Below are 460,233 nucleotides of genomic sequence, written 5' to 3' on the forward strand. Positions count from 1 at the left end.
CATGGTGCATGAGCTGTTTGGACATGTCCTTATCCATACATACGCTGCTGGACAAGACACCGCAACCCGTATATGGAATGCCAAGCGACTCCAGGGTACCTTGAACTGTACCGTCTTCGCCGTATTTGCCATGCAGTGCGAGTAAGGCTACATCAATACCCGCTGATTTGTCGATCAGATCCCGTTTGCTGCTTAGCTCAATGGGAATGACTTCATATTTATTTCTATCCAGATGGGCAATCATCTCCTGTCCGGTGAGCAGGGAAATATCCCGCTCGGAAGATGTTCCGCCCATAATCACGCCAACCTTCATGTGTAATCCTCCCATGTTGTTATTCAGCCGTTTCAGCTCATCTGAGCCGTGGTCTCACCAATGATACGGATACCTTTGCGAATATTGTCATCGCTGACCCTGGAGAAGCCCAGGCGCATCGTATTTAACCCCTGACCTGGTTCCAGATAAAAGGTATCGCCGGGCGTGAAGGTCACACCCTTCACCTTGCAGGCAGCCAGCAATTCCCGGGTCCGGTATCCCGGGGGGAATTGTACAAATAAATGCAAACCGCCCTCGCCGGAGATCTGGCACATGGGCAGATGCTTGCGCAAACAGCGCACGACCAGTTCGTATTTCCGCTTATATTCCGTGCGGGCCCGCTTCAGATATTTCTCAAAATTGCCGTTGCTCAAGTATTGATAGAGCAGGGATTGGTCCAGTGTTGAGGTGTGAATGCTGCGGGCCCGTTTCATGCTTTCCAAATAATCAATCAGTGCTGCATCTGCAATGACCCAGCCTACCCGCAGCCCGGGAAAGAGTACCTTGGAGAAGCTGCCCAGATAGACGAGTCCATTACCCTTGCCCGCACTAGCGATGAGAGGGGAGACGTGGGAACCGGAATAACGCAGTTCCTCATTGAACCCGTCCTCGATAATGGGCACTTCGTACTGATTCATTAACCGGATAATCTCTGCACGTTTGGCAGGAGAAGTCACCGTTCCGGTTGGATTGTGATAAGAAGGTACCAAATAGGCCAGATCATACGAACTTGTGAACAGTTCATTTTCCAACTGCTGCAGATTGAGTCCGTCCGGCTCCATGTCCACGCCTGTGAGGTTGAACTCATGAAGCTTCAGATTTTTGATGGCCGTATGATGGGTAGGGTTCTCGCATAGAGCTCTGCCGCTTTGTCTGCGCAAGGCACCAAGCACCAGATCGAAGCCTTCTGTGAATCCGTTGGTAATAAGAATATCCTTGCCGGTCAGGTCAACACCCTTGTTCTCCATGTACCGGAGCAGATAGTTCATCAGAGGACGGTAGCCTTGTGCATATCCGTAGTTCAGCAGCACTTCGCCTTCGAGAGACATGCGATCAAGGAAGGCCCGTTTCACATTATGCAGATCGAACAGCTTTTCATCCGGGGCAATACTGGTAAACGAGATCTCGCCACGTTCTGCACCGGAACCATGTTTCATCAGATCATATTGTTCCGCCTGAATCGCATAGTTGCTTACGCGGCTCTTCCAATCCAGCTGCCAGCCATTGGTTGGCTCAGGCGCTTCAATCATGGGGCTGACGTAGTTGCCTTTGCCTTTGACGGCATAGATCAGACCTTCTTCTTCTAGCTCGGCATAAGCGAGCAGGACGGTGCTGCGGCTAACCTTCATCAGTGTACTGAGTTCACGGGTGGAAGGCAGCTTTTGCTTCGCTTGCAGTCCGCCTTTGAGCATCAATCGCTTCATATAATCTTTGACTTGTATATATACAGGGCGGTCCTCCGTCAGTTGCAGATCGGAATACATCCCATCACTCCCTCTGTTGGCTATCTTGCCATATTATAAACTCCACCGAAAGAACCACGATACCTCTGTTTCCATCACGAGGTGGTTGGAACCGGGAACCGATGGCTGTCGATCCGTTCAGCCGCGATTTAGTCACGTTAATTTTTTTTCAATACCACTATTTTTCATGATTTTTCTATAGTAACCTATATTTGAACATGACCCAAAATGCTTTAATTCCAATATGACGACACCGGAGGAAATCCCGCATGGCAAGAACGCTTTTCCCGAGACTTCGCGGCAACAGCCGGGGCTGTCTCGCTTTTGAACCATTTTTCTTGATTCCGTACAGCATGATGGCAACTTACGCTACGCTGTACATGTATGAGCTGGGCGTTACCGAGACCAATATTGGCTGGATTACGACGCTCGGGCTGATCGTGCAGGTACTGTCATCATTCATGAGCGGGTATTTGACCGACCGAATGGGACGCAAACGCGCCATCCTCACCTTCGACGTGCTCAGTTGGAGCGTGGCGATGCTGATCTTTGCCTTTTCCCAAAATGTCTGGTTTTTCGTTATCGCGACATTCATCAACGGACTTCAGCGAGTTCCGCATATCGCCTTTTACTGTCTGATCGTCGAGGATACGCCAAAAAAGGACCGGACTTACGTTTTCACGCTGCTTCAGATCATCGGCGTCGTCGGTGGTTTGTTCGCTCCGCTTGGCGGTCTGTTGGTCGATCATTACGGACTGGTGGACGGCACTCGGATCATGTATGTGCTGTGTTCGGTGCTCATGACCTTCCAATTCATCGGGCGGCACCTGACCACGAAGGAAACGGAAATGGGTTATCGGAAAATGAAAGAGACGAAGGAACTCGGTCTCAAAAAGAGTTTGATCGATTATAGCGGCGCGATCCGAGATCTGTTTGCCAGCCGCAGTCTGATGCTGATCTTCGTCGTTTATATCCTGTTCAACTTTCAAATGACGCTAAAAACGACCTATCTATCGCTGTATCTGGCCGACTATCTGAAAGTGGACAGCGGACTAATCTCGCTCGTTCCTGCCGTTTCCTCTATTATTATGCTGCTCGCGCTGTGGTTCATCATGCCGAAGATTCCAGCTGAAGGAGAAACGCGCTCTATGATGGCTGGTTTTGTGCTGTCGTTGCTTTCGAACGTGATGCTGGTGCTGTGGCCGACGTCGAATCTGGTCTGGATTGGTTTGAGTACCGTGCTTGCCGCCGTCGGATTGATGATCAGCTCGCCGTACCTCGAAGCGGCCGTCCAGAACGCGATCGACGACGAAAAAAGAGCGAAGGTATTCTCGATGCTTTCCGTCGTCATCCTGCTGCTTACTTCCCCGGCCGGTATCGTGGGAGGCTGGGCATACGCGCTCGATCCGCGGATTCCGATCTGGATCATTACAGCGTCTTTTGCCGCGGCGTTTGTGTTTTTGATGATTTATTTGAGTCGAGGAAGAGGAAAGGCTTACCTGTAGGGAAGCTGAGGTTCCCTCCGCGATCACCGCTCGTAAATGGACCTTTCTGAAGTAGTTTAAGGGATGCCGCTTGGTCGGCGTCTCTTTTTTTCTTTTAAATATACTGCGAACTCAAGATTCAATGAAGGTAGATAGGAGTATACGGGGGGCAGTTATCAATGGTTTAAGGCAGGGGGAAATTGCTTATGAAAAATAACGATGATCGGTTGATTACGAGGGGTTGGGATATCAATGGGACAACGTAAAAAAGCCCTGGCTTCGTGCCGGGCTGTGGGTGTAGCTTGATCCAATTCTATATAGATCTGCTGTTATGAAGTTATGACTTACTAAGATTGCATGGCATGACCATTCTTCTCTTTGCTAGGATCGATAGCTATCGGTTCTTCTACGTGGATCTCGTTGGTCCTTGCTGACTGAATTGCAGGCTATCTAATTCAAATCCACTTCTAACTTCTACATCTACTTCTTTTTCTACGTTACAATCTACAATGAATCTCTTTCTACATTTGCTTGCTGCAAGGGTCGTATTGATGATGAATCCTAAAAGCTACAGACTTGCAATACGTGCTAACTGTCCTCTTGTTGTGGTGCGCACATTACAGAATTCAGTATGAAAAAGATCATGATTCATAGGGTACAATAGACGGAAGTAGATATAAAGACATATGTCTTAGTGCCCAATTTCTTCCTCATACCCCTATAGTACCACTTTGAATCAGGGAAGTTAACCTTTTTTTTGAAATTATTGTCGTAATAGTTGAAAATAGCGTGAATTGTGCATCTTATAGGATGAAATGGTTTCCTGTAATAATGTATGATAGGATGTAAGCCTATAGATAATGAGGAAGTGAGCCCAATGATTCAGATTACCGTACCAACGCCGGATGTAACCATCACCAAGCAGGAAAACCCGCAGCTTAGCCACATCTATGGTTTCACCGATTTTCACCTGATCACGCGTGAAAAGGGTGGAATCTTCATGTTTTACAATGCCGATGGAGAGCTGTTATTTGTCGGGAAAGCAAGAAAATTGAGACCGCGGATCAAGAAGCATTTTGAGGATACCGTTTCTCCAATGAAGAATCACCGGGAAGAAGTGGCGACCATTGAGGTTTGTCTGGTGGAAGATGCCGTAGACCGTGAAATTTATGAGACCTATATCATTAATACGATGCGTGCGAAATACAATGTAGACAAAGTGTTCTATAACTAAGTCTTCTGCTGAGGTAACTACAGCAACAACTAGCATTTAAAAAAGTCTGTATCAAGCTAAAAGAGATTTTACAGCCCGGGACATATGTCCTACAGGAGTGTAACGATGGATAAGGATGTGATCGACCGATTGCATCCAAGTCTGTACTTGAACACCGAAAGATATGAATAGCAGATCACTCGAAATGTAGTAGAACATGTAGAAAGCAAAGAACGTAAAGATTGGTTTCAAAGATTGACCCAATACATAGAAGAGGTGATTGTTTTGATCGGACGCAGTGGTAACCCCACACTCAAGGACAGTACATTTGAAAATGCCGGTGGATATGGAGATGACCGGTACCAGCGTTACATGACGATTAACGGCACAGTGAACAAGTCATTCATTACGCTGGTCATCCTGCTCGGCAGTGCATTTGCGACATGGATGATGTTCTTTAACGGTCAGGAAGTGCTTCCTCTCGCCATCGGAGGTGCCATCGTCGGATTTATTCTGGCATTGATTATCTCGTTCAAACCTGTGGCAGCACCCTATCTGGTTCCCATCTATGCCATCGCGGAAGGCATGTTCCTTGGCGCACTCTCCGCAACCTACGAGTCATTGTACAACGGAATCACTTTGCAGGCTGCTTTGCTGACTATGGCAGTGTTCATTGCCCTGCTGGTCGCTTACAAAACGAGACTGATCAAAGCTACGGAGAACTTCAAGCTGGGAGTGGTAGCGGCAACTGGCGGTATTATGATCATGTATCTGCTCAGTTTCGTGCTGGGATTGTTCGGAATTACCGTTCCCTATCTGCATGACAACAGTCTGATCGGAATTGGGATTTCTATCGTAATCGTTATCGTGGCGGCACTGAATCTGGTGCTTGATTTTGACTTTATTGAGAACGGCGCTGAACAAGGTGCTCCAAAATATATGGAGTGGTACGGCGCATTTGGGCTTATGGTTACCCTGGTATGGCTGTATATCGAGATTTTACGTCTGCTCAGCAAGCTGCGGAGCCGGGATTAGGAACGAATAAAAACAATTGAGATAACAGATCAAATTCAGAGCTAACGCGTGCATCGTCACGTCGTTGGCTTTTTTTATACATATGGATGGCGAGGATCATTTGAACTGAAACGGGTGCACATATTTCCATATATGGATTGACTGAGAGGAAAAGAATATGATACTTTAATTGATAATGATTATCATTGTCGGTAAATGATGAATCAGTCAACTGACCTCAACGTACGCTGTACGCTTCATATTAAGATGATCAAACAGATCGAGAGGAGTGGCCTCATGTTACTGGAGAATGAATTGCACCGTGCTGTGCTAGCCCCCGTTATGAGTCGCAGCCCCAAGACGGACCTTGCTGAAGTAAAAGCCTATATGGACGAGCATTACAATGAAGCATTGTCTATTGCCGATCTTGCTCAGAGAGCAAATATTAGTCCGAAGTACTTTGTGGATTTATTCAAAAAAACCTACGGTCTCAGCGCAATGGAGTATCTGACAGATCTCCGCATTAACCGGGCCAAGCGTTATCTGAAGGAATCCGGATATAAACTGCGTGATATTGCGCTCAGAGTCGGATACAGCGATGAATATTATTTCAGCCGCAAATTCAAAAAGGAAGTCGGCGTTTCTCCTTCCGATTATGCCAAGAATGCCAGAAAACGCATTGCAACCTGCTCCTCCAGCGTCATCGGACAACTGCTGGCCCTCAATGTCATGCCCATTGCAGCGCCCATCGATCCGAAATGGACAGCGTATTATTATAACGCGCACCGCACGGAAATCCAGTCCCATCTTCAACTAACCGATCCTTATACCAGCTGGAGATTCGAAGCGAACGTGGAGAGGCTTGTGCACATACGGCCGGACGCCATCATTGGTACCGATCAACTCAGTGAAGAGGACCAAGCTGGACTTGCCGAGATTGCGCCTTGCTGTTTTGTACCCAAGCATCAGACCGATTGGCGTGCACAGCTGCGTATGATTGCTGCGTTCCTGGAACGGGAGGAACAGGCAGAACAGTGGATTGAACTATATAACAAGCGGGTAGAGAAAGCACGGGAATCGGTGCAGAAGGAAGTGGGATGCGAGAAGGTTGCTGTAATCCGTGTATATGGACAGCGCCTCTATCTCTATAGTAATCCGGGGATTGAGGAGGTGCTCTATGGCGCATTGCAGCTGGAGACCTTTCCCGACGCCAGTACCAATACACCGCTGACGCTGGAACAATTAAATGTATTGAATCCGGACCGGATCCTGATCATGGTATGTCCCGAGGCCGTATCGCGGGCATACTGGCTCAGTCTGCAGCACTCGCCAGTATGGAGACAGCTGAACGCTGTGCGTCAGTATCAGACGCATTTGATCACTGGCGATCCCTGGTTCGATTACTCTGCAGTAGGCGTTATGCGCATGCTGGATGAGGCATTGCTCATTTTCACGGGATATTGTCCAAATATATATCTGGATAACGTCCATGGTGATTCACGAGCGACATGACATATAATCCATCTATCTAAATGAGAATGTTTATCAAGGGGGATATATCATGCATCAGCAGGAAAAAGAGAACGGGCAGCGTTTCGCTCCAAGTAGGTGGATTAATCATCGGCTGTCAGCCTTGATTGTGCTCGTATTAATGGTTGGATTACTGGCGGCCTGTGGCTCCACATCAGAACATGAAGGAGCAGCGCAGCAGGAGCAGAAGACAGCCGAGGCCTCCACAACAGCCTCATCAGAAACGGCCGTACAGGAAGAAGAGGCAGCAGAAACTGCGGCTGGCGAACGGACTGTAAAAGACGAAATGGGACATGATGTAGTGGTTCCTGCCAAAGTGGAGCGTGTATTTGCACCTTATCTCGAGGATTCCTTGCTTACACTCGGCGTCAAGCCAGTTGCTCAATGGGCCAGCGGCACCCAAGGGCATGTTTACTTACAGGATCAGCTAAGTGACGTACCTACACTCGATTTCTCAAGTGGGCTGCCTTCGCCTGAAGCGTTGATGGCTTACAATCCTGATTTTATTATCCTGCACACGGCGAATTATGCCGAGAACGGTGTATATGAGAGTTACTCGAAGATTGCACCAACCTATGTATTTAACAATGCATCCGGTGATGTAGAGAAGTCACTGGAGGTCATTGGCGATCTGCTTGGTAAAACGGCTGAGGCAGAACAGGCCATCGAGACGTACCATGCCAAGGTAGACGCCGCGAAGGCAGAGATCGCCAAGGTAGCGGACGGCAAGAAAGCAGCCATTATCCGCTTTGCTCCCCGCGGAATCAGCATGATGGGCGGAAACTACTTCAGCGGCTATGTTGTATATGAACAGTTGGGACTTGGCAAGCCTGCGCTCGTCGAGACGGAGAACAGCGCCATTGTCTCCACCGAAGTGCTGCCCGAGATTGATGCGGATTATATTTTCACCGTGGAACAGGGGCCAGGAAGCATGAAAGAGATGACGGATACCAAAGTGTGGCAGAGCATGCCTGCCGTTAAAGCGGGAAATGTATATGCAGTCGAGCCAGCACCATGGTTGGGCGGCGGATTGATTGCCTATGGTCATGTCATTGATGATACATTGAAGGCATTGACCCAATAATAGCAATGAATTAGCTCCTTCTCGGAGTACCCCGAACCGGATTTTATTTCGGTGTTCGAGGTATCACGAGGAGGAGCTGTTGTTTTTTTGCCAAGGTAAAAATAATCAAGAAAAATATGTAAATATGGAGATAATCAAAATGAATTCTGGATATCGTCCATGGGACAGCCGAAATCACTCTTTTATAATTGGTAATGAGAATCAATCTCATATAAAACGATATGATCTACCTACACATAGCAATGTAAGTTGAACAACGAGGAGGATCCACCCGTAATGACGTTTCAGCCCAATCAATCAGTCTCAGGTGCCCTTGAGCAGATGGCACGCTGTGCTGTTCCCATTCCCCGTTCAGAACAGTGGACAATGCAATCGAGAGCGGGGAATCATGCCTATCAGATCATGGTATATCAACCTGCAGAGGCCGCCCCGCCGTCTGGATATCCTGTGATCTACCTGCTCGATGCTAACTCTGTGTTCGGCACGATGGTGGAAGCGGCCCGCATACAAGGACGAAGACCAGAGAAGACCGGAGCACTCCCGGCCATCATCGTTGGAATCGGGTACCCGACTGCCGCAGCGTTCTCGCCTCATCGGTATTACGATTTTACTCCGCAGGCCACGACGGAATATACCCACAAGTCGGATGGGACAATTCTGCCTGAGCAGGGGGGAGCGGATGCTTTTCTGCAATTCATTGAAGAGGAACTGAAGCCGGGCATGGAGCAGCAGTTCAACATAGATCGGAACAGACAGGCCATTTTTGGCCATTCACTTGGCGGGCTGTTCGTTCTGCACACCCTTTTTACCAAGCCGGACGCTTTCCGTTACTACATTGCTGGAAGCCCTTCGCTTCATTGGAACCAGAAGGTGATGCTGGCCGAGGAACAGGCGTTCATCGCAGGTCTGGAGCAGCATCCGGTCAACGTTAAGGTCTGGATTGGCATGGGCGAACAGGAGAAGAACCATCCTGCCCGCAACAATGACAAGGCATCGGCTTTAACGGAACGTCTAACTGCGCTGAAACAGCCAGGGCTCGATATCCAATATACCGAGTTCGAGGAAGAGAATCATGTCTCGGTGCTGCCGTTTCTGATCAGTCGCACGATACGTTTGGCCTGCAGTCCTGAAGCCTAGGGGCGGAGGAATAGATATTTGTTTGATTAAAGTGTGGAATAGGCCACTTTCGGATTGGCTGAGATGACATGGATGATCCAATCGAGTTTAACAATGAATCAACGTTCTACAGGCAGTAAGTCAGGGGAGGTACACAGCGTGAGCTATACAGGAATTCATGGAAAAGTAGCTCTGGTCACCGGTGCAGCACAGGGAATCGGCGAAGCGGTTGCCAGAGCTCTGGCTGAACAGGGTGCAGTTGTAGCGGCAGTAGATATTCGGGAAGAGCAGCTGGAACAGCTGGCTGTGGATCTTAATCATCAAGGCCATCAGGCGGCTGCTTATCCTGCTGACATTGCGAATCGCCAATCGGTGGACGATACCGTACAGCGAATCGAGGCGACACTTGGACCGATTGGCATTTTGATCAATGCAGCTGGTGTGCTGCATACAGGTACAGTGGCATCCCTGAGTGACGAGGAATGGACAAGAACGTTCGATGTTAATACCCACGGTGTATTTTATATGTCACGTGCGGTTGTACGAAATATGGCGAAGCGCCAATCGGGAACGGTGGTTACTGTCGGTTCGAACGCTTCGGGCGTACCTCGAATGCACATGTCGGCTTATGCAGCCTCCAAGGCAGCGTCCACCATGTTTACCAAATGTCTTGCGCTTGAATATGCGGAGCAGCATATCCGCTGCAATATTGTATCTCCAGGGTCGACGGACACCCCCATGCAGCGGGCATTATGGCAGGATGATCATGGCGGGCAGGCCGTCATTGCAGGATCACAGCAGGCGTACCGTCTCGGCATTCCTCTGAACAGGCTGGCTTTGCCATCCGATATCGCGGATGCCGTACTCTTTTTGGCGTCAGACCAGGCGAGACATATTACCATGCATGATTTGTGTGTGGATGGAGGCGCCACACTCGGCGTCTGAATCAAGATAAGGAGATGATGAATATGTCAAAAGCGGGTGCAATCGCAGCCACCTCCGCCTTACACCTTCTGGAACAATATCGAGAGGGGACATCCTTTTTCTGGTCTTCACCGCAGCACACCTTGCTCGCTCAAGGCGAGCAAATGAGGTTTCCTGTCTCCGCTGTTCAGCGGCAGGTGAAATCTGGTTTAACAGAAAACATGGATCATGCCCATGATAACCACGTGGAAGGAGTACATCTTGTTATCGAACAGGTTCGCAATATGATTCGGGAAGCGCAGCAAACGGGCCTACGGAAACCAATTGTGGTTGGAGCGATACCTTTTGATCCGGGTCAGTCCTCTGCCGAGCTGTTCATACCGGAAACGGTGCAATGGGCAGAACCTCCAAGCCATGCTGCAAACGGATCATACGAGAGGCGCCCGGCGGCGGCTGGCTGTGAGATTGAGGAAGTGCCAGGGGCCGAGACGTATCAACGAAGTGTCCATCATGTGCTGATGCAGATGGAGCGGGGAGAGCTCGACAAAGTGGTGTTATCCCGCACACTGCGTGTGGTCTCAGATGATCTCGTGGATACACATCAGCTTCTGCGTAATTTGTTCAGGGATAATGCACACGGGTATACGTTTGCGGTTCCCATAAGGAAAGTTCCCGAAACAAAAAGTACGATAACAACGACGTATCGCGACAATATTGAACTCGATCACCAAGGAACACGTACGTTTATTGGCGCAAGTCCGGAGCTGTTGGTGACTCGAAAAGGTACCATCATACGGGCGAATCCGCTGGCTGGCTCCGCTGCTCGTAGTGATGACCCTGCTGAGGATCGCCGCCGCGCAGAGGCGCTGCTGGCTTCAGCCAAAGATCGGCATGAGCATGCTGTCGTCATTGATGCAGTTGCTGCTGCACTCCGACCTCTTTGCAAACAACTGATCGTTCCGGCAGAGCCCTCCTTGATCCGGACAAGCACGATGTGGCATCTGTCTACCGAGATTCATGGAGAATTGCTGGATAGAGATATTTCGTCACTGGAGGTGGCCTTTGCCCTCCATCCGACCCCGGCTATCTGTGGAACGCCTGTATTAACGGCCAGAGAGGCCATTGGGTCACAGGAAACGTTTGATCGCGGACTGTTCACCGGCATGGTTGGCTGGTGCGACAGCGAGGGCGACGGGGAATGGGCTGTGACCATCCGCTGTGCGGAAGTGAAGGGCAATGAACTTCGATTATTCGCTGGGGCAGGCATCGTAGCGGGCTCCACACCGGAAGCGGAGCTGGCAGAGACCTCTGCCAAATTCAGAACAATGCTGCTTGCCATGGGTCTGGATTCCACCGTACCCCATTTGAAGGAGGAATAAAAAAGATGCTGCCAGGATATCAGGCTTGGCCTGAAGAGTTTGCAGAGTTTTGTCGTCAGGAAGGTTGCTGGGAGGGCATTACATTTGGAGAAATGCTCCGGCAGCGTGCGGCTGTATATGGCAATCGTACTGCCATTATTAGCGGTGGAGAGCAATTCACCTATGCAGAGCTGGACACACGAGTCGACCGATTGGCGGCAGGGTTGTATGCCATGGGAATACGGCAATATGACCGCGTTATAGTGCAGCTGCCGAACATGCCAGCTTTTGTTGAAGTGATCTTTGCCCTGTTCCGTCTGGGAGCACTGCCGGTGTTTGCCCTTCCTTTGCATCGGAAAAGTGAAATCGAGTACTTCGCCCGCTTCTCTGAGGCTGTGGCTTATCTGATCCCGGATCAGGATGGAGGATTTGATTATCGCAAACTTGCAGCAGAAGTTCAGGCAGAGGTGTCCAGCCTTAGACATATCATCGTGGCAGGAGAAGCTGGTGCATTTACTAATCTGGAGGATCTATATATTGATCCCGTTCAGCTGCAGGATGAGCAACCTGTCTCTTCGGATGTAGCCTTCCTTCAGTTGTCTGGTGGAAGCACCGGACTGTCCAAGATGATTCCACGCACCCATGATGACTATATCTACAGTCTGCGGAGAAGCGTGGAGGTCTGCGGCCTCAGTCCGGAAAGTGTATACCTGGCTGTTCTGCCTGCAGCACATAATTACCCTCTAAGTTCACCAGGAATACTAGGCACGCTCTATGCAGGAGGTACGGTTGTGCTGTCACGGGGGTCAAGCCCGGACGAAGCTTTCCCGCTCATCAAGGAGCATCAGGTGACCATCACGGCACTGGTGCCTCCGCTCGCCCTGATCTGGCTGAACGCGGCCGCTGCGAGAGGAACCAAGCTGACATCCCTGCAGGTTCTCCAGGTTGGTGGAGCCAAATTCAGTGCGGAGGTGGCTGGACGCGTCAGACCTGTCCTGGGCTGCACACTACAGCAAGTTTTTGGCATGGCCGAGGGGCTGGTGAACTACACCCGTTTGGATGATCCCGAGCACATCCTGATTAACACACAGGGCAAGCCGATGTCCCCCTACGACGAGGTAAAAATTGTGGATGACGAGGATATTGAAGTGGAGTTGGGGCAATCCGGGCATCTCCTGACCCGTGGCCCCTATACCATTCGTGGTTATTACAAGGCCGAAGAGCACAACGCAAGATCCTTCACCACAGATGGGTTCTATCGTACTGGAGATATTGCGAGCTTAACACCCGAGGGTTACCTCATTGTGGAGGGCCGGGCGAAGGATCAGATCAACCGTGGCGGAGATAAGGTGGCTGCCGAGGAAGTCGAAAACCATCTGCTGGCTCATCCGGGGGTTCATGATGCAGCACTGGTGTCCATGCCGGATGAATATTTAGGCGAGCGCTCCTGTGCGTTTATCGTGCCCAGCGGCGAGACTCCGGCTGCCGCCGAAATCAAGTCCTATCTGCGCAGTCGCGGTCTGGCGAGCTACAAAATCCCGGACCGGGTTGAGTTTGTCCAATCTTTTCCCAAGACGGGTGTCGGCAAGGTTAGCAAAAAGGCACTGCGCGAGATGCTGACGTTGAAGCAGCCCATATAACGATCTTGATGCAGGGCTACGTTAAAACGGTTTGAAATAAATAACGCTGAAAAGAGGGATATGGATGGCACTTCCAGTGATTAAGTCATATGCAATGCCTGCAGAGTCGGAGCTTCCGGTCAATAAGGTAGCGTGGACGCCGGATGCGAAGCGTGCAGTACTACTCATTCACGATATGCAGCAATATTTCGTGGATGCTTTTACGGCTGGTGCATCACCTGTGGTGGAGCTGATTGATCATATTGGACAACTTCGTGCAAAGTGTCATGAACTGGGCATACCTGTGGTGTATTCCGCCCAGCCGGGTGGACAGACACCGGAGCAGCGGGGACTGCAGCTGGACTTCTGGGGAGCGGGCATTAATGGGGGACCTACGCAAAAGCAAATCATTGAACCACTGACACCTGCTCCTCAGGATACGTTTATGACCAAATGGCGATACAGCGCCTTCCAGAAGACGGAACTGCATGAATTGATGCAGGAGCAGGGGCGGGATCAGCTGATCGTATGCGGCATCTATGCTCATATTGGTTGTCTGATGACCTCCTGTGAGGCATTTATGAAGGATATTCAGGCCTTCCTGGTTGCCGACGCGGTAGCTGATTTTTCAGCCGAGAAGCACCGTATGGCACTTACCTATGCGTCGGAGCGCTGCGCAGTGACGCTAACCACCGAGCGATTGCTTGAATCGCTCGATGCCTCTGCTAAAGGAAGCGATTCGATCGGGGCAAGCTTCCCGGAGGCAAGATCACATACTGCTGCAGCGATGGAGTCTTCTGAGACGAGTACTGGTAGCGGTGCTCAGGTGAGACTGGACGCGCTGCGAGTACAGGTGGCTGAATTGCTGCAGGAGCAGCCATCCCTGATCGGGGAGCATGATGACCTCATTGAGATCTGGGGGCTCGATTCTATTCGTATTATGAGCCTGGCGGAGCGTTTTCGAGTGGAAGGAGCAGAGGTAACCTTTGTCGATCTGGCCGAGCAGCCAACGCTAGCCTCGTGGGTGGTGCTGTTGAGTGCACAGCCTCATCGGGTCATGCCGAACGGAGATTACTTTTGAGCGGGGCGGTGAACTTGTCGCAGCGTCGGAATGGAACGTGGCCCATGTCGGCTGCGCAGTCCGGGATCTGGTTTGCTCATCAGCTGAATCCGGACAACCCCATGTACAACACAGGTGAATACGTGGTTATTCATGGGCCTGTTGATGTACAACAGTTTGAACAGAGTGTTCGTCAAACCGTCTCGGAGGCCGAAACCTTAAACATGGTTTATGGTGAAAATGAACACGGCCCTTACCAAACCCTCAACCAGGAGGGCGATCATTGGACGTTTCATGTACTGGATGTTCGCGGCGAACAGGATCCCCATGCGGCGGCTATGGCCTGGATGCACCGGGATCTCGCCAGCCCCGTCAATCTTGCAGCTGGACCGGTATTTACAGAAGCCCTGTTCCAAGTGAGTGAAGGGCGATACTACTGGTACCAGCGCGTGCATCATATTGCAATTGACGGATACGGCGTATCGCTAATTACCCGTAGAGTAGCAAGTCTGTATACTGCCAGGGTTAATGGTGGATCAGCTGAGAGTATCTTGGAAACACAAGCATTTGGACCGCTGTCCTCTGTCATTCAGGAGGATGAGGCTTATCATGCATCTGCTGCAAGGGAGCAGGATCGAACGTTTTGGCTGGAGCGATATGCTGATGAACCGGACGTCGTAAGTTTGGGTGAAAAGGCATCCCGGACAGCGGATCATTTCCTGCGGGAGAGGTTTGAACTAACACAGTTCGATCGGGATCGCCTTCAGGATGCGGCCGCCCGGTACGGGGTAACCTGGCCTGATCTGTTTATTGCAGCAGCAGCCATTTATGTGCATCGGATCACCGGCACGCAAGATGTGATACTGGCTTTGCCTGTCATGTGCAGGCTGGGATCGACAGCCTTGCGTGTGCCAGGCATGGTTATGAACGTGCTCCCGCTGCGCTTGAAAGTTGAGTCTGATATGCGTATATCTGCCCTGGCCGAACAGATTGTGCGGGAGATCCGTGCCGTTCGCAAGCATCAACGTTACCGGCACCAGGATCTGCGGCGTGATCTGAAGCTGCTGGGGGAGAATCGCCGACTATTCGGGCCGATGATCAATGTCATGCCATTCCATCATGAGCTGAATTTCGCGGGTCAGCGCGGGATGATTCATAACTTGTCTACGGGTCCGGTCGATGACCTGTCCATCCATGTCGTGGACCAAGGGCACGGTCATGGACTTCGGATTGACTTTGATGCCAATCCTTCCGTCTACAGCGAATCGGATCTGCTGAGTCATCGGCTTCGTTATATGCAGCTGCTGAATGCAATGATGCAGGAAGGAATCGAAGAGCAGTACGTAGGTCAAATGGAAGTGCTGTTACCTGAAGAACGAGACCAGGTCCTGAACGTGTGGAATCAGACACAGCACAAGGCTCCTGAGCGGAACTCGGCAGCCATGTTCGAACAGCAGGTTCGGCGCACCCCATCTGCCATGGCTGCAACGTTTGAAGCTGAATCTCTGACCTATGCCGAGCTTAACGAGCGTTCAAACCGTCTGGCTCACGAGCTGATCCAGCATTATAAAGTGGGACCAGAGCAGATCGTAGCCATTGCTATGCCGCGATCTCTGGAGGTCGTGGTTGCCATTCTGGCTGTTCATAAGACGGGAGCAGCTTACCTTCCGCTGGACCCGGATTACCCTGAAGAGAGACTAACCTACATGCTAGAGGATGCCAGACCGGCATGTCTGATTACGGTGAAGCATAATCTGTCCCATTTGCAGCACATGTCCGATGTCCCCATGTTGGCCTTGGATGAACCGAAGGTTGCGGTGAGAATAGGCCGTCAGTCCGGGAGCAATCCCGAACCAGAGGATCTCACAAAAGCTGCCTCGCAGCTGAATCCCTCTTATATCATCTATACCTCCGGATCTACCGGTAAACCGAAGGGGGTTGCCGTTACCCATCTGGGCCTGTCCAATCTGCTGGAAGACATGAAGCTGCGACTGAAGGTCGGGCCGCAGGATCGCTGGTTATCGGTCACGACAATTGCTTTTGACATTTCTGTTCTTGAGGTATTTCTGCCGCTTACGACCGGAGCAAGGCTGGATATAGCTCGCAAAGAAACCATTCTTGATCCGGTGGCTCTGGCCGCACAGATGAGACGGCAGGGGACAACGATTATGCAAGCCACACCAACGTTGTGGCAGTCTCTGGTGACCAGCAAGCCTGGGACATTTGACGGTCTGACGGTCATTACCGGTGGTGAAGCCCTCTCTGAGGAACTGAAGCTTTCCTTGCAGGCGATGGGATGTCACGTTCATAACCAGTATGGACCGACGGAGACCACGATTTATTCAACGGCTGCTGCCATGGTGGCTGAATCAACGGGTAAGCCCTCTATTGGCGGACCGGTTCGAAACACGCAGCTTTACGTATTGGATGGGAGTCTGAATCCAGTCCCTCCGGGTGTTGTCGGAGAATTATATATTGCGGGAGATGGGCTGGCAAGAGGCTATCTGGGAAGACCTGACCTGACCGCCGAGCGGTTTGTTGCAAATCCCTTCGGACAAGCAGGCAGCCGCATGTATCGTACAGGAGACTTGGCGAAGTGGCTGCCTGACGGGTCGATTGACTATTTGGGCAGGGCAGACCACCAGATCAAAATCAGAGGATTCCGTATCGAATTGGGTGAGATTGAATCCGTCATTTCTAGATATCCGGGCGTAGCCCAGGTTACGGTTATGGCACGCGAGGACCAACCTGGGAATCCGCGTCTGGCTGCATATGTGGTTGCAACCACTGAATACTCTTCAGGTCTGGATCTGTCGCTGCTTCGGGCACATGTGGCGGATGAACTGCCGGATTACATGGTGCCAGCTGCCTTCATGAACCTTGACGAAATGCCGCTGACTCCCAATAAAAAAATCGATCGCAAGCAGCTGCCTGTCCCTTCAATATTGTCCCATGCCAGCGGACGTGAGGCCAGAACCCCTCAGGAGGAGATGCTGTGCAGTTTATTCGCTGAGATTCTGGGTGTTGCTCGTGTGGGGATCGATGATGATTTCTTCGAACTTGGTGGTCATTCCCTGCTTGCAGGCCGTATCACAGCCCGGATTCGGGATGTGTTTGGCGTAGAGCTGAACATTGGCAGTGTATTCGAGTCACCAACGGCAGCAGGCCTCGCCAAGAGATTGGATCAGGTGGGTTCAGTCAGACCAGTAATAGAGCCTGCTGCTCGTCAAGGTGAAATTCCTCTCTCCTTTGCTCAGCGGCGGCTCTGGTTCCTGTATTGTTTGGAAGGACCGAGTCCTACGTACAATATTCCGCTTGTGGTGCGGTTAACCGGCAAACTTGATATACCTGCGCTTCAAGCCGCCGTTCAAGACATTGTTGATCGCCATGAGACGTTGAGAACGTTATATCCGCCAGAGCTTGGTTCTGCAAGCCAGACCATTCTGGATGCTGAAGAGTTTCGTGTGAACTTACATGTAAGATACGCTGCAGTGGATGAACTGGCGGAACTTCTGACCGAAGCTTCCCGGCACAGCTTCAAGCTCTCAAGCGAGCCGGGTATCCGTACGGAGCTGTTTACATCCGGTCCGGATGAACATGTTCTCTTGTTACTGCTTCATCATATAGCTGGAGACGGTTGGTCCCTGTCGCCTTTGATGCGGGACTTGTCCCAAGCATACAGGGCACGTGTTCAGGGGGCGGCGCCTTCCTGGGAACCACTGCGCGTTCAATATGCCGATTACGCGGTGTGGCAGGATCGACTGCTTGGAGATGAAGGGCAGCCGGACAGCCTGATTGCAAGGGAGCTGGAGTTCTGGAGCCGTCAACTGGAAGGCTTGCCGGAACAAGTGTCGTTTCCAGCCGATTATCCGCGTCCGGTGGTCTCCAGCTACCAGGGCGGAACGGTCCCTTTTACCATTAGTCAGAAACTGCATGAACAGCTATTGGCTGTGGCGCGAGAAAACAAGGTCAGTCTCTTCATGGTTTTGCATGCCGTATTGTCGGTACTGCTTACACGCATGGGAGCGGGTACGGATATTGCGATTGGGACCCCGATTGCCGGCAGGATCGACGATGCACTGGACGAAGTGGTGGGCATGTTCATCAATACCCTTGTGCTGCGTACAGACACTTCCGGAGATCCGACATTCCGTGAACTGCTGGCACGTGTGCGAGAAGTGGATCTGGCTGCTTACGAACATCAGGATCTGCCTTTTGAGCGTTTGGTTGAAGTGCTGAATCCGTCCAGGTCCCGCTCCAAGCATCCACTCTTTCAGGTGATGCTGGTCCTGCAAAATACGCCAGACGTTCAGCTCGATCTGCCAGGTGTGGTATCCCAAACGAGTATGCAGAGCGTGGGTTCATCCAAATTCGACCTGACTGTGGAGCTCACGGAACAGCGTGAACACAATGGCTCACCAGCGGGAATCGAAGGTGTGCTGGAGTACAGTACGGATCTTTTCCGGGAATCAACGGCAGCAGAGCTTGTGGTCCGATTAATCCAGGTGCTGGAGGATGCGGTCCAGCAGACAGATGGGCACATTAGCTGCTTTAACGTGGTAACTCCCAAGGAACGTGCCCTCCTGGAACAGCAGTGTTTGGCCGCAGTGGATGAAGCTTCTTCACCTGGAATGACCATTGTTGAACGCTTTGAAATTCAGGCAGCGGCTACCCCGGAGGCACCAGCTGTGAGCTTGGGAGACATGGTCATTAACTATCAAGAGCTCAATGCAAGTGCCAACAGGCTCGCAAGATTGTTGATTGCAGAAGGTGTGGGCCCAGAACAGATGGTTGCTCTTGCACTGCCACGTTCCACTGAGATGGTGGTCGGCATTCTGGCTGTGTTAAAAGCAGGGGCTGCCTATCTTCCACTTGATCCGAATTATCCTTCGGATCGATTGACGCATATGCTGACAGACGCAGCTCCGGGCGTGATGATTACCAATGAGGAAGTAGCGTTCCAGCTGCCTCAGACCGAATCCGTACAACGGTTAAACCTGGACGATCCACAAACCATTCAGCGGCTGTCTGCTCAGGATGAACGAAATCCGGCAGATGGTGAACGCAATGGACGCGTGTCTCATCTCAGTCCGGCTTATATGATCTATACCTCGGGTTCCACAGGCAAACCCAAGGGAGTGGTTATTCCCCATGCCAATGTAATCCGGTTATTTGAGGCTACACAGCACTGGTACCAATTTAATGCGAGTGATGTATGGACGTTATTCCATTCTTATGCCTTTGACTTCTCGGTCTGGGAGATCTGGGGACCACTGCTGCACGGGGGTCGGCTGGTCGTTGTGCCGCATGAGATTAGTCGCTCTCCAGGTGCCTTCCTGCAGCTGCTTGCCGAGCAAGAGGTAACGGTGTTAAATCAGACGCCGTCAGCATTCTACCAGCTGATGCAGGCAGATCGGGAGCATCCAGAGTGGGGGCAGAAGCTTGGACTCCGCTACGTGATCTTTGGAGGAGAGGCACTTGAACTCGGTCGGTTGGAAGATTGGTATGAACGCCATCCAGATGATGCACCCAAACTGATTAATATGTATGGCATTACGGAGACCACCGTGCATGTCAGCTATCAGGAACTGCATGCTGGCAGTGCCGCAGAAGGAGCAAGCAGCTGGATCGGCTGTGCCATTCCGGATCTGCGGGTATACGTATTGGATGATCATCTCCAGCCTGTTCCTGCAGGTGTGACAGGTGAGATGTATGTGGCTGGAGCAGGCCTTGCCCGCGGGTATTGGGGCAGACCGGATCTTACGGCAGAGCGTTTCGTCGCAGATCCATACGGTCCAGCAGGAACACGCATGTACCGCACGGGAGATTTGGCGAAAAGACTTCATGATGGGTCGCTTGATTACTTGGGCCGGGCGGATCAGCAGGTGAAAATACGCGGTTTCCGCATCGAGCTTGGCGAGATCGAAGCGGTGCTGGCCAGACATCCCGAGGTTGCACAAGCTGCGGTCATCGTGCGCGAAGACCAGCCGGGAGACAAACGCCTCGTGGCGTATATTGTGCCAAACTCGAAGATGGGTTCTGGACCAGAATCGGCTATGCTTCGTCGTCATGCTTCAGCAAGTCTGCCTGATTACATGGTTCCGTCAGCGGTGGTCACCATGGAGGCTATACCACTCACGGCCAACGGCAAGCTGGACCGCAAAGCTTTGCCTGTACCGGAAATGCAGCTGACTTCCGGTGGCCGGGCACCTCGTAATCCGCAAGAGCAGATTTTGTGTGATCTGTTTGCCGAAGTGCTGGGATTGCGAAGTGTCAGTATCGATGATGGGTTCTTTGACCTTGGTGGACATTCCCTGCTCGCTGTTCGTTTGATAAGCCGAATCCGGGAGGCCATGGGCAAGGAACCGGGGATTGGCATTTTGTTTGAAACGGCAACGGTTGCCGGACTGGCCGAACGGCTTAAAATGGATTCGGATACAGGTACAGGTTCGCTGCAAGTGCTGCTGCCTCTCCGGACTCACGGAGCCCACCTCCCGCTGTTCTGTGTTCATCCTGCCGGAGGATTAAGCTGGTGTTATGCCGGGTTGATGAAGCATCTGGGTATGGAATACCCGATTTATGGATTACAGGCTCGCGGCATTGCCCAGTACGAGGATCTTCCGGCTAAGCTGGAGGATATGACAGCAGATTATATCCGTCATATTCGCTCGGTACAGCCTGAGGGACCTTACCGATTGCTGGGCTGGTCTCTTGGAGGCAATGTAGCTCAGGCCATGGCTGTACAGCTTCAGTCGGAAGGGGAAGAGGTAGAGTTTCTTGCCATGCTGGACGCTTATCCGAGTCACTATCTTCCGATTCGCGGGGAACCGGATGAGGAAGAGGCGCTGACCGCCTTGCTTGCCCTTGGTGGATATGATCCGGACAGTATTGGGGAAGGTCCGCTGGATATGGCTGCAGCCATGCGTATTCTGCGAAGTGAAGGAAGTGCGCTGGCCAGTCTGGATGAGGAGACGATCATGAAATTGCGGAAAACGTATGAAAATTCTGTCCGAATTCTGGGGGCGTACACGCCTTCCTGGTTCGAAGGGGATCTGATTTTCTTCCGTTCTACCGTCATTCCGGACTGGTTTGACCCCATTGAACCAGAGATGTGGAATGCCTATATTGGAGGCCAAATGGAAAGGCATGATATTGCCTGCCGCCACAAGGATCTCTGCCAGCCTGGACCACTGGCTGAAATATGCCGGACGCTGATGGCCAAGCTGGAGATGCTGAACCAGCGCCAAGTTCATCTTAAATAGGAGGATAAGCCGATGAGCAACCCTTTTGAACAGGAAGACAGCAATTATCTGGTATTAATGAATGAGGAAGGGCAGTATTCGCTCTGGCCTGCATCCATTCCAGTCCCTGCAGGCTGGACCCAGATGCTGGGCAAGGCAAAACGCCGGGTGTGTCTTGATTACATTGCGGAGAAGTGGACGGACCTGAAGCCACTAAGCCTCTGTGATGAAACGGGGATGCCCGGTGTGGTTCAAGAGGCTGGCGGATGAGACTCCGGATGCATCCCAAGGCCATGGTCAGTATAAATAAATATCAAAAATCCCTGGCTAATTTGCCAGGGATTTTGGTGTTTCTACATGTTACTATTTACTATCTACAAGCTGAATCTAGAAAAAAGGTATTGCTAAGCTTCTTTTAAAGGATAGATCAGGCTGCTGGGGCAACAATTTGAGTTCTCTCAAGAACGGCTTGAGATTCAGCATTTGCTGGGCGGTAGCCTTTTTCGAGCAATTCCTTGATATAAATTTTGTTGTAGACGAACGAGAATACGATTCCGCTAACCCAAGCTCAGATACCAAAAGTGAAGGCTCCGATCGCTGCAGCGATTAAAAACATAATAACAGCCCATTTCAAATCACCCCGGAACAGAGCAGGGAGAAATCCGAAAAAGAATGTTGTCCAGCTGAAACCAACTTTGACATTTTTGGTTACACCGGCACTGTTTTACAAAAAGATATGCATTTGTCCACTTCCTTCTAAAATAATGAATCGGAGAGAGAATCGGGGATCGACAAAAGTATGTAAGTTATAATCTAGTTATAAAAGCCTGATCTGTTTTTCCTATTTCTCATCCAAGTGGTTCTATAGTACCATTAATTGGACAAGATGTAATCATTTTTTTTGAAAATTTATGGGTTAAAAGGTGAAAATAAAAAAAGAAGGAAGGAATGAAAATTCCCTCCTTCACAATATGAATGAAGATAACTCCTCAATCGTAATCACATCAGGCTGGGTTGGCAGTTCCATTGCTGCGGAACCAGTGGCTGCCAGCATATGTCCCTCATCCAGACGCTGGCTGAGGAATTGATACGTCGGTGCTTCGGGACAATACCAGAGTCCGTCCATGCCACGCCGCATGGAAAAGGAGTCTAGCGGCATGGATAACCCCATACCGATGGCCTTGATATAACTTTCTTTCATCGTCCACAGCCGATAAAAGGTTTCCAGCTGCTGTTCTGCGGGCTCTGCTGCCAGCATCCGGCTCTCCAACGGAGAGAAGAAACGTTCGGCAATCTTCATGTCGATGGGGGATATTTTCTCTACATCCACACCGAGTGGAGCGTGACCTCCTGAAATGACGGCAACCCAATCACCGGAATGGGATACATTGAAAGGCAGTTCAGGATGGCTGATAAGTGAAGGCTTACCGTATGTATTGCGGATAAAGACAAGCTCGCCTGGTCTCGCACCAGTCCATTTGCCCAATGTCACACGAGCCAGCGCCTCCCCAAGCACTGAACGATAGGCATCGGCCTGATGGACAAAACGTGCCGCTTGCTGCCGCCGCTCAGCCGAGACGAGCGCGAGGAGCGAATGCCAAACTTCATTGGGGATTTCTGCAGGAATGCGCAGAACTTGAATGTTTATCATGATTTATCACCTGACGAGATATTCGGCATGTTCAGCAGAATTCCCTTTATATTCCTTCGTTCTCCAAGCGAGTTATCGCCTGCTTTTACACCTGCTTAGTTCTTTTCCACTCCTCATGTCCAGCTCGAATGCGTTCCCACATCTCCACGCGCTCCAGTTCACTGTAGCGTACTAACGGTTCATGAAAGACTTCGTCCAACAACTCTCTCCAATCGGTATAGCTCTGTATTTCGGTTTTATGAATGCCTTTAGCAGTATGGGTTCGCAGCATGCATCCACGCAGCTCGTTGCTGGCTACAGCATTCCGCTGGCGAAGCAGGAAAACATTATGCCAGGGCGATTCGGCCGATTGACTGTAGAAGTGATGTTTGGGGATAAACTCATCCAGGGTAAGAAGCACCTCTGGAGCATAGTCTACGCCCTCACTGGGTCCATGAGGTTCGTATTCAAGTCGCCATCCCTCAAAAGCAACGCTGGATGAGGTTAAGTTGTAGGTGAAAGGAGCCTCTCCATAAACCTCATAACGAAGTGGCAGAGGCTCGAAGGGCATGCCACCCAGGCCAACATCGACGATCCAGCGTTCGGTCTCAGGTCCAGCTTCAGGTAGGAGTACGGACAGCCCAAGATGGAACGAATTCACACGTGGCTGCTCTCCATGGGGCTGCACTCCCGCGCGATGCCACTGTACTTCATAGCCGAGAGAACGAAGCAGGATGCTAAATGCGCCATTGAGATGGAAGCAGTACCCGCTGCGTCCTTGCAGGACAAGTTGGACTGAATTGGCAAGATCGATTGCCTCCGGGCGTCCTGTAAAAATATCTATCGTTTGCCATGAAAGGTATTGTACATGTGCACGATGGAGTTCTGACAAAAATTCCAATGTTGCCGGTTTAATATCATCAATGTAGATCCGTTTCAGATAGGACTTCAGTTCTGAATCTGTCAATGTGTTCAAGCGGAATCACCTCAAATCGGTTAGTCGGCCATTCTTAAAGGAAGCAAAAGGCCATGATTTTATTGTAGGAGTGAACAGTTAAAATGGATACTCAGGTTTACTCGGATTGTACCGGTACAATTGAGACAGCATATATGTTTAGTCGAGGATGAAATTCTTTTTCGGGGGTATGTTAACCGTTTGGAGTGGATATAGGTTAGAATATAGATAGAAAGCAGGATTAGGAGATGGAAAAATGGCTAATGATGAAGTAATTTTGACACAGGAAGGCTTGGAAAAGCTGGAGGACGAACTGAGGGAATTGAAGACGGTGAAGCGTAAAGAGTTGGCCGAGCGTCTGAAGCTTGCGATCAGTTACGGTGACCTGAAGGAAAATAGTGAGTATCATTCAGCCAAAGATGATCAGGCATTTATGGAAACCCGCATTTTGATTCTGGAGAAGATGCTGACCAAGGCAAGAGTGATTAGTTCGGATAATATCGACTCCAACAAGGTGAGCATTGGCTCAATCGTGCTGCTGAATGATATTGAATTTGCAGAAAAGATTGAATATCAACTGGTTGGTCCAGCCGAAGCCGATGTGGCAAATAACAAAATTTCCTACGAAAGCCCACTCGGCAAGGAGATTATGGGCAAAGAAGTAGGCAGCGTCATTCATGTTAATGCACCGATGGGTGTTATCAAATATGAGTTGCTTGAGATCAGATCGAACTAACAACTGATCAAATAAGGATTACGTTGCTGCCATGTGAATGGCGGGCGCAATCCTTTTTTTGTGCCCAAAAACAGTCATTTAAAAGGTTATCGGAAGTCTTCATGATGTGTAATATAATGCAAGGGGTTGGAGTGTATGAATTTATCCCATACTGATAAGTAGGGAAATATGTAATAAAAATAAGCTCTCTCTCGAATGTAAATAAATAACATTTCGATAAATTTCGATTTTCGAATGACCTGACACGAGGAGTGTTATATAATTACGGGAAAACTTTAAAGTGATGGAGTAGATACGATGAATTTTAGTAAGTCAAACCTGGAGCAAGACAATACTGGCAAAGGTGAGCGCTTCTCACGCGCCGGGTTTATCCTAGCCGCGATCGGTAGTTCGGTTGGTCTGGGCAACATGTGGAAATTCCCTTATATTACGGGGGAAAATGGGGGAGCTGCGTTTTTCCTGCTCTTCATCGTCTGTCTATTGCTTATTGGTCTGCCCGTTCTGCTTGCAGAGCTTGCCATCGGACGCAGTGGCAGAGGCAGCGCCGCTACGGCATTTATCAAGGCTGGTGGACATAAGGGCTGGCTTGCGGCAGGTTTACTGCAAGTACTGACACCGTTTATCATCCTTTCCTTCTACGTTATTATTGCAGGGTGGACGCTGCACTATGCTGTGACCACGTTTAGCGGTAGGTTGTTCGACAATCCGGATTATGCCGGGCAGTTTGGTTCCTTTGTAGGCGGATATCTGCCGATCATGTGGCAACTGCTTGCAGTATTGATTACGGGCTGGATCGTAGCCAAAGGGGTTTCCAACGGGATCGAGAAATTCAACAAGGTGCTGATCCCAGCCATGCTGGTTCTGCTCATTATCCTGATGATTCGGGCAGTGACTCTACCTGGAGCTGGTGCGGGAGTTTCCTTTTTCCTGAATCCCGATTTCTCGCAGCTCACGACTGAATCAGCGCTGGTAGCGCTTGGACATGCCTTTTTCTCCCTGTCGCTCGGAATGGGTATCCTGGTGACTTATGGTTCCTATGTAGATAAAAATCAATCGCTGGGTGCGGCAACTGTCGCTGTAGGCGCGGGTGACCTGATCTATGCATTTATTGCTGGTCTGATCATCTTTCCAACAACATTTTCGTTTGGTATTGCACCGGACCAAGGGCCTTCGCTTATTTTCGTAGCTCTTCCAGCTGCGTTCTCGGCTATGCCGCTCGGGTTCCTGTTTGGTGGACTATTCTTCATCCTGCTGGCAATCGCAGCACTGACCTCAGCCGTATCCTTGCTTGAAGTTCCGGTGAAATACTTCATGGAACGGTTGTCCTGGAGCAGAAACCGTGCCGTATGGGTGATCTCACTGGCTGTTTTCATCGTTGGCTTGCCTTCCGTACTGTCGCTGGGCTTGCTGCCTGAATGGACCATTGGTTCGAAGAGTGTGTTCGACTGGATGGATTTTGTAGCGTCCAACATTCTGCTGCCAATCGGCGGATTGCTTGTGACGATCTTTGCGGGTTACTTCTGGAAAAAGGCTGCAGAGGCTTCAGGTCTGAATGCAGGCTGGTTCCGGATTTGGTTGTTCATGCTGCGTTATGTGGCACCCATTCTCGTCGTTCTTGTGCTGCTGCACACATCCGGTATCATTCACTTCTAATCGTGAAGACCGGGTAAGGGGAAACGATGTGCATTGTGCAGATTTGCCATAGCTAAAACCTCTTGGAAGAAATGCAAAAGCCCTTGTGTTCCCTCGATAATTTTGGGACAATACAGAGTAGAGGTTTTTTGGTAGGACCGATAAGCCATATGCTTTTTGCGAAAAGAGGACTATACAATGAACAAATCATCCATTTATGGATTAACATTAGAGCAGCTTCGTTCCTGGTTACCGGAGCATGGGCAGAAGAAATCCCGTGCTTCCCGGATCTGGGAATGGTTATATCAAGAGCGCGTACATGATTTTCCCGAGATGAACGATGTGCGTCAGGAATGTCTGGATGTTCTCTCCGAACACTTCACGATGAACTCGATGAGTGAACACGTGAAGCAGGAGTCGGCAGACGGTACGGTGAAGTTTCTGCTGCGGATGCAGGACGGCAACCTGATTGAGACGGTATTGATGCGTCAAAAATACGGTCTTACCGTCTGTGTAACGACCCAAGTGGGCTGTAATATTGGCTGCAGCTTCTGCGCGAGCGGATTGATTAAGAAAAGCCGTGACCTGTCCGCAGGAGAGATTGTGGAACAGATCATGCATGTACAGCGGCACCTGGATGCAGCGGGTCAAGGCGAGCGGGTAACCAACGTTGTCGTGATGGGGATTGGTGAACCGTTTGATAATTTCGAGAACATGAGTAATTTCATCGAAGTGATCAAGGATCGTAAGGGGCTGGCCCTTGCTGCCAAGCGTATCACCGTATCCACAAGTGGACTGCCTGACAAGATTAAGGAATTTGCAGACAGCAGTTTGCAGGTTAATCTGGCAATCTCCTTGCATGCGCCGAATAACGAACTGCGTACACACATCATGAAGATCAACCGGGCCTTCCCGATTGAACAGCTGATGGATGCAGTGGATTATTATTTGGCTACCACGAACAAACGCATCATGTTTGAATATATTTTGCTTCGGGATGTTAACGATCAACGGGAGCATGCAGCCGAGCTGGCTGAACTGTTGTCCAGCCGTAAGAGCATGGTTAGCGTCAATCTGATTCCATACAATCCGGTTGATGAGCATAGTCAGTATCAGCGGAGTACGGAAGAATCGATTCTGGGCTTCTATGACACACTTAAGAAAAATAACATCAACTCCACGGTACGTATGGAACACGGTACCGACATCGATGCTGCCTGCGGTCAACTGCGCAGTAAACAGATGAAAAATAATGCCGCTGAATCACAGCCAGACCGCCTGGCTATGGGGTAACTCCCCTTGAGATGATTGGTGCGGCATCGTAATAGTGCACGTAGGCAAAACGCCTCCGTATCTCACTGAAAAAGTGAGTACAGAGGCGTTTTTTAATATCTATTTGAGCTGTTTGGTCATTAACAGATGGGGAATGCCATCCTCCATAAACACATCGGAGGCTGCGGCATATCCAAGACGTTCATAGAACCCGGAAGCTTGAACCTGCGCATGCAGCTTGGCCTTCTTCAGCCCTTGATCCAGAGCCATTTGCTCGAGTTTATCGATCAGCACACGGCCGAGGCCATGTTTGCGGTAATCCATCATCACACAGATCCGTTCCAGCTTGGCGACATTCTCCACAATACGCAATCTGGAGGAAGCGGCAGGTACGCCATCCACGTAGAGGAGAATATGACGGGCTTCAGTGCCTAGCGCATCATAGGCGTCGAATTCATCTTCGGCAGGAACCCCTTGCTCTTCCACAAAGATCGCGGTTCGAATGGTGAAGCAGGCATCGAGCAGTTCCTGATTATCAACTTCTACAATAGTGGTATTCATGAATGTTTCTCCTTTGGCCGATAGTAATGTCATTCTGGCATGGTAAACTGGTACAAAAGCAAATAAGATCCTCAAAAGAAGCAAAATTTCATCGTTCACTTTTAAGATGAGTTAATTTTAGTTATATCACTAATTATGTTGCGAATGCAACAAAATGATAAGAGGGTGTGCGTACAATGATTGAGAAAAAAGAAGTGCTGCGCGAGATCGGCATGATCGCACGTTGTTTGGATTCCATCAGCAATGTTGAATTTCAACATTTGAACCTCTCTCGTGGACAGTATTTGTATCTGTATCGCATATGCGAAAACCCTGGCATCATTCCTAACCAGCTGGCTGAGATGATCAAAGTGGACCGTACCACGGCAGCCAGAGCGATCAGCAAGTTGGAAGCAGACGGGTTTATCGTCAAGAAGTCAGCATTGGGTAATAAAAAGAACAAGCAATTATATCCAACAGAGGCCGGACTGGATGCCTGGGCTTTTATTCAAAAAGAGGGAGTGCATTCTGACCAGGTAACCCTGGAAGGACTGACAGAGGAAGAGATTGAGCTGGCGGTCGGCCTTCTGCGGCGGATGCGCCATAATATCGAAGTCGATTGGAAGTTTGTCAAAAAAGGCGGCCGCCGGGCCTACATGAACGAGTCCGAATGAGCAGAGCCCCTATCCTTGATCCTTACATCCCAGACCATAGCCGAGTTTATTTCAAGGAAAAGAATCAACATTCCACAGGATTAATCGCACAGGAGGCAATCATGAAGAGCATCAAGCGTAGAAGACTGACGTGGCTGGTGGCACTATCCGTTATTGCAGTCAGTATTATTGCCTTGTCATTTCTGTACATGAAGGAGAGGTTTGTGATGAACGAGGTGTCCCCGACGGCGGCATTTGTCCAGAACCATATGACCAATCCGAATGGCACGCTTGCTTCCTATTTGCAGGATGCTGCTTCAGAGCAGGCAGACATTGTTGCCGGCAGGGAGGCATTGTCGGAATCACTGGGTTTGTGGATGCAATATGCGGTGGCCAAGAACGATCAGTCATTGTTTGAACAGAGCTACGAACTGCTGACGACTTATTTTCTAATGCCTCAAAAGTATATTGCCTGGAAACTGGACAAGGAAGGCAAGTCCCACGTAACGACGAATGCACTTGGTGATGATTTTCGAATTATAGACGCCTTATTGAAGGCTGCGAATCAATGGGAACAGGGCAGAGATGCGAAGTTGACCACGGCTGCCGAGATCTCCCGTACCTTGAGCCAATCCGTACAGAATGAAGGATACTTTGTCGATTTTCATGACTTTGCAGGAGGGTATTCCCCGGATACGTTGAGCTTGGTATATGTGGACTTGCCGGCACTCGAGCAAATGGAAAAGCACGAGATGCTGCAGCCTGGGACATACGCCAAGTATGAGCATTTGCTTCAAAACATGCCGGGTGACGGAGTGTTTTATCCCAAAACATTCAACGTTGTAACCAAGGAGTATACATATGATGACAAAGTAAACCTGATCGATCAGCTCATCGTAGCGAATCACCTTGCCCAGACCAGTCGGAAACCGGACAAGCTGATTTCTTTTTTGAAAAAGGAATTCAAAGACCGTCATCAGCTGCCCGGACAGTATGTTCGTAACAATCGTACACCTGCGGTAAACTATGAATCGCCTTCCGTATATGGACTCGCCATCTTGCTTGCCGTGCGCACCGGTGATCCAAAATGGGCCAAACAGCTGTATAACCATATGATTACGATGCGTGGTCAGGATGTGGCTTATCCGGGAGGATATGTGTTTGATGGAAACACCCATATGTTTGATAATCTGTTCCCTTTGCTAGGAGAAACTGAATTACAGAAGTTCCTTAAAAAGTAATAGATTTGTATTCTTATTTGGGTATAGATATGGTAGGATACCATTGTCTAATGATGTCATAAATTGGCGGATTACGAAAAGACATAATTTAAACCATCGGAGAGAAGGAAACTATGAGAAACAAAGCACCTATCCAACGTATCGCATGGGGATATGCCAGTCTGATTGGATTAGCTGTTATTCAGCAGCTCGTCATTTATCTCAAAATCTACATGAATCAGAGTTTTACCACGCTTGATGTCATATTCAGCATTGTGTCGCTTGGCGCGCTGGTCCTTGGTTTTGTGATACCTGTCGGAGTGTCTGTTGTTGCCGGGTTTGTATACCTGGTTTCTTATTTTGTATGGCTTGTGACCTACGCGAACGTGGATGTACTGACGTTCTCATGGTGGCTGCTGATTCCGGCCAATGTGGCAGTTGCTGCCTTTATTAAAGCCAGTCTGGTTCGAAGCGCACGTGTGATGGAGCGGCTGCAGGAACTGCAGGACCGCAATCCGGAGCTGGATCTGGACACCACCCTCGGCAATAAGGAGGCCCTTGCAGATACGGTTATCAAGCAGAGTAACCTGGCAAGAAGATACTCGGAGCAATATGGGTTCAGCATGGCTATGTTCAAGATTGAATTTCTGCCGCTGGTCCTTGAATCACTCGGATCCGTTCGGTATGCACAGTTCCTGCTTGAACTGTCGAACACCATTCAGAAGCAAATTCGGTTCGAAGATTATAAATTTTTTGTAGACCGGGGACGGTTCGTCATTCTCTGTCCGATGACCAATGTGGAATATTTGCCTGTGCTTACAGCACGGATCAAAAAGACCATGATGGATCTGCAATTTATCGATAAAAAGGGAAACGAGCTGCAGACGGTTATTCGCTCCGGGGCACTTGTTTTTCAAAAGGAACAGTTCAGTAAGTATGAGGATATCGATGCTGTAATTGCTGCGCTCGAACGGAATACAGAGACAGATCTCATTGGAGAATACATCTAGATGCAGGAGGAGGCATAGTCCGGTGAATTATTTAACTTGGTTTATCCCGATCTGCATTGCCGTTAGCTGCATATTTGCAGTGTTTACGATTCTCTTGACGATTGCGACCCTACGATTCCGATCCAGAGTCAATCGGAAGTATGATCGGAGGAAGCTAAGTGGCTGACTTTTTATTGCTACTATCCATATTTAGTATCTGGATTGCCGTTTTTGAGTCTATTGTTATCATGGCTGGTGCTGTTCGGTTTATTCATAGACAGGAACAGCAGGGAATTCAGATTCCTGAAAATATGGATCATTACCCGACGGTGACTGTCATGGTGCCTGCTCATAATGAAGGCTTGGTTATTGTAGCTACAGTGGAGCATATTTTACGCTTAAATTATCCTGAGGATAAGGTTCAAGTCATTGTCATTGCGGATAACTGTACAGATGATACGGCAGAGAAGCTTCATGCGTTTCTTGGAAAAACCAGTTACGCCCATCGTAATGTGACTGTAATGGAACGTAAAGGTACGGGCGGTAAGTCTGGGGCATTGAATGATGGTTTGGAAATGGCTACGGGGGAGTGGATCTGTATATTTGATGCAGATGCAGCTCCTGAACGAAACTCTCTTATGTTTTTGGCTCAGAAGTCTTTGGAGAATCCGGAGCAATATGGTGTTGTTTTCGGAAGAAATAAGGCACGGAACCGAGGACAAAATTTCCTGTCCAAATGTATCAATTTAGAGATTATCACTTCACAGCGTGTTTACCACACGGGCCTATGGGAACTGTTCAAGCTGGGTTCCATCCCTGGAACCAATTATATTATTAAAACGGCATTAATTCGTGATATTGGCGGTTGGGACGTTACAGCCATCACCGAGGATACAGCGTTATCGTTTGAAATTTTAAATCGGGGGCAATTCGTAGCTCTTGCCCCGCAAGCAGAAGCTTATCAGCAAGAACCTGAGAAGCTCAGTGTATATATGAAACAGCGTGAACGGTGGGCGAAAGGAAACTATCAGGTTGTGTTGGATAATATTCATAACCTGTTTAACCGCTCCAGTTGGCGTAACAAACTTCTCGTTGTTTATTATGCGGTCAGTTATTTCTGGTTCATGCTAGCAATCATTGTTTCGGATATTATCTTTCTCGTTAATTTGGTCTATCAGATCATCGCCATATTCAAACCTGAGGTGAGTTCGCCATTCCAGTTCGCTGGAGATGCATATGTGTATCTCGTGATTGGCTGGGCATTCATGTATTATATTTATGTTCTTCAGATCAATCTTGCCCTTGCGGCTGATATTGGGCAGAGTAATACACTTAATTTCATCTATGCTTGTGTCTCCTACTTCACCTATGCACAGCTCTTTATTCTCATATCGCTTAAGGCATTCTACTCGCTAATAATGGATAAGATTAAGAGGCGGGAGAGTAAATGGTATAAAACGCAGCGATTCGGCTGAGTCCATTCATACTATGATAAGGACTGTTTCTGATCTGTTCAGAGGCAGTCTTTTTGTTATGGAAGATTACTCGTACAATAGGTATAATCTTTCGGAGAATGGAAACGGAGGGCTGTGCAGTGAGCGAACATGGATCCGATTTTTATGACAATAACGCCAACTTTGCAAAATATATGGAACGTCGCCAGTGGCAGGAGAATGCCAATGATACGCTGGAAAAACCCGTTATGCTGGAGCTGTTGGGAGACGTTGCAGGCAAAAGCATCCTGGATCTGGGCTGTGGCGATGCGAGATTCGGGGCTGATTTACTTGGTCCTGAGCATCGCGCTTCGGATTACACGGGGATTGAGGGATCGGACAATATGTTCCGTACAGCCGTAGAGACCGTTAAGGGCCAAAATGCACAGATTGAACAGGCATTTATGGAAGACTGGACGTACCCGCCGAATCAGTATGATGTGGTCATATCCAGACTGGCTATTCATTATGTTGTAGAGGATGCGGACCTATTGTTTCACAACGTACATAACACATTGAAGGAGAACGGTCGATTCATATTTTCGGTGGAACACCCGGTGATTACATCCACACTGCAGCCATCCGGGATGCGAACCAACTGGATTGTCGATCAGTATTTTGTGGAGGGATATCGTGAGCAGCAATGGCTGGGAGGTTCAGTGAAAAAGATGCATCGCTCCATTGAATCGTACTATATGGCCTTGCAGAAGGCGGGCTTTCAGGTACAGCATCTGCGAGAGTCCAACCCTCAGCGCCGATATTTCGTGAATGAGGAAACCTATCTGCGCAGACAGCGAATTCCGCTGTTTTTGTTCCTCTCGGCTAGCAAATAACACACAGCATGCTGTGGATAGATGGAATAACCTAAAGCAGCCAAGAAACCTATCCACATGTGGATAAGTTTCTTGGCTTTTTAAGTACTCAGGCTGTGTGCAGAGGAGCTGTTTATTTATCGGCAGCCCTCACATAGACACGATCCCCATGATGTTCCACATCTACAGGCGCTTCAAAAAAATCGCTCAACACTTCGGTGTTCATCACCTCAGAGGTTAACCCACTGCTCACAACCTCACCTCGCCGAAGCAGGAGACTGTGACTGAATACGGGCAGAATCTCTTCGGTATGGTGGGTTACGTAAATTAGAGAAGGTGAGTCTGGTCTTTGTGATAATTCACTGATACTCTCCAGCAGCCGCTCACGGGAGAACAGGTCAAGCCCATTGCAGGGCTCGTCCAAAATAAGAATACGCGGATTCGCCATTAGGGCTCTGGCAATAAGAAGCTTCTGCTTCTCGCCCTGGGAGCAGGTTCGATATTCGCGATCCCACAAGTGCTGACAGCCAAGAGTGGTCATCAGTTCCCGGGCCTGATCCAGATCCTCATCGGATAACTTATCATATAAACCGATCGTGGCATGCTTGCCGCTAATGACGACATACTGAGTACGATCCGTCCCATGTAATTTCTCCTGGAGGGAAGAACTAACCCAACCGATGGTTTTACGCAGTTCACGCAGGTCGACCTCTCCATACGGATGTCCAAGCACCGAAATCGAGCCTTCGGTAGGCCAGAGGTAACCGGTGATCATGTTAAGCAGCGTGGTCTTGCCGGAGCCATTGAGGCCAAGCAGTGCCCAGTGTTCTCCATCATTAACCCGCCAGCTGACATCGTTCAGCAGGGTTATCGGTCCCCTTTTCCAAGTCACGTGTTGTACATCAATAATCATGTCGTATTCCTTCCTTCTGTTTTCCGCTTGTATATCCTATTAGTATTGTAGTCACAGATATTTTAATATTGTCAAGCCAAGTGGACTCTGCTAAGATGGGACAAATTTGTTGTAAACGCATTCAATGTGAAGTGTACGGACCTTAAAAAATAAGGAGGCCGATGGTCATGAAAGTGCCGATATCCAAGGATAAGAACAATCGCTTATATACGGTTTCACTCGATGGGAGCGGTGATTTCCCCACTATCCAGGCTGCAATCGACGCCATACCGGAACCTTGTACCGAGACATTCATTATTCGTATTAGACAAGGTGTCTATGTTGAGAAGCTGCATATCGAGAAGCCATGGGTTCATCTCATCGGTGAGGGAGCAGAACAGACCATTGTTAAATATGACGACTATGCACTCAAGACGTTCCCTAACGGGGAGCCCTATCATACATTCCATTCGTATTCAGCCTTCGTTGGCGCGGATGATTTCACTGCAGAGGGGCTTTCCTTTGTAAATTCGGCCGGTCCCGGCAAGGATGTTGGGCAGGCTCTTGCCGTGTATGTAGATGGGGACCGGGCCGCTTTTCGCAAATGTCGTTTCATCGGACATCAGGATACGATCTTCACCGGGCCGCTCCCGGAACAGCCGATCGACAGAAGTTCCTTCGGTGGTCCGCGTGACGGGGCAGAGAGGCGGAAGCTGCGCCAATATTATGAAGACTGTTATATTGAGGGGGATATCGATTTCATTTTCGGCTCGGCTACAGCCGTATTCAAGGGTTGTGAGATTTTTGCGAAGAAACGCTCATTTGATGACACTACTGCCTCTGCAGAGGAAGTTCATGGCTGGATCACTGCGGCTTCTACACCGGAAGATGTCCGGTACGGCTATGTGTTCATCGACTGTTCCCTGACCAGCGATGCACCTCCGCAATCGGTATACCTCGGCAGGCCGTGGAGAAATCACGCCAAAGTATGTTTCCTGCATTGCTGGATGGGTGCTCATGTGAAGCAGGAGGGCTGGCATAACTGGAACAAACCTGATGCAGAGGCCAGCGTGGTGTTCGCCGAATATAACAATAAGGGTCCGGGAGCAGGGAGCGGGGCGGGGCGAGTGCCGTGGGCAACCATTCTGAATGAACAGCAGGCAGAGGAATATTCATTATCTCGCGTGCTATTCGGAGAGGATGAATGGCAACCCTTTGGCTGAAGCTTAACAATCACTAGTGCCTCAGGGGGCAACGTTTTACTGCCTGTTTGCAGGAGCTTATGCAAGGCTGTCTTTCAAGTCCGTTAGGGGCTTGGCAGACAGTCTTTTTTTTGCAGCATATTCAATTTTCACCCTCCAAAAGAATAATTTATCCCTTATCTCATTTGCAGTTTACTGATTAAATACAGATGAGGATCTGTAAATTCCCTGTAAAATCTGGATGTCATTAATCTTAAACGTAAATGGAGGGCAGATCCGATGTCGAAGAGAGAGGGGGAAGCTGCAAACGCAAATCTGGATCACGAATTAAATTCCTATCGTCGCAGATCACATGCCAGTGCACGGAGAAGCTTTTGCAAGGTGAAAACAAGCTGAGTACAGGAGGGATTTTGCTTGAATCAAGCTGTTCGAGTCCGCCCGGTTATCATAGTCGCTTTGGCATTTCTTCTGATCATTTCGTGGTTTGCACCAAGAGCAGACGCCGCTGCCCAGTGGCAGGCCGGCACCGCATACAAGAAAGGAGACCTCGTAACATATCAAAACAAGAATTATGAATGCATTCAGTCCCATACGGCTTTGAATGGCTGGGAGCCTCCTCTAGTTCCTGCACTGTGGACTTATGTAGGGGATGGTCCCGGGGAAGGAGGAGAGACACCTGTTCCGGATACAACCCCACCCTCCATTCCTGCAGGCTTAGCCTCATCCTCGATCACGGGGACCTCAGTCCAGCTTACCTGGAACGCATCCACGGATAATGTGGGGGTGACCGGATACGACGTGTATCAAAATGGGGCTCTTGTGACGAGTACCTCAGCTGTAACAACGACAATAAGTGGGCTAACCAGCGGCACGGCTTATGTTTTTACAGTAAAAGCAAAAGATGCTGCAGGCAATGTGTCTGCTGCAAGCAATCCCCTGAGTGTAACAACTTCCACTGGAACTCCGAATCCGGGGCCAATCGGTAACAAATGGCTGATCGGTTACTGGCACAACTTCGACAATGGCTCTACCAATATCAGACTTCGCAACGTGTCCACAGCCTACGACATCATTAATGTCTCCTTTGCCGAACCGGTTTCGCACGGCAGCGGCACGCTCGCTTTTACTCCATATAACGCAACAACAGCCGAATTCAAATCGGATATTGCCTATCTTCAGAGTCAGGGAAAAAAAGTACTGCTGTCCATGGGAGGAGCCAATGGAACGATTGAGCTTACCGATGCAGGCAAGAGGCAGCAGTTCGAGGAGTCACTGAAATCCATTATTTCAACTTACGGTTTCAATGGTCTGGATATCGACCTAGAAGGAAGCTCCCTCTCCCTGAATGCAGGGGATACCGATTTCCGTAATCCGACGACACCCAAGATTGTTAATCTCATCCAGGGTGTCAAGGCGGTCAAGTCACACTTTGGCAGTGAGTTCATACTTACAGCAGCACCGGAGACGGCCTATGTCCAAGGTGGTTATCTGTCCTATGGCGGTCCCTGGGGAGCATATTTGCCGGTTATTCATGCCTTGCGTAATGACCTGACGCTGCTCCACGTGCAGCACTACAACAGTGGCTCCATGGTCGGGCTGGACGGGCGCTCCTATGCTCAGGGCACAGCAGATTTCCATGTAGCCATGGCCGAGATGCTGCTTCAGGGCTTTCAAGTAGGTGGAAGCTCGGGTTCATTCTTCAGTCCATTGCGTCCGGATCAGATTGCGATCGGTGTACCGGCATCCCAGCAGGCAGCCGGTGGGGGCTATACATCACCTGCCGAGCTGCAGAAGGCATTGAATTACTTGATCAAGGGTGTATCCTACGGCGGTTCTTATACCTTGCACCAACCCGCGGGGTATCCGGGCCTTAAGGGCATCATGACCTGGTCCATTAACTGGGATGCATATACGAACCATCAATTTTCAAACGCACATCGTTCGTATCTGAACGGGCTCAGCACGCAAACAACGAAGGAGGTTGTGTACTAATGTCATATAAAACCATACACATGGATTTCAAAAAAGTCGGTAAGGTTCTCCTCGGTCTGATCCTGTTCTTATCTGTCATCATCCCTTCATTTATACTTCAATCTCGAACGGCCGAAGCAGCAGATGCCTATAAAATTGTCGGTTACTATCCTGCCTGGGCGGCATACGGACGAAACTACAATGTAACGGATATTGATCCCACCAAGGTGACACATATCAACTATGCCTTTGCCGATATTTGCTGGAACGGCATTCATGGAAATCCAGATCCTTCTGGTCCCAATCCGGTGACTTGGAGCTGCCAGAATGAGAAGAGCCAGACAATCAACGTACCGAATGGAACGATTGTTCTTGGAGACCCCTGGATCGACACAGGCAAACAATTTGCAGGGGACACCTGGGATCAGCCCTATGCAGGGAATATCAATCAGCTCAACAAGCTGAAGCAGATCAATCCGAATCTGAAAACGATCATCTCCGTTGGAGGATGGACGTGGTCCAACCGTTTCTCTGATGTAGCCGCAACATCAGCTACCCGTGAGGTCTTTGCCAACTCTGCCGTCGATTTCCTGCGGAAATACAACTTTGACGGGGTGGATCTCGACTGGGAATACCCGGTATCTGGCGGGTTGGACGGTAACAGTAAACGTCCAGAAGATAAGCAAAATTATACCCTACTCCTGAGCAAAATCCGCGAGAAGCTGGATGCGGCGGAAGCCGCCTCCGGCAAAGAGTACCTGCTTACGATTGCAAGCGGAGCATCTCCAACCTATGCTGCCAATACGGAGCTTGCGAACATCGCTTCCATTGTTGACTGGATTAACATCATGACCTACGATTTTAACGGAGCCTGGCAGAAAATCAGTGCACACAATGCACCGCTGAATGCGGATCCAGCCGCTGCAAGTGCAGGAGTACCAGATAGCAATACATTTAATGTGGCTGCCGGAGCACAAGGGCATCTGAATGCAGGAGTACCGGCTGCCAAGCTCGTGCTGGGTGTTCCATTTTACGGTCGAGGCTGGGATGGATGCGCACAGGCGAATAACGGCCAGTATCAAACGTGTTCGGGTGGTTCTTCTATAGGAACTTGGGAGGCAGGTTCCTTTGACTTTTATGATCTGGAAGCGAACTATATTAATAAAAATGGATACACACGCTATTGGAACGATACAGCCAAAGTACCGTTTCTGTATAACGCCTCCAACAAGCGCTTCATCAGCTATGACGATGCGGAGTCCATCGGACACAAAACCGCATATATCAAGAGCAAAGGGCTTGGCGGAGCGATGTTCTGGGAGCTCAGTGGGGACCGCAACAAGACACTCCAAAACAAGTTGAAATCGGATCTGTCGACCGGGGGCACAACGCCTCCTGCGGATACGGCGGCACCGAGTGTGCCGGGCAATGCCCATTCGACAGGAGTAACGGCAAGCTCGGTAACCTTGGCCTGGAATGCTTCGACGGATAACGTTGGCGTTACCGGTTATAACATCTACAATGGCACTAGCCTTGTGACTTCCGTTACTGGAACAACCGCAACAATTAGCGGGCTTGCACCAGGTACTTCCTATACCTTCACAGTAAAAGCAAAGGATACCGCAGGCAATCTATCCGCAGCTAGTAATAGCGTTACAGTAAGCACTACTGTTCAGCCGGGGGGAGATACCCAAGCACCAACCGTGCCGACGAACCTCACATCAACTGCAAAAACCTCATCCACGATCACCCTTAGCTGGGCGGCCTCCACGGACAACGTTGGTGTAACCGGGTATGAGGTATACAACGGAACCACTTTGGTGACAACCGTTAGTGGAACATCGGCAACTGTTACGGGCCTAACGGCAGATACCTCTTATACGTTTACAGTAAAAGCGAAGGATGCGGCAGGCAACCTGTCTGCTGCGAGCGGTGCCTTGACGGTGAAAACAGAAGTGGGTACGACGAATCCTGGCCTTTCCGCTTGGCAGGCTAACACGGCTTATGTCGTAGGGCAGCTGGTTACGTATAATGGAAAAACGTATAAATGCCTGCAATCCCATACCTCCTTAACGGGGTGGGAGCCTTCCAATGTGGCTGCATTGTGGCAGCTGCAATCGTAATATACCTATAAAAGAGGACACTCCTGATAAATTCGGGAGCGTCTTCTATGTAATAAGCCTTCCATCATACCCGAAGGATTCCATACCGCAACACACAAAAGCCCCCATACCCCGCATATAGCGAGGGAATGGAGGCTTTTTGCTTCATTCAAATTAGAAATCAAAGTTGTCCGGGTCTGGTCCCACACGAACATCTTCGTTGAGGGCGCTAATCCGATCCATCTCATCGTTGGACAATTCAAAGTCGAAGATGGAAGAGTTCTCAATGATCCGATTTTCCTTAGTGGACTTCGGAATGGTGATAACACCGTTCTGCAGATCCCAGCGCAGGATGACTTGTGCCACGGATTTGCCTTTGGCAGAAGCAATCTCGGTAAGCACCGGGTTGTCCAGCAGTTGACCTTGCATGAGCGGGGACCAGGCTTCAAGCTGAATACCATGTTTCTCGCAGAAGGCTTTCAGTTCAACCTGAGTAAGGCGAGGATGATACTCAACTTGGTTAACCATCGGTTTCACTTTGGCATCCTGCATCAGGTCTTCGAGGTGATGGATCTGGAAGTTGCTTACACCAATCGCTTTGATTCGGCCTGCAGCATAGAGCTCTTCCATCGCTTTCCATGCACCTTTGTATTTGCCTGCTTTTGGCCAGTGAATCAGGTACAGATCCAGATATTCCAGACCGAGCTTGTTCAAAGTTGTATCGAAGGCTGCAAGAGTCTCTTCATATCCAAGGTCTGCAGTCCAGGCTTTGGATGTAACAAACAGTTCTTCGCGCTTCAGGTTGTTTTCTTTCAACGCTTCGGCAATCGCCTGTCCAACACCGGACTCGTTACCGTATATAGCGGCAGTATCAATGCTGCGGTAGCCATGCTGGATTGCTTTTTTGACCGCTTCGATCAATTCTGCGCCTTCTTCTACCTTAAATACCCCTAGTCCAAACCAAGGCATTTGAACGCCGTTATGCAAAGCTACTGTAGATTGTAAGTGTTGTGCTGTCATGTGATGTCCTCCTAAGTGTGTTCGTAATTCACAGAAAGTAACTCTCGAATCGTTCAATCCAATCCCCCAAAATTAAATGAGGGTAGATTAAATAGGGTCCAACGTACTATAATACTATACCATGCGAAACCGGTTCCTTTAAATAAGGGCTTCATGAGTCACTGAACGTGATTAGTCTGGGAACTCAATTTTTTCAGGTGCAGCCTGTTCTTATATCGAATGCTTATACAGCTGATGATCTGCGTTCAAGTACTCTGGCCCATCCTGTAAGAAGAACGGCGGCAAGAACCATAATTGCACCAACCCAAGTCGTATGCACGAGCCCAATGGAGTCCGTAATGACCCCGCCCAGGTAGGCGCCTATGGCAATACCCGCGTTAAAGGCAGCGATGTTGAAGGCAGAAGCCACATCCTTAGCCTGTGGCGCATAGCGTTCTGCAAGTGTGACGACATACATCTGAAGTCCGGGTACATTCATGAAGGCAAGCAGACCCATGCCGAGAATGGTGAGCAGTGCTGCCAGCTTGAATGGTACGGTAAAGTACAGTATGCCCAGAATGATGGTCTGAACGATAAACATATAAAATAATGCCTTCAACGGATTACGGTTGGCGGCTTTGCCCCCAATGATATTGCCGATCGCGATGGCGATTCCGTATAACAACAGAATGGCTGCCACGGTTTTCTCGGAATATCCGCTGATATCATGCAGAAGCGGAGACAGGTACGTGAAAACGACGAATGTGCCTCCATACCCGACCGCTGTGATTGCAAACGCCAGCAGCAGCCTTCCTCCTGTTACAAGCTTCAATTGGTCCCGGAATGCTGTGCGTGTTCCGCGCTGCAGGGTGGAAGGAACAAGTACCATATTACCAATAAAGGCAATGATGCCGACAATAACAATGAGAATAAAGGCAGCACGCCAGCCTAAATGTTGCCCGATCAGCGTACCCAGAGGCACGCCGGTCACTGTAGCGATGGTCAGGCCCGAGAACATAATGGCAATGGCACTGGCCCGACGGTTTGCTGGCACGAGGTCAGCTGCAATGGTGGAACCAATGGACATAAACACCCCATGTGACAGGGCTGAAATAATCCGGGCTATAAGCAGCATGGTGATGCCACTTGATAGCGCGGCCATCGTATTGCCTGCAATGAAAACAACCATGATGGCCATCAACAGCGTCTTGCGTGACACGGTTGAGGTTAATGAGGTCAGGATGGGCGCCCCGAAGGTTACACCGAGCGCATATAAAGTAACGGTCAGTCCCGCTGTAGTTACGGAAATGCCCAGGTCACCCGCAATGAGTGGCAGCAGTCCAACACTGATAAACTCAGTGGTGCCGATGGCAAACGCACTAATGGCCAGTGCGAGCAGGGCCCAGGTGCTGCGTTTTGAATCTTGTACCATGTTTCTTGTTCAACTCCCCGAATGTAGATTTACGTACCGGCAAATGCTATTATGAATTATTCGGTATAAAATGAATAGTACGTACTTTTTGGTACCATACGTACTTTTTGGTGCCTATATAGATAAGCTTGGCAAGTTCATCAGATGATTAGGGGAGGAAGCATATAATGAACAGAAAAAAATACAATATCTCGGTCGAGGCAACGCTGGAGGTGATCGGCGGTAAGTGGAAGTGTGTCATTCTCTGTCATCTCACACATGGCAAAAAACGCACCAGTGATCTTAAGCGTATTATGCCCGCCATTACCCAAAAGATGTTAACCCAGCAGCTTCGTGAGCTAGAGGATGACGGAATCGTGAACCGGATCGTCTATAATCAGGTCCCGCCCAAGGTAGAGTATGAGCTCAGTGAATATGGCTGGAGTCTGGAGCCGATTCTGAATGCACTATGCAATTGGGGAGAGCAGCACATCGTGAAGGAGTACGGAGACAAATCAGCAATGCTCGAGGATAATGGGCTGAACCATTTTGATTCGGATGAGAACAAGGAGCTGATCAAGCAATGAATTACGAGATTTTGCATGAAGGTGCTTTTGCCATGCTCAAGGTTCGTTTACAGCGCGGAGAGCGATTCAAGGCTGAGAGCGGTGCCATGGTATCCATGACGCCGACGGTTCAGCTAAAGGGATCTGCGGAGGGTGGCATGTTTGCCGGAATTGGAAGAATGATCAGCGGGGAGAAGTTCTTCTTTCAAGAGTTAACCGCTGCAGGAGGACCTGCAGAGATTTTGATGTCACCTTCCACCATGGGCGGTGTGGAGGCTGTTGAACTGGATGGTTCCTATTCGCTGTATGTGCAGAAGGATGGCTTTTTGGCCGGGACGGAAGGCATCCAGGTAAATAGTAAAATGCAAAACCTGAAGAAGGGCCTCTTCTCGGGGGAGGGTTTCTTCATTATTGAGATCAGCGGAAGAGGCACGGTATTCCTGTCTTCTTATGGTGCAATTCACGCCATTCATCTGGCAGCGGGAGAAGAAGTCATTGTGGATAACGCGCATCTGGTTGCCTGGCCTCAATATATGGAGTATCATATCGAAAAAGCATCGCAGGGCTGGTTATCCAGTGTGACCAGTGGTGAAGGACTGGTATGCCGATTCAGAGGTGAGGGCACAGTCCTGATCCAGAGCCGCAATCCGCAGGGATTTGGACAATGGGTGAAGCAATTCATCCCTTCCCGCTGACGATCAGTCAGCCATCCGAATATCTCTGCAATGCACGGCATACAACAAGTCCCAAGGCATCAGTGATGGAGGAATAAATGAGATGAGTTCACAGTATAAAAACGCACATGAAAGTCCAGGACACCTGCTGTGGCAGGTTACAACGATGTGGCAGAAGGAAGTGCGCAGGGTGCTTGATCCCTTGGGATTAACCCCGCCGCAATTTGTACTTCTGCATGGCTGCTTATGGCTGAATGAGAGAGATACGGAAGGGAAAGGCGTAACGCAGGTTCAGCTTGCGCATTTTGCCAACGTGGATGTGAATGTGACCTCTCAGGTTCTTCGAGCGCTTGAAAAACGGGGATTGATCCATCGCAGTCGCCATCAAACAGATACCCGTGCAAACATCATTACTACAACGCCGGAAGGCACGGAACTGGCCAATCGGGGAATCGAGCTAGTTGAAGAGGCTGACAGACAGTTCTTTGACCTGGTAAGCGATCATAAGGAAGAGTATATGGAAATTATGCGGGAGCTTATCAAACATAAATCGGAGTAGTCGCTCTATGGCATCCCACCATTTATTGAACTCATAGATGATATACCCATCGAAGCAAGGTAAGATGAGTTGGCACCTGCCCTTCTACATACAGACAATGAAAACCTCCCCGAGCGTGAATCGGGGAGGTTTTTTATAGTTACTATTCGAGCCGGTACGTGGCGAACGGCTCGCCATGACGGAACGAGTCACTAAGTTGATCCAGCTCCGTGATCATGTCTGGCGTAAGCTCCAGGCTTAAACTAGCCAGGTTATGCTCCAGCTGCTCAGTACGCGTCGCCCCAACGATAACCGTTGAAACAGCTGGCCGAGCCAGCAACCAGGCAAGTGACAGAACACTTGGAGAGCAGCCGTATTCTAATGCTTTCTCACTTATCTGCTCTCCTAATCTGACATTGTGTTCCAATAGGAACCGGTTGAAGGATGGATCCGTATCCGCTCGGGAGCCCGAAGGAATACCAGCCTGTCCATTATATTTGCCAGTCAGAATGCCACCCGCAAGTGGGAAATAGGGAATGATTCCGACGCCTTGATCAAGACACATTGGAACAAGTTCCAGCTCTGGGGTGCGGTCTGCCAGGGAGTAGCTGGTTTGAGTGGAAATATAGCGCACATGACCTTTCAGTTCGCTGATGCCGAGAGCTTTCATGAGTTCCCAGGCTGCATAGTTGGAGGCCCCGATATAACGAACTTTACCGGAGGACACCATATCGTCCAGCGTTCGCAAGGTTTCCTCCAGCGGAGTGTGCGGATCAAACGTGTGGATCTGATACAGATCCACGTAGTCCGTCTGCAGACGCCGGAGGCTCTGTTCCAGTTCTTGCTGCAAATGATAGCGGGAGGAACCCCGCCCATGCGGACCATCATGCCGGGGAAGTCCGGCCTTGGTTGCAAGCACAGCGTTTTCCCTTCGCCCCTGCAGGGCCTGTCCAATAATCCGTTCCGATTCGGTTCTGGCGTAGATGTTGGCGGTATCGATAAAGTTAATTCCCTGATCCAGTGCTGCATGAATAATGCGGGTTGAAGCCGCGTCATCTGCACGTTTACCAAAAGCATTCGTGCCGAGCCCAAGTGCAGATACACGCAAGCCACTGTTGCCCAAACGTCGATATTCCATTCATCATCGCTCCTTCTGTGTCAGTTCTTGTATAGCAGATTATAACGTAATCTATTGAAAACGTGTTATTAATATAGTTAAATGATTCTAAGAACCCGTTATTAAAGGAGATATGATGGAAAACAGTGCTGCACATTTAACCCGCCGGAAGCCGAAGAAACCGAAGAAGAGATGGAAGAAACCTCTACTCATTACCCTAAGCGTGCTGATCGTGCTGGGAGGACTCGGATATGTCTACCAAAAACAGCTTGTACTGCTGGCATTTAACCTATTTGCCTCCGGTACGGTGAAGGAAGCACTTGATGATTCCTACAAGCCGGTTGGAGATCAGAACGCAGAAGTCCCTGTGGTACAACACACGGACCCTTTCTCGCTACTGCTGCTGGGGATTGATCAACGGGATAATGAACCAAGCCGTTCGGATACAATCATCTATTCCGTCGTGCGTCCGGAAGACAATAAAGTGCTGCTGCTGTCCATTCCGCGAGACTCCTATACCGAGATTGTCGGGCGGGATGTGAAATCGAAGATTAATTCAGCCTATGCCCATGGCGAAGCCAAGATGGCTATGGATACGGTGGAGAATCTGCTGGGGAACAAGGTGGACTTCTATGCCGCGATTAATTTTAACGGACTCAAGGATATTGTCGATGCGGTTGGCGGCGTTGAGCTGCCGATCAAGAAAAATATTGAGAACAAACTCAAGAGTCATGAGAAGCTGTTTGTGGAAGCAAATAAACCCATCTATAGCGGCGAAGAAGCGCTTGGCTATGTCAGATACCGGGAAGACTCCGATTTTAACCGGACGATGCGCCACCGAATTTTCCTGAGTGCGTTCATGAATCGGGCATTGGAGGTCAAAAATCTGACGAAGATCCCGGACGTCATCAAGATTGCCGGATCGAACTTTACAACCAACATGAGCTCGGATTTCATCGTGAACTTTGCCGAGTCCTTATATATGAAAGACAGCGCGCCAACAATCAGCAACTATATGCTGAAAGGTGAAGGCGCAACCCGCAGTGGAACTTGGTATTATGATCTATCGGAGGATGATCTTCAGCATGTACGGACCATGCTCAGCAACTGGCTGGACCCGGATGCCACCGAAATAATCGAACCCGAATCCGCAGATGGGGAAGAGAAAGATGCCGCATAAAGCGTTTATCATGTAGAATTATTTTAAATGGTGTAACCCCGAGAAGCGAGCTTGCTTCCCGGGGTTTTTGCTGTGCATTTCGTATCTGTATCAGAAGGTATCGAGTCGGATGGAGGAAGCTCAGGCCAAAAAGCCCCCACAGGTGGAAGAATCCGATCGGGCTGAGTAATTACTTTTTTTAAATATGAACAATCGTCAGAACGCATTTTCAATTGTACAATTCTAAGCAAACAGGCCTCTTCCCGCTGTGATGTCAGCGTGTAAGGGGCTTCTTCATGTGGACTTATGCGATTATGCAGGCAGGAAGTTATGTTCTGCAGTGATTATGACATTGGTGAAACGTTTATTACATGGATCGCGTTATAATAGAGTAAGCTCACGGCTGTGTGTTCAGTTGCATCCATGATGTTTCAGAGGCTGGCGTGCCGTTCAATAATTCGCTGCGTTCGTCTGTCATGCGTGACAGGACAGTTAGTGTAATGGACAAGGCAAAAGCGAGCAGTACGTATATGAAAATCTTCTTTTTGTTCATGATGATAACCCTCTCTTGTTGATTAGGCTGGATGAAAGACCGTTATGAGAAAAAAAGCACAACGTCTGGTATAGTAGAGAAACGAATACATCATTGCCTGTATACACTATATAAATAGCCAGGGATGCAAACAATGGAACAAATCTGATGAAGTTATCATTATTCATGAAACGTATAGAGCTAGAGTGATAATCGAAGGTGGGAGATGAACATGCGGGAGGCGGCAAAAATCGTCATTCGTACACCTGGGCAGGAGAGCGACGGTTCATTTGCTTACGTAAGCCAGGGACGCTCCATCACGGTGGGACGTTATACGGGCGGCGGTGAATCGGACTTGTCCGTGTATAATCAGTTGATATCAAAGCGGCACTGCCGCATTCATTATGATGCACAGCGTCAGCTGTGGGTGGAGGATCTGGATAGCAAAAATGGTACCGAATTGAACGGGCAGCGGCTCGTTCCCTATGAGAAATACCCGTTTGCCGAAGGAGACATTTTGACCATGGTCAATGGCTTGATTCAGCTTCGGACGGAGGGTGATCTCGAAGAAACTCGCGAATATCGCATATCCGATCTGCTGGGTGAGGGAGTCCGGGTGCATGATCACCTGCAGACTGTACAGATTGGCGAGGTGGAAATTCCGCTGTCGAAGAAGGAGTTCCAGCTGTTCAAGCTGCTGTACAGTCAATTGGATCATTTTGTGACGAGAGAGCAGATCGTTGGCCAGGTATGGCCTGAACGAAGCATGCTGGAGAGCGATTCGGTAGGAATCGATGAGATCAACTCGCTGATCTATCGGACTAACCGCAAGTTGGGTGTCCATTTTACGATCAAATCGGTCTATAAAAAGGGTGTATACATGAAGTCACATGTGCCTGGCGTTATGGGCGGCATGATGTAACCAGACTGTATGAACAAAGGGATGAGGCCATGTTGATCATTCAATTCATTCCATGGCTGATTGCCGTGGTGACGCTAATCGCCGTCATATCCATTGTGCTGGTCAGCTGGAAAAATGGAATCTCGCCCATGCCCACATCCAGAATGGTCCGGCAGGTAGTCATTCAGGAGGTTAATCGCATTCCGGGTTATGGGGATATCATTGAGGCAGGTTCCGGCTGGGGGACGCTGGGCGTGGATATCGCCCGCCATTGTCTGGGCAAGCGTGTTACGGGTATTGAGAATTCGGTCATTCCTTTCTGGTTTTCACAAGTCATGTCCAGCATGATGATTGGATTCAGAAAAGCCAAGGGCGAGCGGAATTCACTGAAGGGTCGGCTGCGGTTCATACGCGGCGATATCTACAAGAGCTCCTATGAACACGCAGACGGTGTGGTCTGTTATCTGTTTCCTGGTGCCATGACCCGGCTCGAGGACAAGTTTAGCCGGGAGCTTCCACCGGGGGCACGGGTTATCAGTATATGTTTCGCACTTCCGGGGAAAGTGCCTCTGCGAACCATTACGTGCAAGGATGCCTTGCGTACGAAGGTTTATGTATACACATTTTGAAGAGAACGATGGTTATACCTTTCCCCAAGGGAAAGCAGTGTGATCCAGTCACTATATGGATAACGAAAGAAGGCGCCGAACCCACTTCTAAAGTGAATTTGGCGCCTTCTATTGTTATGCTGAACAGGCGTTTTATTAAATACCGCTCAGTGTATCCTTGTTTATTTTGCGGAGTCTGTTGTGCTTGTACTTGTTCCTTCTGTAGTTGTGCCATCTGTTGTTGTTCCGGACCCTGTTCTGTTTCGTCCGCCTCCGAATCCACCTTGGCCGCGTCCTCCACCTGGACCACCCATACCTGTATTGGCAGTCGTCACACCGGATTCATTCACCCAAGTGACGTTGCTAGTGGATTGGAAAGCAACCACTTTGGTGCCGCCACTGTACGTACCGTCTGTGTACAGGCCATCTGTGGCTGTACCAGTCGATGTTCCCCCAGAGTAGATCTCATAAGAGCCGTCTTCTTTCAGGTCTGGAGAACTGATGACAACGGATTGATAATCTTTTGCCGGAGCAAAGGTTAGGATGTCGTTGCCATCACTGTCTTGTACGTGAACCAGGGTTCCTGCTTTTTGCGTTTCAGGGAATGTCATGACGATTGTATTCTGAGTCGAACTCTCGGATGTCCCTTGAGCCATACCGGAACTGCCGGCTGCGATCAGGTAACCACCACTCAATTCAAATGTGCCATCATAGTCGAGCGGGCCATTGCCATCATTGGTTGGACCGTTCACAATCACGGTTCCACCGGTCATGTAGATGGAACCGTTGGAGTCGAGTCCGTCACCGTCTGCATTGACGGTAAGGGATCCACCGTTAATATGAAGCTCACTGTTTCCAGTAGATTCACCCGGCATACCGCCTGGAGCGCCACCTTGTGGACGAGTATTGCCACTTGCGTCTGTGCTTTGATCTGCTTGATCCGCATCTGTAGTTGTTGATGTTGTTCCAGTCGTCTCGGTTACAGAGATGTTGGAAGCAGTAGTTGCATCAGTTGTTTGAGTGCTATCTTCTTCTGTAGTGGTTGCAGCATCCGCAGTCGTTGCAGTGATGTCACCTGAAGCATTGACGCCATCATCTGAAGATGTTACGTCCACGTCTCCATCGTTCAAGGTGATTGTTGCGCCTTCAAGACCTTCGTAGCTCTTCGCAACGTTGATCGTTCCACCGTTAATGGTGAGTGCAAGTTCGGCATGAATGGCGTCATCGCCGGATTCAAGGGTAATCTTACCATCGTTGATCGTTACATTGCTGTTGCTGTGCAGGGAATCATCCATGGAATCAATGGTGTACGTACCGCCGTTAACGGTAAGATCTGCCCCGGCTTTAAGTGCTTTGGCACTTGTCGATTCTGTTTCGGTTGTAGTTGTTGCCGCAGCATCTGCATCCGAAGCAGTAGTCGATGCCTTATCAGCGGAAGTTGCCGGTGCTGTCCCTGCTGCATTCGTACCATCCGCTGCCGGCATATCAGCAGGCGGTTCACCATCTGGTGGAGTACCCATGTCGGTTGGAGGTGTTCCACCACCCCAGCCACCGCCACCGCCGCCGAATGGTCCCTCTTCTGCTTTGGCTGGTGCATTGGCGCTGCCGCCGCCAGTTACGATGTTAAATGTGCCGCCGTCGGTAACGAGTGCAGTCTCGGCCTGGATGCCGTCGTTTCCGCTTTGAATATCGAATGTACCGCCAGCAATGGCTACGAATCCTTTTTCCGCATCGGTATCGTTGGTCGATTTCATACCGTCACCTTCAGCATCAACCGTAATGGTCCCTTCTTGGACAGCAAGCATATCCTTACCTTTGATGCCGTCATCTGCTGCTTTGACGTTGATGGTGCCACTTACAATGATGAGATCATCTTTACTTGTGATCCCTTCGTTGTAGTTACCTGTTACGTTGAGTTTGCCTGTGCCGTTAAACGTCAGATCTGCTTTACTGAAGATGGCTGCATCGGGCTCATCCGTTGCATCATCAGCGTATACGTAAGTTGTACCATCCGAAACGGCATTTTCCGTTCCTTCCTGCAGGGTAATCACAGCTTTGCCAGCTTCCTTAATATAGATAGCCGCACTGTCGTTATCGTGAATGGTTGCCCCATTCAGCACGAGGTGAACGGTTCCTTTATCGGTTACATTAACTACAATCTGTCCGTCTGTCAGTTCCCCGCTAAGCACATACGTACCTGCCTCGGAGATGGTTACTGAGCCGTTCGCCGCTTTGGCTCCGGAGCCGGTAACGGTTGCTGTCTTTCCGCTCAGTTTAATGGTTGTAGAGTCGGTTTCACTCCAGCTTACATTGGTATCGTCCGCATCCAGGGAGACCAGATCCGCATATTTGACGGAAGTCTGCTCACTAACAGAAACCGTTTTGGTGGTGCCTGTTGTTGATGTTGCGGCGTTGGCGGTGGAGTTGGTTGCTGCTGGAGCACTGCATGCTGCAAGCATTGTGGTAATCATCGCTACGGACCATAACTTGCTGCCTGTAATCCATTTTTTATTCATCATGTATCGTTCCTTTCGATTTATAAAATGTCTCGAATTAATATTCCGGCGTTGGTGCCATGTTGAGGGAGATATCCAGGTTTCCGTTACGTGTACGAACGGCATCAAGGAATTCTTTCTGATTGACGTGTTGGCCAAGGTGAACCAGATAGACCAGTTCGTACAAGCTGCCAAGTTCGGTTGTTCTCACTTTGTTCAACTGATACTCGACATTGAATTTTTTGAATACTTCATCAAAGGCTTCTTCATAGCTCAGGTTTTCAGGAATGGTGACTTTAAGCAATTTTTGTTGACTCTTTTTGGCTCCGAATTTGAAATGGCTCAGAACAAACATCAGTACACACAAGATGATGGTGAACAATACCGCGTATCCAAATGCGCCGACGCCGCAGGCAAGACCGGAAGCCATAGTGAACAGGACGTAGGAGATATCCTTGGGATCACCAGGCGCGCTTCGGAAACGGATGATCGAGAAGGCACCGGCCAAGCTGAAGGCGCGGGCTACGTTGCTGCCGATCAGCAGGATGATGATCGCAACGATAACAGGCAGGACAACCATGGTTAATGTGAAGCTTTGTGAGTATGTGTTTGCATTGGTTTTCATGTAGGTGAGGCTGATAATTGCACCCATAAGGATGGCTAGGCCAATCGTGATCACAGCGCTGCTGAATGTCAGCGTTGTGTCGGTTAGAGCAGAACTGAAAATGGAATCAAGCATATACTACACTCTCTCTTTCTATGATCGTTTGGTTAGGTTTCATGGCAGGATCGAAGTCGGTCCCTGGAACAAGGATTCGTTCGCCCTGGTAGTTCAGGTTCGTCGTTCTGACAAGGCGTTTGAATTCGTTGCCGTATTTGGAGAAGCCTACACGGTACAAGCCGTGTTCAGATAATAGCTGGGACAGCCAGAACGGAACGGTTTTCTCCGCCTTGACCTCCATCAGCCAGCGACCGTCCTCCACCAGTGGTTCACCGTAGTCTCCCTGCTCCAGCTTCAGATCGTATCTGCGGCTGCGGATATTGGTGTCAAAGGTGATGCGGAGATCGCGGCTGTTCTTATCGAACAATGCTTTGCGTTCATAGGCCAGATACACTTTCGGTTCCAGGTTGTATAAGCGAAGGAAGTATTCGATCTCATCGACAACCTGCTTGTTCATGTAGTCTGCCAGCTCAGGCGCCTGTCCCGTACGAACGAATTCATAAGCCTCATCCAGCATCAGGGCTGTTCTTCTTTTGTTCACCAGGCCAAACACTTTCTTTTTGATCTCCAGATACACCTTGGCATTTTCTTCAGGTACCCCGTAAGCCCGCAGTCTCAGCTTCTCTTTGTATTTGGGCTTGGAGAGGCTTGCGCGGATCAGGGAATCCTGCGGGGTATCGAAGTACAGGTTGCTGATGGAGTAGAACTCGTGTTTCTTGTTGTACGCATCCAGTTCCATATACTTCAGCAGATCACGGTAGAAACGTTCATATTGCTCATCGGTCAGAAGATACTTGCTCTCATATCGGTTGAATACTTCAATCGCCATTTAAGTTTCATTCCTTTCATCCATGGGTTGTATGTTTTGTTTCATCGTGTATCGCTTCCATGTCTGTATCTTAGAGCGTCAACCTTGAATGAATCTTAAATGATTTTACATTCCGTTGATCTTTTTTTACCTTCCTATAATACTTCTCGTAAATTCAATGAATTAAGATTGATTCAAGGTTCCGCAGGTAGAATGATTGATATAATAAAAGAAAGTCGCGACGAACAATTCAAGGCAGAGGAATGAATAGATCATGAGAATATTAATTGCGGAAGATGAGGTTCATCTGGCAGAGGCCGTATCCCAGATATTGAAGAAAAACAATTACTCCGTGGACATGGTCCATGACGGCAGATCAGGACTCGATTATGCGTTAAGCGGTATATACGATCTGCTGCTGCTCGACATCATGATGCCGGAGATGGATGGGATCAGCGTGCTAAGGAAGCTGCGCAGTGAGGGAAACCACACGCCTGTGATCCTGCTGACTGCCAAGGGAGAGCTATCGGACAAAGTAACCGGACTCGATTATGGGGCGGATGACTATATTGCGAAGCCGTTTGCGACAGAGGAACTGCTGGCCCGGATTCGGGCAGCCCTTAGAAGAAAAGGCGAGGTTGTACCTGAGGATGGGTTGAAGTTTGGCGATATTGAACTGAACACAACGCAGCTGAAGCTGGCCGTGCAGGGCAAGGAGATGAAGCTTAATCTGAAAGAGAACGAGCTGCTGGAGCTGCTAATCACACGCAAACAGGCCATCACATCCAAGGAGCAGATCATCGAGAAGCTATGGGGGTTCGATTCTGAAGTGGAGTATAACAATGTGGAGGTATATATCTCATTTTTGCGCAAGAAGCTGACCTTCCTGAACTCCAAGGTCCGCATTAATACCATCCGGGGTGTAGGTTATGTACTTGAGGTGACGGCCTAATGTTTAAGAGACTTCGAAACCGGTTTTTGGTCGTCAATCTGGTATCGATCTCCATCATGATGCTGGTTGCCTTTGCGACGATCTATATCATTACGTACCAGAATGTGCAGCGGGAAACCAATATGGAGCTCTTCAAGGTATCCGATTTCTATCACAACCCATATAATTCGTCCAAGATGCCGCGTGGGGATGATGCAATCACAGGTAATCCGCCAACGGACATGCAGCAGAACGGACCCGGCGGAGATCCCAATTCGCCGCCAGGGCGTTCGGTCTCGTTCATGGTGAAGACGGATAATGAGTGGAATATTACGGATTCACAATCCAGATTCAGCATGGAGGAACCATTTTACGCAGAGGCACTGGAGAAGGTGGACAAGGCTGATCTTTCAGAGCGTAAGACCGGACAATTTGCGCTAAATGGAACGAACTGGGCATATGTCATTGATCCGAGCAGCGATGGACATATGATTGTGTTCATTGATGTAACTGCCCAGCAGGGCATTCTTACGAATCTCATCTATACCTTCACCATCGTAGGCCTGTTCATGTTAATCGTCATTTATTTCCTGAGCCGTTACTTTGCCAATCGTTCCATTGCTCCGGTCAAGGAAGCGTTCGATAAACAGAAACAGTTCATCGCGGACGCCTCCCATGAGCTGAAGACACCTCTGGCCATCATTAATACCAACACCGACGTGCTGCTTGCCAATCGGGAGGATACTATTGATAACCAGTCCAAATGGCTGCATTATATCAAGTCGGAGACGGAGCGCATGTCCCGGTTGACAAGTGATCTGTTATATCTGACCGAGATCGATGACTCACGCTCCACCATGATTCACTCCAAGTTTGATATGAGCGATGCGGTAGAGACCATTATTTTGACGATGGAAGCTGTTATTTTTGAGAAAAATATATCTCTCGACTACAGCATTGAGCCGGAGCTCATGGTCCATGGCAATAGTGAACAGATCAAGCAGGTCATTCTGATTCTGCTGGATAACGCCGTGAAATACTCCAAAGCCAAAGGCGCGGTCAATGTTTCACTGAAGAAGCACAATCATGAGGTGGTACTAGCCGTCTCCAATACAGGGGAAGGTATTGCGCCGGAGCATTTGGATCGTATCTTCGATCGGTTCTATCGTACGGATGCATCCAGAGCACGCAAGCATGGTGGACATGGTCTCGGTCTGGCGATTGCCAAATCCATCGTGGACCAGCACAATGGTCAGATCTATGCTCGTAGTGTAGTAGGAGAGGGAGCGACGTTCTATGTTCGTCTAACTTAGATCTGAATAAGGCATGTCTGTTATGGGTTAACCTATGCTACAATGGCAACAGTATGTATGAACCAAGGAGCTGAACTGAACGTGACGGAAGCGAATTCGATTAATGAGCAGGAAATGATGCAATATATCGCAGACAAAACCAAAGCGAGCCAGGCGAATATTTCGCTTGTGCTGAAGCATGAGCAAGCGTACATCAACAAAGCGCATGAAAATGCCAAAGGCGAAGTGGACATCGACGGCGATGATCTGGCCGACTATATCCTGAGCCGCAAAGATGTGAAGCTGGATGAATTGACGGTAGAAGGCATTCTGGATGCCGAAATGGACTATCTCATGGAAAAAGGCCACGCTGGATACGTGGATTAAGATCTGAATTATTGTAGGTACTATCCACATCGTAAACAAGGTACCCAAAAAAGACCCCAACCTCCACGTAACGGTGGAGGTTGGGGTCTTCTTTTATATTACTGTGAAGGGGTCTTTAATGGATAACCCGATCTTTATGGTAAAACATTCGTACAGCTTATTATTGACCCATCATGCCGCCATCTACAGTGTAGAGGGAAGCTGTTACATAGGAAGCTTCTTCAGACAAGAGGAAGTTCATTACAGCTGCCACTTCTTCTGGTTCGCCATAACGTCCCATTGGAATGCTGGCTACAGTAGCATCTTGATAGTTTTCCACGTCACCGGAGTTTGCTTCGATTTGACGCATCATGCGAGTGTTAATCGTTCCTGGCAATACCGCGTTTACTCTGATATTGTAAGGTGCAAGTTCATTTGCTGCAGTACGTGTGAGACCTACTACGGCATGTTTGGACATAATATATGGGGATACGGCTGGAGCACCCATCAGACCTGCAAGGGAAGATGTGTTTAGAATCGCACCGGATTTTTGTTTTTTCATTACTGGAATGACATTTTGCAGACCAAGGAATACACCACGAACGTTAACGTTATATACCGTATCCAGTGCTTCAACGCTGAGGTCTTCGATCAGACCGGTAGGACCTTCGATACCCGCGTTATTGGCGAAGTAGTCGATTCTGCCAAAAGCATCGAGTGCTTTTTGAACATAGTTTTTCACGTCTGCTTCTTGGGATACATTTGCTTTTACCGCAATCACATGCTCTTTGTCGAGGTTCAGTTCAGTGATTGTTTTTTGAATGGCTTCTTCGTTCAGATCCACCAGAACCAGATTGATTTTACGTTCAGCCAGTCTGCGTGCCAATTCTTTACCAATGCCTCCGGCAGCTCCTGTAATTACTGCTGTATGTGTATAAGTACTCATAATATATTCGCTCCTTATTTATTATTGGCAGGTTTTTCTTTAAAAAAAGTTTCAACCTGTCGTCTATCTTTCCTGTCTCAATGTTAAGATATACATAACGGTGTGACAATAATCATTGACAGCGTTTATGTCTGGTATCGGACACAGATGTAAGCGGTGTTCATTTAGGTTACAATAATGGACAAAGGAGGCGAAAATGTTGATTATCGAACACCCCCAGGACCGGAGAGCACGAAGAACGCAGGATGCGATTATCGCTGCGACGGTTTCATTAATATTGGAAAAGGGAGCCGACGCCGTCACTATTCGTGACATTACAGAGCGTGCAGATTACAATCGGGGCACTTTTTATTTGCATTTTCCTGGCAAGCCGGAACTGCTTGATTTCATTTTGGAGGATTTCATGCAGGGAGTGGGTCAAGCCTATGCCAAGCCGTATGCTGAATTAAAGGAAGTGGATATGACCGGATTGCTTCCTTCGACTATGCCGGTATTTGAATATATCGAAGCTCATCAGGATGTCTTCCGTGCCTTGATCACCATGCATGGTGATATGGCCCTAAGGCTCTGCAATATGTTCCGGACATACTTGACCGAGGATTTCGTGCTGGTAACTGAAGATAGTGAGTACACGATCAATTACGATATTATGCTGAGCTACCTGATATCTGCGACGGTGGGTGTCATCATGCACTGGGCAGAGATTGGATTCAAATATTCTGCGCATTATATGGGGGAGCAGTTGACGGCATTAATAAACATCAAACCGACCCGTCTGCTGATAGAACCAGGACAGAAGGGTCGGACCATTCACGAACGTATGCTGTTGGATTGAGAAAAGGGAAACGACAGCTATCCCGTCATAGAGGTGTCTGCTGCTTGCTGGAGCTGAATCAGTTGTTCGCGTACGAGAACGGCTTCGCCAATGATGATTAGCGCGGGATTATTAACCTTTTCCGAAAGGGAAATAGCGTGAAGCTGGCCGAGTGTGCCGGTAATGATCCGTTCGTTCGCGGTGGTTCCGCGTTCAATCAAGGCTGCTGGTGTACTGCTGCTTTTACCGGATTGAAGCAATTCACGTTGAATGAGGGGTAATTGGCTGATACCCATGTAGATTACCAGTGTGTCAACACTATGGGCGAGCAGATCCCAGCGAACGGAAGATACACGGCCATCACTGCCTGTACCTGTGACACAAGCGAAGGTTGAAGCCACTCCCCGATGGGTTAACGGAATCAGGGATGAGGCGGATGTGCCCACAGCGGAAGTGATGCCAGGAATGACCTCAAAAGGAATTCCGGCTTCAGCCAGCACGAGCGCTTCTTCACCGCCGCGCCCGAAGATGAACGGGTCACCGCCTTTGAGCCGAACCACCTGTTTGCCTTCCGCAGCGTGAGCAACCAGTAACCGACCAATCATCTCCTGACTCATGGAATGCAGCCCAGGGGCCTTCCCACAATAGATTCGGAGTGCTGCTTCAGGAGCTTCGGCAAGCAAGTCATCATTCACCAGTCGGTCATACAGCAGTACATCTGCCGTTTGAATGCGTCTCAGAGCTTTCACCGTAATGAGCTCTGGATCTCCAGGTCCAGCGCCTACGATACTTACCAGGCCCCGGCTCATGATCGTGTCCCCAGTTTGGACGCAGACTCGGCATTGGCCAATCCTGAACGACCGCCATGGATGGTTGCGAGTTTGGATGCCATCGGGATGGGGCTTCCCCAGCGGTGTGCAGCGTACAGCCCTAACCCGGTAAATAGGGCACCACCAATGAAATTACCAATCAGCACCGGAATCTGATTCCACAGCCACCAGTCGGCAAGACTGACATCAGCACCCAGCATCATGCCTGCCGGGATGACAAACATATTTACAACAGCGTGTTCGAATCCTTGAGCAAAAAATATCGTAATCGGCAGCCACATGGCCACGATTTTACCGAGTGTGGAGGTGGACGTCATCGCCATGACTGCACCTAGTGTTACCATCCAGTTACATAAAATAGCCTTAATGATGACCAAAACCATACCTGCGCCGCCCAGATGCTGATATCCGAGCGTCTTGGCTTCGCTGGTCTGAATCAGCGTTTGAACGAGGGGACTGCTCATATCGGTTCCCATCTTCGTCAGCGTGAGTTCATATAACAGAGCGTAGAACAGGCATCCCAGTATATGGCCGGCAATTACCCAGAAGTAATTACGCAGCATATCCATCAGTGTGACTCTGCGTTTCATCACCGCGAGTGGTATCATGGCGAAGCTGCCTGTCACCAGCTCAAGTCCGAGCAGAATAATGATCACGAACCCTGCAGGGAATATCAGTGCACCTGCCAAACCAACGGAAGTTTGAGATACAGCGGTATATGCCAGCGTTGTTGCAAAAGCGAGAATCGCCCCGGCCAGAAAACCACGGATTAACATCTGCACCCGGTTCATTCTGGCTTTAGTCTCACCTGCGTCCACCATCGATTGCAGTACTTCTGCCGGTTTAACAAAATCCATCGTGCACACCTCCCTGATTCATGATGTCAGACATATGAAATGGTTAAAGACTAACCTGCAATGGTAATGTAGATCTCACCGCTGTGATCATCGACCTCGGTTTTATATGTGTTCAGACATCCATCATCCGGCTCATGTACCTTGCCACTGCGAAGGTCGATTTTCCAGTCATGCAGCGGGCAGTGGACAGCCGTTCCGCATACCATGCCTTCTGACAGCCTGCCGCCCTTGTGAGGGCAGCGATTCTCTACGGCGTGCAGCGTTCCATCACTCAATTTGAAGACGGCAATCTCGGTATCCAAGACCGTAAACGTCCGAGCTCCCTTTTCGTCAATATCCGCCAGATGTCCAATTCGCAATCGATTCATCGCTGATCCTCCTCTTTTAGTGTGCTGCCGGCTGGGTGCCAGCGAGTGGGGTGAAGTTTTTACGCAATTTTTCGTCTTCAATAATTTCCTTCCATGGGTCAACGGTGCGGCCCAGTGTCAGTTCAAGCCGTTCGACCAGAGCCAGGCGCTCTTCACGGTCTTCGAGTGCCTTCTTCACATGGTCCAGACCAACACGTTCAATCCAGGCTGCCGTTCTCTCATTCCAGCGTGCGTTTTCTCTATAATATTGAAGGTAAGCATAAGTCCACTCTTCGACTTCGGCATCGGTTTTCACGGTGCACAGTAATTCTGCTGCGCGGACCTTGACCCCGCCGTTGCCGCCAACGTGCAGTTCCCATGCACCGTCAATCGCGACAACGCCCAGATCCTTAATGGTGGCTTCCGCACAGTTCCGCGGGCATCCAGAGACTGCAAGCTTCACTTTGGCTGGAGCAACCATTTTGTCGAGTTTCTTCTCCAGACGAATGCCCATCTCAATGGAATCCTGAGTTCCGAAGCGACAGAAGGTGTTGCCGACACATGTTTTCACCGTACGGAGCGCCTTCCCGTAGCCAAATCCGGAAGGCATATCGAGCTCTTCCCAGATCTTCGGCAAGTTTTCCTTTTGTACACCGAGCAGGTCAAGGCGCTGTCCACCTGTGAACTTCACCATCGGTACATCATATTTCTCGGCTATGGTTGCGATCTTGATCAGTTCTGCTGGGGAAGTGACGCCACCATAAATCCGGGGGATGACCGAATAGGTTCCGTCTTTTTGAATATTGGCGTGGTAGCGTTCGTTCGTGAACTTGGATACCCGCTCATCTTCGTACTCAGCTGGCCAGATCATGCCAAGGTAATAGTTAAGGGACGGACGACATTTGGAGCAGCCCTCCGGTTCATTCCAGCCAAGGACATTCATGACTTCCTTGACGGTTTTCAACCCCATCTCTTTGATCTGGGCAACAATCTCATCGCGGTCGTAGGAGGTACAGCCGCAGATGCCCTCTTTCACCTGTTCCAAGGCAGCATCCCCTGCATAATGGACGAGCAGCGATTCAACAATGGGCTTGCATCCCCCACATGAGGCGGAAGCTTTGGTACAGGACTTGATGGCACCAAGCGTATTGCATCCCTTATTGAGTACAGCGTCCCCAATGGCAGCTTTGGTGACACCGTTACAGCCGCAGACAATTTCATCATCTGGCATAGCTGCCATCCGCTCGGCTACCGACGGGCCGGACCCTGAACCGCCGGCAGATACCCCGAGCAAAATTTCCTTTTCACGTCCACTGATATTCTCACCACTTTTAATGAGGGAGAAGAGGGAGGCACCGTCTGAGGTATCTCCGAACAGTACAGCTCCGATAAGCTGTCCGTCCTTCATAACCATTTTTTTGTAAACCCCGTCTACGTCATCCTGTATACGAATGCTGCGAGTATCAGCCGCATCCTTGAATTGGCCTGCAGAGAATACATCCACACCGGATACCTTCAGCTTGGTGGACGTCACAGACCCTTCATATCCTTCGGTTGCTGCACCGGAAAGACGTTTAGCCAGAACCATGCCCTGTTCATACAGCGGGGCTACCAATCCATACGCGATGCCGCGGTGCTCTGCACATTCACCGACTGCCGAAATGCCAGGAATACTGGTGTTCATGTAATCATCTACGATGACGCCGCGGTTCACGTTTAGGCCTGCCTGACGGGCCAGTTCAACCTGAGGGCGAATGCCGACAGCCATAACAACCAGATCGGTCTCGAGCACTGTCTGATCCGTGAAGCGCAATGATTTCACGCGATGTTTGCCCGTAATTTCTTCCGTATGTTTGTTGAGAAGAAACTTCATGCCCTGCTCCTCAAGCTCCCGCTGAAGCATCAGGCCTGCAGGCAGGTCCAGATTCCGGTCCATCAGATGTCCATTAATATGAATAACGGTGACATCCATTCCCAGATTGAGCAGCCCGCGTGCAGCCTCCAGCCCAAGCAGTCCACCACCAATTACAGCCGCTTTGCGATACTTTTGCGAGGCTGCCATCATCGTCTCACAGTCCTTGATATCACGGAAACCGATGACACCTTCCTTGTCTGCTCCGGGTAAGGGCAGAATGAATGCCTGTGATCCGGTTGCCAGAATCAGCTCGTCATATGAAGCGCGGACACCAGCCTGGGACACCACTTCCTTGCGCTCGGCATCGATCCGAATTACGGGATCTCCTGGGTACACCCGAATGCCGTTATCCTCGTACCAGCTCCATTCATTGATTACGATATCTTCAATGCTCGTGCCGCCTGCAAGTACAGAGGAGAGCATGATGCGATTGTAGTTGGGGTGTGGCTCAGCACCAAAAACCGTAATTTCATAAGCATGCGGAGCGAGTTTAAGAATATGTTCAATTGTACGAATACCTGCCATACCATTGCCGACCAGCACCAGTTTTTTCGTTGTACTCATTGTGATTAGCCCCCTTGGTTCCATTCTGCGAACTGCCTCGCTTTTCGTTCCGGAAAAATAGAAAAAGCCTGTCATGCCTCGGAGGACTGCGCATATGCATACGCATGCCATGGATCCGAGATTGCAAAACAGGCTTCATTGCCGTTTCAACCAGCTACGCCGTTGTAACTGTGATCGTTTAAATATGGAGTTGTTATGGCCTAACTATAAAAGATCCTTCCTCTCATGTCAATATAGTTAACACAAAAAAGTATTTGAAATTTGAAGTTAATTATGTTTACATGTGTGTAATGGAAACAAGAACTGAACGAGGAACGAAGGGCCTGTATCGCAAGGTGCAAGCTAACAGCCGCAGCGGTTACAGGGAAGAAGAGGCATACAACCCTCGGCAATAACAAGAGACGGAGTTAGAATAGAACCCTTTTTATAATTACGGAAATTAGCCCAAAAGGTTACCGACCTGCCTAATCAGTTTCAAACATGTATATTTTCAACTTAAGATATTGTTAGGTTATATAACATATTATCTTGATGAACCATTTTAGGTGTTTAAGCTAACCATTCTGCCTATGCATTAGGGAGGGATTGATCCATCATGCGATCATTATTGGTCATCCGTGTAGAACCAACGATAGCGGCCTCATCCGATGCAATCCCTCTAACTCCTGAGAGATTGCTGGGGGCGAACGGGTACCATGTGCAGGTGACAGACAATGAGACGGAGGCTCTGAGGCTGGCAGCTGAAGCAGAGGCATCCATCCTGCATCTGTCGCTGGCCGATGTGGAATATTGGGTACGCTGCCTGGGAAAGGGGAAGGTGAACACCCCATTGATATGGTGGTGCGCACCGGATACAGCCTCTTCCTCGGTGGAATCCTGCGAGGTAGAGACTTCAATGGATGGAATACTGACCCCATCCATGATTGGGCCTGAGATACACTGGACGCTGCACTTTGCCGCCAAGCGTTATATGGAACGCAAGCAGTGGGAGCAGGAACGGAAACAGCTGCAGTCCCGGCTGGAGGATCGAAAGTGGATAGATATGGCGAAGGCTATCTTATGTGATCTGAAGCAAATTTCCGAGTCGGAAGCTTATGACTTGTTACGCAAGAGAGCCATGGATGAACGTAAACGGATGGTGGATGTCGCCACGGCAATCGTAAAGGCGCATCAACTGCTCCAGTCGTAATTGAAAGGAGGATGCATCATGGATATGTCTGAGATTCTCAGGGAGGTTGGACGTGGAAAACGTGGTTCGCGTGATCTGAATTATGCCGAAGCGCTGGCTGTTGCCGAGCATATTCTGAGACAGGAGGTATCACCTGCTCAGACGGCCGCTTTTCTTATGGCGGAGCGGATGAAAATGGAGAATGTCGAGGAGCTGGAGGCCTTTGTCCACGCGTGCCGGAACAGCGCAGATCGCCTGTCCGTATTCCAGGATGGACTGGACTGTGCAGGTCCGTATGATGGACGTACCAAATCGTTCATGGCTACCTTTCCGGTTGCCTTTGTACTGGCAGCAGCCGGGCTTCCGGTGACATTGCACGGAAGCGAACCTCTGCCGCCCAAGTGGGGGGTAACCCTGTCCATGCTGCTCAGGGAAGCAGGTATTGATACAAGGAAAATGAATCGGGAAGAAGCCAGAGTGGCGGCACAAAGAACGGATGTTATGTACGTATCTTCCGAAGACTGGTGCGCTCCGCTTCGGCAGCTAAGACCGCTTCGAGAAGAACTTGGCTTTCGTACCGTGTTTAACACAGCGGAGAAGCTGATTGATTTTAACCATTCACCGTATCTTGTTTTTGGCGTATTTCATAATACATTTCTGGACCGGATCGCGAAGCTGCTAACCCGCTTTGGATACCGCCGTGCTTACGTGGTGCAGGGAATGGAGGGTTCGGAAGATCTCTATATTGATCGGCCTACACGTGTGTATGCTGTGGAAAACGGAGATACACGACTGGAACTGGTGGACCCTGCCGCTTATGAGCTGGATATTCCTGTACCCGAGATGGCATGGACAGCTGCGAAACAGTTTGAAGTGGCACAATCGGTGCTCAGCGGAGAGGGACATATCGCTTTTGTGAATCAGGTGTTGTTGAATGGTGGCTTCCGTCTGTATGCGACAGGCCGTGTTGATTCGATTGAAGAGGGTATTTATACATGCCAAAGTCTACTGGATAGCGGAGCTGCTTACCGGAAGTATCAGCAATGGACGGTCTCCATGGGCGGGGAACTACCGGATAGCAGAGCAGTGTCCACGTATCCGGCTACCTCCAGCTGATGTTGTAACTACTCCCAAGGATAGGTGACGGTAAGGAAGTCAGCAAATTTCTTGCTCTCTTCCCGCCGCTGCTTCCGCATGGCCGCCCGATCCGGAGCGGTCTCATATAGTTTCTTCTCTTCTTCCGTTTCCGGAATAAGTCGGGGGACAATGAGTTTTCGATTATTTTCATCCAACGCCACAAAGGTCAGAAATGCTGTTGCCGCAATCTTTTTCTCTCCTGTCTTCAAGTCCTCACGGATTACCTTCACAAATATCTCCATAGAGCTGCGTCCCGTCCAGGTAGCAAAGGATTCCAGTGTAACGGAATCAGTTGGGTTAATGGGATACAGAAAGTCGACGGAGTCGGTTGAAGCCGTTACTGTATTGACCCGGCATAGTTTGGAAGCGGCAATGGATGCAATATCATCAATATAGGACATCAACTTGCCGCCGAATAAAGTGTTATGGTTGTTCACATCGGTCGGAAATACTCGTGCAGTCTTGAAACAGCGCGTCTCGCGCACATATTTTTTCTCCGCCTGTTCGAACTCCGTAGCTTTAGGTATCTCTCTCATGTTTCTTCCTCCTGACCCTCTGGCTGCTGCGTCTCTGAAGCATGTGCCAGGTCTATCGTCTATTCATGTTATTCCTAGTATAGGTGCCCACCAAATTCATATCCCAATGATTGCATGATTGTCAAAAAAACCGCCAGGCGCGGACCGGCGCGCGGGCGGTTTGGTGCTGCTGTATATTAAGCCTTGGCTTTGAAAATGCCGGACGGTTTGCCGATGGGCAAAAACGTATAGCCAAAGTGAGCGTTCAGTACAGAAGCTCCTGTGCCGTAGAGCGACACGATACCGATACCCATTTCAGCATATGCTGCGATGGTATGGAACACGTGAGGAGCTACGCCGAAAGCATCGAACGTCAGGCCAAGGAACAGGAAATCAATCAGAATGAAAATGATGAGCAGTACTTTATTGGCTTCCACAGCGCCTAGTGTCATGAACAGGGTGAATACGAGGTATCCGGCAAAAGCAAATCCGAGCTGCTTACCGTCAGCCTGTTCTGCCAGGGTGGAGCCAAACACGCCCATTTTGATCAGCCAGTTGGCACCCATCGCAAACCAGAAAAATGCGTATGCGCCAAAAGCAGTCGTGCCAAATGTATTATTGCGTTTGGAATCTTGGATACAGGCGAACAACTGTGCAAATGCACCCAGGAAGATCGCCCATGGGATCGCATAGCTGAGCCCGTCTGTAATGCCAAGTTTCTGGGAGGAAGCGACCAGGGTCACAATAGCCAGCCCAAATAATCCCATTGCGCTGGGATCGGCGTTTATGATTTTAACTTGAGTCCGTGAATCGGTTTGCATGGTGTTGATGAGCCTCCAATGATATCAAATCAGGATGTAAACAAGTATACAATCCTCTAGTAACTTTCGTATCCGCCGGGTCCGGACACACACATCGCCCTATTGTACCTGAATGGCCCGGTTATGGAAAGGAATTTGTTCACCGCACGAATCTGATATCCTGAACGCTCAAACACCCCTCTATAGCATGCAGGTTGGCCTCTTTTGCTCAGTTTGCCTGCCAAAGGGGTGTTTTTGTTGTTCATTTTCCAAAATACACAATAAAGACACATTCATACAAGAAGTAGGATAGGGGGAGAAAATATGGATGCAAAACATTCATCTCACTGTAAAAATGGCTTGGCAGCGCCACTTTTGCGGCATCCGGGCAAACATAGTCATTCATGACTTTCAAAAACTGGGGAAGGATACAAAACATCCATGCCGACTATGCCATATGTTAATCCAACTATAGATTGACAGTAAAAACTAAAATATAACACAGAAATAAGGAGGTCAAAGGCATGGTTATGAGTTTGGATTTAAAAAATCAAATCGAAAAAGCCAGACATAACCTTCATATGTTGGTAGAACATCACGAGGGTGGGCTTGGGCATCCGGATGTCATCAGACAATCCATGGCATTGGATGAATTGATTAATGAATATAATCGAATGAATCGAAACCAGACAAGAGCTTGAGGGATTCATATAATAGTAGGACAACCATAGATGAGTACATACGACGATGCGGGCATGAACATAACCGGAAGGACAGCTTTTTTCTCGAAGCTGCTTTGATTCCTGTTAATTCATGCCCGCATGTATTTTGGCAGCTGATCAGTGCAAAAGCCGCTTGGCTTCCATATACAGTACCTGAACAAATTTTTTGGTATTTATTCGAGTCTGGGACAAGGAAGGCTCCACATTGTTCTGCAGCTCCAGCATTTTCTTGCGAATTTCCGTGAAATCGAAGAATTTAGACGCATAGTTCTCGAATTTGGGATGTGTATAGTCGGTTAATCCCAGAGACACCACATGACTTAAGGTCTGAAATATCGCCCGGCGAACACGCTGCTCAGAGGCCTTGACCTCTTTGGTTATCTCGGTGACCGAGGCATCCGTTCCCAGTTTGCGTATGGCTATATTCTGAAAAATATCCTTGAGCGACGGGAATGTATAAGGCGAGATGGTATGATCTTCAGCTTCAATCTGTTCCAGATATTCGAGCATGTCCAGCAGATCCTTGCTGCCTGTCTCACCGATCATGCCCATCTCCGACAGAAGGAAATGTCCAGCGGTCGCAATCGTTTGGTTAGGGACAGGTGCGGTATGGCGTCCGGCAGATTGAATGCCGGTCAATCCCTGCAATGTCCGCTGAATATCCTGAATGGACTGCTGCATCCGCAGACGTTCCTCGACCAGACGGAGAACGGATAGAATCTCCAGCCGATTAATCGGCTTCGTAATGTAGTATTCAATGCCTAGCGAATAGGCTTCACCGATCATGTTTTTCGATTCAATCTGGGAGATCATCACGATCTTGCCCTCGAATCTTCCTTCCAGTGCACGTACGGTCTGGATTCCATCACGATGGGGCATGAGCAGATCAATCAGCAGTACGTCTACCTTCTGTAATTCCAGCAGCTCGGCATGAATGTGAGCCCCGTCCTCTGCCTCTCCGGCAATCTCACCTAATCCCTCATCTTCAATAATATCCATCAGCATGGAACGAACGCCAGGATCATCATCCACGATAAAATAGCGCATATTTTCGTTACCCTCCTTTCTCTTTAGCGGATGTAATTGGGCCAATGTATGCTGCAGACAGATGAACTGTCGCGAATTGGGTTCATTTTAATTCCTATCTTACTTCGTCATTTCCTTTCTGCATAGAACCAGCCATGCAGCAATAAGACAATATGTCAGATAACGTAACAAAGTTTCGCTGAAAACGGCCTTTTTATAAAAAAAATCCAATGTTCGTTGTAGGAAAGTGTCGTTTTTAGTAGATAGGACTGTAGTATAAGTAACATCTGAATGAGCTGGCTAAGATTTGTGTGGAATGGTACAAATGCCAATCGGAACGAAAGATCATCATTCAGAGTTATGCCATGGATTCTATATGCAATAGTATGGGAATTTTACGCTCAGACATGCAAACGGAATGCTGTTTACAATAGTTGAATAAAAGGAGTATCGCCAATGGAGCAAACAATACAAGATATTGTCGTTGTTTTCAACGATTTTTTATGGTCCAAGCTGTTGATTCTATTGCTGGTAGTATGCGGGATTTACTTCACGACCAAGACCCGTTTCATGCAGTTCCGCATGATCGGAGACATGGTCAAGGTGCTGGCTGAGCCCAAGAGCAAGGAAGCGGATAAAATCTCGCCTTTTCAGGCGTTCTGTATTAGCATGGCTGCCCGTGTAGGTACCGGTAATATTACGGGAATAGCGCTGGCTATTGCTCTTGGGGGACCGGGTGCTGTGTTCTGGATGTGGATCATTGCTATTATCGGCTCAGCCTCCAGTTTCGTAGAGAGTACACTCGCACAGATTTATAAAGTGAAGGATAATGGGGGCTTCCGCGGAGGACCGGCTTATTATATGGAACGTGGGCTAGGCAAACGGTGGATGGGGGTATTGTTTGCCATTCTCATTACGCTATCGTTCGGCCTTGTCTTTAACGCTGTGCAGTCCAATACGATCACTGTGGCATTCCAGAATTCGTTCGGCCTCGATCGATTGACGGTAGGTATTGTCATGGCGGTGATCTTTGCCGGAATCATTATGGGCGGTGTGAAGCGGATTGCCAAGGCTTCCGAATACATTGTGGTGGTCCTTGCTGTGCTGTATATCGGGGTTGCTGCATTTGTTGTGCTGGCGAATATCACCCAGCTTCCAGCCATGATCATGCTAATCGTAAAAAATGCCTTCGGGATTGAGCAGGTCGCCGGCGGTACATTGGGTGCTGCGCTGATGAACGGCGTCAAGCGTGGATTGTTCTCCAACGAGGCGGGAATGGGTAGTGCACCTAATGCCGCAGCTACGGCGGATACGACACATCCGGTCAAGCAGGGACTTATTCAGGCTTTTGGCGTCCTGACCGATACACTTGTCATCTGTACAAGTACGGCCATGATTATATTGCTGTCCGGAGTTTACGAAGGCTCCAATCTGGGGGGCATCGAATTGACCCAGGCGGCATTAAGTGTGCATATCGGATCTTGGGCATCAGGCTTTTTGGCTGTTATGGTATTCCTGTTTGCCTTCAGTACACTCATCGGGAACTATTATTACGGGGAGACCAATATTGAGTTTATCAAGTCCAATAAAATGTGGCTGTGGGTGTATCGGATTGGCGTTATCGCCATGGTGTTGTTTGGTGCAATAGCCAAAGTCCAGCTGGTCTGGGATCTGGCGGATCTCTTTATGGGGCTGATGGTCGTCGTCAATCTGATTGCCATCCTCATGTTGTCCAAGGTCACGTTTGAAGCGCTGAAGGATTACAAAAGACAGAAGGCTGAGGGGCGTGACCCTGTCTTTACCCGTGACCTTATTCGTATTCCGGGTGAGGTGGAGTGCTGGGAGTCTGAAGCGGGCGTAACAGGAATTCAAGAGATGAAGATTGAAAAATAGGATTAACGAAGCTCGGGTGATAAGAGCCGGGTAATATAAAAAAAACAGGACACCGACGATGCCAATAGGGCGCGCGGGGTCCTGTTTCATTATTCGATATATTTTCAGTACATATTGATCGCTCAGGATACCATTTTACTTTGTATGAACAGAGTAACTGATCAGTTGATCCGCCAGCATCTTCATGCGGTCGCCTGTTTCATTCAGTTTCTCAATGACATCGGTGAAGGAGGATACAAGGGTAGCTTGTTCCTGGGAAGAGGCAGCAATCTGTGAAACTTCCACTTCCATCTGTTTAATGACCTGTTGGACGTCTTTCAGACTTGCATCAATATCGGTTGTGGCCTGTTTGGCGTCCACTGAGAGCTTGCGCACTTCAGAAGCAACCACACCAAAGCCTGCACCAGCCTCACCTACACGTGCTGCTTCAATAGCAGCATTCAGGCCGAGCAGGTTGGTTTGTTCAGAGACTTCCCGGATGAATCCGGCAACCTTATTGATTTGGGCGGAGTTTTGGACTGCAAGGCGTGTGTTCTCCAGAATTTGTTCACTGGTCGCCTGCAATTCCTCGGCATGAGCTGCCACATGCTGAACCATCTCCACCAGGTTGCTATTAATGGATTGATTTTCTTGTATAATGGCTTCTAGCTGATTCTGATTGGATTGATCGTAAGATATGCAGAAAATGGCGACAACTTCATTATTGTCATCAAAGATAGGAATGTTCAAAATATCCAGCTCAATCCCGTAGACTTCTGCGGGCAGTTTGGTGAGCGAAGGTTCGCGCCCGTTGGTCAGAGCTGTAAAGTTTTTATAATCATCCAGCAGTGGCTCTCCTTTTTGAAAACCGAGATTGAATCTCTCATTGGCAACGGCGTACAATACTTTCTCATGATCATACACAGTCAAACCGGCTGGTTCTCGAAGAATCAGGCTAATATAAGGCATAACTTTCAGAAGTGCATCTACAACATTCATGGGGTCGAACCATCCTTTCATTATTCCTAATTTGCGATTAAATTCAAAAAACGTACCTAATGCTTTAATTATCATCGGATAAGATTGCGCTATCATTAACTCCATTTTGAAATAAAATGATGACGAATTACGGACGAAATCTGAGAATTTTCCCATGTAAAATGATTTATTGGATATAAGTGCTAGTTGTAACTATTTTTATATCAGGATATTGGAGCCGTCTGATGCCGAAATTGGGACATATGTCCATTTCTATACGTTAAATACTTGGGTGGGGGTTACCGGGAATGAGAGAAATCATGGATTTTGGACGAATGCGTCAGCTGGCACGGGAACATGGCTTGGATCAGGTGCTGGATGAGCCTGCACTTGCGGAATTAAGACTACTGGAAGCGTCCAAAGGTGAAATTATATGTGCGAAGGGAGAACGGCCGGAACGGTTCTATTTTCTTGTTGAAGGCAAACTGAAGATTTATACGACACTGCCAAACGGCAAGTCACTGCTGCTCCGTTTCAGCACGCCGCCAGCCCTCGTAGGCGATCTGGAGCTGGTCAATGGAAAGGAAGCGAAGAATACGGTTGAATCTGTCAACAAAAGTCTTCTGCTGGGCGTTAGCTACCGTTACCTTCAAAACACGTATGCGGATAATCCGAGATTCCTTCATTTCATGCTTAGTCATGTGACCCATAAACTGTATACGTTCTCCAATTTATCAAGCCTGAATCTGCTGTACCCGGTGGAAAGCAGGTTTGCCAGCTATCTGTTGTCAACGATGGAACAGGGCGAGCAGGTGACGGAAGAGATCCAAACGTCCAAGCTGACAGAGCTGGCAGATATGCTGGGGACGAGCTACCGACATCTGAACCGGGTAATTCATGACCTCTGTAATCGGCAGATTATCCGTAAGGAACAGCGCAAGATTGTCATCTGCCATCTGGAGGAACTGCGTGAGATTGCCGGAGGGAACATGTATGAATGAGATCGGTCCCATGGACGTGAAAGTCTCAAATGTAACGCAAAGAGCACCCTATGCCTAAGCAATGGGTGCTCTTTGCTATCTAAACCGTGTAATCGATGGACGGTGCCGATGATTAAATGTCGCCGCGTTCTTCAAATAATTGAGCGATCCCCACGATAACCTGAGTGGCTTTCACCATGTTATCAACCGAAACATATTCGAATTTGCCGTGGTAGTTTTCGCCGCCTGTGAAGATGTTTGGTGTAGGCATGCCCATATACGAGAGCTGGGAACCGTCAGTTCCTCCGCGGATGGGGCGAATAACGGGCTCAATGTCCAGACGAGTCATGGCTTCATGCGCAATATCAACAATTTGGCGCACAGGTTCGATCTTCTCACGCATATTGTAATATTGATCATTCAGCTGAACGGTGATGCTCTTCTCGCCATACTTGCCTTGGAGTTCTTCCGCAACCTTCAATACATAGGCTTTGCGCTCTTCGAACTTCGCCCGGTCAAAATCACGAATGATATAGCTGAGCTGCGTTTGCTCAACATCGCCTTCAATGGATATAAGATGGTAGAATCCTTCATACCCCTCCGTGAATTCGGGAGCTTCTTCCGCAGGCAGACGGCGGTTGAATTCCATGGCGATTTTGGCCGAATTGACCATTTTGTTTTTTGCGGTTCCAGGGTGAACATTCGTACCTTTGACTGTAATTTTGGCTGCAGCCGCATTGAAGCTCTCATATTCAAGCTCTCCCAGTGGTCCGCCATCTACCGTGTAGGCATACTTGGCTCCAAAAGCAGGCACGTCAAACTTATGCGGTCCGCGTCCAATCTCTTCGTCGGGAGTGAAGGCAACCCTGATCTTTCCGTGTTTGATCTCCGGGTGATCGATCAGATAGGCCATTGCCGTCATGATTTCGGCAATACCTGCCTTGTTGTCGGCACCCAGCAAGGTTGTCCCATCTGTTGTCATGAGGGTGTGACCCTTGTATTCACGCAGTTCGGGGAAGTCAGTGGTAGACAGTACCACATCCAGCTCCTGGTTCAATACGATATCCTGACCATCATACTGGTCAATGACCTGTGGCTTAACATTTTTGCCAGTGAAGTCTGTCGCTGTATCCAAGTGAGCCAGGAAGCCGATTACGGGAACCTCCTTATCCGTGTTGGATGGCAGAGTAGCCATGACATAGCCGTTCTCATCCATCGTTACGTCCTGTAAACCAATGGCTTTGCATTCGCCTACAAGGTATTCTCCCAAAGCGAGTTGGCCCGGTGTGGAGGGGCAGGTTTCACTGTTTTCATCCGATTGTGTATCCATTTGAGCATACGTTGTCAGTCGCTCGATTAAAATATCTTTCACCATCATCGCTCCTTCAGTTTGGGTTGATATATAAGTTATCACTATTCTTGGAACGAATCACTACGAGGTCAGAACAACCCTCTGATCGCTGTTATCCCCAGATTTTTTGATTAAATATAAAGGTGAAAATCCGGTTATAAAGGCGATGTGTATGCTTCCGACGCAGCTTTCTTTCAGAAAGCTTTTAGCTTCGCTTCTACAGGTTGTTTCTGCCCTCTCCGTTTTCGTCTAAGGGTTAGATACAACTTATATTATAGGTTGGGTATATGATCTCCTGTGTATGAAGGTATCATATCATGTTTTGGACCTACTTCGTGTAGGGGCTAGAAGTGCTGGCGGATTAGTTCTAGGTATAAAAAAGGGTACTATGGCACAAAAATGTACGTACTTGCATTCAGGGGAGGCTGCTTCATAATAGAGAATGGTAGTCGGATTGATGAGAAAGACTGACAAGATTGGGTAACTGTTTTTCATGTTGAAAAACAAGCGATTGCCTCAACATATATCAATATATTGAATAGGAGATGTAACCATATGTCAGAGAAATTATTTTCCCCCTATCAGTTCAAGGGGCTTCAACTGAATAACCGTGTAGTAATGGCGCCAATGTGCCAGTACTCGGTAACGGCCAAGGATGGCATCCCGAATGATTGGCATCAGGTTCACTATGTAAGTCGTGCGGTTGGGGGTACAGGTCTGATTGTTATCGAAATGACAGACGTTGAACCGGATGGCCGTATTACCGATAACGACCTGGGCATCTGGTCGGACGAGCATATTCCGGCTTTTGCCAAGCTGGTGGATGGCATGCATGCCCATGGCTCGAAAGTGGCGATTCAAATTGCACATGCTGGGCGAAAAGCGGAGGATGCAGAGCAGCCGGTAGCCCCATCCGTGGTCACTTTCCCGGGTGAAGACTACAGGGAGCCTCGTGCATTAACTACCGAAGAGGTAGAAGCCATGGTTCAGAAATTTGCAGACGGTGTTCGCCGCGCAGTGCAGGCTGGAGTGGATGCCATTGAGCTGCACGGAGCACATGGATATCTTATTCACCAGTTCCATTCCAAGCTGATGAATCATCGTGAGGATGTATATGGACAGGATCTGGCTCGATTCGGCGTTGAGATTATTCGTGCAGTGAAAAAGGAAATGCCGGAAGACATGCCGCTCATCATGCGCATATCTGCAGTTGAATACGCTGATGGCGGCTACGATATTGAGCACACCTTGGATCTGGCTCGTGCCTATCAGGCAGCAGGTGTGGACATATTCCACATCAGCTCTGGCGGAGAAGGACCTGCAGGACAACGGAAGCCGGGTAACTACCCAGGTTATCAAGTTCCATTTGCCCGTCGTTTCCGCGAAGAACTGAACGTTCCGGTGATTGCAGTAGGGCTGCTGGATGATGGAGCTCTCGCTCAAGCCGTTATTGGCAACGGCGATGCCGATCTGGTTGCAGTGGGCAGAGGCATGCTGCGCGATCCGTACTGGGCTAACCATGCGGCTCTGGAGCTTGGTGTCAGCAAGGATAAGGCAGCGATTGCGGAGCAATATTCCCGCGGTTATTAATTTTATCTGAAACAATATAGAAATTCGGAAGACAGGTCGTGGCAAAGGTGAACCTTATGCTGCGACCTGATTTTGCATTTTGATAGCCAATCGGTGACGGTTGGGATTCCATCGTTCAGTGCAGACTAAGACGGGAGTGATACATCTTTTATATATGCGTTCAAGATGAGGTTCGTTTAAGAGGAGATCCAATGCTAGATTCGGTTGTTAAATGAATTCATTTGACACCTATCTTCATATCCCGAACAATGAGTAATATCTATTCAAGGAGGCGATGGTTATGACATCATCGAGTGCACTGCCGGACATTCGGCAGCAATTGGTACTTCATGCACCGCTGGAAAAGGTATGGGAGACCGTCTCAACAGCAGAAGGCATGGAAGCCTGGTTTATGCCAAGTAATCTGGAGCCGGTGGAAGGACATGAATTCGTGCTGGAGGCCGGCCCCTTTGGCAAATCACCATGCCGGGTTATGGAAGTTCAGCCGCTTCATAAGCTATCCTTTCAATGGGGCAAGGATTGGGCACTGACCTTCGAACTACAGGAACAGCAAGAAGGTACGGCATTTACGTTGATTCACAGCGGTTGGGATGCGGATAAACTGACTGAATTCGGACAGGCCCATGCCATCGTGCGCGAGCGAATGGAGCAGGGCTGGTCAGGCATCGTGCAGAAGCTGGCGCAGGTTGTAAGCAGGTAAGAGAGGATTGTCAGTTGCGATCAGGGTCATTTCCTGATTAACAGCTGGCAGTCTTTTTTTATTTTGTAAGCTTTTGATGGAGAGTTCACACGAGATGGTAACCGCCTTAAAAATGTGATTCTTTTTAGTTTCCTTCTATTTCCGTGGGCAGCAGAAACGTGTAACATGGATCATGAAGATAAAACGACAAAAAGTGACGCCTATCGTCACGTGTCAGAAGGACTTCATCGATGAAAAAGCACTGGATTATGCTGACGATTAGTTTCATTTGTATTGTTGTCTTCCCTGTGGGGTGGATTGTGCAGAGTATTATAACTGAACGTGGGAATCCGGTAGTTAAACAAGGCATAATCGATTTGACCACATGGGATTTCACCAAAAAGGGTGCAGCCACATTGGACGGAGTCTGGGACTTCTACCCGAACCAATTACTGACCCCGGTTGATTTTGAGGCTGATGTGTCCGGACGCAAACCACTTGGGCCACCTGCAGCTCTTCAAGTCCCGGCCAGGTGGAATAAGACGATGGGTGAAGCTCATGGCTACGGAACATATCACCTTCGTGTCAAGCTCAGGCCCAGCTCCGAGAAGAATGACTATGGCATTCGTACAAAGAATATTCGTATGGCACACCGTATTTTTATAGATGGCAAAGAGATCGGAGGCAGGGGACTGCCTGGTGAAACAAGGGAAACGGATCTCCAGTACAACTTGCCGTTCACCGGGTTTACCTCAATTGAGGGAGACCGTGCAGATATCATCATTCAAGTTTCCAACTATACATACTCTTCGGGAGGAATTGTAGCTTCACTGTTATTTGGAGATGAACATAGCATTCTATACAGCCAGCAGTGGGACTGGCTCAAGGATCTGATGACCCTTTTCGGATTTATCCTCCCTGCGGCGTTTTTCCTGCTGCTATTCAGGCTGCGCCGAAGTGAGAAGGAGCTTCGTTACCTGGGCTTATTCAGTCTCTCCGGAGCCATGTATGCACTGACGCATGGGGAGAAACTGCTGGGCACCTTTGTGCCGTTTCTACCGAATACTGAAATTCTAAGGCTTCAATTAATAAGTTCAGCACTGGCCTATTACTATTTGCTTCGCTATATGGATGCGCTTGTTCCGGGTGCAATTCACAAATGGTACGTACGGCTGGGAATTACGCTGGTGATTTTGCAATGCGCTATCGGCCTGACCTTGTCTCCTGTACTATTCTCGCAACTGGAGCCTCTAATGCTGATGGTGTCGCTTAGCGTCATTGTATACACTCTTCGAGCGATGTTTTATTGGTTGAAAAAGAGGCCCAATGACAGCCATTACGTGCTGATCAGCATGATGAGCATCCTCATGGTCGTTATTTTGTATACCATCGGCGCATTCACGACGCAGGATACGGCCTTTCTCGCCCTGTATGAGCTATTGTTATTTGTTTTTGCTCAGATGATTCTTACGGCGATCCGGTTCGCGCAGTCCTTTCGTGAAGTTGAGGCATTATCCGAGCGCTTGCTTGTGATCGATAACCTGAAGGATGAATTCATGGCCAATACGTCGCATGAACTGAGGACCCCGCTGCATGGCATCATTAATATTGCGCAGTCCATGCTGGAAGGAGCGGCAGGGGCCGTGACGCCGAAGCAGGCCAGAAACCTGTCCATAATCACGTCTACCGGTAAAAGGCTCTCACTGCTGGTCAATGACATTCTGGATTTCTCCAAGCTCAAGAATAGTGAGATCGAGCTGAAGCGGGAGGCGGTGGATCTGGAGTCCGTTGCACGCACAGTGGTTGAAGTTTCAGGATTTACCTTCGGGGATAAGCCTATTGTGTTAATACAGGACTGGCCTCCATCCCTGCCATTGGTCGAAGCAGATGAGGATCGGTTACGGCAGATTCTCTATAATCTGATTGGCAATGCATACAAGTACACGCAGCAAGGCGAGATACGGTTATATGCAATTGTGCAGGGGGATCAAATCCGAATGTCTGTGGCGGATACAGGGGTTGGCATTGCTCCAGAGAAGCTGGAGGATATATTCCAGTCCTATGAGCAGGAGAATGGTACAAGTGGAAGAATTAACGGCGGGACAGGGCTTGGTCTCAGTATTACGCGTAAACTTGTAGAGCTGGGCGGAGGCATGATCTGGGCCCAGTCAGAACCGGGTCAGGGATCTATTTTTCACTTCACCCTGCCAATTGCCAAAACGCCGCTGCTTCATACGGTTTCCAGACCGACTGCAGCGAGCTACGTGCCAGCCGAGCGTGCTAATCCATCTGGAGGGCTTCCTACAGAACTGGGTGAATCAGAAGAGGGCCCTGCAGCAGAGCATACGATTCTAATTGTGGATGACGATCCGGTAAATCTCCAGGTATTGTACAATCTGTTGTCAACAGAGCGTTACCGGGTCATTTCTGCCGATAGTGGTGCTGCAGCATTGAAAATGCGAGAACAACACCCGGGAATCGACTTGGTGATTACCGACTGGATGATGCCGCAGATGTCCGGAATTGAATTATGCCGCAAACTGCGTGAGTGTAATTCCCTGTCCGAACTGCCGATCCTGATGCTGACGGCGCGTGGATTGCCTGAGGATATCAGGCTGGGTTTCCAGGCTGGTGCCAATGATTTCCTAAGCAAGCCGGTGGATGCGGGGGAGCTTCGTGCGAGGGTTCGCACCCTGATTGAAATGCGGGCCTCCGTTCAAGGCGCCATTCGTACAGAGATGGCTTTTTTGCAGGCACAGATCAAGCCCCACTTTTTATATAACGCACTTAATGTCATTATCGCTACTTGTGCCGTTAACCCGGACAAAGCAACAGATTTATTGATCGAACTGAGTCACTATCTGCGTGGGAGCTTCGACTTTCAGAACCGGGATCAGCTGGTGCCGCTGACCAAGGAACTTGAGCTGGTGGAGTCCTATGTACATCTGGAACAGGCCCGGTTTGAAGAACGACTGGTGGTCAACATTGAAGTGGAACCGGACGTTCGGATCTATGTGCCGCCTCTCAGCATTCAGCCACTCGTTGAAAATGCCATTCGTCATGGTGTGATGGAGCGGGCTGCGGGTGGAACTGTGACGCTGAAAATTGCCAGAGAGGATGATCGTATCATCGTCCAGGTTGAAGATAATGGGGTGGGCATCCCTCCGGAGCGTTTGGCCCAGGTTCATTCCGGAAGGACGGAAGGACCGGGAGGGGTGGGGTTGCAAAATATCAACCGGCGTTTAATGTCCTTATATGGCGAGGGATTGAATATTCAAAGCCATGTGGGCAAAGGGACGAAAATTCGTTTCCGTATTCCTCTACCCAGAGGGTAATTATCCCAGAATTGTGCCGAGACCGATCATAATGGTTAACAGACTAATAAGTTGATAAAGTCTATTCTGTAATTCCTTTGATATAGAATGAAGAAGATTAAGTAAGGGCAGGAGGCTGGAAGAACAGTGAGAGCCATTGTAATCGATGACGAGAAGCCGGCGCAGCTCCATCTGGAGCGCCTGTTATTGTCGGACGGACGGATTACACCCGTGCAGTGTTTTTCAACAGCTCGTGATGGACTGGATTTTCTGGCAAAAGAACGTGTCGATGTGGTATTTCTGGATATTGGCATGCCAGAAATGAACGGACTGGAAGCGGCTGAGTATATACAGCAGCTAGATAACAACATTCGAATTATATTTGTAACAGCGTACGCCGATCATGCAGTCGAAGCATTTGAACTGCATGCACTGGATTATGTTCTGAAGCCGGTAAGCTCGGCCAGATTGGGCAAAACCATTGACCGGATTGCTGCTTGGAAGTCTGCTATGCCGGAAATGGCAGCGGCTGCGGAAGTAAAGGAACCCATTTCCAATGCTGCCGAGGATGAGGCCCAGTTACCGGGACTGCTCACCTTCAAACATTTGGATATCTATAGAAGCCTGAAACCGGAGGCAACCAAGCATAGATGGAGGACGACCAAATCCCAAGAGTTATTCGCATTTCTGTTTCACCATCGTGGAGAATGGGTAAGCAAAGAGATTCTGCTTGATAAATTATGGGCCGATGTCACCTTGGAAAAAGGGTTAACCCATCTGCATACATCCGTATACCAGATTCGAAAACTGCTGAAGGAATGGAGTATGACAGGCAAATTGGAATACAACATGAATCGGTACCGTTTGCTGCCCGGCAATCTGGTGAGTGACGTGGAGCAGTTTGAACTAGGAGCGGGATATGCAGAAGTCACTTCTACCAATGTGGAAGAGCTGCGGGAGATCATGTTGTTATATCGCGGAGATTATCTTGAAGAGCATGACTACCCTTGGGCACAATCGAAGGCCCGTGAGCTAAGACGAAAATATATACGATTGGTCATGGACCTGGCTGAATGGAACATGAAGCATGGACGCGGCAAGGATGCCACCGAGCAGTTACTCGATTTACAGGAAAGGGAGCCTTATGCTGAAGAGATTTGCCGATTAATGATGAGGGTGTATGCATCCATGGGTGATGGATCAGCCATACTCCAATTATATTCATCATTTGCCAAGACACTCTTGGAGGATTTGGGGCATCAGCCGGAACCGGAAACGAGCCGCCTCTTTCAGGAACTAACGGCAAAATAGGCACAGGCCGGGCGGGAGGATTGTAGTGAAATTATTCATACATCGCAAGGATTTGCGTACGGAGGATCTGCACGCTTTTGATTATTTGCAGAACCAGGAAGATGAGAGTTTGCACCTTTTTATCTACGACCCCTTTTTGCTTCGTCAGGGACGCGATAAGGAACACGGCGGCATCAACTTTCTGAGGCATGCAGCCGGGCTTGCCAGACAGTACCGGGAGGCAGGCAAGCTGCTGCATGTGGCACATGGCAAGCCAGCAGAAGTTGTGGATTACATATTGGGCCACACGGAAGAAATCATCGATGAAGTGGTCGTTCACCGGGATATGACACCTTACGCGATCGAAAGGGATCGCAGTATACGCAAGGTTGTAGACAAATACCAGGCCAAGTTCACACAGCTGACGGATCATCTGCTGATCGATCTTCCGCGGTTCGCTGACTTTACAGGCAAATCGGAACCCTATAAAGTATTCGCTGCTTTCCACCGGCGCTGGGTGGAGTTTATGAATGAATTCCCGAACCCTCCTTCGGTACTAACGATAGCTGATCTTAAGATCAGTAAGCTGTCCATCAAGTTTCCTGATTCATTCAGGGTTCCAGCAGCGCTTATGGATGTCGACCCCGCAGAAGAGCCTTATGGGCTGCTCGATGCATTCCTGAAGGAGCGTATCGCCGAGTACGGGGAGCAACGGGATCAATATGAAGCATACGAGCCAAGCCATTTGAGTTCCTATGTGGCGGTAGGAGCCATCTCCATTCGCAGGATGTACGATGCCGCTTACCGGGCAGAACAGCCGGACGAATGGATTAGACAACTGTGCTTCCGTGACTTTTATCTGTACCGTGCAGTATATGAGAGTCACTATTTTACATACGAAAAGGTATACGATCTGTCACCGTTAAGTGACTATCACTTCGAACGCTGGTGCAAGGCAGAGACGGGAATACCAATTATTGATGCTGCGATGACCGAGCTGAATGAGACGGGGCGCATGCCCAATCGATTGCGTATTCTGACGGCGATGTTCCTGACCAAAAACCTGCAGTGTCCGTTTCCCCTGGGTGAGGCTTACTTCAGACGCAAGCTGCTGGATTATGACAACATTCAGAATCGCGGGAACTGGTTATGGTGTGCATCACTTGGTGAAAATGCTGCTCCGTATTTTCGGGTAAACAATCCGGTAACACAGTCGGAGAAGTATGATCCCCAGGGAGATTATATCCGGAAATGGCTGCCTGATCTGAAGGATCTGCACAGCAAGGATATCCATCAACCACGCGAAGGTGCGATTGTGGATCTGAAGGCTTCCAGGCAGGCGGCTATAGAGGTCTATAAACAAATTCTGGCGAGCCGTCACAAGGATTAGTACCGTGCAGCGGAATATGTATAGTGATGCTGGCGGGAGGATCGGATGGCCGGATCTCCAAGGCATAGCCTGAAATGTCAAGCTCAAGGCCCTGCTGTCTCAACTTGTCCATGAGCAGGAGAAACGTCTGATCAATCTCTGCGCGATCCGGAGCACCGAAATGGGAATATACGGCGTATTCACGGGCTGGGAGGACTATGCCGACCATGCCTTCCGGCACTTCATGGATGTGGGATACCTCTACTCCGGCAATATAGTGATAGAGGCGTGTACGACTCAAGGATACGCCCGTCTTCACCCCCGGCCGGGTTTGGCGGGGGATTTCATGTTGTCTGCGTTCTAATTCAATCCACAGCTTAGGAATCATCACTTGTGACATATATACAGCTGTAAAAGGCGCCTGGAATTCAAGGCCGATCACATATGTCTGCGGACGTACCCATCCGCTCAAAAGAATGAGCCTTGGTGATTCGTTGACCTGTCATATTCGTCACTCAACCCGATTGCAGCAAGGTATATCCTCCCCGCCGTCCAGGTTCTGCATATAGGGGCACACCCATTCCACTAAGCTCATGTAAATACCGAAGCATAGTACGGTAAGAAACCCCGAATTCGGCAGCCATTTCTTCAGCGGTAAACGTAGGTTTGTCATACACTCGCATCATAAGTTCAATCAAACGCTGCGTTTTGGTCATGTTCCATCCGCTCCTGAGAGAAATATAGATATACTGACAGATTTTGTCACTATATTAGTATAAAATAGAGTCAGGACTTACGGCAACAGGATCAACTTGAAGATATGGAGAACATGAATGAGAGGGTGAGAGGGTATGGAACAAGTCAATTCTTCAATGTTGGTACGCAAGGAGGCGGCGACCATTATCGGACTGAAATGGGAGGGAACCTTCGCTGAAGCAGGGGCAGGGGGCATTCGCGAGGTGCAAACGGAGTTCAAGCGTCGTCTGCAGGAGATCAGTGATGTGCTCCATCCACAGGAGCTTCTGGGATTGTCCTATCATACGACAGATACAGGATTTGTCCATTATGTCGCAGTCGAGGTTGGCGAAGATGGAGCATCAACCATTCCATCTGGAATGGTGAAGGTTGATGTCCCGGCACATGACTACGCCAAGTGCAGCCATGTCAAAGGACAGAGTGTGGAAGCTTCATACAATCGAATCTATACCTGGATTGAGGAACAGGGCCATGCCGCGTCGCAAGGTCCGCTTACACACTATGAAGTGTATCCGATGGATCAGGATCCATATGATCCGGAGCCCGAGTTTACCATTTTCATCCCAGTGAACCAGAAATAAATACTGCCAAGGCAGCATTGCTCGAAGACCGCATTATAGCGGTCTTTTTTACATTTATAGACATGAAAATAGTGTGAAATCCACTGAAAATTTAGGAATTGTTAAGAAAATGGACTACCCATCTTAAGCATTATGCCTTTTAATAGATAGTGAGCTTATCGTACTAAGTCATATCTGACATATTGACGAACACATTAAGGAGAAACGCTAAACATGAGTGAGACATTGAAAAGAGAGCGAATACCGGAGCTGAACCTGGTACGTGCCATGGCGATTATCGGCGTGCTGTGTGTGCATTCCACTTCTTATGCGACAGTGGACATGACGGGTTCGGGCTACTACTGGCTGTACAACTTTATTAATATCTTCATGAAATATGGTACGCCAACTTTTATTTTCATGAGCAGCTTCGTGTTGTTCTATAATTATTATTCCCGTCCCTTGGACAAGAAACTGGTCAGCAATTTTTATAAAAAGAGATTCGTTTACATTCTGCTGCCGTATTTCCTGTTTTCCCTGTTTTATTTTGTTATTCTGCATTTCACCCATTATCAAGGCCGTCCGTTTGGTGAATCTGCCATCAGCTTCATTACCAAACTGTTCACGGGTAAGGCGTATACGCATCTGTACTTTGTATTCATCAACATGCAATTCTATCTGTTATTCCCGCTTGTTCTGTGGCTGCTGAAGAAGTATCCTACGGTGGTAAAGTGGTCTGTACCGATTGGCCTGCTGATCCAGTGGGCATTTATCGTAAGTAACAAATACGGCTTCCAGGTGCCGAACAAGGGAAGCTGGGCCTTCTCATACTTCTCCTATTTCATGCTGGGAGCGTTCATCGGGGTCTATTTTCCAAAGATCAAGCAATGGTTTGTCATCAGCCGTGAAAATGCGACCAAAGGCCGCGTAGCATCATGGATTCTGCTGTGGGCAGTCTGGATTGCTGCCGGACTCGGACATGTATATATTTATTACCTGCTTCGTATGAAGATTGCCACGTATAACACACTGTGGTATGAGTTTTTCTGGAATTTGCATACCTTTGCTTGCGCGCTCGTACTGATTCAGATTGCATACCTGTTGTATCGCAAGGGGCCTGCATTGATTGCCAAGCCGCTTAATCGACTTGGTGCGCTGTCCTTCGGAATTTATCTGATCCATCCATTTTTCCTGCTGTTGTATCGGGAATTTCCGCCGCAAACCGGGGTCTCCTGGCTGGTTCACCTATGGTATGCCGGAGGCTTTGCCGTAGCGCTGTTGGCTTCATGGATTGTAGTGGGGCTGACTGCGAGGTTCGTTCCGTTTGCCTGGGTCATCTTCGGCAATCTGCCGAAACCAAAACCACGGGTGATCCCGCAATCCAATTCGGGCCAGCTCGATGTTCGTTAATATTTAGTTGCCATTATAGGAATAATAAGCCGTTTCTTGGTCGACCTTAGGGTTGAGCGGGGAACGGTTTTTTCATGCGATCAATGAGCATCATGTGGGAACGAATGTTTCTTTTGGAGCTGCCAGGGGTAATGAGAAGGCGGAACACAAATCAAAAATGCAGAGACTTACAGAACAGGATCAAGGTGAGATGAATGAAAACATGTGAACAATGCGGGAAACCGATGCAAGATATATTGGAATATGTAGAGCACATTCTTCATGAATGCAATGGACAGACAACAGAGTACGGCACAGATGGCTATCCGGCACAGACACAGGGGTATGAGTGTGTCCGCGAGCAGATGTGATACAATAGAAAGAAACCGGATTCATACGGAACCGAGGTGACAACATGGAGACGGGCTCAGCCCCTTTCCGGCAGAACATGACGGAACATGAAGCGCAACAGACCAAGGTATGCATGCATTGCGGGCAACAGCGTCCGTTGTCTGAATTTCGGCGCAGAACCGGAAAGAGGGCGGGGCCCGGTGCCAGACGAGGGGCCTGTCGTCGTTGTCGTCAGCGCAGTGGACAGGCTGACGTTAGCGACATCCCGGTGCAGCAGGGTCAGAGTTTGCACATGCGGATGCATAGACAAGAGAAGATTACAAATGAATCAAGTACTGAGGCCAATCAACGGGTGATTCAAGAGACAGCGGATGAGGGTTCTGTGAAACAGCACAGCAAAGCTGAGCCTCTATCTTCATCCTCCTCGGAGCCATCAGGTGATCGGAAGAAAAGGAGACGGAGACGAAAGTCCAAACCGCAGCAGGTACAGCCAGTCCTTGAGCAGTCTGAACGGATCACGGAATCAGGCGCCGCAGGCCAGGAAGATCGTGATCCGAAGGTTGGTGGACGCACCGTATCCAATGTGCGTGCTGAACAGGCCGCCGCGCAGGCAGCTGGGGCGGCCAGCGAGGCTTCGCTGCCGGAAGATCCGCAGGATCCGGCAGCGGGAACAGCAGCTGCGGGTCAGCAGACCGCAGCGGGGCGCAAGCGCAAGCGGCGCCGCAAACGCTCGGCGCCGCCCGGCGCTGGCACTGGACCGGACCGCATTGCGGTCAAGTCCGAGGTGCCAGCGAGCGACCGTGGCGCTGCGGCCACGGTCGACGGGCCTTTGGCGGCAGATGCACAGCCTGCCGCTTCAGGGCTGGACCCGGGCCAGGCAGCTTCTGCTGCGGCCGGGACAGCCGAATCTGCTCCCATGCGGCCACAGGGTCCGCAAGGGAGCAGGGCGCGGCCAATGCGCAAAGAACGTGCGCATAAGGCCGCCAGTGAAGACGGTGCCCGGGCAACGACTTCCGGACACCGTCCCCATTCCCATCATGCCCGCAGCCGAAGTGCGGGCGCAGATGGCCGGCCGCGCCGTCAGACTCCGGCGGTTCCGGCAGCCATTGATCCGGAAGATCCGTCATCGCTCCGTACGAACAGGCAGGGCATGGTCCGCATGCGTGGCAAGACGGATAAAGGCCGCCGCTGGCATCAGGAGATTGACATGGAGCTTGCGGTCACGCTGGTCAAGGAAAAAGCCGCAGTTGTTGTTAACCGGTACACCATTCGCCGATTATTCAGCAACAAGGATTTCAAACGGTACATCATGACCCGGGATCAATATACCTGCTACTTCTGTGGATCATATGGTGATACGATCGATCATCTTCTGCCTCGGGCCAAAGGTGGTCATACGACTCCGCTAAACTGTGTATGTGCCTGCAACCTGTGCAACCAGTCCAAAGCTGCAATGGATGCAGACGAGTTCATGCGGTCCGGCATACCTGAATGGAATGCCGCTCATCAGGAGGAACTGAATGAACTGCAGATGCAGGAAGCGCAGCTGGAATAGAATATGTTTATTTCTTCTCCTGTTAGGGGGAGGGATGCCAATATAGCGAAGCACACCAAGACTTGTTGTACAGGTCAGGGTGTGCTTTTTGTTATGTTGGTCTCATCTGTGAATATTTCTTCAAATTAACAACGGTTTGGTGTGGATTCGTACGTTATACTGTGAGAAGAAGATGAACTGTACCCAGATCATTCGAGCACAGGAATTGCGGTGTAAACGGATGGAGACTGAATAGATTGGAAGGATGCACATGACCCCGGTACCTCTGGACATCATGTCCTATATTACGGAAGAGAATATTCGTTATTGGCTGGAGCAGTTTCGTTCCCTGGGGCCGCTTCCGGGTATACTGCTTACCTTTATGAAGTCCTTTGTGCCACCGCTGCCGACCCTGCTGATCGTAGGGGTTAATGGGGCAGTGTACGGACTATGGGCGGGATTTTTGTACTCGTGGATTGGGATGGTGCTGGGTTGTACCCTGACCTTCTTGCTGGTCCGGGAGATTGGGAAATCTGCCTTCGTGGAACGATGGTCCAGCAAACCGCGTGTTCAGCGGAGCATGGTATGGATTCGGCGGAATGCCTTCAGTTATGTATTTTTGCTGAGCATCTTTCCGGTCGGACCGTTTGTCATCATTAATTTGGCGGCAGGTATTGCCCGAATGAGACTCATGTCTTTCCTGCTCGCCGTAGGGTTTGGTAAAGGCATCATGATATTCTGCGTGACCTACATTGGCTCCAATGTGGCCCAATTCCTGGAACATCCTGTAAGATGGATTGGTGTATTGCTGTTTATCGCTGTATCATTGTGGGCCAGTCGGAAGCTGGAGAGACACTTCACCCGTTCATCGTCCGAGGAGAAACGGAACGAATCCAATTCCTCTTCAGGGAATACCATTTCTTCCTGATCAGCCGCTTGCAACACGGTTCTACGGCATCCGGTTACGCGCATAAGCTAAACAGACTGTTATCGAGGAACTGATTTTTCTCGTTAACAGTCTGTTTTTCTGTTTGGTTCACTCATATCCAGGCACCCTCTTATTTGCCTTTATTCCATAATTCCAACAAGGGTCCCTCGTTCCCGTAGACTGGATCTGTATCAGGGATGGGCACACCCTGAATCTCCCGGAGCACTTCAGGACGTTCTCCCGGATCACCTGTACGGGTATTGTAGCTTGTGCCACCAGGGTAAGCACCTGCTATACGAAAATCAGAGCTGGCTTCCAGACGTTTATGTCCTGTTCCTGCAGGAAGCACAACAATATCTCCCGTTTGCAGATAAACTCGTTGGCCCTTTTCCCCGCCCACAATCAGCTGAACGAAACCGCTAACCACGGCTAGTGCTTCATGGGCATTGCTATGAAAATGATGATAGTCAAACACACCATTAATCCAGCTGTTTCCCCAATGATTTCTGTTCAACAGCGCCTCTGCTCGGGACGGGTCTTTTGCCCATACCCCCTTATACAACAGTACTGGCAAGTTTGGATTGTTGGGAATCACGCCATCGTCTTGGAAGTAAAATGTCTCTATATTCTCTCTGGATTCATTCATTATCATCACCTCACTGTTTATTACCCTCATTAGCTGTCTGCTCTGCGGAAAGAAAAATAAAAATGAATGGAAAATGATACAAAACGTATCAATTTAAGGTTATACTCAATACATACGCTCGCCTCAAGAGCCTGCCTGAGTAAAATCCAAGGAGGAATGGTTTGGTGAACATTGTCATAACAGGGGCTTCCGGATTTGTGGGATTCAATCTTTCTCATTATTTGGCGCAAAAGGGCCACCGCATTACCCTGATCGACCGGGATGACTATTGTCAGAGACTTGTTCACAGCTCCCCGCTGCATGAGATGACCTTCACTTGTTGTGACCTCGCTTCAGACCGCTTCAGCTTGCCACAGGGAACCGATTATATTATTCACCTAGCAGCCATGCCGCATGTGGATTATTCCTACCACCACCCAGGAGAAGTGTTTCGTAACAACACATTAAGCACACAGGCCATTTTGCAATATGCAGCCGATCATCGTATTCCAGTTGTACTGGCCTCCTCGGTAGAGGTCTATGGAGGCGAGTTTGGCAGAGTGTACTCCGAATCAGACGTATATGCTCCAGTATCACCCTATTCGGCATCCAAAGTAGCCTGCGAGACGCTGGCTCATTCCTATGCCCAATGTTATAACCTCCCCGTCAAAATCTTCCGCCTAACCAACCTATATGGGCCATGGCAGCTGCCTGATCGAATCATTCCCCGCAATTTTGGCCGGATGATGGATGGCTTGCGGCTGGATATTCAAGGATCAGCTGTACGTGATTTTCTGTATATCGATGATGCAATGAAAGCCATTGAACAGATTATGCTGCATGGACAAGATCGGCATACGTATAACATCTCGACAGGACAAGGCACAACGATGCAGGAGATTGGAAAGCTGCTGCAATCACTGCAGCGCTCCACAGGAGATGTCGAGATTCGGGATCAGGAACCGACCCAGTCCAGAGGCTCCAGTTTGGTCGTTTATTCGGGCAAGTTAAGAGAAGAACTGGGCTGGAAACCGCAGATTACATTGGAACAGGGGCTGGAAAAGACATACCGCTGGTATCAGGAGCATTCGGATTGGGTGCGACAATTCAGCAGACAGTATCAAACATCGAGAGGAAGTCATGAGTTTATCGTGGATATGGCAAGATATGTGGCCCCAGCGATTTGACAACGTATTACAATCAAAAAAAGCCAGGGAAGGGTGATTGGAATAGCACCTTCCTTGGCTTTTTTCTGCCCCGTAGGTACAGACATGTTTATGCTGCATGTCTACGGGCCGAGATCATGACGTATATAGTGCACGACTTGATCGTGCGAAGCATATGAGATCAAATCCTAGTGGCGATCTTTTACATCGGCAATTTTATCTTGAACCGCGCCTTTCGCCTTGTCCTTTTTACCCTCAGCCTGAAGGGATCTGTTGTTTGTTGCGTTACCGATCTGATCCTTCACTTCGCCTTTTGCTTTATTCACGCCTGCTTTGATTTTATCGCTAGTTGAATTACTCATATCGAACATCTCCTTCATTTCTGGTGTAGTCCTTATTAACCGGGTTCCTGTAATTTTAAACTTTGTTTGTCAGAAGAAGCTTTCGTAAGGGCCTGGATTAAGGTCAAGATTCTCATCGGGAAGAATTGAGCGAATAGGGAATAAGCCAGCATGACAAGCTGCATAATAACGATAGTGACCAAATTCGTTGCATGGAATTTATGATTTTGGAAAACACTTCCTAAAAATAAGAATGAAAAAATCCTCTATATGTACTTTTTCGCACATATGGACGTATGTGATCTTGTCTTAATACCACATGTGGTAGGAATGCAGATCTGGAACAGAACGATAAGCGGTTACATCCCGACCGCGAAGCTTGACAAAAAAATCGGATTTGTTACAATGTTCACAATATCTTCACAAGTGTAAAAAATTTCTTTTTCATGTTCATGTGTAAGAGGTGTAATATAAGGGTATAGAGTTCGGTTTCGGCCTGCTTGTCGTTTTGCGTCAACACATGTTGTCCGCAATAGACCCAATACAATACATGATCCGAGAGCGGCCCTTGGGCTTCGCTCTTTCTATTGTGTGAAATTTGGTACATTTCAATGTATCCCTTGTATTCGTGGTTCGGCTCTGCTTGACAGGCATCATGAAAGTCGCGGACTTCTATCCCAAAGTAAAGGAGGACTTTCTCTTATGTCACAATCGCCTACTCAACAAGAGGTGCCAGTTACAGAAGGTGCCAACGTTTCCGAGCGCCAGTCCTTGGACGTGCTCGATCAACTGATGAAGCCTGAGGTACAGGAGTCTCTGACCGTTCTGGTTGAAAACCTGCCTAAACTGGCTGAAATGGTTACTGCCATGACCAAAGCTTATGACTTTGCACAAAGCGTAGCTACAGACAAAGTTCTGATCAGCGACACAATGAGCGCAATGGGTGAATTCGCTAAACCAGTTGTAGACAAAGCTAAAGGTGTAGCTTCCGCTGCAATCGAAGCAAGTGATCGTGCGCAAGCAGAGCAAACTTCGGTTGGTCTGTTCGCTATGCTCAAAATGCTTAAAGATCCAAACGTACAACAAACGCTGCGTTTTGCTCAATCATTCCTGAGCATTCTGAACGAGCGTCAACAACAGCAACGTTAAGATTAGAAGAACGGAGGATGGATATGTCGAAGCAAATTTTGATCTTGGGCGGAGGTTACGGTGGTCTTTTGACTGCGCTGACTGCGCGTCAATACCTGACACCGGAAGAAGCGACAATTACAGTCGTTAACCGTTACCCTACGCACCAAATTATTACGGAACTGCACCGTCTTGCAGCAGGAAGCATTGCTGAAAAGGCAGTTGCTCTTCCGCTTGAAAAATTGCTGCGTGGTAAAAACGTGAACTTGAAAATCGATACGGTGGACACAATCAAGCCGGACGAGAAAAAAGTTCTGATGACCAGCGGCTCTACTTACTCCTATGATGCACTCGTCGTTGCCCTGGGTAGCGAAACGGCATTCTTCGGAATTCCGGGATTGCAGGAGTACAGCTTCACGCTGAAATCCGTTAGCGATGCTAACCGCATTCGTGCGCACGTTGAAGCACGTCTGGATGCTTACAAACAATCCGGCAACAAAGCAGACGCAACGTTTGTTATTGGTGGCGGCGGTTTGACTGGTATCGAGCTTGTCGGCGAATTCGCTGACCTGCTGCCAGGCGTATGCCAAGAAAAAGGTATCGATTTCAATGATATCTCCCTGTATACCGTTGAAGCAGGTCCATCCATTCTTGCAGGATTCCCGCCAGAACTGGTTGACCGTGCAAAATCGAGTCTCGAGAAACGTGGCGTTAACTTCATCGTTGGCGTAGCGATCACAGAGATGAAAGAAAACGAAGTATTGCTGAAAGACGGCAGCTCGATCCCTACGAACACACTCGTATGGACAGGTGGCGTACAAGGTAATGCGGTAGTTGCTAACAGTGGAATTGAAGTGGATCGCGGCCGTGCTAAAGTTACGGAAGTTCTGCAATCCACATCCCACAAAGATGTGTTCGTTGCTGGTGACAGCGCAGTGGTCTTCCCTAGCGAAGGCGCTCGTCCATATCCTCCAACTGCACAACTGGCTTGGCAAATGGGTGAAACCATTGGTCACAACCTGGGCGTAATGTTCAAAGGTGGTGCAATGGAATCCTTCACACCAGTATTCTCCGGTACACTGGGAAGTCTGGGTCGTAAGGATGCTGTCGGCATGATCGGTGGCAACCAGACTCGTCTGAAAGGTCTGCCAGCAACCATGATGAAAGAAGCAAGTAACATCCGTTACCTGTCTCACATCCACGGATTGTTCGCACTGGCTTACTAATTTAGTAGCCATCCATATAAGGGTGCCCCTAGGGGCACCCTTTTTGCGTTGCTTCAGCCAGGGTTAAACGCTAAGGAGCAGGTGAGGTTAAAAGGGCTGTAGAACTGGATGGATACGTTAGGTATAGACAGTACAGGGTGTATGGTATATTAAGATGTATATGGAAGCATGATTTATGCGCTGACAATGCGCTAAACGGATGGGATCACAGCAGCCGGCGCTTAGAAGCGCCGGCTTTCGTTTAAATTAAAGACAAGTCCAGAGAAGGATAAAGCTACACGGGGTTACCCGTTTAACCGAGAGGAGCATGACATATGAATGTATTGGTTATTGGTGCAAACGGACAAATCGGCAAGATGCTTGTGGAACAGCTCGCCCAGGAAGGCAAGCATCAGGTGACGGCAATGATTCGCAAACCGGAACAGGCAGATGCATTGAAACAGCTGGGTGCAAATGTAGTCATGGGTGATCTGGAGGGTAGCGTGAATGATCTGGCTGAAGCAATGAAGGATCATGATGCCGTCGTATTCACGGCAGGGTCCGGTGGTTCTACAGGTGCAGACAAGACACTCCTAATTGATCTCGACGGGGCTGTAAAAACCATGGAGGCCGCGCTGCAGCAGGGAATTTCCAGATACATTCTGGTCAGTGCTTTTGGCGCAGATCAGCGGGAGAAATGGTCAGATGCCATTAAACCATACTATGTGGCGAAGCATTATGCCGATCGCGCGCTGTTTGCAAGCGAGCTGAATTATACGATTATTCGCCCTGGTGGCTTGAAAAACGAACCAGGAACAGGCAAAATCGCCGTAGGAACAGACTTGAAACCAGGAAGTATATCACGTGAGGATGTGGCCCGGGTTATCGCGGCATCCCTGCAGGAAGAGAAGACATATCGAATGGCATTTGACCTAATTGCCGGGGACGACCTCGTGGAGGATGCATTGGGCAAACTGTAGAGTTCTATTGTAAGATATCGGGAGAATGGAACGAGGGGGACTCGGTATGAATGAAGCCGTGCTGGTGATTGAAGATGAGCCCAAAATTGCACGCCTGCTTGAACTTGAATTACAGTATGAGGGATATCAGGTGGGGAAGGCAGGGAGCGGTACGGAAGGGCTGGAAATGTATCATGGCGGTCAGTGGGATCTGATTCTGTTGGATATTATGCTTCCAGGCCTGAGCGGAATTGAGGTGCTGCGGCGAATCCGTGCCAAAGATGCCTTGGTGCCCATCCTGATGCTAACTGCGAAGGATTCAGTCGAGGACAAGGTGTCGGGACTTGATCTCGGTGCCAATGATTACATTACTAAACCCTTCCGAATCGAAGAACTGCTTGCCAGAGTACGGGCAGCACTCCGGCTGAGTGCCGCAGCCGCTTCTTCATCGGGGGTAATACGACATGCCAAACAAGACACAACAAGCCATATGACTGAAGAAGAAACAGGCTGGCTTACTGCCGCTGGGTTGAAGTTGAATGAGGGTACAAGGGAGGTATCCCGGGATGGAATACCTATCGAGCTTACTCCACGTGAGTTCGATCTTCTTGTGTATCTGCTGCAGAATCAGCGTCAGGTATTGAGTCGTGATCAGATTGTGCAGGCAGTCTGGGGTTACGATTATTATGGAGATACCAATGTGGTGGATGTGTATATCCGTTATGTGCGCAAAAAGGTAGATAACGGGTTCACTCCACCCTTAATACATACCGTTCGTGGTGTTGGATACGTTCTGAAGGAGCAATCATGAGTCTGCGGAGCAAAATTTATGGATACTCCTCGGTTTTGTTTGCGGTACTGCTCATCGCTGTAAACCTGTCAGTGTATATCGTTTTTGAACGAATTTCAATGTCTAATGAGATCAAGCGTGTCGAAGCTGAGGCCGGCTCGATCGTAACAGGAGTGCGCGATTCTGCCGAATCCATTCCACCGGACGATCTGCTGCGTGCCTATGCGCCGGTGGAAGGAATGCTCCGCATTGTCAATGAGGATGGTACCAGTTCCGATCCGGTAACGACAGCGACAGAGCCCCAATTGAACGAGATGCTGAGCAAGCTGCCGTATAAGTACGAGAGTCAAAAGAAATCAGAGTATACCCGGGTTGGACAGCTGGAGTATGTCTGGGTGTCTGTGCCGGTAATCTGGCCTGATGGTGAAGTGGTGAATATACAAGTCACTGAAAGTGTTGCAGATACCGAGAATGGCCTGTCCGTGCTGCGTACGGTTCTGGTCGTTGTAACGATTATCGCATTGATCCCTGCGATTATCTCCAGCCGAATTTTGGCGAACCGGATGACAAGGCCGATTCAGCAGATGACCCGTACTATGAGTGATATCCAGTCAAGCGGCCAGTTTAAGCGGCTTCCACTCGCTGCCCAATCGAAGGATGAACTGAGTACCATGGGGCAGACGTTTAACCGCATGATGGATTTGCTGGAATCCAACTTCGAGCGGCAGGAGCGTTTCGTATCGGATGCCTCCCATGAGCTTAAAACGCCGCTGACGATTATTGAGAGTTATGCCAGTCTGCTGCAGCGACGGGGCAAGGAGCGACCTGAGGTGTTCGATGAGGCTGTTGAAGCCATACTATCCGAATCTGTTCGCATGAGGGAGATGACCGAACAGATGCTTTTGCTGGCCAAGCAGCCAGAGCAATGGAACATACAGCTGGAAAGGCTTGATATCACACGTTTGGCTCAGGAATCTACTCGAGCCTTCCGGGAAGCCTATCACCGGGAAGTTTATTGTGATAATCCGGGCAGTATCTGGGTGATCAGTGATGAAAGTAAGCTGAAGCAGATGTTGTTTATTCTGCTGGACAATGCCCGCAAGTATAGCGAGGATGCCATTGAAGTCAGACTGGAATCCAGAGGACAGGAATGCCGGATATGCATCGTTGATACGGGGATTGGAATGCGGGAGGAAGAGCTAACCAAAGTATTTGACCGCTTCTACCGTGTGGACCCGGCAAGAACCCGCAGCGGCGGAGCAAGTGGATCAGGCTTGGGATTGTCTCTCGCGAAGGACATCGCAGGGGCTATAGGGGCACGTGTCGAACTGAAGAGTGCCGAAGGCGTAGGCACCGAGGCTTCGATTATTTTGCCAGTATCCGTTCAGACGACCCTGTTCTCATGAAATTCTCATTCTTCTCTTGTATACTGATGCCAAGAGTGCCACGGGAGCAGATGCACGTGTGAAAGGGGGAGGCAGATTGGAAAAGTCACAAGTACCACCGGAAATGAAACGGGAACAGCAGAAGACGAGCGGAAGGTCAAAGCGACCGATATGGTGGGGGGCAGGTATTGTGGCTGTGCTGCTTGTCGCAATCGTAGGCTGGTGGCAGCCATGGCAATCCAGCCGTGTGATGCTGAGTGCGGATGCAGCCGCTCAGGCCGTATTGGAACAATACCCTGGAGAAATTGTGAATTCCACGTTGAAGGACGGTACGTATATCATGCAGCTTCGATCCGAAACAGGGCTATATGATGTACAGCTGGATGCGGCAACCGCTACTGTCAATGCCATTAAGCGGCTGGAATCCAATCCTCAGGCTGAAGAAAAAACACTGCTCAGCCGGGAGCAGATCAAGACGGAGTTGCGGAAGCAAACCGATGAGCAGCTGGTATCCCTGGAACTGGTGGAACAGCAGGGAAGTCCGGTTTATCAGGCCGTATTGAAAATGAAGGATAATCGCCGGGAGCAGTGGACGGTTGATCCATATAACGGGGAGAAGCAATCTTCCCAGACGCTGGATGCTCCAGCTTCGGAACCGGGAAAAGAGAATGATACTCCGCAGTTTCTTAGTGAGAAGGAAGCTGAGAAAAAGGCACTTGCCAGAGTTCCCGGGGAAGTGGATGACACGGAGCTCCGTGGAACGAATAGTGGGAATCCCTATTACCTGGTTGAGATTGATCTGGAGGACGGCAGGGAAGCTATCGTGCAGGTGAACGCTATATCCGGAGCGATCCGGTCCGTGACCTGGGATGAAGACGAAGAAGATTAAGTAAAGCCTCAACAGTAGAGATGCAATAATGCTGTGAATGTTCGTCTCATTTTCTCATCAAATTCTAATCTGACTCTCGCTGATCTCTCATACGCACAGGTTATTCTATAACTGTAGACGAGAACGAGAATAACAACGAGGAGATGATTCATGATGATGAACAAACACAAACTATGGATTGGCAGTATTTCGGCAGCGGTACTTCTTGGAGGGTCGGCGGTAGCGGCGAGCAGCAGTGTAAACGGACAGTCGGTACAAACCTCGCCATCATCGACTTCGCAGTCGGTCACACAGGATCAGAGCAGCAATGGCAAATTGCTGACTGGACCGCAAGCCAAAGCAGCGGCATTAAAAGCGGCTGAGGGTAAAGTGGACGACATCGATCTGGAGCGCAGAAACGGCCAAACGTTCTACGAGGTCGAAATCGACCGCAAAGGAAGCAATGACGTTGTGGTACGTTTGGATGCCTACACAGGCAAGATTCTGGCGGTTGTGGATGATGAAGACTATGACGACAATGATGATTATAATTACAATGGTTCTGCCACAAGTACTTCTTCCAATCAGTCTGCTGCAAAACAGGTTAAACTGACCGAAGCCCAAGCCTCTGCGATTGCTCTGAAACAGGTGACAGGTGGAAAAGTAACCGAAATTGAGCTCGACCATGATGACGGACGTTATGTCTATGAGATCGAGATCAGAACTGCGGATGGTGAAGCGGATGTTGATGTGGATGCCAATACAGGTAAAGTGCTGTCCTTTGACCAGGATTTTGACGACGAGGATTAATGAAGGACCGTTAAGACACCGATTAAAATAAATACAAGTTAGCATGCTCATACACCTTAAGAGAACACCTCTAGAAAGCTGCATGCTCATGGTAAAGGACGCTTCATATGAAGCGTCCTTTTTGCTGCCTTTTCATCATAATCTTAGAGGTCTGTTGTTGATTATAATGTTCATTCCGGATCACAACATCCTAAACTGTGGTAAACTAGTAGAATTATAGAAATTGATAGAGACAGGAGCTGGATAACGAAGTGAACGAAGAACAAGTACTTTCCATTGAAGGCTTGCGGATGCGTTATAACGGACGTTATGTCCTGAACGGAATTGATCTTGAGGTGAAGCGGGGAGAGATGATTGGGTACATCGGTCCGAATGGAGCCGGCAAAAGCACCACGGTCAAAATCCTGCTGGGACTGGTTGAAGGATATGTGGGCAAGGTCTGCATCTTTGGCAAGGATATCGCAGATGGTGATACGGAATATAAACGCAGAATCGGTTATGTACCTGAAATTGCAGAGCTGTATGAACAACTGACGCCAGCGGAATACCTGACGTTCATTGGGGAACTGTATGGCTTGTCTTATGCGGATGCTGATTACAAGGCTAAGCAGCTGATGGAGTGCTTCGGACTCGAGAAATCCTATCATTCCCGCATTGCTTCGTTCTCGAAGGGGATGCGCCAGAAGGTGCTGCTCATCTCAGCATTGCTGCATGATCCGGATCTGTTGTTTTTGGATGAACCGCTCAGTGGACTCGACGCCAACAGCGTAATGGTGGTCAAGGAGATTTTGTCGCAGCTGTCGGCCAAAGGGACAACCATCTTCTATTCCTCGCACATCATGGACGTGGTCGAGAAGATCAGCAGCCGGATCATCCTGATTGCGGAAGGAAGAGTGATGGCAGACGGGACATTCAGGCAGCTGCAGCAGCAGTCCATGGAAGGCACGCTTGAAGAGGTGTTTAACCAATTGACGGGCTTTAATGAGCATAAGGCGATTGCTGAACGCTTTGTATCGATTGTGCAGGAGGTGTATTGATATGGCGGAATCCTCCGAATTCCGTACGCTGAAGATCCTGGATCATTTTCGCCATATCATTACCAAGACAGGGGCGGATTATGATGTGCTGCGGCTCATTTTGCGGGTGAAATTTCAAATGGATCAGCGCAGGGTACCGACTGTATTGTCGGCGCGCAGCGGTAATAAGGAGCAGAAGGAAGGGAACTTGTACCTTCGATCCCTCTGGTTGTACGGATTGATGGGTTTGCTTCTGGTGCCATTTGTCGTCTGGGATACGGGTCATTATATGCTCCAGATGGGTCTGGTCACCGCTGTGCTGATGTTTATCATCATGACATCCATGATCTCGGACTTTTCATCTGTGCTGCTGGATATCCGGGATCGGAATATTATTATGACCAAGCCGGTGAACGGCCGTACGGTTGGCATGGCCCGGGCCATTCATGCCGGAGTTTATTTGCTGCTGCTGACAGGTTCCCTGACGGCCGTACCGCTGGTTGCGGGCTTAATCACACATGGCATCGGATTCTTCCTGTTATTCATCGCGGAACTCATTCTAATCAATATGTTCATTCTGGTCACTACATCTCTAGTTTACTTGTTCATGATGAAGTTTCTGGATGGAGAGAAGCTGAAAGACATGATCAACATGGTACAGATTTTGTTATCCGTTGGCATCGCTGTTGGATATCAGCTGGTTGCACGGTCATTCAGTATCATTGATTTTGACATGGTCTTCACGCCTGCCTGGTGGCAGCTCTTACTTCCTCCCGTGTGGTATGCAGCTGTATATGAATGGCTGTTCGGTGGTGGCGGGGATGTATGGATGTATACCTTCAGCGCCCTGACTGTTGTTGTTCCATTGATCAGTTTGGTTATCTATGTGAAGCTGATGCCATCCTTTGAACTGTATTTGGAGAAAATGGCCCATTCCGGATCGACCTCGGGGCGAAGAAAAGGGTTGTGGGATCGTACACTTGCCAGGGTATTCTGCCGTTCCGGGGAGGAGCAGGCCTGCTTCCGGTTGTCAGCAAGCATGATGCGAAGTGAACGGGAATTCAAGCTGAAGGTATATCCATCCATTGGATTATCCTTTGTTTTGCCTTACGTCTTCTGGTTCACCCAGCTGCAGTCATCCACGTGGGCGGAACTTAGAGAGAGCTCGTTCTTTTATACCCTGTACATCATGCTGATTCTCGTGGTTTCGGTAATCATCATGCTGAAGTATTCGGGCCAATACAAGGCATTCTGGACCTTTCGGGCTGCACCGATTGCGAATGAAAATGTGCTCTATAAGGGTGCACTGAAGGCATTTATGTGCAATATGTTCTTGCCTGTTTTTCTGCTGAATGCCATTGTATTTGCCTGGACATTCGGGCTGCGGATTCTGCCTGATCTGGCTGTGATCCTGCTGGTGGGTACGGCGCTGATTCCGTTAACAAGCAAGCTGTTATTGCGCAAGCCGCCGTTCTCTCTATCCTTTAGTATTGCCCAGCAGAGTGATGGCTGGTTTGTATTCGCGGCTTTTCCGGTGATTGCCTTGCTATGGGGGATCCATGTTTTCTTTCGTACGCTGCCAGGAGGCATCTGGATCTTCGGTGGAGTTCTGATCGTGGCTAATGTGCTGCTCTGGAGCATGTTATACCGGGTCAAGCGGGTGAATGTTCAGGTTTCAAGTGAATGGGGAGCAGGCAAGGAACAGAACAATTCACGATAGTACACCATAAGAATGAAGGCCAACCCGTTCATCTGAACAGGTTGGCCTTTTGCCTTTGAAGATCATTCGCTAAAGGAAGAGGATGGGGAATTCATGGCTGAGCAAGTCGGGCCTCAGCCATCCGGTCTGCTGCATCAGCAGTGGAGATGCTCGATGCTGCAGCTAGTTGGTAGACCTGGGTGAGTGTATCCGCGATTTCCGCCACCCGCTGGCGGATCTGGTCCGGCCCTTCACCCTCCAGCTCGTAGGCGGTGCTGATGATGCCGCCTGCGTTAAGCACATAGTCAGGCGCGTACAGAATGCCCCGCGCCTGCATGCGGCGAACAACCGGCTCCCGCTCGCTGAGCTGGTTGTTCGCCGCCCCGGCAACAATGGAGCAGCGAAGCTCCTCCACCGTTGCCGGGGTCAACACGCCCCCCAGTGCACAGGGGGCGAACACCTTGCAGTCAGCGGCGTGAATATGGGCCGGATCGGCCGGGGTAGCGCCGCTGAACTGCACAAGGGCACGTTGTACACGTTCCGGTACAACGTCTGCCACCATGAGCCGTGCCCCTGCTGCATGCAGGTGGCGGCACAGGGCATGCCCAACCTTGCCCAGTCCCTGGACGGCAACGGGAATGCCCTGAAGAGAAGTGACCCCCTGATGCTGCAGCGAGGTCACAATGCCTGTATACACCCCGTAGGCAGTCATCTCGGCGGTGAAGTCATTTTGTGCCCCCAGTGATCCGGTCGTATCGGTCACATAGGTAGTCTCCAATCGGATCTGGTCCATGTCCGCTGCCGTAGTCCCCAGATCAAGGCCTGTAACATAGCGTCCATTCAGCCGTTCCAGGAAGCGGCCCAGCGAGCGGAAGATATGCGCACGTTGTGAGACACTCGGGTTCAAGCTGTTATTGTCTGATGGCTCCACTCCCGATACTTGCTCTGCCGCCGGCAGCTCCCAGACCACGGCTTTTCCGCCGCCATACGGCAGATTGGAAACGGCATTCTTGTAGGTCATGCCTTTGGCCAGCTTGATCGCATCGCGTATGGCCTCTTCCTCCGAAGCATACGCCCAGTAGCGGCATCCTCCCAGCGCCGGCCCGAGCACGGTGCTGTGGATGGCAATGACAGCCTTTAGCCCACTTTGCGGATCATGACAAAATGTGAGTTCTTCCAGGCCTTCACGCTCCATCTCCTGCCATAGCTGCATGGCCCTTCCCCCTTATGTCACCTTGTACCCATCTTGTCGTCTGAGCATTTGCTCTCCATTTATTGACCCTTCATTCTATTCACAAAAACCTGGTTTCGCCCCTGGGTCTTCGGCCGGGTTGATAATCGGGACAAACGGTTCTATAATGGCAATTCCAGTGTATCATTCGACAGGAAAGAACCGAGATTTGCATTTAACGGTTTAAAAAGCTCGCATAACGTCCAATGATGGAGATATGGAGAAACGTACAGGAAACAGACCGAAGCTCGTAGCGCGGGTCCAACCGGTGTGCGTGCCAGGAAAGAGGGATTGCCATTGCTTAAAATATTGTTGTTTATCTTCTTGATCCAAATCGTCTATGTGTCGGCCTATACACTGCGGATGATTCTGACGCTCAAAGGACAGAAATATATCGCTGCGCTCATCAGCATGGGCGAGATCGTCATTTATGTGCTGGGGCTGAATCTGGTCCTCAAGTATTTGACTCAACCATCCGCACTGATCGTTTATGCTGTCGGCTACGGCCTGGGTGTATTGCTGGGTGCCTGGATCGAAGAGAAAATTGCGCTCGGTTACGTTACGGTTAAAGTGATCTGTAATCAGATGGGCGGGAACGTAGCCAATGCTCTGAGGGATAAAGGTTATGGTGTTACCGCATGGGTGGGCAGTGGACGTGACGGAGATCGTTTGGTCATGGAAATTCTGGCGAAAAGGAAAAATCAGAAATTGCTCTACCAGACCATTCTGGAACTGGATCCGAAGGCATTTGTTATTACCGTAGAACCGAAGCAGTTCCATGGCGGATTTTGGACACGCTCGATCAAAAAATAGGATAAGACAGGCATGCCGTGCTGCAGGCCTGTTTTTTTTGTGAGCAGTTTTGGTTTCTTTGCTTTTTCCTTACCCCTAAAAATATTTTTTAGAAGTTAATTGCGTACGATTGGTGGTTGCCTAGAGTACACTTCATGCAGCATCCATGCAGCTCCGACAACGGTTATCACGAACCTAAAATAGGGATTATTGTTGTAATCGCTTCCAGGATGTACATTGTGGACATGTTCTTCATGACATGTGCTGGCAGCAGTGGAGGAACATATCATTATAATTCAGGGAGGAATGGTTTGATGAAAAGCAAGATTCGAACATGGTGCAGTGCCGCACTGGCTCTTACGTTGGGGCTGACCCTACTGTCTGGCCCAGCAAGTGTACAGGCAGCAGGAAACACAGATTACAATCTTACAGGTTTCTCCCAAGGGAACACGGGCGGGGGTTTCATCAGCGAATCGGATACGTCCAAGTATAAAAAGGTCTATAATGCAGCGGATCTGGCTGCGGCGCTAAAAAAGAACTCCGGTGTCAAAGTCGTCGAGATCATGAACGACCTGAATCTGGGGTGGAACGAAATTCCGAGCGCCGCCCAGACTTCCCCTTTTGCGAAGCATAATGATGCACTAACTCACCCGGTACTGAAACAGACGGGCGTCAGCAAGCTGACGATCGACAGCTTCAATGGCCTGACCATTTTCTCCGCTAACGGGGCGAAGATCAAACATGCAGCCATCAGCGTCAAACGCAGCTCCAATGTTATCATTCGTAACCTTGAATTTGACGAGTTATGGGAATGGGATGAAGCAACCAAGGGCGATTATGACAAAAACGACTGGGATTATATCACCCTTGAAGAGAACAGTAACGTGTGGATTGACCACTGCACATTCAATAAAGCCTACGACGGGCTTGTTGATTCGAAAAAGGGAACCAGTGGTGTGACTATTTCCTGGTCTCTCTTCAAAGGGGATGACGGCAGCGCGAACAGCTGGGTTACCCAGCAGATCAACGAATTGGAGGCGAACAAGGCTTCCTATCCAATGTACAACTACCTGCGGAGCAGTGCGGTTGGACTCAGCAAAGCCGATATCATTGCCATTTCGTCCCCTCAGAAAAAAGGGCATTTGGTCGGCTCAACGAGCTTCGAATCAGCGAATGCCAACCTGTCCATAACCCTGCACCATAACCTGTACAAGGACATTCAGGATCGCATGCCACGCCTGCGTGGAGGGAACGCACATGCCTACAATATCGTGATGGATGCGACAGGAGCGCGTGCGGCCAAATCCAAAATCACGTCGGCGATGGCTTCAGCGATCTCGTCCAAAGGCTATCATTTTGATATCATCAGCAACGGGGCCATATCCACAGAGAGCGGAGCGGTGCTGGTGGAGAAATCGGTGATCCAGGACGTACAGTTCCCGGTCCGCAATAACCAGACGGATCCGGCCGATGCCGCGTATACAGGCAAGATTCGGGTGACGGATACGATGTATTCGCTGGATGGAAGCTCGTTCCGCGGCAGTAGTGATACTTCAGGCAGTCCGCTCAGCCCGGTACCGGTTGCAGTGAAGAGCTTCTCCTGGAACGGATTTTCGTCCCTTCCTTACAGCTACACTACGGATGATCCGGCGACGCTGAATGCCCGACTAACGGGATCAAGTGGAGCGGGTGCAGGCAAATTAATCTGGTCCAAAGACAACTGGCTGAAGACGAGCTACTAGATAACCCAATGCAGCAGGTAATGTGATGTGTGACTGAGCGGTGGGGGGATGTCAACCGCTCCACCGCTTATAAACAAAGAGTGCTCCTGCAGCCACCATGGCCGGGAGCACTCTTTTTAAGTCACAGGATTCCTTAGTTAAACCAATCCATCATCCTGAGAGGCAGGTGCAGCACTCACGGAATCACGATAAATGATGTTGCCCTTCACGTGTACGCGGCCGAAGCTGCGACTTGGGTTATCAATCTTTTTGAGCATGGATTGAACTGCCGTGCGTGCCATCTGTTCCACGTCAACTTCAACCGTAGTTAATTGGGGATCGGAGAGGGTCGCATAGATATCATTATCGAACCCAACCACGGAGCATTGTGCGGGCACCTGTATCCCCAGGGAGGTCAGTTTCTGAACGAGTAAATGAGCGACCTGATCGCAGTTGCATACAAAAGCCGTTGGCAGCTGCTCTGGCAGATCGATCTCAATGAACGTACCTCGCTCATCACGGTCGTTAAGCACAAGCTCCTGATTCATCGGCAACCGATGCTCAAGCAAGGATTTATAATATCCAAGGAATCGATCCTGAATGCTGCTTGTAGAGTACAGATTCCCGACATATGCAATCCGGCGGTGTCCCTGCTGGATCAGAACGTTGGTCAGCTCGTACGCAGCGTAAAAGTTATCGGTAACGACCGAATCGATATCCGAGTGCTCATCGTAGAAATCGAGAAACATTTTGGGAACGTCCATCGATTGCACCAGTTCAATATACTCTTTGCTGATCTGCCCAAGCACAATGAAACCATCCACTTTGCTATCGCTGTATAGTTTGGGCAGTGTTAAATCTTCTTCGTCCTGACCATTCAGAATGTGCAGAATACCATAATATCCCTGGTCCTCCAAATGCTTGGTGATGCGCTGGAATACACGTACGTAGAACGATTGGGTAGGACCGGTAAAACGCTCCGGGATAATAACGCCTATATTATGAGTCAAGCCTTCCTTCATCGAGCGGGCTGCGGCATTATACCGGTAGCCCATCTGGACGGCAAGTACTTTGATTTTTTCCTTCAATTCGCCACTGACGCCATCTTTGTCATTTAATGCTTTCGAGACCGTCACACTGCTAACTCCGAGCTTGTCGGCGATATCCCGCATGGTGATATTGTTCTTCAGCTTTGGTCGCCTCCTTCAAGCCGGTTTAAGTACAATGTGCAGCCATTATGATTAGCGCTTACTTAACCATAATAACCATCCATATTAGTATACATCGTTACCCACATGGAATAAAGGCATTCTGGCCAGGCTAGCGCTAATTTTTCAGCATGCTGCACTTTGCGGTCGAAGGCTGCTCTTCACATTAAACCAGTTGTTTTTGCAGGAGCTCTTCATTCCGCTGGATCAGGTCACCACGCTGACTGGCACAATCCAGGGAACGATACGGATCGGCCGGTGTATTGAAGGTGTAATCGACCAGTTGATCAAGCGTTGTAGTGGCCACATGACAGCGGGTATCGCTGGATGCGTAATAGATGAAGACCTTGCCTTGTTCATTGACCACTGCACCGTTGCAGAAAATAACATTGGATACATCGCCTACGCGCTCGTCGTCATAAGGTGCAATGAAATGCCCGCTCGGCTTGGCGATGATTCGTGCCGGATCATTCAGATCCGTGGCGAATGTGTACAGTACATAACGCAGACCTGCCGCCGTGTTGCGTACCCCGTGCGCAATGTGAATCCAACCGCGATCTGTCTTAAGCGGGGCAGGTCCCTGGCCGTTTTTCACTTCGTATACCGTATGATATTTGCGCTCATCGATAATGGTTTCTTTGGCAATGACCGGATTCAGAATATCATCGCATAGACCGAAGGCGATCCCGCCACCGCTGCCGGTGGAGATGAATCCGTCCTGTGGGCGGGTGTAAAACGCATATTTGCCATCTACAAACTCCGGGTGCAGAACCACATTCCGCTGTTGTGGTGAGCTTGTCGTAATGTTGGGCAGGCGCTCCCAGCTAACCAGATCGCGTGTGCGCACAAGACCTGCCTGCGCCACTGCGCTGGACGTATCAAATGCCGGAGCTTCCGGGTCTTTGCGTTCGGAGCAGTAGATACCGTAAATCCAGCCATCTTCATGCTTAACAAGTCTCATATCATACTGGTTGGTCTCATCAGCATCGATGTCTTCCCACACTAATGGCTTGCCCGTGAAGCGGAACCCGTCGATGCCGTTGTCGCTCTCAGCCAAAGCAAAGATCGATTTGCGGTCCAATCCCTCGGTTCGAATGACCATCACGTATTTGCCATTGAAGTAGATGGCCCCCGGATTAAGCGTAGCGTTAATGCCCAGACGCTCCATGAAATGAGGGTTAGTCGTTTCGTCCAGATCGAATCTCCAGTGGAGTGGCACATGGTGGCGAGTAATCACCGGATAACGATACCGATCATATACACCGTTGTAGAATGTAGGATCGATCTCATTTTGGCGTGTAAGCAGCTGCTCCTGTTGCTCCAATAACTCCTTGTATTTGGGGTGTATCATCGTTATCCCATCCTCTCGATTAGTTCAATACAAAACCTGCTATTGTGATACGGGCATTTCCATGGTCCTGCAATTTCACTCTGATCCGGAACGCCGTCCCCGTCCACCGACCAGTACCACTCCCCGCCAGCACGGTGATCGATAATATGTTCCTTCGTATATGTCCACAAGCGGTTCACTCTCTCCAGAAACATAGGGTCGCCTGTACGCTGATAGGCGTTATAGAAGCCGACCATCGCCTCTGCCTGCACCCACCATATCCGTTTCTCATCCACATGAGTTCCCTCTTGTTCGTTCATAAGAGAGCCGTCGGCCTGTACGGCCACATTGGAGATGTTATAGGCAATATCCGTCACCATCGCGGAGTACTCCGGGTGTTGATCCAGCCCCAGCACTCTCAAAGTGTCGTCAATTAGCCAGCTGGCTTCAATGTCATGCCCGAAGGATTTCAGATCAATGATGGATTCCCATGCCTTGTTGAAAAATACCCCGAGAAACTTCGTGTTCTTGTCGTACACCCGTTCGTACAAGATGCCGAGCAGGCGTTCCAGTGCCGCTCTCACCTGCTGATCCGGCCAAACTCGGTAGAGGGTGGTGTAGGCCTCCAGCACATGGATATGTGTATTCATCGTGTAATCCGCAATCACGCCGTTCTCGCTCAGCATTTCATTCGGCTGTTCATTCCAGAAGCGGTCGAATTGTTCCTTATATGCAGGTAATTCTGCATTCAGGCCTTTATCCTCAATCAGAGCAAAAAGCGTTTTTGCAAGTTCCAAAGCAGATGCATCCCCAGTAGCACGGTAGTACTCGCTCAGTGAATACACCCCGAAGGATTGCGTATACACATGTTTACTTGTATCGAGTGGTGCCCCTTCGGCATCTACCATCCAATACATGCCACCATATTCCCTATCAAGGATATGGCCCGCAAGAAAACGATAGGCGTGTTCTGCGTGATTGCGCCAGACTTCATTTCCGGTCACCCGGTAAGCTGCTGCAAAAGACCACAGCTGTCGTGCTGTAGCGATGCCGCCTTTGGGAGCGAGAGGGTCAACCTGAAGATCATTGCCGACCCACCCGTAGAATCCGCCGTGGTTATGGTCTTTGAGGGCAGACCAGAAGGGCAAAATATGTCCTTCCCAGTGTTCTTTTATTTCAGTCCGGATGTCACTGCTGTTCGTCATAAGTAAGCGCCCCTTCGAATTACAGGATCAAGTTTAGTTAAGTTATCGGTAACTTTATTTAATAATATTAGATTCGGATATAGACGTTGTCAACGAATCATTTGAGAAAAACTTTTGTTAAGTAATAAATAATTTAATTGACAGGTAAGCGTTACCATAATAAAATCCATTTTGTAACCTTAACGATAACTTAAATTAACTTAGCAAAGGGGTCGAATCAATTGAAGAAAAACAAAGGCTGGATGCTTCTGCTTACGATGCTGCTCATTACTTCTCTACTCGCAGCTTGCTCTTCCGGAGGCGAATCTTCACAGGCAGGGGAGGATATCAGCACAGATCCTGCGGATATCCAGGGTGAAATTACCGTTTTGACACAGCGTACGGATATTGTTGATACCGTATTCAAGGATTACGCAGCAGCATTTAACAAGGAGTATCCGGATGTCAAAGTTAACTTTCAGGCACTGGCCGATTACGAGGGCCAAGTGAAAATCCGGATGAGTACCAAAGACTACGGTGACGTGCTGATGATTCCGACCAGCGTACCTATCGCAGATATCCCGGACTTTTTTGAACCGCTTGGCACGTATGACGAGTTGAAAGACAAGTACACAGGGATTGAAGAACGTATGGTCGATGGACAGGTATATGGTATCCCTACAGTTATCACGTTCTCTGGAATTATCTATAACAAACAGGTATTCAAGGATGCCGGCATTACGGAAGTGCCCAAGACGCCTGAGCAGTTCCAGGCAGCCCTCCAACTTGTGAAAGACAACACGGATGCAATTCCTCTGTACACCAACTATGCGTCTGGTTGGGCTTTGACGCAGTGGGAATCCGATCTGGCGACGGTTGCAGGCAGTGTGGACTACGTTAACATTGATCAGCCGAACACGGATGAGAACTTTGTGGCTGGTAAGCCGCATTATGAATTGTACAAAGTGCTCTATGATGCAGCCAAGAATGGCCTGATCGAGAAGGATCCAACCACAACCGATTGGGAAAGCTCCAAGGCTGACCTTGCAAATGGCAAAATTGCAACGATGGCGCTGGGATCATGGGCGATTACGCAAATCCAGGGCTTGACGGATACACCGGATAATATTGGATTCTTGCCATTCCCTACAAATGCAAGTGATGTAGTCGTTCCGCTCGCTGCAGACTATAACATCGGCATGAACGTGAATAGCGAGAACAAGCCTGCTGCGAAAGCGTGGATTGACTGGTTCCTCGCGAAATCAAACTATGCGGTTGAGCAAGGCGGAGGCATGAGTGCAGACAAAAGTGCGGAGCTGCCACCCATTTTGGATCAATACAAGGACGTTACATTCTCCACATTAACCCCTGCCAAAGAAGGACAGGAAGGCCTGGTAGATAAGATCGACAATGAAGGCGAGATCGGCCTCTGGCAGCCAGACTTCAAGAAACGCATTATCGAAGCAGCCATCGGTAACCGCAGCGAATCGTATGATGACATCATGAAGGACCTGAATGACAAATGGGTGAAAGCGCGGGCAGAACTCACGAAGTAAGCAGTTTGCAGCAGATGCAACGTTGTCACTGCAATACGTACGTCTGACCAACCGTTGACATACAGCGAGGCATTGCACACGGACTGAAGGAAGAAGGGTTTCCCTTTTTCATCAAGGCATTTTGCATCTGAATGCAGGATGTGAAATGCCATCTTCAGTAGTGGTTTTATCAGCGTAATTGGGCGGGAGTCTTTCGATATAAAAGCGGCAGAACCGCTTGGAGGTGTGGAGAGCATGAAATACTTAAAGATTTCGAATTGGGGTTATTCAGCGCAGCGCATATTTATCATCTGTGCCTTCTCAATTATTCCGTTGGCACTACTGTTCACGTTTGCCTATTTGCCTGTCATTAACATGTTCAAATACAGCTTCACCGACTGGAACGGATACAGCAAAAGATTCGACTATGTTGGGTTTGAGAACTACACGCGGATATTCAGTGACCCTGAATATTTCAAAGTGTTTATTGTCAGTCTCTACTATTTTGCTGCCACGTTCATACAAATGGGCCTGGCCCTTTACTTTGCAACAATCCTGAGTTTCAAAATTCGAGGCAAAAACTTTTTCAAAGGGATATTATTCTTTCCCTATCTGCTGAATGGCGTAGCGATCGGATTTATCTTCCTCTTTTTCTTCAAACCGGACGGTACCCTCGATACCCTCATGCAGGCTGTTGGACTTGGGCAGTATACCCAGCTCTGGCTGGGGAATCCGAACATTATTAACGTGTCACTCGCAGGCGCATCCGTATGGAGATACATGGGCTTCAACTTCATCATCTTCCTCGGTGCGATATCTTCCATACAAAAGGATGTCTATGAAGCTTCGGATATTGACGGGGCCAATCGCTGGCAGCAGTTTCGCCATATTATCCTGCCGAGCATTACGCGTATCCTGCAGCTAAACCTGATCTTGGCGATTAGCGGCGCAATCAGTGCGTTCGATATTCCATACATTATGACCGACGGCTCCAACGGAAGTGAGACCTTTGTCATCCAGACGGTCCACTTGGCGTTCAAGTACGGCAAACTGGGCTTGGCATCGGCCATGGCCGTTGTGCTGCTGTTCATCGTCATTCTCGTTACGCTCGTTCAGCGTGTCACCATGAAAGGGGAGGAATGAACGTGCATCAACTCAAATATACCCTTGCGAGTCTATTCAAATATGCCTCACTTATTCTTGCCGCGTTCATTGCGCTTGTACCCATCGTTGTGGTGCTGTTTGCATCGCTTAAGACCAACGCCGAATATGCAACGAGCAGTCCGCTTGCCCCGCCAGCCAACTGGCTGAACTTTGCGAACTATACCAAGGCTTTTGTGGACGGCAACATGCTGGTCGGTTTCAAAAATACGATTATTATCCTGATTATTTCCATCGTGGGTGCGACTTTAACGGGCTCCATGATCGCTTACGTGCTGGATCGTTTCAAGTTTAAAGGTAAAAAAATCATGGTTGCCGCGTTCCTGCTCGCTACCCTGATCCCCAGTGTTACGACACAGGTCGCCACATTCCAGATTATTAACGCCCTGGATCTGTTCAACACCCGCTGGGCAGCCATTGTGATGTACCTGGGGACAGATATCATTGCGGTGTATATTTTCCTCCAGTTCCTGGGTTCTATCTCCAATGCACTGGATGAATCCGCCATGCTGGACGGGGCCTCCTACTTCACGATCTACTGGAAAATCATCTTGCCCCTGCTGAAACCGGCGATTGTTACGGTCATTATCGTAAAAGGGGTCAACATCTACAACGATTTCTACACGCCGTTTCTGTATATGCCCAAGACAGATCTGCAGGTGATATCCACGGCCCTGTTCAAATTCAAGGGGCCATTCGGTTCCCAGTGGGAGGTCATCAGCGCCGGCATCATGATTGCCATTATTCCAACGATGATCATCTTCCTGCTGTTACAGAAGTACATCTACAACGGCTTCGCCCAAGGCTCTGTGAAATAAAAAGCGAAGGTTGTACGAAATGGTATGGACATGCATAGGAACGGAGAGGGCAGAAAAAGCCTGGAGAAACATAGTGTTCACCTTTATCACCGAAGGGAGAAATGAAACGATGACAGTAGTTGATGCAAAAAACGTACACATTGTTGGAGATGCCTTGCCCCATATGCCTTGGGAGGATAAACCGGAGGGAACAGAAGGGCCGGTCTGGAGACATTCAGCCAATCCAGTCGTGCCGCGTAACCCGGTCAAGGGGGTTGCCCGAATTTTCAACAGTGCCGTTGTTCCTTATGAAGGAAAGTTCATTGGGGTGTTCCGCGCCGAAACGATTAATGGCCGTCCGCACCTGCATATGGGTTCGAGTGAAGACGGTCTTACATGGACCATTGAAGAGGAGCGTATTTCTTTCATAGATGAGAATGGCGATCCCTTCATGCCGAACTATGCGTACGATCCGCGTCTGGTTAAGGTGGAAGACACGTATTACATCATCTGGTGTACCGATTTTTACGGGGCCGCACTTGGTCTGGCGAAGACGGATGATTTCAAAACGTTTGTCCGTCTCGAGAACCCGATGCTGCCGTTCAATCGCAATGGCGTGTTGTTTCCGCGCAAAATCAATGATAACTATGTCATGCTGTCCAGACCGAGTGACAGCGGCCACACGCCGTTCGGCGACATTTTTCTGAGTGAAAGTCCTGATCTTGTTTACTGGGGCAAGCATCGCCATGTCATGAGCAAGGGCGGACAGGGATGGTGGCAATCGGTCAAGATTGGCGGCGGTCCTGCTCCGATTGAAACATCTGAAGGCTGGCTGATGTTCTACCACGGCGTCACCGGAACATGCAACGGATTTGTATACAGCATGGGTGCAGTCATTCTGGATTTGGATGAGCCATCGAAAGTGAAATATCGTTCCTCCAATTTCGTACTGACACCGGAAAAATGGTACGAGGAGCAAGGCTTTGTGGACAATGTCATCTTCCCATGCGCCACACTGCATGATGCGGAGACGGGTCGAATCGCCATTTATTATGGAGCTGCAGATACGTATGTTGGCGTGGCTTACACCACCGTGGAAGAGATCGTAAATTACGTCATCGAGACGGACGAAGTCATCGCTGGAGACCGCGAGGAAGGCAAGCTGTAATTGGACATTTTTATAGATTGAAAGGGGTTCTACAAGGCAATGCATATGGAGTACATTAAGGGGTTTACATTTGGCTGGATGAGCGGCAGAGGGGAATTCTGTAAACCGGAAGCCAAAGAGTCCCTGCGCCTGATGGCTGAACGAACGGGCAGTTCGCATGTCATTTTTGCGCTGGCAGCACTTCAGGATCACCCACAGGCGGTAGAAGTCAGGTATCGGGGAGAGCATATGGTGGAGGATGACGAATTGCTGGATATGATTCGTTATGCTCGCACGCTTGGGCTGCGCGTGATTTTGAAACCAACCGTTAATTGCACCGATGGCACGTGGCGTGCACACATTAACTTTTTTGATATCGATGTGCCGTGTGAGCCGAAGTGGAAGGACTGGTTCCGCAGTTATACCGCTTATCAGAAGCACTATGCAGCCATTGCCGAGCAGGAGAAATGCGAGATGTTTATCGTTGGCTGCGAGATGGTACAGTCCGAGCGTCGTAGTAAGGAATGGCGCGAGGTGATTGCTGCTGTACGTGAGGTGTACTCCGGACTTGTGTCGTACAATACGGACAAGTATCAGGAAGGTCATGTGACATGGTGGGATGCGGTGGATGTGATTTCATCGAGCGGATACTATCCCCTCGGAGACTGGGAAGCGCAGCTGGACCGGATCGAACAGGAGATTGCCCCTTACGGAAAACCGTTTTTCTTCGCGGAAGCAGGCTGTCCCAGCCGCAGTGGATCAGCCCAGGTGCCGAACGATTGGGGCCTGGAAGGTGCGGTCAGTGCGGAGGAACAGGAGCGTTTCTACGAGGCCATGTTTAGGCATGCCAGCCAGCGGGAATGGGTACGGGGATTCGGTCTATGGGACTGGAGTGCGAACCTGTATCAGGAAAAGAATGCTCTGACCGATGATGGTTACGGTGTGTATGGTAAACCGGCAGAGCGTGTAATTCGTCGCTTCTATGAAAGGTTGTCGGTCGAAGTTTAGCCTCTCTAGCTATAGGGAAGTCACGAACTGCGACATTGATGATGAAGCAGAGCGAGCAATGACGAAGAAAAAGGCGTACATGTAGATAATCTTGGATTATCCTCATGTGCGTCTTTTTTTTGTTTTCCTTAGGGCGAGAGTACTTCGTTTCACGCTTGCGGGCATGTGCGCAGCAACGTATGATGGATAGAACATACAATGAGCAGGTACGGAAAGACGAATGGACGGTGTTGATCATGAACAAACATGCACATGGCTGGGTTACGGCTGATGGGACCCTGAATGAACAGGCTATAACCAGCCGGGAGCAGCTCTACAAGGGGATGAACGGTAGATATGTGGAGCGATTTACGGTTCACACCGGAGAGAGTTACATTTTCAAACCACTCACGAATCTGGGACAGCATGGGCGTGAACGGTGGATATCCATGAATGTATTGTCCTTACTGCCTTCCATTTATCCGAGGCTAATAGACTCCTCTGACGAAGCCATCGCTCCGGAACAGAGCTGGCTGATCTACGAGGACCTGGGGCCGCTTGTGCATGATTTGCAGGAAGGTGCGATGCTGTCCGCAGCTGTACATATGGCGGAATGGCACACGCTCTGGGTACCCCAATGGGACGAGCTGCCGCGTGTGGGCCAGAAGCCGTCCATTGGCAACATGCTGCAGGAACTCTGGGATGCCCAGGAATCAACGGATGAATTGCTGTCCAAGCTGGGAATGACGCTCTCTGCACCTGCTTGGGACGAGATCAGGGCGCTTATCCAAGCAGCTGACCAAGAACTTCCGATTGTCCTGTGTCACGGAGACCTGCATCCCGGCAATATGGCCGATGTGAATGGCAGACTTGTCATTATCGATTGGGAACATGCTCATCTGAATACGCCCCTCTGGGATGTATATCATCTGGTGGATCTGTCTCATCCGCTGTTTCCGAGACATGTTACACCACAGCTTCGGGAGCGGATCATTCAGACGTATCTGAACGAGCTGGAGCAGCGCGGGCAGCGGGTCGAAAGAATTTCTTTTCGAAGATGGTATGCCGCGTATGCCATTGTATTCTCGCTCTGGATGCTGCGCTTGATCGATTCGGATCTGCAGAAGGAAGACTGCGTGTGGCCAGAGGAGCAGCTACGCAATCAATGGAATGAGACGGCAACCACGCTGGAACAGTGCATGAACCAGCTATTTACCGAATAGACATGAGGGGGCAGAACATGCGTAAAGTAGGACTCGTTATGCGGAAAATTCAATTCACCGAGGCGCAGGGACCGCGCGTATTCGCTGATCGGCTGAAGCAGATCGGTCTGGAGCTTGGGGTAGATATTGTTTTTATATCGCCGGAGCGCCATGTGAGCGGGTATGACTGGCTGCCCGGTTATGAACACGAGAAGGGAGATCTGGTGAACTACGATATCGTGCTTGACCAGATATATAGCCAAAATATAGAGCATGTCATCTACACGGTATCCGGGTTTACGTTTTTGAAGATGTTTTTGCCCAAAAGTGTACTGTTTCCGCACAGCTTCCCTGACCCGGCACTGACGGGGTATGAGATGATGAAGCCATTCTATAGCATGGTGGATAAAGCCATTGTGCAGACGGAGTTTTTGAAAACAGAACTCGGACGCAACTTCGGCGTACATGATGTGAGCGTCATTCCGATCGGCTTCAATGAGGAACTGGCACACCACCATTATGACCCAAGTCAGGTCGTGCACAACCGCGTGCTCTGGATCGGCCGGGATGAAGCGAATCGTCGCCCGGATCTGGTGCTGGAATATGCCCGGCAGAATCCGGACAAGGAAGTGTACATGGTATTTGGGGGACGGCGTTATGAGGAGAGCATGAAGAAGTACGACATACCGGACAATGTGAAACTTCAGTTTGCATTGACCCAGGATGAGGTCTTTACCCTGATGAACTCTGCCAAGGTGTATTGGAGCTGCTCTGCGTTTGATACGTTTGCGATGCCCCTGACGGAAGCGATGGCTATGGGCAAAATGATCGTGAAGCCTGAGCATGCATGCTACGGCCATATTCGTTCTACACATGCCTTTGCAGGCAATGAGGATAACTGGTTTGAGCTGTTGAATATGGCAGCTGCTGCACCGCGCAATGTATCGGAGGACAACCGGGAGTATGCGTTTGGAGCCTTTTCGCGCACAATTATGAAGGAAGGGTACCGGAACTTTTTTGCAGACTGGTTGAAGTAGGGGACTGCGGTATTAATATCCGATCGTAAGGAGAGGATTTTGTGGATATCGTTATTCTGTGGACGGTTGGCATGTGGTTGGTGCAGCTGCTGATAGAATGGATCGTGTATCGGATGCAGGGGCGCAGAATGACATGGATTCAGTCGATCCTGCCGTGTCTGACGCTGCTTGGCGGGGCTATTGTCATCATGATCAGCATCGATATTGGTGGATGGAACGGTATCGGATATGCACTGCTTGGTGCAGCTCTGGGTACATCGGGCTTATTGACGTTGATTACGGTCGCCATTACGGCTCTGGTGCTGCAGCGTCGGAGAAGGAAATGATCAGGTCTTGGGGGAAGGAGCCACAGACTTGATGCAATAACTGAAAGGAAAACATAATGAACAGCCTAATGATGAAACACTGGTCTGCTGAACAACGTGAGTTACCCGGAATGAATTGCATTGCTTTTGCAAATGGAGACGTCATCATCTTAAATATCAGCAAATATTACAACCCTAACAATAATGAGCGCACAATCTCCTGTACTCCCCTGTGTGATACAACCATCGAGAGCATTGATAAATATAACGATGATTATTGGACCGCAGTTGATGCTTGGACAAGTATGGACTATCAGGGTGGAAAAATCTATGGCGGGGATGGCCAAATGGGGAATGAAGGCTTCATTGCCTGCACAGACGCAAACAATAGTTTGATCTGGGGTATTTTTTTGGATGAAACCAATCCTATAAAAAAATTAAGTGTTAGAGGTAAAACGTTGATTGCCATTAATGAACATGAAGACATGCGTATTGAAATAAATTTGGATTCCCTAGCAGATATTAAGATGACCTATCTTAGGTCATAACTGTAGCTGTCTGAGGGTGACGTCTGCAAAAGGGACGAGGATGCTAGGCGCATGACATGGTTGCAGAGATGCAATCGTCTGTGATATATTGGCATTAATTATGATAAGGGAGGTGAAGACAGGTGAATCACGAGATGCTTAACAACCGTATTAGCCAGCTGCCGATTGCTATGGCTGGCATTGTTCACACTTTTCGCTACAACGGGAGAAGTCTGTCCAATTTTGAATATACGGAAGTTAACCATTGCGAGAAGATGCCTGCCTTGACCTCATTCGGACGATAAGCGATTAAGCTTGAATTCTGAAGGGCCGCGGAGCTAACCTCTGCGGCTCTTTTTGTGTTGCGGTCAGGATCTTCCATACCATAGGAGGAACCTTATTATGATGATCATTAGCGCGCAACAACTGACTCAATATCACGGAGCACATCTGGTGCTGGACGGCATTACTTTTGAGATTATGGAGGGGGACAAAGTCGCCCTCATCGGCCGCAACGGAAGCGGCAAAACGACACTGATGCGCCTGATGGCCCGGCTGAATCAGCCGGACGAAGGGCAATTAATGATCAAAAAAGATACAAGGATCGGCTATGTAGCGCAGGTGCCGGAAGGACTGGATGATTATACGGTACTGGATGTGCTGGCTCTGGGATTCAAAGCGCTTATGGAGTGCCGCAGCCGCATGAAGGAAATGGAGCAGCAGATGTCTGATCCGGACTATGCAGCAGATCCAGACCAATTGGAACGCTTGTTGAAACGATATGCCGCACTGCAGGAGCGGTTTGAACGTGAGGGCGGGTATGAGATGGACGCACGGATTGATCAGGTGGCGGACGGGCTGGATATTGCCAAAGCACACTATGGCTGGAGGTTCGGTTCCCTCTCCGGAGGAGAGCAGACCCGCGTCGTACTTGCTTCGCAGCTAATCGTCCGTCCAGATCTGCTGCTGCTGGATGAGCCGACCAATCACCTTGATCTGGAGCGGGTGGAATGGCTGGAAGGCTATCTTCGGGAGTACACAGGCACGATCGTGCTGATCTCCCATGACCGTTATTTTCTGGACCAGGTGGTGACCCGAACACTTGAGCTGGAAGATGGCGAAGCGCAAACGTCAGCAGGCGGTTATACGGAATACATGAAGGTGAAGGAACAACGGCTTCTGCAGCAATTTGAGGAGTTCAAGGAGCAGCAGAAGGTCATGAAGAAAATGAAGGAAACGATCCGTCAGTTGGAGGAATGGGGACGCATTGGCGGGAACGAGAAGTTCTTCCGGCGGGCCGCTTCGATGCGGAAGGCACTGGAGCGGATGGAGCAGGTGAAGCGGCCTGTGCTGGAGCGGCGCAATGCGGATTTTGATGTGCGTCCTACAGACCGCACGGGCCGCCGCGTAGCGGTGATTGAACAGGTGGAGAAGGCTTACGGAGAACGTCCGATCCTGCGCGGCGTTTCAGCGCTGCTGGAGTTCGGAGACAAGGTGGCCTTGATTGGCCGTAATGGCTCAGGCAAGACCACATTGTTCAAGCTGCTGCTGGGAGAAGAGCTGGCTACTTCTGGTCAGCTTGAATGGGGAGCCCGCGTGGATGTCGGCTATCTGGCACAGCAGGAGGAGCCATCCAATCCGAAGCTGAGCGTGCTTGAACATTTCCGCCTGGAGGCAGGTGTGGAAGAAGGCGAAGCGCGTGGCATTCTGGCCAGATACCTGTTCTATGGGGCAGATGTATTCCGCTCGGTTGGGCAGTTATCTGGCGGGGAGTGGACCCGTCTACGGTTATCCCTGCTGGTGCATCGCAAGCCGAACGTGCTGCTGCTGGATGAACCAACCAACCACCTGGACATTGCTTCAAGGGAAGCGCTGGAAGAATCCTTGGTTGACTTTGAAGGCACGGTGCTTGCGATCTCTCATGATCGCTACTTCGTAAACCGTATGGCTTCACGTGTCTGGGAGCTGGAGAATGGTGAGATGACCACCTATCTTGGGGATTATGAAGCCTATCGGGAGAAAAAGCTTGAACTGCAAATGCGAGCAGGTGAAGCGGCCCAGCATGCCGTTCCGATTCCGGCTCTTCCTCGTGAGCGTGCAGGATCTAAGGGACAACGTAATTCTTGCCAAGGAGAGAACGGAGCGGGGAAACGACAGTCGGCCGAGCAGCTGGAACAGAGGCTGGCTCGTCTGGAGGCACAGATTCAGGAGCTCGACCACCAGCTTGAATTGCAGGCAAGCTCTGCTGAGCTGGAACAGCTGTGGAATGAGCGTGAGCAGCTGTCGGGTGAATACAACCAGTTATTGACCCAATGGGCTGAATTGTGATCGTTCGTCAAAGCAAGGACGAACATGAAAGGTCGGAGAAGGTCTCCGGCCTTTTTGTTTTCCGGATGATGAATACAGTCATCCTGCACTGTAATAGGCTTCAAAAGGTGCATTGCGAATGTCCTTATTTACATGTCACAGGGAATAGTGTAACTTTTTCCCTTCTCATGCGTTAAATACGTTTGTATGATTTTGAAGCGGCTCACCTTAGAGCTACACAAAAGGGAGGTTATCGTTATCTATTACGCATTGACTTATCGAAGCTGGTCGGACGATCGGCAGGCCGAAACCGGGCAGCTGGAGCACGTATCTGTTACCCGGGATGAGCTGTTTATGCGCAAACTGGTGGATGCAACCCTGATGAAAAACAAACTGTGGGCCCACCTGTCCAATGAGTGCGAGGATCTGCAGGAGCATGCCATCTATGTGACTGCATACGACAGCCAGATGCCTGCAGATTACGGTACAGCGATTGCGGACGCTGCACTGGCCATGTGCAAAATGTCCTCGATGTATAGCGCAGAGTACATGCTGTGGAATGGAAAGGCATTTGAGGAGTTGGAACTCGCAGACTCTTCCTCGTACACGATGGAACTCGCCGAGCGTCTGCTGGACCATTATATGGTTCGTAACGGAACGACGTATGAATTCGTGTATTCCGTGCTGGATGCGGATCGCCGGAAAGTGTTGTTTTTTATGAAGGAGGTAGACCTGTAATGACAGAAGAAGATCGGCACCATTCATCGAAACCCGGGTCAAAGGCGAAGCTGGTTGCCTTTTCCCTGATGCTGGCTGTACCTGCGGTATTGTCGGGCTGCGGGAGTAATGACGAGTGCGACCCGGATTATGACACCGGGTGTGAGTATGATTCCAGCAGTGGGCATTATTATTATGGTGGTTCATACGGTGGTAGCAGCAGTAGTAGCAAGAACAGCTCGTATAGTAAATCGAAATCCAAATCGAGCGGCTTTGGCAGCTTCTTCCGCAGTTCGGGAGGCTAAAGGATATGAGGCCAATACACTCACTGCCCTATCGTCACGAAGAGGTATTTGCGGGCGAAGCCGGACAGCATGTGCCGTATCACCGAATGTATGGCAAGCAATATTGCGTACCCTCACTAACCCTGTATACTCCAGAAGAAATGCAGGAATTGCAGCGTGCAGTTGAGCTTATCGACGGCATATACTGCAAAGTCATGCGGTTCATCCAGCAGTATATGCCGGATAGCTTTTTGGAACAGCAGCTGGGTATTCATCCAGGGCTCATTGCGACAGCCAGGATGGAGACAGTGACTGGGGGCATTACGCGTCAGGACTGGATTATCGGCGAGGCGGGGTTCAAGTGTATCGAAAATAATACCGACACCCCAACTGGTATACCCGAAGCAGCGATTCTGGAGCGCATTTTGGTAGGCATGGCTGAAGATGATGCATTCACTGCGCCGTCAGCAGACATGGATGCCTGCATCCGGGAATGCTTCCGCAGGTGGCTGGAGTCTTATGCCGAGCAAGGGCTGCGAGGGCCAGTGACATTTACCTCATTTGGTGGGCATGTGGAGGACCGGACCAATACGGAGTATCTGATGAGACGCTGCCAGGAGGCCGGATATGAGGTGCGTTATGCTCCTCTGGAGGAACTTGAGATTGTTCCCGGAGAGGCGCTGTATCATGATGGGCACGAGATTCAGCTGCTGTATCGTCTGTATCCGCTGGAGTATCTCGTTGATGATCGGGATGAGACAACAGGTGTGGACATCGGTGCGGCTTTGCTTGCACTGGTAGAGGAAAACCGGCTTGGGCTGATGAACCCCGTACAGCATGTCCTGATGCAGAGCAAAGGCTTCATGGCTGCGATCTGGTCACTCTATGAGCGCAATGAACAGACACCGGAGTACTGCGGCTTTCGGTTGTTTTCGGATGCGGAACTGGATTCGATTTCCCGGTATCTGCTGCCCACCTATTTCGAAGCAGCCCCTTTTGAACTGAAGTCCACTCCCTATGTGGAAAAAAGCTACTGGGGTCGTGAGGGCCGAGGCACACTGCTGCTGGGTGAAGGAACGGTGAGTGACGCGTCAGGAGCAGGACAGGACGAAGATGAAGATATCGCGGCTTATTATAATAACCAACCGAAGATTTATCAGCAGCTGGTTCCGATGGAACAGGCAAGCATCCTGACAGAAGACGGGGAATATAGCGGTTATCTGCTGACAGGCGTGTTTGTCATAGGTGGACGTTTTGCCGGTATACTGCCCCGGATTGGGGAGAAAGTGACCGGAGATATGGCCTATTATTGTGCGGCTGCAGTAAATGGAAGTAATGGATGATGAGGAGGAGTAAGAATGGATAATTTGGGTTTGAACCTGCTGAATGTAGCGGTAGGCGTCGGCATTCTGCTGGTTGTATTGGTATGTGGGTATTTTGCTTTTAGCAAATTAACCCGGTATAACGATAGTGAGGAAATCGCCAAAGGTAACGAAGCGGCGGGTATGTATATGGGCAGCAAGCTGCTAGGACTGTGCATCATTGTCGGTATGGTGTCCTTCTCCACGCATTCATGGCTGGATATGCTGCTCTGGTCTGCACTAGGAATCATAATTTTGTGTCTGGTCTATATTATATTTGATTTCCTGACGCCAAAAATGCGTGTATGCGATGAGATCGCAAGAGGCAATCTGGCGGTAGCCCAGCTGCTGCGTTCCATTATCATCGGCGTTTCCATCGTCATCGGTACGTTTTTGATGTAAAATGTACCCTAGCGATACATGATAATTTAGAGGGAATATAACAATTACACATGTACGAAGAGGACAGAAAGAATCTGGAGAAGCGAAGCGTTCGCCTTTATCATCGGATTTTCACCTTTTTAGAAGGTATAAAAAAATCTGAGGATAACAGCGATCGTAAGATCGTTCTGTACTTGGAGTGCAAGTGTGTATTTCTTATATGTGTTCTAAATGAATATCAAACTGAAGAAGGAGCGCAGCATCATGAGAAAAGTCATCATTGATACAGATACAGCAGGAGACGATACGATTGCGATCCTGACGGCACTGCACCACTTTCAAGTGGAAGGCATCACCATTACGGGCGGTAACGTCCAGTTTGACCAGGAGGTTGAAAATGCTCTGTACACCGTGCAGGTTGCTGGACATGGCGGCAAGGTGCCTGTATACAAAGGATGCGAACGACCGCTGATGGCCTACGGGCAGGCGCAGCACCGTACAGTAGAAGATGTGCATGGCGACGACGGCATGGGCGGCGCGCATTTCCCCAAGGCAGATCAGCGTCCCGAAAGCGGCCACGCGGTTGATTTTATCATTGAGAAAGTGCATGCCAATCCGGGAGAGATCTCTCTTCTGGCAATTGCACCCCTGACCAACATTGCGATGGCGATTCAAAAGGACCCAACGATTATTCCGGAGATTGCTCATCTCTACATTATGGGCGGTACGAATAATGCGCTGGGCAACATTACGCCAGCGGCAGAGTACAACTTCTACGTTGACCCGGAAGCAGCTAAAATTGTACTGCACGCCGGCATTCCAACCACGATGGTTGGCTGGGAGATGTGCACCCAATACTCCGTCATGGATGATGATGATCATGCAGAAATTGCAGCGCTTGGAACATCCGGAGCAGATTTCTTCACGGCAATCAACAAAGTCGTTATGCAGTTCAACAAGTCGGTACATAAGCTGAATGGAACCACACACCCGGATACACTGCTGATGGCGGTAGCGGCAGACGAATCGCTGATGACGAAGTCAGGCCAGTATTACGTGGATGTGGAAGCCGCAGGAGAACTGACGCGTGGGTACAGCGTGGTGGATATCAACGGACGTTTCGGCAAGGAACCTAACGTGCGCGTATGTGAAGCCATCGATCGGCCGAAGTTTAAATCCATGCTGTTGGATGTTTTGTCAGCTATTCAATGAACCAAGGAATGATCTAAACACGGCAAGCCCACCTGGGTCCGCAATGACCAGGTGGGCTATTCTTGTTACATTTCGTTAGCCTTGCTGCAGCAAAAATGAACGGATTCCAGTGGTGACCAGGTCGTGGTCTTCCTCATCGGGCAGACCCGATACCGTAATTGTTCCGATCTGTCCCTGACCCTCCACAATCAATGGAAAGGCACCACCAGCCAGTACAAAGTCAGTGGAAGGCAGGCTGAAATCCTGCTCAAGCGTTTTATTCTCGCTGCGCAGCCGCAGAGCGGTATGCCATGAACTGGAGGAGAAGTGGTTTACCACGTTGTTTTTACGCCGGATCCAATCCTCGTTGTCCGGATGAGTGCCTTCCATGGCATGCAGGAAAAGGCGATGTCCACGGAGGGTAATGTCGACGGTTACGGCTTGTGAACGACGTTTCGCCTCCTCGATCAGATGGAGTCCAAGCTGTAGGGCCAGTTCAGAGTCAAATGTACGGAATACCAAGTCCTTTTCTTCCTGCTGCATTTCTTTTAATCTCTCTGTCATCGTCAGGTTCAATTTACAGGCAGCCCCTTTTCATGTGTAGTTCATATCTACATTCGACATAGGGTAGGGTGGTGCCTCCCGGATGCAGGCTGGGTTATCGTTTGGCTCTAAATCTGCCTTTCACCGGAGCCCATTTGGAGACACGACTTCGGCTGTGGTAAAGTGAAGGGAACGTAACTTTGGACATTCCACAGGTTTACATAGCATAGGGCAAAACGAGTTGGGCAGGAGGAGAGACAATATGCTGTTTTATTTTATAGCACTGCTGGTAACGCTGGTGGATCAGGGTACCAAACTGGCCGTGAGAATGTATATGGAAGTCGGCGACATGATGAGACTCGGTGACTCGGGCATGCAGCTGCAGCATTATGAGAATAGCGGGATGGCGGGAAGCATGTTCCAGGGAAATGCGCGTCTGTTCGGCGTTGTCGCCATTCTGTTCATTGCCGGCATTCTGTATTATCGGAGAAAAGGTGAAATTCGCGGTTTCTGGATGCAGGCAGGAGCAGGCTTCATGGTCGGTGGAGCTTTGGGAAATGCAATCGACCGTTTTGTATTTGCAAAAGTAACGGATTTTCTAGTATTTCCATCTGGCCGGGGCATTCTCAACCTGGCTGATGTAGCGATTAACATTGGGGTGATACTCTTGGTGATCGGAATGTTAATCCGTGCATTGAAGAGCTACCGGGCCAAGCGATCGCGCAATGCCTTGCCCAAAATTGAACGTTAGTAATGCGATAATAATCAAGTGGTGCAATCACGCACAATGGAAAAAAGAAGGACATTGGGATATAGGCCGATGTCCTTCTTTTTGTTGTGCAGCAAGCAGTGCTGGAAAATAACGCCGTGATTCATTTTTATCGAAACCGTTTTAGAAATAATAAAGGGTTGAATAGCCCGCCCTTATGTAAGGCTCCGCGTGGGGGAATTAACCAAATGGTTATTCCACCAATTTAATGGGTATATCTTTACTTATATAATGCTGAGGGAGGTACAACATGAGAACATCGCTTACCAAGGCACTCGGGACAATGTTGCTATGTGGATTAATGGCTGTGCTCCTATCTTCTTGTACAAGCGGGGAGAGCGCAAGCGGCAAAGTGCAAATCGAATTCTTCCAGAACAAACCCGAAGCCAAAGGAACCTTTGACGAATTGATCAAGACATTCAATGCGGAGCACTCCGATATACAGGTCACTCAGGTGAATCCGCCAGATGCGGAGACGGTGTTGAAGACTCGCGTAGTCAAAAACGATGTGCCTGATATTATGGCCATGGGTGCAACCGATACATATTCGATACTGGCCCAAAGTGAAATTTTCGCTGATCTGACGGACAGCTCGCTGACCAAGACGATAGATCCGAATTACATACAAATGCTGAAGGATGTCACAGGCATGGAGGAAGTGACAGGTATTCCTTACGCAACAAATGCAAACGGCATCATGTACAACAAAACGCTGTTTAAGGAAATGGGACTCGACGTTCCCAAGACATGGGACGAGTTGATTGCTACTGCTCAAAAGATCAAGGACGCGGGTAAAATTCCGTTTTACTTCACGTACAAGGATGACTGGCAGACGAATCTGCCGTTCAATGCTCTTGGACCTAACTTGGTTGGTATCAATTTCTATCTGGATCGTCGCGAGAACAAGGTGACCTTCAAGGATAAATATCGCGAAGTGGCAGAGAAACAGCTTGAACTGATGAATTACGGTCATGGCGATAACTTCGGTAAGGCCTATTCCGACGGTAACCGGGCCTTTGCCAACGGCGAAGCATTTATGTATATCCAGGGAACCTGGGCGATCTCCGAGATTCGCAAAGCCAATCCGAATGTGGATATCGGCTTCTTCCCGTTCCCGACCGGAAATGATCCAAGTGTGATCAAGCTGGTGAACGGCATCGACTCCCTGTTTACGATCTCGGCAGATACGCCAAACCGGGAACAGGCTGAAGAGTTTATCGCATTCCTGCTGGAACCCGAAAGTATCGGGAAATACATTGAAGAGCAAACGTTATTTGCAGCAGTCGAAGGTGTGGAGCAAGACGACCCTGCGGTGCAGGAGCTGACGCCATATATCGAGCAGGGCAAAGTTATTGATTTTGCCGATCACTATATTCCGGCTGCGGTGCAGCTGAATTCCATCGTACAGTCCTTTTTGCAGAACAAAGACATCGACAACTATCTGGATACACTCGACAAAGAATGGGACAAGGTTGCGAACCGGCGTTAAGCCTTGTCCGAAGGAGGATGGAGTATGAACAAACGTATGGCACCCTATTACTGGATGACGGTTCCGGCGGTGGTATTGTTCTTCGTGTTTATGACGCTGCCGGCTCTTCAGGGGATTTATTATTCCTTTACGAACTATAACGGTTTTGGGAAAAGCTATGATTTCGTCGGTTTCAAAAACTATTTCAACCTGTTTCAGGATGATAATGTCGGCAATGCCTACTGGTTTACATTCAAGTTTGCGATTGTGGTGACCATTCTCACCAATATTCTGAGCCTGCTTATCGCTCTCGGGCTGAATGCCAAGATCAAGTTCCGTAACTTTTTCCGCAGCATCTACTTCCTGCCCAATATTTTGAGCGTATTGATTGTAGGTTACATATTTAACTACCTGTTCTCCAATGTATTCCCGATCTGGGGGCAAAATCTAGGCATCAACGCGCTATCCACGAACATACTTGGTAGCGAAAGTTTGGCATGGATCGGGATCGTTATCGTAGCCGTATGGCAATCGGTAGCACTCAATACGATTCTGTATCTGGCCGGACTGCAAACGATACCAACAACGCTGTACGAGGCATCCAACCTCGACGGTGCAGGCAAATGGCGTGAATTCTGGAGCATTACCTTCCCGCTGATTGCACCGTTCTTCACCATTAATATGGTACTGGCTATGAAAAACTCCCTGATGGTCTTCGATCAGATCGTTGCCTTGACCAATGGTGGACCCGGACGGGCGACGCAATCCATCTCTCACCTGATCTATACGGGTGGATTTGAAGGTGGAGAATATGCATATCAATCTGCGAACTCGGTTATTTACTTCATCGTTATTGCGGTGATTTCGATTCTGCAAATCCGGTTCCTGCAAAGAAGGGAGATGGATCTGTAATGAGAAGCCGTACACGCACCAACTGGCTCGTTATGCTGCTCGTTATTCTGGGTACATTGTTTATCCTGTTTCCGCTCTATATGACGGTTACGATTGCGTTAAAAAATCCGGAGCAAATGGCTCAGTCGGTATTTGCCTTCCCGACCGAATTGCACTGGGAGAACTTCGCAAGCGCCATCGACATGACGAACTTCTTTCAATCGTTCCGTAACAGTGCTGTCGTTACTGCATCTACCGTCATTTTGACACTGCTAAGTAACTCCATGGTTGCCTATGCGATCGCACGCAATATGGAGAAACGCAAGTTTTTCAAAGGGCTGTACTATTACTTCGTCAGTGCCATGTTCATTCCGTTTCCGATCATCATGCTGCCGATTGTCAAACTGACATCTTCACTGGAGATGACGAACCTGCTTGGCTTGACCTTATTACATACGGTGTATGGACTCGCCTTTAACGTCTTCGTGTATGTCGGATATATCCGGTCTATTCCGGTGGCACTGGAGGAGGCAGCTTTTGTGGATGGAGCAACAACCTGGGGCACATTCTGGAAAATCATTTTCCCGCTTATGGCACCAATCAGTGCTACGGTTGGTATTCTGACATGTCTGTCCACCTACAATGACTTCCTGCTGCCGCTCATCATTATCAGTGATCCGGCACAGTACACGCTGCCACTGGTGCAATACGTCTTCCAGGGTCAGTTCAATACCGACTTTAACCTGGCGTTTGCATCCTACCTGCTGGCCTTGCTGCCGATGATTATCATCTATCTGTTTGCTCAGAAGTGGATCATTAACGGGGTAACCCAAGGTTCTGTAAAATAAAGCTTTGTGAATATAGAGAGGTGGACCTAAGAGTCCTCCTCTCTTTTTTATTTCAAGGATGCACTACGAACGTTTCGAACGGATTGATTAACCCGGGAAACTGTGCTATTTTTTATTCGTTAGTTTAATCATTAAACAAAGAAAGCGAGCGTTGTCTTTTGCAAGCGCTTTAATTAAATAAGTGAATGAAACCAGCATCGGTGTACTCAATCTCAAGAGCAAGGGAGTAGGATGGTGGTTTTTTTACATGCAGAAAGGAGAATGGACAGAGTTGCAGGGGAAACCAGGGCGCTATAACTCGCTTCGCAATCAGATCTTTGTCGGTTTCGTCATGGTGATGCTCATTGTTCTGCTGCTCGCAGGTGTAACAGCCTATGACCGGGTGGCTGCGTTGCTGAAGAGCAATGCCGAGAAACATATCCATCAGACTGCAGTGCAGGCCAGTGGTCGATTGGATGCGCTCATTGCACAGGTGAACTCCTTGACGGCCCAAGTCGCGGATGATTCGTATGTGCAGCGTCTGCTCAGTGACGAGAAGCATGGTAAACCGGCCACCTTCAATCAACGTCAGGCACTGCTTCAGATTGCAGGCAGCTATCAATCTTTTATTAACGGGGCGCAAAGTATGGAGATCTATACAACCGGATACAGCCGTATATTCCCGATGGATGACCGATCCCTGGATCTCCGAGTGGAGCGCAGCTGGATCACCCAAGCGGATGAAGGCAAAGGCAGATTAGTGTGGGCAGGCTCTGACCCTGAAGACCCGGGTGTACTTCTCGCCATTCGTCGAATCAACTTGCTGGAGCATTCTTTTGAACATGGGGGCTATGTTGTGGTGCGGATGCAGCGCAGTTTTTTTCAACTGAATGATTCGAATGAGGCAGAGGGTTTGCAGGATTCCATCCTGCTGCTGGACGGCGATGGTGAAGTGGTGACTTCCAATCTGCAGATTAACCTTGATCCCAAGGCCATTTTGGACAGTGGGTCCGTCGTTCAGAATGGAGAGGAATCCTATATCGTTGTTCGCCATAAGTCCGAGCTGACGGGATGGACACTTGCTGTGCTGACGCCGCTAGGAGAAACAACCGAAGGCGTATCGATCCTGAGAACGGCGCTGCTCGTTTCGGGAATCATTGGTGTGGTGCTGTTTCTTGTAATGTCCTTTTTCCTGTCCACCATGATTACACGTCCGTTGATTCGGCTGATGCGGGCCATGCGCGGGGCACAGCCCGGAGCGATGAGACCGAATCTGATGGTCAGCTCCACCATGGAGATCAATGAGCTGAATGATGTGTATAACCAGATGGTTTACAGGCAGAACGAATTGACACGTGTGGTGCACGAGAAGGAAGTCATGCAATCCCGGGCCGAGCTGAAGGCGCTGCAATCCCAGATTAATCCGCATTTTCTGTTTAATACCCTGGAGGCATTCTATTGGTCCTTGGAGGAAAAAGGAGAAGAGGAGCTGGCAATTAGGGTTATTGCCATGTCCCGGTTATTTCGCTACATCATCCCGGGTCCTCATCAGGATGAATGGGTCACGATCGCAGACGAACTGGAGCATGCGGAGCGGTATTTAAACATTATGCAGATGCGGCTGGGCGAGAGAATGCAGTGGGAGATCAGGCTGAGCGAGGAACTGCGCAGCGTGCCTATCCCGAAGCTGCTGATTCAGCCATTGGTGGAAAACGCCATACTGCACGGGATTGAAAATACGTTAAAACCGGGAAAGGTGGAGATCTGTGTCGAACCTTCCTCGGTAGAAGGTCGTGTACGCGTCAAGGTCCAAGATAATGGGCCGGGCATGGATGAGGAACGTCTGCTTTCCATTGTTCAGGCTTTGGACGGCGGGCCTGCTGCGTCCAGCAAGGGAACGGGAGTGGGGCTGATCAATGTGCATCGCCGGCTGAAAGTCTACTTTGGTGGCCAACTGGGCGATGCAGCCAAACTTGTGGTGGAGAGCGAAGTAGGGAGAGGGACCATCATATGTTTTGAAATTCCGAGGGAAACGGGGGCTGCACATGATTCATGAGAAAACCATTCTGATTGTGGATGACGAGCCGCGTACAAGAGAAGGCATACGCAAAACACTTGAGGCCTGGTCTACTGGGCGAAACCGGATTCAGACGGCCGCAAGCGGTGTTGAAGCCAGGGACTGGCTCGCCAGCCAGCCTGCAGATCTGCTGATCACCGATGTTCGCATGCCGGAGTTCTCGGGCTTGTCGCTGGTGGAGGCCATTCAGCATTTTCCCAGCAAGCCGGCTGTCCTGATTATGTCGGGATATGCGGACTTTGATTATGTCCACCAGGCGATCAAGCTCGGTGTGGTCGATTATCTGCTCAAGCCGATTGACAAAGAGCAGCTGCTCCAAACGGTACAGAAGGCACTGCACGTCCACGAACAGCAGCGGCGCATCCAAACGATACAGGAGATGGTTGATCCGAAGCTGTTCGAGGTCAAGGAGCGAAGAGAACAGCAGGGCAATACCCCAATTGGCGAGGCTTTGGGATACATTGAGGCACATCTGGGTGAACCGATGACCATGCGTGAGCTTGCCGATTCGCTGCATCTGAACTCCAGTTATTTCAGCGTGCTGTTCAAGGAGCAGGTCGGGCTGAATTTTAGTGAGTATCTCATGCGTAAACGGGTACAGCGGGCCAAGGAATTACTGGTGCAGACAACGATGCCCATCTCGGAGATCGCGGAGAGCGTTGGCTACCAGACCGATAAATATTTTATCAAAGTCTTCAAAAGCCTGGAGGGGCTCAGTCCAAGCAAATACCGTCATGCCGTAAATGAAAAGAGTTAACAAGTTCACCTTAAAATAGTGGAGTTTTACCAAATCGTCCTGACCTTATAGCGTGATGATGCCCGTGCTACAATTTCGATAAAGCGGTTACATTAACCGAAAAACCACTATTGGGGGCTGGAATTATGAGCAAAAAAACGCTGGCAATGCTTCTGTCATGGACGCTGGTTCTCGCTGTCATATTGTCGGGGTGCAGCAGCACGGGTTCCGGTGGAGATAACGAATCCGGCAGTAATGGCGGCGGAGAGGGCGGTACCACAGACGGAAAGGTCACGCTGAAATTTATGCATCTCTGGCCGGCCGGCAGTTCTGCACAGCAGAACAAGCTGGTCAATGATATTATCCAGCAGTATCAGACGGATCATCCAAATGTGACGATCAAGCAGGAAGTACTGGAGAATGAACAATACAAGAACAAGCTGAAGATTCTGTCCGCATCCAATGAACTTCCCGATGTCGGGGTAACCTGGGCCGCAGGCTTCCTGGAGCCTTATGTAAAGGGCAATCTGTTTGCGCCTCTTGATGAACTGCTGAATGGATCCCTTGGTGAGAAGTTCATCGCCGGAACGACAGAGGCTTACGCGGTAGACGGCAAAACCTATGCGCTTCCGATTGAGCTGAATATATCACCTATATATTACAACAAAGCGATTTTTGCCAAATATAATTTGCAGCCGCCAGCCACATACGATGAATTCCTGAATGTGCTGAAGACGCTGACCGAGAACGGTGAAGTACCGATTGCACTCGGGAATAAAGACCGCTGGACCGGTTCACTCTGGTATATGTATCTGGCGAATCGTCTAGGCGGGGATGCGCTGGAGAAAGCGATTAGTGGATCAGGCAAGTTTGAAGATCCTGCCCTGACCCAGGCTGCGGCAGAAGTGCAGAAGCTTGTCGATATGAACGCATTCAACAAGGGCTTTAACGGGCTATCCAATGATGAAGGCAAATCCGAATTCATGAATGAGAAGGCTGCCATGTACCTGATGGGAACGTGGGAACTGCCGAACTTTACAACGAACCCGGATATTCCACAGGAATTCAAGGATAAGGTTGGATTTTTCAAATTCCCGACGATTGACGGCGGCAACGGAGACATCAACAGCTGGGTAGGCGGACCGGGCGTAGGCCTGTTTGTGGCCCAGAACTCCAAAGTGAAGGAAGAAGCGCAGAAGTTTGTGCAGTATTTTGTGGAAAAATGGGGTGAAAGCTCCGTGACCGAAGCAGGGGTCATTCCGGCAACCAAAGTCGATACGGCGGCAGTACAGCTGCCACAGCTCTATATCGATCTGCTGAACGAGTTGAATCAGGCGAGCAGCCTGACACTCTTTGCAGATGTGCAGATGAAACCTGCTGCTGCTCAGGCGCACCTGGACATGATTCAGGCACTGTTTGGCAAAGCGGTCACCCCTGAGGACTTTGTGAAGAATCATCAGGCTGCGATTGATAAAGGCAACTGATGTACACCTCACCTACACCATTTGAAGGTTTGAACGTTTGAAGGGAGGATCACGTCTTGGACAAAGTCATGTCGAACCGTCTGGTTGCTGCGCTGTATGTGCTGCCTGCGCTGCTTCTGCTGCTGGTTCTGGTCTATATCCCGATTGTGCTCACCGGATATTACGGTTTGATGCAATGGGATGGGATTGGGGCGATGACGTTTATTGGTTTGGATAACTACGCCAGATTGATTCAGGACAGTACGTTCTGGCAGAGCGCCAATCATACTTTTTTGCTCGCCTTGTTCTCTGCGCTGAGCCTGATTGGTTATCTGATGATTGCACTTGTGCTGTCAGGCAAGATCAAGGGCGCGAATCTATTTCGCAAAATATATCTGATCCCGATGCTGCTGTCTTCTGTTGCGATTGCCCAGTTATGGCTGAAAATTTATCATCCCAGCAACGGTGTATTAAACAGCTTTCTGGAAGCGGTCGGATTCAGCAATCCGCCGGCTTGGCTGGCGGAGCCATCGCTTGTGCTGTATGCACTGTTCGTGCCGATTCTGTGGCAGTATGCGGGCTTCTATATTCTGATCTATTATGCTGCGCTGAAGAACATCCCGGAATCTCTGGTCGAGGCTGCCCGAATTGATGGTGCAAATCCGTGGCAGATTGCTTTTCGGATCAAGCTGCCACTCATCACGGAAGTCATTAAGGTAACCGTGGTGCTGGCTGTGGTTGGCTCACTCAAGTATTTTGACCTCATCTATGTGATGACCGATGGGGGCCCTAATGGCTCCAGTGAAGTTATGGCCTCCTATATGTATCGTCAGGCTTTCCGAAGCTTCGACTTTGGTTACGGCAGTGCTGTAGGGTTTTTCCTGCTCTTGATCTGTTTGGTGGTCACATGGCTGCTCCGCAAGGCAACGGCGTCCAAAGATACGATCGAGTATTCCTGACGTGAACGTAAAATGAAAGGAGGTCTATCCTGGTGAAGACGGATACGGCTGTTCGGCTGCCCGTACATCCGGAGACAGGCCAAGGCTCAGCATGGTTAAGAAGGTTTGGATATGTGCTGCTGTATGTGCTCTTGTCTCTGGTGGCTGTGCTTCAGATATTGCCCTTGATCTGGCTGCTGTTATTCTCGCTCAAAAATAATCAGGAAGTATTTGACATGGCTCCTTTTGCCCTTCCGGCTACGCCGCGTTGGGAGAACTATGTCAAGGTATGGACGGAAGGTAATATCAGCTTATACTTTTTCAACAGTGTATGGATTACGGTGGTTTCTGTGGTGTTTACGGTTCAGTTTGCCAGTCTCGTCACCTTTGCCATCACACGGATGCGCTGGAAGGGACGTTCGCTGGTGCTGGGGTTGTTCATGGTAGGTCTGATGATTCCGGTGCACTCCACACTGATCCCATTGTTCAGCCTGTTCCTGAAACTGCATCTCACAGACCATCCGTTATCGGTCATTCTGTCTTACATTGCATTTAATATGCCGATCACGATTATGATCCTGCTTGGATTCTATTATTCACTTCCGAGAGAGGTCGAGGAGGCCGCGGTGATGGACGGTTGCTCCGTCAACCGGATCTTCTTCCGCATTGTACTGCCGATGACCGCTTCCGTAATTGCGACAACAGCCATCATTAACATGATCTATGACTGGAACGAATTTATTTTCGTCAATACCTTCATTAGCTCGGATGCGTACAAAACCCTGACGGTTGGTGTACAGAACTTTATTGGGCAGTATACCACCGATTGGGGTGCCATTGGGGCTACGCTGATGATCAGCATCCTGCCGATCCTGATTGCATTTCTGGTGCTGAGTGAACGGATTGTCGAAGGGATCGCGGCCGGTTCGGTCAAAGGATGATGGTCCGGTAATGCCCTTCTATTAGACGCATCGTCTGCGTTTAATAGAAGGGTTTTGCTATGTCTCGGCGATGTCTACAGAGCAATGTGGCGGTGACTGCAAGACAGGTTTTATGAAACAAATAAATCCCTTTTTCTGGTATTTCAAAAATCTTTCAATTATTTTCACAAAACTACTGCATTTTCAAATTACCTGTGCTAACATACCCTATGAAATCAAGCCCACGTTAGAAAGGTGAGAAAATGACAGCAATATCCTCGACCAAAGAGTCCCTCCGTTCAGATGCCAAGGATCTGAAGCTGATTCGGCTGACCTGGCCGATTTTCCTGGAACTCTTCTTGTTTATGTTGATGGGGAGCGTTGATACGCTCATGCTTAGTTCGGTATCGGATAATGCAGTCTCCGGGGTGGGCGCAGCCAACCAGATTATCTCGATTGCCATTCTTGTACTCGAAGTCATCGGACATGGTGCTGCGATTGTCGTAGCCCAATATATAGGTTCCAAAAAACTGAGTGAAGCAGCACAGGTTACAGGGAATGCGATTACGCTGAACCTTATGGTTGGGCTGATCCTGAGTGTTATTTTTCTAGTGTTTGGTGGACATTTACTGACACTTCTGAATATTCAAGGCGAAATCTACGATTACGCCCGTTCGTATATAAGCATTGTTGGGGGCGGGATTTTCCTGCAGGCGCTCATCAATGCGCTGGCTGCAACCATTCGTACACACGGGTATACCAAGGAAACGATGTACGTCTCCGTGTTTATGAACGTTATCCACGTGATTGGTAACTATGCGCTGATTTTTGGACATTTCGGCCTGCCCAAGCTGGGTGTGGAAGGGGCAGCGATCTCGACGGTGGGAAGCCGTTTCATCTGCCTGCTGATCTTCTTCTGGCTGTTGTACCGTGTAAGTGAGGTTCGGGTAGAGTTCGGTTATTACATTAAATTGTCCAAAAATTTTATCGGCAAAATTCTGCGAATCGGCATTCCGTCTGCGATGGAATCCATGGTGTATCATTCCTGCCAGCTCATATTTACGTTGTACGTGACCTATCTTGGTGCGGAAGCCATGGCAACCAAGCAATATGCCGGCAATATCTCCAGCTATATTTATCTGTTCAGCATGGCGATCGGCATGGGAACATCCATCATTGTTGGTCGTCTCGTGGGCGCACGCCGCAAAGATGAGGCCTACAAACGGGTATTCGACAGTGTAAAATGGGCCCTTCTGGCCACCGTTATTATTGACGTGATCATTATTATCTTCCGCGTACCATTAATGAGCATCTTTACGGAAAACCCGGAGATTATCAAGCTGGGCGCGCAAGTACTCCTGCTTAGTCTTTTGCTAGAAACCGGGCGTACCTGCAACATTGTCATTATCGGCTCCCTGCGTGCGGCAGGGGATGCCAAGTTCCCGGTGTATATGGGGCTGATCTCGATGGTATGCATGAGCCTGCCTCTCGGATATCTGCTGGTGTTCCAGCTTGATCTGGGGCTGGCGGGGGTGTGGCTTGCCATTGCGGCAGACGAATGGACACGTGCGGTCATTATGTACTTCCGCTGGAAGAGCCGGGCGTGGGAGAAACATGAACTGGTGGAGCATGATGAGGACGAGGTTGGTGCAGAGCCAGTTCCAGCAGTCTGATTGTTTGGCCACGATTGGATATACAGCAATCAAGTAAGAGTCGGTCGAGGACATCGTTGTCCCTGATCCGGCTCTTCTTTTTTTATATTTTCCGCAAAAATGATCAAAACGGCCGCTTGGCGAACACGTATAGTAAGGATATGGAAGGGGGCTAATTTCCATTTGAGCCGTTATCAGGAGATGATTCAGGACAGCTTGTTCTATATTGAGACACATCTGCATGAGGAGATTGGGCTGGAAGAGGTGGCGTCGGAGGCTTTGTTATCGCCGTATCACTATCACCGGGTATTCCGGCATGAGGTGGGCATGACCGTTATCGATTACATTCGTCATCGCCGGATGAGTTTGGCCTCTACCGCACTGCGCTCCACGGATGCAGGCATTTTGGATATTTCTCTCGCCTGCGGCTTCGAAAGTCAGGAAGCATTCACCCGGGCCTTTCGCAAAATGTATGGCATGCCGCCTGGTCGTTTTCGCAAGGTATTCGATCTGAAACTATTTACCGGAAAAACCAGAGGAGGAGAATTACAGATGAATTCTGCAACTGCAATCAAAGGCTGGATGTTAACCGGAAGCCACCCGCAAAATTATGAAATGGGCATTGACCCTGCCGAAGTCCATCATGGGAAGGCCTCGGGGTATTTAAAGGCTGTAATACCCATGGAGCCGAATGAGTTTGCCACGATGATGCAGCAATTCCGTGCAGACAAGTATGTAGGGAAACGGATGAAGCTGTCCGGCTTTGTCAAAACGGATCGTGTGGACGCATTCTGCGGATTATGGATGCGTGTGGATAATCATGTCCAGGACGTGCTGCAGTTTGATAATATGCATAACAGGCCGATCACGGGGACACAGCCCTGGAATCAATACAGCATTGTGCTGGATGTTCCCGCAGAGAGCGCAATCATCTCGTTTGGCGTGATCCTGAACGGTAAGGGCAAGGTCTGGGTGGACAGCTTCCGCTTCGAGGAAGTGGACCTGAATACACCCTTGACCCATATGGAGACGGAAGCTGAGATGTCGGACGAGCCGATGAACTTGTCGTTTGAAGAATAGTTTGATCGTTTGCATGCTTGTAAGCTTAAAAATGGTAGAAGACGAAGGCCGATCCATTTCCAGGTGAGGTCTTTTTGCCTTGTACGGGTATAAAAAAAGTGGGGCGAAGTCCAAGCTTAGAGAATACGGCTTATTGTATAAATCATATCGTCCTCCATGGATTATCCGGCCAGACCTTGTTAACATAGATCCAGGAATAATGAATTTATGACATCAATAAAGAGGATGAATCCGATGACTAAAAAAGTGCTTGTGGTCGATGACGAGTCAAGCATCGTTAGTGCCATTGCTTATGCGCTCCGGCGCGAAGGATATGAAGTAGAGACAGCAAATGATGGCGAGGAGGCACTGGTCAAGGTGGCGTCATTCCATCCGCAGGTCATGATTCTGGATGTCATGATGCCAAGGCTCGATGGATACGGCGTATGCCGCAGACTGGAGGACCGCGAGGATATCGGTATTATTTTGCTGACCGTGAAAAATGACATCGTGGACAAAATCGTCGGACTGGAAATGGGAGCCGATGATTACATGACCAAGCCGTTCGAAATTCGCGAGCTGCTCGCTCGGGTGAAAGCGCTCATGCGCCGGGTGGAGAAGAGCAGTCCACCGCCAGACGAGCAGAAGAATCAGGCCATCGTTAATGGGGACTTGCGCATTCATGTGGCTCACCGAACGGTGACGGTAAAGGAAGAGAAGCTGGATCTGACGCCCAAGGAGTTCGACCTGCTCACCATTCTGATGTCCAATCCGGAGCGGGTGTACACCCGTGATGATCTGCTGGATCGGGTATGGGGCATGGAATACGCAGGAGGTACACGCACAGTGGATATTCATATTCAGCGTTTGCGCAAAAAAATCGGGGATACAGATCAGCAAAAGCTGCAGACGGTGTACGGCATTGGCTATAAAGCGTCAGCTCCTGAACCTGGCGGTTCGGCATGAGGGTCAGCATCAAGCTGAAATTCAGCGTGTTTCTCGCGGCATTGCTCATCTTGACCGTTGTGGTGCTCAGTTCCCTCGTCCTGCGAGGGATTGAACGCAACCAGCAGTCACAGATCGAGGGCATTCTGTCACAGCAGACGCGTCTGGTCAATCTCAATGTGCGTCAGGCCTACTATACGGAAGCCATACGGCTGGAGACGGATGCCTTTCTGAAGCAAAATGGCCGCAGGCTGGCCCAGGAGCTGGCGAACTCCACAGGATTGCCCATTGCGCTCTATGACATGAATGGGACACAGGTAGGCTCGTCCATTACACCGGGTGAGAGTCTGGAGATCCAGGAGACGCTGAACTATGCTCTGCAAAATAAAATTGCCTACCGTGAACAGGGTGACACGCTGCTCTATGCAGCACCGCTGGATGGTCCGGATGGTCAGATGGGTGCAATATGGATGCAGTATTCGGTCCAGAGCTACCATGAATTCTACGCACGCATTTTACAGTTGTTCCTATGGGCGGGAATTGCCGTCGTTGTATTGAGCTTTATTCTCGGGTACCTGTTCTATAATCGCTTCGCCGTCGCGATAACCAAGCTGAAGAAATCAGCGGATTCCATTCGGGAAGGCGAGTATATCACCGAATCCCCTGTTAAACGCAAAGATGAACTGGGCGAACTGGGGCAAGGCATTTATTACATGAGCACTTCGATTCAGCAAAATATTACGGACATGCATGCAGAACAGGAGAAGCTGCAGCTGGCCATTAAGAAGCTGCAGGCGCTGGAACAGCAGCAGAAGCAATATATCGGCAATATCAGCCATGAATTCAAAACGCCGCTCACCTCGATCAAGGCCTATGTGGAACTGCTTGATATGTATCGGGATGACCCTCAGCTGCTGGAGGACGCCTCCAGCAACATTGGCAAGGAAACGGAACGGTTATACGAGATGGTCGAGAAGGTGCTGCATTTATCGGCATTGGAGAAATATGATTTTGAGAATCAAGCGGAGGATGTAGAGGTGGGTGCGCTGCTGGAGGACGCCTGCGGACGCATGCGAGGCAAAGCCGAGAAATTTGCGCTTCGCATGGAGCTGGACATTCAGCCTGCCGTTATCCGCAGTGATCGGGAGAGCCTCATGCATATCTTCATCAATCTGCTCGATAATGCGATCAAGTATAATGTGCCTGGCGGCGTCATTCGGGTACAGAGCGAGCAGCGGCCACAGACGCGTGAAGCGGTGATTCTCATCTTCAACTCGGGTCTGCCGATTCCGGAAGAGGCAAGAGAGAAGATCTTTGAACCTTTTTATACCGTCAATAAGGATCGGGCGAGAAAAACAGGTGGAACCGGACTCGGTCTGTCACTCGTGAAGCAATTTGTAGAGAAACAGGGCGGGACGATCACCCTGCTGCCGGGTGAAGTGAATAATGAGGAAGGAACCACGTTCCAGCTTGTTCTCCCGCTCGCCGATTCAAGTTTACAAGTTGGAAACAAGTCTGAATAACTTTGGAAGTATGGCATGTGTATGCTTGGTCTATAGCAGAGAAACCAGGGGGGACCATGATGAATTGGAAACAGGCGGCATTGGGTGCATTAGGAGCGTTCGCTCTCTTGTCGGCAGCGGCTTGCGGGGGAAGCACTGAACCGGAAGGGAATGCGGGAAGTGGGAAAACGGGCACAGATATCACGGTAAAAGACAATACCAATACATCGGTGTATCAGAGCTTCAAACTCGAGAAAATTGATAAATTACCCAATATGCGCGGCGTGGCCTGGCTAAGTGATGACTGGATCGTATCGGACAAAGAGAACACGTCGATGAAACCCGTCATGGTTGAAGGCCAGGAGAGATACCCGCATAACTTATATATGTACGATCTGGCAAAAGGAACCGATACACCGCTCAAGGAGAGCGAAGTCAGTCTGAGCTCGCCGATGGTCTCACCGGATGGGCAGTACCTGTTCTACCGTGAGCCGGAGGAATCGACAGGCAAAGGTTTCTTTTTGAATTTGCACAACGGGGAGACTGTGAATGCAGGCAAGGAAGATGGTTTCGTTCAGGAAGGCGCGTGGCTGGATAATGAGCATGTTGTCTTTCCGAATATGAAGGGAGACCTCGTCTCAGCCAGTATTGATGGAACAACCAAGGTGTTGGTGAAGACCGGCAATTTCAACGTGCGCAGTGTCAGGGTCTCGGGCAGTATGATCTACTATATTACCGGTGAAGACGGACAATTGAATGCCTATGATACAACTACAGGTGATGTAAAACAGGTTCTGAAGAGCGTGGAGTGGGTTATTCCGTCCAATGATGGAACCAGGCTGGCCATTGTGAAAAAAACAGCGGATACGAAACGGGCGCTGGTGCTTACCGATCTGGAAGGAAACGAGAAGGCGACGCTCGCCAGAGGCACCCAGATCTTCGGGACCAGTTGGTCCGGGGATGATTCCAAGATCGCGTACACAATTAACTCGGAGAGCGATGATGAGAAAGGGCTGTTCGTCTCCAATACGGAATCAGCAGAGCAATTCCAGATTTCGGCCGACATGGACGACATCTCCGACCCGCTTGCCTGGAGTCCGGAAGGCAACAAGATTCTGCTGTCCCAAGCGGTGCTGCAGAATGAATCATATCACTTTGTCACCTCTGTTATTACGATCTCGGAGTAACGGGTGACTATACAAGAATGAGCCTGTTCTCAAGAGGAACCAGGCTTTTTTCTTATGCACTTTTTGAAAAGATGGAAGCAGGCTGTTCCTTACGGAGAAGTCTCGGTATGTAGAATAACGGATAGATCATCAAGTAAAGGTTGGGAACCCACCAGCCCCAATCAAGCTCTCCACGGAATGACCAGAACGCAATCGCTTGGAGCCCGGAACAGAAGGTCAATACCAGGGAGATAAGGGCGACCATCCGCGAGCGTTGATCCGAACGGCGAAGAAGGAACAGACTATAGAATCCTGTAGCGGAAATGAGCAGATCAAGCGGAAGAAACGACAGGTTCCATGCGACCAGCAGAGGATTAGTATAGTCCTGATATAAGTATTCCTTAGGAATCCATGAACCCCACGTCACCGCCCAATACAGAATAAAGCCGATATCTGTGAGCAGGAATAAGGTTTTTAACGAACGACTCAACGTTACCCCTCCTTATCGGGTTGGAATTCAGCACCATGATGCTGGGAAACATCCTGTGCCAAAATAGAAGGTGAGTATTCTGCTGCCAGCTGAAGAGACCCGTTACTCGGTACTTTCGCTTCTGTGCTTCCCATACGTAATCCAGCCACACCAAGGATAATCAGCAGCAGGGATCCGGCTTTCAGCCAAGTCATCGGTTCCTGAAACGCGAACAGCCCAACCACAGCCAGAATGGTTATCCCAGCTCCAGACCATATGGCATAGGCGATACTGACTGGAATTTCTTTTAACGCATGACTCATGACCCCAAAACTAATCAGATAAAAAATACCCATAAGTGCTGCGAGCCCGGGTTTACTTAATCCTTCAGACATTTTCATGGAGATCGTCCCGGCAACTTCAAATAGAACGGCTACAGCGAGCCATAACCAAGCCATTATGCTCCCTCCTTTGGAAGAACGCCTTCCAGGAGCATATCGACCATCTCCTGCAGTGCTGCCGATAAGGTGCTGCCGTTCCAGGATCCCGATGCGGACTGTTCCATCAACCTGTATAAGCCGCCAATATAGACTTGTACAAAAACTTCGGTATCAAAAGAACGCAGTTCACCAGATGCCTGTCCTGTGTGTACCAATTGTCTGATCTCATCCCAGTGGTTCGTTATAAAGAGATCCAATTGGCTCCAGACAGCAGGATAATAACGTTGCAATTCAGACAAACGCCGGAGATCAAACATGCCGAGGTCGTCGGGCATCATGACAAGGGCTTGTCTTAACTTTGACGGAAGGGGTAGCGATGTATCATTCATGAGCTGCTGCTCTTTCTGAACAATTTCGGTCAGTGAGGCATCGAGCAAGTCTTTGAGCAAGTGTTCTTTGGAAGGAAAGAATTCATATACCGTCTTGGTACTCATACCCAGTTGTTTGGATAAGTCATTCATACTGAACCGGAAGCCACTCCGGATCACTTCATGGCGGGTGATATCAAGAATGCGTTCTCTACTCATGGTTATGCCTCCTTGAACTCTGTTTGTTTGATAGGAAAATAAATAAAATAATTTATTTTCTTTGTTTTTTTGTATTTTATATCTCGGTTTTCTTCTTGTCAAGAAGAGGCGCTTTTCCGTATTCCTTATAAAAGTAAAAGCCCGTGTTCTGAGGCAGCTCCTCTTCAACTGTTTATACAGTTCAGAGAGGGTACTGCCAGAACACAGGCTTTATTTATGGGAATTTAATTTGGCATACTCATGAGCAGCTTCACTGCTTCGGCACGCGTCGTGTTGTCTCTTGGAGCAAAGGTGTTCAATCCCTTACCATTCAACAGCCCGGACTGTTGCATTCCAGCAACCGCTGCTCTCGCCCATACAGGAATCTGTTCGTTATCTGCAAAGGTTGAGCTGGTTCCGGATTCTGCCTTCAATTGCAGGGCATTCGCTACCATCACGGCCATTTCTGCACGGGTTACGGCATCATTCGGACGGAAGGCACCGCCCGAGTCCCCTTGAATGAATCCTGCCTGCACGGCACGGGCTACGGCAGACTGTGCCCAGGCGGCTATGTTTGAGCGGTCGGTAAATGATAAAGGTGCTTCAGCATAATCGGTTTGCAGTGCATTCATCAGCATTACTGTGAACTCAGCACGTGTAACGGATGCGTTTGGTTTAAACGATCCATCTACATAGCCCTTCACGATGCCATCACGAACAGCCTGCTGAATGAGCTCTTCCGCCCAGTGACCTTTTATATCATGTAATGCGACTTCCACTGGGACGTTAGGCTGATCAACCGCAAATACAGCAAATTTGGTGAAATGATCTACGTCGACTTGGATCAGATCGCCATCCATAGAGGATTCTCCAGCAGAAAGCCATATCTTTTCTTGTTCATCAAAATAAAATAGTTCAGCCCGCTGATTGCTTCGCAAGCTTGATCCGTCGAAGGCCATCTTTAAGGTTACGGGTTTGTCGAAATTCTGAGCCACATTCTTGAGTAGTTCATATACCGGACTGAGCAGCTGGGCTTGATTGGTCAGCAGATCGGATGAATTCTCAACCTGGTCAACGGTGATCTTCAGTTCCTGATTCATTGCCCCGGCAGGGATAGTTAATGTCATGCCATTTCCTAAACTTACTTGACCGGCCTGCCCCGCTGCCAGCGTTAAACGGCCGTTTGTTAATGAGTTTGCCGAGTTGGGTGACGAGGAATTATTGCTCGATCCGTTACTGTTCTGGCTACCGGAACCACCGCCGTTATTGCCACTGCCGCCTGATGGTGGAGAAGGAGTCACGTTCCATTTCGCATATAAAGTAAGATCGGCGATAATCTCCGTTTGATCAAAGTCGAACGGTGTCTTCAACTCAGGATCGACGTACCATCCACTAAACGTGTAGCCTGAACGACTTGGTGAAGCCGGAGCTGTAAGCTTATTCCCGTGCTCAACCGACACATCATCTACGGCAGATCCACCAAGAGTATCGAAGGAGATGGTGTACTTGTCAGGAGTCCATTTCGCATACAGAGTAAGATCGCCAGTTACAGTTGTGTTGTCAAAGTCAAAAGCCTGACTCAAACCTGAATCAGTGAACCATCCGGCGAAAGTGTGTCCAGCCTTGGCTGGAGAAGCAGTAGTGGTCGCCAACTCACCATATTGAATAGACTGGTCATCAACCGCCGTACCGCCATTAGAGTTGAAGTTAACGGTGTAGGAGTTGATCGTCCATTTCGCATACAGGGTGATATCTTTGGTTACAGTTGTATTGTCAAAATCAAAAGCCTGACTCAAACCTGAATCGGTGAACCATCCAGCAAAAGTGTGTCCTGCTTTGGTTGGATTGGCAGGAGCCGCTGCCAACTCACTGTATGGAACGGACTGGTCATCGACGGCCGTACCGCCATTAGAGTTGAAGTTAACGGTGTAGGAGTTGATCGTCCATTTCGTAAACAGGGTAAGATCTCTAGTTACAGGTGTGTTGTCAAAGTCAAAAGCCTGACTCAAGCCTGAATCGGTGAACCATCCGGCGAAGGTGTGCCCAGCTTTGGTTGGGGCATCAGGAGCCGCTACCAACTCGTTATATGGAACAGACTGATCATCAACCACTGTACCGCCGTTAGAGTCAAAGTTGACGGTGTAATTGTTGATCGTCCATTTAGCATGCAGGGTGATATCGCCAGTTACTGTTGTGTTGTTAAAATCAAAAGCCTGACTCAAACCGGAATCCGAGAACCATCCAGCGAAGGTGTGTCCCGCCTTGGTTGGATCGGCAGGAGTGGTTGCCAACTCACCGTATTGAATCAATTGATCATCAACCACCGTACCGCCGTTAGAGTCAAAGTTGATGGTGTAGGAGTTGATCGTCCATTTAGCATGTAGGGTAAGATCGCCAGTTACGGCTGTATTGTCAAAGTCGAAACGCTGACTCAAGCCTGAATCGGTGAACCATCCGGCGAACGTGTGTCCAACTTTGGTTGGGGCATCGGGAGCCGTTGCCAACTCGCTATATGGAACGGACTGATCATCGACCGCCGTACCGCCGTTAGAGTCGAAGTTAACAGTGTATGAGTTAATCGTCCATTTAGCATATAGGGTAAGATCGGTAGTTACGGCTGTATTGTCAAAGTCAAAAACCTGACTTAAACCTGAATCGGTGAACCATCCAGCGAACGTGTGCCCAGCTTTGGTTGGATCGGCTGGTTTGGTAGATTGGTCACCATAATTCACGTATTGTTCAGGTACATCCGAACCGCCATTACTGACAAAATGGATCGTCCGTGGAGCATAAAAGCTAAATTGAATGGTTGTCGTGTTGCCTGCACGATCCGTAACAATCAGGACTTGCTCTCCTTCGGTTTGGACCGTGCCCCCATTATTGAATGGGAAACCATTGAGGGTCGCGGTTCCTTCATTAAAGGTGATTACGGGATTAACGTTATAGACGCCGTTCTGGGTCACGCCTGTGACAACAGGGGGATGGGCATCTACCGTAAAGTGAATCGTTGTTGTACCAATGCTATTGGTAACTGTCAGGGTATAATCTCCATCTGCCGTGACGGTAGTGCCACTTGTAAATGCAGCGCCATTCAGCAGCGCCATACCACTATTAAAGCTAGGTGTGACGGCTTGATTGTACACTGTGCCTTCAACTACACCGCTAATGATTGGAGCTGTAGTTTGCTCAATAGTTATGGAAACTGTCACCGAAACACTGGTGCCCCATTCATTGTTAGCACTATAAGTGAAACTGTCAGTTCCTACATAATCAGTCATCGGAGTATAAGTAAACGAGCCGTTGGCATTCATAACGAGTGTTCCGTACATCGGCCCACTTGTCAAAATAGCAGTAGAAGCATCCCTATCATTGGCTAGCACGCCTGGTGCAGGAACAACCAAAGCAGAGTTTTGGTTGCTGGTATAGGTGTCTTCGATTGCTTCCGGCAGCTGTCCGAAGTCCAGAATGGGGAATTCGCCCCCATTTACAATATAATAAACCAGAGTTGATTGGTTTCGGTTGAGATCAGGTACTTTAAAATTCACCTTGCCATCACCACCAAACTTGGTGCCGAGTAGACTAAATAAAACCTGATTCTGGTTGATAGTCAGTGTTGATCCATCGGCTGGTATCCAGCGGTTTGTCGGAAGGCTAACCAGCATGGGAATGATCTCGCCTGAATACTCGCTACCAGTCCCATTCTCGGCACCTTGAGTGGGATCCGTGGATATGACATAGTTAATATTGTTTTGTAATTTAGGTAAATTCGGAAGTTTAAATGAGGTATTCCCGTCACCGCCGTAGGTCGTGCCAATCATCTTATATAAGTCGTTGTATGCAGATGTGGAGAGCTCTTGGCCATTCGCAGCTAAAAATCCTCGTGGGGTAAACTGATACGGAAACAGACGAACTTCTCCAAGAACAGATGGTCCCGCGCCATAGATGCTCTCATCACGCGAAGGGAAGATTCCATTTATCGCTATGTAATAGCCTGTGCCGTCAGGTGCAGCACCGGATAGATTGGGCAATGAGAAGGTTGTTTTTCCATCACCTCCAAAATTATTTCCAAGCAGAGAGTAAAGAGCGGTATTCTGAGTGATAGACATGGTTTGTCCTCTGGCAGGCATCCATCCTTCGGGTGTTGCATTGTACGGAAATAATTTGATCTCACCAAGATAGGGTTCTACTGCTGCCGCGTTAGCCCGTTCTAGACTGAAATTATTCCACAGACCACTCAGTCCAATCAGGAATACCAACCAGATGATACTTACTTTCTTGAATAAAGGTAGACTCACAATTTCATCCCCATTTTCCTCATGTAATATATTCACGTTATGCTTATCCCCATCCACTGCACTTTCGTGTTTTACAGTGGTAAGCCATATAATGATGAGCATAGTGTACTGGATACGAAGGCAAAATTGAATATGATTTTAATTCAAATTTAAAATAAATTTTGATATCTTCCAGAGACACCTCAATTATGGTTGAAATGTTCCATAACTTTCATCCCTTTCTATACATTTATATTGACTAAGCCCTTCTGATTCCGATAAACTAGAGTGCAGGAATAAAAGTCGTATGTTGGGCAGCAGTTCGAGACGATGTTTCGGGCGGCTGTTTATTTTCTTTTTAATGAGCAAGGTTGCAACGTTGTAGGCTTGTCGGATGATCCGGCCAATATCAACATGGAATAGGAACAGGTGATACACATGTGTAACAGCGCGTACCGCGTGCTTTTATATTATAAGTTCGTGAAGATTGAAGACCCCGAGACATTTACGCAAGAACATCTGCAATACTGCAAGGACCTGGGTGTAAAAGGCCGTATTCTGATTGCATCGGAAGGTATTAACGGTACGGTATCCGGCACGCCGGAGCAGACGGAGCAATACATGAAGGACATGCATGCCAATCCGCTGTTCAGCGATATGGTGTTCAAGATTGATGACGTGGAAGAGCACGCGTTCAAAAAAATATTTGTTCGTCACAAAGCGGAGCTGGTAACCTTCCGCGTGGACGAAGAACTGGACCCGAACGTGACTAGCGGCAAACGCCTCTCGCCAAAAGAGTTCCACGAGCATTTGCAACGTGATGACGTTATCGTCATTGATGGCCGCAATGACTACGAATACGAAATTGGTCATTTCCGCGGAGCCATTCGTCCGGACGTTGAGTCGTTCCGCGAGTTTCCGGAGTGGATCCGGGAGAACCTGGGCGAAATGAAGGATAAAAAGATCATTACCTACTGCACTGGCGGCATTCGCTGCGAGAAGCTGACCGGTTTCATGATCAAAGAGGGATTCCAGGACGTGGCGCAGCTGGAAGGCGGCATTGTAACCTACGGGAAGGACCCAGAGGTACAAGGTCGTCTGTTCGATGGTAAGTGCTACGTGTTTGACGAACGTATCTCCGTGCCGATTAACCGGACAGATGAGGATATCGTTATTGCCAGCTGTTATCACTGTGGAACGACACATGACCGATATATTAATTGTCCAACCTGCAACCTGCAGCATGTGTGCTGTGAGGATTGCGAAGAGACGCATAACCGCTTTTGCTCGGATGCCTGCCGGGAGGCAGCGCCGGTACACGCATAAGCAGGAGAGCAGGTGCTGCACGTGAAGCGTGAAGACGAAATGACGACGCGTGAACGGATTTTGTTCATGCTGAAGCGGCAGGGCACGATGACCGCAAGAGAAATGACGGCCGAACTTGAACTGACCGGCATGGCGATTCGCCGTCACCTGACGGCACTGGAGCAGGATGGACTAATTGAAGTCCGGGAGGCTCGGGCCACAGCTGGACGTCCATCTTCGGTGTACCATCTGACCGCACGCGGAGATGGTTTTTTTCCAAAATCCTACCCGTCGCTTACGCTTGAATTGCTGGAAGAGCTGACGGAGTCTGCCGGTGAAGGCATTGTAGACACGCTCTTCGAGAGTCGGCGCGACAAGCTGCTTCGGAGCAAATTGCCCCAGATGGAGGGCCAGGATCTGGCCGGGCGTGTGGAGGAATTGGCACGCATACAGAATGCTAATGGCTACATGGCTGACGCATCGAGAGAAGAAGACGGTTCTTATGTGTTAACAGAGCTGAACTGCCCCATTGTACAGGTAGCGAGCGTATATCGTCAGGCTTGCCGCTGTGAATTGGATCTTTTCCGTTCCTTGCTGCAGGCAGATGTCGAGCGCACGGAATGTTACGCAGAGGGCGGCAAGAAGTGCACATACCAGATTCGCGAAGCCGCGGGAAATTGATGAACGTAAGGAGATTGTTTCGATTATTCGAAACAGTCTCTTTTTTTGTTATATAAGACGTAAAAACGTTAATATTACGGTTGAATTCACGTTGTGATTCACTTAACATCCAGTAAAGTTATACTAGTTCACGATATTTAGGAGAAGATCTTATCGTACATGTATACTTGACACATGAATCTTATAATAATAACATGAGTTATATAACGGGTGTTATTTTTGCTGGAGGGAGAATGTAATGCCACCAAGATCCGAGATCACGCAAGAAAAAGTGTTAGCTGCCGCATTTGAGCTTGTGCGGGAGCAGGGGCTGGAGGCGATCACTGCGAGAAACGTCGCTCAGACGCTCCAATGCTCTACCCAACCGATCTATAGCCTCTATAACAACATTGAAGAGCTGAAAGCAAGTGTGTATGACAAAGCTGCCGAATTTGCTCGTAATAGCATGCTGGATTATAAGGACAGCGATAATTCTCCTGCTCTGAACCTGACCATCGGTTTTCTGAATTTTGCGCAAAACGAGAAGCAGCTGTTCAGAGCCTTGTATCTATCAGGTTATCGGCAATACCATCCACATACTGATCAGTTTCTGGGGGAAGAGCTGACCACATCTTATATGCGATACAGCAAGCGATTGCAGGACATTTCCTACGAGCAACTCAAGCGCATTTTCTTAAAACTGACGATTTATTTAATCGGTATTGGAACGCTACTTAACTCTCACACCTTAGAGCTGGACATGGACGAAGCCACCGAGATGATCCGGGAAATGTATGAGATGTTACTGCATAAAGAAGGTCTCACTTATTAAATCCGAATAGGGAGTGTGCATAGTGGTCCATGGGCTCGGTAACAAAATTGGAGAAGGCGGATGTGCGGAAGTATTTGAATGGGAAGATGGAAGCAAGATCATCAAGTTGGCTAAGCCAAATACCATTCCGGCTGCTTTACAGGCTGAACTGCACCATTGTCGAACTGCTTGGTCATGCGGGCTGCCAGTTCCGCGACCCTACGATTTGGTGGACGTCGGGGGTCGATCAGGTGCTGTATTTGAACGAATCTATGGCGAACCCATTATGAAGAGATTCGTAGAAAGAGCAGTAGAGCAATCCAGACTGCAACAACCCATGGATATCATGGACGATTACATTGATGCGAAGATCACGGCACAACTTTTTCACCAGATTCATTCTCATTCAGTGGCCAATATGCCGAGTCAGCGGGAGAATATCAGAAACGATATTAGTAGAGCCCAATATTTAACAGAAGCGGAGAAGGCAGCCGTTATCGCCGAACTGGATGAGTTACCCATCAGGAAGCAGCTTTGTCACGGAGATCCAAATCCAGGCAATATACTGCTTAGAGATAACGACGCCGTCATTATTGACTGGAACAATGCTTCTATAGGAAATCCGGAAGCTGACTTGGCTGAATATGTAATTATGATTCGCTATGCGATCTTACCCCCACATTTGCCCAATGAGGCCAGTGTTCTTCTCGATGCTACAAGGGAAACCTGCATTACCTTGTTCATGGAGGAGTACGAAAGATTATCTGGCATCCGTTATGCAGATGTTGAACCTTGGATCCTCCCTATGGCAGCACGCAAACTGGTTGCGGATGGGATCTCCGAAGAGGAAAAGTGTTTGCTTATCAACGAGATTAGAAGAAGGCTCCACATTTGTTAGGCAAATTAAAGTATGATAAACGCGCCATCGGCAGAAATATTGTGGATGGCTTTTTTTATTTTGTGTAATGTTTTCTATCATGCTTAAGGAATAAACCAAATTGGAAGCGGTACAACCATTGACGGGAAAGAAGTCGCACCTTAATATTAGAGAAACACAAAATGACCAACACGAGTCATGGACTTCAGTCGCATGAGGAATGTCTATGTTTGTCTGCTTTTGTCGATAAAAGCAACAATGCGTTGAAGCGTTCGCTTTGTCCCGCCCTATCGTGCCACTAGGATGAGGAGATGGGCAACACATTTAGAAGATGGAGAGGGGTTCTCAAATGAAAAAGAAATTCTGGATGTCACTGATGATGGTTGCCTCAATGATTGTAGCCGCAGGTTGCGGAAATAACAGCAGCACGGGTACGGGTACGGAATCCGAAGGATCCGGTACTACAGCAAGCGAAGGGGCTGCAGAAAAATCCTACCGCATTGCCATCTCGCAAATTGTGGAACATCCATCCCTGGATGCAACACGTGAAGGATTCATTGCGGCACTGAAGGAAGCGGGAATCGAAGAAAACAAAAACCTGACCATTGACTACAACAATGCACAAGGTGATTCAACCAACAACCTGTCCATTGCCCAAAAAATCGCAGGCGACTCAAAGAATGATCTGGTGCTCGGGATTGCTACCCCATCTGCACTGGCACTGGCTCAACAGGTCAAAGAAAAGCCATTGCTCTTCGCAGCAGTAACGGACCCGCTGGGTGCCAAACTGGTTAGTGACTTGGACAAGCCAGGCGGCAATGTCACTGGTGCATCGGATACGAATCCGGAAGCAATTGTGCAGTTGGCTGATTTTATCACGAAATACATGACCGACGTAAAAACAGTAGGTTTGGTCATTAACGAGGGCGAGCCGAATGCCGTTGTCATGGCAGACAATGCCGAAAAAGCACTGGCAACACACGGAATCAAGCTGGTCAAAGCTCCAGTTACGAATACATCTGAAGTTAAACAGGCAACAGACTCTCTGGTAGGCAAAGTGGATGCCTTCTACATCACACTCGACAACTCGGTTGTCAGTGCAGTGGATACGATCATCCAGACAGCAAACAGCAACAAGATTCCGTTCTTCTCCAGTGACCGGGATACAGTTGAAAAAGGTGCTTTTGCTACCGTAGGTTTTAAATACTATGACCATGGATATCAAGTGGGCGAAATGGCCGCGGATATTTTGAAGAATGGTACGAAGCCTGGCGATATGAAAGTAACCGTTCCGGACAAGCTCGATCTGATCCTGAATCTTAAAGCAGCTGAAGCTCAAGGCATCACAGTTACCGACGAGATGAAGGCGGAAGTGCAGGACCAGGATAACAACATTATTCAATAATCTGACCGGATGACAACCGGCAGTACGGATGCGAGGCGGACGTGCAGTGGGTTCGCCTCATTCTTTTCGATAGACAGGGAGGAAGTAGCGTGAGTATAAGTTGGAATTCAATCGAAGGGGCAATCGAGCTCGGTCTGTTATATGCCCTCATGGCCCTTGGTGTATATATTACGTTCCGGATTCTCGATTTTCCCGATCTTACCGTAGACGGAAGTTTTACAACAGGAGGCGCAATCGCGGCGGTTATGATCTCCAATGACTTTTCTCCTTGGCTCGCCTGTTTGGCGGCAATGGCTGGAGGAATGATAGCTGGAGCCTGTACCGGTCTGCTGCATACCAAAGGCAAGATTAATGGATTGTTATCCGGAATTCTGATGATGATCGCCCTCTATTCCATTAATATGCGCATTCTTGGTGCGCCGAATAAATCCATTATGGGAATGGATAATCCATTCTCGGGCGAACATGTCATGGTGCTGATCATCATTGTTGTACTGGTATTTAAAATCATGCTGGACCTGTTCATGAAAACCGATATTGGACTGGCATTGCGCGCCACAGGCGACAACAAACGCATGATCCGCAGCTTCGGTGCAAATACCGATGTAACGACCATCGTCGGCGTCAGCTTGTCTAACGGACTGGTTGCGTTGTCCGGGGCATTTATTGCCCAGCAATCAGGCTTCGCAGACATTACGATGGGAATTGGTATGATCGTGATCGGATTGGCCTCCGTTATTATCGGGGAAGCCATTCTGGGTGCAAGAACGGTATTCTGGGCAACGCTCGCAGCTGTAGTCGGTTCGATTATTTACCGGATTGTCGTTGCGCTTGCTCTTCAGGTCGAATGGTTCGATACCTCTGATCTGAAGCTGATTACCGCGGTAATCGTCATTATTGCTCTTGTCTTCCCAACCATGCAGCGCTCCATGAAGCAGAAGAGCCTTGCTCGCAAACGAACGGAAGAGCTCATGCGTTCCACGGGTCAGCAAGCGAAGGGAGGCATGTGATCATGCTGGAGATTTCACATGTGACGAAGCTGTTCAATCCGGGAACGACAGACGAGAAGACAGCACTGGTTGGTGTGAATCTGACGATGAATCCGGGGGATTTTGTAACGGTCATCGGCAGTAATGGTGCGGGAAAATCGACGTTGATGAATATCATATCTGGTGTAATGAAGCCGGATATGGGTGATGTGCTGATCAATGACCGGTCCATCAAAAGCCTGCCTGAGCATAAGCGCAGCAGCTGGATCGGCCGGGTGTTCCAGGATCCGATGGCAGGAACGGCTCCGCATATGTCGATTGAAGAAAACATGGCGATGGCGTATAAACGCGGTAAAGGGCGTGGCCTTGGCTTCGGGGTTACCCGGGCAAGACGGGATATCTTCAACGCCCAGCTGCAGAAGCTGGGGATTGGACTTGATAAACGTCCCAATGCCAAAGTGGGTCTTCTCTCTGGCGGGGAGCGCCAGGCACTCAGCCTTCTGATGGCAACCTTTACCCAGCCCCAGATTCTGCTGCTTGATGAACATACGGCGGCACTTGACCCTTCACGTGCCGAATTAATTACCGAGCTGACCGAAACGCTGGTCCGTGAGATGAAACTAACGACCCTGATGGTAACTCACAATATGGAACAAGCGATTCGTCTGGGTAACCGTCTGATCATGATGGATAAGGGCAGAATCATTCTGGACGTCAGTGAAGAGCGCAAGCGCACATTGACCGTACCTGAGCTGCTGGGTGAATTCGAGCGCATCAGCGGCAAAAAGATGGCAGACGACCGCGTGGTACTTGGCTAGGCCAGGCCATACGCTGGGCGTATTATACAGTAAACCTTTTGCGTACCCGCAAAAGGTTTTTTGTGGTATGTTGTTTTCTACATGAACGAATACCAGGTTTAGTTTAATCACATTATGTATGAATCCAAACAAGGGATAAGCAAGCATATACAGGGGGACCAGGCATGTCATTGCAATTTGATGAAGGTACATATACCGTAACCCGGCGCACGGATTCCATCCAGCTGCTCGCGAAGGAATTCGCGCTTTTTCATTTTCTATATGAAAACAAGGAAAAGGCATTTACCCGCAGCCAGCTGCTGGACAGTGTATGGCCGCTGGAGTATCCGGTTGAACGCACCGTGGATGACCATGTGTATCGGCTGCGCAAGAAACTGAAACATTGGGAAGAAGTTTCGCTGGATACGGTTCGGGGCTACGGTTACAGACTAACCATACGGACGAATATGGCAGCGCTGCCCGCCAACCCCTCCGCACACGATCTGGAGATGCGGGAAGTGATCCATGGATTGTTCCGCAAATATCATTTGTTTGGACAGGGGAAATCGATGCTAACCTTGTTTGATCAGCAGGATGCTCTGGGTATCCAGATTGATTCGTTCTATCAGCTGTATATCCATTTTATCCAGGGGGACCTGGAATGGCTAATGACCACCGAGGAATTCCCGTTTGAGGAGCGGTTGTACTGGCTGCTGATTTTTGTACACGCGCTGATTGAACCAGCGGAGAGTTTGCATCTGTATGAGCAGGCACTGAGTTCACCTGCATTGTCTGCGGATCAGCTTCGGGAGCTCCGTATCTTGAATATTGTCGAGGTCTATGCAGAGGTTGGCCAATATCGGCGAGCCAAAGCACAGTTAGTAGAGACATATCGCGTCATTGAGACAGACCATCTGGTCAACTTCAAGCTGCCTGTATCCCTGTCGGAGTTGTACGTAGAGTTGTGGGGCGGCAGTGGTGAAAGAGTAGAAGAACAGATGAGCATGTTACGTTCGAGTCTGAAGGATGCGCCATATTTGCGTGAGATCGGGCGGTTCCAGGTCATGGAGGGGCTGTGGCTGCTGAGGCAGGGGAGAGCTCGAGAAGCAGAGCTGAGAATGGATGACGGGCTCGCTGTTCTCAAAATGACATTGAACGCACCACTATACATCAATTCGGCGAATCAGATCTTGTTGTTCATGGCACATCACCGAATTGAGGGACGTCTGGTTCAAAAATATCGTCAAGTCTATGCTGAAATTGCCAAAGAATACGGTGTTCCTATGTATGGGCAGCGTATTACGAATGAAGTCCGCGCGTATTTATCCTCATTCCCTCCAGCGTCTGATCTTCCTCTGATATAACTCTCGTATGATTACAGCCAAGGAACATGTAAGCCTGGCAACAAGGCTGTAATCAGAGGAGTAGGAGGAAACCCCACAATGAATACTGTTTCAAATGAATCTCATCAGCCATCACCTTCGTCCCCGATGCCGCCCACAAGTTTGTGGACCAACTTCCGCTTCATGCGTATGTTTATCGCGTATGCGCTCGCTACCTTCGGGGATTGGTTTGATGCCCTTGCCATTCAGGTATTGGTGGCCTATCGATGGGGTGCCGATCCACTGATCATCGCACTGATTCCCGTCTGTATGGCTGTCCCGGGTATCCTGCTGGGTTCGGTAGCGGGTACCCTTGCGGATCGTCTGCACAAAGTAAAGATCATGCTGCTCTGTGATGTAATCACCGTTGTGCTTACGGTTGCCATTTTGTTCGCGCCAAGCGCGGCATGGCTGCTTCCGCTTCTGGCCTTGCGAGCCATGATGGGCGTATTCCACATTCCGGCCCAGCAGGCGCTGACGCGTCAAGTGGTGGCCGAGGAGCATCTGTTTCAGGCATCGTCTCTGAACGGCTTTGTCGGACAATGCTCCAAGGTGGCCGGACCGCTTCTGGGTGCCGTCATCCTGGCGGTATTCTCACCTCAGATTTGTATTGTGATCAATGCCTACACCCGTCTTATATCCGGTTTGGTGCTATGGCCATTGCGACGGTTAACGGAGAAGCCGGAATATTCTATAGGCGAGGAGACGCAAGATCAGCAGGACCAAGCAGAGACTGAATCGGTGCTGAGGCAATGGACGAAAGGGTGGAGCTTTATACGAAACAGCCGGGCCATTCTATACACGCTGTTGTTTGGCTGTTTGGGCTTAATGGCGATTCTGATGATTGATTATCAGTTCGTAACGCTTTTCCGCAGCATCAAGCCGGGGAATGAAGCTTTGATCGGGTGGCTGGGCTCATCGGCAGGTGCAGGTGCGGTTATCATGATTCTGCTGCTGAACCGGCTGCCGCGAGTCAGTTATGGATGGGGGTTAGGTGGAGGTTTTGTCCTTATTGGCGCAGGTATTGCTGCTCTAGGCTGGGTAGTTCCCCATACCCCGGATGGTTGGATTATCGTTTGGGGGCTGTGCATTGGCCTCGGAAACGGCCTCTCTATGGTGACTCTAAATTATTTGCTGCAAAAGGAAACCCCTCCTGCTTATGTAGGACGTGTCTTCGGCATCCAAAATTCGATGTCCAGTGTCGTGCTTGTTGTTGCACCGCTGGCAGGTGGTGCGCTGATTCATATTATGGGGCCCGGCCTTACCTTTCAATTCATCGGCATTGCTACGCTGGCTATTGGAGTGGCAGGCATCGTATTGCAGCGTGTATTGTGGGGAATCCGGGAATCACATGGCACTGTCCTGAAGGAACACGTATAACATCTATATCTGGTGTGAAAAGAAATACGATAAAGCCGCTTCCAGTTCGCCGGAGGCGGCTTTGACCATTTGGAAAGGTAGAGGTGGTCATTAGACCTCCCACCAAGCAAAGTAAGCTGTGGATGCCAGCAAGCCTCCAACGGAAAGAGAACCACTGACCGTCAGATTAATGGCCTGACCTGGCGGGATGACATAGCTCCCAAATGCGCTGGATGAAAAGGGCCCCGCCTGCAAAGGCATCGTCATTAGCGTCGTTGCTCCGGTAGGCGCAGCGGTGGAAAATCGTACGATGGCAACACTGGTATTGGTGCTGGACAGATTGCTGTTCACGGATGGTAATGTACTCGGCGAGGTCAGCGTTCCATTGGCACTCAGGACCATGGAACCACTGAAGGAAGACAGGAGATTGAGTGCAACCGTAATTCCACCGGAAAGCTTGGATACGTACAGCGTTCTCCCACTTCCCACAGGATTGCTCAACTGGACCGTCGCGATAACGCTGCCGCCCAGTAACCCCAGGGTGGTGGAGTTGGTTGTACCGGAATTGAACAGTCTTCCCACGTTCCCTGCATCGCTTTCCGGTGGGGTAATAATGCCCGGAGACTGATAGGTATTGGTATTGGACGTATACACAGGCCGAGTCTGCGGGTTAAACACGTTATTGTTGGGCAAGGTATTCACCACCTTTTCCTTCATGGTTATCTGTCAGAATTCCCACCAGAACAAATTAATGGCTCCCGTCTGATTCCCAATACCCAAGCTAACGGATAACGTCTGTCCTGGTGGCACGATAATCGAACCGTTGAAGTTCATCCGAAACATGCCAGCGGTCAGTGGAAGACTTAGCAGGCTTGTAAACGCACCGCCCAGCGTTCCAGTATTTTGCCTCGTGGTGACTACACTGGTATTCGTGCTGCCAAGCAATGTATTGACTGGGACGGGCGTACTTCCTACCGTAACGGTGCCCCCGGAATATACGACAAGCGTAGCCGCTGCGGTTGCTCCTCCCGAAATGCTGGAAATCCGCAAAGTTCTGCCGCTGCCAGCGGCATTAATGATCTGAAGCAGAAGATTCTGGTTGTTAGGAAGCAGGGTGTTGTTTGTGGTTAACGCGAAGAAACTGCCTGCAGCAGCAGCGCCGCTCTCTGCCGAAGCCTCAATGCCGGGGGCGGAAAATGTATTGGTAAGCTGGGTAAACAGGGGACCGTTAGATTGGTTGAACACGTTATAGTTCGTTATGTTACCCACCTCCGCTTTGATAGAACTGAACTGACTTTGGTATGCAAATGGATACTCTCGTCCTTGTACTTTACAGTGTATGTACAACATGAAGGAAGCGTTTGGGGCAAGAACGGCAAAATTGAAAATCGCGGCAGATGCCGTGCCCGTATTTTAAGTCCGGGCATACGATGCGGAAGCACATTTTTTAAGGGGAATCGAGATGAGCCGAACAGCGAAGCGAAGCAAGAAGAGATTGAGACCAACTAAATATGTGAGCCGCCGCCGACCCCGCCGATCCTGCCGCGCTAAACTGCTGAAACCTCCTTGTTCCCGGATTACTCGTCCCCGGGTCAAGCAGGGTCGTCCCTCACGCACGATACTCCCTGGTGCTACTCACTGTTTTACAGAGCATACCTATGTCGGGGCCGAAACCAGCAGTTCCACCAGTGCTCTTCCTGCTCAGGATACATCATCGCTCAGCTTGTACACATATGGCATTGTGAACCGGGGCAAGAATCCGGCTCTGGTACAGATCCAGATTAGTCCCAATGCAGTGGATTATGCGGTGGACAGCCAGGAGGTGATTGAGGGGGGCCAAACCAAAGCTTTGGTTCCGCAGCGGTTCCTTCGATATACCCGGCTTGTGATTCAATCGGTGGAACCGGATCAACCCACCAGGCTGGATGTTTTCTTTCAGGCACAGCGCATGCCCTAAGGTGAAATAACATGACTGATTTCCAGGGAGGAGGACGGGGCTCATGCCTAACTTCACAACGTTTAACACGAATCCGGACAATCTGCGGACCCTGATCTTTGGTCAGGATGCTACCGGTACGGCCCAGCCCGTCAGAACGGATACGAGTGGTAATGTTGTCGGGATCATTTTGGACGGAACGATCAGTAACATCTCGGGTTTGACGACGGTCACCATTAATGCAGGCACAATCACCAACCTTTTGAATGGTACCCTTACAAGTGTACTCGGGGCCACCATTACAGCAGGTACGATCACCAGTGTGCTTGGAGCTACGGTGACAGCCGGGACCTTGACGAACTTGCTAAATGGTACGATCACAAGTGTGCTCGGAGCAACCATTACAGCCGGAACCATTACGAGTGTGCTTGGAGCCACCGTGACAGCGGGAACGTTGACGAACCTGCTGAATGGTACGCTCACGAGTGTACTCGGCGCGACCATCACGGCAGGCACGCTGACGAATTTGCTGAATGGTACGATTACAAGTGTTCTTGGAGCAACCATCACAGCCGGAACCATTACGAGCGTGCTTGGAGCTACGGTGACAGCGGGAACGTTGACGAACCTGCTGAATGGTACCCTCACGAGTGTGTTAGGCGCGACCATCACGGCAGGCACGCTGACGAATTTGTTAAATGGTACAATCTCGAATGTGCTTGGAGCTACCATTACAGCGGGAACCATCACCAGCGTACTCGGAGCTACGGTGACTGCTGGAACGCTGACAAACTTGCTGAATGGTACAATTTCGAATGTGCTTGGAGCCACCATTACAGCGGGAACCATCACCAGTGTACTGGGGGCCACGGTAACCGCAGGCACATTGACGAGCCTGCTGAACGGTACCATTACGAACGTACTTGGTGCCACAATCACAGCAGGAACCATCACCAGTGTACTTGGTGCGACGATTACTGCAGGTACAATCACAGGCATTCTGGGAGCGACGCTTACAGCGGGAACCTTGACGAATCTGCTGAATGGTACCCTCACGAGTGTGCTAGGCGCGACCATCACGGCAGGTACGCTGACAAACTTGCTAAACGGAACGATCACCAGCGTACTTGGTGCAACGGTCACGGCCGGAACATTAACCAACCTGCTAAACGGTACAATCACGAATGTGCTTGGTGCGACAATTACCGCGGGAACGTTGACGAATCTACTGAACGGAACGATCACCAGTGTACTCGGCGCGACCATCACAGCCGGAACACTTAGCAGCGTAACGTCGATTTCCCAAAAGAGCTTCCAGGAATCGCAGCTGATCAATACACCCACTGCCAATACGTTCACACCTCTACCAGCGGTGACAACCAGTGTATTCGGCACATATTCCTTCTTTGTATACAACAGAGGCCCAGGGGTCAATCGTGTGGATGCCCAGGTTGAGATCAGTGCCAACGGATCGAACTGGTATACGGACGTGACCACCGTAACGGGAATTTTGGCAGGCTCCGTGGATGTACTGGTTCCCCAACGTTTCCTCAAATATACACGCCTTTCCTATCGTTCCAGTCTCATCGGTGCACCAAGTACAATCGATGTGTTCTTCAATGGACAAGGCACATAACCAGGTTCTCAATCATATAGGTACATGGAGTCTCATTTAATGGACTTCATGTACTTTTTTTGCATTGGAGGTGACAGCATATGCAGAACAGGCTGCTTGGAATTCACATGATTGTTCAAAATGAGGAACAACAATTGCCCCGCTGTCTGAATAGTTTTAACCTGCCCGGCATTCAGTGGTTCATTACAGATACAGGCTCGGGTGACCGCACGCCAGAGATTGCAAGACAATTCGGGGCAACCGTACTTCATGCCGAGTGGGAAGATCACTTTGCACGGGCACGCAATATTAGCCTGCCGCTGGCAGGCACCGAGTGGATTCTGTGTGTAGACGCGGATGAGTATGCCATAGATGGTATGGAAGAGTTAATGAATTATCTGCCCACAGTCCATAAGAGTGTATCGAAGTTAAAAGTGACAATAGAGAATCGGATCGATGAGAAAACGGGAGATCAAGTTGTCTTTCAGCCGGTACGCCTGTTTCGATCAGGCCACGGATACCGCTATGAAGGTCGTATTCATGAGCAGCTGGTGTGTGATGATACGGAGAACATTTGGCGGGAGTCCGACCCCGTGGCTCCGCTGCGGCTCGCTCATGATGGATACCTTGCTTCCCAAATTGCTCAGGGGCGCAAACCTTTGCGGAATTTGAAGCTTTTGCAGCAGGACTTAAAGGAGCACCCGGATCAGCCTTTTCATCTCTACAATCTGGGAGTAACGTATTGCCAGCTGGGAGAGATGGAGAAGGCAGCGGATTCGTTTGCCAATTCACTGCGCCTGACGGAGCCTGGTGCACCGTATCGGTCTACACTCGTGTGCGATTATGCGAAAGTTCTTGGAGCCCTGGAACGTTATGATGAAGGCCGCGCACTTCTGGCAGTGGAAACGCAGCATTACCCGGACTACGCTGACCTTCACTTTCTATACGGTGAATTTCTTGAACAACAAGGTCTCGAGGAACGAGCATATCAATCCTATGCAAGAGCAGTGGATACATCCGAGGGAGTTCGCAGGCAAACCGATTATGTACATGAACAAGGCACGGACACATACAGACCCTACACTGCCATGGCGCGTCTGGCACAGAAGAGGGGGTTCCTGCAGGAGTCGGCCCATCTGTACGGTCTGGCCTTGGATCACATGCCTGCATATTCCCCCACACTCCAGGGGCTCGCAGATGTATTGCAGCAATCTGGAGAATCGGATGAGGTCATTGCTGAGGCATTATTGCTTCGCTGGAAGAAGCGATTGAATTTAGGGGAGCAGAACCATACAGGAGAAGGTGCAGATGCGATCAGGAATATTGTTCATGCGCTTGCATCCTGCGGAGCATACGGGCAGGCATTATCCCTGCTTCAGGATCTGGCTCAAAATGTTCAGATTGACCCGGCAGTTCAGCTGCACTGGATGTTATGTACGGGCCGATGCCCGGAAGCCGTACAACTCGCAGAACAACTGTGGGGTGAACGTGAGGCGAGTGTCGAACCTCTCCTGCCCGAGCAGCGACTGAATTGGGCAGTTGCTTGTTGGGCCAGTGGATCGGGCCTTTCTCCTGCTTTTCTGGAGTCATCTGAGCAGGAAGATCGCGAAGTCTGGGGGACGGTGGACCGGTGGTTCAGGGGACAACAGGTGCAGGCGTGGAACCCCATGAGACAGAGTGGGGAAAGGTTGCCTGAAGTACTGCAATCGACTGCGCTTAACCTGATTCAAGACATTATGCAGCGATCTGTACAAACAGGGCAACTGATACTGGCCCAGCAGTGGTTTGAGAAGTGGATGGATGGTTGCACGGAGAAGGACCAATGCATGGAATTTAGCCGATGGTTTGCAGGCATTCTTTATCGCGAAGGATATACCCGGGCGGCCGCTGATCTCCTAATTGGCTGTATGACCGAAGGGAAGCTGGATGCTGAGGGTTACTTTTACCTCGGGGAAGCGTTGTTTGCCAAAGGGCATTACGATCAGGCTGTGACTCTATTTCAGCAGGCGCTGGAGCGAGATGCAGGATCGCATCAGGCGCGAGCCGGAGCTGCCATAGGTTATTTGTATTTGGCTCTTGGCGTTATTCAAATGGAGCTGAGTCGTTCTCCCTCTAATCCAGGCCTTATAGCGGAGCAGGATGCCCTCCTTCAAAGGTTAAGGACAGCCCAAGGCATCCCTTGGCGTACAGATTGGCATGCCAACGAGAGGAGGAACCAGCTTGCCGAGCAACCGCATTTCGCTATGCATGATCGTTAAGGATGAGGAGGAGTGGCTCGCGCAATGTCTGGAGAGTATCCAGGGGGCTGTAGATGAAATTATCGTCGTGGACACCGGCTCTTCGGATCGGAGCAACGATATTGCGCGGCAGTACGGGGCAAGAATAGTGTCCTATGTGTGGTGTGATGATTTTGCTGCTGCACGTAATGCAGGTCTGGAGCAGGCGACAGGGGAATGGATACTGTTCCTGGATGCGGACGAGGCGCTGGATGCAGCAGCGCGGGAGCAGCTTCGAAGCTGGACGACAGCCAGCCCATGCGACGGATTGTTTTTGAACATTCATAACTATACAGGTACAGGTCAGCAGGGAGCTACAGTGAATCCGGTATTGCGGTTGTTCCGTAATGCTCCTGAGCATCGGTTTGAAGGGCGGATTCATGAACAGATTGCAGGGGCCATTTGCCGGAAGAATCCGGATGCTGCTTTTCATGTGACAGACATGATGATCCATCATTATGGTTATCAGACTGCGGTTGTGGAGCGCAAGGACAAGGTGAATCGGAATCTGAAATTATTGGAACAGGCTGTGAAGGAAGAGCCGGAGCAATCGTTCCATCATTATAATCTGGGCGTCGAGTACTTGCGTGTGGGGGAAGCGGAGCGCGCCCTTCAGACCTTTCGTGTGGCCAAGGCAGGCATCGATCCTCTGGTGACCAGTTATGCCCACTTGTTATTCAAGTATGAGGTACGATGCCTTCAACACTTGAGTCGCTGGCAGGAAGCATTGGACCACATTGAGGAAGCACTTGTGTTATTCCCGGATTATACGGATCTGCTGCATAACCGGGGAGTGTGTCAGGAAGCATTGGGTCGCACGGAGCAGGCGGAGCATTCATTGCGTGAAGCCATTCAGTTGGGACCGCCACCTCCTGTGTACCATACAGAAGAAGGAATGGGCACCTATCAGACTTGGTACGCCCTCGGGCGGCTGCTGGAAGGGCGGGCAGACCTTGAGGGTGCAGTCGATGCTTACGTGGAAGCGGTTCGTGCCAAATCCAGCTTACTGCCACCTCTCTACCGAATATTCCGGATCATGCGGGTTTCGGGGCAGCAATCGTTTATACCCGCACTGATTACCCATCGTTTCGCCCTGTCTTCCGAAGAGGCTACTCACAAGATCATTGGCATTCTGGAGCAGAGTCGTTGTTATGATGCAGCGCTGGAGATGCTGCCAGGCGCAGCTTCGACACCTTCGAAGGAGATGAGAGAACGGCTGTCATTTGCTGAGGCGCTACTTCATATCGGGCAGGGGAGATGGAACAAGGCGAGGCTCAAGCTGGATACCGTTCGGCGTAAAAAAGGTGATTACGCGCTCCAAGCAGCCAGCTGGCTGGAGCGTGTGAACTGGCTGGAAGGGCGGGAGACAGCAGCATCGGATCCGTTAACGACATGGCTGAATCTCTGTGTGCGATCGGGGCCAGAACAGTCTGCAGGACAAGAGAAGGCAGTCTTGCATACCAGTGCCAGCACGAATGCCAAAGTCAATGGAAGGCCTGGTGATGCTGAATCAAAGACTGAAGCAGCAGCTTACGAGGGATGGCATGCTTTGGGTCTTCTCATGGAGGGATGCATCCACTCCGGTAAATGGGCCGAGCTGCTTGGACTCGTTCAGATCTGCCAGCAGTTTTTGGGTGCGGATGTCCGCTCGTCGGAAGAGCTCCATCAAGGGCAGGCGCTGAACCGGAATTCGAAATATGCACAGGAACCTTTTGCCGGGGCTTTCGATACCGCTGCAGGATCGGTCTGGTTGGCGAAGAGTCTTGTAGATGCAGCAGATCATCATTTACAGGAGTTGGCCGGAGAACCAAATGGTGAACGTCACCGCTGCTGGCCAGTGATTCAACAGCTTCGGCTGGAATTGCCGGGACCGGATGGTTTTGAGATCTGAATCATTGACAGTATGGAGGGATGAGCTTGGAGCCTGGAATCAGCCTGTGCATGATTGTGAAGGACGAGGAGGATGGTCTTAGGCGCTGCTTGGAATCTGTCAGGGGAATCGTTGATGAGATAATCATTGTCGATACCGGTTCAGCAGATGATACGCTTCGAATTGCCGCCCTCTATGGTGCCAAGATCATTCGTGCAGAATGGGACGGCGATTTTGCTGCTGCTCGCAATCAGTCTCTTACCGCTGCAACCCAACCCTGGATTCTGGTATTGGATGCAGATGAAGTATGGGGGCAGACGGATCAAATGAAGACAGAGCTTACGCACTTATTATCCGGGAGCCCTGATCATGTCTGGGGATACTGGATCAAGGTGACAAGTCTCTTGGGGCGGTCTGGTGAAGAACGGGTGACGGATGCGGTGTGCCGCTTGTTCAGGAACGATCGCCGGATTACTTTCAAGGGTAGAATTCACGAAGAGGTCGCATCATCCATCCTGGCTTTTGCTCCTGAAGGCTTGGTGCATTCGGAGCTGGAAGTCCTGCATTATGGCTATCTGGAAGAGGTAATTGTTCGCAAAAATAAAACAGAGCGGAATATGCGTCTGATTCGTTCCGCACTGAATGATGGGGCAGATGAGCAGCCGGAGCTGCTGTATGCGCTGGCTGCAGAATGGTTTCAGCAAGGGAAGTACAATGAGGCATTGCGGCTGCTGGAACCGCTGCTTGCCCGGCTTGGGCCATCCTGCGGTTATCATTCAGATCTGGTACTCAAAACAGCATATGCCTTAAGGGAAAGTGGGCGACCGGAACGGGCGCTGGCTGTCGTACAGGCGTGGACTACCGTATATGCTGACTTCGCGGATGTGCTGGAGCTTGGCGCGGTACTGGAGTTGGACCTCGGCAGAGAGGAAGCAGCGCTGGATTGGTTGAAGAAGGCACGATCCGCAGCGAAAACAACGGGGCAGTACACTTCCGTTTCAGGTGCCGGAACGTATCGAAGTCTAACGCTGGAAGGCATCGCACTTGAACGTTTGGGCCGCTGGGAAGAGGCTGAGGCAGCCTATATTGCTGCACTGGCAGCGCAGCCCGGAAACATGGCTGCGTGGCAGCGCCTGCTGCTGCTGGCCGCAGCCACCGGGCGGCCGAACGCCATTGCGGATGCGGCATCGCGTGCACCGCTGCCGTCTGCTGCATGGCAGGCGCTTGTTCCGGCTGCGCTGGATGCGCACCGGCCGGAATGGCTGCTGCGCCATGCGGCACCACTGGCGGCTGTGCTGCGGCAGCAGCCGCTCGCCGCCGGGCTGGCGCTGGCCCAGCTGGGCGAAGATGCGGCAGCGCGGGCATCGCTGCAGCCCTGGGCAGCGCATGCCCAGCTCGGGCCCGAGGCGTCGCTCGCGCTGTGGGCGCTCGGCTGCAAGCGCAGCGCTGGGCGCGGACTTGCAAGCGCAGGCGCCCACCAGCCGCTGCAGGGCCGCACAGCATGCGCGCTGCCTGCAGCGGCACTTGCCGCCGATGCGCTGCTGAGCGGCTCCGCGCCTTGCAATGCAGCGCCAGACACAGCCCCGCACAGCGCAGTCCCTGCGCCACACGCTGCAGTAGTTGCGCCACGCGCCATAGCAGCTGCACCGCCGCCGGGCGTGCACGCCGCAGCGCACGCGCTCGCGCGCGTGGGCGCCTGGGCCGCATGGCTGCGCCTGCTGCGAGCCCTGCCGCAAGGTGCCGCCCCGGCGCTGCTCGCGGCGCTTCCGCCTGCGGCACGCTGCGGGCTGCTGCGCGCGCCCGCAAGCGTCCGTGAAGGGCTGCTGGAGCTATTCGGCTTGCCGCCGGCAATGCAGCAGCCCTTCACAGACGAAATGCCCGCCACGGCTCGTGCCACAGAGGCACTGCTGGCAGGCACGCTCGCGCTGCTCGCCGGGCGGCAGACCGCAGCGCAGGAATGGGCCGTGAGGGCCCGGCATATCGCGCTTCAGCCTGCCGCTTCTGGCCGCCCGGCGACGACTCTATGTTCGCCGGGGCTGCACACGCTGCTGCGCCTGACATCTCCCGGCGCAGCGGCAACCGAAGGCTTTGCATCCCGCTGTAAGATGCTATTCGTCCATCTCTGACATATCGGGCTTTCACCCACATAACAGCCAACCCCATTGCTGGCGTTTGACAGCTTCATCCTTGCCAACGAAACTGGCTACCCTTTCCGAATGATCGCCCGGAAGCAGCGAATTGGCGTCCCATACATGTCGGACCAGATGGCATCATCAGGCTCTTCCACCACGAGCTTTCCATCAATGGTGAGACCGGTAACGGCCATGATGGTCTCGAGTAAATCGGGCCGCATCTCCGGCACATCAAAGGTTGCAATTAATTGTCCATCCGGCTTCATGACCCGGGCGAATTCGCGAAAGGCACGCAGCATCGTGCCTGTATCCAGATGCTCCAGAACCGAAATGCAGAATATACGGTCAAACATGCCGGAGGCATAAGGGAGCTGCGCCAGGTTCGCCTGAGCGCGATGCAGCCTGGTCAAGTAGTCCTCCGGTAAATGACGCGCAGCCTCTTCGCCGAAGTCGGCAGCAATATCCTGCCGGATCGCTTCCTCCGACAAGATGCGTTCATCCCAATCACAGGCGTGAGCTTCCCGGCAGTGTTCGGCCAGCCAAAACTTGAACGGATGGGAAATGCCGCAGGCTGCATCCAGTACCACGTCGTTTTGTTGGGCGAACTGGCGGGCCCATTCGTATTCGTAAGGTCTGCTCCACCATGCCGGATGCAGTGGAAATACCAGCGTATCTGTTTTGGGATCGCTTTGCCGAACATATCTGGATACTAATGCCTCATTCTGATTAGGTGTGTCCATCATCCCCGTATCCCCTCTCTCAACCCTGCATCTGCCAAAAACGTCTCCAATACCGAACTCCACTTGCGCCGCCATCCGGATAGATCGTAGGCGACAGCTGTTTCCCTGGCGTAAATGCCGAGGCGCTCCCGCTCCGCCCTGTCCTCCAGCAGGCGAACCAGAGCGGCGGTTAGTGCTTCATCGCCAGGGGGCACAAGCAGCCCATTGAAACCGTCCTGTATGAGATCGTTTAACCCGCCCACGTTGGAGGCAACGACTGGAATACCGCAGCTCATGGCTTCCAGGCAGGCATAGGAGGTTCCCTCCGAGAACACCGTGGGAATCACGGCAATATCGGCCTGATGGTAGGCCTCGCGGATATCCCTGAAGTCGTACGTACGCTGCAAGATGCGATCCTGGTGCGGATGAGTGCGATGCCAATACCGAAACACCCTGCCCACCGTGCTGCCTTCCACCAGTTCTCCGGCAAATTCAATCTCCAGATCCGGATAGGCACCCAGCAGCCGATCTGCTGCAAGCATCATCGGGATGATGCCCCGTTCCATACTGATCCGGCGTGGATACAGAATTCTCAGAGGACGGGCAATCTTTGATGACAGAGCAGTACTGGGGATGCTGTAAGCAGAATCAGCGATCTCGTTTGCCTGATCGGAATTGTCAGCGTTATCAAGCAGAACAGCTTCTTTGGCACTTAATCCGGAGATGGCGACCCCGGCTTCTTCCTGGCTGGCGAGGTCCTCTTTCCATGCAGACAGCCATTCCGCTTCCTGTTCCTGTCCGAACCTCGGTCTGGGGGGAGCGGGAGTGAAATAGGAGGTATCCACAGCATTGGGAATAAGGACAACCTGTTGGGGATCATCAAATGTACATGCTGCCCGGCAAAAGGTCTGAAAATGGGAGTCCACCGATACGATGCGCACCAGTCCATCCAGTGCCAATTGGATGTGCTCAGCCACCTGCTGCTTGGTCTCCAGCGGCAATCCGGGACGATCCCAGTTAATGCCGTGGCAGATGCCCAGACTGCCGGGCTTGTAGCTGATGGGCTGCCAGAGACAGCTGGCATAGATGACAGGGCCGCGAGCTGCAGCTGCCATCCGGGCAAAGGCTTCAGGCACATCATCCATATCGTAGGCGTATCCGAATACATCAATCTGCTCCGTACGTGTCTGAAAGGCTTCATAATAAGACAACTGATGCACTTCGGGATTATGCCCCAGTTCGCGGATCACACTGCATAGATCCAGAATATAACGTTCAAGCCCCCCTCCGAATACCCGGCCGAACTCCCGGTTGTATCCATCCGTGAAGCTGTGTGTCAAAATGCTGACCACACCCATCTCACTGCTCCTCCTTCCAGGGAACCAGCCGAGGTTCCGGGTCCAGGATGGATTCGTAATGTTCCAGACTGCCCCACTCGCCGCTGGGATCAATACGTTTGTAACGCAGATACTTGCGAACCCGGTCTTCTAGGCTGCCCGCCCACCCCAGATGCTGTACTTTTAATTCCGTGCGAATGCCAGGCAATACCGAACTGGACAGGGGGAGACGGGGAACATGATGGTTCTGCTGTGGGTAAAAGTAAGGATACTCCGGCATATAACGGACAAGTGATGCCGTATGCCGTCTGTGCAGGCCCCAAAGTTCGTCATCCCGGTAGTGGGTCCGTCCGCCCCACATATCGTAGAATCGGAATGCCGCCCAGTCTGCATGGTCCTGGTTGATCAGATCGCGTATCGCTTCCTTGGCCTCCGTACTGTACAGTTCATCCGCATCGACGGAGAGCAGCCAGTCCGGTGAAGTACTTACGGCTGCTTGCCATAGCGCATTGCGGAGCCGCCATTCCTCTGCAAATAAAGGCTTCTCCAGGATCTCGAGCCGAACCACTTTTGGATAGGACCTGCATATGTCTGGTGTTCCATCGGTACTCGCGTCATCCACGATAACGATCTCATCCACGAATTCGCTCAGATCATGGAGGACTTCCTCAAGGTATCGTCCGCGTTCGTTACGTACCTGCAGCATGGCAGTCAGTTTGTTTCCCTGACTTTTGCGGACACGGCGGATGGAAGAAGATGTGGGGCGTGAACACTCGCTTTCCACCTCATTGCTCTTCGAGTCCATTTGATGGTCTGCCAATATTTCAGACGAGGAGGGGGGAACTTCAGTCCGAATGTCAGACTGCATGCCCAGCCCCCGATTATGCTGCGTGCGCTTCTTCGGGTCCAGCATCACGGCACCTCCCCAAGCAGCTGCTGTACAGCGTGATCCAGCAGTTCCATCTCCACAATCCGTGCGAGAGCTTCCTCATTCTCCATTGCAGCTTCGAGAAACTGTCGCACTGCCCCGTGACGATCTCCCCGCAAGGCCATGGCAGTCCCCGATAATTCCTGATAATCCCTGCGGCTGGAACGATCTTGAATATCTGCCGCATGGACCAGAGCCAGAGCATCCTCCACACATTCGGTCTCCTGATATATCCGGAACTTCCAATGCCGGGCGGTTTCTCCTCCAAGCGCGTCCAATATCCCAAGAGCAGCTCCGTAATCATCGTTTAACCGCAGCAGCTCTGCCTGCACAAGCTGATGCTCTCCCGCCTCCAGCCAGCGGCACAGCTGTTCATAGTGATGCCGTTCCTGTTCGCTGCCTGCACTGATTCCGTAGACTTGCAGCGCAGATTCAACCTCTCCTGCTTTGGCATGAATGGCCGATAGAAACCGATAGTGTGATTGTACACAATCACTTCGTCCGTTCATGATCGCATGTGTAAAGGCCTCCTTCAGGGACGCTGATGCACGGGAGTCGTCCAGCAAATATTCATAGGCTGCCAGCAAAAAGGAGATCGTCTCATGCGGCCCCGTTTTGGAACGGAGCTGGCGGTAATAGTCTGCACGCATGCTGCACTGAAGCGGAGTGATGGTGTCCGGTGCTTCGGTCACGGTTTGTCTGAGGGCATGAAGAAAAAGCAGCTCATAATCTCTTAGCGGAATTTCGAGATCATCCTTGTGTATGGAGCCAGCCGGAGCCTTGTCTTCACCGCCCAGCCAGACCGTGCGGACGCCCTGAAAGGCAAGCTTCATATACCGTGTTTCCGAAGACGTACCGATCAGATCGGCAGTACCAACCAGTCTGGATATGCAGCTCTCCCACAGCGGAGAGCTTGCTTCATCGCCTGCCGGCTCGGGAAGCAGCACAATGCTGAGCTTTGGATGCATCGATTGGACTGCTGTAAGCCAGTAGGGGTGTGCAATGACGGCTGCGGTGTGATTTTGCTGGAGCAGAATCTCAGCTTCTGGCAGGGTGATTACTGAAATGGCCGGGGGCATCTCTTCAGAACGTTTCTGACTGCTTACATATAGGACATCTCCCTCGGCTGAGAGCAGGGCAGCGATGTCCGGATAAGGAAAAGTGGACCATCCCCCTTTGCGGGGAAAAAGAATATACCGATTGGGAGGATATTTGCTGTCATCCTCATTTGACGCTTTTTTCCCGTTGATCTCTGGTACCCATTCGGGCTTATCCATAGGTCATCACCTCACTTTGAATGCATTCAAATGTTCAGCCCCCGCTTCCGGAGGTGTTCCATCTCTCCACATCATATGTACAGCCCTTAAGGCACTTCGCATGATATGTCTGACTCTAGCATATGGGCATGTTGTGCCAAACATGAGCAACTTCCCTGAATAGACGAAGCAGATAAGCCGCATATTAGGCTGGATTTTATCCAATGTGTGACCATCGTCACATTTTTTTCGCAATTCTGACGTAGATTGTGATAATTGTCACATGTACAAAATAGGCAATCTGGCACAATACGTTCATCACGTATTTGGCGGACAGACAGACAGCGAAGGTGCAGCTTCCATGCCAAATGCAAATCACTGCGATGTAAACAGAAAGAAGGGGTAACGGTATGGATCCGATTATGTTATCGCGTATCCAATATGCACTCACGACGATCTTCCATTTCTTTTTTGTACCGCTGTCCATCGGTCTTGTACTGCTGGTAGCCATTATGGAGACGTTGTACGTAGTCAAGGGCAAGGAGATTTATAAAACGATGGCCAAGTTCTGGGGCAAGCTGTTCCTGATTAACTTTGCCGTCGGGGTCGTGACAGGTATTCTGCAAGAGTTCCAGTTCGGCATGAACTGGTCCGAGTATTCACGCTTTGTCGGGGATGTGTTCGGGGCGCCACTGGCGGTTGAAGCCTTACTGGCGTTTTTTATGGAGTCTACATTTATCGGGCTCTGGATTTTCGGGTGGGACCGGTTATCCAAAAAGGTGCATCTGGCCTGTATCTGGCTCGTATTTGTCGGCACATTCCTGTCTGCACTGTGGATTCTGGCAGCCAATTCATTCATGCAGCATCCGGTCGGTTTCGAGATCAACAACGGCCGTGCCGAGATGAATGATTTCCTCGCGCTGCTTACCAATGGTCAGCTGCTGGTTGAATTCCCGCATACGATCTTTGGCGCATTAATGACGGGGGCCTTCGTGGTAACTGGCATCAGTGCGTACAAATTGATGAAAAAGCAGGATGTGGAGATTTTCCGCAAATCGTTCAATATTGCCATCATCATTGGTCTTGTTTCCTCATTCGGTGTGGCGTTCTCCGGGCACTTCCAGGCGCAATATCTGGTGGAGACACAGCCGATGAAAATGGCAGCCAGTGAAGGAACCTGGACAACAACGGAAGATCCTGCGCCGTGGACGGTCATCGCATCAATAGATCCTGACAAACAGGAGAACTCCGGTGAGATCAAGATTCCCGGATTGCTCAGTTATCTATCCTACAGCAAATTCTCCGGCAGTGTTCAAGGCATGAAGGAACTCAATGCCGAGTATCAGCAGACATATGGACCAGGGGACTACATCCCGCCAGTACGGACAACGTTCTGGAGCTTCCGCATCATGATTGCTGCGGGTGGTTTAATGATTGTACTCGCCCTGTACGGTACATTTCTGGCGCTGCGCAAGAAGCTGGAGGTAGCTGGAACGTGGTTTATGCGCCTGATGGTTTTTGCCATCTCCCTGCCCTTCATCGCCAATACGTCGGGCTGGATTATGACGGAGGTGGGGCGGCAGCCTTGGACGGTATTCGGATATATGACGACCGAAGCCAGTGTATCGCCCAACGTGAGCGCAGGCCAGATTCTGTTCTCTACCATTGCGTTTACAGCGGCTTATACGGTTCTGGGCATTGTTATGGTCTATCTGTTCGTTCGTGAGATCAAGGCTGGTCCACACGCAGTAGATAAGCCGGAGGAACACGATGAATCGGCCGATCCGTTCGGCATGGATGGGGGGTATTCCGTTGTCACTAAGTGAGCTTTGGTTTCTGTTGATCGCTGTATTGTTTGTCGGTTTTTTCTTTTTGGAAGGCTTCGATTTTGGTGTGGGAATGTCCACAGGCCTGATTGCCAAATCAGATCGTGAACGTCGTACCCTGATCAACTCCATCGGTCCGTTCTGGGATGGAAACGAGGTCTGGCTGATCACGGCAGGCGGCGCAATGTTCGCTGCTTTTCCGCATTGGTATGCCACCTTGTTCAGCGGTTTTTACCTGCCGCTTGTCGTTGTATTACTTGCATTGATCGGCCGTGGAGTCGCTTTTGAATTCCGGAGCAAGATGAAGCAGCAGCGCTGGCGCAAAACATGGGATATCATCATTGTCGTCTCAAGCAGCCTCCTGCCATTTCTGTTCGGAGTTGTCTTTGCAACGCTCATGAAGGGTCTGCCCATTGATGGGGAGATGCAGATGCGTGCGGGATTCCTGGACATCGTCAACCCGTATACCGTTGTTGGCGGTCTAAGTGTAACCTTGTTGTGTCTCGTTCATGGGCTGCTGTTCGCTTCCTTGCGGACCGTTGGCGATCTCAGGGAACGGGCGTTGAATATGGCAAATAAATTAATGCTGCCGCTGGCCGCCATTCTTGCGGTGTATGCGGTGATGACCTACTTCATGACAGATGTGTTTGCCGTTCGCGGCTGGGCGCTCTGGATCATGGTGGTCCTTGGTGCCGTTTCATTGGGTCTTGCTGCTTACTTCGTGCGGCATAAGCGTGAGGGCTGGGCTTTTGGCATGACCGGAGCTGTTATTGCCATCGCGTTTGCCTCTGTATTCATTGGCCTGTTTCCAAGAGTTATGGTCAGTTCCTTCGGCTCAGCGTTCGATCTGACGGTCTATAATGCGGCCTCTGGTGCATATTCACTGAAAGTGATGACGATTGTAGCCTGCACGCTGCTGCCTTTTGTCCTCGGATATCAGATCTGGAGTTATTACATTTTCCGCAAACGTCTGAACGAGCAGCATCACCTGGAGTACTGATATGGGACGGGGACTGCTGAAGCTGCCGGGGATCCGGCCTGTACTGGCGCTGGCTTCAGCGCTGGTAATGCTGCAGGCGATAACGATCATTATGCAGGCCAAATGGCTTGCCGAAGCCATAACGGCACTGTTCGAAGGGTCATCCCTCACAGAGCAGTACCCTGTGCTGCTGCTGTTCCTGGCTGCATTTGCTGCCCGGTATGCCATTTCCTTCTGGCTGCAGCTGGTGGCGATGCGATATGCAGAGCAAACGGGAACAGACCTGCGCAGGCAAATGGTAGAGCAGTGGTTCAGGCTTGGCCCGCGTTTTGTCAAAACGGAAGGAACAGGGCATCTGGTCACGTTGGCACGCGAAGGAACAGCCCAGTACAAGACGTATCTGGAGCTATTTATCCCCCGCATGCTGGGCATGGGATTTACCCCAATCATTATTCTCTTGTATGTGTTCAAGCTGGATATCATGTCCGGTGTTATTTTGACGGTGACCCTTCCCATACTAATTGTGTTTATGATTCTGGTCGGTCTGGCTGCACAGCGTAAGATTGATGGGCAATTCAAGTCATACAAGGCACTGGCCAATCACTTTGTGGATACGCTTCGCGGACTCGAAACGCTGAAAACGCTGGGCCAGAGCGGCAAGCATACAGACACGATTATTCGAGTCAGCCAGCGCTACCGAAAAGCAACGATGTCTACACTGCGCATGGCCTTTTTGTCTTCCTTCGCGCTGGACTTCTTCACCATGCTCTCGGTTGCCTCGGTCGCGGTTGGCCTTGGCTTGCGGCTAACGGAAGGACAGATGCTGCTCGGACCGGCACTGACGGTACTTATTCTGGCACCGGAGTATTTCCTGCCTGTGCGTATGGTGGGTGCAGATTATCATGCCACCTTGGACGGCAAGGAAGCTGGAGAAGCAATCGTACAGATGATTGAGCGGGGGAAGGCAGCCGAGCAGAGACAGCGAGAAGCGTATACCACTACTGTTCTTCAGACACAGGCAGGGACGGACGGAGTGAGATCTGTACACCAGTCTTCTTCAGACCGTAAACATGCCTCGACCATCCGTGTTGTGCTGGATGATGATCGCACTGCCAGACAAGTGACTTCAGCTTTATCGAAGCTGATCTGGAACAGGGGCAGCCGACTGGCGCTCACCGACATCCAAGTGCGTCATGAAGAGGACGGGGCCAACTCGCTGGAGGATGTCACCTTTCAGATTTCCGGTATGATCAAGGTTGGCATCATCGGTGCAAGCGGGGCAGGGAAATCCACATTGATTGACGTGCTGACCGGTTTTCAACTTCCCACATCAGGACGAGTGTTGGTGAACGGTCAGCCCGTGTCCCCGGAGATGATGGAATCCTGGAGAACACAAACGGCTGCCATTCCGCAGCATCCCTATATATTCAGTGGGACCCTTGCTGATAACGTCCGCTTTTATATGCCGGAAGCATCGGATGCGGAGGTCGGAGAGGCAGCTAATGCAGCAGGCTTGAACCAGCTGGTCTCTTCCTTGCCAAACGGACTGCATGAGCGAATTGGAGCCGGGGGTAGACAGCTCAGCGGTGGGCAGGAGCAGCGGGTAGCCTTGGCCAGAGCCTTGCTCAGTGCACGGCCAGTGCTGCTGCTGGACGAGCCAACCGCACATCTGGATGTAGAGACCGAGTATGAGCTGAAACAGACGATGCTGCCGTGTTTTGAAGACAAACTCGTATTTTTGGCTACACATCGTCTGCACTGGATGCCGCATATGGATCGCATCATCGTGATGGACAGCGGGACGGTTTCCGAGACAGGAACACATGAAGAGTTGCTTGCAAGACAGGGCGTCTATTACCAGATGATTCGGGCCCAGATGGAGGCGGTATAACATGGAAGCTGAACATGAGCAGATAGAAACGGCCCGAAACGGGAGTGTGAAGAGCGGCTGGATTTCTCCTTACGTGGTGCAGTACCGCTGGAGATTTGCCGGAGTTATTGCACTAGGGACATGTGCTGCATGTTGTGCCGTGCTGCTGCTCTTTACCTCAGGGTTCCTGATCTCCAAGTCTGCGCTCCGCCCTGAAAACATTCTGATGGTATATGTACCGATTGTGGGTGTTCGTGCATTCGGGATTTTCCGTGCGGTGTTTCGATATGCCGAGCGTCTGGCCGGTCATGATGCCGTACTGCGTGTGCTTGCTGATCAACGGGTGAAGCTGTATCGAATATTGGAGCCCCAAGCCCTGTTCCTGCGTTCACGGATGCAAACGGGGGATGTGCTTGGTGCACTTGCAGAGGATGTAGAGCGGCTGCAGGATATTTATCTGCGTACGGTGTTCCCGGCCATCACGGCACTGATCCTGTACGGTGCAGCAGTTATCTCTTTTGGAACCGTGGATCTGGGTTTTGCATTGTGGATGGGTCTTTACTTGTTATTTCTTATTGGGTTGCTGCCAGTCATCACGCTAAAGATTACATGGAAACAGAAAGTACGGTTGAAAAAGGAGAACAGCCACTTATATACGCGGCTTACCGACGGTGTACTTGGCCTAGGAGACTGGCTGGCCAGTGGTCGGGCGGCGGAGTTCGTTCGTCTTCAGGAGGAGGGGGAGGAACGGGCAGATTCCGTTCGGCGCAGCCTGCGAAGATGGGCGCGCTGGCGTGACCTGATTGCACAATGTGTCATTGGACTGATGGTGGTGTCCGCGACATTGTGGGCAGGAAGCGAGGTAGCAGCAGGACAACTGCCAGCCGTTATGATCGCGGCATTTGTATTGGTTCTGTTTCCACTTACGGAAGCCTTACTGCCTGTGTCCGATGCGGTGGAGCGTATCCCCGAGTATCGCCAATCTCTGGATCGATTGCAGCATCTGGAGGGTAAGGGACATGCTCCAGGAGCCACGTCAGGCAGAGATGAAACGGTGCAGGCGGCTGAAGCCCCTTCTGAATCAGCGGAGATGACGAATCGTTCACGGGATCAACGCATCCGTCTGCGTATCCCTCCGAAGCTGAGAGCGGATATTCGAATCGATCATGTAAGTTACCGCTATGCTTCCGAAGATGCCCATGCGGTACAAGGTGTTTCACTTCATCTGCCCCAGGGGAAACGGCTAGCCATCCTTGGGCGCAGTGGGGGAGGCAAATCCACACTGCTCAAACTGATTCAGGGTGCTCTGCTCCCTTCAGCCGGGGAAGTTCTGATCAATGATCAGCCTGTGCAGACGCTGGGAGAGAATGTACCCGATGTCATTGCGGTGCTGAATCAGAATCCACATCTATTCGATACAACGGTCGCGAACAATCTGAGAATTGGCTGTCCACACGCAACGGATGAGGAGATCAGACGTGTGGCCGACCAGGTCGGTTTGTCCGGCCTTATCGAATCTCTGCCGCAGGGGTATAATACCCCGATGCTGGAGACGGGTATGCGCTTTTCGGGCGGCGAACGGCAGCGGATTGCTCTGGCCCGGGTGCTGCTGCAGGAGACACCAGTCGTCATCTTCGATGAACCTACAGTGGGACTTGATCCTGTGACGGAACGCGCACTGATGCGCACCATTCTGAACAGCATGCAGGGCAAAACGATGATCTGGGTTACCCATCATCTCATAGGTGCTGAACAGATGGATGAGGTCATTTTTATGGAAAATGGACAGATTGCCATGCAGGGTTCTCACGAACAGCTGCTGGCTCGGGAAGAGCGTTATCGACGTCTTGTCGAGCTCGACCGACCAGGATGGGCAGACTGGCAGAAGCCTGGGGTACCTTTGCCGCCGGCAGCTTCCAGGTAGGTGTGGTTGGTTTCGAGGATTGAGGGCTGAGATCACGTGGATCGAAAGAAGAGAGAAGACTAATCCAAGTTATAAAGCTGATGGAAGGGTCATATCAGCCAAAAGACGAGCCCGTGGATACACGGGCTCGTCTTTTTTTATCTGTATGGAGCAATGTCGCCTGTCCCTACATTTCGACCAACATGAGAATGATGGAAGAGAGGCAGAGGCAGGTACTGATGAGATACAAGAAGCCAACCACCTGCTTATGGTTCAGCCCTGCACGCAGGAGGCGGTAATGAGCCTGGCTTGCATCGGCCTGATAGATGGCTTTGCCTTGAATGAAACGTTTGATAACGACAAAGATATTGTCGAAGATCGGTACACCAAGGGCCAGAATCGGGATAAATAGGGACAGTATGGTCGCTTGCTTGAATGCCCCATCAAGGGCAATGACAGCCAGAATGAAACCGAGGAATGTCGCACCGGCATCACCCATAAATACCTTGGCCGGAGGTTTGTTGTATTTCAGATACCCAAGTGTTACACCGACAAGCACGATGGACATGAGGGCCGAATCGGTTTGGCCTTTGGCCAGGGCAACGACAAACAGTGTGACTGCCGAGATCGCTGACAATCCGCCAGCAAGCCCGTCCATGCCATCCGAGAAGTTAATAACGGTGGTTACGCCGAAGATCCACAGGATCGTTAGAATGAACTGCAGCCAGAACGGAAGCATGACGTATTCCGAGGTCAGCGGGTTAACAAACCCGGTGAAGGCAATTCCGGAAGCAAATACGAGCACGGCTGCAGAGATCTGAATGATCATTTTGGGCAGGGCGGGAAAGTCTTTGCCTTTTGTTTTGTACCAGTCATCAATGGTGCCAATTGTTAATAGAAGCATACCGCCTGCAACCAGTGCGGCCGTCTCCATGGATAGCTGCTTCGTAAAAGCAATGTATGTCAGGAAGAATCCGGTAAATATCGCGTAGCTCGCCGTCAGCGGAATGGGCTGTCTGTGCAGCTTGCGCTCTACGTCTTCCCGTGGCTTGTCCACAAAATCAAGGCGGTGGGCCAGTCGGCTAAGCGGAGGAATGAGCAGAAGCACGACAACAAAAGACAGCAAAAAGGCCATTATGTATACCATAAAATTGCTTGATTCACTCCCATCTACCATTTTTCCCCTATTATACGAGCTGGAGCGGAAATCTGTCGATGTCATTATTGTAACCTGCATGATCGCACATGTTGGCAGAAAGCCAACGTTCAGAACATTTATTGCAAATAAGATCCAAAGAAGTGGTTTGCTGTTTCCGCATGATAGCCGTCATCTCCTTGCCAGGTAGCTGCAAAGACAAAGTCGCCGGAACCACCCTTGCCTCTTCTCGGCGTATCGCCAGGAATCAGCAGTCCAGCAGCCGCCCAGATCTCAAGCAGGGCATCCCGTTCCTGTTTGCTCGAAGGGAGCAGATCTTTCCACAGCTTTTCAAGCGAGCGGGCACTATCCTTGGGATCACCAGTTTGGCAGGCAGCAAGAAGCTGTTCCAGGATGGCCTTATCTTCCGAGGTTACCTCGTAGCTTGAATCGTTATCAAGAAGCAGCAGTTCCAGATCCATCAGACAGTAGAGCAGCCATCCATGACGGACCCCGCCCCATTTGATCCGCTCAAAATTCAGGACGTTCAGATCGACGTTCACATACTGCTTGTCCGATTGTAACCGCAGGTAATTGCAATCCCCGCATGCACTGGTGTTGGCATGAAGCGCGGACCGTTCCGCATAGGTATGCAGAGGCAAACGTGAGGTTAGTGCCCAGCTTGAGAGCGCACTGCGCAAATATACTTTTTTGGTGGACAGGCTATGCAGAAAAGCCGACACGACTCTGTCCTTTAAGCTGATGTCCTGATGCATTTCATGCAGACGCCGAACAATCTCGTCGTGGGTGGTGGTCTGCGGATCGAACATCACATGCTTGCTCTTGGCATATTCAAAATCATCCCCGGAGAACGGTGCACGTTCTGTCTTCCAGCCGCCACCTCCCCAGAATGTGCTCAGCAGTATTTTTGCCGCTTTTTTATCCAACAATGCAATTAACCTCCTGTCGTATTCAATATTAATTCTACAAGACCGGGAAAACGACTGTTTAGATCATCCTTCCGCAAAGAGTAAAAATGCTGTTTGCCTTCAATGCGTGGCTGGATCAAATTTGCTGAAAATAAGATTTAAATTCGTGGCAGATTGGTCTGTGCACACAGATTTTCGTCAGCTCCATCTTCAAACTATAAGGATAATGTTTTTTCATATCTATGACCGTAGCATATTGGAGCATCTCTTTCCAAGTCATTAGGTGACATTGTTTTAAATCTGAACCTCGAGTGCGAGGAGTAGGTTTTCATCATTCATAAGTATTGTTTGTACAAAAAACGGTACATGAAGAAGGGCCATCCCATATGTCATAAACATGACGAGACGGCCCTCTTGAACGTGCAGCAATACATATTCAATCTAATGAACTGGAGACACGCTATTCGATGGATTTTAGCAGAAGCGGTGCGCTAACGAATCCCAGGCCCATGATTTGCAAACATTATCGGCTCCAGTGCAAGCTTTTGTTGAAATAACGTGGCTATAATTCTTTCGCTTCAACATGCCAAAGACTAATCTAAACATAAGGTGCCTGCGATTCGTTAGCGGGGCAGCTTATTTCTGATGCATCGTTTTATTTTGAAAAGCAGCGATATCCGCATACTCTTCTTCAAACTTGCGGGAGATCCGAATGAAGATCGGCAGCAATTCCCGGTAGATGCGGACATGATCCGGGTCAGGCTGATGGCGATGTGTGGATCCAATCATGCCGGATACCGCACTCAGGGAATCAATTCGGCCAAGTGCATACAAGCCAAGCACGGCTGCACCAAGGCAGGAGCTTTCAATGCTTTCGGGAATAATCACATCCTGGTCGAAAATATCGGCCATCATCTGCCGCCATAATTCGGAGCGGGCGAAGCCGCCCGTTGCCTGAATTTTGGTAGGACGGCCGATCTTCTCTTCAATAGCCAGCATGACGGTATACAGATTGAACAATACACCTTCCAGGGCGGCACGGATCATGTGCTCCTTCTTATGGTGAAGCGTCAGACCGAAGAACGAGCCGCGGGCATTCGGATTCCAGAGCGGAGCCCGCTCACCTGTCATATACGGATGGAAGAGCAGACCTTCCGATCCTGGCGGTACATTTTCCGCGACACGAGTGAGCACCTCATAAGGATCGATACCCAGCCGCTTCGCTGTTTCTACCTCAGATGCTGCAAACTCGTCCCGAATCCAGCGGAAAATGACCCCGCCATTATTCACGGGTCCACCGATCACCCACGCATCCTCGGTGAGCGCGTAACAGAAGAAACGTCCTTTTGGATCGGTAACCGGTTTGTCCACGACCGTACGAATGGCTCCGCTGGTGCCGATGGTTACTGCCACCACGCCGGGATCAATCGCGTTTACGCCAAGATTGGAGAGCACACCGTCACTTGCCCCGATCACAAATGGCGTCTTGTCCGCAATGCCCATTTCCTTGGCATACTCCGGGTTCAGACCTTGCTTGAGCACATGAGTGGTCGGCACAAGCCGGGATAGATGGTCTGGTGTAACTCCAGCCACATGCAGGGCTTCCTCATCCCAGTCCAGCTTCTCCAGATTCATCATTCCGGTGGCAGACGCCATGGAGTGGTCAATCACGTACTCGTTGAACAATTTGAGGAACACGTATTCTTTCATGGAAATGAATTTGTGAGTTTGCTTGAACAGTTCTGGCTGTTCACGGGTGAGCCACATGATCTTGGTCAGCGGTGACATCGGATGAATGGGCGTTCCTGTTCTCAGATAAATTTCGTGACCGTTCATTTCGGTTTTGAGTGCTTCCGTCCATTCCGCACTGCGATTATCTGCCCACGTCATGGCACGCATCAGCGGTTTGCCCTGCTCGTCAACAGGCAGGATGCTGTGCATCGCCGAGCTGAACGATACAAACAGAATCTCCTCCGGTTTGACACCTGCCTTGGCTGTCGCCTGCTTAACGGATTCTACAACAGCTTGAAAAATATCGTCCGCATCCTGCTCTGCAATCGCAGGGGTAGGGGTATACAGCGGATAATCGGCACCACCCTGAGCCACGATGGAGCCGTTTTGTTCAAACAATACGGCCTTGGTGGATGTGGTGCCGATATCTACGCCGATCATATAGGGTGAAGAAGCCATTTTGTCATCCCTCTTTCTCTGGAGCATCTGGTATTAATCTATAGATAAGAATATCAGACTTGAGGGATGGATCAAAATGCAGGAATATTAATCCTTCACGGCTCCGGCGGCAATGTCCGAAATGAACTGACGGCTGATGAACAGGAACATGATAATGAGCGGAATAACAGCCAGCAGAGTACCGGCGATAACCATCGCGTAATCCGTATTGTACAGTCCATTTAACTGGGAGAGGGCAATCTGCAGGGTATATTTCCGTTCATCGGTCAGGACAATGAGCGGCCACAGGTAGTCGTTCCATACTCCGATAAAGGTAAATGCGCCGAGAAACGCAAACGCAGGTCGCAGGATGGGCAGCGCCACATTCCAATAGAGACGGAAGAAATTACAGCCGTCGATCCGGCCCGCATCGAGCAGGTCATTCGGGATGGACTCCGTGGCATACTGCCGAATCCAGAAGATGCCGAAGGCATTCACCATGCCCGGGATAATCAGGGCCTTGAAGGAACCGACCCAACCGAACGTCGCCATGAGGACGAAGGAAGGCACGAGCGACAGCTGGGAAGGCACCATCATGGTGGCCAGCAGCAGGACAAAGAGCCACTTTTTGCCCGGAAACTCAAACTTCGCAAACGCAAAACCCGCTAATGAGTCGAAGAACAGCACGAGCACGGTCACCATGCCGGATACAAACAGTGTATTGACAAATGCACCCCAGAAGTCGATTTGCTGCAGCACCCGGCTGATATTATTCCACAGTTCTCCCCCGAACCAGAGCTGGGGCGGAAATGCGTAGATGTCGGACGTTGTCCGGGTGGACATTACAATCAGCCAATAGAACGGGAACATGGAAATGAGCATGCCCCCGATAAGACCGGTATACAATACGAGCGATTTGAGGTATTTGGACGTCATGAGCGCTCCCCCCTTGTCACATCAGGATGACTTGCCTTGAACAAGCTTCCAGTTCACGATGGAGAACAGGGCGATAATGAGGAACATGCCCCAACCCACCGCTGCACCATATCCGAAGTAATTGTTGATGAACGATTCACGGTAAAGGTACAGAACAATGGTCATCCCTGCTGCGCCTGCACCGCCGTCGTTGCCTACGAGGATCTGTGGTTCGGTGAACAGCTGCATGCCGCCAATTGTTGATGTAATCACCGTGAACAGAATCACAGGGCGCAGCATCGGAATTGTAATTCGGAAGAAGGACTGTATACCGGATGCGCCGTCAATTTTGGCTGCTTCATACAAGGTCTGCGGTATACTCTGAAGTCCGGCCAGATAGATGACAGCGTTGTACCCCGTCCAGCGCCAGACGACCATGGAGGAGATCGCCACTTTAATACCCCAAGGCGCATTAAGCCATTCCACGACCGGAAGCCCGACCGACTGCAGGAGATAGTTGAGAAAGCCATAGTTGTTGGCAAACAGTGCACCAAAGATGATCGCCACGGCCACGATGGATGTGACGTTTGGCAGGAAGTAACCGACCCGAAACAGTGTACGGAACTTCACGAACGGCGCATGCAGCAGAAAGGCAACAATCAGGGCGAAGAACAACATGGGAATGGTCGAGTATATCCAGATCATGAATGTATTGCCTACAGCCTGCCAGAACTCGGCATCTGTCAGCATATATTTAAAATTGTTCAGCCCATTGTAGGTCATTACGCCAATGCCGTCCCACTTATGGAAGGCCAGGTACAATGAAAAGCCGATGGGAAACAGGCCAAACACGGCAAAGAGAATATAAAATGGTGAGATCGCAGCATATAGAGCACGATGTTCCCAAATTTGGGACAGGAGAGATTTCTTCCGATCCAGGTCCGGACGCACGGCTCCGGGTTCGGGAGTGAAATGGGGTTCGGTTACAGCCATATGAATTCCTCCTTATGCAGATATCGAACACACACGTTCTTCAGGTCAACGCTGGAGTTCCCGCTCAACGCGGTGTACGGTATCGGTCCAGACCTGCTGGGGATCGGCATTTTGCTTCGCGACATCATTCAGGCGCCGGGTAATAATGTTGTGTACCGATGGGTAACGTTCACCAAAAAAAGCGTCTGGAACATGCTGTGCCGATTCGGCAAATACAGGCCCCGTCGCCTGTCCGCCGAAGAAGGGCTCCTCTTCTTTCATTGCGGGAGAGTCGAACACACCCGGAGCAGAAGGGAAGAGGTTCAACGTCTGATATTGCTCCAGCTGATTTTCCGGACTCTGCAGCCAGCGCACCAGCTCGAAGGCTTCCTGAGGATGCTCACTGGACTTCAGAATGGACAGGAACGAACCGCCGTTATTGCCATCTCCGCCAGGAGCACGGGCCACCCGCCACTTACCCGATGTATCTGGCGCAGCTTCCTGCAGCACCTGCTTCATCCAGACCGCACCCACGAAGGATGCAATTTCCCCATTATTCATCGCTGCATTCCAGCCTGGAGTCCAGCCGTCTGCATTCGCCAGTAATCCCTTTTGCTTAAAATCAATGGCGGTATCCCAGCTTGTGCGTACCAGAGGAGAATCCATGCCGATAAACGAACCATCCGGGCGGAAGTAGCGCTCAGCTCCTTGGGACAACACTTGGTTGTAAACGCTTCCAATGTTATCGGTCAGAAATACCTTGCCCCCAAGTTTCTCCTTGATCTGTTCGCCTGCTGCGGCGTATGCTTCCCAGCTATTCAGCTGACGGCTTACCTCCTCGGGTTCAGATGGCAGCCCAGCCTCCTTGAAGAGGTCTGCCCGGTAAAAGAGAGCTGTCGGTCCCGTATCCATCGGGAAACCGATCATCTGTCCGCTGGGCGTGACGCCCTGCTTCCATTTCCATTCAAGATACTGGTCTTCGACGTCCCCAGCGCCGAGATCATACAGATTATAAAAACGGTCTTCACTGGGGAAGAGCTCCATAATCCAGTCGTTTAGGGCCACAATATCGGGCTCGCCTGATTTTGCGGCCAGCGTTGTCTTGAGCTTCGCCTTGAAGTCACCGCCGATCTTCTGGGCAGTCAGTTCAATATTGGGGAACTGTTCCCTGGCCTTGGCAATCAGCTTATCATCAATGGAACGGTTCCAGTACCATAGTGTAAGCGCTACCTTTTTGTTGTTCGCAGAATCGTCTTGTCCTGGCCAGATGGAGCATCCGCTTATAAGCAGGACGCAGACCATCATGATGGCTGTCCAGCAGGTTCTTTTCCGGCGGATCATGTGCACAACCCCCTCATCGTTAAGTTCGAGGCATGAAGTACTTTGGACTACAACATCATTCTATGAGCAGTTTATAAACTCATACCCAATATTCCGAAAATGAAACACAAATTTGTGTCGGTTTCGTATCCTGATTTTATTAGTTACTTTAAAAACAAAAGTTACTTGACACAATATAATTTTTATTTTAAACTTGCTTACATAAAGTAACTAATGATGATGACATTAATATAGATACGTACTATAAACGTCCAGTGATCTTTTTTCGGTCTGGATACGAATCAATCTGTATATCAAATGGCTTAACAGGAGGAACGAAACATGATGATCAATTCACATATTATTCAACTGCTTGCCCCCAAAATCCAGACTTTTCCGAGTGGAAAAGAATTTATATATCTGGTTGGACCGATTAAGCTACCGGTCAATTTGGATGGAGAGACGCGTACATTTCAGTGGTACAGCTGGCTGAAATCGGATAAGGTCATGGAGAGCGGCGAGCTGATTGAATCGCTGGCTACTGCCGAACTGGCAGAACGTCAGCAGTCGAGTGTGCTCGTGTACGGCGATTTTGCCGAAGCGCAGGAAGCACTGATCCGGATGCACAGCATCTGTCATACAGGTGATATTTTTGGCAGCAAGCGCTGTGATTGTGGCTTCCAGCTGGAGCAATCCATGAAAATGATCGCAGCCCATGGAGCGGGTGCCTTGTTCTACCTGGCGAACCATGAAGGTCGCGGGATTGGTCTGTTCAGCAAAGCAATGGCGTACATTCTGCAAGAGGAAGGTCTGGATACCGTAGATGCGAACCTGCAGCTTGGCTTTACGGACGATGCTCGTAACTATGACGATGCCATTGCTGTATTGCGTGCACTGCGTTCTGCACCTGTTACGTTGATCACCAACAATCCGCGGAAACTGGCTGCATTGCAGGAAGCGGGACTGAATGTGGGTGGACGTGTTCCGCTGTGGGGCGATCGTTCGGCGTTCAATGAGAAGTACCTGCAAACGAAAGTAAGTCGATCGGGGCACCTGGCTGAGAACGATGGTTGGGCCGGGGCCGATGTGCTGCTTCCGCATGCACAGGCTTAAATTTCACCTTATGTGTTAAATCAGCGTTGATTCCAGTGAAGGTATCTTGCTGTGCAATCGACAAAAAGTGGCTGTTGTTGTTCACTCCTTAGGGGTGCACGACAACGGCCTTTTGGTGTTTACGACAGAGTAATGAACACTATGGGGATGCTTCCTCGTGCCGGGCTCTGCTTGCCGATCTACCATACGGATTATACAATATAGGCAATCTGAATGATGCAGGAGGAACGATGGTGCCATTTGAGGGACAGAGCATGTTACCCGCTGCCAAGAGCATGAAGCAGTTCGAAGCGATTATTGATGGCCCTTACACCTATGGGGTTTTGCTGGATACCCACATTGCCCAGCTGGAGAGCTTGCTGGATGAGGCAAGGCGGCGAAGCAAAAAAATCCTGCTGCATGCTGATCTGGTCCAAGGGCTGAAGAACGATGAGTACGCGGCAGAATATTTGTGTCAGCATATTCGTCCTGCGGGTTTGATCTCTACACGGGCAACCGTGATTCAAAAGGCGAAACAAAAGGGGATCACCGCGATTCAGCGGGTGTTTTTGCTGGATACAAATGCGTTGGAGAAAAGTTATCAACTGCTGACGAAGACACAGCCGGATTATATTGAAGTGCTTCCTGGCGTTATTCCGCATATTATTACCGAGGTAGCGGAACGGACGGGGATTCCCATTATTGCGGGAGGACTGATCCGGTCTGCCCAAGAGGTTGAGCTCGCGCTGCAGGCCGGTGCAACAGCAGTGACCACGTCCAATTTTGACCTGATCCGACATTTTGGGGAATCGCTTACAGAACCGAAACAATAGCATTAATTTAATCATATTGCATCTGTCAATCAGGCACCTGTGATATCGAATGATGCAATATGCTTACAGGAGGTTGTCGATATGGAAAAGTATATTATGGCTCTTGATCAGGGGACCACGAGTTCACGGGCTATTCTGTTTAACCACAATGGGGAGATTGTACATATTGCTCAGCAGGAGTTTCCGCAGTATTTCCCCAAACCGGGCTGGGTCGAGCAGAATGCGAATGAAATCTGGAGCTCCATTCTTGCAGTTATGGCTTCATGCTTGGCAGAGAGTGGAATTAAGCCTGCCCAGATTGCCGGAATCGGGATTACGAACCAGCGCGAGACAGTTGTGGTGTGGGATAAGGAAACAGGTCGCCCCATCTATAATGCCGTAGTATGGCAGTCTAGACAAACTGCTGATATCTGTGATGAGCTGAAGAAGAAGGGACTGGCTAACCTTTTTCGTGAGAAAACGGGACTGCTTATTGATCCCTATTTTTCCGGTACGAAAGTCAAGTGGATTCTGGACCATGTGCCAGGAGCACGTGAACGCGCGGAGCAGGGAGAACTGCTATTTGGCACGATCGACAGCTGGCTGATCTGGAAGCTCAGCGGAGGTACCCATGTAACGGACGTATCCAATGCTTCCCGTACATTAATGTACAACATCTATGATCTGCAATGGGATGACGAACTGCTCCGTATTCTCGATATTCCAAAAGCGATGCTGCCGGAAGTGCGGGGCTCCTCTGAAGTGTATGCGCACACGATGGATTATCATTTCTTCGGCCACCGGGTTCCCATTGCTGGCGCAGCGGGGGATCAGCAGGCAGCCTTATTTGGTCAGGGATGTTATCACAAGGGCAGTATGAAAAACACATATGGTACCGGGTGCTTCATGCTCATGAATACCGGGAAAGATCCGGTAAAGTCGGACCATGGATTGATCACAACGATTGCCTGGGGTGTTAATGGCAAAGTAGAGTATGCACTTGAAGGCAGCATTTTTGTGGCGGGTTCTGCCGTTCAGTGGCTGCGTGACGGATTACGGATGCTGCGTTCCTCTAAGGATAGTGAGGATTATGCTGCACGGGTACCCTCCACAGATGGTGTGTATATGGTACCGGCCTTCGTCGGGCTAGGTAGTCCGTATTGGGACAGCGAGGTCAAGGGCGCCGTATTCGGTCTGACACGCGGTACCACGAAGGAACATTTTATTCGAGCGACGCTTGAAGCGCTAGCGTATCAAACCAAGGATGTCCTGGCGGCTATGGAATCCGATTCGGGGATTGCTGTCGATTCGTTACGTGTTGATGGCGGCGCAGCGGCCAATGACTTTCTGATGCAATTCCAGAGCGACATTCTGGGCATTCCGGTTGAGCGCCCAACGGTGAACGAGACAACCGCTCTGGGGGCGGCTTATTTGGCAGGTCTTGCTGTAGGATACTGGGAAAGTGCGGATGAACTGAAGAATCATGAGAACACGGAGCGCGTATTCAATCCGCTGATGGAAGAGGATACCAGAAGTGATCTATACGCCGGTTGGCAGCGAGCAGTGAAGGCTGCGATGGCCTTCAAATAAGAAAGGATATGAAGATATAGCTATTTGTACTTTTTCATTAAACAAATTCAATAGATGATAATTACTGGTTGAAAATGATGCATAACTTACAGGGGATATTTTCCTGGGGAACGAAATCCATATATCCATGATTAGGAAAATAAAGAGGTTAGTGGATCAGTTTGAAATTACGTCCTTGGGCAGAGCAATTTTTTGAAATTTTTTTGAATAATGTGTCATTTCAGGCCTTCACGCCGCTCAAAATGTGTGATAGGATTAAGGCACAAGTTAAAAAATGATGTCTGGAGATCGGGAGAGACCACGTACCGCTCAGCAATTGCTGCAGCGAATGACGTGGTCTTTTTTTGTTCTTTTTTGAAGATGGATTAGCAAAAATAATGGCAATGAGTGGGAGGCAGACCGATGACTTCACCTTTCTCTGCAGCAATGCGCGGCGAGTATCTTCAATCCATGGCGAATGCACATTTTGACATATTGGTTATAGGCGGAGGGATCACTGGGGCAGGTATTGCCCTTGATGCAGTGTCCCGCGGACTGAAGACCGCGCTGGTTGAAATGCAGGATTTTGCAGCGGGCACGTCCAGCCGTTCAACCAAACTGGTCCACGGAGGTTTACGATATCTGAAGCAGTTTGAAGTGAAAATGGTGGCTGAGGTAGGACGCGAACGGGCAATTGTCTATGAAAATGGACCTCATGTGACGACACCGGAGCCGATGCTCCTGCCCATCTATACGGGAGGTACGTTTGGCCGCTTCAGCACCTCCATTGGTTTGATGGTGTATGACCGGCTCGCGGGTGTGAAGCGCAGCGAACGCCGTACGATGCTGAACGCTGGAGCTGTCTCGGACAGCGAACCTTTGCTGCGCCGAGAGGGACTGCTGGGTGGCGGGTTATATGTGGAATACCGGACGGATGATGCACGGCTTACCATTGAAGTAATGAAAGAAGCGGTAAAGCGTGGAGCCCAAGCTGTGAATTATGTAAAAGCAGAAGGGTTTGTGAAGGAAAACGGAAAGATCATTGGCATCCAGGCCACAGACCAGATCACAGGCGAGCGTGTTCAATTAAGGGCAAGCAAGGTCATCAATGCTTCGGGTCCATGGGTGGATGAGCTCCGCAAGGTAGACGGTTCAAAGCAGGGCAAGACACTGCAAATGACCAAAGGCATTCATTTGGTGTTCGACGGATCAAGGTTTCCTCTTCGGCAAGCTGTATATTTTGATACGCCTGATGGGCGAATGGTTTTCGCGGTTCCGCGTGATGGCAAAACATACGTGGGTACCACTGATACTGTTTTCCGAGATGACCCGGCGCATCCTCTGATCTCTGAAGCAGATCGGGATTATGTAATCGATGCGGTAAATGGCATGTTTCCAGATGTCCAGATTCGTGCCGAAGATGTGGAATCGGGCTGGGCTGGCATTCGTCCATTAATCCATGAGGAAGGCAAGAGTCCCTCCGAAATCTCACGCAAGGATGAAGTGTGGGTCTCTCCCTCCGGACTGATCACCATTGCGGGGGGCAAGCTGACCGGGTATCGCAAAATGGCTGAAATGGTCGTTGATCTGGCAGCTCGGGAGCTGAAGCAGGAAACAGGGAAATGGATTGGGCCATGCATAACGAAGAAGATGCCGATTTCCGGTGGGGACGTTGGTGGCTCAGCAGGGTATTCCGTCTATATAGAGCGCAAGATTAAGGATGGGGTGGCGCTTGGACTTAATCGGCAAGCTGCAGAGCGGCTGGCTCGTACCTATGGATCCAATGTGGATGCCCTTTATGACCGATTGCCTGGACCGCGGGCCAAGGCCGAGCTGCATGGCATGCCACAGGAACTGCTGCTCATGCTGACTTATGCAATTGAGCAAGAGATGGCCGTTACCCCGGCAGACTTCCTGGTGCGACGAACAGGCGACTTATTTTTCCGAATTGACGAGGTGCGTCAGTATAGGTCGGCAGTTATCCAATACATGAATGATCGGCTGTGCTGGACGGATGAGCAGAGAACAGGGTATGAACAAGAGCTGGACCGGCTGATATTGGGGGCATCTGGCAAAATATAATGCAGGATTTCGTATTCGGGGGTCGAATGGAACATGTAAGCGCGTAACAAAGAGAGGGGATTACATCCATGACGTTACAGATCGGCATCATTGGAACAGGCTGGTTCAGCAAAGTACATGCAGATATTTTGGCACGAATGGAAGGCGTCCGTGTGGCAAGTGTGCTCGGGACTACCTTGGAGAAGGCTGAGGCCATGGCTTCCGTGTATGATGCAGCTGGCTACAGCGAGCTTGAACATATGCTGGATGGGGAGAAGCTGGATGCAGTTTACATCTGCGTTCCACCAATGTCACATGGCTCGATTGAATCGGAACTGATTCGTCGAGGCATCCCTTTCCTTGTGGAGAAACCACTAAGCACAGGGATGGATATTCCGCGCAACATTTTAGAGCAGGTGAAGGATACAGGTTTGCTTACTTCGGTAGGTTATCACTTTCGCTACCAGGAAGCAGCGCAGGTACTCCGGGGAGCGATGAAGGATCAGACGATCGGCATGGCACTTGGACGCTGGATGGGCGGTATGCCCGGCGTTGCCTGGTGGCGCCGTCAGGATGGATCCGGAGGACAGTTTGTCGAGCAGACAACACATATTGTGGATCTGCTCCGGTACTGTGCAGGAGAAGTTACTGAGGTGTATGCAGCAGCAGCCCAGCGTGTGATGCATGAGAAGCACGATCATGTTAACGTGGCAGATGTAGCGAATGTTACGCTTAAGCTGGAGAGCGGTGCCATTGCGAGCATTGCCAATACATGCCTGCTGCCGGACGGAGAAGGTGGTGCCGGACTTCAGTTCTACACGGAAGCCGGAGTATGGGACTGGACTCCGGACCGTCTGCTGCTGCCGAGTGCTGCTGCCCACGCGATGGCAGGCCAGGAGATTCCAGCAGGACATAACCCGTATGAACGGGAGAACGAGGCGTTCATTCATGCTCTTCGGACGGGTGACCGTACGCGGATCCTGTCTGATTACGCGGATGCCTGCCGTACACAGGAGATTACAACAGCAGCGCTGGCATCTGCCGATTCCGGTCTGCCGGTGCAGCTGAAGCCTATTAAGAATCTCTCGCATTAATTCATTGAATGATCCAATGGCGCTTTAAGAAAAAAGCCTGAATGGGAAGCTGATCTGGAGAAGATCAGCACCTATTCAGGCTTTTGGTGTTTTAGATTAAAGGGATCTGCATTGCTATCGTTTCAGCCAGTCGGAGGACCAGCCATAAATTTGGTTGATCACCGGCTCAATAGCCTTGCCTTTGGGAGTCAGCTCATATTCAACCCGTGGCGGAATTTCTGGATACATATGACGGGTTACGATGCCTTCCATCTCCATTTCCTTCAAACGCTCGGATAACAGACGGCCGCTAATGGCCATTTCTGCTTCCAGCTCTGTGAAGCGCTTAGGTCCGGAGAGCAGCTGATACATGATCAGCAGAACCCACTTCTTACCAATGATGTCCATAGCTTGTGTGATCAAACAGGGACTTGGTGATTTTGCTTTTCTCAGCTTCAACGTGTTCACCTCAATTCGCATAACAATGTTGGAATAGTCTAATTGTCTTGTATATAAAAAAAAGTGCCTGGCTTACCGCCACTCTGACGAAAAATAAGAAGCATTCATTCATAAAGGTTACGGCAAAAAACCATGCAACAACCCTTTTGTATGTATTATACACTATTTATCAAAAAATTACTTGAATAAATAATCTTATTATTATATACTCACTTCATAAAAGTAAGCCAGTATCCAATAATACCTAATAGATCGATATGGAGTACGTTATTCGTTCACATGTTGGCTTGAAAACCGAGTCGTCGCAAGACGGCTTTGACATAGATTTAGCATCTTGCAGATTTGAATTGAATGTGGCATGTGCAGCAGGCAAGATGCTCCAGCTTTTCTTTTCATCTAACCTTTAGATCAGTTACAGGAGGAACATACATAATGAGAGTTATTGGATATATTTTTCTGGTCGTGCTTGCAGGTGTATTTGTGATGACGGGGCTTAACAAGGTGATGGGTGCTGAGATGATGGTACAGACGTTCGAGAGCTTCTCGTATCCCAAGTGGACGATGTATCTGCTCGGCGCAGTAGAACTGCTTAGTGCAGTGGGGTTATTGATCCCGCGCACCCGCATGGTAGCAGCAGGTGTGCTGACATTTATTCTGATTGGTGCACTCGGAAGTCATCTGATCTACGGACAATACGGGGCTATTGCTCTTCCTGCGATCCTGCTCGTTGCCAATATTGTTGTTCTGGCGATCGGTATGCGCAAGCTGGAGAAAGAAGAGATCCTGGAAGTCATTCAGGCGTAACCTTATTAGAGCAATGTATAGATTGAATAACCAAAGAGGGCGGCTGCCAAAACAGTTGCCCTCTTTTACGATGCCTTTATTTAATTCATTTTTCTTTAGGATAAAAAAAGAAGAACCCACACATATACAGGGTTCTCTTGCAGTAGGACTTCCTCATTGGGAAGATCTCCTGATTATAAATAATAAAATGAAATCGTATTATAGCAATTTCTTTAATTGGGAGACGCGTCCTTGGCTAATACCAAGCTTTTCCGCAATCTGCTGCTGAGCCAAACCAGGATTCTGTTCAACAATTTCTTTCATCTGTTGCAGCATGCGTGCCGTCTTGGGCCGCAGGTCAGGGTATTCAGTGCTGGCAGGTACAGTTCCTTCATCCCACGTGGGGGAAGAGACTTTAGCGGAATCGGAAGCAGGACGCTCCACGGCTGCAGGAGCCTGTTTGTTCTGAGGAACGAACCATTCGGGAGAGTCATCCGGGTGTTTTAATTGAACAGCACACGTCCGGCAGATGAATTGCTCTTTGAAATACATTTCCGTATCCATATCACCGCAAAACACACACAACGTTGATTTGTACTTTCTCAAAATCAACTCTTTCCCTTCAATGAAAAACTCAAGCGGATCGCCGATATGGATTTCCATCGTATCCCGCATTTCTTTGGGAAGGACAATTCGTCCAAGGCGGTCCAGAGATCTCTTCATTCCGGTTCTTTTCATCGCATCTCCCCCGCAATATTCGCTTATAAAACATGTCCTTATTGTAAGGAAGAAAGGGCTTTAATACAACAATAATATTTCAAATAATAGGGACAATTCTATCTATTATGGGAAAATAAGTTTAGAAAGAATGGGAGCTACCGCCAGAGTGAACAATGCAGCGAGTACCATGGAGATACTGGAGATGGTTCCTGTCAGGGAACTGAGCTCAAAAGCTTTGGAAGTCCCTGTGCCGTGGGCACCCGTTCCGAGCAGGGTTCCGCGGGCAATTTCTCCATCAATGCGGAGCATTTTAACGATAGAAGGACCCATAATCGCACCAAGCAAACCGGTCATGATGACAAAAACAGCAGTAACAGCGGGGATACCCCCAATGGTAGCCGAGACATTCATGGCAATCGGAGTTGTAATGGAACGCGGAATCAGGCTGTGAATCAGCCCGGAGTCCAGCTGAAGCCAATTGGCGAGCAGGGCTGACGAGAGTACGGCGACTACCGATCCGGTCATGACACTGAAGACAATCTCGGATATATGCTTTTTGAGCACATGGAAAAAGGTATAGAGCGGTACAGCAAAAGCTACCGTAGCCGGTTGCAGCAGAAGACTAAGCCATTTGCCGCCGCTGCTGTAATCTGCATAATCCGTCCCTGTCGCAAGCAGCACGCCAACGACAAGCAGGGGCGTGATCAGTAGTGGAGACAGATAAACCTTGGGCAATTGGCGATACATGCGTTTGGCGACCCAATAAATACCGACAGTTAACAGCAAGCAGAGAAATCCAATCATCCGGTGTGACGCTCCTTTCGTTTGGCGATTCGTGTGGCAACCAGGCCGGTGCAGACCATAACCAGAAATGTACTCAGCAGGACAATGAACAGAATCTGCAGTCCGTCATGTTCAAGCATGGGCATGTAGTTCATGATGCCAACGGCTGAAGGAATGAAGAACAGCAGCAGTTCTCCGAGCAGCCATGCGGCTCCGACTTCAATCCAGCGCAGCTTCACAACCCGTGTCTGAAGCAAAATAAACAGCACAACCATGCCGAGTATCGAACCTGGCACAGGCAAATGGAGAGCACGGGCCAACTGGTCCATGAGCAGTGAAAAGACCATGAGGAGAGCAACCTGCAATATCCCAAGTCCCCATTTTTTCACTTCAATTCCTCCTTATATCAACGTGATTGATTTATTTTTTATGAAAATGAATGGAAGAACACTTTCTTGTTACAAATTTTACATCGCATTCTTTCATGAGTAAAATGCATATTAAGAATGTTTTCTATTCCATTTATCTATGAGAGGCTGGAATCAGACGATGGATATCCGCCATTTGCAATATTTTCTGGAAGTCGCGAGGCAGCAGAGCTTTACCAAGGCAGCCGAGGTGTTATATATCACCCAGCCAACCATCAGCAAAACCGTGAAAAGTCTTGAAGATGAGCTGGGGGTTACGCTGCTGGATCGGTACGGCAAGAGAGTCGAATTGACCGATGCAGGGCATGTTTTTTTCCGGCAGGCACTGGAAATTGAAAAATCGTTTCGCAGCTTGTCGTCCGAGCTCGACGATCTGATGAACCTGAAGAAAGGACATCTGCGTATCGGACTGCCGCCCATGGTGGGTTCGAGCTTTTTCCCCATGATCATTGGTGAATTTCATAAGGCTTATCCGCAAGTGAGCATTCAACTGTTTGAGGATGGTGCGAAAAAGGTAGAGGCCGATGTCATCAGTGGTGCACTGGATATTGGTGTGGCTGTACTGCCGACGGTGGATGAGCTGCTCGATCATTTTGTGTTCGTGGAAGAAAAGCTGAATCTGCTCGTTCATCCTTCGCATCCGCTGGCGGGCAAAGAATCGGTGGCCCTGCGTGAACTGGAGCATGATGCCTTTGTGCTGTTCAGGGAGGATTTTGCCCTGCATGATCGGATCATTGCGGCCTGTCAGCATGTAGGATTCCAGCCGAGGGTTGTCTATGAGAGCTCCCAGTGGGATTTGCTCAGTGCAATGGTTGCGGCCAATCTGGGGGTGGCATTACTTCCCGAAACCATCTGCCGTGAAGTGGATCATATGCGTGTACGCATTATGCCGGTTGTGGAACCCGTGATCCCTTGGCAGCTCGGCATGATCTGGCGCAAGGACCGATATCTTTCTTTTGCCACAAGGGAATGGATCGGTTTCACCAAGGCGATGTTGAGCGAAGAAAGGAAATAGAAATTACTTCATTTCGTTGATACAATGAGAGCAGAATAATGATGGAGGTGGAGAAACATGAAATTGCGGGTATCCGCTGTACAGTACCAATTGCAAACCATCAGCTCCTTTGAGCAGTTTGCTGCTCAAGCCGAGCATTACATACGGACAGCCGACGAATTCGGAACTGAATTTGTGCTGTTCCCTGAATTTTTTACAACTCAGCTCATGTCCATAGGTGACGGTAAAGGCAACGCGCTGACCATTGAGGATCTGCCGGATTTCACGGAGCAGTATGAACAGCTGTTCACATCCCTGGCGGCGAAGTACAACATGCATCTGATCGGGGGAACTCATGTCATCCGTCGTGAAGGGAAATTGTATAATACCGCCCACATGTTCTATCCGGATGGCCGTATTGCACGCCAGGCCAAGATCCATATTACACCGACCGAAGTACAGGAATGGAACATGGCACCGGGTGATGGCCTTGAAGTTTTCGACACGGATAAAGGCAGAATTGCGATGCTGACCTGTTACGATATTGAGTTCCCGGAAATTGTGCGTATGGCAAAAGCCAAAGGAGCTGACGTCATCTTCTGTCCTTCCTGCACGGATGATCGGCACGGCTTCTATCGGGTGCGCTATACGAGTCATGCCCGCGCGGTAGAGAACCAGGTTTATGTTGTACTGACCGGAACAGTGGGCAATCTGCCGACAGTGGACTTCATGCGTGCCAACTACGGACAGGCTGCCATCATTACGCCGAATGATGTCCCATTCCCGCCGCGCGGCATTCTGGTCGAAGGTGAGATTAACGATGATATGATCGTAACAGCAGATCTGGATCTGGATTTGCTCTATGAAGTACGTGAGCGCGGATCGGTAACGACCTGGCGTGACCGCCGCACCGATCTATATACAGACTGGGAGTAGTCTGAGGCTTGAACTACCCGTATTGTCTGTTGGAAGGAGGAGATGATCAGCATGTATCAAAAAGAAATGTTGATTACCGGTCCGGATCGATATGGTAAGCCCGTAAAAGCTATCGTTCGTACGTATCAGGAGGCTGACTTCGATGAACTGATTCGCATCCAGGCCGAGAGCTTTCCTCCGCCTTATCCGGAAGAGCTGCTATGGAACCATGAGCAGCTTGCTAGTCACGTAGCCAACTACCCGGATGGGGCCATCTGCATTGAGGTAGATGGTGAGTTGGCGGGATCGATGACCTCGCTGCGCATGCAATGGGACCCTTCACATCCGGCAAGCCACACGTGGGTTGATGTGACTGATGATGGGTATATTCGCAATCATCAGCCGGATGGCAACACGCTCTACATCGTTGATCTCTGCGTACGTCCGAAATTTCGCAAGTGGGGACTGGCACAGCTCATGATGCAGGCCATGTATCATCTGGTCATTGCACAGGGGCTCGACCGGCTGCTCGGTGCCGGGAGAATGCCCGGATACCATCTGGTGGCAGATGAAATGACGGCTGAATCGTATCTGGAGCAGGTGATATCTGGTCAGAAACGCGATCCCGTGATCTCGTTCCTGCTGCGCTGCGGACGTATGCCAGTGGGCGTGGCGACGGATTATCTGGATGATGAGGAGTCTTGCAACTATGCAGCCCTTATGGAATGGCGCAATCCGTTCAAGACATAATGCATATTTATTATTGGAGGTAGATGAATCCATGGAATTTAAACGAATTACTTCAATAAATGATCCTTTGTTTGCCCAAATGCACAAGCTTATGCAGGAGATTTTCCCGCCTGAGGAAGTGCTGGACTTCCCGCTGTGGCAGGAACCGCTGGAAGACCCCGGCATACGCGTATTTGTGGCTGTGCATGAAGGGAACGTTGTGGGAGCGACAGAATACCGCTATTACGAAGACTGGAATGTGGCCATGACGGATTTTACGATTATCGGCCGTGAAGGGTTGGGCATCGGCAGTTTCCTTGCCAACCATCGGAAACGAGACCTGCAGCAGCTTGCCGCAGCAAACGGGAAGGAACTGTTCGGCATGTTCGCCGAGATCTATAACCCGTATCTTAGCCAGGATCATGAATTTGGCGGCATCAAGCCCATGGATCCGTATGTACGGCGCGAAGTGCTGTCCCATCTCGGATATCAACGACTGGATTTCCCGTATGTTCATCCTTCCTGGCAAGGAGACGGAGAAGCGGTGGGTGGACTGGACCTCTGCTTCATGCCGAGCAATGAGGAGCAAGGGGAGCTGCCAGCCAGCCTGGTGGCCGATTTCCTGAATCGCTATTATGCTGTCCTGCCGAATAAACCGCAGGAATGGCTTGCCATGGTAGATCAGCTGAAAGCTCGCACTTCGGTGCCGCTGCTGCCTTTGTAATTACGAGATTGAATATACAGCATGACACAGCCACGATTGGCTGGAAATGCATGAAGCCCATGAAGCAGGATTCCAATCCTGTTTCATGGGCTTTTTTAATAGATTGAATGATTGCTTCTGGGGCTACTTCTCTGTATTCCGGTCAGGCAGCTGTATTAAATAACTATTGGACAAATGCATAAGATCCAAAGCACGCTCATACTCGTCCTTGGTAATGTAACCTGAGGAAGACGATGAGCCGTCATCCGTTGAGGCCGTTGCCGGAACAGTATTCCCTTCCGGTGACTCAGGTTTCGGTTCCGAACGGTTCTCCACCTGCCTGATGTCCTGCCTTCCGGCATCGGCAAGCGAGTAATGGGTTCCGTCACCATAACCGGTTTCCGGAATGAATAATGAGGCATCATTAAGCACGGAACCGGTAGGCAGATAATAGCGTTCCGGCAGCAGATTGCCTGACTCCCGAAGCAGATCCTGCCCGAAGTGCAGTTGATCCTGGAGAGATGCCCCTGTGAGTCCGGCTATCGTTGGCAGAATGTCCACCTGTCCGCCGATCTGACCCAGCTGCTTAGCAGGTGTAGCACCGGGGGCCGTAATGATAAGTGGAATGTTAATCATGTCCGCGGATGTATACTCCCGGCCGTAGATTTCCTTCATTAACTCTTTGTCGTCCCGGTCCAGCGAGTAGATAGGCAGGCCAAGGTGGTCTCCGTATACCACCAGCAGGCTGTTTTCCCATAGTCCGCGTTGTTTTAAACCATCGATGAATTGTCCCACCGCCTGATCGGCATAATGCTGGGATACCAGATAATCACCAGGCAGAGTGTCCGTGTACCGCTCTGGCAGCGACAGACTAATCTTGCTCTCCGGCAAATGGTACGGGTGATGTGCTGACATGGAGATGATCTGTGCATAGAAGGGCGAGCCTTCTCCCTGCATTTCTTCCAATTTATCGAGTGTCTTGGAATACAGCACCTCATCCGATGCCGAGAAGGCAATGGAATCTTCGGTGCCAAAATAATCTATATCGTAATAGTGATCAAAACCAAGCGCTTTATACAGCTGATCGCGATTCCAGAAACGGACATCGTTTGAATGGAATGTAGCGGTCTGATACCCGTTTGACGACAATAGTTTGGGGAGACTTGGCAGGGCTTTATCGGCATAGACCGTAGATGCAGCTCCGTTTGGCGGTGTATAGAATGATGTATTGACAACAAACTCGGCATCCGATGTATTCCCCTGACCTACCTGCTGATAGAAGTTCGGGAAATACAGGCTTTCCTGTGCAAGCTGGTTGAGATGTGGTGTGACTTCCTGGCCATCCACCTTCAGACCAATGAGGAAATTCTGGAACGATTCCAGCTGGAGGACAATCACATTCCGGCCCTTGGCTGCTCCCGAATCCACAATGGCATCGAGCTCTGTCGTTTGTTTGATCTGATCAATGCGATCCTGATCAATTTCATCAAGCGGAACGGGCTTGTCAGGCCGATCCGCCAGAATGGTAAAAGCCTCGTATCCGAGGATTCCCATTTGTTCCGCTTGCGTAATTTCGCTCATGCTTGCCCGGTTAGGGTATATATTCAGCATGCAGATTACCAGGGAAATCATCAGAATAACGGAGGCAACTCTGCGTCTGCTTCTGCGGTCCAAAGGTATCTTTCCCGGACGTTCGGTAACGCCGAGCTTGATCCGGCGCCGGATCAATAGGCCGCCAATAATCAGAATATCCGCAAAAATAAACAAGTAATATGGGTCGAGCAGGGAGAACATGCTGCTCTTCACCGACGTCACCTGATTCACCTGCGCGAGCGCATGATAATTGACGATAACCCCATAATATTTGTAATACATAATGGCAGCGAAAAAAATGCCAGACAGCACCAGGTTCAGGACAAGATAGGCCCACATCCGTCTTTTGGCTGCAAACCACTCAATCAGACAAAAGCAGATCCAGATCAGCGGCAGCTCAGTAAGCAATGGCTTCCAGACGGGGATATCATCGAAAATGACCATCCAGGCCAGGGAGCTTTTGATAATCATGATCACGGTAAACAATATAAACGGTCCGCTTAGAAACCGGGTGAGTGAACTGCGTGACAACATAACCGCCTTCCCTTCCGAAGTTTCATTTAACAAGTATTATGCTACCTCATGGTATGTCGTGTCAAAAGTATGAAATAGAAAAAGCCCATCCCATTCAGGGAGAGGCCTTGTGATCTGCTGCATAAGTAAAGCTGGTGGGGCGCATGAGTCTGTCAGGCTACCCATTATTCTATCGTATATGTCGTGACATAAGAGGCTCTTGGAAACATGGCTGGTTTCTGCGCGGTCAGCCCTTCACTTGTACTGCGATTGCGGTGGGCATGATTATAGGCCTGAGACTGCTGCCAGCTTTTGAAATGATCCTCTGACTCCCACAGGGTAAGTACAACATACGTATCATCTTTCAGGGGACGGAGCACCCGGATACCGACAAAACCTGGCTCGTCCTCCACTTTGCGTGCACGGTTTTTGAACCGATCCTCGAAGTCACCACGGCCGTCTTCCGTCACCGGGATATTATTCAAAACCGCAAAGCTGCCGCCTGTCCAGGAGCCTGCGGCATCAAATGCCTCATATGCGGCTATGCTATCATCCGACTCAACATGAAGCAGACGTTCAGTCGTTTCGATGGCAAGACGAACCTGCTCCTCGCTCCGCAAGGTCAGATGCGGATATGCAGCGAGCACGTCCGGAATCGGGGAAGGAACCAAATAAATATACATGGAATCTGCCTCCTTAAATGTACGTTCCTCTTCAACATAGCATATGGGGAGGGACGAGTCCAATCTGCGGAATGCTGGTTTGGCCAGGTCTTTTCATGATAAAGTAGAAGGACTAAAAACAGAACGGGTGATCGTATGACAAATACCATTCGAATATCAGTCAGGCCTTTGGTTGAATACGTATATCGCAGCGGCAGTATTCGTCCCGGATTCCGCTCCAATGCATCCATGCAGGAAGGCACCCGAATTCACCAGAGGGTGCAGAAGGAGTATACGGAAGAAGATCTGAAAGAAGTTGTGCTTGAAGCTGAAATCCGGCATGGAGACCTAGTCTATATAATCGAAGGGCGATGTGATGGTCTGATTCGTCTGGAGGGTCAGCTGACTGTGGATGAGATCAAATCAACAGCCGGCAACCTGGATGATCTGGGCGACGGACTTCCGGTCCACTGGGCGCAGGCCATCATGTATGCATATATGTATGCCGTTCAGCATGATGAGCCAAGAATGCAAGTACAGCTTACCTATGTGCAGACCGTGAATAGTCAGGAGAGAAGATATCGGCGCATGCTCGAACGTGAGGAGCTTGAGCAATTTGCTGCTGAGGTCATTGCCGGATATGCTCCTTATGCCGAGATGATTGCTGCATATGAAGAGAAGCGGGACGTCACTCTTAAAGAACTGCCGTTTCCCTTTCGCAAATATCGGGAAGGGCAGCGCAAGCTGGCAGGCGCAGTATATCAGACCATCCGTGAAGGCAAGGGACTGATGGCCAAGGCACCAACCGGAATTGGGAAAACAATGTCCGTCTTATTTCCCGCAGTGAAGGCGATTGGTGAAGGCGAAGCCAGTCGATTGTTCTACCTTACGGCAAGAACGACGACTCGTGTTGCGGCAGAAGAGGCTTTTGCCAGAATGCAGGCGGAAGGGCTGAACATGCATGTGATCAGCCTGACTGCCAAGGATAAGATCTGCTTCAAGGAAGAAGAAGCTTGTGATACCGGACAGTGCAGCATGTGCGAAGGGTATTATGATCGCATTAATGGGGCAGTGCTGGATATGCTGGAGCATGAAACATTGATGACACGCCCAGTCATTGAACAGTACGCGCGCAAGCACCGGGTGTGTCCATTCGAATTTTCACTGGATGCGGCATATGCGGCCGATGCAGTCATCTGTGACTATAACTACATTTTCGACCCGCGTATTTCCCTCAAACGCATGCTGGAGGAGCAGAAACGCAAGACGGTGCTGCTGGTTGATGAGGCGCATAATCTAGTCGATCGCGGCCGCATGATGTTCTCTGCTGAGCTGGAGAAGGCTGTTTTTCTGGATGTCAAAAGGGAGTTTAAGACGCTGGGCAGCAGTGTCGCTGCCGCGAAGGCCATTACAGACCATGCGGGAGCCATCGATAAGTATCTGATTACCCTGCGTAAAAACGGAGGAGAAGAGGGCAAGCTGCTGCAGCAGGAAGCGCCGGAGGAACTGATTGAATTGCTGGAGCCCTTTGTCATGGTTGCGGAGCAGAATCTTGTGGAAGGCGGTTCGGGAAGTGCCGAGACGGATCAACTGCTGCTGGATGCCTACTTCACAGCCCAGAACTTCCTGCGTATCGCCAAGCTGTATGATGAACGATTCGTCACGTATGCCGAATGTGTGCGAAGCGAAGTGAGAGTGAAGCTGTTCTGTCTTGATCCATCCGTCCTGCTCCGTCAGACAGCGAAGGGGTTCCGTTCCATCATTCATTTCTCGGCAACCTTGTCACCACTGGGTTATTACCGGGACATGCTTGGTGCAGAGGAAGAGGACTACACGTTACGTATCCCTTCACCCTTCCATCGGGAACAATTGGATGTAAGGCTGCTTCCCTTGTCCATTCGCTACAAGGACCGGCAGCGTTCCAGGCAGCCGATTGCGAACATGCTGCATCAGCTCGTATCCGAGTGGCCGCGGAGCAACCTGCTTGTCTTTTTCCCCTCGTATCCGTATATGCGTGAAGTCTATGAGACCTACATGCAGCTTCCTGGTGAGGCCGATACGGTCATGCAGGAGCAAGGCATGAATGAGCTGGAAAGGGAGGCATTCCTGAATGCATTCCAGCCACATCCGGAACGAACAAGGCTCGTATTCGCCGTGATGGGCGGCGTATTTTCAGAAGGAGTGGATCTGCCGGGAGATCGTCTCAATGGGGTCGTCGTGGTAGGTGCAGGGCTTCCCCAGATTGGACTGGAAAACAACGTGCTTCGTGACTATTTCGACCGCTCGGGACGTAATGGTTTCAATTATGCTTATGTTTTTCCGGGGATGAACAAGGTGCTGCAGGCAGGCGGCAGGCTGATTCGGACGGAAGAGGATACGGGCGTACTCGTATTGGTGGATGATCGGTTCACCCAGGAGCCGTATCGTTCCCTTCTGCCCGAGGAGTGGCTGGACTACAAGCGCATCTCCCCTTCAACCGGAAACTTCTCTGCGGGTGATTGAAGCATAGGCCAAAAAGGGTATTACTTGGATAGCAAACGAACGAACAAGGGCGAATACATATCCGTTCCAACGTCCGCTTCGAAAGCAATCAAGGAGGTCGGTTTTTGATGAAAAGAAATCATACGATGATGCAGTTTTTTGAATGGCATTTGGCTGCAGACGGTAAGCATTGGAAACGACTGGCCCAAATGGCTCCGGAGCTGAAAGCCAAAGGCATTGATTCGGTATGGGTGCCCCCTGTGACCAAAGCCATTACCCCGGAGGACACCGGATATGGTGTCTATGATCTGTACGATCTCGGGGAGTTCGACCAGAAGGGCAGTGTGCGGACAAAGTACGGTACCAAGCAGGAATTGGTGGATGCCATTGCCGAGTGTCAGAAAAACGGTGTTGCCGTCTATGTCGATCTGGTGATGAACCATAAGGCTGGTGCCGACGAGAAAGAATTTTTTAAAGTTATTGAAGTGGACCCTAACGACCGGACGAAGGAAATATCCAAACCGTTCGAGATCGAAGGCTGGACCAAATTTACGTTTCCGGGTCGTGGCGACCAGTACTCCTCCTTCAAGTGGACATCCGAGCACTTTAACGGTACGGACTTTGATGCCAAGACAGAGCGCAGCGGCATATTCCGCATCGCAGGAGAGAACAAGAAATGGAATCAGAATGTCGATGACGAGTTCGGCAACTATGATTATCTGATGTTCGCCAATATCGATTACAATCACCCAGAGGTCCGCAAGGAGATGCTCCAATGGGGAAAATGGCTGATCGACACGCTGCAATGCAGTGGTTTCCGCCTGGATGCGATCAAGCATATTAACCATGAATTCATCAAGGAATTTGCAGCAGAGATGATTCGCAAGCGTGGGCAGGACTTCTACATTGTAGGGGAGTTCTGGAATTCCAATCTGGATGCCTGCCGTCAATTCCTGGATACGGTGGATTATCAGATCGACCTGTTCGATGTGTCCCTTCATTACAAGCTGCATGAGGCATCCCTGGCAGGCAGAGACTTCGATCTGTCCAAAATCTTCGATGATACACTCGTTCAGACACATCCAACGCATGCCGTAACGTTTGTCGATAATCATGATTCCCAGCCTCATGAAGCACTGGAATCATGGATTGGCGACTGGTTTAAACCCAGCGCGTATGCATTGACCCTGCTGCGCCGTGATGGGTATCCGGTCGTCTTTTACGGGGATTATTATGGTATTGGCGGTCCTGAACCTGTGGAGGGTAAAAAGGAGATTCTGGATATCCTGCTGTCTGCCCGTTATAACAAGGCTTATGGCGAGCAGGAGGATTACTTCGATCATCCCAATACCATTGGATGGGTACGCCGCGGCGTGGAAGAAATCGAGGGCTCCGGTTGCGCGGTGGTGGTCTCCAACGGGGATGATGGCGAGAAACGAATGTTTGTCGGCGAACATCGTGCCGGTGAAGTATGGACCGATCTGACGCACAGCTGCGAGGATAGCATTACCATTGAGAAGGACGGTTGGGCTACGTTCCATGTGTGTGGCGGAGGCTTATCCGTATGGGCTTTGCCTGATGAAGAGAGTACGACTGCGTAAGCTTGAATATAAATATAGACAACGAAACCACCTGAAATGGCGATGGAATGCCTGCAGGTGGTTTTTTTGCTGGGTCCAGATTTTATTATTGTGCTAATGAAGGCAGCCTCCATTCGGCTCCATTTGGGAACGTGAACGAAGGCCACCTCATCTTCTAGTAAAATGATGCTTCAGCTCCTGAAACTACTCGAAGCATCCTATACTACCTTATTTCTCATCCAGCTCAAACGATTCCAGTGTGCCGACCATCCGCAGGTCATGCTCACGGTTGAACCGTTCCCGGGTACTCGCATCTGCATATTCGTCATGATAATGCATTAAGACGGTCTTTTGCCTTACTTCCGCAGGCAGCTGTTCCAGGTCCTTCAGCGAGGTATGAGATTTGATCACCAAATCATGCATATGGCATTCATGGAAAATCAGCTGCACATCTGCGGCAGCCTGTTCTACCCGTTCCTGATCCAGCGTGCTATCTGCACTGTAGTAGAAGTAGGGCTTCGCAACAATACCATTGCTGACCATGCCCGGAACGTGCTGTGTACGGAATGTCTCAAACGTCACACCGCCAAGTTCGAATGTGCCTCCATCCGGCAGTGGAACGATATCATAATAATCGCTCATTGTACGCTCGCCATCGGTGGTGTAGCGCATGCCTGGAGATAAGATGCTCCATAGCGGCTCAACCAGTTGTTCGTGGATAAACAGGCGCGGTTTGCGGTCACCTACAATTTGCGAATAGTATCCGAGCATCTGTACACCGTTAATGTGGTCTTCATGCAAATGTGTGATAAATACATTATGGATATCAGTCATGGGGAACCCAACCTCTTTGAGGGCTTTTGCATTCGATTCCGGAAAATCAATGACCAGATGCGTGCTTCCAAATTCGGCGAGCATGCTGTTGTGATACTGCTCTACGCTGAACATGTCCCCTGTGCCTAGAAATGTAATTTTCAACGATTTCAACTCCTTGTATGATCTTCAGATCAGCATATCGTTCATTAAAACCAGTATATCTTGTTCGGGGGCATATGCCCAAACCAACCATTTTTGAATACGCTATCATTTTTTATTGAACTTTGGGAGGAAACAGTGTAGCGTAAAGATGGGAAGTGTACCCATATGAACGTAAACTCACCCAAAGGGAGCGTGCGAAGCGAATGAAGTCTTTTTTAGATGAACAATTTTTGCTGCACAATGAGACAGCCGTCAAGTTATATGAGGATTACGCTAAGGACATGCCGATAATTGACTATCACTGCCATCTCAGTCCGCAGGAGATCTACGAGAACAAGACGTTTGGCAATATTACGGAAGCCTGGTTGTACGGGGATCACTACAAGTGGCGGCTAATGCGGGCAAACGGTATCGAAGAACAGTACATCACTGGCGGTGAGGGCGTGACCGATTACGATCGTTTCCTGGCTTATGCCAAAACGGTACCCATGATGATCGGCAACCCCTTATATGCCTGGTCCCACCTGGAATTGCAGCGGTACTTCGGGGTATATGAAGTTTTGAATGAGAGCAGTGCTCCAGGAATCTGGGAAAAAGTAAATGCCAAGCTGAACAGTGAAGGTTTTGGCGCACGTGACCTGATCACGAAATCCAATGTCACGGTTGTGTGCACCACCGATGATCCTTGTGATTCATTGGAATACCATCTGAAGATTCAGGAAATCGAAGGCTTTGATACAGCTGTGCTGCCTTCTTTCCGTCCGGATAAGGGGCTTGAACTGAACCGGGATACCTTCATCGAATGGGTAAGCAAGCTGTCTCAGGCTTCGGGTACAGCAATCTCTGATTATGATTCATTCCTCTCTGCGCTGGAATCCCGGGTGGAGTTTTTCCATTCCGTAGGTGGCCGAGTTTCCGACCATGCACTGGACTATGTCCCATATGGCAAGGCAACACGGGAAGAAGCGGCAGCCATTTTTGCCAAAGCACTCGCAGGTCATCAAGTAAGCCGTGAGGAAGAGGACAAGTACAAGACCGTTACACTGACCTTCCTGGGCAAGCTATATGCGGAGCGGGGCTGGGTGATGCAGTTCCATATGAATGCAGCCCGTAATAATAACAGCCGGATGTTCGCTCAGCTTGGACCGGATACCGGATATGATGCGGTGAATGATACGCCGCTCTCTTCTGCGATGATCGGTCTGCTGGACGCACTGGAGCAGGAGAAGGCACTGCCCAAAACCATTCTATATTCCTTGAATCCACGGGATAATGAAGTGCTGGCTGCGATTGTCGGCAGCTTCCAGGGCGGCGGTATCCCGGGCAAAATTCAGCTTGGCGCAGCATGGTGGTTCAACGATACCAAGGACGGCATGCTCGCCCAGATGAGAGCGCTGGCCAACGTTGGTTTGCTGAGCCGTTTTGTGGGGATGCTGACGGACTCGCGCAGCTTCCTTTCCTACACAAGGCACGAATATTTCCGCCGTCTGGTCTGCAACCTGATCGGGGAATGGGTGGAGCAAGGAGAGGCACCGCATGATATGGAATTGCTTGGACAGATGGTTCAAGGTATTGCCTACAACAATGCCAAGGCGTACTTCCCCTTCTCGGCTTCCCTCAAAACCGTATCTGCTTCGCAGTCCTGATTATCATTGAACTTTTGGAAACCGTGGCGATCTGCCGCGGTTTTTTTGTGGTGTCATTTACCTGTTTGACTTTCGCTGTTGGTGAAAATATAATTAGGATACCTAATTAATTGATATACTATTTAATAGTAATCCTATGTTAATTGAGAATTCATTGAGAATGTAAAAAGGAGGAAACCTATATGACAGGTCTGGATCCAGTGGCCCAGAAGCTGCTGTATTCCATCATGCAGTTTAATAAAGGCAAATGGAGACAGCATAAGCCCCACGGGCGCAACCATAATGAAATTATGGTATTGGCCTGTTTGCTCCACGGTTCACATCCGGGAGAGCGTCTGGATTGGAGAGATAATCCCCCCGATTTTCATAGCGAATTGAATGAAGATCATCCAGGACTGAAAGTATCGGAGATCAGTGCATTGCTGCGAGTAAAATCACCGACGATTACCCCAGTCATCCGTGGACTTGAGGATGAGGGGCTGGTCAAGCGAACCATGGACCCTGATGATCGCCGTGCCGTGCGTATTACGATTACGGAAGCAGGCCGTGATATTATTCGGGCTGCTCATGACGAGCGCATGCAGATATTCAACAGATTGGTTGAACATCTGGGAGAGGAAGACAGTACCCAGTTAGCCGAGCTGCTGACGAAAGTATATAGCTTTTTTGACTCGCTCGCTTCCCAGCAAAAGGAGCATTCAACCGAAGGAGATGATACGCCATGATGAAACTGTTTCGCATGCTCAAGCCTTATCAAATCCCCATTATCTTCATTTTGGGTCTGGTACTGCTGCAATCACTCGCCGAGCTGTACCTGCCAACCTTGATGGCCGATATCGTCAATGATGGTATCGTCAAGGGTGATGTTCCGTACATCTGGCAAATTGGCGGTTGGATGCTGGTTATTGCCATTGGGGGCACAGCGTGTTCCGTATTGGCCAGTTACCTGTCCTCCCGTACAGCAGGCGGATTCGCCAAGCAGCTGCGCAGCCGGGTTTTCCGCCACGTGGAGAATTTCTCGCTGCAGGAATTTGATAAGCTGGGCACCGCATCACTAATCACCCGTACGACGAATGACATTACACAGGTTCAGAACGTATTAACGATGATGCTGCGCATGATGATCATGGCTCCGATGATGTGTATCGGTGGTATTTTCATGGCGGTATCCCAGGACGCCAAGTTGTCCACGATCTTCCTGGTCGTGCTGCCTGTGCTGGCGGGTGCCATTGCATTGATTGGGGCCAAGGGTCTGCCGCTATTCAAACAAATCCAAAAAAAGCTGGACCGACTGAACTTGGTTCTGCGTGAGCAATTGACAGGTATTCGTGTTGTTCGTTCTTTCAACCGCGGAGAACATGAACGCGTTCGTTTTAACGGAGCAAATACGGATCTGAGAGATGCTTCGATCAAAGTTAACGTTCTGATGGCGACATTGATGCCTGTTATGATGCTTGTCATGAACTTCTCCATGATCGCCATTCTATACTTCGGAGGACAGCGCATAGACAGTGGAAACATGGACATTGGTTCCCTGATTGCGTTTATCCAGTATGCGATGCAGATTATGTTCTCGCTGATTATGGTTTCCATTATTTTTGTCATGATTCCAAGAGCTTCTGCATCCGCAGAACGGATCAACGAAGTGCTGGATATGCAGCCTGACCTTAGTGATCCAGAGCAGCCTCGTGGCATGAAATCCCTGCAGGGCACCATTGAATTCGACAATGTTACCTTCCGTTATCCGGGAGCAGAGAATGCGGCACTGTCGGGTATTTCGTTTACAGCCCGTCCCGGGGAAACCACAGCCATTATTGGTGGTACGGGATCAGGAAAATCCACGCTGCTCAGCCTTATTCCCCGTTTCTATGATGTCACGGAAGGCAGCGTGCGGGTTAACGGTACGGATGTACGAGAGATTAGTCAGGAAGACTTACGTGCGAAAATTGGCTTTGTGCCACAAAAGGCAGTCCTCTTCACGGGAACGATTGCGGAGAATATCCGACACGGGAAAGAAGATGCCACGATGGAGGAAATCGTTCATGCTGCCCGGACTGCTCAGGCCGAGAACTTCATCTCCGAGATGAAGGACGGGTATGACAGCCTTATTGCTCAAGGTGGTAACAACGTTTCTGGTGGACAGAAACAGCGTTTGTCCATTGCACGCGCACTTGTTCGCCGCCCGGAAGTGTATATTTTCGACGACAGCTTCTCCGCTCTGGATTTCAAAACAGATGCCAAACTTCGTGCAGCGCTGAAATCCGAAACGACTGAAGCGGCGGTGCTGATTGTTGCACAGCGAGTAAGTACAGTAATGGATGCAGATCGCATTCTGGTTATGGATGAAGGACGCATTGTTGGTTCCGGTACCCATAAGGAACTGCTCGCGAATAATGAAGTGTACCGCGAGATTGTATCATCCCAGCTGACAGAGGAGGAGATCGCATGAGTGAACGTACCGAACATAAAAGCAGATCACCACGTTCCGGCGGGCCAGGTCACCCTGGTGGCGGTATGGGCATGCGTCCTCCGGGTGAGAAGCCGAAGGACTTTAAAGGTACGCTGCGGCGGCTGATTAAGTACCTCCAGCCACACCGTTATCGTCTGCTCGGTGTATTGGTAGCTGCAATCCTCAGTACCGTGTTCAGCATTATCAGTCCGAAGGTTATGGCTGAAGGAACCGATATACTGAGCCAAGGCGCCATTGCCATTCTGCAGGGCATACAGGGCGCGGGTATTGATTTTCCTGCATTAATGAAAGTGTTGTACCTGCTTTTGGGATTGTACCTGTTCAGTGCAGCATTTATGTATATTCAGCAATACCTGATGGCTGGTGTTGCTCAGCGAGTGGTCTATGACATGCGTGAGCAGATCAGCGCCAAAGTGGGCCGGCTGCCACTGAAATACTTTGACTCCCGTACCCACGGGGAGACGCTCAGCCGGGCGACCAATGATGTAGACAACATCAGTAATACGCTTCAGCAGAGTTTGGCCCAGTTTATTACTTCTGTCGTAACCATTGTCGGCGTAATTATCATGATGCTGACGATTAGTCCATGGATGACACTGATCACCATTTTGACGCTGCCACTCAGTGTAATCGTTGTGATGCTGGTGGCATCCCGTTCACAAAAGCATTTTGCGGGACAACAGAAATCACTGGGTGAGCTGAACGGACATGTCGAGGAGATGTACACCGGACACAAGGTCGTAAAAGCATTTGGACGCGAAGAACAATCGGTACAGCAATTCGAGAAGGTCAATGAGGAGCTGTATGAATCGGGCTGGAAGGCTCAATTTATCTCAGGGATTATCATGCCGCTTATGAGTTTTGTTGGTAACCTGGGCTACGTTCTAATCTGTGTGGTCGGCGGGATTTTTGTCACACGCGGCGCCATCTCGATCGGGGATATTCTGGCGTTCACGCAGTACTCTCGTCAGTTCACACAACCGATTAACCAGATTGCAAATATCTCCAATATCATTCAGTCCACCATTGCTTCGGCGGAGCGGGTGTTCGAACTGCTGGATGAAGAGGAAGAGGTACCAGAGTCCAACAAGCCAGTACAATTACAGCAGCCCCAAGGAGCGGTTGCGTTCCAAGGCGTTAATTTTGGATATAAACCGGATGAACTGCTTATCAAAAATATGAATATTGATGTAAAACCGGGTCAGACCGTAGCCATTGTAGGGCCAACGGGAGCCGGTAAGACGACACTGATCAACCTGTTGATGCGTTTCTACGAAATTCAGGATGGAAAAATCACGATCGACGGTGTCGATATTCGGGACATGGAACGCGGCAAACTGCGCAGCCTGTTCGGGATGGTACTTCAGGATACATGGCTGTTTAACGGAACCATTCGGGACAACATCGCGTATGGACGTGAGGGTGCAACTGAAGCAGAAGTGGTTAAAGCAGCTGATGCGGCCCATGCCGACCACTTTATCCGTACGCTGCCGGATGGCTATGATACCGTGCTGAACGAAGAAGCATCGAATATCTCTCAGGGGCAGAAACAGCTGTTGACGATTGCAAGAGCCATCTTGGCGAATCCGTCCATTCTTATTCTGGATGAAGCAACGAGCAGCGTGGATACCCGGACTGAGGTATTTATTCAGAAAGCAATGAATGATCTGATGAAGGATCGTACCAGCTTCGTCATTGCTCACCGCTTGTCTACCATTCGTGGGGCGGATCTCATCCTTGTCATGGATCACGGTAATGTGATTGAACAGGGCAATCATGAGGAATTGATGGCACAGCAAGGATTCTATGCGGATCTGTACAACAGCCAGTTTGCTGAGCAGCAGCCCCAGGCGATCTAATTGAAACGATGCATATAATGATATAGAAATAAGCCGGACTCCCCTGTTGGGAGCCCGGCTTATTTGCTGTGTCGTATCCTTTTGCCGCAAAGTCGAAATGAATTACTTGTCATTGGTTTCCACCACAGCTGTACGATCTGCGTCATCACGGGAATCGGCCTTCTCTTCTTGCTTTGCGTCCGTGTTCGCTTCTTGAAGAGCTGACGGGGCAGGTTCGCCCGGAATTTGCTCACGCTGTTCAAGCATACGTTTCACGACCTCATAACAGTCATCGACATGTTTGTTACCCACATAACGCATGGCCGTGAAGCTTAGAGCAGCGGCTAGACCTTGGCCTGCAAGTGGAACGAACTTGGCAACGGATTTGGTGGCTACGCGTACTCCAACCCGTTTCAGTACCTGAACGACAAGTTCCTTCGTTACCATGCGGCCGATGACTTTGCTTCCGATGGACATGACGAATCCGTAAATCATGGATTTGGTTTCAGGGTCCATGCCGTCGAGCTGTTTTTGCGACAATCCGAATTTATTGTTAATGGCAGGCAGTAGCTGCATAAGCATCCCCACATCAGCCAGTACGTCTGTACCAGGTAAAGGGACAAGTGTAGTACCAGCAGAAGCGGTTGCTCTCTTGCGGACCATCGTGCGGCATTCCTTGCGGACTTGCTCCAATTGTTCCAACGTTGCCGGAATCATAGGAAATCCCTCCATTCGTATATGGTATAGATATAACCGATTTAGCTCCTTTTGAATGGCGTTTCCCCCGCGGGGATGAATATTGAGCGTGAAGTAACCTTTTCTAGCTATCTTGCGTTTAGTAAAAAAAGGAAAATACTCATCTGCCATGTGCGATCTTTAATTATTACGGATGTGAGGGGATTACGATGCATACACGGTTATATGTACACCTGTTATTATGTTGTGTATGTTGGTTGTTCATTACAAGCTGTTCAGAACAGGAGGGGAAGGACCAGATGGAATCCAGTACTAATCAGGAATTATCCGCTGATGAACGGAATGCACTTCTGAAGAAAATCGAGCCGAAACAGATTGAGGCGATGAACAGATTGGGGTTGCAGCTGATCAGAGAGCTTGGAGCGCAGGAGGCACCCAGTGAGAAGAATCTGCTGATCTCTCCTTACAGTATCGCAGCAGCTATGGGTATGGCATACCTTGGCAGTGAGGGAGAAACAAGGCGGGAAATGGCAGAAGCGCTGGGTTGGTCGGAATGGGATGATAGGCAGTTAAACACGACGGATGCTGCGCTGCATCAATTGTTAATGCATCCAGGCCCTGGAATAGAGATGGGGATTGCCAATGCGGTGTGGATTAAGAACGGAGTCACGGTAGATGATGAGTATAAGGCTGACTTACAGCAAGCATTTGAAGCCGAAATTGGGCCATTACATACACAACCCGAACAGGCCAAAGATGAAATTAATCGTTGGGTGGAAAAGCATACTCGTGGCAGGATCCCTCAAATGCTGCATGAATCCCCTGCAGTGGAAACGCTCATGATACTGGTGAATGCCATAGCATTTGACGGTAACTGGACAAATGAATTTCAACCTGAGCATACAAAAGATGGCGATTTCCGGCTTGCAAACGGCAGCACGGTGTCTGTACCGATGATGCATCAGTCCAAGCAATTCCATTACACGGAAAATGAGGAATGGCAGGCCATTCGGCTTCCCTATGGGAATGAACAAACGTATATGCTGATTGTATTGCCACGGGACGGTCATACGTTGGAAGAAATCCAGCAGCAGCTGGAGGATCATCCCCAAAAGCTGAATGAACAATCTGACTTCAGATTGGTAGACTTGTCTCTGCCCCGTTTTCGAGCCGAGTATGGAGTTCATTTAAAAGAAGCCATGCAGCAGCTTGGGATAGAGAAGGCCTTTGACCCGTATACTGCTGATTTTACAAAAATGATTCCGCGTGGACCGGACTGGCAGGCCTATATTGGCCAAATTATCCACCGAGCTGTGATGGAAGTGAGTGAGCAAGGAACCGTAGCGGCTGCTTCTACACTTTTGGATATGAGAGCAGGGAGTGCTCCACCTACGAATCGTGTCCAGATGGAGGTTAATCGTCCGTTTATGGTTGCTGTGGTGGATGATTCAACTGGAGCATGGGTTTTCGCTGGAGCCATCCAGCAGCCTGAACAGGTCGCTTCCCACTGACATCTTAGTAAGTAAAAGTATTGGCTCTTTCGTTACTGCTTCAACCTTGACGGCTAAAGGGTAAACAAGCATTAGAATGGAGGAAGAGAGCGATGGCATTTAACAAAGCACTGTTAATTCATCACAATCATGCCGGAAAAGCGAATCGTGCGGATGCTGTAGGTACTGCAGCCGGAGTACTTGCGCCTGCTGTTCGTGAGCTTGTTGTTGTACGCACCGAGGAACCCGGAGAGGGGGAAGCCTTATGCCGGGATCGTGGGGAAGAATTCGATGTCGTTTTTATTTTGGGTGGGGACGGTACGGTGCATGAATGCGTGAATGGACTGGCCCGTCTGCAGAACCCTCCGCTGATTGGGATTTTGCCTGGAGGGACCTGTAATGATTTTGCACGTTCTCTCGGATTGTCACCGGATGTGGAGGTTGCCGCACGTCAGCTGCTTGAGGGTCATGCTGTTTCGATTGATATTGGGCAGGCCAATGACCGGGTATTTACGAACTTTTTTGGCATTGGATTAATTAGTGATACATCGCAGAATATTAACTCCAACCTGAAGGGTACGCTGGGCAAGCTGAGCTACTTCATCAGCACATTGCAGACCATTAGTAACACCGAGCCTTTTCATTACCGGATGGAGGCAGACGGCAAAACAATGGAAGGGGAAGCTGTCATGATCTATGCGGCGAACGGACGGTTTCTTGGAACGAATTCACTTCCATTTGCCCCAGATGCGCTGCAGGATGGCGAACTGGATATCCTCATTATTCATGAGACGGGCATTCCGCTGCTGCGAGAGATCCTGTCGCACAAACCGGAGGGAGAGTGGCAGCCTCAGAATGAAAGTATCAGTTACTTCAAGGCGTCAACCCTGCTGCTGGAGACGGATGCTCCCATGCCCGTTGATACGGATGGCGAATTGTACATGAAGACACCCGCCGAGCTGTCGGTGCTGGCGGGTCATCTGACTTTTTTGACCGGAGATGTGTACTAGGCACTTCTCCGGTTTTTTTTATATCAATTACCCTTGCCGCGCAGGGCCTGTCATCTGACCTGCGACATGCCGTTCACGGAATTCATGCTCCAATATACTCATGAGAATGGCATCATGATATTGGTGGTTGTAGTAAAGTGCGTCTCTGCGGATGCCTTCGCGCTGGAAGCCCAGCCTCTCATAGGTACGAACGGCTCGCTCATTGAAGGCATATACCTCAAGCTCGATTCGGTGCAGGTTGCAAATGCCAAAGCCGTAATCAAGCATCAACAGCAATGCCTCGCTGCCGTAGCCCTTGCCCTGGTGCTCCGAACGATCAATGCCTATTCGCAGGTGTGCACTGCGGTTCTTGGCATGCATGTCCATGAGAACAACCTCGCCGATGAGCTGATCATTTTCCTGTAAGGCGATGAGCAGCATGAGCCGGGAGTCGTCCTGACCAGCGTTCTCGACAAAGCGTTCCACTTGTGTACGGGTAAAGCTGTTCTGTGTTCCTGTAAGTTTTCGCATCTCAGGGTCAAACAAACCTGGAAAGTAGTCATCGACATCCGTCGTCTCAAACGGACGAAGATAGATGCGTTCTGTCTCCAGCAGACGGGGAACACGTGGGGATGATGTTGGTTGGGACATTCGTGATACCTCCTAAAAAGTCAAACATCTGGGGCATGACAAGTGGTCTGTCACTATCAATGCTACTGTACTAATCGTCAGTGGATTCTGACATGAGTATATCTCGTTAAATTATACTTCACTTTCGCTGAACGGCCCCATCCAGAAATAAGGAAACCAGCTCATGAGCCAAGTCTTCAATGCTTCCATGCATGCTGCGCACATCCTCCCGGTTCCCGAGCATGAGCAAGGAGGTGAATGCTTGGGCGAGCAGCATAGGGTTCGTAGTGCGCAAATAACCGCTGTCCATCTCCCGCTTGAAATGTGTGGCGAGAACATCAAAGATCTGAGTCTCGGCTTCACGGATCTGCGCAAGCTGGTCGGCACTCAGATAGGACTCGGCTTCACGCATCATGGTTTCCGTGTCCACATGGGACTGCTGCATTTTGGCTGCAGCAACACTCTCCAGCCGCTGCTGCAAGGAGCCGGGCTTCTCCAAACGAAGTGCCGTCTGCTGCCTGCCCATGGCCATCATCCGCGTTATGGCGACAGTGAAGAGCTCCGGTTTGCTGGAAAAGTGATAATAGATGGACGCCTTGGTCACATGGCATAGTGAGGCAATCTGCTGAAGAGAGACGGGTTCATAACCATATTCCATAAATAACTGCGAAGCAGTCATTAGTATTTTGGACTGGACTGAGGTCTGATCGGTACCGGCTTTGGGTCTTCCTGGTGACCGGGAAGGTGTAGTCTTTTTAGTCATACGGCATACCTCTTTACATAAAAATTATCTTGGCATAAAGTGTTCAAAAAATTAGTATTGCAAAATTAACCTTACGGTATATATAATTAATTCGATTATACTATGACCCGTGGTTCATTTCTACAATTCATATACAAGACGGTTTCATAGAAACAGAACAGGAGATGAAGAAACGATGCAAGAAGGATCGGGCTACGGCCGCTGGGTTGCGGGCAAACGAACCAAATGGATTACACTGTTAGTATGGATTATTATTGCGGTTGTACTCGGTGTGGTATGGCCAGCCGTAGGCGAGCGCGAAACGAATAACGCACAAGACTTGAGTGATTCCAAACCGTCCGTACAGGCAGCAGCGATTGCCCAGCGGGAGTTTCCAGGCGGGGAAGGTCTCCCTGCCTTAATTGTATGGCATCAAGCTGGCGGGTTGACGGATCAGCAGATCGAACAGATTCAGGCGCTAACCGAGCGGCTGGATCAGGATCCGGTAGAGCAGCAGCAAGCGGTTGTGCCGTTGTACCAATTGCCGCCGCAGGCCATTCAAGGCCAGCTGTCGGAAGATGGAAGTACGCTGGTTATGCCGCTTTTCTTCAATGAAGGCGCAGACTCTGAACAATTGAAGGAAGGCATTGAGGCGGTTGAGCAGAAAACGGAGGACATTTTTGGTTCCAATCCGTTTGATGTCGCTATAGATGATGCCAATGCATTAAGTGCACGGGTCACTGGACCGGTTGGTATATCCATCGATGCGAGTGGGCTTTTCTCATCGGCCGACGTATCCCTGTTGATCGCAACAGTGATTCTTGTTTTGGTACTGCTGCTGTTGATCTATCGTTCTCCGGTACTGGCGATCATCCCCATTATTGCGGTTGGTTTCGCGTACATGGTCACAAGTCCTATTCTTGGATTCATGGCAGATCAGGGCTGGATTACGGTTGATGCACAGTCCATCTCCATCATGACCGTATTATTGTTCGGAGCAGGTACGGACTACTGCCTGTTCATGATCTCCAGATTCCGCCAGATTCTCTATCATGAGCCGGACAAAAAGAAGGCGTTGTTCCAGGCCATCACCGGATCATCCGGTGCGATCGCCATGAGTGGATTCACAGTCGTTGCAGCCCTGCTCGTGCTGCTGCTCGCTGAGTACGGTGCATATCACCGTTTTGCTGTTCCATTCAGTTTGTCCATTTTCATCATGTTTATTGCCAGCTTGACGCTGGTTCCGGCACTGCTTGCCATCTTCGGGCGGGGATCATTCTACCCGTTCGTACCGCGTACGCACGAAATGGAAGTGGAGCGTGCCAAGAAAAAAGGCAAACCGGCTCCTGCTCCGCGCAAAATCAAGGAAAGCTGGATTGGTCGCACAGTTATCACCAAACCATGGACTGTACTGGCCATTACGCTGGTACTGCTCGGTGGACTGGCTGCCTTCTCCAGCCAGATCAAATTTACGTATGACCTGCTGTCTTCCTTCCCGGAAGACGTACCTTCACGTGAAGGATTTACGGTCATTGGGGAACAGTTTTCCGAAGGCGAATTGGCTCCAGCCAAGGTCATTATAGATTCAGAGGGCAAGGAAACCGATCTGAAGCAGCGTCTCGAAGCATTGGATTATGTAAGCAAGGTGGGTGAAGCTCAGCAGGGTGCTGAGAATGCCAACATCACCGCCTATGATGTTGAGTTTAACTTGAATCCGTACTCCATGGAGGCCATGCAGCATATTCCGGATTTGCGGGCGACCGCTGAGCAGGCATTAACTGACGCAGGAATTACCAGTGTGGACAGTCACGTCTGGATTGATGGCCAAACTGCAGAGCAGTACGACATCGAAGTGACCGGAGAGCGGGATGCGAGTATCATTATCCCTGTTGTCATCGGCATGATTACATTGCTGCTTTTGTTATACTTGCGCTCAGTAGTAGCGACGGCATATTTGATCGCCACAGTGGTGCTCTCCTATTTCTCGGCCCTTGGTCTCGGATGGCTTATCATCCATTATGGCTTGGGTGCAGATGCCATTCAGGGTGCGATTCCGCTGTATTCATTCGTATTCCTGGTAGCACTCGGTGAGGACTATAACATCTTCATGATCTCAAGTATCTGGCAGAAACGCAAAACGATGCCTTTACGCCAAGCGATCAAGGAAGGTGTAGGCGAGACAGGTTCTGTTATTACTTCTGCAGGTCTGATTCTCGCAGGAACGTTTGCTGTACTTGCAACACTGCCTATTCAGGTATTGGTGCAGTTCGGAATTATTACGGCAGCGGGTGTGCTGCTCGATACATTCCTTGTCCGTCCATTCATGGTACCGGCCATTACAACCTTGTTGGGCAAATGGGCATTCTGGCCAGGCAAATACAAGCCTGTTGCCGAGGAAGCAAAAGAGAAGCAAACGTCCTCCATGTAATTTGAAGTCCGAATTCAGACAGGATGGATCCATGCACCCTCGATGAGCAGCGCATGGACTTAGAAGATGCGGGCAGTGCGAACAACAGCGCTGTCCGCATTTTTATGCCAACTCTGAGGGGATGGTTTACGTATAACAGGGTTTTGGGACATAATAGAGGGAACGTTGGTCCAGAGGCTGACGGATGAAAGTACATCAATGGGACAACCAGGGGAAGGATGAAAGTAAGTAATGACGAACCAACTTAATGTGTATTTTAACCATGACGGCGGCGTGGATGACCTCGTATCGCTGTTCATGCTTCTGCAGATGGATAATGTAAAAGTTACAGGTGTATCGGTCATTCCGGCAGACGGATATTTGGAGCCAGCGACCGATGCCAGCCGTAAAATTATTGATCGCTTCGGTACGTATTCCGTCGAAGTATCGAAATCTAACTCCAGAGGTAAAAATCCGTTTCCTGCAGCGTGGAGATTGCACTCCTTTTATGTAGATGCACTGCCTATACTGAACGAATCTGGCAAAATGGAAGCGCCTTTGTCAGCTATTCCGGCTCACCAGCACCTGATTGAGAAGGTTCGTAACACAGAAGACAAAACACTTCTTCTGTTCACGGGCCCACTGACAGACCTCGCACGTGCACTTGACGAAGCACCAGACATTGAAGAGAAAATCGACAAGCTGGTCTGGATGGGCGGTACGTTTGAAAAAGGAAACGTGGAAGAGCCTGAGCATGACGGCACAGCGGAATGGAACGTATTCTGGGATCCGGAAGCGGCTTACCGTGTATGGGAAAGTGGCATCCAGATCGACCTGGTTGCACTGGAGAGCACGAACAAAGTACCTCTTACACCTGCTGTGCGTAATCGCTGGGCAGCCGAGCGCCGCTTCGAAGGTGTGGACTTCCTCGGAAACTGTTACGCAGGATGCCCTCCACTGGTGTACAGTGAAACAAACTCCACATATTATCTGTGGGACGTACTGACAACAGCTTCCGTGGGTCGCGAAGATATCGTGAAAAAGAAAACCGTGAATTGCATCGTAATTCCAGATGGTCCTAGCCAAGGCCGTACGGTAGAGCAAGCCGACGGGCGTCCAGTGCAGTTGGTGTACGATACGGATCCGGATGCATTCTTTACTTATATGACTGATCTGGGTAAAAAGGCTGCTCCGCAGCGCTACTAATCCAGACAACCACAGAGTTTTCTTCTACTACTACTAGAAAATTATAAAAAAGCCGCAGGCAGAGCACCAGGGATTTCTCCCGGGTGCTGCCGTGCGGCTTTTTGTTATTTTGAGTCACACAAACATAGCTGCGTATCATTGCGTTCTCCGTGAATCCAGGATTCAACGGATCATGGAGCATCAACGATTATTACATCGTTCCGCCACCTTGGCGAATGGAAGGAGGAATTTTCTCTGGTCCCTGGTTAATGTACCGGTTAATAAATGTTCCAACTTTGGCGTCGTCGAAGGTGTCCAGCTTCATCGTTTTGGTCCAGGCCGTCACGACGACTTCACTGCCCTCTGGAATATCCTTGTTTGGTACAGCCAGTATGCCAGCCCCGGCCTCACGGAACTTGGTCAGATATTTCAGGTGCTCCTTCAGGTCGTCGCTGGCATCCTCACGATAGTAGATGATGATATCGCCATGCTCCAGATTGTGAACAAGATAAGGATATCCCGGGAAATCGGTGTAAAAGCCAAACTTGATGTCATGTGGGTTATGAGGCCCTGAAGTTGGAATGGTCATGTCGTAATCAATAGGGTCTTCCGTATGTTCTGCACCATAGTAAGGGTCATCCGTTACCTCAATGTTGGCGTTAGCGTTAAGATCAGCCACGTCATATTTGTCGAATGCGCCTTGCGTGAAGAACAGAATAAGGATGATGACGGAGACGCCGAGCAATGCGTGTGCAGCCAGCCGGATGGACCGGCTTTTCTTTTTGATGGTGGCTCGTTCATCCTTCTTCATATGACTTAGTACTTTCCCCTGTGTACGCGAACCCAGAATATAAGCAGCGATGGAGAGCAGCAGCAGGACTGCTCCTACAATGAGCCAGACATAGGATGTTCCTGCCTCGTGGTTCATTTGCATATGATTCATATCGTGATTCATCGATTGTCCTCTTCTTTCTTTTCTAAAATGGAAATAGCCTTTAATAACACTACATCATGTAGTGTTTGGCTGCGCCGAAAACCCTTCTTCAAGGAAACAGTGAAGTTCCCGGTACGTAAATTCAAACATAAGGTTTGCACTACACATTATAGTGTATCGAAGATGCCAGTGCAATCCTGGATCGGAAAACGAAAAAAGACTCTTCTGAACAAACCAGAGGAGTCTTTTCGTAGATGTAATTTGAAATGAAAATCGGACTACAGACGACCGAATGGTGACAGCATCATGCCCAGAATTCCAAGAATGGAGCCTGCGAGCAGACGGTACAAAATGTAGAGCAACACAACGTTGGCAATAAGGACAGTATACATGCTGTCGATGGCTGACTTCGTACGATTGAGCGGATGTTGGAACAGCACCGCATTCATACCTGCAAAAACAATGACATACGAGACAACCAGAAGGAAGATTGCGATCGGATATGAAATAAAGATAAACAAGTTCGCGAGCACGAGCGCTGCAACAGACGGAACAAGTAGGGTACCATACTGTGCTACTAGCGTTTTCGGACGGAACGTGATTTTTTCGATTTTCAATACAGCGTAGATCAGTACTACAGCCACAATCAGGATGATCGCGGTAAAAAGCAGCGGGCGTATGAATCCAGCAACGAATAAACCACCCATATCTAACCGGCTGAAGGTAAGTAAAAAATATGTAGAGGATAGGATTGCAATGAGAGCCATCGTAATTAATCCGTTCAATGCATGTTGATCGCCGACGGTTTTCATCGTCTGGTAAGGACGGGCTAGGACGCTAAGAAAATAGGATATGTACTGTTTGCTGACTTCTTTGGCTTGCTGCACCTTCTCATTCTGCATGACATTGTTCCACTGATTGGTGTCTCCTGCAGACGAGTGGTCATTCGGGCCGGAATTGTCATAAGTCTGGTCATGAGGTGTTGGAGCAGAAGGTGTGCGGGAGGGAACGGATGAAGAAGGTGCTGCTTGCGTACTGGACCAACGTGTATATTCCGATTCGGCAGCAGCTGCTGATTCTTGGTCACGGGGAGCGGTAGAAGAAGATGGGGACTGAGTCAGATCTGTACCACACCTCTCGCAGTAATGTGCATTTCCATTTTCATGATTACATACCGGGCATTTCATAACAGGGGCCTCCAATTTCATATATTAAGTAATATAGACATTTTGTCTCATTTTAACGGTTGGTGGCGAAGTTTGTCTATGTTTATAGCGTAATTAATAACCGTAATTTCCCAAATTAGACGAACGGTGTATCATAAATGATTATTCAAGCAACAATATTATAGGAAGTCATCAGGTAGAGAGTTTTCGTTTACAGTGGAATTGGCATATGAATTTCGGTGTTTTTTTGGTCATCGTTCGCTTTTATGTGTTATTTGCATGTTAAGTATATCTTTTGGGTTGCCTCCTACCTCATATTTATGTATAATCAAACGTGTTAACACGTCGAATGTACGGTAGTAAATGATGAAGGTGAATTCATGGAACTGCTGGACAGTAATGAAAGCAAGAAAAAGATGTGCCAGTATTACAACGAAATTTCGAAGGAACTATTCGGCTTCGGGACCACTCTCCTGAGAGTGACCGTGGATCAGAATATTGTGACCTTCTTTGCCAAGCACCGACGTTCGCCACGCTCTGACGCCCTGGAAGGGGAGGCCCCCGGCTTGAAGCTGGAAGTGGACTTCCGCATGTCTGTCTTATACAAGAAGAAATTCCGGGAGAAGCTCGAGCAGCACATGGGTTTGCCAATTGAAGCTGTACTCAGGGATTACGATGCGTCCACACAGTGGGCCATTACGAATATCATTCTGGAACAGGCATAACGTGGATCGACTGGTTCGATTCGGGTCATGCGCGCGTTTCGATTATATCGTCCCCAACAATTTCATATGATGGCGTCTAGTCTTCGGATTGATTCTGAAGCAGAAACCAATGATGTACCGGCAGCGGGTGTCGCTTTCCTTTGTTTACGAAGAAAAGTGTTCTTGTTCTTACAAGAATGCTTTTCTTTTTGTTTTTTTTATACACATCACACATTTCAGGAGGAATTCAGGATCATGATGAAAAAGTGGGTTAGCGGTTTGGCAGCAGTGGCAATGACATCGGTATTACTTGCAGGTTGCGGCAGCAGCACGGATGATGTGACAGGTGGATCAGGCAGCGAGGGAACAGCAGCAAACAAACTGGTGATCTCCACGTGGGGCTTCTCCGAAGATTTCTTTAATGAAGAAGTATTTGGTCCATTCGAAAAAGAACATAATGTGGACATCGTGCTTGAAGTCGGCAACAACGCTGAGCGTCTGAACAAAATCCGTCAAGGTACATCGAATGTCGATGTCATTTACCTCTCCGACTACTATGCACAACAAGGTATCGATGAAGGTCTGTTTGAGAAAATCGATCGTTCCAAAATTCCGAATGTTAATGATATTTACGATATTGCCAAAGCACCACTTGGCGAAGACTATGGCCCGGCTTACACCGTTGGACAGCTCGGGATTGCCTACAATCCTGACCTCGTCTCCAAAGAAGTGACTTCATGGAGTGATCTGTGGGATCCGGCATTTGAGAATAACCTGACGATCCCAAATATTACAGCAACAGCAGGCCCAATGGTCGTGGATGCAGCTTCCCGTGTATCCGGAAACGATACATTTAATGAAGATGCGGCATTTACGAAACTGAAAGAATTGAGCGGTAATGTTGTTAAATTCTACAGCCAAACGTCCGAGTTCGTGAACATGTTCTCGCAAGAAGAGATTGCAGGCGGACCGATCATGGAAATGTATTTCAAGGATCTGAAAGCAGCTGTGCCCAATGCGAAGTTTGTTGCACCTAGCGAAGGCGCATATGCAGTCATGAATACAATCAACGTGGTGAAAGGCAGCAAAAACAAAGAACTCGCCGAAGAGTTCATTAACTGGCAGCTGAGCCAGGATGTACAAGCGAAGTCTGCCAAAGCCAAAGTGGATTCACCGGTAAACACCAAAGTTGAATTGACTGCAGAAGAAGCAGAAGGCGTGACGTATGGCGCTGACGTGGTTGAGAAGCTGAACAAGCTGGATATGGAATTCGTGAACCAGCAAGCGAAAGCTTGGACGGATCGTTGGAACCGTGAAATTGCACAATAAGAAACATTGGATAGAGCTAGATAAGAACGACAGATAGCGACTTGTCAGAATGAATAACCTTTGCAGCAAGCACGATGAATGGTAAGGAGTGGAGAACGTATGAGTGAGGCATTACAACGTATCATCCTGGATGTAGATACGGGTATTGATGATGCGCTGGCCATATTGCTGGCCGTCAAGAGCCGGAAGCTGGACATTCTCGGCATTACCACAGTCTGCGGGAACGTATCGCTCCAGCAGGCAACAGATAATACATGCAAGATCCTTGAACTGGCGGATGCGCCTGATATTCCGGTGATGGCTGGAGCGGCCAGTCCGCTCACCCGCCAATCACATTATGAGCATCGGGTACATGGACAGGATGGATTGGGCGGAGCACTGCCTGATCCGGCCGTGTCCAAGCAAGCGGAAGAGGGCTTTGCGCCGGACTATATTATCGAGCAAGCCAAGCTGTATCCGGGTGAACTCACGCTGATTATGACTGCGCCACTAACCAACCTGGCACTTGCCCTGCTGAAGTGTCCGGAACTGCCCTCTTTATTGAAAGAAGTGATCTTCATGGGTGGCGTTGTTCGCGGACATGGCAATATTACACCGACGGCAGAGTACAATACGTACGCTGATCCGGAAGCTGCACGCATTGTTCTGCATGCAGGCATTGAGAAGCTTACGCAGGTTGGCCTGGATGTTACGCGTCAAACGCTGCTGAATGAAGCTACAATTGAACGTCTCATAGATCCTGCGCTGCGTGCGTACGTTGCTCAGAGCACAGAAATTTACATCAACCGTTACGAACAAATGAACGGCATCCGGGCTTGCGCTCTTCATGATCCGCTGGCTGTGGGCGTTGCCCTTGCACCTGAACTGGTAGGACGCAAATCGTATTACGTGGATGTCGAAACGGCCAGCCGCCTGTGCGATGGCCAGATGGTATGCGACTTCCAAAAACGGTTGGGCCAGCAGCCCAACACGCTAGTCTGCGAAACGGTGGACGCGGAAGCGTTCCTTGAACTTTTTATTAACGCATTAAATGCGTAGTTCTACTCCATTCAGTGAGTAAAGTTAGGCTCAGTCTTAAAATTAGTTCTTAATATGATTCGCTTGTAGTGGAGGGACGAAATCGATTCTGAAGAAACGCAGTGTTCGCCTTTATCCCCGAATTTCAACCTTTAATAAAGGATCAAAGAAATCTGGGGATAACAGCGATCGGAAGAACGATTCGGACCGGAACGGTTGCCAAGCAGAGATAGTAAGTACTTGTTTTTGAAATGATCTAAACTTTCGAAACAAACCATTTTATAAGTCAGGAGTACCGCGATGAAGAAATCAGTAATCTACTGGCTATTGCTGCCGGGGTTCGTGTTTTTGGCGGCATTTATGATCATTCCGATTGTCCTGACGATCGGATCAACGTTTTTCCAGGAAAACTCCTTCACATTTGAAGGATACATGCACTTTTTCAGAGACCCTTACTTTTTGAAAATATTGCTTACGACGCTGCAGGTCAGCGTGGTCACCACCCTTGTCTGTGTGGTGCTCGGATTCCCGACAGCTTATTATATTTCGCAAAAAGCGCCGCGCCGCAAAGGTATCCTGCTGGCACTGGCCATTTTCCCATTGCTGACAAGCCCGGTTGTACGCTCGTTCAGCTGGATGATCATTCTTGGACGCAAAGGTCTGATCAATAATGCACTGGTTGGCCTGGGCATCGTGGATAAACCGCTGGATATCCTGTACACGCCGGCAGCCATGATGATTGGTCTGACTCACCTGTTCCTGCCGCTCATGATCATCTCCCTGGTCGGTGTGCTTGAGAACATCGACAATGACCTGCTTAAAGCGGCACAAAGTCTGGGAGCTTCCCGTATCACGGCATTCCGCCGGGTCGTATTCCCGCTGGCTGTGCCAGGGCTTGTGATCGGAGCCGTGCTTGTATTTGTCGGAAGCCTCACGGCGTATACGACACCGGCACTTCTTGGAGGCAAGCAGCGCGTTATCGCCACGTTCCTGTATCAAAACGCCATGACCCTTAACGACTGGTATCTGGCCTCGGTCGTTGCCGCAATTATGATTGTCATCACGTTTGTTGTGGTCGGTGTCATGAACAAAATGGCCAAAACTTTAAATCCGAAGGGGTAGACACATATGCGGGAGAAACATATCGGGCTGGGCCTGTTCAGTCTGCTGGTCTTTATCTTTCTGCTGGGCCCGCTTCTGATCATATCGGTCACTTCGTTTGAACCGGGAACGGTACTCAAATTTCCGCCGGAAGGCTTCTCCTTCCGCTGGTACGAAAATATTTTCAACACAGGCGGTTTCCTCCGCACGTTCCAGACATCCATCATCATTTCCCTGCTGGGGAACCTGCTGGCGCTGCTGCTCGGAGTTCCGGCTGCCTATGCACTCAGTCGTTACGATTTCAAAGGCAAGTCTGTGCTGAATGCACTGTTCCTGTCCCCGGTACTCATTCCGGGAATCGTGCTTGGTTTTACATTGATGAAATACCTGATCGTGATCTACCATCTGCCGATGTATCTGGGTCTGCTGATCGGTCATACGATTATCATGCTTCCATTTATCATTCGCGTCATTGCTTCCAGTCTGTCGAGCTTTGACTTTGCCGTGGAAGAAGCTGCACTGAGTCTTGGTGCGGGACGGGTAAGAACGTTCTTCCAGATCGTGCTGCCCAACATTCGTTCGGGGATTCTGGCGGCTGTGCTGATTGCTTTCCTGGAGTCGTTCAACAACGTGGATATCTCCGTGTTCATGACCGGGCCAGGGGTAAGTACACTGCCGATTCAGATGCTGACGTATGTTGAGAACTATTTTGACCCAACAATTGCAGCCATTTCCGTGCTGCTGATGGTACTGACCGGACTTTTAATGTTCGTGATCGAACGGATCATGGGCGGATTTTCATACTTTACTAAACGTTAATTGGAGGCGCAGAACGCTATGGCATTGCTGACATTGGATCGCGTATCGGTGGCTTACGATAACCAGACGATCCTGAAGGATTTTCAATTGGAGCTGGAAAAAGGTAAGCTGCTCTCCCTGCTCGGACCGAGCGGTTGCGGCAAAACAACTACGCTGCGCCTCATCGCCGGATTCCTGGAAGCAACACAGGGCAAGTTTATGTTCGGCGGCAAGGACTATACGAAGGTTCCGGTAAACAAGCGGAACTTCGGATTTGTATTTCAGAGTTATGCGCTGTTCCCGCATCTGTCTGTCTATGACAACGTGGCTTTCGGCCTGCGGATGCGCAAGGTAAAAGACAAGGATATCTCTGCACGTGTTATGCGCATTCTGGAAGTGGTGAACCTGAACGGCTTCGAGAAGCGTTTTCCGCAGGAACTGTCCGGTGGACAGCGTCAGCGGGTGGCAATTGCCCGTGCACTCGTGATTGAGCCGGATCTGCTGCTGTTTGACGAACCACTCAGTAACCTCGATGCCAACCTGCGACTGAACATGCGGGTGGAGATCCGCCGGATTCAACAGGAGCTTGGTATTACAACGCTGTATGTCTCCCATGATCAGGAAGAATGTTTCTCGATCTCGGATCAGGTAGCCATCATGAACAAGGGTGTTGTCGAGCAGCTCGATCGCCCGGAGACCATTTTCAAATATCCGGCAACGGAATTTGTAGCCCAATTTATTGGATTCCACAACTTTATTGAGTTTGCAGAACGTAGTGATGCAGGAGATCAGATCTCGCTAAAAGCGGGAGGTCGTTTGTTTACGGCGACAGCCCATCCCGGAACGGCACGTCCCGGCGCTCGCAAAGGCGCAATCCGCCCGGACGATCTGATCGTCAGTGGGGATACGTCAGCGGATCTGGCCAATGCGTTGCCAGGTATCGTGAAGGTGAGTACGTATCTTGGACGCAGCTATCAATATGTGATTGAGACCGAACTCGGTGATTTTACGGCAAACCAGGAGATGGAGACACCGTACCTCAGCGGGCAGCGTGTCAGCCTGATTTTCCCACAGGACAAGCTTGTCCTCGTTGAATATAAGTCATATTCGTGAATAGCAGCAGGAAGCAGAAACAGAAGCAGCAAAGGCAGCATGCTGCATGATTGGATATGCAGCATGCTCAAAAGAAGGAGATTATGCCCCATGCGTGCAGATCAACTGATTGTGAATGTAAATGTGTATAACAGTTATTATAAACGGTTTGAATTGAATAACGTCGCTGTACTTGACGGCAGATTCATGTATGTCGGACCCGGTGGTCCTGAGCTTATTCAGGCAGACGAAGTGATCGATGCGCGGGGAAGATACATGATTCCTGGCCTGATCGATATTCACCTGCACATTGAGAGTACCATGGTGACGCCGGCTACCTTTTCCCATGGCCTGATCCGCTGCGGAGTAACGTCCATTGTAGCGGAACCGCATGAGATGGCCAATGTGTTCGGACTGGAAGGTGTGCAGGAGATGATGGCTGCGAGTCGGGAGACCATGGTCAACATGTTCTATGCCATCCCGAGCTCCGTTCCGGCAACGCCAATGGAAACAACGGGCGGATCTATTGAGATCAAAGATATGGATGTACTTCTAGCAACCGGAGAGATCATCTGTCTGGGCGAAATCATGAACTACGTGGATGTCATCCGTGACCCGGAATGCAAGACCAACCAGATTCTTCAGCATATTCGCCAAAATTATCCTGATCTCGTGATCGAAGGTCATACACCGAAATTGCTAGGGCTGGATCTGCACCGACTGATCTATGCAGGTGTGGACTCGGATCATACTCATCAGAGCATAGAAGGACTGCAGGCGCGGATTTCAGCAGGCATGTTCATTGAGATCCAGGAGAAATCGATGACCCCTGAGGTTATGGATTACCTGATTCAGCATGATGTGGCCCAGCATTTCTGTTTCGTAACGGATGACGTTATGCCGGACTCCCTCGTGGAACGAGGTCATCTGGATCATATTGTGCGTAAGGCCATTCAGATGGGCATGCGTCCGGAAGATGCCATTTACGCAGCAACGTCTACGCCGGCATCCCGAATGAAAATGACGGATCGGGGCAGCATCGCCCCAGGCAAGGTGGCAGATTACGTTCTCGTATCCAATCTGGAAACATTGGCGATTGATCAAGTGTACAAAAATGGCCGGAAAGCTTATGACGACTACGAACCGTATAAGCAGGAACGGATAACGGGGCAGTTCCCGCCCCATTTCTATAACAGTGTGCAATTGGACATGCTGACAGCAGAGGATTTCACGATTTCATTGAGCGATCCCAAAGTCAGGGATGCCGCTAATCAGGCGGAACAAGATTCATTCAACTGCCGCGTAATGATGGTGAAGGACGGCTCGACCTTCGTGGAAGAACATATCGCAGAGGTTCAGGCAGCGAGTGGTGAGCTTCAGTGGGAAGATAGTGGATACGGACAGATTGCTACCTTTGAACGGTATCGGGTGAACGGCAATCGGGCACATGGTTTGATCGGTGGAGATACGATTAAACGGGGAGCTATCGCGACGACATATTCACATGATAACCACAACCTTCTGGTCGTGGGTCGCAATCGTGAAGATATGATTCTGGCGGCTAACACGGTCATTTCGAGCCAGGGTGGATTCTGTGTGGTAGAGGATGGCAAAGTGCTGTCTCATCTGGAACTGCCTGTAGGCGGCATTTTGACAGAAGAACCGCTCGCGGTTGTGTCTCATCAAGTGAAGGAATTGCGGGCAGCCATGCTCTCCCTTGGTTATGTTCACTATAACCCGATCATGTCGATCAGCACCCATTCCCTTGCAGTGAGCCCTGCGCTGAAAATTACAGATCACGGTTTGATTGATGTGAATGCAGGCAAGGTTGTACCGCTCGTTGTAGAGTGAATGGATTGTTCATTCAATTGAAGAACATGAATTGGTAGGTATACTGTAGAAAGAGTGCAGTATATCTACCTTTTTTGCAGTTGGGTTAAGGCCAGATAAACATCAATCTTTCTTTTCCACGTTCAATGTTCATTTTTACGCTTCTTCATTTTTAAGAGCATTACTGCGTGGTACACTGACCTTATTGCACACCCCGTCATCGGGATTAAGACTAACAGATAGCTGGAAGAGGGTTTGGCATCGTAAGTATAATAGGCGTAGACTAGTATAAATGCAGCTACCACGAAAAAAATGAGATTTAGGACTAAGCTATAAATATTATGTTGTTTCTTTTCTTTCGGGTATGTGGAGAATGTCATGCAGTTTGGCTGCCTCCTTGCAGATTTGTTAAAAAGTTATTGTATCATTTATTAAAGTTTGTTCCCATAATATTCTAATATTTTATTGATTTTATGAGTGAAATATAACTCACTTCATTGGAGATAGAGAAGGAGGACCATTATGTTATCCAAAGACCAAACTCAAAAGGCCATATTTTTTGATGTGGATGATACATTGTATGACCACTTGCAGCCCCTTAGAGGAGCATTGCAGGAGGTTCTTGGTCTAGCCGATGATGTTCCTTATGCCGAGGTTTATCACCGATTCCGCTACTACAGCGACTGGTTGTCCGATCAGGAGGGTCTCTCTGCCGTTCCGGAAGCAGAAGCCGTGGAACGGATGCGCAGACGAAGATTTGAACTGACGATGAAGGAGTTCGGGGTAACCTTGATTGAAGGGCAGGCTGAAGCACTGCAAGCGCAGTATCTGAGCAGACAGTTTCAGATTCAGCCATTTGATGGTGCATATGATCTGATGAGGAGCCTTATGGCAGACGGACACTTTGTAGGACTTATTACGAATGGTGAGGGGGAACATCAGAGACGCAAGCTCGAAGCACTGAATGTGTTTGACCTCGTCCCGGAGGAGCGAATCTTCATCTCGGGAACCCTCGGGTATGCCAAGCCTGATCGACAATTGTTTGAACATGTGAATAAACAGACAGGCACGGCTGCTCGCTCCAGTTATTATGTCGGGGACTCATGGCGTAATGATGTAGTAGGTGCGGTAAACGCCGGATGGAATGTCATCTGGTTCAACCATCGGAATGCTCTGCCAGAATCAAACCATCAGCCTCATCATGTGGCACGAGATTATAATGAAATAACTCGCATTCTTACATCCGAGTTTGTTCTACAATAAAGAGTGATATGTGTTTTTGCAGCCCTGTTTGCCTTATTGAGGTAGGTAACAGGGCTATTTGGATTGTGGAAAATGTGAGGATAATCGCTGCACATCAAGTGAATCCGAGGTATAAATGCAGTATGTATTCTGACAAGCAGCAAGATCTCGCTTCTATTAGAAGATGAAGTGGAACTTCATGGAATCTTCATTTGGAAGAGCAGGCTAAAGCCTTCACAAAGTAGATAGGCGGTGTTATAATTAAAACAAGATTTAGATTAAGTCTAAATTAAAGAAAGCAACAAATATCAGAATTCATTGCATTAAAATCACATTATATTGTATATGAGAGGGGAACCTATCCATGAGCACAATTCAAACATCAATGAACACAATTGCCAACCATACCGCAGCATTGCAAGAGGTACTGAACCGCCAAATTGCAGGCTGGTCTGTATTGTATACGAAACTGCACCATTTCCACTGGTATGTTCAAGGACCACATTTCTTCACACTGCACGCCAAATTCGAAGAACTGTATAACCTGGCTACAGCGAATATGGATGAAGTCGCAGAACGCTTGCTTGCTATTGGTGGACGTCCGGTAGCTACGATGTCTGAACAGCTTCGTTTGTCTCCGGTTGATGAGGCACAGGGACAGTTGTCTGCTGAGCGTATGGTAGAGTCGGTGGTTGCCGATCTGCGCACTATGGTAGAAGTGATTGAGCAAGGCATCCATGCAGCAGGAGAAGCAGAGGATAACGCTACGGAAGATATGCTGATTGGATTCACAGCCGCATTGGACAAAGAAATCTGGATGTTAAACGCATTTCTGGGCAAATAAGCTAAGATAACCCGCATCCTGACAACGATATGTAGAGTCCGTGAACAAAGTCCCCGTTCGCTTACAAATCCGGTATGCTTGCCGTATAATAGTGGCATTCGAGATGTACAGATTGGTGGAATGAATGATGCGGACAGACCTGGATCCATTGCAGGGAGAAGCTGAACGGTTTATATATACATGTTATGAAGAGCTGGGCCATTCGCGAGAAGACGCGGAGGCCCGGCTTATTGCTGTCCATCAGGAGATTGAAGATACGGGCACTTATGTGCATACGACCGAAGAACTGGAGCACGGCTGCAAAATGGCATGGCGGAACAGCAACCGCTGTATCGGGCGATTGTTCTGGGACAAGCTGCGGATTGTGGATGCGCGTCATGCAGATACAGCCGGAACTGCTGCGGAGGCCGTGATGAATCACATTCGACTGGCATCCAATGGCGGTAAGATTATTCCGATGATCACGATTCTTCCGCCGAATGGGCCAAGCGGAGCTCCTGTACGGATCTGGAATCACCAGCTTATCCGTTATGCTGGGTACGAGACGGAACAAGGTATCATTGGAGATCCTGCATCCCTGGAACTGACCAAGGCAGCCATGTCACTTGGCTGGCAAGGGGCAGGGGGAGATTATGATGTATTACCGCTCATTATTCAGGCGCAAGGGCAAGCTCCCGAGTGGTATGCTGTACCCCAGGAGGACATTGTCGAAGTGGACATTGAACACCCCGAGCGATCTGAAATTGCCGAACTCGGCATGCGTTGGTACGGTGTACCGATGATTGCGGATATGCGGCTTGAGATTGGAGGCATCTCTTATCCGGCTGCGCCGTTTAACGGCTGGTATATGGAGACTGAGATTGGTGCACGTAATCTGGCGGACACCTTCCGCTACAATAAACTGCCTGCAGTGGCGGCAGCACTCGGACTGAACACCTCCAGCGAAACGACGCTATGGAAGGATCGCGCACTCGTTGAATTGAATGTAGCCGTACTGCATTCCTTCAAGAAAGCAGGTGTCAGTATGGTGGATCACCATACGGCGGCGTCGCAATTTGCTTTGTTTGAGCAGCGGGAGGCAAAGGCAGGGCGTGAGCTGACTGGAGACTGGGTTTGGCTGATTCCGCCTGTTTCTCCGGCAACGACGCACATTTTCCACAGCTCCTATCGCAATGAAATCGTGAAGCCAAACTTTTTCCGTCAGGAGTCAGCGTATACACTAGATGGAGAACCATCTGGAGCTGAACCAGAGAATGCTGAACAGCAGCATACGGATGTCAATTACCATCGGCCACAGGCTGGAGATTCATCCATGAGATGCCCGTTTGCACACTAGGTGCGAGCGGGTTGTTTTTTGCCTATAGCTCAACATATCGCCTCTTTAATAAGAAGAAAATAAAAGCATAAGGACCGCCCACTCATGTGAGCGGTTTTGTATGTTACCCCTGTTTCGCTCTGTACCTGCTCCGCATCAACGCCTGAACGGCAATAGCAGCAGCGATCAGCACCAGATTGAATACAAACACGGCGTAGAGCGAAACGTACTCTACAAGCAGCGCAGCAATCAGAGGAGAAATGATGGAGCCGATCTCCGCCGCAGAGACGATTTTGCCAATGACCTCGCTTCTGCCTGTATCAGGGATGTGGTCCCCGATATGAGCAAAAAAGGAATCCATGTAACAGGCACCGCCAACCCCGCCAATCAGCATGCCAATGTAAACCCACGTATAAGAAGAGGTACTTAGAAAAACAACCACTTCAATGCCAATCATCAGCATGCCGAGCATGCAGAGCAGCAGTCGATCACCCATGCGGTCGGATAGATAACCGGCTACGGGTGCAGCAGCCAGTGTGGAGATCCCGGCTACGGTAAAAGCCAGGCTCGTCGCAAACGGGTCCCAGTGCATGATATGGGCCGCATAGAGGGCGAAGTATGTCAGAAATACCGCATAGGCACTCATCTCAAGAAAGTGTACCGTACCGTAACCGATTAACTGCTGCCGCTGGGTTAGCCCTTTCCGAGAGCCTGCATGGGCATGATCGAGAGCACTGGATGTTGGAGAAGCAGCGGCCGTATCGTCCACAGCAATATCGTATATGGCGGTATCCGTAGCTGCCGCAGGGAGGAGTTTATTCTCATGGGCATTATTTAATGGAATGTCTGAGTCTGCCCCTGAGTCCGGGTCTTGCATTTGCTCTCGCTCATCATGTTTAATCATCTGTTCAGATTTTGGCCGGGTCTTCATCCCCATAGCAGTTCCCATGGCTATCAGGCAGCATAGTGTAACGAGCAGAAATGGAACCGATAACGGCCAATGCAGGGCAAGCCAGCCGCTAATCACCGGCCCAAGAACCATGCCTCCGCCTTCACTGCTGCTGATATATCCATTGTACAGACCGCGGTTATCCGCATTGCCCCCATCCCCGATGATGGATCGGACAATGACGGTGAGTCCGGTGGAAGCGAGACCCTGCAGCAGCCGCAGCAAACCAAACAGAAGTGCAGCAGAAGAGACAGCGAAACCGCCCATACAGACAGCAAGAATGAACAGCATTACGATTAAGGCCCGTTGACCTCCCAATTTGCGGTAGAGTGCCGCAGCCGGAACCCCTCCAATGACTTTTCCGACATAAAAGAGTGCAAAAATAACCCCCATCATCCAGCCGGACAGGCCGAATTCCTCAATAAATAAAGGAAACAGGGGGAGGATCATGAAACCGCCCATCTGACTAAGAAAACAGATGATCATCAGCAAAGGCAGATTACGGCGAATGTCCACGTTCAGACTCCTTTCCTACGGACTCAGGTAAGCTCAAAAACCTTCCAATCGCCTTATAGGCATGCGTAGATATCGACATATAAACGTAATGTATGCAGGATTTGTGAAAATAAGAAGAAAAGACATACTGCGTTTATATCAAAACCATTGCGGATATAGCTGAATCATATATAATAGATGGGATTTGTATTAACGATGTGTTTATAGAAAGTGTACAGGGAAGTTGTACCTCAAGTTTAAGGGGGCGAGATGAAACATGTCAGATCAACAACCAATTATCCGGTTCGACCGGGTGACCCAGCAATACGATCAGGATGAAGCCGTATTGAAGGAAGTCAGCTTCGAGATTGAGCGGGGTAAATTTTATACGCTGCTTGGCCCTTCGGGCTGCGGCAAAACAACGATATTGCGGCTGATCGCCGGCTTTGCGGAGCCGACTCAGGGCAGCATTTATTTTAACGGAGCATTGATCAACCGTGTCCCTGCCCATCAGCGCCAGGTTAATACCGTATTTCAGGATTATGCTTTATTTCCGCATTTGAATGTATTTGAGAACGTGGCTTTCGGTTTGCGGATCAAAAAGATGAAAACGGCTGAAATACGCAGCAAAGTGTTGGAAGCCCTCAAATTCGTCAACCTGTCCGGGTATGAAAACCGCGAGATTGGCGAAATGTCCGGTGGACAGCGTCAGCGGGTCGCCATTGCACGTGCGATTGTCAATGAGCCTGAGATCCTGCTGCTGGACGAGCCGTTGTCCGCACTCGATCTAAAGCTCCGGACCGAAATGCAGTATGAGCTGCGTGAGCTGCAGCAGCGTCTGGGCATTACGTTTATTTTCGTTACGCATGACCAGGAGGAAGCACTGGCCATGTCGGATGAGATTTTCGTTCTAAACGGCGGCGTGATTCAGCAGAGCGGTACGCCGAATGACATCTATGATGAACCGATTAACCGTTTTGTGGCGGACTTTATCGGTGAATCGAACATCGTATCTGGCAAGATGAAGCAGGACTTCGTGGTGGAATTCGCTGGTGCACAGTATGAATGTGTCGACCAGGGATTGCAGCCGAACGAGCCTGTTGAGATCGTGATCCGTCCGGAGGATCTGGAGATTACGACCGAGGATCAGGGCAAGCTGAAGGTCAATGTTGACTCCCAGCTGTTCCGCGGGGTGCATTACGAGATTTCCAGTTATGACGATGCAGGGAACGAATGGCTGGTGCATTCCACGAAGAAAGCTGTCGTGGGCGAACGTATCGGGCTGTATTTTGATCCGGAAGCCATTCACGTCATGCGCTTCAATGAGACCGAAGAGGAATTCGACAAACGACTTGAAGCCTACCAAGAGGCCGTCCATGCAGAGTAAGGCGAGTACACGCAATGCGTATCTGATTCCATATGTATTATGGATGGTGCTGTTCGTTGTCGCTCCGGTACTGCTGGTTGTCTATTATTCGTTCTTTGATGTAGAGGGCAATTTCACGTTTGGCAACTATGCCCGCTTCTTCACGCCCGTATATATGCAGATGACACTGAGTTCATTCTGGTATGCCCTGCTAATCACGGTGTTTGCCCTGTTGGTTTCGTACCCGACGGCCTACTTGCTGACCCGGACGAAGCACAAGCAGCTGTGGCTGCTGCTTATTATTTTGCCTAGCTGGATTAATCTGTTGTTAAAAGCCTATGCCTTCATCGGCCTGTTCGGAACATATGGCTTGACCAATTCCTTGCTTGAAGTGATTGGCATTGGATCACAGCAGATCTTGTTCACCGATTTCAGCTTTATCTTCGTATCCGTGTACATCTTCATCCCGTTCATGATTCTGCCGATCTTCAACGCGCTGGAAGAGATGAATCCTTCGCTGATCTACGCGGCGCGGGATCTCGGGGCTTCATCCTGGCTGACGTTTCGCCGGGTCATCTTCCCCTTGACGCTCACTGGAGTCAAATCGGGATGTCAGGCTGTATTTATCCCTGCGTTGTCGCTGTTCATGATCACCCGCCTTATCGCGGGTAACCGGGTTATTACGCTGGGAACAGCCATTGAACAGCATTTCCTCGTCACCCAGGACTGGGGGATGGGGTCGACGATTGCCGTCTTTTTGATTATTGCGATGGCGATCATTATGTTTCTGACCGGATCAGGGAAGAAGGAGGTGCGTAATGGGAAGAAACGGAAAGCTGTCTAACGTTTATCTGGCTGTCGTCTTTGCGATCCTGTACGCACCAATTGCGTACCTGATCTTCTATTCCTTCAACAGCGGCGGTCACATGCGTAATTTCGAAGGATTCACACTGGAATGGTACAGGGAGGTATTTGCCGATACCCGGCTGCTGATCATTGTACTCAATACCTTTATTATCGCGCTGCTGTCATCGGCCATCTCGACGATTCTTGGCGTGGCAGGTGCGCTCGCGATCTATCATGTGCGGCGTAAACGGACCAAGAATACGCTGCTATCTCTCAATAACGTATTGATCGTAAGCCCGGATGTCATCATCGGTGCATCCTTCCTGATTTTGTTTACCATGATCGGGATCAAGCTGGGCTTCACATCGGTCCTGCTGTCCCATATCGCGTTCAGCGTGCCGATTGTTGTCATCATGGTGCTGCCAAAACTGCAGGAAATGAGCCCAACGCTGATGGATGCGGCACGCGATCTGGGCGCAGGCTCATGGCAGATCCTCACACGTGTAGTACTGCCATACGTTAAACCGGGGATTTTTGCCGGGTTCTTCATGGCACTGACGTACTCCCTGGATGACTTCGCGGTAACATTCTTTGTAACGGGGAACGGGTACTCGACGCTATCCGTAGAGATCTATTCTCGGGCGAGACAGGGTGTATCGCTGTCCATTAATGCGCTGTCGACACTGCTCTTCCTGCTGACAGTGCTGCTGGTTATTGGTTATTACTTCATTAACCGCCGCGCTGCACGGACACCTGCCGGAAGGGGGCTGCGTCCATGAAGCAACTGGTACGGACATTTGCGATTGTCTTTGTGGCAGCCTTTGCCCTGATGATCCTGGCTTCCTATCTCAACAAGAGTCAGGGATACTCGGGCGGCAATACGCTGACCATCTACAACTGGGGCGATTATATCGACCCGGATCTGCTGACGGAGTTTGAAGAGGAGACAGGCATCAAGGTCATCTACCAGACGTTTGACTCCAATGAAGCGATGCTCACCAAGATTGAGCAGGGCGGAACAACCTTTGACGTAGCGATTCCTTCTGAGTATGCGATTAGTAAAATGAAAGAAGAGAACCTGCTCGTTCGACTTGATCACAGCAAATTAACCAACCTGCACAATATAGATTCGGATTTCCTAAACTTGTCCTTTGACGAAGGCAATCAGTATTCGATTCCGTACTTCTGGGGAACGGTGGGCATAGTCTACAATCCTGAGCTGGTTGACGGATTGACGTTTGAGAGCTGGGATGACCTGTGGGACCCACGTCTGAAAAATCAAATCCTGCTGCTGGATGGTGCCCGTGAAGTCATGGGGATGGGACTGAACAGTCTGCATTATTCCCTGAATGACACCAATGAAGACCATCTGCAGGAGGCGCTGGCGAAACTGTCTACCCTGACGCCTAACGTCAGAGCCATCGTTGGTGATGAGATCAAAATGCTGCTGGCCAATGAAGAAGCGGCGGTTGGACTCGTCTGGTCCGGAGACGCTTCGGAGATTATGGATGAGAACGACAAGCTCGATTACGTGGTTCCTGAGGAGGGATCGAACCTCTGGTTCGATAATATGGTCATTCCGAAGACGGCAAGCAATATTGAAGGAGCACATCAGTTTATCAACTTTATGCTGGACCCGGATCATGCTGCACGTAATGCCGAATATGTCGGATACTCCACACCGAACGCCGAGGCGCTCAAGTTGCTGCCAGAGGATATCTCCAGTGATGAGCGGTTCTATCCGGATGATTCACTGACAAGCAAGCTGGAAGTGTACGATAATCTGGGTAAAAAAATGCTTTCGCATTATAACGACCTGTTCCTTGAGTTTAAAATGCACAGCAAATAACAGCTGATCGGCCATAACAGATGCAGCAGGAGCTGCATACTAGGCTGTATCACACTTGTATATATGCTTTTAAAGAAAAAATCCCCTGAATCCGTTTAAAGGATCAGGGGATTTTTCTTCTGACTACCTGCACTCCAAGCAAACAGCTCAGGTGTTGTCATAACGGGGTTTACACGGAACGGAGAGGACAGACAAACTGTAGAAGCGAAGCGTGCGCCTAAAAGCTTTCTGAAAGAAAGCTACTTCGGAAGCATAAGCTATTCCCGGATTTCTCCCTGTCGAAGGGGGAATCAAGGAAATCCGGGAATAACAGCGATCGGAAGTTGTTCTGTCATCGGAGTGGCCTAGTGTAATCAATTTATACCACTACATGTTTCTTTTGCGGCCCACGATTAACCAAGCCCCGCCCATAATCAGTACAATGGCCACGAACGGCTGAATAAAGGACATACTGCTCAGCATCGAACCGATGGACATAACCGTGAAGAAGAGCAGCGAGATCACCGTCAGGATGTTGATGGGAATGAGCAGCCATTTGTTTCGTCCGCCAAACCAGTACAATTCAAACAAACCTACAGCAAACGCGAGGATAAAACCAGGCCACATCGTGCTCCAGTTACCAAAGAGCATGGCGATCTGGCTAACTACGCCGGCAGTCAGCAAAATACCGCCCGGTACAAGCAAGCCAACCCCTCTGCCAATCATGGAGAAGTACAGCCAGTGGAAGAACAGGCCGAGCGGAATTACGAACAGGGTAGGCCAGAAGTTGGCGAAGATCGTACCCGGACCGAGTGAACCTCCCTGGTTCAGGATCAGGTACACGCCCAGCAAAATGAGTACAGGCGCCAGGATCGTACGTTTAGCCATGATATCTCTCCTTTTCATCGTTTCATTAGAGTCATTCCGAACAGACATGAAGTCTTTTTTCTCGATACACACAGCATACCATGAATTGGAATTATCCATCCTCGGTCTTTGGCGTTAAAAAGAACCTAGACTTAAGTCTAGGTGGGGACCCCATGATCTTGGCATCAACTAGCTGTTACCTCGTTATTCCCTGAGCAAAAATTCCATGGAGATTCAGGCCCGTCCAGCCCGGTATTGCCCGGGCGTCTGTCCGGTCCACTTTTTGAAAGCATTCTGAAATGCACTTTGCTCGGAAAAATGAAGGGCATAGGCAATTTCACCGACAGAATACTGTCCTTCCCGCAAAAAATTCAGGGCAAGCTTCTTCCGTACCTGAACGGAGATCTCATGGTACGTCGTACCTTCTTCACGCAACCTGCTTTGAAGTGTGCGAATGCTCACGCCGAGATGTTCTGCGGTGTGTTGTAATGTGGGAAAGGAGGCAGGAAGGCTGTCGATTAGCCAGCGGCTGACCTTGCCAGAGAACGTATGAGAAGGCTGCAGCAGATCCTTGCTTTTCTCGGCCATCGTTTCAAACACCTGCAGCATCTTGGCATCCGAATAGAGAACAGGCTGACTGAGAATGTCTTTGGGCAGACGCAGCAGATTATGGTCATCACCGAATTGGGGAGCTACGCCGAACATGTCAATGTATGGGCTGAGATTTCCCGTATTATCCGGAGCCTCATGGCTAAAATGAACCTCTTTTACCACCACCGGGCGATTTGCCAGTTTGCGGATAAGATACAAGACGGATACGGACATGTCTTCCACACAATGACGGGACATCTGCTGCGGCGATTGCAAAAACAGACGGAGAACCACATCCTGACCATCTATTTCCCAATCCAGATTAAATCCGCTGTACAGAATGATGTTATACCGTTGATATGCAGCGAGGGCGTCACCGATCGTTTGGGAATGCATCATCACGTATCCGAGAATACCCAGGTCCGCGAAGTCGAGAAGTAAGCCTTGATGTAAGCCGAAGTACAGATCATTTGAGTATGAAGAAGCCTTTTGTAACATTTGTTCCAGTTCTTCGACCGGTATTCGGGCTTCAGTATGCTGCAATACAGCCGGGTCAAAACCGGCGAATTTGAAAAATTCTTCGACCTCATATCCTTGATGAACAAGGTTTTTCATGATGGGATACAGCAAAGAAATGGATACTCCAATATTGTGATTGTTCATGTACCTCCATTGCGCGAATGAGCAATATTTTCGGCGCCCTCGATCATTTGTTTCGATGTAAAGTCACCTTATGATAGGGATACGCCATCTTCTTCGGCTTTTATTTATTATACAGGAGGAACCCAAGTATGAAATCCAATATTCTGGTGATTAATGGCCATCCTGATCCAGAGAGTTATTGTAGAGCTCTATCCGATGCTTATATCCAAGGGGCACGGAAATCCGGCAGTGATGTAAACTTTATTGATTTGAGCCATATCGAGTTTAATCCAAACCTCAAATACGGTTATCGTAAGCGGACGGAACTTGAGGATGATCTGGTCAAAGCCCAGGAATTGATCCGTCAAGCCGATCATCTAGTGTTTGTATATCCTTTGTGGTGGGGAGCAATGCCGGCTGTTCTGAAAGGATTTTTCGACCGTGTATTCCTGCCGGGGTTTGCCATGAGGTATCGGGAAGGCTCGCCCCTGTGGGACAAATTATTAAAAGGGAAGTCCGCGCAGCTCATCGTAACGATGGATACACCCCGCTGGTATTACCGTTTGATGTACAGGCAAGCCGGGCACCGGATCATGAGTTCAAATATTTTAAAATTTTCCGGTGTATCCCCGGTCCGCGTTACAGAGATTAGTCCGATCAAGGGATCTACCGAAGCATTCCGGCTAAAATGGCTTAGGAAAATCGAGGAAATGGGGAGTAAACAGGGAAAGAGATGATAAGGCACCTTCCCCGGTGATAGGCACTAATTCTAATAGTTCAATTGAAGTTCCTGAATCCAAAGGCAATGGTTGAAGATTGTTCGTTGAACACGCAGCAAGCCCACTCCTCCTGGGGTGGGCTTGGTCGGTTTTGTTATACATTGAAAAGCAGGTTATTTTACGACATCCGAGTGTTTCTTGCCCCAGCTTTTTACCCCATCATCTTCGATAATGGAAATGGCTGCATCAGCGATGTCCGGATTGGTCATCAATTTCTCCTGAACACGGAACTTGATATCGTCGGCATCGGCCAGAGACAGTCCTTTGGTCAGCTCAATCAATCCCTCAACATGGTAATAACGACCTTCCTGGATAATGCGCATCATCTGGATATCGGCCACATGGGAGTCTGCCAGGATGGTCTGGGACACTTTGTCCTCAATATCCTGTGGTGCAGCTACCCCAATGAGTCCAATCATATTGTCATATCCGACCCGGAAAGCTACGGCAATCATCAGACAGCCGATCAGGGTAGTCACAATGCCATCCAGCAATGCGAAGTTGGTCAACGCAATGACAACGACAGAGATCAGGGCGAGCGTTGCCCCGAGTACAGCTACCACGTCTTCGTAGAACACCAGTCGTGTTGGTGGTGCTGCACGTCCGACGTTTTTGATCGCTGCAGGAACTAGGGCGAAACCTGACGCCTTGGGCGCACGTGCTTCCACAAGAATTTCTTTCATGGCTTTGATCAGGATGGCGCCGTCAATCACAATGTTCAAGACGAGCACACCGATGTTGATCCAGAGGCCGCCTGAATGACCAGCAGGATGCTGCAGCAGGTGAATTCCTTCATGGATGGTTTCGTAGGCCATAATCGTAACGACGATAACGGCAATCATGCAGAAAATGTTGATGACCCGTCCGAATCCGGTCGGGAAGCGGCGTGTTGGTTTTTTCTCGGACAGTACACTGCCGACGAAGACGAATCCCTGATTGATGGCATCAGCGAGCGAGTGCATGGCTGAGGCAAACATGGCCCCGCTGCCGCTGAATAAAAAGGCTCCTCCTTTGCACAAGGCAAGGACGGCATTACCTGCCATAGCTACGGCCGAGGACGTATTTCCTTTTTTGACGAGAGACATAAAGCTCTCTGACTTTGCTTGATCAGCCACGTTGATTGTTCCTCCCAGAAGATTTGATAGGTGTAAAATACAAGCTTCTTAGTTACATTTTGTGCATTTCCACTAAATGTTATTATAACCCGCTTTACATATCCCAGCATTATGCAAAAAAGGTCATATTATTATATGGACAAAATTCAGAATATTGAATACAAGTAATTCATCCATATTTGATTCCTAAGAAAGCCATGCAAAAAAGGCACTCCTCAAGAGTGCCGATTGATGTATTCTTTGCAATCCATATGAATATTTAATGCTCAGATTTAATCAAACTTCCAACAGGACAAGCTTAGATTGCCGTATTGATATGCTTTGAATAACAGGGATGCCTTCTTGCTTTGATCGCCAGCTCCCATAGCCAGCAGCAGGGGGACAAAATGCTCTGGTGTAGGGACTGCAGCACGAGCGGATGGTGCCACCTTGTCATAAGCGAAGAGGGCTTCCGTATCCCACTGGACAAGCTTGTCCTCCAGCCATTGGTCAAACTCCATGGCCCAGGAGTCCACGCCGTTACTTTCCCAGTTCAGCTGGCGCAAATTGTGGACTGTGCCGCCACTGCCAATCACAAGGATATCCTGTTCGCGAAGTGCAGCAAGCGCTTGACCGATCTGATACTGCTGCTCATTCGTCAAGTAGCGATTCACGGAAAGTGCAATGACCGGGATATCCGCATCCGGGTAGAGCAAGCGAAGAACAACCCAGGCACCGTGATCCAGCCCGCGCACGGAATCAGCCTCAGCGGGAATGCCAGCTTCCTCAAGCAGACGAAGAACATCTGCAGTAGTCTCAGCGTGACCTTGAGCCGGATATTTAATCTGATACAGTTCCGGCTGGAAACCGCCAAAGTCATAGATTGTATCATATTGAGTCGTAGAGGATACAAGTTGAGTTGCAGACTCCCAATGGGCGGAGAACAAGACGATGGCTCGCGGTTTGGGCAGATCCTGTCCGAGTTTTTGCAGGAATTCGGTATAAACATTCTCCTCCAGTGCAAGTGAAGGTGCACCATGTGCGATAAAGAAGGAGGGCATCATTATGCATTCAGTCCTTTCGTATTGTCGGCAGCCAGTTCAGCATCGCTGCGAAGCCATAATTGGAATTGATCGTAAAGCTCGGCGGTGACGTGATGTCCGCCATGATAAGGAACGTAAGTTACACTTCGAGCATGCTCACGGAAATAATTCGCATTGTCTTCACCCAGTTGCAGGGGAAACATATGGTCCTGGTCTCCATGGGAGATAAATACGGCTAACGATGTTCCAGGCTCTATAGGATATTCGTCTTTTACAAATTGCGGAATGTATCCGCTCAAGGCTGCGATTCCTTTGATAGCATCGCCCATGATCAAGGAGAGCGTCATCGCCATAATGGCACCCTGACTGAAGCCCGCAATATAACGTCGCGCCGGATCAATGGCATATTCAGAGGACAAATCTCCAATCAGCTGCTGCAACCCCTGAACCGAAGCGTCAAACAGCTCACGAACAGGATTACCAATGCTTTTAATTTGAAAATAGGCATAACCGCTGCCCTGAACAAGGGGTCCCCGAACAGCTACGATAATAAAATCGGATTGCAGGGGTTCCATTAGACGAAGCATATCCTGCTCATCCGAACCCATGCCATGGAGGGCAAAAATAACGGGATATTGCTGATCTGTATTGTAGTCCGAAGGCAGTCGAACTTCATAAGTAAATGATGTATTCATTGGAATCACCGCCTGAAGAAAGTTATATTATAATAGTTCACTAATATGAAATAAATATTTCTATTTATGAACAAAATTTATCATGGATCCATTGAAGGGTCAATATTTTTTTTGTATTATGAAAATATGTTACGTATTAGAATATCTAATAAATACTGAAATAACGATGCTGATTGTGATGTTCAAATTAAGCCCGAGGATGTGATCAGGATGCTGCAAGGGATCGTGCCTATTTTGAGAATATTTGATGAGGATAAGGCCAAAGAGTTTTACGTCGACTACCTGGAGTTTGTCGTAGATTGGGAGCATCGATTTGAAGAGGGGATGCCCTTATATATGCAGATATCGCTTGATTCCATTGTTCTTCACCTGTCCGAGCATCACGGCGATTGTACTCCGGGAGCTGCGCTGCGAATTGAAACGGATGATCTGGATGTGATGTGCAGCCGGCTTAATCAGAAAAAATATAAACAGTCCAGGCCGGGAATTACGGATACGCCTTGGGGAATGCGGGAAATGACCGTGACCGATCCATTTGGCAACCGGATCATTTATTATGAGTCTCCCAGCGGACAGACTGAGGATTTGGCAAGAGAAGGGTAGGGAAGCAAGATGGATATTGGCTTGGCCATTCGAACGATTCGGAAACAGAAACAGATTACGATTATGCAAATGTGTGAGGGAACGGGATTATCGAAAGGGTTCATCAGCAACGTGGAAAATAATAAAACATCACCCTCCATTGCTACACTTGAAAGTATCGCGGATTATCTGGAGGTGCCCTTGCCATACCTGCTGCTCGCACCTGAGCAGCGAATGAACGTCGTACGCAAGGACGAACGTCAGGAAACGACTGCCGGAAGCGGGTCAATCAAAGTGCAGCATCTGACGGCAAAGGGAGCCATGCGCATGTCGATTGTGGAGCTTCCACCTCATGCTTCAACAGGGGTTAGCAAGCATGCGGGTGAGGAGAGTCACCTTGTCCTCCAGGGAAGGATTCGGGCAGAGCAGTGTGAGGATGTGGAGATTCTGGAGGCTGGAGATTCGTTTAGCTGGAATGCCATCGTCCCCCATGAGGTGACCAATATTGGTGAGGAGACGGCAGTAGTGCTCGTTGCCGTATCCAAAGAGCTGGATCTGGACCGTTTGTGGAACCAGTAAGGTAGGGGCATGCTTTGTATGGCAATATGGAACAGACCACCGGGGACTTTCCCGGCGGTCTGTTTGCATTCCTCTTGGTTGTTTTACTGCGGATTGGTTGTCCAGATTCCTGCCGCTTTAACAAATACGCGGTCTGACAGCTTAAGCGTTGCCAGAGCAAGCTCGGCTACATCTTCCGCTTGCATCATGCGATCCTCGTCTCCGATTTTCAGACCTGCATTCGTTGCAAGCTCTGTATTTACCGTACTTGGGGTTAACGCCGTTACACGAATGTTGGATTTGCGAACTTCCTGCATCAGGGATTCGGTCAACCCGAGCAGCGCGAACTTGGATGCACAGTATGCTGAACCTGTAGCAAATCCACGTTCACCTGCTGTAGAAGCAATGTTGATAATACTGCCGCTGCTTTCTTTAATCATGCTCGGCAGGACGGCACGAGTCACATAGTATGTACCCATAACGTTGACATGCAGGATGCGCTCCCATTCTTCAGGCTCCATGTCGAGCAAGGTGCCGAAGCTTGCAATACCTGCATTATTGATGAGGATATCTATCGCACCAAGTTCCATTTCTATTGCTGCTACTGCTGCTTCAGCCTGTGTACGATCAGAAATGTCAGCTACAGCACTTGTGACTTTAATGCCATATGCCTCGCTTAACGTTAGCTGAAGGGCCTCCAGATCGGAAGCCGTACGTGCAATCAAGCCGAGATGTACGCCTTCCTTGGCGAGTGCTTCAGCGATGGCACGGCCAATGCCTTTACCGGCGCCGGTAATGACAGCCGTTTTATTTTTAAGTTCCATGTGGGTAATTCCTCCTTATAGGTTGGACTGGCGTCTGATTATACTATATTACCCACAGTTCAGATATTTGCTTCATTACTATTTGGTGATTTTGATGCTGCCTGAAGTGGTACGGGCCTTGATGACTTCCTTACTGTTCATCGGAGATTCCGGTACATTTACATCTCCGGAAGTGGTACGAGCGTCGTAGACTCCTTCAAAATCGGGTGCTGCTTGAATAAAGACGTCTCCTGATTGTCCCGATACATCCACCGGGGCAGAATGGGTCTGTTCGATATGAACACTTCCAGAAGTGAAGCGGATATTGGCAGCTCCGTTTAACTGTGTGATTTCTACATCTCCTGATGTTATTTCACTGTTTACATTACCTTCTAACTGATCTGCAGTGAAGCTTCCGGAGGTTTGAGTTACAGTCATGTCGCCATCAATAATTGAAGCCTTGATGTCCCCAGAAGTGAGATCCAGATCAATACGCGGAGCCGCTATATTTTCCAGACGAATGGATCCCGAGGTATTGTTGAGCTCAAGCAGCTTGGCATGTAAACCGGCCAACTTCCAGTCGCTTGAGGATGAATCGAGTTTAACCTCATTTAATTGGTGACCTTCAGGCAGGGCTACGGTGATTTTGGAATCCCGATCATTCCAATACAGGGTAAGAAACTGTAATCGCTGACGTTCTGTCTGAACTAGCTTGAACGTGCCCCCTGATAACGTGGCCTGTTCGAAACTTTGGATGACAACCGGGTCCCATTTACCGTCTACCTCAATATAACCATTGGAATCCGGGCTGACCACGAATTCGATATCTGCGCTAAAATTGGCATCCATAATTACATTTTGCAACTCATCATTTTTGAAATCCCACCGCTTGGAGTAAGCTTCCCGATCATCTCCGAACTGAACTCCATATATGGACGTTCCTAGCAAACCTATTCCGATACAGATGACAGCCAAAGCCAACCACTTTTTTGTACTCATACGGAAACGTCTCCTTTCATCGTCTTCTTGTTCCATCTAATGTATTGTAGCGTGACTGCTTTGAAGCCCTTGAATACCCGTTTCGCTGCGATAGCGAATAGGATACCTACACCAAATGCCCCGATCGCCACGAACAGCTCAGCTTTATCAAACTGACTAAGAAAGAGGAAATCTACAGCGGCAGCGACAGGGGCCAAGGCCAGCAGGGACATACTGGCGATTACGAGCCACAGCGACCAGAGAGTTAATCCCAGAGGAATGCCTAGAATCAAATTCAGAAAAATCAGGCCAACAGCCGTGAAAAAATTGCGAGCTGCCCGGTTGCTGTTCTTCGGCGGCCGCATTTCACCGTAAGTTGGGGCGTAGAAGGGTTCGTTACCCGGTGTGTTCACGTCATAGCGGTCACCGAGTGCTTCCCGTGCAATCTCTTCCGGACGGCCCAATTCGCGGGCAATCTCCTCTTCGGTTCTTCCTTCCTGAAGCCCGAGCTCGAAGTGCTGATCATAGTCTGCGAGCAGCTCCGCCCGTTCCTGAGGCTCCATCGGACGCAGATGGATTTCCATGGCCTGTATAAATTGTTGTCTATTCATTATCGGTTCCTTCCTCAATCAGATTTGCGACGTTGCGCACAAATTCATTCCATTCCGTAGTCAGTGCCTGCATGTAGTCACGACCTGTGTCCGACAGCTTGTAATATTTACGGGGCGGTCCCTCACTTGATTCCTGCAAATAGGTGGTGCAGTACCCGTCTTGAACAAGTCTGCGGAGTAGTGGGTACAGTGCACCCTCGGCAACTTCAATATGTTTGGAAACCGCCTGAGCCAGTTCGTAGCCATACCGATCCTGGCGGTTAATCAGCACCAGGACGCATAGCTCCAGTACTCCCTTTTTGAACTGGATATTCACGTTCACACAGGTTCCTCCTTCATCCTTCTTCAATCACTAGTGTGTATTGATCAGTAGTTATGAAATCATAATAGCACTCAGTACTGTATATTGCAAGGTAGTGATTTTAAAATAGTTCCGGATCACGAATCGGCCTTGAATGAAGGCCAAGTGATGAGTGCTGCCTTATCGATTTCTCATAAGAACAGCATACGCAAAACCCGGGTCTGATGCCTCCGTCTGAAGACGGAGGACCACCCGGGTCTGTAAACTGAATCTTTTCTGTTTATTCTGCAGCTTCAAGCACTTTAAGATCTTTGACGGCAGGTCCTTCAATCACTTTTCCTGCAAAGTCGAAGCGGGAACCGTGGCAAGGGCAGTCCCACGAGCGTTCTCCTTCATTCCATTCCACTTCGCAACCCAGATGCGTGCAGGTTGTATCGACCAAAAATAGTTTGCCGCTGGTGTCCTTGTAAGCACCGGCTCGTTTGCCGTTATGACGAACAACGGCACCTTCGTCATTGCCGATCTCGCTGACGTCCTTGTGAACGATGCCTACTTTTCCGGAGATCAACTCTTTCGCTACATTCGCGTTTTCGATAATAAAGTTTTTTACACCAGGATCTGTCTTGAATCTGGCTGGATCGAAGACAGCGGCATGGGGGTTGTCACGACCGGTGATACGATCTGCCAGGATGTGTCCGGCCATCGTTCCAGTGGTCATGCCCCATTTGGCGAACCCGGTAGCGACATAAACTCGTTCATGCCTTCCGGTAATCGGTCCTATATAAGGCACTTTATCAATGGATATCAGATCCTGGGCAGACCAGCGGAATGGAATGCTGCGGATGCCGTACGTTTCTTCTGCGAAGCGCTCGAGGCGTTCATAATGACCATAGGTGCAGATTCCTTGTCCGGTCTTATGGTTCTCCCCGCCGAAAAGGATGAGTTCCTTTCCTTCATGGAGCACCTTACGTAGGGAACGGGCTGGCTCATCATCCGAGAGGTACATGCCGCCGACATAGGGCTTTTGAGGTTCTACTGCAACCGCATAAGAACGCTCGGCGTGCAACCTTGTGAAATAAAAACCGGGGTCATACACCGGAAAGTGGGAGGCTACAACAACATGTTCTGCAGTCACGGATGGACCGTTACCATAAGTCCGCACATGAAGTGAAGCATCTTCCTCCACGTCGGTGACCGTTGTATGCTCATAGATCTGCACTCCCTGTTTGACGGCAGAATCAAGCAAATGGTGTAAATAGGCGAGAGGGTCAAAGCGAGCTTGACCAGGCATCTTAATCCCTGCTCTCGATGGAACTTGAATCGGAAGCGGATCGACCCACTGACCTGGAATGTTCAGCTTGCCGTAAGCGGTGAGCTCAATCTCCAGCTTTTTCAGATTATCTTCGGATTGAATGTACACATAGGCATCTTCTTCTGCCCACTGGCAATCGATCTGTTTCTCTTTTACGAGATTGCGCATCCAGTTGGCAGCTTCAGCATTGCCTTCATAATACATGCGTGCCTGTTCTTGTCCGAAGTGGTGAAGCAGTTCATCGAAAATGACCCCATGCTGCGCAGAAACCTTGGCTGTTGTATGTCCGGTTGTACCATCCAATACTTTCCCGGCTTCCAGCACCACAACACGCATCCCGGTTTGGGCAAGCAGATAGGCTGTTGTGATGCCTGCAATCCCTGCACCAATAATGGCTACATCTGCACTGATATCTTCAGTAAGCTTCGGGTAGGCATCAAATTCATGAGTGGCCCTCCAGATGGATTCCGGTATGGGGGGCAGGCCCGTAGGGGGCTGTTGATTGTTGCTCATTCAATTGTCCTCCTTGATCTTTCTTCAGGTCAAAACTGAAATGGTTCGTATCCCACGTAAGCGCGAAGGGGATGTACTCCTATCCATGATTGCCACACTGCGTCAGAATAAAACGAGGTAGCAGAGACTTTACTAATCATTGTTCACATTTTCCTGAAGAGGCCCCCTATTTTTTTTGTCAGACATGCATTATGATAAGATTATCGAAACCGTTTTAGTAAATGTGAAAAGGTAACGTGTGCAGATGTATAAACGCTGATTTAACAATGTTTTTATCTATATAAAACGAGTCGAAGATTTATCGGAGTGCACAGTGTTCATTACATTTTATGTATTCGCTATCATTAGCCAATAAACGATCTGAAGTGCAAAGGAGATTTCAACCCATGACTAATCAAACCAAATATCCATTTCAGGATACAACGCTCGAACTGGACGCAAGGGTTAAAGACTTGGTATCCCGTCTGACAGAAGATGAAAAGATCGAATCCATGCTGCAATACCAGCCAGCGGTAGAACGCCTAGGTATTGCTGCTTATAAACACGGAACGGAAGCCGCTCATGGCCTGGCATGGCTTGGCGAAGCTACATCCTTCCCGCAGCCTGTTGGACTTGCTTGCACATGGGATGCGGAACTTATGAAGGAAATCGGTTCTGTCATTGGGGACGAGGCGCGCGTGTTCTACAAACGCAATCCGGCTGTGAATGGTCTCACCCTGTGGGCACCTACAGTTGATATGGAACGTGACCCGCGTTGGGGCCGCAATGAAGAGGCTTATGGCGAAGATCCCGAACTGACTGCCGAACTTACCACAGCACTGGTTAAGGGCATTCAGGGAGATCATCCGAAATATTACAAGGCTGTTGCAACGCTCAAGCACTTCCTTGCCAACAATAATGAAGTGGATCGCGGAAGCGGCTCATCGAGCATTGATCCACGCAACATGCGTGAATATTATCTGAAGGCATTCGAGAAGCCGTTCAAAGAAGGCGGTGCGCAGTCGATGATGACCGCGTATAACTCCATTAACGGTACGCCGGCGCTGCTTCATCCTTTTGTGAACGAAATTGTCAAAGGCGAGTGGGGTATGGATGGTTTCATCGTCAGCGATGCAGGTGATGTGATGGGGATCAAGAACGATCATAAGTACTATGATTCTCATACACCGGGCACGGTGGAGTCCGTAAAAGCGGGAATCGACAGCATTACCGATGATGCGGATCTGTCCAAGCAAGCACTGCGCGAAGGCCTTGAACAAGGAACGCTAACAATGGAAGATATCGACCAGGCATTGTTCAATACCTTCCGTGTACGTTTCCGTCTGGGGGAGTTCGATCCGGCTGAAGGCAATCCGTATGCGTCCATTGGCGAAGAAGCAATGATGACAGAGAAGGCGAAGGCCCTGTCGCTAAGAGCAGCAAGAGAACAGGTTGTATTGCTCAAAAACGATAAAGGCACCCTGCCGCTGGATAAAACAAAATCAGGCAAAGTGGCTGTCATTGGTCAGCTGGGCGGCACCGTTTACCGTGACTGGTACGCTGGTACCATGCCTTACAGCGTATCTCCGCTTGAGGCGATCAGCGGCAAGGTAGGCAGCGATAAGGTTGCATTCAAGGATGGAAACGACCGGATTACATTGACTTCGGTAGCGAATGGAAAAGCAATCGGACTGGCTGAAGGTGAGAAGTCACCACTCATTGCATCGGGAGAAGCAGAGACGTTCACGCTGACGGATTGGGGCTTCGGCAGTCTGACTCTGCAGGCAGAAAGCAATGGCAAATATGTGACCACGGATGAAGAAACGGTAACGGCTTCAGCAGATGAAGTGTACGGCTGGTTCGTGAAGGAAGTATTCCACTTGCTTCCGCAGGAAGATGGTAGTGTTGGTCTGACAACATGGAATGGCAAAACGGTTACCGCGCCAAATGGCGGAAACGACGCATTTGCCGTGTCGGAAGAGCTGAAGTCTTTTGGTGCGACCGAGACGTTTAAGAAGGACATCGTTGTGAACGGGTTGGATGAAGCTGTAGCAGTAGCGAAAGAAGCAGAAACGGCCATTGTATTTGTCGGGAACAATCCGCTTGTGAACGGGAAGGAAGAGATTGACCGTCCAAGCCTGGACCTGGCTGAATCCCAACAACGTCTGGTTGAGGCTGTCTATGCGGCCAATCCGAACACCATTGTGGTTATTGTGGGCAGTTACCCGTTCACATCCAATTGGGTTCAAGAGAACATCCCGGCTGTATTGTACACTTCCCATGCAGGCCAGGAACTGGGTACGGCTATCGCCAACGTGCTCTACGGAGATTACGCACCAGCAGGTCGTCTGAACATGACGTGGGTGCAATCCGCAGATCAATTAACGGATATCAAGGACTATGACATCATCCAATCCGGACGTACGTATCAGTATTTTGAAGGCAACGTACTGTATCCATTCGGACATGGATTAACGTACGCTGCGTTCAAATACAGCAACCTGGAGTTGAATCCTGACCAAGCGGGAACAGAAGGAACGGTCAAAGTAACCGTCGACGTAACCAACACCGGAACCATTGCCAGTGATGAAGTGGTACAGTTGTATGTACGCGCCGGCAAATCCCGGGTGAAACGTCCACTCAAAACGTTAAAAGGATTCCGTCGTCTCCATGTTGAAGCTGGCGCAACCGTAAAAGTGAGTTTCAACTTGCCAGTACAGGAACTGGCCATCTGGGATGTCACCCGTGATCGTTATGTGGTTGAAGCAGGAACGTATTCGATCATGGTCGGCAAATCGTCATCCGATATTCAGCTTGTTGCTGATCTGACGGTCGATGGTGAAACGATCCCTGCCCGTAATTTGAGCGTGGTGACCCGTGCTGAGAATTATGATGCTTACTTTGGTGTGGATCTAGATGAGAGCAAAGAAGGTGGAACTTCTGTCCGCGTAACGGGTGAACAAGGATGGATTGCTTTCAAAGACGCCGATCTGGGTGATCATGCCGTAGTCATTGAAGCACGTGTATCGTCAGAACAGTCTGGTGCAGCACTTGAAGTTCGTCTGGACGCAGCAGATGGAACACTGGCAGGACGTGTCGATATTGCCCAAAGTGGTGCACAGCAATGGTCTACGGTGAAAGCCGATCTTCAAGGTGCAGCAGGCGAGCGAGACATCTATCTTGTATTGTCTGCAGGTGTACGCATAAGTCATTTTGAGATTCGCTAACTAAACGGATAGAATGAGCTTACCGCATATTGAATAATTGAATAGAAGAAAGCCTCCGGATCAGATTCGGGGGCTTTTCGACTTGAGTATTGATATGTATATTATTTGCCGTCAAACGTAATCAGTTTGTTCACGAATTGTTTCAGTTGCTGGCTGGTTTCATTCAGCTGTTCAATGGTACTCATGAAATTGTTGACGAGTTCCGCCTGTTCCTGCGAGCTGGCGGTAATCTCTCCAAGCTCATTTTCCATCATTTGAATGGATTGCCGGACAGAGAGGAGGGATTCTTCAATTTGAGTGGTGGCTTGCTTGGTATCTACAGACAGTTTGCGGATTTCCTTTGCAACGACGCCGAATCCTGCTCCTGCATCGCCTACACGGGCAGCCTCAATGGCTGCGTTTAACCCGAGCAGGTTGGTTTGTTCGGAAATTTCCCGAATGAAGCTTGCAACCTGAGTTACGTTTCCTGATTTCTGTACAGCTTGTTTGGAGTTATTCCGAATTTCCTCGGTCGTGGCGCTCAGCTCCTCGGAATGTGCAGCCACATGCTGCACGCTATCAATAAGCTGATTGGTCAGATGCTCTGTCGCTTCCATGAGCTGCTGTAACTGAGCCTGGTCGTCCATGCTGTAGAGCAGATTGAATATGGCAATGACCTCACCCTGATCGTTTTTGATCGGCAGATACGATACATCAAATGGAACACCGAATAATTCTTTGGGGTAATGATCGAATTGTTTCTCCGTAGTGCCTTTCAGATCGGCAAAATTACGATTGGGTTCAAGCAAAGGATCTCCCGCTTTGAATTCCAATTGCTTTAAGGACTCTCCTGCAGAAAAGTACAGGAACTTCTCTCGATCAATGATGGAAAGGGTTACATCCTGGCGTATGGTATCGCGGAAAAATGGCATGCATGTAATGAGTGCTTGAATAATATCCATAATTGGGTAAATGCCTCCTAAAATGTTTAATATAGAAAAGTACCAAAGTTTATTTTAGTAACCACCTATATAGTATATCGACATGCAAGAAAGAAGTGAGTAGTGAAAACCAAAAAAATCTCACCGAAAATACACGCAATTCATCCTCTGCGTATTTTCAATGAGAATATTGATTGGGATCATGCTATAACGGTTCAAGGCTCACTATAACAATTTGTTGGTCTCTTAACGTTGCCTGCACATCCACCAAGCGCTGATTACGGCTTCCCCGAAAAGGTAAGGACACATCCCGTTCAGAAGCCACGTAGGGACCATCTACAATGACATCACACAGCCGAGCCAGTTCAGCCCGTATCGGATCTGCAACAAGCTCTTCATAGGTAAATCCCGTATAGGCCCACACTGTCCGGTCAGGGCATGCATCGCGGAAACGGCGAACCCAAGGGAGGCATTCCTCTGCTGAGAAAAACGGATCACCTCCGCATAATGTAATCCCATCCAGCAGGGGATGGGCAGTTACCTCCTGCAAAATCTGCTGCTGCCGCTCTGCGGTGATCTGTTCCCCTGCCCGAAAGCTCCATGATTCCGGACTGAAGCATCCTGGGCAGGCATGACGGCAACCGCTGATGAAGATGACAGCTCGCAGACCAGGTCCTTCATTTACAGACTCGGGAATATAACCGTACAGATTCACTTGTGTTTCACCCGATCCCGCACTTCTGCCTGTTTCGCGGAATTGAAGCGCACCTTGTAGTCGCCGGTAAGATAACCGGTGACCCGGCGCAATCGCTGAAAGTGCACGTGGTCCTCGTGTGCCTCACACCCAGGACATACATCACCAATGACACCTTCATATCCGCATGCCGGACAGCGGTCAATCGGGTGATTAATGGAGAAATACCCAATATCCTGTGCGAGTGCATATTGAACAATCCGCTGGAAGGCAATGGTATTGGCCCGTACATTTCCATCCAATTCAACATAGGATATGGCTCCGGCATTACATAGCGTATGGAAGGGAGCCTCTAGTTCAATTTTACGGTAAGCTGGCAGGGTGTAATAGACCGGAATGTGAAATGAATTGGTGTAATATTCCCGGTCATTAACCCCAACAATGAGGCCATATCGCTCGCGGTCAATCTTGGTGAACTTGCCGGATAACCCTTCGGCAGGCGTGGCGAACAGCGTAACATTCAGGTTATGCCGTTCACTCATGTGATCACAGAATTCACGCATGGTGCGGATAACGTTCAACGCCTCACGGTGGATATGAGGGTCCTGTCCATGGTGCCGGCCATACAGAGCGGTCATGCATTCGGCAAGCCCGATAAAACCAATGGACAAGGTGCCATGCTTCAACAGTTCGGCTACCGGTTCATCTGGTGCGAGCTGCTCACCGCCTTCCCACACGCCTTCCCGCATCATGAAGTCAGATGCCTTGGCAGGCTGTGCTGTTTGGATACGATAGCGGTGCAGCAGTCCGGAAGCAGCGCGTTCCATCACCTCTTCGAGAGCGTTATAGAACCCCGTACGGTCGGCGACAGCCCGTGCACCCTGACAGATGCCATAGCGAATGCCGAGTTTGACCAGATTGATGGTATTGAACGAAAGGTTGCCTTTACCGCTCTGCCGATTTCGTCCGAAGCGGTCTGCCAGCGTACGTGTACGGCATCCCATGGTGGCGATGATGGTATCCGGATCTTCAGGACGATAATAAGGCAGGTTGAATGATGCATCCACGTTGACAAAATTCGGATACATGCGCCGGGAAGAGCAAGTCACGGCTAGACGGAACAAGTCGTAATTGGGTTCCCCTTGAGTCTGGTTAATTCCTTGCTTGCACTGAAAGATATGCTGTGGAAACACAGGGGTCTCCCCGCCGCCAAGACCGCGAATGGTTGCTTCCAGCAGGGAACGGGATACAAGCCTGCCTTCGGCTGATGTGCATAGTCCATAGTTCAGCGAGGTAAAAGGGATCTGTCCACCTGCCCGGCTGCTCATGGTGTTCAGGTTGTGAATCAGGGATTCGGCAGCCTGTCCGGTCTCCAGTTCTGTTTCCTCACAGGCAAAAGCAAAAGCACGCGGGCATGCTTCTCGTGCCACTGGACTATCCAGGTGCAGATGCTCGTCGTCAATCTGTGTGTGCTCTCCAAGCAAACGCTGTCCTTTGCGATAATGCTTGCGGAAGGAGCGCTGTACATAAGGAGCCAGATCCCAGTCGATTTTGTTGGCCGATACCCCGCCGTACTGACTGTTTTGCTGTGATTGAAATATGATGGCGACGAGCGCCATTGCCGACATGATGGTCTGCGGGGTACGCACGGAGCCGTTACCCGTATTGAAGCCGGATGCTAACAGTCGGTCAAAAGGAATAAAGATGCAGTTGGTTGTTCCAAGTGCATACTGATCGAGATCATGCACATATAGGTCTCCATTCTCCACAGATGCAGCAAGCTCTTCCGGCAGCATATGACGAAGAGCATGCCACTTGGCCGTCTCCGAGCCGAGCCTGCTCATCTTGCCGCTGAACGAATCGCCATTGAGGTTAGCGTTCTCCCTCAGTGTGTCCGCGTCTTCTGCGCCAATAATTCGTCTTCCCAGGTCGGATAATAGATCGGATGCCGGTGGAGTGGCATACTCAAGCAGGTTCATGTGAGATTCCTCCCAAATATTGATTTTTATTATCGGTTATTTCAACTAAATACTATATGTAGATTCGCATTATCCATTTATAAACTATATGTGGATTTTTGGGTGTGATCATTCTCACATAGTTACCTTCTACCAGAAGGAGCTGCATCGGAAGGAGTGGATAAAGGTTTTCAAAGTGAACCGGGAAGAGTATAATTCCTATTTATGCTGTACTAGGTAAGTGCGGTTTTCATATACTATGATTCTCTTGGACTTCTATGGTGGTAAACATATATGTACATGTTGTGACAGTTAACTTGAGAAATTTGACCCTCATATACAGGACAGATTCATTTTGAAATAGAGATGTAGAAATACAGCTAAGATTTGAGGGGTGGATCATGGGAACGGCAGGGATTACTAGAGGCTTCTATGAAAATGTACAGGAAGCAGCGTCCCACATCGTGGACGTGTTAAGCGGGATATTGGAGGTCAATACGATCTTTGTTGCCACCAATGATGGGACGACCAATGTCATTTTGGAAGCTTTTAACCGAAACGAGGAACTGGTTATCAGTGGCAACGAACTTCCATTGGATTCTTCCTACTGCAGTCTGGTACTGCGAAATACAAAAGAAAACCTGATCATAACGGATACTGCAGCACATCCGCTGACTTGCTCAATGGATGTAACCAAGGCGCTCGGTAACCGTTTTTTTGTGGGCATACCCATTATGCGGCGTTCGGGTGAAACCTTTGGGACGATTTGTTTAATGGACAAGCCGGACTATGTCATTAGTGAAACAGATATGAAGACGTTGAACGCCATGGCTGTATTTCTTGGATATGTCGTTGACTTGGAGAATACTCTGCTCATCCAGAAACAAAAGCTGAATGATACGGAGCAGCTGAAACAGCAACTGCAGATGGAGAAGGAGCGTGCAGAATCGGAAGCGATGACGAAGGCGCAGATGATTGCGCTAATGAGTCATGAGATTCGCAACCCGCTCAATGGCATTCTTGGTTTAACCGATCTGATGCGTACACCGGATATGCCTGAAGAGCATGTGGAATATGTGGACATGATCGAGACCAGTGGCAACATCCTCCTGTCTTTGCTGAATAATATAATGAACTTTAATATTAATGAAACAGGTAGAACGGTAGTTCATGATGATCCCTTTGATCTGGTTTCTACTATTGAGAGCACCGTGTATCTGCATGCCGGGCTGGCAATGGAGAAAGGAATCGAGCTGGGTCTGAACCTTGAAATGAACATCTCTCAGGTGTTCGTGGGAGATGAGGTCAAAATCGGTCAGCTGCTCGCAAATGTGCTGAAATATGCCATTGATTCCACGCGTACAGGTTCTGTGCTCGTTACGGCAGTCGTAGATGGTCAGAATGTGGATGAGGCGGGTACGTTGCTGCTTCATATCAAATATACAGGTCGGATGCTGACATCGGACAAAAAACTGCAGGCGTTTAATACACTGGACGGAAATGTCAGCATTCAAAAGCTTGTGGGTACCAACCTCAGTTTGGCCGTCAGCCAAAATCTCGCCATTCTCATGCATGGCTGTATTGAGGTGAGCAGCCTGGGTGAAGAGGAGACGGAATTTCAGATCAGGCTGCCCCTGATGAAGCACTGGGAACTTCCGCAGCTTACAGGCATTCAAGAGCGATTGAAAGGTAAAACGGTACTGCTGGTCAAAGCTCCTGATATTCTGCAGGGGGTATCTTCCCTCATGGGCAGGTGGCAGATGGATGTGAACATGACATCAGACACGAGCCAGGCAAAACAATGGATGGAAGATGGATTTGAGCCTGAAATTGCGGTTATTGACATGGGGTTAGAGCCAGACAAGGCCATGAAGTTTATTCATGAATTAAAGGGAATGGCAAAACAACTGCCCATTATCATCCTGATCCCCTACGGAATGCATATGGATCCTCAGGAGGCAGGGAACGTTGATGCTGTCTTAACCAGGCCGGTTAGACAGTTGGACTTGCTGAACGCACTGAGCGCGACATTGCACCGGGCATAATAAAATATAAGCAGCGTACCTAATCAGGTACGCTTTTTTTTATTGTATATGGAAAGAGCGCGCCTCAAATCCGATCTGTTTATTTATCCGTTTTCTTTTGTTAAATCCCTTTTCATCCACGCTGGTTACGTTACAATAGAAAAGTAAGAACCCTACTAATTAATCTAGAGGAGGATGTGCATTCAATGGAATACCGCAGATTGGGTGGAAGCGGACTGAAAGTAAGCGAGATCAGCTTGGGCAGCTGGCTGACGTACGGAGGATATGTGGAGCGTGAAAATGCGGTGAAGTCGATTGAAACCGCATTCGATGAAGGTATCAACTTTTTTGATACAGCAAACGTATACGAGCGCGGCGCGGCGGAAGAGCTGCTTGGGCAGACTTTGAAGGCATATTCCCGTGATTCCTATGTTCTTGCAACCAAAGTGTTCGGTAAAATGGGCGACGGTCCGAATGACCAGGGCTTATCCCGCAAACATATTAAGGAGCAATGTGATGCCAGTTTGAAACGCTTAGGCGTGGAATATGTGGACATCTACTATTGCCATCGTTATCATACGGAAACACCGATCGAAGAAACGCTGCGGGCACTGGATGACCTGGTTCGGCAGGGAAAAGTGCTGTACGTAGGCGTAAGCCAATGGACTGCTGCTCAGATGGAGGCAGCGCTCGGTACTGCTGACCGTCTGCTGCTCGATCATATCGTGGTCAATCAGCCGGTCTATAACATGTTCGACCGTTATATTGAGAAGGAGATTATTCCACTTGGTGAGCGCAAGGGTATCGGACAAGTGGTCTATTCTCCACTTGCACAAGGCTTGTTAACCGGCAAGTACACTTCAGCTTCAGATCTTCCGGAGAACTCCCGTGCGGCGAAGCTCGGCTGGGATGAAGGCAAGATCAATGCAGACAAAATCGGAAAAGTGCGTCAGCTGATTGAAGTAGCGGACAAGCTGGATCTGAAGGTTGGGCAGCTGGCACTTGCATGGATTTTGCGTCAAAACAATGTGTCCAGTGCACTTGTAGGGGCAAGCCGTCCGGAGCAGGTGAAGGAGAATGTTGCTGCTTCAGGTGTGAAACTGGATTCAGCCATTATTGAAGAGATCGAGCAGATCTTGTCTTAGTGGTTAGCAGCCTTTCAAGGCGTAATTATGCAAACTAAATCGTAAAAAAGGATGCCCCGCAGCCAGAATAGGCTTAACTGCGGGACATCCTTTTTGGGTTTTAAGCTAGAACAAACGATTGCCAATAAGCACCTTGGATCGCTTCGGAATGGCGCAGACCCGATTTCTCCCGGTATTTTTCGCTTCATATAATGCGCGGTCTGCCTGCTCGAAGAAGTCAGCGTCATCCTGCTCGTCGCAATGATCCGGAAAGACGGCTACACCGATCGAAATGGTCAGGCGAATGGTTGTGCCGTCCGGCAGAGCGAAGAGATACTTTTCAACAGACTGGCGAATGGATTCTGCAATGGCCAGGGCTTGATGATTACCGCAGTCCAGCAGCAGGATTGCAAATTCCTCGCCTCCGTTTCGTGAGACCATGTCGGCTGATCGCGAATGTTCGATGAGTAATTGCCCCAGCTGTTTCAGAACAGCGTCTCCAGCACTGTGACCGTACGTATCATTCACTTTTTTGAAACGGTCGATGTCAATGACGAGCAGGGAAAGCTTCTGTCTGTTTTCCCGGGCACGCTCCAGCTGCAGTTCCAGAGATTTCTCAAACTGACGGCGATTGCTGAGATTGGTGAGGTGGTCTGTGGATGCTCTGCGTTCCAGAAGGAATAACATCTCATTCGATTTATTAATAAATTCGGCGATAAAATAAATAAAGATCCCACCGACAAAAGATATCGTCATTTGTAAAGGATATACTTTCATTAATGAATTCATGCTGTTGGAGTTTAAGAACAGGATTACGAATATTAGTGTAATCCCCAGCAGGTTCATCGTTATGATTTTGGTTAATCTCGACCAGGAAGCATAGGCAAAGTATACACCGGATAAACCGATTAGTGTCATGACGAAACCGGCATCAATCGCTGGAGACGACAGACCAAATATGGCAATGCGCAGGATGGATATGACAAGTCCAGAGATGACTGATGCCAGACCTCCTAGATACACTGCGGCTGTAACAATCGCAAGATGGCGAAGATCCACAATGATATCTTCATTGAGAGGGAAGGAATAGTTCATCAGCACAGTACCATAGATACCAAACAGGAAGCCGCCGATCACCTGCACACGTAATGAGGGGAAAGGGATACGAATATTATAGTATTTGGCAATAATTCCGGATATGTACATGAATGTAATCATGACACAAATATTTATAAAGAACGTGCTTAACAATGAACAGCCCTCCTTTGACGCACATTACTATATTTTATCTGAAAAAGAGCACAGTAGCGAACCATATTATAGCAAATGTGCAATTCGATTGCTGGAAATGGTCTATTATTAATATAAGTTTTCTGGTAATGAACTCGTATTGACTTCATTATACATTAAGATTTATACTTAATCTAAATCAAAATTTCTTATAATGTTTCTGGGAATCATAGCGATCGATGGATTGCTGTGTCATTGTATATATTCTGGAATGGATTAATAAAGGAGAATTGCCGTGAAAACTCTAAATCTGACGATACAAAGACAGGCCGTATATGATGTAGTACGCCACTCGGAAGACCATCCGACTGCTGCAGACGTGATGAACCGTCTGGTCGAACAAGGCTATAATCTCGCCTATGGCACCGTATATAATTCGCTGCGTTATTTAACGGACAAGGAATTGATCCGGGAGCTTAAGCTGGGTGAGACCGCCAGCCGATATGACGCCCGCATGGATGACCACCAGCATATTATGTGTGAAGTCTGTGGCAAAGTGGATGAGGTTATGACAGAGGTCCCTTCAGCATGGATGCAGCAGGTGGCCGAGGAAACCGGATATGCAATTGATCATGCTCATGTGGTCTTTGGAGGTGTCTGCGGGGAATGCAAAAACAAACGGATCAAGTAAAAATCAGGATGTCTGATCGTCGTTTGCCGCTGCGGGTTAAGCCGGCTCTTGCTGATCCGGCCCCCTTTGTGGAAGCTTGTCCTGTTACACGGCGTGTCATTTTGATCAGTCCAATGCCAGGCCAGGTTCATGAACTGGTCAAAGCATTGACGGACAGCTGCTTCGATGTATTGGTGTTTCATCGCTGGGAACCGGATCTTCATGAACGGCTGGTATTTGATCTGTTGATCTATGATCTGTCTGTGGCTGGAACGATTGACGCGTTCGCTGGCATCAGCAGCCGTTTGAACCGGGAGGCAGAGCATATGGCACCTTGCCTATATCTGGTGGGCGAGAATATGATAGGGAGCGCAAGCGGACCCATGCTTCAGGAAGAGCTGCTGGTGTGGCCAGCCCGTCCGCAGGAAGCACTGTACCGGGTACAGCGCATGATTGGCAATAGTCCGGTTACGCCCAAGCGCGGCTTCTTGCCCGAGGAAGGACAACGGATCAGCTTCAAAGACTTGTGGCTGGACCGGGAGCGGATGAGTGTTCAGCGGGACAATGAGCGGATTCACCTGACGAAGACGGAATACGATCTGCTGCTGAAGCTGATTGATGCCAAAGGAGCTGTCATTTCCCGGGAGGAGATGCTCAGCGATATTTGGGAGACTGATTTTACGGGTGGAAGCAATGTAGTCGATGTTCATATCAAAAGCTTGCGCAAAAAGCTTGGAGATAACGCAGCTTCCCCGCAATATATTGTTACAGTAAGAGGAGTGGGCTACCGCCTGGCGGATTAGTCCGCTTTTTTTTATTTCCAGTTATTTATGGCATATGTAGATGTTCATCCTTCATTCATGAAACGATCAGGAAACTCATGATAACCTCATGCGAAGCTCATGCAGACACTCTATGGGACATGTTAGAATCATTTTAACAGTTAGATCAAGTCTAAATGTATATTTATAGTAATGACGAATATGATTTAAATAATAGATACAGCAGGCATGAGGCCAACATGAGGAGGATTCTGATATGACAGAACGTATGACAACCAATCAGGGAGCACCCGTGGGTGACAACCAAAACTCCCGCACAGCAGGCAGAAGAGGACCAACTCTACTTGAAGATTATCATTTGATCGAGAAGATTGCCCATTTTGACCGTGAACGTATTCCGGAGCGGGTAGTACATGCCAGAGGTGCGGGTGCTCATGGGGTATTTACCCTGGAGAACAGCATGAAAGAGTTCACCAAAGCAGATTTCCTGCAGGAGCCTGGAACGGAAACGCCTGTACTGGTCCGTTTTTCCACGGTAATTCACGGGACAGGTTCGCCAGAGACTGCGCGTGATCCGCGCGGGTTTGCAGTCAAGCTATACACGCGGGAAGGCAACTATGATATTGTCGGTAACCATCTGCCTGTATTCTTCATCCGTGACGCGATGAAATTCCCGGATATGGTACATTCCCTGAAGCCTGCGCCAGATACGAATATTCAAGACCCTGCACGGTACTGGGATTTCATGACCCTTTCACCCGAGTCCACACATATGATGACGTGGTTGTTCTCTGATCTGGGTACGCCTGCGAGTTACCGTGAGATGGATGGATTCGGTGTGCACGCGTTCAAATGGATTAATGCGCAAGGCGAGATCCGCTACGTGAAGTATAAGTGGGAGTCTGCGCAGGGTGTGCGCGGCTTCTCTCGTCAGGAAGCGTCTGAAGTGCAAGGACAGGACTTCAACCACGCTACCCGGGATCTGTATGACCATATCAAAAACGGCCAGTATCCGCAGTGGAAGCTGCAGGTACAGCTTCTGAAGCCTGAGCAGATGGATGATTTCTCATTTGATCCGCTTGATCCAACCAAAACCTGGCCGGAAGATATCATTCCGTTTCAAACGGTAGGAACCATGACACTGAATCGCAATCCGCAAAACTTCTTCGCCGAAGTAGAACAGGCCGCTTTCTCCCCAAGTGCATTGGTGCCTGGGATTGAGCCATCTGAGGATAAACTGCTGCAAGGTCGCCTGTTCTCCTATCCGGATACCCAGCGTCACCGGCTTGGACCAAACTATCTGCAGATTCCGGTGAACTGCCCGTATGCACCGGTTCGCAACCATCAGCGCGATGGACTCATGAATGTGAATCAGGATCCGTCCCCTGTAAACTATGAGCCGAACAGCTCCTCCAGCAGTCCGCAGGAAGATCCGTCATACTGGGACAGTCAGATGCCGCTGCACGGTCATGTTACACGGGAGAAAATTGAGAAAACGGATGATTACACGCAGGCAGGTGAACTGTTCCGTTCTTTCACGGCCGAAGAACAGAATAATCTGATTGATAATTTGATTAATGACCTCAAAGGTGTTCCGGCCCAGACGCAGATGCGTGCATTATGTCACTTCTTCCAGGCTGACGGACAGTTTGGTGGCCGACTGGCTCGTGGACTTGGTGTAGATATCTCGGCATATATGCCACCCGGCAGACCGTAAATAAGAGACATTATTAATATATTTTCATAGCATGTAGGAAATAAAATTAATATGATGAGGCTGGGCATGACTGCATGATATGCAGGATTGTCCAGTCTTTTTGCTGTCTTTGCAGCCGAGCTGGCTTCTCATATACCCTCGCAATGATATTCTGAAATGGAAAACAAATTTACAAATCATTTACAATAAATAACTGACATAGAGGTTGACTTCTTGTTTGTTGTCACTACAATGGGTAGTGTGAGGGGTGTCTGAATATGAAAATACACAATTTTAAAGTGGGTGAGCGTGGGCTGAATCGTTTTTTTGGCCCGCTGGAAGCGAAGATTATGGATATCTTATGGGCGCGTCCAGGCAGCAGCATCCGTGAGGTGCAAACAGCACTTGAACAAGATAGAGATGTTAATTTCAATACCGTCATGACGGTTATGAACCGGCTCGTGGATAAGGGGCTGCTTCGCAAAACACAGAAGGGCCGGACGTCACTGTATCACCCGGTACAGAGCAAGGAGGAGTTTATGAACGACCAATCGAAGGAGCTGTCGCATGAACTGGTAGACGAATTCGGTGCACTTGCAGTGAGCCACATGCTGGATGCACTGGATGAAGCCGATGCGGGGTTGATTGAACGTCTGGAGCAGAAGATCAAACAATGGAAAAAGGATAGCGACTGATATGTGGAAGGCCCGCTCGAAACTGTTGTTTACTGTCGGGTTTGGCATTCCGCTACTCGTGTTCATTCAAATGTTTATGTACGCCATGTACAAACTGTTTGGCTGGGATATTCCCTTTAATCTGCTCTGGCTATGCAATCATTGGATGAGCCGTATGGGGTGGTTATCGGTTGGCCACTTTTTGATGCTGCTTGTCGTGCTAACCTTTGGAGGAACAGGCTGGCTGTTCATGCATCGAATGATGAAGACGCGAGCAGCCGTACGCAAGCTCCATGCGATCGAGAACCAAGCGATGTCCAGAGCTCTTGAGGTCAAATATCGTCATCTTAAACAACCGGGGTTTATCGTTGTGGACAAGCAGTCACCGATTGCTTTTACGATTGGTTTATGGAGGCCATACATTGTTCTCTCAACGGGGTTGCTCGGTATGCTCGATGCTGAAGAAGAAGCAGCTGTTGTCTATCATGAAGTCCATCATCTATGGCACCGTGATCCGTTGAAGACAACGCTGCTGTCGGTGTTTGCCATGATGATGCCGTATATTCCTGTTTTGAAGCATACTTCAAAGCAATATCATATCGTCCGCGAAATCTTAGCCGATAATGAAGCGATTGAACGTACGGGAAATGCAGCGGGAATTGGCAGTGCCTTGCTCAAACTGATCCGCGCTTGTCCTGAACCATGGCGGGTACGGGAGATGGCTGTGCAATCCTCGTTTGCCGATACGTCGGTGAATGTGCGCATCTCTCGTTTGCTAGACCCGGAACAAGATGTTGAGTTGGCTCTCCCGTGGTTCGCCATATTAATGTCGGCGACAGTGTTTCTGTTGATGTCTGTTTTGTTTGTTTGGTCGATCGGATAATTTGAATGTGGCACATTTTAATGCCAAGGAGGAAGATGTACATGAATAGTAGGAGTGTAGAGATTGGCTTGTTCTTCTTAAGAATCATGATCGGTCTTATCTTTGTATTGCATGGGTGGAGCAAGTTTGAAGGTGGAATCAGTGGTGCGGTAGGCCTTTTTGAGAGCATGGGCATCCCTGGATTTCTCGCATCCGTTGTAGCCATTATTGAGCTGGCCGGCGGGGCCGCGATGATTCTGGGACTGGGAACACGTGTGTTTGCTGCATTGTTTATTATCTTGATGGCAGGGGTTCTGTTTACGGCCAAAGTAGATCAGCCATTTATTGGTGGTACTGAATTTGATTACCTGACGCTGGCAGGTTCCCTGACCTTGCTATTTACAGGCAGCCGCTTCCTGGCGGTGGATCAGTATATAGCCAGACAAGGTAAGGTTCGGAATGCAAGCTCATAAGACCCGCCGTTTGTAAGCATGTATTTCATTAAAAGCAGGCTAGGCCTGCAGCGAAGCCTTTTCCTACTAGATTGGTTTGCGGGTAATTATACTTGTGAACTGCTCTGGCAGGAGAAGGTTTTTTTGGTTTGGACGCCAAGCCTAAACTTTTGGTACAATGAGAATAAGTATGCTACTGAAAAAAAATAAGAACATCAAGGAGGATGTGCTTTATGATTAATGTCATTCCATCCGAAGCCCGTGCCAGCTTCGACCGAGGCTGGCTGCGCGGCAGTCACAGCTTTTCCTTTGGAGAATATCAGGACCCGGAGAACACAGCTTTTGGACCGATGAGGGTAGCAAATGATGATGTGATAGCACCTGGACGTGGTTTTGGTGCACATCCGCATAGTGACATGGAGATTGTGTCCATCGTGCTGAATGGCAAGCTTCGCCATGAAGACAATCTTGGCAATGTAGCTGTAACCTCGTTTGGGGGAATTCAGCGAATGTCGGCGGGCAGCGGCATGATTCACACCGAGCACAATGCGTCCGATACGGAAGAGGTACGTTTGCTCCAGCTTTGGTTCATGCCTACGACGAAGGGACTGCAGCCTTCATATGAGACGACATCATTTGATCCTGCTGCACTAACGGGAGCGCTCTTGCCTGTAGTATCTCCTGAAGGCGGACCGCGGGTTGCATCCATTCATCAGGATATGACCATATATCTAAGCCGTTTGACTAAAGGTGAGGCACTAACATATAAGCAGGGTGAGGGACGCCGCCAGTATATTTTTGTGATTGAGGGTAAAATCGGACTGAATGGTGAGCACGATTTGGCGGCAGGCGATACAGCAAGGGTAGAACAGACTCAGGTCATGGAATTGCAGGCAAGTGAGGATGCGTTCTTCATGCTCATTGATTTGCCTTAACTTGAGTGGAACGCAGCATTAATAGACATGAGCAATAAGGGAGGATAAACGTCTATGGCACAGCAGGAATGGTTTATGGTTAAACATGGGGTAACCGGGCGAGGTCTGGCAAATAGCAAAACAGATTCCCTGTCCTATCGGTTCCAAAAAGAGGGCGAAGGCTTCGTATTCACCGTTACAGGTTTGGATGATCCAACCGTGGAACAGATCATTAATCTCAGGCAGGAGCTTAACGTCTTTCGTTTCGTGCAGCGCAAGGATCAGCCTCTCGTGAAGCACTGGTACTATGTTCAAGGAGACCGGGTTGCATACGATAAGGATCGTGGTACCCTTACAATTTTTGCGAATTCCGAGATTCGATATGTGCCTGAAGATTACTTCGCTGATTAATGTTCATACTTAGATGGGTCTTCCATACCGGAAGGCCTATTTCTTTTTGTCTATTTCAATATGCATGTGACGTCTTTCAGGTTGTTTTAGGAAATCCCAGAAATTGCGAAGCCAAACAAGGTTGACATCTGGAAATTAATATAGATATAATTCATATCAATTGATAATGAATATCAATATCATAAGCTAGAGAATAGAGTCATTACGTTGTCTTAAGGCTATCGGTGAGGGGTTTAGTAGAGAGATGAAGTTAGGTTATATGTTGGTCGTACTGGCTGTTCTGTCTATCGTTTACATATTTATCGGCAATTCGGACATTTCGCCCCTGGATATATTCCACTTGACCCCAGTACAGCTGCAGGTACTGCAAGTCAGCCGGTTTCCACGCCTGATCAGCATTCTGGTCGCGGGTATCAGTATGAGCGTTATCGGTCTGATTATGCAGCAGCTGACACGCAACCGGTTTGTTTCGCCTACAACAGCAGGTACCATGGATTCCGCAAGGCTTGGGATTCTGGTGACCCTGATGTGGTTCCCTGGAGCGTCCTCTTTGCAAAAAATGCTGGTCGCCTTCGCCTTTGCCCTGACAGGTACGCTGATCTTTATGCGAATTCTCGAGAAGGTCAAATTCAAGGACACGATCTACATCGCTCTTCTGGGCTTGATGTTCGGTAACATCGTTAGTTCGGTGACGACCTTCTTTGCCTACAAAAACGATTTGATCCAAAACATCTCCTCTTGGCTGCAGGGTGACTTCTCCACCATCATGAAGGGCCGTTATGAATTGATCTATATCAGTATTCCACTGCTGATTATCGTCTATCTCTTCGCCAACCGTTTCACACTGGCAGGAATGGGAGAAGACTTCGCGACCAACCTGGGCCTGGCGTATCGGAGAGTGGTCAACCTCGGATTGATTCTGGTAGCCATGGTCTCGGCTGTGGTCATTATCACCGTAGGAACCATTCCGTTTTTGGGTCTGGTGGTGCCTAACATTGTCACGCTGTATAAGGGAGATAATCTGCGCGACACGCTGCCCCATACGGCCATGCTTGGAGCGATATTCGTTCTGGTCTGTGACATTCTGGGTCAATTGATTATTTATCCGTATCAGCTGTCCATCAGTTTGACAGTAGGAGTCGTAGGCAGTGTGCTGTTTCTGTATTTACTGCTTCGAAGAAAGGCAAATGGGTCATGAGAATGAAATTTTCAGCGAATACTCTAAAGTTTGGCATCTTGATCGCAGCGGCGCTCATTCTGATTGGTGTGTTTCTGGTCATTCAGTCCGGGGGCAACTGGGATTATATCCTGCCGCGTCGGGGGAAGAAGATTCTGGCCATCGTGCTCACTGGAGCATGTATTGCATACTCAACAGCCATCTTCCAAACGATAACCAACAATCGTATCCTGACACCTGGCATCATGGGACTCGACTCCCTGTATATGTTGTTTCAGACGTTTGCGGTTTTTGTATTTGGAAGCACTCACATCAGCTTTGTAAATAAAAATCTTAATTTTGCAGTGTCTGTCCTGCTGATGACCCTTTTTGCCCTGCTGCTGCATCAATTCATGTTCAGGCGGGAACGAGGGCGCAATATCTATCTGCTGCTGCTTGTGGGTCTGATTCTGGGAACGCTCTTTCAGAGCCTGTCCTCCTTCATGGAGGTCCTGATTGATCCCAATGAATTTCTCATCCTGCAAGGCAAAATGTTTGCCAGTTTTAACAATGTAAATACGGATCTGTTGATCATTTCGATGGCTTCCATCCTTCTGATCCTGCTGTATGCGCGGAAATTCACCAAGTATCTTGATGTTCTGGCACTTGGGAAGGATCATGCGGTGAACCTCGGTGTGGATTACCACTATATCGTCAAACGGCTGCTGCTCGTTGTCATGGTGCTGGTGTCCATCTCTACTGCACTTGTAGGTCCGATCATGTTCCTGGGATTGCTGGTGGTGAATCTGGCTCATCAGGTGTTCCGGACACACCGGCATAACGTGCTGATCTGGGGCTCGGTCATCATCGCCGTCGTTGCCTTGGTAGGCGGACAGCTGATTGTGGAACGGGTATTCACCTTCTCTACAACCGTAAGTGTCATTATCAACTTTGTAGGCGGTGTGTATTTCATCTATTTGCTGCTAAAGGAGAGTAAGTCGTGGTAGAAGTCAGAAATGTCTCAAAACAATACGGCGGCGTCCGGGTAGTGGATGACGTATCACTGAATATTTCCAAAGGGAAGATCACGTCCTTTATCGGACCAAACGGCGCCGGCAAGAGTACACTGTTATCCATGATTACCAGGCTCATTGGCAAAGACACCGGTCAGGTCCTGATTGAAGGCAAGGAAATTGAAGGGTGGAAGAGCAAGGAGTTATCCAAGAAAATATCTGTGCTCAAACAATCCAATCATATCAATATCAGGCTGACAGTGGAGGATCTGGTGGCGTTCGGGCGTTTCCCTTACTCACAAGGACGGCTTACGCCGGAAGACCGCCAGTGGGTACAGGAAGCCATTGATTATATGGATCTTGGTCCGTACCGAAAACGGTATTTGGACGAGCTCAGCGGTGGACAGCGGCAGCGGGCGTACATCGCCATGGTTATTGCGCAGAACACCGAATATATCCTGCTGGATGAACCGCTGAACAACCTGGACATGAAACATTCGGTGCAGATTATGAAAGTGCTGCGCAAAATGGTGGACGAGCTTGGCAAAACGATAGTCATTGTCATTCATGACATCAATTTTGCATCCTGCTACTCCGATTATATTGTTGCACTCAAGGAGGGCCGGGTCGTTCAGGAAGGTAAAACGGAGGACATCATTGATACGGAAGTATTACAGCAGGTATATGACATGCATATTCCGGTGCAGGTGATCGATGGACGTAAGATTTGTGTGTACTTTTCGTAAGAAAGTAAAACCAATATAGAGAGTGAGAGGTGTCTATTTATGAAAAAGGGTTGGTTGTTTACGCTGCTCGTTGTATTGTCTGTGGTGCTGGCAGCATGCGGAGGTAATAAAACAGCGGAGAATGCGGGTGCAAGCACAGGTACAGGTTCAGAGGCCAATGCGGGGGCAGCACAGTCCAATGAGGAGATGGTTATCAAACATCAACTTGGCGAAACCAAAGTGAAGAAAAATCCGCAAAACGTAGTTGTGTTTGATTATGGCGTACTGGACACCCTGGATCAGTTGGGCATAGAAGTTGCCGGTGTTCCTCAAGAAGGCGTTCCTCCATATTTGGAAAAGTATAAAGACGCCAAGTACACCAACGTGGGTAGTTTGAAAGAAGCCGATTTTGAGAAAGTAAATGCGATGAGTCCTGACCTGATTATTATCTCGGGACGTTTGTCTGATTCATATGAAGAGTTGAGCAAGATTGCACCGACCATTTATATGGCGGTAGACACCGAGGATTACATGAATTCCCTGACGGAAAACGTGAAGACACTTGGTGAGATTTTTGGCAAGGAAGCTGAAGCGGAGCAAGCGTTGACTACCATCGAAGCTTCTGCTAAAGCATTGAAAGACAAAGTAACGGCTGCAGGCAAAAACGCACTGATCGTGCTGACCAACGAAGGCAAACTGAGCGCATATGGTGCAGGCTCTCGATTTGGAGTCATTCATGACGTATTTGGTTTTAAACCAGCAGATGCCAATATTGAAGTGTCAACTCATGGACAGAGCGTTTCCTTTGAATATGTGATGGAGACGAATCCGGATTACCTGTTTGTGGTAGACCGCAGTGCAGTGGTTGCAGGTAGTGGGGAAGCAGCTCCAGCTAAACAGGTCATCGAGAATGATCTGGTTAAGAATACAACAGCGTACAAAGAAGGACACATTGTGTACCTTGACCCGAACTACTGGTACTTGTCCGGTGGCGGCCTGGAATCCATTCAGGAAATGATCAAGGAAGTGGACACAAGCGTCGAATAACTGAAGTATATAACAGCAACATATTGGAATTGGGAAGAAGGATCTCTGCGAATGCAGGGATCTTTTTTGTTTTCCTGAAGACGGAAGGATGACATGAATTTTTGTAAATCGTCCACATAATTCCCGTTCATTTGGCACAAGCTACCTTGTATAAAAAAAGAGCGGAGGGACGGACATGGCCGACAGGACAACAGGAAAAGAAGCTGCCTCAAACGCAGCCGAAAAAAAACATATCCCCTTGGGGCTGCCATCTCCGCCCATATTGAAGCAGCCCATCGGATTGACACATGAGAGCCATATGCTCGCCCTGGAAGACATTTTCTCGGACAGTTCGGATGTGGTATTCCGCAACGTCATGATATCCCCTGAAGTTCAGGGGCTTCTGGTGTACATCGAAGGGATTGTGAATTCGGCTGATATCCAGGACCATATGCTCCGTCCACTCATTCGGGGGCTGATCGAGCAGCGTACCGATGAGCCTGACGTCCCGATCGATGATACACGAATTGCGCTAACACAGGTGAAAAAGGTGGACTCCTGGGCTGAAGCAGCTGATGGTGTGCTGGAGGCGTCAGCACTATTGCTGATTAATGGGAGCCGGGATGCCTGGCTCTTTAATGTCAAAGGCGGCGTGCGCCGGGGAGTAGAGGAACCCCAGACCGAATCGGTTATTCGGGGACCTCGTGAAGGATTTACGGAGACTTTGCGTGTGAACACGGCGCTCATTCGATTCAAGTTGAAGAATTCGTCACTCAAAATGTTGAGCATGACCATCGGGACAGAGACCAAGACCAATGTGGTGCTGACCTATCTGGACGATATTGTGGATCCCAAACTGATTAAGGATGTCAAAAAACGCCTGAACAAGATCAAGATTGATGGCGTGCTGGAAACGGGGTATATCGAGGAATTGATCGAAGATCACCCCTATTCCCCGTTTCCGCAGATGCATTATACGGAACGCCCCGATACAGTAGTAGGCAACCTGCTGGAAGGCCGTTTTGCCATTCTGGTGGATGGCAGCCCGTTTGCCCTGATTGGTCCGGTGACCATGTGGCAGATGCTGCAGGCCAGTGAGGACTATTATGAACGGTTCTTTATCACCAATCTGGTGCGATGGATCCGGTTTCTGTTTGTGGCGATTGCCTTGTTTCTGCCAGCGCTTTATATCGCCATTACAACATTTCATCAGGATATGCTTCCAACAACGCTGATTCTGAGTATCGCCGGAGCCAGGGAAGCCATTCCGTTCCCGGCTCTGGTGGAAGCTCTTATTATGGAACTTTCATTTGAAGCCTTGCGTGAAGCGGGGGTCAGGTTACCGAAGACGGTAGGTCAGGCAGTCAGCATCCTGGGTGCACTCGTGATCGGGCAGGCCGCGGTTCAGGCCGGAATTGTATCGGCGCCCATGGTTATCATCGTATCCATGACAGGTATTGCATCCTTTACCATCCCGCGCTTTAACTTTGCTATCACGGTTCGTTTGCTGCGGTTTCCGATCATGCTCCTCGCTGGAGCGCTCGGACTGTACGGCATTGTCATCGGACTGGTATTAATCTCGGTCCATCTGACGCAGATGACTTCCTTCGGGGTTCCTTATCTGTCGGGGCTGAGTCCATATCACAGAACGGATACCAAGGATATTGTAATTCGTACACCATGGTGGAAAATGATCAATCGCCCTTCCACGGTGCATCGGGATCAGAAGCGTATGAATGCCAAGATCAATGGTTCGCCAGAAGCTGAGGAGGGGTGGTAAACTCATGCATTTCATGCATAAGTATCGCACCATGGTGCTGCTGTTCCTGTGTACCCTTCTGCTATCAGGCTGTTGGGATCGTGAGGAAATTAACGATATTGCATTTGTGATTGGCATCGCCGTCGATAAGGAGAAAAAGGATTACAGGACAAGCTTGCAAATTGCGCTACCTGGTCAGTCTGGTGCTTCCGGAAGTGAAGGTGGGGGTGGAGGTACAAGTGGGGATAAATCCTGGTTTATGCTATCCACGACGGCCAAAACGTTTCGCGGGACCTCGCTTGAAGGGCAAAAGGCCCTATCCCGGCGTCTCTATTATGCCCATCGTCGTACGCTGCTGATCGGAGAGGATCTGGCCAGGGAAGGCGTTGCTCCGATGCTGGACCTATTAACCAGATATCCGCTAAACCGCCTGTCAGCCATGCCAGTCGTGACCAAGGGGGAGGCATTTAAGGTGCTTGATACAGATGCACCGATTGAAAAATTCCCCTCGGAGATGGTGCGCGAGCTATGCTTCCTGAATATGCGGCACCCGCGCTCCCTGAAACTATTTATCGATTCCATCCTTTCCGACGGAATCGATCCCTTTCTCCCGATTGCTTCCGTTGCAGAAAATGTACCGAAGGATTGGAAGGATGTCAAAACCAATATCAAGCTGGATGGACTGGCCATCTTCAAAAAGGACAAACTGGTGGGAATGATCGAAAAGGCTCCTGCAGATGCACTGATTTTGGCCATGGGTGAAGCCAATACGCCAGAGGTAATGATTAAAGCTCCAGAGGGAGAGGGGACGTTGTTCCTGAAGCTGAACGAAAATAATTCTTCGTTCCAGCCGCATATTCGTAATGACAAAGTGAGTGTCACGATTCAACTATACGCCAAGGGAGTTTTGGTGGATAACGAATCGAATTACGGCGACCTGAGGGAGCGTGAAATTATAACACTTAACGAAGCAATTCACAAGAAAGTGAAAGAAGATATTGAGGAGGGCGTAAGGCTGACCCAACGAAAGTATAATGCCGATATTTTGGGGCTTGGTCGTTCCATCCATCAGCAGATGCCGAAAGAATGGGACAAGATCAAGGACCGTTGGTATGACATTTATCCCAATATGGAGGTTGTGGTAGAGCCCCATATCATCATCGAGAATGTGGGTATCACCAATAAACCGATTGGATTGACCGAGGAGGAGATCGTCCATGATTAAGCCGCTCATGTTTACTTATCTGGCTATGGTCATCGTTGTTATTATCATGGACTTTAAGCACCTGAGGCAGGCAGCAGCGATTAACCGTTGGTTATCCTATGTGGTGATCGCAGGCAGCACCGGAATTTGGTTCTATGTTACCCATTTGAGCAAAACGTTCTTTATTACGGTTTGGCTGACCCATTGGATTCAGCGAAATTTGCCGCTGCCATAGATGGTTGTTTGTTGTTTATCGTCTTCCGGTTGAGTAGGCAGAAAGGAGGTATTTGATGAATCAGGGAGTGACTAGCCGGCAGCTTACGCTGCTGATCTTGCTGATGAGTGTAACAGGTACGCTGATTCAACCCCATGCACAGGCCATTTTCTATGCCGAACAGCATGCCTATCTATCCTATATTCCTGTGTTTCTTGTTATATTTGCATCCATGTGGATGCTAAATCGTGTCCAGAGCCGGTTTCCCGACCAGGATCTGTTTGAGTCTTTGGTCGAAAGATTTCCCTTCTTGGGACGGGTCGCAGGCTTAATGTATATCATGTTTTTTCTTTTGATATTTGCCCGTGACATCCGGTTGATCGGTGATTACGTAAGTATAACCTTGCTTGAGACCACGCCCATTTCCATCATCGTGTTGTCTCTCTTGGTTATGGCTGTATTTATTGTCAGAGGAGGACTGGGTTCTTTAATTGGGATGTCTGAGCTGTACATTACCTTGTTTCTGCTCAACTCGGTCATTGTCCCATTCATGTTGATTCAACAAATTAACCTGGATAATCTGATGCCGTACTTCGATATTGATGCAGCGGGTGTGGGCAAAGGAAGCTGGTATATCTTTTCCTTCTTCGGAGAGATGGTTGCTTTGCCTTTTGTAATCAAGGGAAGCGACTTTCGGTTCAGATCGGTGACTTGGGGAGTAACGATTGCCGCCTTGCTGATGATGCTGATCATGATCGAAACCATTACAGCAATCGGTGTACCGATCGCATCCCGGTTGGTATACCCGTCGTATGAGCTTGCCAGACAGCTGCAAGTAAGTGACTTTCTGGACCGATTTGACTTGGCCCTAGCTGCAGCTACCCTGCCTACCATGATTACGAAGATTGCATTTGACCTGTACTTTATCTGTTGGGGTCTGAAACGGATGATTCCTAAGGTATCTGGTAAGCTGATGACGGGTCCGGTGGCGCTCGTAGGATTCGTATGTGCATTTTGGTTCTTTAAGAATGCGATTCAGCTGTTCCGCTTCACGCGGGAATGGACATGGATTGCGATTGTTTTTGAGATAGTGTTCCCCCTCGTGTTCTTTGTGTTTCTTCGTCCACGAAGAAAGGAAAAGGGATCCTCACACCGAGAAGAAAAGCAGCGGGATACAACCAAAAAAGACAATGAACGGGAGAAGAAAAGACGCGATGCCGACCAGGAGGGTGAAACAGAAAAGGATGAAATGCAGGGGGGCGAGCTTCAGCCTTCCTGATGCCAATCATAAAAAATCGTTATAGAAGAACACGCCAAATGACGTGAAACAAGGTTTCCCTCCATGAAACTACCCTGTATACTGTAGTCAAACGAATGACGTTCGGACGAACGAACTGGGGGGAAACATGAATGGCTCAACATTTGGCAGGTATACGTGTAGCACTGACGGGACCGCGTAAATCCAAGGAAATGGCGTTATTAGTTGAGAAAATGGGTGGTATTCCACTCGTGCGGCCAGCACAGGGAACGGTATTCCTGGATGATCGGAATATACGCAATGGTCTCGTCTCCTTGATCTCTGATCCGCCCGACTGGGCGGTATTAACTACAGGGATGGGACTTGATGCCATATTTGAAATGGCAGAGGATATGGACATAGCTGGTCAACTGCTGGATGTCTTGTCGGAAGCTTCCATTGCAGCAAGAGGATACAAAACGGTGAACTCACTTCGCAAGCGTAAGCTTGCACCGCTGGTCCGGGATGATGACGGCAGTACGGACGGGCTGATCCGAGAATTCGCGCCACATGATCTTGCCGGCAAAAAAGTCATGCTCCAGCTTCATGGAGAAACTGCGCCGAAGCTGGTCAACTGGCTGGAAGAACAGGGTGCTGAAGTAAGACAGGTTCTGCCTTATCGTCATGTACCACCGGAAGAGGCCGAACTGGAACAGCTTTTGAATGAAATCGTGCAGCATGAAGTTGATGCTGTAGCATTCACCAGCGGCCCCCAAGTACGGTTTCTGGCAGCATACGCAGCTTCCCAAGGTAAGCTGGAACAGATGCAGCAGGCTTTCCGGGACGGTGTGATTCCTGCATCTGTAGGTAAAGTGACTGCAAACGCCATGCGTGAAGAGGGGATTGAAGCACGAGTTGTTCCGGAGGAAGAAAAGATGGGAGCACTCATCGTTGAGCTGGGACGATATATTGCTGCAGCACACGCAGATCAATCCTGATAAGCAGATCAGGATGCAGGTCTGTTAATGGATCCGGTAAGATCGTTATGAGGGTTTCGCAGATGGATACATCATTCAAGTTCTGATCTGTTCTGGATCAGAACTTTTTTCTGTTTTGTCTGAAAATAGAATCGTGGACAAACATCATAAGCATGGACATTTTTTCCTGAGCGATGTTATGATGAAAGCAATATCATTCATGAAAACAAGCAAGGTGCTCTTGCGTCGAGCAAGAGGTAACAGGGAATCGGGTGCAAATCCCGAGCGGTCCCGCCACTGTAATGGGGAAGCCCTTTTCATCCAAGTCACTCGTACATCCGGGGAAGACAGAAAAGGAAGCTGATGATCCAGAGCCAGGAGACCTACCTTGCATGTGTCACCGAACCCTTCGCGGAAAGGAGTGGTGTACGAAGAATCAGGAAACGGGCGAACAACCGGTTCGCCTGGCAGGCCCTTTGCGGCCATGCAGCCACAGGTCTATCCTCAATAGGGCCGTGGACTGTCTTCTTGAGTGTACGTACATGCGTATCCCATCCGTTATAAGGATGGGATTTTTTTATTTTTTACAGTCCATCCGGAACTGGATTTAATCGAACATGCCGCGAAGAAGAAGGTCGGTCAAGCCGTCCTTTTTCACTGTTTTGGAATAGCCCGGATAAGAAGGTTGAGCTGCACAGAGCAACTCCATAATCAACAGCTCAAATACAGACCCGGCTGAAGAAGCGATGATATAGATGTGATTGACGTGCTAAGGGTGAACAGGGAGATGGAGGAGGAGAAGCAATGCAGAGTCAAGGAAAGCTGCTGATTATCGGATTTGGCCCAGGAGCGATGGAGCATATCACCACACGGGCATTGGAGGCACTACGGGAGAGTGAGGTCATCATTGGTTATAACACTTACGTTGATCTGATTCGTCCACTCCTGGACGGACAGGAGATTGTACGGACAGGCATGACCGAAGAGGTAAGCCGGGCACAGGAAGCGGTCAGACAGGCCGAGATGGGCAAAATCGTTGCAGTAATCTCCAGTGGCGATGCAGGTGTATATGGCATGGCCGGACTGGTGTATGAGGTGCTGATGGAGCAAGGCTGGAAGCCGGGAACCGGCGTTGGCGTTGAGGTTATCCCGGGTATATCTGCCATTCAATCCTGTGCTTCCTTGCTGGGTGCACCCGTGATGCATGATGCATGTACGATCAGTCTGAGTGACCACCTTACGCCATGGGAGACGATTATTCGACGAGTTGAAGCAGCAGCATCAGCTGATTTTGTCATTGCTCTGTACAACCCTCGCAGTGGACGCCGGACACGCCAGATCGTGGAGACGCAGGAGATGCTGCTGCGTTACCGTAGTCCCCAGACACCGGTGGGGCTTGTAAAAAGTGCCTACCGTGAACGTCAGGATGTCGTGATGACCACGCTGGAAGACATGTTGAATCATGATATTGGCATGCTGACGACTGTGATCATTGGTAACTCCTCGACCATGATGTACGAAGGACTCATGGTTACACCGCGCGGATATCAGCGGAAATATACGCTGAATACCGCGGAACAGCCGCTCAGACCGCATGAGCGGCTTCGCACGGAAGCTGAGCCTTGGTCGCTCGGCGCGATGGAGGCCCGTTCTGCCGCTTCCAATGGTGCAGCAGGCACGGTCCGCGATGCGCAGACCACGCAGCCAGCTGCGGAACCAGCCCTGCACGGCGCCAGCACCAGTACGGGCATGGGACCGCAAGGGCAGCAGGGCGCTGGCATGCCTGCTGCTCAGCCAGCGGGCGGCAGCACCGCAGTGCTTGCAGCCGAGCGGCCTGCGGCAGTGGAAGGCGCACCGCGTGCTGCCCTAGCGGTGCCACATGCTGGTGCGGCCGAACTGGCTGCCGAAGCGCTGACACGGCTTGCGGCAGGCGGCAAGCTTGCTGGCGAAGCGGCCAGCCGCTGGCTGGATGCAGCCGGGTCAGGCGTGCCAGCCGGAACGCAGGCTGCAGGGGCAGCTGCTGTGCGGACAGCGCCCGAGCCGGGACGCAAGGCACCGCTGTTCGAGATTGGCGTGTCGCCTGGCGTCGGCAACAAGAAGTTTACTGCAGCCCAAATGGCACTGCTGGCGCAATGCGCGAGTGAAGAAGGCGAGCTGGAATACACGCCGGAGCATCAGATTATTTTGCGGGTACCGACCTTTGAGCCGGATCAGCTGGTAGAGGAGCTGCGTGCAGCGAATTTTATCGTGGTGCCCATCGGTGACGTTATCAAGGTGAAGGCCTGTGACTTCTGCAACATGGAGAAGGATGATGCCGTTCCGATGGCCAATCATTTGCAGGCAGTTATAGGCGGACTTAGTGCGCCGAAAGAGACCAGCGTAGCTCTGAATGGCTGCGGCATGGCATGTTACGGTGCCGTACTGGAGGACATCGGAATCGTCTACCGCAAGGGCGGGTACGACCTGTTCCTTGGCGGCAAGAAGTTCGGACGAAACGCTCACCCTGCCCAGCCGGTAGCCGAAGGGATTCCAGGTGATCAGATTGGCGGGATTGTGGAGCGGATCGTAGCGGAGTACAAGGAAAAGGGACACCCGAATGAGAGATTCCATAAATTTTTCAAACGCGTTGGAGTAATCCAAGGCTTCCGTCACGTCGATGCGCCTGTGACCGTGGAAGTAAACCCGGTATGCGGCGACTAGGGATCACGCGAGTGTTGTTACCATCTGATATTTTTTAACCAGCGTTTGTAGTTATACCGAAAAAAATCCCTTTGCACTTTTATATAGATCGAAATGATTGGGTAACCAGGTTACCCAGCGTGAAAGGCTCGTTTACCAAGTAAGCACAACCTAAAATTGAGATGCCTGGTCTATGGATCAGGCGGGGGAGGAAGAAGCCATGATGAATGCCATTTTGCTGGTTGGACACGGCAGCCGTGATCCAGAGGGAAACCGGGAGTTAATGGAGTTTGCACGAGCGGTAGCGGAGAAAGCGCCGGAGAATACCGTGGTAGAGACCTGTTTTCTGGAATTAACAAGACCAAGCATTGCTGAAGGCGTTACGGCTTGTGTAGATAAAGGGGCAACGCGTGTCGTATTGGTGCCGATTATTCTGTTTGCTGCGGGCCACGCCAAAATTGATATTCCGAATGCCATCGACCGGGCCAAGATTCGTTATCCGCAAGTGGAATTTGTATATGGGCGTCCGATTGGCGTACATGAGAAAGTCGTTCAAATTATGCAGACTCGCCTGCAGGAAGCTCAGCCTGTTCTTGTTACCGCCCATCAAGGCGGCGCAGCAGTGGCGGCTCCGCCTGCTCCTGTTACGGATGAAGAGACAGCCGTACTTGTCCTTGGACGGGGAAGCAGTGACCCGGATGCCAACAGTGATTTCTTCAAAATGACCCGGATGTTGTGGGAAAAACTTCCTTATAAGTGGGCTGAAAGCAGCTTTATTGGTGTGACGCAGCCTTCATTCCCGGATGGATTGCAGCGTTGTCTCCTGCTCGGGGCGAAGAAGATCGTCATCATGCCTTATTTTCTGTTCACAGGTGTGCTGATCAAACGCATTGATGAGATGACCGCTGAATTTGCTGCGGCCAATCCGGACATTCAGGTAGAGATCGGTGGATATTTTGGATTCCATCCCAAATTGGTGGAGCTGGTATTGGAACGCGCGAACGAAGGGTTGAATGGACGGGTAGCGGCCAACTGCGACAACTGCCAATTCAGACTTGAGGCTGCCAAACATCACCACCATCACCATGATCACGATCACGGGCATGATCATCATCACGACCACGATCATGACCATGACCACCATCATCATGATCATGCACACGATCACAGTCATGACCACCACCATCATCACGATCACAGTCATGACCATCATCATGACCACGACCATGGGCACAGCCACGATCATCACGCACATGATCACGACCACCATAATGAGGAGCATCATACTCACGAACATGCCGTGAGCAGCCGTGAAGCATCCCTGGATTATCATCATGACCACGACGGTGAACTTCATCATTCGCATCATGACCACGACGGTGCGTTGCATCATCAAGATGAAGAGGGCGGAGACGGAGAGAACTACTCACCAGAAGATGCAGGGCATGCTCAGATCGCAGCTGCTTCGGAGCGGGTGAACCGTCCATGATCTTGATGTTATGCGGTACAAGTGATGCGCGGGAATTGGCTGTACAGATTCAGCAGCAGGGGATGGACGTACTCACATCGGTTGTAACCGAGAGTGCAGCGCACAGTCTGTCTGAGGCGGGGCTGCCGGTTCGAACAGGCAGGCTGACGATAGAGGCCATGGTCCAGCTTGTCCGTGAAAAAGGAAGCCGTGCCATAGTGGATGCAAGTCATCCCTTTGCGGAAGAGGCCCATGCCAATGCCATGGAAGCAGCCAGACAGGCAGGAATTCCTTATATCCGTTACGAGCGGACGGGACTTGCTTACGATGACCATCCGCTGCTTCATGTCGTGCCTTCCTATGAAGAGGCTGCTCTTAAGGCGAAAGAACTCAAAGGTTCTGTCATGTTAACGACAGGAAGTAAAACGCTGCAGATTTTCACCAAGCATCTGCTCGGTGATCCTGACATTCGTCTCGTTGCCCGTATGCTTCCGCGTCTTGACAATATGGAGAAATGCGGTGAACTGGGTGTGGAACAGCGCAATATTATTGCCATGCAGGGACCCTTTTCCCGTGAAATGAACGAAGCATTGTACAAGCATTACGCCACCACCGTTATGGTGACCAAGGAAAGCGGCAAGACGGGGGCTGTAGATGAGAAGATTCAATCAGCACTGGAGCTTGGCATTCAGGTTGTATTGATATCCCGCCCAGAGGCCGAATTCGGAACGGTGTTTGATGAATTTGAAGGCGTACTCTCCGAGTTAAAGCGCGTATTGATGGAGTAGGACGCCCCAATAGATCAAATTGGGATAGACCCATTTTGAATCATATTACGATTGAAGGAGTGAGTGCATATGGATTTCAAAACGGAATTTAAGCCTTTAACTGTACAGCCCCAGGAGATTGAGGGGAAAAGTTTCGAAATGATTACCGAGGAGCTGGGTGAGCATCCATTCACGGAAGAACAATATCCCGTGGTTCAGCGTGTCATTCATGCCTCAGCTGACTTCGAGCTTGGCCGCAGCATGGTTTTTCATCCGGATGCCATCCAGGCAGGAATTGCAGCCCTTCGTGCAGGACAATCCGTCATTGCTGACGTACAGATGATCCAGGCTGGAGTAAGCAAGGATCGTATTCGCGGGTTCGGCGGAGATGTGCACGTGCATATTTCCGACCCGGATGTGATGGAGGAAGCGAAGCGGTTGAATACAACGCGGGCCATCATCTCGACGCGAAAAGCAACCAAGGCCTACGAGGGCGGAATCTATGCCATCGGTAACGCACCGACAGCATTGCTGGAGCTGATTCGTTTGGTAAAAGAAGGCGAAGCCAAGCCAGGCTTGATCATTGGTATGCCTGTCGGATTCGTATCGGCAGCTGAATCCAAGGATGAGCTGCGCAAGCTGGACATCCCGTTTATCACGAACATCGGCCGCAAAGGCGGCAGCACCATCGTGGTAGCTGCCCTGAACGCGATCTCGCTGATGGCAGTGAAGGTATAGTCTCTGTTTCAGCCTAAGCTGAGCGTATCTAGAGCGTCCTAGAAAGTCCTTGAGCGTACCGAGCAGGGAGTACCAGGGCAGCGCTAACGAACCTCAAGAGCCTTATATCGCAGATAATTATAAGTTATAAATTCTAACGAACCTGAGTGAAGCTATTCTGCTCAAAGCCGCCAAAAACGGTGGGAATATCAGCTCTATGTTGAAATAACGACGCTATGATTCGTTAGATTATCAGTGTTTGTGAATTGGCTCGAATAGGACTTCCTGAGTTCGTTAGAGTGTAGAAATCATCAACTAAATCGGAGCGAATGTTGGAGCAAGCATGGTACAAAATGCATGAGGTAGATTCAATCCTTAAGCATCACTCAATTGCTAAATTGTAAAGGCATGAACCGTAAACTTGGTAACTACATTACCAAGCTATCTGCTAGTAGCATGGAATGTCCAGTTACCCATAATAAACCTCATGAGGTTTGATCACGAACTTTGTTAGGTATCCAAAGACGCAGGGAGTAGCGCAGGGGACGGAATCGATTCTGTAGAAGCGACAGCGTTCGCCTTTGTCTCCGGAATTCTCCCTATACATAAGGGAATCAAAGAAATCTGGAGACAACAGCGATCGGAAGAACGATCCGTACCCGTAGCGGCTACCCCGTAGTTTTCGCAGCCAAGTGTCATCTACTATGTAATGTGATAAGAATGGACGGGAGGTTCAAAGCCATGGAAAAGAAACGCATGAAAAGCGGGGAAGCACCCGATCCGGACAAACCGATGCGTTCCGGCTTCACCACAGGAGCCTGCGCTACGGCCGTTGCTAAGGGGGCCACGCAGCTCCTGTTAACCGGGGTTACTCCTGCACAGGCTGTGGTTTCATTGCCCGCGGGCTTTGACCACTCGTTCGAACTGATCGAGCAGGAACTGATGACGGACGGCACGGCTACCTGTGCCACCATCAAGGATGCCGGGGATGATCCGGATGCTACGCATCTGGCGAAGATCATCGCACATGTATACTGGCGTGAGGAGCCCGGTGTGGAGCTGGATGGTGGAATCGGGGTAGGTCGTGTTACCAAACCAGGCTTGCCTGTTCCTGTGGGTGAAGCGGCGATTAATCCCGTTCCGCGACGCATGATTACCGAGGCCGTGACCCAGGTGCTTGCCGAACATGGGACAGCCAGGGGTGTGAGGGTCGTCATTAGCGTGCCGGACGGCGAAGAGATTGCCAAGAAGACGCTGAATTCGCGTCTCGGCATTCTGGGCGGCATCTCCATTTTGGGCACACGTGGCGTGGTCGTTCCATTCTCCACCTCCGCGTACAAAGCAAGTGTGGTACAAGCCATTTCAGTTGCGCAGGCATCTGGCTGTGATCACATTGTGTTGACGACAGGCGGCAGCAGTGAGAAATATGCGATGAAAATGATGCCCGATTTGCCTGAAGAAGCCTTCATTCAGATGGGTGACTTTGTCGGGTTCGCCATCAAGCACGGGAAGCGACTGGGCATGAAACGTATCAGCCTGGTGGGGATGCCGGGCAAATTTGCCAAAGTGGCTCAAGGTGTCATGATGGTGCACTCCAAGAGTGCGCCGGTGGATTTTGGATTTCTTGCGTCCGTGGCCCGCGAGACCGGGGCTGGAGATGAACTGGCGCAAGCGATCGAGGAAGCCAACACGGCGACTCAAGTGGCCGACATGATGACTGAAGCGGGGTATTTACCCTATTTTGAAAAGCTATGTACATATGCCTGTAGGCACTGTCTGGAGCATGCCGGAGGCGGAGTAACGGTCGAAGTGGTATTGGTCACGATGAAAGGAATGGAATTGGGGAGGGCGGAAATCAGTGAACTGGACGACAGCAGCTGGAGCAAAGAATCATAGAGTCCGTATCATCGGCGTAGGTGAAGAGGGTGCGGCAGGATTGACGGCGGATAGTCTGAATCTGATTCAGGAAGCGGATGTACTGGTGGGCGGCGAACGTCAGCTGCAGTACTTCCCAGCATTTGCGGGAGAGAAACTCACGATTAAGAGCGGATTAAGCGACTTGGTTGTGAAAATAAAAGCGCTGCAGGACACACACAACATCGTTGTGCTTGCCTCGGGAGACCCGCTGTTCTACGGCATCGCCGGGTACTTGGCGCGCAAGCTGGGCCCGGATCAGCTGGAAATCCGGCCTAATCTCAGTTCGCTGCAGCTGGCATTCGCCAAGCTTGGCGAGAGCTGGCACGACGCCGTGCTCGAAAGCGTGCACGGACGTCCGCTCAAGGGCCTTGCACAGCGCATTGATGGGCAAGCCAAAATTGCACTGCTCACGGACGAGCATAACAGCCCCGCTGCGGTTGGGGCTTATCTGCAGCAGTTCGGCATGACCGAGTATGATGCCTACGTTGCCGAGAACCTCGGCGGGCCAGACGAACGTGCTCGTCATTACACCCTGGACGAGCTGGCCGCAGCCGAATGCAGCCCGCTGAACGTCGTTATTTTGCTGCGCCGCAAGGATGCGCCTGCGCCGCGCAAAGGGTTTGGGTTTGCAGATGAGGAATTCCATCAGCGCAAACCGGAGAAGGGCCTGATTACCAAGCGCGAGGTCCGCGCCTTCAGCTTGTCTGAGCTGCGACTTGGCGAGGACAGCATCGTGTGGGATATCGGCGCAGGTTCCGGCTCGGTGGCGGTCGAGTGCACGCGGCTTGCGCCGCGAGGCCAGGTCTTCGCCATCGAGAAGAACGAAGGTGACCTCGTGAACATCGAGGCCAACCGGATCAAATTCCGGACGGACTTTACCGTCCTTCATGCCAAAGCACCAGCAGGGCTGGAGGAACTACCGAATCCGGATGCGGTGTTCGTTGGCGGCAGCGGCGGCGAGCTTGCGCAGCTGATCGCCCTATGCGCGTCCCGGCTGCGCCCGGAGGGACGCATCGTCGTGAATGCAGCGACCATCGAGACGCTGCATGACAGCATGAAGGCCATGCGCGAAGCGGGCCTGATTGCCTCGGTGACGCTGCTTCAGACGGCGCGCAGCAAGCCGATTCTGAACATGACCCGTTTTGACGGATTGAATCCGATCTACGTGATCACAGCCCAGCATGCAGTGACAGAGGAAGCGGTAGCCGGAGCGGAAGAATGACTTTTCAAGGACAGGACAAGGGGGAAAACAACATGAGTACGGCAGCAGTAGGTACACTGTATGGCGTGGGTGTCGGGCCAGGAGACCCGGAACTGATTACGGTGAAGGCATACCGAATGATCCGGGAGTGTCCGGTGGTGGCATATCCGAAGAAACGCAAGGGCGGCAAATCGTATGCCCACGAAATCGTGGAACTGTATGTTAACCCGGAAGAGAAAGAGATGCTCGGCCTGATCTTTCCGATGACCAAGGACCCGGTTGTGCTTGAACGGGAGTGGGGCAAAACCGTCGAAGCCTGCTGGGGTGCGCTGAAGGAGGGTAAGGATGTGGCCTTTGTAACCGAAGGCGATCCGAATCTGTACAGCACCTTCATTCATCTGGCACGACTGATGCGTGAACTGCATCCCGAGGTACCGATTGCTTCGATTCCGGGAATTTCCTCTGTACTGGGCGCCGCAGCGGCACTGGATATCCATCTGGCAGACGGCGATGAGCAGGTGGGCATTATCCCTGCAACCGCCGATAAGGAAGCGATGCGTCGGGCAATTGAGCATCACGATACAATTGTATTTATCAAAGTGGCGAAGGTGCTTGACCCGATGCTTGAATTGCTGGACGAGATGGGTCTCGGGGGTAAAGCCTCGGTCGTCACCAAAGTCACTTCTCCATATGAACTGATCTGGCGCGATGCCCGTGAACTGAAAGGGCAGGAGCTGGAATATCTGAGCCTGATGGTGGTGAGCAAATGAAAACACTGGAACCGAAAGTGTATATCGTAGGTGCAGGTCCGGGCGATCCCGAACTGGTTACGGTGAAGGGCTCGAACATTTTGAGAAATGCGGATCTGGTCCTGTACACTGACTCCCTCGTGAACGATGAACTGATTGCGACGGCAAAGCCTGAAGCAGAAGTGCTGCAAAGCTCCGGCATGGATCTGGAGCAGCAGGTTGAGCTCATGTGCGAAGCCACTCGTGCAGGCCGGAGCGTAGCTCGTGTGCATACCGGTGATCCGGCGATGTACGGCGCAATTCTGGAACAGATGGTACTGCTGAAGCAGCAGGGCGTGGAGTATGAGATTATCCCGGGTGTTAGCTCGGTCTTTGCTTCGGCAGCAGCCCTTGGAGCGGAACTAACGGTGCCTGAACTGACGCAGACGGTTATTCTGACACGCGCGGAAGGACGCACGCCAGTACCTGAACGCGAGAAGCTGCGTGATCTGGCGTCACATCACTGTACGGTGGCCCTCTTCCTGAGTGCAACGCTGGCGAAAAAAGTCGTGGTTGAATTCCTCGCTGCAGGGTGGAGCGAAGATACACCAGTGGCGGTCGTGCAGCGGGCGACTTGGCCGGATCAGAAGATTGTACGGACCACGCTCGCCAATCTGGCTGCCGATCTGCGTGCCGCTGGTATTACGATGCATGCGATGATTTTGGCAGGCTGGGCGCTTGATCCCGATCTCGTGAACCGGGATGCTCATCGTTCCAAGCTGTATGACAAATCCTTCACCCACGGTTATCGCAAAGGAGTGAAGTCCGGTGAGTAATCCGTTTGCAGCCGTGGCCATCACGAAGCATGGCGTGGAGATGGTACGCAATCTGGCTGGACAATTCCAGGGTACGGACGTGTATTACATGAGCAAGTTCGCCCGCGGGGATGAAGAAGAGCTGGGTTATCAGCTGTTTGAAGGCTCGGTGAAGCTGATTTTGCCGGATCTGTTCAAGCGATACAACGGCATTATTCTCTTTATCTCTCTGGGTGCGGTAGTCCGCATGATTGCCCCGCTGCTGGTGGACAAAAAAGTCGACCCCGCCGTGCTGGTCATTGATGACCGCGGCGAGAATGTCATCAGTGTGCTGTCCGGCCATCTCGGCGGGGCGAATGAACTGACTCGTCAGGTCGCGGAAGTACTCGGTGCACGCGCAGTGATCACAACGGCTTCGGATGTGCAAGGGACGATTCCGGTAGACATGTTCGGACGGGAGCTGGGCTGGATCGTGGACAGCTTCGACAAGGCCACGCCAGTCAGTGCAGCGGTTGTTAACGAGGAGCCGGTTGTGCTGATTCAGGAGACGGGAGAGCGGAACTGGTGGCGATATAACAAGCCTGTCCCGGATCATATCCGCGTCTTCAGCCGCATGGAGGAAACCGAGTCGTTTCCGTTCAATGCGGCACTTGTGGTTAGCGACCGCCTGCTCACGGAAGATGAACAGACACGTTTTCTGACCAATGGTGTGTTGTATCGACCGAAGAGCCTCGTAATTGGCATGGGCTGCAATCGCGGTACATCCATGGAAGAACTGGAGCAGGAGATGCTCGCCACATTGGAAGAGCTGTGCCTTTCGGTGAAAAGCGTAAGAAACATAGCCACGATTGATCTGAAAAAGGATGAAGAAGGCCTGTTGGCTCTATGCGCCAAATACGGCTGGGAACTTGTGACGTATACGCCAGCCGAGCTGAATACCGTCAAGCTTCCAAATCCATCGGAGACGGTATTTAAATATACCGGAGCTTACGGTGTGAGCGAGCCTGCGGCATTGCTGTCTTCCGGAGCAGACCACTGGCTGCTGGAGAAGAAAAAGAGCGGAAACCTGACGATTTCCGTAACGCGAATCCCTTTTGACTAACAAAATTGAAATTATGCGCTTCAGCGATGAAGCAAATAGGTATTATGTAGGCCGCATCGTTTAGAGGTGCGGTTTTGTTATATCGAAGAAAGGTGGAAATGGATCATGAGCAGTTCAAATCAACATGCCAGACCACGGCTGATCATAGCCGGAACGGGAAGCGGTGCAGGGAAAACAACGGTGACCCTGGGCCTAATGAAGGCGTTGGCCCGGAGCGGAATGAGCGTACAGGGCTTCAAGTGCGGGCCGGATTATATTGATCCAACCTATCATACGGCTGTAACGGGCAGGGCATCACGGAACCTGGATGCATGGATGACGTCTCCGGAATATGTAAAAAAAGCATTTGCGAAAGCGTCAGCGGGACATGATATTTCCATTATTGAAGGTGTCATGGGATTGTATGATGGCAAAGATCCCTTAAGCAATACGGGGTCAACTGCGGAGATTGCTCTCATTACACAGACTCCGGTCATTCTGGTCGTGGATGTCCGCAGCATGGCTCGAAGTGCAGCCGCGATCGTACTTGGTTTTCAGCAGCTGGAGCCGGACCTTAACATCGCTGGTGTCATCGTCAATCGCTGCGGAAGTGCCGGCCACTACAGTATTGTGAAGAAAGCCATTGAGCAGATGTGCGGCATTCCTGTGGTCGGATGGCTGAAACGGGAGGAGGACATGTCAATTCCCGAGCGTCATCTAGGGCTGGTCCCTGCCATTGAACGGGGAGAGTTGGGGTCTCTGTTCGAGCGGGCTGCAGACGCATTGCTGGAAGGCACCGATCTGGATGCGATTATTGCCATAGCGAGGGCTGCACCTGCCATAGAAGAAGAGTTAACCATGAACCATGAGGATGTTTCAAGGCAAAACACAGATCCAATGTGGACCGGTGTCCATTTGAAGTGCAGCGAAGACAGTATGTCTGGCGAGTCCGATGAACGCGGAACTTCGTCCAGTCCGGTAATAGCTGTTGCCCGGGATGCGGCGTTTAATTTCTATTATCCGGATAATCTGGAGCTGCTCGAAGCAGCAGGAGCCCGATTGAAGTACTTCAGTCCTCTTGCAGGGGATGGCATACCGACTGAGGCGGATGGCATTTATCTTGGCGGGGGCTTCCCGGAGGAGTTCGCTGCATTGATTGCAGATAACGTCTCGTTTCTGGAGGGGTTGCGTGAGGCCGTTCGCAGTGAGATGCCTTTGTTTGCGGAGTGCGGCGGTTATATGGTGCTTGCCGAAACGTTAACAAACCGGGAAGGGCTAACGTATAACATGGCAGGGATTATACCTGCTCAAGTACAGATGCAAGCGAAGCGTGCAGCACTCGGTTATCGTGAGGCCAGAGCTGTAGAGGATTCCTTTTTGCTGAAGAAAGGAGAGGTGATTCGGGGTCATGAATTTCATTACTCCATCATGACCTACCAAGAGGAAGACGACATTCCCTATGCTTATGAGACTAAGGGATTACGGGGCATGAAGCAGGAGGGATATGCCAGAGGTAACGTTGTAGCCGGGTATACCCATGTTCATCTCGGTTCTCATCCAGGTGCAGCAGGGAGATGGGTGCAGCATTGTCTGTCATACCGACTGAGAAGAAGTGGTCAGCATATATAAGTGTAGATTTTTCAAATGAAGTGACAGAAGAAAAGAGAATCCTGCATTTATCACATCATGAGACTTTGGTCGTGAAGTTAAGCTTTCCTGTTTACATTTAAAGGTTTTTGCCTGACCATGTGGAATGAATTAAAAGACAGAGCAGCCTGGATAGGGAGGGGAAGCATGGTGAGAACCGTATGTGTGACCGGGGCAGCCCGGGGACTTGGATTGGCTCTGACAGCACAAATGCTGAAGAGAGGATATATTGTATATGCTGCAGGTCTGGATATGGAGAGCTCTGAGGGGATTCGTCTGCTCGTGCAAGCTTATCCGAAGCATCTTCGGGTCATCGAGCTGGATATTGCCGATGATCTGTCCGTTGCGCTGTTTACCGAGACCATCAAACTGGATACAGATCGTCTGGATATGCTGATCAATAATGCGGCTATACTAGGGAATATTACGGATCATGTCCGAGGGCCGTTAAACTTTGCCGAAATGGCGGAGGTATTCAACGTGAATACGCTGGGTTCACTGCGTGTAACTCACGCACTGCTGCCCCTCCTTCTTGCGGGCACGGGCAAGCTGATTGTGGACATCTCATCGGAGGCGGGCAGTATTGAGCAGTGCGACAGAGATGGCTGGTTCGCTTACTGCATGTCCAAATCTGCACTAAACATGCAGGCTAGGCTTGTGCATAATGGGATCAAGGATGAAGGTGGGCAGGTCATGCTGATCCATCCCGGGTGGGTGCAGAGCTATATGAGCGGTGAATTGAACACAGCCGCAGACCTTACGCCAGAATATTCTGCACAGCATATCGCAGCACTTATTGACCGCCACAAGGATTTTATGGGAGATCAGCCTGCCTATGTAGACTACAAGGGGGACGAGCTTCCCTGGTAATCTTGTTTATAAAGTGAGTCAACTTCTACACTATAACGGAGAGAGCAGAACCAATCTGAAGAAACGAAGTGCTCGCTGAAAGCTTTCTATAAGAAAGCTACATCGGAAGCATAAGCTTATCCAAGATTTTCTCATTATTAAAAGAATACAAAAAAATCTGGGGATAACAGCGATCGTAAGATGGTTCTGCAATCGGAGTGAAACGGTGTAGAAAATTTTCTCATTTTATATAGGTTTAACATGAAAGGAGTTTTATTAATGGACCATCGTAAAAAGGCGTTGTTGCTCGGCGATTATACACATCCGGACTGGCATCCGCTGCAGGATGTTGACGCAGAGATCAGCCGTATTTTTCATGATAGCATGACCGTGCAGTGCAGCGAGAATCGCAATATGCTGCTGCAGGAGAACATATCGGGATTCGATGTATGTATTTCATACATGGACGATTGGAAGGGGAAAGTCTCTCCTCAGCAGACAGCTGGATTGCTGTCCTATGTGAGCAATGGAGGCGGCCTGGTTATTCTACATAACGGGATTTCGCTTCAGAATCGTTATGAACTCAAGCAGATGATTGGCGCGAAATTCCTGCATCATCCACCGTATGGACCGCTGGAGTTTACCGTAACGGAACATAAACACCCTGTGACCGAGGGGATTACCGGATTCACCATGGAAGAAGAGCCTTACCTGTTCGAGTTTGGGTCGTTTGCCGAAACCACAATCCTACTTGAATACCAGACTGAAGACGGACCTAAGCCTGCAGCTTGGGCACATACCTATGGACTGGGCCGGATCGTGTACCTCATGCCAGGGCATCATGTGCCCTCGTTTGCACACGAATCCTATCGCCAGCTGATTCTGCAGGCAGGCAAATGGGCAGCGCGCTACGTGTAACCGGACCGCTTCTTTGTTGTGCTGGGTATAAAGGGTATAATGTAGAGATCAACGAAGAGGAGGATGACAAGAATGAGCGATTTGTTCAAAAAGGCGATCTCATTGGGTTTAGGTCTTACTGTCGTAAGTAAGGAAAAAATCGAAAAAACCGTAGATGATCTGGTCAAGCGCGGGGAACTTGCGCCCGGTGAATCCAAAGCTTTAGTAGAGCGTCTGATGGAACGTGGCGACGAAGAACAGGGCCAGCTCAAGCGAGTGATTCATGAGCAGGTCAAGCGGGTGGTTCAGGAAGTAGGCGTACCTTCGGAGAGTGATGTGACCAGTCTGGAACAGCGCGTTGCTGTACTGGAGAAAAAGCTCGCCGAACTGGGCCAAACACCACAAATGCAACCAGATGTATCCCCAGCTCCACTTGAAGTTCCTCCTCCGCACAAAGGAAACGAGATCGAGTAGATGGCTGTGCGAATTAAACATGTCGGCAGATACCGGGAAATTGCCATGGCGCTGGTGCGTCATGGCTTCGGTTATATGGTCGAGGAGCTGGGGCTGTTCCAGCTGCTGGCCATACCTCGGCGGTGGATGTCACGTGAAGCACACACGACCAAAACGCTGAGTGAACGGATCAGGCTGGTGCTGCAGGAGCTGGGGCCGGCTTTCGTGAAGCTGGGGCAACTGGCAAGCACAAGGGCAGATCTGCTGCCTGAGCCGGTCATTCGTGAACTGGTGAAGCTGCAGGATCAGGTGCCCCCTTTCTCTTCGGAAACGGCACGGGGGATTTTGGAACAGGAATTGGATACACCACTGGAGGAGATCTTTTCCCGGTTCGAGGATACCCCTGTGGCTGCAGCCAGCATCGGGCAGGTGCATCTGGGCAAGCTTCGAAGCGGGGAGGCCGTTGCCATCAAGATCCAACGTCCCGGCATCTCACGGATAGTGCAGCGAGATTTGGATATTTTGCGTGAGCTGACAGCGATGGCGGAGAAGCGATGGGACTGGGTGAAGCAGTACCAGATTCCGCAGATGGTAGAGGAGTATGCCCAGGCGCTGATGGCTGAACTGGATTATACCGTCGAGGGGCGGAATACCGAGAAGATCGCCCAGCAGTACCAGCAGGATAACAAGGTCAAAATCCCGCTAATCTACTGGGATCAGACTTCCTCACGTGTGTTAACCATGGAATACGTGGAGGGCATCAAGCTGAATGACCGTGACGAACTGGTCAGACGTGGACATGACCTGAATGACATTGCCCAGCGATTGGTAGATTCCTTGTTGAATCAGATCTTTATTCATGGTTTCTTCCATGCAGATCCGCATCCTGGTAACCTGATGGTGTTAAAAGACGGGCGACTGGCGTTTATCGATTTTGGCATGGTTGGCACTCTGAGCGATGAGATGAAGCAGCATCTGGCTTCGCTCATCATCGGTTTGATGCGCAAGGATACAGACAGCATGATCCGGGCGATTGAGAAACTGGGCATGATGCCTGATGACATGGATCTCCGCGGCCTCCATAATGACCTGGACAAGCTGCGGAGCAAATACTATGATATTCCCTTTTCCAAAATCAGCGTGGGTCAGGCGCTTAATGATCTGTTCGGTGTCGCACAGAGACACCGGGTCGTCATGCCAGCCGACATCGTGCTGCTGGGGAAATCGCTGCTCACGATGGAAGGCGTGATTGAACATCTGGATCCATCACTTAGCATTGTGGATATGGCGGAGCCCTTCGGCCGGAAGCTGATCAAGGACCGGTTCAGTCCGGGCCGAATTAAGAATCGGCTGTTCCGCAGTGCGGCAGATCTGACTGAGAGTGTGATCGGACTGCCGGGGCAGCTCCGGCAGCTATCCTCCATTATCAGTAAAGGCAAGCTGCGGCTTGAGGTCAGCGTACCCGAACTGGACACGCTGATGCGCAGGCTGGACCAGATCAGTAATCGTCTGTCCTTCAGTATCGTGCTGCTCGCCTTTTGTATCATTATGGTCGGACTCATTATTGGTTCCTCAATCAGTCATCAGTCAACGATGCTGTGGGATATCCCGGTCATTGAGATCGGTTTTCTGGTTGCCATTCTGATGGTGGCCTTTCTGCTCTATTCGATTTTCAAATCGGGAAGATTCTAGTTACATTTAGGCAGGAAAGAGCTGTTAATGCTTCTTGGCGAAGGAGCGTTAACGGCTTTTTTGTTCTGGGAAATATTACATTAACTATAAAGCAGATAAACAGAGCATGACCGAGATATATTATAAAAATAAGAGAAATCCAGGGATAATCTATCGTTTGCGAAGATATATCCTGTTCGTATAAAAGGATCGTCCTGTCTATAATAATAGGTCAGTACATAACGGACCCGGTCTTTCTGAGAGGGGAAGACCAGCGACATCAAGAGTCGGCTTCTGATGTCTTCTTAGCTTGAACCTGAATGATGTAACAGAATCATGTGGAACGCACTGGAACGGATTAAGCAGGATAGCTGCGGATTTCGGACATCTTTTATTCCGGATGAAGAGCTTCTTATATCAACACGGACAGGCCATGATGCGGAGGGAGTGTTCCGCTCTTTTGTGCTGCCCTGTCGTGGTTGGTCAGTGACGTGCCTAGCTGCTGCATTTCAGGTAATCAACCCACGAGGTTAACGGTGTAGGAGGAACGGCAAGAACATATGAATACGTTAAAACAACAATGGTTTGGCAACATTCGCGGAGATGTGCTGGCAGGCATTACGGTAGCGCTGGCGCTGATTCCGGAAGCAATTGCTTTCTCCATCATTGCAGGTGTCGATCCGATGGTCGGATTGTACGCATCCATTACGATTGCAATTGTGATCTCGATTGCAGGCGGAAGACCGGGAATGATCTCGGCTGCTACGGGCGCCATGGCGGTGCTGATGGTTGGCCTCGTCAAGGATTACGGCGTGGAATATCTGTTCGCGGCCACGATATTGACGGGAATTATTCAGTTTATTTTAGGGATTTTTAAAGTTGGGAAGTTCATTACGTTTGTGCCGCATTCGGTACTTACCGGATTCGTTAATGCCCTGGCGATTTTGATCTTCATGGCCCAGCTGACGCATTTTACAGGTGCGAACTGGATCATGTATGCAATGGTCGCAGGCACGCTGGCCATCATTTATATTTTGCCACGGTTTTTCAAAGGTGTTCCGGCCCCTCTCATTGCCATTATCGTCATGACGATTATTACGGTGGTGTTCCATCTGGATGTGAAGCAGGTAGGCGACATGGGGAATTTGACGAGTACCCTCCCGATGTTCCATCTGCCCAATATTGAGTGGTCCTTCAACACGCTGATGATTTTGCTGCCCTATTCATTTACGATGGCGCTGGTAGGTTTGCTGGAATCCCTGCTGACCGCTACGATCGTGGATGAAATGACGGAGACCAAGAGCAGCAAAAACCGTGAGGTGCGCGGTCAGGGGATTGCCAACTTTGTTAACGGATTATTCGGCGGAATGGGTGGCTGTGCAATGATCGGACAATCCGTTATTAATGTGAAGTCCGGCGGCCGGGGACGGCTGTCCACATTTACGGCAGGCGCCTTTTTAGCCATCCTGCTGCTGCTGCTCAGCGGAGTGGTAAAACAGGTGCCGATGGGTGCGCTGGTAGGTGTCATGTTTATGGTGTGTATCGGTACGTTTGACTGGAGTTCCGTCAAAAATATTGCACGTGTTCCACGCGCAGAGGCCTTCGTTATGGTGGTTACGGTTGTGATCGTCGTCATCACCAATGATCTTTCCATCGGTGTACTGGTCGGCGTTGTGCTTAGCGCCTTGCATTTTGGGTGGAAACAGGCCAAGATTCGTGTTCATGCCAGCGAGGAGCAGGGTCAAAAGGTATATCGTGTTCATGGTCCGTTCTTCTTCGGCTCTTCATCCCGCTTCGTGGATGAGTTTCATGCCGAAACGGATCCGGAGGAGATCACGATTGATTTTGGCGGGTCACATATTTGGGATAACACGGCCGTTGTTGCCATCGGCAAGGTGAAGTTCAAATATGCGAAACTGGGCAAAACGGTGCATCTCCGAGGCTTGAACGAGGAAAGCTCGCGTTTGCTGGAGAGAAGCGGGTTTGCGGTCTCACAGAGCCATGGTTAACGAAGATAAATGATCTCTGGAACATGAAATACAATAAAAGGGTGCCGGAACATGTCTGGTACCCTTTTGTTTTGCTGGACAAACGTGTAAACTACACGGTATGGAGAAAAAGAGCAGGCGGACTGATTGCTTTTTGAAAATCCATTTCATGGGGAAGAATACATCGAAATGGGCTTATCTAAATGAACATACAGAGGTGTAACGATTGGCAAACTTTGAACAACTGGGCATTCGCCCGGAATGGTGCGAGATCCTGAAACATCAGGGGATCGCCGTGCCGACACCGGTACAGGAGCGCTCGATTCCCGTACTGTTAGGCGGACGTGACATTATTGCTGAGGCACAGACAGGTACAGGGAAAACGCTGGCTTTTTTGCTGCCGATTATTCAGAAAATCAACGTATCGGACCGCTCACCACAGGCATTGATTATCGCCCCTACGCGTGAGCTGGCCCTGCAAATTACAGAGGAAGCGAAGAAGCTGACGGCCAATGACGATAAGCTTCATGTGCTAGCTGTGTATGGCGGACAGGATGTGGAGAAACAGCTGCGCAAGCTGCAAAATGGGACTCAGATCGTCATCGGTACACCGGGGCGTCTTCTGGATCACCTGCGCCGTGGCACGTTGAAGCTCGATAACGTGAAGAAGCTGGTGCTGGATGAAGCGGACCAAATGCTGCACATGGGCTTCCTGGACGATGTAGAAACCATTCTGCGTGAACTGCCGCATAAACGTCAGACGATGCTGTTCTCGGCAACAATGCCGAAGGGTATTCGCAACTTGGCGAAGAATTACATGAAAGATCCCGAGGATGTAAAAGTATCTTCGAAATCGGTTATCCCGATCAATCAGATTCGTCAACAGGTGCTGGAGTGTACGGATCGCGGCAAGTTCGATGCGCTTCGCGGCATGATTGATACGTATCGCCCGTACCTGGCGATTATTTTCTGCCGGACCAAGCGCCGTGCATCCAAGCTGAATGAAGATCTGCGCGAAGCAGGATACGAGAGTGACGAGCTTCATGGGGATCTGTCCCAATCCAAGCGTGAGAATGTCATGAAAGCCTTCCGCGATGCAAAACTGCAAATCCTTGTGGCTACCGATGTGGCGGCACGCGGACTGGATGTTGAAGGCGTAACGCATGTATTCAACTATGACATTCCACACGACGCAGAGAGCTATATCCACCGGATCGGCCGTACGGGTCGTGCCGGCGGAACGGGTCTAGCCGTGACGTTTGCAACGCAGCATGACAGACCGGAGCTAGCGCGTATTGAGGAAGGAACCAATCAGAAGCTGACCCGCATTCAGTGGACGAGCGAGGGTCCAGTGGCCTCTACCGGAGCAGCCAGACGTTCCATCAACAGTCAGGATAATGATGAACGTTCGGGTGGACGCTCTGCCGGAACAGGCAGTGCCCGTCGCGGCGCAGGCCGCAGCGGCCGGAGTGAAGGCGGTCGTGGTGGCCGTGGTTCCCGCGGTGGTGAAGGTGGACGCAGCGGTGGCCGTAGCAGCGGCCGCAGTGGCGATGAGCGCAGCGCAGGACGCGGATCGGCACGCAGCAGCGACAGCAGTCGCGGTGCAGCAGGCCAAGGTGGCCGTGGCGGTCGTGGTGCAGGTCGCAGCGGTGATGAGCGCAGCAGCGGCTGGGCTGGTCGCAGTGCGGACAAGCGTAATTCAGGCGGGCGCGGGCCAGCCAAAAGTGACCGCCGCGATTCTCGTCGCGGACGGTAAGAACTTGTCGTCAGCACAGGGCAGCCGTGCTGGACGATGAGTTTGAACGCCATGCAGCTAGTAGCGGCATGGCGAGAATACGATAGGACTCGGCACGGATGTATCGAGTCCTCAATGAAGGTCGCGACGGGATCTCGTTGCGGCCTTTTTTGATATGCCTATACACTGCCGGATTTCCCTTACATCGTATAACTTTTATGAATATGGTTGAAGCAACCGACGTGTAAATCATAAATGTTGCAGATGCGGCATATGGGGGTATCCAGACAAAAATTTTCCAAACATCAAAACACCTCATCCTAGACCTAAGGATGGGGTGTTTTTTCATCGAAGCTTATATGATTACAATCATGCGTACAAGTCAGTCCCGAAAGGTATGCAGGGATACATCCATTTCAGTTCGTCTATATATGGGGAATGAGTATGCACTAATTTACGTATGCAACCCACATGCGTTAGCTCTGGACATGAACATCTGCAAGGTTGTCCCTATATTTCTCGTTATATACTCTCCCAACGGATTCAGCCATACCGCCACGTGCCTTGCCAGGATATAGCTCAAGCGTACGATAGAGACGCATGAACCGGTCTTTGGGCATAAAGCGTGCGTAACGGGTAATAAGACTTGGGAATAACTCGATATATTTGCTTTTGCGCACAGCCGCAGCTGCTACAGCAGTTAGAATCTGAATTCCGTTGTGCAGCTGCAAAATATTAACTTCGTATGTGGCGATATACCGGATCGCATCTTCACGAATCAGCTCCGGCTTAAGCCGGGCGATTTCACCGATGTATTCGGCGAGCAGCCGCTCGAAGCTGCGCAGCAGCAGGGGCTGGAGCTGCAGATCCATATCACTTCGAAGCACGAAGGATTGCAGCAGGGCAACCTGCTGAAGGCGAATCCGGTCATTATAGACGAGCGATCCAATCTCGCGCAGCATCTCGTAAGCGAGCGCCTCGTCTTCTTTGCGGGCTTCGGCCACGAGCGCCCAGTTACGGTTGATCCCCTGACGGATCTCTTCCCGATCTTCGTATAACATGCGCTTCATCTGCCGGTTTCGCTGGGCAGGGAAGGTACGGTGATGTATGAAGATGAGCCATCCGATCAGCAGCAGGGTTACGGTGGCTGCCATCATGGTCTGATCCGTTGTTTCACCGAAGTAGGTGGCAGCGGTTCCGATTATAATTGCAAGGAACAGATCGCGTGCAATCCGGCGTTTCACTCGTGATCCGGCACGCTGCTGGACAGAAACGAGGGCGCTGCGGCCACAGGAGGTACACTCATCCTCCCACAAGCAGGTATATTGTCCACAGCGCTTGCAGACGTGCAGCTTCTCATAAGCATAGGTCGTTCGGTTAAAAGGTCTGATGGATACCACTCGTTTGGCACTCATGCTTAATCACGCTCACCATTCAGTATAGTGTACAGGGTACGGTCTGTATCTTCCCGTGTCACGGGTTTGCGGCCCTGGAAAAAGAGCGAGATTCCTTTTATAAGGACAAAAAGAAACAATATGGCGAGGCATCCGTATGTAACCATAATCGATTCCTTTCTAGGCATAGTTGTTATGCAGAATAGTGTAAATCTGAAACAAGGTTTCGTTATATTGCAGTTTACTGGCAATAACTATATCATATTTCCATAGTTGGAATTAAAATGCCAGTAGTAGCGCCGAATAGGTCGATTTTTGTCAATCATTACAAAACTGTAACTCAAGATAGGGGTGCTTTTCAGAATATATTAGTAGACTGTTAAGATTTCCTTAAGGCTTGACGCCTATAATAAACTATTCCCATTTTAATCTCAAACGTGAAGGAGTACACCCAATGCTGCGGACACGCAAAATACGCTGGCTTAGCGGAACCCTGGTTCTGCTGACATTTCTAACCCTGCTGCTGCCTAAGGCGTTGCTGCCCCAAGCTGCAGCTGCTCAGGCACAGACGAGCGGGATCGATGCCGTACTTGTAGCCGATGTAAGTAACTCGATGAATACAAGTGACCGTGACAAGATCAGTAATGAAGCCATGAAAATGTTTATTGATATGCTGCCGGTCCAGGGGGACAAGGTAGGGATTGTTGCTTATACCGATCAGGTAGAGCGGGAAAAGGCACTGCTGGAGATTCAGTCCGATGCGGACAAGAGCAGCCTGAAGGACTTTATTGATCAGCTGGGCCGCGGGCCATACACTGATATTTCCGTCGGGGTGGCTGAAGCGGTGAATGTGCTGAATCATGGTGCAGATGCATCACACTCACCCATGATCGTACTGCTTGCAGACGGCAACAATGATTTTAACAAAACCAAAGGCCGCACCCAGGCACAGTCTGATGCCGATCTGGCGAAGGCCGTTCAAGAAGCACAGGATCAGGGCATTCCGGTCTATACGATCGGACTAAACGCAGATGGCAAACTGAACAAGGATGCGCTAGCTGATCTGGCCAGTCAGACAGGAGGAAAGTCATTCATCACGGATACGCCGGATGATCTGCCGCAGATTCTGAGTGAGATATTTGCAGATCATGCCAAGCTGAATGTCGTGAAATTGCCTTCCATCACAGGCAGCGGCAATTTTCAGGAAGTTACGGTCAACGTACCAAATGACAGCGTGCTTGAGGCCAATATTTCAATTATGTCTTCCAAGCAGGTAGAGATTGAATTGATCGATCCTTCGGGCAAAGCGGTGGATCTGAACTCGGATGAGGCCAAGCTCTCGACATCCAAAAGTTATTCACTGGTCAAGCTGCTCAAGCCTCAGGAAGGCGACTGGAAACTTCGGGTAAAAGGGGCTCCGAAAGACAGCATCGATATCAACCTGCTGTTCAACTACGATCTGCAGCTCGTCGTGGACCCAATTAAGACCAAGTCCTATACAAAGGGCGACAAGGTGGATCTGACAGCCAAGCTGGAGAATGGAGGTCAGCCGCTCCAGGATAACGCTCTGTATGCAGATATGAAGGCGACGTTGGTCGTAAACGATCTGGATACGAACAAGAGTGAGGAACAACCGCTGGAGAATACAGGCAGCGGCTTTGCAGGTACCTTTGAAGTGCCGGACAATCATAACTATGAACTGGTGATTCGTGCGGAGGAGGACAGCTTCTATCGTGAAAGTGCGCCTATTACCATCAATGCAGGCGGTACGGCAGGTGCGGGAACACAGCCAACCACCTCAGGTGGTGAGCAGGACAAGCCGTTTCCATGGTTACCGGTGATTTTGGGAGTGATAGCCCTGATTGTGGTTGCAGTTGGTGCCTGGTTCCTAATGGGCTGGCTGAAACGCAAAAACCGCGGCTTTGTCGGCCAGATCATTGTCGAGATTCGGGATGAGAACACTGGAGACAAGTCCTATCCACAATACAAAAAACTGGCATCCTTCCGGGGAAGATTCCATCTGCATCAGCTCTTACAGCTGGATCCGGAATTGAAGGAAACTGAGAAATATATATTTACGCCCAGCAATGGGGACCGAATTATCATTCGCAATACCGCAGGCGGTACATTGGAGAAATCCGGACGTGCCGTGGATGCAAGCTCAGGCGTTGAACTGAAGAATGGTGACCGGCTGAGCATCCCGCTGCAACAGGCGGATAAAACGATTTTGATTGAGTATCTGGTATAAGAAGTTTGGAGTTCCTAAGCAAGGTAGTGTGTTAACCAAAGGGAGGACATGGAATGAAACCAATTGTCAGAGAACATATTCAGCAGCTGGATGTATCGCTAGGCGGAGGGATCGTCAGCGAGAAGATCAGGGTCGATACAATCGATAACCCGATCCTGATTATCGGTCTTGGAGGAACGGGAATTGATGCGCTGCTGCGTCTTAAATATCAGATTAACCGCCGCTTCAAGCTGCCTCAGGACCCGGTATCCAAGAAAAAAATGGACAAGCCGGACAACGTGGAATTTCTCGCGTTTGAAACCAACGAGCAGGACCGTGCGAAGAAGTACAAAGGCATCGGACTGGACCCGATTAACGAATTCGTCCTGCTGTCCAATGCCGAGATTGGTGGACTGCTGCAGAACCGCAGCGTGCTGGAGCCATATATTACGGACTGGCTGTCTCCGGAACTGAGCATCACGGACGGCATGAATGGAGCAGCAGGGGTACGCCAGGCTGGACGGCTGCTGCTGTTCACCAAAATCAATCAGGTCGTGCAGGCGATCGACAAAAAGATCAAAACGTTATCTGTAGGCACCAACAAAAAGCTAATGGTGTTCCTCCTTACCGGTCTATCCGGTGGTACAGGCAGCGGGTGCTTCCTCGATATCTCCTATATCGTGCGCGGTATCATTGAACGGGATCACGGTTCTGCCGGGATTGACCGCGTTAATACGCTGGGTTACCTGTTTACGCCAGACGTGAATCTATCGAACAAAAGTTTGAGTGAGCACACACGCGAATATATTCGCAAAAATGGCTATGCTGCGCTCAAAGAGCTGGATTACTGGATGAACGTCGACAGCCGCGGGGAGCGTTTCACGCAGAAATACGGCAATATCCTGAACGTCAATTCACCGCTGCCGCCGTTTAACCTGTGTCACCTGATTTCGGCAACGAATACGGAAGGCAAGCTGCTGGAGAATGCCTATGACTACTGCATGAACGTGACGGCCGAGAACATCACCAACTTCATGGCCAGCGAGGAGAAGCAGTCGGGCGAAGAATTTGCGATTCACGATTATATCAGCAACATCCGTACCAACATTGCACAGATGAACAAGGCGTATCCGGCCAACTATGATTACAACATTATCGGTGCTTCCTCAGCGGTACTGCCGATTGAAGAGATGACGACGTATCTGGCATACCGGATGTTCGACAAAATGAGCACCATGTTCTCCAAAGCTCCGAACCAGGAGGATACGGAGAAGTTTGCCCGCAAGCTGGGCATCGATCTCGAAAGTGTCGTGAAGTCCTTCGAGTCCCGCGTGCCAGAGCCGCTGCCGGGTTATCAGAACAGTGAACGTCTGTCCTACGGCAATGTCGTGAAATCACAGGTGGTGAACATGGACACCGAGCTGGAGCAGAACTTCCTGGCCCGTGCCCGCGAAGAATACATCAAGGCGAAGAAACAGCTGCCGGGCGAGATTGCCGGTCAGTTTACCGAACAGATCCGGCGCATGTTTTTGCATCCCGAACAGGGTCCTTTCTACGTCTCCCGTTTGATCTACACGGAAAAAGGCTTCTGCATACTGAAGATGATCCAGTCGTATATCGAAACGCTGCGGGAGAATGCATTCCGGATTCCGCGTGACATTGAAGCTGCGCAGGAGCAATCGGAGGAGAAGCTGGGTGACGCGAAGAGTGCCTTTGTTTCCAAAGAGAAGAAAAAGAATGCATATATTGAAGCTAAAATCCATGAGTACTGGCTGCACGCCGACGTGGAACGCAACGATCAGATGATTGAGTTCTATGAGGATCTCTATGAACTGTTGAATCAGGAAAACAGCCGCATCTATAACGTATTTACCGAGACGCTGAATGCGCTCAGCTCGATTTTCTCCAAGAACGGAGATATTCTGACGCGCGGTGAAGAACAGTCCGATCACAAAGGCAACAAAACCTACTACTGGAACGTCGTTAGTGTACCGGATATCGTCAATGTGGTGGATGGGCTGCTGGACAAGCGCGACACAGATGACCTGATTCGCGACTTCTCTCGTGAGCTGCTGGAGAACTCCAACCAGTGGGTGAAAGAGAACGAAATTGACGTGGTTAGTTCCATTTCGGACTTTCTGACGGAGAAATTCGGGGATCTCATTACCCGTTCCATGGAAGATTTCCTGGTGATCAAATACGGGCAGGACGAGTCTGTTGAGAAATTCGTGGAGCGTCACATCGCTGGCAAGCTGGATGATGAGGCCGTTCCGGTGTTCAATCTCAGCAACAGCACAGGCAGTCTGCATTTCCCGTCATGGGGTTTCGTCTCTGTGCCGACACAGGCGCCAGGCATTCTCAAAGGGATTCGCAATTATCAGAACAATGCGGTGGGCAAATCCCACTTTACCGTCAAGGAAAGTGAAGTCCGCAACCGGATTTTCTGGCTGAATACGCGCAACGGGGTGCCGCTGTTTGTGTATACGCCGCTCAAGGTTTATGAGGAAAGCTATGAACGCACCATTTTGGACAAGGAAGGCATCGGACGCCATCTGGTACAGACAGAGAAAAATAACTGGACCTACCTGCCATCTCCGATTCCAGAAAAGTCCTGGGGTGATGTCTACGAGAATGCCCGGGTGAAGCAGTATAATGCGCGGGTACGTACCGAATTCGAGCAAGCGATTGGATACAACATCATTACGGCCAAAACAATCGATGAGAATACGAGCAATCGTTATGCCGTTGTCACAACGGAGCCGTTTGACCTGGCCGCGAAGCTGAATGCTTACGACATGCGTCTGACGTCGACGACCCCGAATCTGGGTGAGGTAAAACGGGCCGTGACCGAACTGAAACGACTGCAATCCGAAGGGCTGCAGCGTGTAGGGATCAAGGATATTTTCGGCAGTATTAATGAAGATATGGCCAAAGAAAACCTGGTACGTTCCCCGCAGCTTATCGCACGGGTACGTGAAGAACTGGCGAAGATGAATGCCATCTCGGCCAAAGTGGCTGAACTCGAAGGCATTCTTGCACAGCATCAGGATGAGGAACAGTGGTATGATCGCTTCATCGAAGCTCTGTATACGGACACGATCGTCAAGAAAGGCGCACTCTATGTCTACGACCGCGATCCGGAAGAGGATGCCTGGGAACCGTTCGCGAACCTGATGAAGAGCCGCAACTTCGCCGAGTACGAAGTGTTTGGCAACTTCCGCGGTTTGCCTGAAAAAGATCGCAGTACGCTGCTGCGCAAAGCTTCCCGCCGGGATAACGAACTAACGGCTTCTGAGGACATCGCTCCGCTGCTGGCCAAACTGGATGATCTGGCTGCCCTGTTCATGGAATCGCGTGACCGTCTGGAATATGAGCGCGTGGAGCTGGCGAACGGTGAAGACATCTATCAGTTCTACAGAACGATGTCGTCGAAGCTGAATGACATCCGCAGAAGGCTGAAGTAACATGGGTGCCGGGATGGAGTTCAAGTTGAACAATACCCTGAAGCGGGATCTGGAGAAGTACGCAGCACAATATGCGGCAGAGCAGGAGCGGCAAGGCAGCCTGGGTGATGGACGAAGCAGCATCCATTACCCGGCCCTGTTTCTGTTTGTTGGTGACCTGGTCGAACCGGCCATGGCTGCAGTGCGCGAGATTAATCAGTTGAAGTGGGATAACGGAGAAGGTGTGGTATATCTCCAGATTGGAACAGAGGGCCGGGAGGAACAAGGAGGACGGGAGCATCGTGACTCATTGGAAGACGGTCAGGTGACCCGTCATATCCTGCCTCTATCCACCGAACAGGCTGGACGTCCTTCGAAGACCATGCGCAAGGATGTACACCGCAGTTTTCACGATTCGGAGCAGGCGCTCTTTGGTCTGAATCGCACGCTGCGCCGGGTGAGCAACCGGATCGCTGAATACGGCCGGTTATATTCATCATTTGATCGGATCTATGTAACCGTCGTGACAAGGGCAGATGATCCGCTGAATGTGCTTCTTCCGGAATTGACGAAGCTCACCGAGAACATTTTGGCCCAATCTTTCAAGTCGGTTCAGACGGATCTGCATGTACTGGTCAGCGAGATGGAGCAGGTGGAGTCCTTCGGATATGCAAGTGCAGCCGGACTTGCCTTTTTGAGGGAACTGGATCATATGCAAGCGCTGGACTATACGTTCAGCGGTAATCTGCTCGTAACGGAAGATGGGATTTCCATTCCCGTTGTGCACCCTTCTTCGCCTTTGTTTGATCTCGTCTATATCCTGTCTGACAAAAATGAGCGAGGAACCGGCGTGGCCGGGGGATGGATAGAGAATGCCGAGATTATCTGCCGAATCTGCCTGCTGAAGAATCGGAAACAGGATCCGGATGCACTCGGTGCGGTTGCAAGTACAGGGGCCAATACCTACAATAATACATCGTTCAAAAACAACATTCGAACAACCTCGGATCAGCATGGCTATGCCAGTGCGGGTTTTGCCGAGATCAGACGGCCCAACCAACCGATTGCGCTCGCGGTGTTGTACCATCTATACCGCTATCTGTTGGATCTTATGCGACAGGAGCCGGATTTGAGCATGAAAGACAAGCTTGCTTTCTTCGGTCTGGACGCTTCATCCGTAGAGCGTAAGGTGGAAGGGCTGCTGCCCGAGCAAGATCTGGTGGGTGGCATGAGCGGCATTATGACCCATAACGTCAGCTTCTCCGATCTCAAGCCGCTATCCCTGCGCGAAGCAGAGCGGGCGTTATTTGGTCAGGGTGCTGAGACGTACTTCCGTGACAATATGGTACGTCCGGCGGAAGAGCGTCTCCGTCAGCGCAGCAGTCAGAGTTCCCTACTCCGCCGGGCAGAGCAGTCACGGACGGAGTATCCGGAGATTGGCTATTTCCAATGGGCTTCATGGAGTGACAGCAGCCCTGGGAGCGTACGTGAGGCTTTGCTGGGACTCATTCGTGACAAATCGGTTCAGCTTGAATCGGTACGTGCCCTGCTGGAACAGCGTCAGCAGGAGCAAGTGGAGGATCAGCCAATCAAGCGGGCGTTGTTCCGGGACAAGCAGAATGTACGGAATCTGATCGATTGTTTGTTGGAACGCGTATATGTGCCCAAGACAGAGCTGTTGCGACTGGAAAATGAACTGCAATTGCTTCGCATCTACGATTCGGAGATGGAACAGCTTCATAGCTTCAGCCGCAGCATAACGACAGCACTTGAAGCGCTGGAACGTACGTTGCGTGAAGCGGCAGAAGAGCGCATCGCGGCAGCGGATGAATATATCGGACAGAATGTGATGGAGTATTACGGGAAGGTAACAGAAGCATTGATTGCCGATTTGGAGGCCAAGCGGGGCCGGGATGTTTGGTTTGAAGAGCGTTATATGGGAGACATTAACCGGCTTGCTGCCGAAGGCAACGAGCGTTTGCTGCAACGTCTGATGGAGGTATGTCATGCGCTGCTGCTCACAGCAGAACCACTAAGATTGCCTTTTGAGGAAGAACTGCTGCAGCGGGCGAATGTAACGATTACCTACGGGGACAAAAACGTATTGACCCGCGATGATCTATTCCGCAGGTTATACCGTACGCTGGAGGATCAGGCGGTTGTGAGAATACGGGTATTCGATTATACCCAGGAACACCGGTATGAAGAAAAGTATTTCTTTGGCGATCATCACAGTGCTTTCATGGATTATGCGGCACATGCGGAGGAAACATCCCGCATCTATAAGCTGGGAGTGGTGTACGAAGAACGCAGCAGTGGTGTGGAAAAGTTGAACCTGATGGGAGGGTTCCATCTGGAGGATCTGATGGTCTATCGCAACGGCAAGGTGTATTACGACTCGTATACGGAGAACGGTTATGAGCTTCATCCAGCAGGCCTGGCTGATAAGCTATCACCTATGCGATAGAACGACATGTCATGATCGACTCCGGTATTAATTCAGCCTATGATGGGCTGGTTTGGAAAGGATGCATGCGAACATGCAGCGAAAAATCAATCTTCTCCTGGTCCTGTTCAGCCTGATTGGCGGAGCCGTGGGATTTGCGGCAGGAGAAATCATGCTGCATCAGTGGCTTGGGGAGATGCCTCGCCTTCTGCTGATGGGGTTATACTTCGGCGTGCTGGCGCTGAGCGTAGGTCTGTTCTGTCTGCTCGCCGAGATGATCTCGCCGAAGCTTAACGGAGCTTCCTGGAAGCTGAGATATCTTGGCTTGTCGTGGAAACTGCTCGTTCCGGCAACACTGGTATTCCTGTTTGTCGTTGGATTGGTCTTTCAATTGTTGTATCAGATCAATCCAGGCGGCGTGAAGCAGGTGAAGGACATTGTACTGATGATCGATAACTCGGGCAGCATGTCGGAAACGGACCCGGATAATGGACGTTTCGAGGCGGCCAAGACGTTAATCAGTCAGATGGAAAGTGACAAGCAGGTAGTTGTTATTACATTTGATGATCAGCCACAGCTGCTGCAGCCTTTTACCGCATTGGATAGCGAAGCGGCAAAAGCAGAGGTGAACGGTAAGATCGACGGTATTGTCACAACATCGGGTGGTACAAACTTCGATGCCGTGCTCCGGGAAGCCATGGAGCAGATCCAAAACAAGCAGGATCCAAAACGCGGTACTGTAGCCATTTTGCTGTCGGATGGATTCAGTGAAGCAGATACTTCGGATATCTTATCCCAGTATGCGAACGAGCAGATTGCCGTGAATACGGTAGGTCTGAGTCTGGTCGACCCATCGGGTACCGACTTGCTGCGCAGTATCGCTCAGCAGACAGGTGGCATGTACTATGACGTACCGGATTCCGGTGGTCTCAGCATGGCATTTCAGCAAATCTACGATACGATTGATGAACGGACGCTGGTGACGGAACGTACAGGCATGATGGAACACAGTACCTATCTGGCCATCTTCCGCGTTGCTGCTATGCTGTTGATTGGTGTAGCACTGGGCGTATCGCTTGGGCTGGTGTTCGATAACCGCCATCTGGCAGTCAGCTTTGGCATCGGTGGAGCGGTGTCAGGCCTGCTAGCAGGCCTTTTGCTGGAGTGGGGATTGGACGGTTCTTCTGTAGGGGATGCATTGGTGAGACTGGGTGCCATGTTCATATTATCTGGGGTACTCACCCTGTTCACCTGGATTATTCCGGTCAAGGAGAATACCCCGCGGAAGAGCAAGGGCCGCCGTGAGGCGGGCAGGGGGACTCCGACCGCAGACGGATTCGGTCAGCGGGGGAGAGACACACGCAGCAAAGGATTTTAAACATCGGGAGGTTGGCGACACATGCGATATGCAGATGCGGACCCTTCGGTACCTCTGATTCGCAGACTTACACTTGCTGTGGATGATGGTTACTGTACCCTGCGCTGGCTCTGGCCCGAAGGTGTAGAAGCCGTATACGTGGAGCGGTTGGAGCTGGAAATGGTCGAAGGTGGACAGAGCAGGGATCAGACTGTGAATGGCAAGCTGAAACTGTATACGAGAGAAGAATACAAGGCGAGTAACGGATATACAGACCGGATGACAGGATTTGGTGCCATCCGGTACACGATACATGTTTGCCGAATGGACGAAGACGGTCCTGTGCTGCTGCGTCAGCAGAATGACGAGAATACGGTCATCGCCAGTGCTGGCAAAGCGGATATCCGTTTCTCCATTCGATACAAAAGCGGTTTTTTTCAAAAAAGGAAGACGGTTCTCATGACTGTGACAGCTGAAGTACCTGTGCCGAAGGAAGCTCTCTGTTATGTACGCAAGCAGGGCGGAGTTCCACTCAACAAGGAAGATGGCACGGTTTATCCTTTTGTCAGTGATTTTACTCCAGGGAGAAATGAGATGCCGCCCGTGGAAGTGGCCAAGGATGACTATGTGAGGCTGTTTTTCACGGACGGACCGAGATACGGAGCCGTTTACCGCCTAATATCAGACTAGATGAATGTGAGGCAGTTCAGTCTGCCTGAACGGGGAGGGGAGTGGCTATGAGCTTTTTTAGTCGGTTTTTGAAGAAACAGCAGCCCGTAGAACGGCCGCTGTTTTACGATATTGTCTGTCCATATTGCTTCAGCAAGTTTTCGCCGGAAGAAGTAGTGTTCCGGGCTGCGCATCACCGGGATGATGATGAGGATTATGCACTGGGGGAAGATGCGAAGCTTAATCGGTATCGTGAACGCTTTGGGTTGGACACGGTATTTGATATGGAAGCCGTTCTGGCTCCGCATGATGTGCCTGAGGAACATCGCATTTATTCGGATAACATCGTGATGGGACTGAACGACCGGTATGGTGTGGTTACACGGCGCCGGCTGTGCCCGCATTGTCATAATGAGCTGCCGGTAACGGCAGGCAAGGCACCAAGCAATATCATTTCCATTATTGGGGCATCCCAGGTGGGGAAATCGGTGTATATGACATCGTTGATTCACACCCTTCAGCATTATACGGCTGACCACTTTGATGCGGCCTGCATGCCGCTGAATGCGGAAATTAGCCGCAGATTCCGCGCAGATTACGAAGAACCGCTGTTCGAGCGGGGAGATCTGCTGGATTCCACGCAGAAGGAGAAGCTGCAGGAGCCGTTTATTTTTCAATTTGTATTCAAGGATGAAGATAAAGCACCGCTGACACTGGTCTTTTTTGATGTGGCGGGTGAAGGTATGGTGGAGCAGGATTATCTGGGTCTGCATGGTCAGCATATCAAGAACTCAGCGGGTATTTTGTTTATGGTGGATCCGCTCCAGATTCGTTCCATTCGGGACAAGATCCGCATTAACCTCGGCAACGAGCCAGGCGAGTGGACGCCAAGGTATGATGAACCACGTGATGTTGTGCTGACCCTGTTCGGTGATTTTATCGCTTATCAGGATAAAGCCAAGACAAATATTCCGACAGCCGTTGTGCTGACCAAGAGCGACATGCTGCATTCCCTTAAGGATGAAGAGGGGGATTATATCAAATCCAACAGCAATGTATTCCGCAATATGGTACACCGTGAATGGTTCGATCTGACTGAATTCGAGAATATCGACGGGGAGATTCGGCGCTTTATCGAGAAGGTGGACCGTCCGTTCAAGGGCACGATGGATGTGTACTTCAAGGATACGGCTTATTTCGCGGTATCTGCGCTGGGCAGCAATCCGGTGGATATGAAGCTGCAGGGCGTCGTGAGTCCCATCCGTGTGGACGAGCCCTTTCTATGGCTGCTGTACAAGCTGAAGTACATTGAGGGGAGAGTGGAATGATGCGTTCTTCCATGACCCCGCCCATTGAACAACAGATGTACACAAGAGAGCGGCGCGGGGTGTTTCGCACAACGGAGGGGTTCGATACGGTTGCGGCATCACCAGGACTGGACCCTTCCTTTATTAAAAAAGTACTTCATCCCTATTGCGTCTATGACGCTCCAGCGGAATTAACGGGTCGGAGTGAGAAGGACCAGGCGAAATTCCCGCCATCCATACATCTGATTCATCTGGAGAGCGGAGAGACGATCCTTGGTCAGAATGTGTACCAGTCCGCTGATTTTACGGGGCTGCGCAGCGCCTTTTTTGCACACAACTATGTCCTGTCCCCGGAACGCTCCGAGGAACAGATGAAGCAGGGGAACTGGCTGGATGCCGTATTCGCCACGTCATATGACATCGAACAAGGCACGGTATTACCTGCCCTGACGGAATTGCCGGGTGCACCACTGAATGGCAGGGAGGCCGCCACTGGAGCAGGAGCAGGCCCAAGTGCCCGCTCCGTAGCGCCAGCAGATCTGCTGGCCTCACTGAAAATGAACGAAACTCTTTTCAAGCGCCTGCTCTATGCCGTCATGCAGGCAGTAGCAACCCGGCGGAAGGTATACATTGCACTCGACCTTCCTGCCGAGGAGATCACAGCTGGAGCCAAGGAACTGCTTCGTCTGCTCTATGCAGCACTGCCCTATGCATTTAGACGGCAGCTCGGCTTCATGACATTTGCCAAGGAGCCTCAGGCCAAGAAGGGAGTCCATCTTCAGTTTGTAGAGCGGGGCACGCTCCGTCCAAAAGACCGGAATACGGAGAAGGACTTTACCTTCGACTTGGCTACGGGCAGGGTAACCCATGCGGAAATGTCGGTTGCCCAGCTTCCCTATGCGGAGTTTGCCTGGTCGCTTCTGCAGGAGCCAGGTGTGGCGGATGCGTTTTATACTTTTGCAGACGAGATGTTAGCCGGCACAGAACCTGGACGCGAGCTTTCCATCCAGGCCTATGGGGAATTGTCCATGTTTTATCGTCTCGAGCAAGGGATGGAAGACCTCTACCTGAATGATAAGGGAGGGGTTCTGAGTGGACTGCTTACCTATCTGAAACCTGAAGGTGGAGTACAGCGACGTTCACGTTTGAACGAACTGTTCCTCACGCTGCTCAGCCGGGAACTGGACAGTGTCAAAAGAGAGAACGTACCTGAAGAGACGGTTGCCTCACGCATCGCGGAATATTTCCGCGTCGCTGCGCCTGTCGTTCAATCCCGCATCGTGGATTATTTCATCTATGCGGTGAACAATGCCAGGTCTCAGAAGCGGATGAGGGCGGTACAGGAGTTGTATGATCTGCTCGACCGTGATTCCGGGCTGAGTCGTGCATTCTTCGATAAGGTACTGGCCAATGAATCACTGACAAAACTGCTGTTTGAGCCCTATCTGGATAATCAGCTGAAACGTACCGAAACTGCTTCCGATGTGATCGGCGTAATCGAACGCTGGGTAACCACGCATGTATCTGCGGTATACAACAGCTTCCTGATTGACCGGACAGCCACAGAGCTGCGTGAACGATTATGTTCGGCGCCGAATCCCGTTCATGCTGCGAGTGAAGCACTTAAGCGTGTGAGCGTGCTGGATCGCCTTTCTTCTGACATGCTCGTGGGTGATGGAATTAAGGCCCGAATTGGGCAGTCTCAGACCGTCACCCGATCCGCCCGTTCGAGTGGAGCCGAGTCAGCGGGATTATCCGCGTATCAGAAAGAACTGACACGCCTGGCTGACAAGCTGGCCTATGTCATTAACCTGTTTTTGATTCAGGATCTTGATCTGGAACGGGTGAACCGTGAACAGTTACTGAGCATTGATATTTTGCTGCACGACAGCGAGGTACGTGATTGGGCGGCGCGTCAGGGACAGGATGTAACGGCTCGTACAAACATGATGCTGGCAGCCAGAGCATGGCTGAGCGGCGAAGACCGTGAAGAAGAGGTGCTTGAATCACTTAGCCTTGCGGAGCGGAGTGAACTTCAGCGTTGGGTACGCAGATGGCTCGCAGGGGAACTGCGGGATCAACCGGGAACACCTGCATATGAGGCGCTTCCGCTGGCGTTCTACCGGGGAGGAAGCGGCAGCAAACTGGATTATGCAGGGCTGATTGAGTTTGTCCGCAGCAGTGCTGGCAGTAAGGAAGTATTGTATTCATTTTTTGAATGGTCGGGAAGCCAAAGGTTGTTCATACGGAGTTCCCAGGCGAGCAAAGCCTACTCAGATGCCATTGTAGCCTATTTCAAAGGTCATGACCGTGAAGCGTTCAAGTCCAAATCGGCATTCAAGCCGTATTACACTAGAGCGAGTAAAACAATGAAGACGGTCTATGATCGGGCCAAGAACGAACTTTCATCACCGCTTGTGCGTATGCTGACAGGCAAAAGAAAAAATCTTTTTCTAGGGTCGGTTATCGTGATCCTGATCCTGGGGATCGCCGGGGTAACGTATGCCCTGACGAATAAGACGGACGCGCCAGAAGAGGCTGCGCCATCGACACAGGATCCCGTGGTTCCGGCAGAGCCTGAGGTACAGTTAGCTGAGCAGATCGCTTATGTCATTCCGGGAGCCGAGGTGGATGGAACGACGACCGAAGCGCAGCTCGTAATCCGTTTCATGAATGAAGCGGATAGCAATGCGTTATTGCCAGGTCCAGTTCAATTAACTTTGAAGGATGGCACAACGCTGGAGATGGATGCTGCGTCGGACTGGGAGAGTTTTAACCGGAATGAGGACCCGGATACGGAAGGACCAGCAGAAGATGGGACTTCGTCTGAGGGAACGTCCGGGGATAGGTCTACAGGATCTACAAACGAAGATCAGCAGGGTGAGGAGCCTGTTCAAGGGACAGATTCGACTACGTCAGATGACTCTGCTTCAGATGCAGCAGCAGGTACAGAGACGAGTGGAGTGACCGGAGATGCGTCTGGCTCTGCTGCCGCGGATGGGAATATTGAGCAGGGAACAGAAACTACATCATCCGGTTCTTCGGACACAGCAGGCGAATCAGGAGCGTCCTCTTCAACAGAATTGACGCCTGCTGAGGCGGACCGTCTGTATCCTTATGGTCAGCAAGTGCCGCTGCCTGATGAGGTTAATCCGGAAGATATCGTAAGTGTCCAGAGCGGTACAATGGTTATCCAACTGGTGCCAGAGCCTAAGCTTTAGGATCGTTATGATTTGTTTTTAAACCAAAATGAAATCATTGCAGGATGATCCTCGATTGTAAATCGGGGTCATCTTTTTTTTTTTGATTTTCCTGCTGCCAATCTTTTAAGGACGATCTTATTTGAGGAGATGATGCTAATCATGGAACTTTCCGGTTTCCTGGGATGTCTGACAAGAGAGGGGCCTATTCCAAAACCGAAGGAAAGCAGGGGACCATAATGCGTTATATTTTATATTGATATGTGCATTGTACTCTTTGGTTGTTCGAATGATGCAAGCAGGGATGCTCAGGTTATGAAGACGAGAAGAAGATGATCCTAAGTGCTTCCCAAGCTCTGATGCAGAAAGAAGAGTAGATCCTTTCTTTTGTTCACAAATCTGACACAAAATCTGGATTCATCCTTTTTGGACAATCCCCAACAGGGACCAACTGCACGTATACGTTGAGAAAAGCTCTCACATAAATGAGGTGAATTCCGATCGGAAAGTCCACTGAACTGCTATATAATCGCTCCAAACAAGCAAGAAGTTTGGTATTTCTTATTGACAAATGATAATGATTATCAGTATCTTTGTTATATAAGATTTGTTGCGCCGGAAATACGCTGAACATATAAATTCGTTTTCGTTATCGATAGCCGGAATACATAACCGGGATAAATGAGAGAGGGATGATCGCATGTTTCGTCTGGAGACGTCCAAGCTGGATATCGCTTATGAGGAAAGACTGATTGTTGAAGATCTGAATATTCAAATTCCCCAAGGAAAAATTACAGCGCTTGTTGGAGCCAATGGTTCAGGTAAATCAACCATCCTGAAGACGATGGCACGGATTATGAATCCAAAAGCAGGTAGTGTTTTGCTCGACGGGAAGTCCATTCATAAGCAATCCACCCGTGAAGTAGCCAAGCAGCTTGCGATTTTGCCGCAGAATCCTACGGCGCCGGAGGGACTCACAGTAACGGAACTGGTATCCTACGGAAGATTTCCTTATCAAAAAGGCTTCGGTTCCATGCGTGCTGAAGACAAGCGCATGATTGAGTGGGCCATCGAAGTAACGGGCATGACGGAGTTCCACGACCGCCCAATTGATCAATTGTCAGGCGGACAGCGTCAACGTGCCTGGATTGCCATGGCTCTTGCTCAAGAAACGGATATCCTGTTCCTGGACGAGCCGACAACATTCCTCGACATGGCTCATCAGCTTGAAGTATTGCAATTGCTGGAGATGCTGAACGAGACCGCGAATCGCACCATCGTTATGGTTGTGCATGATCTGAATCATGCCTCCCGCTATGCCCATCACATGATCGGCATTAAAAAAGGTAAAGCAATCGCTACAGGTTCCCCTGTAGAAGTCATGAACTGTGATGTGCTTCGCGAAGTGTTCAACATTGAAGCCGATATCGTGATTGATCCACGTTCTGGTGTGCCACTCTGCCTGCCATATGCACTTGCCGGCGAACGACAGCAAACGGCAGCGCCAGAGCAAACTGCAGCGCCAGAGCAAATGGTGATGAACGGTGCCATGATGAATGCTGCAGGACGCTCCGAACAACGTGTTCGTACCGCAACAGGAAGTTAATATATCGGACCATTTGTGGTCTTGAAATATAGAATAAGCCGCTTTGCATATATGCAGGCGGCTCATTCGCATTCATGGGAGGCATGCTGAAATGGGAGCAATCAACTATACCTGGTTACAGCAATATGGAAGAATCACAACCGTACCTGGGGATGAACCAGTTTGGGAGATTCACATGACCGAGCTTAGACAACCGGAGAAGGCGAGAGAGCTGCTGGATGTATATAATCAACATCTTCAGGCAGATTCATTCCGAACCGCAGCGGTGTACTTCATGCATTCGGTGCGTGGGCTGATGCTGGGGATCCATTACATGACGGCACTATGTGATACACGGCTTAATCTTTCACTGGAGAACATGAAGCTGCAGCTCGAGGTTCAGGATGGCCGTGCAGCCTTTCGTTTTCAACTGCTGGATGGAACAGAACATCCTCACCCTGAACCAGTGAATCTCATAGATACAGCCCAATCCTCATGGCGAAAGGATATCCTAACCGCATACTACACGGAGCAGCTTCGTCCTTTGATCGAAGGGGTTGCCTCTGCCGGAGAAGCGAGCCTTGGTCAGATGTGGTCACAGCTTGCCTCCATGCTCCGTTGGTACAAGACGACAGCGTTACAAATGAACATTGAAGAAGCTGAGCGAGAAGCGGTGATGGAAGGGTATGAACATGTCATTGCTCTACCTGCCAGTCTGCTTGGGTTGAAGAAGAATCTGTTATCGTTCAAGCCGGTAGAGATTGATAATCCACATCAACCGGGAGAGACCATGCTAATGAAGCCGGTATGCTGTCTTCATCATCAGGTGTATGGAGGCCAAAATTACTGTTATAGCTGTCCCAAACTCAGTAAGGCCGAGCGGCAGAAGCGTTATGATGACATCCTGGCAGCCAAGTCCGGATAACAAGCAGGAAGGCCTCGAGGCTGAATTTGGTAATTGGTGAGCACCGGGTCTATAATATGGAGACAGGCGCTGTATTATGTTGTGTGCTTACAAGGTAATGACAGCTGTCCCAAAACCAACATCGATCATGGGAGGAATCAGTCATGTCCGTATATTCATATCAGGCCGTAACGCCAGCCAATCAGGAAGTATCACTAGATCTGTACCGAGGTAAAGTTCTTGTCATCGCCAATACGGCCAGTAAATGTGGATTGACTCCGCAATATGGAGAACTGCAGAAGCTGTATGATCGTTACCGCGATCAGGGTTTGGTAGTACTCGGTTTCCCTTGTAATCAGTTCGGAGGACAGGAGCCGGGAACAAGCGAGGAAGCCGAATCCTTTTGCCAAATAAACTATGGTGTGAACTTCCCTGTTTTCGCAAAAGTGGACGTGAACGGTGAGGATGCGCATCCTTTGTTCCAGTATCTTCGCCAGCAGCAGCCAGGGGCGGCTGAAGACGACACGATTCAATGGAATTTCACCAAATTCCTGGTCAATCGTGAAGGTGAAGTGGTGGGACGTTTTGAACCCAAAGAGTCTCCTGAGGCTATGACTGCAGAGATTGAGAAACTGCTGGGATAATCAAATAGAACAGATCAAGCCTGCCTCCAGTTGGAGGACAGGCTTTTTTAAAAGCTATTTATACCAAGAAAGTTAAGGAAGCGGTTTGCTTAAATTGTAATATCCCTGATCCGAGGCAAGCTGCAGGAGATTACGGGCATAGTTGCCCGCCCAGGAATAGCCGTGCCGCCGCTCCTCGCTGATCTCCATAATATCCATGTACTTCTTGCCGTCACGGTCCGCGTAGAAGGGCACATCTTCATCTACATTGTAGAAACGGTACCAGATAACACTGGACGGGTCAGGCTCGAAATACACCGGTCCTTGACGATTATATTTGGTTCCATTCTCTCGGACCTGATCAAACCAGCGGAGGGCGCTTTTGGCTGCGTGTTCAATCTCGGGTGTCTGAGGCCTGGACATAAGGAAAGCCGTGATGGCCACAGATTCTGATCCGGATTTGGATGCCAGTTCATAGGCTCTGCCGGATACAGGCGCGTAGGTTACCGGGTCATGCTGGGCACCCCAAACTGTAGGCACACCGCCGTTTTTAATTTGAGTTTTCAATGTATATGCGATTCCTCGATCCAAGGCCGCCGCCAGCTTGGACCGTGTATCCTCACTCAGAATATCGTTGTTGAAGCCTTTACGGTTCTCAATGATGTCATCGATGAGAACCATGGTTCGCACCAGGGCATTGTCATTATAGGTAACGCTGTCGGAGTAATTGCCCCGCTGTGGATAAACCTGAGGCCATCCGCCTGAAGGATATTGGGAGGCGAGGATAAAATCCACCGCTTTGCGGACACTGTCCCGGAAGAGCGGGTTGCCCGTCTTTTCATACATATCAGCCAGGAAGCGGATCTCGGTTGTCGTTGCATCATTATCAAACGTTCCGAGCTCTACGCCTTTGGGGTCTTTCCAATCCGAACGCGGCGCTACCCCGTCCCAGGAGGACTTGTACTTCTCCTCCATTGCTTTGAAGAACCCACCATGCGGCAGCTGCCAGGATACGATGTTTAGCGCATAAGCGGTGTCCTTGGCCAAGTCACCTGTGGAGAACGTGCTGTAATCCCTGAACTTATTCAGCAGCGAAGATACATCAACCCCTGCAGAAGTTTTGGAGGATAACACCTCGGTTTTAATGGTGACAGGCGGGGAATCGGCAAAAGCAACCACGGGCCTGGCAATATCTGCGGTCAACATGGCGATAATTGCAGAGACAGGAAACAGCGTTAATGAAACAGAGATGGAACGTTTCTTCAAATGAATGCCTCCCAACATAATTGGTATTCTATTCATATAAAATCCAAATAAAGGGTCGATAATATTGTAAGCGCTTTCTAATATAAAAATCAACTGTAAGCTAAAATTTTATATTTGTTATCGTTCAACGATCAGCCGCCAGCTCCACTAAGCGGTTAGGATGAAGGTCTTTTTTCTCCAAAAGGTTCAATAGCATAAACCGTTATTGCTCAGGGGACAATAGGTCTTAGGGGTTGAAGCAGCGGCTCGTCCACAGGGCGATATCCTATTTTTTAAATAATTTTAAGAAAACACTTGTAATGTGAAAAAGATCACATTATAATGAGTACATGAAGTGAAACAAATCACAAAGTCACCAGGTTGGTAGTGAATGTTTTCACATAATTGTTTAGTTTCATTAGTGAATGTATTCACAAGGGAGTAAAATCATTGTCAATTTAAATTCCAGGAATCAAGCGCAGCAATCTGATAAATGAAGCACGGTTTATATTTTATTAACTTCAAGGGGGACCTTTATTATGAAAATCGCAGTTATCGGATGTACACATGCAGGAACCGCAGCCATCATCAATACCGCCAAATTGTACCCGGATGCTACCATCACGGTGTATGAGCGCAATGACAACATTTCCTTCCTATCTTGCGGTATTGCCCTTTATGTCGGCGGGGTTGTGAAGGATCCGGATGGACTGTTCTACTCTTCGCCAAACCAGCTGGCTGAGCTGGGTGTAGTCACCAAGATGCTGCATGAGGTTACAGCAGTGGATGCCGCGAATCATAAACTTCAGGCTAAAAACCTGAAAACAGGGGAAGAATTTGAAGATACGTTCGATAAGCTCATCGTGACAACAGGTTCATGGCCGGTCGTTCCGAAACTTGAGGGGATCGAGATGGAGAACATCTTGCTCTGCAAAAACTACAATCATTCCAATACAATCATCGAAAAAGCCAAAGAAGCCAAACGTGTTACCGTTGTCGGTGCAGGGTATATCGGTATTGAACTGGTTGAAGCATTCCAAATGAATGGTAAGGAAGTCACCTTGATCGATAGTGTGGACCGGATTCTCAATAAATATCTGGACCCCGAGTTTACAGATGCCATTGAGGACACACTGACTGAACGCGGGATCAAGCTTGCACTGGGCCAGACGGTACAGAAATTCACCGGAGAGAATGGCAAGGTAACGAAGGTGATCACATCGAAAGGTGAATTCGAGACAGACCTCGTAATCCTGTGTATTGGTTTCCGTCCGAATACCGAATTGCTCAAAGGCCAGGTGGATATGCTGCCGAACGGCGCAATTATCGTGGATAAATATATGCAAACAAGCCAAAAAGACGTGTTCGCTGCAGGTGACAGCTGTGCGATTCACTATAATCCAACAGGCAAGGCTTCTTACATTCCACTGGCAACCAATGCCGTAAGAATGGGTACACTGGTAGCTCGTAACCTGGTTCGTCCAACAACTCCTTACATGGGTACACAAGGGACATCAGGAATTAAAATTTACGACCAGAATATTGCAGGTACAGGACTGACCGAAACATCTGCTACAGATGACGGGCTGGTGGTGGAAGCTGTAACACTTGAAGATGCTTATCGTCCGGAGTTCATGCCAACGGCTGAGAAACTGCTGCTCAAAGTCATTTACGAACAGGCTACACGCCGAATCGTCGGAGCACAAGTGATGTCCAAGGCGGATCTGACGCAATCAATCAATACAATCTCGGTTTGCATTCAGAACAACATGACCGTAGATGAGCTCGCCTTCATCGACTTCTTCTTCCAACCGCATTACAACAAACCATGGAACTTCTTGAACTCTGCCGGTCTTCAGGCTCTGCCTCCAGTAGAAGTAAAAGCACCAGCGATGGTGTAACTAATGAATCCGAGAACTGCCGCAGCAATGCGGCAGTTTTTTTATTTAACTTGATGTAGTTGATTCTGGAAATGAGTGCTATATTAACAACAGGTTAGAGGTCATACGCAATAGATATGAACATGAAGGAGTGGTTCACAACATGCTTACAACTACAGTATCCGAGCTTAAAGTTCTGCTACAATCTGTACCTCGCTCGTTTCTTGAGCTGAATCCAAATGAACTTGTACAGCCACGCATGGAAGGAAAATGGTCCCGTCTTCAGATTCTTGGTCATTTATGTGATTCGGCACTTCATAACGTAAGCAGGTTTGTCCAAATGCAGCATCAGACCGAACCATTGTCTATAACGCCTTATCATCAAGACCAATGGGTAGAGAGCCAACAATATGTCAGTGCACCAATTGAAGAGGTGTTAAATCTCTGGATCAGTCTGAATCAGTCCGTCATTCGTGTTCTATCCAGCATGCCGGAGACAGGGGAATCACCAACGTGCGTCTTACCTGATGGAAGTGTGGTTACGATGGAATGGCTGGCACAAGATTACGTCCAGCATCTGCAGCACCATCTGCAGCAAATTTTTGGTGAACATCATAACTTGGGAACAGAATAAGTAACCAACCAGCTGCACTCAAGCAAGAGAGCACGGAAGCTGGAACAAGGGGACTTTCAGGACTTTGTGATAAAAGTAACAAACTTGCCGAACCCTTCGCGATACAATGAACATATCAACGATGTACACTGATTTCGTTCATGAATAGTGAAGGAGAGGATGGCATGGCGGCAAAAACACCTCTTGAGGTTGCACAATATACGGTGAACACAGGGATGAAGAAAGGACAGAACCAGGTGTCCTCTGTGCTCGTTCTCAGTTTCCTGGCAGGGGCATTTATTGCGCTTGGCTTCCTGCTGGATATTCGCGTGATTGCCTCCGCCCCGGCGGAATGGGGCAGCTTGGTTAACCTGATCGGTGCAGCGGTATTCCCTGTAGGCTTGATCATGGTATTGATTGGCGGGGGAGAGCTGCTGACAGGTAACATGATGGCAGTACCGCTTGCTACGCTAGCCCGTAAACTGTCCGTAGGCAGCATGCTGAAGAATCTTACTCTGGTCACGATCGGGAACTTTTTGGGTGCACTGTTCGTGGCATATGCGTTCGGGCATGTGCTTGGTCTCACAGGAGAAGGAGTGTATCTGACCAAGGTTGTGGATATGGCGGGACACAAGCTGCATGACGGCTTTCTACAGGCGTTTATATCCGGAATCGGGTGTAACTGGCTGGTAGCCCTGGCGGTGTGGCTATCTTACGCTTCGGATACAATGAGTGGCAAAGTGCTCGGCATTTGGTTTCCGACCATGGCCTTTGTTGCTATTGGATTCCAGCACGTGGTTGCCAATATGTTTCTTATTCCGGCTGCCATCTTCGAAGGGCATTACTCATGGGGGCAGTACATTATGAACTTTATCCCGGTATGGCTCGGTAATCTGACGGGAGGCGCATTGTTCGTTGCTGCTGCCTACTGGATGGTGTACCTGCGTAAGGCGGAACCCGAGGTCAAAGCGGTTGTTCAGCCGGTAGAGCCGGAAGCCAGACCGATGTGGAGCAAACAGGCGTAATCGCCCGCACAATTTCAACTGAATATATTAAAGCGATCCCTTACTGCCATGAGGTCACGGTGTATGTTATACCGTAAGCCGGCGAAGATGGGATCGCTTTTTTACTACAGACAAAATAAATTCGCCATGACAAGGTTCGGGGGAACGAAACCTGTTCATGGCGAATTTCGGGAGTGGTCCATGATATGGCATGAGGAGGAAGTGGGGAAACACTAACCTAATGCCTTGTTTTTAATTTACCCCTGAATTTCGAGGATGAATCATGGGGCCAAAACTTTTTTTGAATTAAAGGCATCAAGCCTGAGCGCACAAAACATGACTGTTCTCTTTACGTCATTACCTCCAAAATTATATGATGTAAGGATAGTTTTAAATGGGGAGGACTTGTACATATGATCGATCAGGAGAATGGCGTGTTCCCGGCGGTTTGCCCGCTTGACTGCCCGGATACTTGCGGCCTGCTGCTTCATAAAGAGAACGGTAAGATCGTGAAGGTGGCGGGCAACCCTGACCATCCGATTACGAAAGGCGCCATCTGCAATAAAGTCAGAAACATGGCAGAGCGGATATATCACCCCGAGCGGCTGCAATATCCGATGAGACGTGTCGGCGCGAAAGGCGAAGGCAAGTTCGAACGTATAAGCTGGGATGAAGCTATCCATGAGATTACGGGGAAATTCAAATCGATATCCGAAAAGTACGGCTCGGAGAGTATCCTGCCATACAGTTTCTACGGCAATATGGGGATCCTTGGGGTAGATGGCATGGATCGTCGTTTCTTCAATGTGCTTGGTGCAAGTATGCTGGAGCAAACGATCTGCAATGCGGCCGGGAATACCGGATGGAAATATACGATGGGCGCCAATCGGGGAACGCTGCCCGAAGATACGGAGCATTCGGACCTTATTTTGGTGTGGGGAGGCAACATTGTCAGTACAAACATGCATCAGGTTGTTCTGGCTGAGAAAGCCCGCAAAAAAGGGGCCCAAATCGTGGTCATCGATGTACACCGGAATCGTACAGCTCAATGGGGAGACTGGTTTATTCCGCTATACCCGGGGACAGACAGCGCACTCGCACTGGGACTGATGAATGTACTGTTTGACCGGGGCCTGACGGACGAAGCCTTTATGCAAAAGTATACTGTGGGCCATGAGGCACTGCGTGATCATGTCCGCGACTACACCCCTGAACGGGTTGCGCGCATCACGGGTGTACCGGAAGCAGATATCGTGAAGCTGGCTGAGCTGTACGGAAACGCACAGGCGGCACATATTCACATCGGCAACGGTCTTCAGCACCATGACAACGGAGGCATGAATGTACGCAGCATTGCCTGTCTGCCTGCCATCACGGGACAATGGCTGAACCGAGGCGGCGGAGCCGTACGCACCAACAGTTATGCGAGCACCAATAGCGACGCACTGGAGCGTCCAGAGCTTCGTAGCAATTCGGAAGCACGGGTTGTGAACATGAACCGGATTGGCGAAGCATTGCTGGAAGCGCAGCAGCCGATCCGGGCATTAATGGTCTACTGCAGCAATCCACTGGTGGTGGCACCGGATACCGAGCGGGTGGAGCGAGGTTTTGCACGGGAAGATTTGTTTACCGTGGTGCATGATCTGTTCATGACGGACACGGCCAAGTATGCAGACATTGTGCTGCCGGCCAAGTCTTCGTTTGAAGCGACAGATCTGTATACGTCCTACTGGCATCAGTATGTTCATCTGCAAGAACCGGTCATTGCCCCAATTGGCGAGAGCAAGAGCAATGTGGAACTGTTTTCGCTGCTGGGACAGGCGATGGGATATGACCCTGAAATCTTCGGTGAGACACCGGAACAGATGATTGCGGACGCTTTGGTGGATACAGGCAATCCTTATATGAACGGAGTGACGCTGGAGGCTCTTCAGGAGCATCGTTTTGTGAAACTGGACATGTCGTCGCATAATTCATTCCTGGAACAGCTGCCTACACCATCCGGGAAGATCGAGCTGTATTCGGAAACGATGGCAGAGAGGGGACTTCCGCCGCTGCCTACATATCGTGCTCTAGTTGAAGGGTATGACGGGGAACATCCGGCCGGACCTGATGATGTGCATCCACTTATGTTCCTGTCGCCACCGAATCACAATTTCCTCAATTCAACCTTTGCCAATACGGAGAAGCATCAACGTATGGAGAAAATGCCCATGCTGCAGATTCATCCGGAGGATGCGGCTCTCAGAAACATTGAAGATGGCGATGCGGTGGTCGTGTGGAATGACCGGGGACGGATCGAACTTACTGCCAAGGTGAGTGAATCCATGCTGCCAGGTACGGTGATTAGCCAAGGCTTGTGGTGGGATGGAAGTGGACGGAAACAGCGGGTGAATTTACTGACATCAAATCGGCTGTCGGACATGGGCAACGGGGCAACGTTCTTCTCGGCCACTGTCGAAGTGAAGCGTCAATGAGTGTACTTGCAGATTGAGGCTTTTCAGGTAAGATGAACAAGGGATAAACCTTGAAGCAAGAATAAAAGGCAATGTTTAATATACAAATGGCCTCCGCTCAGGTAGTTTAAGCCGCCGTGAGTGGAGGTTTGTTTTGTTGTATATGGTAGTAAGGAGAATGAAGATGATGAGATGGCTGGATACATATCCAAAAGAAGTCAAAGTATTTTTGCTGGCAAGTCTGGTTAACGCGACAGGCAGTGCCCTGATGTGGCCGCTAACCACGATGTACGTATTTGATGAACTCGGGCGGACGATGGCTAACGCGGGATTCGTCATTCTGATCCAGTCGCTCGGCGGCATCTTCGGTCAGCTGCTCGGCGGTGCATTATATCACAGGGTCGGCGTGAAGAAGCTGATCATTGGATCGCTTGCCCTAAATGCACTTGGCCTGTTTGCCCTGCCCTGGATTAGTGCGTACTGGGTTGTATTTATATGTGCCATGGGCTGGATCGGGTTGTTCAGTTCCTTGTCGCTGCCTGCGATCCAGGCTTTTATTGGCTTTCGGTTTGCGGAGCGGCGGGGAGAGCTGTTCAATATTATTTATGTGGCGAACAATATCGGTGTAGCGATTGGGACGGCACTCAGCGGTTTCTTGGCCGACTTTTCCTATCACCTCAGCTTTGTACTGAATGGCGTGACCTCTGCCGGGTTTGCAGTCTTCTTTTGGTACTATCTGTCGCGTGTGGATACCAATCAGGGAGAAGTGCATCTGACGAAACGGAAAACGGTCCAGAATGGTCCCGGGATCTGGGCGCTGCTTGGCAACACCAGGTTATACCTGTTTATGAGCCTGGGGGTATTGTTCATCCTATTTGGCAATTCCATCTGGAACACAGGTGTATCGCCGTACATTATCTCCGAAGGGATGGAGAAACGAATGTACGGACTGCTCTGGACACTGAACGGGGTTCTGATCTTCGTGGGCCAACCGTTTACGAGCTGGGTTAAACGCACCATGGCCCGTACCTCCACTGCGCAGATGGCAGCAAGTGCGATTTTCTATGGATTGGCTTATATCGTCATGATCACGATGTACAGCTATCCGGGCATGGTGTTTGCGATGGTGCTGGCCACCTTTGGAGAAATGCTGATCTCACCTGCAACCCCTGCCTTCATTTCCGACCATGCGGGCAGAGCTGCACCATTTTATATTGGAGTCTCCGGCGGTATCGGATCGATCGGTCGTGTCATTGGCCCTTATGTGATGGGTGTGATGTACGATAAACAGGGCTTGATCTCCGTAGCCTGGCTGGCAACGGCGATGGCAGGGGTGGCCCTGCTCGGTTTTGCACTTCATGCCGTCCTGAATCGCCACCGTGAGGTAAAGGAGTATGGGTTGGATACCTAGAGTCTTCTAGGCGGGATATCATTGGAGCAGACATGTTGGACGAGTAGAAGATCCATCCAGCATGTCTGTATGTTTCACAAAACTATGGTTGACAAAATAATGTTTTTATGCTATAATTTACATATTAAATGTTTCCGTATATACTAAGGTTCTCCTGGCCAGGGGGGACCTTATTTTGTTATGCGGGAGGATAAATATGAAGCCAAATGAATCCAGCATTACGTCTTTGATCTCGGCCTTTGGCCGCGCCTATCACAGTCAGTATGACACACCTTTGATTTTCGATGACCACATAGCCAAGGCTCTGATTTCTCCACAGGAGTTTGAACTGATTCGGGAGCAAATGGTGCAGGGCATTCATTTTTTTAATCCAGAAATGGCAGATATGGTGAAGGAGGACCCCGATAAAATATTGAGGTGGATCACACAAGTTCAGCTGTCGCCTATTGCCCTGGCGAGGGCAGCCTACTGCGAGCAGGTGCTGCTCCATGAAGTTAAACTGGGTGCCAGACAATATGTCATTCTGGGAGCCGGAATGGATACCTTTGCGTTAAGAACCCCGGAACTAAGCGACAGGCTGAATATCTTTGAAGTTGACCATCCGGCTACGCAGCAGTTTAAGAGTGATAGGCTGAGTTTGGCCAACCTGTCGATCCCAGACAACTTACACTTGATCCCAATGGACTTTGCGCATGGGTTTGCTTATGGAAATCTGACCAGCAGAGGTTTCAAAAATCAGAGAACCTTCCTCAGCCTGCTTGGCGTTTCGTATTACCTGTCCAAAGAGGTATTGTTCAATCTTTTGCGGCAGGCTTTTGCCAACCTTCCATCCGGAAGCTCGATGGTACTGGATTATGCAGATGAACGACTCTTTGAGGAGAAAGGCATATATAATCGGGTAGAGAACATGTTGAAGCTGGCTGCGTCCTCCGGCGAGCCAATGCAATCCTGTTTCGCGTATCACGAGATCGAAGGCCTGCTGGCGGATGCAGGACTTCTCATCTATGAGCATCTGACACCAGACGATATTCAGGAGAGATACTTCAACAATCGTACAGATGAATTGACTGCTTTTGAGACGGTTCATTTTATCCATGTTGTAAAAAAATAAGCGAATTTAGGGTGCAGCTTGGCATACTCTAAATTAATAAAACACCCTTCCTCCGGTAGGTCAGGGGGAAGGGTATTTGAGCTAAATAATGTACATCTTTATCCAAATTGCGCCTGATGCAGTCGGCTATAGGAGCCTTCTCGTTCGAGAAGTTCATCATGGCTGCCCTGTTCGGCTACGCCACCGTTCTCCACGACAATAATGCGGTCCGCGTGCCGGATGGTTGCCAATCGGTGCGCAATAACGAGCGTTGTACGTCCCTGAGCCAGCTCGGACAGCGCCAGCTGAATGGCAGCTTCTGTTTCGGTATCCAGAGCCGAAGTTGCTTCGTCAAGGATTAGAATGGGCGGATTTTTCAGAATCATGCGGGCAATAGACAGGCGCTGTTTCTGGCCTCCGGACAATTTCACGCCGCGTTCACCAATCATGGTGTCGAGACCTTCTGGCTGTGACCGTACAAGCTCTTCCAATTGTGCACGACGGATGGCTTCCCAGATTTCCTCATCCGATGCATTCAATTTGCCGTAGGTAATATTTTCACGAATGGTGCCGTCAAACAGGAATATGTCCTGCTGTACAATGCCGATATTGGAGCGCAGCGACTCCAGCGTCATATCCTTCACAGGAATGCCGTCAATAGTAATATGGCCAGCATCCACATCATAGAAGCGCGGGATCAGGCTGCACAGCGTGGATTTGCCCGCTCCGGAGGGTCCAACCAGTGCAACGGTCTGCCCGGCTTGAATCTCCAGATTGACCTGGTCCAATGTAGGCTTATGTTCACCATAGGAAAAGCTAACATTATGGAAAGCGATATCTCCGCTTACGCTTGTGATGGGCTTGGCCTGCAGTGTATCTTCTACATCTGGCACAGCTTCGAGCAATTCCAGGTACCGCTTGAAACCAGCAATGCCTTTCGGATAGGTTTCAATGACAGAGTTAATCTGTTTGATCGGACCCAGGAAAATATTCGACAGCATCACGAAGGCGATAAATTCCCCGTAGGTCATACTTCCTTGAATGACAAACCATGTTCCGCATACCAGCACAAACAGCGAGACGAATTTCATCAAAATAAAGCTAAGCGAGGAGTTCCATGCCATAATGCGGTAGGTGATCAGTTTGGTAAGGCGGAAGCGTTCATTATTTTCAGTAAAACGACCGATTTCGTGATTTTCATTGGCAAAAGCCTGTACTACACGGATTCCACTAACGTTGTTCTCTACCCGTGCATTATAGTCTGCAATATCGGCAAACATGCGTTTGAAGGCACTGGACATTTTGCGGCTGAAATACAGGGACAGGTAGATCATCAGCGGCACGATGATAAAGGTTAGTACGGCGAGCTGCCAATTGATGCTGAGCATGATACCGAAGGCACCGGCCAGCGTCATCAGGGCAATAAATAAATCCTCCGGTCCGTGGTGCGCAATTTCCCCAATATCCATCAGATCATTGGTCATACGTGAAACAAGGTGGCCTGTCTTGTTATTGTCGAAGAAGCGGAAGGACTGTTTCTGTACACGTGTGAACAGTTCTCTCCGCATATCGGATTCAATGTTAATCCCCAGCTTATGTCCCCAATAGGTGACTGCAAAATGAAAAAAGGAACTAAGCAGATAGATGCCGAGCAATGCGGCACATGCCGTAAGAATCATGGACCAGTTGCCCTCAGGGAGCAGCTTGTCCACCACCTGGTTTACTGCCAGCGGAAACACGAGTTCCAGCAGAGCAGCTGCAATGGCACAAGAGAAATCCAGAATGAAAAGTCCCCTGTAAGGACGGTAATATGCCATGAAACGGCGAAGCATATGTATTTCTCCTTTCTATAACGCAAAAGCCCAGGCAGGCTTCAAGGCCTGTCCAGACACAGCGTTCGGTCGTGTTGAATTATTTTATAAATGCTATTTACTTGCGGTTCTACTGCGTACGTCCACGACGATCATATCAGCCTGAGTCGTTCGATGCTGCTGCAGTTGTTTCGGTCGACCCGTTGGTAGTTTCCGCCCCTGCACACTGCTGCAGGCAGACAGAATCATAATGATGGCCAGCATAAACAGCAAGCCGGAAAAACGTTAATTGACGGTAAACATCGGTAAGTTCCTCCTGTGATAATCAATAATGATTATTATTCTCATTAATAACATAGAGGAAGATTTTACATTTGTAAATGGACAACCATGATCAATGTTCCATGGACAATGTTATTTTGTGCATTATAGTCTGCAGCTGTTCAATAACCGATAGGGGATCATATCCGTAAAACTTGTCTTCTTCAATCCCATAGACTTGACCATTGCCAACGGCATTTATTTCGGTGAAAATGAATAAAGAGGTTGAAATCGCTATCAACACCGACTATAATAAAAATGTCGAAACGTTTCAATGTCTTGCCAAGAAGCATGTCCATACAATTTTTGTAATGAACTGCCTGTTGGGTGTACATTGAAGGGCTTGTCTCGATGCTAATGGATCTCCAGTTAAAGCTGGTCCGATTGAGCCGTTGGGTAAGAAGTCAAATGGAAGAATTTTTTTTGATATCACTTCGAAACGTTTCGATTGAATAGAAACGAATATCATTCAATGATATAGTATAGAATTTGGTGGTTGTCACAACCATTTACAGTATAAAATGTAGGTAACTTATGAAATTGGTCAAGTTAGAAGGAGCGAACGTGGAATGGCAACGATTAAGGATGTGGCAAAGCTGGCAGGTGTGGCGCTCTCGACCGCTTCCTATGCATTAAACGGGGACAGCAAGGTTAGCGCCAAGACCAAGGCAAAAGTGCTGGAGGCAGCCCGGGAACTGAATTATCGCAAAAACGGCTTTGCCATGGACCTGAAACGGAGCCGGACGAATACGATTGCGCTAATTCTGACTGATCTTTCGGGTCCGTATTACTCAGAGTTGATTCGCAGTGTTCAGGATGTGGCGCTTGCGAATGGATATGATCTGATTGCCTGCAGTTCTATGGGCGGTCGTGATTCAACAGCAGTCCGGTTTTTGCGGGAAAAGAGAGTGGATGGTGCGATTGTACTCGCACACAACATCCATGATGACATTTTGGTGGAATCTGCGGGGCATCGTTTTCCTATTATTGTAATGGATCGTCATCTGTCGGGTGACCATCTGGTCAATGTGCTGGTTGACGGTGAACAAGGTGGATACCTGGCTACGCGTCACCTTATTAATGAGGGACACCGGAAGATTGCCTACATTAGCGGTCCATCCAACTCGTATGATAATGCCCTGCGTTACCAGGGATATCTGAGAGCCATGCAGGAAGCAGGGCTTGAGGAAAAATCCAAATGGCGTCTAAGCGGCAATTTCGTTCGTGAAGGCGGGCATAGCGCAACCAAAATGATGATTATGCAGGGCGAGCTTCCAACCGCTGTATTTTACGGGAATGACGAAATGGCTATAGGTGGTTTGAAGGCACTGGAAGAGAGCGGCATATCCGTACCCAATGATATTTCGGTTATCGGATTTGATGACATTCAATTGTCTGAATTCGTTCGTCCTCCCCTCACTACCGTAAGGCAACCGAAGCACGAGGCAGGATCACTTGCAGGACATCTGCTGTTCCAGATGCTGAATGGTGAAGCCGTGAATCCATCGTATACGTTGACGATTGATATGGTGGAACGCGAATCTGTACGCTCTGTGCAGGCAGAGTCGGGTAACCAGCCCGCGTAAGAAGCAGCGTTTGGATGGATATGGTTCCTGGTATGCCTGGAGCATAAGGGACCGTATCTTAAATAAATAATCTAATGATCCTAACGTAAATCTCGTTGAACAGGAGATGAAGCAATGGCTTTGATTCAATGCCAGTTGTTCGCCGAAAGTCTTAGCGTGTCTACAGACATTACCCTTATACTGCCTGAGCGTTCACCGCTTCGCGCAAGCCGGAATGGAAAACTGCCTGTTCTGTATCTGCTGCATGGACGCGGTGCAGACCACTCCGAATGGACACGGCATTCATCCATCGAACGATTGGCCGAGGCCCGGGGAATTGCGGTTGTGATGCCATCGGCAGGGCGAAGCTACTATATGGATATGCAGCAGGGCGGGTCTTATTTTACATATATAAGTGAGGAACTGCCTGCATTCGTGAAGTCGCTCTTTCCCATCTCGGACCGCCGTGAAGATACATTTGTAACAGGCGTTTCCATGGGCGGGTATGGTGCATTCAAGCTGGGTCTACGTTTTCCGGAACGATATGCTGCGGCAGCCAGCCTCTCGGGCGGGCTAGATCTGGCAAGCAGGGTACGTGGCGAGGGGAACTTCACCCTTGCAGAAATGCAGAGCATCTTCGGGAGTCCGGAGCGAATTGAAGGCAGTGATGACGATCTGCTGGCCGTTAGCCGCAGGCTGGCTGCGTCAGGGACGGCGTTCCCGCAATTGTATCAATGCTGCGGGACAGAAGATTTTCTGTATGAAGCCAACCAGACATTTCTGCATACGATGAAGGAACTGGATGTACAGGTGACGTATGAGGAAGAGCCAGGTGGCCATGAGTGGAGTTATTGGGATATGAAGATCAAGCGTGTTCTGGAATGGTTGCCTGTTCAGGTATAGCCAGCTTGAAAATAAAACCAGGGGTTCGTAACCGGATTGGCCTTGAAGAGGCCGGTTTGCAGAGGAACCCTATTCTTTTTCGGTCGATTCGAAACGTTTCGATTTTTACTAAATGAAGGAGTGAATGACATGACAACGATGATTAATGAACCGATCCGGCTGACTGCCGGGGAATTGACGTTTACCTTTTTGAACAGTGGGGACCTGTACCAGGCAACTTCCGGTACAACCATGCTGAACCAGCTGCTAAGCAACCAGATCGATGGTTCTCTGAACAATCTGTACCTGCGAGTACATGAGGGCGAGAACATTAGCTCTTTCCCGCTGCTGGGTGCACGTTCGAACAGTAAAGTCATTACAAGCAAGACTCAGCCAGACAATCAACTGATCTGGGAAGGCAGCATCCCATTGGAAGGCCAGGAACAAGGCATTGGTTATCAGGTCGTGTTCACTGCAACATCGCAAGGCGTTTGGTTCTGGGATGTGAAACTGAAAGGGCAGCATAACGGAGTGGATATCGTCTACGGACAGGATGTTGGACTGGCTGATCCAGGTGCGGTACGCAGCAACGAGGCCTATCTGTCACAGTATATTGACCATACTGTCTTTGAAGATGGAACGAAGGGATATGTCGTTTGTTCGCGTCAAAACCAGCCTCAGGGCGGCGCATTCCCATATATGCAGCAGGGTTCTTTGACCAAGGCAGTCGGTTACTCCACAGACGGCTTCCAGTTCTTCGGTCTGTCCTACAAGGAAACCAACGAACCGGAAAGTCTCAGCCGTAAAACGCTGGCTAATGAGACTTATCAATATGAGTTCGCCTATACGGCGCTGCAATCCGAGCTGTTGAACCTGAACGGGGAAGCTGAGGTTGTTTTCTATGGACTGGTGAAGTCCAATCATCCAGAAGGCATTTCTGCACTGGAGTATGCAGATGAAGTGACTGCGGCTTGGGACGCTGTACAGAAACTCGAAGTTCAGTACGGTGAAACACTCGAGCAAGTGAAGCTGTCTTCCAGCCTGGGCGAGCCGCTTGTGGCACTGGACCTGACGGAAGATGAAATCAAGGAACTGTTCCCTGATCGTCATCAGGAAGAGCGTAATGAGGATTCACTCCTGTCCTTCTTCACAGGCAGCTACGAACATATCGTCCTGAAAGCCAAGGAACTGCTGGTGGAGCGTCCTCACGGTCATATCCTGATGAGCGGTGGCAACGTGAAGCTTGGAGCACCGGTCATTACAACAACTTCTTATATGTACGGTATCTTCAACTCGCAGCTAGTTATCGGCAACACCAATTTTAACAAAATGATCAGTAACGCCCGAAATGCACTGAACGTGCCGAAGACCGCTGGCCAACGCATTTACGTAGAGATGGATGGCCAATATCGTCTGCTCACGATGCCCTCACTGTTCGAAATTGGCTTCAACTATGTGCGCTGGATGTACAAAACTGAATCCGATACACTCATCGTAACGAACTATACAGGTGCACATACAACCGAAGTGAGCATGAATGTGCGTTCTACAAGCGGTAAAGCCTATCGCTACCTGGTAACCAACCAGATCACAATGAACGTGAACGAGTACGAATATCCGCTGCACATGACGCAGGATGGCAATACACTGGTCTTCAAAGCGGACCCAAAAGCAATCAGTGCCGGCACATATCCTGACTTGCAATATCGCATGTCTGTAGAGGGTGCCTCAATGAACGCAGGCGACGAGACGCTGCTGGCAAGCGGTATTCTCAGTGGATCGGCTTCGCTGGTTACGCTTAGCCTGGAAGAGAGTGCAGAGTGGACGCTTAAGGTGCAGGGTGTACTGGAAGGCCAAGCTGCTGAAGCTGGATCAACTCTTGCATTTGAAGAGGAAGTACAGGCTTATCGCGAATTCTTCGCGGGTGTAATGAATGGCTTCCGTTTGTCCCGCGGCGAAGGTCAGAGTGCTGAGGACCTGTTCAAAGTGAATGCCTTGGCTTGGTGGTACACACACAACATGCTGGTGCACTATTCCGTGCCTCACGGTCTGGAGCAATACGGCGGCGCAGCATGGGGTACAAGGGACGTATGTCAGGGTCCGGTTGAATACTTCATGGCTACTCAAAAATACGAGCAGGTACGCGACATCATCAAAATGGTCTACACGCACCAATACGAGGATGACGGCAACTGGCCGCAATGGTTCATGTTTGATAAATATTTTGCCATTCAACAGGAAGAGAGTCACGGTGATATCATCGTCTGGCCGCTGAAAGTGCTGGCTGACTATCTGACGGCGACGCGCGACTATGCGATTCTGGATGAGAAGGTGCCTTACACTGTCAAACACAGCTTCGGATTCACGGAAGACACAGCAACGGTACTGGATCATGCGAAGAAAGAGATCGAATACATTCGTTCGCACTTCCTGCACGATACGTTCCTGTCTTCCTATGGCGATGGGGACTGGGACGATACCCTGCAGCCAGCCAATGCACAGCTCAAGCAGTTTATGGTGAGCAGCTGGACGGTAGCTCTGACGTATCAATCCGTTAACGTGCTGTCACAGGCTTTGAAATACAAGGATGCTTCCTTCGCAGAGGAGCTTGAAGCTCTGGCTCAGGGTATCCGTGAAGACTTCAACCGTTACATGCTGGGAACCGATGTTATTCCGGGCTTTGTGTACATGGAGGACGCGGATCAGGCGAAGCTGATGCTGCATCCGACCGATACAGAGACAGGCATTCAGTATCGTCTGCTGCCTATGACACGCAGCATGATCGGTGAATTGCTTACGGCAGAACAGGCTGAATCGCATTATGCACTGATTCGCGAGCATTTCCTGTGCCCGGATGGCGTGCGCTTGATGAATCGTCCGGCTCAGTATGCCGGCGGTGTGAGCACCCACTTCAAGCGGGCAGAACAGGCATCCAACTTCGGACGTGAGATCGGTTTGCAGTACGTACACGCCCACATTCGTTATGTGGAAGCAATGGCCAAACTCGGTAAGACCGATCAGGTTTGGAGTGGACTCGCGATGATCAATCCGGTTGGAATCGGTGAGGTTGTGCCTAATGCAGAGATCCGTCAAGCCAATGCGTACTTCAGCAGTTCCGACGGCAAATTCAACACACGTTATGAGGCGCAGGAGCATTTTGATCAATTGCGCAAAGGTACCGTACAGGTGAAGGGTGGATGGAGAATCTATTCCAGCGGCCCGGGGATCTACATGAACCAGCTGATCTCGAATGCACTCGGTATCCGTCAGGAAGGTGGAGATCTGGTCATTGACCCTGTCCTGCCAGCCGAGCTGGATGGCATGCAGTTCGAGTTTGAATATGCAGGCGAACCGGTAACGTTTATCTATCACCTGAACGAAGGATCGGTTAACCGCGTAACCGTAAACGGCAAGGAGATCCGCACAGAAGTTACGGCAAACCGTTACCGTCAGGGCGGCGTCTGCATCTCACTGGATGAGTTCAGACAGCTGCGTACTTCGGACCGTACCATCGTAGATATTTATATGTAACTCACTTCTTATAGCTTGATGCTTGAGTGTAATGAAAGGCCATCCTCCTTAACAGGCAGGATGGTCTTTTTTCATGAAACGTGAGAGACAATGGTCCATGGCCTATGTCAGATGGGGAGAGCGCGCTGGCTGATCACCTTTATTAACGCAGCGGAACTGCCAGGATCGTCTGCAGCAGCTCATTGTGACGAACGGTTTTCGTAACATAGCCATGCGTCTCAAACCACCCGGTTAATTCATCCAGCAGGGGGAAATGGCGTTCTCTTATGGCAAGCAGCTGCTCACCGTTTCCATCTGCCTCAGCTTGTCTTATATAAGCCTCGCGGTGAAGTGCGTCCGCAAACATGAGATCGGTTAGACAGATTCGTCCCCGCGGGGTTAATACCCGCTGCATCTCCTGCAGTGCCAGCTGCTGCTGGTCGGGACTCAGATGATGGAAGGCGAAGCTGGATACAAGAAAATCAAAGGTCTGGTCGGCAAAAGGCAGCGCCAGGAAGTTCCCCAGCTTCAAATGCATCCCGGGATACTTGGTACGGCATGTACGCAGCATTTCTCTGGACTGGTCAATCCCTGTCATGATGGCTTGGCGTTCCAGTAGTTTGCCAGCAAGATTGCCCGTACCTGTTCCGATATCAAGTCCGTGTTCACTGGGAACAGGGGAGATCCAATTCGCAGTCTGTTCCAGCGCCTCGTCATAGTTGTGATATAGATAAAAGGAAGTCGATGGGGCCTTCTGGGTATCTGGGTATTCTTCGGTGCACCCAGATTCGTTATAAGGCATGCTATCGGCTTCCTCCGGGAAAGATGGGGAAGATGCAGGGATGCTGCCGCTCTTGGCGTGAACACGCTCATCATGGATAGCAGCCTGGGTATCATAGTTCCAACGATCATGCCAGTTCTGGCGTGCTTCCCGCAAGCGGCGTGAACTGTCTGCAAGCTCATGGAGATGGCTAACATCCAGCGGCCCGTCTTGACGATTGAGATCAATCATGCGCTGGGTCGTATCCAGCATGCGTTTCAGTTCAACCCACTGGGCATACATGACGGCCTGCTGCAGCTCCAGATATTCCTCCAGCCGCTGCTGGTTGCCTTGATCAATCTCACTGAGCGCGTGAGTAATATCCTGAAGTGACATGCCGATCTCCCGCAGTGCGGCAATCGTCTGAAGCCGCCAGATGTCATTTTCCGTGTAGCTCCGGTATCCATTGCTGGCCTGCTTGGCGGGGAGAATTAATCCTTTTTCCTCGTAAAAACGGATCGCTCTGGGGGATATGCCAAGCCTGCTTGCCGCCTCTTTGATATTCAAGGGCCGCACCTCCTTCATGATAATCAGTATAAACGATGACGTAACGTAAAGGTTAAGGGGAGATCCCCATTTTAGTTCGGGCTTAGGGCTGTGCTACAATATAATCAGATGAAAAAAATGCGCTAGTGGCATCTATAAGCTATTATCCAAGGGCCATGTAACGCGCTGGAATAATGTAATTACCTGTATGAAAGGTTGAAATGCGATGCTTACCCGTCAAACGTATAAAATTCGGCCTTCCGAGATGAAGGATGCACCCCAACTGATGGAGATGGATGCTCTGGTGTGGGATATCCATACCTCTCCAGCGCCATTTCATTGGAAGTCCAGACAGCAATTTCTGCAGCATTGTCCGCCCGGCAGCCAGCTGGTTGCCGTTCAGGGAGAACGGGTCTGCGGCTATGTGGGCTTTTATCCGGCTACGGGGATGCCTGTCAATCGTCATGTCTACGAGATTAATATTGCTGTTCATCCCAATGACCGGCGCAGTGGCGTGGCCACGTCCCTGATGCATGCCATGAAAGAATATGCTCGTGAACAGGGGATTCATAAGCTGCGCCTTCGCGTGCTGTCGAGCAATCCGGGAGCGATCGCTTTTTATACCCAATGTGGATTTGAGACGGAGGGCCGACTGGTGTCGGAATTTTATATCGCCGGGAAGTATGTGGACGATATTCTCATGAGTTATTTTATTCGGAATGAACGGTAGTTCGATGACGAAGGAGGAACAATATAATGGATATGGGACTTCGGGGTAAAAAAGCATTGGTGCTGGCATCCAGTCAGGGACTGGGCAAGGCAGTGGCAGCACAGCTGGCCGCAGAAGGCGCAGACGTGATGCTTGCGAGCAGGAACGAGGAGAAGCTCGCAGCCGTCAAACAAGAACTGCTGGAACTGGACGGCGGAGGACGCGTTGAATACTGCGTAACGGATGTTACACGCAAGGAAGACATTAAAGCATTAATCCATAAGACTGGGGAGCTGTTCGGGCAGATTGATATTCTGGTGAACAACTCTGGCGGTCCTCCTTCGGGAACATTTGAATCATTGACCGATGAGGATTGGGAACGTGCATTTGAGTTGAATGTGCTGAGCTATGTACGTATGATTCGTGGGGCCCTCCCTTATATGAAGACCAACGGCGGACATATTGTGAATATTGCTTCAACTTCGGTGAAACAGCCCATTCCGGGGCTGATTCTGTCCAACACGTTCCGCACGGGTGTCTTTGGTCTGGCGAAGACGCTATCACAGGAGCTTGCCCCTTATGGGATTCTGATCAATACGGTGGCACCCGGACGAATTGGAACGGATCGGATACATGAACTCGACTCTGCGCGTGCAGAGCAGAATGGAGTCAGTGAAGAAGAGGTGGCAGAACAATTCCGCAAGGAAATCCCTCTGGGACGATACGGTCAGCCTGAGGAATTTGCCAAAGCGGTGGTGTTTCTGTTATCCGGGGCGAATACGTACATTACCGGTACTTCGCTAGTGGTGGATGGCGGTATGGTACGAGCTCTCTAAGATGGAAAGGTCATTTGTCTGAAGAGTTCCGGTTATATATGGGAACGATGTAAAACCCTCTGTCACCATGGGTGAAGACAGAGGGTTTTTGATCGAAAATATGCAAAAACATACAAACGAGCTGGCACGATCCATCAGGCCGGATCCGTGCTGTTCGTGCTGGTGGATTCGACTGAGCTGCCTGAATCGGATTCAGTTCCTGATGCCTCGCCACGCTTGCCTCTGGAACCTTGTCGTGCTTCCGGCAGTACGCCGTTTACCAAGTCCGTCACCCGTTCGTTCAGGCCGGCTATCCGTTTGTCATACTGGGTCTGTGTGATATTCCCGTCAGACAGCTGCTGCTGCAGCTCGCTCTTCCCGGCAGCGACTAGCTTGTCGATTACAGTCTGCACGTCTACATTATTGCTGGCAGCGATCTCGGCAATCGTGCTGCCTGCCTTGCGGGCTTCCTTCAGCTCGTCTACTGTTACGCCGAGGGCGGAGACCAGTTCATTCGTGTATCGGCCATGCCCGGCTCCCTTGTTAGCATTTATGGATTTTGATGATTTCGATGTATGTGAATTCGTTGTGGTGCTGGCATTTTTCTTCTGAGCTGAAGTGCCCGCAGCCGGATCGGCACTCGCGGTGGTGTTTGCAAACCATCCTCCACCAAGCGCGATCGTCAAAGCCATCGTGCTGGTAATCATCATCGTTCTTGATGTTCTGCTTCTCTTCATCAGCGATCATCCTCTTTCTCAGTATAGTTGTGTATGGTATGGGCCAAGAACCCACAACGTTATCTTTGGCGTCCAGGATGAAGAGGGGATGAAAATGACCTTAAGGGGCAGTAAAAGTTGAATTTGTCGGCCCCATGCAAAATGCCCCTTACCTGCATGAAGGTAGCTTCGTGCAGATAGGGGCATTCCATGTTGTATCCATATGTATGCGGGGTTAGCGTAAAAGCTCCCATTCATGCTGCAGCATGCCGTACACGGCATGATTGACGTATCCCTTAGGCAGTTTCTCTGCCTGACGAATAACACCTTCCAGGACAAATCCAAGACGCTCAGGGATGGCGCGGCTGCGCTTGTTGTTCGTAGCTGAACGAATCTCGACCCGGTTCAGGTCCAGGGTGACCAGAGCATAATCGACCAGAACACGACAAGCGCTGGTCATTAATCCCTGTCCTTCGAAGCCCTTGCCGAGCCAGTATCCGATGCTTACCGAACGGTTGGTCCAGTTAATCTCATGGAATCCGATAATACCGGCAAGTTCACCCTTCAGCCATACACCCGCAGTGAAGCCTCCATTATCGGCAGCCTGCTTCAGCGCATTGTTGATAAAGTTTGAGGTATGTTCAATTTCTGTTACATGGTCCACCCATGGCAGCCAGTGTCTCAATTGATCGCGGGAGCGGTCCGTAAGTTCGAACAGCGGCTTGGTATGCTCTATAGAGAGTGGACGGAGTTCGGTATATTCATCCAATGAATAGGTAAACATGAGTGCAACCTTCTTTCTTTATAAGTAGTGGTTTAACGGGAAGCAGGTGGCAGTTTGCGCTCTAATGCAAACAGATCTTCTTCCATGGAGGCCATGCGTTGATTCACGGTGGTGCGAGCATCACTGAGAGCCTGATTATATATGTAGGGAGCGAGCTTCGTCATAAACAGATCGAGCACCCCCCAAGCGGCCAGATCGCCAAGTTCTTCGCCGCGTTCCTCTTGGAAATACGACTGGATCGTGCGAATGGCTTCATCCTGCTGTTCTTTGGTCAGCTTCAGCGTGTTCAAGTGGGAATCCCTCCCTATATTTTGTTTTTACTATCATGCTACATGATTCGTGCGAACCCGTCAAAATGGTTTTTGGCCTATCTTGCATACAGGCAATCCGGACTTTGGTGCCGTTCTTTATTGAACTCGTCTCCCGTTAAAGGTATATTTAGATGAAACACTTTGTAATTTCTGAAAGCTCCAATCAATTCATGAAAGGTTTGATACCTGTGGACAATCGTACAACCCCTCCTAACTTTATCAAAAATATTATTACCGAAGATCTCCGGTCAGGAAAAGTCCAGGAAGTCATTACCCGTTTTCCTCCGGAACCGAACGGTTATCTGCATATTGGCCATGCGAAGGCCATCTGGATCAACTTCACGCTGGGCGCTGAATTCGGCGGCAAGACGAACCTGCGCTTTGACGACACGAATCCAGTGAAGGAAGATGTGGAATACGTACAATCCATTCAGGAGGATGTCAAATGGCTCGGCTTTGAGTGGAACGAGAAACGTTTTGCCTCGGACTATTTTGACGAGATGTACAACCGTGCTGTCCTGCTGATCCAAAAAGGAAAAGCCTACGTCGACGACCAAAGCGCCGATGAAATTCGGGAAATGCGCGGCACACTGACCGAACCCGGCAAGAACAGCCCGTATCGTGATCGTACCGTTGAAGAGAACCTGGATCTGTTCGCACGGATGCGCGCAGGCGAGTTCCAAAATGGAGAAAAAGTGCTGCGTGCGAAGATCGATATGGCTTCGCCTAATATCAACTTGCGTGATCCGGTCATCTACCGTATCGCTCATGCACACCACCACAACACTGGGGACAAATGGTGTATCTATCCGATGTATGCCTTCGCTCATCCGCTGGAAGATGCCATTGAAGGTGTGACACATTCCCTCTGTTCCCTGGAATTTGAGGATCAACGCCCATTCTATGATTGGGTTATCGCTGAATGTGAGATGGAGAGCCAGCCGCATCAATATGAATTCGGTCGCCTGAACCTGTCCCAGATGGTAACGAGCAAACGGAAACTGAAATTGCTTGTGGACGAAGGACATGTGGATGGATGGGATGATCCGCGCATGCCAACGATTTCGGGTCTCCGTCGCCGGGGTTACACACCGGAAGCGATTCGTGATTTTGTATTCGAGACAGGCATTTCGAAAAGTCAGGGCGTTATTGACCTGCAAACGCTGGAACATTTTGTCCGTGAAGATCTGAAGCTGAAAGCTCCGCGCACCATGGCGGTTCTGCACCCGCTGAAAGTGGTCATCACCAACTACCCTGAAGGGGAAGTGGAGTGGCTGGAAGCAGAGAACAATGTGGAAAATCCGGAGATGGGCAGTCGTAAAATTCCATTCTCCCGTGAGATTTACATTGAGCAGGATGACTTCATGGAGAATCCGCCGAACAAATACTTCCGTCTGTTCCCTGGCAATGAGGTTCGACTGAAACATGCGTACTTCATCAAATGCAACGATGTCATTAAGGATGCGGAAGGCAATGTGACGGAGATTCACTGTACGTATGATCCTGAAACGAAGAGCGGCAGCGGCTTCACAGGTCGTAAAGTCAAAGGAACCATCCACTGGGTGGAAGCAAGCCAGGCTGTACCGGCTGAATTCCGTCTGTACGAGCCTTTGATCTTGGCAGAAGCACCGGATGCTGATGTAGAACCGGAAGTAGCCGGAGCTGAGATCGTGGAAGAGCAACCGGAAAAAACATTCCTGGATCAATTGAATCCGAATTCCCTTGAGATCGTTCACGGGTATGTGGAGCAAGAGATGCAGGAGGCAAAAGCACAGGATAAATTCCAGTTCTTCCGCCACGGATATTTCAGTGTGGATCCGAAGCATTCGGAGCCAGGCCGCCCTGTATTCAACCGGGTCGTATCGCTGAAAAGCTCGTTCCAACTACCGAAGGCATAAGGTACGTCAAATAAAAGAAGGGCGTCTCCGCAGCAATAGCTGCGTGGAGACGCCCTTTTTCCATAATCTTTTGTTTTCTTATTTTGAACTTTAATATACACCATTAAAAATATAGGGATAACAGCGATTGAAAGATTGTTCTGTCCACGCAGTGGCCTAGTGTAGATCCCAAGGTTCAACCTCTGCGAAACAAAACATTACCCATCCTCATCCATGCTGCCCATCTCGGTTAATACAATAGGCTGGTAGCCATTTCTGCGATTGATCAGCCACATGACGCCAAAACCTGCTGCTCCAATGAGAGAGAAGAAGACGCCAATGTTATACATGACCTCGGCACCGAAGCTCTGGAATAGCCAGCCGCCGAACAAGCCGGCAATGACACCGGATATGCCGCCCCAGGCCATCGTATACACAGCTTGGCCAGAGGAACGATATGGTCTCGGAATAAACAGCATGGTCAGCTGGGTTCCGACATAGAAGTATCCGCCAAACGTAATGGAGTGCATCAGCTGGATAAATACAATCTCCAGGGGATTAACGGCCTCGGCCATCAGCTGCCAACGAACGGCGAATAACAGGCTGACGAGCACGAGACTTGCAAGCAGCATGCTCATTTTTCGTTTCAGGAAGCGATCCAGCAGCAGGAACACACCCACTTCAAGAATGGATGAGGTGAAGATGGCCCACCCGACCATCTGTTTGTTGCCGCCCATCTCTGTTATATAGAGGGACATAAATGTACTATTCATCGCATTCGGAACCGACACCAGCACACCCAGTCCGATAAACGTCATGAAATACGGATTGAACATCACTCTGCCGAAACGGCGGAAGGTCACTACTGGAGTGTCCGACGCGATCGGCTGCCTTGGCAGAAACATGGCAAACGCAAAGGCAATGATAATCAAGCAGGCAAACACAATCGAAACACTGCCGATACCCAATCGGTCGATAAGCGGTCCCGCAGCTGCCGCAGTAAGAGCCCAGCCGAGGGAGCCCCACAGCCGGAATGTACCGAATTTCTGGGTGGTCCCATCGATATATCCGAGAATGAGACTGTTGGTTTGGGCAAACAGCGGACTTTGAAAGAAATAAAAGAAAATCATGGCTCCATAGATCCAGGCATAGGTCGGCGCATGAAAGACCGCTTGGGCCAGCACAAAGGTGCCCCCCATCATCATCATCAGGATGATGCGAATATTGCGGGACTTGTCGCTCCAGAAGCCCCAGAACGGATTGGCAAATAAAGAGACAAAGGGGCCGATCGCCATCAGACTGCCGATTTCCAGCTTGGTCATGCCGATCTCCTGCAGATACAATTGGAGGAAGCCGGCGAAGATGGAGATGGCTCCGTATATGAAAAAGTTATATAGCTTCAGCGAAACCAAAGAGGGATTGCCTCTTCCGGGTGCATATCTGTCCAAATAGAGCCATTCCTTTCAGAATCAATATTCTACAATGTATCATTTGTTGAAAGGGGATTCAATGTATAGAATAAGTTTATTATATGAGAGCCGGAAGGGATGATAACCGTGGACATGAAGGAATGGACTGGCATTATATTGGCAGGGGGCTTATCCAGTCGGATGGGTTCCAACAAGGCACTGCTGCCTATGGATGGCTCCAATGTGCTGGAGCATGTGGCTTCGGCTATAGCTCCTGCAGTATCCCGTGTCATCGTTGCTGCCGGACCCAATGTGGATGCTTATCAAGCGCTAGGTTATACGTGTGTTGAGGATGGCTACCCTGGAAAGGGACCGCTGGCCGGCCTGCATGCCGCACTTGAAGCATCGGAGACCGAGTGGAATCTGGTCTGTGCCTGTGACATGCCTTTGGTCCAACCCTCCTTATTTACCCCATTGCAACGGTTAGCTGTATCGGACAAGACACATCGGGCGATGGTACCGCTCCTGGAAGGACGGGTCCATCCACTGGTAGGCATTTATCATATCGATGTGCTTCCCAGCCTCGAGCAGTGCCTGATCGAAGACCGCTTGCGGGTCACTCGCTGGCTGGAGGAGATCAGGTGTAAGTATGTGGAAGCAGAGGATCTGAAAAGAGCAGGAATCCAGGATGCTGCTGCACAGTTAAGCAATATGAACACGATGCAGGACTATCAGGATTTGGTGGACAAGCGTCCGCCGAGCAAGTGAGCAGTATGTATTACATCTAGACGAGAGCCCGACTTTGACCACACAAGACCTCGTGAGACATCCTCATGGCCCTGTGTGGTTATTGGTTATGATTCCAACAGCTTTCTGGCTGCTTTGGCTAACAGCTGCATTCCACGCTCCATCTCTTCTTCCGAAGCATACGCATAGGAGAGTCTAAGGTGGTCCGCATCGAGGCGGTCGTACAGAAAGCCAGGGTGAATGAGCACCCTATCCTCGAGGCAGGCATGGAACAGCTGACGGATTGAAAGGGAGCGGGCAGTGAACTTGAGCCAGATGTAAAAGCCTCCGGCTGGTTTGTTCCACTCTGCAATGCTGTTGAAGTAACGTTCCAACAGCTCCAACATGAAATCTCTCCGGCGGCGAAGCTCTGGCCGCAGACGCTCCATGTGCCGTGTGTGGTATCCCTCTGCAAACCAGAGTGTGGCCGCTTCCTGCGCCAGTGAACTGGTGCCATAGTCCGTTTGCATCTTGATGTCTGCCAGGCGGCGAATAACTGGCTCAGGTCCTACCAGCCAGCCCAGACGCAGACCAGGGCTAACAGCCTTGGACAGTGTGCCCATGTGAAGCACGCGGCCATCGGTGTCCTTCGCTTTTAACGATAGCGGCGGGGGCGTGTCCAGCCACAGGTCCGTATAGGCAGCATCCTCCAGAATGGATATGCCTCCGGCACGGGCTGCAGACATCAACTCGTTTCGGCGAGTATCACTCATGACGGAACCCGTTGGATTGTGAAAACTCGGTATGGTGTAGAGCAGCGGCGAAGGATGTCCCTGATGAGTGCCTCCCTCGATCATATCTTCCAGACGCGGTATGTGTAATCCACCTGCATCCATGGGAACACCATGCATTTTTAATCCGGCGGATTGAAAGGCATTTATGGAATAGAGGTAGGAGGGCTTCTCCAGCAGGACAGCCGACCCCCGGGGAAGCAGGCCCACGGATATCAAATGCAGCGCCTGCAGCGAGCCCGAGACAATTAGAATGGCACTGGGAGACGCCTGAATGCCGCAGGTCAGCAAATAGTCAGACAAGGCCTCACGGAGCTCCAGGCTGCCTTGAGGCTGAAGGTAATTTAACGTACGGGAGCGTTCCGAGAGGGAACGCAGGATGTCATTGAAGGCCTCTTCCGGCATTAGTTCAGGCGCAAGCTCTCCGGTACCGAGCCGAATGATGCCAGGCTGGAACTCAGCTCGGTTAATGAGCTGTACTTCAGGAAGGTTGGGGTAATACCAGCCTTCCTCAATGGCTTCATTCCAGTTGGGCGGCGTCCCGTGGGCAAGTGCATGCCAGCCGGAACCGGAGACATAGGTTCCTCCGCCGCGTCTGCCTTCAATCATGCCGGCAGCGATCAGGTTGTCGAGCGCAGCGACCAGCGTACTGCGGTTGACGCCCATGGACTGAGCCAGTACACGCTGGGAAGGCAGGCGGTAGCCCGCGGTCCACTCTCCGGTTGTTATTTTTTCACTGATGTATATTTCAATCTGACGGAATAGAGGCAGGGGGATTGCAGGATCAGGTTTCCAGTCAATGCCCTGTCTTGGATCGGGATGCTTCATACGGAGCTAGCCTCCAGTGGGATAAGATGATTCAGGCATTTAGTTGTATACCGAATTTGTACACCAAAATGGTATACCGACAACTATATCATTTTGGTTGGTCTCCTTGCCATCCAATTGGTTGGTCACACGGAAAGTCATCCCCTCTAATATAGAGACATATACAAGGGGGATGAACAATGAGTGTAATTATTCACGCCGTGGTACTGGCGTTTGGCCTGATTCTGCCACTTGGCGTGCAGAACGTGTTTATTTTTAACCAGGGGATGAGCCAGCGAAGTTTACTGCGTGCACTTCCGGCAGTAGTGACTGCTGGTATTAGCGATACATTATTGATTGGAGCTGCGGTAGGAGGGGTGTCCCTCATTTTGCTGCAGTGGCCTCTGCTCTCCGGTGTGTTGTATGCAGGCGGCAGTGCATTTCTGCTGTATATGGCATGGAGCATATGGAAGTCATCCGGAACCGTGAGTGGGTCAGCATCCGCAATGGGTGCAGGACGGCAGATTGCCTTCGCCGCTTCCGTATCCCTGCTTAATCCGCATGCACTGCTGGATACGGTAGCTGTCATTGGCACCAGCTCACTTGAGTATGAAGGGATGGACCGGATTGCTTTTGCCATCACGGCAGCGGCAGTTTCGTGGGTATGGTTCCTTGGACTCGCAAGTGCTGGAAGGTGGATGGGCAGAACAGATACCACTGGACGGATCAGTCGGGTCTTCAACTGGTTATCGGCAGTGGTGATGATCGTGATGGCGGCCATGATGCTGTGGAAACTGATTCGTATGTAATGTTCCGGGAATTTTTGCTCAGAAAAACCCCGCACGCTCTCGTGCGGGGTACATTGTGTTACAAGATGAGCTGCAGCCAGTCGTAACATCCGGTCATGCTGCTGTGTATCATTATTCTGTCTTCAGAATCATGGATTGAATAAAGGACTTCAGTTCCTCACTCACACTGTTCAACTGGTCAATAACCTCGCTGAATTCCGTGACGAGTTCAGCCTGCTGCGTGCTGGACTGGGAGATGGACGCAATCTCCTGCTCCATCTGGCGGATGGAATGCTGCACGTCATGAAGGGAGCGTTCGATATTCACGGTAGCTTCCTTCGTTCCGGTGGACAGCTTGCGCACTTCGGAGGCCACTACACCGAATCCGGCGCCTGCTTCACCCGCTCGTGCCGCTTCAATAGCTGCGTTGAGGCCGAGTAAATTGGTTTGTTCAGAGACTTCCCGGATAAACGAGGCCACTTTATTAACTTCCGCTGCATTTTGAACGGCGACCTTGGTATTGTCCAGAATCTGTGAAGAGGAGGCAGTCAGCTCTTCGGATTGGGCCGCTACAGTTTGGACCATGTCAGTCAGCCTGCTGCTGATGCCGCTGATCAATTCGGTGAAATGTCCAAGCTGCTCTTCGTTTTTGAGGGAGAAACCAATGGCCAGGGTACCCACAATGTTTCCAGCTTCATCGCGCAGAGGCGTAGCTGTGGAATTAAGGGCTGTTCCGTAATGCTGAGCTTCAATATGATTGGCAGAAGTTTCGCCGTTGATCAGGGCGCGGCGCAGTGTAGGATCCTCAAGTGAAATGGGGTCACCTGCCTTAATGCCGAGGTCAAGATCTTCACTGGGTGTATAATACCAGAATTTCTCGGTGTCGGTTACAGCAATCATCAGATTATGTCCCTTAAGCATGATTTTGAAATATGGACTTGCTGCGACCATGGCTTCAACAATGTTCATCCAGTCAGCTCCTATGTGCGGTATATTTGTTTGGTTTTCATTGACTATACATCGTCAGGATCACGAAAATTATGAAGACCCAGAGGGCAATATATATAATCATCTTTTATTGTAACAATTTTAGTAGCAGAAAGGAAAAAGGAAGTCCTATTGTATAGTGATCCTCTTAGGATTTTATGAAAAAAAGCCGCAAAGGATATCTCCTTCGCGGCTTCATAACAAGCTTGGTATTGGCAGCACAACGTGGGTTGAGCTCACTTAACATCCATAATTCCTTCATGTGTCCGTACCCATTATACGGTTTAAAAGAAGGCCTACCCACCGATCTGGGACATGCGCCGTACGGTTGGGGTATGGCTTTGCATTTTTTGCTCGAGCGCCAACGCCATTTCATGGTTCTTCGGCTTCGTGCCGAGTGCCTTGAGGAAGAGGGCAGCCATCGCATCCGGATCATCAACATAGCGGCGAACATTGTACTCATCCGACCAGTACAGGCAGGCCTTGATATGTCCGTCTGCCGTCAGGCGCAGCCGGTTGCAATTATCACAGAAGTGATCGCTAACCGGGTGGATCAGGCCGAAGGTTCCCTGTGAACCAGCAATCTTCATGTTGCGGGAAGGACCATTCCCTGCCGGTCCGGATGTGCTCTCTACGGTCCAGCCTGCTTCCGCACACACATCGGTGACGGTTTCCAGCGGGAGATACGATTTGCGCCATGAATCCGAAGCATGTCCGATGGGCATGTATTCGATAAAACGCACATGCAGCGGTTGATCGATCGTCATCGCAATGAAATCCTTGATTTCATCATCATTGATGCCCTTCATCAGGACCACATTCAGCTTGATTGGCGCAAGTCCAGCAGCCGTTGCAGCTTCAATCCCTTTGAGCACTTTATTGACGTCTCCTCCGCGAGTAATCATGGAGAATCGGTCCGCATGAAGGGAATCGAGACTGATGTTAATCCGGTTTAACCCAGCGTCTTTCAGTGCCTGGGCCTGTTTATCCAGCAGGAGCGCATTGGTCGTCAGCGCAATATCCTCAATCCCGTCGATGGCCGAGATCATGCCAACAAGCTTATGCAGATCCTTGCGTACAAGTGGTTCACCGCCAGTCAGGCGAACTTTGCGCATGCCCATCGGGGCGAGCACCTTGAGCACCTGGGTGATTTCCTCGTAGCTCATAATTTCATCATGCGGGGCGAACTCCATGCCTTCAGCTGGCATGCAGTACACACAACGCAAATTACAGCGGTCCGTAACGGAAATACGGATGTAGTCATGGATCCTGCCAAACGAATCCTGGAGCATTTCCATGCTGACCACCCTTTCATTGATTCAGATTGGAAAGCTTCTATAAAATGAACGATACGACAACGTCGAAATTCAAAAGAACAGTTGCATCAAATTTTAGCTATTTCTCCAATCCACGTCAACGATAACGTCAGGTGGCAGCAATTTTTTGGGGATGAGTCAGCTGGAATTGACCCACGATTTGCTGCAGAAATACAGTGATGGCTTCCACATTATGCGAAGACTGTTGAACATGCATCATGTCACTGAGCAGTGCCATCATCTCGGTCTCCACCTCTGCGGACGTGGAGCGGTTTTGTTGACTGATGGCAGCGATATTTTCCATAAGTCTAACGACCTGATCCACGACCTGTGTCCTTTGCGAATCTTCGGCTGACGCACTTTGCAGCAGTTGTGCAGCTGCTTGAACCAGTGTGCTGCCTTCAGCAAGCACCTGATCTCCCTCATGAATGGAGCGGGCAGCGGTATCGGCTGCGGTAGTGATATTGTTCAGAATCTGATGGATGTCCTCGGTAGAGGAACGGGACAGCTCAGCCAGCTTGCGAATCTCCCCGGCAACGACAGCGAAACCGCGGCCATGTTCTCCGACACGTGCTGCTTCAATGGATGCATTCAGCGCAAGCAGATTCGTTTGAGCGGATATCTCATCGATGGCTGCAAGTGCACGGTAAATGTCCTGCATGGTCTCCATAAAGGAAAGAATTGTGCGGTTGGTATCCTTGACGGTCCCCGAGATCTGCGTCATTTTGCCGCCAATGCGCTCCACTTCCTGACGGGCGACATCAATCTGTTCTGTGGCCGAGGCCTCCAGCTGCTGCAGGGTAAGACGCATATGATCGGCAGCGAGCTTGGCTTGATCGAGATCCTCCAGCTGTTCACGTATGCCGTGGATCATGGACCCAATCTTATGATTGACACGTTCGGTCGTAACTTGGGTCGTTTCGGTGGACGTGCGCATCTGATACTGGTTGTTCATTACATCCACGGTGGCAACCTGAACCTTGAGCATGATGCCTTCGAGCGAGTCAATCATGTTATTAATCCATTTAGCGAGTTCACCGGATTCATCCAGTGCAAAAGCGGATGGTTCCAACCGCTGGGTCAGATCGCCCTGACCCTCCGCGTTGATCCGAATAAACCGGCTGATGCGCCGCAAGTCCTCGTGCACACGTTGATTGTGTCTCCGTTGCAGCTGATCTGCTGTGACCAAACCCAGAATGATATTAAATGCCGCGAGAGCTGCTGCACTCCATGCACTACCTGATAAGGCAAATACGAGGGCAGCTCCCCCAATGCCTGATAAACCGATAAACAGGCTGTGCAGCTTGAACTGACGCCAGCCGATACTGCGTACCCGGTATACTTCCTCCAAATCACCTTCGCACATCATGCCCCATCGATCGGGACAGTGGGGAAGCTGGAAGGTGATGCCTTTGCCGATAACAGAAATGTGACGGTAATCGGAATAGCCCGGATAGGCTGCAAACAGATTTGATCCGTTACGAATGGTATTAGAAACGCCAGGATGCAGCTCCCCAGTGGAAGGGTCGGTGAACATCAACTCCAGTTCGGTGTGCTCTTTGACGGATACAATCCCCCAATTGGTTGTGACACCATCCTTGAGATTTTCGCCATGTGTAAATGTATGATCCTCAAATCGGCTGCGAGACAGAGCAGTTCCTGGCTGCAGATGCGGACGCAGTTTCGACTCGGCCATGAAGAGATAATTGTCTCCCGAATCGGGATAGACATGTCCAGACTCCCGTTGGATCAAGTCCCCGAGTACATCATTGGGGATTCGGCAGCACAGTGAACCGATGTAGCGTCCTCCCTGCAGCAGAGGTTCAATGAACATGAGCGTGACATCATCGTGAAAAGAGGAGGAGCGAGGCCCGATCTCCAAGGTCACTGGGTCCGAATAGGGACCATAGAGACATCTTTTCCCGGCCGCATCTGCTCTGGCATATTTCAAGCCTGGTCCAATGGAAGCTTCGTTATCTTCATAGATCTGCCCAATATGTTTTTTATATGTAGAAAATACAACCTGATTCTGTTCGTCCAACATAAAAATCTCTGTGCTATCTGCTGCCCGGATGTACGCTGCTTTGAAGCATGCATCCCATTTGCTGCTATTTTGTACGATCTGTGCTGTGTCCAGAAGTCCCGCCGACTGGATCTGATGCACGAATTGATCCATATGACGCCACTGTTCATCTGCCCAATCCAGTAGAAGCTGCCGCCTGGTTTCGGCAATTCCCTCAAAAATCTGCTCCACATCATTCTTGATATGTGCGTTCAACCGATATGACCGCCATAACGGCCACCCTTTTCTCCAGCCAAGCCAATCAAACATACAGACCACCCCGATCTTTGAAGTTGAAAGCTTAATTGCACAGCCCTTTCCTGATAAAACGATATGGATGCTGTCATTTCCTAATGAAGTGGTATTCCTATCTTTTCCATATAAAACGTTATACAAGAAAAACGACAAGAATACGAGGGTATATGTCAAATTTTCCGAATATTTATTCAATAAATACAAAGAAACATGCGCTTTTTAAGAAGGACAGGTATGCGAAGGACCTATATTATAGGTCTTAATGTACTGGAATCCGTACCCAGTTCAATACACATGCTCGAATAAGCCATCCATAAAGAACATTGAAATACAGGCTATCTATGCATATCGAATAACGTGATGTCAGATAAACCATCCATGGGCTGACATTGTTCTGAATGAGAATTTGTCTCATTTTACACTGTGTAACATGAACAGGCCCATACTCAAAACAGTCTGTATAATGTAATCTCCGCCCAATGATTTATAGTATTACCTAACTAGAAAAACCTGTTACGTTCGTGAACGCAAACCTTCCATTCGGCCTTGGTGTGAAATGAAACCTAACTTCCCCCGCGAAAAGGAGAATGCCTATGTCATCCATGAACGTCCCCGAAAATCGCCACATTGAAATTGATCATGTATCCGTCGTTTTTGGTACTGGAACCAAACAGGTCACCGCACTGTCTGATGTGACGTTCCATATCCAGTCCAATGAATTCGTCTCGCTGCTTGGTCCCTCAGGCTGCGGCAAGTCGACATTGCTCAGGCTCATAGCCGATCTGCTGCAGCCGACTTCAGGCAGCGTCCGCATTGCAGGTTCGGAACCTGAAAAGGCGCGCCTGCAGCGACAATTCGGTATCGTATTCCAGACGCCAGCCCTGTTTGATTGGCGCACGGTACGTCACAATGTAGAGCTGCCGCTGGAGATCCTGGGCACAAGCAAAAAAGAATGCCGCCGCATCAGCAGTGAGCTGCTTGAGATGGTCGGGCTCACCCGATTTGCTGACCACTATCCTTGGCAGCTCAGTGGAGGCATGCAGCAGCGGGTATCCATTGCCCGTGCGCTCTCGCTGGATCCGCCGCTGCTGCTGATGGATGAGCCGTTCTCCGCGCTGGATGAATTCACGAAAGAAAAGCTTCAACTGGAACTGCTTGAGATCAAGCGGTCCACGGGCAAAACCTTCCTCTTTGTCACGCACAGTATCCCCGAAGCCGTATTTCTGTCAGATCGCATTATTGTCCTCTCGGCACATCCCGGGCAAGTACATTCCATTCACTCTGTGGCGCTGCCTTCGGATCGAACCAATGAACTGAGAGAGACCGAAGACTTCTACCACATGCTGACCACCATTCGCAATTGTTTTCATGAGGAGCGTGATCCGGGCCATGTCCCTGCGCTCATTTAAACTGGATTACCGATCCTGGATCGTGATATGGATTCTATCCCTATTACTGCTGTGGGAGGGTATAGCTTGGATTCTCCACATGTGGATGTCACCGCAGCAAGCTGCATCCCGTCTGCCTTACCTTCATGACGTTCTTGCCGCACTGGTTCGCTACTCGGGCACTCTCGCTGAGCAGGGGGCAGTGACGTTCGGCAATGCAGCGATTGGATTCGCAGGAGGAGCAATACTGGGGCTGATGCTGGCGCTTCTAATGAGTGCGGCCGTCTGGCTGGAACGGACTTTATCTCCCTATGTTATCTCCTCGCAGATGATCCCAATTATCGGTCTCGCACCGATCGTATACGGCATTATTCATCATGCAGAATGGGCCAGGATCGTCATGGCGGCTTATGTTACATTCTTCCCCATTGTCATTCACGCGCTAAAAGGGTTAAAGAGCGCCGCACCGGAGCATCTGGAGCTGATGCGTTCGTGCGGAGCCTCGCTGACGGCCAGATATATCAAATGCCTGCTGCCTTCTGCCCTACCAGGACTGTTCTCCGGCATGAAAATCGCTGCCCCGCTAGCCGTTACTTCTTCCATCGTCGTTGAACTGATGGGTGCACCGGATGGACTCGGTGTCCTGATGGTCAGTTCCTTGTATTATGGCAGTGCCCAAGTCGGCATGTTCTGGGCTACGATCATGCTTAGCATCGGCATTGGCCTAATCTCGTATCTGGTCATCAGCCTGGCCGAACGGTGGTTAACGCCTTGGCAGCCCGAATTCAGAGCGAAGGGAGGGAACGCGGTATGAGCGAAGGGGTAATGGTAAACCGCAGCCGGGAGGAGAATGGAACAGCTGCGGTGTCCGGCTCTGCGTCTCTGCCCGGTTCAGCTATGGCTGCTTCCGTCCCCGAATCGGAAATTCAGGGGCAGCAGGGACAAGCAGAACAGGAAAGGCCAGTCGGTACTGCACGGAAAAAGTGGACCATTTTGCATTTGCTCCCCTGGCTGGCCGGCCTATGTTTTCTCGCCATGTGGCAGTTCCGGTTGTTTCATCAATTATTTTCCCTGGAAAGTTACCAGCTTCCTGTACCTTCAGCCATTGCAGCATCCATCCGGGATAATGCGGAAATGCTCTTCCGATATGCCCTATATAGTGGAACGGAAATGCTGGGTGGTTTCCTGCTGGGTTCCCTTCTGGGGGCGGTCGCAGCCGCAGGTGCTTCATTCTTCCCCATCAGCGGCAAGGCAGGGATCGCGGTGATGTCGGCTCTTAACGCAGTGCCGATTGTTGCACTGGCGCCCATCATGAACAACTGGTTTGGGGACGGCATCTGGTCACGGATTGCCGTAGTGGCAGTCATTACGATGGCAGCCATGGCAGTCAGTCTGTTCAAAGGGCTCACTTCAATACAGCCGCAGTACGGTGAGCTGCTGGACGGACTGGCTGCAAGCCGTATGCAGGTGTTCCTGAAATTGCGCTTGCCACACGCCATGCCGTCCCTCTTTGCCGGACTGAAGATCAACATGTCCACCAGTATTATCGGTGCCATTGTCGGCGAATTTTTTATCGCTTCCCAAGGTCTTGGATATTTGCTGTCGGATCAGATTCGACTCGCCAACATGCCGCTTGCCTGGTCTTGTATCGTCATTGCCGCCGCTCTCGGCATCGTGCTCTATGAAGCCGTTGTACTGGCGGAGAAGCGGCTCATTCCATGGAACCGTGTGCGCACTAACGCATAACCCTCACCATCGTGCGGGAACACCACAGATCCGCTGCAGTACCTGATTGAATTCTTATATAAACAAGGGGGTTGTTTGTATATGTACAAAACGTTGAAATCGGGTTTGATGGTCGTTGTGCTGATGCTCGCGGTTGCCTTGCTGGCAGCATGTTCCGCGAAGACGGAGCCGTCTGCCGAACCTGCTGCTGCAAGTTCAGGAGGAGACGCAGAGCAGTCCTTAACGAAAGTGAAAATTCAGCTTAAATGGGTTCCGCAGGCCCAATTCGCCGGAATTTACGCCGCGAAGGAACAAGGTTTTTTTGAAGATGAAGGCATTGATGCAGAGATTATTCCGGGTGGCCCGGATATCGTCATTGAACAGCAGGTGGTGAACGGCGCAGCCGATGTCGGTATCACGGGGGTAGACAGTCTGCTGGTGAGCCGCGACAATGGTCTGCCGCTGGTCTCCCTTGCCCAGATTTCACAGAAGAGCAGCTATCGCCTGATCGCCAAGAAGTCAGCAGGAATTACTGATCCGGCCCAAATGAAAGGCAAAAAGGTAAGCACATGGTTCGGCAGCCAGCAGTTCCAGGTCCTCGCTTTTATGGAGAAGAACGGACTTGATCCGAAGAAGGATATTGAGCTGGTGAAGCAGGGGTTTACGATGGATCAGTTTTTTAATGACCAGGTGGATGTGGCGACAGCAACCATATATAACGAATATCACGTTGTGCTGGAGAGCGGCGTACAGGAGTCCGATCTGGATGTGTTCAACATTGAGGAAGCTGGCGTAGGCATGCTGGAAGATACATTGATCGCGAAAAAGGAGTGGGTCAATGGCAACCGTGATCTTGCCGTTAAAGTCACCCGTGCCATTCTGAAAGGCTGGAACTATGCCATCGACAACCAGGAGGAAGCCGTGGATATCGTCATGAGCAACGTAACCGACGGCAGTACGACCCGTGAACATCAGGTTACGATGCTGGAGGAGATTGCGAAGCTGATTCGTCCGGAAGGATTTACGGAGCAGCAGGTGGGCAGTTTTGTGGATGAATCGTTTGCCCGTACAGCAGATATTGCACTGAATTATGGATTGATCAAGAAGGCAGCCAATCTGGATGAAGCGCTGGAGAAGAGCATTTACGAAGAAGCGGTGAAATAAGGCAGTCGAAGGAGGATGGCGAATGAGCTCCGTGGATCAGCAACCTCAGCCGCTTGGCGGTACCAAGGAAGAATGGCTGGAGAAAGACCGCAAATATGTGTGGCATCACATCTCGCCTCATAATGATCATCCAATGATTGCAGTCAGCGGGGAAGGCAGCTGGATCACGGATCAGGATGGAACGCGTTATCTGGATGCCATGTCCGGGTTATGGTGTGTGAATGTGGGGCATGGACGGGAGGAGATTGCAAAGAGTGCATATGAGCAGATGAAATCACTCGCTTATGTGCCGATGACCCAGAGCCACGAGCCGGCGATTTTACTGGCAGAGAAGCTGAACGAATGGCTGGAGGGGGACTATCGAATCTTTTTCTCCAATTCGGGATCGGATGCCAATGAGGTGGCGTTCAAAATAGCCCGTCAGTTTCATCACCAGAATGGTGAGCCAACCAGGCACAAGTTCATCTCCCGTCACCGGGCTTATCATGGCAACTCCATGGGTGCACTCGGTGCCACCGGGCAAGCTGCCCGCAAAATCAAGTATGAACCGCTGGGCGTGGGCTTCTCCCATGTCCCACCCCCATATTGCTACCGCTGTCCGTTTGGACGGAACAAGGAGGGGTGCGGACTCGAATGTGCAACCATCTATGAGGAGGTCATCCGCTGGGAAGGCCCCGAGACCGTGGCCGCGGTGATCATGGAACCGGTGATTACGGGGGGCGGTATGATTGTCCCGCCTCCGGACTACATGCGTACAGTGAAGGAAATCTGTGAGCGTTATGGTGTACTGCTGATCGTGGATGAAGTGATCTGCGGGTTCGGTCGTTCGGGACAGAAGTTCGGACACCAGAATTACGGGGTGCAGCCGGATATCGTCACGATGGCCAAGGGGATGACCAGCGCGTACTCTCCATTATCGGCTACAGCCGTGCGAGCCGATCTGTATGATACGTTCCGGGAACCCGGAGCGGATGCTCACTTTCGCCATGTGAACACCTTCGGCGGCAATCCGGTCTCCTGCCGGGTAGCACTGGCCAACATCGAAATTCTGGAGCGTGAAAATCTGGTGGAGCGTGCGGATGAACTGGGGCGAGTCCTTCGTGAAAAGCTGGAGCCGCTGCAGGAGCTGCCTGCGGTCGGAGATGTTCGAATGTTTGGCTTCGCCTGCGGCATCGAGCTTATAGAGGCGGACGGCTCCCCAGCTGATGCTGGGAAGGTGGCGCACGTGCTGGCCAGTTGTAAGAAGGACGGCATTCTTATCGGTAAGAACGGGGACACGGTACCCGGTTTCGCCAACATTTTGACGATATCACCGCCCTTTGTCACCACGGAGGATGAGCTGGAGCTGATCGCGGAAAGTTTGCTTAAGGCACTGCGGAGTGTGGAGGCAGGATAGTGGCTGGATAGATAATTCCAGGAATGACTCTTGTATGACTCGTTTGAAAAATAAACCATGTGGAGGCGAGGGAAGATGCAGACCACAACCGGAATAGGCATTAATCATCTTCGGTTGAATGAACGAATTGAACAATTGTCCCGTATTGGACGAATCGGAGAGACGGGCGTTTGCCGGCTTGCCCTCACCCCTGAAGATATGGAAGGCATTATCCAGGTGCGTCTCTGGATGGAAGAAGCTGGACTGGTGACCCGTCTGGATCCATTTGGGAATCTGATTGGCCGCCTGGAAGGTACTGATCCTGCGCAGCCCATCTTGATGATCGGCTCGCATATTGATTCACAGCCTTATGGCGGTCGGTATGATGGTGCCATTGGTGTCCTGGGGGCCCTGGAAGCTGTGCAGTGCCTGATGGAGAGTGGCCTTCAGCCCCGGATGCCAATTGAGGTCGTAGCTTTTTGCGATGAAGAGGGTTCCCGATTTAACAAAGGCTTGTTCGGCTCCCGGGGAATGACTGGGCAGTTGGAAGATGGAGAACTGGAGCGGCAGGACAGGAACGGGGTGACTCGCCGGGAGGCGCTGGAAGCCTTCGGATGCTCGGTAGAGAAATTCGCTGAAGGAGTCTATGCACCTGATTCCATCGGCAGCTATCTGGAGCTGCACATCGAACAGGGCCCTGTGCTGGAATCGCTGGATGCCCCGGTGGGACTGGTCACGGGTATCTCCGGTCCATTATGGCTAACGATTACGATCAAGGGCATGGCAGGGCATGCCGGTTCGGTACCGATGGCCATGCGTCATGATGCGCTCGTAGGCAGTGCCAGAGTCATTGCAGCGTTTGACGACATGGTTAGAGCAGATCCGGCTGCCCCCACGGTTGGTACGGTGGGCAGTCTGAGGGTGTTCCCCGACTCGCGCAACATCATCCCTGAAGAAGTCAGCTTCACCTTGGACTTGCGCGATATGGAGATGGAACGCCGCAACCAGCTTGAAGCCCGGCTGATGAATGTGCTTGCTGAAGTATGCGGTCAGCATGGGCTTACCTATTCCGTGGCTGAAGATACCAATAGTGAACCGCGCTACTGTGCGGAACGAATCAAGGCAGCCATTCGCTCGTCTGCAGAGGAGATGGACTTGTCCTTGCCGGAGCTCATGAGTGGTCCGTTCCATGATGCACTTGCGCTATCTTATGTGTGCGACTATGGCATGATTTTTGTCCGCAGCAAGGATGGGATCAGCCATCATCCGAGTGAGTATTCCTCTCCGGAGGACATTGCGCTGGGAACGGAGATGTTGTACCGCACGATTCGGCAGATATGCGGGAAGCTGCCTGCTGAAGATGAATCGGAGGGCTGATTCACCTTTTCTGATATGAAAAAGGAACCGATGAACGATCGGATTCATCTCTAATACATCCTAACCTGGGTAGAAGGAGGCGTTACTGGCGTATGGGAAAAATCAATATAGGCCTGATTCAGGCTTCGCATGAAGTGGAAGGATCGGCACCGGTTGAAGAGCACAAGGAGGCTGCCATCCAGAAGCATATCACCCTGGTCCGTGAGGCTGCAGCACGAGGAGCACAGATTATCGGATTGCAGGAGGTCTTCTACGGACCCTACTTTTGCACCGAACAAAATCCCAAATGGTACGCATCTGCCGAACCGGTGCCGGAGGGGCCGACAACCAGGCGTTTTCAGGCGCTTGCGAAGGAACTTGGCGTTGTGATCATTTTGCCTGTGTACGAGGTAGAAGGCATTGCATCGTATTACAATACGGCTGCCGTGATTGATGCCGATGGCTCCTATCTGGGCAAATACCGCAAGCACCATATCCCGCATGTGGAAGCAGGCGAGGGCACGAATGGCTTCTGGGAAAAATATTATTTCAGGCCCGGGAATCTCGGATACCCGGTATTTGATACAGCTTACGCCAGAGTAGGCGTGTACATCTGCTATGATCGGCACTTTCCGGAAGGAGCCCGTCTGCTCGGACTCGCCGGAGCGGAGATTGTGTTCAATCCGTCAGCCACGGTGGCGGGTACATCGGAATATCTGTGGAAATTGGAACAGCCTGCCCACGCCGTTGCCAACGGCTATTACGTTGCTGCCATTAACAGGGTAGGCGTGGAGGCGCCTTGGAATATGGGTGAATTTTATGGTCAGTCATATCTGGTGGACCCGCGCGGACGAATGGTTGCCATAGGAAGCAGGGATCAGGATGAGATTGTCATCGGCGAGATGGATACCGAAATCATCCGTGAAGTGCGCAATGTGTGGCAATTTTACCGGGATCGGCGCCCTGAGACGTATGAGCATCTGGTTAATCTGTAACTAGCATTTGAAAGGTTGTAATTCAAAAAATGACCCAGACCTAATTCAATCCCTAGGAGGTGCATGTTCATGATAAACAGCACGGGAGCAGCGTTATCCGATTATGGATGGGAGAGCCGTTTTGCCGAGATGAAACCCGCCATGACAGGCAAGGAAGCGATGGAGGAATCCAACCGCTGTCTGTACTGTTACGATGCACCTTGCATCAAGGCGTGCCCAACGGACATCAATATCCCTTCGTTTATCCGGAAAATCTCGACAGGTCATCTGAAAGGCTCGGCCCGAACCATTATGGATGCCAATCCGGTAGGAGCTAGCTGTGCAAGAGTCTGTCCAACCGAGGAACTGTGCGAAGGCGCCTGTGTACTGAACGAATCGTCGAAGCCCATTCGCATCGGTGATCTGCAGCGATATGCCACGGACTGGGCACGGGAGGCCAATGAATCTTTGTTTCAGGCAGCCCCCTCCAATGGCCGTTCCATCGCTGTTGTTGGCGCCGGGCCTGCCGGCTTGTCTGCAGCCAGAGAGCTTGGCCGTGCAGGGTACGAGGTGACGATCTATGAAGCGCAGCCTAAGGGTGGTGGATTAAATACGTACGGGATCGTCTCCTTTCGTTTACCCCAGGAAGTGTCCCTTTGGGAAGTGGAGCAGGTTGAAGCGCTGGGAGTACACATCCGGTACGGTGTACGCATAGGCGTGGATCTGTCTCCTGAACAACTGCTGGAACAGCATGAAGCTGTCATTCTGGCTTGTGGTATGGGTTCTGTTCCGATGCTTGGGATCGAAGGAGAGAGCTTGGAAGGGGTGTACGATGCCATTGAACTGGTGGAATCCACGAAACAGGGCGTACCGCCTGCACTGAATGGTCTGAGAGTAGCCGTCATAGGCGCGGGCAACACGGCAGTGGATGCAGCCACCTGCTCGGTACGTCTGGGAGCAGAACGTGTACAGATGCTCTATCGGCGCGGAGAGGGTCAGATGACGGCCTATGCGTTTGAATATGCGTTTGCGAAACAGGAAGGGGTAGAGTTCCGCTGGTTTACGATGCCGAAGCGCATTATTGGCGATGAGAATGGGCGAGTCCGGGCTGTGGAGTGTGTGAAAATGGAGCTGGTCACGCCCCCAGGAGGCGGGCGTGCATTACCCGTACCCCAAGAAGGAACGGAGTTCGTGATTGAATGTGACACCGTCGTCCGGGCGATCGGACAGAACCGGCTGCTGCCTCTCATTGAAGCCTTCGGTCTGCGTCATCACTGGGGCGTTATTGAGGTGGAGCAGCAGACCTACCGAACTTCTCATCCACAGATCTATGCGGCAGGGGATGTAATTTTCGGCCAGGGGCAAGGCGAGGCCATGGTTGTCTCGGCTGCCCAGCAGGGGAAGCTGGCTGCAGCCGCACTGATGAAGGCACTGCCTGGACAGGTGGAGGAGACGGCTTGAGGTGAGCTTGTGCTTCGTATGCTGTTCAGACCATGAAGCCACCGAGTGCAGAGCAAGACCATATATGCAAACAACACCAAGGAGGGATCGTTATGGCTGACTTATCGATAAATCTGGCAGGTATTCGATCACCCAATCCATTTTGGCTGGCATCCGCGCCGCCGACGAATACGGGATATCAGGTGCAGCGTGCCTTCGAGGCAGGCTGGGGAGGTGCGGTGTGGAAGACGCTGGGTGAACCGATCATTAACACGTCATCCCGCTTTGCCGCTGTACATTTCGGCGGACAGCGGGTAGCGGGCTTCAACAATATTGAGCTGATCTCCGATCGTCCACTGGAGGTCAATCTGCGGGAGATCGCCGAAACCAAGAAGCGCTTCCCGGATCGCGCGATCATTGCATCATTGATGGTAGAACCGAAGCAGGAAAAGTGGCATGAAATTGTCAAAAAGGTAGAAGCCGTCGGGGTAGACGGACTGGAGCTGAATTTTGGCTGCCCTCACGGCATGGCAGAACGGGGCATGGGGGCAGCTTCCGGTCAGCAGCCGGATCTGGTTGAGCTGCAGACGATGTGGGTGAAGGAAGTTGCAACGACCCCCGTGATCGTGAAGCTGACACCGAATATTACGGATATTACGGCAACGGCCCGGGCCGCAGTGCGCGGCGGTGCGGATGCGATTTCTCTTATCAACACGATTAACTCTCTGGCGGGGGTGGATCTGGATTCGTGGAATACCGTGCCCCATGTAGGCGGCAAAGGGGCCCATGGCGGCTATTGCGGACCAGCGGTGAAGCCGATTGCCCTCAACATGGTGGCCGAATGTGCCCGACATCCGGAAGTGGGCGTGCCCATCTCGGGAATTGGCGGCATATCCGATTGGCGGGATACGGCGGAGTTTTTGCTCATGGGAGCGACAGGCGTCCAAGTGTGCACAGCAGCGATGCATCATGGGTTTCGCATCGTGGAGGATATGATTGACGGGCTGAATGATTATTTGGATGAGAAGGGCCTGAGCAGTGTGGCGGAACTTGTGGGCCAGACCGTCCCCCGATACTCGGACTGGGGTAATCTGGATCTCAACTACAAAGTGGTTGCCCGCATTAACCGTGATGTCTGTATTAACTGCAACAAGTGCCATATCGCTTGTGAGGACACATCGCACCAGTGTATTGATATGCTGACCGATCCTTCCGGTGCCTATCTGGAAGTGGTCGAGGAAGATTGTGTGGGATGTAACCTATGCTCGATTGTATGTCCGGTGGACGGGGCCATTGAAATGGTCGAGGTAGCACCTGAACAGACTCCATTAACCTGGAATGAACGTCAATCTGCGATTGCTGTGCTGCAATCGATTCGAGATCAATCAACCAAGGAGGCGATATCATGAGTGGGCGCAAACTGATTCAGAATGGCGTGTTGGTCACGGCAGCGGACACATTTGAAGCAGATATACTCATCGAGAACGGGAAAATCACGCAGATTGGCATGGGCATGGTGGCGGATGACCGAACGGAGATCGTGGATGCCTCCGGCTGTTATGTCATTCCCGGCGGTATTGATCCGCATACACATCTGGATATGCCTTTTGGCGGGACAGTGACCGCGGATGATTTTGCAACGGGAACCGCAGCGGCAGCGTTTGGCGGAACAACGACAATCCTTGATTTCTGTCTGACTCAGAAAGGCAAACCGCTCACCGAATCCCTGAAGGAATGGCATGCGAAGGCCAAGGGGAAGGCTGCCATCGACTATGGATTCCATCTGATGATCGGGGAGATGAATGACCAGGTATTGGAGGAACTGCCGCAGGTCATTGAGGAAGAAGGGGTGTCTTCCTTCAAAGTGTTCATGGCCTATAAAAACCAGTTCCAGGCGGATGATGGCATCCTCTATCAGACGCTGCAAAAGGCCAAGGAGTACGGTGCCCTGGTCATGGTGCATGCCGAGAACGGCGATGTGATCGATCTGCTTGTGCGGCAGGCGCTCGCTGAAGGGCGGACCGAGCCGATCCATCATGCCCTTACCCGTCCTTCCATCCTGGAAGGAGAGGCGACAGGACGCGCTGCACGTCTGGCTGCCCTTGCGGATTCGCAGCTGTATGTTGTGCATGTGACGTGTGCCGAAGCTGTGGAGCAGATTGCACGCATGCGCGACATGGGCTACCGGATTTGGGGCGAGACATGCCCGCAGTATCTGACGCTGGATCAGTCCATCATGGATCAGCCTGATTTTGAAGGGGCGAAGTATGTCTGGTCCCCGCCTCTGCGGGAAGCCTCCCATCAGGAGGTGTTGTGGAACGCACTGAAGAGCGGCCAATTGCAGACGATTGGGTCCGATCACTGCTCCTTTAATTTCAAGGGGCAGAAGGATCTGGGGAAGAATGACTTTAGCAAAATACCTAATGGTGGGCCTGTCATTGAGGACCGGCTTAGCATTTTATATTCGGAGGGAGTTGCCAAGGGACGCATTTCATTGAATCAATGGGTAGATCTGTGTTCTACCCGGGCGAGCAAGCTGTTTGGGATGTTTCCGCAGAAAGGAACGCTTGCCGTCGGTACTGATGCGGATATCGTTATTTTCGATCCTTCCATTTCCAGGGAGATATCGGCGAGTACACATCATATGAATGTGGACTATAGTGCCTTCGAAGGCATGCAGGTACAGGGATGTCCCGTTACCGTGCTGTGCCGGGGAGAGTATGTCATTAAGGATCGTCAGTTTGCAGGTGCGGCAGGATCGGGCCAGTATGTGAAGCGTGCCAAATACGATGCAGGTGCCCCCATGCCTGGGCGGCAGGCGGTTACGACAGTGACAGGAGGTTGAGGCGATTGCTGGAGAATGAAGCATTTGAAGCGGAGAAAGTGGCGATTGAACGAATGGTTGCGCTGGGATATCGAATCTATTCGGTCCAGGAACATCTGGAGGGTGCCAGTGTCGTATGGGAACATCCCGATCATCCGGGCGAAATGAAAGAGCAGCATGTGGGTACAGCGTCCGGACGAAAGTGGTTCGTCCACTTTCTGATCCGGCAGCTTCAGGAACAGCGGGGGGCATAGTCCTCTTGCCATCTATGCAATTGGGCCATGAACGTATTCATAAGCATAGATGGCGAGTTCGATGGCGACGCGTTTCTCGGGAAGGATATAGTCTTCTCCGAGCAAAGCTTCGATTTTGTCCAGCCGGTGATAGAGGGTCTGTCTGACAATGAATAGGGCAGTAGCGGTCTCCTGTTTGGAGCAGCACAGCACGAAATATTGCTTGAGTGTGCGCAGCAGCTGGCCGCCCTTCTCTGCATCATACCGGATGACGGGGCCGAGGTATTCCTCAATAAAATCCTCCAGATTACCGCTCTGCTTCATCCCGGCGATGATGCGGTAACCATGGAGATTGCTGTAAAACGGCTGCTGCATGGGTCCAGTATCCTTTTGAATGCGCAGCGTTTCCTTCGCCGTATCCAGGCTGTCCTTGAGTCGTGACAAATCTGCACAGCTGTGACCGATGCCCAGCAGACCGGAGAACAGACGATGGGTCTGGTCCGTTTCGTGCTGCTGTAGCTGCTCTATGCAGCGCCAGAGCTGGCTTTTGCGCTGAGGACCTGGCTGAGGATCGAGGATGATCAGGATGATCTGATGATTCAGTACCGTGCTGAACAGGGAGAACCCTTCCCTGGAGAATACAGAGCGGGCGACGATATTGCGCTGGATAAGCAGCTTCTGCAGCTTGAGGCTGTCGGTATAATTCGGATTACTGTCAAACAAAACGACGGTGCCTTTGCTGGCAGCAAGCAGGGGGCTGGCTGACAGGTACTCTTGAATTTCCTTGGCCGTGTGATGTCCGTTCAGCCAGTCGATGACCCACATGTCTTCCTTGTAACGACGCTTCTCCTCCATGTATTTGGTTCGCATCCAGTCCTGTGCAATAGCGGCCGCGCAGCGCTCCAGTGCCTGAATGACAAATTCATCAGTAGGTTTGTGACGCAGTGACTCGGGCTCGTGTTCGGGAAGTTTCTCGAGAAAGAGCACCAGGTCTGCGAAGGTGTAATCGAGCGCTTGAACAGGCAGGGTATAGGCATCCATGGGCTGCTCCAAACGATGGGAATGGCTTGATTGTCCTGACTCAGGTGAATGGTTGCGCTGGGTTAACCAGGCCATTCTGCGGTTCTCCAATTGTTCTGGTGGACAATAAGGAACAGCACTGGCTTCCCCCTCGAGTGGGTATAATGCAACCGGGCAGCCGGTTGTGCGTGATAACAAGCGAAGCAGCGGCTGTACGCCGTCTCCGTTTAGCAGGAGCTGATTGAACGAGGTAGTCAGATTGTCGAGTTCGGCGAGCATCCGCTGATGACTGCGAATCAGGGCGAAGTGCAGGTCTTGTGTAATATCAATATAGCGGACTTGTTCATGGAACCAGATCAGTGGAAAGTCATCTGCTGCTGCGATTTCCTTCATCGCTCCAAGTTGTGACTTGGTGTGAATCCCCAGTTCGATACAGAGTCCAGCCGCACCACGGGCAATTAACTGCCGCAGAAAAGACAAACCTTGCTGCTCATCAGCCTGCCAGCCGATGCCGGTAGTCAGCACCAGTTCTCCTCCGTTTAACAAATCGCCCACATCCGGTACCTCCATAATGTGGACCCAACGGACATACCTCTCCAGTGCCCGTTCACTGGCCAGTACCTCTGCCTTGCGAAATACAGGCCGTTTCAACATGTCTCTCATCTGAAGTTGGAGCGTCGTTTCCCCCATACAACCACCGTCCTTCCCCAATTGCATGCAATTTGCAATCCCGCCTCATGATGCAGGTTTCTGAAGAGCGTCTGTTATGTTGTGATGTACGAGCTGGATGACCTGTCTAAAATCCGTTAACTTACATAATTAAGCTATATTATAATTCCGTTTACCGATGATGGGCTGAAATCTGACGCTGATTTGTTTTATATAACAAAATAAGCCCTTTTCTTTGTAATCTGAAATAATCCAGGTGCGGATTGGTGTTGTTTTACCTGACATTTAGGGGAGGGGGGCTTCTTGATGGTCAAACTAAAAAACCTCCTGATCTCATTGAAATGGTCAATCATTCCAATGGAGAACCAGGAGGTTTATTATATTTCCGTATTGCTCTTTATGGACCGAAGTTCAATTGAGCAGCTTAGTCTTCAATTCTTTTCTTCTTGAATTTCATCAGGAATTCATACACGATCGGCACAATAACCAGGGTGAGCAGCGTAGAGCTGATCAGACCGCCGATAACGGTAATACCCAAGCCTTTCGAGATGATTCCCGCACTTTCTTCCAGTCCAGTAACGAGTGGCAGCAAGGCACCAATCGTTGCAAGAGCCGTCATCAGGATTGGACGCAGACGTGTTGCCCCTGCTTCAAGCAAGGCTTCACGCGTAGACATGCCGTCCTTCTCCATGTGAATGACACGGTCGATCAGGACGATTGCATTGGTGACTACGATCCCGATCAGCATCAGTCCACCCATCATGGCAGAGACGTCAATGGTGCCTCCAGCCAGGAAGAGACCTACCATGATACCAATAACGGTAAACGGCAGGGAGAACAGGATGGCGAATGGTGCGAGACCGCCGCCAAATGTAACGACAAGTACAAAGTATACTATGGCGATGGCTGCCAGCATGGCAAGACCGAGTTGGGTAAAGGTGTCATTGATCTGCTCGGTTGTACCGCCAAATTTCACCTCAACGCCATCAGGCAGGTCCAGTTTGTCGATGTTATCCTGCAGGGTTTGTGAAGCCTTCTGCACATCGGAAGCCAGGATGGTAGCCGAAACTTGTGCAACGACTTTGCCGTCAATACGCATGATCGAGTTCGGAGAAGTGCCTTCTTCAACGTTTGCAACATCCTTGATCGGTACTTGGATGCCGAGCGGAGAAGTCACGGTCTCATTTTCAATGTCAGTGATGCTGTCGAATGTCTTCTGATCTGTCTCGACATACACTTTATAGGTTTTGTTATCAATATCCACTTCCGTCAGTACCGGGCGTTCCTGTACAGGGCTCAGTGCCATAGCCAATTGGCCTGCAGTCAGACCGAGCGAGCTCAGCTTTTCCTGATCTGCAACGAGGGTATATTGACCATACGTGTCAGAGAGTGTGGTGTCAGCTTTTTCGAAGTTTTCGGTATCTGCTTCAACCAGCTTGAACACTTCATCCGTGACAGGCTTAAGCTGTTCCACATTGTCGCCGTAGATGGAGATGCTCAGGCTGCTGCCTCCCAGACCGCCGGACATATCCAGCTCACTCCAGGTACCTACAGGAACTTCTTTACGCAAACCTTCTACAAGCTGTTCCTTCACTTGGCTGAAATCTTTGGTATCTTCATTGTATTCGATATAGAAGAGTGCCGAGTTCGAGCTTCCTCCACCCATGCTGCTCAGTGGATTGCTGCCGCCGATGGAATACTGCATTTTCTCCAGGCCAGGCTGCTTCAGCAAATATTTTTCAGCAGCAAGTGCTTCTTTTTCAACGTCCTCACGCAGGGAGCCGGTTTCCGGGCTGTATGTGATCGTCACATATTTGTCCTGCTGTTCTGGCAAGAAGCTTGCACCAATGAACGGATAAAGGAACAAACTGCCGACGAGCAAGACCACGGCGATGCCGACGGTAATGATTTTGTGCGAAAGTGTCCAGTTCAGCAAGCGTTTGTAACCCTCAGCCATCTTCCCTGGTTTTTCCTCATGATTTTGCTTGTTCTTCAGGCCTTTGCGGAACAGGGTATGAGCCAGCATCGGAACGATGGTGATAGCCACGAGCAAGGATGCCAGCAGCGCAAATACCATGGTTAATGCAAATGGCATGAAGAGCTCGCCTACCATACCGCTAACAAGTGCCAGTGGCAGGAACACGGCGATGGTTACAATGGTGGAAGAGAGGATCGGAATGAACATTTCACGAGTCGCTTCCCGGATCAGTTCACGGCCTTTCAGTTTCTCTCCCTTCAGGGTCAATCTGCGATAAATGTTCTCGATAACAACGATCGAGTCATCCACGACCCGTCCAATAGCAACGGTCATGGCGCCGAGAGTCATCATGTTCAGTGTAATGTCCATGAGCAGGAGCGCAGTCAATGCCATGAGCAAGGAGAGCGGGATCGAGATAATCGAGATAATGGTTGAACGAATATTGCGCAGGAACAACAGGATAATCAGGATGGCAAACAGGGCACCAAAGACGGCTTTGCCAAGCATCGTATTAACGGAATCCTGAATTGGCTTACCTTGGTCAAGCAATACCGTCAGTTGGGCATTTTTGAATTGTGACTGCAATTCTTCCGCTTTGTCTTTAACGGCATTCACGACATCTACGGTATTGGCGTCATTGGATTTCACGATGGAGATACCGATGGACTCCATGCCATCTGTCCGTGAAATGGATTCGGCCTGACCGATAACCTCAATGTTCGCGATCTCGCTTAATTTCACCGTAGGAATTCCTGCGGCATTGGCTGCACTGGAAGCACTGCCTGCACTTGCATTTCCACCCGCGGATGGTGCGGCAGACGGGGTCGATCCCTGTGCGGCATCCGGATCTGTTGCTTGGCCAGCAGCACCGCCTGCTTGAGCAGATGGATCTGCTGCTGCACCTGCGCCGCTAGGTACCACAGGAATGGCAAGGTTCTTCAGGTCATCGAGATCAATGATATTACCATCAACCACAACGGCTTTTTGTGCTTCGTCCAGTTCGAACAATCCGAGTGGAACGCGGACAGAGGAACCTTGAACGATGCCGTTAACGGTATCTTCTGTCAGACCGAGTTCATTCATTTTGTCCTGGTTAAACTTCAGTTGGACTTCCTTGACATACTGACCGGAAACCTGTACTTGGGCTACACCGTCGATATCTTCGAGTGCAGGCTGAATATCGGATTCAACGAGTCTGGTCAACTGCTCCAGATCTCCGCCGTCCTTATCGGACAAGCTCAGTGAGACAACCGGGAATGAATTGATGCTGAATTTGGAAATGGTCGGTTTCTGTACACCGTCCGGAAGCTGCACTTCATTTAGCGCCTCGCGAACAGCTGCTGTAGCGTTGTTCAGATCTGTTCCATAATCAAATTCCAGTGTGATGGAAGCAGCATTCTCCATGGATGTGGAAGTGAGTGTCTTGATGCCCTCCACATTGCGCAGAGTCTGTTCCAGCGGCTTGGTCACATCTTCTACGATACCTTCTGGAGCCGCTCCGGGATCAATCGCCGTGACACTTAGAAATGGCACATTGATGTTAGGGATGGTTTCCTGTTTCATCGTCAGTCCGCTGTACAAACCAGCGAAGGAAATGATGATGGTCAGGATCCAGATCGCAAACTTGTTGTTCAGTGAAAAATTAATGATTCCTTTCATACGATGGTCTCTTCTCCTCTCTGTTCTCCCTGTTTCTATTTGTTTGACGAGTCAGCCTGGATGAACCGGCTATACATGGCATCCAGAATATGCTGAAGCTCGGAGTGCAACGATTCGATGGCTGGAATGTTTTCCAGGTTGTGCATCATGCCCAGGATAATCGCCCGGCGCGGCGTGAATTCCATCATTTCCTGCTTGAGAATGGCGATGGTTTCTAGTGCATCGTTTCGGGATTGTCCTGCAGACAGATCGGTAGTTACGATATCCTGCATCTGTTTGATGATGTGAATGGGGTGACGCATCATGGTGGAATCCGTTTTGGATTCGCTGGTCCATGCCGGCCAGTTTTCCAAGCTAATCAAAGGCTCAGGTCGCTGATCCAGCAAACCGTACGCTGCATAATCCATCGTTTGCAGCAGATTCGTGGCCATTTTGGATACGGTAAGGGAAGGCATCTCCGTAAACCAGATCTTGATGTAGGACAGGAAAAGGCCGTGCGTCAGCAAAATAAGATCCACAGTATATGGCTCAATCTCGGGACCGTACAGATCCTCCAGCTTATCCTTGAACCAGTGCAGGGTTCGGATCTCCATATCCCTGTGATGCGGGTCGCATTTCCTGCTGGGATGCTGCTCATCATCCATCATCATGCTGCGCAGCTGCACCCGAAGGAATTCTTTTAATTCGGATACATGAAGAAGCAGCGTCTCAATCTGCTTGTGCAGACGTTCTCGTGATGTGAGGCCAGCCTCATGTTCAATCTGTGACATTTCATCCAGCAGGGTATAGATGCAGTACTCCATCGTACTGGCTTCCAATTCCTCTTTGGATTTGAAAATCAGGTAGAGGCTTCCCTTGGACATGCCGCATAGCTCCGCAATTTCCTGCATGGACGTTGCAGCACTGCCTTTGGCAGAAAACAGCTTGAGAGCTGTCGTAATAATGAGTTTTTTCTTCTCATTCATTTCATGAATTGGGTTCATTAACGATACCTTCACCTCATCTGCGGAACTTATGAGTTCTTGGATTGACTTTAGGGTCAAAACAAGTATAAACGAAGTGGAATGGATAATTCAAATGGGAGGGAATTGGAAATTCGAACTATGAGAGCAGTCCGGTTTTTCAAGAAGGAGAGAGAGGTGGAAGTGAGCGTTGTCGTGGATAAATGTAAGAACGTGTAAGAACTATGCTCCATTCCCGAAGGCATGTATGGCCAGAATAATGATGGCTGTCAGTGCGACCAGATAAAATGCAGCCAGGAGGGCTAGGAATGAATAGCCTGCAAGCGTGCTGAGATGGACCAACCATTTCTTCATACCAGTCATCCTTTCCATATTCACAGAGTACATATGCCTATTTACATGATATACCAAAAAGACGACTTCCAGATGGAAGTCGCCCTAGTTTTTACAGAATGAATACAATCTTTACGTAATCAGCTTCAATCCGACTGCAGCCACCAGAATCATGGCAATGAACAGCAGCCTTTTGGCCTCCTTGCGCTCGCCGAACAGGAACATACCCGTTAATGTGCTGCCAACGGTACCAATGCCTGTCCAGACAGCGTAGGCGGTGCCCATCGGAATGGAGGTCATTGCATAGGACAGCAGCGAGAAGCTGAATACAAAGGAAATGAGCATAAGCACGATATAAGGCCAGCCCTTTTTGGTTGAAGCACCGTTGATTCCGATTACACCGAAAATCTCACAGATACCTGCGCCTACAATTGCTAACCATGCCATTATGCCACACCTTCTTTCGCTTCTTCTTGTTGATCCGTCACGAGCTTCAGTCCGATTACGCCGCAGAGCAGCAGTCCGATCAGCAGGATTTTGGCCAGACGGAATGGCTCCCCGAACAGCAGCATTTCCGCCAGCACGGTGCCTGCGGTACCAATTCCGGTAAATACGGCATAGACCGTGCCCACCGGCAATCTCTTGGAAGCTGCGATGATCAGGGCGAAGCTGATGATAATGGCTGCAGCGGTCAGCGCCCATTCCCATAGATTGGAGGCATGCTTCAGTCCGCTTACCCAGACAATTTCGATGATGCCTCCGATAAATACGTATAACCAGTTGCGGTTCATGATGATGCTTCTCCTTCCGGCACGATCTTCTGTGCCTCTTCGTTCAAATGATGAATGCCATGCCAAAAAACAGGCCATGCCGCCTCCAGACGTCTATTGTACCGGCGTGAGCTTCCATAAATAATCTCCACGGTAATCCCGTCGAGAGAGGTCATGAAGGCAATGGCAGCTTGTTCCGTTGGAATGGAAGGTAATTCTCCATGACGTACCGCTCGCTGCAGGAGCCGGTTCAGTGATCGCTCCATGCCATCAAGAAATGGATGCGCGATGTCCATGACTTCGTTGTACAGTCCGGGAGGAGGGAAGTAGGACATGCGCAGCATCAAGCGTGTTGAAGGGCTGGCGTTATATTCCTGTTCGAACCAGGGAAACACTCCCTTGAGTCTGTCTTCCAGGGGAAGTTCGGCATGATCGCGGAAATATTCCAATGTATGGCGTTTTACTTCTTGAAAAGCATGAGCCAGTGCCTGAAGGAACAAGTCTTCCTTGCCGCTGAAATGGGCATATATGGACGGTTTCTTAATTCCTACATCGTCAGCAATAGCCCGAAGGGATGCCCCTTCATATCCATCTCTGGCAAAGTGGAACAAGGCCGCATTACGTATGGATTGTGCTGTCATTTTATCCACCTTCCTAACGGTCGTTAGGAGACCATATTTTCATATTTTACATCAGATGTCAAGTCCATTCAAAAAAAGCCGCCTGCAGAAATTTCACAGGCGACCAATACACAGCTCAGGGTAGCTTAGAACGTGGTAAATCCTAATATGAGCTGCAGTTTATAGAGAATTCCCTTCAGGAAAGTGGTTTTCTCCTGGAATTCGTCCAGATTCAGAGTGAACTCGGCATCCTCATTATTCCACACGCGTTCAAAATAATCCGCCACATTGCGACTGAACTCATTATCCGCAGGCGCAGCGACCCATAGTTCATTTTCAAGATTATAGTCATTCATGTTTCGGGGCGTAAGGTTGGTTGATCCGCCAAGCACAATATGATCCCCGGTGGCTTTGGCAATATACAACATTTTGGTGTGATACTGCTCCTTGGTTGTGTTGTACCAGCGGATTTGGATCTTGCCATCCGATTTATCATGCAGCTCGGCGGCTACAGGTCGATTCGGGATACCGATTTTCTCCTGACCAAATGCATTCTCGTTTGGATCAAGCACAAGCTTGATATCTACTCCTCGTTTGGAAGCATCAAGCAATGCGTCCAGTACTTTTGGAGAAGCAATGTAGAACATGCCCATCCACAAGGTATCCCCTTTTTCCGTCAGATTGATCTCATGCAATACGGCATCATTCACTTTCCCTTCGGTTAGATAGCGAATGCGCAGATCGCCTTGGTTTGGATCGGTGGAAGGAGCTGTGTAGGAAGGAACTTGACCTCCCCCTGATATGTCCAGTACGGCTTGTTCCGATTGAAGGATATCTCCAATGACGGGTCCTGTAACTTCAAACGCCACATTGGAGTGGTAGGCACTTGCATCATGGATATTGCCAGAGGAGACAATCGCTTTTTTCTCACTGGCTACGACCTTGCGATGATTGGCTTTTACATTAAGCAGCTTAAGGTAAGAGCGCATCGTAACGTCCGGGCCATCGCTTGCCATCAGATTCGGAATCCAGCCATCACCCGACTGGCCAAACCATTGGAAGAACGTACGCCAGACTGCCGAGTATACGGGCGTCGAATCCCGGAGTGGATCCACATTGGTAATGACAACTTCAATGCCGGCCTGCTTCATTCGCTCCAGCAGTTCATTAGGTGCCGAATTATAGTTGGTGTTCACTTCATCCGTAATGAACAGAATCTGCATGTTGGGATACTGCTTTTTTTTGGCGACCAGAGCATCTGTGAATTCTACGCTAACTGGCGGAAAGTGCTGACCCTTATGCTGATAGTTGTTGAACAGGAACATATCCACCACAACAAATTGCTCCGCCTCTTCCACAATCTGCAGCATCCGCTGGAAAATCTGCTGCTCGTGTTCCATCTGCCCGTCTTCTGACGGATAAGTGAGATCATGAAGGAATGCGACCTCGTCTACGCGATACTCCGGGCTTTCATAGGAAATGCCTGAGGGCAGTGGTTTATAGGTTTGATACAACATGACGGCCACAAGCCATAAAATAAGGAGTCCAAGAGCTGTTCGTATGTATGGAAAACGACGTCTGGATGTTTGATGTTCTGATGATGAGCGCCTTGTAGTAAACAACGGCATATCCCCTTTCTGTAACGTGCTGACTACTATTACCACTCTGTCATGAGCATTGACGCAGACCGCATGATGGGATGGAGAGAAATGTATTTTATCCATATACGATTTGCCTGAATGCAATCGACAGGTGTGAGGCCGTTGTGTATAATGAGTGTATTATTTTTGTAGAATGTTGGGATCTCCATATACCTGACAAGGACGGAGGAAGTATTCGTTAACCTATAGATGGCCTGGATATTTCAGAAAAGAGAGTAGGTAATCAAGTGTATTCCATCAAACAAGTCGCTGCCATGCTGGACATTCCAACGGTTACGCTCCGGGCTTGGGAGAATCGGTACAGTGCGGTAACCCCAGAACGGACGGAATCGGGTTATCGGTTGTACACGGATGAAAATGTTGAAGATTTGCGTTGGCTGAAGGAGCAGGTTGAACAGCATCAGACCAACATATCAGAAGCCGTGCGCATGTTAAAAGAAAACAAAGCAAAAACGTCAGAAGCGGTCATTCCGGCTCCGCTCACCGCGCCTGTTCCCACAATGGAAGAGGCCTACTTACGCATGACCGATCAGATATACGACTCGCTCTACCATTTCCAAGGTGAACGTGCCAACGGTTTGATTGATTTTGGTTTTACCATGTATGGATATGACTCGATGTTTTACCATGTGCTTGTACCCATTCTCGTTCGCGTGGGGGATGCATGGGAGCAGGGCAGAGCATCAGTCGCACAGGAGCATTTTATGACCCAGCTGATCTCACAGCGGTTCTATCAGTTTTTCCATCTATTCCCGATCTATCCGCATCTACCCAAAGTTCTGGCACTCTGTCCGGAGGGGGAGCATCATCAGGTGGGATTGCTGTTGTTCTCGTTGTTTATGCGTAAAAATGGAGCCGAAGTATTATATCTCGGTGCTAATACCCCTGAGGAAGGGGTGTTTCCTATTATCCGGGAGCAAAAGATCAAGCTGGTCTGTCTCTCCATTACGAATCCAGCCTTAAGCGAGCAGTGTGATCGGCTTGTCGATCGCATTCTGACCGAGTTTCCGCATATGCGCTTTATCCTCGGAGGCAAGGGTTACGAGCGCAATGAAAATGCCGCTTATCCGGAGTGGGTCATGCCGGAGGATTCATCCGACTGGCAGGCATGGCTTGAGCGCGAGTATCTGACCGACAATCCAACCCGAACACAGGGCTAAGCGGCTGTTCATCGGACGATTACTGTCTCTGACGAAGAGTTTAATGAGCGAATGTTATCCCCTAATAATGTAGTGGTTATAATTGAAAAGGCATCCTTTGACGCAAGTGCGTCAGGGGGTGTCTTTTCTTGATATTAACGATCATTTTTGCAGTTATTTGACCCATGAGTCATATTTATGTTTACAAGTTCGTATAATATTTGTATTATATTTGTATAACGTTTTGGCAATAATCCGCTTCGGTGATTCTTCAATGGTTTAATAATAGACTAAGAATGGTATAAGTGCGTTTCGGACCATAAGAAAGGTGAGTGGCATGATATCTAATCAGCAACGTAAACGTGCGGCTGTAATTGGTGCGGGTCCAGGCGGGCTTGCAGCGGCCATGTTATTGTCCGGTCAGGGATATGAAGTGGACGTGTATGAGAAACAACCGGTGATTGGTGGACGCTCTGCCAGGCTGGAGCTCGGAGAATACCGATTCGACCGGGGTGCGACGTTCTTGATGATGCCCGGGCTGCTTGAAGAGATGTTCGAGTTGGTAGGACGCAAACTATCCGATTACGTGGATCTGAAGGAACTGACGCCCTTGTATGCCCTGAACTTCGGCGATAAGGTGTTCACGCCTTCCCGTAATCGTGAAGATACTGCTGCTCAGATCAAGGAATTGTTCCCTGGTAATGAAGACAATTACCTGAGGTTCATGCAGGACGAGGAAGTCAAGTTTGGTAAAGTCATGCCTTTGCTCCGCCGGCCTTTCGGCAAGCTGACAGACTATCTGCGCAAGGATGCGGTAACGGCTCTTCCGAGGCTGGACGTGAACAACACAGTCTATGGCATCCTGTCCCGTTACTTTACTGACGAGCGTTTGCGCTGGGCCTTTACGTTTCAGTCCAAATATTTGGGCATGTCTGCTTGGGATTGTCCGGGTACATTCACGATTCTGTCATTCATTGAGCACCATTATGGGCTGTTTCATCCGATTGGCGGTGTAAATCGCATATTCCAGGGAATGGCTGACATTGTAAAGGAATATGGTGGACGTATACATACATCCTGCCCGGTGAAGAAGGTTATCGTGAACAATGGCCGTGCGGAGGGCCTGCTGCTTGAGAACGGTGAACGCATTGAAGCGGATCACGTGGTCGTTAATGCAGACTTTGCCCATGCGGTGAACCATCTATTCGAACCGGGTGTGCTTAAGAAATATACGCCAGAAAAAATGAAACGCAAGAAGTACTCCTGCTCTACTGCGATGCTTTATCTGGGAGTAGACGGCGAGATTGATCTGCCGCATCACTCGATTTATTTTCCCGAAGATTACCGATTGAACGTGGACGAGATCACGAAGCACAAAGTATTGTCCGCTGACCCGTCTCTATATATTCATAACCCTTCCAAGCTCGATTCGACACTCGCACCTGCAGGAAAATCTGCATTATATGTGCTTATGCCCTCTCCGAACCTTACAGGGGACATTGATTGGGATGTGGAACGGGAGAATGTACGCGAGGCGATGATGCAGCGGCTTGAAGCGATCCCGGAGCTCGCAGACATTCGGAGTCGTATCGAAGAGTCCATGATGTTTACCCCGCTTGACTGGGAAAATGAACTGGACGTGTACCGCGGTGCGACATTTAATATGGCTCACAATCTGGGTCAGATGATGTATCTGCGTCCACATAACCAGTTCGAAGAGCTGAAAGGGGTATGGCTGGTCGGTGGCGGAACCCACCCGGGCAGCGGACTGCCTACGATATTTGAGTCTGCTCGAATCAGTGTCAGGCTGATCCAGGAAGAGGATGCCAAAACCCGCTCGAACCGGTCTTCTTATGTGAAGACTGCTGAAGCCGGAGGTCATTAATGAAGCGGGCAGCCATTGTAGGAGCAGGCATTGGCGGGCTGACCTCGGCTCTGCTGCTGAATCGGCAGGGCTGGGACGTCACCGTTTACGAACGGGGTTCCCGGGTTGGCGGACGTATCGGCTATGAGCAGAACGGGGAATATCGCATTGACCAGGGTCCAACCATCGTACTTCTGCCCGACATGCTGCATGGCATTCTGGAGGAGGCTGGCGTGGATCGCTCCAAAGTGGAGCTGCTCCGCTGTGATCCGTTATACAGGGTTCACTACAGCAGCGGACGTGTCATGACCAAGATGACAGATCGCGGTCAGCAGGCCGACGAGATCGAGCGGTTATTCCCGGGAGAGAGCCGAGGGTTCACAAGATTCATGAAGGACATGGATACCCTGTTCCCGGCAGGACGGTCTGCTTTCCTGGAAAGAGCTTTTCCGCGGAAAAGGGATTTTTTCACACCGTCTCTCCTGTCCCTGATGGGCAGGCTCCGTGCACACAAAAGCGTACGTAAAGCTGTAGGAGATTATTTTCATCATGAGGAACTGGTTGATGCCTATTCACTTCAGAGTCTGTATATTGGCGGTTCGCCGTTCGGGACTCCGGGGATATACTCGCTTCTTCCATATGCAGAGCATGAATACGGAATCTGGATGGTGAAGGGCGGATATGCTGCATTACCGCGGATTTTGGAATCCGAACTGACCGCGCGTGGCGGACGTGTTGTGCTGAATACGGAAGTAACGGGACTGCGTATTGAACAAGGAGTTTGCCGAGGTATTGAAACGGCCGCAGGTGCGGAAGAGGTGGACGCAGTCATCTATAATGGCGATTTCCCTCATCTGACAGGTCTACTGGGCGGCATACCGGAAGCAGTGCGCAAAAAGAAACCCTATCGTCCCTCATCCGGTTGTGTGTTGATTTATGTTGGGGTCGACAAGACCTGGGAAGATGCAACGACGCATCAATTTTTCCTGCCACCCAGTCTTGATGGAAGCTTGCGGGAAGTATTCAATCAGCGTCGTATTCCGGAACAGCCTTCATTTTATGTATTTAACCCGGTAGCTGTAGATGATTCCGCTGCGCCAGCCGGTCAAAGTGTATTGTATTTCCTTGTTCCGGTGCCAGACGCAGAAGGTGTGGACTGGTCGAGAGAAAGTGGGGCTCTGGTGGAACGGGTGCTGGAGGAAGCGGAACAACGCGGTTTCCCTGGACTTCGTGAAGCAATCAGATGGAAGAAAGTACGCACACCCGCAGATGCCGAGCGAGATGGACTCTACGGCGGTGGAAGCTTCGGTATTGCACCGATTTTGTTTCAATCAGGCGTGTATCGGCCGCAGCCGCAGCCGTTTCCGACGATCCGCGGATTGTACGCAGCAGGAGCATCGGTGCATCCAGGCGGTGGTGTTCCGATCGTAATGCAAAGTGCACGCATGGCCGTCAATCTACTCATGAAGGAGATGGGAACATGAATGAAATGATTTTGAACAGGTGCGAAGAGTTGATGCAGAAGGGGTCGTCTTCTTTTTATCAGGCTTTCAGAGGTTTGCCCAGTCCGCGCCGTGAAGCGGTGTATGTGATCTATGCGTTCTGCCGTATCATTGATGACAGTGTGGATGAACCAGAGAAGTCGATGTATACGATACATGAGATTCGGGATCATTTTGAATACCTGGAAGAGGCAGAAGGCCATTTTATCTGGCCTGCATTGAGATGGTTATTCTCGAACTTTCCCCACCTGGACAAAGGACCTTTCTTTCGGCAGATGGACGGACAGATGACCGATCTCGAGGTGACTCACTATGCAACGATGAAGGAGCTGGAACATTACTGCTATCTTGTAGCAGGGACGGTAGGGGAGATGCTGCTTCCTGTGCTGCGTGATGACAATGGTGCCGAAGTGGCCGTAAACGGCATTGCACTTGGCAAGGGTATGCAGATTGTCAACATTATTCGTGATGTAGGGGAAGATCGGGCAAGATCACGCCGTTATGTTCCGCTCGAAATCATGGAAAAGCATGGGTACTCCGAACAGGATTGGGCAGAGGGTATTGTGGACGAACGGTTTGTAGCCATTATTCAGGAATTGAAAGCATCAGCACTTGAATGGTTCCGTCTTGGCATGGATCGGCTGGAGACCTATCCTACAGAAAGTGCATTTGCCATTGAACTGGCGGCAGCCTTCTACTCCACCATATTACATGCGGTAGAACGTAACGACTATGACGTATATAACAAACGGGCATTTGTAACCGATGAGCTGAAGCTGGAGATGCTAGGAGCCATTGTGAAACGTTATCCGGTACTCGCCTATCAGGCTTCCCGTACGGCGGTCTCCTGATGATTCAGGGTCTGTATTGGGCATGGTACATCATTGGAGCCACGCTAATGCTAACCATCGGAGTACCTGAACAATTATCGTTTTCCAACGGACTGTTTCTTGTGTTCTATGCACTTTATGTCGTGGAACTGATCTATCAGGGACGAAGAAGGAATGGAATGTCCGACCAGTCAGTCATATGGAAACAGCCAGGACTCTGGGTGTCTTCTGCCATTCTGTGGCTGGGTGGCATGGGGATCGAATGGATCGGTGTCCATACGAAATGGCCTTTTGGTGAATACGGTTATTCGGACTTCTTCGGCATTCATCTATTCAGTGTACCGGTCACCCTGGGATTTGCCTGGATTGCAGTCGTCGGAAATTCCGCTCTATTGAGCGGCGGGGGTTCGACCTGGAAGGGGAAGCTGATTCGGGCGATCAAGACCGGTTTCTGGGCTATTTTGCTTGATCTGGTGCTTGATCCGGTTGCGCACGCCAGAGGTTTCTGGCATTGGGAGGCCCCCGGTGGTTTCTATGGCGTCCCTTGGACCAATTACATCAGTTGGTTCATTATGGGTGCGTTCCTGTCGCTCTTTCTTCCAGCCATGCCTGCTGACCGCAGTTCGCTGCTGCGGGCCAAGTGGCTGTACCAGCTGTTCATCCTGTTATTCGGTCTGCTCGCATGGAAAGAAGGTATCACAGGCAGTTTCATCATTGCGCTTGTGGGCATGCTGCTAGCAGAAGGGAGCTGGTTCTATGATTCCCGCCGAAAAGTCAAAATCATTTAACCGAATGTTTTATTTATACAACCAGTATTACTTGCTGCGTCGTCGCTTTCGTTCGTTCACACTATCGGGGACACTGGATCCGCAGTTTGACGGCTATTCCGTCTCTCCGATTGACCCGAACCGGCCAGTTCTCTATTTCATGAATCATAGCTCCTGGTGGGACGGACTGCTGCTCTATCATGCATCCCGCCGTACTTCAACGGGGGACCATTACGTTATGATGGAAGAGAGGCAGCTGCAGCAGTATGCCTTCTTTCGCAAGCTCGGCGCATACTCCATCAACAAGGAGAGCGCTTCTGCCATCCGAAAGACCATGCAGTACACAACAGGGCTGCTTCAATCCGGCAAAAGGGTGTGGATCTTTCCGCAGGGTGAAATCCTGCATCAGGATGCAAGACCCATTCGATTTCGCCCAGGCATCGGGCTACTGCTTCGCCGCTCTCCGCAGACGCTAGCCGTTCCTGTAACCCTGTGTCATGGTATGGTTCAGCATGATATGCCGGAGGTTTCGATGCTCGCCGGTGCACCTCTAATGGAAGACTGGCATGTATGGAAGAGCGAAGAGATTGCAGCCAGACTTGGCCAGGTGTTGGAACAGCAGTTAGACGAGCATAAGTCGGAGCTGGTTCGCATCGGACAAGGGAGTCTGCCAGGGGCCGTTTCCCTGATTCGTAACGGAAGATCCACAAGTGAAAAATACGATGCAGCACGAAAGCGGGGGGTCCGTTAACATGAGTGCATCCGAGATATTATGGATCATATTAACAACTGCACTCGGTGTGCAGTTGATTTTTGCTCTCTGGAATGCGACTTGTCTTCCCGGAATTCGTTCGTTCCCTGCAGACCAGCTGCTGCACCAGGATAAGCTCGTATCTGTCCTGATTCCGGCTCGGAATGAAAGACTACATATTGAAGGATGCCTGGAGAGTGTGCTCGCAAGCAACACAACCGGCTACCGGATGGAAGTGCTGGTACTGAATGATCGTTCCGAGGATGAAACGGCGGCCTTGGTTCAGAAGATTGCGAATCGGGATGCGCGTGTACGTCTCCTTGATGGGGTGGAGCCGCCATCTGGTTGGATGGGCAAGTCATATGCGTGCCACCAACTGGTTCAGGAGGCCAAAGGCGAGTGGTTTATGTTCGTTGACGCGGATGTAAGGCTTGAGCCAGAGGCTATTCGGCAGACCCTAGCTGCCGGCTGTGAGCTGGGAAAAGGTCTGGTGACAGGGTTTCCCTATCAGGTGGCCAAGACCTGGATGGAGAAGCTGGTCGTACCGATGATGGTATTCACGATCATCAGTCATCTTCCCATCTTCATGATACGCAGATCATCAAGTCCGCTATTTGTAGCAGCAACCGGAGCTTTCCTGCTGATTCATCGTTCGAGCTACGAAGCTTCCGGTGGCCATGCAGCCATTCAGGGAGATCTGGTGGACGACATGAGTCTGGCGAAGGCGGTCAAGCGTGCAGGTCATCCGGTTATGCTGGCGGATGTGCATGAATTGGTCAGCACGCGGATGTATCAGAATGGAACCGAAGTATGGAACGGATATAAGAAGAACATGTACGAAGGAACGGGACGCAGGGATGTACTCCTGCTGGGTACCCTAGTCATGTACACCCTAATGTACATTGTCCCTCCTCTTGGATTGCTGTTCGGTTTACTATCAGGAAGCTCTGCAGCCATCGTGTATGGACTTATTGGTACACTGCTGGGCATGAGTGTAAAAAGGGTGGCGGATCAGACGGGCGGGCAACCCTGGTGGCTTGCAAGTCTGCAATCTGTCAGCATGGCCTGCGTGATTGGTATTGGAATAGCATCCTGGCGAGCCGGTCGCTCAGGGAAAGGATACGTTTGGAAAGGCAGGCGGTATAGTTGAGCAGAAAAGTGGTCATTATTGGCGCGGGCTTCGGTGGCTTGTCCTGTGCCATTCGCCTTGCATCACAAGGTATACAGGTAACCATGCTGGAGCGTCAGACACATGTGGGTGGCAAGCTGCAGCAAGTGGAACGGAACGGATATCATTTTGACCGCGGTCCAAGTACGATTACGATGCCTTCCACCTTCCGCTCTGTCTTTGAGCATGCGGGTACCAAAATGGAGGATTACGTCCAGCTGTATGAGCTGGAGCCCCGAACACGCAATGTGTTTGCAGACGGTACCGTGGTGGATCTGTCCGGCAAGCGTGAATGGATGGAGGAACAAATTGCAGTGTACAGTCCGGAAGACGCACTGCGCTACGATGCATTCATGGATGAATCTGCAGCACTTTATGCGGAAGCCAATCGTCATTTTCTTGGCAAACTGCTGTTAACTGCAAAAGACAAGTACAACCTCCAGATGCTTCGCAGTTTGCTGCGCGTTCGCCCGGCTGTGAAGCTTAATCAGCTGCTGCGGTCGTATTTTAGTCATCCCAACACCTTGGCGATGTTTGGCCGTTACGCGACCTACGTCGGCTCATCACCTTATCAGGCTCCATCCATCTTCTCGATGATGGGCCATGTAGAGGCAGATGAAGGGGTATACGGTGTAAAAGGCGGAACCTATGAGCTGATCAAAGCCATGGCGAAGCTTGCTCAGGAAAAAGGAGTACGGATAATGACTGGCATCGAGGTCCGGCAGATTGTCGTTCGTCATGGCAAGGTCATAGGTGTGGATACTGATCAAGGCTTCCGTGAAGCCGATCAGGTGGTGGCCAACGGGGATGTGCTCAGTGTAAACCGTCATCTGCTTGCGCCGGAACATCGGAAGCAGATGAGTGATCGCAGGATTCGCAGATATGAGCCGTCCATTTCCGGTTATGTGACACTGGCAGGTGTGCGGAAGCAGTATGACTCCCTGCTGCACCATACTGTCTTTTTCCCGGAGCAGTATGAACCGGAGTTCGAACATATTTTCCGTGAACGCAGGATGCCTCTGGATCCGACCATCTACATCTGTTATTCCGGTTATTCGGAGGCAGGTATGGCTCCGGCAGGAGCGAGTAATCTGTTTATATTGGTAAACGCCCCGTATCTGTCGGATGCATGGAACTGGGAAGAGCAAACGGAACGCTATGGCGAGTTGGTACTGGATAAGCTTGCACAGCGGGGAATTACAGGATTAAGGCAATCAGATGTATTAATACGGTACACGCCACAGGATATTGAACGCGATACATTGGCGCATCAAGGGTCAATCTACGGGATTTCCTCCAATTCAGTGAGGCAGACATTCTCTCGCCCCGGGAACAAAAGCAGGGATGTACAGGGGTTATGGTACGTGGGTGGAACGACGCATCCGGGAGGCGGGACACCGATCGTAACGCTATCCGGGCAGCTGGTGGGCGAGCAGCTGGCATCCGTGCTCTTATGATTCATCAGAGATGAGTGGGTCCGCCCTTTCATTAGCATGTCCGGAACGGTATACTGGGTAGAGTTGACGGTGGAGGATATCACCGACGACTCTATAGCAATTTTATACATGCAGCATTGTCCGTTACATATAAGCAAAAAATAAGAAAAAAATGGAGTGTCTCAATTGAACGGAACCGGCAGGGGGTCCCTGTCCATCCGCACAATTTCTCACATAAGGAGGTCTCATCATGAATGAACAAGAGCGAGCCGGCAAGCGGCTGCTTCCCGAGGTGGCTACGGGGGAACGGAAGCTGGAGCATGTGCGCCTCTGTCTGGAAGAGAATGTGGCAGGAGAAGGGATCACGAGCGGAATGGAGCGGTACGTATTTCGTCATAATCCCCTGCCTGAACTGAATTTTGATGAGGTCAGTCTGGATACCGTTTTTATGGGAAAAGAGGTTCGTACACCGCTGCTCATCAGCTCGATGACGGGCGGAAGCCAAACGACTGGCGCCATTAACGAGCGGCTTGCCCGCGTGGCCAATGCCAGAGGCTGGGCGCTTGGCGTAGGTTCCATACGGGCAGCAGTGGAACAACCTGAACTGGCACCGACCTTCGATGTACGGCGCTGGGCCCCTGACATCCCGGTAATCGCCAACCTGGGTGCAGTGCAGTTGAATTACGGCTTCAACACGGCCGACTTCCAGCGTGCGGTTGAGATCGCTGGTGCGGATGTGCTGGTATTGCACCTGAACGGTTTGCAGGAGATCTTCCAGCCGGAAGGCAATACGGACTTCAGCGGGTTGTTGAACCGGATTGAAGATCTGTGCCGTACGCTGGATGTACCTGTTGGAGTGAAGGAAGTAGGCTGGGGCATTGATGGAATAACGGCACAGCGGCTGTATGATGCAGGTGCAGCATTTATCGACGTGGCAGGAGCGGGAGGCACCAGCTGGGTACAGGTGGAGAAATACCGGAACAACAACCCGGTTCGCAGGGCAGCAGCCGAAGCTTTTGCCGATTGGGGCATTCCGACTGCCGAGTGCATCCGGGAAGTCAGAGCACTGAATCCAGAAGGAGTACTGATTGGCAGCGGCGGACTTCATCATGGAGTGGATGCAGCCAAGGCGCTCGCGCTGGGTGCAGACCTGGCCGGATTCGGTCGTTCCCTGCTCGAATCCGCAGTGGCTTCAGATGAAGCGCTGGATGGTCGGCTGGAGCAGGTGGAGTTCGAACTTCGTACGGTCATGTTCGGTATCGGAGCCGGGCGAATCGAAGATTTGCAGCAGACAGAGCGATTGGTCGAGCGGCGTTAATACGGAAGAGGGGCAACCTGTCATGTTCATGCTGATGACATGGGGGAAGCCCCTTTTTTATTATAAAAAGACAGAAGGATTACCAACACTCTTCTTTTACCGTGATATTGTCGTTGGTTACGGTGACATAGGTATTGCCGGATAGATACTCCGTATAGCCACAGACGATTTTGGTATGAATTTCCCCTCGGCTATCCGTAAATTGCAGGTGGACAGAGGATTCCCCGGAAGGTCTAAGCCTAGGGGCAAACTTTACTTTTTTACCGCTGGGGATATCCTTCTTCAGGTTGTACACGGAGCCATCTCTTTCGCTGTTAACCGGGCCTTCGCCTTGGACCAGACTTGCATTGACATTTGCAAGATCGAAGTCTGATTGATTGTGAATGGTGATCCTGAGCGATCGGAATTGGTCTATGGTTGGATAAGCCATACCGATGATGATTCCAATGAAGATAACCACACCCGCCAAGAGAATGATGATTTTCCTTGAAGGTCGTTTGCGACGTCTGTTCATCTTATATCTGCTCCTCTCGTTATGGTTATTAAACAATGGAAGTCTGATAAAAGTTATGCAGATTTTTTTCCACTTCATGTATGATGAACAATAAATCGTTTCATTTAGATCAAAGACTTAGAAAAATCGAATACGGAATTTGAACCCGGGAGGGAATACTATGGAGCTTATATCCATGAATGATCAGGAGTTTGCGGATTTTCGAAAACGATCCATTGCGGATTTTGCAGTTGAGAAAGTAGAAGCAGGAGCATGGGCAGAGGAAGAGGCGCAGGAGCTCGCAGAGGCTTCATATAATCGCTTTTTGCCTGAAGGACTGAATACGCCTGGAGCCTACATCTATAACCTGGTGCATCCGGTAGACGGCAATGTGGGGTACATCTGGTTTAACATTACGGACAATCGCCGGGGTAAGGAAGCCTTTTTGCTCGATATTGTTGTCGAAGAGGCATATCGGGGCAAGGGGTATGGTACCGAAACAATGGAAGCACTTGAACAAGCGGCACGCCGTCTTCAGGTGGATCGAATTGGTTTGCATGTGTTTGGACATAATGTGCGGGCGAGCAGCTTGTATCGCAAGATGGGGTACGAGATTACTGATCTGACGATGTACAAGGAACTTAAACGGTAGTCAGGCAGAAACGAAACCCGAAGTTCCTTGATGCCTCCGGGTTTGTCATATATAATGTATAGGATTATCCATACCGAACAAGTAATGAATGAGGAGTTGTCATATACATGGCTTTGAAAGCTGGAATCGTGGGCCTGCCTAACGTTGGTAAATCCACTCTGTTTAACGCAATTACACAAGCAGGTGCCGAGTCGGCAAACTATCCGTTCTGTACGATTGACCCGAACGTGGGGATCGTTGAAGTACCGGACGAGCGTTTGGACAAATTGACAGAACTCGTTGTACCGAAGAAGACAGTACCTACAGCATTTGAATTCGTAGATATCGCAGGGCTTGTGCGCGGCGCAAGCAAAGGCGAAGGTCTGGGTAACAAGTTCCTTGCCCATATTCGTGAAGTGGATGCGATTGTCCATGTGGTACGCTGCTTTGTTGATGAGAATATCACTCACGTAGATGGCAAAATTGACCCGGTAAGCGACATCCAGACGATTAATCTGGAGCTGATCCTGGCTGATATCGAGAGTGTTGAGAAAAAAATCGAACGCTCCAAGAAAAACATGAAGGGCGGCAACAAGCAGGCTGCTCAAGAAGTGGAAGTACTGGAGAAAGTGAAGGCAGTTCTGTACGAAGATAAGCCGGCACGCAGCATGGAATTGACAGACGAAGAGCGTCTGATCGTACGTGATCTGCACCTGCTTACCCTGAAGCCGGTTCTGTATGCAGCTAACGTAGCCGAGGATGAAATCGGTGATGTGGCGAACAATGCCTATGTGCAAAAAGTAAGAGAATTTGCGGCTGCTGAAAATGCAGAAGTGGTGCCGATCAGTGCAAAAGTCGAAGAAGAAATCTCCGAGCTGGAAGGCGAAGACAAGCAAATGTTCCTGGAAGAGCTCGGTATCGAGGATTCCGGTCTGAACTTGTTGATCAAAGCCGCTTACAAGCTGCTGGGTCTGTACACATACTTCACGGCAGGTGTACAGGAAGTTCGTGCGTGGACGATCCGCAAGGGTACAAAAGCACCGGGCGCAGCGGGTGTAATTCATACGGACTTCGAGCGCGGATTCATTCGTGCAGAAGTCGTTTCCTATGAAGACCTGGTTGCAGCTGGTTCCATGAACGGTGCCAAAGAACGCGGACAGCTTCGTTTGGAAGGTAAAGAATATGTTGTCAATGACGGAGATGTTATGCACTTCCGTTTCAACGTATAAGCGTATAACCAATCAATCTAAGCAGTACATGATAGACACGAACAGCCCTGCTGTCTTCCCTGAAGATGGCAGGTTTTTTTATTTGGGATGAAGGGTGTAACGCGCAGATCAGAGGGAATAGGCGAGAATAGGAGGGAAGGATCCGTGCTGGCAACCCGCTTGTTCTGCTTATACTGGATTGTTTGCGCAGTGTGGATATAATAGAGGAAAAGGGCATGGAGGAGGCTGGACAATGGAGGATGCAGTATCTCGTATTCAATATGATGAAGCATATGTGAAAGCGATGCATTTACCGAGAGAAATTAGTGATCTGCTTCTTGTTGAGGGAGTACCCCAGTTTCGCGATGAGGGTAACGATCTGCTTGGTGTCCATTTTCGGTCCATGCCGGAACGAGGCTTGATTCAGGTACAACGTGATGACGGCTTCGCTACGCTTCTGCCGATCGGATATGAGTGGGAGGAAACGGCAGCCTTGCTCGGTGTGGAGACAGGAACGGGCGCAGTTTACTCGGTAGAAGCATCGTCAGGGGAACACGGGTTGATCAACACTAGTCTGGTTCAGTTTCTTGAATTTCTCCAGCGTTACGCTCAATTTATTGAGAATTTCTCTGAGGTGCATGAGCCCAGTGTGATGACACTTGAAGAAGCCCAAGCCAAACTGGCAGCTTTTCAAAGGGGAGAGCTTACACCAGGAAAGAAAAAGGGCCATGTATCCGGCCGAAAAGAGGCCATAAGCGAACTCCGGGCTTTCTTTGCCGAACAGGATCCGGGTAGTTTATCGAATGAAAAAGCTTGGTGGAGCCTGGTGCTTGAACAGCTTGAAGATGGCTTGTTGTAGCTGATATTCATTGAAGTATAATATAATAATGCCATCGTTACTTGTGCCGTAATCCAAAGCGAACCTGTAGGCAGGTGGAAAAGCATCTGTTCAGGTTGAGAAGAATATGCTATAATTAAGAGTCGTGTACCTAGGTTGATTTAGCTCGCTTTTTATAAGACATAGCGGGACTCTGCATAAGGTACATGAGCTCTTTTATATTACTTAAATGTAAAGGATTTGATGACGTTGTAGCGATGTTGCGTCGGTCATTAATGAATGTTACGGTCAGGGTTCGGTTTGGCTCAGAACCTATGCGTTATGAAAATAGATGATATAAATAATGAACATGGAGCGACTGCCCGGAGAAAACGTGCAGCGCATCACCAAAAATAAATCGTGAGGTGACTATATATGTTGGATAAATTACAGGCATTGGCAGACCGTTATGACAAGCTTAGCGAGCTGCTCTGTGACCCGGATGTGGCAAGCGATAACAAAAAGCTGCGTGAGTATTCCAAAGAGCAATCCGATCTGCAGCCGACGTACGAAGCATACAATGAGTACAAACAGGTGAGTCAGGATCTCGAAGCAGCGAAAGAAATGCAAGGCGAGAAGCTGGATGACGAGATGCGTGAAATGGTCAAAATGGAAATCGAAGAACTCAGTGCCCGTCAGAAAGAACTGGACGAACTGATTCGTGTTCTCATGCTGCCGAAAGACCCGAATGACGACAAAAACGTCATCGTGGAAATTCGCGGAGCAGCGGGTGGAGATGAAGCGGCATTGTTTGCAGCGGATCTATACCGCATGTACACACGTTATGCCGATAATCAAGGCTGGCGCGTGGAATTGATGGATGCCAATACGAATGATGTCGGCGGATTCAAAGAGGTTATTTTCCTCATCAACGGCCGCGGTGCATACAGCAAAATGAAGTACGAGAGTGGTGCACACCGTGTACAACGTATCCCTACAACCGAATCAGGTGGACGGATTCATACCTCCACTTCAACGGTTGCCGTTATGCCTGAAGCTGAAGATTTCGATATTGAAATTCATGATAAAGACATTCGCGTGGATACGTTCTGTTCCAGTGGTGCCGGCGGACAGTCAGTTAACACGACGAAATCTGCTGTACGGGTAACGCACGTTCCGACCGGAATCGTAGCGACATGTCAGGATGGTAAATCTCAGAACTCGAACAAGGAAAAAGCGCTGCAAGTATTGCGTACCCGGATCTTCGATATGATGCGCCAGGAAGAAGAAGCGAAAATTGCAGGGGAACGGAAGAGTAAAGTAGGTACGGGGGACCGCAGTGAGCGGATTCGTACGTACAACTTCCCGCAAAGCCGTGTAACAGATCACCGCATTGGTCTGACCATGCACAAATTGGATCAGGTCATGAACGGAGAGATTGAAGAAATCCTGTCTGCGCTGACGATTGCCGAGCAGACCGAGATGATGGATAGAGGAGAATAATGCTGTGAACCGCGCGCAGTTTGTAATGACGCCGGAACAGAGCTGTCGGGAAGCCTTCGTGGAGGCTTCCTCTTTTTTGGAAAAGAGCGGCGTGTACGAGCCGCAGAATAATGCCCGGCTGCTGCTGGAGCATGTACTCGGCGTCTATGGCGCCGCGTATTACATGATGCAGCCGGAACCCTTCCCCAGCGAGCTGCGCAGCCGCTGGGAGGACGCCGTCACGCGCAAGGCTGCGGGTGAGCCGGCGCAATATATCATCGGCAGCCAGGAGTTCTATGGGCTGCCGTTCGAGGTCACGCCGGCCGTGCTGATTCCGCGGCCGGAGACAGAGCTGCTGGTCGAGGCTGTGCTGCGCGAAGCCGACCGCGTGTTTCCCGGCGGCGCTCCGCTTGCCGTCGATATTGGCACGGGCAGCGGTTCGATCGCGGTGACGATCGCCTCGCAGCGCCCGCGCTGGCAGGTCGGCGCCGGAGACATCTCGGCGGCGGCACTGCAGGTGGCCGCGCGGAACGCGGCCGCGAACGGGGTACAGATTGACTTCCGCGAAGGCGATCTGCTGGCCCCGTTCGCAGGGGTTCGGGTGGACATTCTGGTGTCCAACCCGCCATATATCCCGGCAGCGGATATCGCCGGGCTGCAGCCCGAGGTGCGCGATCATGAGCCGCGCACGGCACTGGACGGCGGTCCGGACGGATTGGCACCGTACCGGGTCATGCTGGAACAGCTGGCACTGCTGCCTGCGCCGCCGCAGGTCATTGGTTTTGAACTCGGTCAGGGACAAGCTCGCGACATCGCCGCATTGCTTGAATCTGCCGGACACTGGCCGGAAATTATCATTGTTCCGGACCTTGCCGGGATCGAGCGGCATGTCCTGGGTGTTCGTACTTCGGAACAGGTGACGAAAATGTAAGGTTCTGCGGGTTTTCTTTTTGCCGCGAAATCCTCTACAATGGGATATACCGAAGATTGCTGAATGCTTGGGGGAACATAACTACATGCTGCATAAATTCAAAAAGATAGACTACTCGATTGTTTTTATATTAGTTATATTGATGGTTATCAGTATTTTGTCGATCTATAGTACGACCTTTGGCAGGCCAAAGCTGGAGGGACTCACGCAAAGTGCCGTTATGTATTATATTTTGGGCTTTGTGGTCTTTTTTGGAATGTCGATGATTAATTACAAATTCATTATCAAAAACTATCTGTATATCTATGGCGTAGGTATGCTCTTGCTTATTTTTGTTATGTTCTTTGGTAAAGAGTATTACGGGGCAAAGGGCTGGTTATCCATATTCGGTGTAAGTTTACAGCCTGCCGAATTGTTCAAGCTATGCCTGATTGTGTTCTTGTCCGCCTTATTAGCCCGAAAGAAGAATCGTCCGCTTTATTTTGGACGTGATGTCATTCCGGTCTCACTCTGTGTTTTGCCGCCACTGCTACTCGTACTTCTTCAAAATGACTTGGGGAATGCACTGAGTTATGTAATTATTCTCGTGGGCCTGTTATGGATTGGTAATATTAAATTCTCTCATGCTCTTATTGGTTTTGTTATTGCAGTCGCTGCTTTTGTTGGCGGTATACAAGCTTATATTCATTATCATGATGAGATTGTTAAATTTCTGAAGGACGTTGGGCGTTCACACTGGGCAGACCGTTTCGACCCATGGCTCGTGCCGGATCAGACTTCCAGAGACGTGCTCTGGCAGACCTATAACGCGAAGCTGGCGATTGGTTCTGGGGGCATTAGTGGTAAAGGATACTTGGAAGGTACAACGATTCAGTCAAATCGGGTACCGCTGGCTTATGCCGACTCGATCTTTGTGCAGATTGGGGAGGAGTTTGGCTTTGTAGGTGCTTCAGTGCTGCTGCTGCTGTACTTTATTCTCATCCACAGGCTGGTACTTATTGCGCTCGAATGTAAAGATCGCGCAGGGCCTTATCTCATTGTGGGCATTATAGCGATGCTGCTTTACCAGATTTTTGTCAACATCGGTCCGTTTATTGGTCTAATGCCGCTCACAGGGATTACGCTGCCGTTTATCAGTTCGGGTGGTACCTCAATCATGATTAACATGATCAGTATGGGGATCGTGATGAGTATCAAGGTTCATACGGAAGAGAACGAGGATATTCTGGGCTCCGCAGAACAACCGGGGATTACGGATATCGTCCTCAAATTGTTCAGAAGGAAACCGTCCCAGCAGGAACAGTAATTCCTTTTGTCAGGTATAGAAAACAAAATCAAGTGAGTCATAGAACCCTGGAAAGATCAATCCAAGCCATTTGGATCTGGTGCTTCCAGGGTTTTTCTTTTGCCAGATTTTCTCTAATGGCTATGTAAGTTGAAATCCATCCTCCACACGGTGATTATAATTTCCAATTTATCTCTCTATTTTATACAATGGAAATAATAAGTCAATTTGGAAAAAACGTATGACTATCCGGGAGGAAGATTGCATTTATGTTGAGAATGCTGAAAAAGATGGACGGTGTAATTCTTTTTGTATTGTTTTTGCTGATGATCGCAAGTGTGTTTGCCATTTACAGTGGTACACAGACGGATGCCACTTTGGCCAAGCATCATATCAAAACCTTGTTGTTTTATATCATAGGATTTGTCGCAGTAGTGGGCATCGGTCTAGTAAATTACAAACTGTATGTGAAATATGCTTTTTATCTGTATGCCTTAGGAATCGTTCTGCTTGTTCTCGTCAACTTTGTGGGCGGCCCTATTAATAATGCCAATGGCTGGATCAAGCTTGGGGATAACCTCTCGTTTCAACCTGCGGAGTTATTCAAGTTAATCCTGATCCTGTTTCTTGCACATTTGCTTGTGAAGCGCCAGCGAAACACGCTCGGGTTCTGGAGAGATATCATTCCCATCGGATGTTGGGCGTTCGTTCCGTTTGCACTCGTCATGATTCAAAATGATTTGGGCAACGCCCTGGGTTACGTTGTCATCTTAGCCGCGGTATTGTGGATCGGTAATATCAAGCTAAAGCATGCAATCATTGGTCTTGGTATTGTAGCTATAACTTTCTTTGGCTTTGTCAAAGCCTACACGACATATCATGATGAAATCTTTACTTTTCTCGAGAAGGTAGGCCGTGAACACTGGGCAGAACGGATAGATCCCTGGCTCGTACCGGAAAAGGCTACATCCAAGGCGACATGGCACACCAAAAATGCCGGCTTGGCTATAGGCTCAGGAGGCATTGTCGGCAAAGGGTACTTGCAGGGAACTTCCGTCCAAAGTGGACGCGTGCCGTATACCTATTCGGATTCCATCTTTGTCGTTATCGCTGAAGAATTCGGTTTTGTGGGGGCGTCGGTGTTGTTACTGCTGTACTTCATTCTGATTCACCGAATGGTTCTGATCGGTATGGAATGCAAGGATCGGGCGGGGCCGGTCATTATTGTAGGCATTATTGGCATGTTGTTATACCAAGTGTTTGAAAACATAGGTGCGTTCCTCGGACTGATGCCACTAACAGGGATTACCCTTCCGTTCATCAGTTATGGCGGGACTTCATTGCTCATTAATATGGCTTGTATCGGACTGGTCATGAGCATTAAATTATATGGAGATGAAGAGGAAGATGACCTGCTGCTTGGAGAGCAGAAGCCTGGTTTGCCAGACCGGTTACTGCATTTGCTGAGGAAAGAAAAGAGCGCGTTGTAATCATCGAATAGGGTTATGTATTAACAGTTGGGTTCCATAGGTCTCTTAAGCATGGCTGATGCACACCTGTAACAGATGTGGTCAGCCTTTTCTTAATTCCGCTCAACCACGTTAAAATAAGAGAATGAATTTGCTAGATTTATGATTTTTACTAGGTTTACTTCTGTCTCTTCCGGGCATACTGATAGACATGAGAGAGTTGCAGGGAACATGATCACGGGAGCCGAGGGGGAGAACGGGATGAGCAGAAGAACAGTGAAACAAATGGGACTTATTATCGTTTGTCTTATGATGATTATTATGATGTGGGAAGGTCAGAAGACGGATGCAGCTGTAGCCGCTACAGCGATTCCGGAGCAATCCATCCGTTTGCGGATTCTAGCGAATTCGGATGCGCCAGGGGACCAACTGGTAAAACGCGAGATTCGGGATGCTGTGGTTGCCCAGATGAGTGAGTGGGTTACAGAGCTGGATAATCCGCAAAGTCTGGATGATGCACGCCATGTCATTCGTGAGCATTTGTCTGAAATCGAAGATCGGGTGGGAGAAGAGCTGGCGAGCCGTGGACTGGACTATCCATATCAAGTGGAGCTTGGTGTCGTTCCGTTCCCTACCAAACTATATGGAGGTACGGTATATCCCGCAGGTGATTATGAAGCGGTGCGTATAACACTGGGAGAAGGAAAGGGTCAGAATTGGTGGTGTGTGCTGTTTCCGCCGCTATGCTTCATTGATGCAAGCACAGGGGATGCACTGGCAAATCCGTCTACGGTATCTGCAGCAGCTGCTGCTGAGCCTGGAGATGCTGAAGCATCTGTCCAGGGAGCAACACCGGAAGCGCGTTTTTTCCTGGTGGATCTGGCGGTTAAACTATGGGATTGGGTAGCCGGATTGTTTGCATAATATCGTGAGAATGATAGGGAAGGGCAACTTCGATACAGGAAGCTGCCCTTTTGCCCCATTTATCAATGAATGGCTGTCATGCTTAAGGGATGGGGTTTATAAGAGAGATAGCGAGCCCGTTCTTAGGTTGAACAGATATGCTATAATTATAGGTATTCGAAATGTAAGCAAGACAGCTACCGTCAAGGTCGAGGCCCGCGGTTACTAACCTATTGAAGTTTAGGGATGATGGATATATGAGTAGAGAACAAGACCAATACCAATACACAGGAAACAAAGATTCGGGCAACCCAGAAGGATTGCTTACCTCGGTGTGGGATGTCAGAGCATTGATGAGTGAGAAACAGCCGCATGTTGTGGGTAATTTGGTTATGGGTGAACCTGAGGGACAGGGATCCGATGAGAAAAAAAAGAGCGCCTATCAGCAGGCACTCGCTGACTTGCAGGCTGCCGCTGCCTGCATTCGTCAAGGCCAGACTGTTGCGTTTCCGACAGAGACGGTATACGGTTTGGGCGCGGATGCGCGCAGTACAGCCGCGGTAGAGGCTATATTTGAAGCCAAAGGCCGCCCGTCAGATAATCCGCTCATTGTGCATATCGCACATCGCGATCAGCTGGATTCACTGGTTACGGAAGTGAATGAGGCGGCAGAAGCGCTGATTGAGGCCTTTTGGCCAGGTCCGCTCACCATTGTGCTGCCTGTTAAGCCAGGGGCCGTATCCCCGCGGGTTACGGCTGGCTTGGATACGGTGGGTGTCCGCATGCCGGATCACCCGGTAGCTCTGCAGCTGCTCGCAGCGGCGGCGTGCCCGGTGGCAGCGCCGAGCGCTAACCGCTCCGGGCGGCCGAGCCCGACGCTCGCTTCACATGTAAGCGAGGATCTGGCTGGCCGCATCGGCGGCATTGTGGACGGCGGCCCCACGGGTGTGGGCGTCGAGTCCACGGTAGTGCAGGTCGGTGACGACGGTACCGTCACCATCCTGCGCCCTGGCGGCATTACGGCGGAACAGTTGTCCGCCGTTTCCGCCCGTGTCGCCACGGACCCGGCGATTCTCGCGGGTGGGTCCGAAGGCGAAGGCAGCCCGGCGCCGCGCTCGCCGGGCATGAAGTACACGCACTATGCGCCCACAGGGGCGCTGTGCGTGGTAGAGGGGCCGCCGCCAGCCGTGGCGGCCTGGATCAGCGCCGCCCTCGCGGAGGCGGCGCAGCGCGGAGAGCGCACCGCGGTGCTGGCGTTCGCCGAGCACGCGGAGCAGTACCGCGCCGATGCCGTATTCTCGCTGGGCAATGCCAGCGAGCTTGAAGAAGCAGCGCGCCGGCTGTACGCCGCGCTGCGCAGCTGCGATGAGCAGGGCGCCACATACATTGTGGCTGAAGCCTGCTCACGCGAAGGGCTGGGCGCAGCCGTCATGAATCGGCTGCTCAAGGCTGCTGGTCACCAACTTATACAGGTTGGGGACCAGTAACACCATGACCGGAGCTGTCGACGTCTCTCCGGTCCACCTGATCGGCAGGCCGTGGCAGCAGGCACCACCAACCACGGCCTGCCGATTAGACCAATCCTCTTTTGACACGCCTGCCTGCAACTCTCTGACTATTCATTCTCTATCTCCCGTCATGTTTGTGTCCTTGTCCGCATATCGTGTACAAGAACCTTTACGTGACTTGGGGGTATGGGAATGTGGGATGTGTCTGCCCATCTGGGGCAGTTGGTAACCATTTTGATTATGGCCGTCGCCCTTGGGCTGGATGCCTTCTCGCTGGGTATTGGGATTGGCATGAAAGGCATTCGTTTGCGTGATGTGCTGCGGATCAGTTTTGTCACGGCCCTGTTCCATGTGATCATGCCGCTGATCGGTATGTACACGGGGAAATACGTCAGTTCACTTCTTGGGGACATCACGACGTATGCTGCAGGCGGATTGCTCGTTTTGCTTGGGGGTCACATGATTCTGAATGCATTTCGTGAAGGTGACACCAAGCTGGTGGACCATCGCTCCATGCTGGGTGTGATCTTATTTTCACTCAGTGTGAGTGTGGATTCGTTTTCCGTTGGGGTATCCCTCGGCATGTTTAGCAGTGATCTGGTACTGACTGTACTTGCCTTTGGTGCATGCGGTGGAATCATGTCCGTCATGGGTCTGCTGCTGGGAAGACGAGTGAGCCAGAACCTTGGTGATTATGGTGAAGCGATTGGCGGAGCCATCCTGCTTGCGTTTGGACTGTTGTTTATTTTTTAATAGTCATAGAGCGGAGCAGTTGCAGCCCTTGAGCAGTCATAACGATACTCTTTAAATTTTCATCATTTAAAATTAAAATATTGCATCATTCGACAACATTTGTGAAATGGGGAGGCTATCACAATGAAACATATTTTGTTTGTATGTACAGGAAATACGTGCCGCAGCCCCATGGCGGAGGGGCTTTTGCGCAAGCTCGCAGCGGAACGGGGCATTCAGGTAGAGGTTCGTTCTGCAGGTGTGGCGGCAGCATCGGGAATGCCGATTTCCCGTCATGCCGAAGCTGTATTAAGAGATCACCAGGCGGAAGGGCCTGGTCAATCTACCCAGCTTGACGCGAGCCTGATTGGCTGGGCGGATTTGGTCCTTACGTTAACGCGAAGCCATAAACAGCATGTCATGCAGGTTTTTCCGGATTCGGTACACAAGACGTACACGCTGAAAGAGTATGTGGAGAATGATGATCAGGTTCTGAATGATCTTCAGGAACTGGACAGCCTGTTCGCCACACTGGAACTGAAGCGTGCACTCGGTCAGGAGATTCTGGCATCAGAGCGTGAGCGCGTGATCGAGATCCGCCAGCGCATTCCAAGCTTTGATATATCCGACCCATTCGGGGGCAGTCGTGACGATTATAATATTGCTGCTGCAGAGATCAGGACGGCATTGGATCGGCTTCTGGACAAGTTGGGATAAACCGGGATTATGCAGGGCAATGTAATTGGGCAGTGATGAACCATTTCCAAATTTATTTTTATATGCAAAAACGAACATGTAGTGTAAATTACCCGTTGATTTTAAGCGTGGGTTGTTTTATGATGAAGGGGAAAACAGGGATCCGGTGTAACTGGCGACGAAGTGGGCACAACCACAATGGAGCACCGGAACAAACGGCCGGTCGCCTGGGCAAAAGAGCAATTCTGCGATACCCGCAGACTGCTCTTTTTTTCGTCTTTCATCTGATTATTCGCTATAATAGTACCTGAGATGCCGTGCATGAATACAAGAGCGGGCTGCCGTGAGGAAGTCAGGCATGATTTTATCGGGAGGCGATAGGATGACTATTGAGTTAGATTCGGAACAACCCGGATTGCAGGAACAGACCGCATCCATTCTGCGTGAACTGGCACTTGCCGGAAAGCTTGGACCTGGACAGATTGTTGTGATCGGTACAAGCACAAGCGAGGTTGCAGGCCAGAAGATCGGTACGAGTGGTGCCGTTGATGTAGCACAGCAGCTTCTTGCAGGGATCCGCGAGGTACAGCAGGAATTCGGTTTCGAGCCTGTGTTCCAGTGCTGTGAACACTTGAATCGCGCACTGGTGATGGAGCGTTCATTGCTCACACGTCTTGGTTTGACTGAAGTGGGTGCCGTGCCCGTTCCCAAGGCAGGCGGTTCCATGGCATCCGCAGCTTATCGCTCGCTGAGTGATCCTTGCCTGGCTGAACTTGTGCAGGCTCATGCGGGAGTGGATATCGGGGAAACCATGATTGGCATGCACTTACGGCATGTGGCAGTTCCCTTCCGTACAGCGCTTCGCTACATTGGGGAAGCCCGTGTGACGACAGCCTTGACCCGTCCGAAGCTGATTGGCGGCGAACGTGCGGTGTATCAGATGGAAGAGCAACCAGATTCGACATTTTGCGACTAAATCTTCAACCTACTATAAAGCGAAATTAATGTTTACACGAAAACGGAGAGTGCAGGACAAATCTGGAGAAACGAAGTGCTCGCCTAAAAGCTTTCTGAAAGAAAGCTACATCGGAAGCATAGGCTATCACCGGATTTCCCCTTTAAAGGGGGATTCAAAAAATCTGGGGATAACAGCGATCGGAAGATTGTGCTGCGTTCGGAGTGGCGAGTGTAACCTTTTAATTTTGCTTTATAACTTCACTAATATACTGGGAGGAATTTAAACATGGAACAATTGCGTAAGAATGACCCTGCAGTACTTGAAGCGATGAATTTGGAGTTGAAACGCCAACAGAACAACATTGAGCTGATTGCATCCGAGAACATCGTAAGTGAAGCGGTAATTGAGGCACTTGGATCTGTACTGACAAACAAGTACGCTGAAGGATACCCAGGCAAACGTTATTATGGTGGCTGCGAGCATGTGGATGTTGTGGAAGATATCGCACGTGACCGCGCGAAGGAACTGTTTGGCGCTGAGCACGTAAACGTACAGCCTCACTCGGGAGCACAAGCGAATATGGCAGTATATCTTGCAGCGTTGAAACCTGGTGACACGGTGCTGGGCATGAACCTTGCTCATGGTGGACACTTGACTCACGGTAGCCCAGTGAATGCATCTGGTTTGCTCTACAATTTCGTGGCCTATGGCGTACAGGAAGATACTTTCCTGATCGATTACGATGAAGTGCGCAAAGCAGCGTTCAAGCACCGTCCTCGTCTGATTGTTGCAGGCGCAAGTGCATACCCGCGTACGATTGATTTTGAAAAACTCGCTTCTATCGCAAACGATGTAGGTGCATTGTTCATGGTGGACATGGCCCACATTGCAGGACTGGTTGCTGCCGGATTGCATCCGAGCCCGGTTCCTCATGCCCATTTCGTAACAACGACAACACACAAAACGCTGCGCGGACCTCGTGGCGGTATGATCCTGTGCCGCAAATCCTGGGCAGCTGCAATTGATAAAGCGGTATTCCCAGGTTCCCAAGGTGGACCTTTGATGCACGTTATTGCTTCCAAAGCGGTAGCACTGGGTGAGGCCCTGCAGCCTTCGTTCAAAACTTATGCACAAAACGTAGTGAAAAACGCTCAGGTTTTGGCTGAAACACTGATTGCCGAAGGATTGAACATTGTATCCGGCGGTACAGACAACCACTTGATGCTGATCGACACTCGCAGCGTGAACATCACAGGTAAGGAAGCTGAGCATGTCCTCGATTCCATCGGTATTACCGTGAACAAAAATGCAATTCCATTTGATCCGACCAGCCCGTTTGTAACGAGCGGCATTCGTATTGGTACTCCGGCAGCTACTTCCCGTGGCATGAACGAGGAAGCCATGGTTGCTATTGGTAAAATCATTGCCAAAACCTTGAAAAATCCTAAAGATACAGCGAAACTGCATGAAGCTCGTGCGGAAGTGACGGCTTTGACAGACCAATTCCCGCTGTACACAGATCTGAAATACTAGTCCATCTACACATGGAATTATTGTACAACTAGAGCAAAAAGGACCGGAACATGCCAAGTTTCCGGTCCTATTTTTATAGTATTCGGTTTTCTGTAATGATTACATGTCCTTTGATGGTGTAATTCGGTGTAGGTGATGATATAATATACAGGATTTATCGGGCCTATGAATGATAATTAGGCATTATTGGTAATGCTGTACATGAAGAACTTACCGGAGGGACAAATTAGATGGGAAAATTAGTAATATGTGATCACCCCTTGATTCAACACAAACTGACGTTTATACGCGACATGCGTACGAATACGAAAGATTTCCGCGAATTGGTGGATGAAGTGGCCACGCTGATGGCGTACGAGATTACAAGAGAGATTCCGCTCGAATCTATTGATGTGCAAACACCTGTAGCTGAAACACAAGGAAAAGTCATCTCTGGACGTATGCTTGGTCTGGTACCAATCCTGCGTGCAGGTCTGGGAATGCTGGATGGCGTTGTTAAACTGCTTCCTGCGGCAAAAGTAGGACATGTTGGTTTGTTCCGTGACCCGGAAACACTGCAACCTGTTGAATACTACACGAAGCTTCCTACGGATGTTACGGAGCGTGAGTTGATTGTCATCGACCCAATGCTGGCAACTGGCGGATCTGCCATTGCTGCAATTGACGTGCTCAAAAAACGCGGCTGCACCCAAATCAAAATGATGAACCTTGTGGCAGCACCTGAAGGTGTAAAAGCAGTTCAGGACGCGCACCCGGATGTGGACATCTACGTGGCTGCACTGGATGATCGTCTGGATGATCACGGTTATATCGTCCCAGGACTGGGAGATGCAGGAGACCGACTGTACGGCACTAAATAAGCATGCTGCATGCTGAATAGAAAAGGGGCTTTGCTTGAATGTCCAAGAAAATTAAAGTCATGACGATATTCGGAGTTCGTCCGGAAGCCATCAAGATGGCTCCGCTTATTTTGGAACTTCAGAAACATCCCGAATCTATCGAATCCATCGTCTGTGTGACCGCACAACATCGTCAAATGCTGGATCAGGTTCTAGAAGTGTTTAACATTCAACCGGACTATGATCTGGACGTGATGAAAGATCGCCAAACGCTGAATGAAATCACGATTCGTGTGCTTGGTGGCCTGGAGCCTGTACTGCGCGAAGCAAAACCTGATATCGTGCTTGTTCACGGGGATACGCTGACTACGTTTGTAGCCAGCTATGCAGCGTTTCTGCAGCAGATTCAGGTGGGCCATGTGGAAGCAGGCCTTCGTACGTGGAACAAGCTGTCTCCGTATCCGGAGGAAATGAACCGCCAGTTGACCGGCGTACTTGCAGACTTGCATTTTGCACCGACAGATTGGTCCTTCTCCAACCTTGCCAAAGAAAATAAACCGGAGTCTAGTACCTATGTCACAGGCAACACGGTAACAGATGTGTTTCAATATACAGTACGGCAGGATTACACACATCCGGTACTTGAATGGGCACAGGGCAAACGTCTTGTGCTGATGACAGCTCACCGCCGTGAATCCCAAGGCGAGCCTCACCGCAACATTTTCCAGGCCGTCAAACGGATTGCCGACGAGTTCGAAGATATTGCCATCGTGTACCCGGTGCATCCAAGTCCTGCTGTGAAGGAGCCGGCTCACGCGATTTTGGGGAATCACCCCCGTATTCAATTAATTGATCCACTAGACGTGGTGGATTTGCATAACTTTTATCCGCATACTCACTTGATTTTGACCGATTCAGGCGGTTTGCAGGAAGAAGCGCCTTCGTTTGGTGTGCCCGTGCTGGTTCTGCGGGATACAACGGAGCGCCCTGAAGGCATCGAGGCTGGAACGTTGGAACTGGTGGGTACGGATGAGGAACGTGTTTATGAACGGACCAAAGCTCTGCTTACAGATGAAACGCTGTATGCAAGTATGAGTCAAGCTGCCAATCCATACGGTGATGGACATGCATCGGAAAGAATTGTCAATGCGATTTTGCACCATTTTGGCGTAAATAGTGAGCGTCCGGAATCATTTCACAGAAAATTCAAAAAATAATTCGTTTTTTTTTGACTGAATCATAAAGGGTACAGCATACAGTTAAACTGTACGGTTTACGCGGGTTTATGGGCTCCCGGGGGCCTGTAAACCCGTCGTTTTACCCTTTAAAACGCTAAAATCAATCAATTGACAAAGGCTCTCATCATTCAGTAAAATTAACTGGGATTGCAAGGGTGGCGTGGAAAATGGCCGATTCGAACAAACCAAATTCATCCCGTAACCATGACAACAATGTATGGAAAGCGATGGGGCTCGTGACAGCTTTTGGGATCGAGATTGCCGTTCTCGCTGTTGCCGGATATTACGCTGGCTCCTGGTTGGACAAGACCATTGGAGGTAACGGAATATGGATCGCCGTAAGCGTTCTCTTTTTTCTGGCGGCAGGTGGAGTGAGCATCTACTTTATCGCGAAAAAATTCATGGGGGAAAGTGATGAGTGAACTAACCAGATACCGCAGATGGATGACTGTTTCCATCATGTACTTTCTTATGATTTGTTTTCTCGCAGCGGCCTTTATGCCACGTGTGGAGACAATTGCTTTGGGACTGGCCCTGGGTACAGGAATTAGCTGGATCAATGCATTTTACCTGGGCTACAAAGTAAGGAAAATGTCTGATGATGCGGCAGAAGGTAACTTGAAGCGTGTGAACCTGGGATTTTTGACAAGAGCGGCACTCGCTGTGCTCGGTATATACATATCGATGCGCTTTCCGCAGTATTTCAATACATATGCGGTTGCAGGCGGACTGGTCATTGCGCAATTTTCCTTACTGATTATAGGGATCGTCTATTCCCGTAGAGCAGAATGAAGTTAGGTGCTGCAGCTTTCAAGTCGAGAAAGGGGTGAGAAAAATATGCATGAAGCTCCAATTATTATGCTTGGCGGATTTCGACTGGATCTATCGGTTGTGTTAATGTTGGTCGTTACAGGTGCCCTCGTTTTTATTTTTGCTGTCCTGGCTACACGGAGATTGTCCGTTGAGAACCCCGGCAAGCTGCAAAATTTTATGGAGTGGGCAGTCGAATTCGTCCGCAATCTGATTTCCAGCACGATGGATATGAAGAAAGGGAAACATTTTATCTCTCTCGCGCTTTCCATGATTATGTTCATCTTTGTCGGTAACATGCTGGGGCTTCCATTCCAGGCAGTTACGGAAGTTACAGAGGTTAGTCAGGCACAGGTGTTCAATCAACCGATCGTTACAGCAGTCGATGCGTTTGAAGAAGCGCATGCCAAGGATCCTGAAGCACATCCACACGTTGAGCTGGCTTGGTGGAAATCACCTACCGCTGACTTGTCGGTAACGATGGGACTAGCACTTGTTGCGTTCATGGTATCTCATGGACTCGGATTGTTCCGCAACACGAGAGGTTATCTCAAGCACTACCTTCAGCCATTCGCCTTGTTCTTGCCCATCAACTTGATTGAAACGGCATCCAAGCTGCTGACACACGGTATGCGTCTATTCGCGAATATCTTCGCGGGTGAGGTACTGATCGCAACGATCCTGAAGCTAACTACGTTTAAAGTGTTTGGCGCAATAGCTGCCATTCCGTTGCTGATGGTGTGGCAAGGCTTTAGTATCTTTATCGGCGCGATCCAGGCATTTGTTTTTGTAATCTTGATGATGGTGTACATTTCACAGAGCATCGAGACGCACGACGAACATTAAGTTCCAAGCCCTACGAAGATTTCTTCACCAGGCTGAACAATAAAAAATTTGATTTATAATTTTAAGGAGGATATACAAATGGGAGCAATGGCATTAATCGCAGCAGCAATTGTTGCAGGACTGGGCGCGTTTGGCGCAGGTATCGGTAACGGTATGGTAATCAGCAAGACAGTAGAAGGAATCGCGCGTCAACCAGAAGCGAAATCCACTCTTCAAACAACAATGTTTATCGGGGTAGGTCTGATCGAGGTATTGCCGATCATCGGTGTGGTACTCGCGTTCATGTTCTACGGTGCGGCTTAATTAAATTGATAAGGTTTGGCGGGGAAGGCCATAGCCATCCGCGCCTTCTTTTTAGGTAATGTCCGTTCATGCGGATGAACGTTTCAAGGATACCTCCAGGAAGGAGTGAACAGATTGAGTTTCGTATGGGAAAATACGCTTCTTGCGATTATCGCATTTGCAATTTTATATTGGCTGCTTAGCCGTTATGCTTTCGGTCCTTTGTTCTCCATCATGGAAAAACGTCGCGAACTCGTGCTGACGCAGATGAATGAGGCTGCTCAGACTCGGGAACAGGCCATTGCCTATGTGGAGGAACAAAAACAAGCTCTGGAGCAAGCGCGCAAGGAAGCTCACGACATCATTGAACAGTCCAAACAAACGGGCGGCAAACAGGCTGAGTCAATTCTGGCTGACGCAAAAGCTGAAGCTAATCGTCTGAAAGACGATGCGGTACGTGAAATTGAAAGTGAGAAGAACAAAGCAGTTGCAGCGCTTCGCAGCGAACTGGGTACAGCTTCCGTTCAGATTGCTTCCAAATTGATCAAAAAAGAAGTTGAGAACGGTCCAGCACAAGAAGAGCTTGTGAACCAATACCTCAATGAGGTAGGGGGCCGACAATGAGCCGCGATACGATAGTTGCCAAGCGTTATGCGAAAGCATTGTTCGAAGTCGCTCTCCAGCAGCAGCAGGTACTTGAAGTTGAACAGGAACTGCGTGCGGTTGTCAGCGGATTGACTGGGGATGCCGAGATCATCAAGTTCATCGTATCTCCGAACATCTCTGATGAAGCCAAGCGGAACGTGCTTCATGCGAGCCTTGAAGGCAAAGTGTCCGAACCTGTTCTGCGCACGGTTCTGCTCCTGATTGAGCGTGGCCGTGTTGAACTGCTGGAAGCTCTTTTGAGTGATTATCTGAAGATCGAGGGCGACTCGCTCGGCATTGCCGATGCTCGTGTTTACTCGACTTATGCATTGAATGATGAAGAAAAAGAAGCGGTAGCCCGTGAATTCGGAGGCCGTGTGAATAAAAAGATCCGTATCGAGAACATTGTCGATTCGACTCTGCTGGGCGGATTGAAAGTCGCCATTGGCGATACGATCTATGACGGCAGCTTGGCTGGCAAGCTCGAACGTCTTGAGCAGTCTTTTAACAGACGAGTACAGTAGATTGGGGTGAGGACACTTGAGTATCAAACCAGAAGAAATCAGTACATTAATTAAGAGCCAGATCGAACAATACAAGAACGATATCGATGTAGTCGAAGTCGGGACGGTTATTGAGGTTGGTGACGGTATCGCCCGTGTATACGGACTTGAGAATGTCATGTCCAACGAGTTGGTTGAATTCCCAAGCGGTGTTATGGGCCTCGCCATGAACGTGGAAGAGAGCAATGTCGGTGTCGTTATCCTGGGACCTTACTCTGACATCCGTGAAGGCGACCAAGTAAAACGTACAGGTCAAATCATGCAAGTGCCTGTTGGCGAAGCATTGATTGGACGCGTTGTGAACCCGCTCGGTATTCCTGTAGATGGCAAAGGGCCAATCGCTACAACGGAATTCCGTCCGGTTGAAGGTAAAGCACCAGGCGTTATGGATCGTAAATCGGTTCATGAGCCAATGCAAACTGGTATCAAAGCGATTGACGCAATGGTTCCAATTGGCCGCGGACAACGTGAGTTGATCATCGGTGACCGTCAAACAGGTAAAACATCGATCGCGATCGATGCCATCCTGAACCAAAAAGGCAGCGGCATGAAGTGTATCTACGTTGCTATCGGTCAGAAGCAATCTACGGTTGCTCAAGTTGTGGAAACTCTTCGTCGTAAAGGCGCAATGGAGTACACAATCGTCGTAACTGCAGCAGCATCTGATCCATCCCCGCTCTTGTACATTGCGCCTTACTCCGGTTGTTCAATGGGTGAGTACTTCATGTACAAAGGCGAGCACGTTCTCGTTATCTATGATGACTTGACTAAACAAGCCGCAGCATACCGTGAGCTCTCCTTGCTGCTTCGTCGTCCTCCGGGCCGTGAGGCATATCCGGGTGACGTATTCTATCTGCACTCCCGTTTGCTGGAGCGTGCAGCGAAGCTGAATGATGAACTTGGTGGTGGTTCTTTAACCGCTCTGCCATTCATTGAAACACAGGCTTCCGACGTATCCGCCTACATTCCAACGAACGTAATCTCGATCACAGACGGACAAATCTTCCTTGAAGCCGACTTGTTCAATGCTGGACAACGCCCGGCGATCAACGTAGGTATTTCCGTATCCCGTGTCGGTGGTTCTGCTCAGATCAAAGCGATGAAAAAGGTTGCAGGTTCCCTGCGTCTCGACCTCGCTCAATATCGTGAGCTTCAAGCGTTCTCCCAGTTCGGCTCCGATCTGGACAAAGCGACTCAGGCCCGCCTGAATCGTGGTGCCCGCATGATGGAAATCCTGAAGCAGGGTGTAAACCAGCCTCTGCCTGTTGAACAGCAGGTTGTGAGCTTGTATACAGCGGTTAAAGGATTCCTGGATGAAATTCCAACAGGTGACGTTACTCGCTTTGAGCGTGAGTTCCTTGCGTTCATGGAGAGCAACCATCCGGAAATTCTCGGGTCCATCCGTGATACTAAAGAATTGACTGCAGACAACGAAAATGCACTGAAAGGTGCAATCGAGAAGTTCAGAAAGAGCTTCGCTGTCTCTGTCTAAATAGATGATTGCAGCTGCGGAGTTGTTTAACCGATTCCGCATGTCTGCATGTAAAACTTTGATGCTTTCAAAGTAAGATAATGCTTACGAAGTAGTTTTGACTATGTCAAAACTTGTGTTGATGCTTACGAAGTAACTTTGGCTATGCCAAAGTTTTGAGGTGGTGAAATCATGGCAAAAGGCATGCGCGAAATTAAGCGGCAAATTAAAAGCGTACAGAGCACCAAGCAGATCACCAAAGCAATGGAGATGGTTGCAGCTGCAAAACTGCGTAAAGCGCAGGAAAAAGCTGAGGCAGCCCGTCCTTATTCGGAGAAACTGAAAGAAGTTGTGGCTAGTATTGCATCCAGCACGCAAGGCATCCAGCATCCGATGCTAGAGAGCCGTCCGGTCAAAAAGACAGCTTATCTAATCATTACATCAGACCGCGGACTTGCAGGTGGATACAATGCGAATATTCTGCGTCAGGTTAATCAGACACTGAAGGAACGCCATAACTCCCAGAATGATTATGAGTTGTTCGTAATCGGACGTAAGGGACGCGATTACTTCAGACGGCGTGAAATTGCGATGGCTTCCACGACAACGGATCTGTCGGATTCGCCTTCATTTGCAGATATCAAATCCATTGCACACGAAGCTGTTCGTGGATTTGAACTGGCTGAATTTGATGAATTGTACATTTGTTATAACCGCTTTGTAAATGCGTTGACCCAGATTCCTACGGTAGAACGTCTTCTTCCTATGGATACACCTGAGGTATCTGCTGCGAATGGACCAACTGCAAGCTACGAGTACGAACCGTCAGCTGAGGCTGTACTGGAGGTTCTGCTTCCGCGTTATGCGGAGACATTGATCTACGGTGCTCTTCTGAACGGTAAGGCGAGTGAGCTCGGCGCGAAAATGACGGCGATGGGTAATGCAACCAAAAATGCATCCAAACTCATTAATGATTTGTCATTGACTTACAACCGTGCCCGTCAAGCAGCGATCACGCAGGAGATTACGGAAATTGTGGCAGGTGCCAACGCAGCACAAGGCTAACCGTTATTTATTTAATGAAGGCTTGCACTGCAAAGATAAACGAACGGAACTTTATTTTTGTCAAAGTAGCAGGCTTGTAGGAGGGGAACGTTAAGATGAACAAAGGACGCGTTGTGAGCATCATGGGTCCGGTTGTTGACGTCGAGTTTGAACGCGGCGGTCTGCCGGAAATCCTCAATGCCATTACGATCACTACAGTAACCGAAAGCGGCGTAAGTGTAAGTCTTACACTCGAAGCTTCGAAACATCTGGGTGACAACCGGGTACGTTGTATCGCGATGTCCTCCACGGACGGTCTCGTACGTGGTATGGAAGCAGTAGATACAGGAGCTCCAATCTCTGTACCTGTTGGGGAAGCGACACTGGGTCGTGTATTTAACGTACTCGGCGAAGCAATTGATACTGGTGGTACTGTTGCTGCTGAACATAAAAATCCGATTCACCGCTCTGCTCCTGCATTCGATGAACTGACGACTCAAGCAGAAATGCTGGAGACAGGTATCAAAGTTATCGACTTGCTGGCTCCTTACGCCAAAGGTGGTAAAATCGGTTTGTTCGGTGGTGCCGGTGTAGGTAAAACCGTTACAATCCAAGAATTGATCAACAACATTGCGCAAGAGCACGGTGGTATCTCCGTATTCGCGGGTGTTGGTGAGCGTACACGTGAAGGTAACGACTTGTATCACGAGATGAGTGATTCCGGCGTTATCAACAAAACCGCAATGGTCTTCGGACAAATGAACGAGCCTCCAGGCGCACGTCTTCGTGTAGCCCTCACAGGTCTGACGATGGCGGAATATTTCCGTGATGAAGAAGGCCGTGACGTGTTGCTCTTTATCGATAACATCTTCCGTTTCACCCAAGCAGGTTCAGAAGTATCTGCCTTGCTCGGACGTATGCCTTCCGCGGTAGGTTACCAGCCTACGCTGGCAACAGAAATGGGTCAATTGCAAGAGCGTATCACTTCCACGAAAAAAGGATCGGTTACATCTATCCAGGCGATCTACGTACCTGCGGATGACTATACGGATCCGGCTCCTGCAACAACGTTTGCTCACTTGGATGCAACAACGAACCTGGAGCGTAAAATTTCCGAGATGGGTATCTACCCTGCGGTAGATCCACTTGCATCCAGCTCCCGGATCTTGGCACCAGAAGTTGTAGGCGAAGAACACTATAGCGTAGCACAAGGCGTTAAACGCATCTTGGCGCGTTATAATGAGCTGCAGGATATTATTGCGATCCTGGGTATGGACGAGCTGAGTGAAGAAGACAGAGCGCTCGTTTACCGTGCTCGTAAAATCCAACGTTTCTTGTCCCAGCCTTTCCACGTTGCTGAAGCATTTAACGGTATTCCGGGTAAATACGTTCCGGTTAAAGAAACAGTGCGCAGCTTTAAAGAGATTCTCGAAGGCAAGCATGACGATCTGCCGGAAGCAGCATTCCTCTTCGTGGGTACGATTGAAGAGGCAGTGGAGAAAGCTAAAACACTGGTATAATCTGAATCCAGGATTGTCCTTATGAAGCGAGCTATCCTTCGGATAGTTTCAGGAGGGATGGAATTGAGCACCTTTTTGTTGGAAATCGTAACGCCTGAGCGTTTGGTCTATTCGGCGCAAGCAGATAGCATCATCGCTCGTGGTGTTGAAGGGGAACTGGGGATCTTGCCAGGCCATATCCCTATGGTTACTCCGTTGCAGATTGCACCGATTATTATCAAAAACGGAAAAGATAACAAGCAGGTCGCTATTGGCGGCGGCTTTATCGAAGTCCGCAAAGATAAGGTTGTTGTTCTCGCAGAAAGTGCCGAATTCCCGGAAGATATCGATGTGGATCGTGCGCGTGCAGCGAAGGAACGGGCAGAACGCCGTCTCAGCAGCCAAAGCAACCAGGACCACTTTGATCACCGCCGGGCAGAGATTGCTCTGCAAAAAGCGGTTAACCGGATCAACGTATACGGCAAATAAACGATTAAAGGAAGCCCGGCGGCTTGGTCTGCCGGGCTTTTTTTGCTGTGTTTTGCAGAAATGACTTCCATATTTATGTGAAGTAATCGTGATTTACTGGATGATTTTATGTAGATTCTCCGTTAATTTTTGTAAACAATGATCACCGTTGGTGTGATATTGAATATAGTATAGGACTATAGTAGTGGTGATAGTTACCACTAATAGACCCATTTTTGGCCACATCAAACCAAATTATTTCCGAGGAAATGACAAGATCGATATCGAAATAGCGCTCTTTTATGTCGTTTTAGTCACAAAATCCCGATGGTTTAAAATTAAAATATTTTCAAAGTGGAAATCAATGTAATTGACAATGTATGATGAAAGAGCCTATATTCCATAGAGTCAGCAGAGATTCCAGCTGCGAAGATGAATTCCATGATCATTCTCAGCCAGATTGTGCTGCTCGATGAATGGGCAACACGAAGGATCTCCATATGGGGTACTTCAGCGGTGAATCAGTTGTGTTCTGCTGGAAGAAACCATTCTTATGACTTTTAAATTAAGGATGACAAGCAAAATTACGCTGGTTGCTGCAACAAATGTGGAGGTAATGAATATATGGATATTGATCTGACGAATCAGTTGAACCAGTCATTAAGCACAAATGGGTTAGTTTCGATTGTCGTTTCGCTATTGTGTATAGCACTCGCATGGTGGGCGCTGCAAAACCTGAAGCTTGATCTGATTATCAGACAGCCGAAGGGTGCTCAAGGAAGATTGCTGCATTTGCTGCTTGCCATTATTCTGGGTCATGCCGTATCCGGGTTCGTTATTGATTATTTATCGTGGACCCAAATGTTGCGTCATTTGTTTTAATGTTGAGATGGTTGGTTAATCATCTGTTAGGTTCTTCATGCAGCCTGATTGTCGAATAACATCGATTGATTGTGTCAACAATTAGAGTATGACCAACCTGTTAACAATTAAGAAAAATGTGTGACATGTAATTGGTTGAATTGAGATGTTTTATGTAAAAATGCTTGTATCGTACAATTCAAAAATGTTATGATGGAAGTTAGGGAATTAACTATTGTTCACTTTAACCTTAGGTTATAAACGGGATCCCCGGTAGTTTACCGGCTAATAATCATCCCAATCCGTCTGTCCTGATGTTTTGCTGACCTGTAAGCCTTAATTACAAGTTTGCAGGCAATCAGCACGGCAAGTGTTATCATCAATTTTGGATTATAAACCAATTCTTTTCTTAACAGACATCAGGCGTTTTTTGCCGGGTAATGTCGAAATTCCACACACAGCAACAGTCCTTTCTAACACAGAGGGCTTACGTATTCCGGAATGAAGAAAAGGGAATAAAAGCGCGGAGGGAACCATGATGAGCAAATTTATCGTCCGCGGTGGCAAAAGGTTGACCGGAAGTGTCAAAGTTAGCGGCGCTAAAAATTCTGTTCTTCCGATCATCGCTGCCTCTCTACTAGGGGAAGAAGGACAAAGCGTTATTATTGACGCGCCTCCTCTAGACGATGTGATGACGATTAACAAAGTGTTGGAATCGCTGGGAGCGGGTGTTACATACCGGGACGAAGTGATTACCGTGAATGCGGAAAAACTTACTTCCTGCGAAGCCCCGTATGAATGGGTAAGTAAAATGCGGGCGTCTTTTCTGGTCATGGGGCCTTTATTGACGCGTATGGGTCATACAAGAATTTCGCTTCCTGGTGGATGTGCCATCGGAACACGGCCGATTGATCAGCATTTGAAAGGTTTTGAAGCCATGGGTGCCGAGATCAGCTTGGGCCAAGGCTATATCGAAGCTCGCAGCCAAGGACGGTTGCGTGGTGCAAAAATTTATCTGGATGTAGCCTCCGTCGGAGCTACTCAAAATATTATGATGGCTGCAACGCTGGCTGACGGTGTTACCGTGCTGGAGAATGCAGCAAAAGAACCTGAGATTGTGGATCTGGCCAACTTCCTTAACGGAATGGGTGCCAAAGTTCGTGGAGCGGGTACAGGAGTTATTCGCATCGAAGGTGTGGAGAAACTCACTGGAGTGAAGCACACCGTGATTCCTGACCGGGTAGAAGCGGGCACCTACATGGCTGCTGCTGCTATCTCTGGTGGCGACGTCTACATCGAAGGTGCAATCTCCGATCATTTGGGTTCGGTTATTGCGAAGATGGAAGAGATGGGAGTGACCATCCTGCCAGATGAGAATGGGGTACGTGTTATTGCGGACCGTCCACTCAAGGCAGTAGATGTGAAAACATTACCATACCCTGGATTCCCTACTGACATGCAGTCCCAGATGATGGCGCTCTTGCTGGCATCAGAAGGAACAAGTGTCGTAACGGAGACGGTATTTGAGAATCGCTTCATGCATGTGGATGAATTCCAGTTGATGAATGCGGAGATCAAAGTGGAAGGCCGTTCGTCCATCATTACAGGTAATGCCAAACTGAAGGGTGCCAAAGTTACAGCTACCGATTTGCGTGCGGGTGCTGCACTCATTATTGCGGGTCTGGTTGCTGAAGGCACTACTGAAGTCGGCGGTGTTCATCACATCGACCGTGGCTACGTTCACCTGGCTGAAAAGCTGAATGGACTGGGAGCCGACATTTACCGTATTTCGGTTGAAGAACCGAAACTGGACGCAGCTAAGCCTGCAACCGAAAAAGCTGAGGAAGAAGTGCCGATGTTCAAGGTACAACCGACTTGGGCTTAAATCATGACTTGCAAAAAGCTAAGCCATCTGGCTTGGCTTTTTTTGTGCTCTTTTTTTACATATAACGCTACAAGATGCAAGCCGAGATTCAGTACCTGATTCTATTAATAGCTGGTCCTAATGGAAGAACTGTGGGTCCAACTTTTGAATATATACAATTGAATAAAAGAACATCAATAGAGAATGCGGTGCATGGTTAGGCATGTCAAAAATGGCTGTATAGCGGCGGTTTATCCACTATAGCAGAGCAATGTTAATCTAACATTAAAAAGAAGCAGAAGCTCTTTCTTTCTCTCAAATCAGGTTCTATCAGATCGAAACAGCTCATACCCTAAACTATGGATTTGAACAAAAGGACCGGTCTATGACGGCCTATGTACAACGGAGGGTATGTCGAAATGAAAGAAGCTCGTATACAGGTTAAGGTGCCCCTTGTCCCCCGTCCAATGATGGAGGAGTCCAAGCAGACTGCGGATACCGGAATGGAGAAAGACAAGCCCACGGCGATGAGTACCAGAAATGCAGCTGCAGAGGCCAAAAGAACAATCAATCCAAACCCAACAGGAGCATCAGACCAGTCTGAGCGTGAGTCGAGGGGAATTCGCGGACCGGTCATTGAACTGGATCAGTTCCGCCGAGTAAAGAGACGCCGGATGAGGACATTCGGAAGAGGACGCAGGTGGTCAAGCGGATCCAGGCGCTGGCAACCAGCTGCTGCTGTAGCAGGGATCTTGGCGCTGGCACTCCTGATCCCTGCTATATTAGTGTGGCCCCGGGCAAGTGATCCGGTGAAGCCGATCCCAGTTACACCATCAACAGGCAGTGTAACGAACACCGTCCCAGTCCCAGCTGTGCCAGTGACATACCCAGAACCCAATGTAAGAGTGTATCTGTCGGCAACGGGAACAACAATGAGTCTTCCGCTTGAGGAGTATGTGACGGGTGTTGTTGCTGCGGAGATGCCTGCCGAGTTCAGGCTTGAGGCACTGAAGGCACAGGCCATTGCGGCGCGGACCTTTATCGTCAGAAGGCTGGCAGCGCACGATACCAGCGGTGTACCTTCAGGTGATGCAGATGTAACGGATACGGTCAGTCATCAGGTGTTTATTCCACCGGATCAGGTGGAGAAGGAGTGGACGCGGTTGGGGAAAGCGGAGGAATGGGGGAAGTTACAGCAGGCCATCCGCGAAAGCCGGGACGCCGTGATGACATATCAGGGTAAGGCCATTACTGCATCCTTTTTTTCTACAAGTAACGGTTATACGGAGAACGCTGAGGATGTATGGGGAAATGTCGTACCCTATTTGAAAAGTGTAGCAAGTCCATGGGACCAGAAGTTAGCTCCGGGATTCAAGGAGACCGTCACAATGAAGCGCAGCGAAATTCTCCAGAAGCTGAATCTGAGTGCCACTGCTATCCCGGTCACTGCCCAGGAGGGCGGCTCCTGGATGGAAGTGTTGTCTACAACAGAAGGTCACCGGATTAAGGAGATGCAGATCGCAGGTTCAACGTTCAGTGGACCAGAGGTGCGCAAGCTGCTTGGATTGAGATCCAGTCAATTCAGCTGGACGACAGAGGGTGACGAGGTGCAGATTACGACCTACGGTTACGGACATGGTGTGGGAATGAGCCAGTGGGGAGCGAATGGCATGGCGCAGGAGGGACACACCGCGACACAGATTCTGAAACACTACTACACAGGTATCTCATTTGGACAGGCATCGAAGATGCTGGCCTCGAAATAAGAGACAAGACGGATGAATAAATGTGAATAAATGTGAATCAATCTGAAGTAATCCGGAGATATCCGAATAAATGCGAGTTAATCCAAATGAATTCGAATGAATTGAATGAATTGAATAAATACAAGTGTACGGAGATGAGAAGGTTAGGTTGTGCTTCCTATACACCATTAACTCTAACGAATCTGAGATACCTTATTGGGCCATATTATTCGATTGGAAACTTTAACGAATCTCAGACACGTTATATCAAGACATATACGCAATTAAACCGATATACTTTGCCCAAAAGATTAATCAGAGTGTCAACAATTCGTTAGAATTCCCAAGCTGTGAATTTCTCTCTAATAAGACCACTCAGGTTCGTTAGAAGTATTCCATTAATCTAATCTCGAGGTTAGATGGAACACTCATTAGTGCCGGGGCCTCACCATTCTCTCATCTCACTATAACGAGCCTAGAGCGCAATAAATCGGTTTATCCAATCCGTCCTATATCGTGTCACATCGCTATCAGCCGATAAACTCACTTTATAAAGGGATTGGCCAATACAGCCAATCCGGGCTTTTCTACCAACCACCCATTCTGGAGCTTTTAAGACTTGGCTATATCAGTCTGAACCGTAGTTACACCGGAACGGAGAGCGCAGAAAAGACCTGTAGAAGCGAAGCCAAAAGCTTTCTGGAAGAAAGCTGCCTCGGAAGCATAAGCTTGCCTTTACTCCTGGATTTCTCCCTTTGAAGAAGGTGATAGAAGAAATCCGGGAGTAACAGCGGTCGAAAGGTTTTCTGGCACCGAAGCGGCGCACGCACTAACCACTCATCCACATATATAGCAGTCTCTGAAACCTCTGTGAAAAAAATTAGAGTCGCGCGTGTATAAAAGAGTTGCACCCGGTAACACTTGTTACTGAGGTGATCAAGATGAATGAACAAAACAAAAAAACAGTCCAAGAAGAAACTCCTAAAACAACTCAAGGAGTACCGGCCAGCCAGCCCTCTTCATGGAAAAGAGCAATGTCCAAACGTTGGGTCTTCCCGGCAGCCTACATCGCAGCAGCAGGCATTATACTAACATTAGTGTGGGTCTATCAGGGTACAGGCGAGAAAACGCTGAACTCCGATCCTGCTAGTGGAGTAGTAGAAACAGGAGCATCGGGTACAGAAGAAACAGCAGTTGGTGGAGAAGAAAGTGTGGAAGTTGTCGCCCAGTCGGAAAGTTTTGCATGGCCAGTAGCAAGTCCGTCGGAAATCTCTGTGGTTAAACCGTTCTATGAGAACGAAGGCTCTACCGAAGAACATGAAGCCGCAATGGTGCAGTACAACGATACGTTTATTCCGAACACAGGCGTAGACCTGGCGCGTGGGGATAACAAATCATTTGAAGTAAAAGCAGCACTCGGCGGTAAAGTGACACGGGTGGAGCAAAATCCGCTGACGGGTCAAGTTGTGGAAATCACGCACAGTGATAACCTCAAAACCGTATACCAAAGCCTGTCTGACGTCAAAGTGAAACAGGATGATGAAGTGAAACAGGGAGATGCAATTGCATCTGCTGGCGTAAATGAACTGGAAAAGACGCTTGGCAACCACCTGCACTTCGAAGTATACGAAGACGGTCAACCCGTTAACCCGCAAGGATATCTTCCGGAAAAATAAATGATTTTTAACGCAGAATGAAAAGGGCAGAGGGAAATCTCCTCTGCTTTTTTTGTGCTTTTCAGAAATTATTGGGACCTCCGAAGCTTGTCACACCTCTAAACCGTGAATATATAGGCATGCTCCTCATATAATGTACCAAACTATCCACACAGTAGGGAGGCGGGAGCGTGCACGATTACATCAAGGAACGGACCATAAAAATAGGTCGCTGCATTGTCGAGACGAGGAATACGGTCCGTACCATTGCCAAAGAATTCGGCGTGTCAAAGAGTACTGTGCATAAGGACCTGACGGAGCGTCTGCCGGAAATCAACCCTGATCTTGCTGACCAGGTGAAACATATCCTGGAGTACCACAAGTCCATCCGCCACTTGCGGGGCGGCGAAGCGACGAAAATCAAATACAAAAAAACAAGTGGCAAAAAGCGTGAAGTTCTGGCTTCCGCTAAATCGTAACCATCGCGAAAAGACGTAGGCCAAAAAGCTCACACATGGATTGAATCCCTCCCCTGAAGTATGATATGTTAAAAGCTGGTACAGGATCGAATTATGACATCTTATCAGCCCGATTTTTACATATATATGTTGCACTTTGTCGAACGAGCGGTGACGTGATAAGGGACTCTTTTTCACAGGATACGCTGACCAAATAATATCACTTTGGGGGCTCTTTTATGTTAAGCAAGGATATCGGTATTGATCTTGGCACGGCGAACGTGCTTATTCACGTGAAAGGAAGTGGGGTCGTCCTCGATGAACCTTCCGTCGTGACCATTGAAAGCGATACGAAGCGGGTCCTTGCTGTTGGGGAAGAAGCGCGTCGTATGGTGGGGCGTACTCCGGGTAACATTGTTGCCATCCGACCGCTGCGTGACGGCGTTATTGCGGACTTCGAAATTACGGAAGCGATGCTCAGACATTTTATTAATCGTGTGGGGGCGAGAAGCTGGTACAGCCACCCGCGTATTCTGATCTGTGCACCGACGAATATTACTTCCGTGGAGCAGAAGGCGATCCGTGAGGCTGCGGAGCGCAGCGGTGCCAAAGAAGTATTTTTGGAAGAAGAGCCAAAAGCGGCAGCCATTGGTGCAGGAATGGATATTTTTCAGCCGAGCGGCAATATGGTCGTGGATATCGGCGGCGGAACGACTGACGTTGCAGTCCTGTCTATGGGCGACGTAGTCACCGCCTCTTCTATTAAAGTCGCAGGGGACAAGTTCGACGAAGCGATTATCAAGTTTATCAAAGCCAAGTACAAACTCATGATCGGTGAACGCACTGCCGAGGATCTGAAGATTGCAATTGGTTCCGTAAACCCGGCTGGACGCCAAACCGAGATGGACATTCGCGGACGGGATATGGTATCCGGATTGCCTGTTACCGTAACGGTGTCGGGAAGTGAAGTACAGGAAGCGCTATGGGATTCCGTGCAATCCATTATCGTTGCAGCAAAATCGGTATTGGAGCGGACGCCACCAGAGCTGTCGGCGGATATTATTGACCGGGGTGTCGTGCTGACAGGCGGAGGCGCTTTGCTTAATGGGCTGGACGAGCTTTTGTCCAATGAACTGCATGTACCGGTATGGGTTGCAGAGGATCCGATGCATTGTGTCGTAAAAGGGACAGGCATTATGCTCAATAATTTGGATCAAGTGGTTAAGAAAAAGTTCTGATCTGCCGATATAAGTATCAAAGCTTCGCCTATGCTCGGCAATAGAACGGACAAGCATTGATCCTGCAGTGCAGGACAAGCGCTTGAGGAGAGGGGTTAATTCATGCTAAGAGGTTTGTACACCGCTACCGCGGGAATGATTACGCAGCAACGCCGCCATGACACAGCGACTCAAAATATTGTTAATGCGAACACGACGGGATATAAACAGGTGAACAGCGTAAGCCGTTCCTTCCCGGAAATGCTCATTACGTTGGTCGGTGGAGATGCCAATGTTCCGACGAAGCGGCTGGGCAGGCTGAACACAGGGGTGTTCGCGGAAGAGAGCTTGTCCATGAATTTGCAGGGAGCGATTATGGAGAGTGGTCAAAAGAGTGATTTTGCCATCTCGTCCAATCTGTCCGTTAATGATCCGCAGACGGGACAACCTGTCGCCTTTGACGGTTCAGGCAAATTTGTACGAGCTGATGGCACGGTGATCTATCAGCCTCAAGCGTATTTTACGGTACGAGATGCGGAAGGCAATACAAGATATACACGTGATGGCCACTTCCAGGTTACCGGAACAGGAGAACTATTAAGCTCAACGGGAGCTCAGGTTCTGGATAATAATGGACAGCCCGTTGTGTTGACAGGCTCAGTGGACCAATTTAAAGTGGATGAGCAAGGCCGTCTTGTGGATGCAGTCACGGGTGCACCGACGGGGGTTACGCTTGGAATCAGCGTCATTGATCAGCCTAACCAACTGGTTCGTCAGGGTGACGGTAATTTTAGTCTGTATGACCAGGAAGGTGCTACAGCGCGAATGATGGCTGCGGGAGATAATGTGCAGATCCGTCAGGGCTACTTGGAAGGATCGAATGTCGATGCTTCCCAAGCTACGGTGGATATGAATGCCGCTTATCGTGCATATGAAGCGAATCAGAAGGTTGTGCAGTTCTATGATCGAAGTTTGGACAAAGCTGTCAATGATGTAGGTCGTGTATAACGCGCGGCAATAGAGAGGATGAATTACTAAATGAATAATTCCATGATTAGTGCGAAGGTCTCGATGACCGCGATACAGCAACGTCTGGATGTCATTTCCGATAATATTGCCAACGTGAATACGGCAGGCTATAAAAGCAAGCAGGCGGCGTTCGAGGATGTACTGACCCGGGTGCAGCAGCAACCGGACAAGTATAAGCTTGATGGGCGTTCGACCCCAATGGGATATAATCTGGGATTTGGTGCCCGTTTGACGAGCGTGACGAAGGATATGTCTCAGGGGACACTGAATGAGACAGGTAGTCCAACCGATTTGGCAATCGAAGGCAACGCGATGTTTGCCGTTGAAGCGAATGGTGAGAAAATGTGGACACGTCAGGGAGCATTCCATTTTGTCCCTGATCCAACACCTAACCCGAACCCTAACGCACCGCAGATGATGGTGCTGGTTAATGGGGAAGGCTACTTCGCGCTGGATCGTCAAGGTAATCGGATCACGGCTCCGAACAATAGTAAAGTGGCCTTCGACGAGAAGGGTAACCTATTGATTCGTCGCGGGAATGAAGCCAATGCAACGATTGGAGCCCAGCTGCAGCTTGTAGACATCGAGCGTCCGGAAGGCCTTGTGCAATACGCAGATAATCTGTTTGGTCTGGATGCCGGCTTGACCGAGGATGATGTGTTTGGCGCTAATGCGGCTACACGTGATGCAGTAGCTACGATTCGTGCGGGCTATCTGGAGCAATCCAACGTGGATCTGACACAGGAGATGGCACTATTGATGCAAGGACAGCGGACCTATCAGCTGGCAGCACGTGCACTGACATCAAGTGATTCGATGGCAGGTCTTGCCAACACTATAAGAGCATAAAGGTGAATGCGATGACAGATACACAGAAGCAGAACAGCAAGCCGGAGAAGAAGGAAGTCGAGAAGAAGAAAAAGAGTGGATGGCGCGTCGCCAGATGGTTCCTGATCCCGGTCTTGCTTGTTCTTGCCCTCGCTGGCGGCATGGTCGCTGGTTATGTGGTACTGGGCAAACAGGATATTGGCTCCGTGTTCCAGTGGAGTACCTGGAAACATGTATATGATCTGGTGTTCGCTTCATGATCGTGAAATAGCGAAAACTCCTGCGCATGCAGGAGTTTTCTTTTTCGCGTTGAAAACAGTATAATGATGGATGACGTTTGACGTCAAAAGAGGCCTCCCCTGCGAAAGACGATTGTCATCGCGAAGAGAGACCCCTTATCTCAACCTTCACTACTGCAGTCATGAAGGATATTAGTAGTGTTAACCGAAAATGCGTTTTTCATACCAAATAAAAAATAACTACATTTATATGAGCTCGACTTTATAATAGTTGGGTTGTCCATTTCATGCTGAGAACTAGTGGAGGGAACGGAATCGATTCTAAAGAAGCGAAGCGTTCGCCTTTGTTTTCGAATGTATACCATTTAATAAATAGTTCAGTACACATTCGAGAAACAACAGCGATCGAAAGAACGATCCGTAACCGTAACGGTCGCAAGCACGCACATGGTCAGTCCATTATGGAGAGTTTCATAATAAATGACCCTGAAAGGAGATTACACTGTGCTCGATAGCAAACAGATTCAAGCCATTATCCCGCACCGTCCCCCGTTTCTATTGGTGGACAAGATTGTAGAAATGGAGGATGGCAAACGTGCCGTTGGTCTGAAGAACGTAACGATTAACGAACCGTTCTTCATCGGTCATTTCCCTGAATATCCGGTAATGCCAGGGGTGTTGATCACCGAAGCACTGGCTCAAGTAGGCGCAGCGGCGATTCTTAACGTGGAGAGCAATAAAGGTAAAATTGGCTTTTTGGCGGGACTGGACAACTTCCGATTCCGTGGACAAGTTGTGCCCGGCGATACGTTGATGCTGGAAGTGGAAATTACACGTCTGAAAGGCTCGATCGGTAAAGGCAAAGCGACAGCCCGTGTGGAAGATAAAGTCGTCGCTGAAGGCGAAATCATGTTTGCACTGTCTGACCCAAGCTGATTACAACCGTAGCATTTGCATCAGTCAGAGTGTGTGTATAACGGATTGATGCAAGATGCTGAAGCAGCTAAGCAAACCATTGAATTTATATAGACGGAAGGGGTTTATAGGAATGGAACAGTTAAGCGGAACAGCAGCACAGACGTTACAGCAGTGGTTGGAGGATGCTTCGATTGATGAAGCGACGAAACAGGAGCTTCGTGATTTGCAGGATCAGCCGAAAGAGCTGGAGGATCGTTTCTATCGAAATCTGGAGTTTGGTACAGGTGGATTGCGCGGGGTCATTGGCGCCGGAAGCAACCGGATGAACAAGTACACCGTTGGTCGGGCGACTCAAGGTTTTGCACGTTATCTGCTCGAACAGCATGGGGACAAGGAAGGCAGACCTTCTGTAGTTATTGCCCATGATTCCCGTCACTACTCGCCAGAATTTACGCTGGATGCTGCGTTGGTTCTTGCCGGAAACGGCATTGTAGCCAAGCTGTTCACATCCCTGCGCCCTACACCGCAGCTGTCCTTCAGTGTGCGTCACTTGCAAGCGACGGGCGGTATTGTGGTAACGGCTAGTCATAACCCACCGGAGTATAACGGATACAAAGTGTACAACCATGAAGGTGGCCAACTGGTACCGCACGAAGCAGAGAAAGTCATCCAATATATTCAGGAAGTTCCTTCCCTCGCCGATGTGAAAAAGCTGACCCAAGAAGAAGCTGAAGCGCAAGGCCTGCTGGTATGGCTGGGTGAAGAGGAAGATCAGGCATTTGTCGATACGGTTGCCAGCGTAAGTCTGAGTCGTGACCTGATTCAATCAGGCGTAGGCCGTGACTTCAAAATCGTCTTTACGCCGCTGCACGGCACAGGAAACATTCCGGTTCGTCGTGTATTGGAGCAGATCGGTTTTGAGCAAGTCCATGTTGTGGCAGAGCAGGAACAGCCGGATGCTGAATTCTCTACCGTGAAGTCTCCTAACCCGGAAGAACGGGAAGCATTCACACTTGCCATGAAACTGGGTGAATCCGTAGGTGCTGACATTCTGATTGGTACGGACCCGGACGCAGACCGCATGGGTGCAGTTGTGAAAGACAATGATGGCAAGTATTTCGTACTGTCAGGCAACCAATCCGGTGCGATCATGGTGCATTATGTGCTGAGCCGTCTGCAAGAGACAGGCAAGCTGCCAAGCAACAGCGCAGTCGTCAAAACGATTGTAACGAGTGAGATGGGAGCAGTCATTGCGGAGCACTACGGTGCAGAAGTGATGAACACCCTGACAGGCTTCAAATATATCGGTGAAAAAATGAACCAGTTCGAAGCAACCGGAAGTCATACCTTCTTGTTCGGATATGAAGAGAGTTATGGCTACCTGGCAGGCAGCTATGCTCGTGACAAAGATGCCATCCTGGCTTCGATGCTCATTGCAGAAGCTGCTGCATATTACAAAAACCAAGGTAAAACACTGTACGATGTCCTGCAGGAGCTCTATAGCCAGTTCGGGTATTTCCTGGAGAAGCTGGAGTCTCGTACACTGAAAGGCAAGGATGGCGTAGCGCAAATCCAAGCGAAAATGACGGATTGGCGTTCCAATCCGCCACAAGAAGTAGCGGGTATCGCGGTACAAGATGTGCTCGATTACTCTCTTGGTCTGGATGGCTTGCCAAAAGAAAACGTCCTGAAGTTCATTTTGGCAGATGGATCATGGTTCTGCTTGCGTCCTTCCGGTACAGAGCCGAAGATCAAAGTGTACTTCGCAGTACGTGGTGAGAGCCTGGAAGATGCGGAAGGCCGCATTGAACGTTTGGCTTCCACGGTAATGGCGCGAGTAGACGCACAATAAGTACGATTGTTGTACAAAGCACGAATGGTTAAAAGCCTCTCCGCACCGTAAGGTTGGTTGGCGGAGGGGCTTTTCTTTTAGGTGTGATTTTTACAGAGTCAGAAGCAGATTGATCGGATATTCGAAGGCTTGTTGACACAAGCTGTGTATATACCCGTTAATTATTTGAATGAATTACTTGAGCTGAACGTGGATTTGGTTCCAACACTTGAGGAGGTACATGTAGTGCGTCAAAAATGGCTTTATTGGAATACCGCTTCCCGGAAGTGGCTGTGGCTTGTTGTCATTATAGGACTGATCGCTTCCATCCCTGTCATCAGTGATCGGGTACAGACGGAATCGTCCGCCAAAAAGGTGGAGCTTGTATTCAATTATAGAGGTCTGTTGGATATATCGGCTTATCAAGCCCATCCCCAGGATTTTATGAATGAGCAATTGACTCGTTTGAAAGATGCCGGCGTCACAACGATGGCCGTATTCGAAAGTACGCTGGATGAGCTTAGAAAGTCACGGAAACTGACCGTATATAACGGGCAGGATGTTGCTAACCTGACGCAGAACGTGGTTTCTCCTAACGAGAACTTTACGTATGTGTTGTTCACATCCGAAGAAAATGCTCAAACCTATACACCCATCATTGAACAAACGTTCGCGGATCGTCAGATTCCGGTGGTACCATGGGAATTTGAAGGTCGTAGCGGCTTGATTTTGCAGACTCCTCCGGAGAATGCCAACATGCAGCCGATGCAGCCGGATCCGGTTGCCATCCAAATGCTGCGTGATAAAGGGTTTTACATTTTGCCAAGGATTGCGGATAGCGTGCCATACAGCCAGGAATCTATGGAGCGCCTGCTGACTTTCTTCGAAGAGAATGGCGTGAAACGCATCCTGTTTGATGGCGATGCAGTGAAAGGGTACAATGATAATGTAGAGATGAAGAGTCTCGATCAGTTCGCACAATTGTTGAACAAACATGACATTGGACTTGCAGCGATTGAAAATCTGAAGAAACCTCAATCCGGATTTGAAACCCTTGCCTACAAAACGGACTACAACGTTGCTCGTTTGTATTCGTTAAGTGAGGGAGATGCCAACCTGGATGTAGACGTGATTGCGGACCGTTTTGTGCTCGCTACCAAAGACCGTAACATCCGCATGCTCTATTTGAATGCAGGGCCTAGCCGGAACACGGCCAAAGCCATGATTACGGATCCGATTGAGAACCTGATTAACAGTCTGGGTGAGCCAGGGCATGCCATTGAACGCATGGAGAAGCGCGGATTCGAGCTTGGACAGGCTGAGGCATTTACAGTAAAAGAATCTTCAATTCAGCGTTATGCCAAGCTGGTTGCGCTAGTTGGTGCAATTGCCATGATTACCTTGATGGTGTCATACTTCGTACCACTGTTGACCTTGCTTGTGTTTGTATTAGGTTTGGTTGGAAGTGCGGGCTTGTTCCTTCTGAGACCAACCTTGCTTGAGCAGGGGATTGCCTTGCTCGTTGCGATCTCCGCACCAACCATCGCGATGGTGCTTGCGGTGAGAACGGTGAATTATCAGCAGCAGCGTCAACCCAATGCATCTGCGGGTCGTCGATTGGCGCAAACGTTGATATTGTATATAAGAACGTCAATTCTGTCGTTCCTTGCCGTGCCGTTTATGATCGCATTGCTCAACAGCATTACGTATAGTCTGGTCATCAACCAGTTCAGGGGCGTGAGCCTGCTGCACTTTGCTCCAATGGGACTGGTAGCTATTTATATCTTGTTTTATCGTGGATCGGGTACGATTTCCATTAAGCAGCTCAAAGGAATTCTACGTACACCGGTTAATGTACTGATGGTTGTTCTGGCGGTTGTTGCAGCCGCAGCTGGATATTATTATTTGACACGTACAGGGAACTCGGGTTCAGTAACCCCATTTGAGATGTTCCTGCGTACAACGCTGGAAGATACATTTGGCGTACGACCAAGGTTCAAAGAATTTGTGCTGGGACACCCGCTGTTTATCGTTGGCGTGTTCGCCGCTTTAAAATATCGTCAAGTCATCTTTGTACTCATTATTGCAGCGATTGGACAGTTGTCCATGGTGGATACGTTCGCGCATATTCATACACCGGCTGTATTATCTCTCATTCGCGGAGTGATGGGACTCGGAATCGGCTTAATCTTCGGTATCATTGCTGTGGGTGTGTGGCAAGTAGCGGAAGGATGTTGGAAAAAATGGTCACCACTTCTCAAAAGTTAGTCATCTCGGGATATTACGGATTCCGCAATAGCGGAGACGAAGCGGTACTTAAGTCGATTCTGACTGCACTGGAAGAGGAGAGTCACAGATCTGGCGTCAACATTGAGCCGATCGTGCTCTCCATTGATCCAGAGTCGACGACCTCCATGTATGGGGTACGTTCCGTTCACCGTATGAAATTGAAGGAAGTTCGTGAAGCGATCAAGGAAAGTGACGGATTGATCAGTGGCGGCGGAAGCTTGCTGCAGGATGCAACCGGACTGAAATCCATTCCCTACTATTTGGGTGTAATCAAGCTGGCCCAGTGGCTCAAAAAACCTACGTTTATTTATGCTCAGGGAATAGGGCCCGTTAACCGTAAATTCTTCAATCCGATGATCCGATCCGTATTCAAGGGTTGTAAGTATATATCGGTGAGGGATGAACAATCCGCTGATTATCTGCGCGGACTTGGACTGCAGTGGAATCAGATTCATGTTGTGCCTGACCCGGTGATGGGACTGCCTTTGCCTGAAGGTAGTAGGGAAAAGAATGTTACGACGGGGACTGTGCCGGATCAATCGAGTGATGGTACATCTGCGGGGCAAACCAAGCTTCCAGTCATCGGTGTATCCGTTCGTTTCTGGGAGTCCGATCGGAAGGAACTGACGGCGATTGCCTCAGGACTGAAGAAGCTATGTGCCAAAAAAGCAGTGCATCTGCGTTTTATGCCATTTCATTTGCCAAAAGATGAAGAGGCCTCCCGTTTTCTTATGGAAATGCTCGGAGACGTCACTAGTAAAGGCAGCGAGGTCAGCATAACTCCGAATCTGACTGATCCACAGCTCATGCTGGAGGAAGTCAGCAAGTGTGATGTTGTCATTGGCATGCGTTTGCACAGTTTGATCTATGCCGCATCGCAGTATGTGCCACCAGTGGCCATCTCATACGATCCCAAAATCGATCAGTTCATGCTCCGTCTGGATAGTGAGCCTGTAGGGAGCACGACTGCACTCGATGGGGACAAGCTGGCGAAGAGCGTAGCCTCTCTTCTGGATCAGCGTTCACAGTGGTTGAAGGAAAACGAAGATCGTATTACCGAACTGAAGCAGGAGGCCAGAGTGCCTGCACAGCAAATTATTAACTATTTAGGCCGCAAAGGGTGAGATAAAGATGAATCAGACCGGACCAATACCTACCGTTTCGATCTATGGTATTCCTTTTTCCAAACTGACGATGAAAGAAACGGTGGAGACTCTCCGGGAAGCCGTGTTGTCCAAGAAGCCGCATCAGGTCATTACAGCTAACCCGATCATGGTGATGGCAGCACTGGAGAATCCATCCATGATGCAAGTGATGCAATCTGCCGAGTTGATTGTACCGGATGGTACAGGTGTCGTGTGGGCTGCCAATTATTGTGGGGATCCTGTGGCAGAGCGAGTACCCGGATTTGAGCTTTTACATGAATTGCTGCGCGTTGGAGAAAACTATCGCTGGGGTGTGTATTTGCTCGGTTCCACCCCTGAGGTGATTCAAGAAACGGCAGTTCGGTTACAACAGCAATATCCGGCGATCCGTATTGTAGGCTATCGCGACGGTTATTTTGGCCCGGCTGAGGACGAAGAGGTGATTGCTTCCATTCGCGAAGCTGCACCTGATCTGCTGTTTGTGGCACGCGGCGCAGATACGCAGGAACCCTGGATTCACAAGTATAAGGAGGCGCTTCAGGTTCCTGTAACCATGGGCGTTGGCGGCAGTTTTGATGTCATTTCCGGCAAAAGTAAACGTGCCCCAAAACTGTTCCAGAAGCTAAGACTGGAGTGGTTTTACCGACTGCTCCGCGAACCAAGTCGTGCAGGTCGCATGCTTGCGCTTCCAAAATTCGCGATTAAAGTGATCCAGGACAAAGAAAACGTGACTAAAGCCCGTTAAATACAGGCTATTACGAGAAAAATGCACGTTTTTGCTAAAAATTGAGGTTGGCGTTTCGCGTGTGATCAGCGTATAATTCATTCCGGATTACATGTGTGCCAAGAATGAATCAAACTTTTGCTTGCACCGTGTCACTCCGACGTCAGAACAACCTTTCGATCGCTCTTATCCCCAGATTTTTTTGATATCCATCTCAATGGATAAAATCCGGTGATAGCTTATGCTTTCGAAGTAGCTTTCCTTCAGAAAGCTTTTAGGCGAACGCTGCGCTTCTACAGGTTATTTCTGACTTCTCCGTTGTAGTGCAAGTGAATTCATTAAATATGGCTAACAATATTTCTTTATATATAAAAAGAGATCAGGGGATTTATAATTTCGTATGGGTATTATAATTGGGGGTCGAATGTTCAAATGGTAGCGATCTTTATCATCGGATTTATCGTGTCGATGGGACTGGCTCTTGCCCTGACACCGCTTGTCAAAAAGTTCGCGGTTAGTATAGGTGCAATGGACACACCGAATGCACGTAAAGTGCACACTCGGATCATGCCACGTCTCGGTGGTTTGGGAATCTTTCTTGCTTTTATCATTACAGTAGCTGCACTTCTTCCATTTGTATCTGCATGGTTTACAACAAGAGATATGAGCTTTGTCAGTGCCTTTCTGATCGGTGGATCGATTATCGTTCTGATTGGCGCACTGGATGACCGTTTCGAACTGTCAGCCAAAGTAAAACTGCTTGGGCAGCTCGTTGCTGCTGCAGTCGTTGTTTTCGGATTTAATATCCGAGTGGATTTCGTCAACATTCCTTTTCAGGATGCGTACTCTTCACTTGAAGCTTGGGTGGCCATTCCGCTGACGATTCTGTGGATCGTTGGTGTGACCAATGCGATTAACCTGATTGACGGTCTGGATGGTCTTGCAGCCGGTGTGTCTGGTATCGCGATCGGTACCATTGCCGTGATGTCCTTCCTGATGGGCAATACGATGATCGCCTTGATGTGCCTTGTGCTGTTGGGCAGTATTATCGGGTTCCTGTTTTTCAACTTCCACCCGGCCAAGATCTTCATGGGAGATACGGGATCACTATTCCTTGGTTTCTCTCTGGCGATGCTGTCCATGCTCGGGTTTAAACAAATTGCAGTTGTGTCCTTCATCACGCCGCTGATCATTATCGGTGTACCACTCTCGGATACCTTCTTCGCGATCATTCGTCGTGCGGTACAACGGAAACCGATTTTCTCACCGGACAAAGGTCACCTGCATCACTGCCTGCGTGAACTTGGATTCAGCCATCGTCAGACGGTGCTGATCATTTACGGTATTGCCGCATTCTTCGGTGTGCTGGCGATCATTCAATCGTCGGCAGCCATGTTCGAAGCCAACTGGGTAACGTTTGTCGTGATCTGTATCATGATGTTCTTCCTGCAGGTTGGTGCAGAAGTTATCGGACTTGTAAGTAAAACCAGAAGACCGGTTATTAATTTCCTAATGCGCATACGCGTCAAAATTAACCCGGAGACTCGCTCGAAATCCTAGATATATATGCTCGTTTACTGCAATTCTTGAATATTATCCAAGCCCCAAACCTTATCCAAGTGGATAAGGTTTTTTTGTTTAATTTGCTGTTTTTACTAAATAATTGGAACCTAGCCACCGATATAAGAGGTAACTGACTTAAAAAGAGGAGAGATGATTGCATGCAGCGTACGAAGAAGCCGATGATTTGGCTTATGATGGTGGCACTGGTTGTATCGTTGATACCGGCAGGCTTGACACCAGTCGCATCGGCGGCGGACAAACCAACGAGTTATTTTACTCCCGATATTTCGGAATTCAGAAATACGGTTGATCTGACATTGACAGCAGGGGCAAATCAGATAACACGAGATAAAGTATATAAAGTAACAGATGCTCAACAATCGATTACGGGTACCTATACCAAAGTAACGGGTTCAACACTGGGTGCAAACATTCAATTGTTGAACTGGGACCAAAGCACAAATCGCTGGGTAGAAGATCCTGCACGTGTTGCTCCAGCAGTCGTAACGTTAGATACAGATAGACCGGATAATCGTTTCAAGGCAAATCTCACTCTTTATCCAGGTATGAACCGCATCACATTTACGGGTGCACAAGGACAGAATGAACGTTCTGAGACGTTTTATATCTTGTTTGACCAAGTGCCCTACGTAGAAAAGCTGCAAGTACTCGGTGGATCGGATAACTTGGACCTTAATGAAGGGACTCAAATTGTAGTAAACAAGGACGAGATTACACTTCAAGGTACAGCTGTCAACGCTACGAAAGTGACGGTTTCTGTAAACAATGGTCAAGCTTTGGCAACACAGCTTTTACAAAATTATTCATTCTTCTCCCCGCAGCTTAAGCTGAATCCAGGCGTGAATGATCTGAAGCTGGTAGTACAGAATGGTTCTGACACACTAACGTTCAACTATTCACTACTATATTATGATGAGAAGAATCCAATCGTGAAGTTGGATCTGTTGGATTCCAGTAGAAATGCACAAAGTTTGCTTGGTGTTGAACCCGTATTTACTGAAGATACGGACCAGGCTAAAGTGCATGTGCAAATGTTAATACCTTATGATGAAGTAAATAAAAACAAGTTCAGTGAAGGTGCTGAAATTTATGTTGACAACAATACGACAAAAGAGACACCTACTTTTACCGAGGAAGTTTTCATTCCAAGTCTGAAAGATAACACGCCTTCGTATTGGTTAGTTGCTTTTGATATCAATGCTGTGAACTTTAACAAGGATACAGCTGGCGTGGTTTTGCAAGACCAAAATCATACATTGTCCGTAACTTACGGAACAAAGACTATAAGCAAAAATATGGATTTTCAGTACATGAAAGGTCAGACCGTCATTACTGATCTGAAGTATCTCAAGGGATATAGCGGAAGTGGGATCACTAATCTTCCGACTGGTGAGCCTTTGAACGGTGCTAAAGTGGACTCAGGTGACTTCTACATTATGGTCAACACGAACGGCAAACCAGCTGATCCGTTGACAGGGCTGAAAGCCAATTACCTTCCACTCGGGACAAGCGGAATCACGGTGAACCATGTGGCTACAGTGTCAGATACCAGTTATATCTTCAAAGTGGTTGGATTAAAGAACGGTAACCAAACCGTTCGTTTTAACTACGATAGTTCAACAGCCTATAAAGATGTTACCATTTCATATGCATCGAAAAATTATATTTACGTTGAAAATCTGACTGATGGTCAAACGTATAATGTGGATTCTGGAGCCGGAAAAACACTTGCTGTCAAAGGACAATACATTGACTTTGAAGACACGATCAATAGTAATTATTTCGTTGCAGAAGTGTTTGCTAACGGTGAGAAAGTTAAATCAACCAATACTTCAGAGACTCTTGACCCTACCTGGTTAAATAAAACTACTGGCGCCTTCAATTTCACACTAAATATTTCCTTAGAGAACGGACCTTTGGTCTTTGGGGAAAACAGAATTATTTTGACAGGTACAGGTAAGGATGATAAAGGCCAAGCTCGTGAGATCCGCAAAGAGCTACGGATTTATGTTGTAGACAATAATGTATCTACAATCGTTAACTTCCAGCCTGCTGTTGGAAAAGATCGTCCTAGTTTTCCTCCAAAAGAATTCAGCTCGGACAACCCGCAGCTTGCACAGATTTTCAATCTGACGCCTGAGTTTATTTACAATGATAGTAAGTACACGACTAGTTTGAAAAACTACGATTTGGTTCTTCGTGGTAGCGGTGCAGTCAAAATGAATTTGAATATGGGAACCAAAAATATTCTGTCTGTTGATTTGCCGGTTAACTCGGTAGATAATGCCGTGGTCACATTTGCCGGTGAACGCTACACTTATGATTTCGCAGGTAATCAAAAAGACTTTATTATGCGTATTCAGGATTTGGTTGCAGATGACCCAGGAACATATGTGTATACCTTGGAGCTGATCAACGAGACCGGAGCGAAGACATCGCAAAAACTGGAGATTGTCAGAGAAGTGAGTTCCTATCGCATTCTGTCTCCACAACCAACCGTTGGTAATCAGATCGTGGTCAACAAAAACTTTGTTCACTTTGACATTGAAGCAGAGGGTGCAACCGAAGTCCTTATTGGTAAAGATCCTGCTGTGAAACGTACAGATTTGGGTGAGAACCGTTTTGTATATGACTATGTAGGATTGAAACAAGATAAAGAAAATAAAATCAAAATCACAATCACGCGTGCTGGTACAAGCAATACGGACACCATTGAAGTGTTCTATACGGGTACCGTAGGTGTAGATGCTCAGTACATGGCACCGAAGGTGGCAACCAAATATACAGTATTCAACAAGGGACTTCAACTCAGTTTCCCGAAAGGTACTGTAATGCAAAGCACTAGCACAAGAGGTATTACGAAGTACTATCCAGATACGAAGCTTCTATTCGGTATTGCAGACCCGACTACGGGGATTGTAGAACGTCGCAATGACTATGGTAACATTATTGGCTTCCCTGGAACGGGTGAAAATAGTGGTGCTCCGGCTTGGAGTATTCCGGATGAGTACTTGCTTAACTTTGGATCAACAAGTGCATCAAGTAACTTTGGGGCAATCTCTGATATCTATTGGATTAATGGAGGTTTGGGTGAGTCGGGAGATCTGGGCTCAGCTACGTATGCAGCTCCAACGAATGGATTGACGCCTTACTCCGTAGAAGGGTTGTTCGGTAATCCTCAGACACCTACAGAGCGCAAAATTACACCATCACAACGGGGAACTCTTACGCTCGCCTTTGATTCTAACGTGGTAGACGAAGCTGGTTCCACAATTACCGTATACCGGTATACAGCAACTCGTCAGTGGGAAAATATCGGTGGTGAGGTTGATACCAAAGCACATACAGTCACTGTGCCATTCGATGAATTCGGCTACTATAAAGTAATGAAGTTGAGTCGAAGCTACAATGACATAACGAATCATAACTGGGCTCGTAATATCTTGAATGGTCTCTATTCCAAAGGATTTATGAACAACTTGCGTTTCGAGCAGTTTGGTACAGATGATCAGACAACTCGTGGTGAGTTTGCGACATTGCTGGTTAAAGGTCTTAATTTGCCAATTAACTCGGACAATAATCGTACGTTCGTGGATCTGGTACCAGGTGCACGTTCTGCGACATGGGATTACGACCGAATTGAGACAGCGGCAAGAGCAGGCATTGTAACGGGTCTGACGGACGGTGTGTTTGGACCAGATCAACCGTTGACACGTGAACAAGCAGCAGTCATGATTGCTCGTGCTCTGAAGCTGAAATTGGCAGCGAATGATAGTAAGATGGATGCTTCACTTGCTAAGGCATTTTTGGATTCAGGCAGCATTGAGAAGTATGCAGGTCCATCGATTATGGCAGTATCAAAGGCTAAAATCATGGAAGGAGCCGCTGTAACGGTTCCAGGCCAGAAGAAGCCACAATATAATTTCAATCCAAAAGGTAATTTGACTCGTGCAGAAGCGGGTAAAATTGCTGTTGAACTGCTCAAGAAAAGCACCAAAGTATTCCCTAAAAACTTGAGCTAATTCATCAAAGTTCATTTATGCATTATTGGAAGGACCTGTCCCTTGTGCTAAAGGGGCAGGTCTTTTTGACTGTTAAGGAAACGGCAAAAGAACACTTTTATAATAGAAGAAAGATGTTTTTTACCAATAACTATTTTTGTAATTTGCTAGAGTTTAAGATACAATAACGGTAAATACACAATGATCTAGAGGGTGAAGTTAGCTAATGAAACCGATTTATTCGAAGGCCCAGCTGGGCTACATGAAGGCAAAGACTCAGTTCGAGAAGCAGGCAGTCATTCTGGAAAAGAAAATAGAAGATACACGTAAAACGCAGGAAGTGACCCAGGAAGTGATGGAAGAACTCGTGCAAGCGACTGGCTTCCATGACGCATATAACCAATTGGTACTCGCCGAGAATGAATTGATTGAATGGTCTCATACCACCATGAAGCACGAAAAGACGTACCGTGAAAACAGACAACCAATTGATGATATGTATCTGAGACTGAATAGTGATCCAGAGATGCGTGCACAAATCATTGATCTTGCGATGAAAATCCGCTAAGTCTATATAGCAAGAACTGGATACGAAGGCATTCCTTACGGAATGCCTTTTATTTTTTGTTTTGGGACAATTTGTCGCTTCATGTACAGGCTGAGCGGGTATAAATAAACGTTCAGATCAATCCTGACTCAATAGAAACCCGTTATGGCTACCACAATAATACTGATTTTAAAGTTTTGGACCCAGTAAATTACCCGCACTGCATCAATACATAAATAAGTTCAAAACTTTTTTTGAAGAACCCGCAACTTTTTGAAATCTACTGCGTTTAAGATGTAGAGTCAAAAACATTGGGCCTCTTACCAAGAATGACCTCGTGAAGAATCTTGTCTATTTATTAGAAAAAATTGCTTTACGGCGAGAGTAACCCATTGTATAATACGTTAGGTAGGATTAGGAAACTACTCTATTTTCGTATGATTCTAAGATTAAGCTAGTTTACAAGTTTCTGTGATAAGCTCACAGACATCATTTATATTAACTTGCTCAGGACTCTGGAAAGGGGGTGCAACAATATATGAGGAACACGAGCGAAACTATTAAAGAAAATTCCCATGTTATGAACACCCAAGGAGGAGAAAAAAAGGTTATGAAGAAAATTTTATCCGTAGCTTTGTCTACAGCAATGGCATTCTCAATGTTTGCATCTGTAGCATTTGGTGATACAGCTACTACACCACAACAACAGTTTGATGCATTGAAAGCAAAAGGTATCTTCAACGGTTATCCGGATGGTACTGCAGGACTGAACAAAGAAATGACTCGCGCTGAGTTCGCTAAAGTCATCACTAAATTGCTCGGCCTGAAAGAAATCACTGGTGTATATTCTTACACTGACAAAAACTACAATGCTAAAAACTGGGCTGCTCCTTACATCGAAGCAGTAACAGCTGCAGGCATCATGGAAGGTAAAAACACTGAGAAAAAAATCTTCGATTTCAACGGTAAAGTAACAATCGAAGAGATGGCTACCATCTTGACTCGTGCACTTGACCTTGAAGTTCCAACTGAAACTAACAACACAGCATCCGCATGGGCTAAAGGTTATGTTCAAGCGGCAATCAATGCAGGATTGCTTGATTCCAGCCTGAACTTCCAATCCAATGCTTCCCGCGAATTGCTCGTTGGCGCTGCTTATGCAGTTGATCAAGAGCAAAGCCTGAAAGTTGCTTCTTATGATGTAACTGAAGCTGGTAAAGTTGTTACTTTCAAAATGAGCGACGGTGAATCCGTTAAAGTAACTTTGGATAAAGCTCTTGAAGCTAACAAAGAAACTGAAGTGAAATTTACTTACAAAGATAAAGAGTTCACTGAGAAAGTTACTTATGTAACTACAGTAGCTCAAGCAGTATCTTCTGTATCTGCTACAAACTTGAAAGAAATCACAGTTAAATTTGATGGTACTGTAGATCAAATTTCTGCTGAAAGCAAAAACAACTATGTTGTAAGTGGCGTGACTTTCAAAAGCGCTACATTGTCTGATGACAAAACAACTGTAACTTTGTTGGTAGAACAGAACTCTTCTGCTCTGACAAACCAAAGAGCAACTAGCCTGCAAATCAACAACGTTAAAAACGCTGATGCAACTAAAACTATTACACAAAAAGTTGAGTTTACTCCACTTGATGTGGCAGTTCCAGAAGTGAAAGAAGTTCAAGCTCTGGGAACTAAAGCGTTCAAAGTAGTATTCAGCGAGCCTGTTAAACCTGAAAGTGTTATCTCTTCTTCTTTCCGTGTAGATAACAATGTAATTGCTGCTTCTGTGAAGTATGTTTACCCTAACACAGCAATCGTAACTACAGACTTGACTGCTGGTGAGCACACATTGCGTGTGAGTGGCGTACAAGACTACTCTGGTCTGACTATCGTTCCAGTGGAAAGCAAATTTACTGCAGCTGTAGACACAGCAGCTCCTAAAGTTGTAAGTGTAAAATCTAACGACTTGAAGGAAGTAACTGTTGAGTTTGATGAAACTGTGAAAAGTGTAGCAAGTGCTTATGCTAACGCTACAGGCAACAACGCTCAATCCATTGAGATCAACGACAACAAAGTTACGCTGAAATTCAACAATCCGTTGAACGTATCCGAGAACACAGTCTACCTGACTGCAGTTTCCGACTACAGCAACAACTCCGCTTCCGTTGATGCAAAAGTAACTCCAACACTGGATACTGTTCGTCCAACAGTTGTAGCTACTGAGTTCAAAGTGGAAAATGGTAACTACTTCGCTGAAATCACATTCAGCAAATCGTTGCAAAATGATCCAAACAGATCTGACAGAGCTACAAATCCTGAGAATTATGTTCTGAAAGATGCTGATGGTAAAGTTGTAACTGTTACAGGTTTGACTTCTAAAGGTAATCCTGTAATTGCACCAACTTACAACAATACTGACAAAAAGGTTAGAGTTAACCTGGGTAGCAGCTTGAAAGAAGATGCAACTTACACGTTGACTGTATCTGGTATCGCTGATACTGCTTACATCGGGAATGTATTGTTGCCATACACTGCTACACTGAACGCTAACACTGCTCAAAATGGTAAAGTAACTCGTGTTTGGTCTTCTGTTAGCGAAGGCACTCGTTACGTATATGTTCAATTCAATAAAACACTAGCTACTACTGGCGAAGGTAATGCCCTTGAAGCAGCTAAATACACTGTTTCTTCAGTAGTCGATGGAAATGCTACTGGATCTTACCAAATCGCTAAAGAGAACAATGACATTAACTTGATCTCTACAAACACTGTTCGTATTGCGGTTACTGGAAGCAACATTCCTTCTGGTTTCGATTGGAGCAAAGCAGTTGTAACTGCAAGCTACATTAAAGATTCCGAAGGTAACTACTTCAATAACGGATCTTACAATGTTGGAGACAAAGTAAGTGATTCTAAAGTTGCTGTTACTGGTGATGTATATGCTACTAGCAACAATGAAATCAAAGTTAAATTTGACGCAGCATTGTCAAGTGTTAACTTGGGAGATTTTGTAGTGAACGGTGTTCAATCTCAACCAACTTCTTACACTTTGGCTGACAACAACAAAACACTGTTGCTGAAATTTGCTGACAATGCAGTACCAGTAAATGCAGCGGATGTAACGTTGGAGATTGTTTCTACTCAAACTCAAGATGCTTTTGGTAACAAAATTACGGCAACTGGAGATACTCCAATTGTAGTTAAAGATGGAATTGCACCAACAGTTTCTTTGACTAATATCGTTGCTGATGCTGCTACTGGTAAAGCAATTACTATTACTGTTAAAGGATCTGAAAGTCTTAAAGCAGATACTGATAACTACAACGAAGCCTATATCAATGGTCTCTTCACTGTTGATGCAGGTACTGGTGTGAAAATTTCCAATGTTCAAGCTACTGTTGGAACTGATTCTATCACTATCACAGCAACTGCAGATACAAATGTAGCTGGTAAAGTTGTAAATGTTAAATTTGATGGTGATAAAAACAAAGCAGCAGAAGCTATCACTGATGGACGCGGTAACGCACTTGGTGAGTTCACTTTCGGTAAGCAACTGCCTACTACAAATAACTAATATTATTTTTTCTGAAACAGCCTTGCATCTATTAAGATGCAAGGCTGTTTTTTGTTTTATTTCAATGAATTTAAACAATATTGCTGTACTAAAAGTTACCTCTTTGAAACTTCCTGTATATATTATTCGTCTATAATATATGTATTATGGAAATCTATGTATGGAGGTTTCATGTGAAAAATAAATTTAAGAAAGTTATTGTCGCGACTACCGTGCTGGGGTTGACTCAGGCCGCTTGGATGAACATTTTTCAAATTGCAGAAGCCGCAACTTCTTCTAGCAATACAGCTCAAACTCAAAAAGCTGTCAAAACATTATCTAATGTCCCGGCTGTCAAGCTATCATCCAAAAGCAGTGTTAGACTTACAGATGTCAATGTTCTGACTCAAGACGAAGGCAAGTTGATTACGTATACCCTCACATATACCAACAATGAGAAAAAAAGCTTACAACTAGTTGATTACTGGACAAAGGTTAGAAGTAAAGGTGGAACAAGTTATACTTCCAAATTGCTGACGCAAGATGCAGAGAAAAAAAGTGTTGCTGCTGGCTCTACCTTATCCGTTACATATGTGACGACTGTCGGCAAAAACGTTCAGCTCAGCAATCTGAATTTTGAAATTGTTAAATGGGACTTCAGCAAGCCAAATTATGAAAGCATTCTGGGGAAAATCAATATTCCTGCCTCGTACACGGTGGCTACCCCAGTGAATACAGTTAAAAAGGTACGGATCAATGATATTCCGGTAAAAATTAAAGTTCAAGGCCTACAGACATTCTCTGCCTCGGACACATCCAACTATGCGAGTGTTAAAATTAACTTGCATAACGTTGGTTATAAGGGGTTGGAAAATCCGAATGTGAAGTGGGTTCTGCGAACAAAAGGTGGCAGCAGCTACCCGCTTAATCTAAATTCGAACGATACAACGTACAACGTACAGCCTCAAGAGTCCAAAAGCATCAATTATATAACAACTGTTCCCAAGAAGGTAAAGCTGGATGGGGCTGAGCTTATTATGGTACAAGAGAACGAAGCTGAGAAATCGGTTATTCCACTTGCGACGATGCAAATGCCGAAATCAACTTCGTTGCAGAATACAGAAACTAAGGTTGGAAAGGTCCATACCATAACGCTCGAAGATAACAAGGGCAAGATGGCTACGAGTGTGGGAGATGTTAGTGTGAGTCAGACTCATGGTAACAACTACTATACGGTCAACTTCAAATTTAAAAACACGGGATCAAGGGAAGTTTCCGTACCCAAATATGATTTCTCGGTTCAAAACAAAAAAGGAAATGATTATCCGTTGTCTACCAAGGCACTGGATAATTTGAAATTGAAACCAGATGAAGAGCGCTTAGTTCGTCTGACATTTAGCTTGCCTTACGATGAAGCCGATGGAACACTGAAGTTGGTTATGAATACACCAAAAGCTGAGGGCACCGAGGGTACAGAAAGCAAAGAAATTAAATTTTCGTATCCTGCGGGAACGTACATTCTTCCCAAAGCTACTTCCATGCAGCAATCGATTGGTACAGAGAGTACTCTTCAGATTGAAAATGGAACATTGGGTGTAACATGGAATTCTGTTCAACGTCTTCCTTGGGATAATGCGGATGTTTTATCCGCAAGAGTTACTTTACGCAATGTTTCAACCAATACTCTTAAACTCCCGCAGCTTAAAGGGATGTTATCGATAGATTCAGCAGATATAGTAGATACTCAATTGTTAATAAGTCAGAACTCAGCTTTACTTGGGCCCGGCATGTCGCTTGATGTACATCTATTAACATCGTTACCTACCAATCTGGATGTAGCTCAATTACAAGTGGCACTGTCTGAAGTAGTGGGCGAGAACACATCTGAATTGATCAGACTGACTCACATTGGTCAGCTTCCGCAGGTACCGCAAGTAGAGTTGGGGTCCAACTATGCGTTGAATACGCCTGGGAAGAAATCCGAACTCCAAGTGAAGAGAACATTGATTTACCCAGGGACTTCTTCTGATATTGTATATACGGAACTTCAGGTGAAAAATATTGAGGATCGGCAGATTGACCTTGCCAAATTAACCGGATATTACGAATCTAAAAATGGTGAGTATTATAAAACAACGGTTAAACAGATTGATTACCCAGCAGGACCTGGTGATTCAGCTTTAGTAACCATGTGGTCCAAAATTCCAAGGAAGACCGTTGTCTCCGATATGAGGTTGTTAATTGGTGAGACAGTAAGTGGTGAAAGCACGGGTAAAGAAGGAACAACTACGGGTGCAGGATATGTAGATGCAGCCTCGTTTGAACTTAAACCGGATCAAGAGCCTACCTTGACAACAATTAAAAATGTGGATATTTATCCTTACAACATTCAAACTAGAGATTTCAAAGCGTCTCTTAGCGGTGGCTCCACAGTTAACCTTTCATGGAACTACGATGCTTCCCGAAATAATGAATTGAACTTGCCAGAAAGTGAACACAAACTTATTGTGCAGCTGATTGAACCTACTGGAAAAGTATTCGACAAAGAAATTGTGCTTGATAAAGACTTGAAGGAAGGTAACAATCAATTTTTGAATTGGACCATTCAGGATGTTGTTTTTGAAGATCGACGCAGTGGAGCCTACACCATTGCCATATATGATGAATTCCAAGGTCAACGGATTAAACTTGCAACCCAGGCGATGGGCTTTGTTCCAGCTGTCGGCAATCTACCAGGTGCTGAATAAATGATAGAGTAAGCATCGTTGTTAAATCTTTCTATTAAAGATATGATAGAAAATGACGACAAATATATGTAGATTGTTTTAATAGAAGGGAAGGTACAATCATTAATGAAACCTTATATGAAAGTATCCCTGGCTGCGCTGGCTATTGGTGTTGGCGTGTGGGTTGGGTCTGTATACAGCAACACAGCTATCGGTGCAGGAACCAGTCAACCAGGCACAGCGGATGATCCAGTTGTGACGAAGAGTTATGTAGATCAACAAATTCAAAAGGCTTTAAACGGAGGTACTAATGCCGGATCGGGAAGCTCCGCAGGCAATAATAGCGGAGCTACCGGGACAGGCAGCACAGGTGGTGACACCTCGCTTCCACCGGTTGTATCCGTTGCATCTGATGCGGTAGAGATTGTTACCGTGAAGCCGGGTCAACAGCTGATCGGTGCCTCTGGCGCGGAGTTCATCGTACGCAGCGGCAAGGCTGTGATTGTCAGTGAAGGTACGAACGGTGTAGCTGATCTGACGGACGGGGTTGACCTGACGAATGGACAGGCAGCGCCGACCAATCACCTGCTCTCTTTTCCAAGGGATGGACGTGGTATTACGGTATTGGATGGTAATAAGTACAGCCTGACAGTTATGGTTCGCGGCGGATATTCTTTGAAATAGGTTAAGCATTTATTCGCATTTTTATTCATTTCATTTGTGTAGATTAACCAGTTCTAACAAACATTTATACGGCTAGGCATGAGGGTTCCTGCTCACTCTATAATTGTACAAAACCAATTAACGGAGGTGCAGGAATCATGGCTAGAAGTAACCGCAAAGTGGTGCCGGAAAGTCGTCAGATGCTGGATCAGATGAAGTACGAGATTGCTGCTGAATTTGGTCTGAATGTAGGGTATGGTCAAAGTGCTCTTGCTGGTGCTGATACTGAGTTTGGTTCTGAGCTTGGAGCTGTGAGTGATCATTCCTATGGGCAGTATAAAGGCTGGGGACATCTGACTTCCCGTGAGAACGGATCGGTTGGTGGCGAGATTACGAAAAGGCTGATTCGTCAGGCAGAAAAGCAGTTATTATAAGGTTTTTCCTTATCCCACATGGTTTGACACGGCTTGACAAATGCGATAAGATGGCATTTGAGGTATGCAACCTTTTCCAGGAGGAAAAGGTTGATTTTTTGTTAAGGCAATTACCTGAAAAATCCTTATCTTCGTAACTGCGGACCCTGCGTCCTTATTCCGCCCGGAAAGCTTTCGAGGGTACAGTGAACGAATCACCGTAAATGTTTTGTTCGGGCAATCGCCATACTACTAGTTATGGGAGGTTGAAACTTCATGTCTGTTAAAGGCCGACATCTATTCACATCGGAGTCTGTAACCGAAGGACATCCGGATAAGATTTGCGACCAGATCTCGGACGCCGTATTGGACGCGTTTCTGGCGAATGATCCAAACGCTCGCGTAGCGTGCGAAGTTTCCGTGGCTACAGGCCTAGTGCTTGTCATCGGTGAAATCAGTTCAGCTTCTGAATACGTAGACATTCCGGCCATTGTACGTAACACGGTTAAGGAAATCGGGTACACACGTGCCAAATATGGTTTTGACTACAATACTTGTGCCGTTCTGACTTCTCTGAACGAGCAGTCTGCGGATATCGCGCAAGGAGTTAACGCAGCACTGGAGAACCGTGATCCGGCTCAAGTCGCTCGCGAAACAGAAAACATCGGTGCGGGTGACCAAGGTCTGATGTTCGGGTTTGCAACGAACGAAACACCAGAACTCATGCCATTGCCAATCGCATTGTCCCACCGTATTGCACGCCGCCTCGCTGAGGTACGTAAAAACGGTACACTGGATTACCTCCGTCCGGACGGTAAAACTCAAGTAACGATCGAATACGACGGTGACAAAGTAGTTCGTGTCGATACAATTGTAGTATCCACTCAGCACGCTGAAGAGACTACCCTTGAGCAAATCCAAAAAGACATTAAAGAACAAGTTATCCTGCCTGTCGTTCCAGCTGAATTGCTGGATGAGCAGACTAAATATTTTATCAACCCTACAGGACGTTTCGTTATTGGCGGACCTCAAGGAGATGCAGGCCTGACTGGACGTAAAATCATCGTAGATACTTACGGCGGTTATGCACGTCACGGCGGTGGTGCGTTCTCCGGTAAAGATCCGACAAAAGTAGACCGTTCCGCTGCTTATGCGGCTCGTTACGTAGCGAAAAACCTCGTTGCTGCAGGTCTTGCAGACAAAGTGGAAATCCAGCTCGCTTATGCGATTGGTGTAGCCAACCCGGTATCGATCAACGTAGATACATACGGAACTGGCAAAGTCAGCGAAGAGAAGCTGGTTGAGTTAGTCCGTAGCAACTTCGATCTTCGCCCTGCTGGCATCATCCGTATGTTGGATCTGCGTCGCCCAATTTACAAACAAACGGCTGCTTACGGTCACTTCGGCCGTACAGATCTGGATGTACCTTGGGAGCAAGTGGACAAAGCAGATGCTTTGAAAGCTCAAGCGGGTCTGTAAGTTTAATTGCGATCGATCAAAGCCTTTGGTTCCGATCAGGAATCAGGGGCTTTTTTGCGTACATAAGTAGTTGGCTAAGTAGGAGGTTTTATAAACGAAATAAGATTCCTTTTATTCCCTTTTGGCTAAATAAAATGTCTGTTCTAACCGACATACATAATGAGGTCTGTTCATTAGACAGGAGAAGAAATATAAGTTGAGGGGGACGAATTGGTGCGTTTGAAACGAATGGCCAAGAAGAGTACAATCGGGCTTTTAATCGTACTATTAACTGCCCAAGGTTGGCTAACAGGTCTGCTTGGAGTGGAAAACACTGCTTATGCAGCAGATGACTTAACTACGTTAGGGGTCACGGCAACGTTACCTGTAATAGGAGAGAAGAACGTAAATGGAGCAGCCCCATTGGAGATCGAATTTGGCCAACCTGTTCGAAAAGCAGCGGGGACTGCCAGTGGATACATATCAATAAAACGTGTGTCAGATGATTCGGAGGTTATTCCACCTATCTTAGTGGACCCAACGGAATCAAGTAATATTAGCATTACACCAGATGACGCCAGTGTTCCGGATGTAGGGAGAAAAGTGACGATTAATCATGCACCTCTGCCAGGAGGAACATACTATGTTCAAATCGACAAAAACTCCTTTGTTTACGCGCATGAGAATAATACAGCTTTCAATGGACTGAGCAAAGAATGGACGTTCCGTACACAAGGTGTAGGCACAACATCATTGGTAGAGAAGGTTCCCGCGAATGCAGCGATGCAGGTATCTCCTTCATCTAACATAACAATGACATTTAGTAAAAAGGTTTTTGCAGGTGCTGGGAAACTGCAGATTTTTCAAGGGACTACATTATATGAGGAAATACCTGTGAATGCAGGTTCTCCACGTGTTAATGGTCTGGGGACGAATTCCATTGTGATTGATCCAGAGAAAAACTGGAATAGCAGCAGCACATATTATGTTGTTATGCCAGAAGGTCTTTTAAGAGATGAACTGGGGAACGACATCAGTGGAATTGCAGGAACCGAGTGGGGTTTTGGCGTCATTTCGGATCCTACTGCTCTCACCGTATCATCTATTTCCCCAACGAACGGTACGACGAATGCACCTTTGACTGGAGAACTAACGGTTACATTTAACAAAGAGCTTGATACCAATTATCCAGGCAATGCGACGTTGAGAAAGGCTAATGGTGGAACTGTGGCAGTAACAACGACCATTAACAGTTCAAACAATAGACAACTGCGAATCGTCCCACAGAGTACACTGGAAAGCAACACGAGTTATTATGTGGATATTCCTGCAAATGTGTTTAGGGACAAGGCTGGTAACCTCTTTACAGGATTGACAGGTACCAGTTCATGGGGCTTTAAGACGCTGAGCAGAGATACTACAGCCCCGGTACTCAAAACAGTCAAGATGTATAGTAACAATACGATTCGACTTACTTACGATGAAAGTCTGTTCAGTGCGAATCCAGCTTATAGCAGCTTCACGGTAACCGTAAATGGGGAAGCGCGTAATGTCAGCACTGCATATGTATCAGGAGATAGCGTATATGTTGTACTCGATACAGGTGTAGCTGTAGGGCAGGTTGTCCGGATCGGGTATACACCTGGATTGCGTCCAATACAGGATACTTCCCTGAACCCGGCTGCTTCTTTTGCAGCACGTGATGTGGAGAATACACTTGATTCGGTCATGTCCAAACCAAGGGAAGGTACTGTATATTACAGCACAATTAACCTATACTACCCCGAGACGGTATATATCAACTCTAGTGATGCGGCGTCACAATTCAGTGTGACTGCAAACCAGTCTTCGGTAGGGATTAACAGCATATCCTTAACTAATAGTTCAATGGTTACATTGAATCTGAGCCGTTCCATTACCGATGGGGAAGTGGTTCGTGTCTCGTATGCACCTGGCTCTTCTCCTGTAAAAGACAGTCGTGGACAAGCTCTTGCCGGATTTACCGGGTTCTATGTCCGAAATAGCATCGATACCAAGGCACCTGAATTTCAGAGTGCCGAAATAAGTGGCTCTAAGTTATGGATCCGTTATAATGAACCACTTAGAACAACCAACAAACCGTTAAAAAGCCAGTATTCTGTCCTTGTAGATGGTAAGCCTTTATTTGTAAACGACACGGATATTGAAGATGACACCGTCACGCTGACTTTGGCTTCAGCCGTAGGCACGAACCAGAATGTAACGCTTTCTTATGTACCTGGTGCATTGCGGTTAACAGACCTAAACGGTAATCCTGCTGGTTATATCAACTTAACACCTGTAAGCTACACAGCGGGCAATGGTATGGTGAAATCAGCTATATTGCAAGGAGATACCGTGACTATTACTTTTAGGGAATCTCTACAGTCACAGACGCTGCTTACCCCATCTCAATTCGGTGTACAGTTGGGAGGCTCACAGGTAAGTGTGGTTTCTGCAGCATCAACTGGTACAACCCTAACTCTGAAGTTGTCCAGCTCGGGCACCAACGGACAAACAGGAACGGTAAGTTATGCACCAGGGATAATCCCGCTGCGTACGCTTGATAACGTCATTGTTGAGGCATTTGGACCTTTATCGATTAGCCAAACTCAAAGCACAGGTTCAACTACCAATACTGGAAGTTTAAGTGGCAACCTGCCATCATGGCTAACCGTATCGGACACATCGGCTTTTAACCAGTCCATGTATGTCATGAGCACGGAAGCAGCGAAAATAACTTCCGCCCAGTCTCGCAATAGTCGTTCTACTCGTCAGTTTAATGTGGATGCTAGCAAGTTAAATCAGGCTTTTCAATATGCAAGCTTAAGCAACAATTCAAGTCGAATGGTCGTATTTGAAGTTCCTTCAACAGAAGCATCAGCTTATGTAGGATTCCCAATAGACACGCTAACAGAAATCGCTTCCCGTGAACGTTTTTCATTTATTGGGGTGAAATATGGAGACCGTCTGTGGTCAGTGCCTTTGTCGGATTTGAATCCTTCCAGTATTGCACAAAGCGTGAATGCAGCTTCGGGCTCTTCATACTTTTATGTTCAACTCGAATCGGTTCCTGTAACGGTCTCCGGTACAATGGATGGTATGCTTGCATCCGCCGGAGCACAAAGAGTATCTGACATTACGGATGTTTATCTATCAGCATATAATGGCTACAGTGGCCAGCGTGCAGAACAACTGGTGAAGAGTTCAATTGCACTCAGATTGCCTTCAACGACAACAGGACCGGCTACGGGTCTGGTCTACATTGATCAGGGTACTTCAGCTCTGGCTAATATTCCTCATCATTTCTCCAATGCAACTGGAGCGGTTATTATAACAGGACAGCTGAAAGGCAATCAGGCTATTGTGGCTGCATCCCATCCCGTTTCATATCGGGATACTACTTCACACTGGGCTAAGGACGTCATTGGTGAGTTGTCTGCGAAATGGATTATCAATGGACAAAATGGAACCTTGTATGTTCCTGATCAGCAGATATCACGAGCAGAATTTGCTACTTTAGTGGCAAAAGGGTTGGGATTGCCAGGCGACTATGCTAGTGCTCAACAATTCAAGGATGTTCGTTATGGTGATATATCGGGTGCGTATATTGGTGCAGCGGCTAAAGCAGGTATCGTCACGGGTAATACGGATGGTACTTTCAAACCGGATAGCCTCGTTACTCGTGAGCAGATGGCTATTATGATGGTTCGAGCTTTGGATTATGCAGGTCAGCCAACCGTACTCAAAACTTCGGCCGCATCAACACTGTCCAAGTTTAAGGATAGTAACAAGATTCAATCCAAGGATTCTGTTGCCAAGGCCGTACAGGAAGGCATTATTCAGGGAATGACATCGAAGACGTTTGTACCACAAGGTAATGCAACACGTGCACAAGCGGCAGTAATGTTGAAACGTGTCCTGAACAAATTGGGTTATCTTTAGTCCGAGTGGGATTAAACTGTTCTATCTAGTTTATGTGGAGAGTGACAGTTTATCAGATTGCTTTTCTCTTTTTTGGCAAGTTAGTAGCACTATAAACAATAATCTATTATTTAACATGTGACTTCAAGTGTGGCAACTCCATGCCATGCTTGGGGTCTTTTTTGTGCGGAATACCCTCAAAGTTGGTTGCGGGCGTAACTTTTTCCACGAAAAGCAGTCTATTAATAGTAGAGTATACTAGGGATCTGGCTGTTCTCTGCCATCTGGCGGCAGGACACCTGATGTCTAAGATTGATATACAAGATGGGAGAGACGTTTCAAACATGCTGGGGAAACACGGGAAACCGCTGGAAGATGTGAAGGGCAGCAAGGCGAAGAAATGGGCAATTGTGACACTGGCAGGTGTGATCTGGATTGCACCGGTTTTGGGAGCAGGGCAGCAGGTCTGGTCGGGAACGACGTGGCAGTCGGTAGCTGCTGCGGCATCTACAAGTACAAGCAAGTTAAGTGAGGAAATTCTGACTTCCGGCGCGAAGCTCATGAAATACAAATATACAACCACAAGATCCGGCTCGAAAGTGAATGTGCTGGCAGACGTAATTCAGGTAGATCTGCAAAACCCTTATGTGAAACTCGATGTGATGACAGGTAAGGGCGGCAACTTGAACAGCAAACAAAGCACAGGCGGCATGGCCAAGGAAAATGATGCGGTTGCTGCTGTAAACGGTGATTATTTTAACGTATCTGGGGAACTTGCTCCAATCGGTGGACAGGTCTCTGACGGGGTTCTCATCTCCACACCTTCGGAACTGAAGGGTATGTATGCCCTCACCGTGACCAAAGATGGCAAACCGATGATCGACGAATACTCTTTTGACGGTATGGTGAAGGCCGATGACAGTTCAACGTTTGCTCTGCGCGGAATTAACAAGGAGGATTACACGGTAGAGTCAGGCTCGGTTAAATACAGTCACGCCAACTCGATGTATATTTATACATCAGCCTGGACATCAACCAAACGTCCGAACGACCCTTCTACCACACCAACCGAGGTACTGGTACAGAACGGCGTTATTACGCAAATTTCCGACAAAAAAGCATTGGATATAACGGTACCTGAAGACGGGTACATTTTACGTGCACACGGAACGGCAGCTACCTGGATCATGACCCACCTCTCTGTGGGACAGACGCTTAGTGCGGATTACAAGCTCGTAGCTAAAATAACGGGACAATCGGTTGATCCGAGTAATCTCGAGATGATGATTGGTGGTCATACGATCCTTGTCAATGGAGGCAAAGCAGCTACGTTCTCCCGTGATATCGCCTCTTCCGGCATTGGAGGTATTCGTGCGAGAACAGCGGTAGGTTATTCGCAGGATGGTCGATATGTTTATATTATTGCGGCTGAGAAAAACAGTAACAGCAGTGGCATGTCGCTGACTGAATTGCAATCCTTTATGACCAGTATCGGCGTATGGAAAGGCATGAACCTGGACGGCGGCGGCTCTACCACCATGGTGACACGTCCGCTTGGGGAAGAAAATGCAAGTCTGACCTTCAACACGGAATATGGCACAGAGCAGCGTCAGGTCGTAAACACACTCGGCGTATTCTCCACCGCTCCGGAAGGCAAGCTGAAAGGCTTCGCTGTAAGTGGCAGCCAAACGCTGCTGGTAGGACAAGAGGGCAAGTATTCAGCCAAAGGCTATGACACGTATTACAACCCGATCGCGACCGGAGACATCAAGCTGACCTGGAAATCAAGCAACAATGGTATCGTCAGCGTAAGTAATGGTGTGATCAAGGGGGTTAAACCAGGAACGGCTACGCTCACAGCAACAAGCAACGGAGCATCTTCTACCATTAAAGTAACGGTGCTCGGTGGAAGCGAGCTATCCTCTCTGACTGCGGGTTCTGGTCTTGGCTCGCTGAAAGCGGGAACGACTATGTCGATCCCTGTGACTGCGAAGACGAAAGATGGGCAAAGTGTAACCGTTCCGGCTGATTCGCTGACATGGGAATTTATTGGTTTCAAAGGTAAAGTGGCTGGCGATCAATTAACGGTATCTTCCGTAAATTCAGGAGCAGAGGTTGGATATGCGATCGGTCGTTATGACGGCTACAGTACGGTCGTTGTTCTTACGGCTGCTGACAGCGAAACCACCTGGGAGAACTTCGAGAATGTAAGTTATCCAATCAACTTTACAACGAATGCCACTGGCGTAACTGGTTCAGCAGCCGTAACGGCGGGTACAGGTGAAAAGGCTGGCTCCAAAGTGCTTCAGCTGAGCTACGACATGACTGCAGGTACAGGTAAAATGTATGCATATGCCCAATTGAACGGGACAACAGGCAGAGAAGTATCTTCAGCCGCAACGTCCATGTCGATGGATGTAATGGGTGACAAGAGCCTCAACTGGCTCCGTGCAGAGTTTACGGATGCCAATGGGAAAACCGTGTATGCCGATCTTGCGAAGGCCATTGACTGGAGCGGTTGGAAAAAAGTAAACGTGGACCTGAGCGGTCTGAATATTGCTTATCCAGCCAAGCTGAAACGTGTCTATGTAGTCAATGTAGAAGAGGGGCAGGATGAGCGCGCCATGACAGGTACCGTTGCATTTGATAACATTGCCTTCACCATGCCATCGAAATCCAGTGAAGTGGGACTGCCTACAGGAACAGCTTCCCTGGTACTTGGACAGAAGTCGATGACCGTGAACGGAACGAAAAAGGCAATTGATGCAGCACCGGTGCTGAAAAATGGAACAACATATGTCCCAATCAAACATGTACTGGATGCCTTTGGCGGACAGGCAAGCTGGGATAGCAAAAATCAGCGAATCACCGTTATTCGCGGCGGGAAACTGATTGATCTGGTCGTGGGACAGAAAGAATTCATCTTGAATGGAAAAAGACAGAGCGCAACAGTAGCCCCATATGTATCCGGAGGTAGGACTTTAGTCCCTCTTCGACTCGTTTCCGAGCAGCTTGGATTGACTGTAAAATGGGAACAGAAAACGAAGACCGTTACCATCTCATCGTGATATGGTATGATATATACCGGAAACGATAGAAATGGAGTCGAACTAACGTGGATTTACAAGCCGATGCCATAGACCGCGTCATTAAAAACGCCATACAAGTCATGGAAAACAGCAAATATCAAATGTTCGAAATCATGGACTCAACCCGTGAGGAGCTAAAAACTCTGAATGAGGAGTTGAAGTCGGTTCTGAAGGAGACGGCGGAAACGATCGAGAAAGTAGATCAATTGGAGCTCAACTACCGCCGCTCCCGGATCCGTCTGACTGAGGTTAGCCGTGACTTCGTCCGTTATTCCGAGCATGATATCAAGCAGGCGTATGAGAAAGCGACGCAGTTGCAGCTGGACCTGATGATTTATCGTGAGAAGGAAATGTATCTGAAGGCCCGTCGGGACGATCTGCAGAAGCGTGCCAAAAATGTGGAGGCTTCTGTGGAGCGTGCCGAAACGATTGGTTCGCAGATGGGGGTCGTACTGGAGTACTTGTCAGGTGAGCTGGGTCAAGTGACCCGGATCATTGAGTCCGCCAAGAATCGACAAATGATTGGTTTGAAAATAATTTTGGCCCAGGAAGAAGAGCGGAAGCGTATTGCACGTGAGATACATGACGGGCCTGCGCAGATGCTCGCCAATCTAGTACTTAGGACGGAAATTGTAGAAAGAATGCTCATTAAGCAGGATTTTAAGATGGTCCAGGCCGAAATAATAGATTTGAAAGGCCAGGTTCGTTCCAGTCTTGAAGAAATGAGAAAAGTAATATTCAATTTGCGTCCTATGGCACTGGATGACCTGGGATTGATTCCAACGCTTCGGAAATACGTGCAGGATTTTGAAGTAAAAACAAAAATTCGCTCGATTTTTGAAACAAGAGGCAAGGAACACCGCTTGTCTTCTGCAATGGAGGCTGCAATCTACCGTCTCGTGCAGGAGGGTCTGTCCAATGCTGCAAAGCATGCTTATCCCACTCATGTTGTAGTGGAAATTACATACCAGGCTCAGCTCGTTAAAATTGTCGTTCAGGACAATGGGCTTGGCTTCAAACCGGAGCTTCTTGCGAAGAAAAGCAAGGATCACAACCATTTCGGTCTGATTGGGATGAGAGAACGGGTTGAACTGCTGGAAGGCAGAATAGAGATTGAATCCGCAGAAAATCAAGGAACCAAAATCGTGATTCATATCCCGACAAACGTGGATAAGGGAAAGGAGTAGCAGGATGGAAAACCGTGATACTGGTAATACATCAATTAAAGTTCTTTTGGCTGACGATCATCAGCTGTTCCGTGAAGGGCTAAAACGCATTTTGAACATGGAGGACGATATTGAGGTCATCGGCGAATGTGGCGATGGGATTCAGGTGCTTGAATTCTGCAACCAGGAGAAGCCAGATATCGTTCTGATGGATATCAACATGCCTGTGGAGAACGGGGTTGAAGCGACGGAGAAACTGCGTGAGCTGTTCCCGGACGTTAAAGTCATTATTCTATCCATTCATGATGATGAAAGTTATGTATTTGAGACTTTGCGTAAAGGTGCCAACGGATACTTGCTGAAGGATATGGAAGCTGAATCCCTAATCAATGCGATTCGTTCCGTTCATGAGGGGCATGCGTTCATTCACCCTAAAGTAACAGGCAAACTGATCATGCAGCTGCGTCGTATGACGTATCTTAATGAAACAGGTGCGATGAGCGAAGGTGCTTCAAAAGAAGCTGGGGTTAAGTTTGTCGCTGGCGATAACAATCCGCTCACTCGTCGTGAAGCAGAAGTGCTTCGTCTGATGGCTGAAGGTAAGAGTAACAAAATGATTGGCGAATTCCTGTTCATCAGTGAAAAAACGGTGAAAAACCATGTCAGCAGCATTCTGCAGAAGATGGAAGTGGATGACCGTACACAAGCCGTTATCAACTCCATCAAGTATGGCTGGGTTACGCTCTAATACAAGTATAAGATGTGCTGTTAATAAAATAAGAATGGTATCATAGATATCTGTTCACTCGCACCCTTCCCGATTGCCCGGATTGGTCTGCGGGTTAATGGACTTTATTACTGCATAGGAACAAAGTGTGAAACGGCGTGGAACAAATGTTCAAGCTTGGTGTGAATGAGTGGATGAATGACCTGGCCTGTCGTTTCCTTGGCGGATGGCATCCAAAAGAAATATGGCGCTTGCAATGTGCAGGTGTAACCCTTTCGGGAGTACGGCATATACTGTCGTATACAGGGATGTTCGCCATGGGTGAGCATGACCTTCCGAGGAGGTGCAGTTGCCATGGTTGCTCATTTGACTATGATTCTGCTCATATACTTCCTGGCGGCAGTGGCCGTTCATGCCATGCACCAGCGTCATCTTTCTCGTCCGGAACCCGAGGGTTACGAGCAGATTCTGCTCATTCCTTCCAATCAGGAACAGCGGATCGAAGGCGTTGTAAGAGCACTTTGCCGGGAGCTGTTTTACCGTGGAAAGAGCTTCACATTGACAGTTGTTGCTGATCGTATGGAATCGGAAACGGTTCGGATTATTGAAAAGCTGATGCGCAAGCAGGGGTTGGAGCCTTCATACCTGGCAGCTGTACCACCCGATATGGAACGTCCGAAACCAAATGGAGATCGTACGTTTCGACTTATTGATCTGCGTGAGCCTGAGCATTAATTTTAGTTAAAGCCTGAATCGAATTGTTTTCCATAGATCCACATGAAGATTACAGCTATGCTGTAATCTTTTTTGTTCATTGTAGCCAAGTCTGCTGTTAAATTAAAAATGGGTTTTTATGCAATCTATGGTTATTGTTTGAATGTGGAGCTGCCGAGTTTGAAGTAAGAAGCGATTTGAAACCGTACATCTTAACTTAAAAGTATAGACGGTACCGATTGGGAAAAGTTTCGCATTTTATGAGATTGATTTGGGGTATTCGTTAAATTGGTAAAATGGGCCTAAAACATGAATTTTAGATTCCTAATGCTTGTCCTGCACGGGAGCAATTGATATAGTAAAAAGACAATAAGATATGACATTGGATGAAATCAGGACATGAAGCACATGCTCCGGCAGATAGCCGGGTAAGCGTGTGCTTTTTTTTGCGTTCATGGAAGTTCAGTTTGAGGAGGGAATTGGATGAGAGTTGCGCTCTATGTGTGCCGAGGCAGGGATAGGTGGAACATGCTATTGTCCTTGGATCTGCGGGTGGATGTCACATGGTGGTTGGAAGGAGCGAGTGGTCAGCAGGTACAGAGCTGGTTGTTGTTGGATGAAGCGTTGCCGCTAAGTCAGGCGTCATGGCTGGTTGAACATTTTGAGCCGGAGCGCGGAATGGATCAGTGGAATGAGAGACATTGGCTGGCATATACGCGCCGTAAAGTGGACGAGTATGAGAAGTTATCAGGGGAACACGCAGCCAGAAAAGAAGGTGCAGGCTTGGCGGGAGAAGCGGGGATAGCTGCAGCTGAACGTAGGGCTGGGAGAAGTGGGATGGCTGATACCTCAAGTGGAGCTGGGGTGGGCGGGATGCCTGCTGCTTACCCCGCTAAAGGGTGGGCTCAGCTGGAGCAGGGCGCAGCTCTGCTTGCTGAGCGGCTTCGCGGCCGCCAACTGCTGGCGGCCGAGGCAGAGGCGCTGCTGGCGGACACCGTCCCGCAGCTAGCCTCCTGGCGCGCGGCTTCGCAGCTCGCGCGATTGCACGGGCGGCTGAGCATCACAGCCGCCCTGGAACTGCCCACGCGCCGTCGGCCCGCGTGGATCAGCGCGCAAGGCGCGCCCCGCTGCCGCCGGTGCGGCAGCGTTGCCAGGCAGCGCGTGCCCTGCGCTGCCTGCGGCCTGGCGGCGTGCGCCTACTGCGAGGCATGCCTCGCATTGGGGCGCAGCCGTGCCTGTGCGCTGCTGCTGCGCAGCACAGCGCCCTCGGCCGTGCGGGGCACGGCCGCTCTTGCCACCGGCGGCGAGCTCGCCCGGTGGGGGCTTAGCGCAGCGCAGAGCGCGGCAGCTTCTGCGGCGCTGGCGTATTTGGCCCGGCCCACCTCCGCTGAGGATGGGCCGGGGCGGTTCTTGCTGTGGGCCGTGACCGGGGCCGGCAAGACCGAGATGATCTTCCCGCTGCTCCAGCATACGCTAGACCGCGGAGGGAGAGCGCTTGTAGCAACGCCGCGTAGAGACGTGGTGTTGGAGCTTGCGCCACGTTTGGCCAAAGCCTTTCCTGACGTTACGCTAGCCACCTTATACGGGGGCAGTACCGAGCGCTGGAAAGACGCACAGCTCACCCTAGCCACTACACATCAGTTGATGCGTTTTTACCAAGGGTTCGATCTGGTCATCATTGATGAGCTTGACGCCTTCCCCTATCACAATGATCCCATGCTCGCTCATGCCGCGGCCGCTTCCTGCAAACCAGATGGGAATTTCATATATCTCTCGGCTACCCCGCCAGCCCGGCTGCAAAAAGAAGTATCACAGCGAAAACTCGCTCATGCGAGGGTACCGGTACGCTTTCACCGCTATCCACTGCCCGTTCCGCAGTTGATCAAGATGCCGACCGTTGCAGAATGTATCAAAAAAAGAAGTCTTCCCGCTACTCTGAAGAATAGCATCCAAACCTCCTTGCAGCGTGATGCCCAGGTTTTCGTATTCGTAACGCGCATTGCCCAGATCGAGGCATTTGTTAACCTGATGCGGCGCATATTTCCCCAAATCCATATCCAAGGGACATCATCCCAAGATACGGACCGGGCGAGTAAAGTCATGGCATTCCGCGAACGAGACATCCGTCTGTTGGTGACGACCACCATTCTGGAGCGGGGAGTGACCATTCCGCGCAGCGATGTCTTTATTTTGGATGCAGATAATGGGCTCTTCGACGAGGCCTCATTGGTACAGATGGCGGGCAGAGCAGGGCGTTCCATGGATGATCCCGCCGGCAGAGTCGTCTTCGCATCCTCTAGGCGCACCCGTTCCCAGGTTAAGGCGGTGGCACAGATTCGGAAAATGAACACTATCGCCCATCGCAAGGGTTATCTGCACCAGCAGACCCAATGATAAATCCGCTCCATTTAAGGAGGTACTGGCATTATGTTCAATCCGCTTAACAATATAACCGACTTTTTTCACCAACTGACCCATCGCATACATAACCTGTTTGCCCCGCCTGGGGCAACCTGCTTGACATGTGGCACTCGTGCCGTACTATCTCCAATCTACCCGGGGATTTGTGCACGCTGCGCTCAGCAGATCCCCTGGATTCGCTCCATCCGCTGTCTGCGTTGTGGCCGGGCCATCGGTTGTCCGGACTGCAGCCGTCCACATATGGCCAATCGTTCGTTTATCTGCAACCGCAGTTCCGTTCAATACAATGCTCTTATGAAAGAATGGATTGGCATGTACAAATTCAGGGGCCACGAGCGCTACGGACCGCTGTTAACATCCATTCTCATTCAAGCCTTTCAAGCCATGAGTGAAGAACTGAGTTTGGTTGCCGCAAAAGAAACCCAAGCTTCTGTGGCTTATTCCGCCACCTCTGCTTCACCTCCGGTGGATGCCAGCTTGCATCCACCGAATCCGCGCGCGTCAACTTACGCGCGCGTTCAACCACCTAGCGCACACGCATCAACAGCCGTGCGCGCCGACCCTCAAGCAGCGACAAGCCAACCGAAGTCGCTGCTCCAAACCCCAAAGCCGCGATGGCGGCCCGACGCGGTGACTTACGTTCCCGTCAGCAGCGAGCGCCTTGCCGAGCGCGGCTTCAACCAAGCTGAGCGGCTTGCTTCAGGACTCGCCGCGGCCTACAGCCTACCCGTAGTTGATCTGCTGCAGCGCCGGATCAACACCACGAAGCAGAGCTTCAAGACGCGCAGCGAACGGATTGAGACCATGAAGGAAGCTTTTTCAATAAGCCCCGGTGTAATGGATACTTTAAGGGACCTCTACATAGGCAAAACAGGATCTAATTCTGCTAGAGAGCACTCTTGTCCACTACAATTGCTATTAATCGATGATATTTACACAACGGGGAGTACTTTGGATGCGTGTGGTAGGGTTATTTTAAATGCGGCTGTCTCAAGTGATATTCCAGTAGAAATCTATACATTATCATTGGCGCGATCATAGCAATATTTATGATTACAGGAGAGTTTGAATTTCAGAGATGTAATAGATTATCATGAGATAAAAGAAAAAAATCTTTTTCACAATGAGGAAAGTATAGGAATTATTCAATTATAGCCATAAAATATCTTCTGAAAATTTGCGTATGTACGCATTCTTGGTCCTCCTGGTGCGCAAATAGACTATGGACTAGATGTGAGAAAATAAGGTAATGTATAGGTATTATCCATCGGAATGAGGAAGTTTGAGAGGGGCGTTTAAGCGATGAATCTGGGTAATTGTCCTCGCTGTGGCAGGTTATATGCATTGAACTTTCGGGATGTATGCTCGAATTGCATTAAGGAAATAGAACAGGAATATCAGACTTGCGTAGATTATTTACGGGAGAATAAAGGCACTAACATACAGGAACTATCTGATGCAACGGAGATTTCCATTAAGCAGATCACCAAGTTCATCCGGGAGGGACGGATTTCCATCGAAAACGCCCCGAATATGATGTATCCTTGTGAGGTATGCGGAACGCTAATTCGTGAAGGGCATATGTGTGACTCATGCCGTAATCGCTTAACGAAAGACTTGGCTGGGGCAGCACGTGAGGTAGGTCAGAAGGATAATGGCAATATAGGCGGACGAGCCTACAATGCTGTCGACAAACTCCGGGATTCATAGGAACGAGGGCTTAAATGCAGCTCTTGCTATAACAAATGTTTTGGAATGTACCGATAAACTTATTAAAGATTATCGGTTTTTTTTATTATCCGAATTGTTCGCAATGATAAAGATAATGTAAAAATCCCAAGGTGAAGGAAGTGTATTTCGTATGAAAATCAATGAACCGAATAGAATTGGTGCTATTAATTCCTATCAAAGGAACATTGAATCCAATCAGCAGGCTGACGCTAAGAAAAGCCGCCGTAAGGACGAAGTATCCATTTCTCCGGAGGCGATGAAGATGCTTGAAGATCAAAGTCGTACACAGGATGCAGCACGTACGCAGCGCATTCAGGAATTGAAGGAACAGGTAAATTCGGGAACGTATCAAGTAGACAGCCAGAAGCTCGCTGAGAAGCTCGCTCCATACTTTAAGAACTTCCCTAATCAATAGGAGGACACATGGCAATTGAATCAATAATCGATGTACTTGAACAGCTGCAAGCCGCACATGAGGATATGCTGGTATTGGGAGAACAAAAGAAGGAAGCGGTTGTTGCCAACAAAGTCGAGACACTGATCGCTCTGATCAATCAAGAATCCAAATTGGCTAAAAAAATTGAATTGATCGAGCAGCAGAGACTTCAGGCGGTCCATCAGTTCCTGGAGGAACGTGGCATCAAGTCGAAACTGAATCTAACGATTAGTGAGCTAATGAGACTCGTTTTTGATGCGGCTGAGAAGAAGAAGCTTCTCCAGGCTCAAACCTCATTAACGGATGTGCTGCAAAAGGTGAAATTTCTGAATGAAGCCAACCAACAGCTGATCAAACAGTCACTATCGTACATCGACTTCTTTATTGAGACAATGTCATTTCATTCTGAATCAGAGGCCACTTATCAGAATCCTTCAGAGAAGCCTTACGGTATGGCTCGCTCCGGACTCTTTGATACTCGGGCTTAATAATGGGGGAAAAACAACATGGCTTCAACATTCCATTCAATTGAAACGGCAAAACGCAGTTTAATAACGCAAACCGCCGCTTTGAACACAACAGGACATAACGTTGCCAATGCCAATACACCGGGTTATTCGCGTCAAGTCGTTAACATGACTGCGGCAGATCCGATTGACGCTGTGGCCTTTTATCGCACGACATCTCCAGGTCAGCTTGGAACAGGGGTTGAGTTTAACTCCATTATGCGTGTGCGCGAATCTTTTCTGGATGGTCAGTTTCGTAATGAAAATACATCACTCGGAGGATGGACTGTTCGGAACAGTACATTGGAGAAGCTCGAAACAATCATGAACGAACCTTCGGATACGGGGATTCGAACCGTTCTGAATAACTTTTGGAACTCCTGGTCCGATCTGAGCCAAGATCCACAGGATGTTACTAACCGCAAAATCGTTAAGGAAACAACGTTAGCTCTAACAGATGGTTTGAATCAGATTAGTCTCCAATTGGATGCACTGACTAACGACCTGACCAACAATGTTTCGTTAAAAACGACCGAAATCAACTCATATCTGCAGTCCATCGCGGACCTGAATAACAACATTGTAAAAGTGGAGCAGCTTGGGGACAATGCCAATGACTTGCGTGACCAACGTGATTATGCAGTAGACCAGTTGTCCAAGATTGCTGGCGTTCAGATAACAGAACTGGATAGCGGCTACCAGGTAACAATTGCAGGCCAAGTAGCAGTTACCGGAGCAGCAGTTGTTCCTGTCACGGCTGATATTCTGGAGAATGCCTATCAAGCGGGTACGCTAACGGGTGGCGAAGTCTACGGAATGATCCATTCCCGGGATCAATATGTAGCAGATTACCGCAAGCAGATTGATCAGCTGGCGAACACGCTCGCAACCGGGGATATTGAGATTACCATTCCTGCTGGATCCGTATTGCCTAGCGGCACGGTTTTCAACAACGTGACGTATTCCGATGCCAATAACAATAGAACGTTAACATCTGATTTGAAGGTGACAGTTCAAGGGATTAATGGTCTGCACAAACTGGGTTATACGCTTAGTGGTAATACACCAACAGCTGGTGGAGACTTCTTTACAACCAAAGATGGTTCAGGAACGATCACGGCTGGGAACATTACCTTAAGTACGGATATCCAAAATGATCCGAATAACATCGCAACTTCGATGCGTACGACCGGAACAGGTACAGGTGAAAGTGTAGTACTGGGGAATAACAGCTTGGCGCTGGCTATGGCTGGATTAAAAGATGTAAAATTTGATTTTGGTACAGGACTGTCCAAACCAACAACGGTGGACGACTTTTTCGGCGGAATTGTAGGACAACTTGGTGTCCAGACCCAAGAGGCTAAACGACAAGCACAAAATGCTCAACTCCTCACGGAGCAGGTTGACTTGAATCGTCAATCTGTAAGTGGCGTATCTCTGGATGAAGAGATGAGCAACTTAATCAAATTCCAGCACGCGTATAGTGCAGCGGCCCGTTTCATGACTGCCTATGACGAACTGCTAAACAAACTCATTAACAGCACCGGTGTAGTCGGTCGCTAAGACATAGAGAGGAGTAACCGATAATGGCTATTCGCGTAACCTCAGGTATGATGAATACTCAGATGCTGAGCAACCTGAACCGCAACTTAAACCGAATGGATACTATGTCCAACCAGATTTCGAGCGGTCGCAAAATTAATAAACCTTCTGATGATCCAGTCGGTGTAACATATGCACTCCGTTACCGTGCTGAGTTGGCTGCGAATGAGCAGTACCAATCCAACACGGATGCAGCCGTAAGTTGGCTGGATGCGACGGATTCTACAATGCAACAATCCGGAGAAGTTATGCAAAGGTTGAAGGAATTAACAATCCAAGGTGCAAGCGAGACGGTGCCTCAATCTGGTCTAGATGCTATTAAACTTGAAGTTGAAGAATTGCAAAAACAAATGGTAAACATAGGGAACAGTCAGATTCGGGGAAAATATATTTTTAATGGCCAAAACTACGACAAAGCTCCATATGAATTAATTCCACCGATGACACAGTACTCTCAAATTGATACAGATGATAAACCTGTAAATTATTCGATTGGAGATCAATCTATTTTCCAAATCAACACTCCTGGTTCTGAATATTTTGGTACTTCAACTGAGGATGACAATGTATTTAAAATTATGGATGATTTGATTAATGCTCTGACTAATGGAGACTACGAAGGTGTTGCTAGTCAGGCAGATAAAATAGAATCCCGATCAATTAAAATGCAGTCTAGTATTTCTGAAGTGGGTGCGAGAACGAACCGTGTTGAATTGGTCCAGGCTCGGTTAACCGATTATAACCTCAATCTAACATCCCTCCAATCCAAAACAGAAGATGCAGATATGGCAAGTTTAATGATACAAGCAACGTCTGCTCAAACCATTTATGAGGCTGCTCTTAAATCTTCTGCTCAGATTATGCAACCATCATTGATGGATTTTATGAGATAAACATAACTTGAAAACTATGATAAGCTATGGACACTAGTAGTCCGTAGCTTTATTCATTATTTAGGGAGGATTTTAAAGTGGAAATGGATCAAGTTAATCAGAATGAGAGTGAAGAGAAAATCTACACGTTTCCAAAGGGGATACCTGGATTCGAACATCATCAAGACTTTGTTTTGAAAAAGCATAACGAGATGTTTAATCTTTTCCAATCAGCCAGTCAGACGGATGTGGCATTTATTACAGTTAATCCTTTTGATCTATACCCCAATTATGAATTTGAGCTCCCACAAGAGGCCATAGAAGACATTGATGTAACGAAAAGAGAACAGGTTTTTATTCAATGTATTGTAACATGGCACAGTAACCTTAGTAATGTCACAGTTAATCTTCTTGCTCCTATTGTATTTAATACATCTAATAATACCGGCAAGCAAATCATATTACAGAATACCCATTATTCTACTAAACATGCCCCTTGGGCAGAGAATGATCTGAAGGGTGGAGATCTCTGATGTTAGTGCTGGCTAGAAAAAAAGGGGAATCCGTTATCATTGATAACAACATCATTGTCACTGTCTTATCAGTAGAAGGAGATAATGTAAAAATAGGTATTACCGCTCCCAAAGAGATTGATATCTACCGGAAAGAAGTATTTGATGCTATTGGGCAAAACAATCAGAATGCCGTGATGGATTTGGCAGCGGTTCAAGCAGCATTGGAGCAAATAAATAAGAATATCCAAAAGTAAAAAAAAGTTTGAAATACTATTAACAATTCTTGGCCAGTAGTCGATATATATTATAGAGCGGTAATTCTTCAGGGCGGCCGACCTGTGAAGACGCTAATACCACATGGATGTGGGAATTAAACCATTTCAGGGAGGAAATATCAAATGATTATCAACCATAACGTACCAGCATTGAACACACACCGTAACATGACTCTTAACACAAGTGCTGCAAGCAAAAACATGGAGAAATTGTCTTCCGGTCTGCGTATCAACCGCGCAGCTGACGATGCAGCAGGTCTCTCCATCTCCGAGTCCATGCGTGGACAAATCCGTGGTTTGGAGCAAGCACAACGTAACGCTCAAGACGGAATCTCGTTTGTACAAACTGCTGAGGGTGCAATGAACGAAGTATCCTCCATGTTGACTCGTATGAAAGAGTTGAACGTACAAAAATCGAGCGGAACTTACAGCTCTAACGATACAAACAATATCAACGAAGAATTGAAAGAGCTGGGTGCTCAAATCGACAACATCATGACTAAAACAACGTTCAACGGTATCAGTATCACTAAAGGTGCTACAATCACCGTTAACGATAAAGCAACAGGATCTATCACAATTGGATCTATCTCTACTACAGATTTCAGCTCGTTGGGTTCAGGTACTTCTCTTGATGATATTGAAACAGCTATTAACAGTGTTTCCACAGAACGTGCGAAACTGGGTGCTGTTCAAAACCGCTTGGAGTACACTTCCAACAACTTGGGTACAACTGTTGAGAACTTGACTGCAGCTGAGTCCCGTATCCGTGATACAGACATGGCTAAAGAAATGGTTCAACTGTCCAAAAACAATATCTTGCTGCAAGCCTCCCAATCGATGCTGGCACAAGCGAACTCCGCTCCACAAGGTGTTCTGTCTGTACTTCGTTAATATTCAAATTCTTCAAATTAGAGGGGCCTTGTTTTCAAGGCTTCTTTTTTTTATCTCTTCATTTCAGAAGATTTCTGTCCGATATACATAGTAAGATCTTCAATTGAATCGTCACAATAGTTCGGGAGGGAATCGCGTGGAACATAGAGTCCAAGGAACTTCAGGAACGCTGGGTGCTCTAAGATCATTATCATCAAGAACAACATCTGAGGAATCAGCCGAATTGTTAATTCAGAATAATACAATAACCAAGGAAAGATTGAATTTATCCAGTGAGGAAGAGAAAGCTATTGATCAGCTGGAAGTAGCTACAAGAGCTCTGCAAGGGCCTGAGAAGACGTATGAAATCTCTGTGCATGAAGAGACTAACGCAATCATGGTTAAAATTAAAAATAAAGCAACAGGGGAACTCATTAGGGAGATACCGAAAGAAAAGCTACTTGATGTGGCTGCTAGTCTCATGGAATTAAGTGGATTAATTATCGATAAGAAAGCATAGTGGGGGAGATCAAATGAGAATTGGTGGTTTAGCTTCAGGACTCGATATTGATGCTATGGTTAAACAATTAATGACTGCAGAACGGGCACCTTTGGATAAAATTAACCAACAGAAAACACAAGCGGAGTGGAAACGGGATAATTACCGTACAATTAGTACGAAATTGGTGAGCTTCAACGAAAAGTTATCTAATCTAAATTTAAGTAAAAATATAGATTCCAAACAAGCTGTGGTGACAGGAGCAACGGGAGTACTTACCGCTGCTGCATCGGGAGCTGCTGCCAATTCTGTATTGAATGTGAGCGTCAAGAACTTGGCTTCGTCGTCTAATGTAATATACCAAGGTACAGCAGGTGGTACCAAAATGTCTGATATATATTCTGGGACAGAGACGAGCGTTAAAATAGGCAATGCGACAATAGAATTTACGGCAGACGATACGATTGAATCGTTTGTGAAGAAAATTAATAATAGTAAAGACGCCGGAGTGACGGCGGTGTATAACTCTGCAACGGGTGGATTGTCTTTAACGAATAAAGATACAGGAAATAAAGAGATAGCGCTGAGTGGGGAACTATTTACAGGTAATACTAGTTTCACAACTACTGGGGTCAAAAAGGGTGAGGACGCTACAGTAGTTATTAACGGATTGGAAACAAAACAATCGTCTAACCGCTTTACCGTAAACGGTGTGGAGATATCATTGACAGGTGTTACACCGACCGGCCAGACTAATCAGATCGAGGTTACCCAAAATACGGATGCAATAATTGATACAATTAAGTCTTTTGTAGATTTCTATAACGAAACCACCGCGTTATTGAATCAAAAGACAAATGAAGAACGATATCGAACTTATCTACCTTTGACTACCGAGCAAAAAGCAGACATGAAAGATAGCGAAATTGAATTATGGGAAAGTAAAGCGAAAAGTGGATTGTTAAAGAATGATTCGATTCTTAACAAGACATTAAGTGATATGCGGACTGCAATGATATCTGCTTTAGGAGATACGAAGTTTAATATCACTAATATCGGTATTACTACTGGAAACTATAGTGAAAAAGGTAAATTGTACCTTGATGAAGATAAGTTGCGTACAGCTCTTGAAACGAATCCTGAACAAGTTACAGCTCTATTTAGTCAGGTAGACAGCTCTTCGAAAAGTGTGACTAGCAATGACGGTTTATTTAATAGAATCAAAAAGATTAATTTATCGGCACTAGATAGCCTGGCTGAGAAGGCGGGAACATCCAAAATAAGCAGCGATTTGTCAACTGCATTTCAACCACAAAGTCAAATCGGAAATCAATTAACTGCTTATGAGAGAAGAATTACGGATCTGCAAGCTCGGTTAACTCGAATTGAGAATCAATATTATAAGCAATTCACTGCCATGGAAACAGCAATGAATAAATATAACAGCACCTCTTCCAGTCTTTCTGGCATGTTAGGCTAATTTATGTAATAAGGAGTGAAAACAGAGTGATTAATTCACCTCTTCAGAAATATCAACAAAATCAAGTTCAGACATCTCCGGCGCAGTTATTACTAATGTTGTATGATGGTGCAATTCGTTTTGTGAAATCGGGCATTGCTGCTATAGAAGAGTCGAATTTTGAGAAAACAAATACCAACCTTTGTAAAGGTCAGGCAGTTATTCATGAATTAATAGCTGCACTCAACTATGATTATCCGGTTGCCAAAACGTTGTATTCGGTATATGAGTATATGATCCACTGCCTAATTCAAGCCAATCTCAAAAAAGATGTTAAACCAGCCAAAGAAGCTCTTTCCTATCTAACTGAACTCAGGGAAGCCTGGGAAGTCGCTAGTAAAAGCGTAAATGGAACGGCTAACTGATGCAGGTAGCAGAAGAATATGTCACTCAGTTATTCGATCTGACTTTGCATATTATTGATCAGATTGACGACATTGGATATGAGGATTTGGCTGCATTTGCAGATCAGAGAGAATCACTGGTTAAAACAATGATGTCAAATCATACCGAATTTAATGAATCTGATAAAATTAAGATCAAGCAGCTTATGGACTATGATCATATTATAATAAATAAAATGTTGAGCCTTAAAAATGAGGCTTCTAATTGGTTGAATAAACAAGGATCCATTCGGGTGCAGAAGAATGCTTACAGTGCACATTATGCACCCGATAGCTTGTTTTTTGATACGAAAAACTGAATGAAGGTTGGGTAAAGATGAAGCTGTTGAGTATTTGCATGATTGTCAAAGACGAGGAAAGGGTACTAGAGCGTTGTCTTAGTAGTGTACAAGACCTCGCCGATGAGATTATCATTGTGGATACAGGGTCGACAGATAAAACAAAAGAAATTGCAAAGAAATATACCGATAAAATATATGATTTTAAGTGGTGCAATGATTTTTCGAAGGCTCGTAATGAATCAATAATTCATGCTACTGGACAATGGATACTAGTTCTAGACGCTGATGAATATATAGCTGCAGAAGATCATCAGGACTGGAGAGATTTCCTGCATAAAGAGGAACGACTTCCACATTTGGCCTATACTCTTCCAGTCATAAACTTTACTGGTGAAAAAGAATATGATGACGAAATTACCACTGCACCTGTAACGAGACTTTTCCCGAATAACATGGGGATTATGTTCGAACGCCCAATTCACGAACAGTTAACTAGAGGATTGCAAGGTGATTTATATTATAAAGCAATCAACCTTAATATTTATCATACAGGTTATCAAATAAGTCGGATTTTAGAAAAAAACAAACATGAGCGGAACATGGGGATTTTTGAGCAAATGATGGCGGATCAGGAGCTTACTTCATATGATTGGTATACACTGGGTAATCAGTACCGTTATGCGAAGGATGCACTTAAGGCAATTGAATGCTATGAAAAAGCCATGAGTGATGTAGACCGGAATGAAGCGTGGTATCCTCATTGTTTGATGGGGCTTGTTAGCTTGTACTACAGTCAAGATCAACTCAACCGTTCATGGGAACTTACAGAGAAGCATTTAATTCGTTATAATCAATATCCAGAGTATTACACAGTTAAAGGCATTCATTATGAAACTCTGGGTTTCTTTCAAGATGCAGAGCTACAATACCTTAAAGCTATTGACGTAGCTGAAAAAAGAGCGCAAAAAAATCAGGATATCTGGTTGATTGATCCGATGTACAGTTTTGATTCACCAGTACAACAATTGATTGGGCTATATTTCCGACTTAATGACAACAAAAATGCAATATACTGGATGTCTAAACAGCTCAATAAGAATAATAAAAATCCAGGACATTTGGTCAAAATGATGGAATGGTTATTACAAAATGAAGACGAAGAGTCAGTTATCCGCTTTTTTGAGAAGATTTACGTTTCCCCGATAGAAGGAGAGTATCTCCTTTTGTTCAAAGTCTCGTTGGTTTTAGGGAATAAGGGATTGGTAAGTCATTATAAGAAATTAGTGTCTATAGATGTGGGACTGAGTCTTGCCGATCAATTAAAGCTATCAGTAATTAATAATGACTCTGCACGGATGCATGCTTTGCTAAACGATATCACTGTGATAACTGAAGATGAAGAATTAGTATGGCTTCAAGTGATCATTGGGACTCTTGTATGGAAGGACTACTCTTTACTTGAAAAGCTTTCTAGAAAGCTTGATAACAACAAGTTATCATCAGCTTCTAAGGTAATCCTGGGTGTCTTTGGTCAGAATGAGGTTAGTAATGATACAGTTATTGAAACCGATATATTCTTTGCTATTGCAAGGCAGCTTTTCCTTATGCAAGAATTTGAAATTTTTGATCAATTGGTCAATGGGGTCAATGATAGCGATGTAATTAACAGATTAGCAAACTACTTTTATGATGTGAATCGTGTGGAATTAGCTTTGAATTATTATTCGGCGCTGCTAACTCGAAATGAATTGAATGGTATGAGCTTGGAAAACCTCGGATACTATCATGCAAATCAGAATTACAGAGATGATGCTTATGAATTTTTTAATGCTGCTCTTGAAGATGAATCTGGAAAAAGACATATCTACAAAACATTAATTAGTCTAGCTCCGAACGAGGAAAAAATGAAAGTAGTCAACGATTTCAACAATCGTTTTCCTGATTTTAAAGAGATCTCATTTGTTGAAGAGTTTTTCAATAATGAAATCAAGTTTGTAAAGCATACAGTATAAACAAAAAAACGAATGGTAACAAGTCTTGTTAAGAGCGAGCTTGTCATCATTCGTTTTTGTTAAATTGTGAAATTACTGAGGTATAGCCTGTAAGGAGCTTTTAATTGAAGTGGTGGATATATCCGGAGTTCGTGATAAGTAAATTACATTGCAATGAATAGATAAATCATCAAATTTGCCTTTCCAATCATCACCCATAACGAACGTATCTACTTTCCAATGTTTAATATCTGTTTGTTTTTGCTCCCAATTCTCCTCAGGTATAACCAAGTCTACGTATTTAATTGCTTCAAGCATCATTTTGCGTTCTTCATATGTGAAGTAAGCATCCTTCCCCTTTAACCGATTGAACTGATCAGTAGATAAAGCCACGATAAGATAATCACCAAGCTCTTTGGCGCGCTGAAGTAAAAGAATATGACCATAGTGGAGTAAATCGAACGTCCCATAAGTGATTACTCTTTTCAAACGTAACCCTCCTTACGTCGAAGTAGTGAAAGCTTCAATTTTTTTCTTAATCATTTCATTCAAATCGGGTTTCTGGCTCTGACGTAGAGATTTTTGGTAATAGGATATAGCTAATTGGATGTCGCCTAAACTTTCATATACATAGCCCAGGTTATATAACAGATCCTCATCCCAAGGAAAATGCTGATGTCCTCTCAGAAAGGACTGAATGGCTTCTTGGCTGTCGCCGTTCATTAAATGTAACATGCCATTCATGGCAAAAATATCAGGATCCGCTGAGTTATCAACCAGATATTGTTGTATAGCTTCATTAGCCTGTGCAAGGTGGCCGTTCTCAATCATTTGTTGGATAGTTTGTTTGATCTTCCGCTGGAGTTCTTTGTGTTCTTGATAGTTAGTTCTTCTCTTATAAATGATTTCAAGGTTGTTCTCAATGTATTGATCGATTTGTCTCCATACTCTATTGGAGGATTGATCATCTTGATGGAAATGGAACAGATGGAGTAAAGTATTTCTTTCTTTGGCATAGAATGTCTCGTCGGCAATGTAACGTTTAATAGCATCCTGGAGTGCAGTTTGAGTGAAGACTTTAGGCCCAGGTGTCCAAAAATCGTATGGCTCAAACAGTAATCCGCGATTTTCTCTGTACTCTTCAAGATCAATAGGTGTAAAAATAACAGGACGATTCAACAGCAGAAAGTCAATGTATACTGAGGAATAATCTGTGACCAGCATATCACCTGCCCCAAGAATGTTGTACAGGTCCATGTTGTGATTAGTTAGATCCTGATCATTCAAGGTAAGAATATAATTTGAGCGAATATCAGATAATTCTTTTTGGAAATATTGTTCTTCAAAAGGATGTAGTTTAAGTATTAATTTCAGATTATGTTCCTCAAGGAAATGCTGAAGCTGAACTTGATCATACTCGGATAAACCAAATAAATTTTGAAAATCCTTGGAACCTTCTATTTTCTCAGGGGTGATAACTGATTTACGGAATGTTGGCATAAAGAAAATTAATTTGTCCTTCTTCGTGATGTTAGGAAATATCTTCTTGAGATTATCTCTACTTTCACTTGAGAATAATGCATCATTTCTTGGTGCACCGGTAATACGATATTGAGCAACATTCGCTCCATTACAAGCATTCATTGCAGTGTTATATAGTGCAGAGTAGGACATGATCATATCCACTTTGGACCAATGCGCATGGATGTTACTATCTGGAGTTTTCTCTTGTTTATCCATTTTGGCCATGCCTTTAAGAGGAAAACCATGCCAGAGATCAATTTGAACTTTGTCGTAATTGGAAGAGTATTCACCATGGGTTGTAATATAAACATCACTCTCATCCAGATGACGGTTGTAAAGCATTTGTTCCCGAGATAACAGCTCAATGTCATATTTGTCACATAGTTCTTGGTAGATGTTGTTATAAAGGTGAAAGTTATTTGAACCTGATGAAGACAGGTGAAAAAGTGTGATTTTAATTTTATTTCCGTTCATGTTGGGTCCCTTTCTTATTGAAAAGTGGTTTCTATATAGTTTTATCGGTTTTAAAGACATAGAAATATAGGTGTGAAAATATGGAAGTATTTTAATGAGGGTAATATCTCTAAAATTCTCTCTATTTTAAACCCAATTACCGATATAAAAGATATGAGTAAATTATAGATTAAAAAAACTGAGTTGATGTAAGAAAGGAAAAAATAACAGATATGAAAAAATATAGACCTAAGGTGTTATTACTTGCAAACGAACCTTTTGAGTGTAAC

At 49.3% G+C, this 460,233-nt stretch carries 395 protein-coding genes, 3 pseudogenes and 2 riboswitches (1 of these 400 running past the window's edge); of the genes and pseudogenes, 296 read left to right on the top strand and 102 right to left on the bottom strand.

The genetic code is table 11. From position 1 onward, the window contains the following. Positions 1–313, bottom strand: the 5' end (the start) of a protein-coding gene (locus AC3WQ3_RS00775; RefSeq protein WP_492471166.1) for a D-alanine--D-alanine ligase. The gene continues 608 nt to the left of window position 1, outside the view; the window shows 313 of its 921 coding nt (coding positions 1–313); its start codon is at positions 311–313; the stop codon falls past the left edge of the window. 32 nt (positions 314–345) lie between these two features. Further along, positions 346–1,797 (bottom strand): MocR-like pyridoxine biosynthesis transcription factor PdxR, encoded by a 1,452-nt coding sequence (gene pdxR / locus AC3WQ3_RS00780; protein ID WP_336782495.1) that lies wholly within the window; start codon positions 1,795–1,797, stop codon positions 346–348. 248 nt (positions 1,798–2,045) lie between these two features. On the opposite strand from pdxR, the gene AC3WQ3_RS00785 reads away from it, so the two are divergent. From AC3WQ3_RS00785 to AC3WQ3_RS00840, 12 genes are all read left to right on the top strand, one after another. Further along, entirely contained in the window at positions 2,046–3,281 is a 1,236-nt protein-coding gene (locus AC3WQ3_RS00785; RefSeq protein ID WP_154894509.1) for an MFS transporter, read from the top strand. Positions 3,282–4,137: 856 nt separating this feature from the next. Continuing rightward, positions 4,138–4,494 carry a nucleotide excision repair endonuclease gene (locus AC3WQ3_RS00790; RefSeq protein WP_095360246.1) on the top strand — a complete coding sequence of 119 codons (357 nt, stop codon included), beginning with the start codon at positions 4,138–4,140 and terminating at the stop codon, positions 4,492–4,494. Between the two features lie 264 nt (positions 4,495–4,758). Beyond that, a complete protein-coding gene (locus AC3WQ3_RS00795; RefSeq protein ID WP_154894510.1) occupies positions 4,759–5,508 on the top strand; it encodes a Bax inhibitor-1/YccA family membrane protein in 750 nt (249 codons plus the stop codon). A gap of 276 nt (positions 5,509–5,784) precedes the next feature. Beyond that, positions 5,785–6,999 (top strand): AraC family transcriptional regulator, encoded by a 1,215-nt coding sequence (locus AC3WQ3_RS00800; RefSeq protein WP_492471167.1) that lies wholly within the window; start codon positions 5,785–5,787, stop codon positions 6,997–6,999. Between the two features lie 49 nt (positions 7,000–7,048). Next, positions 7,049–8,101 (top strand): ABC transporter substrate-binding protein, encoded by a 1,053-nt coding sequence (locus tag AC3WQ3_RS00805; RefSeq protein WP_492471168.1) that lies wholly within the window; start codon positions 7,049–7,051, stop codon positions 8,099–8,101. Positions 8,102–8,377: 276 nt separating this feature from the next. Continuing rightward, positions 8,378–9,238 carry an alpha/beta hydrolase gene (locus tag AC3WQ3_RS00810; RefSeq protein WP_492471169.1) on the top strand — a complete coding sequence of 287 codons (861 nt, stop codon included), beginning with the start codon at positions 8,378–8,380 and terminating at the stop codon, positions 9,236–9,238. A gap of 138 nt (positions 9,239–9,376) precedes the next feature. Next, positions 9,377–10,162 (top strand): 2,3-dihydro-2,3-dihydroxybenzoate dehydrogenase, encoded by a 786-nt coding sequence (locus AC3WQ3_RS00815; protein ID WP_251642944.1) that lies wholly within the window; start codon positions 9,377–9,379, stop codon positions 10,160–10,162. A gap of 23 nt (positions 10,163–10,185) precedes the next feature. Next, complete coding sequence (gene dhbC / locus AC3WQ3_RS00820; RefSeq protein WP_492471170.1) at positions 10,186–11,520, top strand: isochorismate synthase DhbC; 1,335 nt, start codon at positions 10,186–10,188, stop codon at positions 11,518–11,520. 5 nt (positions 11,521–11,525) lie between these two features. Then, on the top strand, positions 11,526–13,139 hold the full coding sequence (locus AC3WQ3_RS00825; RefSeq protein WP_492471171.1) for a (2,3-dihydroxybenzoyl)adenylate synthase: 1,614 nt from the start codon (positions 11,526–11,528) through the stop codon (positions 13,137–13,139). A 64-nt stretch (positions 13,140–13,203) separates the two neighbouring features. After that, a complete protein-coding gene (locus tag AC3WQ3_RS00830) occupies positions 13,204–14,199 on the top strand; it encodes an isochorismatase family protein (RefSeq protein ID WP_492471172.1) in 996 nt (331 codons plus the stop codon). A gap of 44 nt (positions 14,200–14,243) precedes the next feature. Next, entirely contained in the window at positions 14,244–21,440 is a 7,197-nt protein-coding gene (locus AC3WQ3_RS00835) for an amino acid adenylation domain-containing protein (RefSeq protein ID WP_492471399.1), read from the top strand. Positions 21,441–21,452: 12 nt separating this feature from the next. Then, on the top strand, positions 21,453–21,689 hold the full coding sequence (locus tag AC3WQ3_RS00840; protein ID WP_492471173.1) for an MbtH family protein: 237 nt from the start codon (positions 21,453–21,455) through the stop codon (positions 21,687–21,689). 157 nt (positions 21,690–21,846) lie between these two features. On the opposite strand, the pseudogene AC3WQ3_RS00845 reads toward AC3WQ3_RS00840, so the two are convergent. The 3 genes and pseudogenes from AC3WQ3_RS00845 to AC3WQ3_RS00855 all read right to left on the bottom strand — a co-directional run. Further along, positions 21,847–22,128 (bottom strand): annotated as a pseudogene (locus AC3WQ3_RS00845) (DUF2628 domain-containing protein); the annotation flags it as partial. A 255-nt stretch (positions 22,129–22,383) separates the two neighbouring features. Next, entirely contained in the window at positions 22,384–23,070 is a 687-nt protein-coding gene (locus AC3WQ3_RS00850; RefSeq protein WP_492471174.1) for a 4'-phosphopantetheinyl transferase family protein, read from the bottom strand. An 85-nt stretch (positions 23,071–23,155) separates the two neighbouring features. Next, positions 23,156–24,025: an arylamine N-acetyltransferase family protein gene (locus AC3WQ3_RS00855; RefSeq protein WP_492471175.1), complete on the bottom strand. Its 870-nt coding sequence runs from the start codon at positions 24,023–24,025 to the stop codon at positions 23,156–23,158. Between the two features lie 235 nt (positions 24,026–24,260). Between AC3WQ3_RS00855 and greA the strand changes: the two genes are divergently transcribed. From greA to rlmN, 3 genes are all read left to right on the top strand, one after another. Continuing rightward, positions 24,261–24,740 carry a transcription elongation factor GreA gene (gene greA, locus AC3WQ3_RS00860; protein WP_095290722.1) on the top strand — a complete coding sequence of 160 codons (480 nt, stop codon included), beginning with the start codon at positions 24,261–24,263 and terminating at the stop codon, positions 24,738–24,740. Between the two features lie 297 nt (positions 24,741–25,037). Beyond that, a complete protein-coding gene (locus tag AC3WQ3_RS00865; protein ID WP_095360232.1) occupies positions 25,038–26,393 on the top strand; it encodes a sodium-dependent transporter in 1,356 nt (451 codons plus the stop codon). A gap of 177 nt (positions 26,394–26,570) precedes the next feature. Next, on the top strand, positions 26,571–27,665 hold the full coding sequence (rlmN, locus tag AC3WQ3_RS00870) for a dual-specificity RNA methyltransferase RlmN (RefSeq protein ID WP_095360231.1): 1,095 nt from the start codon (positions 26,571–26,573) through the stop codon (positions 27,663–27,665). A 99-nt stretch (positions 27,666–27,764) separates the two neighbouring features. Here the strand turns inward: rlmN and AC3WQ3_RS00875 are convergent, their stop codons facing one another. Then, positions 27,765–28,205 (bottom strand): GNAT family N-acetyltransferase, encoded by a 441-nt coding sequence (locus tag AC3WQ3_RS00875; RefSeq protein ID WP_492471176.1) that lies wholly within the window; start codon positions 28,203–28,205, stop codon positions 27,765–27,767. 176 nt (positions 28,206–28,381) lie between these two features. Between AC3WQ3_RS00875 and AC3WQ3_RS00880 the strand changes: the two genes are divergently transcribed. The 6 genes from AC3WQ3_RS00880 to AC3WQ3_RS00905 all read left to right on the top strand — a co-directional run bounded on the left by AC3WQ3_RS00880 (position 28,382) and on the right by AC3WQ3_RS00905 (position 33,372). Then, on the top strand, positions 28,382–28,858 hold the full coding sequence (locus tag AC3WQ3_RS00880) for a MarR family winged helix-turn-helix transcriptional regulator (RefSeq protein WP_336782471.1): 477 nt from the start codon (positions 28,382–28,384) through the stop codon (positions 28,856–28,858). A 101-nt stretch (positions 28,859–28,959) separates the two neighbouring features. Next, positions 28,960–30,078 carry a glycosyl hydrolase family 8 gene (locus AC3WQ3_RS00885; RefSeq protein ID WP_336782469.1) on the top strand — a complete coding sequence of 373 codons (1,119 nt, stop codon included), beginning with the start codon at positions 28,960–28,962 and terminating at the stop codon, positions 30,076–30,078. Positions 30,079–30,191: 113 nt separating this feature from the next. After that, complete coding sequence (locus AC3WQ3_RS00890) at positions 30,192–31,067, top strand: diguanylate cyclase domain-containing protein (protein ID WP_492471177.1); 876 nt, start codon at positions 30,192–30,194, stop codon at positions 31,065–31,067. Positions 31,068–31,089: 22 nt separating this feature from the next. Beyond that, entirely contained in the window at positions 31,090–31,233 is a 144-nt protein-coding gene (locus AC3WQ3_RS00895; protein WP_492471178.1) for a hypothetical protein, read from the top strand. Then, positions 31,226–32,521, top strand: a complete 1,296-nt coding sequence (locus AC3WQ3_RS00900) for a glycosyltransferase family 2 protein (protein WP_492471179.1) — start codon at positions 31,226–31,228, stop codon at positions 32,519–32,521. Before AC3WQ3_RS00895 ends, AC3WQ3_RS00900 begins: the two co-directional genes overlap by 8 nt. A 98-nt stretch (positions 32,522–32,619) precedes the next feature. Beyond that, positions 32,620–33,372, top strand: a complete 753-nt coding sequence (locus tag AC3WQ3_RS00905; protein WP_336782709.1) for a class I SAM-dependent DNA methyltransferase — start codon at positions 32,620–32,622, stop codon at positions 33,370–33,372. A gap of 112 nt (positions 33,373–33,484) precedes the next feature. Here the strand turns inward: AC3WQ3_RS00905 and AC3WQ3_RS00910 are convergent, their stop codons facing one another. Beyond that, positions 33,485–34,264: an ATP-binding cassette domain-containing protein gene (locus tag AC3WQ3_RS00910; RefSeq protein ID WP_154894523.1), complete on the bottom strand. Its 780-nt coding sequence runs from the start codon at positions 34,262–34,264 to the stop codon at positions 33,485–33,487. A gap of 167 nt (positions 34,265–34,431) precedes the next feature. On the opposite strand from AC3WQ3_RS00910, the gene AC3WQ3_RS00915 reads away from it, so the two are divergent. The 3 genes from AC3WQ3_RS00915 (at position 34,432) to AC3WQ3_RS00925 (ending at position 39,539) form a co-directional block, all read left to right on the top strand. Further along, the gene (locus tag AC3WQ3_RS00915; RefSeq protein ID WP_336782464.1) at positions 34,432–35,466 is read left to right on the top strand and encodes a pectinesterase family protein; all 1,035 of its coding nucleotides are present in this window, start codon (positions 34,432–34,434) and stop codon (positions 35,464–35,466) included. A gap of 393 nt (positions 35,467–35,859) precedes the next feature. Continuing rightward, the gene (locus tag AC3WQ3_RS00920) at positions 35,860–37,437 is read left to right on the top strand and encodes a chitinase (RefSeq protein WP_336782463.1); all 1,578 of its coding nucleotides are present in this window, start codon (positions 35,860–35,862) and stop codon (positions 37,435–37,437) included. 20 nt (positions 37,438–37,457) lie between these two features. Further along, entirely contained in the window at positions 37,458–39,539 is a 2,082-nt protein-coding gene (locus tag AC3WQ3_RS00925) for a glycosyl hydrolase family 18 protein (RefSeq protein WP_492471180.1), read from the top strand. Between the two features lie 153 nt (positions 39,540–39,692). Here AC3WQ3_RS00925 and AC3WQ3_RS00930 read toward each other — a convergent pair whose 3' ends face one another. Both AC3WQ3_RS00930 and AC3WQ3_RS00935 read right to left on the bottom strand, forming a co-directional pair. Then, positions 39,693–40,538 carry an aldo/keto reductase gene (locus AC3WQ3_RS00930; RefSeq protein ID WP_095290736.1) on the bottom strand — a complete coding sequence of 282 codons (846 nt, stop codon included), beginning with the start codon at positions 40,536–40,538 and terminating at the stop codon, positions 39,693–39,695. Between the two features lie 223 nt (positions 40,539–40,761). Then, complete coding sequence (locus tag AC3WQ3_RS00935; protein ID WP_336782460.1) at positions 40,762–41,949, bottom strand: MFS transporter; 1,188 nt, start codon at positions 41,947–41,949, stop codon at positions 40,762–40,764. Between the two features lie 167 nt (positions 41,950–42,116). Here AC3WQ3_RS00935 and AC3WQ3_RS00940 point away from each other — a divergent pair, with 167 nt between their 5' ends. The 3 genes from AC3WQ3_RS00940 (at position 42,117) to AC3WQ3_RS00950 (ending at position 43,727) form a co-directional block, all read left to right on the top strand. Further along, positions 42,117–42,515: a winged helix-turn-helix transcriptional regulator gene (locus tag AC3WQ3_RS00940; RefSeq protein ID WP_095290738.1), complete on the top strand. Its 399-nt coding sequence runs from the start codon at positions 42,117–42,119 to the stop codon at positions 42,513–42,515. Further along, a complete protein-coding gene (locus tag AC3WQ3_RS00945; protein ID WP_492471181.1) occupies positions 42,512–43,189 on the top strand; it encodes a TIGR00266 family protein in 678 nt (225 codons plus the stop codon). The genes AC3WQ3_RS00940 and AC3WQ3_RS00945 overlap by 4 nt, the downstream gene beginning before the upstream one ends. Positions 43,190–43,271: 82 nt before the next feature. Next, entirely contained in the window at positions 43,272–43,727 is a 456-nt protein-coding gene (locus tag AC3WQ3_RS00950; RefSeq protein WP_336782457.1) for a MarR family winged helix-turn-helix transcriptional regulator, read from the top strand. 142 nt (positions 43,728–43,869) lie between these two features. Here the strand turns inward: AC3WQ3_RS00950 and AC3WQ3_RS00955 are convergent, their stop codons facing one another. Then, positions 43,870–44,844 carry an aldo/keto reductase gene (locus tag AC3WQ3_RS00955; protein WP_492471182.1) on the bottom strand — a complete coding sequence of 325 codons (975 nt, stop codon included), beginning with the start codon at positions 44,842–44,844 and terminating at the stop codon, positions 43,870–43,872. 112 nt (positions 44,845–44,956) lie between these two features. Between AC3WQ3_RS00955 and AC3WQ3_RS00960 the strand changes: the two genes are divergently transcribed. Further along, complete coding sequence (locus AC3WQ3_RS00960) at positions 44,957–46,003, top strand: LCP family protein (RefSeq protein WP_492471183.1); 1,047 nt, start codon at positions 44,957–44,959, stop codon at positions 46,001–46,003. Positions 46,004–46,379: 376 nt separating this feature from the next. On the opposite strand, the gene AC3WQ3_RS00965 is transcribed toward AC3WQ3_RS00960, so the two are convergent. Next, a complete protein-coding gene (locus AC3WQ3_RS00965; RefSeq protein ID WP_336782453.1) occupies positions 46,380–46,535 on the bottom strand; it encodes a hypothetical protein in 156 nt (51 codons plus the stop codon). 211 nt (positions 46,536–46,746) lie between these two features. Between AC3WQ3_RS00965 and AC3WQ3_RS00970 the strand changes: the two genes are divergently transcribed. Together AC3WQ3_RS00970 and AC3WQ3_RS00975 are read left to right on the top strand one after the other, a co-directional pair. After that, on the top strand, positions 46,747–47,436 hold the full coding sequence (locus AC3WQ3_RS00970) for an FHA domain-containing protein (protein ID WP_336782451.1): 690 nt from the start codon (positions 46,747–46,749) through the stop codon (positions 47,434–47,436). A gap of 29 nt (positions 47,437–47,465) precedes the next feature. Continuing rightward, positions 47,466–48,044, top strand: coding sequence for a class I SAM-dependent methyltransferase (locus tag AC3WQ3_RS00975; RefSeq protein WP_336782450.1), 579 nt, complete (start codon positions 47,466–47,468; stop codon positions 48,042–48,044). 161 nt (positions 48,045–48,205) lie between these two features. On the opposite strand, the gene AC3WQ3_RS00980 is transcribed toward AC3WQ3_RS00975, so the two are convergent. From AC3WQ3_RS00980 to AC3WQ3_RS00990, 3 genes are read right to left on the bottom strand one after another with little or no spacing between them, the layout of a single operon-like run. After that, complete coding sequence (locus AC3WQ3_RS00980; RefSeq protein ID WP_492471184.1) at positions 48,206–50,539, bottom strand: carbohydrate-binding domain-containing protein; 2,334 nt, start codon at positions 50,537–50,539, stop codon at positions 48,206–48,208. Between the two features lie 37 nt (positions 50,540–50,576). Further along, positions 50,577–51,257 carry a DUF4956 domain-containing protein gene (locus AC3WQ3_RS00985; protein WP_095290753.1) on the bottom strand — a complete coding sequence of 227 codons (681 nt, stop codon included), beginning with the start codon at positions 51,255–51,257 and terminating at the stop codon, positions 50,577–50,579. Beyond that, the gene (locus AC3WQ3_RS00990; RefSeq protein ID WP_095290755.1) at positions 51,250–52,068 is read right to left on the bottom strand and encodes a polyphosphate polymerase domain-containing protein; all 819 of its coding nucleotides are present in this window, start codon (positions 52,066–52,068) and stop codon (positions 51,250–51,252) included. Before AC3WQ3_RS00990 ends, AC3WQ3_RS00985 begins: the two co-directional genes overlap by 8 nt. 253 nt (positions 52,069–52,321) lie before the next feature. On the opposite strand from AC3WQ3_RS00990, the gene AC3WQ3_RS00995 reads away from it, so the two are divergent. Genes AC3WQ3_RS00995 through AC3WQ3_RS01005 form a run of 3 tightly spaced genes read left to right on the top strand, consistent with a single transcriptional unit; the run spans position 52,322 to position 54,657 of the window. Continuing rightward, positions 52,322–52,999, top strand: coding sequence for a response regulator transcription factor (locus AC3WQ3_RS00995; protein WP_127537478.1), 678 nt, complete (start codon positions 52,322–52,324; stop codon positions 52,997–52,999). Then, positions 52,999–54,291, top strand: a complete 1,293-nt coding sequence (locus AC3WQ3_RS01000) for a sensor histidine kinase (protein WP_492471185.1) — start codon at positions 52,999–53,001, stop codon at positions 54,289–54,291. The genes AC3WQ3_RS00995 and AC3WQ3_RS01000 overlap by 1 nt, the downstream gene beginning before the upstream one ends. A gap of 42 nt (positions 54,292–54,333) precedes the next feature. Further along, positions 54,334–54,657, top strand: coding sequence for a hypothetical protein (locus AC3WQ3_RS01005; protein WP_227780152.1), 324 nt, complete (start codon positions 54,334–54,336; stop codon positions 54,655–54,657). Between the two features lie 160 nt (positions 54,658–54,817). Here AC3WQ3_RS01005 and AC3WQ3_RS01010 read toward each other — a convergent pair whose 3' ends face one another. Further along, positions 54,818–55,582: an SDR family NAD(P)-dependent oxidoreductase gene (locus AC3WQ3_RS01010; RefSeq protein WP_095360204.1), complete on the bottom strand. Its 765-nt coding sequence runs from the start codon at positions 55,580–55,582 to the stop codon at positions 54,818–54,820. Positions 55,583–55,781: 199 nt separating this feature from the next. Here AC3WQ3_RS01010 and AC3WQ3_RS01015 point away from each other — a divergent pair, with 199 nt between their 5' ends. After that, a complete protein-coding gene (locus tag AC3WQ3_RS01015) occupies positions 55,782–56,417 on the top strand; it encodes a TetR/AcrR family transcriptional regulator (RefSeq protein ID WP_183523196.1) in 636 nt (211 codons plus the stop codon). A 17-nt stretch (positions 56,418–56,434) separates the two neighbouring features. On the opposite strand, the gene cobA is transcribed toward AC3WQ3_RS01015, so the two are convergent. Genes cobA through nirB form a run of 4 tightly spaced genes read right to left on the bottom strand, consistent with a single transcriptional unit; the run spans position 56,435 to position 60,909 of the window. Then, positions 56,435–57,205 carry a uroporphyrinogen-III C-methyltransferase gene (gene cobA, locus AC3WQ3_RS01020; RefSeq protein WP_154894536.1) on the bottom strand — a complete coding sequence of 257 codons (771 nt, stop codon included), beginning with the start codon at positions 57,203–57,205 and terminating at the stop codon, positions 56,435–56,437. Further along, positions 57,202–58,083 carry a formate/nitrite transporter family protein gene (locus AC3WQ3_RS01025; RefSeq protein WP_336782441.1) on the bottom strand — a complete coding sequence of 294 codons (882 nt, stop codon included), beginning with the start codon at positions 58,081–58,083 and terminating at the stop codon, positions 57,202–57,204. Before AC3WQ3_RS01025 ends, cobA begins: the two co-directional genes overlap by 4 nt. 50 nt (positions 58,084–58,133) lie before the next feature. Further along, positions 58,134–58,451, bottom strand: coding sequence for a nitrite reductase small subunit NirD (nirD, locus tag AC3WQ3_RS01030; RefSeq protein WP_095360200.1), 318 nt, complete (start codon positions 58,449–58,451; stop codon positions 58,134–58,136). Positions 58,452–58,467: 16 nt separating this feature from the next. Then, on the bottom strand, positions 58,468–60,909 hold the full coding sequence (gene nirB / locus AC3WQ3_RS01035; RefSeq protein ID WP_492471186.1) for a nitrite reductase large subunit NirB: 2,442 nt from the start codon (positions 60,907–60,909) through the stop codon (positions 58,468–58,470). A gap of 595 nt (positions 60,910–61,504) precedes the next feature. On the opposite strand from nirB, the gene AC3WQ3_RS01040 reads away from it, so the two are divergent. Together AC3WQ3_RS01040 and AC3WQ3_RS01045 are read left to right on the top strand one after the other, a co-directional pair. Continuing rightward, positions 61,505–62,098, top strand: coding sequence for an ANTAR domain-containing response regulator (locus tag AC3WQ3_RS01040; protein WP_336782438.1), 594 nt, complete (start codon positions 61,505–61,507; stop codon positions 62,096–62,098). 18 nt (positions 62,099–62,116) lie between these two features. Continuing rightward, positions 62,117–63,193 (top strand): anthranilate phosphoribosyltransferase, encoded by a 1,077-nt coding sequence (locus tag AC3WQ3_RS01045; protein WP_492471187.1) that lies wholly within the window; start codon positions 62,117–62,119, stop codon positions 63,191–63,193. Between the two features lie 8 nt (positions 63,194–63,201). Here the strand turns inward: AC3WQ3_RS01045 and AC3WQ3_RS01050 are convergent, their stop codons facing one another. Beyond that, the gene (locus AC3WQ3_RS01050) at positions 63,202–63,750 is read right to left on the bottom strand and encodes an acyl-CoA thioesterase (RefSeq protein WP_127537470.1); all 549 of its coding nucleotides are present in this window, start codon (positions 63,748–63,750) and stop codon (positions 63,202–63,204) included. Between the two features lie 176 nt (positions 63,751–63,926). Next, complete coding sequence (locus AC3WQ3_RS01055; RefSeq protein ID WP_127537469.1) at positions 63,927–64,550, bottom strand: acetate uptake transporter; 624 nt, start codon at positions 64,548–64,550, stop codon at positions 63,927–63,929. A gap of 503 nt (positions 64,551–65,053) precedes the next feature. Between AC3WQ3_RS01055 and AC3WQ3_RS01060 the strand changes: the two genes are divergently transcribed. After that, a complete protein-coding gene (locus tag AC3WQ3_RS01060; RefSeq protein WP_127537468.1) occupies positions 65,054–65,230 on the top strand; it encodes an aspartyl-phosphate phosphatase Spo0E family protein in 177 nt (58 codons plus the stop codon). Between the two features lie 138 nt (positions 65,231–65,368). Here the strand turns inward: AC3WQ3_RS01060 and AC3WQ3_RS01065 are convergent, their stop codons facing one another. After that, positions 65,369–66,298 carry a response regulator gene (locus AC3WQ3_RS01065; protein WP_336782433.1) on the bottom strand — a complete coding sequence of 310 codons (930 nt, stop codon included), beginning with the start codon at positions 66,296–66,298 and terminating at the stop codon, positions 65,369–65,371. Between the two features lie 435 nt (positions 66,299–66,733). Between AC3WQ3_RS01065 and AC3WQ3_RS01070 the strand changes: the two genes are divergently transcribed. Next, on the top strand, positions 66,734–68,170 hold the full coding sequence (locus AC3WQ3_RS01070; RefSeq protein WP_492471188.1) for an alanine/glycine:cation symporter family protein: 1,437 nt from the start codon (positions 66,734–66,736) through the stop codon (positions 68,168–68,170). A gap of 135 nt (positions 68,171–68,305) precedes the next feature. Here AC3WQ3_RS01070 and AC3WQ3_RS01075 read toward each other — a convergent pair whose 3' ends face one another. After that, on the bottom strand, positions 68,306–69,148 hold the full coding sequence (locus AC3WQ3_RS01075; RefSeq protein ID WP_336782431.1) for a methyl-accepting chemotaxis protein: 843 nt from the start codon (positions 69,146–69,148) through the stop codon (positions 68,306–68,308). Positions 69,149–69,435: 287 nt separating this feature from the next. On the opposite strand from AC3WQ3_RS01075, the gene AC3WQ3_RS01080 reads away from it, so the two are divergent. Next, positions 69,436–70,128, top strand: coding sequence for a Crp/Fnr family transcriptional regulator (locus tag AC3WQ3_RS01080; RefSeq protein WP_492471189.1), 693 nt, complete (start codon positions 69,436–69,438; stop codon positions 70,126–70,128). A gap of 112 nt (positions 70,129–70,240) precedes the next feature. Here the strand turns inward: AC3WQ3_RS01080 and pepT are convergent, their stop codons facing one another. Then, positions 70,241–71,479 carry a peptidase T gene (gene pepT / locus AC3WQ3_RS01085; protein ID WP_492471190.1) on the bottom strand — a complete coding sequence of 413 codons (1,239 nt, stop codon included), beginning with the start codon at positions 71,477–71,479 and terminating at the stop codon, positions 70,241–70,243. A gap of 534 nt (positions 71,480–72,013) precedes the next feature. Here pepT and AC3WQ3_RS01090 point away from each other — a divergent pair. The 5 genes from AC3WQ3_RS01090 (at position 72,014) to AC3WQ3_RS01110 (ending at position 79,721) form a co-directional block, all read left to right on the top strand. Continuing rightward, on the top strand, positions 72,014–73,048 hold the full coding sequence (locus AC3WQ3_RS01090; RefSeq protein ID WP_492471191.1) for an NADH:flavin oxidoreductase/NADH oxidase: 1,035 nt from the start codon (positions 72,014–72,016) through the stop codon (positions 73,046–73,048). A gap of 274 nt (positions 73,049–73,322) precedes the next feature. After that, on the top strand, positions 73,323–73,748 hold the full coding sequence (locus AC3WQ3_RS01095; protein WP_492471192.1) for an SRPBCC family protein: 426 nt from the start codon (positions 73,323–73,325) through the stop codon (positions 73,746–73,748). A 230-nt stretch (positions 73,749–73,978) separates the two neighbouring features. Further along, on the top strand, positions 73,979–77,062 hold the full coding sequence (locus tag AC3WQ3_RS01100) for an ATP-binding protein (RefSeq protein WP_492471193.1): 3,084 nt from the start codon (positions 73,979–73,981) through the stop codon (positions 77,060–77,062). Between the two features lie 126 nt (positions 77,063–77,188). Next, a complete protein-coding gene (locus AC3WQ3_RS01105; protein ID WP_492471194.1) occupies positions 77,189–78,352 on the top strand; it encodes a response regulator in 1,164 nt (387 codons plus the stop codon). A 25-nt stretch (positions 78,353–78,377) separates the two neighbouring features. Beyond that, entirely contained in the window at positions 78,378–79,721 is a 1,344-nt protein-coding gene (locus AC3WQ3_RS01110) for a cryptochrome/photolyase family protein (protein ID WP_492471195.1), read from the top strand. Here the strand turns inward: AC3WQ3_RS01110 and AC3WQ3_RS01115 are convergent. After that, positions 79,675–80,172 carry a GyrI-like domain-containing protein gene (locus tag AC3WQ3_RS01115; protein WP_492471196.1) on the bottom strand — a complete coding sequence of 166 codons (498 nt, stop codon included), beginning with the start codon at positions 80,170–80,172 and terminating at the stop codon, positions 79,675–79,677. The genes AC3WQ3_RS01110 and AC3WQ3_RS01115 overlap by 47 nt on opposite strands. 43 nt (positions 80,173–80,215) lie before the next feature. Next, entirely contained in the window at positions 80,216–80,416 is a 201-nt protein-coding gene (locus AC3WQ3_RS01120) for a helix-turn-helix transcriptional regulator (protein WP_492471197.1), read from the bottom strand. A 156-nt stretch (positions 80,417–80,572) separates the two neighbouring features. Here AC3WQ3_RS01120 and AC3WQ3_RS01125 point away from each other — a divergent pair, with 156 nt between their 5' ends. The 5 genes and pseudogenes from AC3WQ3_RS01125 (at position 80,573) to AC3WQ3_RS01145 (ending at position 85,218) form a co-directional block, all read left to right on the top strand. After that, a complete protein-coding gene (locus AC3WQ3_RS01125) occupies positions 80,573–81,037 on the top strand; it encodes a GyrI-like domain-containing protein (RefSeq protein WP_492471198.1) in 465 nt (154 codons plus the stop codon). Between the two features lie 213 nt (positions 81,038–81,250). Next, positions 81,251–82,426 carry an acyltransferase gene (locus AC3WQ3_RS01130; RefSeq protein WP_492471199.1) on the top strand — a complete coding sequence of 392 codons (1,176 nt, stop codon included), beginning with the start codon at positions 81,251–81,253 and terminating at the stop codon, positions 82,424–82,426. A gap of 224 nt (positions 82,427–82,650) precedes the next feature. After that, positions 82,651–82,776, top strand: coding sequence for a hypothetical protein (locus AC3WQ3_RS01135; protein ID WP_492471200.1), 126 nt, complete (start codon positions 82,651–82,653; stop codon positions 82,774–82,776). A gap of 1,097 nt (positions 82,777–83,873) precedes the next feature. Next, positions 83,874–84,311: pseudogene (locus tag AC3WQ3_RS01140) on the top strand (HNH endonuclease); the annotation flags it as partial. Positions 84,312–84,561: 250 nt separating this feature from the next. Further along, positions 84,562–85,218: a TVP38/TMEM64 family protein gene (locus tag AC3WQ3_RS01145; RefSeq protein WP_492471201.1), complete on the top strand. Its 657-nt coding sequence runs from the start codon at positions 84,562–84,564 to the stop codon at positions 85,216–85,218. 130 nt (positions 85,219–85,348) lie between these two features. Here the strand turns inward: AC3WQ3_RS01145 and AC3WQ3_RS01150 are convergent, their stop codons facing one another. Continuing rightward, positions 85,349–85,864 carry a cupin domain-containing protein gene (locus AC3WQ3_RS01150; RefSeq protein WP_492471202.1) on the bottom strand — a complete coding sequence of 172 codons (516 nt, stop codon included), beginning with the start codon at positions 85,862–85,864 and terminating at the stop codon, positions 85,349–85,351. A gap of 164 nt (positions 85,865–86,028) precedes the next feature. Between AC3WQ3_RS01150 and AC3WQ3_RS01155 the strand changes: the two genes are divergently transcribed. Continuing rightward, on the top strand, positions 86,029–87,030 hold the full coding sequence (locus AC3WQ3_RS01155; protein ID WP_492471203.1) for an NAD-dependent epimerase/dehydratase family protein: 1,002 nt from the start codon (positions 86,029–86,031) through the stop codon (positions 87,028–87,030). A 167-nt stretch (positions 87,031–87,197) separates the two neighbouring features. On the opposite strand, the gene AC3WQ3_RS01160 is transcribed toward AC3WQ3_RS01155, so the two are convergent. Continuing rightward, complete coding sequence (locus AC3WQ3_RS01160) at positions 87,198–87,371, bottom strand: CsbD family protein (protein WP_082704104.1); 174 nt, start codon at positions 87,369–87,371, stop codon at positions 87,198–87,200. 681 nt (positions 87,372–88,052) lie between these two features. Here AC3WQ3_RS01160 and AC3WQ3_RS01165 point away from each other — a divergent pair. From AC3WQ3_RS01165 to AC3WQ3_RS01205, 9 genes are all read left to right on the top strand, one after another. Then, the gene (locus AC3WQ3_RS01165) at positions 88,053–88,499 is read left to right on the top strand and encodes a DUF1641 domain-containing protein (RefSeq protein WP_095290826.1); all 447 of its coding nucleotides are present in this window, start codon (positions 88,053–88,055) and stop codon (positions 88,497–88,499) included. Positions 88,500–88,522: 23 nt separating this feature from the next. Then, the gene (locus AC3WQ3_RS01170; RefSeq protein ID WP_127537452.1) at positions 88,523–89,704 is read left to right on the top strand and encodes an NAD(P)/FAD-dependent oxidoreductase; all 1,182 of its coding nucleotides are present in this window, start codon (positions 88,523–88,525) and stop codon (positions 89,702–89,704) included. A 314-nt stretch (positions 89,705–90,018) separates the two neighbouring features. Next, a complete protein-coding gene (locus tag AC3WQ3_RS01175; protein ID WP_183523217.1) occupies positions 90,019–90,663 on the top strand; it encodes an SDR family oxidoreductase in 645 nt (214 codons plus the stop codon). 46 nt (positions 90,664–90,709) lie between these two features. Then, on the top strand, positions 90,710–91,453 hold the full coding sequence (locus tag AC3WQ3_RS01180; RefSeq protein WP_492471204.1) for a response regulator transcription factor: 744 nt from the start codon (positions 90,710–90,712) through the stop codon (positions 91,451–91,453). Continuing rightward, on the top strand, positions 91,450–92,838 hold the full coding sequence (locus AC3WQ3_RS01185; protein ID WP_492471205.1) for a sensor histidine kinase: 1,389 nt from the start codon (positions 91,450–91,452) through the stop codon (positions 92,836–92,838). Before AC3WQ3_RS01180 ends, AC3WQ3_RS01185 begins: the two co-directional genes overlap by 4 nt. 76 nt (positions 92,839–92,914) lie before the next feature. Continuing rightward, complete coding sequence (locus tag AC3WQ3_RS01190) at positions 92,915–93,706, top strand: PepSY domain-containing protein (protein ID WP_492471206.1); 792 nt, start codon at positions 92,915–92,917, stop codon at positions 93,704–93,706. 156 nt (positions 93,707–93,862) lie between these two features. Then, positions 93,863–94,495, top strand: a complete 633-nt coding sequence (locus AC3WQ3_RS01195; RefSeq protein WP_492471207.1) for a PepSY domain-containing protein — start codon at positions 93,863–93,865, stop codon at positions 94,493–94,495. A gap of 251 nt (positions 94,496–94,746) precedes the next feature. Further along, positions 94,747–95,532: an ABC transporter ATP-binding protein gene (locus AC3WQ3_RS01200; RefSeq protein WP_492471208.1), complete on the top strand. Its 786-nt coding sequence runs from the start codon at positions 94,747–94,749 to the stop codon at positions 95,530–95,532. A gap of 1 nt (position 95,533) precedes the next feature. Further along, positions 95,534–97,231: a hypothetical protein gene (locus AC3WQ3_RS01205; RefSeq protein ID WP_492471209.1), complete on the top strand. Its 1,698-nt coding sequence runs from the start codon at positions 95,534–95,536 to the stop codon at positions 97,229–97,231. A gap of 91 nt (positions 97,232–97,322) precedes the next feature. Here the strand turns inward: AC3WQ3_RS01205 and AC3WQ3_RS01210 are convergent, their stop codons facing one another. Then, complete coding sequence (locus AC3WQ3_RS01210; protein WP_492471210.1) at positions 97,323–98,423, bottom strand: Leu/Phe/Val dehydrogenase; 1,101 nt, start codon at positions 98,421–98,423, stop codon at positions 97,323–97,325. Positions 98,424–98,738: 315 nt separating this feature from the next. Here AC3WQ3_RS01210 and AC3WQ3_RS01215 point away from each other — a divergent pair, with 315 nt between their 5' ends. After that, positions 98,739–99,254 (top strand): DUF5698 domain-containing protein, encoded by a 516-nt coding sequence (locus AC3WQ3_RS01215; RefSeq protein WP_154894559.1) that lies wholly within the window; start codon positions 98,739–98,741, stop codon positions 99,252–99,254. A 293-nt stretch (positions 99,255–99,547) separates the two neighbouring features. Beyond that, positions 99,548–100,975: a pectate lyase family protein gene (locus AC3WQ3_RS01220; RefSeq protein ID WP_492471211.1), complete on the top strand. Its 1,428-nt coding sequence runs from the start codon at positions 99,548–99,550 to the stop codon at positions 100,973–100,975. Between the two features lie 137 nt (positions 100,976–101,112). On the opposite strand, the gene AC3WQ3_RS01225 is transcribed toward AC3WQ3_RS01220, so the two are convergent. The 3 genes from AC3WQ3_RS01225 to AC3WQ3_RS01235 form a co-directional block, all read right to left on the bottom strand. Further along, on the bottom strand, positions 101,113–102,126 hold the full coding sequence (locus AC3WQ3_RS01225; protein WP_154894562.1) for a substrate-binding domain-containing protein: 1,014 nt from the start codon (positions 102,124–102,126) through the stop codon (positions 101,113–101,115). Positions 102,127–102,328: 202 nt separating this feature from the next. Further along, the gene (locus AC3WQ3_RS01230; protein ID WP_154894564.1) at positions 102,329–103,513 is read right to left on the bottom strand and encodes a glycoside hydrolase family 130 protein; all 1,185 of its coding nucleotides are present in this window, start codon (positions 103,511–103,513) and stop codon (positions 102,329–102,331) included. A 2-nt stretch (positions 103,514–103,515) separates the two neighbouring features. Then, on the bottom strand, positions 103,516–104,697 hold the full coding sequence (locus AC3WQ3_RS01235; RefSeq protein ID WP_492471212.1) for an AGE family epimerase/isomerase: 1,182 nt from the start codon (positions 104,695–104,697) through the stop codon (positions 103,516–103,518). Positions 104,698–104,918: 221 nt separating this feature from the next. Here AC3WQ3_RS01235 and AC3WQ3_RS01240 point away from each other — a divergent pair, with 221 nt between their 5' ends. The 16 genes from AC3WQ3_RS01240 to AC3WQ3_RS01315 all read left to right on the top strand — a co-directional run bounded on the left by AC3WQ3_RS01240 (position 104,919) and on the right by AC3WQ3_RS01315 (position 119,636). Beyond that, a complete protein-coding gene (locus AC3WQ3_RS01240) occupies positions 104,919–106,232 on the top strand; it encodes an ABC transporter substrate-binding protein (RefSeq protein WP_492471213.1) in 1,314 nt (437 codons plus the stop codon). 234 nt (positions 106,233–106,466) lie between these two features. Continuing rightward, positions 106,467–107,354 carry a carbohydrate ABC transporter permease gene (locus tag AC3WQ3_RS01245; protein ID WP_095290862.1) on the top strand — a complete coding sequence of 296 codons (888 nt, stop codon included), beginning with the start codon at positions 106,467–106,469 and terminating at the stop codon, positions 107,352–107,354. After that, positions 107,351–108,190, top strand: coding sequence for a carbohydrate ABC transporter permease (locus AC3WQ3_RS01250; RefSeq protein WP_227779688.1), 840 nt, complete (start codon positions 107,351–107,353; stop codon positions 108,188–108,190). The genes AC3WQ3_RS01245 and AC3WQ3_RS01250 overlap by 4 nt, the downstream gene beginning before the upstream one ends. Positions 108,191–108,299: 109 nt before the next feature. Continuing rightward, the gene (locus tag AC3WQ3_RS01255) at positions 108,300–109,337 is read left to right on the top strand and encodes a glycoside hydrolase family 130 protein (protein ID WP_492471214.1); all 1,038 of its coding nucleotides are present in this window, start codon (positions 108,300–108,302) and stop codon (positions 109,335–109,337) included. Between the two features lie 45 nt (positions 109,338–109,382). Further along, complete coding sequence (locus tag AC3WQ3_RS01260) at positions 109,383–110,324, top strand: glycoside hydrolase family 113 (RefSeq protein ID WP_492471215.1); 942 nt, start codon at positions 109,383–109,385, stop codon at positions 110,322–110,324. A 182-nt stretch (positions 110,325–110,506) separates the two neighbouring features. After that, positions 110,507–111,526: a phosphotransferase family protein gene (locus tag AC3WQ3_RS01265; RefSeq protein WP_492471217.1), complete on the top strand. Its 1,020-nt coding sequence runs from the start codon at positions 110,507–110,509 to the stop codon at positions 111,524–111,526. A gap of 17 nt (positions 111,527–111,543) precedes the next feature. Beyond that, entirely contained in the window at positions 111,544–112,542 is a 999-nt protein-coding gene (locus tag AC3WQ3_RS01270) for a glycosyltransferase (RefSeq protein WP_492471218.1), read from the top strand. Positions 112,543–112,583: 41 nt separating this feature from the next. Further along, complete coding sequence (locus AC3WQ3_RS01275; protein WP_154894573.1) at positions 112,584–112,868, top strand: YesK family protein; 285 nt, start codon at positions 112,584–112,586, stop codon at positions 112,866–112,868. Between the two features lie 68 nt (positions 112,869–112,936). Further along, a complete protein-coding gene (locus AC3WQ3_RS01280; protein WP_492471219.1) occupies positions 112,937–113,395 on the top strand; it encodes a hypothetical protein in 459 nt (152 codons plus the stop codon). Between the two features lie 134 nt (positions 113,396–113,529). Further along, positions 113,530–113,679, top strand: coding sequence for a hypothetical protein (locus tag AC3WQ3_RS01285; RefSeq protein WP_492471220.1), 150 nt, complete (start codon positions 113,530–113,532; stop codon positions 113,677–113,679). Positions 113,680–113,776: 97 nt separating this feature from the next. Then, positions 113,777–115,702, top strand: a complete 1,926-nt coding sequence (gene abc-f, locus AC3WQ3_RS01290; RefSeq protein ID WP_492471221.1) for a ribosomal protection-like ABC-F family protein — start codon at positions 113,777–113,779, stop codon at positions 115,700–115,702. Between the two features lie 249 nt (positions 115,703–115,951). Further along, on the top strand, positions 115,952–116,419 hold the full coding sequence (locus AC3WQ3_RS01295; protein ID WP_492471222.1) for a hypothetical protein: 468 nt from the start codon (positions 115,952–115,954) through the stop codon (positions 116,417–116,419). Next, positions 116,419–116,703 carry a hypothetical protein gene (locus AC3WQ3_RS01300; RefSeq protein WP_336782378.1) on the top strand — a complete coding sequence of 95 codons (285 nt, stop codon included), beginning with the start codon at positions 116,419–116,421 and terminating at the stop codon, positions 116,701–116,703. Before AC3WQ3_RS01295 ends, AC3WQ3_RS01300 begins: the two co-directional genes overlap by 1 nt. Before the next feature lie 5 nt (positions 116,704–116,708). Then, positions 116,709–118,025: a glutathionylspermidine synthase family protein gene (locus tag AC3WQ3_RS01305; RefSeq protein WP_492471223.1), complete on the top strand. Its 1,317-nt coding sequence runs from the start codon at positions 116,709–116,711 to the stop codon at positions 118,023–118,025. A gap of 15 nt (positions 118,026–118,040) precedes the next feature. After that, positions 118,041–118,445 carry a DUF350 domain-containing protein gene (locus AC3WQ3_RS01310; protein WP_492471224.1) on the top strand — a complete coding sequence of 135 codons (405 nt, stop codon included), beginning with the start codon at positions 118,041–118,043 and terminating at the stop codon, positions 118,443–118,445. A 243-nt stretch (positions 118,446–118,688) separates the two neighbouring features. After that, positions 118,689–119,636 (top strand): nucleoside hydrolase, encoded by a 948-nt coding sequence (locus tag AC3WQ3_RS01315; protein ID WP_095360156.1) that lies wholly within the window; start codon positions 118,689–118,691, stop codon positions 119,634–119,636. 75 nt (positions 119,637–119,711) lie between these two features. On the opposite strand, the gene AC3WQ3_RS01320 is transcribed toward AC3WQ3_RS01315, so the two are convergent. Continuing rightward, a complete protein-coding gene (locus AC3WQ3_RS01320) occupies positions 119,712–120,179 on the bottom strand; it encodes a heme-degrading domain-containing protein (protein WP_154895025.1) in 468 nt (155 codons plus the stop codon). A 241-nt stretch (positions 120,180–120,420) separates the two neighbouring features. Here AC3WQ3_RS01320 and lspA point away from each other — a divergent pair, with 241 nt between their 5' ends. The 14 genes from lspA to AC3WQ3_RS01390 all read left to right on the top strand — a co-directional run bounded on the left by lspA (position 120,421) and on the right by AC3WQ3_RS01390 (position 136,592). Continuing rightward, complete coding sequence (gene lspA, locus AC3WQ3_RS01325) at positions 120,421–120,909, top strand: signal peptidase II (RefSeq protein ID WP_154894585.1); 489 nt, start codon at positions 120,421–120,423, stop codon at positions 120,907–120,909. Between the two features lie 301 nt (positions 120,910–121,210). Beyond that, a complete protein-coding gene (locus tag AC3WQ3_RS01330) occupies positions 121,211–122,416 on the top strand; it encodes an ABC transporter substrate-binding protein (RefSeq protein ID WP_492471400.1) in 1,206 nt (401 codons plus the stop codon). 24 nt (positions 122,417–122,440) lie between these two features. Then, positions 122,441–123,307 (top strand): carbohydrate ABC transporter permease, encoded by an 867-nt coding sequence (locus AC3WQ3_RS01335; RefSeq protein WP_492471225.1) that lies wholly within the window; start codon positions 122,441–122,443, stop codon positions 123,305–123,307. After that, positions 123,307–124,134, top strand: a complete 828-nt coding sequence (locus tag AC3WQ3_RS01340) for a carbohydrate ABC transporter permease (protein ID WP_127537426.1) — start codon at positions 123,307–123,309, stop codon at positions 124,132–124,134. Before AC3WQ3_RS01335 ends, AC3WQ3_RS01340 begins: the two co-directional genes overlap by 1 nt. A gap of 247 nt (positions 124,135–124,381) precedes the next feature. Continuing rightward, positions 124,382–126,169 (top strand): cache domain-containing sensor histidine kinase, encoded by a 1,788-nt coding sequence (locus AC3WQ3_RS01345; RefSeq protein WP_492471226.1) that lies wholly within the window; start codon positions 124,382–124,384, stop codon positions 126,167–126,169. Then, on the top strand, positions 126,159–126,947 hold the full coding sequence (locus tag AC3WQ3_RS01350) for a response regulator (protein WP_492471227.1): 789 nt from the start codon (positions 126,159–126,161) through the stop codon (positions 126,945–126,947). The genes AC3WQ3_RS01345 and AC3WQ3_RS01350 overlap by 11 nt, the downstream gene beginning before the upstream one ends. A 125-nt stretch (positions 126,948–127,072) precedes the next feature. Continuing rightward, a complete protein-coding gene (locus AC3WQ3_RS01355) occupies positions 127,073–128,410 on the top strand; it encodes an extracellular solute-binding protein (RefSeq protein ID WP_492471228.1) in 1,338 nt (445 codons plus the stop codon). A 56-nt stretch (positions 128,411–128,466) separates the two neighbouring features. Continuing rightward, complete coding sequence (locus AC3WQ3_RS01360) at positions 128,467–129,348, top strand: carbohydrate ABC transporter permease (protein ID WP_492471229.1); 882 nt, start codon at positions 128,467–128,469, stop codon at positions 129,346–129,348. Between the two features lie 56 nt (positions 129,349–129,404). Then, the gene (locus tag AC3WQ3_RS01365) at positions 129,405–130,268 is read left to right on the top strand and encodes a carbohydrate ABC transporter permease (RefSeq protein WP_492471401.1); all 864 of its coding nucleotides are present in this window, start codon (positions 129,405–129,407) and stop codon (positions 130,266–130,268) included. Between the two features lie 242 nt (positions 130,269–130,510). Then, the gene (locus AC3WQ3_RS01370) at positions 130,511–131,920 is read left to right on the top strand and encodes an MATE family efflux transporter (RefSeq protein WP_095290892.1); all 1,410 of its coding nucleotides are present in this window, start codon (positions 130,511–130,513) and stop codon (positions 131,918–131,920) included. Between the two features lie 162 nt (positions 131,921–132,082). Beyond that, the gene (locus tag AC3WQ3_RS01375) at positions 132,083–132,979 is read left to right on the top strand and encodes a helix-turn-helix transcriptional regulator (RefSeq protein ID WP_492471230.1); all 897 of its coding nucleotides are present in this window, start codon (positions 132,083–132,085) and stop codon (positions 132,977–132,979) included. 234 nt (positions 132,980–133,213) lie between these two features. Next, positions 133,214–133,924 (top strand): response regulator transcription factor, encoded by a 711-nt coding sequence (locus AC3WQ3_RS01380; RefSeq protein WP_110758457.1) that lies wholly within the window; start codon positions 133,214–133,216, stop codon positions 133,922–133,924. Next, a complete protein-coding gene (locus AC3WQ3_RS01385) occupies positions 133,921–135,426 on the top strand; it encodes a sensor histidine kinase (RefSeq protein ID WP_492471231.1) in 1,506 nt (501 codons plus the stop codon). Before AC3WQ3_RS01380 ends, AC3WQ3_RS01385 begins: the two co-directional genes overlap by 4 nt. Positions 135,427–135,485: 59 nt before the next feature. Beyond that, the gene (locus tag AC3WQ3_RS01390; RefSeq protein ID WP_492471232.1) at positions 135,486–136,592 is read left to right on the top strand and encodes a hypothetical protein; all 1,107 of its coding nucleotides are present in this window, start codon (positions 135,486–135,488) and stop codon (positions 136,590–136,592) included. Between the two features lie 52 nt (positions 136,593–136,644). Here the strand turns inward: AC3WQ3_RS01390 and AC3WQ3_RS01395 are convergent, their stop codons facing one another. The 4 genes from AC3WQ3_RS01395 to AC3WQ3_RS01410 all read right to left on the bottom strand — a co-directional run bounded on the left by AC3WQ3_RS01395 (position 136,645) and on the right by AC3WQ3_RS01410 (position 142,377). Further along, entirely contained in the window at positions 136,645–137,061 is a 417-nt protein-coding gene (locus AC3WQ3_RS01395; RefSeq protein WP_127537419.1) for a YvaD family protein, read from the bottom strand. A gap of 2 nt (positions 137,062–137,063) precedes the next feature. Then, the gene (locus AC3WQ3_RS01400) at positions 137,064–137,498 is read right to left on the bottom strand and encodes a DMT family transporter (RefSeq protein ID WP_492471233.1); all 435 of its coding nucleotides are present in this window, start codon (positions 137,496–137,498) and stop codon (positions 137,064–137,066) included. Continuing rightward, positions 137,498–138,067, bottom strand: a complete 570-nt coding sequence (locus AC3WQ3_RS01405; protein WP_492471234.1) for a TetR/AcrR family transcriptional regulator — start codon at positions 138,065–138,067, stop codon at positions 137,498–137,500. Before AC3WQ3_RS01405 ends, AC3WQ3_RS01400 begins: the two co-directional genes overlap by 1 nt. A 224-nt stretch (positions 138,068–138,291) precedes the next feature. Next, a complete protein-coding gene (locus AC3WQ3_RS01410) occupies positions 138,292–142,377 on the bottom strand; it encodes an InlB B-repeat-containing protein (protein ID WP_492471235.1) in 4,086 nt (1,361 codons plus the stop codon). 381 nt (positions 142,378–142,758) lie between these two features. On the opposite strand from AC3WQ3_RS01410, the gene trhO reads away from it, so the two are divergent. The 9 genes from trhO to AC3WQ3_RS01455 all read left to right on the top strand — a co-directional run bounded on the left by trhO (position 142,759) and on the right by AC3WQ3_RS01455 (position 151,926). Continuing rightward, positions 142,759–143,646 carry an oxygen-dependent tRNA uridine(34) hydroxylase TrhO gene (trhO, locus tag AC3WQ3_RS01415; protein WP_492471236.1) on the top strand — a complete coding sequence of 296 codons (888 nt, stop codon included), beginning with the start codon at positions 142,759–142,761 and terminating at the stop codon, positions 143,644–143,646. A gap of 21 nt (positions 143,647–143,667) precedes the next feature. Then, entirely contained in the window at positions 143,668–144,306 is a 639-nt protein-coding gene (locus tag AC3WQ3_RS01420) for a helix-turn-helix transcriptional regulator (protein ID WP_095291272.1), read from the top strand. 238 nt (positions 144,307–144,544) lie between these two features. Further along, entirely contained in the window at positions 144,545–145,117 is a 573-nt protein-coding gene (locus AC3WQ3_RS01425) for a TetR/AcrR family transcriptional regulator (RefSeq protein WP_492471237.1), read from the top strand. A gap of 22 nt (positions 145,118–145,139) precedes the next feature. Continuing rightward, on the top strand, positions 145,140–145,994 hold the full coding sequence (locus AC3WQ3_RS01430; protein ID WP_492471238.1) for a phosphotransferase: 855 nt from the start codon (positions 145,140–145,142) through the stop codon (positions 145,992–145,994). Positions 145,995–146,322: 328 nt separating this feature from the next. Further along, positions 146,323–147,378 carry an ABC transporter substrate-binding protein gene (locus AC3WQ3_RS01435; RefSeq protein ID WP_492471239.1) on the top strand — a complete coding sequence of 352 codons (1,056 nt, stop codon included), beginning with the start codon at positions 146,323–146,325 and terminating at the stop codon, positions 147,376–147,378. 149 nt (positions 147,379–147,527) lie between these two features. After that, positions 147,528–148,388, top strand: coding sequence for an ABC transporter permease (locus AC3WQ3_RS01440; protein WP_236146853.1), 861 nt, complete (start codon positions 147,528–147,530; stop codon positions 148,386–148,388). A 2-nt stretch (positions 148,389–148,390) separates the two neighbouring features. Further along, positions 148,391–149,185: an ABC transporter ATP-binding protein gene (locus AC3WQ3_RS01445; RefSeq protein ID WP_492471240.1), complete on the top strand. Its 795-nt coding sequence runs from the start codon at positions 148,391–148,393 to the stop codon at positions 149,183–149,185. Positions 149,186–149,349: 164 nt separating this feature from the next. Beyond that, entirely contained in the window at positions 149,350–150,528 is a 1,179-nt protein-coding gene (locus AC3WQ3_RS01450; RefSeq protein WP_336782347.1) for a winged helix-turn-helix domain-containing protein, read from the top strand. 78 nt (positions 150,529–150,606) lie between these two features. After that, the gene (locus AC3WQ3_RS01455; RefSeq protein ID WP_492471241.1) at positions 150,607–151,926 is read left to right on the top strand and encodes an MFS transporter; all 1,320 of its coding nucleotides are present in this window, start codon (positions 150,607–150,609) and stop codon (positions 151,924–151,926) included. 90 nt (positions 151,927–152,016) lie between these two features. Here AC3WQ3_RS01455 and AC3WQ3_RS01460 read toward each other — a convergent pair whose 3' ends face one another. Next, complete coding sequence (locus AC3WQ3_RS01460; RefSeq protein WP_492471242.1) at positions 152,017–152,622, bottom strand: hypothetical protein; 606 nt, start codon at positions 152,620–152,622, stop codon at positions 152,017–152,019. A 9-nt stretch (positions 152,623–152,631) separates the two neighbouring features. Next, complete coding sequence (locus tag AC3WQ3_RS01465; RefSeq protein ID WP_336782342.1) at positions 152,632–153,174, bottom strand: hypothetical protein; 543 nt, start codon at positions 153,172–153,174, stop codon at positions 152,632–152,634. 193 nt (positions 153,175–153,367) lie between these two features. Between AC3WQ3_RS01465 and AC3WQ3_RS01470 the strand changes: the two genes are divergently transcribed. The 5 genes from AC3WQ3_RS01470 (at position 153,368) to AC3WQ3_RS01490 (ending at position 161,728) form a co-directional block, all read left to right on the top strand. After that, positions 153,368–153,862, top strand: coding sequence for a DUF6385 domain-containing protein (locus tag AC3WQ3_RS01470; RefSeq protein ID WP_492471243.1), 495 nt, complete (start codon positions 153,368–153,370; stop codon positions 153,860–153,862). Positions 153,863–153,905: 43 nt separating this feature from the next. Continuing rightward, the gene (locus AC3WQ3_RS01475) at positions 153,906–155,477 is read left to right on the top strand and encodes a DUF6385 domain-containing protein (protein ID WP_492471244.1); all 1,572 of its coding nucleotides are present in this window, start codon (positions 153,906–153,908) and stop codon (positions 155,475–155,477) included. A gap of 80 nt (positions 155,478–155,557) precedes the next feature. Further along, the gene (locus AC3WQ3_RS01480) at positions 155,558–157,714 is read left to right on the top strand and encodes a glycosyltransferase (protein WP_492471245.1); all 2,157 of its coding nucleotides are present in this window, start codon (positions 155,558–155,560) and stop codon (positions 157,712–157,714) included. Next, positions 157,677–159,623 (top strand): glycosyltransferase, encoded by a 1,947-nt coding sequence (locus AC3WQ3_RS01485; RefSeq protein WP_492471246.1) that lies wholly within the window; start codon positions 157,677–157,679, stop codon positions 159,621–159,623. Before AC3WQ3_RS01480 ends, AC3WQ3_RS01485 begins: the two co-directional genes overlap by 38 nt. Positions 159,624–159,649: 26 nt before the next feature. After that, on the top strand, positions 159,650–161,728 hold the full coding sequence (locus tag AC3WQ3_RS01490; protein WP_492471247.1) for a tetratricopeptide repeat-containing glycosyltransferase family 2 protein: 2,079 nt from the start codon (positions 159,650–159,652) through the stop codon (positions 161,726–161,728). 77 nt (positions 161,729–161,805) lie between these two features. Here the strand turns inward: AC3WQ3_RS01490 and AC3WQ3_RS01495 are convergent, their stop codons facing one another. Genes AC3WQ3_RS01495 through AC3WQ3_RS01510 form a run of 4 tightly spaced genes read right to left on the bottom strand, consistent with a single transcriptional unit; the run spans position 161,806 to position 165,995 of the window. Next, positions 161,806–162,477 carry a class I SAM-dependent methyltransferase gene (locus AC3WQ3_RS01495; RefSeq protein WP_492471248.1) on the bottom strand — a complete coding sequence of 224 codons (672 nt, stop codon included), beginning with the start codon at positions 162,475–162,477 and terminating at the stop codon, positions 161,806–161,808. Then, the gene (locus AC3WQ3_RS01500) at positions 162,474–163,811 is read right to left on the bottom strand and encodes a glycosyltransferase family 4 protein (RefSeq protein WP_492471249.1); all 1,338 of its coding nucleotides are present in this window, start codon (positions 163,809–163,811) and stop codon (positions 162,474–162,476) included. The genes AC3WQ3_RS01495 and AC3WQ3_RS01500 overlap by 4 nt, the downstream gene beginning before the upstream one ends. Before the next feature lies 1 nt (position 163,812). Next, on the bottom strand, positions 163,813–164,703 hold the full coding sequence (locus AC3WQ3_RS01505) for a glycosyltransferase (protein WP_492471250.1): 891 nt from the start codon (positions 164,701–164,703) through the stop codon (positions 163,813–163,815). Beyond that, complete coding sequence (locus tag AC3WQ3_RS01510) at positions 164,703–165,995, bottom strand: hypothetical protein (RefSeq protein WP_492471251.1); 1,293 nt, start codon at positions 165,993–165,995, stop codon at positions 164,703–164,705. Before AC3WQ3_RS01510 ends, AC3WQ3_RS01505 begins: the two co-directional genes overlap by 1 nt. A 389-nt stretch (positions 165,996–166,384) precedes the next feature. Between AC3WQ3_RS01510 and AC3WQ3_RS01515 the strand changes: the two genes are divergently transcribed. The 4 genes from AC3WQ3_RS01515 to cydC are packed head-to-tail and all read left to right on the top strand — an operon-like array spanning position 166,385 to position 172,573. After that, positions 166,385–167,800, top strand: coding sequence for a cytochrome ubiquinol oxidase subunit I (locus AC3WQ3_RS01515; RefSeq protein WP_492471252.1), 1,416 nt, complete (start codon positions 166,385–166,387; stop codon positions 167,798–167,800). Further along, entirely contained in the window at positions 167,745–168,800 is a 1,056-nt protein-coding gene (gene cydB, locus AC3WQ3_RS01520) for a cytochrome d ubiquinol oxidase subunit II (RefSeq protein WP_492471253.1), read from the top strand. The genes AC3WQ3_RS01515 and cydB overlap by 56 nt, the downstream gene beginning before the upstream one ends. 1 nt (position 168,801) lies before the next feature. Beyond that, positions 168,802–170,670 carry a thiol reductant ABC exporter subunit CydD gene (cydD, locus tag AC3WQ3_RS01525; protein WP_492471254.1) on the top strand — a complete coding sequence of 623 codons (1,869 nt, stop codon included), beginning with the start codon at positions 168,802–168,804 and terminating at the stop codon, positions 170,668–170,670. 1 nt (position 170,671) lies between these two features. Continuing rightward, positions 170,672–172,573, top strand: a complete 1,902-nt coding sequence (gene cydC, locus AC3WQ3_RS01530) for a thiol reductant ABC exporter subunit CydC (RefSeq protein WP_492471255.1) — start codon at positions 170,672–170,674, stop codon at positions 172,571–172,573. 166 nt (positions 172,574–172,739) lie between these two features. Here cydC and AC3WQ3_RS01535 read toward each other — a convergent pair whose 3' ends face one another. The 7 genes and pseudogenes from AC3WQ3_RS01535 to AC3WQ3_RS01565 form a co-directional block, all read right to left on the bottom strand. Continuing rightward, on the bottom strand, positions 172,740–173,699 hold the full coding sequence (locus tag AC3WQ3_RS01535; protein WP_492471256.1) for an MraY family glycosyltransferase: 960 nt from the start codon (positions 173,697–173,699) through the stop codon (positions 172,740–172,742). Positions 173,700–173,827: 128 nt separating this feature from the next. Next, the gene (locus tag AC3WQ3_RS01540; RefSeq protein ID WP_492471402.1) at positions 173,828–174,634 is read right to left on the bottom strand and encodes a hypothetical protein; all 807 of its coding nucleotides are present in this window, start codon (positions 174,632–174,634) and stop codon (positions 173,828–173,830) included. Between the two features lie 8 nt (positions 174,635–174,642). Further along, positions 174,643–174,753, bottom strand: a pseudogene (locus tag AC3WQ3_RS01545) (ArsR family transcriptional regulator); the annotation flags it as partial. A gap of 499 nt (positions 174,754–175,252) precedes the next feature. Beyond that, positions 175,253–176,806, bottom strand: a complete 1,554-nt coding sequence (gntK, locus tag AC3WQ3_RS01550; protein ID WP_492471257.1) for a gluconokinase — start codon at positions 176,804–176,806, stop codon at positions 175,253–175,255. Between the two features lie 87 nt (positions 176,807–176,893). After that, positions 176,894–177,721 carry a carbohydrate ABC transporter permease gene (locus AC3WQ3_RS01555; RefSeq protein ID WP_095290931.1) on the bottom strand — a complete coding sequence of 276 codons (828 nt, stop codon included), beginning with the start codon at positions 177,719–177,721 and terminating at the stop codon, positions 176,894–176,896. Positions 177,722–177,742: 21 nt separating this feature from the next. Beyond that, on the bottom strand, positions 177,743–178,693 hold the full coding sequence (locus AC3WQ3_RS01560) for a carbohydrate ABC transporter permease (protein ID WP_492471258.1): 951 nt from the start codon (positions 178,691–178,693) through the stop codon (positions 177,743–177,745). A gap of 45 nt (positions 178,694–178,738) precedes the next feature. Continuing rightward, complete coding sequence (locus AC3WQ3_RS01565; protein WP_419720041.1) at positions 178,739–180,013, bottom strand: ABC transporter substrate-binding protein; 1,275 nt, start codon at positions 180,011–180,013, stop codon at positions 178,739–178,741. A gap of 324 nt (positions 180,014–180,337) precedes the next feature. Between AC3WQ3_RS01565 and AC3WQ3_RS01570 the strand changes: the two genes are divergently transcribed. From AC3WQ3_RS01570 to AC3WQ3_RS01590, 5 genes are all read left to right on the top strand, one after another. Further along, positions 180,338–181,105 (top strand): GTP cyclohydrolase II, encoded by a 768-nt coding sequence (locus AC3WQ3_RS01570; RefSeq protein ID WP_402878093.1) that lies wholly within the window; start codon positions 180,338–180,340, stop codon positions 181,103–181,105. Positions 181,106–181,338: 233 nt separating this feature from the next. Next, positions 181,339–181,917 (top strand): glycerol-3-phosphate responsive antiterminator, encoded by a 579-nt coding sequence (locus AC3WQ3_RS01575; RefSeq protein ID WP_110758811.1) that lies wholly within the window; start codon positions 181,339–181,341, stop codon positions 181,915–181,917. 81 nt (positions 181,918–181,998) lie between these two features. Beyond that, positions 181,999–183,486, top strand: coding sequence for a glycerol kinase GlpK (gene glpK, locus AC3WQ3_RS01580; RefSeq protein WP_492471259.1), 1,488 nt, complete (start codon positions 181,999–182,001; stop codon positions 183,484–183,486). A gap of 402 nt (positions 183,487–183,888) precedes the next feature. Next, on the top strand, positions 183,889–185,547 hold the full coding sequence (locus AC3WQ3_RS01585; RefSeq protein WP_492471260.1) for a glycerol-3-phosphate dehydrogenase/oxidase: 1,659 nt from the start codon (positions 183,889–183,891) through the stop codon (positions 185,545–185,547). Between the two features lie 68 nt (positions 185,548–185,615). Then, positions 185,616–186,620 (top strand): Gfo/Idh/MocA family protein, encoded by a 1,005-nt coding sequence (locus tag AC3WQ3_RS01590; RefSeq protein ID WP_492471261.1) that lies wholly within the window; start codon positions 185,616–185,618, stop codon positions 186,618–186,620. Positions 186,621–186,734: 114 nt separating this feature from the next. On the opposite strand, the gene AC3WQ3_RS01595 is transcribed toward AC3WQ3_RS01590, so the two are convergent. Continuing rightward, positions 186,735–187,007: a winged helix-turn-helix transcriptional regulator gene (locus AC3WQ3_RS01595; RefSeq protein ID WP_236146850.1), complete on the bottom strand. Its 273-nt coding sequence runs from the start codon at positions 187,005–187,007 to the stop codon at positions 186,735–186,737. A 483-nt stretch (positions 187,008–187,490) separates the two neighbouring features. Between AC3WQ3_RS01595 and AC3WQ3_RS01600 the strand changes: the two genes are divergently transcribed. Continuing rightward, positions 187,491–187,862 (top strand): DoxX family protein, encoded by a 372-nt coding sequence (locus AC3WQ3_RS01600; RefSeq protein ID WP_492471262.1) that lies wholly within the window; start codon positions 187,491–187,493, stop codon positions 187,860–187,862. Positions 187,863–188,060: 198 nt separating this feature from the next. On the opposite strand, the gene AC3WQ3_RS01605 is transcribed toward AC3WQ3_RS01600, so the two are convergent. The 3 genes from AC3WQ3_RS01605 to AC3WQ3_RS01615 all read right to left on the bottom strand — a co-directional run bounded on the left by AC3WQ3_RS01605 (position 188,061) and on the right by AC3WQ3_RS01615 (position 189,733). Then, positions 188,061–188,579 carry an AbrB/MazE/SpoVT family DNA-binding domain-containing protein gene (locus AC3WQ3_RS01605; RefSeq protein WP_127537386.1) on the bottom strand — a complete coding sequence of 173 codons (519 nt, stop codon included), beginning with the start codon at positions 188,577–188,579 and terminating at the stop codon, positions 188,061–188,063. Between the two features lie 105 nt (positions 188,580–188,684). Further along, a complete protein-coding gene (locus AC3WQ3_RS01610; protein WP_492471263.1) occupies positions 188,685–189,365 on the bottom strand; it encodes a CidB/LrgB family autolysis modulator in 681 nt (226 codons plus the stop codon). Next, positions 189,362–189,733 (bottom strand): CidA/LrgA family protein, encoded by a 372-nt coding sequence (locus AC3WQ3_RS01615; RefSeq protein WP_095290946.1) that lies wholly within the window; start codon positions 189,731–189,733, stop codon positions 189,362–189,364. The genes AC3WQ3_RS01610 and AC3WQ3_RS01615 overlap by 4 nt, the downstream gene beginning before the upstream one ends. 160 nt (positions 189,734–189,893) lie before the next feature. Between AC3WQ3_RS01615 and cidR the strand changes: the two genes are divergently transcribed. The 4 genes from cidR to AC3WQ3_RS01635 are packed head-to-tail and all read left to right on the top strand — an operon-like array spanning position 189,894 to position 193,134. Next, entirely contained in the window at positions 189,894–190,787 is an 894-nt protein-coding gene (gene cidR, locus AC3WQ3_RS01620; RefSeq protein ID WP_127537384.1) for a cidABC operon transcriptional activator CidR, read from the top strand. A 57-nt stretch (positions 190,788–190,844) separates the two neighbouring features. Continuing rightward, positions 190,845–191,702: a carbon-nitrogen hydrolase family protein gene (locus tag AC3WQ3_RS01625; RefSeq protein WP_492471264.1), complete on the top strand. Its 858-nt coding sequence runs from the start codon at positions 190,845–190,847 to the stop codon at positions 191,700–191,702. A 51-nt stretch (positions 191,703–191,753) separates the two neighbouring features. Beyond that, on the top strand, positions 191,754–192,431 hold the full coding sequence (locus AC3WQ3_RS01630) for a GNAT family N-acetyltransferase (RefSeq protein ID WP_492471265.1): 678 nt from the start codon (positions 191,754–191,756) through the stop codon (positions 192,429–192,431). 31 nt (positions 192,432–192,462) lie between these two features. Further along, positions 192,463–193,134, top strand: a complete 672-nt coding sequence (locus tag AC3WQ3_RS01635; RefSeq protein WP_336782311.1) for a GNAT family protein — start codon at positions 192,463–192,465, stop codon at positions 193,132–193,134. A 123-nt stretch (positions 193,135–193,257) separates the two neighbouring features. On the opposite strand, the gene AC3WQ3_RS01640 is transcribed toward AC3WQ3_RS01635, so the two are convergent. Both AC3WQ3_RS01640 and AC3WQ3_RS01645 read right to left on the bottom strand, forming a co-directional pair. After that, on the bottom strand, positions 193,258–195,240 hold the full coding sequence (locus AC3WQ3_RS01640; RefSeq protein ID WP_492471403.1) for an LTA synthase family protein: 1,983 nt from the start codon (positions 195,238–195,240) through the stop codon (positions 193,258–193,260). 164 nt (positions 195,241–195,404) lie between these two features. After that, positions 195,405–195,902, bottom strand: coding sequence for an antibiotic biosynthesis monooxygenase family protein (locus tag AC3WQ3_RS01645; protein WP_154894660.1), 498 nt, complete (start codon positions 195,900–195,902; stop codon positions 195,405–195,407). A 135-nt stretch (positions 195,903–196,037) separates the two neighbouring features. Here AC3WQ3_RS01645 and AC3WQ3_RS01650 point away from each other — a divergent pair, with 135 nt between their 5' ends. Then, positions 196,038–198,383, top strand: a complete 2,346-nt coding sequence (locus AC3WQ3_RS01650) for a helicase C-terminal domain-containing protein (RefSeq protein ID WP_492471266.1) — start codon at positions 196,038–196,040, stop codon at positions 198,381–198,383. A gap of 107 nt (positions 198,384–198,490) precedes the next feature. Further along, positions 198,491–199,963, top strand: a complete 1,473-nt coding sequence (locus AC3WQ3_RS01655) for an alpha-amylase (protein ID WP_221805849.1) — start codon at positions 198,491–198,493, stop codon at positions 199,961–199,963. 207 nt (positions 199,964–200,170) lie between these two features. Here AC3WQ3_RS01655 and AC3WQ3_RS01660 read toward each other — a convergent pair whose 3' ends face one another. After that, entirely contained in the window at positions 200,171–200,920 is a 750-nt protein-coding gene (locus AC3WQ3_RS01660) for an MBL fold metallo-hydrolase (protein ID WP_492471267.1), read from the bottom strand. A gap of 203 nt (positions 200,921–201,123) precedes the next feature. Here AC3WQ3_RS01660 and uxaC point away from each other — a divergent pair, with 203 nt between their 5' ends. The 4 genes from uxaC to AC3WQ3_RS01680 all read left to right on the top strand — a co-directional run bounded on the left by uxaC (position 201,124) and on the right by AC3WQ3_RS01680 (position 206,895). After that, positions 201,124–202,566, top strand: coding sequence for a glucuronate isomerase (gene uxaC / locus AC3WQ3_RS01665; protein ID WP_492471268.1), 1,443 nt, complete (start codon positions 201,124–201,126; stop codon positions 202,564–202,566). Positions 202,567–202,748: 182 nt separating this feature from the next. Further along, entirely contained in the window at positions 202,749–203,291 is a 543-nt protein-coding gene (locus tag AC3WQ3_RS01670) for a MarR family winged helix-turn-helix transcriptional regulator (protein ID WP_127537375.1), read from the top strand. Further along, on the top strand, positions 203,288–205,015 hold the full coding sequence (locus AC3WQ3_RS01675; protein WP_221805845.1) for an ABC transporter ATP-binding protein: 1,728 nt from the start codon (positions 203,288–203,290) through the stop codon (positions 205,013–205,015). Before AC3WQ3_RS01670 ends, AC3WQ3_RS01675 begins: the two co-directional genes overlap by 4 nt. Continuing rightward, positions 205,012–206,895, top strand: coding sequence for an ABC transporter ATP-binding protein (locus AC3WQ3_RS01680; RefSeq protein WP_336782299.1), 1,884 nt, complete (start codon positions 205,012–205,014; stop codon positions 206,893–206,895). The genes AC3WQ3_RS01675 and AC3WQ3_RS01680 overlap by 4 nt, the downstream gene beginning before the upstream one ends. A gap of 102 nt (positions 206,896–206,997) precedes the next feature. On the opposite strand, the gene AC3WQ3_RS01685 is transcribed toward AC3WQ3_RS01680, so the two are convergent. Next, positions 206,998–207,591 (bottom strand): hypothetical protein, encoded by a 594-nt coding sequence (locus tag AC3WQ3_RS01685; protein WP_492471269.1) that lies wholly within the window; start codon positions 207,589–207,591, stop codon positions 206,998–207,000. Between the two features lie 278 nt (positions 207,592–207,869). Here AC3WQ3_RS01685 and AC3WQ3_RS01690 point away from each other — a divergent pair, with 278 nt between their 5' ends. Both AC3WQ3_RS01690 and AC3WQ3_RS01695 read left to right on the top strand, forming a co-directional pair. Further along, complete coding sequence (locus AC3WQ3_RS01690) at positions 207,870–209,081, top strand: serpin family protein (protein WP_492471270.1); 1,212 nt, start codon at positions 207,870–207,872, stop codon at positions 209,079–209,081. Between the two features lie 92 nt (positions 209,082–209,173). Continuing rightward, positions 209,174–210,070 carry a diacylglycerol/lipid kinase family protein gene (locus tag AC3WQ3_RS01695; protein WP_492471271.1) on the top strand — a complete coding sequence of 299 codons (897 nt, stop codon included), beginning with the start codon at positions 209,174–209,176 and terminating at the stop codon, positions 210,068–210,070. Positions 210,071–210,097: 27 nt separating this feature from the next. On the opposite strand, the gene AC3WQ3_RS01700 is transcribed toward AC3WQ3_RS01695, so the two are convergent. Further along, positions 210,098–210,700, bottom strand: a complete 603-nt coding sequence (locus AC3WQ3_RS01700; RefSeq protein WP_492471272.1) for a GNAT family N-acetyltransferase — start codon at positions 210,698–210,700, stop codon at positions 210,098–210,100. Between the two features lie 118 nt (positions 210,701–210,818). Then, positions 210,819–211,442 carry a TetR/AcrR family transcriptional regulator gene (locus AC3WQ3_RS01705; RefSeq protein ID WP_492471273.1) on the bottom strand — a complete coding sequence of 208 codons (624 nt, stop codon included), beginning with the start codon at positions 211,440–211,442 and terminating at the stop codon, positions 210,819–210,821. A gap of 175 nt (positions 211,443–211,617) precedes the next feature. Here AC3WQ3_RS01705 and AC3WQ3_RS01710 point away from each other — a divergent pair, with 175 nt between their 5' ends. Further along, positions 211,618–213,849: an MMPL family transporter gene (locus AC3WQ3_RS01710; protein WP_492471274.1), complete on the top strand. Its 2,232-nt coding sequence runs from the start codon at positions 211,618–211,620 to the stop codon at positions 213,847–213,849. Between the two features lie 231 nt (positions 213,850–214,080). Continuing rightward, positions 214,081–215,034: a nucleoside hydrolase gene (locus AC3WQ3_RS01715; RefSeq protein WP_492471275.1), complete on the top strand. Its 954-nt coding sequence runs from the start codon at positions 214,081–214,083 to the stop codon at positions 215,032–215,034. Between the two features lie 190 nt (positions 215,035–215,224). On the opposite strand, the gene AC3WQ3_RS01720 is transcribed toward AC3WQ3_RS01715, so the two are convergent. Together AC3WQ3_RS01720 and AC3WQ3_RS01725 are read right to left on the bottom strand one after the other, a co-directional pair. Next, positions 215,225–215,968 carry a thioredoxin-like domain-containing protein gene (locus AC3WQ3_RS01720; RefSeq protein WP_492471276.1) on the bottom strand — a complete coding sequence of 248 codons (744 nt, stop codon included), beginning with the start codon at positions 215,966–215,968 and terminating at the stop codon, positions 215,225–215,227. A 257-nt stretch (positions 215,969–216,225) separates the two neighbouring features. Further along, positions 216,226–217,134: a hypothetical protein gene (locus AC3WQ3_RS01725; RefSeq protein ID WP_492471277.1), complete on the bottom strand. Its 909-nt coding sequence runs from the start codon at positions 217,132–217,134 to the stop codon at positions 216,226–216,228. A 359-nt stretch (positions 217,135–217,493) separates the two neighbouring features. Between AC3WQ3_RS01725 and AC3WQ3_RS01730 the strand changes: the two genes are divergently transcribed. From AC3WQ3_RS01730 to AC3WQ3_RS01775, 10 genes are all read left to right on the top strand, one after another. Then, entirely contained in the window at positions 217,494–217,838 is a 345-nt protein-coding gene (locus tag AC3WQ3_RS01730) for a Na-translocating system protein MpsC family protein (protein WP_095290982.1), read from the top strand. A 237-nt stretch (positions 217,839–218,075) separates the two neighbouring features. After that, a complete protein-coding gene (locus AC3WQ3_RS01735; RefSeq protein WP_492471404.1) occupies positions 218,076–219,146 on the top strand; it encodes an ABC transporter substrate-binding protein in 1,071 nt (356 codons plus the stop codon). Positions 219,147–219,245: 99 nt separating this feature from the next. After that, entirely contained in the window at positions 219,246–220,184 is a 939-nt protein-coding gene (locus AC3WQ3_RS01740; RefSeq protein WP_492471278.1) for a nucleoside hydrolase, read from the top strand. Between the two features lie 279 nt (positions 220,185–220,463). After that, a complete protein-coding gene (locus tag AC3WQ3_RS01745) occupies positions 220,464–221,285 on the top strand; it encodes an ABC transporter permease (protein WP_095290986.1) in 822 nt (273 codons plus the stop codon). Positions 221,286–221,291: 6 nt separating this feature from the next. Continuing rightward, positions 221,292–222,083 (top strand): ABC transporter permease, encoded by a 792-nt coding sequence (locus tag AC3WQ3_RS01750; protein WP_095360095.1) that lies wholly within the window; start codon positions 221,292–221,294, stop codon positions 222,081–222,083. 18 nt (positions 222,084–222,101) lie between these two features. Further along, positions 222,102–223,175 (top strand): ABC transporter ATP-binding protein, encoded by a 1,074-nt coding sequence (locus AC3WQ3_RS01755; RefSeq protein ID WP_492471280.1) that lies wholly within the window; start codon positions 222,102–222,104, stop codon positions 223,173–223,175. A 90-nt stretch (positions 223,176–223,265) separates the two neighbouring features. After that, positions 223,266–225,005: an adenine deaminase gene (locus tag AC3WQ3_RS01760; RefSeq protein ID WP_492471281.1), complete on the top strand. Its 1,740-nt coding sequence runs from the start codon at positions 223,266–223,268 to the stop codon at positions 225,003–225,005. A gap of 501 nt (positions 225,006–225,506) precedes the next feature. Then, entirely contained in the window at positions 225,507–226,247 is a 741-nt protein-coding gene (locus tag AC3WQ3_RS01765) for an HAD family hydrolase (protein ID WP_492471282.1), read from the top strand. Positions 226,248–226,590: 343 nt separating this feature from the next. Further along, complete coding sequence (locus AC3WQ3_RS01770) at positions 226,591–227,070, top strand: Dps family protein (protein WP_375335091.1); 480 nt, start codon at positions 226,591–226,593, stop codon at positions 227,068–227,070. A 127-nt stretch (positions 227,071–227,197) separates the two neighbouring features. Next, positions 227,198–228,406 carry a nitric oxide synthase oxygenase gene (locus AC3WQ3_RS01775; RefSeq protein WP_492471405.1) on the top strand — a complete coding sequence of 403 codons (1,209 nt, stop codon included), beginning with the start codon at positions 227,198–227,200 and terminating at the stop codon, positions 228,404–228,406. A 103-nt stretch (positions 228,407–228,509) separates the two neighbouring features. Here the strand turns inward: AC3WQ3_RS01775 and AC3WQ3_RS01780 are convergent, their stop codons facing one another. Beyond that, the gene (locus tag AC3WQ3_RS01780) at positions 228,510–229,850 is read right to left on the bottom strand and encodes an MFS transporter (protein WP_492471283.1); all 1,341 of its coding nucleotides are present in this window, start codon (positions 229,848–229,850) and stop codon (positions 228,510–228,512) included. A gap of 256 nt (positions 229,851–230,106) precedes the next feature. On the opposite strand from AC3WQ3_RS01780, the gene AC3WQ3_RS01785 reads away from it, so the two are divergent. Genes AC3WQ3_RS01785 through AC3WQ3_RS01800 form a run of 4 tightly spaced genes read left to right on the top strand, consistent with a single transcriptional unit; the run spans position 230,107 to position 233,890 of the window. Continuing rightward, entirely contained in the window at positions 230,107–231,216 is a 1,110-nt protein-coding gene (locus tag AC3WQ3_RS01785; protein ID WP_127537357.1) for an ABC transporter ATP-binding protein, read from the top strand. Then, positions 231,206–232,039 carry an ABC transporter permease gene (locus tag AC3WQ3_RS01790; RefSeq protein WP_095360087.1) on the top strand — a complete coding sequence of 278 codons (834 nt, stop codon included), beginning with the start codon at positions 231,206–231,208 and terminating at the stop codon, positions 232,037–232,039. The genes AC3WQ3_RS01785 and AC3WQ3_RS01790 overlap by 11 nt, the downstream gene beginning before the upstream one ends. Continuing rightward, entirely contained in the window at positions 232,014–232,820 is an 807-nt protein-coding gene (locus tag AC3WQ3_RS01795; protein ID WP_095360086.1) for an ABC transporter permease, read from the top strand. The genes AC3WQ3_RS01790 and AC3WQ3_RS01795 overlap by 26 nt, the downstream gene beginning before the upstream one ends. Continuing rightward, the gene (locus AC3WQ3_RS01800; RefSeq protein ID WP_492471284.1) at positions 232,817–233,890 is read left to right on the top strand and encodes an ABC transporter substrate-binding protein; all 1,074 of its coding nucleotides are present in this window, start codon (positions 232,817–232,819) and stop codon (positions 233,888–233,890) included. The genes AC3WQ3_RS01795 and AC3WQ3_RS01800 overlap by 4 nt, the downstream gene beginning before the upstream one ends. Positions 233,891–234,256: 366 nt before the next feature. Here the strand turns inward: AC3WQ3_RS01800 and AC3WQ3_RS01805 are convergent, their stop codons facing one another. Beyond that, positions 234,257–234,757, bottom strand: coding sequence for a hypothetical protein (locus tag AC3WQ3_RS01805; RefSeq protein ID WP_492471285.1), 501 nt, complete (start codon positions 234,755–234,757; stop codon positions 234,257–234,259). 213 nt (positions 234,758–234,970) lie between these two features. Then, positions 234,971–235,990 carry an AraC family transcriptional regulator gene (locus AC3WQ3_RS01810; RefSeq protein ID WP_492471286.1) on the bottom strand — a complete coding sequence of 340 codons (1,020 nt, stop codon included), beginning with the start codon at positions 235,988–235,990 and terminating at the stop codon, positions 234,971–234,973. Between the two features lie 128 nt (positions 235,991–236,118). Here AC3WQ3_RS01810 and AC3WQ3_RS01815 point away from each other — a divergent pair, with 128 nt between their 5' ends. Further along, a complete protein-coding gene (locus AC3WQ3_RS01815) occupies positions 236,119–236,706 on the top strand; it encodes an NAD(P)H-dependent oxidoreductase (protein ID WP_492471287.1) in 588 nt (195 codons plus the stop codon). Between the two features lie 155 nt (positions 236,707–236,861). Here AC3WQ3_RS01815 and AC3WQ3_RS01820 read toward each other — a convergent pair whose 3' ends face one another. The 3 genes from AC3WQ3_RS01820 to AC3WQ3_RS01830 form a co-directional block, all read right to left on the bottom strand. After that, positions 236,862–237,833, bottom strand: coding sequence for a cation diffusion facilitator family transporter (locus tag AC3WQ3_RS01820; RefSeq protein ID WP_127537633.1), 972 nt, complete (start codon positions 237,831–237,833; stop codon positions 236,862–236,864). Between the two features lie 302 nt (positions 237,834–238,135). Next, a complete protein-coding gene (locus tag AC3WQ3_RS01825; RefSeq protein WP_336782275.1) occupies positions 238,136–238,906 on the bottom strand; it encodes a DODA-type extradiol aromatic ring-opening family dioxygenase in 771 nt (256 codons plus the stop codon). Then, on the bottom strand, positions 238,906–239,580 hold the full coding sequence (locus AC3WQ3_RS01830; protein WP_492471288.1) for an alpha/beta hydrolase: 675 nt from the start codon (positions 239,578–239,580) through the stop codon (positions 238,906–238,908). The genes AC3WQ3_RS01825 and AC3WQ3_RS01830 overlap by 1 nt, the downstream gene beginning before the upstream one ends. A gap of 210 nt (positions 239,581–239,790) precedes the next feature. Here AC3WQ3_RS01830 and AC3WQ3_RS01835 point away from each other — a divergent pair, with 210 nt between their 5' ends. Together AC3WQ3_RS01835 and AC3WQ3_RS01840 are read left to right on the top strand one after the other, a co-directional pair. Then, a complete protein-coding gene (locus AC3WQ3_RS01835) occupies positions 239,791–240,183 on the top strand; it encodes a glyoxalase superfamily protein (RefSeq protein WP_336782272.1) in 393 nt (130 codons plus the stop codon). 9 nt (positions 240,184–240,192) lie between these two features. Further along, positions 240,193–240,741 carry a helix-turn-helix domain-containing protein gene (locus AC3WQ3_RS01840; protein WP_336782271.1) on the top strand — a complete coding sequence of 183 codons (549 nt, stop codon included), beginning with the start codon at positions 240,193–240,195 and terminating at the stop codon, positions 240,739–240,741. Between the two features lie 83 nt (positions 240,742–240,824). On the opposite strand, the gene AC3WQ3_RS01845 is transcribed toward AC3WQ3_RS01840, so the two are convergent. The 5 genes from AC3WQ3_RS01845 to AC3WQ3_RS01865 all read right to left on the bottom strand — a co-directional run bounded on the left by AC3WQ3_RS01845 (position 240,825) and on the right by AC3WQ3_RS01865 (position 245,238). After that, on the bottom strand, positions 240,825–241,544 hold the full coding sequence (locus AC3WQ3_RS01845) for a 3-ketoacyl-ACP reductase (protein WP_336782270.1): 720 nt from the start codon (positions 241,542–241,544) through the stop codon (positions 240,825–240,827). Between the two features lie 78 nt (positions 241,545–241,622). Beyond that, a complete protein-coding gene (locus AC3WQ3_RS01850; protein ID WP_492471289.1) occupies positions 241,623–242,522 on the bottom strand; it encodes a DUF4097 family beta strand repeat-containing protein in 900 nt (299 codons plus the stop codon). Continuing rightward, positions 242,519–243,112: an HAAS signaling domain-containing protein gene (locus AC3WQ3_RS01855; protein WP_492471290.1), complete on the bottom strand. Its 594-nt coding sequence runs from the start codon at positions 243,110–243,112 to the stop codon at positions 242,519–242,521. The genes AC3WQ3_RS01850 and AC3WQ3_RS01855 overlap by 4 nt, the downstream gene beginning before the upstream one ends. Then, on the bottom strand, positions 243,105–243,434 hold the full coding sequence (locus AC3WQ3_RS01860; protein WP_095360074.1) for a PadR family transcriptional regulator: 330 nt from the start codon (positions 243,432–243,434) through the stop codon (positions 243,105–243,107). The genes AC3WQ3_RS01855 and AC3WQ3_RS01860 overlap by 8 nt, the downstream gene beginning before the upstream one ends. A gap of 259 nt (positions 243,435–243,693) precedes the next feature. After that, positions 243,694–245,238: an FAD-dependent oxidoreductase gene (locus tag AC3WQ3_RS01865; protein ID WP_492471291.1), complete on the bottom strand. Its 1,545-nt coding sequence runs from the start codon at positions 245,236–245,238 to the stop codon at positions 243,694–243,696. On the opposite strand from AC3WQ3_RS01865, the gene AC3WQ3_RS01870 reads away from it, so the two are divergent. Together AC3WQ3_RS01870 and AC3WQ3_RS01875 are read left to right on the top strand one after the other, a co-directional pair. Then, on the top strand, positions 245,228–245,359 hold the full coding sequence (locus AC3WQ3_RS01870) for a hypothetical protein (protein WP_336782265.1): 132 nt from the start codon (positions 245,228–245,230) through the stop codon (positions 245,357–245,359). The genes AC3WQ3_RS01865 and AC3WQ3_RS01870 overlap by 11 nt on opposite strands. A 265-nt stretch (positions 245,360–245,624) precedes the next feature. Next, a complete protein-coding gene (locus AC3WQ3_RS01875) occupies positions 245,625–248,444 on the top strand; it encodes a glycoside hydrolase family 3 C-terminal domain-containing protein (protein ID WP_492471292.1) in 2,820 nt (939 codons plus the stop codon). A gap of 101 nt (positions 248,445–248,545) precedes the next feature. Here the strand turns inward: AC3WQ3_RS01875 and AC3WQ3_RS01880 are convergent, their stop codons facing one another. The 3 genes from AC3WQ3_RS01880 to AC3WQ3_RS01890 form a co-directional block, all read right to left on the bottom strand. Beyond that, positions 248,546–249,385 carry a methyl-accepting chemotaxis protein gene (locus AC3WQ3_RS01880; RefSeq protein ID WP_492471293.1) on the bottom strand — a complete coding sequence of 280 codons (840 nt, stop codon included), beginning with the start codon at positions 249,383–249,385 and terminating at the stop codon, positions 248,546–248,548. Between the two features lie 184 nt (positions 249,386–249,569). After that, positions 249,570–250,079, bottom strand: coding sequence for an anaerobic ribonucleoside-triphosphate reductase activating protein (gene nrdG, locus AC3WQ3_RS01885; RefSeq protein WP_492471294.1), 510 nt, complete (start codon positions 250,077–250,079; stop codon positions 249,570–249,572). After that, positions 250,076–252,037 carry an anaerobic ribonucleoside triphosphate reductase gene (locus AC3WQ3_RS01890; protein WP_492471295.1) on the bottom strand — a complete coding sequence of 654 codons (1,962 nt, stop codon included), beginning with the start codon at positions 252,035–252,037 and terminating at the stop codon, positions 250,076–250,078. Before AC3WQ3_RS01890 ends, nrdG begins: the two co-directional genes overlap by 4 nt. Before the next feature lie 380 nt (positions 252,038–252,417). On the opposite strand from AC3WQ3_RS01890, the gene AC3WQ3_RS01895 reads away from it, so the two are divergent. Both AC3WQ3_RS01895 and AC3WQ3_RS01900 read left to right on the top strand, forming a co-directional pair. Further along, entirely contained in the window at positions 252,418–254,061 is a 1,644-nt protein-coding gene (locus AC3WQ3_RS01895; protein WP_492471296.1) for a GAF domain-containing sensor histidine kinase, read from the top strand. A gap of 185 nt (positions 254,062–254,246) precedes the next feature. Beyond that, positions 254,247–255,185: an aldo/keto reductase family protein gene (locus tag AC3WQ3_RS01900; protein WP_492471297.1), complete on the top strand. Its 939-nt coding sequence runs from the start codon at positions 254,247–254,249 to the stop codon at positions 255,183–255,185. A 105-nt stretch (positions 255,186–255,290) separates the two neighbouring features. Here AC3WQ3_RS01900 and AC3WQ3_RS01905 read toward each other — a convergent pair whose 3' ends face one another. Next, the gene (locus AC3WQ3_RS01905) at positions 255,291–256,415 is read right to left on the bottom strand and encodes a GGDEF domain-containing protein (protein WP_492471298.1); all 1,125 of its coding nucleotides are present in this window, start codon (positions 256,413–256,415) and stop codon (positions 255,291–255,293) included. Positions 256,416–256,689: 274 nt separating this feature from the next. On the opposite strand from AC3WQ3_RS01905, the gene AC3WQ3_RS01910 reads away from it, so the two are divergent. The 33 genes from AC3WQ3_RS01910 to AC3WQ3_RS02070 all read left to right on the top strand — a co-directional run bounded on the left by AC3WQ3_RS01910 (position 256,690) and on the right by AC3WQ3_RS02070 (position 292,800). After that, the gene (locus tag AC3WQ3_RS01910; RefSeq protein ID WP_127537336.1) at positions 256,690–257,085 is read left to right on the top strand and encodes a Fur family transcriptional regulator; all 396 of its coding nucleotides are present in this window, start codon (positions 256,690–256,692) and stop codon (positions 257,083–257,085) included. Beyond that, a complete protein-coding gene (locus AC3WQ3_RS01915) occupies positions 257,061–257,867 on the top strand; it encodes a winged helix-turn-helix domain-containing protein (protein ID WP_095291041.1) in 807 nt (268 codons plus the stop codon). Before AC3WQ3_RS01910 ends, AC3WQ3_RS01915 begins: the two co-directional genes overlap by 25 nt. Positions 257,868–258,102: 235 nt before the next feature. Further along, on the top strand, positions 258,103–259,563 hold the full coding sequence (locus tag AC3WQ3_RS01920; RefSeq protein ID WP_492471299.1) for a catalase: 1,461 nt from the start codon (positions 258,103–258,105) through the stop codon (positions 259,561–259,563). Positions 259,564–259,820: 257 nt separating this feature from the next. After that, positions 259,821–260,237 carry a BlaI/MecI/CopY family transcriptional regulator gene (locus tag AC3WQ3_RS01925; RefSeq protein ID WP_154894738.1) on the top strand — a complete coding sequence of 139 codons (417 nt, stop codon included), beginning with the start codon at positions 259,821–259,823 and terminating at the stop codon, positions 260,235–260,237. Between the two features lies 1 nt (position 260,238). Continuing rightward, entirely contained in the window at positions 260,239–261,099 is an 861-nt protein-coding gene (locus AC3WQ3_RS01930) for a M56 family metallopeptidase (RefSeq protein ID WP_286455920.1), read from the top strand. Between the two features lie 41 nt (positions 261,100–261,140). Beyond that, positions 261,141–261,551, top strand: a complete 411-nt coding sequence (locus AC3WQ3_RS01935; RefSeq protein ID WP_492471300.1) for a DoxX family protein — start codon at positions 261,141–261,143, stop codon at positions 261,549–261,551. Between the two features lie 212 nt (positions 261,552–261,763). Further along, positions 261,764–262,465 (top strand): pirin family protein, encoded by a 702-nt coding sequence (locus tag AC3WQ3_RS01940; protein ID WP_492471301.1) that lies wholly within the window; start codon positions 261,764–261,766, stop codon positions 262,463–262,465. 54 nt (positions 262,466–262,519) lie between these two features. Continuing rightward, on the top strand, positions 262,520–262,855 hold the full coding sequence (locus AC3WQ3_RS01945; RefSeq protein ID WP_492471302.1) for a hypothetical protein: 336 nt from the start codon (positions 262,520–262,522) through the stop codon (positions 262,853–262,855). 244 nt (positions 262,856–263,099) lie between these two features. After that, complete coding sequence (locus AC3WQ3_RS01950; RefSeq protein ID WP_492471303.1) at positions 263,100–264,053, top strand: ABC transporter permease; 954 nt, start codon at positions 263,100–263,102, stop codon at positions 264,051–264,053. A gap of 2 nt (positions 264,054–264,055) precedes the next feature. Then, positions 264,056–265,018, top strand: a complete 963-nt coding sequence (locus tag AC3WQ3_RS01955; protein ID WP_336782252.1) for an iron chelate uptake ABC transporter family permease subunit — start codon at positions 264,056–264,058, stop codon at positions 265,016–265,018. After that, on the top strand, positions 265,012–265,770 hold the full coding sequence (locus tag AC3WQ3_RS01960) for an iron ABC transporter ATP-binding protein (protein ID WP_492471304.1): 759 nt from the start codon (positions 265,012–265,014) through the stop codon (positions 265,768–265,770). Before AC3WQ3_RS01955 ends, AC3WQ3_RS01960 begins: the two co-directional genes overlap by 7 nt. A gap of 39 nt (positions 265,771–265,809) precedes the next feature. Then, on the top strand, positions 265,810–266,796 hold the full coding sequence (locus AC3WQ3_RS01965; protein WP_492471305.1) for a siderophore ABC transporter substrate-binding protein: 987 nt from the start codon (positions 265,810–265,812) through the stop codon (positions 266,794–266,796). A gap of 175 nt (positions 266,797–266,971) precedes the next feature. Then, positions 266,972–268,555, top strand: coding sequence for a spore germination protein (locus AC3WQ3_RS01970; protein ID WP_492471306.1), 1,584 nt, complete (start codon positions 266,972–266,974; stop codon positions 268,553–268,555). A gap of 4 nt (positions 268,556–268,559) precedes the next feature. Continuing rightward, positions 268,560–269,759 (top strand): Ger(x)C family spore germination protein, encoded by a 1,200-nt coding sequence (locus AC3WQ3_RS01975; RefSeq protein WP_492471307.1) that lies wholly within the window; start codon positions 268,560–268,562, stop codon positions 269,757–269,759. After that, complete coding sequence (locus tag AC3WQ3_RS01980; RefSeq protein ID WP_239301617.1) at positions 269,752–269,973, top strand: hypothetical protein; 222 nt, start codon at positions 269,752–269,754, stop codon at positions 269,971–269,973. The genes AC3WQ3_RS01975 and AC3WQ3_RS01980 overlap by 8 nt, the downstream gene beginning before the upstream one ends. A gap of 55 nt (positions 269,974–270,028) precedes the next feature. Continuing rightward, positions 270,029–271,231: a GerAB/ArcD/ProY family transporter gene (locus AC3WQ3_RS01985; RefSeq protein WP_492471308.1), complete on the top strand. Its 1,203-nt coding sequence runs from the start codon at positions 270,029–270,031 to the stop codon at positions 271,229–271,231. Positions 271,232–271,362: 131 nt separating this feature from the next. Further along, the gene (locus AC3WQ3_RS01990) at positions 271,363–272,187 is read left to right on the top strand and encodes a uroporphyrinogen-III synthase (protein ID WP_154894758.1); all 825 of its coding nucleotides are present in this window, start codon (positions 271,363–271,365) and stop codon (positions 272,185–272,187) included. 195 nt (positions 272,188–272,382) lie between these two features. Beyond that, positions 272,383–272,571: riboswitch (cobalamin riboswitch) on the top strand. A 399-nt stretch (positions 272,572–272,970) separates the two neighbouring features. Then, the gene (cobJ, locus tag AC3WQ3_RS01995) at positions 272,971–274,866 is read left to right on the top strand and encodes a precorrin-3B C(17)-methyltransferase (RefSeq protein WP_492471309.1); all 1,896 of its coding nucleotides are present in this window, start codon (positions 272,971–272,973) and stop codon (positions 274,864–274,866) included. Positions 274,867–275,068: 202 nt separating this feature from the next. After that, positions 275,069–276,334: a sirohydrochlorin chelatase gene (locus AC3WQ3_RS02000; protein WP_492471406.1), complete on the top strand. Its 1,266-nt coding sequence runs from the start codon at positions 275,069–275,071 to the stop codon at positions 276,332–276,334. Then, on the top strand, positions 276,331–277,101 hold the full coding sequence (gene cobK, locus AC3WQ3_RS02005) for a precorrin-6A reductase (RefSeq protein ID WP_336782243.1): 771 nt from the start codon (positions 276,331–276,333) through the stop codon (positions 277,099–277,101). The genes AC3WQ3_RS02000 and cobK overlap by 4 nt, the downstream gene beginning before the upstream one ends. Before the next feature lie 69 nt (positions 277,102–277,170). After that, on the top strand, positions 277,171–277,818 hold the full coding sequence (locus tag AC3WQ3_RS02010; protein ID WP_492471310.1) for a precorrin-8X methylmutase: 648 nt from the start codon (positions 277,171–277,173) through the stop codon (positions 277,816–277,818). 720 nt (positions 277,819–278,538) lie between these two features. Beyond that, positions 278,539–279,693, top strand: coding sequence for a cobalt-precorrin-5B (C(1))-methyltransferase (locus AC3WQ3_RS02015; protein WP_492471311.1), 1,155 nt, complete (start codon positions 278,539–278,541; stop codon positions 279,691–279,693). After that, positions 279,656–280,936, top strand: coding sequence for a precorrin-6y C5,15-methyltransferase (decarboxylating) subunit CbiE (cbiE, locus tag AC3WQ3_RS02020; RefSeq protein ID WP_492471312.1), 1,281 nt, complete (start codon positions 279,656–279,658; stop codon positions 280,934–280,936). The genes AC3WQ3_RS02015 and cbiE overlap by 38 nt, the downstream gene beginning before the upstream one ends. Before the next feature lie 32 nt (positions 280,937–280,968). Then, positions 280,969–281,685: a precorrin-2 C(20)-methyltransferase gene (gene cobI / locus AC3WQ3_RS02025; RefSeq protein ID WP_492471313.1), complete on the top strand. Its 717-nt coding sequence runs from the start codon at positions 280,969–280,971 to the stop codon at positions 281,683–281,685. Beyond that, on the top strand, positions 281,682–282,479 hold the full coding sequence (cobM, locus tag AC3WQ3_RS02030; protein WP_492471314.1) for a precorrin-4 C(11)-methyltransferase: 798 nt from the start codon (positions 281,682–281,684) through the stop codon (positions 282,477–282,479). Before cobI ends, cobM begins: the two co-directional genes overlap by 4 nt. Continuing rightward, a complete protein-coding gene (locus AC3WQ3_RS02035) occupies positions 282,472–283,560 on the top strand; it encodes a cobalt-precorrin 5A hydrolase (protein ID WP_336782241.1) in 1,089 nt (362 codons plus the stop codon). Before cobM ends, AC3WQ3_RS02035 begins: the two co-directional genes overlap by 8 nt. Before the next feature lie 105 nt (positions 283,561–283,665). Further along, positions 283,666–285,168 (top strand): cobyrinic acid a,c-diamide synthase CobB, encoded by a 1,503-nt coding sequence (locus AC3WQ3_RS02040; RefSeq protein ID WP_492471315.1) that lies wholly within the window; start codon positions 283,666–283,668, stop codon positions 285,166–285,168. A 165-nt stretch (positions 285,169–285,333) separates the two neighbouring features. Further along, a complete protein-coding gene (locus AC3WQ3_RS02045) occupies positions 285,334–286,056 on the top strand; it encodes an SDR family oxidoreductase (RefSeq protein WP_492471316.1) in 723 nt (240 codons plus the stop codon). A 258-nt stretch (positions 286,057–286,314) separates the two neighbouring features. Further along, positions 286,315–286,953: a ThuA domain-containing protein gene (locus AC3WQ3_RS02050; RefSeq protein ID WP_095291082.1), complete on the top strand. Its 639-nt coding sequence runs from the start codon at positions 286,315–286,317 to the stop codon at positions 286,951–286,953. Between the two features lie 72 nt (positions 286,954–287,025). After that, a complete protein-coding gene (locus AC3WQ3_RS02055; protein WP_492471317.1) occupies positions 287,026–287,406 on the top strand; it encodes a phasin family protein in 381 nt (126 codons plus the stop codon). Next, a complete protein-coding gene (locus AC3WQ3_RS02060; RefSeq protein WP_336782238.1) occupies positions 287,407–289,077 on the top strand; it encodes an ABC1 kinase family protein in 1,671 nt (556 codons plus the stop codon). Positions 289,078–289,616: 539 nt separating this feature from the next. Then, on the top strand, positions 289,617–291,065 hold the full coding sequence (locus AC3WQ3_RS02065) for a SulP family inorganic anion transporter (RefSeq protein ID WP_492471318.1): 1,449 nt from the start codon (positions 289,617–289,619) through the stop codon (positions 291,063–291,065). 205 nt (positions 291,066–291,270) lie between these two features. Then, positions 291,271–292,800, top strand: coding sequence for a DEAD/DEAH box helicase (locus tag AC3WQ3_RS02070; protein ID WP_127537312.1), 1,530 nt, complete (start codon positions 291,271–291,273; stop codon positions 292,798–292,800). 455 nt (positions 292,801–293,255) lie between these two features. On the opposite strand, the gene AC3WQ3_RS02075 is transcribed toward AC3WQ3_RS02070, so the two are convergent. Next, complete coding sequence (locus tag AC3WQ3_RS02075) at positions 293,256–294,194, bottom strand: hypothetical protein (RefSeq protein WP_492471319.1); 939 nt, start codon at positions 294,192–294,194, stop codon at positions 293,256–293,258. Positions 294,195–294,627: 433 nt separating this feature from the next. Between AC3WQ3_RS02075 and AC3WQ3_RS02080 the strand changes: the two genes are divergently transcribed. The 10 genes from AC3WQ3_RS02080 to AC3WQ3_RS02125 all read left to right on the top strand — a co-directional run bounded on the left by AC3WQ3_RS02080 (position 294,628) and on the right by AC3WQ3_RS02125 (position 311,955). Then, the gene (locus AC3WQ3_RS02080; protein WP_492471320.1) at positions 294,628–296,421 is read left to right on the top strand and encodes a vWA domain-containing protein; all 1,794 of its coding nucleotides are present in this window, start codon (positions 294,628–294,630) and stop codon (positions 296,419–296,421) included. A gap of 53 nt (positions 296,422–296,474) precedes the next feature. Continuing rightward, positions 296,475–299,864 carry a tubulin-like doman-containing protein gene (locus AC3WQ3_RS02085; protein WP_492471321.1) on the top strand — a complete coding sequence of 1,130 codons (3,390 nt, stop codon included), beginning with the start codon at positions 296,475–296,477 and terminating at the stop codon, positions 299,862–299,864. 1 nt (position 299,865) lies between these two features. After that, on the top strand, positions 299,866–302,310 hold the full coding sequence (locus tag AC3WQ3_RS02090; protein WP_492471322.1) for a transcription initiation factor TFIID: 2,445 nt from the start codon (positions 299,866–299,868) through the stop codon (positions 302,308–302,310). A 73-nt stretch (positions 302,311–302,383) separates the two neighbouring features. Then, the gene (locus tag AC3WQ3_RS02095; RefSeq protein WP_492471323.1) at positions 302,384–303,667 is read left to right on the top strand and encodes a vWA domain-containing protein; all 1,284 of its coding nucleotides are present in this window, start codon (positions 302,384–302,386) and stop codon (positions 303,665–303,667) included. A 21-nt stretch (positions 303,668–303,688) separates the two neighbouring features. Beyond that, complete coding sequence (locus tag AC3WQ3_RS02100) at positions 303,689–304,336, top strand: beta-mannanase (RefSeq protein ID WP_336782231.1); 648 nt, start codon at positions 303,689–303,691, stop codon at positions 304,334–304,336. Positions 304,337–304,383: 47 nt separating this feature from the next. Beyond that, positions 304,384–305,643 carry a TRAFAC clade GTPase domain-containing protein gene (locus AC3WQ3_RS02105; protein ID WP_154894774.1) on the top strand — a complete coding sequence of 420 codons (1,260 nt, stop codon included), beginning with the start codon at positions 304,384–304,386 and terminating at the stop codon, positions 305,641–305,643. Continuing rightward, positions 305,640–308,843 carry a GAP1-N2 domain-containing protein gene (locus tag AC3WQ3_RS02110; RefSeq protein ID WP_492471324.1) on the top strand — a complete coding sequence of 1,068 codons (3,204 nt, stop codon included), beginning with the start codon at positions 305,640–305,642 and terminating at the stop codon, positions 308,841–308,843. The genes AC3WQ3_RS02105 and AC3WQ3_RS02110 overlap by 4 nt, the downstream gene beginning before the upstream one ends. A gap of 679 nt (positions 308,844–309,522) precedes the next feature. Next, positions 309,523–310,428, top strand: coding sequence for an ABC transporter ATP-binding protein (locus AC3WQ3_RS02115; protein ID WP_336782228.1), 906 nt, complete (start codon positions 309,523–309,525; stop codon positions 310,426–310,428). Positions 310,429–310,519: 91 nt separating this feature from the next. Beyond that, on the top strand, positions 310,520–311,332 hold the full coding sequence (locus AC3WQ3_RS02120) for an IucA/IucC family C-terminal-domain containing protein (protein ID WP_492471325.1): 813 nt from the start codon (positions 310,520–310,522) through the stop codon (positions 311,330–311,332). A gap of 143 nt (positions 311,333–311,475) precedes the next feature. Further along, on the top strand, positions 311,476–311,955 hold the full coding sequence (locus AC3WQ3_RS02125; protein ID WP_336782226.1) for a glutathione peroxidase: 480 nt from the start codon (positions 311,476–311,478) through the stop codon (positions 311,953–311,955). A 72-nt stretch (positions 311,956–312,027) separates the two neighbouring features. Here the strand turns inward: AC3WQ3_RS02125 and pelA are convergent, their stop codons facing one another. Next, a complete protein-coding gene (pelA, locus tag AC3WQ3_RS02130; protein WP_492471326.1) occupies positions 312,028–313,200 on the bottom strand; it encodes a pectate lyase in 1,173 nt (390 codons plus the stop codon). Between the two features lie 518 nt (positions 313,201–313,718). Here pelA and AC3WQ3_RS02135 point away from each other — a divergent pair. The 7 genes from AC3WQ3_RS02135 to AC3WQ3_RS02165 all read left to right on the top strand — a co-directional run bounded on the left by AC3WQ3_RS02135 (position 313,719) and on the right by AC3WQ3_RS02165 (position 321,654). After that, positions 313,719–315,080 (top strand): FAD-dependent oxidoreductase, encoded by a 1,362-nt coding sequence (locus AC3WQ3_RS02135; protein WP_095360026.1) that lies wholly within the window; start codon positions 313,719–313,721, stop codon positions 315,078–315,080. Positions 315,081–315,222: 142 nt separating this feature from the next. Beyond that, entirely contained in the window at positions 315,223–315,693 is a 471-nt protein-coding gene (locus AC3WQ3_RS02140) for a DinB family protein (RefSeq protein WP_492471327.1), read from the top strand. 164 nt (positions 315,694–315,857) lie between these two features. Then, positions 315,858–316,697 (top strand): formate/nitrite transporter family protein, encoded by an 840-nt coding sequence (locus tag AC3WQ3_RS02145; protein ID WP_492471407.1) that lies wholly within the window; start codon positions 315,858–315,860, stop codon positions 316,695–316,697. Positions 316,698–316,760: 63 nt separating this feature from the next. Next, on the top strand, positions 316,761–316,913 hold the full coding sequence (locus AC3WQ3_RS02150; RefSeq protein WP_336782220.1) for a hypothetical protein: 153 nt from the start codon (positions 316,761–316,763) through the stop codon (positions 316,911–316,913). Positions 316,914–317,089: 176 nt separating this feature from the next. Next, positions 317,090–319,153 carry a molybdopterin-containing oxidoreductase family protein gene (locus tag AC3WQ3_RS02155; protein ID WP_492471328.1) on the top strand — a complete coding sequence of 688 codons (2,064 nt, stop codon included), beginning with the start codon at positions 317,090–317,092 and terminating at the stop codon, positions 319,151–319,153. 166 nt (positions 319,154–319,319) lie between these two features. Continuing rightward, on the top strand, positions 319,320–320,543 hold the full coding sequence (locus tag AC3WQ3_RS02160; protein ID WP_127537629.1) for an MFS transporter: 1,224 nt from the start codon (positions 319,320–319,322) through the stop codon (positions 320,541–320,543). Positions 320,544–320,739: 196 nt separating this feature from the next. Then, positions 320,740–321,654, top strand: coding sequence for a class I SAM-dependent methyltransferase (locus AC3WQ3_RS02165; protein WP_492471329.1), 915 nt, complete (start codon positions 320,740–320,742; stop codon positions 321,652–321,654). 98 nt (positions 321,655–321,752) lie between these two features. On the opposite strand, the gene AC3WQ3_RS02170 is transcribed toward AC3WQ3_RS02165, so the two are convergent. Both AC3WQ3_RS02170 and AC3WQ3_RS02175 read right to left on the bottom strand, forming a co-directional pair. Then, positions 321,753–323,465 (bottom strand): ABC transporter ATP-binding protein, encoded by a 1,713-nt coding sequence (locus tag AC3WQ3_RS02170; RefSeq protein WP_492471330.1) that lies wholly within the window; start codon positions 323,463–323,465, stop codon positions 321,753–321,755. 93 nt (positions 323,466–323,558) lie between these two features. Then, positions 323,559–323,717, bottom strand: a complete 159-nt coding sequence (locus AC3WQ3_RS02175) for a hypothetical protein (protein WP_492471331.1) — start codon at positions 323,715–323,717, stop codon at positions 323,559–323,561. Between the two features lie 617 nt (positions 323,718–324,334). Here AC3WQ3_RS02175 and AC3WQ3_RS02180 point away from each other — a divergent pair. From AC3WQ3_RS02180 to AC3WQ3_RS02190, 3 genes are all read left to right on the top strand, one after another. Next, positions 324,335–325,351 (top strand): LacI family DNA-binding transcriptional regulator, encoded by a 1,017-nt coding sequence (locus tag AC3WQ3_RS02180; RefSeq protein ID WP_336782214.1) that lies wholly within the window; start codon positions 324,335–324,337, stop codon positions 325,349–325,351. Positions 325,352–325,465: 114 nt separating this feature from the next. Next, positions 325,466–326,233 carry an alpha/beta hydrolase gene (locus AC3WQ3_RS02185; RefSeq protein ID WP_336782212.1) on the top strand — a complete coding sequence of 256 codons (768 nt, stop codon included), beginning with the start codon at positions 325,466–325,468 and terminating at the stop codon, positions 326,231–326,233. 129 nt (positions 326,234–326,362) lie between these two features. Further along, positions 326,363–329,743: a GH36-type glycosyl hydrolase domain-containing protein gene (locus AC3WQ3_RS02190; RefSeq protein ID WP_492471333.1), complete on the top strand. Its 3,381-nt coding sequence runs from the start codon at positions 326,363–326,365 to the stop codon at positions 329,741–329,743. Positions 329,744–329,885: 142 nt separating this feature from the next. Here the strand turns inward: AC3WQ3_RS02190 and AC3WQ3_RS02195 are convergent, their stop codons facing one another. Then, a complete protein-coding gene (locus AC3WQ3_RS02195) occupies positions 329,886–331,058 on the bottom strand; it encodes a methyltransferase domain-containing protein (RefSeq protein ID WP_492471408.1) in 1,173 nt (390 codons plus the stop codon). A 196-nt stretch (positions 331,059–331,254) separates the two neighbouring features. Between AC3WQ3_RS02195 and AC3WQ3_RS02200 the strand changes: the two genes are divergently transcribed. Both AC3WQ3_RS02200 and AC3WQ3_RS02205 read left to right on the top strand, forming a co-directional pair. Beyond that, positions 331,255–331,758 (top strand): GNAT family N-acetyltransferase, encoded by a 504-nt coding sequence (locus AC3WQ3_RS02200; protein ID WP_127537289.1) that lies wholly within the window; start codon positions 331,255–331,257, stop codon positions 331,756–331,758. A 26-nt stretch (positions 331,759–331,784) separates the two neighbouring features. Next, positions 331,785–332,573 carry an SDR family oxidoreductase gene (locus tag AC3WQ3_RS02205; RefSeq protein ID WP_492471334.1) on the top strand — a complete coding sequence of 263 codons (789 nt, stop codon included), beginning with the start codon at positions 331,785–331,787 and terminating at the stop codon, positions 332,571–332,573. Between the two features lie 134 nt (positions 332,574–332,707). On the opposite strand, the gene AC3WQ3_RS02210 is transcribed toward AC3WQ3_RS02205, so the two are convergent. The 3 genes from AC3WQ3_RS02210 to AC3WQ3_RS02220 form a co-directional block, all read right to left on the bottom strand. After that, a complete protein-coding gene (locus tag AC3WQ3_RS02210; protein ID WP_492471335.1) occupies positions 332,708–333,289 on the bottom strand; it encodes a hypothetical protein in 582 nt (193 codons plus the stop codon). A 214-nt stretch (positions 333,290–333,503) separates the two neighbouring features. After that, positions 333,504–334,052 (bottom strand): GNAT family N-acetyltransferase, encoded by a 549-nt coding sequence (locus AC3WQ3_RS02215; RefSeq protein ID WP_110758574.1) that lies wholly within the window; start codon positions 334,050–334,052, stop codon positions 333,504–333,506. A 32-nt stretch (positions 334,053–334,084) separates the two neighbouring features. After that, positions 334,085–334,342 (bottom strand): DUF2164 family protein, encoded by a 258-nt coding sequence (locus tag AC3WQ3_RS02220; RefSeq protein ID WP_154894790.1) that lies wholly within the window; start codon positions 334,340–334,342, stop codon positions 334,085–334,087. Positions 334,343–334,533: 191 nt separating this feature from the next. Between AC3WQ3_RS02220 and AC3WQ3_RS02225 the strand changes: the two genes are divergently transcribed. Continuing rightward, positions 334,534–336,261 carry a glutamine--tRNA ligase/YqeY domain fusion protein gene (locus AC3WQ3_RS02225; protein WP_492471336.1) on the top strand — a complete coding sequence of 576 codons (1,728 nt, stop codon included), beginning with the start codon at positions 334,534–334,536 and terminating at the stop codon, positions 336,259–336,261. A 197-nt stretch (positions 336,262–336,458) separates the two neighbouring features. On the opposite strand, the gene AC3WQ3_RS02230 is transcribed toward AC3WQ3_RS02225, so the two are convergent. Further along, positions 336,459–337,688 carry an MFS transporter gene (locus AC3WQ3_RS02230; protein ID WP_492471337.1) on the bottom strand — a complete coding sequence of 410 codons (1,230 nt, stop codon included), beginning with the start codon at positions 337,686–337,688 and terminating at the stop codon, positions 336,459–336,461. Between the two features lie 114 nt (positions 337,689–337,802). On the opposite strand from AC3WQ3_RS02230, the gene mobA reads away from it, so the two are divergent. Further along, positions 337,803–338,417: a molybdenum cofactor guanylyltransferase gene (mobA, locus tag AC3WQ3_RS02235; protein ID WP_492471338.1), complete on the top strand. Its 615-nt coding sequence runs from the start codon at positions 337,803–337,805 to the stop codon at positions 338,415–338,417. A gap of 86 nt (positions 338,418–338,503) precedes the next feature. Here the strand turns inward: mobA and AC3WQ3_RS02240 are convergent, their stop codons facing one another. Then, a complete protein-coding gene (locus tag AC3WQ3_RS02240; protein ID WP_492471339.1) occupies positions 338,504–339,994 on the bottom strand; it encodes an aminotransferase-like domain-containing protein in 1,491 nt (496 codons plus the stop codon). A gap of 179 nt (positions 339,995–340,173) precedes the next feature. Here AC3WQ3_RS02240 and AC3WQ3_RS02245 point away from each other — a divergent pair, with 179 nt between their 5' ends. Then, complete coding sequence (locus AC3WQ3_RS02245; RefSeq protein WP_492471340.1) at positions 340,174–340,782, top strand: LysE/ArgO family amino acid transporter; 609 nt, start codon at positions 340,174–340,176, stop codon at positions 340,780–340,782. Positions 340,783–340,893: 111 nt separating this feature from the next. Here AC3WQ3_RS02245 and AC3WQ3_RS02250 read toward each other — a convergent pair whose 3' ends face one another. The 3 genes from AC3WQ3_RS02250 to AC3WQ3_RS02260 form a co-directional block, all read right to left on the bottom strand. Then, positions 340,894–341,730, bottom strand: coding sequence for a methyl-accepting chemotaxis protein (locus AC3WQ3_RS02250; RefSeq protein WP_492471341.1), 837 nt, complete (start codon positions 341,728–341,730; stop codon positions 340,894–340,896). Positions 341,731–342,044: 314 nt separating this feature from the next. Beyond that, on the bottom strand, positions 342,045–343,046 hold the full coding sequence (gene moaA, locus AC3WQ3_RS02255; RefSeq protein ID WP_095291142.1) for a GTP 3',8-cyclase MoaA: 1,002 nt from the start codon (positions 343,044–343,046) through the stop codon (positions 342,045–342,047). 127 nt (positions 343,047–343,173) lie between these two features. Continuing rightward, entirely contained in the window at positions 343,174–345,396 is a 2,223-nt protein-coding gene (locus AC3WQ3_RS02260) for a methyl-accepting chemotaxis protein (RefSeq protein ID WP_492471342.1), read from the bottom strand. 578 nt (positions 345,397–345,974) lie between these two features. Between AC3WQ3_RS02260 and AC3WQ3_RS02265 the strand changes: the two genes are divergently transcribed. The 11 genes from AC3WQ3_RS02265 to AC3WQ3_RS02315 all read left to right on the top strand — a co-directional run bounded on the left by AC3WQ3_RS02265 (position 345,975) and on the right by AC3WQ3_RS02315 (position 357,881). Next, positions 345,975–346,790 (top strand): ABC transporter ATP-binding protein, encoded by an 816-nt coding sequence (locus AC3WQ3_RS02265; protein WP_492471343.1) that lies wholly within the window; start codon positions 345,975–345,977, stop codon positions 346,788–346,790. Continuing rightward, a complete protein-coding gene (locus tag AC3WQ3_RS02270; RefSeq protein ID WP_492471344.1) occupies positions 346,771–347,583 on the top strand; it encodes an ABC transporter permease in 813 nt (270 codons plus the stop codon). The genes AC3WQ3_RS02265 and AC3WQ3_RS02270 overlap by 20 nt, the downstream gene beginning before the upstream one ends. Next, positions 347,580–348,515, top strand: a complete 936-nt coding sequence (locus AC3WQ3_RS02275; protein ID WP_492471345.1) for an ABC transporter permease — start codon at positions 347,580–347,582, stop codon at positions 348,513–348,515. The genes AC3WQ3_RS02270 and AC3WQ3_RS02275 overlap by 4 nt, the downstream gene beginning before the upstream one ends. Positions 348,516–348,596: 81 nt before the next feature. Further along, positions 348,597–349,658 (top strand): ABC transporter substrate-binding protein, encoded by a 1,062-nt coding sequence (locus AC3WQ3_RS02280; RefSeq protein ID WP_492471346.1) that lies wholly within the window; start codon positions 348,597–348,599, stop codon positions 349,656–349,658. A gap of 22 nt (positions 349,659–349,680) precedes the next feature. Then, complete coding sequence (locus tag AC3WQ3_RS02285) at positions 349,681–351,054, top strand: aspartate aminotransferase family protein (RefSeq protein WP_492471347.1); 1,374 nt, start codon at positions 349,681–349,683, stop codon at positions 351,052–351,054. A gap of 75 nt (positions 351,055–351,129) precedes the next feature. After that, positions 351,130–352,410 (top strand): M20 family metallo-hydrolase, encoded by a 1,281-nt coding sequence (locus AC3WQ3_RS02290; RefSeq protein ID WP_492471348.1) that lies wholly within the window; start codon positions 351,130–351,132, stop codon positions 352,408–352,410. A gap of 92 nt (positions 352,411–352,502) precedes the next feature. Next, positions 352,503–353,384, top strand: coding sequence for a nitrilase-related carbon-nitrogen hydrolase (locus tag AC3WQ3_RS02295; protein ID WP_390584915.1), 882 nt, complete (start codon positions 352,503–352,505; stop codon positions 353,382–353,384). Between the two features lie 69 nt (positions 353,385–353,453). Beyond that, positions 353,454–354,824: an NAD(P)-dependent oxidoreductase gene (locus tag AC3WQ3_RS02300; RefSeq protein WP_492471349.1), complete on the top strand. Its 1,371-nt coding sequence runs from the start codon at positions 353,454–353,456 to the stop codon at positions 354,822–354,824. Positions 354,825–354,916: 92 nt separating this feature from the next. Continuing rightward, the gene (gene preA, locus AC3WQ3_RS02305) at positions 354,917–356,212 is read left to right on the top strand and encodes an NAD-dependent dihydropyrimidine dehydrogenase subunit PreA (protein WP_492471350.1); all 1,296 of its coding nucleotides are present in this window, start codon (positions 354,917–354,919) and stop codon (positions 356,210–356,212) included. After that, entirely contained in the window at positions 356,209–357,648 is a 1,440-nt protein-coding gene (hydA, locus tag AC3WQ3_RS02310) for a dihydropyrimidinase (protein ID WP_251643709.1), read from the top strand. Before preA ends, hydA begins: the two co-directional genes overlap by 4 nt. Positions 357,649–357,653: 5 nt before the next feature. Next, entirely contained in the window at positions 357,654–357,881 is a 228-nt protein-coding gene (locus tag AC3WQ3_RS02315) for a hypothetical protein (protein WP_390584908.1), read from the top strand. A gap of 12 nt (positions 357,882–357,893) precedes the next feature. Here AC3WQ3_RS02315 and AC3WQ3_RS02320 read toward each other — a convergent pair whose 3' ends face one another. The 8 genes from AC3WQ3_RS02320 to AC3WQ3_RS02355 all read right to left on the bottom strand — a co-directional run bounded on the left by AC3WQ3_RS02320 (position 357,894) and on the right by AC3WQ3_RS02355 (position 367,388). Continuing rightward, positions 357,894–359,570 (bottom strand): PucR family transcriptional regulator, encoded by a 1,677-nt coding sequence (locus tag AC3WQ3_RS02320; protein ID WP_492471351.1) that lies wholly within the window; start codon positions 359,568–359,570, stop codon positions 357,894–357,896. A gap of 403 nt (positions 359,571–359,973) precedes the next feature. Then, positions 359,974–363,186 (bottom strand): efflux RND transporter permease subunit, encoded by a 3,213-nt coding sequence (locus AC3WQ3_RS02325; protein WP_492471352.1) that lies wholly within the window; start codon positions 363,184–363,186, stop codon positions 359,974–359,976. A gap of 35 nt (positions 363,187–363,221) precedes the next feature. After that, on the bottom strand, positions 363,222–364,151 hold the full coding sequence (locus AC3WQ3_RS02330) for a TetR/AcrR family transcriptional regulator (RefSeq protein ID WP_492471353.1): 930 nt from the start codon (positions 364,149–364,151) through the stop codon (positions 363,222–363,224). 219 nt (positions 364,152–364,370) lie between these two features. Then, positions 364,371–364,502: a hypothetical protein gene (locus tag AC3WQ3_RS02335; protein ID WP_492471354.1), complete on the bottom strand. Its 132-nt coding sequence runs from the start codon at positions 364,500–364,502 to the stop codon at positions 364,371–364,373. Between the two features lie 111 nt (positions 364,503–364,613). Then, positions 364,614–364,928 carry a DMT family transporter gene (locus tag AC3WQ3_RS02340; RefSeq protein WP_095291169.1) on the bottom strand — a complete coding sequence of 105 codons (315 nt, stop codon included), beginning with the start codon at positions 364,926–364,928 and terminating at the stop codon, positions 364,614–364,616. Then, on the bottom strand, positions 364,928–365,272 hold the full coding sequence (locus AC3WQ3_RS02345; RefSeq protein WP_110758598.1) for a DMT family transporter: 345 nt from the start codon (positions 365,270–365,272) through the stop codon (positions 364,928–364,930). The genes AC3WQ3_RS02340 and AC3WQ3_RS02345 overlap by 1 nt, the downstream gene beginning before the upstream one ends. Beyond that, on the bottom strand, positions 365,269–365,892 hold the full coding sequence (locus AC3WQ3_RS02350; protein ID WP_193723554.1) for a TetR/AcrR family transcriptional regulator: 624 nt from the start codon (positions 365,890–365,892) through the stop codon (positions 365,269–365,271). The genes AC3WQ3_RS02345 and AC3WQ3_RS02350 overlap by 4 nt, the downstream gene beginning before the upstream one ends. Positions 365,893–366,017: 125 nt before the next feature. After that, positions 366,018–367,388: a phospholipase D family protein gene (locus tag AC3WQ3_RS02355; protein WP_492471409.1), complete on the bottom strand. Its 1,371-nt coding sequence runs from the start codon at positions 367,386–367,388 to the stop codon at positions 366,018–366,020. A gap of 371 nt (positions 367,389–367,759) precedes the next feature. On the opposite strand from AC3WQ3_RS02355, the gene AC3WQ3_RS02360 reads away from it, so the two are divergent. The 9 genes from AC3WQ3_RS02360 to fni all read left to right on the top strand — a co-directional run bounded on the left by AC3WQ3_RS02360 (position 367,760) and on the right by fni (position 378,307). Continuing rightward, a complete protein-coding gene (locus tag AC3WQ3_RS02360; RefSeq protein WP_492471355.1) occupies positions 367,760–368,692 on the top strand; it encodes a MerR family transcriptional regulator in 933 nt (310 codons plus the stop codon). Between the two features lie 316 nt (positions 368,693–369,008). After that, positions 369,009–370,556, top strand: coding sequence for a phytoene desaturase family protein (locus AC3WQ3_RS02365; RefSeq protein ID WP_492471356.1), 1,548 nt, complete (start codon positions 369,009–369,011; stop codon positions 370,554–370,556). Beyond that, positions 370,556–372,019, top strand: a complete 1,464-nt coding sequence (locus tag AC3WQ3_RS02370) for a phytoene desaturase family protein (RefSeq protein ID WP_492471357.1) — start codon at positions 370,556–370,558, stop codon at positions 372,017–372,019. Before AC3WQ3_RS02365 ends, AC3WQ3_RS02370 begins: the two co-directional genes overlap by 1 nt. Beyond that, positions 372,016–372,888 carry a phytoene/squalene synthase family protein gene (locus AC3WQ3_RS02375; RefSeq protein WP_430194195.1) on the top strand — a complete coding sequence of 291 codons (873 nt, stop codon included), beginning with the start codon at positions 372,016–372,018 and terminating at the stop codon, positions 372,886–372,888. Before AC3WQ3_RS02370 ends, AC3WQ3_RS02375 begins: the two co-directional genes overlap by 4 nt. Next, positions 372,888–373,655: a carotenoid biosynthesis protein gene (locus AC3WQ3_RS02380; RefSeq protein ID WP_127537262.1), complete on the top strand. Its 768-nt coding sequence runs from the start codon at positions 372,888–372,890 to the stop codon at positions 373,653–373,655. The genes AC3WQ3_RS02375 and AC3WQ3_RS02380 overlap by 1 nt, the downstream gene beginning before the upstream one ends. After that, positions 373,624–374,385 carry a lysophospholipid acyltransferase family protein gene (locus AC3WQ3_RS02385; protein ID WP_492471358.1) on the top strand — a complete coding sequence of 254 codons (762 nt, stop codon included), beginning with the start codon at positions 373,624–373,626 and terminating at the stop codon, positions 374,383–374,385. Before AC3WQ3_RS02380 ends, AC3WQ3_RS02385 begins: the two co-directional genes overlap by 32 nt. Before the next feature lies 1 nt (position 374,386). Beyond that, positions 374,387–375,535: a glycosyltransferase family 2 protein gene (locus AC3WQ3_RS02390; RefSeq protein WP_492471359.1), complete on the top strand. Its 1,149-nt coding sequence runs from the start codon at positions 374,387–374,389 to the stop codon at positions 375,533–375,535. Next, positions 375,532–377,010, top strand: a complete 1,479-nt coding sequence (locus AC3WQ3_RS02395) for a phytoene desaturase family protein (RefSeq protein ID WP_492471360.1) — start codon at positions 375,532–375,534, stop codon at positions 377,008–377,010. The genes AC3WQ3_RS02390 and AC3WQ3_RS02395 overlap by 4 nt, the downstream gene beginning before the upstream one ends. A gap of 229 nt (positions 377,011–377,239) precedes the next feature. Continuing rightward, entirely contained in the window at positions 377,240–378,307 is a 1,068-nt protein-coding gene (gene fni, locus AC3WQ3_RS02400; protein ID WP_354481054.1) for a type 2 isopentenyl-diphosphate Delta-isomerase, read from the top strand. Positions 378,308–378,386: 79 nt separating this feature from the next. On the opposite strand, the gene AC3WQ3_RS02405 is transcribed toward fni, so the two are convergent. After that, complete coding sequence (locus AC3WQ3_RS02405; protein WP_492471361.1) at positions 378,387–378,821, bottom strand: hypothetical protein; 435 nt, start codon at positions 378,819–378,821, stop codon at positions 378,387–378,389. Between the two features lie 160 nt (positions 378,822–378,981). Here AC3WQ3_RS02405 and AC3WQ3_RS02410 point away from each other — a divergent pair, with 160 nt between their 5' ends. The 52 genes from AC3WQ3_RS02410 (at position 378,982) to AC3WQ3_RS02665 (ending at position 443,348) form a co-directional block, all read left to right on the top strand. Beyond that, positions 378,982–379,452 carry a GNAT family N-acetyltransferase gene (locus AC3WQ3_RS02410; RefSeq protein ID WP_492471362.1) on the top strand — a complete coding sequence of 157 codons (471 nt, stop codon included), beginning with the start codon at positions 378,982–378,984 and terminating at the stop codon, positions 379,450–379,452. Between the two features lie 107 nt (positions 379,453–379,559). After that, a complete protein-coding gene (ychF, locus tag AC3WQ3_RS02415; protein ID WP_127537255.1) occupies positions 379,560–380,660 on the top strand; it encodes a redox-regulated ATPase YchF in 1,101 nt (366 codons plus the stop codon). A 232-nt stretch (positions 380,661–380,892) separates the two neighbouring features. Then, the gene (locus tag AC3WQ3_RS02420) at positions 380,893–381,498 is read left to right on the top strand and encodes an SUKH-4 family immunity protein (RefSeq protein ID WP_492471363.1); all 606 of its coding nucleotides are present in this window, start codon (positions 380,893–380,895) and stop codon (positions 381,496–381,498) included. 393 nt (positions 381,499–381,891) lie between these two features. After that, a complete protein-coding gene (gene prfA, locus AC3WQ3_RS02425; protein WP_095291198.1) occupies positions 381,892–382,959 on the top strand; it encodes a peptide chain release factor 1 in 1,068 nt (355 codons plus the stop codon). 25 nt (positions 382,960–382,984) lie between these two features. Next, positions 382,985–383,869 carry a peptide chain release factor N(5)-glutamine methyltransferase gene (gene prmC / locus AC3WQ3_RS02430; protein ID WP_492471410.1) on the top strand — a complete coding sequence of 295 codons (885 nt, stop codon included), beginning with the start codon at positions 382,985–382,987 and terminating at the stop codon, positions 383,867–383,869. An 85-nt stretch (positions 383,870–383,954) separates the two neighbouring features. Next, a complete protein-coding gene (locus AC3WQ3_RS02435; RefSeq protein ID WP_336782170.1) occupies positions 383,955–385,175 on the top strand; it encodes an FtsW/RodA/SpoVE family cell cycle protein in 1,221 nt (406 codons plus the stop codon). Positions 385,176–385,423: 248 nt separating this feature from the next. After that, complete coding sequence (locus tag AC3WQ3_RS02440; protein WP_492471364.1) at positions 385,424–386,644, top strand: FtsW/RodA/SpoVE family cell cycle protein; 1,221 nt, start codon at positions 385,424–385,426, stop codon at positions 386,642–386,644. 240 nt (positions 386,645–386,884) lie between these two features. Beyond that, positions 386,885–387,547 carry a stage II sporulation protein R gene (gene spoIIR, locus AC3WQ3_RS02445; protein ID WP_154894834.1) on the top strand — a complete coding sequence of 221 codons (663 nt, stop codon included), beginning with the start codon at positions 386,885–386,887 and terminating at the stop codon, positions 387,545–387,547. A 236-nt stretch (positions 387,548–387,783) separates the two neighbouring features. Then, a complete protein-coding gene (locus AC3WQ3_RS02450; RefSeq protein WP_492471365.1) occupies positions 387,784–389,013 on the top strand; it encodes an L-threonylcarbamoyladenylate synthase in 1,230 nt (409 codons plus the stop codon). Continuing rightward, a complete protein-coding gene (locus AC3WQ3_RS02455; protein WP_492471366.1) occupies positions 389,000–389,263 on the top strand; it encodes a hypothetical protein in 264 nt (87 codons plus the stop codon). Before AC3WQ3_RS02450 ends, AC3WQ3_RS02455 begins: the two co-directional genes overlap by 14 nt. Next, a complete protein-coding gene (locus AC3WQ3_RS02460; protein ID WP_127537248.1) occupies positions 389,227–389,787 on the top strand; it encodes a manganese efflux pump MntP in 561 nt (186 codons plus the stop codon). The genes AC3WQ3_RS02455 and AC3WQ3_RS02460 overlap by 37 nt, the downstream gene beginning before the upstream one ends. Positions 389,788–389,910: 123 nt before the next feature. Beyond that, entirely contained in the window at positions 389,911–390,483 is a 573-nt protein-coding gene (locus AC3WQ3_RS02465; protein WP_193723536.1) for a low molecular weight protein arginine phosphatase, read from the top strand. Positions 390,484–390,620: 137 nt separating this feature from the next. Next, positions 390,621–390,702, top strand: a riboswitch (ZMP/ZTP riboswitch). A 142-nt stretch (positions 390,703–390,844) separates the two neighbouring features. After that, complete coding sequence (locus AC3WQ3_RS02470; protein WP_492471367.1) at positions 390,845–391,438, top strand: TIGR01440 family protein; 594 nt, start codon at positions 390,845–390,847, stop codon at positions 391,436–391,438. Positions 391,439–391,705: 267 nt separating this feature from the next. Beyond that, complete coding sequence (gene glyA / locus AC3WQ3_RS02475; RefSeq protein WP_492471368.1) at positions 391,706–392,953, top strand: serine hydroxymethyltransferase; 1,248 nt, start codon at positions 391,706–391,708, stop codon at positions 392,951–392,953. 230 nt (positions 392,954–393,183) lie between these two features. Beyond that, a complete protein-coding gene (gene upp / locus AC3WQ3_RS02480) occupies positions 393,184–393,813 on the top strand; it encodes a uracil phosphoribosyltransferase (protein WP_127537245.1) in 630 nt (209 codons plus the stop codon). A gap of 38 nt (positions 393,814–393,851) precedes the next feature. Further along, a complete protein-coding gene (wecB, locus tag AC3WQ3_RS02485; protein WP_095359964.1) occupies positions 393,852–395,009 on the top strand; it encodes a non-hydrolyzing UDP-N-acetylglucosamine 2-epimerase in 1,158 nt (385 codons plus the stop codon). A 188-nt stretch (positions 395,010–395,197) separates the two neighbouring features. Beyond that, the gene (locus tag AC3WQ3_RS02490) at positions 395,198–395,452 is read left to right on the top strand and encodes an AtpZ/AtpI family protein (RefSeq protein ID WP_153980168.1); all 255 of its coding nucleotides are present in this window, start codon (positions 395,198–395,200) and stop codon (positions 395,450–395,452) included. Continuing rightward, positions 395,445–395,822 carry an ATP synthase subunit I gene (locus tag AC3WQ3_RS02495; protein ID WP_153980167.1) on the top strand — a complete coding sequence of 126 codons (378 nt, stop codon included), beginning with the start codon at positions 395,445–395,447 and terminating at the stop codon, positions 395,820–395,822. Before AC3WQ3_RS02490 ends, AC3WQ3_RS02495 begins: the two co-directional genes overlap by 8 nt. A 45-nt stretch (positions 395,823–395,867) precedes the next feature. Continuing rightward, positions 395,868–396,686, top strand: coding sequence for a F0F1 ATP synthase subunit A (gene atpB, locus AC3WQ3_RS02500; protein ID WP_127537241.1), 819 nt, complete (start codon positions 395,868–395,870; stop codon positions 396,684–396,686). Between the two features lie 78 nt (positions 396,687–396,764). Next, positions 396,765–396,989, top strand: a complete 225-nt coding sequence (gene atpE, locus AC3WQ3_RS02505) for a F0F1 ATP synthase subunit C (RefSeq protein WP_090922866.1) — start codon at positions 396,765–396,767, stop codon at positions 396,987–396,989. 114 nt (positions 396,990–397,103) lie between these two features. Then, complete coding sequence (gene atpF, locus AC3WQ3_RS02510) at positions 397,104–397,592, top strand: F0F1 ATP synthase subunit B (RefSeq protein WP_095291225.1); 489 nt, start codon at positions 397,104–397,106, stop codon at positions 397,590–397,592. Continuing rightward, entirely contained in the window at positions 397,589–398,137 is a 549-nt protein-coding gene (locus AC3WQ3_RS02515; RefSeq protein ID WP_095291227.1) for a F0F1 ATP synthase subunit delta, read from the top strand. Before atpF ends, AC3WQ3_RS02515 begins: the two co-directional genes overlap by 4 nt. A gap of 16 nt (positions 398,138–398,153) precedes the next feature. Continuing rightward, positions 398,154–399,668 (top strand): F0F1 ATP synthase subunit alpha, encoded by a 1,515-nt coding sequence (atpA, locus tag AC3WQ3_RS02520; protein WP_153980165.1) that lies wholly within the window; start codon positions 398,154–398,156, stop codon positions 399,666–399,668. Between the two features lie 171 nt (positions 399,669–399,839). Beyond that, positions 399,840–400,712 carry an ATP synthase F1 subunit gamma gene (gene atpG, locus AC3WQ3_RS02525; RefSeq protein ID WP_153980164.1) on the top strand — a complete coding sequence of 291 codons (873 nt, stop codon included), beginning with the start codon at positions 399,840–399,842 and terminating at the stop codon, positions 400,710–400,712. A 95-nt stretch (positions 400,713–400,807) separates the two neighbouring features. After that, on the top strand, positions 400,808–402,211 hold the full coding sequence (gene atpD / locus AC3WQ3_RS02530; protein WP_127537240.1) for a F0F1 ATP synthase subunit beta: 1,404 nt from the start codon (positions 400,808–400,810) through the stop codon (positions 402,209–402,211). Positions 402,212–402,274: 63 nt separating this feature from the next. Beyond that, positions 402,275–402,679, top strand: coding sequence for a F0F1 ATP synthase subunit epsilon (locus AC3WQ3_RS02535; protein WP_336782166.1), 405 nt, complete (start codon positions 402,275–402,277; stop codon positions 402,677–402,679). Between the two features lie 603 nt (positions 402,680–403,282). Beyond that, complete coding sequence (locus AC3WQ3_RS02540) at positions 403,283–403,540, top strand: DUF1146 family protein (protein WP_095291312.1); 258 nt, start codon at positions 403,283–403,285, stop codon at positions 403,538–403,540. Between the two features lie 517 nt (positions 403,541–404,057). Next, the gene (murA, locus tag AC3WQ3_RS02545; RefSeq protein WP_095359959.1) at positions 404,058–405,404 is read left to right on the top strand and encodes a UDP-N-acetylglucosamine 1-carboxyvinyltransferase; all 1,347 of its coding nucleotides are present in this window, start codon (positions 404,058–404,060) and stop codon (positions 405,402–405,404) included. 398 nt (positions 405,405–405,802) lie between these two features. Beyond that, positions 405,803–407,149 carry a stage II sporulation protein D gene (gene spoIID / locus AC3WQ3_RS02550; RefSeq protein WP_492471370.1) on the top strand — a complete coding sequence of 449 codons (1,347 nt, stop codon included), beginning with the start codon at positions 405,803–405,805 and terminating at the stop codon, positions 407,147–407,149. 920 nt (positions 407,150–408,069) lie between these two features. After that, on the top strand, positions 408,070–408,804 hold the full coding sequence (locus AC3WQ3_RS02555) for a M23 family metallopeptidase (RefSeq protein WP_095291317.1): 735 nt from the start codon (positions 408,070–408,072) through the stop codon (positions 408,802–408,804). 170 nt (positions 408,805–408,974) lie between these two features. Continuing rightward, the gene (spoIIID, locus tag AC3WQ3_RS02560) at positions 408,975–409,262 is read left to right on the top strand and encodes a sporulation transcriptional regulator SpoIIID (RefSeq protein ID WP_024632710.1); all 288 of its coding nucleotides are present in this window, start codon (positions 408,975–408,977) and stop codon (positions 409,260–409,262) included. Positions 409,263–409,480: 218 nt separating this feature from the next. Next, positions 409,481–410,479: a rod shape-determining protein gene (locus AC3WQ3_RS02565; RefSeq protein WP_095291319.1), complete on the top strand. Its 999-nt coding sequence runs from the start codon at positions 409,481–409,483 to the stop codon at positions 410,477–410,479. Positions 410,480–410,581: 102 nt separating this feature from the next. Beyond that, positions 410,582–411,466, top strand: coding sequence for a flagellar hook-basal body protein (locus tag AC3WQ3_RS02570; RefSeq protein WP_337033274.1), 885 nt, complete (start codon positions 410,582–410,584; stop codon positions 411,464–411,466). 30 nt (positions 411,467–411,496) lie between these two features. Then, a complete protein-coding gene (locus AC3WQ3_RS02575; protein ID WP_492471371.1) occupies positions 411,497–412,336 on the top strand; it encodes a flagellar hook-basal body protein in 840 nt (279 codons plus the stop codon). A gap of 11 nt (positions 412,337–412,347) precedes the next feature. Beyond that, positions 412,348–412,575: a DNA-directed RNA polymerase subunit beta gene (locus AC3WQ3_RS02580; RefSeq protein ID WP_336782162.1), complete on the top strand. Its 228-nt coding sequence runs from the start codon at positions 412,348–412,350 to the stop codon at positions 412,573–412,575. A gap of 483 nt (positions 412,576–413,058) precedes the next feature. Further along, the gene (fabZ, locus tag AC3WQ3_RS02585) at positions 413,059–413,490 is read left to right on the top strand and encodes a 3-hydroxyacyl-ACP dehydratase FabZ (protein WP_095291326.1); all 432 of its coding nucleotides are present in this window, start codon (positions 413,059–413,061) and stop codon (positions 413,488–413,490) included. 112 nt (positions 413,491–413,602) lie between these two features. Further along, positions 413,603–415,324 (top strand): phospho-sugar mutase, encoded by a 1,722-nt coding sequence (locus AC3WQ3_RS02590; protein ID WP_492471372.1) that lies wholly within the window; start codon positions 413,603–413,605, stop codon positions 415,322–415,324. 225 nt (positions 415,325–415,549) lie between these two features. After that, positions 415,550–417,571, top strand: coding sequence for a DUF5693 family protein (locus tag AC3WQ3_RS02595; RefSeq protein WP_492471373.1), 2,022 nt, complete (start codon positions 415,550–415,552; stop codon positions 417,569–417,571). Then, on the top strand, positions 417,547–418,716 hold the full coding sequence (gene csaB, locus AC3WQ3_RS02600; RefSeq protein ID WP_492471374.1) for a polysaccharide pyruvyl transferase CsaB: 1,170 nt from the start codon (positions 417,547–417,549) through the stop codon (positions 418,714–418,716). Before AC3WQ3_RS02595 ends, csaB begins: the two co-directional genes overlap by 25 nt. A 7-nt stretch (positions 418,717–418,723) precedes the next feature. Continuing rightward, positions 418,724–419,482 carry a WecB/TagA/CpsF family glycosyltransferase gene (locus AC3WQ3_RS02605; protein WP_492471375.1) on the top strand — a complete coding sequence of 253 codons (759 nt, stop codon included), beginning with the start codon at positions 418,724–418,726 and terminating at the stop codon, positions 419,480–419,482. 411 nt (positions 419,483–419,893) lie between these two features. Then, positions 419,894–421,021: a glycosyltransferase family 4 protein gene (locus AC3WQ3_RS02610; RefSeq protein WP_492471376.1), complete on the top strand. Its 1,128-nt coding sequence runs from the start codon at positions 419,894–419,896 to the stop codon at positions 421,019–421,021. A 161-nt stretch (positions 421,022–421,182) separates the two neighbouring features. Continuing rightward, the gene (locus tag AC3WQ3_RS02615; RefSeq protein WP_492471377.1) at positions 421,183–425,067 is read left to right on the top strand and encodes an S-layer homology domain-containing protein; all 3,885 of its coding nucleotides are present in this window, start codon (positions 421,183–421,185) and stop codon (positions 425,065–425,067) included. Between the two features lie 205 nt (positions 425,068–425,272). Further along, a complete protein-coding gene (locus tag AC3WQ3_RS02620; protein WP_492471378.1) occupies positions 425,273–425,614 on the top strand; it encodes a hypothetical protein in 342 nt (113 codons plus the stop codon). A gap of 589 nt (positions 425,615–426,203) precedes the next feature. Then, on the top strand, positions 426,204–429,164 hold the full coding sequence (locus tag AC3WQ3_RS02625; RefSeq protein WP_492471379.1) for an S-layer homology domain-containing protein: 2,961 nt from the start codon (positions 426,204–426,206) through the stop codon (positions 429,162–429,164). Between the two features lie 173 nt (positions 429,165–429,337). Further along, positions 429,338–431,890, top strand: coding sequence for a DUF4352 domain-containing protein (locus AC3WQ3_RS02630; protein WP_492471380.1), 2,553 nt, complete (start codon positions 429,338–429,340; stop codon positions 431,888–431,890). Between the two features lie 105 nt (positions 431,891–431,995). Continuing rightward, positions 431,996–432,553, top strand: a complete 558-nt coding sequence (locus AC3WQ3_RS02635; RefSeq protein WP_492471381.1) for a hypothetical protein — start codon at positions 431,996–431,998, stop codon at positions 432,551–432,553. A gap of 137 nt (positions 432,554–432,690) precedes the next feature. Beyond that, the gene (locus tag AC3WQ3_RS02640; RefSeq protein WP_492471382.1) at positions 432,691–432,966 is read left to right on the top strand and encodes an alpha/beta-type small acid-soluble spore protein; all 276 of its coding nucleotides are present in this window, start codon (positions 432,691–432,693) and stop codon (positions 432,964–432,966) included. 255 nt (positions 432,967–433,221) lie between these two features. Then, positions 433,222–434,424: a methionine adenosyltransferase gene (metK, locus tag AC3WQ3_RS02645; RefSeq protein ID WP_095291347.1), complete on the top strand. Its 1,203-nt coding sequence runs from the start codon at positions 433,222–433,224 to the stop codon at positions 434,422–434,424. 213 nt (positions 434,425–434,637) lie between these two features. Beyond that, on the top strand, positions 434,638–438,366 hold the full coding sequence (locus AC3WQ3_RS02650) for a SwmB domain-containing protein (protein ID WP_492471383.1): 3,729 nt from the start codon (positions 434,638–434,640) through the stop codon (positions 438,364–438,366). A gap of 323 nt (positions 438,367–438,689) precedes the next feature. Further along, the gene (locus AC3WQ3_RS02655) at positions 438,690–441,413 is read left to right on the top strand and encodes a stalk domain-containing protein (RefSeq protein ID WP_492471384.1); all 2,724 of its coding nucleotides are present in this window, start codon (positions 438,690–438,692) and stop codon (positions 441,411–441,413) included. 47 nt (positions 441,414–441,460) lie between these two features. Then, positions 441,461–442,621: a sensor histidine kinase gene (locus AC3WQ3_RS02660; protein ID WP_095291353.1), complete on the top strand. Its 1,161-nt coding sequence runs from the start codon at positions 441,461–441,463 to the stop codon at positions 442,619–442,621. Positions 442,622–442,625: 4 nt separating this feature from the next. Beyond that, a complete protein-coding gene (locus AC3WQ3_RS02665; RefSeq protein ID WP_095291355.1) occupies positions 442,626–443,348 on the top strand; it encodes a response regulator transcription factor in 723 nt (240 codons plus the stop codon). A 107-nt stretch (positions 443,349–443,455) separates the two neighbouring features. Here the strand turns inward: AC3WQ3_RS02665 and AC3WQ3_RS02670 are convergent, their stop codons facing one another. Then, the gene (locus AC3WQ3_RS02670) at positions 443,456–443,683 is read right to left on the bottom strand and encodes a hypothetical protein (RefSeq protein ID WP_492471385.1); all 228 of its coding nucleotides are present in this window, start codon (positions 443,681–443,683) and stop codon (positions 443,456–443,458) included. 16 nt (positions 443,684–443,699) lie between these two features. On the opposite strand from AC3WQ3_RS02670, the gene AC3WQ3_RS02675 reads away from it, so the two are divergent. The 16 genes from AC3WQ3_RS02675 to AC3WQ3_RS02750 all read left to right on the top strand — a co-directional run bounded on the left by AC3WQ3_RS02675 (position 443,700) and on the right by AC3WQ3_RS02750 (position 457,987). Beyond that, complete coding sequence (locus AC3WQ3_RS02675; protein WP_181429783.1) at positions 443,700–444,062, top strand: hypothetical protein; 363 nt, start codon at positions 443,700–443,702, stop codon at positions 444,060–444,062. 462 nt (positions 444,063–444,524) lie between these two features. Next, complete coding sequence (locus AC3WQ3_RS02680) at positions 444,525–446,435, top strand: helicase-related protein (RefSeq protein WP_492471386.1); 1,911 nt, start codon at positions 444,525–444,527, stop codon at positions 446,433–446,435. A 267-nt stretch (positions 446,436–446,702) separates the two neighbouring features. Beyond that, positions 446,703–447,503, top strand: a complete 801-nt coding sequence (locus tag AC3WQ3_RS02685; protein WP_492471387.1) for a ComF family protein — start codon at positions 446,703–446,705, stop codon at positions 447,501–447,503. A 261-nt stretch (positions 447,504–447,764) separates the two neighbouring features. After that, positions 447,765–448,172 carry a TIGR03826 family flagellar region protein gene (locus AC3WQ3_RS02690; RefSeq protein WP_095291363.1) on the top strand — a complete coding sequence of 136 codons (408 nt, stop codon included), beginning with the start codon at positions 447,765–447,767 and terminating at the stop codon, positions 448,170–448,172. Positions 448,173–448,323: 151 nt separating this feature from the next. Continuing rightward, positions 448,324–448,608, top strand: a complete 285-nt coding sequence (flgM, locus tag AC3WQ3_RS02695; RefSeq protein ID WP_076287615.1) for a flagellar biosynthesis anti-sigma factor FlgM — start codon at positions 448,324–448,326, stop codon at positions 448,606–448,608. Between the two features lie 8 nt (positions 448,609–448,616). Continuing rightward, positions 448,617–449,117, top strand: a complete 501-nt coding sequence (locus AC3WQ3_RS02700) for a flagellar protein FlgN (RefSeq protein ID WP_127541041.1) — start codon at positions 448,617–448,619, stop codon at positions 449,115–449,117. Positions 449,118–449,135: 18 nt separating this feature from the next. Next, the gene (flgK, locus tag AC3WQ3_RS02705; protein ID WP_336782149.1) at positions 449,136–450,698 is read left to right on the top strand and encodes a flagellar hook-associated protein FlgK; all 1,563 of its coding nucleotides are present in this window, start codon (positions 449,136–449,138) and stop codon (positions 450,696–450,698) included. A 23-nt stretch (positions 450,699–450,721) separates the two neighbouring features. Then, the gene (gene flgL / locus AC3WQ3_RS02710) at positions 450,722–451,630 is read left to right on the top strand and encodes a flagellar hook-associated protein FlgL (RefSeq protein ID WP_492471388.1); all 909 of its coding nucleotides are present in this window, start codon (positions 450,722–450,724) and stop codon (positions 451,628–451,630) included. A gap of 83 nt (positions 451,631–451,713) precedes the next feature. Further along, positions 451,714–452,142, top strand: coding sequence for a flagellar assembly protein FliW (gene fliW / locus AC3WQ3_RS02715; protein WP_492471411.1), 429 nt, complete (start codon positions 451,714–451,716; stop codon positions 452,140–452,142). Further along, positions 452,142–452,378, top strand: coding sequence for a carbon storage regulator CsrA (gene csrA / locus AC3WQ3_RS02720; RefSeq protein WP_492471389.1), 237 nt, complete (start codon positions 452,142–452,144; stop codon positions 452,376–452,378). Before fliW ends, csrA begins: the two co-directional genes overlap by 1 nt. A 144-nt stretch (positions 452,379–452,522) precedes the next feature. Further along, positions 452,523–453,293, top strand: coding sequence for a flagellin N-terminal helical domain-containing protein (locus AC3WQ3_RS02725; RefSeq protein ID WP_492471390.1), 771 nt, complete (start codon positions 452,523–452,525; stop codon positions 453,291–453,293). A gap of 136 nt (positions 453,294–453,429) precedes the next feature. Next, complete coding sequence (locus tag AC3WQ3_RS02730; RefSeq protein ID WP_492471391.1) at positions 453,430–453,792, top strand: flagellar protein FlaG; 363 nt, start codon at positions 453,430–453,432, stop codon at positions 453,790–453,792. Between the two features lie 13 nt (positions 453,793–453,805). After that, positions 453,806–455,251 (top strand): flagellar filament capping protein FliD, encoded by a 1,446-nt coding sequence (gene fliD / locus AC3WQ3_RS02735; protein ID WP_492471392.1) that lies wholly within the window; start codon positions 453,806–453,808, stop codon positions 455,249–455,251. Between the two features lie 26 nt (positions 455,252–455,277). After that, on the top strand, positions 455,278–455,655 hold the full coding sequence (fliS, locus tag AC3WQ3_RS02740) for a flagellar export chaperone FliS (RefSeq protein ID WP_095359927.1): 378 nt from the start codon (positions 455,278–455,280) through the stop codon (positions 455,653–455,655). Further along, entirely contained in the window at positions 455,655–455,993 is a 339-nt protein-coding gene (locus AC3WQ3_RS02745) for a hypothetical protein (protein ID WP_492471394.1), read from the top strand. The genes fliS and AC3WQ3_RS02745 overlap by 1 nt, the downstream gene beginning before the upstream one ends. A gap of 38 nt (positions 455,994–456,031) precedes the next feature. Next, positions 456,032–457,987 carry a tetratricopeptide repeat-containing glycosyltransferase family 2 protein gene (locus AC3WQ3_RS02750; RefSeq protein WP_492471395.1) on the top strand — a complete coding sequence of 652 codons (1,956 nt, stop codon included), beginning with the start codon at positions 456,032–456,034 and terminating at the stop codon, positions 457,985–457,987. Positions 457,988–458,059: 72 nt separating this feature from the next. Here AC3WQ3_RS02750 and tagD read toward each other — a convergent pair whose 3' ends face one another. After that, positions 458,060–458,455 (bottom strand): glycerol-3-phosphate cytidylyltransferase, encoded by a 396-nt coding sequence (gene tagD / locus AC3WQ3_RS02755; protein ID WP_492471396.1) that lies wholly within the window; start codon positions 458,453–458,455, stop codon positions 458,060–458,062. 12 nt (positions 458,456–458,467) lie between these two features. Continuing rightward, a complete protein-coding gene (locus AC3WQ3_RS02760) occupies positions 458,468–460,024 on the bottom strand; it encodes a CDP-glycerol glycerophosphotransferase family protein (RefSeq protein ID WP_492471397.1) in 1,557 nt (518 codons plus the stop codon). Positions 460,025–460,233 lie beyond the last annotated feature (209 nt).

The sequence above is a fragment of the Paenibacillus sp. FW104-T2 genome (assembly GCF_058789975.1).

Bases quoted from the DNA above. Each gene is read 5' to 3' on its own strand.
- AC3WQ3_RS02390 (WP_492471359.1), top strand. From the start codon at position 374,387: ATGAGTGCATCCGAGATATTATGGATCATATTAACAACTGCACTCGGT.
- AC3WQ3_RS01630 (WP_492471265.1), top strand. From the start codon at position 191,754: ATGTATCAAAAAGAAATGTTGATTACCGGTCCGGATCGATATGGTAAG.
- spoIIR (WP_154894834.1), top strand. From the start codon at position 386,885: ATGAGCAGAAGAACAGTGAAACAAATGGGACTTATTATCGTTTGTCTT.
- AC3WQ3_RS01890 (WP_492471295.1), bottom strand. From the start codon at position 252,037: ATGAACCTGCTTGAGTATGCCACTCCACCGGCATCCGATCTATTATCC.
- AC3WQ3_RS01075 (WP_336782431.1), bottom strand. From the start codon at position 69,148: ATGAATGTTGTAGATGCACTTCTGAAAGTTATGCCTTATATTAGCCTG.
- mobA (WP_492471338.1), top strand. From the start codon at position 337,803: ATGAAGGAATGGACTGGCATTATATTGGCAGGGGGCTTATCCAGTCGG.
- AC3WQ3_RS02365 (WP_492471356.1), top strand. From the start codon at position 369,009: ATGATATCTAATCAGCAACGTAAACGTGCGGCTGTAATTGGTGCGGGT.
- AC3WQ3_RS01555 (WP_095290931.1), bottom strand. From the start codon at position 177,721: ATGACGTCCAAATACCTCAAATCGCTCGTATTGTATACCGGTCTTATC.
- AC3WQ3_RS02100 (WP_336782231.1), top strand. From the start codon at position 303,689: ATGCGATATGCAGATGCGGACCCTTCGGTACCTCTGATTCGCAGACTT.
- AC3WQ3_RS01705 (WP_492471273.1), bottom strand. From the start codon at position 211,442: ATGACTAAAAAGACTACACCTTCCCGGTCACCAGGAAGACCCAAAGCC.
- AC3WQ3_RS01090 (WP_492471191.1), top strand. From the start codon at position 72,014: ATGTCAGAGAAATTATTTTCCCCCTATCAGTTCAAGGGGCTTCAACTG.
- lspA (WP_154894585.1), top strand. From the start codon at position 120,421: ATGCTGTTTTATTTTATAGCACTGCTGGTAACGCTGGTGGATCAGGGT.
- AC3WQ3_RS01595 (WP_236146850.1), bottom strand. From the start codon at position 187,007: ATGGACATCATTGGTAAGAAGTGGGTTCTGCTGATCATGTATCAGCTG.
- AC3WQ3_RS02745 (WP_492471394.1), top strand. From the start codon at position 455,655: ATGCAGGTAGCAGAAGAATATGTCACTCAGTTATTCGATCTGACTTTG.
- trhO (WP_492471236.1), top strand. From the start codon at position 142,759: ATGTGTAACAGCGCGTACCGCGTGCTTTTATATTATAAGTTCGTGAAG.
- AC3WQ3_RS00980 (WP_492471184.1), bottom strand. From the start codon at position 50,539: ATGAATAAAAAATGGATTACAGGCAGCAAGTTATGGTCCGTAGCGATG.
- AC3WQ3_RS01680 (WP_336782299.1), top strand. From the start codon at position 205,012: ATGAGTGAACGTACCGAACATAAAAGCAGATCACCACGTTCCGGCGGG.
- gntK (WP_492471257.1), bottom strand. From the start codon at position 176,806: ATGGCTTCTTCACCCTATATGATCGGCGTAGATATCGGCACCACATCC.
- AC3WQ3_RS00990 (WP_095290755.1), bottom strand. From the start codon at position 52,068: ATGGCGATTGAAGTATTCAACCGATATGAGAGCAAGTATCTTCTGACC.
- AC3WQ3_RS02150 (WP_336782220.1), top strand. From the start codon at position 316,761: ATGTTATACCGTAAGCCGGCGAAGATGGGATCGCTTTTTTACTACAGA.
- AC3WQ3_RS00865 (WP_095360232.1), top strand. From the start codon at position 25,038: ATGAATTTTAGTAAGTCAAACCTGGAGCAAGACAATACTGGCAAAGGT.
- AC3WQ3_RS02040 (WP_492471315.1), top strand. From the start codon at position 283,666: ATGAGCAGTTCAAATCAACATGCCAGACCACGGCTGATCATAGCCGGA.
- AC3WQ3_RS01585 (WP_492471260.1), top strand. From the start codon at position 183,889: ATGACTTCACCTTTCTCTGCAGCAATGCGCGGCGAGTATCTTCAATCC.
- AC3WQ3_RS01300 (WP_336782378.1), top strand. From the start codon at position 116,419: ATGACAGAAGAAGATCGGCACCATTCATCGAAACCCGGGTCAAAGGCG.
- AC3WQ3_RS01645 (WP_154894660.1), bottom strand. From the start codon at position 195,902: ATGTATATTTATTTGGTTCCTTCCCCGATTCCGGACGTGCTCGCTGCA.
- AC3WQ3_RS00875 (WP_492471176.1), bottom strand. From the start codon at position 28,205: ATGAATACCACTATTGTAGAAGTTGATAATCAGGAACTGCTCGATGCC.
- AC3WQ3_RS01830 (WP_492471288.1), bottom strand. From the start codon at position 239,580: ATGAATACATCATTTACTTATGAAGTTCGACTGCCTTCGGACTACAAT.
- cydD (WP_492471254.1), top strand. From the start codon at position 168,802: ATGGGACGGGGACTGCTGAAGCTGCCGGGGATCCGGCCTGTACTGGCG.
- AC3WQ3_RS02640 (WP_492471382.1), top strand. From the start codon at position 432,691: ATGGCTAGAAGTAACCGCAAAGTGGTGCCGGAAAGTCGTCAGATGCTG.
- AC3WQ3_RS01070 (WP_492471188.1), top strand. From the start codon at position 66,734: ATGGAGCAAACAATACAAGATATTGTCGTTGTTTTCAACGATTTTTTA.
- AC3WQ3_RS01590 (WP_492471261.1), top strand. From the start codon at position 185,616: ATGACGTTACAGATCGGCATCATTGGAACAGGCTGGTTCAGCAAAGTA.
- AC3WQ3_RS02575 (WP_492471371.1), top strand. From the start codon at position 411,497: ATGAATAATTCCATGATTAGTGCGAAGGTCTCGATGACCGCGATACAG.
- AC3WQ3_RS01180 (WP_492471204.1), top strand. From the start codon at position 90,710: ATGAATGAAGCCGTGCTGGTGATTGAAGATGAGCCCAAAATTGCACGC.
- AC3WQ3_RS01515 (WP_492471252.1), top strand. From the start codon at position 166,385: ATGGATCCGATTATGTTATCGCGTATCCAATATGCACTCACGACGATC.
- AC3WQ3_RS02240 (WP_492471339.1), bottom strand. From the start codon at position 339,994: ATGAAGCATCCCGATCCAAGACAGGGCATTGACTGGAAACCTGATCCT.
- AC3WQ3_RS01045 (WP_492471187.1), top strand. From the start codon at position 62,117: ATGGATATGTCTGAGATTCTCAGGGAGGTTGGACGTGGAAAACGTGGT.
- AC3WQ3_RS02270 (WP_492471344.1), top strand. From the start codon at position 346,771: ATGTCCCTGCGCTCATTTAAACTGGATTACCGATCCTGGATCGTGATA.
- AC3WQ3_RS02565 (WP_095291319.1), top strand. From the start codon at position 409,481: ATGTTAAGCAAGGATATCGGTATTGATCTTGGCACGGCGAACGTGCTT.
- AC3WQ3_RS01760 (WP_492471281.1), top strand. From the start codon at position 223,266: ATGCGTGCAGATCAACTGATTGTGAATGTAAATGTGTATAACAGTTAT.
- AC3WQ3_RS01455 (WP_492471241.1), top strand. From the start codon at position 150,607: ATGAATACTGTTTCAAATGAATCTCATCAGCCATCACCTTCGTCCCCG.
- AC3WQ3_RS01875 (WP_492471292.1), top strand. From the start codon at position 245,625: ATGACTAATCAAACCAAATATCCATTTCAGGATACAACGCTCGAACTG.
- AC3WQ3_RS01720 (WP_492471276.1), bottom strand. From the start codon at position 215,968: ATGAATCACGATATGAATCATATGCAAATGAACCACGAGGCAGGAACA.
- AC3WQ3_RS02085 (WP_492471321.1), top strand. From the start codon at position 296,475: ATGAAACCAATTGTCAGAGAACATATTCAGCAGCTGGATGTATCGCTA.
- AC3WQ3_RS02540 (WP_095291312.1), top strand. From the start codon at position 403,283: ATGGATATTGATCTGACGAATCAGTTGAACCAGTCATTAAGCACAAAT.
- fni (WP_354481054.1), top strand. From the start codon at position 377,240: ATGAATGAACAAGAGCGAGCCGGCAAGCGGCTGCTTCCCGAGGTGGCT.
- AC3WQ3_RS02155 (WP_492471328.1), top strand. From the start codon at position 317,090: ATGATCGATCAGGAGAATGGCGTGTTCCCGGCGGTTTGCCCGCTTGAC.
- AC3WQ3_RS01750 (WP_095360095.1), top strand. From the start codon at position 221,292: ATGCGGGAGAAACATATCGGGCTGGGCCTGTTCAGTCTGCTGGTCTTT.
- AC3WQ3_RS01475 (WP_492471244.1), top strand. From the start codon at position 153,906: ATGCCTAACTTCACAACGTTTAACACGAATCCGGACAATCTGCGGACC.
- AC3WQ3_RS02320 (WP_492471351.1), bottom strand. From the start codon at position 359,570: ATGGGGGAAACGACGCTCCAACTTCAGATGAGAGACATGTTGAAACGG.
- uxaC (WP_492471268.1), top strand. From the start codon at position 201,124: ATGAAGTCTTTTTTAGATGAACAATTTTTGCTGCACAATGAGACAGCC.
- AC3WQ3_RS02620 (WP_492471378.1), top strand. From the start codon at position 425,273: ATGAAACCGATTTATTCGAAGGCCCAGCTGGGCTACATGAAGGCAAAG.
- AC3WQ3_RS02330 (WP_492471353.1), bottom strand. From the start codon at position 364,151: ATGAATGAGAAGAAAAAACTCATTATTACGACAGCTCTCAAGCTGTTT.
- AC3WQ3_RS01880 (WP_492471293.1), bottom strand. From the start codon at position 249,385: ATGGATATTATTCAAGCACTCATTACATGCATGCCATTTTTCCGCGAT.
- AC3WQ3_RS01050 (WP_127537470.1), bottom strand. From the start codon at position 63,750: ATGAGAGAGATACCTAAAGCTACGGAGTTCGAACAGGCGGAGAAAAAA.
- AC3WQ3_RS01810 (WP_492471286.1), bottom strand. From the start codon at position 235,990: ATGAACAATCACAATATTGGAGTATCCATTTCTTTGCTGTATCCCATC.
- AC3WQ3_RS02410 (WP_492471362.1), top strand. From the start codon at position 378,982: ATGGAGCTTATATCCATGAATGATCAGGAGTTTGCGGATTTTCGAAAA.
- prmC (WP_492471410.1), top strand. From the start codon at position 382,985: ATGACGCCGGAACAGAGCTGTCGGGAAGCCTTCGTGGAGGCTTCCTCT.
- AC3WQ3_RS01740 (WP_492471278.1), top strand. From the start codon at position 219,246: ATGAGTGAGGCATTACAACGTATCATCCTGGATGTAGATACGGGTATT.
- AC3WQ3_RS02380 (WP_127537262.1), top strand. From the start codon at position 372,888: ATGATTCAGGGTCTGTATTGGGCATGGTACATCATTGGAGCCACGCTA.
- AC3WQ3_RS01210 (WP_492471210.1), bottom strand. From the start codon at position 98,423: ATGCAGCTATGGCAGGAGATGGAGCGTGAAGGCCTGGAAGAACTCACA.
- AC3WQ3_RS01065 (WP_336782433.1), bottom strand. From the start codon at position 66,298: ATGCGCTATTTTATCGTGGATGATGATCCTGGCGTTCGTTCCATGCTG.
- AC3WQ3_RS00975 (WP_336782450.1), top strand. From the start codon at position 47,466: ATGTTGATCATTCAATTCATTCCATGGCTGATTGCCGTGGTGACGCTA.
- AC3WQ3_RS01990 (WP_154894758.1), top strand. From the start codon at position 271,363: ATGGCTCAACATTTGGCAGGTATACGTGTAGCACTGACGGGACCGCGT.
- AC3WQ3_RS01925 (WP_154894738.1), top strand. From the start codon at position 259,821: ATGAAAATACACAATTTTAAAGTGGGTGAGCGTGGGCTGAATCGTTTT.
- AC3WQ3_RS01205 (WP_492471209.1), top strand. From the start codon at position 95,534: ATGGCGGAATCCTCCGAATTCCGTACGCTGAAGATCCTGGATCATTTT.
- AC3WQ3_RS01380 (WP_110758457.1), top strand. From the start codon at position 133,214: ATGACTAAAAAAGTGCTTGTGGTCGATGACGAGTCAAGCATCGTTAGT.
- AC3WQ3_RS02325 (WP_492471352.1), bottom strand. From the start codon at position 363,186: ATGAAAGGAATCATTAATTTTTCACTGAACAACAAGTTTGCGATCTGG.
- AC3WQ3_RS01165 (WP_095290826.1), top strand. From the start codon at position 88,053: ATGTCACAATCGCCTACTCAACAAGAGGTGCCAGTTACAGAAGGTGCC.
- AC3WQ3_RS00835 (WP_492471399.1), top strand. From the start codon at position 14,244: ATGTCGGCTGCGCAGTCCGGGATCTGGTTTGCTCATCAGCTGAATCCG.
- AC3WQ3_RS02675 (WP_181429783.1), top strand. From the start codon at position 443,700: ATGATTCTGCTCATATACTTCCTGGCGGCAGTGGCCGTTCATGCCATG.
- AC3WQ3_RS00805 (WP_492471168.1), top strand. From the start codon at position 7,049: ATGCATCAGCAGGAAAAAGAGAACGGGCAGCGTTTCGCTCCAAGTAGG.
- AC3WQ3_RS02350 (WP_193723554.1), bottom strand. From the start codon at position 365,892: ATGACAGCACAATCCATACGTAATGCGGCCTTGTTCCACTTTGCCAGA.
- AC3WQ3_RS00790 (WP_095360246.1), top strand. From the start codon at position 4,138: ATGATTCAGATTACCGTACCAACGCCGGATGTAACCATCACCAAGCAG.
- AC3WQ3_RS01560 (WP_492471258.1), bottom strand. From the start codon at position 178,693: ATGGCTGTAACCGAACCCCATTTCACTCCCGAACCCGGAGCCGTGCGT.
- AC3WQ3_RS02435 (WP_336782170.1), top strand. From the start codon at position 383,955: ATGCTGCATAAATTCAAAAAGATAGACTACTCGATTGTTTTTATATTA.
- AC3WQ3_RS01610 (WP_492471263.1), bottom strand. From the start codon at position 189,365: ATGATTGGATTTCTCTGCTTGCTGTTAACTGTCGGTATTTATTGGGTC.
- cobI (WP_492471313.1), top strand. From the start codon at position 280,969: ATGAGTACGGCAGCAGTAGGTACACTGTATGGCGTGGGTGTCGGGCCA.
- AC3WQ3_RS00825 (WP_492471171.1), top strand. From the start codon at position 11,526: ATGCTGCCAGGATATCAGGCTTGGCCTGAAGAGTTTGCAGAGTTTTGT.
- AC3WQ3_RS01835 (WP_336782272.1), top strand. From the start codon at position 239,791: ATGCTGCAAGGGATCGTGCCTATTTTGAGAATATTTGATGAGGATAAG.
- AC3WQ3_RS01350 (WP_492471227.1), top strand. From the start codon at position 126,159: ATGATTCATGAGAAAACCATTCTGATTGTGGATGACGAGCCGCGTACA.
- ychF (WP_127537255.1), top strand. From the start codon at position 379,560: ATGGCTTTGAAAGCTGGAATCGTGGGCCTGCCTAACGTTGGTAAATCC.
- AC3WQ3_RS00850 (WP_492471174.1), bottom strand. From the start codon at position 23,070: ATGATAAACATTCAAGTTCTGCGCATTCCTGCAGAAATCCCCAATGAA.
- AC3WQ3_RS01985 (WP_492471308.1), top strand. From the start codon at position 270,029: ATGAATCAGGGAGTGACTAGCCGGCAGCTTACGCTGCTGATCTTGCTG.
- AC3WQ3_RS01445 (WP_492471240.1), top strand. From the start codon at position 148,391: ATGCTGGAGATTTCACATGTGACGAAGCTGTTCAATCCGGGAACGACA.
- wecB (WP_095359964.1), top strand. From the start codon at position 393,852: ATGTCCAAGAAAATTAAAGTCATGACGATATTCGGAGTTCGTCCGGAA.
- flgM (WP_076287615.1), top strand. From the start codon at position 448,324: ATGAAAATCAATGAACCGAATAGAATTGGTGCTATTAATTCCTATCAA.
- AC3WQ3_RS01270 (WP_492471218.1), top strand. From the start codon at position 111,544: ATGCGTAAAGTAGGACTCGTTATGCGGAAAATTCAATTCACCGAGGCG.
- AC3WQ3_RS00995 (WP_127537478.1), top strand. From the start codon at position 52,322: ATGAGAATATTAATTGCGGAAGATGAGGTTCATCTGGCAGAGGCCGTA.
- AC3WQ3_RS02385 (WP_492471358.1), top strand. From the start codon at position 373,624: ATGATTCCCGCCGAAAAGTCAAAATCATTTAACCGAATGTTTTATTTA.
- AC3WQ3_RS01280 (WP_492471219.1), top strand. From the start codon at position 112,937: ATGATGAAACACTGGTCTGCTGAACAACGTGAGTTACCCGGAATGAAT.
- AC3WQ3_RS01600 (WP_492471262.1), top strand. From the start codon at position 187,491: ATGAGAGTTATTGGATATATTTTTCTGGTCGTGCTTGCAGGTGTATTT.
- dhbC (WP_492471170.1), top strand. From the start codon at position 10,186: ATGTCAAAAGCGGGTGCAATCGCAGCCACCTCCGCCTTACACCTTCTG.
- AC3WQ3_RS00930 (WP_095290736.1), bottom strand. From the start codon at position 40,538: ATGACAGCACAACACTTACAATCTACAGTAGCTTTGCATAACGGCGTT.
- AC3WQ3_RS00885 (WP_336782469.1), top strand. From the start codon at position 28,960: ATGAAGAGCATCAAGCGTAGAAGACTGACGTGGCTGGTGGCACTATCC.
- AC3WQ3_RS01970 (WP_492471306.1), top strand. From the start codon at position 266,972: ATGGCCGACAGGACAACAGGAAAAGAAGCTGCCTCAAACGCAGCCGAA.
- AC3WQ3_RS01315 (WP_095360156.1), top strand. From the start codon at position 118,689: ATGAGAAAAGTCATCATTGATACAGATACAGCAGGAGACGATACGATT.
- AC3WQ3_RS01170 (WP_127537452.1), top strand. From the start codon at position 88,523: ATGTCGAAGCAAATTTTGATCTTGGGCGGAGGTTACGGTGGTCTTTTG.
- AC3WQ3_RS02060 (WP_336782238.1), top strand. From the start codon at position 287,407: ATGGCTGTGCGAATTAAACATGTCGGCAGATACCGGGAAATTGCCATG.
- AC3WQ3_RS02300 (WP_492471349.1), top strand. From the start codon at position 353,454: ATGATAAACAGCACGGGAGCAGCGTTATCCGATTATGGATGGGAGAGC.
- AC3WQ3_RS01245 (WP_095290862.1), top strand. From the start codon at position 106,467: ATGAAATACTTAAAGATTTCGAATTGGGGTTATTCAGCGCAGCGCATA.
- AC3WQ3_RS01370 (WP_095290892.1), top strand. From the start codon at position 130,511: ATGACAGCAATATCCTCGACCAAAGAGTCCCTCCGTTCAGATGCCAAG.
- AC3WQ3_RS01225 (WP_154894562.1), bottom strand. From the start codon at position 102,126: ATGCGGGATATCGCCGACAAGCTCGGAGTTAGCAGTGTGACGGTCTCG.
- AC3WQ3_RS02010 (WP_492471310.1), top strand. From the start codon at position 277,171: ATGGATTTCAAAACGGAATTTAAGCCTTTAACTGTACAGCCCCAGGAG.
- AC3WQ3_RS01235 (WP_492471212.1), bottom strand. From the start codon at position 104,697: ATGACGAACAGCAGTGACATCCGGACTGAAATAAAAGAACACTGGGAA.
- AC3WQ3_RS01965 (WP_492471305.1), top strand. From the start codon at position 265,810: ATGAAAAAGGGTTGGTTGTTTACGCTGCTCGTTGTATTGTCTGTGGTG.
- fliW (WP_492471411.1), top strand. From the start codon at position 451,714: ATGGATCAAGTTAATCAGAATGAGAGTGAAGAGAAAATCTACACGTTT.
- pdxR (WP_336782495.1), bottom strand. From the start codon at position 1,797: ATGTATTCCGATCTGCAACTGACGGAGGACCGCCCTGTATATATACAA.
- AC3WQ3_RS01640 (WP_492471403.1), bottom strand. From the start codon at position 195,240: ATGTTGTCACGCAGTTCACTCACCCGGTTTCTAAGCGGACCGTTTATA.
- AC3WQ3_RS02460 (WP_127537248.1), top strand. From the start codon at position 389,227: ATGTGGGATGTGTCTGCCCATCTGGGGCAGTTGGTAACCATTTTGATT.
- AC3WQ3_RS02210 (WP_492471335.1), bottom strand. From the start codon at position 333,289: ATGAAGAGAAGCAGAACATCAAGAACGATGATGATTACCAGCACGATG.
- AC3WQ3_RS02375 (WP_430194195.1), top strand. From the start codon at position 372,016: ATGAATGAAATGATTTTGAACAGGTGCGAAGAGTTGATGCAGAAGGGG.
- AC3WQ3_RS01795 (WP_095360086.1), top strand. From the start codon at position 232,014: ATGGGAAGAAACGGAAAGCTGTCTAACGTTTATCTGGCTGTCGTCTTT.
- AC3WQ3_RS01220 (WP_492471211.1), top strand. From the start codon at position 99,548: ATGAAAAGCAAGATTCGAACATGGTGCAGTGCCGCACTGGCTCTTACG.
- AC3WQ3_RS01255 (WP_492471214.1), top strand. From the start codon at position 108,300: ATGACAGTAGTTGATGCAAAAAACGTACACATTGTTGGAGATGCCTTG.
- AC3WQ3_RS02105 (WP_154894774.1), top strand. From the start codon at position 304,384: ATGAGCTTTTTTAGTCGGTTTTTGAAGAAACAGCAGCCCGTAGAACGG.
- AC3WQ3_RS01335 (WP_492471225.1), top strand. From the start codon at position 122,441: ATGAACAAACGTATGGCACCCTATTACTGGATGACGGTTCCGGCGGTG.
- AC3WQ3_RS00985 (WP_095290753.1), bottom strand. From the start codon at position 51,257: ATGCTTGATTCCATTTTCAGTTCTGCTCTAACCGACACAACGCTGACA.
- AC3WQ3_RS01955 (WP_336782252.1), top strand. From the start codon at position 264,056: ATGAAATTTTCAGCGAATACTCTAAAGTTTGGCATCTTGATCGCAGCG.
- AC3WQ3_RS01385 (WP_492471231.1), top strand. From the start codon at position 133,921: ATGAGGGTCAGCATCAAGCTGAAATTCAGCGTGTTTCTCGCGGCATTG.
- AC3WQ3_RS00935 (WP_336782460.1), bottom strand. From the start codon at position 41,949: ATGGTACAAGATTCAAAACGCAGCACCTGGGCCCTGCTCGCACTGGCC.
- AC3WQ3_RS02200 (WP_127537289.1), top strand. From the start codon at position 331,255: ATGCTTACCCGTCAAACGTATAAAATTCGGCCTTCCGAGATGAAGGAT.
- AC3WQ3_RS01450 (WP_336782347.1), top strand. From the start codon at position 149,350: ATGTCATTGCAATTTGATGAAGGTACATATACCGTAACCCGGCGCACG.
- AC3WQ3_RS02120 (WP_492471325.1), top strand. From the start codon at position 310,520: ATGGGAGCAATCAACTATACCTGGTTACAGCAATATGGAAGAATCACA.
- AC3WQ3_RS01800 (WP_492471284.1), top strand. From the start codon at position 232,817: ATGAAGCAACTGGTACGGACATTTGCGATTGTCTTTGTGGCAGCCTTT.
- AC3WQ3_RS01150 (WP_492471202.1), bottom strand. From the start codon at position 85,864: ATGAATGAATCCAGAGAGAATATAGAGACATTTTACTTCCAAGACGAT.
- AC3WQ3_RS02135 (WP_095360026.1), top strand. From the start codon at position 313,719: ATGAAAATCGCAGTTATCGGATGTACACATGCAGGAACCGCAGCCATC.
- AC3WQ3_RS02580 (WP_336782162.1), top strand. From the start codon at position 412,348: ATGACAGATACACAGAAGCAGAACAGCAAGCCGGAGAAGAAGGAAGTC.
- AC3WQ3_RS02115 (WP_336782228.1), top strand. From the start codon at position 309,523: ATGTTTCGTCTGGAGACGTCCAAGCTGGATATCGCTTATGAGGAAAGA.
- AC3WQ3_RS00910 (WP_154894523.1), bottom strand. From the start codon at position 34,264: ATGATTATTGATGTACAACACGTGACTTGGAAAAGGGGACCGATAACC.
- cydB (WP_492471253.1), top strand. From the start codon at position 167,745: ATGAATCGGCCGATCCGTTCGGCATGGATGGGGGGTATTCCGTTGTCA.
- AC3WQ3_RS01790 (WP_095360087.1), top strand. From the start codon at position 231,206: ATGCAGAGTAAGGCGAGTACACGCAATGCGTATCTGATTCCATATGTA.
- AC3WQ3_RS01340 (WP_127537426.1), top strand. From the start codon at position 123,307: ATGAGAAGCCGTACACGCACCAACTGGCTCGTTATGCTGCTCGTTATT.
- AC3WQ3_RS01305 (WP_492471223.1), top strand. From the start codon at position 116,709: ATGAGGCCAATACACTCACTGCCCTATCGTCACGAAGAGGTATTTGCG.
- AC3WQ3_RS02450 (WP_492471365.1), top strand. From the start codon at position 387,784: ATGAGTAGAGAACAAGACCAATACCAATACACAGGAAACAAAGATTCG.
- AC3WQ3_RS02050 (WP_095291082.1), top strand. From the start codon at position 286,315: ATGGACCATCGTAAAAAGGCGTTGTTGCTCGGCGATTATACACATCCG.
- AC3WQ3_RS01895 (WP_492471296.1), top strand. From the start codon at position 252,418: ATGGGAACGGCAGGGATTACTAGAGGCTTCTATGAAAATGTACAGGAA.
- AC3WQ3_RS00965 (WP_336782453.1), bottom strand. From the start codon at position 46,535: ATGAACAAAAAGAAGATTTTCATATACGTACTGCTCGCTTTTGCCTTG.
- AC3WQ3_RS02215 (WP_110758574.1), bottom strand. From the start codon at position 334,052: ATGTTTACCTATTCATTGGATGAATATACCGAACTCCGTCCACTCTCT.
- AC3WQ3_RS01320 (WP_154895025.1), bottom strand. From the start codon at position 120,179: ATGACAGAGAGATTAAAAGAAATGCAGCAGGAAGAAAAGGACTTGGTA.
- AC3WQ3_RS00890 (WP_492471177.1), top strand. From the start codon at position 30,192: ATGAGAAACAAAGCACCTATCCAACGTATCGCATGGGGATATGCCAGT.
- AC3WQ3_RS01425 (WP_492471237.1), top strand. From the start codon at position 144,545: ATGCCACCAAGATCCGAGATCACGCAAGAAAAAGTGTTAGCTGCCGCA.
- AC3WQ3_RS01345 (WP_492471226.1), top strand. From the start codon at position 124,382: ATGCAGAAAGGAGAATGGACAGAGTTGCAGGGGAAACCAGGGCGCTAT.
- AC3WQ3_RS01125 (WP_492471198.1), top strand. From the start codon at position 80,573: ATGTTGGTACGCAAGGAGGCGGCGACCATTATCGGACTGAAATGGGAG.
- AC3WQ3_RS01390 (WP_492471232.1), top strand. From the start codon at position 135,486: ATGAATTGGAAACAGGCGGCATTGGGTGCATTAGGAGCGTTCGCTCTC.
- greA (WP_095290722.1), top strand. From the start codon at position 24,261: ATGGCTAATGATGAAGTAATTTTGACACAGGAAGGCTTGGAAAAGCTG.
- AC3WQ3_RS02000 (WP_492471406.1), top strand. From the start codon at position 275,069: ATGAATGCCATTTTGCTGGTTGGACACGGCAGCCGTGATCCAGAGGGA.
- AC3WQ3_RS01785 (WP_127537357.1), top strand. From the start codon at position 230,107: ATGTCAGATCAACAACCAATTATCCGGTTCGACCGGGTGACCCAGCAA.
- AC3WQ3_RS02345 (WP_110758598.1), bottom strand. From the start codon at position 365,272: ATGAACCGCAACTGGTTATACGTATTTATCGGAGGCATCATCGAAATT.
- AC3WQ3_RS01060 (WP_127537468.1), top strand. From the start codon at position 65,054: ATGGTTATGAGTTTGGATTTAAAAAATCAAATCGAAAAAGCCAGACAT.
- AC3WQ3_RS01920 (WP_492471299.1), top strand. From the start codon at position 258,103: ATGACAGAACGTATGACAACCAATCAGGGAGCACCCGTGGGTGACAAC.
- AC3WQ3_RS02355 (WP_492471409.1), bottom strand. From the start codon at position 367,388: ATGTTGTATCAAACCTATAAACCACTGCCCTCAGGCATTTCCTATGAA.
- AC3WQ3_RS01655 (WP_221805849.1), top strand. From the start codon at position 198,491: ATGAAAAGAAATCATACGATGATGCAGTTTTTTGAATGGCATTTGGCT.
- AC3WQ3_RS01605 (WP_127537386.1), bottom strand. From the start codon at position 188,579: ATGAAAAGAACCGGAATGAAGAGATCTCTGGACCGCCTTGGACGAATT.
- AC3WQ3_RS02290 (WP_492471348.1), top strand. From the start codon at position 351,130: ATGCAGACCACAACCGGAATAGGCATTAATCATCTTCGGTTGAATGAA.
- AC3WQ3_RS01755 (WP_492471280.1), top strand. From the start codon at position 222,102: ATGGCATTGCTGACATTGGATCGCGTATCGGTGGCTTACGATAACCAG.
- AC3WQ3_RS02055 (WP_492471317.1), top strand. From the start codon at position 287,026: ATGAGCGATTTGTTCAAAAAGGCGATCTCATTGGGTTTAGGTCTTACT.
- AC3WQ3_RS01095 (WP_492471192.1), top strand. From the start codon at position 73,323: ATGGTTATGACATCATCGAGTGCACTGCCGGACATTCGGCAGCAATTG.
- preA (WP_492471350.1), top strand. From the start codon at position 354,917: ATGGCTGACTTATCGATAAATCTGGCAGGTATTCGATCACCCAATCCA.
- AC3WQ3_RS02245 (WP_492471340.1), top strand. From the start codon at position 340,174: ATGAGTGTAATTATTCACGCCGTGGTACTGGCGTTTGGCCTGATTCTG.
- AC3WQ3_RS00800 (WP_492471167.1), top strand. From the start codon at position 5,785: ATGTTACTGGAGAATGAATTGCACCGTGCTGTGCTAGCCCCCGTTATG.
- glyA (WP_492471368.1), top strand. From the start codon at position 391,706: ATGGAACAATTGCGTAAGAATGACCCTGCAGTACTTGAAGCGATGAAT.
- AC3WQ3_RS01670 (WP_127537375.1), top strand. From the start codon at position 202,749: ATGACAGGTCTGGATCCAGTGGCCCAGAAGCTGCTGTATTCCATCATG.
- AC3WQ3_RS02190 (WP_492471333.1), top strand. From the start codon at position 326,363: ATGACAACGATGATTAATGAACCGATCCGGCTGACTGCCGGGGAATTG.
- AC3WQ3_RS02570 (WP_337033274.1), top strand. From the start codon at position 410,582: ATGCTAAGAGGTTTGTACACCGCTACCGCGGGAATGATTACGCAGCAA.
- cobM (WP_492471314.1), top strand. From the start codon at position 281,682: ATGAAAACACTGGAACCGAAAGTGTATATCGTAGGTGCAGGTCCGGGC.
- atpD (WP_127537240.1), top strand. From the start codon at position 400,808: ATGAACAAAGGACGCGTTGTGAGCATCATGGGTCCGGTTGTTGACGTC.
- AC3WQ3_RS01355 (WP_492471228.1), top strand. From the start codon at position 127,073: ATGAGCAAAAAAACGCTGGCAATGCTTCTGTCATGGACGCTGGTTCTC.
- AC3WQ3_RS02335 (WP_492471354.1), bottom strand. From the start codon at position 364,502: ATGAAGAAATGGTTGGTCCATCTCAGCACGCTTGCAGGCTATTCATTC.
- flgK (WP_336782149.1), top strand. From the start codon at position 449,136: ATGGCTTCAACATTCCATTCAATTGAAACGGCAAAACGCAGTTTAATA.
- AC3WQ3_RS01675 (WP_221805845.1), top strand. From the start codon at position 203,288: ATGATGAAACTGTTTCGCATGCTCAAGCCTTATCAAATCCCCATTATC.
- AC3WQ3_RS02655 (WP_492471384.1), top strand. From the start codon at position 438,690: ATGCTGGGGAAACACGGGAAACCGCTGGAAGATGTGAAGGGCAGCAAG.
- AC3WQ3_RS01865 (WP_492471291.1), bottom strand. From the start codon at position 245,238: ATGAGCAACAATCAACAGCCCCCTACGGGCCTGCCCCCCATACCGGAA.
- AC3WQ3_RS01650 (WP_492471266.1), top strand. From the start codon at position 196,038: ATGACAAATACCATTCGAATATCAGTCAGGCCTTTGGTTGAATACGTA.
- AC3WQ3_RS02065 (WP_492471318.1), top strand. From the start codon at position 289,617: ATGAATACGTTAAAACAACAATGGTTTGGCAACATTCGCGGAGATGTG.
- AC3WQ3_RS02750 (WP_492471395.1), top strand. From the start codon at position 456,032: ATGATTGTCAAAGACGAGGAAAGGGTACTAGAGCGTTGTCTTAGTAGT.
- AC3WQ3_RS01055 (WP_127537469.1), bottom strand. From the start codon at position 64,550: ATGCAAACCGATTCACGGACTCAAGTTAAAATCATAAACGCCGATCCC.
- AC3WQ3_RS01805 (WP_492471285.1), bottom strand. From the start codon at position 234,757: ATGGCTAAACGTACGATCCTGGCGCCTGTACTCATTTTGCTGGGCGTG.
- AC3WQ3_RS02760 (WP_492471397.1), bottom strand. From the start codon at position 460,024: ATGTCTTTAAAACCGATAAAACTATATAGAAACCACTTTTCAATAAGA.
- cydC (WP_492471255.1), top strand. From the start codon at position 170,672: ATGGAAGCTGAACATGAGCAGATAGAAACGGCCCGAAACGGGAGTGTG.
- AC3WQ3_RS01775 (WP_492471405.1), top strand. From the start codon at position 227,198: ATGCGGACAGACCTGGATCCATTGCAGGGAGAAGCTGAACGGTTTATA.
- AC3WQ3_RS02625 (WP_492471379.1), top strand. From the start codon at position 426,204: ATGAAGAAAATTTTATCCGTAGCTTTGTCTACAGCAATGGCATTCTCA.
- AC3WQ3_RS01440 (WP_236146853.1), top strand. From the start codon at position 147,528: ATGGCCCTTGGTGTATATATTACGTTCCGGATTCTCGATTTTCCCGAT.
- AC3WQ3_RS02140 (WP_492471327.1), top strand. From the start codon at position 315,223: ATGCTTACAACTACAGTATCCGAGCTTAAAGTTCTGCTACAATCTGTA.
- AC3WQ3_RS01435 (WP_492471239.1), top strand. From the start codon at position 146,323: ATGAAAAAGAAATTCTGGATGTCACTGATGATGGTTGCCTCAATGATT.
- AC3WQ3_RS02420 (WP_492471363.1), top strand. From the start codon at position 380,893: ATGGAGGATGCAGTATCTCGTATTCAATATGATGAAGCATATGTGAAA.
- AC3WQ3_RS01950 (WP_492471303.1), top strand. From the start codon at position 263,100: ATGAAGTTAGGTTATATGTTGGTCGTACTGGCTGTTCTGTCTATCGTT.
- AC3WQ3_RS01715 (WP_492471275.1), top strand. From the start codon at position 214,081: ATGACGAACCAACTTAATGTGTATTTTAACCATGACGGCGGCGTGGAT.
- AC3WQ3_RS01330 (WP_492471400.1), top strand. From the start codon at position 121,211: ATGTTGCTATGTGGATTAATGGCTGTGCTCCTATCTTCTTGTACAAGC.
- AC3WQ3_RS01010 (WP_095360204.1), bottom strand. From the start codon at position 55,582: ATGAGTACTTATACACATACAGCAGTAATTACAGGAGCTGCCGGAGGC.
- csrA (WP_492471389.1), top strand. From the start codon at position 452,142: ATGTTAGTGCTGGCTAGAAAAAAAGGGGAATCCGTTATCATTGATAAC.
- AC3WQ3_RS01460 (WP_492471242.1), bottom strand. From the start codon at position 152,622: ATGAAGGAAAAGGTGGTGAATACCTTGCCCAACAATAACGTGTTTAAC.
- AC3WQ3_RS01470 (WP_492471243.1), top strand. From the start codon at position 153,368: ATGAGCCGAACAGCGAAGCGAAGCAAGAAGAGATTGAGACCAACTAAA.
- AC3WQ3_RS02440 (WP_492471364.1), top strand. From the start codon at position 385,424: ATGTTGAGAATGCTGAAAAAGATGGACGGTGTAATTCTTTTTGTATTG.
- AC3WQ3_RS02285 (WP_492471347.1), top strand. From the start codon at position 349,681: ATGAGCTCCGTGGATCAGCAACCTCAGCCGCTTGGCGGTACCAAGGAA.
- AC3WQ3_RS01700 (WP_492471272.1), bottom strand. From the start codon at position 210,700: ATGTCCCAACCAACATCATCCCCACGTGTTCCCCGTCTGCTGGAGACA.
- AC3WQ3_RS01690 (WP_492471270.1), top strand. From the start codon at position 207,870: ATGGAATCCAGTACTAATCAGGAATTATCCGCTGATGAACGGAATGCA.
- nirB (WP_492471186.1), bottom strand. From the start codon at position 60,909: ATGAGTACAACGAAAAAACTGGTGCTGGTCGGCAATGGTATGGCAGGT.
- AC3WQ3_RS02205 (WP_492471334.1), top strand. From the start codon at position 331,785: ATGGATATGGGACTTCGGGGTAAAAAAGCATTGGTGCTGGCATCCAGT.
- AC3WQ3_RS01120 (WP_492471197.1), bottom strand. From the start codon at position 80,416: ATGACCAAAACGCAGCGTTTGATTGAACTTATGATGCGAGTGTATGAC.
- AC3WQ3_RS00880 (WP_336782471.1), top strand. From the start codon at position 28,382: ATGATTGAGAAAAAAGAAGTGCTGCGCGAGATCGGCATGATCGCACGT.
- AC3WQ3_RS02075 (WP_492471319.1), bottom strand. From the start codon at position 294,194: ATGAGTGCCAAACGAGTGGTATCCATCAGACCTTTTAACCGAACGACC.
- AC3WQ3_RS01935 (WP_492471300.1), top strand. From the start codon at position 261,141: ATGAATAGTAGGAGTGTAGAGATTGGCTTGTTCTTCTTAAGAATCATG.
- AC3WQ3_RS02685 (WP_492471387.1), top strand. From the start codon at position 446,703: ATGGCCAATCGTTCGTTTATCTGCAACCGCAGTTCCGTTCAATACAAT.
- AC3WQ3_RS01405 (WP_492471234.1), bottom strand. From the start codon at position 138,067: ATGAGTAGAGAACGCATTCTTGATATCACCCGCCATGAAGTGATCCGG.
- AC3WQ3_RS00950 (WP_336782457.1), top strand. From the start codon at position 43,272: ATGAGTTCACAGTATAAAAACGCACATGAAAGTCCAGGACACCTGCTG.
- AC3WQ3_RS01770 (WP_375335091.1), top strand. From the start codon at position 226,591: ATGAGCACAATTCAAACATCAATGAACACAATTGCCAACCATACCGCA.
- AC3WQ3_RS00925 (WP_492471180.1), top strand. From the start codon at position 37,458: ATGGATTTCAAAAAAGTCGGTAAGGTTCTCCTCGGTCTGATCCTGTTC.
- AC3WQ3_RS02605 (WP_492471375.1), top strand. From the start codon at position 418,724: ATGAATCAGACCGGACCAATACCTACCGTTTCGATCTATGGTATTCCT.
- flgL (WP_492471388.1), top strand. From the start codon at position 450,722: ATGGCTATTCGCGTAACCTCAGGTATGATGAATACTCAGATGCTGAGC.
- nirD (WP_095360200.1), bottom strand. From the start codon at position 58,451: ATGAATCGATTGCGAATTGGACATCTGGCGGATATTGACGAAAAGGGA.
- AC3WQ3_RS01570 (WP_402878093.1), top strand. From the start codon at position 180,338: ATGATCAATTCACATATTATTCAACTGCTTGCCCCCAAAATCCAGACT.
- AC3WQ3_RS01175 (WP_183523217.1), top strand. From the start codon at position 90,019: ATGAATGTATTGGTTATTGGTGCAAACGGACAAATCGGCAAGATGCTT.
- AC3WQ3_RS02690 (WP_095291363.1), top strand. From the start codon at position 447,765: ATGAATCTGGGTAATTGTCCTCGCTGTGGCAGGTTATATGCATTGAAC.
- AC3WQ3_RS01040 (WP_336782438.1), top strand. From the start codon at position 61,505: ATGCGATCATTATTGGTCATCCGTGTAGAACCAACGATAGCGGCCTCA.
- rlmN (WP_095360231.1), top strand. From the start codon at position 26,571: ATGAACAAATCATCCATTTATGGATTAACATTAGAGCAGCTTCGTTCC.
- AC3WQ3_RS01160 (WP_082704104.1), bottom strand. From the start codon at position 87,371: ATGAGTAATTCAACTAGCGATAAAATCAAAGCAGGCGTGAATAAAGCA.
- moaA (WP_095291142.1), bottom strand. From the start codon at position 343,046: ATGGAAATGCTCCAGGATTCGTTTGGCAGGATCCATGACTACATCCGT.
- AC3WQ3_RS01005 (WP_227780152.1), top strand. From the start codon at position 54,334: ATGGCAACAGTATGTATGAACCAAGGAGCTGAACTGAACGTGACGGAA.
- AC3WQ3_RS01260 (WP_492471215.1), top strand. From the start codon at position 109,383: ATGGAGTACATTAAGGGGTTTACATTTGGCTGGATGAGCGGCAGAGGG.
- AC3WQ3_RS01025 (WP_336782441.1), bottom strand. From the start codon at position 58,083: ATGGATTTTGTTAAACCGGCAGAAGTACTGCAATCGATGGTGGACGCA.
- AC3WQ3_RS01635 (WP_336782311.1), top strand. From the start codon at position 192,463: ATGGAATTTAAACGAATTACTTCAATAAATGATCCTTTGTTTGCCCAA.
- AC3WQ3_RS01505 (WP_492471250.1), bottom strand. From the start codon at position 164,703: ATGCTGGACCCGAAGAAGCGCACGCAGCATAATCGGGGGCTGGGCATG.
- AC3WQ3_RS02495 (WP_153980167.1), top strand. From the start codon at position 395,445: ATGAGTGAACTAACCAGATACCGCAGATGGATGACTGTTTCCATCATG.
- AC3WQ3_RS01500 (WP_492471249.1), bottom strand. From the start codon at position 163,811: ATGGGTGTGGTCAGCATTTTGACACACAGCTTCACGGATGGATACAAC.
- AC3WQ3_RS02160 (WP_127537629.1), top strand. From the start codon at position 319,320: ATGAGATGGCTGGATACATATCCAAAAGAAGTCAAAGTATTTTTGCTG.
- glpK (WP_492471259.1), top strand. From the start codon at position 181,999: ATGGAAAAGTATATTATGGCTCTTGATCAGGGGACCACGAGTTCACGG.
- hydA (WP_251643709.1), top strand. From the start codon at position 356,209: ATGAGTGGGCGCAAACTGATTCAGAATGGCGTGTTGGTCACGGCAGCG.
- AC3WQ3_RS01765 (WP_492471282.1), top strand. From the start codon at position 225,507: ATGTTATCCAAAGACCAAACTCAAAAGGCCATATTTTTTGATGTGGAT.
- AC3WQ3_RS02295 (WP_390584915.1), top strand. From the start codon at position 352,503: ATGGGAAAAATCAATATAGGCCTGATTCAGGCTTCGCATGAAGTGGAA.
- AC3WQ3_RS00915 (WP_336782464.1), top strand. From the start codon at position 34,432: ATGAAAGTGCCGATATCCAAGGATAAGAACAATCGCTTATATACGGTT.
- AC3WQ3_RS01845 (WP_336782270.1), bottom strand. From the start codon at position 241,544: ATGGAACTTAAAAATAAAACGGCTGTCATTACCGGCGCCGGTAAAGGC.
- AC3WQ3_RS01250 (WP_227779688.1), top strand. From the start codon at position 107,351: ATGAACGTGCATCAACTCAAATATACCCTTGCGAGTCTATTCAAATAT.
- AC3WQ3_RS01100 (WP_492471193.1), top strand. From the start codon at position 73,979: ATGAAAAAGCACTGGATTATGCTGACGATTAGTTTCATTTGTATTGTT.
- AC3WQ3_RS02170 (WP_492471330.1), bottom strand. From the start codon at position 323,465: ATGCTTCGCCGTTTCATGGCATATTACCGTCCTTACAGGGGACTTTTC.
- AC3WQ3_RS01945 (WP_492471302.1), top strand. From the start codon at position 262,520: ATGGCACAGCAGGAATGGTTTATGGTTAAACATGGGGTAACCGGGCGA.
- AC3WQ3_RS02700 (WP_127541041.1), top strand. From the start codon at position 448,617: ATGGCAATTGAATCAATAATCGATGTACTTGAACAGCTGCAAGCCGCA.
- AC3WQ3_RS01135 (WP_492471200.1), top strand. From the start codon at position 82,651: ATGCAAGATATATTGGAATATGTAGAGCACATTCTTCATGAATGCAAT.
- AC3WQ3_RS01820 (WP_127537633.1), bottom strand. From the start codon at position 237,833: ATGTCTCTCGTCAAAAAAGGAAATACGTCCTCGGCCGTAGCTATGGCA.
- spoIID (WP_492471370.1), top strand. From the start codon at position 405,803: ATGAAAGAAGCTCGTATACAGGTTAAGGTGCCCCTTGTCCCCCGTCCA.
- atpB (WP_127537241.1), top strand. From the start codon at position 395,868: ATGCATGAAGCTCCAATTATTATGCTTGGCGGATTTCGACTGGATCTA.
- AC3WQ3_RS02665 (WP_095291355.1), top strand. From the start codon at position 442,626: ATGGAAAACCGTGATACTGGTAATACATCAATTAAAGTTCTTTTGGCT.
- AC3WQ3_RS00830 (WP_492471172.1), top strand. From the start codon at position 13,204: ATGGCACTTCCAGTGATTAAGTCATATGCAATGCCTGCAGAGTCGGAG.
- AC3WQ3_RS01535 (WP_492471256.1), bottom strand. From the start codon at position 173,699: ATGGTATACATAATGGCCTTTTTGCTGTCTTTTGTTGTCGTGCTTCTG.
- AC3WQ3_RS01710 (WP_492471274.1), top strand. From the start codon at position 211,618: ATGCAAGAAGGATCGGGCTACGGCCGCTGGGTTGCGGGCAAACGAACC.
- AC3WQ3_RS01975 (WP_492471307.1), top strand. From the start codon at position 268,560: ATGCATTTCATGCATAAGTATCGCACCATGGTGCTGCTGTTCCTGTGT.
- AC3WQ3_RS02370 (WP_492471357.1), top strand. From the start codon at position 370,556: ATGAAGCGGGCAGCCATTGTAGGAGCAGGCATTGGCGGGCTGACCTCG.
- AC3WQ3_RS01145 (WP_492471201.1), top strand. From the start codon at position 84,562: ATGACCCCGGTACCTCTGGACATCATGTCCTATATTACGGAAGAGAAT.
- AC3WQ3_RS01230 (WP_154894564.1), bottom strand. From the start codon at position 103,513: ATGATACACCCCAAATACAAGGAGTTATTGGAGCAACAGGAGCAGCTG.
- AC3WQ3_RS02490 (WP_153980168.1), top strand. From the start codon at position 395,198: ATGGCCGATTCGAACAAACCAAATTCATCCCGTAACCATGACAACAAT.
- AC3WQ3_RS00840 (WP_492471173.1), top strand. From the start codon at position 21,453: ATGAGCAACCCTTTTGAACAGGAAGACAGCAATTATCTGGTATTAATG.
- AC3WQ3_RS01725 (WP_492471277.1), bottom strand. From the start codon at position 217,134: ATGAAATGCCCGGTATGTAATCATGAAAATGGAAATGCACATTACTGC.
- AC3WQ3_RS02610 (WP_492471376.1), top strand. From the start codon at position 419,894: ATGGTAGCGATCTTTATCATCGGATTTATCGTGTCGATGGGACTGGCT.
- AC3WQ3_RS02615 (WP_492471377.1), top strand. From the start codon at position 421,183: ATGCAGCGTACGAAGAAGCCGATGATTTGGCTTATGATGGTGGCACTG.
- AC3WQ3_RS00905 (WP_336782709.1), top strand. From the start codon at position 32,620: ATGGAAACGGAGGGCTGTGCAGTGAGCGAACATGGATCCGATTTTTAT.
- metK (WP_095291347.1), top strand. From the start codon at position 433,222: ATGTCTGTTAAAGGCCGACATCTATTCACATCGGAGTCTGTAACCGAA.
- AC3WQ3_RS00945 (WP_492471181.1), top strand. From the start codon at position 42,512: ATGAATTACGAGATTTTGCATGAAGGTGCTTTTGCCATGCTCAAGGTT.
- AC3WQ3_RS02470 (WP_492471367.1), top strand. From the start codon at position 390,845: ATGACTATTGAGTTAGATTCGGAACAACCCGGATTGCAGGAACAGACC.
- AC3WQ3_RS02465 (WP_193723536.1), top strand. From the start codon at position 389,911: ATGAAACATATTTTGTTTGTATGTACAGGAAATACGTGCCGCAGCCCC.
- AC3WQ3_RS02145 (WP_492471407.1), top strand. From the start codon at position 315,858: ATGGCGGCAAAAACACCTCTTGAGGTTGCACAATATACGGTGAACACA.
- upp (WP_127537245.1), top strand. From the start codon at position 393,184: ATGGGAAAATTAGTAATATGTGATCACCCCTTGATTCAACACAAACTG.
- AC3WQ3_RS02015 (WP_492471311.1), top strand. From the start codon at position 278,539: ATGGAAAAGAAACGCATGAAAAGCGGGGAAGCACCCGATCCGGACAAA.
- AC3WQ3_RS02635 (WP_492471381.1), top strand. From the start codon at position 431,996: ATGAAACCTTATATGAAAGTATCCCTGGCTGCGCTGGCTATTGGTGTT.
- abc-f (WP_492471221.1), top strand. From the start codon at position 113,777: ATGATGATCATTAGCGCGCAACAACTGACTCAATATCACGGAGCACAT.
- AC3WQ3_RS02280 (WP_492471346.1), top strand. From the start codon at position 348,597: ATGTACAAAACGTTGAAATCGGGTTTGATGGTCGTTGTGCTGATGCTC.
- AC3WQ3_RS01940 (WP_492471301.1), top strand. From the start codon at position 261,764: ATGATTAATGTCATTCCATCCGAAGCCCGTGCCAGCTTCGACCGAGGC.
- atpG (WP_153980164.1), top strand. From the start codon at position 399,840: ATGGCAAAAGGCATGCGCGAAATTAAGCGGCAAATTAAAAGCGTACAG.
- AC3WQ3_RS01195 (WP_492471207.1), top strand. From the start codon at position 93,863: ATGAACAAACACAAACTATGGATTGGCAGTATTTCGGCAGCGGTACTT.
- AC3WQ3_RS01495 (WP_492471248.1), bottom strand. From the start codon at position 162,477: ATGATGGACACACCTAATCAGAATGAGGCATTAGTATCCAGATATGTT.
- AC3WQ3_RS01480 (WP_492471245.1), top strand. From the start codon at position 155,558: ATGCAGAACAGGCTGCTTGGAATTCACATGATTGTTCAAAATGAGGAA.
- cobA (WP_154894536.1), bottom strand. From the start codon at position 57,205: ATGAGCCGGGGCCTGGTAAGTATCGTAGGCGCTGGACCTGGAGATCCA.
- AC3WQ3_RS01185 (WP_492471205.1), top strand. From the start codon at position 91,450: ATGAGTCTGCGGAGCAAAATTTATGGATACTCCTCGGTTTTGTTTGCG.
- AC3WQ3_RS01735 (WP_492471404.1), top strand. From the start codon at position 218,076: ATGAAAAAGTGGGTTAGCGGTTTGGCAGCAGTGGCAATGACATCGGTA.
- AC3WQ3_RS01625 (WP_492471264.1), top strand. From the start codon at position 190,845: ATGAAATTGCGGGTATCCGCTGTACAGTACCAATTGCAAACCATCAGC.
- cobK (WP_336782243.1), top strand. From the start codon at position 276,331: ATGATCTTGATGTTATGCGGTACAAGTGATGCGCGGGAATTGGCTGTA.
- AC3WQ3_RS02405 (WP_492471361.1), bottom strand. From the start codon at position 378,821: ATGAACAGACGTCGCAAACGACCTTCAAGGAAAATCATCATTCTCTTG.
- AC3WQ3_RS01900 (WP_492471297.1), top strand. From the start codon at position 254,247: ATGGAATACCGCAGATTGGGTGGAAGCGGACTGAAAGTAAGCGAGATC.
- AC3WQ3_RS01695 (WP_492471271.1), top strand. From the start codon at position 209,174: ATGGCATTTAACAAAGCACTGTTAATTCATCACAATCATGCCGGAAAA.
- AC3WQ3_RS02260 (WP_492471342.1), bottom strand. From the start codon at position 345,396: ATGTTTGATTGGCTTGGCTGGAGAAAAGGGTGGCCGTTATGGCGGTCA.
- AC3WQ3_RS02250 (WP_492471341.1), bottom strand. From the start codon at position 341,730: ATGAACATTGTTGAAGCCATGGTCGCAGCAAGTCCATATTTCAAAATC.
- AC3WQ3_RS02670 (WP_492471385.1), bottom strand. From the start codon at position 443,683: ATGGCAACTGCACCTCCTCGGAAGGTCATGCTCACCCATGGCGAACAT.
- AC3WQ3_RS01130 (WP_492471199.1), top strand. From the start codon at position 81,251: ATGAGTGAGACATTGAAAAGAGAGCGAATACCGGAGCTGAACCTGGTA.
- cobJ (WP_492471309.1), top strand. From the start codon at position 272,971: ATGCAGAGTCAAGGAAAGCTGCTGATTATCGGATTTGGCCCAGGAGCG.
- AC3WQ3_RS01685 (WP_492471269.1), bottom strand. From the start codon at position 207,591: ATGATTCCGGCAACGTTGGAACAATTGGAGCAAGTCCGCAAGGAATGC.
- AC3WQ3_RS01980 (WP_239301617.1), top strand. From the start codon at position 269,752: ATGATTAAGCCGCTCATGTTTACTTATCTGGCTATGGTCATCGTTGTT.
- AC3WQ3_RS02095 (WP_492471323.1), top strand. From the start codon at position 302,384: ATGCAGCGAAAAATCAATCTTCTCCTGGTCCTGTTCAGCCTGATTGGC.
- AC3WQ3_RS01310 (WP_492471224.1), top strand. From the start codon at position 118,041: ATGGATAATTTGGGTTTGAACCTGCTGAATGTAGCGGTAGGCGTCGGC.
- AC3WQ3_RS02045 (WP_492471316.1), top strand. From the start codon at position 285,334: ATGGTGAGAACCGTATGTGTGACCGGGGCAGCCCGGGGACTTGGATTG.
- cidR (WP_127537384.1), top strand. From the start codon at position 189,894: ATGGATATCCGCCATTTGCAATATTTTCTGGAAGTCGCGAGGCAGCAG.
- AC3WQ3_RS02185 (WP_336782212.1), top strand. From the start codon at position 325,466: ATGGCTTTGATTCAATGCCAGTTGTTCGCCGAAAGTCTTAGCGTGTCT.
- AC3WQ3_RS00960 (WP_492471183.1), top strand. From the start codon at position 44,957: ATGATGGAAAACAGTGCTGCACATTTAACCCGCCGGAAGCCGAAGAAA.
- AC3WQ3_RS01850 (WP_492471289.1), bottom strand. From the start codon at position 242,522: ATGAGTACAAAAAAGTGGTTGGCTTTGGCTGTCATCTGTATCGGAATA.
- AC3WQ3_RS02110 (WP_492471324.1), top strand. From the start codon at position 305,640: ATGATGCGTTCTTCCATGACCCCGCCCATTGAACAACAGATGTACACA.
- AC3WQ3_RS01265 (WP_492471217.1), top strand. From the start codon at position 110,507: ATGGATAGAACATACAATGAGCAGGTACGGAAAGACGAATGGACGGTG.
- AC3WQ3_RS01565 (WP_419720041.1), bottom strand. From the start codon at position 180,013: ATGATCCGCCGGAAAAGAACCTGCTGGACAGCCATCATGATGGTCTGC.
- AC3WQ3_RS00810 (WP_492471169.1), top strand. From the start codon at position 8,378: ATGACGTTTCAGCCCAATCAATCAGTCTCAGGTGCCCTTGAGCAGATG.
- AC3WQ3_RS01400 (WP_492471233.1), bottom strand. From the start codon at position 137,498: ATGGCTTGGTTATGGCTCGCTGTAGCCGTTCTATTTGAAGTTGCCGGG.
- AC3WQ3_RS01855 (WP_492471290.1), bottom strand. From the start codon at position 243,112: ATGAATAGACAACAATTTATACAGGCCATGGAAATCCATCTGCGTCCG.
- AC3WQ3_RS02180 (WP_336782214.1), top strand. From the start codon at position 324,335: ATGGCAACGATTAAGGATGTGGCAAAGCTGGCAGGTGTGGCGCTCTCG.
- AC3WQ3_RS02225 (WP_492471336.1), top strand. From the start codon at position 334,534: ATGAAAGGTTTGATACCTGTGGACAATCGTACAACCCCTCCTAACTTT.
- AC3WQ3_RS02125 (WP_336782226.1), top strand. From the start codon at position 311,476: ATGTCCGTATATTCATATCAGGCCGTAACGCCAGCCAATCAGGAAGTA.
- murA (WP_095359959.1), top strand. From the start codon at position 404,058: ATGAGCAAATTTATCGTCCGCGGTGGCAAAAGGTTGACCGGAAGTGTC.
- csaB (WP_492471374.1), top strand. From the start codon at position 417,547: ATGGTCACCACTTCTCAAAAGTTAGTCATCTCGGGATATTACGGATTC.
- AC3WQ3_RS02590 (WP_492471372.1), top strand. From the start codon at position 413,603: ATGGAACAGTTAAGCGGAACAGCAGCACAGACGTTACAGCAGTGGTTG.
- AC3WQ3_RS02090 (WP_492471322.1), top strand. From the start codon at position 299,866: ATGGGTGCCGGGATGGAGTTCAAGTTGAACAATACCCTGAAGCGGGAT.
- AC3WQ3_RS02515 (WP_095291227.1), top strand. From the start codon at position 397,589: ATGAGCCGCGATACGATAGTTGCCAAGCGTTATGCGAAAGCATTGTTC.
- AC3WQ3_RS01745 (WP_095290986.1), top strand. From the start codon at position 220,464: ATGAAGAAATCAGTAATCTACTGGCTATTGCTGCCGGGGTTCGTGTTT.
- AC3WQ3_RS01510 (WP_492471251.1), bottom strand. From the start codon at position 165,995: ATGGATAAGCCCGAATGGGTACCAGAGATCAACGGGAAAAAAGCGTCA.
- AC3WQ3_RS01840 (WP_336782271.1), top strand. From the start codon at position 240,193: ATGGATATTGGCTTGGCCATTCGAACGATTCGGAAACAGAAACAGATT.
- AC3WQ3_RS02725 (WP_492471390.1), top strand. From the start codon at position 452,523: ATGATTATCAACCATAACGTACCAGCATTGAACACACACCGTAACATG.
- AC3WQ3_RS00785 (WP_154894509.1), top strand. From the start codon at position 2,046: ATGGCAAGAACGCTTTTCCCGAGACTTCGCGGCAACAGCCGGGGCTGT.
- AC3WQ3_RS01285 (WP_492471220.1), top strand. From the start codon at position 113,530: ATGCTTAACAACCGTATTAGCCAGCTGCCGATTGCTATGGCTGGCATT.
- atpE (WP_090922866.1), top strand. From the start codon at position 396,765: ATGGGAGCAATGGCATTAATCGCAGCAGCAATTGTTGCAGGACTGGGC.
- AC3WQ3_RS01000 (WP_492471185.1), top strand. From the start codon at position 52,999: ATGTTTAAGAGACTTCGAAACCGGTTTTTGGTCGTCAATCTGGTATCG.
- AC3WQ3_RS00940 (WP_095290738.1), top strand. From the start codon at position 42,117: ATGAACAGAAAAAAATACAATATCTCGGTCGAGGCAACGCTGGAGGTG.
- AC3WQ3_RS01730 (WP_095290982.1), top strand. From the start codon at position 217,494: ATGGAACTGCTGGACAGTAATGAAAGCAAGAAAAAGATGTGCCAGTAT.
- AC3WQ3_RS01825 (WP_336782275.1), bottom strand. From the start codon at position 238,906: ATGATGCCCTCCTTCTTTATCGCACATGGTGCACCTTCACTTGCACTG.
- AC3WQ3_RS00955 (WP_492471182.1), bottom strand. From the start codon at position 44,844: ATGGAATATCGACGTTTGGGCAACAGTGGCTTGCGTGTATCTGCACTT.
- AC3WQ3_RS02680 (WP_492471386.1), top strand. From the start codon at position 444,525: ATGAGAGTTGCGCTCTATGTGTGCCGAGGCAGGGATAGGTGGAACATG.
- AC3WQ3_RS01815 (WP_492471287.1), top strand. From the start codon at position 236,119: ATGAAATCCAATATTCTGGTGATTAATGGCCATCCTGATCCAGAGAGT.
- AC3WQ3_RS01080 (WP_492471189.1), top strand. From the start codon at position 69,436: ATGAGAGAAATCATGGATTTTGGACGAATGCGTCAGCTGGCACGGGAA.
- AC3WQ3_RS01930 (WP_286455920.1), top strand. From the start codon at position 260,239: ATGTGGAAGGCCCGCTCGAAACTGTTGTTTACTGTCGGGTTTGGCATT.
- AC3WQ3_RS02340 (WP_095291169.1), bottom strand. From the start codon at position 364,928: ATGGCATGGTTAGCAATTGTAGGCGCAGGTATCTGTGAGATTTTCGGT.
- AC3WQ3_RS02555 (WP_095291317.1), top strand. From the start codon at position 408,070: ATGAATGAACAAAACAAAAAAACAGTCCAAGAAGAAACTCCTAAAACA.
- AC3WQ3_RS00970 (WP_336782451.1), top strand. From the start codon at position 46,747: ATGCGGGAGGCGGCAAAAATCGTCATTCGTACACCTGGGCAGGAGAGC.
- AC3WQ3_RS02080 (WP_492471320.1), top strand. From the start codon at position 294,628: ATGCTGCGGACACGCAAAATACGCTGGCTTAGCGGAACCCTGGTTCTG.
- AC3WQ3_RS02275 (WP_492471345.1), top strand. From the start codon at position 347,580: ATGAGCGAAGGGGTAATGGTAAACCGCAGCCGGGAGGAGAATGGAACA.
- fliD (WP_492471392.1), top strand. From the start codon at position 453,806: ATGAGAATTGGTGGTTTAGCTTCAGGACTCGATATTGATGCTATGGTT.
- AC3WQ3_RS02265 (WP_492471343.1), top strand. From the start codon at position 345,975: ATGTCATCCATGAACGTCCCCGAAAATCGCCACATTGAAATTGATCAT.
- prfA (WP_095291198.1), top strand. From the start codon at position 381,892: ATGTTGGATAAATTACAGGCATTGGCAGACCGTTATGACAAGCTTAGC.
- AC3WQ3_RS01915 (WP_095291041.1), top strand. From the start codon at position 257,061: ATGCAAAAACAAACGGATCAAGTAAAAATCAGGATGTCTGATCGTCGT.
- AC3WQ3_RS02165 (WP_492471329.1), top strand. From the start codon at position 320,740: ATGAAGCCAAATGAATCCAGCATTACGTCTTTGATCTCGGCCTTTGGC.